This is a genomic window from Streptomyces ovatisporus, assembly GCF_042653885.1.
Lineage (GTDB): Bacteria > Actinomycetota > Actinomycetes > Streptomycetales > Streptomycetaceae > Streptomyces > Streptomyces ovatisporus.
In genome coordinates, this window is the sequence record NZ_JBHSFH010000003.1 from 307,750 (window position 1) to 769,122 (window position 461,373).

Genomic DNA, 461,373 nt, shown 5'->3' on the forward strand with positions numbered 1-461,373 from the left:
TCACGTACGGCGGGGAGCTCCAGTCTCCGAGGAAGTTGCCCAGCGGCTGCACCACGCCCTTGCTGCCGTCCGCCAGTTCGTACATGCAGGCGAGGTCCAGGTCCACGTTGACCACGCCCTGCGTGTGCGCCTGGACCACCTGCGGCTTCAGCGCCTGCAGCGGGTTGCGCAGCGAACCGCGCCTGCTCGTTCTGTCGTCGAAGTCGGAACTGCGCATCCGCCAGGACAGGTTGACCCGCAGGCTGCCGCTGTCCGCGCCCTGCTCCGTCAGAGACATGGAGGACTGACGCTTGGTCAGCTCCACCGAGTAGGCCGACGAACCCACCATCGAGTCGAATGCCGACCCGCGCCGTCGCCTGCTCACACCACTCCGCCAGTTCTCCCACAGGGAGACCATCACGCACCCCCACTCACACTTCAACTGCCGCGGGGCGGCTCCGAGTCGGGACTCGGAGCCGCCCCGCAAAGAGCGTTCCGCAAACAGGCCTCGATGACACCCGGATCGGTCAGCCTGACCGCTGCCGCGAATGCCTCGGTCGGTGGCGCCTCACGTCTTGGAGCTGACTTCCTTCTCCTCCGACGATTCCCCGCCGCCCTCGGCGGCCTCGATGGCCTGGTTGCGGCGCACCGAGGACCAGAAGGATGCGGCGATCAGACCCACACCGACCAGGCCCGTGATCACCTCGTTGATCTGGAACTTGATGGTGATGAGCAGGATGGCCGCCAGGGCGCCGATCGCGTAGTGCGCACCGTGCTCGAGATAGACGTAGTCGTCGAGCGTGCCCTGCCGGACGAGGTAGACCGTCAGCGACCTGACGTACATCGCACCGATGCCGAGGCCGAGCGCCATCCAGAAGATGTGGTTGGTGATCGCGAAGGCGCCGATGACGCCGTCGAAGGAGAACGACGCGTCCAGCACCTCGAGGTAGAGGAACATGAAGAACGCGGCCTTGCCGGCGAGGCCGACCATGGTCGGGTCCTTGCCCTCTTGCTTCGCCTTCTCCTCCTCTTCGTGCTCGCGTTCCTCCTCCTCTTCGAGCTTGTTCTCGAAGTGGCTGGAGAGACCGCCCACGAGGAGGTACGTGATCAGGCCGGCGACGCCCGAGAGCAGCACCGTCGCAGACTTGTCGGCATGCGCACCGCCGTGCTGGTGCGCCTCGACGGCGAACGTCATGGCCGAGACCATCAGCACGATCAGGGCGATGCACACGGAGAGCATGTCCACCTTGCCGAGCTTGGCGAGGGGACGCTCCAGCCAGGCGAGCCACTTGTATTCGCGCTCCTCGAAGATGAAGTCGAGGAAGATCATCAACAGGAACATCCCGCCGTAGGCCGCGATGGCCGGGTGGGCGTCCGTGACCAGCTGCTCGTACTTGGTCGGACTGTCCAACGCGAGCTGCACGGCCTCGATGGGGCCGATCTTGGCACTGATGGCCACGATGACGACCGGGAAGACCAGCCGCATCCCGAAGACCGCGATGAGGATGCCGATGGTGAGGAAGATCTTCTGCCAGAAGGCGTTCATCTTCTTCAGCACACCGGCGTTGACGACCGCGTTGTCGAAGGACAGCGAAATCTCCAGGACGGACAGGATCGCCACCACGGCGAACCCTTCCCACCCCCAGAACAACGCCGCGAAAGCCAGACCGACGGCGGTGACGCCGAAGGACCAGCCGAAAGTTTTCAGGACCACTGGGCTACCAATCCGCTTTACGAACAAATGACCTTGGCTTACGAAACATTGACCCCGAAGTCTAGAGCGATGCCTCGCAGCCCAGAGGCGTACCCCTGTCCAACGGCCCGGAACTTCCACTCACCGCTGTGCCGGTAGAGCTCCCCGAAGATCATCGCCGTCTCCGCGGAAGCGTCCTCGGTGAGGTCGTAGCGGGCGAGTTCCTGGCCGTCCGCCTGGTTGACGACGCGGATGTAGGCGTCGGTCACCTGCCCGAACGCCTGGTGCCGGTTGTCGGCGTCGTAGATGGAGACGGGGAAGACGATCTTGTCGACGTGCGCGGGCACGAGCCCGAGGTCCACCAGGACCGTCTCGTCGTCGTCGCTGCCCGAGCCGCCCACCAGTTCGTCGCCGGTGTGCTCGACCGCCCCCTCGGGACTCTTGAGGTTGTTGTAGAAGACGAAGTACTCGTCGCCCAGCACCTTGCCGTTCGCACAGAGCAGTGCGCTGGCGTCCAGGTCGAAGGCGGCTCCGGTGGTGGAGCGGGCCTTCCAGCCCAGACCGACCTGGACCTGCGTCAGGTTGGGTGCGGCCTTCGAGAGGGAGACGTTTCCCCCCTTGGCTAGCGTGACGCCCATGATCTGATCCTCTCCCCGATGGCTGGTGCGACCAGTCTGCCGACATCACCAGGCGCCGCACACCTCCCAATTACGGAAGTCTGCGGCGCCGGTGGCTGCCGAGATCTCTCAGACGTTGACCCCGAAGTCCTGGGCGATTCCGCGCAGGCCCGATGCGTAGCCCTGGCCGATGGCGCGGAACTTCCACTCCGCCCCGTGCCGGTAGAGCTCACCGAAGACCATGGCCGTCTCCGTCGAGGCGTCCTCACTGAGGTCGTAACGCGCCAGCTCGTTGTTGTCGGCCTGGTTCACGACGCGGATGTAGGCGTTGCGGACCTGCCCGAAGCTCTGCTGGCGGCTCTCCGCCTCGTAGATGGAGACCGGGAAGACGATCTTGTCGACGTCGGCCGGGACGCCGGCGAGGTTCACCTTGATGACCTCGTCGTCGCCCTCGCCCTCACCGGTGAGGTTGTCGCCGGTGTGCTCGACGGAGCCGTCGGGGCTCTTGAGGTTGTTGAAGAAGACGAAATTCTGGTCGTTGCCGACCTTGCCCTCGGAGTTCGCCAGCAGGGCGCTGGCGTCGAGGTCGAAGTCCGAGCCTGTGGTCGTACGGGCGTCCCAGCCGAGACCGACGATCACGGCGGTCAGGTTCGGGGCTTCCTTGGTCAGCGAGACGTTGCCGCCCTTGCTGAGGCTGACTCCCACGAGTCCTCCAGGTGTCTGTTCGCACGGAGCACTGCGTGCCCCCGCTGTTTCGGTTGCGGACTGATCAACGAGTGGAGCCTGGTGAGCGGTTCCCCCACCTCCGGCCTTCACTCAGAGGTTTTGCAGTGCCTTGGAGTATTCGGTCAGGTCGCGGGCGTCGGGAAGACCGTTGACGACCGTCCAGCGCACGACGCCTTCCTTGTCGATGATGAAGGTGCCGCGCACCGCGCAGCCCTTCTCCTCGTCGAAGACACCGAAGGCACGGGAGACCTCGCCGTGCGGCCAGAAGTCGGAGAGGAGGGGGTACTCCAGGCCTTCCTGGTCCGCGAAGACGCGCAGCGCGAAGGGAGAGTCGTTCGAGACCGCGACCAGCTGCACGTCGTCGTTGACGAACGTCGGCAACTCGTCGCGCAGCGCGCACAGTTCGCCCGTGCAGACGCCCGTGAAGGCGAAGGGGTAGAAGAGCAGAACGACGTTCTTCTTCCCCTTGAAGTCGGAGAGCGAGACGCTCTCGCCGTGCTGGCTCTTCAGGGTGAAGTCCGGTGCCTTGGTGCCGGCCTCGATAGCCATAGGGAGAAGGGACCCTTCTGTGGAGACGACGTGTTCGTGCGTCCCTGCGCGGGAGTCGCGATGGGCGCGCGATCAGTTCCCGTGGGGACTCAGCCCAGTCTTTCACTCCCGGCGAGGGAACAGGACGGCCCCCGGCAGCCTTGCCGCCGGGGGCCGTACCTCGGAGTCCTCATGCTCGCCGGAGCGCCGTCACCGCTTGCCTGTGCGAGCGGCCTTGGGGGTGACAAGGCGACTGCCGCTCCAGTCCTTGCCCGCGTTGACGGTGCTGGTCTGGGCAAGTCCCGCGGTCTGTGCCGCCTCGCCGATCTCGCTCGGCTCCACATAGCCCTCGCGCCCCGTCTTGGGCGTCAGCAGCCAGACCGGAGAACCCGCGTCGATCATCGTGGTGGCGTCCACCAGCGCGTCCGTCAGGTCGCCGTCCTCCTCGCGGAACCACAGCATCACGGCGTCGGCCACGTCGTCATGATCCTCATCGACGAGCTCCGTACCCGTGATGGCCTCGATTCCCTCACGGAGTGCCTGCTCGACGTCGTCGTCGTAGCCGAGCTCCTGGACCACCTGTCCGGGCTGGAAACCCAGCCTTGCGGCGGGGTTGGTCCGCTCCTCCGCGTGGTCCGCGGTCGCGCTCACGGATTGCCTCCTGTCTCTTGCTGGAATGTGCCTTGCGCCCCGCGCGCACGCGAGGCAATGGCCGTAGTCCACACGGGCAGGGCGGATCGCGCAAGTACCCCACCATCCATCCCGCCCAAACGTTGACGTGTCCTCCCACAATGCCCGATGAGCAGTGATTCACACCACAGCGCTCCGGAAGGTAAGGGCGAGTTCGGCCCCATTCGTTCCGTCTGTTCGGAGGCGGCGCGGCCTGGCTGTGCGCGGCGTAGGGTGGCAGATCGGCCGCCCTCTTCGATGCTCCCTCCGAGGGCCTGCGAGACGGAACCGGGTTACCTCTCAGTAGAGGTGACGTGAGCGCACCGGCGGTACACGATGGAGGCGGCGCGACACCATGCAGAGCAATAACGAACAGCGAAGGAACAGCGTGGCTTCCGGATCCGATCGCAACCCGATCATCATTGGCGGCCTTCCCAGCCAGGTCCCGGATTTCGATCCCGAGGAGACCCAGGAGTGGCTCGACTCGCTCGACGCGGCCGTCGACGAGCGGGGCCGGGGACGTGCCCGCTATCTCATGCTCCGGCTCATCGAGCGCGCACGTGAAAAGCGCGTCGCCGTTCCGGAGATGCGCAGCACGGACTACGTCAACACGATCGCGACGAAGGACGAGCCCTTCTTCCCGGGCAACGAGGAGATCGAGCGCAAGGTCCTGAACGCGACCCGGTGGAATGCCGCGGTGATGGTCTCCCGCGCGCAGCGCCCGGGCATCGGGGTGGGCGGCCACATCGCCACCTTCGCCTCGTCGGCCTCGCTCTACGACGTCGGCTTCAACCACTTCTTCCGCGGCAAGGACGAGGGCGACGGCGGGGACCAGGTCTTCTTCCAGGGCCACGCCTCTCCCGGCATCTACGCCCGTGCGTTCCTCCTGGACCGCCTCACCGAGACGCAGCTCGACGGTTTCCGGCAGGAGAAGAGCAAGGCGCCGGACGGCCTCTCCAGCTACCCCCACCCGCGGTCGATGCCCGGCTTCTGGGAGTTCCCCACGGTCTCCATGGGGCTCGGTCCCATCGGTGCCATCTACCAGGCCCGCATGAACCGCTACATGGAGGCCCGCGGCATCGCCGACACCTCCCGTTCCCATGTCTGGGCGTTCCTCGGCGACGGCGAGATGGACGAGCCCGAGTCGCTCGGCCAGCTCTCCCTGGCCGCCCGCGAAGGACTGGACAACCTCACCTTCGTCATCAACTGCAACCTGCAGCGTCTCGACGGGCCCGTACGCGGCAACGGCAAGATCATCCAGGAGCTGGAGTCGTACTTCCGCGGCGCCGGCTGGAACGTGATCAAGCTGGTGTGGGACCGCTCCTGGGACCCGCTGCTGGCCCAGGACCGCGACGGCGTGCTGGTCAACAAGCTCAACACCACGCCCGACGGCCAGTTCCAGACCTATGCCACGGAGACCGGCGCCTATATCCGCGATCATTTCTTCGGCGGTGACCAGCGGCTTCGGGCGATGGCCGAGAACATGACCGACGACCAGCTGCTGCACCTGGGACGCGGCGGCCACGACCACCGCAAGGTGTACGCGGCCTACAAGGCGGCCAAGGAGCACCAGGGCCAGCCGACGGTGATCCTCGCGCAGACCATCAAGGGCTGGACGCTGGGCCCGAACTTCGAGGGCCGCAACGCCACGCACCAGATGAAGAAGCTGACGGTCGACGACCTCAAGGGCTTCCGTGACCGGCTGCGTCTCCCGATCCCCGACGAGGAGCTACAGTCCGGTGCGCCGCCGTACTACCACCCCGGACGGGACTCCGAGGAGATCCAGTACATGCACGACCGCCGCCGTGAGCTGGGCGGTTACGTGCCCACCCGGCTGAACCGGTCGAAGCCGCTGAAGCTCCCGGGCGACAAGGCGTACGCGGCGGTCAAGAAGGGCTCCGGTCAGCAGCAGATCGCGACCACGATGGCCTTCGTCCGGCTGCTGAAGGACCTGATGCGGGACAAGGAGATCGGCAAGCGTTTCGTGCCGATCGCGCCCGACGAGTACCGCACCTTCGGAATGGACTCCTTCTTTCCCTCGGCGAAGATCTACAACCCGCTGGGGCAGAGCTACGAGTCCGTGGACCGCGAACTGCTGCTCGCCTACAAGGAGTCGCCGACCGGCCAGATGCTGCACGACGGCATCACGGAGGCAGGCTGCACCGCCGCCGCGACCGCTGCCGGCTCCGCATACGCCACCCACGGCGAACCGCTGATCCCGATCTACGTCTTCTACTCGATGTTCGGTTTCCAGCGGACCGGCGACCAGTTCTGGCAGATGGCCGACCAGCTTGCCCGCGGCTTCGTGCTGGGCGCGACCGCGGGACGTACGACCCTCACGGGCGAGGGGCTGCAGCACGCGGACGGGCACTCGCAGCTGCTCGCCTCGACCAATCCGGCGGCCGTCTCCTACGACCCGGCCTTCGGATTCGAGATCGCGCACATCGTCAAGGACGGTCTGCAGCGGATGTACGGCTCCAGCGAGGAGCACCCGCAGGGTGAGGACGTCTTCTACTACCTCACCGTCTACAACGAGCCGATCCGGCAGCCCGCGGAGCCGGAGAACGTGGACGTCGAGGGGATCCTCAAGGGGCTCCACCGCTACAAGGAGGGCACGAAGGGCACTCTCGGCGCCCAGATCCTCGCCTCCGGTGTAGCGGTGCCCTGGGCGCTGGAGGCGCAGCAGATCCTGGCCGATGACTGGAACGTCAAGGCGGACGTCTGGTCGGCGACCTCGTGGAACGAGCTGCGCCGCGAGGCGGTGGACGCAGAGGAGCACAATCTGCTGCACCCGGAGGAGGAGCAGCGCGTGCCGTACGTGACGCGCAAGCTTCAGAACGCCGAGGGGCCGAAGGTGGCCGTCTCCGACTGGATGCGGTCCGTGCCCGACCAGATCGCCCGCTGGGTTCCCGGCACCTACCAGTCGCTGGGCGCCGACGGTTTCGGCTTCGCCGACACCCGTGGCGCCGCCAGGCGTTTCTTCCACATCGATGCGCAGACGATCGTCCTCGCCGTGCTCACCGAGCTGGCACGGGAGGGGAAGATCGACCGCTCCGCGCTGAAGCAGGCCGTCGACCGCTACAACCTGCTGGACGTCGCGGCCGCGGACCCGGGCCCTGCGGGCGGCGACGCGTAGGGACCGCACGGCGCACCCAGGTGCATCGCGCGCGGTCCGGCGAGAGCGCCGGACCGCGGCGGTGCCCGTCGGGCCGGCGGTCCCCGGGCGGGCCACTCAGCGCTCCCAGACCTTGAGGGCCCGCACGCGGTACGCAGCCTCGGGCGTCCAGGCGCCGGACGGGTGGGTGTGGAACTCACCTGTCTCGGCGCACTCTTCGCTCTGGTAGACCGTCACGGGGCGGCCGGTGCGGTTCGCGAACGACTGCGCGCTCATCCCCTTCGGCAGCCGTTCGCAGCTGCCGGTGGAGACGCCGCTCAGTTCGTACGTACGGCGGTCCCCGCGGAACTCCTTCCGCTGCCACAGGCACACCTCCCCGGCGGCGCACTCCCCCAGCTTCGTGGCGTCGCGGTGCACGGCTGCCGATTGCGCCACCGGGGCGGCCGCCGCAGCGGCAGAACTCACCGGTCCGCCCGCGGACGCGGCCGCCAGCGCGAGCACGATGGCGACGCTTCGCGCTGTCGCGGTGCGGCCTGGCCTCGTCGGCTTTCCGGCTGCTGGTCCGGACATGCGCGGGCTCTTCTCGGACATGCTGATCACTTCCCCCGACTCCGACCGGGCGGATTCCCCGGCGTCGTGATCAGGATGTCCGCGGCCAGGACCCTCGCCAAGCCAATTCGGCGGGGTTCACCGGGAGGGGTGGCGGAGTTGTCCACAAGCCCGTTGCGGGGGGCGTCACAGTGCGACGACCGGCGCCTCAGTGAAACAGCCGGGCGCGCAGCCGGTGCTCGGCGTCGAGACCGACCGGCAGGCACCCCGCGGACACGCCGCAGGGCCCACCGCAGGCCCACCGCAGGTGCACCACAGACAAACCGCAGACAAACCGCAGACACAGCAACGGGGCGGAACGGCCCCGCCGTTCCGCCCCGTTCGCCGAGGCGATCCCGGGTGCTCCCCCGCCGCCTGGACTTCAGGCAGCCGGAGCACCGGTCACACGTGCACGGACGGCCCCGCGTCCGTGGAACCCCGCTTGGTGAAGAAGGCGACGCCGGCGGCGAGTACGGCGACGATGCCCGCGCAGGTGAAGGCGAGCCCCATGCCGGACATGAAGGAGTCGTGCACGACGTCCTTGACGGCCGCGGCGATCTGCTCCGGTGTCCCCTGGGGCGACGGCGGTGTCACTCCTACCTCGGCGGCGCTCTTGAGCTGGTCCTCCTGCCCGGGCGCGAGCGGCGGAAGTTTGGAGTCCGCCCATTTCTCGGGCAGCACGGTGTCCACGCGGGACGCCATGACGACACCGAGTACGGCCGTACCGAGACTGCCTCCGACCTGCATGGCCGCCTGCTGGAGTCCACCCGCGACCCCGGCATGCTCGAGGGGCGCGTTGCCCACGATGACCTCCGTGGCACCGACCATCACCGGGGCCAGACCGAGGCCCAGCAGGGCGAACCAGAGCGAGGTGACCGCGAAGCTGCTGTCCGTCTCCAGCGAGGACAGGCCGAACATCGCGACCGCCGCAATGATCATGGCCGTGACCAGCGGCACGCGCGGGCCGACCTTGGAGATCACGCCACCGGCCAGCGGCGAGGCGACGATCATCATGGCGGTGAGCGGCAGCAGCCGGACGCCACTGTCCACCGGCGTCATGCCGTGGACGTTCTGCAGGTAGAAGGTCACGAAGAAGATGCCGCCCATGAAGCCGAAGGCCATCAGCACCATCAGCACGGTGCCCGCCGTCAGCGGGACCGAGCGGAACATGCTCAGCGGAAGCAGCGGTTCCGCCGCCTTGGCCTCCCAGATGCCGAAGAGGAGGAACGTGACGAGGGCCGCCGCGAGGAAGCCGAGCGTCGCGGTGTCCCCCCAGCCCCACGCGGGCGCCTTGATGAGCGCCCAGATGAGGCAGAACATCGCGACGGACAACAGGACGATGCCCGGGACGTCGAACGAACGCGGCGCGTTCCGGGCGCGGTGGTCGCGGAGGATCAGCAGACCCATCGCCAGCGCGACGAGTCCGACCGGGATGTTGATGAAGAACACCGACTCCCAGCTGACGTGCTCCACCAGCAGGCCGCCCACGATGGGCCCGGCCGCGGTCGAGGCGCCGATCACCGCACCCCAGATGCCGATGGCCGCGTTCAGCTTCTCCGCGGGGAAGGACGCGCGCAGCAGACCGAGAGCGGCGGGCATCAGCAGCGCCCCGAACAGCCCCTGGAGCACCCGGAAGGCGACGACCAGGGAGACGCTGCCGCCCATGCCGATGGCACCGGAGGACGCGGCGAACCCGACGACGCCGACGAGGAAGGTCTGCCGGTGACCGAACCGGTCGCCGAGCTTGCCCGCTGTGATCAGCGCGACGGCGAGGGCGAGGAGATACCCGTTGGTGATCCACTGGACGTCGGCGAGCGACGCCCCGAGGTCCTGCTGGATGGCAGGGTTGGCGATCGCGACGATCGTCCCGTCGAGGGCGACCATGGTGATCCCGATCGCCACGGTGACGAGAGTCAGCCACGGATGACCGCGAAGGCCCGAACCGGTGCCGGGTATGCCCGTGCCCTGAGGACCGGGCGGCTCGGCGGCCTGGCCTTTGACGATGCTGGTCTGAGAGCTCATGGCGCGAGATTAGTGACAGCCGCTGACAATTGACAAACCGAATTATTCGTCGCTAGATGTCAGGCTGCTCACACGATTGTGCGCAGCACACCACTGGGAGGTGGCAAGCGTGACGGGACTGCGCGAGCGCAAGAAGCAGCGGACCCGGGACTCCCTCATCCGTGCCGCCCACGAACTCTTCGTCGAGCAGGGATACGAGGCGACGACGGTCGACGAGATCGTCGCCGCGGTGGACGTCTCCCAGCGGACCTTCTTCCGCTACTTCACCAGCAAGGAAGAGGTGGCGTTCGCGCTCCAGACGCTCGTCTCGGAGCGCTACCTGGAAGCCGTACGCAACCGTCCGCCCGGCGGCTCGCCGGTGCAGGTGCTGCGCAGCACTCTGGACGAGACGTGGGAGAGCATCGGCGAAGCCATCGAGGAGGTCGTCCCCCTCCCGCTGCACATGCAGATGTGGCAGATCATCGAGACGACTCCCTCGCTCGTCGCCGTTCACCTGCGTCACTCCATGGAGATGGAGGAACGGCTCGCCGCAGAGATCGCCAGCCGTGAAGGGCTGGACCTGGACACCGATCCGCGGCCACGCGTACTGGTCGCCGCCTTCTCCGGAGTGATGCGGGCGGCCAGCCGCTGCTGGGGCTCGGGTGGCGACACCACCGTGCGGGCCGCCCGGCAGAAGGTCGAGACCTACGTCGACCAGCTCGGCCCCGCGCTCGGCCATGACTGGGGAACGGCCGGGACGCGCGACGCGGGTGCCAGAGCTCGTCCCGCACTGCCGTCGGCGTCCACCCCGCGTACGCCGCCGGAGACGGCCCCTTCCAACTGACCGACGGCACGGTCCCGTCTGCGAATCGGCGACGGCCTCATGGCCGCCCGGACTGACCCGATCAGGCGTGACGAAACGTGAGATGACTCACGGCGCCCACGAGGACTCGGGGGTGTCTCCTAGGGTTGTCGCCCAGTGACTTCCTTCTCCGCCCTCAGCAACCCCCTGTCCGGGCACGGCATCGGTCTGCCGCCCGCAGGTTCGCCTGGCGCCAACTTCTGGCGCGGGGCGCTGGCTCTCGCCGTGGTGCTCGTCCTGCTGGCGACCACTGGCTGGACGGCGATCCGCGAGCACGACGGCACCCCCGGCCCGTACGCGGCAGCCCTGCTGGCCTGGGAGAAGGGCAGCATCGCCGGACGGCAGCTTCCGGACCCCGACGACGAGCCGGCCTCGGTGGGCCGTTTCTTCCGTTCGCTCAGCACCGCGCAGAGGGAACGGCTCGCCGACCGCTATCCCTTGGTGGTGGGCAACCTCGGGGGTGCCCCCGTGAAGCTGCGCTACCTGGCCAACCACCGGGCGCTTCTGAAGGCGCGCGACGTGGAGCGCGAACGCGTGTCCGACGAGCGTCTGACCGACCAAGGCCGTCACACGGCGAGCCGCCGTATGCACCGCTTCGAGTCCCTGCTGCGGCCGGGACGGCAGATCATCGCGTTCGATCCGACCGGCAGCGGCCGCGCCGCCGAAGTGTTCGGCGACCTCGACCGGGCACGCCGGGTCTCGGTCGTCGTACCCGGGGTGGACACCGACCTGCTGTCCTTCGAGAAGTCCGGGGAGCCCTACGCGGCACCGGCCGGCATGGCGCGGGCGCTGCAGGAGCGGCAGCGGGCCGCCGCGCCGCACATCCCCACCGCGACAGTCGCCTGGGCCGACTACACGGCGCCCACCGGGCTGGGAGTGGAGGCCGCCTCGGGCCACCTCGCCGAGGACGGAGCGGAGAGGCTCGACAACTTCGTGGACGGGCTCCCCGGCTCCCGCATCGCCCTCTTCTGCCACAGCTACGGCTCCGTGGTGTGCGGGGACGCCGCCGGAGAACTGCCGCCCCGGGTCAGCGACATCACCGCCTCCGGAAGCCCGGGCATGCGGGTGGACCACGCCGGCCAGCTCGGCACCCGTGCCCGCGTCTGGGCGGTGCGCGACAAGGACGACTGGATCGCCGACGTCCCCCACATGGAGGTCGGCGGCCTCGGCCACGGCGCCGACCCCGTCGCTCCCGCTTTCGGGGCGCGCAGGCTCTCCGCGACCGGTGCGGTCGGGCACACCGGCTACTACGTGCCGGGCACCGACAGCCTGGACAACTTCGCCGACATCGCGACAGGTTCGTACGGCTCCGTCACCTGCGCGACCAGCGACCCGAACTGCCTCGGCGTCTCCGCCTGAAGCCTGCTCCGGCAGGGAATTACGCGCGTAGCGCTGAGGAGGGGGACGTGCGGGCAGCTCACGCATACGATGGGCCGCATGGGTGACGTACTGGCTGGAATACACTCCACCTGGGAGTTCGACACGGACTCCGTGCTCATCCGCTTCGAACGGGGGATCCGCACACCGAAGCTCTTCCACGTGCTGGGAGAGCGCCGCATCCCGTACGAGGCGCTGAGTCATGTCGAACTCACGCCAGGTGGCAAACGCGGCACCGTGGTGCTGCGCGCCGAGCCCCGCGTCGGCGCCGATCCGCTGCTGGAGGCCGCAGCCGGACAGCTCAAGGACGGATGCGACCCCTACCGTCTGGTGCTGCCCGCCGAACGCGAGACGCTGGCCGACTACTACGCGACGGAGCTGCGCGCGGTCATGAGCGCGGACGCGGACAAGCCGGCCGAGCACCATCTGGTCGCGGCTCCGCTGCCGCCGCACAGCTTCAAGGCATTCGACGGCAAGGCGTCGTTCGACGGTAAGACGGTCTTCTTCCGCTGGTTCTGGACGGGTGCGTCGTCCACCAAGTGGAAAGCGGGGGACCAGAGTTTCCAGGTCAGCGACCTGGAAGGCGTCGAGTGGCGATCACCGGAGATCGCCGGCGGCCATCTGCGCGTACTGCCGCGTGACGGGCGGGCGCCGGAGGCGGGCGAGCCCGACAAGGACCCGGCCTCCGTGGTCTTCGGCGTCGGGTACGGACTGGTGCACGAATCGCTGCCGTTCGCCGCCTCGGTACTGGAAGCCGTACGGGCCGCGGCGCCGGAGACCTCGCCGGCTTCGGCCGCCGCTGCGGCCTCCCCGGCCCCGGCCCACAACTCGCGCAGCGCCCACCCCGGACGCTCCGACCCCGCGGACATCGCCGAACGCATCCGGCATCTCGGCGAGCTGCACGAGGCCGGACTGCTGACGGACGACGAGTTCTCCAAGAAGAAGGCCGACCTGCTGGCCGAGCTCTGAGCCGGACGACCGTCCGCAGGAGCTGTCCGCACGAGCTGCCCGCCCCGCCGACACAACAGTCCACCGGTCCGCAGATCCCCGGACCCGCACAGGTCCACAGGTCCACAGGTCCACAGGCCGAGCGTCCGCAGACACTGTGCGATCAGTCGCGGGCAACCTGCCCCGCCCTACTGCCGTAGGGGGTACATCCGGTACTGCCGTATGACGTACCGGCCGCCCCCCGCCCCTAATCTGAGCGCGCGATGTCCTCCTCCCCGCCTGACCCGCCGGCTGCCGAGCCGTCCTCCGGACCGTCCCGCGAGCCGTCCGGACAGCAGCCGTCCCGGACTGTGCAGACGGCGCTGCGCGGGCTGCGCTCGTTCGCTGCGGCTCTGACGACACCTGTGCACTCCGGGGACGCCCCGCCTGTGCTGCGTTCCGGAGTGGTCAGGCGGCGGCTGGCCCACGTGCTCACCGCTGCGCTGGTCGTCCTGCTGATTCCGGTCACGACGAACGTGCTCTCGGAGGACTACGGCCTGCCGGGTGCGGTGGCGACGTCGCTGGCCTTCGCCCAGGCCGGGCCCCTGCTGCTTGCTGTGACCCGCCCGCTGCAGGCCTGGTGGGTCGTGATCACCGCCGACACCGCCGGCGCGCTGCTCGTGCTGTTCACCCCGCCGACCGAGGACTCCTGGCCGTGGCCGGCGACGGTGATCGTCGGCTATCTGGTGCTGTGTCTGGCGCTGGCGCTGCGCGAGCGCCGCAGCACCCTGATCGCCGTCTGGACAGTCACGCTCGTACTGTCGCTCGTTCTCGGCTTCTTGGCGCAGGACCGCAGCGACGGCACGAACGTCCTGCTCATCGTCCTCAGCGGGATCATCCTGCTGCTGGGCGCCGCCATGCGCGAACGGGCCGACGCCCAGCGGCGGCTCGCCGAACAGGAGACGATCAGCGAAGCGGAGCGGGCCCGTCGCACGCTGCTGGAGGAGCGTGCGCGTATCGCACGCGAACTGCACGACGTCGTCGCTCACCACATGTCCGTCATCACGGTCCAGGCGGACAGCGCCCCATACCGGCTGAGCGGACTGCCGCCCGCCGCGCGGGAGGAGTTCGACTCCATCGCCGCCACCGCGCGCGAGTCGCTGTCCGAGATGCGCCGTCTGCTGGGCGTGCTGCGCAGCGAGGAGAACAATGGAGAGCGCGCGCCGCAGCCGGGGCTCGACCGCCTCGGTCAACTGGTGGAGGCGACGGTACGGGCAGGGGTGCCGACCGAACTGTCGGTGGCACCGGAGCTGTCCGGGTTGCCGCAGGCAGTACAGCTGTCCGCGTACCGCATCGTGCAGGAGGCGCTCGCCAACGTCGTCCGGCACGCGCCGGGTGCGTCAGCGCACGTGTTCGTGAGAGGTGCGGGGGAGGACGACACGCGGAGCGGCAGGAGCAACAGGAGCACCGGAATCGGCAAGGCCGGAAGCGTGGAGGCCGGAAACCCCCCGCACGGACATCTGGACGGAACCCCCTCCACCCTCACCGTGCTGGTCGTCAACGGCCCGGCGCCCCAGCCGGCCGGACCGCCCCTGGAGACCACCGGCACGGGGCACGGCCTGGTCGGCATGCGCGAGCGCGTACGGCTCGTCGGGGGCACCCTCGACGTCGGCCCGCTCCCCGACGGCGGTTTCCGTGTGGCCGCCGGGCTCCCCGTGCTTCCAGCGCCCCTGACCGGGAAGGACCCCTCACCCTCATGACCACCCGTGTGATCATCGTCGACGACCAGGCCATGGTGCGGGCGGGCTTCGCCGCCCTCCTCGCCGCGCAGCCGGACATCGACGTGGTGGGCGAGGCCGCGGACGGAGCACAGGGCGTCGAGCTGTGCGGCCGTACGCACCCCGATGTGGTGCTCATGGACGTCCGCATGCCGGAGATGGACGGGCTCGAGGCCGCCAGGAAGATCCTGAGCCCCGGCACGGAGGGTGGCACCGCACACCGTCCCAAGGTTCTGATGCTGACCACGTTCGACGTCGACGACTACGTCTACGAGGCGCTGCGCGCGGGCGCCAGCGGATTCCTCCTCAAGGACGCTCCGCCCGCAGATCTGATCGCTGCCGTACGCGTCGTGGCGGAGGGCGAGGCTCTGCTGGCGCCCTCGGTGACGCGGCGGCTCATCGCCGACTTCGCCCGTCAACGGCCCGTCCCCCAAGCGACGTCCCGGGGCCTGCAGTTGAACGGGCTGACCGACAGGGAGACCGAGGTTCTGGAGCTGGTGGCACGGGGACGTTCGAACAGTGAGATCGCCGACGCCCTCGTCCTCGCCGAGCAGACCGTGAAGACGCACGTGAGCCGCATCTTCACCAAACTGCATCTGCGGGACCGCGCACAGGCCGTGATCTTCGCCTACGAGTCGGGACTCGTCTCCCCCGGTGAGGGCTGATCGTCCTACCACCCCCGCAGGCCCTGCGGAGACCGTGTCCCCTCCTCCCTGGGGAGGGCACACCCACCGGCCCACTACCCGGGTACTGCCCGCGAGTTGGCTCCACGGTGTGACGCAGTGACGCAGACCCCCGCCCGAATCTGCTCCCACCGAGCCGCCGGGTCCTCCGGCAGCCGCCGGAGGGAGAACCGGGATGAAGCGTCGCCTCAAGAGGGCCCTGACCGCTGCCGCGCTCGTCGGCACAGTCGTCGCAGCCACCGCCGGCTGGGCAGCGGGGTCGCAGCAGAGCGCCGTGACCGGACCGCCCCCGGGAGCGGCTTCCTGGCGGGCGGACGGCAGCACGGTCGGACGCCCGCTCCCCGACCCCGCAACGGCGCGTCCGGGGCAGATCGCCTCGTTCTTCGCCGACCTCGGCCCCGTACAGCGACAGGCTCTGGCCCGTCGGCATCCGCTCGTCGTGGGCAATCTCGACGGTGCGCCCGTCGCACTGCGCTACGCAGCCAACCGTCTCGCTCTGCGTGCGGAGTCGGCCCGTCAGCGCTCCCGTGCGACTGACCCCGCGCTCACGCTGGAGGACCACGCTCACGCCCGGCAGAAGGCGGCCCGGTACGCCCGGCTCCTCGGCCCCGAGCGGCAGATCCTCGCCTTCGACCCGCGTGGCCGCGGCCAGGTGGCGGAGGTCCACGGGGACCTGGCCGCGGCCGAACGCACCGCGGTGATCGTGCCGGGCTCCGACATCGACCTGCAGACCTTCGACCGAAAGGGCCCCGACCGGTACGGCACACCCTCCGGCATGGCCACGTCGCTGCGGTCACAGATGCAGAAGGCCGCGCCCGGCACACGCACAGCCGTCATCGCCTGGGTCGGTTACACGACCCCTGTCGGGCTCGGGCCCGATGCGGCCACCGCGCGTCTCGCCGACGCGGGCGCGCCCCGTCTGGAACGGTTCCTGCACGGTCTGTCCCGGACGGGCGCGCCGGCGCCCGCGCTGCTCTGCCACAGTTACGGCTCCGTCGTGTGCGGCAAGGCTGCGGGGGATCTGACCAGGAACGACGCATCGGACATGATCGTCTTCGGCTCCCCCGGCATGCACGCGGGTTCGGCCGGCGACCTCGGTACCCGCGTGCCTGTCTGGGCGGCCCGTGACGCAGCCGACTGGATAGGCCGGATTCCGAACGTCCAGCTGTTCGGCCTCGGCCACGGTGCCGACCCGGCCGGCGACGGCTTCGGCGCCCGCGTGGTCTCCTCCGACCGCGCAGAGGGTCACGCGGGCTATCTGGAGCCGGGCACCGACTCGGGCGCCAACTTCGCGGCGATCACGCTCGGTTCGTACGACGCCGTGCACTGCGCGGACGGATCACGGCAGTGCGCGCGGAGCGTCACTGCCGCCCGGCCGACGTGAACGACATGTCGGCGTACCGGTCGCCCGCGACCCGTGCCGCGATGGGCTCCAGCAACGCCAGTTCGTCCGCGGACAGTTCGATGCGCGTGGCGGCTGTGTTCTCCTCCACCCGGCTCCGCTTGCGGGTCCCCGGGATCGGTACGACAGTCAGACCCTCCCGCAGCCGTGCCTGCTGGTGCACCCACGCCAGAGCGATCTGTCCGAGCGTCGCACCATGCGCGTCCGCGACCTGCCGCACCGGATCCAGCAGTGCCGCGTTGGCACTTGCGTTCTCCCCGGTGAAACGCGGCTGCTGCCGCCGGAAGTCGTCGCCAGTGAGATCCTTCTCGGCATTGGCGAAGGCCCCCGTGAGGAACCCGCGGCCGAGCGGCGAGTACGGCACGAAGGCGACGCCCAGTTCACGTGCCGCGTCCACGACACCGTCCTCGACGTCACGGCTGAAGAGCGACCACTCCGACTGGAGTGCCGCGATGGGATGGACGGCCTGCGCGGCCCGCAGTTCACCGGCCGTGACCTCGCTCAGGCCCAGGTGCCTGACCTTGCCCTCCGTCACCAGCTCGGCCATCGCACCGACGCTCTCCTCGATGGGGACGTCCACGTCGCGGCGGTGCATGTAGTAGAGGTCGATCTCCTCGACGCCGAGCCGCCGCAGGCTGGCCTCCACGCACTGCCGCACGTACGGACGGTCGTTGCGGATGAACCGCTTCGTGGGGTCGGACGGGTCCAGGCTGATGGCGAACTTGGTCGCCAGCGTGATCTCGTCGCGGTGTGCGCGTACGAAGGGCGAGATGAACTTCTCGTTCTCCCCCGCTCCGTACATGTCAGCGGTGTCGTACAGAGTGACCCCGAGCTCCAGCGCCCGCTCCAGAGTCGCCCGTGCCTCGTCGGTGTCGGTGGGTCCGTACGCGAAGCTCATGCCCATGCAGCCCAGGCCCTGGACGCCTGTCTCGGGCCCCTGAGCTCCGAGGCGTACCGTGGTGATCTTTTCACTGCCGTGCGAGTCCGTGCTCATGCGGTCCTCTCAGTCTTCTCCGACGGCCGAAGTGCCGCATACATGTCGATCTTGTAGTCGAGTACGGCGAGGGTGTCCCGGAGTTCCGAGATCCGGCGGCGTACGTCCTCACGCGTCGCGACCAGGAGCGCGTGCCGCTCCGGGAAGGTGTGCTCGCCCTCGCGGACGAGTTCCGCGTACCGGACCATGTCCGCGACGGGCATGCCCGTCAGCCGCAGTTTCGCGACCAGGCCGAGCCAGTCGAGGTCCTTGTCGGTGAAGCGCCGCTGCCCCGTGTGCGACCTGTCCACATGCGGCATCAGGCCGATCCGCTCGTACCACCGCAGTGTGTGCGCGCTCAGCCCGCACACCGCCGCGACCTCGCTGATTGTGTAGTGGTCCTGCCCGCCCGGCCGGAGGCGGGGCGCCTCCACGGAAGCGCACACGTCCGGTTCGACTGTCTCGTCCGCTGTATCGGTCTCCGTCTCCGTCACAGTCATAAGTGAACGCTACGGACTTCGAGTGCACTCCAAGCAAGCCAGAAATTCCGGCGCGTCGGCTCGCGTTACGCTCGGGGGCCATGGACAGCCTGCGGATGATCGAGAACTGGCCGGTGCCGACCGCTGCGGCCGCAGTCGTCGCACAGGCGGACGGCTCCGGAGCAGCAGAGGACGGCAAGACCTCCCGCGGCGCGGCGCGGCCTGTCGTCGCCGGCAGCCACGGACCGGCAGACCACCGCTTCCCGCTCGCCTCCGTCACGAAGCCGCTCACCGCCTACGCGACGCTGATAGCCGTCGAGGAGGGGGCGGTGGAACTCGACGAGCCGGCAGGTCCCGCCGGTTCGACCGTCCGGCACCTGCTGGCGCACACCTCCGGCCTGGCGTTCGACGAAGACCGCCCCATGGCCGAGCCGGGCACCCGGCGCCTCTACTCCAACGCCGGCTTCGAGGCGCTCGGCGACCACCTCGCCAAGGTCACCGAGATCCCCTTTCCGCAGTACCTGCACGAGGCGGTCCTCGAACCACTGGGCATGACCTCGACGGAGCTGCCGGGCTCCCCGGCGAAGGACGCCCTCTCCACTGTCGGCGACCTCACCCGCTTCGCCGCCGAACTGCTCTCCCCTCGCCTGCTCTCGCCGCAGACCCTCCGGGACGCGACCACGGTGGCCTTCCCCGGACTCAGGGGCGTACTGCCGGGCTACGGAGGCCAGTCGCCGAACGACTGGGGACTGGGCTTCGAGATCAGGGACGGCAAGTCCCCGCACTGGACGGGTGCTTCGTCCTCGCCCCGCACCTTCGGCCACTTCGGGCAGTCGGGCACGTTCCTGTGGGTGGACCCGGAGGCGGACGCGGCCTGCGTCGCCCTGACCGACAGGGACTTCGGGCAGTGGGCCGTCGAGGCGTGGCCGCAGTTCACCGACGCGGTGCTCGCCGAACTGCGCGAGCGGCGCGCCGGTTGAGCTGACCGTACGGCCACACGGTCAGTGGTCCTACAGGCGCAGTCTCCTGGCCAATGTTCACTGTCCGTGCGAGCCGGCCGCAGGAGCCCGTTCCACTGAACGCGTGGCACCTCACCCGTAGCCGGGCTCCGCGTGCATCTCCCACATCAGCAGTTCCACAGGACCGCCCGCGCCCCGCGCCTCCAGATCACGGGCGTCGGTGATCCGTGCCGCGTCACTCTCCCCGAGCCGGTGCGCCGGGCCGCTCTCGCCGTCCGAACCGGCAGAGACGGCCCCGGCCGCGGCCCGGGCTCCGGGGGTGCCGCGATCCCCGGCACCTCCACCCGTCAACTCGGCCGTTCCGCGCACCACGTGGAGGTACACCCAGGCGGCTTCGGGAACGGCCGTACGCTCCCCCTCCGCCAGCCGCCGAACGTGCAGCACCGCCTCCGTACGCGGCACCGCGAAGGGCGTGCCGTCCGCGATGCCGTGCACCACCTCGTACTCCGGTTCGTACTCCTGCCTGCCGCCGTCCTCCGGAGAGCCGGTGTCCTGGCCGGCGGTGCCCGGGACGAGCCACATCTGCACGAAGCGCAGCGGGCCCTGCCCGGCGTTGCGTTCGGTGTGCCGCACGCCGCTGCCGGCGCCCAGCCGTTGTACGTCCCCCGCGCGCACGAGCGAGGACCTGCCCGTGGAGTCGCGGTGCTCCAGTTCGCCCTCGACGACCCACGTGACGATCTCGACGTCCCTGTGGGGGTGTTCGGCGAATCCCGCACCGGGCGAGAGCCGTTCCTCGTTGCAGGCGACCAGTTGTCCGAAGCCGACGTTGTCGGGGTCGTAGAAGCCCGAGAAGGAGAACGCGTGCCGGGTGTCGATCCCCGCCTCCGCGTCGCCGCCCCGATACCGGTCCTCCGCCCGCCACACGTGAAGCATGAACCCACGGTAGACGTCCCCGTGCTGCGCACGAGCGCCCCCGGCCCCACGCCCCTCGTCCGATGAGGCAGGCTTGGCACGTGCCCGAATCCACAGATCCCTCCGCGAACCCGCCGAACGACGACCGCCCGGAACCGGCCGAGCACCCGCACAGCGCGACGCTGCGACGCCTCGAGCAGTCCTCCGGCAAGCTCGCCGCCAACGCGATCACACGCATGGACGAGCAGTTGCCGTGGTATCGCGCGATGCCGCCGGAGAACCGCTCCTGGATCGGACTCGTCGCCCAGGCAGGCATCGCGGCGTTCACCGAGTGGTTCCGGCACCCCGAGACCCCGCAGGCCATCAGCACCGACGTGTTCGGCACCGCACCGCGCGAACTGACGCGCGCCATCACGCTCCGCCAGACCGTGGAGATGGTGCGCACGACGATCGAGGTCGTCGAGGCCGCGATCGACGAGGTCGCAGCTCCCGGCGACGAGTCGGTGCTGCGTGAGGCACTCCTCGTCTACGCACGGGAGATCGCCTTCGCCACCGCGCAGGTCTACGCGCAGGCCGCCGAGGCACGCGGCGCCTGGGACGCCAGGCTCGAATCCCTCGTGGTCAACGCCGTGCTCTCGGGCGAGGCCGACGAGGGTGCGGTCTCCCGCGCGGCCGCGCTCGGCTGGAACGCCCCGGAGCACGTCGCGGTCGTCCTCGGTACAGCGCCGGACGGGGACAGCGAGTTGACGGTCGAAGCCATACGACGGGCCGCGCGGCACGCGAAGTTGCAGGTCCTCACCGGCGTGCTGGGCAACCGCCTGGTCGTCGTCGCCGGCGGTTCCGACGATCCGCTGCGTGCGGCGAAGTCCCTCATCGGGCCTTTCGCGCCAGGGCCGGTGGTGGCGGGGCCGGTCGTCGGGGACCTGCTGTCGGCGACCCGCTCGGCACAGGCGGCGGCGGCCGGTCTGCGCGCTTGCGCAGCGTGGCAGGACGCTCCCCGTCCGGTCCTCGCGGACGATCTGCTGCCGGAGCGCGCGATGGCCGGCGACCCCACTGCGCGCGACCTCTTGGTGGAGGAGATCTACAGACCGCTGGAAGAGGCGGGCTCGGCACTCCTGGAGACTCTGAGCGTCTATCTCGAACAGGCGAGCAGCCTCGAAGGCGCGGCGCGAATGCTCTTCGTCCACCCCAACACCGTCCGCTACCGGCTGCGACGTGTGACGGACGTCACCGGATGGTCCCCGTCCGACGTACGCTCGGCCTTCACGCTCCGTATCGCTCTGATTCTGGGGCGTCTCACGGACTTCGAGAGCCAGCCGTAGCGCCGGAAGGCGTCTTTTGTCGAGGCTCGACAATTTGCCTCCGTGTTCTTCGTACCGCTCCGTACCGGCGCGGACCATGCCCGACAAGGGAGAGTGAAAGAGTGCTCGTACTCGTCGCTCCCGGCCAAGGCGCCCAGAAGCCTGGCCTATTGACCCCCTGGCTCGAACTCCCCGGCGTCACCGACAGGATCGCGGAGTGGTCGGCCGCCATCGGCATGGATCTCGTCCACTACGGCACCGCGGCCGACGCGGAGGAGATCCGCGACACCGCGGTCGCCCAGCCGCTCCTCGTGGCCACGAGCCTGGTCTCGGCCGGGGAGTTGCTGAAGGGCCGCGATCCGGCCCGGCTGTTCGGCGCCGTGGCCGGGCACAGCGTGGGCGAACTGGCCGCGGCCTCCATCGCGGGCGTCCTCTCCGCGACCGACACCATGGCGCTCGTACGGGCGCGGGGCACCGCCATGGCTGAGGCCGCCGCGGTCACCGACACCGGCATGTCCGCCGTGCTCGGCGGCGAACCGGACGCGGTGGTGGCGCACTTGGACAAGCTCGGCCTGACCCCCGCCAACATGAACGGCGCCGGCCAGATCGTCGCGGCCGGCACCGCCGAACAGCTGGCGGACCTCGCGGCGGACAAGCCGGAGAAGGCACGGGTCATCCCGCTGAAGGTCGCCGGCGCCTTCCACACCGAGCACATGGCACCGGCGGTGGACGTTCTCGCCCGTGCGGTCGAGGACACCGAGGTCCACGACCCCACGCTGCCCTGCGTCTCGAACCTGGACGGCACCGCAGTCACCGACGGCCGGAAGATCGTTCAGCGGCTGGTCGGCCAGATCTCCGCCTCCGTGCGGTGGGACCTGTGCACGGAGACCTTCCGGCAGCTCGGTGTGACCGCCCTGATCGAGCTCTGCCCCGGCGGCACCCTCACGGGGCTGGCAAAGCGCAGCCTCCCCGGCGTACGCACCCTGGCGCTGAAGACACCCGATGATCTCGACGCGGCGCGCGAGCTGATCGCCGAGCACACGCAGACCGCCTGAGCCACAAGGAGCTCGAGAGCATGACCGCGAAGATCAAGCCCGCCAAGGGGTCCCCGTACTCACGCATCCTCGGCGTGGGCGGCTACCGCCCGACCCGGATCGTGCCGAACGAAGAGATCCTCAAGCACATCGACTCGTCCGACGAGTGGATCCGCTCGCGCTCCGGCATCGCGAGCCGCCACTGGGCCGGGCCCGACGAGACGGTGGCCGAGATGTCGCTCCACGCGGCGGGCAAGGCCGTCGCCGACGCGGGCATCACGCCGCAGCAGGTCGGGGCCGTGATCATCTCGACCGTCTCGCACTTCAAGCAGACCCCTTCGATCGCCACCGAGATCACCGACCGGATGGGGGCCGGCAAGGCCGCCGCCTTCGACATCAACGCGGGCTGCGCAGGCTTCGGTTACGGGCTCACTCTCGCGAAGGGCCTGATCGCGGACGGCAGCGCCGAGTACGTCGTCGTGGTGGGCGCCGAACGCCTCTCGGACCTGACCGACCTGACGGACCGCTCCACCGCGTTCCTCTTCGGGGACGGCGCGGGCGCCGTCGTCGTCGGCCCGGCGTCGGAACCGGGCATCGGCCCGAGCATCTGGGGTTCGGAGGGCGACAAGGCCGACGTCATCAGCCAGACGGTCTCCTGGGACGCCTACCGCGACGGCGAGGTCGAGAAGTTCCCCGCCATCCGCCAGGAGGGCCAGGCCGTCTTCCGCTGGGCCGTCTACGAGATGGCGAAGGTCGCCCAGCAGGCCCTCGACGCCGCCGGGATCGCACCGGCGGACCTGGACGTCTTCATCCCGCACCAGGCCAACATGCGGATCATCGACTCGATGGTGAAGGCCCTCAAACTGCCGGAGCACGTCACGGTCGCGCGTGACGTGGAGACAACCGGCAACACCTCGGCCGCCTCGATCCCGCTCGCTATGGAGCGGCTGCTGGCGACCGGGCAAGCGAAGAGCGGCGACACAGCGCTCGTCATCGGCTTCGGGGCAGGTCTCGTCTACGCAGCAACGGTCGTTACCCTCCCCTAGGCAAGATCCACACATCCGTACAGCGCCGTACGCACCGTGTGAGACCGCACAAGACACACCTTGCGGGACACCTCGCAGGGATCGCAGAAGACCGAACCGAACGTCGAAAGCACCGAAGGAGCGCCGACATGGCCGCCACGCAGGAAGAGATCGTCGCGGGTCTCGCCGAGATCGTGAACGAGATCGCCGGTATCCCCACCGAGGACGTCCAGCGGGACAAGTCCTTCACCGACGACCTGGACGTCGACTCGCTGTCCATGGTCGAGGTGGTCGTCGCCGCTGAGGAGCGCTTCGGCGTCAAGATCCCGGACGACGACGTGAAGGACCTCAAGACCGTCGGCGACGCGACCGACTACATCCTCAAGCACCAGGACTGAGACAACCGCTCTCGCGTTTGTCGCCACCCGCCACGCGCCTCGCGGAGACCCCTCGGGGCGCGGGTGGGGTGGTCCGCACAGCTCACCTCTACCAGTGGAGACAGGAATCCAGTGAATACGACCCATCACTCCGTGGTCGTCACCGGTATCGGCGCAACCACACCGCTGGGTGGCGACAGCGCATCGACGTGGGAAGGTCTGCTCGCCGGACGTTCCGGTGTCGGCCCTCTCACCCACGACTGGGCGGCGGAACTTCCCGTCCGCATCGCCGCCGAGATCGCGGTGGAGCCCACCGAGACCATCCCGCGCCCGCAGGCACGCAAGCTGGACCGCTCGGCGCAGTTCGCGCTGGTCGCGGCCCGTGAGGCGTGGGCGGACGCCGGTTACTCGGGCAGGGCGGGCGAGGAGGCCGAGCTCTCCCCCGACCGCCTGGGGGCCGTCATCGCCTCCGGCATCGGCGGCGTCACCACGCTGCTCGGCCAGTACGACGTGCTGCGGGAGAAGGGCGTCCGCCGCGTCTCACCGCACACGGTCCCGATGCTGATGCCGAACAGCCCCAGCGCCAACGTCGGTCTGGAGGTCAACGCGCGCGCGGGTGTGCACACGCCGGTCAGCGCCTGCGCGTCGGGCTCCGAGGCGATCGGTTACGCCGTGGAGATGATCCGCACGGGCCGTGCCGACGTCGTCGTCGCCGGAGGCACCGAGGCGGCCATACACCCCCTGCCGATCGCCGCCTTCGGCAACATGATGGCGATGTCGAAGGACAACGAGAATCCCGAGGGAGCCTCACGCCCCTACGACGTCGACCGAAACGGCTTCGTGATGGGCGAGGGCGCGGGCGTCATCGTGCTGGAGTCGGCGGAGCACGCGAAGAAGCGCGGGGCCAAGATCTACGCCGAGGCCATCGGCCAGGGCATCTCGGCCGACAGCCACCACATCACGCAGCCGGAGCCCAGCGGCAACGGCATCGCGCTGGCCCTCCAGAACCTGATGGACCAGACCGACCTCAAGCCCGCCGAGATCATGCACATCAACGCGCACGCCACATCGACCCCGCTGGGTGACATCGCCGAACTGAAGGCGCTGCGCAAGGTCTTCGGCGACGACGTGGACCACATGGCCATCTCCGCCACCAAGTCGATGACAGGTCACCTGCTGGGCGGCGCGGGCGGCATCGAAACCGTCGCCTCGATCCTCGCCCTGCGGCACCGGACGGCTCCGCCGACCATCAACCTGAACAACCTCGACCCGGAGGCGGACGCCGACATCGTCGGTGGCGAGGCACGTCCCCTTCCGGAGGGCACGATCGCCGCACTGAACAATTCCTTCGGGTTCGGCGGCCACAACGTCGTCCTGGCCTTCCGTACGGTCTGACACCGGCGCCACGCCGGGCCCACCCGGCCGTCCAGCCACGCGGTAAGGGGCAGCCCTCTTGGGGGCTGCCCCTTACGTACGCCCGCCTTCGGGCTTCTCTTCAGCGCTCGCAGACTCTTCGTCGAAGCTGGCGTAGTACGAAGCGGCCATGTCCTCGGCGCCGTGGCCCTGTTCGGCGGCCCGGCGGAAACGCTCCGCGCCCGCCGCCGCCACGTCCAGCCGCACCCCCGCCTGTGCCCCGGCGCTGACGACGAGGCGGGCGTCCTTCTCCGCCGTGTCCACGGCGAAGCTCGGAGCGAAGTCACGGGACTGGACGGCCTGCGCCTTCAGCCGCAGATACCCCATGTCGAGCGCGCCGCCTCCGACCGCGTCCAGGAAGCTCTGCGGATCCACTCCCAGACCGTCCGCCAGCGCGAGCGCCTCGGCGACACCGTGAGTGACGGTCAGCACCCAGCTGTTGCACACCAGTTTCAGCCGACTCGCCGCGCCCGGCTCCTCGCCCAGCCAGACGGTACGTGCGCCGACCGCCCCCAGTACCGGGGCCAGCCCCGGCCGGGCCGCCCGGGGACCCGCGGCGAGCACGACCAGCTCGCCCGCTTCGGCGGGCTGCCGCGTGCCGAGCACCGGGGCATCGACGAAGGTGAGCTGGTACTCCCGGGCGAGCTCGGCCAGCGGCGGCAGGCCGTCCACTCCGGCGGTGGTGCACTGCAGCCAGACCTGGCCGGAGCGGAGTCCGGGGGCGGCGGCGCGGACGATCTCGGCGGTGACGGGCCCGTCGTGGAGCATCGTCAGCATCACGTCGGCGTCCTCGACGGCCTCACGCGGGCTGCCGGCGACGCGGGCGCCGTCTGCGGCCAGCGGTTCCGCCTTCGCGCTGGTCCGGTTCCAGACGCGCACATCGAGACCGGCACGGCAGAGATTGCGGGCCATCGCGGCACCCATGATGCCGGTGCCGAGGACGGCCACCGAGATCCGGTCGGAGATGTCAGGGAGGTCAGCCATGAAGGCAAGCTAACCGAGCGTGCCGTTGCGGCGCGTCAGACGACCTGGTGGAGCCAGCGCACCGGGGCGCCCTCACCGGCGTAGCGGAAGGGCTCCAGCTCGTCGTCCCAGGGCTTGCCCAGCAACTTCGCGACCTCTGCTTCGAGTTCGCTCTCACCGCGGGAGGCGCGGCCCATGGCTGCGCGCAGCCGGTCCTCCGGGACGAGGATGTCTCCGTGCATGCCGGTGACGGCGTGGAAGATGCCGAGGTCGGGGGTGGAGCTGTAGCGCTCGCCCTCGGCCGCTGCACAGGGCTCGGCGGTGACTTCGAAGCGAAGCAGGTGCCAGCCGCGCAGCGCGGACGCGAGCTTCGAGGCCGTACCCGGGTCGCCCTGCCAGGAGAACTCCGCACGCCAGGTACCGGGAGAGGCCGGCTGTCTGATCCAGTCGAGATTGACCCGGGTGCCGAGGACGCCTGCCACGGCCCATTCGACGTGCGGGCACAACGCGCGGGGCGCGGAGTGCACGTACAGAACTCCACGTGTCGTCACCGGGACCTCCAGTGCGGTTCGAGGGGGCGGGCGTCGTCGCCGAGTGCCTCGACTGCCTACCGGTCATGCGCCGGGTCAGCGCCTGACATCCTGCACCACGGTCACTTCGTCGATCAGCACCGTGGTTACGAATAGTAAACACCATAGGCGCCAATTCTCCCTGAAAGGGACAGGAAGTGACTCGGTGTAATGTTCTGCTGTCGCCGAACGATCGCTCCGGCCTCCATCACACTGGAGAGCCCGGCAGTGGAGCACGGAGTAAAGCTACCGCGCACCGGGGACATCCGGTGCCGGACCGACGGCCCAACAGCGGGGAATCGAGGGGCAGATGCCGAAGAGAGGCCCGGGGGCGGGCCCGGAGAGGGCGGCCGGCGGCCGGATAACCCGTCGTGGACGGCTCGCGGTCCTCGCCGCCTTCACCCTTGCGCTCATCGGCGGGCTCGTCGTCGCGGTCTCGTTCGGCAGTGGTAGCGGGAGCGATACGGGGCAGCGCGCCCCCGGCTCCGCACGCCCCTCCCCTTCGCCCACTCCGCCCTGGGACCGCAGCCCCTCGTCGATCGCCGCCGTCGGCGATTCCATCACCCAGGGTTTCGACGCCTGCAATCTGCTGGCGGACTGTGCGAAGGCCTCGTGGGTCACCGGCACCGACTCCGCAGTGGAGAGCCTGGCCCAGCGGCTCATCGACGACGCACCTTCACGCCGCTCCTGGAACTTCGCGGTCAGCGGCTCGGTGATGGCGGACCTGCCGGCACAGATGGAAAGAGCCGCACAGCGTGATCCCGAACTGGTGACCGTACTCGCGGGGGCGAACGACGCCTGCCGTCCGACTCCTGACCAGATGACGCCCGCAGCCGAGTTCCGTGCCGGCTTCCGCGAGGCACTGTCCACGCTGCGCCAGGCGCACCCTAAGGCGTACGTGTACGTGGCGAGTGTGCCGAACCTGAAGCGCCTGTGGTCCCAGGGGCGCGAGGACGCCGAGCAGGTCTGGGGGCTGGGGATCTGCCAGTCGATGCTGCGCGACCCGAAGTCGACGACTCCGGCGGCCGAGGAGCGGCGGCAGAGAGTTCACGAGCGGGTCATCGCGTACAACACGGCGCTCGAAGCCGAATGCGCGAAGATGCCGCGCTGCCGCTACGACGGCGGCGCGGTCTTCGACTACCGCTTCACGAAGACGGAACTGAGCCGCTGGGACTGGTTCCACCCCAGCAAGGCCGGGCAGCGCAAGCTCGCGGACCTCGCCTACCGCGGCATCACGGCACCGCGCCCTCCCCAGCCGGACTAGGGCACGTCGTTTGGATCTTCGCGGGCTCGCGACGCCCGGCCCGCCCATCTGCTGCGTTGTCGGAGTCGCCCGAGTACGCCCAGTACGAGGGCGATCCTCCGCCTGGCCTGTGGCCGGGTGTGGATCGGGGCAGCAGAGTGGCCGGCAGTCTGCGGACTTCAACGTGCAGGAGCATGGCGGGCTGACGGCGACATCCTGACTCCCGAGAACCAGGCAGCTTGCGCGGCAGGTCGCCGGGTATGCGCAAGTCACGCCGTCGATGAGCGCACGCGCCGAAGGAGAGCTTGTCTATGCCACAGGTCGAACCAGCCACCAGGAACCCGGACAAGGGGTATGTAGCGCTTCTTGGCTGGAGTCTCAATGCGGTGGAAGCCCTTGACCGGTTCGACCGGCGATACGTCGTCGTGGCGCCGGAGTGGGCCGAGGAGTACTGCGTCGACCACGATATTCCCTACGTGCCGTGGAATTTCGAACGGCTCAACGACCGCTCCATGGAAATCGCCGAGACTCTGCAGAACAAGGGTGTCGACGTCGCGATCCCGCTGTTCGAGGAAACGGTTGAATGGGCCGGCGCGATCAACTCCGTTCTGCTGGACAACCCGCGGTTGTACGGTCAGGCCATGCTGCTGCGGGACAAGGCGCTGATGAAGCGCCGCGCGCAACTCGGCGGTATCCGGGTCGGAATATTCGAGGAAGCCCACGACCGGGACGATGTGATCCGCTTCCTCAAGCGCGTCAATCAGACCCTGCTCAAGCTGGACGGTGACCCGAACGACCCGATCCATCTCAAGGCGTTCGACAAGGCAGGATGCCTCGGGCACCGCGTCATCCGCACCCCGGACGACGTCGACACGATTCCGGATGAGGAGTTCCCGGTCCTCATGGAATCCCACCTCGACGGCTGGGAGTTCGCGGTCGAGGCATGGGTACACAACGGGAAGATCAAGTTCCTCAATATCTCCGAATACGTCACGCTGGGATATTCGGTGTTCGTGCCGGCGACCCCGGAACTGGAGCGGTACCGCCCGCAGATCACAGCGCAGATCGAGAAGCTCATCAAGACGTTCGACATCGAATTCGGCTTCGTGCACCCGGAGTATTTCGTCACCAGTGACGGCGAGATGTACTTCGGCGAGGTCGCCTACCGGCCGCCGGGCTTCAAGGTGTTCGAACTGCTGGAGCGGGCCTACGGGTTCAACGCCTACCATGCGCTGGTGCTGGCCTTCGATCCGAAGACGACCGAGGAGGAGATCGACGCCTTCTTCCCGCGCGAGGTCGTCGACGCGTCCGGGGTCGCCGGCTGCTTCGGTGTCTACCCGCGCCGCCGCGTCGTCAGCGACCTGGAGATCCCTGAGGAGACCGAGGACGACGACTACTACGAGTCGCACGACCTCTCGAGGCCGATCGAGGAGACTGTCACCAAGAGGACCGCGTTCGGCACGCACTGGGGCCTGGTGTACTTCTTCGGTGATGACCCCTACCGGATGCGCGACCTGTTGAAGAAGCAGGAAGAGCTCGACTTCTACGTCTGACGATCCCGTGGACGCAGGAGACCAACCCAAGGGAAACCCTTTGAAACCGACCGTCGACGTCAGCGGTGAGGCCACGACGCTGGACAAGCGCGTGGCCTCACTCGACGACGCCATCCAGGCCATGGCCGAAACCCGCGACTTCGGCAAGCACACGAAACTGCGGCGGGTCCTGGAAGCACTGCGGCGGGTGCTCGTGCAGCCGGGCGGCGCCGCGGCGGTCCAGGCCAGGGCGCAGGCCCTTGAGGAAGCCGGGCTTTTCCGGGAGACGGACTGGGCGTCACCGGAGTTCCTCATCCCGTCGCTGGTCGGCCCAGGACTGCACAGCGGGGACGCGGACACCGTTGTCATGGAGGCGACCAGCGAGCTGCGGATCCTCGCCGTCGCCCGCGGCGACTTCGCGCACCCGACGCTGTCCGCCGAGGACGCCCGCCAATTCCTGTCCCAAGTACTGGCAACGAACCTGGAGTTGCTGTTCGCCGCGCCCAGCGAGGCCGAGCGGACCCAGCAGGGCCGGACCGCGCAGCTCGTCCGGGACCTGTTCCGCCACCTCGCCGACGAGATCGGTTACGACAGTGTCCTGGACAACCTGGTCGACGAGATCTGGCGGATCCTGCGCCAGCGTCCGATCCAGGTCGAGACCGTGCAGTCACTGATCACCCGGATCGCGAGCTACCGCGACGACCCGGAAATCGCTCTTGGCGTGTCGTCAGGGCAGGGCATCGACCGGCTCATCACGAGCCTGTTCGGGACCACCGAGGCGTGCCGGGAGGACCCGGGCCTCGATGTCTTCCGCTCCCGGCTCGAGGCGATGGACGCCGGCGGCCTGCAGTACGAGGCGACGGGGTTCGCGCGGGCGATGCACGACACCGGCCTGGTGTCGCCGTACCACGCGGAACTGCTCCGGTTCCTCCTGCGCGAGAGTGACTACCTCGTCGGTGAAGCGCTCGGGCTGTCCGACACCGGCCGGAACTGCCTGCTGCGCTACAGCCAACTGGTGCACCGGCTGATCGAGGTGGCCGTGCACCCGCAGACCGCGCAGAGCATCTACGGGCTGGCGCTGCTGCTCGACCGCGGCATCCTTTATGAGCCGCCGGTGGTGCCCGCGCTGTGGCGCCAGCTGGCGCTTGAGCTCTCCCCGACCGCGCGGGAGCGGTTGACGACGGTTTTCGGCGACGTGCCGGGGCCGCAGGCCCGGCTGGTCGCGGGTGTGCTCTCGATGCTGGGCCAGCCGCTCGGTGTCGGTCAGGGCGACAACCCCACCTGCCAGTCGGCCCGCGCGCTGTCGATGTGGTCCTACAACGACCCGGACTACCTGCTGCAAATGGTGGTCTGGGCGGCCCGCGACGACGAGGTCATCATGCACTTCGAGGGTCAGCCGATCTCGTCGAAGGACAGCACGACCGGAGTCGCGAGCACGCTGCCGATGGACCTGGACCCCGTGTCGCTGCTCGTGGTGCCCCACCTGGACCGGATCTACGCCGAGATGGGGCGGCGCTGCGCCGCGCGGCCGGGGGACCCGCACCGGTGGGTCAACCCCGAGTTTCACGGCTGGTGGGCCGCCCGTGGGTTCCACATCAACGTCGACGTCGCGACCGGAAACCTGGTCGATCTCGACGAGTTCCTGCGGCAGTTCCACGCCAGCTACCACCCGTCCTACAACGGCGAGCAGCCGCTGATCCATCCGCAGCCGGCCGGCGTCGCCGTCACCGACAGCGCGGCCCGCTACGTCGGCTGGCACGCGATCACGATCCTGCGGGCCGCGCCGGATCCGCAGGACGTCATGCGGGTGTATTTCTTCAACCCGAACAACGACAGCGGCCAGGACTGGGGCGACGGCGTCGTCGTCTCCACCGCGGGCAACGGCGAGCGGTTCGGCGAGGCCTCACTGCCGTTCGACCAGTTCGCCTCGCGGCTCTACATCTTCCACGCCGACCCGCTCGAGCGGGGCGAACCGGAGCGGGTGCCCGCCGAAGACGTCGCGCGGATCATCGGCTACATCGAGCGCAGCTGGGGCAACGACCGGCTACCCGCGGGGACGCTGCAAGCCCTCGAGGGGCCCACGAGCCCGTGAGCCGACTGCGCAACGGGTCGCGGCGGTTGCACGGGCAGAAGGGCCGAGGGGTCGTCGTATGCCCCGCCCGCTCGCACGTGCCGTAAGCGGCTCGTTCAGGGCGGCCTCGCACAGGTTGTGCGGCAGATGCCAGCGATCAGCCACCTGCACCGCCCCGGGCAGAGCACGGCGGATCGCCCCGGCGTAGGCCGCCGAGCCGTCGCGGCATACGACCTCGACGCCCGGATGCTTGCGCAGCCACGCCTCCGGGCTGTCGGCCGTACGGTCGGGCAGCACGTCGATGCACCCGGGTCCGCAGCGGCGGACGCAGAAGCGACCCCGATCGCCCTGTCCGGCCGGCTCTTCACCTTCCGTCCACAGGTCACACGGAAGAGCCCGGGCACCACCCATTGACGCCGGTCACGTGCATCAATACATTCGCGACAGCATTTCGAACGCAGTACGAAATCTCGAACAGCGAGCACGTGAAGGGTCATCTGCTGTGCGCATCACCGGAATCAGCACCCACGTCGTCGGTACGCCCTGGCGCAACCTCACCTACGTCCAGGTCCACACCGACGAGGGCCTCACCGGCATCGGTGAGACGCGGATGCTCGGCCGCACCGACGCACTTGTGGGATACCTGCGCGAGGCGGAGGCCAACCACATCTCCGGGTCCGACCCCTTCGCCGTCGAGGACCTCGTGCGGCGGATGAAGTACGGCGACTACGGCCGGGCCGGCGAGATCGTCATGTCCGGCATCGCGTGCGTGGAGACGGCCTGCTGGGACATCAAGGGCAAGGCGCTGGGCGTACCGGTCTGGCAGCTGCTCGGCGGCAGGGTCACGGACCGCGTCAAGGCGTACGCGAACGGCTGGTACACCACGGAGCGGACCCCGGAGGCGTACCACAAGGCCGCACAGGGCGTCGTCGAACGCGGCTACCGCGCCCTGAAGATCGACCCCTTCGGGACGGGGCATCTCGAACTGGACCACGAGGGCACGCGGTACGCGGTGTCGCTGATCGAGGCCGTACGGGACGCGATCGGCCCGGAGACCGAGCTGATGCTGGAGATGCACGGACGCTTCAGCCCCGCCACCGCGGTGCGGCTGGCCCGCGAGATGGCGCCCTTCCGTCCCGCGTGGCTGGAGGAGCCGGTGCCGCCGGAGAACCTCAAGGCGCTGGCGAAGGTCGCCGAGAAGGTGGAGCTGCCGGTGGCGACGGGCGAGCGCATCCACGACCGCATCGAGTTCCGCGAACTGTTCGAGTCGCAGGCCGCCGACATCATCCAGCCGGACGTCGGGCACATCGGCGGCATCCTGGAGACCCGCAAGCTCGCCGCCACCGCGGAGACGCACTACACGCTCATCGCCCCGCACAACGTCGGCGGGCCGGTGCTCACCTCGGCCTCTCTCCAAGTGGCGGGCTGCACACCGAACTTCAAGATTCTCGAACACTTCAACGACTTCGCGGACGCCGAGATCAAGAAGGTCGTGAAGGGAGCGCCGGAGGTCGTCGACGGATACTTCCGCCTGCCCGACGCACCAGGTCTCGGCGTCGAACTGGACACCGACGCGGCAGCCGAATTCCCGCAGCAGCAGGCGAGGTTCGACCTGTGGGCCGAGGGCTGGGAGAAACGCGACCCGCGGGGCGACCGGGGCGCGGGGTCATGACGGCCGCACTGAAGGACGTCCGCGCAGTGGTCGTCGACGAGCCGGGTGTGCACCGCCTCGTCACCCTCCCCCGGTCCTCCCCGGGGCCGGGGGAGGTGCGGGTCGCCGTCCATGCAGCCGGGATCTGCGCCAGCGACCGCGAGCTCTACGACGGCACCCGCCCTGCGGCGTACGTGCGCTACCCCGTCACGCCTGGACACGAGTGGTCCGGAACAGTCGAAGCCGTCGGGGAGGGCGTCGATCCGCAGCTGACAGGGCGGAAGACCGTCGCCGAGGGGTTCCGCGCCTGCCTCCGCTGCGATCGCTGCCGGGAAGGAGCGACCAGCCTGTGCACCGGCGGCTACGAGGAGACGGGCTTCACCCGGCCCGGGGCGTTCGCCGACTCCGTCGTACTGCCCGCCCGACTGCTGCATCTCCTCCCGGACAGTGCCGACTTGAGGGCCGCGGCCCTGCTGGAGCCCGCAGCCGTCGTGGCTGCGGCCGTGCTCGCTGCCGAGCCCCGTCCGGGCGAGAGGATCGCAGTGGTCGGCGCGGGGACGCTGGGACTGCTCGCCGTGCAACTGCTCGCCGCGTACTCGCCCACCCGGCTGACTGCCGTCGATCCGCGGCGGCCGCGGGCCGAGCATGCCCTGTCGATGGGTGCGACGCACGCCCGTACCCCCGACGAAGGCGGCGTCGACCCGGCAGTGGCCGCAGGCGGTTACGACCTCGTCGTGGAGACCGCCGGTGCGCCCAGCACCGCGCACGACGCGTGCCTGCTCGCCCGGCGCGGCGGACGCGTCGTGCTGACCGGCATGTTCGAGCCCGGGGCGCAGGGCATCGACCCGGTGCATCTCTCCGTGAGCCAGCTGACGGTCCGTTCGGTCTTCGGGGCGTCATCTGCTGCATGGTCCTTCGCCGTGCGGACGTTCGGGGAAGGTCTGCTGGACCCCGCGCCGCTGATCACGCACGAGCTGCCGCTGAGTTCGTTCGGCGAGGCCGTCGGGCTCGTCGGCAGCGGCGATCCGACCGTCGGAAAGGTGCTGCTGCGGCCTTAGCCCCTGACTGACAAGTCCTGGGCCTCCACGGGCCCACCGCCCGCTGCAACCGAACTCGGTCCGGGAGACCGTCCGAGAAGCCGATCCCTGTCCGTACCGGCAACGAACCGAACGACCGCGAACTACAGGAGCACTGTGCCCACCGCCTCCTTCGAACCCCGACGCCCCGGCGCCGACGCCATGAGCACCCTCGGCATGGGCGCCCCCGCGCCCCAACCGGCCGACGCCTCTCCGCACTCCTTCCCCGACGGCGGCACGTGGCGGACCGAGATCCCGTCCTGCGAAGGTCCGGAGGCGCTTGCCACCGTGCTGAAGGAGGCCACGGCCCTGCACGTGCCCGTGCACCGCATCAGCCAGGGCAGCGGCGTGTGGATGCTGACCGACGCGGAGATCACAGAGATGGTCGACCGGTGCGCGCAGCACGACATCGAACTGTGTCTCTTCACGGGACCGCGCGGCACCTGGGACGTCGGCGCGTCCACCCGCACCGACTCCGGGGGCGGCGGTCTGCGGGCACGCGGCCACGACGCCGTCGCCGGCTGCGTCGAGGACGCGCTGCGCGCCACCGAACTCGGCGTGCGCTGCCTGCTGGTGGCCGACGAGGGCGTCCTGTGGGTGCTGCACCGGCTGCGTGCCGCCGGTGAGCTGCCCGCCGACACCACGCTGAAGGTCTCGGCACTGATCGGCCCGGTCAACCCGGCCGCGTACAGCGTGTACGAGCGCCTCGGTGCCGATTCGCTCAACGTCCCCTCCGACCTGACGCTGCAGCAGCTCACCGAGATCCGCCGCGCGAGCGCCGCGCCGATGGACTTCTACCTGGAGGCACCGGACGACCTGGGAGGCTACGTGCGCATGTACGAGGCGGCCGAGCTGATACGGCGAGGCGCGCCCATCTACCTCAAGTTCGGTCTCAGCAAGGCTCCGGGCATCTATCCCTACGGAGCCCATCTGCGAAGCCTCACCCTCGACTCGGCACGGGAACGGGTCCGTCGGGGGCGGCTGGCGCTCGACATGCTCGCGCGGCTCGGCGCCGATGGCGGAATGTCACCGCCGGGCTCCAGGCTGCCTGGTGAACTTCAGCGATTCCCCCTTCCGGAGAGGAACTGACCATGGGCACCCGCACACCCGTACACATATCCGCAGCTCGGCGACGAGCGCGGTCCGGGCGGGGACCACGCCGCCGGACCGCGCCGCTCGCCGCGGTCGCCGCCGCCGCACTGCTCGCCGGTTCGCTGGCCGCGTGCGGCCAGGAGGCCAAGGGCGGCAGCCGCTACAAGGCCGAGAAGGGCAAGGGCGGCACCGTCGGACTGGCCATGCCGACCAAGTCCTCCGAGCGCTGGATAGCCGACGGCAAGAACATGGCCCGGCAGTTCAAGGCCGCCGGCTACAAGGCGGACCTGCAGTACGGCGACGACAAGGTGGAGAACCAGGTCGCCCAGATCGAGAACATGATCGCCAAGGGGCACCGGCTGCTCGTCGTCGCCGCCATCGACGGTTCGGCGCTCACCGACGTGCTGAGGCGGGCGAAGGAGGCCGACGTCCCCGTCATCTCCTACGACCGGCTGCTGCTGGGCACCGAGAACGTCGACTACTACGCGTCCTTCGACAACGAGCGCGTCGGCGAACTCCAGGGCGGCTACATCGTCGACAAGCTGAAGCTGGACGAGAAGAAGGACGAGAAGTTCAACATCGAGCTCTTCGCGGGCTCGCCGGACGACAACAACACCAAGTTCTTCTGGGACGGCGCCATGAAGGTGCTCCGCCCGTACATCGAGAAGGGCCGGCTCGTCGTCCGCAGCAAGCAGACGAAGCTGAACCAGACCACCACGCTGCGCTGGGACGGCGGCACGGCGCAGAAGCGCATGGACGACCTGCTGAGCAAGAACTACGGCTCCGAGGAGGTCGACGCGGTCCTCTCCCCCTACGACGGCATCTCGATCGGCATCCTCTCCGCGCTCAAGAGCGCCGGATACGGCACCGACGACAAGCCTTATCCGCTCGTCACCGGGCAGGACGCCGAACTGGCGTCGGTGAAGTCGATCCTGCGCGGCCAGCAGACCCAGACCGTCTACAAGGACACCCGCAAACTCGCCCGGCAGGCCGTGCAGATGGGCGACGCGGTGCTCACGGGCAAGAAGCCCGAGGTCAACGACACCAAGACCTACGACAACGGCAAGAAGGTCGTGCCCTCGTACCTCCTGAAGCCGGTGAGCATCGACAAGTCCAACACCCAGCGGCTCGTCGACGACGGCTACTACACCGCGGGACAGCTCAAGTGACGGCCCCGGCAGAGCAGTCGAAGATGACGCCCGCCGGGCGACCGGTCCTGGAGATGCGCGGCATCAGCAAGACCTTCCCCGGCGTCAAAGCACTCTCCGACGTCAATCTGACCGTCCGCGCGGGTGAGATCCACGCGATCTGCGGAGAGAACGGTGCGGGCAAGTCCACGCTGGTGAAGGTTCTCAGCGGCGTGCATCCGCACGGGAGTTACGAGGGCGAGATCCTCTTCGGGGGCGAGCCCTGCGCGTTCAAGGACATCCGCGCGAGCGAGCAGCGCGGCATCGTCATCATCCATCAGGAACTCGCCCTCGTCCCCTATCTGTCCCTCGCGGAGAACATCTTCCTCGGCAACGAGCACGCCAAGCGGGGCATCATCAGCTGGGGCGAGACGCTCCGTCGCGCTGACGCACTGCTCAAGCGCGTCGGCCTGCCGGACAAGCCGCAGACCCGCATCGCCGACATCGGTGTCGGCAAGCAGCAGCTCGTGGAGATCGCCAAGGCGCTCTCCAAGGAGGTCGAGCTGCTCATCCTCGACGAGCCGACCGCCGCCCTCAACGACGAGGACAGCCGCAAACTCCTCGACCTGATCCAGGAACTGCGCGCCCAGGGCATCGCCTGCATCGTCATCTCGCACAAGCTCAACGAGATCCGTCAGATCGCCGACTCCGTGACGATCCTCCGCGACGGACGCACGATCGAGACGCTCAAGGTCCGCGAACACCCCGGCGACGAGCCGGAGATCGCCGAGGACCGCATCATCCGCGGCATGGTCGGCCGCGACCTGGACCAGCGCTTCCCTCCGCGCACGGGCTACGAGGGCGAGGACGCCGGCACCGTCGCACTGTCCGTCAGCGGATGGACGGTGCGGCATCCGATCGACCATCAGCGCAAAGTCGTCGACGGCGTCTCACTTCAGGTGCGGCGCGGTGAGATCGTCGGAATCGCCGGTCTGATGGGAGCCGGACGCACCGAACTGGCGATGAACGTCTTCGGGCGCTCCTACGGGCTGTACGAGAGCGGCACTGTCCGGGTCGACGGCCGTGAGGTGCAGACCCGGACCGTCCCGGAGGCCATCGGGCACGGCATCGCGTACGTCACCGAGGACCGCAAGACGTACGGCCTCAACCTCATCGACGACATCAACCGCAACGTCTCCCTCGCCTCGCTGAGCGGACTCGCCCGGCGCGGCGTGGTCGACGAGCACGCCGAACGCCGGGTCGCCGAGCGGTACCTGCGCTCGATGAACATCAAGGCGCCGAACGTCCACGAGCAGGTGCAGCGGCTCAGCGGCGGCAACCAGCAGAAGGTCGTCCTCAGCAAGTGGATCCACGCGGATCCGGAGGTGCTCATCCTGGACGAGCCGACGCGGGGCATCGACGTCGGGGCGAAGTACGAGATCTACACGGTCATCGACGGACTCGCCGCGCAGGGCAAGGCGGTCGTCTTCATCTCCTCCGAACTGCCGGAGCTGCTGGGGATGTGCGACCGCATCTACACCATGGCCGCCGGGCGGCTCACCGGCGAGGTGGCCCGCAAGGACGCGACGCAGGAAGTCCTGATGCGGCACATGACCGAAGCGCTGGACACCGGTACCGGTACGGCGAGCGGCAACGCCGCGGCGTCCAGCACCAGTTCGAGCGGCGCGGGCGGCGAGGACCGCACCGGGACCGCGTCGAACAGCACGCCCACTTCCACCAGCAGTACCAGCGGCACGAGTGACAAGAGCTGAGGGGCCGAGCCATGACGACACCAACTCAAACCCGTGACCGTTCCGGCGACGGCCCCGAGCGGTCCCCCAAAGGACCGGAACCCGGCAAATCCTCCGCCGGTGCGCTGCTGCTGGAGACCGTGCGCAACAACATGCGCCAGTACGGGATGCTCGTGGCACTCGCGCTCATCGTCGTGCTGTTCCAGGTATGGACCGACGGTGCGCTGCTGCTGCCGAACAACGTCTCCAACATCGTCCAGCAGAACAGCTACATCCTGATCCTGGCCATGGGCATGATGATGGTCATCATCGCGGGCCACATCGACCTGTCCGTGGGATCACTGGCCGCGTTCGTCGGTGCTGCGGCAGCAGTGATGATGGTCAAACACGACATGCCGTGGCTGCTGGCACTCGTGCTGTCGCTGCTGATCGGCGCGGCCGCAGGGGCCTGGCAGGGCTTCTGGATCGCCTACGTCGGGATTCCGTCCTTCATCGTGACGCTCGCCGGCATGCTGCTCTTCCGGGGCGGTACGCAGATCCTTCTGGAGGGCCAGTCGATCGCGCCCTTCCCCCGGGGGTTCCAGGAGATCGCGCAGGGCTTCATCCCGGAGATGGGCCCGTACACGCAGTACCACAACCCGACGCTGCTCATCGGCCTGGTCGTCATCGTCTTCGTGCTCTTCCAGGAATGGCGCGACCGGCGGCGTCAGCTGGCGTACGAACTGGAGGTGCTGCCCTTCAACCTGTGGCTGCTCAAGTGCGCGGCGATCGTCGCCGCCGTGGTGGCCTTCACCCTCACCCTGGCCAGTTACCACGGTGTGCCGGTGGTGCTGCTCATCATGTGCGTGCTGCTCATCGGACTGGGCTTCGTGATGCGCAACGCCGTCGTCGGACGGCACGTGTACGCGCTGGGCGGCAACAAGGCCGCGGCGAAGCTCTCGGGCGTGAAGGACAAGCGGGTCACGTTCCTGGTCTTCGTCAACATGGGTGTGCTGGCGGCGCTCGCAGGGTGCGTGTACGCGGCCCGGCTCAACGCGGGCACGCCGCAGGCGGGCATCAACTTCGAACTGGAGGCGATCGCCGCGGCGTTCATCGGCGGCGCCTCGATGAGCGGCGGCGTGGGAACCGTACTGGGCGCGGTGATCGGCGGTCTGGTGCTGGGCGTGCTCAACAACGGCATGTCGCTGGTCGGTATCGGAACCGACTACCAGCAGGTCATCAAGGGGCTCGTACTGCTCGCCGCCGTCGGGTTCGACGTGTGGAACAAGCGGAAGGTCGGTTCCTAGCCGCGCCGGACAGCGGATTCCGTGGCGGAGGTGCGGACGCGACTGCCGCCCTCCGTCACGGCCGTCGTCCAACAATTACGAACAGAAGTCGCCGTAAGTCATCATGGCCGCAGGCAACGCACGATGACTGCGGCGGCGTGCGGTCCGGCGGGCACCGGCGTTCGGCAACACACAGCCGGAGCACCCGGCTTCCAGGCCGCGCCCGCCCGAAACCGGCACGACAGGGAAGTGGAACGGCGTGAGGGAACCGCACAAGGAGGACTTCGGCAAGCTGGAGGACGGAACTCCCGTCGACCGGTGGACCGTTGAGAACGGCGGCGTGCTGCTCCGCGCCCTGTCCTACGGCGGCGTCGTGCAGGCGCTCGAAGTTCCCGACCGGCACGGAGAGCGCGCGAACATCTCGCTCGGTTTCGGCGACCTCGGCGCCTACGCCGCCGACTCCCCCTACTTCGGCGCGCTCATCGGCCGTTACGGCAACCGCATCGCGAACGGCAGGTTCACCCTCGACGGCAGGGAGTACGTGCTCCCCGCCAACAACGGCCCCCACAGCCTGCACGGGGGTACTGAGGGCTTCGACAGGCGGGTGTGGCGGGTCGATCCGTTCCGGCGGGGCGACACGTGCGGCCTCACCTTCACCCGTACCAGCGAGGACGGCGAGGAGGGCTACCCGGGCAAGCTCGACGTGCGCGTCGACTACACCCTCACCGCTCGCGGCGAGTTCCGCATCGACTACGAGGCGGCCACGGACGCACCCACCGTCGTCAACCTCACCAGCCACACCTACTTCAACCTCGCGGGCGAGGGGAGCGGAGACGTCCACGGCCATCTCCTGGAGATGGCCGCGTCCCGCTTCACGCCGGTCGGCCCGACGCTGATCCCCACCGGCAAGCAGGCGGAGGTCGAGGGAGGACCGTTCGACTTCCGCCGGGCCAAGCCGATCGGAGAAGACCTGCGGACAGGGGACCCGCAGATCCTGTACGGGCTGGGTTTCGACCACAACTTCGTACTGGACAAAGGACTCACGACGCAGCCGGAGCACGCGGTCACCGTCTCGGAACCGCAGAGCGGACGGACGATGCGCATCGCCACGACGGAGCCCGGCGTGCAGTTCTACAGCGGCAACCAGCTCGGCGGGACCTTCGCGGGCACATCAGGAACGGTCTACCGGCAGGGCGACGGCTTCGCACTGGAGACCCAGCACTTCCCCGACTCCCCCAACCAGCCCTCGTTCCCGTCGACGGTCCTGCGGCCCGGCGAGACCTTCCGAAGCACCACGGTCCATACCTTCGGCACGCTCTGACGCGGCACGCCGGGCCGCCACGGCGGCAGTTGCCCTGCCGCACCCTGGAGCCCGGCGGACGAACGGGCCGCCCCCGGCAGGATCCGGTGCCGGGGGCGGGGTGACTCGGCGCAGTGACTTGACGCAGTGACTCCGCGCTGCGGACCGGCGCTGCGAACCGGCGCCGCCGGTCAGACGACGGCCAGGCCGACCTCGATGTTGCCGCGGGTGGCGTTGGAGTACGGGCAGACCTGGTGGGCCTTCTCCAGCAGGTCCTTGGCGGTCGCCTCGTCGACGTTCGGTATGCGCGCCTCCAGTGCGACCTTGAGGCCGAACCCGCCCTCCGCGAGGGCGCCGATGCCGACGCGGGCCGTCACCGTAGAACCCGAGATGTCCGCCTTCTCCTTGCGGGCCACCACGCCGAGAGCGCTCTGGAAACAGGCGCTGTAGCCGGCCGCGAAGAGCTGCTCGGGGTTGGTGCCCTCACCGCTCCCGCCCAGCTCCTTGGGCGCGTTGACCACGACGTCGAGCTTGCCGTCGTCGGTGGCGACGCGGCCGTCCCGGCCGTTCTCCGCTGTGGCGACGGCGGTGTACTTGACGTCGACGGACTGGATGGACATGGGTTCTCCTGTTCGATGGGGTGGAGGCGTGCAGTGAGTCCCGGAGCGGGCGCAGCCCGGCACCCGGACGGACCGGGTGCCACGGCTCGGGCCCGCGTGGGCCGGTCGTCAGTCGCCGAGGGTGACGATCATCTTGCCGGTGTTCTCGCCCTTGAGGAGGCCGAGGAAGGCGTCCGCGGCGTACTCGACGCCCTCGACGACCGTTTCGCGGTACTTCAGTTCGCCGGAGCGGATCCAGGCGGAGACCTCTTCGAAGAACTTCGGCATCAGGTCCGCGTGGTCCATCACGAGCAGGCCCTGCAGACGCAGCCGCTTACCGATGACCAGCGCGAGGTTCCGGGGTGCGGGGGGCGGCTCCGTCGCGTTGTACTGCGCGATCATGCCGCAGACGGCGACACGGCCGTGGACGTTGAGCGCGGAGATGGCGGCCTCGAGGTGGTCACCTCCGACGTTGTCGAAGTAGACGTCGATGCCGTTGGGGGCGGCCTCCTTCAACTGACCGGCGACGGAGCCGGACTTGTAGTTGAAGGCGGCGTCGAAGCCGTACTCCTCCATGAGGAGGCGGACCTTCTCGTCCGATCCGGCGCTGCCGATCACGCGCGAGGCGCCCTTCAGCCTGGCGATCTGGCCGACCTCGCTGCCCACGGCACCTGCCGCTCCGGAGACGAAGACGGCGTCGCCCTTCCGGAAGGACGCCACTTCCAGCAGCCCCGCGTACGCCGTGAGCCCCGGCATGCCCAGGACCCCGAGGTAGCTGCTCAGCGGCGCCAGTTCAGGGGAGACCTTGGTGGCGTAGCGCGCCTTGAGCGTCGCGAACTCCCGCCAGCCGAGGTCGTGCAGCACGTGGTCGCCCGGTGCGAAGCCCTCCGCCTCGGAGGCCACGACGATGCCGACAGCTCCGCCTGTCATCGGCTCGTCGAGCTGGAACGGCGGGACGTAGGACTTCACGTCGTTCATCCGCCCGCGCATGTACGGGTCGACGGAGAGGTGGAGGTTCCGCACCAGGATCTCGCCTTCTCCGGGGGCCGCGACAGGGCCCTCCCGCAGCGCGAAGTTCTCCGGGGCCGGAAAGCCCTCCGGCCGGGAGACAAGGTGCCATTCACGGCCGGTCGTGGGGAGGTCTTCGGGCGAACTCATGGTGTGGGCCTCTCGGTGAGCAGGTGCTTCATGTACTGAAACAATAGTGGGCCTTGATATTTCATGTTGTCAAGTAACGCGCTAGACTCGGCGCATGGCCACCCGCTCTTCCGCCCGTTCCTCCGGGGGTACCCGCAGAATCGACCCCGACCCCGTGACCCGGGAGGTGGTCGACCTGATCGGAACGGTCGTCGCCCGCTACCACACGGAGTACGAACTCGCCGCGGCCGACCACTCGCTCACCGGCGCACAGGCCCGCGTCCTGGCACTGCTGGCGCACGAACCGACCCCGATGCGGCAGGTCGCGCGCAAGCTGAAGTGCGAACCGTCGAACGTGACCGGGATCGTGGACCGCCTGGAGTCGCGTGGCCTCGTGGTCCGCCGGGCGGACCCCGCAGACCGACGGGTCAAGCTGGCCGCGGCCACGGACGAGGGCATCGAGACGGCGTCACGGCTGCGTGCGGCACTCGACTTCGCGCGTGAGCCGCTGGCGGGACTGACGCCAGCGGAACGGACAGTGCTGCGCGACCTGTTGCAGCGCATGCTCGGCGAGGAGCCGGCGGACGAGGCCCGGTGACCGGCCGGGTCCGCGGGCGCGGGAAGACGTCCGATCTTCCTGTGACGGGCGCGAGGCTCAGCCCGCGAAGGCCGGCTGCGGCAGCCCCTGCCCCACCCCGGGGAACACCAGCACGGAACCGGCCAGCGGATGCGCGGAGGTGTCCGTCCCCACGCTCGCAGTGGTGACGTACAGGTCCCGCAGCTCTGTCCCGCCGAAGGCGCAAGCAGTCGGACGGGGCACGGGCACCGGGACAGTACGGTCCAGCCTGCCGTCCGGCGTGTAGCGGCGAACAGCGGCGCCGTCCCAGAGAGCCACCCAGACACAGCCGTCGGCGTCGACCGTCAGCCCGTCGGGATAGCCGGCCCCTCTCTCGATCTCCACGAGGGCCCGGCGGCCGGACACCCCGGCCCCGCCCCCGGTGTCCGCGGACGGCACGTCGAAGACGTCGATGCGCCGGGTGGGGGTGTCGTTGTAGTACATGAGCCGGCCGTCGGGGCTCCAGCCTGTTCCGTTGCTGACAGTCACGTCCGGCAGCACCGTCACCGCTGTTCCGTCGCCCGTCAGGCGCTTGAGGTCGCCGCCGCCGGGCCGCTCGTCGTACGGCATGGTCCCGGCCCAGAGCGCGCCGTCCGGAGCGACTGCGGCGTCGTTGCCGCGGCGGCCGGGCACGGCCTCGCGGTACAGCCACGAGAAGGCTCCGTCAGCGCCGTAGAGCCCCACGCCGTCCCGGAGGTTGACGACGAGGCCGCCGCCGGCCCGGGGTTTCGCGGCGCCGACATGCTGTTCGGTCGCCATGACCGTACGGGCGCCGTCGGCCGGATCGTAGGTGTGCACCCGGGAGTTGAGGATGTCCACCCAGATCAGTGCCTTGCGCGCGCCGTCCCACGTGGGCCCCTCGCCGAGCCGGGCCCCGGCCGGTACGGCCACCTCTGCCCTCGGCACACCGCTCACCCCTGTCTCACCGTCGTCCGCTGTCTCACCGTCCGCGCCGGTCTGCGTCCTCGGCCGCAGGACCGGCCCCGGCGCCTCTCATCGTGGCTGCCTTCGCCCTGCCGAACCAGAGCCTGCCGGAGCAGCCCGCCCGCTCATCGCCCACCGCCCCGGACGATGCGTGCACGGGGCCGCGTCACAGACCCCGGCGGTGACCGAGCCTGCCCGACAAGTCGGCCGCTCCCTTGACCGCGAGCTCCTCCAGCTCGGCCCGTCTCTCCTCACTCCACCGGATCATGGGCACCGAGACGCTGAGGGCGGCCACGACCTCTCCCGAGGAGTCCCGCACCGGCGCGGCCACGCAGCTCACATCCGGGTTGGACTCCCGCTGCTCCACCGCCACACCCCGCTCCCGGATCTCCCTGAGCGCCGTACGCAGCACTTCGGGTGAGGTGATCGAGTCGGGCGTCATCGCCGCCAGGGGCTCCGGGCCGCCGAGCCTCGACTCCAGCTCCTCGTCGCTGAGCGAGGCGAGCAGCATCTTCCCGACCGACGTGCAGTGCGCGGGCAGCCGGCGCCCGGCTGCGGAGACCATGCGTACCGCGTGCGTGCTGTCGACCTTGGCGATGTAGATCACGTCCCGGCCTTCGAGGACGGCCACGTGGACGGTCTCGTCACAGGTCTCCGCGATGCTGCGCGCCACCTGCCGCCCCTCCGCGGCGAGGTCGAGCTGCTCGGCGTAGCGGCTCCCGAGCTGGTAGCCGCGGACACCCAGCCGGTAGCGTCCGGGCTGGTCGGCGGGCTGGACCAGGTAGTTGCGAGCGGTGAGCGTGGTCACCAGCTCGTGCACCGTGGTGCGGGGCAGTTGCAGCCTGCGTGTGATGTCGGGCGCGGAGAGGGTTCCGTCGGTTTCGAGGAAGAGCTCCAGGATGTCCAGGGCTCTCGTCACGGCCGGCACGAGACGACCCATCTCCCGCCCCTCTCTCGCTCACTGCGGCGCGTATCACCGGTCAGCGTTGCCGCCGCACCGCTGGTTCGAAATACCGATAGGTGATCGGTATCGCGAACAGCCTAGTCACAGCACCACTCGGCGGACAATGCCCGGACAGGAAGACGCACCGGTCTGCCTGCGCTCCCCTGCGCGCGTGCAGGCGGCCAGAGGCACAGGCTGCACGTCGGCCCACTATGCGGACTTGCGCGGACGGGCCGCCTTCTTCGCCGCCGTCTTCTGTGCGGCCGACTTCTGTGCTGTCGGCTTCTGCGCCGCCTTCTTCCCGGCGGACTTCTTCGCCGCAGCCGTCTTCCTGCTGTCGGCGGCCTTCTTCGCGGTGCTCTTCTTCTCCGCCGCCTTCTGCTTCGCGGCCGGCTTCGCAGCCGCCTTCCCCGCCGTCGTCTTCTTCGCCGCCGCCCGGCTGCCGCCGCCGCCCGCGGACTTCGCCGCCGTGCCCGAAGCCTTCTTCGCCGCACCCGGCTTCTGCTGCGCCGCGGTCTTCTTGCCGCCCCGCAGCTGGTGCACAGTCGCATCCTCCGAGGCCGGCGCACCCTCCTCGCCCCGTGACTGGCGCGCCGCCTGCACACTGCTCTCCAGTACGGCCATGAGGTCCACGACCTGCCCCTTGCCGGAGGCGGCAGCCGCCTCCCTTCCCATCCCGGACGTGTCGACGCCCTCCATCTTGGCCGTCACGAGCTGCTCGACGGCCGCCCGGTACTCGTCGTGCAGCTCCGACCAGTCCAGCTCCCCGAGGGTCTCCATCAAGGTGTCCGCGAGGTCCAGCTCCGCGTCACGGATCGAGACGTCCTCCTCGGGCGCGACGCCGCTCGCGGACCGGATCTCCTCCGGCCAGAGCATGGTGTGCAGGGCGAGGACGTCCTCGTACACCCGCAGCAGCCCCAGGCTCTCCCGCCCTCGCATGGCCAGCTTGCCGACCGCGACCTTGCCCGAGCGTTTCAGCGCTTCACGCAACAGTGCGTACGGCTTGGCGGCGGACCGGCCGTCGCCCGCCAGGTAGTACGAGCGGTCCAGCTGGATCGGATCGATGTCCTCGGCCGGGACGAAGCCCAGGATCTCCACGGTCTTCGCGGTGGGCAGCGGCAGAGCGGCCAGGTCGGCGTCCGTCAGCTGGACGGTCGTCCCGTCGCCGGTCTCGAATCCCTTGCCGATCTCCTCGCGCGGCACCTCCTTCTCCTCCAGTTCGCACACCTTCCGGTAGCGGATGCGTCCGCCGTCGGACGTGTGCACCTGGTGGAAGGAGACACTGTGGCTCTCGGTGGCCGAAACCACCTTGATGGGTATGGAGACCAGCCCGAAGGAAATGGACCCTTTCCAGATGGATCGCATGGTTCGTCCCTTCTATGGGACTCTCAGGGTATGCCGTTCACGGAGGTCGAGGGCCGCCGCCTGGCTCTCAGCAATCTCGACAAGGTGCTCTATCCGGCCACCGGCTTCACCAAGGGTGAGGCACTGCACTACTACGTGAGCGTCGCCGATGTGCTCCTGCCGCATCTCCGCGGTCGCCCGGTCTCCTTCCTGCGTTATCCGGACGGCGTCGACTCCACCGCCTTCTTCGCCAAGAATGTGCCGCCCGGCGCCCCCGACTGGGTGACCGTCCACGAGATCACCAAGGTCAGCAGCACCCCGCTGCAGCAGGTGCTGATCCACGACCTCGCCACTCTCGTCTGGGCGGCCAACCTCGCCGCACTGGAGCTGCACACTCCGCAGTGGCGCGTCGAGCACGAGGTCCACGCGGACCGTCTCGTCTTCGATCTCGACCCGGGCCCCGGTGCCGGGGTCCTGGAGTGCCGGACCGTCGCTCTCTGGCTGCGCGAACGTCTCGCGGCCGACGACATCACACTGCTCCCCAAGACCTCCGGGGGCAAGGGGCTGCACCTCCTGGCTTCCATCGAGGTCACCCCCTCCTCGACGGTCTCCGCCTACGCGAAGAGGGCGGCACAGGAAGCGGAGAGAGCCATGCCGGACCTCGCGCTCAGCAGGATGGCCAAGGCCCTGCGCCCCGGGAAGGTCTTCGTCGACCACTCTCAGAACGCAGCCGCCAAGACCACTGCCGCGCCCTACACTCTCCGCGCCAAGCAGCAGCCCAGCGTCTCCGCTCCCCTCACATGGGACGAGCTTCTCGCCGCCGAGCACCCCGACGAGCTGGCCTTCTCCGCCCCCGGGATGCCCGCCCGCGTGAAACGCACCGGAGACCTGCTGGAGCCGCTGCTCGACCCGGCCCTGGTCCGCCCGCTTCCCGGCACCTGACGACGGCCCGCTCCGCCTGCCGGAGCGGAGCAACGCCGGGCACCACCCCCCGCACGACGACGGCGGTGTGCGAACCGGAAGGATGCCGGTTCGCACACCGCCGAGCGGACCGCGCCGCAGCCCAGCAGGAACTACGAGTTGCTGGTGCCCCACCCGTCGTCCATAGGCGTCCTGTGGTCGCGGAGCGCACGAACCTTTTCGTTCACCGAGTCGGGCAGCCGGTGCCCGATCTTCTCGGAGACCAGACCCGCCGCCTTCGAGGCGGCTTCCCTGCCGGACTGCGCGGCGCTCTCGGCAGCGTTGCGCACGGCCGGGTTCTCGGCGAACTGCTGTGCGGACTGCCGGAGACGTTCGTAGCGTTCACGCCCGGCACGCGTACCGAACACGTACCCGACGGCCACTCCAGCGACGAACGTGAGCCGATAGCGCATGGCTCCACCCTTCTCTCGGTTCTCTCGGATCCATCGGCTTCTCGATGGGCGCGAGGCCGCACCGATACCGATTTCGGAGTACCCCCTGGCATGCGCTAATGTATTGCCCGCAGCGAGGGAACGCCGCCGACTCCAAGTGGGCGCGTCCGAGCAGAGCAGTCCCGTGTAGCTCAATCGGCAGAGCAGCCGGCTGTTAACCGGCAGGTTACTGGTTCGAGTCCAGTCGCGGGAGCACCTGAAAGAGCCCCTGAGGGGGCTCTTTTGTTTGCCGTTTTCCTTGCCGGACAAGTCTGTTGGGACGGGCGGGAACCGATCACCCGGTACTCGGAGTCCTCCATCCCGTACGTCTCCACCCGGCACGGGCGGGAGATCGTATGAGCAGCTATGCTGCGGCAGACGCGGCGCGCACAGATGTGCGTTGCCTGTCGTACGGGGCGGTAGCTCAGCCGGTTAGAGCAACGGACTCATAATCCGTCGGCCGTGGGTTCGAGTCCCACCCGCCCCACCGTCACGGCGCAGACCCGGACCTCCGGCTGCGGAGAACAGCCCCGTCGAGGGCGGCCACAGGACGCAACTCCGTCCTGTGGCTTCTTTTTTGCCCCCTGGCCCGCCTCCCCCCCCCGACCAGGTTGTCAATATTGGTTGACAGCTCCGCATTGTCATCCTAGGTTGACACCATGGCCGCATCGGACGCACGAGAAGCAGTGGACACCGCCGAGGCCGCGCTCGACAGCGATCCCCGCGTGGGACTGAAGGCCGTCGCCGCGCTGCGGCGGCTGACAGAGCGCCTCGAGGCGCTGCAGGTCGACAGCGCCCGCTCCCAGGGCTGGTCCTGGGACGAGATCGGGGCAGCCCTCGGCGTGAGCAGGCAGGCCGTACACAAGAAGCATGCGAGGAGGTAGGCGAGGATGTTCGAGCGTTTCACGAAGGCGGCACGGACAGTGGTCGTCGGCGCCCAGGAGGAAGCACGGAGTCTGGGCCATGACTGGATCGGCACGGAGCATCTGCTGCTCGCCGCGGTGAGTCAGCAGGCAGAGGCGCCGGGCGCCGCAACCCTGGTACGCCTCGGGGTCACCGCCGGGAACTGCCGTGCAGCGGTGGCGAACGTGGTCAGCAGCAACAACGACACACTGGGACCCGAGGACGCCGAGGCGCTCAAGGCGCTCGGCATCGACCTCGACGAGATCCGCCGGCGGGCCGAGAACGCATTCGGCGACGGGGCCCTCGACGCACCTCACTCCCAGTCGGACCCCGCGGCCGGACGGCGGCGGAGGCTGCCCTTCATGCGGCGGCAACTCCCGCAGAGCAGGGGGAGCCTGGGACTCCCGTCAGAGGTGAAGGGTCCGTCCGGGCACATCCGCTTCACCCAACGCGCCAAGAAAGCACTGGAGTTGTCACTCCGGGAGGCCATCTCCCGTAAGGACCGGCACATCGGGGTCGAGCACATCGTGCTCGCGCTGCTGCGGGGGGACGACAAGATCTCGACGGGGCTGTTCCAGCAACTGGGCGTCGAACCGGGCGACATGAGAGAGCTCGTGGTCGCGGACCTGCGTTCGGCCGCCTGACCTCGGCAGGCGGGGCGGAGGCGCCGGACGGACCGGAACGGACGCTCCGTCAGAAACGGACGTATCCCCGTACAACCTCTCGGCGTGGGCGCGTGTCTTCTTGGACGCCGGAACTTTCCGGGCAAGAGCCGCAAGATTCTGCGGTCGTGTTTTCTGACCATGAGGGGGAAAAATGCGCATTCGCCATGCCAAAATCCTGATCGCCGCGCTGACTTGCGCGATGGTGGCGATCCCCGCGGGAGCCGCCTACGCAGGCAGCGGACCCGCACCGAAGCCGTCGGAGCGGAGCATCTCGAAGTCCACCGCGCCCTCGGCCAAGGGCAATCCGGCGAGCAGGGCTGCCCAGGCCGCGGGGGTCTGCGACGACGCGTACCAGATCGGCACCACCGGGTACGTCAAGCGGAGCGGTGTCACCATCGCCTCGGTCAAGCAGTTCTACTCACCGGACTGCCAGGAGAACTACGGCTACGTCTGGGTGTGGGACAGCTTCCACGGCACTGCGGGTGACTACGACGTGACCACCGGCGTCTACAGCTACTCGCAGGACAAGATCCTGGGCCTCAAGGCGTGGACCGACACCACCCAGCAGGAGTTCTGGTCGAACGGTACGGCCACCGTTTCGGAGTGCACCGCGGCGGTGGGCTCCGTGCGGAAGGCGGGGGACCCGACGCCCGAGAACGCCGCTTCGTCGAAGCGTTGCTGAACCTGCGGGGCTGACCGGAAGGGTGCGGAGGCTCCCCGCGCGGACGCTGCTGCCGCGCGGGGAGCCGACGCGCAGGGGTGCGGTGGGGGTTGATGCGAGTGCCTGTGCGGCTGAGGAGGACAGCCGCGAGCAGTTCCCGGGGCCGCTCCCCCGGTGCCTCCGGTCGACGTGGCGTCTCGCGCCGCGGCTGACGGGCGAGCAGCTCTGCGACCGGCCAGCGCCGCCTGCTACTTTCAACGTGACTGCAGCACAACGCAGTTGCTACCGGGACCGTAGATTCCCGTCCGTCAGTGCGCACTTTCGCCCGCCTCTGGAGGTCGCCCGTGAACAGCCCGGGCCTCAGCTCACTCCCCGCGGTCCCCGCCGCTCCCCGGCTCCCCCGGGCGGCACGATGACCGCCGGCGGCCGCACGGAGATCGACACCAGCAGGCCGCACTCGGCCCGGATGTACGACTACTACCTCGGCGGCAAGGACTGGTACCCGGTCGACCGGGAGGCCGCCGAGAAGGTGCTCACGGTCCTGCCCACCGCGAAGGCGAGCGCCCGGGGCAACCGCAGCTTCATGCACCGGGTCACCAAGTGCCTCGCCGGCGAGTACGGCATCCGTCAGTTCGTCGACATCGGTTCCGGCATCCCCACCGAGCCGAATCTGCACCAGGTCGCGCAGGGCGTGGACCCCCGCTGCCGAGTGGTCTACGTCGACCACGACCCGGTGGTGCTCGAGTACGCCGACGCCCTGCTGGACGGCACCCCCGAGGGCCGGACCACGTACGTACAGGCGGACGTCCGCCACGACGACGTCCTCGGGGCGCGGAACGTGCGGGAGACCCTCGACCTGGACGAGCCCGTCGCCCTCTCCTTCAACGCGCTGCTCCACTTCATTCCCGACGAGTACGGGCCCTACGAACTCGTCCGCTCCATGGTCGGCAGGCTCGCCCCCGGCAGCTTCCTGGTGCTCACCTACGGCAGCGCGGAGCTGGATCCCTCCATGAAGAAGGTCGAGGAGATCTACAGGGCGGAGGGCACCCCCCTGCAGCTGCGGCCCAGGAAAGAGGTGGAACTCTTCTTCACCGGGCTGGAGTTGGTCGAGCCCGGTCTGGTCCCCATCTGCCGGTGGCGTCCCGAGGCGGACGAACCGGACGCCGCCCCGGGGTACGCCGGCGTCGCCCGTAAGCCCGCCTGACCTTCCGCACCCCCTGCCGCCGCGTCCGCGCAGTCCGTAGCCGAGAGGGCCGGGCCGGCGGCGCGGCAGGCAGGGAGGCGGGAGTGAGGGAAGCCGTCAGACGGCGGACGCCATCCTCCGCACCGCTTCTTCGAGGATCTCCGGGGACGTCGCCGTGTTGAGCCTGACGAACCCCTCGCCGCCCGTGCCGAAGGCGGGCCCGGGGACGAGGGCGACGCGGCCCCGCTCCAGGAAGGCGGCGGCGGGATCGTCGAGGCCCAGCGCGCGGCAGTCGAGCCAGGCGAGGAACGTGCCCTGGTGCTGCCGGTAGCGCACATCGGGCAGGTGCTGGCGGAGCAGCTCCGCGAGCAGCTGCCGGTTCTCGTCCAGTCCGGCCAGCAGTGCGTCCAGCCAGCCGGTGCCGTGCTGCAGCCCCGCGACGTGGCCGATCACGCCGAGGTGGCTGGGGCCGTGGCTGACTTCTTCCGGCATGAGCTTCAGCTCCGCGGCCGACTCACTGCCTGCGACCGCCACCGCCGCCTTGAGTCCTGCCAGGTTCCACGCCTTCGACGCCGACATCAGGGAGAAGGCACGTTCCGTGCCCGGCAGCGAAAGGTACGGCACGTGCCGGGCGCCGGTCAGCACCAGGGGCGCATGGATCTCGTCGGCGACGACACGTACCCCCCATTCGTCCGCCAGACCCGTCACTGCGGCCAGTTCGTCCGCCGTGTGCACGGTGCCGGTGGGATTGTGCGGGCTGCACAGCAGGTACGCGGCCCGGCGGCCCGGCGCCGGCGTTCCCGCGGACGGTGCCGGGCCGGCGGTGGCCGTGCGGAAAGCCGCAGCGAGTGCGTCCAGGTCCAGACGGCCCTCCTCGTCCAGCGGCGCCTCCACGACCCGGCGGTCCATGTGGGAGACGAACTGGTAGAAGGGCGGATAGACGGGGGAGTTGACGACGACCGCGTCGCCCGGCGACGTGATCAGCTTCAGCACCTCGACGACGCCCGCCATCACGTCGGGCACGATCGCCGCACGCTCCGCATCCACGCGCCAGCCCCAGCGCTCCCCGGCGAAGGAGTCCAGTGCCTCGAAGTACCCCTCCCCCATCGCGTATCCGGTGTCTCCCGCCCCGACCGCCGCACGCAGCGCCTCGACGACGGGCTCGGCCAGCGGCACGTCCATCTCGGCGATCCACAGGGGCAGCACGTCGCCGGGATGGACGCGCCATTTCGCGCTCGTACGGCGGCGCAGCTCGTCCAGGGAACACTGCTTCAGCGGGTTGCTCGTATAGGTGTCCACCCGGACCACGCTAGGTCTTCCCGTCCCGCAGCATCAGACCGCACGGGCCGGACAGCAGAGGGGGGCAGCCACGTACGCGGGTGCGTAGGGCATCATTCCGGTCCATGGGGATAGTCGCCGGTCTGGAAAGCTCAGCGGAGTACACGCGCATCGTCGTCTGCGACGCGGACTCCGGTGCCGTCGTCAAGCACGGCTACGCCGAGCACCCGGACCCGCGCGAGGACCCGCAGTCGTGGCTGATGTCGCTGGGCCGGGCCGCGAGCAGCGGGCAGTTCGCGGACGTCGAGGCGATCGGGGTGGCCGCGCAGCAGCAGGGCCTGATCGCCACGGACTCCACGGGAGTGGCCGTACGCCCGGCGCTGCTGGGCAACGACAGACGGGTCCAGTCGGCAGCCGCCGACCTCGTCGACGCACTGGGCGGACGCGAGGCGTGGGCGCAGGCCGTCGGCGCCGTGCCCCAGGCCGCCCACCCCGTCTCCAAACTGCGCTGGCTCGCCCGCAACGAACCGGGGAACGCATCCAGGGTGGCCGGAGTCCTCCAGCCGCACGACTGGCTGGTGTGGCAGCTCCTGGGCCGCCCGCTGCGCCGTACCACCGACCGCGGAGACGCCTCCGGCACGGGCTACTGGTCGGCGGCGCTGGAGATGTACCGGCCCGACCTCGTGGAGCTGGCGCTCGGGCACCAGGTGGCGATGCCCGACGTCCTCGCCCCCGTGGAGCCCGCCGGACGCACGCCGGAGGGGCTGCTGATCTCCGCCGGCACGGGCGAGACGATGGCTGCCGCCTTCGGCCTGGGTCTGAACCTCGGCGACGCCGTGATCTCGCTGGGCGCGTCCGGTTCCGTCTTCGCCGTGCACCACGAGGCTCTCGCCGACCCCACGGGCACCATCACCTCGTACGCGGACGCCACCGGCATGCATCTGCCGGCGGTACGGACGCTCAACGCCACCCGTGTACTGCGCGGCACCGCCGAACTGCTGGGCACCGACCTCGACGGGCTCTCCGAGCTGGCCATGAAGTCCTCGCCCGGCGCATACGGGCTCGTGCTGCTGCCCTACCTGGAGGGCGAGCACACCCCGGACCTCCCGCACACAGCCGGGTCCCTGCACGGGCTGAGACGCGAGAGCATGAAACCGGAGCACATGGCCCGGGCCGCGGTCGAGGGCATGCTGTGCGGACTGGCCGACGCCCTCGACGTGCTGCGCGGGCGGGGCGTGCAGGTGCGGCGGCTGTTCCTGCTGGGTCAGGCCGCGGGTCTGCCGGCGGTGCAGACCGTCGCACCCGCGCTCTTCGGCGCGCAGGTCGTCGTCCCCCGGCCTGCCGACTACACCGCCACGGGAGCGGCCCGGCAGGCGGCCTGGGCTCTCAAGGGCACGGCGCAGCCCCCGCGCTGGCCGGCTGCCGATTGCCAGGTGTTCGACGCCGGTGAGGATTTCGCCGCCGGGCAGGCGGTGCGTCAGCAGTACGTGGCGGTACGGGAGGAGACGCACCCGGGGGCCTTCAAGCACTGACCCGGCCCGGGCTGCGTGACCGGACCGCCGCCGGCGGGCGGGACGCGGACGCCCCTCCGGCAGGTGTTCAGCTCACAGCGATCAACGGGCTCTTTGCCCGGAGTTGACGCCGCCGGCCCAAAAGGTGTTCGAAAATGGAGAGGACCATTTTCGATCTTCTTTTCCGCCACGGGGACCCATGTGCTGATCCGTCTGCTCCGCGACCACGTGCGCCCGTACAGGCGTGCGGCGCTCCTGCTCGTACTGCTTCAGCTGGTGCAGACGTCCGCGACGCTCTATCTGCCCACTCTCAACGCCGACATCATCGACAACGGTGTGGTCCGGGGCGACACCGGCTACATCCTGCGGGTGGGCGGGGTGATGGTCGCCGTCTCCTTCGCGCAGATCGGGTGCAACATCGGCGCGGTCCTCATCGGCGCACGGACCGCCTCCGCACTCGGCAGGGACATGCGGGCCACCGTCTTCGACCGGGTGCAGACGTTCTCCGCACGTGAGCTCGCGAAGTTCGGGGCGCCCTCGCTGATCACCCGCACGACGAACGACGTGCAGCAGGTGCAGATGCTGGTGCTGATGACGTTCACCCTGATGGTCTCGGCACCGATCATGTGCGTCGGCGGGCTCGTCATGGCGCTCGGGCAGGACGTGCCGCTCTCGTCGGTGCTGCTGGGCGTCGTCCCCGTGCTCGCTGTCTCCGTCGGGCTGATCGTGCACCGGATGCGGCCGCTGTTCCGCACGATGCAGGAGCGGCTGGACGGCGTGAACCGTGTGCTGCGGGAGCAGATCACCGGGACCCGTGTCATACGTGCCTTCGTCAAGGACGAGTACGAGCGGCGGCGCTTCACCGAGCACAACTCCGCCCTGACGGACGTGCAGTTGCGCAGCGGCCGGCTGATGGCGCTGATGTTCCCCACCGTCATGACCGTCGTGAACGCCTCCAGCGTCGTCGTCGTGTGGTTCGGCGCGCACCGTGTGAACGACGGCGAGATGCAGATCGGCGCGCTGACGGCGTTCCTGGCGTATCTGATGCAGATCGTGATGGCCGTGATGATGGCCACCTTCATGTTCATGCTCGTGCCGCGTGCGGAGGTGTGCGCCGACCGCATCACCGAGGTGCTGGACACCGACTCCAGCGTCGTACCGCCCGCCGATCCCGTACGGACGCTGGGCAGCCACGGGACGCTGGAGCTGCGCGGCGCGGGGTTCCGCTACCCGGGGGCGGAGGCACCGGTGCTGCAGGACATCGATCTGCTGGCCCGGCCGGGCGAGACGACGGCGGTGATCGGTTCGACGGGAAGCGGGAAGTCGACACTGCTCGGGCTGGTGCCCCGGCTGTTCGACGCGACGGAGGGCGTCGTACTGATCGGCGGCGAGGACGTGCGGAGGCTCGATCCGCAACTGGTGGCACGGACAGTGGGACTCGTCCCGCAACAGCCGTACCTGTTCTCGGGCACGGTCGCCTCGAATCTCCGCTACGGACGCCCCGACGCGACGGACGAGGAGCTGTGGGCCGCTCTGGAGACGGCGCAGGCCCGTGGGTTCGTGGCTGCGATGGAGGGCGGACTGGACGCGCAGATCGGCCAGGGCGGCAACAACGTCTCCGGGGGGCAGCGTCAACGGCTCGCCATCGCACGGGTGTTGGTGCACCGTCCGGAGATCTATCTCTTCGACGACTCGTTCTCCGCGCTCGACTACGCCACGGACGCAGCGCTGCGTGAGGCGCTCGCCCGTACGACAGCGGACGCGACAGTCGTCATCGTCGCCCAGCGGGTGTCCACCATCCGCGACGCCGACCGGATCCTGGTGCTGGACGAGGGCCGGGTCGCGGGAGCGGGCCGGCACGAGGAGCTGATGGCCGGGAACGAGACCTACCGGGAGATCGTGCTCTCCCAGCTGACCGAGCAGGAGGCGGCGTGAGCGGGCCGGCGCGCATGTTGGGCGGCGGCGCACCGCCGCAGCGCTCGTCCGACTTCAAGGGATCGGCGAAACGCCTGCTCGGTCAGTTCGCGCCGGAGCGGGCGACGCTGGCCGTCATGGGGCTGCTCGTCCTGCTCAGTGTGAGCATGAGTGTGCTCGGGCCGAAGATGCTCGGCCAGGCCACGGACCTGATCTTCGCCGGCTACATCGGCAGGCAACTGCCGGACGGCGCAACGAGGGAGCAGGTCCTGGAGCGCATGCGCAACGCGGGCGACGGAAAGGTCGCCGACATGCTCTCCGGCATGGACTTCACCCCGGGGCAGGGCATCGACTTCGGTGCCGTCGCGCAGGTGCTGGCCGTCGTGCTCGTCATCTACGCGCTCGCGGGGCTGACGATGCTCCTCGGCGGGCGTCTGTCTGTGCGGGCGATCAACCACACTGTCTTCCGGCTGCGCGAGCAGGTGGAGGCGAAACTCGCGCGGCTGCCGCTGTCGTACTTCGACAAGCAGACGCGAGGTGAGGTGCTCAGCCGGGTCACGAACGACATCGACAACGTCGGACAGACTCTGCAGCAGACTCTGGGGCAGATCATCAACTCGCTGCTCACCATCGTCGGTGTCCTGGTGATGATGTTCTGGATCTCGCCGCTGCTGGCGCTGGTCGCGATGGTGACCGTACCGCTGTCCCTGACGGTGGCCACCCGGCTGGGCAAACGGGCACAGCCGGAGTTCGTCGAGCAGTGGGCGTCGACGGGCAGGCTCAACTCGCACGTCGAGGAGATGTACACGGGGCACGCACTGGTGAAGGTCTTCGGGCGGCAGAAGGAGTCCGCGGAGGCGTTCAGGGAGCACAACGAGGCGCTCTGCCGCGCGGGCTTCAAGGCGCAGTTCGTCAGCGGGATCATGCAGCCCGCCATGATGTTCATCGCGAACCTCAACTACGTGCTGGTGGCGGTCGTGGGCGGGCTGCGGGTCGCCTCCGGTGCCTTGTCCATCGGCGACGTGCAGGCCTTCGTGCAGTATTCGCGGCAGTTCACGCAGCCCCTCACACAGGTCGCCTCCATGGCGAACCTGGTGCAGTCCGGCGTGGCCTCCGCCGAGCGCGTCTTCGAGATCCTGGACGCCGGGGAGCAGTCGCCGGAGCCCGCGGTCCCGCAGCGGCCCCGGGCAGTGCGCGGACGCGTGGAGTTGGAGAAGGTCAGCTTCCGCTACGACCCGGACCGTCCCCTCATCGAGAACCTGTCGCTGTCGGTCGAGCCGGGCCGCACGGTCGCGATCGTCGGCCCGACGGGCGCGGGCAAGACCACCCTGGTCAATCTGCTGCTGCGGTTCTACGAGACCTGCGGCGGCCGGATCCTGCTCGACGGCACCGACATGGCGGCCATGGACCGCGAGGAGCTGCGTTCCCACATCGGGATGGTGCTGCAGGACACGTGGCTCTTCGGCGGCACCATCGCCGAGAACATCGCCTACGGGGCGCAGGACTCGACGCGCTCCCAGATCGAGGAGGCGGCGCGGGCCGCGCACGCGGACCGGTTCATCCGCACCCTCCCGGACGGCTACGAGACCGTGCTCGACGAGGACGGCACGGGAGTGAGCGCCGGTGAGAAGCAACTCATCACCATCGCCCGGGCGTTCCTCTCCGACCCGGTCATCCTCGTACTCGACGAGGCGACCAGCTCCGTCGACACCCGCACGGAGGTCCTCATCCAGAAAGCGATGGCGCGGCTGTCCCACGGGCGCACCAGCTTCGTCATAGCGCACCGGCTCTCCACCGTCCGGGACGCCGACGTGATCCTGGTGATGGAGGACGGGTCCATCGTGGAACAGGGATCGCACAGCGAACTGCTGGAGGCGGACGGGGCCTACGCCCGCCTGTACAAGTCGCAGTTCGCGGCGGCGGTGGTGGAGGTGGACTAGGGCACGTCGGTCAGGTGGCTCGCCGTCATTGTCGGGACCGCCTTCAGCGGGGAGGGCGGGGGCGGCGGCCGGACGCGGGGCCGCGTGACTCAGTCGAGGTAGCCGCGCAACTGGTCGGCGAAGGCGTGGTCGCGGAGCTTGCCGAGGGTCTTCGACTCGATCTGCCGGATGCGTTCACGGGTCACGTTGAAGAGGGTGCCGATCTCCTCCAGCGTGCGCGGACGCCCGTCCACCAGTCCGTAGCGCAACTGCACGACCTTGCGTTCGCGCTCCCCCAGCGTGGAGAGGACGGCCTCCAGATGCTCCCGCAGCAGCAGGAACGCGGCGGACTCCACCGGTGACGGCGCGTCGCCGTCCTCGATGAGGTCGCCGAGATTGACGTCCTCCTCGTCACCGACCGGCGCGTGCAGCGACACCGGTTCCTGGGCGAGGCGGAGCACCTCGCTGACCCGTTCCTCGGTGAGGTCGAGCTGAGCGGCGACTTCCTCGGGCGCCGGTTCGTATCCGCGTTCCTGCAGCAGCCGCCGCTGGACGCGTACGACCCGGTTGATCAACTCGACCACGTGCACGGGGACGCGGATCGTACGGGCCTGGTCGGCGAGGGCGCGGGACATCGCCTGACGGATCCACCAGGTCGCATAGGTGGAGAACTTGTAGCCGCGGGCGTAGTCGAACTTCTCCACCGCCCGTATCAGTCCGAGGTTGCCCTCCTGCACCAGGTCCAGCATGGTCAGTCCGCGACCGACGTAACGTTTCGCGACGGAGACGACCAGGCGGAGGTTCGCCTCGATGAGACGGCGCTTGGCGATTCGGCCCATGACGACCAACTGGTCGAGTTCGTGGGCGAGTTCACCGTCGAGCGCCGAGGTGTCGGTGAGCTTCTCCTCGGCGAAGAGACCAGCCTCGACACGGCGCGCGAGGTCGACCTCCTCGGCCGCGGTCAGCAGCGGGATGCGGCCGATCTCGCGCAGGTACTGCCGGAAGAGGTCGGCGGAAGGGCCGCTGGTGGTCTCCTGCTTCGCGGGGCTCTCCCTGTCCGGCTCGTCCTCCCTCGCCGCGCGCGGAGGGGGCGCGGCGACGGCGGGTTCGTCCGGCTCCAGATCCGGAACCGGTGGGGCGGACGACGCGGACTCGCCGGGCTGCACAGGTGGAGCCCCCGCGGGCGGAGCCCCCGCAGGTGCCAGAGGGGCGGCTTCCGGCATCGTCGGGGCGGGGGGAGCCGCGCTGGTCAGGGTCCGGGTCTGCACGGGGGCGACCTCCAGAGTGCTCGCTGCCGGGTACGGGGGGCGGCGTACATGCTGTGCGGATCCGCGGGGGACTCCGGCCCTCCGGCCGCGACGCCACCCCGCTCCGAGGACTCAGGCACCGCACACCAGTGTGGGGTACGACACACTCCCGCCACGAGGGGCGTGCGCCCAGTTTTTGAGATGGACGGTGACTTGTCCCATACGCACAGCTACGCCACTGCGCGCCCCGAAACCCTTCGGAGGGCCCCTCAGAGGGCTGCCGCGCCGCGCTCCCGCAAGGCCCGTCCGTACTGCTGAAGCGTCCAGATCTCCTGCCGGACCGACACGGCACGCTCGTCGTCCCGCTGCGCTTCGAGGCGGCGGGCCGTGCCTTCGAGATCGGCGATGCGGGAGTTGACCGCCGCGAGACGGACGGCGACGAGCTGCATCCCCGCATAGATCTCGTCCGGCTCGCGGCCGCGTGCGCTGCGCAGCGGCTCCACGACGAGTTCGTTGACCAGGGAACGCACCGTGTCGTCGGGCGCGGCGGCGCGTACCCGGCCGATGAACTCGGCGTCGGCGTCGCTCACTCCCCCGGCTGCCTCCACGGCTTGTCGCACTGTGGCGTACGGGGGTGCCGTGAACTCGTCGGTGCCGTAGGCGTCGAAGGCCGGAGCGACCAGCTCGGGCCGCTGGAGGGCGAGTTTGAGCAGCTCCCGCTCCACACGGTGTGCCGGGCTGCGCAGGTTGAGGGCGGGGCCGCCGGGAGCCGCAGGGCGGGAGGCGGTCCCGGAGAGCCCCGTCGCGGATGCGTGAGCGGCCGCCGGTGCCGGGGAGTTGCGTCCGCGCGCAACGGGAGCAGCATGCCGACGGCGGGCCAGCTGGCCGAGACGGCGCACGACGAACTGCGTGTCCAGAATGCCGATCAGCCCCGCGAGTCGCACCGCGTACTCGTGCTGGATCGACGGGTCCTTGATCTGCGCGACGACCGGCGCGGCCTGTTCGAGCGCCGCCGAACGGCCCTCCGCCGTATCGAGGTTGTGCTGGTCGACGATCGAGCGGATCGCGAACTCGAAGAGCGGTGACCGGCTCTCGACGACCTTGGCCACCGCCTCGTCGCCCTCCGCGAGCCGCAGTTCGCAAGGGTCCATGCCTTCCGGCGTGATCGCGATGGACGTACGGGCCGCGAACTTCTGGTCGTCCTCGAAGGCCCGCAGCGCGGCCTTCTGCCCGGCCGCGTCCCCGTCGAAGGTGAAGACGACCTCCGACTGCGAGTTGTCCATCAGCAGCCGCCTGAGGATCTTGATGTGTCCCTCGCCGAAGGACGTCCCGCTGGTGGCGACGGCGGTGGTGACGCCCGCCAAGTGGCACGCCATGACGTCCGTGTAGCCCTCGACGACGACGGCCCGGTTGCCCTTGGCGATGTCCCTCTTCGCCAGGTCGATGCCGTAGAGCACCTGCGACTTGTGGTAGATCGGCGTCTCGGGGGTGTTGAGGTACTTGGGGCCGTTGTCGTCGTCCCGCAGCCTGCGGGCGCCGAAGCCGACGACGTCACCCGTGATGTCCCTGATGGGCCACATCAGTCTGCCGCGGAACCGGTCGATCGGACGGCCGTTGCGGGCCTCCTGCGCGAGCCCGGAGAGGATCAGCTCCTTGTCGGAGAAGCCCTTGCCGCGCAGGAAGCGCACCAGATGGTCCCAGCCCGCAGGTGCGTACCCGACACCGAAGTGCCCGGCCGCCTCCTTGTCGAAGCCGCGTTCGTCGAGGAAGCGCCGGCCGATCTCCGCCTCCTGGCCCTGGAGTTGCTCGGCGTAGAACTGCGCGGCGACCTTGTGGGCCTCGACCAGGCGGGTGCGCTCGCCCTGCTGGGAGGCGCGCCCGTACCCGCCTTCCTCGTACCGCAGGGTGATGCCGGCCTGGGCGGCCAGCCGTTCGACGGCCTCGGAGAAGGAGAGGTGGTCGACCTTCCTCACGAAGTCGAAGGTGTCCCCGCCCTCCTGGCAGCCGAAGCAGTGGAAGACGCCCTTGCTCGAACTCACGTGGAAGGAGGGCGACTTCTCGTCGTGGAAGGGGCACAGGCCCTTGAGGTTCCCGCCGCCCGCGGGGCGCAGCTGGAGGTATTCGGAGACGACGGCGTCGATCGGGACCGCGTCCCGAACCGCCCTCACGTCCTCGTCATTGATCCTTCCGGCCACCTGGGAATTGTACGGCCGGCCGACGACACCCCGTCCGGTGCGGCAGGGGTGGCGGGGCCTGCCGCGCCGGACGTCGCCGCACGCGCCCGCGCGCCCCGGACCGGCGCCGTGGGACCTGCCGCCGCCGTAGGCTGCCGCGTCGCCCTGCTCGCCGTTCGCTCGCCGCTCGTTCGCCGCTTCGGGGACGCGCCGCCTCAGACCTTCCCGGCACCCTCCGCCGTGCCGCTCAGCGCGGACAGCGGCACACCCGGGTCCGCGAGCGCCTCCGGGTCGACACGGGCGTCGGAGCGGATCAGCTCCTGGAGAGGCGCGGTGACGTCCCAGACGTTCACGTTCATCCCGGCCAGTACGCGGTCGTCCCGCAGCCAGAACGCGACGAACTCCCGCTTCGCCACGTCTCCCCGGCACACGACCTGGTCGTACGTGCCGGGCGGGGCGTAGCCGGAGTACTCCATGCCCACGTCGTACTGGTCGGAGAAGAAGTAGGGCACCCGGTCGTACGTGACCTCCCTGCCCAGCATCGAACGGGCGGCCGCGGGACCACTGTTGAGGGCGTTCGCCCAGTGCTCGACCCGCAGCGGCTTCCGCCCCGCGGCGCCCCCGGCCGAGGGGAACGACTCGTACGTCACCGAGGCGACGTCGCCCGCGGCGTAGATGTGGGGGTCGGAGGTCCGCAGAGAGGCGTCCACGGCGATGCCCCCGCCCGGCTCCGGGGCCAGCTCCAGCCCGGCCGACTCGGCGAGTGCGGTACGCGGTGCGGCACCGACGGCCGCGAGCACGTCGTGTGCGGGGTGCTCGTCGGCGTCGTCCGTCCGGACGCCCTGCACCATCCCGTCCTGTCCGACGATCTCCGCGAGCCGTGCACCGAAGTGGAAGCGCACACCGTGCTCTTGATGGAGATCGGCGAAGAGGGTGCCCATCTCGGGACCGATGACGGTGTACAGCGGGGTGGGTTCCGGTTCGACGACGGTGACCTCGGCACCGTACGAGCGTGCGGCCGCGGCGACTTCGAGCCCGATCCAGCCTGCCCCTGCGATGACCAGGTGGCCGTTCTCCTGTCCGAGCGCCGTCAGTCTCCCGCGCAGCCGGTCGGCGTGGGCGAGCCTGCGCAGGTGGTGGACGCCGGCCAGGCCGGTCCCGGGTACCTCCAGCCGGCGGGGTTCGGCACCGGTGGCCAGCAGGAGGGAGTCGTACTGCACGCGGGTACCGTCGCCCAGCCGCAGATACTTGCCTGCCCGGTCGAGTCCGACGACTGTCTGCCCGAGGTGGAGTTCGATGTCCGCACCTGCGTACCAGGCGGGAGCGTGCACGAAGACGCTTTCCCGGTCGTCGGAACCGGTGAGATACCCCTTCGAGAGCGGCGGACGCTCATAAGGGTGATCACGCTCGTCGCCGATCAGGATCACACGGCCGGTGAACCCTTCCGCTCGCAGGGCCGCGGCTGCCTTCGAACCCGCAAGCCCTCCACCGACGATGACGAACGTCCGGTGTGCGTCGACCACTTGGATCCTCCTCGCTGACCCCCCGACAGATAACGTCGTAAGTGAGCGTCCCGCATCGGACGGGCAGCGGGAAGAGGCCCACGGACGGCGGCGTGGCGCGGACAGACGGACACCCGCGGTACGACCTGCCCACCTCCCGCCGGAGCGCTCCCCCTGATCCCGCCTCGTGCCCGCCCCCGGCCGCAGGCCCTCCGCGGCTGCCGGACAGGGGCCCGCGGGTGGTCACGCGACGGATCACGCCCGGGCGGGCCGGAGGGACTACTGGTCGCGCTGGTCGCGTGTGAGACGGCCGTGCAGTGAACGTGCCGAGACGTCGGTCAGTGCGGCGATCTGGTCGACGACCACGCGCAGCCGCGCCACGTCGCTGTCCGCCTCGGCGAACAGCGCACGGAACTGCGGGTCGAGCCCGTCGGGCGCACGGGCGATCAGTTCCGTGGCGAGCTCGTTGAGAACGACGCGCTGGTCGGCCCTGAGGCGTTCCAGATCGGGGCGTTGCAGTACGTAGCAGTCGGCGACCGCCTTGAGCACCGCGCACTCCAGCCGGGCCGCACGGGGAACGACCAGTTCCGCGGCGTAGCGGGTCAGCCTTCCCGACCCGTAGGCGGCGCGTGTCGCACCCTCGGCCGCGAGACAGAACCGGCCGATCAGCTGACTGGTCGCGTCCTTGAGCCTGGCCTGTGCGACAGCCGAGCCGTCGTAGCTGTGCGGCCACCACTCCTGCTCCAGCAACCGGTCGAGGGCTGCGGCCAGTTCGGCGTGACCTGCGTCGGGTGCGTAGCGGGCTGCCGTGACGGCGAAGATGTCACGCCTCTCGGGTTCGGCCAGCAGCATGTTGGGATCCAGGTGACCGGCGTGCAGGCCGTCCTCCACGTCGTGCACGGAGTAGGCGACGTCGTCCGACCAGTCCATGACCTGTGCCTCGAAGCACTTGCGTTCTGCCGGGGCGCCTTCCCGGAACCACTGGAAGACCGGCAGGTCGTCCGGGTAGACGCCGAACTTCGGCGAGGCCGGGTCGGTGGGGTGACCGCCGCGCGTCCACGGGTACTTCGTCGCCGCGTCCAGTGCCGCCCGGGTGAGGTTGAGACCCACGGGGAGGCGCTGGGGGCTGCTCCCACGGTCGCCCTCCGGGCCGGCTTCCACCTCCAGGAAGCGCTTGGGTTCGAGCCGCGAGAGCAGACGCAGCGACTGTGCGTTGCCTTCGAACCCTCCGCACGGCTCCGCGATCTGACTGAGTACGCGTTCACCGTTGTGCCCGAACGGCGGGTGGCCCAGGTCGTGCGCCAGGCAGGCGGTCTCCACCAGGTCGGGGTTGCAGCCCAGTGCCGCTCCCAACTCCCGTCCCACCTGGGCGCATTCGAGGGAGTGGGTGAGCCGCGTACGGGGGCTCGCGTCCCACGCCTGGGCGCTGGACCCGGGAGCCACCACCTGGGTCTTGCCCGCGAGCCGTCGCAGGGCGGCGGAGTGCAGCACCCGTGCACGGTCACGCTGGAAAGCGGTACGGCCCGGCCGTTTGTCGGGCTCGGGCGCCCAGCGTTCGATGTCGGACAGGCCATAGGGCCCGGTGTCGCCTGTGACCTCTGCTTCGTACGTGCCGTGCATACGCCGACGGTAACGGCAGCGGGGTACTGCGGCCCTATGAGCGTACGAGCCGACCCGCGGGCTGAGCGGCCCTCAGGGCTGTGGTGTCCTCCGCGACGGGTCACTCTGCGGGAGCGGCGGCGGAAACAGAAACGGACGGGGCGGCGGAGGACGGAGCCCGAGCGGGAGTGCTGCCCGCAGTGGCCGGAGCCGCGCGGGCCTCGTCGTACCGGTGCAGCACGAGTCCGGCGAGCGCAGGGTGGGCGCCGATCGGGGCGGCGGCGATCCAGGGGGACTGCGCCGCGCACAGGGAGGCGAAGTACCCCGGAGCGGTGAAGCACGACGCGACGGCGACCTGCGCGTGCCCGTCGGCCTGCAGCGCCCGTACGGCCTCGCCGACTGCCGGACGTGCCGCCGAGGCGTACGCCGGGACCACCGGCACGCCACCGCCGAGGCTCTCGCGCAGCTGCCGCGCGGTGCGCTCGGCTCCCGCAGCGGCCGCGGGGCTGCGGGAGCCCGCCGCGGCCAGTACGACGGCGGGCCTGTCCGAAGGGGAGCAGCGGGCCGGCTGCGGCCCGCCGGCGGGGCCGGCAGCGGCGGCGTCCCGCCAGCCCGCCTCCCGCAGCCTGTCGTGCAGGGCCGCCGCCAGCAGCGGATGCGGCCCCAGCGGCTGCGCGATCCGGGCGCGTACGTGCGGCGCGTCCGCCACTGCCGACGGAAGGTCGTGGTCGACGTGGTGGCCGGGTCCGAAGAGCAGCGGCACGACCACGGCCTGCCGTCCCGCGGGGAGAGCGGCGAGGGTGCCGGAGAGCAGCGGCTCGTTCAGTTCGACGTGTCCCAGGGCCACGTGGAGTCCGGGGCGCATCGCCCGTACGGAGGCGACCAGCGCTTCGACGGTGCGCAGCGCGCGGGGGTCACGGGAACCGTGGGCGGCGGCGACGAGGACCGGGGCGTGCGGCGGCTGCGCCCGCGGCACGCGCGCCGGGCGAGGCGCACGTACGGAGCGGAGCTGTGTCTGGAGCTGTGTGCTGAGGCGGGTCATGAGCTGCGCCGTACTGTCGAGCCCTCCGAGGCCGTCGAAGGGCCGGGGGCCGGGCCGGGAACGCGAGTGCGAGGGGAGCGACGGCGTCATGGCAGGAGTCTGACGGGAGGTCGTTGCCGTCCTGTTGCGCCCGCGTCACGTCCCGTTGCGGCGGGCTCACAGCGGGCACCTCACCGGAAGGCGACAGGTGCGCTGAGGGCCGCTTGCCGGGCATGTAACGCGGGCAGCGGGCGCTCGTAACAGACGCTCACCATCCTGTGCCCATGCACGCGAGCCCCTCAGCCTCCCCCACCGCAGCCGCAGCGAGTGCCGGGACCGACACGCACTGCCCGTACTGCGCGCTCCAGTGCGGCATGGCCCTGCGTCGCGCGCCGGGCGGCCCTGCGGCGGATGCGGGCGAGGGCGCAGGCGGGGGAACGGGGGCGCGGACCGGCACGAGTGCGGCGGGGCCACCCGTGGAGGTCGTCGAACGCCCCGGCTTCCCCGTGAACCGCGGCGCCCTGTGCAGCAAGGGCCGGACAGCGCACGCGGTCCTCGCCCCGCACGTGCGCCTCACGGAGCCGCTCGTACGGCGTCCGTCCTCCGGCCTGCTGGAGCCCGCCACCTGGGACGAGGCCCTCGACGTGACCGCGGCGGCGCTGGAGCGCACGCGCAGCACCCGGGGCGCCGACGCGGTGGGCGTCTTCGGGGGCGGCGGACTGACCAACGAGAAGGCGTACTCACTGGGCAAGTTCGCCCGGCTGGTGCTGGGCACCTCCCAGATCGACTACAACGGCCGCTTCTGCATGTCCTCCGCCGCTGCGGCAGGCATCAGAGCGTTCGGCCTCGACCGGGGCCTGCCCTTCCCCCTCTCGGACGTCGCACGTACGGGCTGCGTCGTCCTCGTCGGCTCCAACCTGGCGGAGACGATGCCACCCGCACTGCGCTATCTGACCGAACTGCGCGAGAACGGCGGCAAGTTGATCGTCATCGATCCCCGTCGCACCCGCACCGCCGAACACGCGGACCTGCATCTCGCCCCGCGGCCCGGCACCGACCTCGCGCTGGCGCTCGGCCTGCTCCATCTGGTCGTCGCCGAGGACAGGCTGGACGAGGAGTTCATCCGGACGCGGACCAGCGGCTGGCCCGAGGCGCGCAGCGCCGCGATGGCGCACTGGCCGGAACAGGTCGAGCGCATCACCGGTGTCTCCGTACCGGAGCTGCGCGAGGCCGTCCGGCTCTTCTGCGACACACCCGACGCCATGGTGCTCACCGCCCGCGGCCCGGAGCAGCAGTCGAAGGGCACAGACACGGTCAGTGCGTGGATCAACCTGTGCCTGGCCACCGGGCGCGCCGGACGGCCGCTGTCCGGGTACGGCTGCCTCACCGGGCAGGGCAACGGACAGGGCGGACGGGAACACGGCCAGAAGGCCGACCAGTTGCCCGGCTACCGCAAGCTCGACGATCCCGCAGCGCGCGCACACGTGGCACAGGTGTGGGGCGTCGACCCCGCTGTGCTCCCTGTGCCCGGGCGCAGCGCGTACGAACTGCTCGACGCGCTCGGCGGGGACGTCCGTGCACTGCTGCTGATGGGCTCGAACCCCGTCGTCTCCGCACCGCGGGCGGCACACGTGGAGGAGCGGCTGCGCGCACTGGACTTCCTCGCGGTGTGCGACGTGGTTCTCTCGGAGTCCGCGCAGCTCGCCGACGTCGTCCTGCCGGTGACGCAGTGGGCGGAGGAGACGGGCACGACGACCAGTCTGGAGGGCCGGGTCCTGCTGCGCCGCAAGGCGTGCGACCCGCCCGCGGGTGTGCGCAGCGACCTCGGCGTCCTCAACGGGCTGGCGGCACGCCTCGGTTGGGAGAAGGGCTTCCCGGCAGAGGCGGAAGAGGTCTTCGAGGAACTGTGCCGTGCCTCGGCAGGCGGCCCGGCCGACTACTCGGGCATCACCTACGCGCGCCTCGCCGCAGAGGACGGCGTCTTCTGGCCCTGCCCGGACGGACGGCCGGACGCAGGCCCGTACGGCAGCGGGGACGGCGGCAGCGGCAGCGGCAGCGGCAGCGGGGACAGCGTCGACACGGCCGGGCAGCAGCGCGCGGGGGACGGGAGCCGGCCGCCCGGAATCGCACATCCCGGGACGCCGCGGCTCTTCCTCGACCGCTTCGCCACACCGGACGGGCGCGCCCGCTTCTTCCCGGCAGTGCACCGTCCGGTGGCCGAGGAGCCGGACGCGCAGTACCCGCTGCGTCTGACGACCGGCCGTGTGCTGGCGCAGTACCAGTCGGGTGCGCAGACACGCCGTGTCGACGAACTCAACGCCGCCGCCCCCGGCCCGTTCGTCGAACTGCACCCGCGTCTGGCCGGACAGTTGGGTGTCGTGGACGGCGACCGGCTCGCGGTGGTCTCCAGGCGCGGTCGTGCCGTGGCGCCGGCGCGCGTCACCCGGGCCATCCGTCCCGACACGGTCTTCATGCCGTTCCACTGGCACGGCGAGGGCCGGGCCAACACGCTCACCAATCCGGCGCTCGATCCGTCCTCGCGGATGCCGGAGTTCAAGGTGTGCGCGGTGCGCGTGGAACCGGCGGCACCTTCGCGGTGAAGCTCACGGCGGTCGGACAGGAGTCCGACCGCACGCACAAGGAGCGCAACCGTCCAGGGGAGTTGTGGCGTCGCACCAGTCATGCCCCAGGGACGTCCCGACAGCGGCGCTGCCGTGTTCCGCAGACGCACGGTCAGACGCAGACGCGCCATGCAGATTCTGATGCTGTGCAGTGTGCTCGCCCTGCTTCCAGGCGCATGGCTGCGGCTTTCCACGGACGCCCCGCACGGGGACGTGTCGCGCGCACCCAGCGCCCCCGTCGCCCTCGTCTTCGGGGCCGGGCTGTGGGACGGCGAGCCGTCCCCGTACCTCGCGCACAGGCTCGACAGCGCCGTCGAACTGTACGAGAGCGGAAAGGTCCACGCAGTGCTCGTCTCTGGCGACAACAGCCGCGAGGAGTACGACGAGCCGGACGCGATGCGCAGGTATCTCGCTGCCCGCGGCGTGCCTGCCGGCCGAGTCGTGGCCGACTACGCGGGTTTCGACACATGGGACTCGTGCACACGTGCCGCCCGCGTCTTCGGCGTGCGGCACGCCCTGCTTGTCAGCCAGGACTTCCACATCCGGCGTGCAGTCGCACTGTGCCGTGCCGCGGGGATCGACTCGTACGGCGTCGCCGTGCCGGAACCGCGGGACGTCACGTGGTACGCGGGCGGTCTGCGTGAGATCCCCGGCGCCGCGAAGGCGGCCTTCGACGCCGCGCTGACGCCCGACCCGCACTTCCTCGGCCCGCACGAGACCGGTGTGGAACGGGCGTTGGCCGACGCGCGGCCCGCGGGACCGGGGCGCGGAAGGGGGTGACGAGGCGCGGGAGGGCACGGCCTCGACGGCGCCGGCCCCGGCATCCGTGACGGCCGTGCGCCCGCAGGAAATTCAGGCGACGGCAGCACGTTGCCGCCGACAGACTTCGCGCCATGGACCGTCGACTGCTCAGCACGCTCGCCCACCAGGACCATCCCGTCGCTGCCCCGCTCAGCGACGCGACAGTGCAACGGCTCCTGGAGCGTGCTCTGCCGCGCGGGGACGAGCGGCTGCTCGACCTCGGATGCGGCGCGGGGGAATGGCTGATCCGCGCACTGTCCGGACGTCCTCTCGCACAGGCCGAAGGTGTCGATCTCTCACCGTCCGCTCTCACCAAGGCCCGTGAGGCCTCCGCAGCCGCGGCCCTGGACGACAGGCTGACCCTCCACGAGCAGGACGCCGCACGATTCACCGCGCAGCACGACTTCGACCTGGTGCTCTCCGTCGGCTCCACGCACGCGTTCGGAGGTCTGCTGCGCACCCTCACCGCCGCACGGGAACACCTTGCCGCAGGCGGCTGCGTCCTCGTCGGCGAAGGCTTCTGGGAGAAGGAGCCCACTCCCGCCGCCCTCGCAGCGCTGGACGCCTCCCCCGGAGACTTCGCCGATCTCGCCGCGACAGTCGGCCGTGTCACCGCAGCCGGATGGACGCCGGTGTACGGGCACGTCAGTACGGCCGACGAGTGGGACGACTACGAGTGGTCGTGGACGGGGTCGCTCTCCCGCTGGGCCCTGGACCACCCCGGCGACCCCGGAAGCGTCACCGCCCGCGAGACGGCGGCCGCGCACCGGGAGGGCTGGCTGCGCGGCTACAGGGGTGTACTCGGGTTCGTCACGCTGCTGCTGCGTCGCTCGTAGGCGCCCGGGCCGGACACAGGGCGGAGGACGGACGGCAGAAGTCGGATGTGGAGGACGGACGGCAGAGCCCGGACGGCGGGACACGACGCGGGCGCCACGGCGACGGCACGGGTGGAGCGCTGCTCCGGCGATCTCCGGAAATCCCCGGCGGACCGATGAGTTGCCGCCCGGCTCCCGGTCTCACTTGTCAGCAGATGTACGGCAGAGCAGGACGGACGAGACCGTCCGGAAGAACGAGACGTCACACGAGAAAGGCGTTCCCGCCATGTCTACGAAGATCTTCGTGAACCTCCCCGTGCAGGACCTCGCGAAGTCCAAGGACTTCTTCACCCAGCTCGGCTACTCCTTCGACCCGCAGTTCAGCGACGAGAACGCCGCCTGCCTCGTGATCAGCGACGACATCTTCGCCATGCTGCTCGTGGAGCCGTTCTTCAAGTCGTTCACGAAGAAGGACGTCGCCGACTCGCGGACGAGCACCGAGACGATGATCGCCCTGAGCGCCGGCGGAAGAGCCGAGGTCGACGAGCTGGCCGACAAGGCTCTCGCCGCGGGCGGCCGCCCTGCGGGCGACCCGCAGGACCACGGATTCATGTACTCCCGGAGCTTCTACGACCTCGACGAGCACCACTGGGAGTTCGTGTGGATGGACCCCGCCGCCATGGAGGGGCAGAGCTGAATCCAGTCCCGCGGCACGGACCGTCCGCCCCCGGAAATCACGCCGTCCGGGGGGCGGACGTCTCCTCGGCGACCCACGCCAGGTAGTCGGCGCCGCCGCGCACCACGGGCGTCGCGATGATCTCCGGCACGTCGTAGTCGTGAGCCTGGCGGATGTACGTCTCCAGGTCGTCGTACCGGGCCTCGCTCGTCTTGAACAGCACCTGCCACTCAGGGTCGTTCTGCACCTCTCCCTCCCACCGGTAGACGGAGGTGACGGGCGCACTGATCTGCGCGCACGCGGCCACGCGCTGCCGGACGGCACCAGCTGCGAGCTCGCGTGCCTTCGCCTCGTCGTCGGTCGTGGTCAGCACTGCCAGAATCCGGGCGTCGTCGCTCATGACCACACCCTGACATCTCCGCGCGGGCAGCACCGCCCGTCCGCTGTCACGGGAAGGGCAGCGTCCCCGCGAAGACGGTCACCACAACGAGGACGACCGGGAAGCACGCCAGGAACATCGCGAACGTGTACCCCATGATGTCCCGTGCCTTCAGTCCCAGGATCGCCAGCGTCGGGAGCATCCAGAACGGCTGCAGCAGGTTCGCCGAGGCCTCGCCCAGGTCGTAGACGACGACCATCCACCCCTGGTTGACGTGCAGTTGGTTGGCCGCGTCGATCACGTACGGCGCTTCGATGACCCACTTGCTGCCGCCGCTGGGCACGAAGACACCCAGCACGGCCGAGTACACCGCGATGAGAGGTGCGAACAGCACCTCGTTGGAGACGCTGACCAGCCAGCCGGCCACCTGCTTCGAGACACCGGTGAACGCGATCATGCCGAAGATCCCGCCGTAGAGCGGAAACTGCAGCAGCACACCGGACGCGGCGGGAGCGCCGCGCCGGACCGCGTCCACCATCCGTATGGGACGCCAGTGGAGGCAGAGCGCGAGCAGCAGCAGGATCAGGTTGACCGTGTTGAGGTCGAGCGCCGCGACCGGGTTCCCCTCCGCGGACGCGAAGTGCCTCACGAGGTACCAGAGTCCGAGCAGTCCGATCAGGACCGTGAACACGGGACTGCTCTCCAGCCAGTCCCCCGGCCTCGACCGCCTGACCTCCTTCGCGTGCTCGTCGACGAGGGGCCGCAGTTCGATGCCCAGGTCCTGCGCGGTCTTCGCGCGGGCGGCAGTCGGAGCGAGGAACCAGGCCATGACGAGTGCCACGAGGAAGACGACCGCTGTCGCGACGAGGCTCTGCCAGGTGAAGATCGTGTCGGTGAGCGGTATGACCTTCTGCCCGTCCCGCCCTTCGGCGATGACGTCCTGTACGGGCTTCGGGCTGGAGACAGTGCTCGCCACCTGGAGCGCCGCCGAGCCGGACAGGCCCTGCGCCCAGACCGTCCCGAGCCCCAGGAAAGCCATCGCGCCCACCGCGCGGTAGTCGACGCCGCGTACGACGCGGGCGATCTCCTTGGCCAGGATGGCGGTGAAGACAAGGCTGAACGCCCAGTTGAGGTAGGAGCTGATCATCGCTACCCCGGCTGTGAAGGCGATCGCAGCCCGCGGCGACTTCGGGACCCTGGCCAGCCGCGTGATGAGGCGCGCGACGGGTGCCGAGACCGCGACCGCGTAGCCCCCGATGATGATCATCGCCATCTGCAGGGTGAACTCGATCAGCGACCAGAAGCCCTTACCCCACGCGTCGACGAGGGCAGTGGGACGCTCCCCGGTCGACAGCCCCAGCGCGAAGATCAGGAACGTGCCGACGAGCACGAACCCGAAGGCGTCCGGAAGCCATTTCTCGGTGAACCCGGTGAAGCGCAGCGCTGTCCGCGCGAGCAGCGTCTCGTCCTGGCCCGGCACCCCGGTGTGGGGACCACCGTCCCGTCCCGGGTCCGGACCGGTCTCCTGTCCTGTGTCCGGACCGGTCTCCGCATTGCTGGCCATGTCCACCTCGCTCGCTCTCCGGGCTGCCGGTTCTCGCAGGCCGGCCGGGTGACGGCCCCGCCTGCCCGGCTCGTGCGGCGAATAGTGGCGAGCAGTCGGCCGGAAGGGAAGAGTCCGCCTGCCGCCGGAAGGCGCAACGTTGCACAACCGGAAGCAACCTGGAGGCGGAGACCACTGCGCAGGCCGCAGCTGTGGGGCGGCTGCCCATTGCGGTCCGCCCCTCCCCCGGGCGCCACGTCCGATCCGTTCAAGACCAGGAGGCACTGCGCGGCCTAGCGTGCGGACATGACTCCACGCTTCGACCTCATCGGCATCGTCACGGCGGACATGGCCGCCTCCCTCGCCTTCTACCGCCTGCTCGGCCTGGACGTCCCGGCCGGCGCCGACGGCGAGGCGCACGTCGAGGCGGCGCTGCCCGGCGGGCTGCGCATCGCCTGGGACACCGACGAGACGATCCAATCCTTCAACTCCGGCTGGCACCCCGGGCCGCACGGCAGCGGCCGCCTCGGCCTGGCGTTCCTCTGCGACTCCCCCGACGACGTCGACGAGCAGTACGCCCGTCTGACAAGCGCCGGCCACGAAGGGCACAAGGCACCCTGGAACGCCTTCTGGGGCCAGCGGTACGCCGTGGTGGCGGACCCCGACGGCAACGAGGTCGACCTCTTCGCCCCGCTCCCCTGACACCGCCCGCGCACTACCGGCCGCGAAGACCCAGCAGCCGCGCCGGCGGCACCCCGGCCAGCGCCCTGACCTCACGCGAGAGATGGGCCTGGTCGGCGTATCCCGACGCCACCGCCACCTCTGCCAGGGACCCCGTACGTCCCGCCATTCCGAGGGCTCGCTGCATCCGCAGCACGCGCGTGAGCGTCTTGGGCCCGTAGCCGAAGGCGTCCCGGCAGCGGCGGTGCAGCTGCCGCTCGCTCAACCCGACAGTGCGCGCCACTTCGGCAACACCCCGCCCGTGCGCGAGCAGTTCGACTACGGACCGGTTCAGGGGCCGCGCGGTGCGGCTCCGTTTCAGCGCCTCGTCCCCCAGCCGCTCGCCCGCGAGGATCTCCAGTGCGCGGCCCGGCTCCGCTGCCGATGCGATCCGCTCCTCCAGCACCCGCACGGCACTCTCCGGCCACACCGCGCCGAGTGGCACCCGCTGATCGCGCACCTCGTACGCCGGCAGGCCGAAGACCGCCGGTCCTGTACCGGGAGCGAACCGCAGGCCGGTGATACGGGAGACGGTCTGCGGCGAATGGACATGTGCCCGTGTGTCGGGTCCGGCGACGACCAGCGCGCCGTCCCACCACAGCAGGTCCATGCAGCCGTCGGGCAGCACGCGCCCCTCCTCCTCGGGTGCGCCGTGGTGTGTCCACACGACTGCGCCCTCCAGCTGCGAACGCCACTCCACGTACATGCGTACAGAATGCCGCCCCTGGGGCGGAGGGTTGCCCCCGTGAGCCAGATCGGCGGTCACGTCCGCGGTCACGTCGGCAGCCACATCAGCAGCATGAGCAGCGGAAGGAGCAGCGGCATCAGCAGCGGAAGGAGGCCCGGGAGGGCACGGCGGGCGGGGGCGGCACCGTCGCCGCTGCGGAGTGCCGCCCACACGCAGCTCACAGACGGCACCACGGCACGCTGAGCACAGCGTTCCCCCGGGGAAACAGCCGTGATGCGACCGGGTAACAGCCGCACAGCACGCTCGTTCCATGACCTTGCGACAGCGTGTGGTGGTGATCGGCGGCGGCATGGCCGGTGCGCGGATCGCCCAGCAGCTCGACACCGGCGTGGATCTCACTGTCGTCGGCGAAGAGCGGCACGCCCCCTACAACAGGGTGCTGCTCGCGGAGGTACTCGGCGGACAGTACGCACCGGAGGTCATCGCCCTCCCCACACGCCCGGCGGTCCGATGGATGCACGGTGTACGTGCCGTCCGGATCGACCGGGAAGAGCGCCGCGTCGTGTGCGACGAGGGAAGCGTGCTCCCCTACGACGTCCTGGTGCTGGCCACCGGTGCGAGCCCCGTACTCCCGCCCCTGCGCGGCCTGTTCGCCGCCGGCGCCGGCGAACTGCCCGACGGGGTGCGTGCCTTCCGGACCATGGACGACTGTCTCGCCCTCCGCGACGAGGCACGGCCGGACGTGGGCGCGGTGGTCGTCGGCGGTGGTCTGCTCGGCGTCTCCGCCGCCCGCGCGCTCGCACGCCGAGGTGTCCAGGTCGTCCTGGCCCACCAGGGCGAACGGCTCATGGAACGGCAGCTCGACGCGGGTGCCGCCGCACTGCTGCGGCGCCACCTGGAGGAGCTGGGCGTCGAGGTGCACACGGAGTGCCGGGTGCGCGGACTGCGTACACAGCCGAACGGCCGGAGCAACGCCGGCGCCGTGCGCTCAGTCGAACTCGCCGACGGCTACCGCCTCGACGCCGGCTTGGTCGTCATCGCCTGCGGAGTGCGTCCCCGCGTCGGACTCGCCCGCGCCGCCGGGCTGGAGATCTCCCGCGGAGTCGTCGTGGACGACCGGCTGCGCACCAGCGACCCGCACATCTACGCCGTCGGCGACTGCGCAGAGCACGAGGGAGTCCTGTACGGACTCGCCGGCCCCGCGCAGGAGCAGGCCGACACGGCGGCCCGCGTCCTCACCGCCGCCCTCGCGGGCGCGCGTGCCACCGGGGCTCCCGCCGTACCGGGCTACCGCGGCACCCGCGCGCTGACCCGGCTCACGCTCGGCGCCCCGCCCCTCGGTGGAGCGACGGACCACGGGGCCGCCGGCCGGTGGCGGTCGGACCCTCCGCCGCCGCTGGACCTCGCCGCGTTCGGAGAGCCGACCCCGCGCGAGGACGACGACGTCGTCCAGCTCGCCGACGCCACGCGCGGCATCTACCGGAAGGTCGTCGTCCGTGGCGACCGGCTCGTCGGAGGCATCCTCCTCGGCGATCTCCGCACCGTCGGCACGCTCGCCCGCGCCTGGGAGGGCGACGAGGCACTGCCCTCCGAACCGCTGCTCCACCTGCTCACCCACGCCCCCGACGGAGGCCAGTAGATGACGACGCCGCCGACTCCCACGACGACTCCGACGCCGACGATCCTGCTGATCGGCCACGGGATGGTCGGGCAGCGCTTCCTGGAGGCCCTGGCCGCGCGGGGGACGACCAGCCGGGCACGAGTGGTCGTCCTGTGCGAGGAGCCGCGGCCCGCCTACGACCGCGTCCGGCTCACGTCGTACTTCTCCGGCACGACGCCCGAGGAACTCGCCCTCAGCGACGAGCAGTTCCTCGCCGAGCACGGCATCGAGCTGCACCTGGACGACCCGGCGGCCGCAATCGACCGGGAGCGCCGGACGGTCACCTCCCGGTCGGGCCGCACCGTCGCGTACGACACCCTGGTACTCGCCACGGGCTCCTTCCCCTTCGTGCCGCCGGTTCCCGGCAGGGACAGCGCAGGGTGCTTCGTCTACCGCACCATCGAGGACCTGCTGGCGATCGAGAAGTACGCGAAGACCTCGTCCCGCGCGGGTGTGGTCGTCGGCGGCGGACTGCTGGGGCTGGAGGCGGCCGGCGCACTGCGCGGGCTCGGACTGGACACCCACATCGTCGAGTTCAACGACCGGCTGATGGCGCTCCAGGTCGACGCAGGCGGCGGAGCAGCCCTGCGCCGCACCGTCGAGGAAATGGAGCTGACCGTGCACACCGGCGTGGCCGGTGAGCGGATAGTCGCGGACGAGCACGGTGCGGTGAAGTCGATGGCACTGTCCGACGGTTCGCACATCGAGACCGATCTGGTGATCTTCTCCGCGGGGGTACGGCCGCGCGACCAGCTCGCACGCGACAGCGGACTGGCGGTCGGGGACAGGGGCGGCGTCGTCATCGACGAGCAGTGCCGCACCAGCGATCCGTACATCTACGCCGTCGGCGAATGCGCCAAGGCGGTCGACGGAACGGTCTACGGGCTGGTCGCGCCCGGTTACGAGATGGCCGAGAGCGCAGCCGACGCGGTGAACGAGCAGTTCGCCCGCGGCACCTCCGCGGCGGACGGCGCACCGCGCACGTTCACCGGCGCGGACACCTCCACGAAGCTGAAGCTCCTCGGCGTGGACGTCGCCTCCTTCGGCGACGCGCACGGCACCGCGGACGGCTGCATGGACGTCGTCTATTCCGACTCGCGAGCCGGTGTGTACAAGAAGCTCGTGGTCGCACCGGACGGTGCTCTGCTCGGCGGTGTTCTCGTCGGTGACGCGGAGGCGTACGGCACGCTGCGGGCGCTCACCGGCTCCGTACCGCCGGTACCGCCCGAGTCGCTGGTGCTGCCGGCGGGTTCGGACTCCCCGGGACGGGCGCTCGGCCCCGCCGCACTGCCCGACGACGCGATCGTCTGCAACTGTCACCACATCGACAAGGGCACTGTCCGCTCCGCTGTCACCGAACACGGCTGCACGGATGTACCGGCCGTGAAGAAGTGCACCAAGGCGGGCACAGGCTGCGGCAGTTGCCTCAAGGTGCTCGGGCAGGTCGTCGACGCCGAACTGGAGGCCAACGGGGTCACCGTCGACACCGGTCTGTGCGGCTGTTTCGCCTACACGCGCGCCGAACTGTACGAGATCGTGCGGACACTGCGGCATACGACCTTCGCCGGACTGCTCGACTCGCACGGCCGAGGGGAGGCGCGGCGCAGCGACGGCTGCGAGGTGTGCAAGCCGGCGGTCGCCTCGATCATCGCCTCCCTGGCACCGACCATCGGCGCGGGAGGCCACGTACTGGACGGTGAGCAGGCCGCACTGCAGGACACCAACGACCACTTCCTCGCCAACCTCCAGCGCAACGGCTCCTATTCGGTCGTGCCCCGTGTGCCCGGCGGGGAGATCACACCGGAGAAGCTGATCGCCGTCGGCGAGGTCGCACGGGACTACGGCCTGTACACGAAGATCACCGGCGGGCAGCGCATCGACATGTTCGGCGCACGCGTCGATCAGCTGCCCGGCATCTGGGCGCGCCTCGTCGAGGCGGGCTTCGAGTCCGGTCACGCGTACGGAAAGGCCCTGCGGACGGTCAAGTCCTGCGTGGGCAGCACGTGGTGCCGCTACGGCGTGCAGGACAGCGTCCGCATGGCCATCGACCTGGAGTTGCGCTACCGCGGCCTGCGGTCCCCGCACAAACTGAAATCGGCTGTCTCGGGGTGTGCCCGCGAGTGCGCCGAAGCGATGAGCAAGGACTTCGGAATCATCGCGACCTCGTCCGGCTGGAACCTCTACGTCGGCGGCAACGGGGGCGCCACGCCCCGCCACGCCGACCTGCTGGCGCAGGACCTGAGCGACGCCGAACTCGTGCGTCTGACAGACCGGTTCCTGATGTTCTACATCCGCACCGCGGACCGGCTGGAGCGCACGTCCGCGTGGCTGGAGCGGATCGAGGGCGGTCTCGACCACGTCAGGGACGTCGTCGTGCACGATTCGCTCGGCCTGTGCGACGAGCTGGAGGCTCTGATGGCCGACCACGTCGCCCACTACAGGGACGAGTGGTCGGCGACTCTGGCCGACCCGGAGAAGCTCGCCCGGTTCGTCTCGTTCGTCAACGCACCGGGCGTGCCGGATCCGTCCGTGCAGTTCGTCGCCGAGCGCGAGCAGATCAAGCCGGACCTGACCCTGCTGTCGGGCCCCGACATTCCCGTACGCGCCACTGACCGGACCCCCGAAAGGACGGCCGCCCGATGACCCCGACCGCTCTCAGTACCGCAGTCGGCCCCGCCGGCAGCGCGACCGCCGGCCACGGTGCCGGCTCCCTCCCCCGTCCGCGCACCGGCGCCGGCAGTGCCGCCCGCCGGGTCGAAGTACGCGACGGCGCCGGCTGGTTCACGGTGTGCCGTCTCGACGCGCTCACTCCCGGCCGCGGCGTCGGCGCGCTGCTGCCCTGCGGTACACAGGCCGCCGTCTTCATGGACCGCGCGGGGCACCTCCATGTGATCGGCAACCGCGACCCGTTCACAGGCGCCTACGTCCTCTCACGCGGTCTGCTCGGCTCCGCCGACGGCATGCCGTTCGTGGCCTCGCCGCTGCTGAAGCAGCGCTTCGATCTGCGGACGGGGCGCTGCCTGGACGACCCGGACGTGTCCGTCCCGGTCTTCGACTGCCGTACGCACTGAGGGCACAGCGGACCGGGCGGCCCGTGGCACGGCTGCCCGGCAGTGCTGTCCGTCCACCCGGGACGGCCGGTTCCCGCGGTGCGGGCACAGCCGCGCTGCCCGTGTCCGCAGTCCGCTGCGCCACCGCCACCACCCGCCACCAGCAGCGCGACGTGGACGTTCAGCCCCGCAGGTCCTCCGCCGCTCCGGCGACCCGCGCGATGAGCCGCAGCAGGGTCTCCCGCTCCTCGCCGTCGAGCGGCGCGAGGAAGACCCGGTTCATCCGGGCGGTCCGCGTGACCAGCTTCCTGTGTACGCGGCTGCCCTGCTCCGTCAGCTTCAGCACGTTGCGGCGGCCGTCCATCGGGTCGCGCACCCGCTCGACCAGTTCCCGCCCCGCCAGCCGTGCGACGAGGTCGGCGATGGTGGAACGGTCGAGGTGCACGTGTTCGCTGAGGGTGCGCTGGTCCATGCCGGGCTTCTCCAGCAGCGCGTTGAGCACGGCGAACTGCGGCGACGTGATCTCCTCCGAGACCATCGCCCCCCACAGCAGCGAGTGCGCCTGCTGGAGCCGCCGGGCGAGGTGCCCCGGGTGCGTGCTCAGATCGACCGCGGCCATCCGCGCTCCCTCCCGGGCTGAGGCTCGTTCCCGTACGAATTCGATGAGTGCACTGACTGATTCTTGCGCCGGAAGGCACAGAGTGTCGAGAGTCACCCGTCCTTTCCCATGCTATTGACGCATCTGCCCCGCAGTGGCAACGTCGGCAAAACCTCGCAGTAATACTCAGCACACTGAGCAATTGCGCGCAGAGCGCCCGTCCTGGTGTCCGTCCGCAAGGACCGACAGGAGTACGTCCCATGCCTCTCAGCCAGCACGACATCGACCGCGAAATCGCCGAGCTGCGCGACGCGTACGAGAAGTCACGCGCCGCCGGCGCACCCGCCGCCCACCACCCCTCGCGGGACTACGCGCCGTACCGCAGCAGCGTCCTGCGGCACCCCGAACAGCCGCTGGTGCCCGTGCACGGCGATCCGGAGACGGTCGAACTGCACACGCCGGTCTTCGGCCCGACAGACGTCACAGACATCGACCACGACCTGACACGGCAGCACCACGGCGAGCCGCTGGGCGAACGGATCACCGTCTCGGGCCGACTCCTCGACAGTGCGGGACGCCCGGTGCGCGGCCAGTTGATCGAGCTGTGGCAGGCCAACGCAGCGGGGCGCTACGCGCATCTGCGCGACCAGCATCCTGCACCGCTCGACCCCAATTTCACCGGCGTCGGACGCACGCTGACCGGAGACGACGGAAGCTACAGCTTCACGACGATCAAGCCCGGCGCGTACCCCTGGCGCAATCACGAGAACGCCTGGCGCCCCGCGCACATCCACTTCTCACTGTTCGGCTCCGCGTTCACGCAGCGGCTGGTCACGCAGATGTACTTCCCCAACGACCCGCTGTTCGAGTACGACCCGATCCTGCAGTCCGTCACCGACGAGTCCGCGCGGCAGGCCCTCGTGGCGTCCTACGACCACAGCCTCTCCCGGCCGGAATGGTCGCTCGGCTACCGCTGGGACATCGTCCTCGACGGACCGTCCGCCACCTGGGTCGAGGAGGGCCGCCGATGACTTCCCCGCAGCCGACTCCTTCGCACACCGTCGGCCCCTTCTACGGCTACGCCCTGCCCTTCCCCGGCGGCGACGAGATCGCCCCGGCGGACCGCACGGACGCCGTGTTCCTGCACGGGCACGTCTACGACGGAGCGGGCGACCCCGTCCCCGACGCCCTGCTCGAGATGTGGCAGGCGGACCCGGAAGGTGACCTGTCCGGCGCTCCCGGCTCGATGCGCCGCGATCCCGTCGACGGCGGCTTCCTCGGGCGCAACGGCGTCGACTTCACCGGCTTCGCCCGCGTCGCGACCGACGCCGCCGGCCAGTGGAGCATCCGTACGCTGCCCCCCGGCGCCCGCCCGGGTCACGCTCCGTACATCAGTGTGTGCGTCTTCGCGCGCGGGCTGCTGCACCACCTCTTCACTCGCGTGTACTTTCCACAGGACGCCGAAGCGCACGCCACCGACCCGCTCCTCGCCTCGCTCGACCCCGTCCGGCGCGAGACCCTGCTGGCGAGGGCCGACCGGGCAACCGGCTCGTACCGCTTCGACATCCGGCTGCAGGGCGAGAAGGAGACGGTCTTCCTTGACTTCCAGTGACGCGGACGCCGACCCGTACCCCGGCCCCTCCACCGGGCCGCTACCGGACGACGTCGGCCTGCTGGCTCCGGTGCGCGCGGGCTCGGCGGCCGAGTCCGGCTCGGGCGACGCGGCAGTGCTCCAGGCGATGCTGGACGCCGAGGCCGCGCTGACCAGAGCGCAGGCGAGCCTCGGTCTGGCCCCCGGCACGGCGGCCTCGGCCGTCTCCGCCGCCGCACGGGCCGAGCGCTTCGACGTCCGCAGCCTGGCACTGCGTGCACGCTCCGGCGGCAACCCCGTCATCCCGCTCGCGGCCGACCTCGCCGACGCCGCGGGGCCGGACGCGGGCCCGTACGTCCACCGGGGCGCGACCAGCCAGGACATCCTCGACACCGCACTCATGCTCGTCGCGGCCCGCACGCTGGACGAGATGCTCCCCGACCTGGAGCGCACTGCGCGGGAGCTGGCCATGGTGGCGGCGGAGCACCGTGACACTCCCCTGCCGGGGCGGACGCTCACCCAGCACGCCGTCCCCACGACTTTCGGGCTGAAGGTCGCAGGGTGGCGCAGCCTCGTGCTGGACGCGTACGACCGGCTCGCTGCCGCACGTGCAGGTCTGCCCGTGCAACTGGGCGGAGCGGCAGGCACGTTGGCGGCTTTCGCCGCGCACGCCGAGGCGGACGCGGCCGAGGTGCCCGACGCGGCAGCAGCACCGGACAGCTCGCCGACGGGCGCGGACGCCCCGGAACCGGGGGCACCCGGCGGGCATCTCGACGGACGTCCCGAGGGGCATCCCGACGACGGAGACATCGGTCTGCGGCTGCTGGCGGCGTTCGCGCGTGAACTCTCCCTGGCCGAGCCCCGGCTGCCGTGGCACAGCCTGCGCACCCCCGTCGCCGATCTCGGGTCGGCCTGCGGCTTCGCCTGCGCGGCGCTGGGAAAGTTCGCCGCCGACGTGCTGGTGCTCTCGCGCAGCGAGGTCGGGGAGGTCGGCGAGGGCGGCGGCGGAACGTCCTCCACGATGCCCCACAAGGCCAACCCCGTACGCGCCACCCTCATCACCGCCGCCGCCCGGCAGGCCCCCGCCCTCGCCTCCACGGTGCTCGGCTGCCTCATCGCCGAGGACGAGCGCCCCGCCGGCGCCTGGCACGCGGAGTGGCAGCCGGTCCGCGAACTGCTGCGGCTCACGGGCGGCGCGGCCCACGCCGCCGCCGAACTGGCCGGAGGTCTCCAGGTCTTCCCGTACCGCATGCACGAACACCTGGCTCTCACCGAAGGGTTGATCGTCAGCGAGCGCTTCACCGTCGCGCTGGGCCCGCTGCTGGGCCGCGCACGTGCGCGGAAGCTGCTCGACGCGGCTTCGCGCAAGGCCGTCGACGAGGGAATCACCCTGGACGAGGCGCTGGAGGAGGAAGAGCCCGAACTTCCGGATCTGCTCTCCAGGGACCGGCTGCGCGACCTCACCGATCCCACCCACTACACGGGTTCGGCGGGCCCGCTCACCGACCGCGCGCTCCGCCGTGACCCGGCGCGTGTCCCGCCGGGCGGAGCGACGAGGGAGAATCGGCGGATGCGCGAGACACAGCAGCACGACGAGGCGTACAGACTGCGAGACACCCGGCACCCCGACGGTCCCGCCGGCGCAGCGGACACCGGAGAGCGGTGACACGCCATCCACAGCATCCCCGGAGACTTCCCCGTGCCCGCTCCCGCCGCCTACGAGCCCGAACCGCTCCCGCACCACCGCGTGGACGGGCCCGCCGACGGTCTGCCGATGATCCTCGGCCCCTCGCTGGGCACCTCGCTGGCTGTCTGGGAGCCCCAGCTCCCCTCCCTCATCCGCACCCACCGCGTACTGCGCTGGGACCTGCCGGGGCACGGCGCCTCCCCCGCGGAACCGATGGCCGGTTCCTCCAGCGAGCTGATTCCCACCGACGGCAGCGCCACGGTCGCCGACCTCGCCGAACTGGTGCTCCGTGTGGCCGACGCACACGGCTGGGACCGTTTCGCGTACGCGGGCATCTCACTGGGCGGCGCGGTCGGGCTGCATCTGGCGGTGCACCGTCCGGAGCGGCTCACGGCGCTCACCATGGTCTGCTCCTCGGCGCGCTTCGGCGACCCGGCGGCCTGGCGGGAGCGTGCCGCTGCCGTACGGGAGAACGGCACGGAGCCCATGACCGACTCGCGTCCCGGCGTGTGGTTCGCGCCCGGCTTCGAGAGCACCCCGCGCGGCGCCGCACTCGTCGAGGATCTGCGCTGGGCCGAACCCGCCGGCTACGCGGCGTGCTGTGACGCCCTCGCCGCGTTCGACCTGCGGGACAGGCTTTCCGAGGTGACGGTGCCCACGCTCGCCGTCGCCGGACGCCAGGACCCCGCCACCCCGCCCGCGTACGCCCGGCAGATCGCCGACTGCGTACCCGGTGCCGCCCTGGTGGAGGTGGCGGGTGCGGCCCATCTCGCCACCGCCGAGCGGCCCGACGCGGTCACTGCCGCGCTCCTCGTCCACCACGACTGCCTGCCGGGTGCGACCCAATGGTGAACTGCTGACCGTTCTGCTGACCGTCTGCCGGCTCCGAGCGCGCGGAAAGACGGACGCGCGGACGCACCGAGGCACGGAAAGCGGACCGGGCGGCTACGTCGAGGGAGCCGCGCCCTCGACGCTCCCTCGCGCTCACGGGCGGCCCGCCATACGCTGATTCGCATGAGCTGGACTGCGCGCAGCATCCCCGACCAGAGCGGCCGTACCGCCGTGGTGACCGGCGCCAACAGCGGCATCGGCTACGTCACTGCGCGCGAACTGGCCCGGCGGGGGGCCCGCGTGGTGCTCGCCTGCCGCAGCGAGCAGCGGGGTGCCGCAGCGCTCGACAGACTGCTCTCGCAGGTCCCGGAGGCACAGGTTGAACTGCGCGTGCTGGATCTGGCGGACCTGGCGTCCGTGCAGAGCTTCGCCGAGGCACTGCCGTACGAACGGATCGACCTGCTGATCAACAACGCAGGCGTGATGGCGGTGCCCTACGCACGGACAGTGGACGGTGTCGAGACGCAGTTCGCCGTCAACCATCTCGGTCACTTCGCCCTGACGGGGCTGCTGTTGGAGCGGCTGCTGGCCGCCCCCGGCGCTCGTGTGGTGACGGTCTCGAGCATGGCGCACGTACTGTCCAACATCGACATCAACGACCTCAGCAGCGAGCGCCGCTACCGCCCCATGGTCGCCTACGCCGCGTCGAAGACCGCCAACCTCCTCTTCGTCCGCGAGCTCGCGCACCGCGCGGACCACAAGGGGCTCGACCTGACCGCCGCCGCGGCCCATCCCGGTTATGCCTCGACCGAACTCCAGGTCAGGGGAGCGCAGCTGGCCGGGAGCGTGCTGCGCGAACGTCTCGCGCGGCTCTCCAACAGTGTGTTCGGCACCTCCGCCGACCAGGGCGCGGCGCCTTCGCTGTACGCCGCCACAGCGCCGTACGTCCACGGCGACTCCTTCTTCGGGCCGCGCATCCTCGGCGTGCGGGGCGGTCCTGGACCGTCCTGGCGGGCGTCGTGGACGCGCAACGACATCGCCGCAGGCCAGCTGTGGGCGGCCTCGGAGCGTCTGACTGGCGTCACCTATCAGGGTCTGTGACCGCCGGGCGGCACGTGCGGTGGGATGCACGGGGGGGCCGTGCGGGAGAGGGCCCGCCCTTGGTGCACGGCCCGCTGTCGGCCATAGTGGCCTGCGACGGAGCGGGAAGCCGCGCGTGCAGTGGAACATCCGGCAGCACGTCCCGGCGCACCCCCGGCGAGCACGGCACGGTTCGGCCGGCGGTCCGGCGCCCGGCGGCGGTCCGGCAGCACCCGGGCGGCAGCCCGCGGTCCCGGCGCAGGGAGAGGAGGCAGACGATGATCCGCGTGCTGGTCGTCGACGACGACTTCATGGTCGCCCGGCTGCACAGCACCCTCGTCGGGCAGGTCCCCGGCTTCACGGTCGCCGGGGCCGTGCACAGCGGCACCGACGCGCTGGCGGCTGTGCGGGAACTCCAGCCCGACCTCGTGCTGCTGGACATGTATCTGCCCGACCTGCCGGGCCTCGAGGTGCTGCGCGAACTGCGCGGCGGCGCCGCCCCCGAGGAGGGTCCGGACGTCCTGGTCGTCACGGCCGCACGGGACGCCGAGACAGTGCGCGGCGCGCAGCGCGGCGGAGCGGTGCAGTACATCATCAAGCCCTTCGAGGGGCAGCTGCTCAAGGAGCGTCTCCGCAGATACGCGGAGCACCGTGCCGCTCTGGCCACCCTGCACGCACCGCAACAGGACGACGTGGACAGGCTGTTCGCCGAGGGGGCCGGCAGCGGCACCGCCCGGACGGCCGACGCGCACGGCGGCACGGACGCAGCCCCCGGCGGGGGCACCGTGGGCGCCGGGGCTGTGCCCACGTCCGCCCACGGGGTGTCCGGACCGGAGGCCGGCCCCGCCAGACTTCCGAAGGGCCTGACCGAGCAGACGGCGGGACTCGTGCGGACGGCCCTGGAGGCCGGTCCCCAGGGCGCGGGGGTCTCGGCCTCCGAATGCGCCGCGCGCAGCGGGCTCTCCCGTGTCAGCGCCCGGCGCTATCTGGAGCACTTCGTCTCGACCGGAACGGCGCGGGTCACGCTCCGGTACGGCATGACGGGGCGGCCGGAACGGCGGTACCACCCGCTCGGGCCGCTCGGGTGGCAGAAAGCCTCCCCGGAGGGAGACCGGACGGCCGGGGACGGCGTGACACCCACCACAGACAATTCGTGAGCAGCGTCACACGAATGTCCCCGGCGGATGAGGGCGCCACTCAATTCGCCTGTTCAGCAAGGCGACTTGACTGCTCATGCGCCGGTAGATGCCCTATTCAGTGATCTTTTCCTTCTGAGAGATCTGTCTGCTTTCTTGTGGTGACGAATTCGTTCTGCTTAACGTGCGGTCGCCACCGCGACTCCCGAACGGTGGTCCCGCCGCCGGGACGCCGAATCCTGCCGCCCGGCTCGGGCAATCACGCAATCCCTGCGGCAGGAGTGGGGGAACCAGGTAAGTGCCGTACGTGGCTGGTCGCACGTGCGGCTTGGGGTGAAGCCGTACGCGAATACCCCCTCGTATTCGCGTGGGCCGGGCAACTCCAGCCCGAATCCGACAGCTCACCTCGCAGGCGTAGGAGAGGAACTGCCCTATGTCCGGACGCGGTCGTCACCGTCGTCAGTCCAATCGCCGCATCTCACGGAGAATGTCGCGTGCCTCGCTCGCCATCACCGCGGGCGGCGCCGCCGGTATCGCCCTTCCACTCGTCGGTACGGGCAATGCCCACGCCGCTTCGGTGAGCACCTGGGACAAGGTCGCCGAGTGCGAGTCGTCGGGCAACTGGTCCATCAACAACGGCAACGGTTTCCACGGTGGTCTGCAGTTCACCCAGAGCACCTGGTCGAGCTTCGGCGGCACGAAGTACGCGCCGCGCGCCGACCAGGCGACCAAGGACCAGCAGATCGCCATCGCCGAGAAGGTGCTCGCGGGGCAGGGTCCCAAGGCGTGGCCGCTGTGCGGCCCGAAGGCCGGTCTGACCCGGAACAGCGGTGCCCCCGACATCTCGCCCGACAGCGGCTCCGGTTCGCAGTCCGCGCAGAAGGAGCAGCAGAAGGCGAAGCCCGAGCAGGACAAGGCCGAGGACGCCTCGAAGTCGAAGCAGCAGGGCTCGCGCTTCCACACCGTCTCCCGCGGTGACACGCTCTACCGGATCGCCACCGACGAGAACATCGAGGGCGGCTGGAAGAAGCTCTACGACGCCAACCGCGAGACCGTCGGCGGTGACCCGGACCTGATCCTGCCGGGGCAGAAGCTCACCCTGAAGGGCGGCGGCTCCGGGGCGAAGCCCTCCGCCGACAAGCCCGCCCAGGACTCCGGCGCCACCGCGGAGAAGTCCAGCGCCACCAAGTCCTCCGCGGACCAGGACTCCTCCGGATTCGCCGCACCCGTGAGCGGCGGTACGAGCACTCCGTACGGGGCTTCCGGCAGCAGCTGGTCCAGCGGCAAGCACACAGGTGTCGACTTCTCGGCCTCGACCGGCACCGGAGTGAAGGCCGTCTCGCCCGGCATCGTCGTACAGGCGGGCTGGGGCGGTTCGTACGGCAACCAGGTCGTGATCAGGCACGACGACGGCAAGTACAGCCAGTACGGACACCTTTCGTCGGTCTCCGTCCGTGCCGGCGAGGAGGTGTCCGCGGGCGAGCAGATCGGTGCAGTCGGCGCGACCGGCAACGCCACGGGCCCGCACCTGCACTTCGAGGTCCGCAACGGCCCCGCCTACGGCTCGGACATCGACCCCGTCGGCTACCTGCGCCAGCACGGCATCGGCCTCTGACGCCACCGGGCGCCCGGCGGAAGGGGCGGTCCACCGGCACCGCACACGGAGGGGGCGGCGCCTGCACGTGTCACGCGTGCGGGCGCCGCCCCTCCGGTCTGTCCGGCCTGTTCCCGCCCTCCGGGCGGCCTCCGCTCGTCAGCGCTGGAAGTTCCCGTCCGCCTCCACCTCGACCTCCAGCACCAGCGGACCGCTTCTCCCTGCGAGGTCCGGCAGCAGCTCCTCCAGCTCGGACCGGAGCGCCTCGTGATCGCTCACGCGGCGCGCCGGGCAGCCCAGGGAGCGGGCAGCAGCGGCGACGCCGACCTCCTCGAACGCGGGCCAGGGCGCGGTCCGCTCCGCCTTCTCGGCGAGCCGGTCCATGATCGCGTACCTCCCGTTGGCGAGGACGACGAAGAGCACACCGACCCGGTAGTGCGCGGCCGTCCACAGCGCCTGGATCTGATAGAGCGACGACCCGTCCCCCACCACGGCGACCACGGGACGTTCCGGCGCCCCCAGCCGCACCCCGACGGCCGCCGGCAGCGCGAAGCCGAGCGCGCCCATCGCCGCGCTGAGGAAGCCCAGCGGACGCCGCGCGGGCACCAGGGCATGCAGGTCCGGACGGCTCGACGGGGTCTCCTCGACCAGCACCGTCTCGGGCGGGAGCAGCCGCGCCAGCGCAGCCAGTACGTGCGCGGCGCGCAGCGGCTCACCCGCACCGGGCGGGGGCGGCGGAGCCGGGCGTTCCCGCCGCGGGCGCGGGGACGGCGACGACGCCTGCCGGCGCCCGGCGCCCGGCCCACGGCCGGTCCCCGTACCGACCGCCTCCGTCAACGCCGTGCAGAAGGGCGGCAGTCCGGCCACGACCGCCAGTTCCACCGGTGCCCGCAGCGCCTCCGCCGGGTCGTCCGTGACGAGCGCCAGCCGCGTACCGTGCCCTGCCAGGGGCCCGCTCTCGTAGGGGTACTGACGGAAGACGGGCGCACCGACGGTCAGCACGAGATCGTAGGGAGCCAGGGCCGCCCGCAGCCGGGGGCGGTCCGCCGGCAGATGTCCCGCGAAGCACGGATGGTCCTGCGGGAAGCCCGCCCGTGCGCCGAAGGACTCCTGCCACACGTCGCAGTCCAGCCGTTCGGCCAGCACCGTCAGAGCATCCCAGGTGACGGCGTGGTCCGCTCCCGCGCCCACCACCAGGGCGGGGGCCGAGGCGCCGTCGAGGAGAGCGGCTACCTCGCCTGCTGCTGCGGTGTCGGCCGCCGCGGACAGGCGCAGCTCGGCGGGAGCCGGGAGCGGCAGGTCCTCGGCGGGCTGCGCCCAGTCGTCCATGGGCACGATGACGAGGGCGGGCCCGCGAAACGCACGGGCAGCGTGTACGGCGCGGGCGAGGGCCCCGGGCACGTCCTGGGCTCGGGGCGGCGTCTCCGTCCGTACGGGATACTCGCCGGCCAGCTGCTCCAGGTGCCCCGCGAGGAACGGCTCCTGGGCCAGGTGCCGGCGGTCCTGCTGCCCCACGACCACCACCAGCGGTGCTCTGTTGACGCGAGCGGTGGACAGGGCTCCCACGGCGTTGCCCAGTCCCGCGGTGGTGTGCAGCAGAGCGAGAGCGGGGGCGTCCCGGGCGATGGCGTAACCCGTCGCCGCCCCCACGACGGAACCCTCGTGGAGAGCGAGGACGAAGCGGATGTCGTCCGGGAGACCGGCGAGGAAGGGCACCTCCGTGGAGCCGGGGTTGGCGAACACGGTGGTCAGGCCGTAGCGGCGCATGACCTCCAGGGCGGCCTCACGGACGGTGGGCATGGCTGAGGAGCCTCCTGGTTCACGGTGGCTCCGGCCCCGCGTCTGGCGCGGAGCCGGAAGGCGCGTCAGCTGTCGGGCGGAGTGTGCGGCAGGACGCCTCAGACGTCGGCCGGGGGCCGGTAGCGGACCTGCGTGAGGATGCAGAAGCCGACGACGACGATGGCCGCGTCCATCCACACCGCGGCCGCCCATCCGCCCGTCTTGTCGCGGAGCACCCCGCTGATCGCAGGGGAGAGCACCGCGCCCATCTCGCCGATGAGGTTCTCCATGCCGAACGCGGACCCGCGCAGCCGCGCCGGTGCCAGTTCGGCTGTCAGCGCATGACCGACCGGCTGCAGCGCGTTGAAGAACAGGCTCGCTGTGAACAGCAGCAGACCCATGACCCACAGGGACGGGTGGGCCGCCGCGCTGAGATACCAGGCGAAGGCCAGCGTCAGCACCGCCTGGACGCCGGTGAAGGTCAGCATCATGCCCTTGCGTCCCCAGCCGCGCCGCAGCCCGTGGTCCGAGAGCCAGCCGCCCGCGGGGAAGCCGAGGATGCCGGCGCCCGCGTTGAACCCGGCGGTCAGAGCGGCGTTCATGAAGGTGGAGTCCGCGGCTCCGGCGACGATCGAGACGGACCAGAAGCTGAAGAACCACAGGTTCCACAGGATCGCGATGTTGCAGACGTACAGCAGGAACAGGTCGCGGTTTTTGATGACCGGTCCGATCTCGGTGCCCTTGCGGGCCAGCGCGAAGAGCACCAGGCCGACGGCGAGGGCGACTTCGAGCAGCGCGACCCAGAGCTCGGACAGGCCCGCGCTCGTCCCCAGCCAGTAGACGGCCATGACGAGACCCAGCGAGACGGCGGCGTACACGCCCAGGTGCAGCGTCGCCCGGGTCAGCCCGGAGAACGTCAGGTGCGCGCGGAACCACCACCCGACGACCACGCCCACCACGACGGTCGCCACCCCCAGCACCCAGAAGACCATCCGCCACGCCTCGACGTGCTCCAGGAAGAGCTCGCCGAACTCCACGAGTTCGGGGGTGAAGACGATCGCGACGGTGATGCCGATGGACAGTCCCGTGATGACGACGCCCATCGCCAGGCTGCGGTCGCGCTCGGGTGTCGTCGCGGTGATCAGGGTCCGGTCGTTCGAGTAGAAGGCGCCCTCGCCCAGGCCGGTGACGACGCGTACGACGATGAACGCGACGAGGCCGCCGATGAACCCGGTGAGTACCGTCGCCACACCCGCCCACAGCAGGCTGACGACGATGAGCGTGCGGTGCCCGTAGCGGTCGCCGAGGTAGCCGCCCGGGAACTGCGTGAGCATGTAGCCCGCGAAGAAGAGACCGCCGACGAGGCCGCCGAGTGCGTGCGGGTTCTCCGCGTCGGCGAGGAACCCCACCCCGTTCTCGATCATCCACGTCACTACGGGGCCGGTGACCGCCCGGTCGGCGGCGCTCACCGTCCAGCCGAGCAGCAGCAGCACCCACAGGGTGTGCCAGGAGCGCCATCGGCGGCGCCCACCCGTTTCTGTGCTTTCCGTGGTCTCCGTGAACTCCGTGGTCTCCGCGCTCTCCGTGCCCTGCTCGGCCGAAGAGGGGTCTCCCGGTACGGCTTTCATGGGTTCTCCGGTTCTCCGTGGCGGTTGGTGCGGTGACGGACGCCCGGGCCGCATGCGTGGGGACGGCAGGCGGGGCCAAGTTAGGCTCACGGTGTGGTGGGCGGAATATGAGGAGTAAACTTTTCTGCTATGTCGAACAATCCGCAGGGTGACGCCTACACGGCGAGCTCCGTCGACAACGCGCTGCGGACGCTCGTCTATCTGCGCGGGCATCAGCACGCCCGCGTCACGGACATCAGCGATCACCTGGGCGTCGCCCGCTCCACCGCGCACCGGCTGCTGGCGACACTGCGCGGCCACGGCTTCGTCGAGCAGGAACCCGCCGGCCGCCGCTACCGCCTGGGCCCCGTCCTGCTCGGCCTCACCCGGGGCCCCGTGGACGAACCGGCGCTCCTACGGGTCGCGCACCCCCATCTCGTCCGCCTGCGCGACGCGGCAGCCGAGACGTCCAACCTCCTCGTCCTCGACGGACCGGACTCACGCTTCGCCGACGGTGTCGAAGGCCCGCACCCGCTCCGCGTCGGCACCCGCACGGGAGACCGTGTCCCCGCCTACGCGACCGCCGGCGGCAAGGCGCTGCTCGCGGAACTCTCCCCGGAAGCCGCCCGTACCCGCTACCGCCGCGGACTGTCGCGGCTGACCCCGGCCACTCTTCCCGATGTGAACGCCCTCCTGGACGATCTGGTCGCCACCCGGGCCCGGGGCTACGCCCTCAACATCGACGAGAGCGTCAGCGGCGTGCACGGTGTGGGCGTTCCCGTCCACGACCGGTTCGGCACCTGCGTGGCCGCGGTGACGGTCTCCGCGCCGAGCACGCGGATGGACGTCGCGCGAGCCGCCGAACTGGTGCCGCTGCTCCAGCAGACAGCCGAACGGATCGGCGCGGAACTGTAGGAACATCCGCCCGGCGGAGGGAGAGCTCTCTCCCGGACTGCGGCGCTCTCCGCCACCACGGACCCGTACGGCCCGCACGACCAGTACAGCGCCGCAAGTTCGCCGCCGGGCGCCGGTCCGCCGGCCCCCGCACCCGAACTGGACGCTGCCGGGCAGGTTCGTGGAAGGTTCGGTCATGGCGTACTCGGCAGCTCGCAAACGGGTCGTTCTGACGACTCTGTGCACCGGCCTGTTCATGGCGATGCTCGACAACCTCGTGGTGACCACGGCCCTGCCGGCCATCGGCACAGATCTGCGGTCCGGAACGTCCGGGCTGCAATGGGTCGTCGAGGCCTACAGCGTCGTCTTCGCCGCGCTCCTGCTGACCGGCGGGACGCTCGGCGACCGGTACGGCCGGCGCCGCGTCTATCTCGTGGGGCTCGCCCTCTTCACGGCCGGGTCCGGGCTGTGCGCTCTCGCTCAGAGCGTGGAGCTGCTGACAACCGGCCGCGCGGTGCAGGGAGTGGGCGCCGCCGCCCTCACTCCCGGCACGCTGTCGATCTTGCGGCACGTCTTCACCGAACCCGCGGAACGTGCCAGAGCGATCGGCATCAACAGCGGGGTCTCCGGCGCCGGACTGGCCATCGGTCCGGTTCTCGGCGGCCCGCTGGTCGACAACTTCGGCTGGGCCGGCGCCTTCTGGATCAACGTCCCTGTCGGCATCGTCGGACTCGCCGTGGCCGCCCGGGTCCTGCCGGAGGTGCCGCGCTCCAGGGCGAAGCCCGATACCGCCGGGCAGCTCACCGCCGTGACGGGGCTCGCCGCTCTGGTCCTGACCCTGATCGAGGGCCCCGTACACGGCTGGACCCATCCGCTGGTCGTCGGCGGCCTCGCCGTCAGCATCGTGACCCTGACCGCCTTCGTCGCCATCGAGCGGCGCGTCGCGGCACCCATGCTGGACCTCCGGCTGCTGACGGCCCGCACGACGGGTACCGCCGCACTGTCCGGATTCACCGTCGGATTCGGCTTCTTCGGCCTGACCGTGTTCCTCACGATGTACCTCCAGTACGTCCTCGGCTGGTCCGCCACCTCCGCCGGTCTCGCCATGCTGCCCGCGACCGTCTTCACCGGCCTCACCGCGTTCCTGACCGGCCGCATCTGCGCCCGCTTCGGTTCCCGGCTTCCGCTGGCGGGCGGGCTGGTGCTGCTCGGGACGGGACTCGCCGGTCTGACGTTCCACGGGGCCGACGCCGCCTTCGCCGAGTTCGGCTGGCTCATGCCCCTGCTCGGCACCGGCTTCGGCATGACGGTCGCCTCCACCTCCATCGCCGTACTGGAGGGAGCGGAACCCGAGCGGGCGGGCATGGCCTCGGCAACCGTCAACATGCTCCGTGAGGTCGGCGGGGTGGCCGGGGTGGCGGTGATGGGGGCGGTACTGACCGCGCGCTTCGCAGCCGCGCTGCGCGACGAACTGCCCGCCGGCGCCGCGGCGGACGGTGTCGCGCACTCCGTGACGGCCGGTGGCGGCACCGGCCTCGGCAGCACCGGCGCACTGCCGGCCGGACTGGGCCGGGCCGTCGAGGAATCGTTCGTCGCCGGACTGCACCTCGCCCTGTGGGTCGGCGCGGGCGCCCTGCTGGCCACGGCGGCACTCGTACTGCTGCGCATGCGCCGGCCGATCACCGACGCCGGTACGGCGGACCCCGCTGCCCGGAAGCGGCGGAAAGCCGCGGTCTGACGGCGGGGGCTTCCGCCTCCCCGGCCGGACAGGGCACTCCGGGGGGCACACCGGATTCGGCGCTCGCCGGGGCCACCGGGATCAGCCCACGAGAAATACGCAGGTCAGGGCAGGTCTACGGAAATCGCCCCAGGACCGAGATGAAGGGGCGGCACCTCCGCACAGGTGCCGCCCCTTTCGGGTCCCCTGGCCGTCCTCCGCCGGTGAGGGTGGGCGGGCGGCGGCCAGGGGGATCAGGCCCGCAAGCGGCCTGGCCGGAAAGCCTCCGGAGCTGGGAGCTCCGGAAGCCGTGCTGTCAGGAGTCCGCCGCCGCGCGCCCCGCCTCCAGCCGGGCGACCGGGATGCGGAACGGCGAGCAGGAGACGTAGTCGAGGCCCACCTCGTGAAAGAAGTGCACCGACTCGGGGTCACCGCCGTGTTCGCCGCAGACGCCGAGCTTGAGGTCGGGCCGCGTGGCACGTCCGTCCTCGACCGCTCGGCGTACGAGTTCGCCCACGCCGTCCTTGTCGATGGTCTCGAACGGCGAAACGCCGAAGATGCCCTTCTCCAGGTACGCCGTGAAGAAGCTGGCCTCCACGTCGTCGCGGCTGAAGGCCCACACGGTCTGTGTGAGGTCGTTGGTGCCGAAGGAGAAGAAGTCCGCGGACTCCGCGATCTGGCCCGCCGTCAGCGCCGCCCGAGGCAGTTCGATCATCGTGCCGAGCGTGAGGTTCAGCTCCACCGCGTGCCGCTCCTCGACCTCCGTGATGACGGCTTCGGCCTCCTCGCGGACGATCTCCAGTTCCTGCACGGTGCCGACCAGCGGAATCATGATCTCCGCACGCGGGTCGCCGCCGCTTGCCCTGCGTTCGGCCGCCGCCTCCGCGATGGCGCGTACCTGCATGGTGAACAGGCCGGGTACGACGAGCCCCAGACGTACGCCCCGCAGCCCCAGCATCGGGTTCTGCTCGTGCAGCCGGTGCACGGCCTGGAGGAGACGCAGGTCGTTCTCGTTCGCGTCCTTGCGGGACTCGGCGAGTGCCACCCGGACGGAGAGTTCGGTGATGTCGGGCAGGAACTCGTGCAGCGGCGGGTCCAGCAGACGGACCGTCACCGGCAGCCCGTCCATCGACTCCAGCAGCTCGACGAAGTCGCCCTTCTGCAGCGGCAGCAGGGCCTCCAGCGCCTCGTCGCGCTCCTCCTCGGTGTCGGCGAGGATGAGCCGCTCGACGAGGCTGCGCCGCTCGCCGAGGAACATGTGCTCGGTACGGCACAGGCCGATGCCCTGGGCGCCGAACCGGCGTGCGCGCGAGGCGTCTTCGGCGTTGTCGGCGTTCGCACGCACGCGCAGCCGACGCACTCGGTCCGCGTAGGCCATGATCCGGTGCACCGCCTTGACGAGTTCGTCGGCGTCGTCCGCACCGGCGTGCATGCGGCCCTCGAAGTACTCGACCACCGGCGAGGGCACGACGGGCACCTCGCCCGCGTACACCCTTCCGGTGGAGCCGTCGATCGAGACGACGTCGCCCTCCTCGACGACCCGCCCCTCGGGGGTCTTCAGGCAGCGCCGCTTGGTGTCGACCTCGAGCTCCTCGGCACCGCACACGCAGGTCTTGCCCATCCCGCGGGCGACGACGGCGGCGTGCGAGGTCTTGCCGCCCCGCGAGGTGAGGATGCCTTCGGCGGCGAGCATGCCGTCCAGGTCGTCGGGGTTGGTCTCCCGGCGGATGAGGATGACCTTCTCCCCACTGCGGGACCACTTGATCGCGGTGTACGAGTCGAAGACCGCCTTGCCGACGGCGGCGCCCGGAGAGGCCGCGATGCCCCAGCCGATCTGGTCGGCGTCCCGCACACCGCCGTTGCTGTCGAAGCGGGGGAACATCAGCTGTGCGAGCTGGTTGCCGTTGACGCGCTGAAGCGCCTCCGCCTCGTCGATGAGCCCCTGGTCGACCAGTTGCGTGGCGATGCGGAAGGCGGCGGCGGCCGTGCGCTTGCCGACGCGCGTCTGCAGCATCCACAACTTGCCGCTCTCGATGGTGAACTCGATGTCGCACAGGTCCCTGTAGTGCGTCTCCAGGGTCTCCATGATCTGCATCAGCTGGTCGTAGGACGACTTGTCCAGCTGCTCCAGCTCGGCGAGCTGCACCGTGTTGCGGATGCCCGCGACGACGTCCTCGCCCTGGGCGTTCTGCAGGTAGTCGCCGTAGACGCCCTGGTGGCCCGTGGCGGGGTCGCGCGTGAAGGCGACGCCGGTGCCCGAGTCGGGGCCGAGGTTGCCGAAGACCATGGAGCAGACGTTGACGGCGGTGCCCAGGTCGTGGGGGATGCGCTCCTGACGGCGGTAGAGCTTGGCGCGCTCGCCGTTCCACGAATCGAAGACCGCCTTGACGGCGAGGTCCATCTGCTCGCGGGGCTCCTGCGGGAAGTCGCGGCCGGTCTCCTGGAGGACCAGCTTCTTGAACTCCTCCGCCAGCGCCTGCATGTCCTCGGCGTCCAGTTCGACGTCGGTGACGGCGCCCTTGGCCTCCTTCGTCTGTTCCAGGGCCTCGGAGAAGACCTCACCGTCCATGCCGAGGACGGTGTCGCCGAACATCTGGATGAGACGGCGGTAGGAGTCCCAGGCGAAGCGTTCGTCGCCGGACCGCGCCGCGAGCCCGTGCACGGATTCGTCGGAGAGCCCGATGTTGAGGACGGTGTCCATCATCCCGGGCATCGAGAACTTCGCGCCGGAGCGTACGGAGACCAGCAGCGGGTCGTCCGCCTGGCCGAGCTTCTTGCCCATCTTCCGCTCCAGCGCCTCCAGATGGGCGCTCACCTCCTCGCGGAGCGCGGCGGGTTCCGCGCCGCTGTCGAGGTAGACCTTGCACGCCTCGGTGGTGATGGTGAACCCCGGAGGGACGGGGAGACCGAGGTTGGTCATCTCGGCGAGGTTGGCCCCCTTCCCACCGAGGAGGTCCTTGAGGTCCTTGTTGCCCTCTGTGAAGTCGTAGACGAACTTCTGCGCTGCATCCTGATCCGGCACGCGACTCGACCCCTCGTGGACGGCTGCCCTGACGGCGGGGAGCGTACCCAGATCCAAGGCGCACAGGTACGTCAGGCAATGCGCCATAGGGCGGTAACCACCCGTCCGCCCGGGGATCGAAGGTCGCGCTGATCTCATCTGGCCCCAGAGATCGACTCCACAAGTCGAAGCGACCGATGCGCAGCGGAAGCGGCGAACCGGAATCACTCACTCTGGGTGATCGTGAGCTTCGGGAGATGAATCTAGGCTCGGTAAAGTACAGGGGTGCTCCTTGGGGAACTGGACTGCACAACTGAGCGCTCATATGAGCGCGACCCTTATCAAGGTGGCGAGGATCACGCCTAAGAGGGACGCGGTCATCTCACGATGCGGACACCATGTGCTTCCGGGAGGGCACCGGAGCCACACCGGCCCCCGCACCCGGGTCCCGCCTCTAGTCCGCCCGCGGCGGGCCTGGCCGGAGGATCAGCGGGAGGGGTGAGCACTCCGGGAGGAGCCGTCGAGGGCCTGCGTCAGCAGCTCCTGGAGCCGCAGGCCGCGACGCGCGTCGATGTCCGAGGAACGCCCGGCACGTACCGCTGCCGCGAATTCACGGCGCAGCACCGGCCATGCGTCCTCGTGGTCGAACTCTGCGGTGTCGTAGACCAGTTCCTCGTCCTGCCCGTACAGCTCGACGCGCGTACGGGCACGGGGCAGCCGCACCGCCCCGGACAGCGACGCCTGGCTGACGGCGCCGTTCTCGTGCTCGCACGACAGCTCGATCCAGCGGCGCGTGTCACCCGTCGCCCGGACGGACGTGACGGGAGAGACCGCCATGTCGAGCAGGTCCAGCAGGTGCGGACCGAGATCGAGCAGCGCACCGTGCTCCAGACGCCACGAGGTGGCCTGCTCGCCGCCGAGGAACGCCCCGTGCAGAAAGCAGGAGCGGGCACCTGCGACGTCCAACTGCCGGGCGCGGGCCAGGAATTCGCGGGTAGCGGGGTGGTAGCGCTTGCTGAGCACGAGCTGGGAGACCACGCCGCTCTCCGCCACCGCGTCGGCGAGCGCGCGGGCCGAGAGCAGGTCGGGCCCGAGGGGTTTCTCCAGCAGCAGTGCGCGGCCCGCCCGCGCCGCCCGTACCGCCAGTTCCGCCTGGACGGAGGGCGGCACCGCGAAGGCCACCGCCTCGCAGGAGCCGAGGAGTTCGTCGAAGGAGGTCGCCGTCGTGGCCCCGTACTCCGTGGCGATCCGGGCTGCCGCCTCGGGCCTGCGTGCCCAGACCGACACGAGCTCGGTCTCGGGCCCGGCGGACAGCATGCGCGCGTGCATGGTGCGCGCCCACGGTCCGGCTCCGACGAGGCCGACCCGTATCGGATCCGCTGTCCAGGGGGCGGTCATGCGCGTTCCTTCCGTACGGACGTACCGGGCGGGGACGTTCCAGCGGTTCGGCGGGGCTTCACGCGTCGAGCGCGGCCAGGCGGGCGTCGGCACGTTCCGGGGAGTAGAGGTCCTCGACGACCATCGTGGCGGCCCCCATGAGCCCCGCGCGTTCGCCGAGCCGTGAGGTGACCACGTTCAGGTGCGAGGTGCTGCGAGGCATCGCCCGCTGGTACAGCAGCTCCCGCACGCCCGTGAGGAACGGCGTCCCGGCCAGGTCACCGGCGATCATCAGCACTCCCGGATTGAGCAGCGTGACGACGGTGACCAGCACCTCTCCCACCCGCCGGCCCGCTTCCCGCGCGAGGCGGACCGCGTCCGGCTGCCCGGCGGCCAGATGCTCGCGCACGCCTGCCACCGAGGACGTCTCGATGCCGGCCTCCGTCAGCTGCCCGGCCAGGGCACGTCCGCTGGCCACGGCGGCGAGGCACCCGTAGGAGCCGCACATGCACAGCGCGTCCGGGCAGTCGTGGAGCCGGATGTGGCCGATGTCGCCCGCGCCTCCGTCGATGCCGCGGTAGAGCCGGCCGTCCGCGACGACACCCGCGCCGATGCCCGTGGAGACCTTCACGAGTACGAAGGCGGCGCAGTCGCGGTGGCCGGCGCGGTGCTCGGCGTAGGCCATCAGGTTGGCGTCGTTGTCGACGAGTACGGGCACCGGGCCCGGGACGCCGGGGATGTGGCGGGAGCAGGCGTCCTGGAGCCGTTCCCGTACGGGATAGGCGTCCCAGCCCGGCATGATGGGCGGCTGTACGACCAGGCCGGACGCCCAGTCGACGGGCCCGGGCACGGACAGGCCGACCCCGCACACCCGGTGGTGCGGGGTGCCGCTGCTCTCCAGCAGATCCGCGAACCACCGTGCCAGCCGGTCGAGTACGCGGTCCGGGCCGTCGGCGAGCAGCATCGGGCAGGAGTGTTCGGCGAGCACGTTGCCGGCGAGGTCGGTCACGGCGGCGTTGGCGTCGCGCGTGCCGAGGTCGGCTGCGAGGACGACGGCGTGTTCCGCGTCGAACTCCAGCCGCGTGGACGGCCGTCCGCCCGTGGACGCCTCGACCGGAGCCGTCTCGCCCTCCCGCAGCCAGCCGGCCGCGAAGAGCTGGTCGAGACGGTGCCCGACGGTCGACCGGGAGAGCCCGGTGGCTCTCAGGAGGGCGCCGCGGGTGGTGGCCCGTCCCTCCCGGATGAGGCGCAGCAGATGCCCCGCGCTCGCCTGGTTCCCGGTCATCTGCTCCTCAGCTCTTGTCCGCGCCGCTGGTCAGGCCCTCCGTCAGCAGCCGTTCCGCGGCGAGGAAGAGGACGACCACGGGGATGGTCAGTACGACCGATCCTGCCATCAGCACCGTCTTGGACACCTCGATGCCGTTGGCGAGCTGCTGGAGGCCGAGGGAGACCGTCCAGTTCTCCGGGGTGGCGGCCAGGAAGAGCAGCGCGAAGAGGAACTCGTTCCAGGCGATCATGAAGATGTACAGCCCGGTCGCCATCAACGACGGTGCGGCGAGCGGCAGTACGACCTTGCGGATGGTCTGCAGCCGGGAGCAGCCGTCCAGTGCGGCGGCCTCCTCGATGCTGAAGGGGATGGTGATGAAGTAGTTCTTCATCATGTAGATCGACACGGGGACGGTCTGCGCGATGTAGACGATCGCGAGGCCGACGAGGCTGCCCTGGAGCCCCATCCTGGCGAACATCACGAACAGCGGCACGGCGAGCAGCGTCGCCGGGAAGAGGTAGACCGCGAGGAAGAGCGCGCTGATGTGCCGTCCGCCGAAGAAGCGCAGCCGGCTGACGGCGTAACTGCCGGGGATCGCGGCGAGCATGGTGAGCACGACGGCGCCGATCGAGGCGAGCGCCGAGTTGGCGAGCATGTCGAGGAAGCCCTGGCCGCCTTCGGACGTCGGCTTGAGCACCTCCTCGTACGTGCTGAGGGTGAACTCCTTCGTGCTCACCCACAGCCGGCCGGGGTCGAGGAGAAGGGCGTCGATGGGTTTCACCGACAGCAGCACCATGTAGTAGAAGGGCGCCAGGGTGATCAGAGCCAGGAAGGCGATCACCACCCAGCGCAGCGCCCCGAAGAGACGTTCTTCGAACTGTGCCCGGCTGAAGGGGACTTGGGCGCGTGCGCGGCTCATGCCGTCCCCCTTCCGACCGTTTCTCCGCCCGCACGGGTCAGAGGTGCGGGCATCGCGCGCCTCTGCCGCCGGGTGGGTGTGCGTACGTCGCTCATGATTCCTCCTGGACCTTCTTGCCGAAGAACGCGAAGTACAGGCCGAGCAGGGCCATGAGGATCACGGCGAGTACGAGGGCCTGTGCCGCCGCGGCACCCACGTCGAAGCGTGCGGTGAGGAAGTCGTAGACGCGTACCGCCACGACGTCGGTGCCGGAACCGCCGCCGGTCAGCAGGTAGATGTCGTCGAACTTGTTGAACGTCATGATGAAGCGCAGCACGCACAGCAGCGCGATGACGGGCATCAGCTGCGGCAGCAGGACGTGCCGGAAGCGCTGGGTGGGAGCGGCGCCGTCGACCTCCGCGGCCTCCTCCAGTCCGTCCGGCACGGCCTGGAGCCGGGCCAGCAGGAAGAGGAAGGCGAAGGGGAAGTAGCGCCACGTCTCGAAGGCGACGACGGTGAGCAGCGCCAGCGGTATCTCGAAGTGCAGCCCGAACAGGGCCACTTCGTAGGAGCGGGTGGAGAGGAAGGCCACCGGGTCGTCCCAGCCGAGGAGTTCGGCGCCCCATTCGTTGATGACTCCGAACTGCGGGCTGAGGGCGATCTCCCAGACGAAGGCCACGGCGACGACGGGCGCCACGTAGGGCAGCAGCATCGAGCCGCGCAGCAGTCCGCGCCCCCGGAAGGGCCGGCGCAGGGCCAGGGCGGCGATCAGGCCGAGGGCGATGGAGCCGGCCGTCGCGCCGACGGTGTAGAGGAGCGTCGTCCACAGGCTGGCCCAGAAGCCGGGCGAGCCGAAGACGTCGCCGAAGTTCTCCAGCGTCCAGTTGCCCAGCAGGCCCATGCTCTGGATGTCGACGAGCCTGGCGTCCTGGAAGGCGAGGAGGACCGTCCACAGGATCGGCAGTACGACGACGACACCGACCACCACCACGGTGGGGGTGACGAAGGCCAGCCCTGCGCGGTTCTCCCGGCCGGCGGCCGTGAGCGGGCCGCGCGACCCGCGTCCGGTCGTGCCGCCGGGACGTCCGGTGGCCTGCCCGGCTCCTCCGGGGCCTTCCGCTCCGGGGCGGACGGGCGGCTGCGGGGTGCCGTCCGGTTCTCTCGTCGTGGGGTGCGTCATGGTGTGCGTACCTCGGGTGTGTGCGGACCTCGTCGGCCGTACGTAAGGGAGGGGGAGCGGTCGGTGGCTCCTGCCGGGGGCCGTCCGCCCGGTTTGCCGTGCACCGGTCGCGGTGCGCCGGTCGCCGCTTGCTGTCGTTCACTCGGGCTGCGCGGCGGCCCGTATGCGGTTCACTCCAAGGAGCGGCGCAGGGCGTCGACCTCGTCGTGCGCCTCGCGGGCGGCCTCACCCGGCGAGATCTGGCCACTGGTCATCGCCGATACGGCCTTGGGTACGGGCAGTTCGCCGTTGGTGGCTCCGACGAGGGCTCCCTCTCCCTGCGTGAAACCCCACCTGCGCATGACGCCGACACCGTCCGTCAGCCGGTCCAGGAGCGAGTCGGGGTAGATCGCGTTCAGGGGCTTGCGCTCGGTCGCCTCGACTCCGAGCCTGCTGGAGCGCCAGGCTTTCCGGTACTTGTCGGGGTCGTCGGGCGTGCCCTCGCGGACCGGGATCTTGCCCTCCGGTGCCATCCCGAACCAGTCCTCGTATCCGGTGCTGAGCATGTGGGTGATGAAGGTCTTGGACGCCTCGGTCTCGGCGCTCTTCGTCATCGCCCACGACGTGATCTCGCCGAACTGGACCGGCTTTTCGCCGTCCGGGCCCTTCAGCGCGGTGGTGATACCGCTGTTCTCCGCGAGGAAGGCGCGGTTCTTCTTGCACTCGGGGCAACTGGGGACGACGTCGGCGCGCTCGCCGGAGAGTTCGTCGAGCAGGAAGGAGGACCACACCATCATGGGCGACCTGCCCGCGAAGTACGTGGCCCGTGTGGTGTCGACGGTCTGCGTGCCGCGGGCGCCGTGCTTACGGGCGAGGGTGTCGTACGTCTCGAAGGTGCGCCTGCAGGCGGGCGAGTCCAGCGACACCTCGCCCTTCTCCACGAGTTGGCAGTCGTTGGCCAGCGCGAGGTCCTCGAAGCTCTGCTGGGTGAAGGCGTCAGCAGGGTCGGTGGCCAGGGCTATGCCGTCCATCCTGCCGCGGTCGAGCTTCTCGGCGGCCTCGAGGATCTCCGCGTAGCTGTCGGGGGCGGACAGCCCCGCCTTCTTCAGCAGATCCTTGCGGTAGACGAGCAGCTGGAGCCAGGCGTCGGAGGGCACGGCGAGGCGGGTGCCGTCGTCCGAAGTGAGCTTCAGGGCATTGGAGTTGAACGTCCCGGCGTCCAGATCCTCGACGACCTCGGCGGGGCCCTCGGTGTCGAGCAGCCCGTTGCCGTACATCTGCCAGGCCTGGCCCAGCGGCAGCGAGCCGATGACGTCGGGCAGGTTGCCCGCCGCGGCGGCGGACATGATCAGCTGCGGCAGCTGGCCCTCGTCCACGCCGACGAGTTCCACCTCCACACCGCTCGACTTCTCGAAGCGGCCGATCATCTTCTTCTCGGCCGCCATCCGCGCCGGCAGGTTCTCCAGCGTCCAGACCGTGATCTTTCCGTCCGGCTTGTCCGGGCCGGCCTGCGCGTTCGCCGAGCAGCCCGCCAGCAGCGCGGCGCACAGCGCCCCGGCCAGCGCGGCCGCGGCCGACCGCCTCGTCCTCGAACGCCGCGTGAACATCCGCATGCCTCGCCCTCACCTGCTTCCGCTTATCAGGCATGCATCCCAGCATCACTTTTGTCTTTTCACAAGACGTAACTCTCATGTACTTTCGACGGAACCCGGAAGCCCGACCTCAGAGCCGAGCCCTGCCAAGTTCTTCGGAGTGCGTTGTGGAGCGAGTCGTCCAGTTCACCGGCCCACGAAAGGTGGAGGTGGCCGAGCACGAGAGCGAGCCGCTGCCCGCCGGCCATCTGCGGGTGCGTACGCGCTACTCGGGCATATCGGCGGGGACCGAGCTGACCGCCTACCGCGGCACCAACCCCTACCTCACCCGCACTTGGGACCCCGAGGCCCGGCTCTTCCGGGAGGGCGCGGCCGGGATCGCCTACCCCGTGGCCGGCTGGGGCTACTCGGAGGTCGGCGAAGTCACCGAGGTGTCCCCCGAGTCGGCGGAGCTGCCCGGGACGCCCGCCGTCGGAGATCTCGTGTGGGGCATCTGGGGACACCGCAGCGAAGGCGTCGTCCCAGTCGAGCGGATGGCCGGGCACACGCTTCCTCCCGGACTGTCTCCGCTGGCGGGGGCGTTCGCCCGCGTCGGGGCGATCGCCTACAACGCCGTGCTCGGCGCGGACATCCATCTCGGCGAGGACGTCGCCGTGTTCGGGCAGGGCGTCATCGGTCTGCTGACCACGCGCCTCGCGCAGCTCAGCGGCGCACGCGTGACAGCCGTCGACGCCCTCGACGTACGGCTCGCACACGCGCGGGAACACGGTGCGGAGATCACCCTCAACGCCCGCGAGGACGAGGTGGCCGAGCGGGTGCACGAAGCGACCGGCGGGCGCGGCGCGGACGCCGCCATCGAGATCAGCGGCGCCTATCCGGCCCTGCACGAGGCGCTGCGCTCGGTCGCCGTCGGCGGCCGGGTCGTGGCATCCGGCTTCTACCAGGGCGACGGGACGGGACTGCGCCTCGGGGACGAATTCCACCACAACAGGGCCCAGTTGATCTGCTCGCAGATCGGAGGCGTACCGCAGCAGCTGGCGGGGCGGTGGAGCGTGGAACGGCTGCAGCAGACCTTCCTGCGGCTGGTCGCCGAGGGAAAGGTCGACGTGGAGACGCTGGTCAGCCACGTCGTTCCGGCCGGGGAGGCGGCCGAGGCCTACACGCTGCTGGACGAACGTCCCGCGGACGCCCTGCAGATCGTCCTCGAGTTCTGAACCGGCGCGTGTACGCGGGCAGTCGGCGACGGCCGCACCGGACCGCCCCGAAGTCCCGTGACCGGACGCCCGGTCGGCACGCACCACCGCACCCACCGATCGCGGCACCCCCCTGACAAGCAACCCCAGCACCCAGCACCCCAGCACCGCGGCACCACCGCACTCCGTGAAAGGCCCCACCATGTTCCGAACCGCCTGCCAGGAACAGCTCCTCCCGGGGGAGACCCTCCAGCAGAAGTGGGAGTTCGCGCAGGCCGCGGGCTACGACGCGATCGAACTCCGCGGAAAGGGCGACTTCCACTTCCGCGAACGGCTGCCCGAGTTGCGCAGAGCCCTCGCCGACGGCGTCGTCATGCCGACGGTGTGCGTGGACATGCTGCACTTCATCGGCGCCTTCGACGAGGAGATGCGACGGGACGCCGTCGAGCAGATGAAGTCCCAGCTGTCGGTCATCGGCGAACTGGGCGGCACCGGCGCGCAGACCCCCGCCTCGTACGGGATGTTCTCCCGGCGCCTGCCGCCCTTCCAGCCGCCCCGCAGCGAGGACGAGGACCGTGAAGTGCTGCTCACGGGCCTGACCGAGCTCGGTGAGCACGCCCGCCGGGAAGGCGTCACGCTCTTCCTCGAACCCCTGAACCGCTACGAGGACCACATGGTCAACAGGCTCGAACAGGCAGTGGAGTTGATCCGCGAGGTGGGCCTCGACTCCGTCCGGGTCGGCATCGACAGCTACCACATGAACATCGAGGAGTCCGACCCGCCGGCGGCGATCCTGGCGGCGGCCCCGTACATCGGACACGCACAGGTCAGCGACTCCAACCGCTTCCAGCCCGGCGCCGGGCACCTGGACTGGCCGGCGTGGCTGGGCGCGCTGGACGGGGCCGGTTACACGGGCCATCTCGCCCTTGAATGCCGGCTGACCGGGGACGCCGCAGCGGCCGTCGAGTCCGTGCCGCCGTTCCTCGCCAGGGCCGCCGCATGAGCCCGACGTCATCGGCCGCGGCCGAGACGGGCGTACGCACCGGCAGCCCCGACGCGCCCGCCGACGGACGTCCGGCCACCGCCCCCACGGGCCGGACGCTCGGCGCAGCCGGACGCGCCCGGTTGCGCCGCGAAGCGCGCCGCGTACTCCTCGGCAACTGGACGGGCACCTCGACGGTCCCCTCCCCCGGCCTCTATCCCCACCAGTGGAGCTGGGACTCCGCGTTCATCGCCGTCGGGCTGCGCCACCTGTCCCCGGCGCGGGCCCAACGGGAGCTGGAGACGCTGCTGAGCGCCCAGTGGGACGACGGACGTGTGCCGCACATCGTCTTCAATCCGCGCGTGCCGCTGGACGCGTACTTTCCCGGGCCCGACTTCTGGCGTTCGTCAACGGCGGGCGCCGGAGCGGGAGCACCGCGCACCGCGGAGACCTCCGGGATCGTCCAGCCGCCGGTCCACGCGCTCGCCGCCTGGCTGGTGCACGAGGCCGACCCGGCGGCGTCCCGCCGGCGCGGCTTTCTCGCCAGGGTCCGCCCGCGCCTCGCCGCATGGCACCGCTACCTCGCGGACCACCGCGACCTGGGCGGCGGCGGCCTCGCAGCCGTCGTCCACCCCTGGGAACCCGGCATGGACAACAGCCCCTGCTGGGACGGCCCGCTGGAGCGCGTCACGCCTGCTCCGCCGGGCTCCTTCCGGCGCGCGGACCTCGCCCACGGGACCGCCGCCGACCGGCCCACCGACCTGGACTACGGGCGGTACGTACGTCTCGCCGCCGACTACCGCGACCACGGATACCGCGATGCGGAGGCGCCACACCGCTTCGCGGTCGAAGACCCCTCCTTCAACGCCCTGTTCATCGCCTCCGGACACGCCCTCGCCGCCATCTGCACCGAACTCGGCGACGAGGCGGAAGCCCGCTCCCACAGCGCGCACGCGGCGTCCCTCACGGAATCCCTCGTCCGGCGCCTGTGGTCCCCCGGCGCGGGCCAGTTCCTCTGCCGGGACCTGCGCGCGGGCCCCGCGGACGGAGACACGGAAGCCGGACGGGCAGGCGGACGGCTGCTGGACGTGCGCAGCGTCGCGGGGCTGCTCCCCCTGATAGCGCCCGGTCTGCCCGAGGACGTCACCGCCGCCCTGCTGCGCACGGTCACCGGTGAGCACTTCGGACTGGGTACGAAGGTGCGGCTGGTGCCGAGCTACGCCCTGGACGGACCGGCCTTCGACCCGTACCGCTACTGGCGCGGGCCCGCCTGGTTCAACGTCAACTGGCTTCTGGAGCGCGGGCTCCGGCGCTGCGGCGAGACCGGACGTGCCGACGGGCTGCGCGCCGATGTACTCGACGCGGCCGTCGCGTCCCGCTTCGCCGAGTACCTCGATCCGTACAGCGGCGCCGGGCGCGGGACGCGCGACTTCAGCTGGACGGCCGCCCTCGCCCTGGACCTCCTCGGACGGCCGGATTCGAGTGCCGGCCGCGGAACCGAGGTTCAGCGAGGCGGGTTCACGTCAATGACAGGACCAGAGTTCACGTCGTCCGAGTCCGAGGAAGGACCATGAACCTGTGAATGCGACCGAGCACCGTCTGCTCGTCCACGAAGGCACCTTCGCCGTGCTGGGCCCCTCCGGTGACGTCAACGGTTCCCACTGGGCGCTGGCCGGCGCGCAGGCCGAAGGCACCGTTCCCGAGGGCCTGTTCGTACGTGACGCCCGGCATCTCAGCCGCTGGCAGCTCACCGTCGACGGCGCCGCCCCCGCCGTCCTGGTGCCCGCGACGGACCACGGCAGCGGCGGCGCCGTCCTCACCCCGCACGGCACCCGTGAGGAACCACCCGCCTACACCGTCTTCCGCGAACAGGCCGTCGTAAACGGGGTGTTGACCGAACACATCCGCCTCACCAGCAACCTCGGCGAGGCCGTCCCGGCCCGGCTCGCCCTCACGGTCGACGCCGACTTCGCGGACCAGTTCGAGCTCCGCTCCGACCACCGCGTCTACGACAAGCCCCACGCCACCCGTACCCGCGAACCCCGCCCGGACGGCGTCGAGTTCGGCTACCGGCGGGGCGAGTGGCACTCCCGTACGACCATCACCGCCGAGCCCCCGCCCGACGCCGTGGAGGAAACAGGCAGTCCGGCACGGCAGTTGAGCTGGTCGCTGGAGCTGCCGCCGCACGGTACGGCCGAGTTGAGGCTGTGCGTGACGGCCCATCCGCACGGAGCAGCCGAACGCCCGGCGGCCGTCCCCGCCGCGGCGGAGGCGGCGGTGAAGGAAGCGGGGGGTCCGGAGGCGGAGGACGCACCGGACACGGCGGACACGGAGGCGTCGCTCGACCCCACTGCCGTCGCCGCCCGGCTGGAGGCCCGTACCGCCGAGTTCACCTCCCTCGGGCCCGTTCCCGCTCAGTGCACCGACTGGCCGGAGCTGGCCCGCGCCTGCGAACAAGGGCTCAGGGATCTGGCCGGACTGCGGGTCGCGGCGCCCGGCCCGGACGGCGGGACCGTCCTCGTCCCCGGCGCCGGTGTCCCCTGGTTCCTGACCCTTTTCGGCCGCGACTCCCTCCTGACGTCCCTCTTCGCCCTCCCGTACCGCCCGAGGCTGGCCGAAGCGACCCTGCTGGCGCTCGCCGCGACGCAGGCACAGCAGGACGAGCCCGAACGCCTCGCACAGCCCGGCAAGATCGTCCACGAGGTCCGGCACGGCGAACTGGCCTGGTTCGGCCAGGTCCCCTACGGGCGCTACTACGGCACTGTCGACTCCACGCCCCTCTTCCTGATCCTGCTGAGCGCCCATCACGAACGGACACAGAACCAGGACACCGCGGAATCCGCGGATGCGGGGAACGCGGATGCGGGGAACGCGGACCGCGCAGGGGACGCGGACCTCCCGTCCCTGGCCAGCAGGCTGGAGCCGCAGGCGCGCGCAGCCGTGGAGTGGATGTTCGAGCACGGGGGCCTGGAGAGCCACGGCTATCTCGCCTACCACGCCCACGAGGGCGGCCTCGCCAACCAGAACTGGAAGGACTCGCCCGGCGCGGTCTGCACCACTGACGGCACCCGCCCCACCGGCGCGGTCATGGTCGCCGAGGTGCAGGGCTACGCCTACGACGCGCTGGTCCGTACGGCAGAGCTCGCCCGCACGGTCTGGCAGGACGCTTCGTACGCGGAACGCCTGACGAAGGCGGCCACCGCTCTCCGCGAACGCTTCGAGACCGACTTCTGGATGCCGGACCGCGAGTTCCCGCTGCTCGCACGCGACGAGACAGGTCTCCGCGCGGACGTACTGGCCTCCAACGCGGGCCATCTGCTGTGGTCGGGCATCCTCGGCCAGGACAGGGCCGAAGCGGTGGGACGGCGACTGCTGGAACCGGACTTCTTCTCGGGGTGGGGCGTGCGCACGCTGGCGTCCGGTCAGGCTCCGTACCACCCGCTCTCCTACCACCGGGGCAGCATCTGGCCGCACGACAACGCCCTCATCGCGCTGGGACTGGCCCGCTACGGACTGCACGGCCAGGCCCTTGAACTCGCCCGGGGGATGGTCGAGGCCGCGGCCAGGCAGGACTACCGGCTCCCGGAGGTGCTCGCCGGGTACTCGCGCACCGACCACGCCGACCCCGTGCCGTACCCGCATGCCTGCTCCCCGCAGGCATGGGCGGCGGCGACACCGCTCGCGCTGCTGACGGCGGTGGAGGGCTCGCCGGGCGCCTGAACCGGGGCGGCCTCTTCGCCGTTCCGCAGCCGCCCCCGGCCGTCTCCCGTCGCGGCCGGGGGCGCCCGTCTGCGCATCTCCGCACCCGTCGGCACGTGTGCGCACCGGTCGTCGCGCGTCCGCACGTCGGCGTTCGTCCGTGCGGAGGGCGCTCCGGGGGCGTCCGGGCCGCAAATGTGCTTCCGGCTGTCTAAGAGCCCGGTATCGGGACACAGGAACAGGACAGACAAACGGCCCACATCAGCGGAGACCAGCATGAGCAATCACATCTACCGGGTGACCGAAATCGTCGGCACGTCGCACGAGGGCGTCGACGCGGCCATCCGCAACGCGGTCAGCCGTGCCTCGGAAACCCTGCGCCATCTGGACTGGTTCGAGGTGACCGAGGTGCGCGGACACATCGAGGAGGGCCGGATCGAGCACTACCAGGTCGGCCTGAAAGTCGGTTTCCGGCTGGAGGCGGGCGAGTCCGCCGGCGGTTGATCCGTTTCCCGGCGGTCCCGGGTGCCGGCGGACGGCAAGGCTTGACCTGAACTTGAGTTCAACTTCTAGGTTCGTCCTCGTCGGTGCGGTGCACGAAGCCGCGCAGCGCAACACGGAAGGCGGGGACGAACCATGGAGTCGGGCACGGATGTCCGGTACTCACACCGGGACGACGAACTGGCCGGGCAGCCGATCGGTTACTGGAGCTGGGCCGCGCACAAGGCCGTGGTCGGGCACATCCGCGAGGCACTGGGGCGGCGCGGCATCAGCCAGCCGCAGTGGTGGATCCTCGCCCAGCTCGCGGACAGCGAGGACGGGCGTACACGCGAGGAGCTGACGGCCGTGCTCGGCGGCTACCTAGACGTGGGCGGCCTTCTGGAGTCGGAGATGGACGGCGTCGTGGCTCAGGGGTGGGCCGACCAGGACCGCGCCGAACGGCTGCGCATCACCGCGGAGGGAGCCGCTTTCCATACCGGACTGGCCCGGCTTCAGCAGGAGTTGCGCGCCCGGATCCACCACGGCATCCCGGACGAGGAGTACGTCCAGGCCCTCAAGGTCCTCCAGCGCATGATCCACAACGTCGGCGGCCGCGCCTGGCACCACTGACCACGCCGCCGGCCTCAGGACGCGCCACGGGTGGCCGGGATGGCGCGTGGAGTCCGGCAGCGGATGGTGGAGTCCGCGCCGCGGGGCACAGCCTTCCGGCGGCCGTCCCACGGCGGCGCGGTGCGGGCTCAGCCGCCCGAGGTGTCCAACTCCGCGTCCGCACCGACGCCTTGGCCGCACTCGTACGGATCGTCCAGCCAGCCGTCGGGGAGCACCACCCGGTTGCGCCCGTGAGTACGCCCACGGGGACCGTCCGCGCCCCGGGGCCACGGCTGATCCAGGTCGAGGCCGCTCAGCAGCTCGTCCAGTTCGTCCAGAGAGGAGGCGACGGCGAGCCGCTGCCGCGTCTGGGACCCGATCGAGAACCCCTTCGTGTACCAGGCGACGTGCTTGCGGAAGTCGATGACTCCGCGCGCCTCGTCGCCGAGCCACTCCCCGAGCAGGGTGGCGTGCCGCAGCATCGTCCGGGCGACCTCGCCGAGACCGGGACGCGCGTACGCGTCCTCCCCCGCGCCCTCGAACGCCGCGACCAGGTCGGCGAAGAGCCACGGGCGTCCCAGGCAGCCGCGGCCGACGACGACTCCGTCGCAGCCGGTCTCACGGACCATCCGCAGCGCGTCCTCGGCGCACCAGATGTCGCCGTTGCCCAGCACCGGTACCTCGGGCACCGCCTCCTTGAGGCGGGCGATGGCGTCCCAGTCCGCTGTTCCGCCGTAGTGCTGTGCCGCCGTACGTCCGTGCAGTGCGATCGAGGTGATGCCCTCGTCGACGGCGATGCGGCCCGCGTCCAGATACGTCAGATGGTCGTCGTCGATGCCCTTGCGCATCTTCATCGTCACGGGCAGCCCGCCCGCGTTGCTCACGGCCTCGTGCAGGATGGCGCGCAGCAGCGGCCGCTTGTACGGAAGGGCCGAACCGCCGCCCTTCCGCGTGACCTTGGGCACCGGACAGCCGAAGTTGAGGTCGATGTGGTCGGCGAGATCCTCGTCGGCGATCATGCGTGCCGCCTTGCCGACGGTCACCGGGTCCACGCCGTACAGCTGGATCGACCGGGGTCGCTCGCTGCCGTCGAAACGGACGAGCTGCATGGTCTTCGCGTTCCGCTCGACGAGCGCCCGCGTCGTGATCATCTCGCTGACGAAGAGCCCCTTGCCACCGCTGAACTCCCGGCACAGCGTCCGGAACGGGGCGTTCGTGATCCCTGCCATGGGCGCCAGCACCACAGGGGGCTGGACGGTGTGGGGACCGATGCGGAGCTGCGGCGTCATGACGTCGGCGTCCTCCAGGACGTGATGCGGGTGGTCGTCGGTGCCCCGGGGGCGCGGGGCTGCCCGCCGGGGCGGGGGCCTCCCATTGTCCCGCATCGGCGGGGGCGGCGGAGCCCGCGGGGTGGCGGGCGGTCACGCGCTTCCCGGATCGTGTCTCGCAGAGACGGATGACGTGGGCCCCGTGCCGGGCAGGGACAGCGGAGACAGCGGCGGGCACCGGCCAGGACGGCAAGGAGGCCACCTTGCGGGACCGCATCGTCGCCCCGCCCTGTGGCGCGGTCCGCACCGCACGACTGCCGCTGCAGGGAGCCCTCGTGAGCAGACACACGATCCACCTGGAGCCGCACCGCGTCACCAAGCGGTTCCGCGGTCCGGTCGGCCGGGCGGCGGCTCGGCGTGAGTGGCGGGCGCTGAAGCTGCTGGCCGAGCACGCACCCGGACTCGCCCCCGCTCCCCTGGCCGGTCCCGGCGCTCCCGGGCGGCCCGAGATCACGATGTCGCGACTGCCGGGCGAGCCGCTGCGCGGGCAGACCGTGGACGAGGAACAGCTCACGGCCCTGGCCGACGCCGTACGCGCACTCCACGCGGCGGTGCCTCCCGCGGTCCTGGCACGCGTCCCCGTCAGGCCGGGGCGCCCGGCTGCGCGAATACCGCAGGCTGCTGGCCCTCGTCTGGCTCTTCCTGCTCTCGTTCGACGAACGGGGCGAGGCACGGAACCCTCCCGGAACCGTCGAGCGTCAGGCCGCGCGGCTGGTCGCTCACCTCGCGTGAAGCCGCCCCGCCGCTTTTGGGCCGGTTGTCACACCCCTTGGGGGCAGGAAGAGGCCTGACGGGCGGCCCCGGCGGAAGCGAAGGGAACCCGACGGAAACGGAGTGGGCCGGCCCCGTCCTGCGACGGAGCCGGCCCCTCAGGTCGCGTGGCTCAGCAGCCCAGCAGACGCCCGGCGAGGTAGCCCTCGATCTGGTCCAGCGAGATGCGGTCCTGCTTCATGGTGTCCCGCTCGCGCACCGTGACGGCGTTGTCGTCGAGGGTGTCGAAGTCGACGGTGACGCAGAAGGGGGTGCCGATCTCGTCCTGCCGGCGGTAACGGCGGCCGATGGCGCCCGCGTCGTCGAACTCGATGTTCCAGTTCTTGCGGAGCGCCTCGGCGAGGCCGCGCGCCTTCGGCGACAGCTTCTCGTTGCGGGAGAGCGGAAGCACGGCGACCTTGACGGGCGCGAGCCGCGGGTCGAGCCGCATCACGGTGCGCTTCTCCAGCTTGCCCTTGGCGTTGGGCGCTTCGTCCTCGACGTACGCGTCGAGCATGAAGGCGAGCATCGCGCGGTTGACACCGGCCGCGGGCTCGATGACGTACGGCACCCAGCGCTCGCCCGCTTCCTGGTCGAAGTAGGACAGGTCCTGGCCGCTGGCCTTGGAGTGCGCGGTGAGGTCGAAGTCGGTGCGGTTGGCGACGCCTTCGAGTTCGGAGAATTCGCTGCCGCCGAAGTTGAAGCGGTACTCGATGTCGGCGGTGCGCTTCGAGTAGTGGGAGAGCTTCTCCGCCGGGTGCTCGTACCAGCGGATGTTCTCCTCGCTGATGCCGAGGTCGACGTACCAGTTCCAGCGCTGCTGCATCCAGTACTCGTGCCACTGCTCGTCCTCGCCCGGCTTGACGAAGAACTCCATCTCCATCTGCTCGAACTCGCGGGTGCGGAAGATGAAGTTGCCGGGCGTGATCTCGTTGCGGAAGGACTTGCCCGTCTGCGCGATGCCGAAGGGCGGCTTCTTGCGCGAAGTCTGCTGCACGGCCGCGAAGTTGGTGAAGATGCCCTGAGCGGTCTCGGGCCGCAGGTAGGCGACCGCACCGGCGTCCTGGGTGGGGCCGAGGTGCGTGGAGAGCAGGCCGGAGAACTGCTTGGGCTCGGTGAAGGCGCCCTTGTTGCCGCAGTGCGGGCAGTTCACGTCGGCGAGGCCCTGGGCCGGCAGCCGCCCGTGCTTGGCCTCGTACGCCTCCTCCAGGTGGTCCGCACGGAACCGCTTGTGGCAGGAGGTGCACTCGGTCAGGGGGTCGGTGAAGGTGGCGACGTGGCCCGAGGCCTCCCACACCTGGGGGGCCAGGATGACGGACGAGTCGAGGCCGACCACGTCGTCGCGCGAGGTGACCATGGAGCGCCACCACTGGCGCTTGATGTTCTCCTTGAGCTCGACGCCCAGCGGTCCGTAGTCCCAGGCGGCACGCTGACCGCCGTAGATCTCACTGCACGGGTACACGAAGCCACGGCGCTTGCTCAGGCTGACGATGGTGTCGATCTTGTCGGCGGCCACAGTGCTCTCTTCATCAACGGCGGACGGAATACTTCAGGTTACCGATCCATGAGGGGGCCGGATCAAATCGGTACGGCGATCGGTGCCGTATCTCTGCGGGATTTCTCCACGAGGACCGCTGCCGGGCGGACGGACCCGGGAGTGAGCAGGAGCACGTGGCAGACCATTTGACAATCGTTTCCAAGTAGTCTGAAAATGAGTGTCATGAACGCTTCCCGTCCTCTCATACGCACCGCCTCGGCAGCGAGTGCACTCGGCCTCTGCGCACTCGCACTCAGCGGCTGCGGACTCGGCGGCAGCGGCGCCGAGGAGAACGGGAAGGTGAAGGTCGTCGCGTCCTTCTACCCCATGAAGTTCCTCGCCCAGCAGATAGGCGGCGAGCACGTGGAGGTCGAATCGCTGACCAAGCCGGGCACCGAGCCGCACGACCTGGAGCTCAGTCCCCAGCAGACCGCCCGCCTCAGCGAGGCGGATCTGGTCGTCTACCTCAAGGGGCTGCAGCCCGCCGTGGACGAGGGGGTGCAGCAGGCCGAGCCCGAGCACGTCGCAGAGGCGACGTCCTACACCGATCTGGAGAAGCACGGCGGGGACGTACACGGCGAGGACGGGCACGAAAAGGAGGGGCACGGGGAGGACCACGGCCACGGCGACTCCTCCGGCGGCGAGCAGGACGGCGACCCGCACGTGTGGCTCGACCCGGTCCGGTACGCCGAGATCGCCGGCGGCGTGGGCGAGCAGCTCGCGAAGGCCGATCCGGCCCACCGGGCGACGTACCGGAAGAACACCTCCGACCTGCGCAAACGACTCATGTCGCTGGACGAGGAGTACAAGAGCACGCTGAGGAAGAAGAAGACGGACACCTTCATCACCACGCACGCCGCCTTCGGCTATCTCGCCGAGCGCTACCGCCTCCACGAGGCCGCCGTCACCGGCGTCGACCCCGATTCCGAGCCCAGCGGAGCGCGCATGAAGAGACTTCACAAGATCGCCAAGGCCGACGACGTCGACACAGTCTTCTTCGAGTCGAGCGCCAGCGACAGGACGGCGAAGACCCTCGCAGGCGATCTCAACCTCAAGACCGGGGTACTCAGCCCACTGGAGACCGCGGAGAAGGGCGAGGACTACTTCTCGGTGATGCGCCAGAACCTGCTCTCGCTGCGCACCGCCCTCGGCGCCGACTGAGGCGCCGCCCGGCCGGGGCGGGGCCGCTTCGCCAGACCGCCCGTCCGCACCGTCCGCAAGTACCCACCGTCGAGGAAGGCCCGTCACATGGCCGCACCGGAGACCGTGATGGCGCTGCGCGCCGCCACAGCCACGCTGGGGGCACGCACCGTACTGCGCGGGATCGACCTGACCGTGGACAGCGGCGAGGTCGTCGCCCTGCTCGGCGCCAACGGCTCCGGCAAGTCCACGGCGATCCGCACCGTCATCGGGCAGGTGCCGCTCTCGGGCGGCGAGCTCGAACTGTTCGGCACTCCCTTCGCCCGCTTCCGTGACTGGCGCCGCGTCGGTTACGTACCGCAGCGCTCCACGGCAGCGGCCGGCGTCCCCGCGACCGTGCGGGAGGTGGTCTCCTCGGGCCGCCTCTCCCATGCGCGGCTGCGTCCCCTCGGCCGTTCCGACAGGGCCGCCGTCACCCAGGCCCTGGAGCTGGTCGGCATGTCGGACCGGGCGAGGGACTCGGTCAACGCCCTCTCCGGCGGCCAGCACCAGAGGGTGCTGATCGCACGGGCTCTGGCGGGCTGCCCCGACTTGCTGATCATGGACGAGCCGCTGGCCGGAATGGATCTGACCAGCCAGGACGTGCTGGCCGAGGCGCTGCGCGAACAAGTCGCCGGTGGCACTTCCGTCCTCCTCGTCCTGCACGAGCTGGGACCGTTCGCACCGCTGATCGACCGCGCGGCCGTACTGCGCGACGGGGTGGTCGAGCGCGTGGCCGACCCCGAGGCCCTGCACGACATCGCCTGCCATCCGCACGACCACCATGACGTCGGGGGGTCGGCCGCGATCGGGGCCGGCCTGTCCCTGAGCGAAGTGAACCCCGGGACACGCCGATGACCGAGCTGCTCGACTACCCGTTCATGCAGCGGGCCCTCCTCGCCGCACTGCTGGTCGGCGTCGCGGCGCCGGCCGTGGGCATCTACCTCGTCCAGCGACGCCAGGCGATCATGGGCGACGGCATCGGGCACGTCGCGCTCACCGGCGTCGCCCTCGGTTTCCTCCTCAACACCAACCCGGTGTGGATGGCGGTGCTCGTCGCCTCGCTCGGCGCCGTCGCGATGGAGCTGATCCGCTGGTACGGGAAGGCACGCGGGGATCTGGCGCTCGCGATGCTCTTCTACGGCGGCATGGCGGGCGGTGTCATGATCATCAACTTGTCGCCCAACGGGTCCAACGCGAGCCTCACCACGTATCTCTTCGGGTCGGTCACGACCGTCTCCGACTCCGACGTCGTCGCCATCGTCTGCCTGTCGGCCTTCGTGCTCGCGGCGTCGCTGGGGCTGCGGCGCCAGCTGTTCGCCGTCTGCCAGGACGAGGAGTTCGCACGGGTCACCGGGCTGCCCGTCCGGCTGCTGAACCTGCTGCTCGCCCTCACCGCCGCCGTCACGGTGACCGTGGCGATGCGTGTGGTGGGCCTGCTGCTGGTGAGCGCGCTGATGGTCATCCCCGTCGCCGCCGCCCAGCAGGCCACGCGCGGTTTCGCGGGGACGCTGGGGCTGTCGGTGCTCTTCGGGGTGGCCGTGACCGTGTCGGGCACCGCGACCTCGTTCTACGCGGACGTACCGCCCGGCGCCAGCATCGTGGTGCTGGCCATCGCGCTCTTCGGCGTGGTGACGGCCCTGGCCACCCCGCTCGCCAGGCGCCGCGCCCGACGGGACCGCCACCGTACGGACGTCCCCGCGGACCCTGAACCGGCACGCACCGCGCGGCAGGAGCCCGCGCGGGGCGGCACGGGCGCGGCCCCGGCGCCGGAGACTGGAGCAGCGGCGGACGCGGCACCCGCGACGGACGCGGAGCGCGGGACCGCACGGGGCAGGGCCTCCGTCGCCGGCCGGTACAAGGACGGCGGAGACGCTGCCGGAGGCGGCGGTTTCCGGGCGTAGGGTCTGCCCGCCGGATGTGCCTGGCACAATGACGGGCAGATCACCGAGCGAGTCTGACGAACGAAGGAGACAGCGTGACCACGGCAGGTCCCCCTGTCCGCGGCCGGTCGACCCGGCAGCGCGCCGCCGTCTCGGCGGCCCTCGCCGAGGTCGAGGAGTTCCGCAGCGCGCAAGAGCTGCACGACATGCTCAAGCACCGTGGGGACTCGGTCGGCCTGACCACCGTCTACCGCACTCTGCAGTCCCTCGCCGACGCGGGCGAGGTCGACGTGCTGCGCACCGACGAGGGCGAGTCGGTCTACCGCCGCTGCCACAGCGACGACCACCACCATCACCTGGTGTGCCGGCACTGCGGGAAGGCCGTCGAGGTCGAGGGTCCCGCAGTGGAGAAGTGGGCCGAGGCGATCGCCGAGGAGCACGGCTTCGTGGACGTCGGGCACACTGTCGAGATCTTCGGTACGTGCGGGGAGTGCGCCGCCGCGAAGTGACGGCGCCCGCGAAGTGACCGCGCCCGGGCGGGAACCACCGTCCCGGTCCCGACCGCACGTCACCCGCCGCTGCGGTCCCGTTGCGCTCCGGGCCGGTGCTGCGTCCGCTCATCCGGACTCTCCCGCCGTCCCGCCGTACGTCCCCCCGCCCCGGCCCTCCCGGCGTACCTTCCGCGACGAGACGCCCGGGGCGGGGGCCGTACGGCTCCGGCCACGAGGCACACCTGCCACGCGGCCGCCGACGGCGCTACCGGCTCTTCCCGTCGCTCTCCTCGCGTGCGCCGCCGAAGCGCCGGTCGCGCTTGGCGTACTCCAGGCAGGCCCGCCACAGGTCGCGGCGGTCGAAGTCCGGCCAGAGAACGTCCTGGTAGACCATCTCGGCGTAAGCGCTCTGCCAGATCAGGTAGTTGGACGTGCGCTGCTCGCCGGAGGGCCGCAGGAACAGGTCCACGTCGGGCATGTCGGGGTAGTACAGGTACTTCGCCAGTGTCTTCTCGTCGACCTTCGAGGCGTCGAGCCTGCCTGCCTGCACCTCCCGGGCGAGCGCCTGCGCCGCGTCGGCGATCTCGGCGCGGCCACCGTAGTTGACGCAGAAGTAGAGCGTCATCGCGTCGTTGCCGACGGTCTGTTCCTGGGCGACCTGAAGCTCGCGCACCACCGACTTCCACAGCTTCGGCATCCGCCCGACCCAACGGATGCGGATACCCAGCTCGTCCATCTCGTCGCGGCGGCGGCGGATGACATCGCGGTTGAAGTTCATGAGGAAGCGCACCTCTTCGGGGGAGCGCTTCCAGTTCTCCGTCGAGAAGGCGTACAGGGAGAGGTTCTTCACGCCCATCTCCAGGCAGCCCTTGAGCACGTCGAGGACGACGCCTTCGCCGACCTTGTGCCCCTCGGTGCGGGGCAGTCCGCGCTGCTTGGCCCAACGGCCGTTCCCGTCCATGACGCAGGCCACATGGTTCGGCACCAGCTCCGAGGGGATCTTCGGCGGGCGTTCACCGGAGGGATGCGGCTCGGGGGTGACGTACTCGCGACGCTGCCTTTGCAGCATTCCGCGGCGTGCCATGGGCGTTCAGCTCCAGGGGTTCATGCGGGGACGGTGCGGGCGCGGTGGTTACGGGGACCACGGCGTTGCCCGGGATACGGGCGAGCGTAGCCGACCTGCGGATGCGGCCTGCGGTCAGGACCGTTCCGCACGCTGTGCGCGCGGGCCCTCCCCGGCTGCGGGCGGGCCGCCCGGGGAGCGCTCCACGTACCGCAGCGAGCGCAGCCCCCGCTCCATGTGCCAGTGCAGGTACGCCGAGACCAGACCGGTGCCCTCCCTGGCGTGACGGGCCTCCACCGCGTCGGCCGTCTCCCAGTCGCCGGTGAGCAGCGCCCCCAGCAGCTGCAGCGCCTCCGGCGACGGTACGACGCTGCCCGGTACCCGGCAGTCGCCGCACACCACCCCGCCCGAGGCCACGGAGAAGAACCGGTTGGGGCCGGGCAGGCCGCACTTGGCGCAGTCCTCGAAGCTGGGCGCGTAGCCGCCCATGGCCAGTGAGCGCAGCAGGAAGGCGTCCAGGACCAGGCCCGGGGTGTGCTCCCCGGCGGCCAGCGTGCGCAGCCCGCCCACCAGCAGCAGATACTGCTGCACGTTGGGTTCGCCTTCGTGGTCGGTGAAGCGCTCGGCGGTCTCCAGCATGGCCGTGCCCGCGGTGTAGCGCGCGTAGTCGCCGACGATTCCCCGCCCGTACGCGGCGATGGTCTCCGTCTGCGTGCACAACGGCAGTCCCCGGCCGACCAGTTCGCCGCCGCGGGCGAAGAACTGCACGTCGACGTGGCTGAACGGTTCCAGCCGCGCACCGAACTTCGACTTCGTGCGCCGCACACCGCGGGCGACCGCCCGCACCCGCCCGTGCGCGCGAGTGAGCACCGTGATGATCCGGTCCGCCTCGCCCAGCTTCTGGGTGCGCAGCACGATGCCGTCGTCGCGGAACAGGGTCATGGGTCCAGTATCGCGTACGGCCACCGGGCGGCCGCCGCGTACGGGCGGACCGCCACGCTGCCCGTGTCCTGCGGAGCCGCGGATGCGCTGTGCGACCGGACCGGGGGCCGGGCCGGGGGCCGGGCCGGGGGGGGCGGATGCCGCCTGTGCAGCAGCTCAGGAGGGTGTGCGGGCCTCCGCCAGCAGACGGTCGACGTCCTCCTCGTCGATCCGCAGGGACGCGCCGACCGCCGCCAGGACCCGCCGCTCGGCCGCGCGGTAGGGGCCGTCCGCCAGCGCGATGCGGGCGCCGTGCAGCAACAGGCCCTCGCGGCCTGCGGGCGCCAGATGCGGTGCGAGCGGAGCCAGCGCCTCGTGCAGTTCGATCTCGGTGGACACGCCACCGGGCCGCCCGCTCTCGGAGCTGAGCGCCGCCATCAGCGTCAGCAGCTGATCCTCGGTGCACTCGGTGAAACCGGCGCTGCGCACGGTCTCGACCGCCGCCTGCCGGGCCGTACGGCTGTCGCTGCCGCCGGCGGCGAGAACGGTCAGGGCGACGGCGTGCACGGCATCGCGCAGGAGGCCCGCGAGGCGGTACGTGGTGGGGTGGTCGAGGCTTTCCGTGCCGAAGTGGCCGCGGCAGGCGGCGCATTCGAGGACCGGCGGCACCGTGCCGCGCGAGAGCAGAGGCACTCCGAGGAGGACGAAGCGGCGCCGTCCGCTGCGGCGGCGGTAGCTGCGGTCGCCTCCGCAGGCGGGGCAGAAGAAGTCACCGTCGCCCACGGTCCGCCAGCTCGTCCGTACGCCTGCGAGGCGCAACCCACGACCACCCTGCGACCTGTGTTCCTGCTGGCCACGAGAGTGCCTCACGCCGCTCACGCCGTACCTCCGTCACGAATTCGGCCACGCTGCCGGTGAACGTGATGTTAACCACAGGTCAGTTGCGGCGTCAGCCCCTCGCCGGGGTCGATTCCGGCGTACGGGCCCGTGGTGAGCCGTGGCGACGGCTGCGGGCCTCACCCGTGGACGGATGAGGCCCGCGGAGACCGTGGAGCCCGGCGCAGCCGGCGGGCACTCGGCCGCCGGCGCCCGGCGCTCGGCTGCCTCAGCGTGCCGCGCGGTTGACGGCGGAGACGACTGCCTTGATCGAGGCGCGGACGATGTTGGCGTCGATGCCCACGCCCCACAGCACCTTGTCGCCGACGGCGCACTCGATGTACGCGGCGGCCTCGGCGCCCGCGCCCTCACTCATGGTGTGCTCGACGTAGTCCAGCAGCCGCACGTCCACGTCCACAGCCTGCAGCGCGTCGAAGAACGCGGCCAGCGGGCCGTTGCCGGTGCCCTCCAGCACGACGTCCTCGCCGTCGACCGTCGCCTCCACCATGACGGCGTCCTGTCCGTCGACAGTCGTCGTGGTCTGCCCGGAACGCAGCGCGATGCGGCCCCAGGCGTTGTCCGGAGTGGGCAGGTACTCGTGCTGGAAGATCTGCCAGATGTCGGCGGGGGTGACCTCGCCGCCCTCGCTGTCGGTCTTCTCCTGGATGATCTTGGAGAACTCCACCTGCATCCTGCGCGGCAGGTCCAGGTTGTGCCCGCCCTTCAGCACGTAGGCGATGCCGCCCTTGCCGGACTGGGAGTTGACGCGGATGACCGCCTCGTACGTACGCCCCACGTCCTTGGGGTCGATGGGCAGGTACGGGACCGCCCACTCCAGCTCGTCGACGCTCTTGCCCTCCCGCCCGGCGCGTACCTCCATCGCCTCGAAGCCCTTCTTGATGGCGTCCTGGTGGGAGCCGGAGAAGGAGGTGTAGACGAGGTCGCCGACGTACGGGTGCCGGGAGTGCACGTCCATCTGGTTGCAGTACTCCGCGGTGCGCTTGACCTCGTCGATCTGCGAGAAGTCGATCTGCGGATCGACGCCCTGGCTGAAGAGGTTCATACCCAGGGTGACCAGGTCGACGTTGCCGGTGCGCTCGCCCTGTCCGAACAGGCAGCCCTCGATGCGGTCCGCGCCCGCCATGATCGCCAGTTCGGCGGCGGCGACGGCCGTTCCGCGGTCGTTGTGCGGGTGCACGGACAGGCACACGTGCTCGCGGCGCGTCAGGTTCCGCGACATCCACTCGAAGCGGTCGGCGTGCGTCGAGGGCGTCGAACGCTCCACGGTCGCGGGCAGGTTGAGGATGATCTCGCGGCCGTCCTCGGGCTGCCAGACGTCCATGACGCCTTCGCAGACCTCCAGCGCGAAGTCCAGCTCGGTGTCGGTGAAGATCTCCGGGCTGTACTGGTAGCCGAAGCAGGTGCGGTCGTCCAGCAGCTTCTCCGCGTACTCCACCACGAGCCGTGTGCCGTCCACGGCGATCTGCCGTACCTGCTCGCGGGTGCCGCGGAAGACGACCTCGCGGAAGACCGGTGCGGTCGCGTTGTAGAGGTGGACGGTCGCGTTGCGGGCGCCCTTCAGGGACTCCACGGTGCGTTCGATCAGCTCTTCACGGGCCTGGGTGAGCACGGAGATCGTCACGTCGTCGGGGATCGCCTCCTCCTCGATGATGGAGCGCACGAAGTCGAAGTCCGTCTGCCCGGAGGCGGGGAAGCCGACCTCGATCTCCTTGTAGCCCATCGACACCAGCAGGTCGAACATCGCACGCTTGCGCGCGGGCGACATGGGGTCGATCAGGGCCTGGTTGCCGTCCCGCAGATCGGTGGAGAGCCAGCGGGGGGCCCGGGTGATGCGGTTGTCCGGCCAGGTGCGGTCGGGGATGTCGACGGCCTCGTACGGTCCGTACTTGTGCACGGGCATGCCGGAGGGCTTCTGCTGCACGGTGGCCGCCGTGACGGGCGTGGGGCGGCCGAAAGAAGCGGAGGAAGCGGAGGAAGTCATGTGCGTGGGCTCCAGATCGCGGAGGGGCTCCGCGTGGGTTGGCTTCGAGGGCCGACGGTGGCAGCACCGGTCTCCGCGGGGAGGGGGTCGGCCGTACGACTACAGACCCTCGCCGCGGCAGCTAAGAAGCAGCAGCCCAAGACGCATGATGCGCCGAGTCTAACGGAGAGCACCGGAAGCGAAGACTCCGTATCACCATGCGGGACGGCGCACGACGTCGCGCACACCGGTGGAGCCCCTGCGGCCGGACCAGAACCAGGAGCCGCCCCCCGCAACGGAGTTGACGCATCTGTACCCCTTCGTGGCAATCACCGCCGCAGGGAGTGACAGAACCGTGACCCTGTGCCACTTTGCAGGAATGGACGCACACTCGAAGCGCACCGGGCATGCACACCGCGTACACACCGTCTTCTGTCCCATCGTCCCGCCGCACGTCCTTGACCACCTCTCCCGCTCGGGCGACCCGACGCTCTACGAGCCGGCTCGCCGCACGCTCGAGCACGACGCACTGCAGCGCACCCGCCGCAGGATCACCACCGTCCGCATGACGGCGGCCCCCGCCGCGCCGGGGGCCGCCGCGGACGCCGGGAAGAAGCCGCGGCGCACGATCAGCGACGCCGGGAACCGGGAGCAGCTGCCCGGGACCAAGGTGCGCTCCGAAGGCGAGGAGCCCACCGACGACGCCAGCGTCAACCGTGCCTACGCGGGGCTCGGCGCCACCTTCGAGCTCTTCCTCACCGCCTTCTCGCGCTTCTCGATCGACGGCGCCGGCATGCCGCTCGACGCGACGGTCCACTACGGCGAGAAGTACGGCAACGCGTTCTGGGACGGCGAACGCATGGTCTTCGGGGACGGCGACGGGTCGATCTTCCGCGACTTCACCCTGCCCGTGGACGTCATCGGCCACGAACTGACCCACGGCGTCACCCAGTACACGGCGAACCTCGCCTACTTCGGGCAGTCCGGCGCGCTCAACGAATCGGTCTCCGACGTCTTCGGCTCCCTCATCAAGCAGTACGGACTCGGCCAGAGCGCCGACCAGGCCGACTGGCTCATCGGCGACGGCCTGTTCACCGACCACGTGGAGGGCACCGCCCTGCGCTCGATGAAGGCGCCCGGCACCGCGTACGACGACGACGTCCTCGGCAAGGACCCCCAGCCGGCGACCATGGAGGACTACGTGCACACCGGCTCCGACAACGGCGGCGTGCACATCAACTCCGGTATCCCCAACCACGCGTTCTACCGGCTGGCCACGGAGCTCGGCGGCAACGCGTGGGAGCGTGCGGGCCAGGTCTGGTACGACGCCCTCACCTCCGGCGACCTCACTCCCGACGCGGACTTCGCAGCCTTCGCGGGCGCCACCGTCTCCGCCGCCGCCTCGCGCTTCGGGGACGGCAGCCCCGAACGGGAAGCCGTGCTCAAGTCGTGGTCGGCGGTGGGGGTTTCACCTGCCGAACCTTCTCCGTCCGCCGCCGCCGCCGCCGCCCAGGCAACGCCGGGGGCACCTCCCGCGAAGCGGGGGATGCGCTGAACCGGGCCGTACCCGGAACGAGGGCGCCGGCCCGGCCCGGTTCAGCGCGACAAGGAGCGAATCGCCCGCCACGGCGGCAGGATGGATGCCATGCGTATCACCGTCACCCGCAGCGGCGGCTTCGCGGGCATCGTCCGCCGCGCCACGCTCGAGACCGGACAGCGGCCGGACGCCGCCGAGTTGACCGCTCTGGCCCGTACGGCACTCACCGAGGGCCGCGGTGCTCCGGCGCCCGTCGTCCCCGACGGCTTCCACTACGAGATCGAGGTGGACGGCGAGTCGGCCCGGTGCGCGGACCCCCGCCTCACCGAGGCCCAGTCGGCGCTGGTGAAGAAGGTGCTGAGCGAAGGCGCGTAGTGGCGCGGCCGGGAAGGCTCGCCGGGCGTCGAGAGCCGGTGAACCTTCCCGGCCACGGCACTGGCGAGGGGCCCGCGGCGCGGACCCGCCCGGCACAGGACGTGCCCTAGAAGCCCAGCCGCCGAAGCGCCTTGGGGTCGCGCTGCCAGTCCTTCGCGACCTTCACGTGCAGGTCCAGGTAGACGGGCGTGCCCAGCAGCGCCTCGATGTGGCTGCGCGAGGCCGTGCCGACCGCCTTCAGGCGCTTGCCCTTCGGGCCGATCACGATGCCCTTCTGGCTGGGACGCTCCAGGAAGATGTTGGCGTGGATGTCCAGCAGCGGCCGGTCGGCCGGACGGTCCTCCCTGGGCAGCATCTCCTCGACGACCACGGCGATGGAGTGCGGCAGTTCGTCCCGCACGCCCTCCAGGGCCGCCTCGCGGATGAGTTCGGCGACCATGACCTGCTCCGGCTCGTCCGTCAGATCACCGTCCGGGTAGAGCGGCGGCCCCTCGGGCAGGAGCGGCTCCAGCAGGTCGGCAAGCAGCGACACCTGCCGGTCCTCGACCGCCGAGACCGGAACGATCTCCGCCCACTCGATGCCGGCCTCCTTGCCGAGCCGGTCCACGGCGATCAGCTGCTCGGCGAGCGCCTTCGAGTCGACCAGGTCCGACTTGGTGACGACGGCGACCTTCGGCGTCCGCTTCAGACCGGCCAGTTCACCGGCGATGAAGCGGTCCCCGGGGCCGATCTTCTGGTCGGCCGGGAGGCAGAAACCGATGACGTCGACCTCCGCCCACGTCGTACGGACGACGTCGTTGAGCCTCTCCCCCAGCAGCGTGCGCGGCTTGTGCAGTCCCGGGGTGTCGACGAGGACGAGCTGCGCCCCGGGCCTGTGCACGATGCCGCGGACCGTGTGCCTCGTCGTCTGGGGACGGTTGGAGGTGATCGCGACCTTCGTCCCCACCAGCGCGTTGGTGAGCGTCGACTTGCCCGCGTTCGGGCGGCCTACGAAGCAAGCGAAGCCGGAGCGGTGCGGCGCCGGGGTGGCCTCGTCCGCAGGCGAAACGGGGGAAGGTGCATCCATGGCGACCATTGTCCCCGATCGGGTGAGTGCCCCCGACCGGCCGGTGGCGCTCAGCCCGCCGTGACCGTCGCCCGCAGCTTCCCGTCGGGGCCTGCCAGCAGCACGGTCGTGGCATCGCCCGAGAGATCGCGCACCGCTGAGAGATCCGCTGCGGGGATCAGCTCGGCCTCCGTCACCACGGCCGCGGCCTCCAGCGACGCGGCACCGGACGCCACCGCCATCGCGACCGCCGTCTGCAGGGCGCTCAGCTTCAGCGAGGCCAGCGCGACGGAACCCGCCACGTACGTGCGGCCCGTCTCGTCACGTACCGCCGCTCCCTCCGGAACGCCGTTGCGGGCACGGGCGCTGCGCGCCAGCGTGAGGAGCTTGCGGTCCTCTTGGTCCAGCGCCTGGTCAGTCTGGTCACTCATGCGTAGGAGCATATGACGCTGCCGTTCCGGGATCTCCGGGGGTCCGGAGCGCCGCAACGCCGGTCGTGGACGGGGACTTCTGCGCTTCCTGACCGCTACGCGTCTTGCACTCAGGGCCGGTCGAGCCGCAGCCGTTCCGCGCGCGACAGCCCGGCGACCACCAGGTCGTAGGAATCCTCGACCATGTCCTCGACCATCTGCCCGGGGAGGGTCCCGTCGAGCGTGACGGTGTTCCAGTGCCGCTTGTCGAGGTGGTAGCCGGGCATGACGGCCGCGTGGGCGGCGCGCAGCTGCACGGCCAGCTCGGGTTCGCACTTCAGGCTCACCTGCAGCGGGACCCCGTCCAGCGCACAGAAGGCGAAGATCTTCCCGCCCACCCTGAAGACGGACAGGCCCGGACTCCCCGGAAAGGGGCGGTCCTCACTCGCTCCGTCGAACCCCAGGCAGTACGTGCGCAGCTCGTCCGGCGTCATACGTCCAGCCTCCCACCGCCGTACGGCACCGGCCCGACGGTCCGACGACCGGCTGCGAGGGTGCGAGGGTGCGACGCCGGCACGGCTCCACCCGTCAGGCGTCGGCGGTCTCGTCCGCGGAGCGGCCGTTCGCGTCCGCTCCGGAACGCACCGGCTCCACCAGCACCGTCACGATCCGGTTCCGGCGGCCCGCCGGAGCCTCCGCCGTGAGCCGCAGGGCGGTCAGCGTCGGGTCGGAGCGGTCCTCCGTGACGTCGACCGTCGCTGTCGCGCCGGCGATGGGCACCCGGCCCAGCGACTTCGCCAGCAGACCCCCGACCGTCTCCACGTCCTCGTCGTCCAGGCCGACGAGGTCGTAGAGCTCGCCCAGGTCGCCGATGTCGAGACGGGCCGTGACGCGGTAGCGGCCCTCTTCCAGCTCCTCCACGGGCGGCAGCTCGCGGTCGTACTCGTCGGTGATCTCCCCGACGATCTCCTCCAGGATGTCCTCGATGGTCACGATGCCCGCCGTGCCGCCGTACTCGTCGATGACGACGGCCACGTGGATGCGGTCCTGCTGCATCTCACGCAGCAGATCGCCCGCGTTCTTCGTGTCCGGGACGAACGCCGCGGGGCGCATCGCCGTCGAGACCAGTTCCGTCTCGGCCTCGCGGCTGATGTGCACCCTGCGCGCCAGGTCCTTGAGGTAGACGATGCCGACGATGTCGTCCTCGCTCTCCCCCACGACGGGGATGCGCGAGAAACCCGAACGCAGCGCGAGCGTCAGCGCCTGCCTTATCGTCTTGAACCGCTCGATGGTGATCAGGTCCGTACGCGGCACCATCACCTCACGGACGATCGTGTCGCCGAGCTGGAAGACGGAGTGCACCATCTTCCGCTCCTCGGCCTCGATCAGCGACTCCTGTTCGGCCAGGTCGACCAGCGCCCGCAGCTCCGCCTCACTCGCGAACGGGCCCTTGCGGAAGCCCTTCCCGGGCGTCAGCGCGTTCCCCAGCAGGATCAGCAGCTGCGGCACCGGGCCCAGGATGCGCACCAGCGGCACCAGGACGTACGAGGCCGCGGTGGCCGTGTTCAGCGGATGCTGGCGGCCGATGGTGCGCGGCGAGACACCGATCGCGACATAACTGACCAGCACCATCACGCCCATCGCGACCACGAGGGCCTGCCACGTCTCCTCGAAGACGCGCAGACACGTGTAGGTGACCAGGACGCCCGAGGCCACCTCGCAGGCGACGCGCACCAGCAGCGCCAGATTCAGATAACGCGTCGGGTCCGCGGCCACGACGGCGAGGCGCTCCGCACCGCGCCGCCCCTGCCGTACCGCTTCCTCCGCGCGGTAGCTGGTCGTACGGGCAAGGCCGGCCTCCGCGCAGGCGGCGAGCCAGGCGATGACGACCAGCAGCGCCGCCGCGGCGACGAACTGCGCGGTCACGACGTGGTGGTGGGGGCCGGGGAGGGGCCGGTGAGACCCTGCTCCGCACGCCAGCCGTCCAGGATCGCGGACTGCAGGCTGAACATCTCGGCCTTCTCCGCCGACTCGTCGTGGTCGTACCCCAGCAGGTGCAGCACGCCGTGGACGGTGAGCAGCTGGAGCTCCTCGTCCATGGAGTGCTGCGTCGGGGCGTCCGCTCCCTGCCGCTCGGCGACCTCGGGGCACAGGACGATGTCACCGAGCAGGCCCTGCGGAGGGTCCTCCTCGTCCCGCACCGGCGGACGCAGCTCGTCCATCGGGAAGGACATCACGTCCGTCGGGCCGGGCAGGTCCATCCACTGCAGGTGCAGCTGCTCCATGGCGTCGGCATCCACGACGATGACCGAGAGCTCGGAGAGCGGGTGGATGCGCATGCGCCCCAGTGCGTAGCGGGCGATGTCGAGCAGCGCGGCCTCGTCGACCTTCCGCCCGGATTCGTTGTTGACGTCGATCGTCATGACGCGTGTGTCTCAGCGCTTTCCGTTGGGACTGCGGTCGCCGGATCTGCCCGGGCCGTCGTGCCCGTGCCCGTGCCCTCTGCCGGACTCGGCCTCGTTGCGGTCGTCGTAGCGGGCGTAGGCGTCGACGATGCGTCCGACGAGCTTGTGACGGACCACGTCGGAGCTGTCGAGTTCGGCGAAGTGCACGTCCGGGACGTCGTCGAGGATCTCCCGGACCTGCCGCAGACCGCTCTTCGTGCCGCCGGGCAGGTCGACCTGCGTGACGTCTCCGGTGATGACGATCTGCGAGTCGAAACCGAGCCGGGTGAGGAACATCTTCATCTGCTCGGGATTGGTGTTCTGCGCCTCGTCGAGAATGATGAAGGCGTCGTTGAGGGTGTTGTGCGTCAGCAGGTAGTTCTCCGTGACATACAGCGAGTCCTCGGCCGCGACCTGGATGCACACCGTTTCCTCACGGCCGGCCGGCTCGATGCTGTCGATGAAGCGCATCGGACGCCCCCCGCCGCCTGCGGCACGGTACTTCTCCCGCTTGTGGGCGAGACGGAACGGCTCGACGCCCTCGGGGAGCCGGACGCCGACGACGTGCGCGTCCTGCCTGCGGCGGGTGTGCGCGACGCCGCCGAGGGACTGGACGAGGGAGATGACGTCGTCGCGCAGCAAGGCCGATGTGGTCGTGTACCGGACACGGCAGGTCCGGTCGGCCTCTGCGACGGGAACACCGCCGGAGTCGAGAAGTCCCTGGAGCAGGGCCAGCCTGACGTCGGCGGAGTTGTGGAGGTAGACGTCCGGCACGGTCCGGGTGCCGGAAGGGCCGCCGAGCACGTCCATCTCGCGCAGCACACGCGTGACGGGGTTCTCCAGCGTGACGACGTCCGTTCCCGGCGGCACAGACTCCCCGGGCCGGTTCAGGACGTGGCCGGACCCGCCGCCGTGACGCAGCGCGACCCCCGGCAGCGCCGCCTCGAATGCCTCGGCGAGTTCCGGATCGGCCGTGGAGGACGACGGGGAGGTGGAACCGGTGAGAGCGCCGTCGCCGAGCAGCAGCCCCAAGGCGTAGGCGTCCACGGGGGTTTCCCGGGCCGGGAGACCGACCGGGGCCGTGAGGAGCGGCAGTTCGTACCGGCGGGCATGAGCGGCCCCGAGACTGCCGGTCATCTCCTGGGTCTCCAGCACCCGCCAGGGCTTGCCGTCGCGCCGGTCCGCGGCCGTGCGGACGGTCCAGAGGTGTTCGCCGCAGCACAGCGTCCATGAGCCGTCCTGCGCTGTGACGCGGTGGACGTCCTTCTCACCCTGCGGGTAGACGCCGAGGACGGGAGTGGGCTCGCCGTTCGAGCCGGTGACCAGGTCCCCCACCCGCAGTTCCCCTATGGGGCGCCAGCCGTCCGGGGTCATGACCCTGGTGAAGACCGGCTGGGCCCGGCCCCTCATGTAGGCCAGCGGTGCGACCTCGATCGTTCCGGCGGCCATCAGGCGGGGGATCGAATCCGGGTCGAGCATGTCGTGCAGGGCGTCGTAGAGCGGACGCAGATACGGGTCGATCTTCTCGTAGAGCGTGCCGGGCAGGAAGCCCAGCCGCTCCCCCGCCTCGACCGCCGGCCGCGTCAGGATGATGCGGTTGACCTGCTTGGACTGCAGTGCCTGCACGGCCTTGGCCATCGCGAGGTAGGTCTTGCCCGTGCCCGCCGGGCCGATGCCGAAGACGACCGTGTGCTTGTCGATCGCGTCGACGTAGCGCTTCTGGTTGAGCGTCTTGGGGCGGATCGTACGGCCGCGGTTGGAGAGGATGTTCTGCGTGAGCACCTCGGCCGGGGTCTCGGTGCCGGAGCCCCTGCCGTCCTGCTGGTCGCGGAGCATCGCGATGGTGCGTTCCACCGCGTCCTCCGTCATGGGCTGGCCGGTGCGGAGGACCAGCATCATCTCGTCGAAGAGGCGCTGGATGAGGGCGACCTCTCCCGCTTCTCCCGTGGCGCTGATCTCGTTGCCGCGCACGTGGATGTCAGCGGCGGGGAAGGCCTGCTCGATCACGCGCAGCAGGGAGTCGCCTGAGCCCAGCACCGTCACCATCGGGTGCTTGGCCGGAACGGTGAAGCGGGCCGTCTCCTGCGGGGAACCCGCCTGATTCGTCGTTGTCTGCGTCATGGGTGACCCGGTCGGGCCTTCCTCATCCCTCTCTGCGTCTGCATCACTTGGCTTCCAAGAATACGACGGGCGACTGACAAGCCAGAATGGTTTCCCCGCACCGCGGCCCGTGAACCCGCCGGTGCGCACCGCGGCCCGGCGCCCGGGGTGCGGGCGCTCCAGGTCTGCCCTCTCCGGTGGCTCCCGCGTCCGCTACGCCGGTGGCCTGCCGCGGCCGAAGCCGATGGTCGGAACGGCCCGGCGCAGAGCCGTCGGCCGGCCGCATCCCGTCAGGAGCGCCTCCAGGAAGGCGTACGTGCCGACGGCGTCGAACGGCCGCTCCCGGCGCCACCATGCGGCGATCTCGGCCCAGCCGGGCGCCGAGAGCGAGCCCCCGAACTCCTGGACCGAGAGCGCAGCCGTCAGCCCCGCGAACGCGAGCCGGTCCGTCAGCGGCCAGCCCGCGAGCGACCCCACGACGAAGCCGGCGGCGAAGACGTCGCCTGCGCCCGTCGTGTCCAGGGCGTCGACGGGGACGGCGGGGATCTCCGCGGTCTCGCCCGACGCGGAGTCGACGGCGTACGACCCCTGGGCTCCGAGCGTGACGACGGCCAACGGCACCCGCTCGCCCAGTCGGCGGGCGGCGGCGCGCGGGCAGTCGCATCCCGTGTAGCGCATCGCTTCCTGGGCGTTGGGCAGGAATGCCTCGCAGTGCGCCAGGTCCGGAAGGGAGCCGAGGTCCCAGCGGCCGGTGTCGTCCCAGCCGGTGTCGGCGAAGATGCGGCTGCCGTGGCGGGCCGCCGTCGCGATCCAGTCCTGGCCGTCGCCGGGGGCGAGGGAGGTCACGCAGGCCCGGGACGGCGGCGGGCAGTCGGGAGCCTCCGGATCGTTGGGTGCTCCGCCCAGGCCCGGCCCGGTGGACGTCGCCGCTCGCCTGGCCGGCGCCTCGTGGCCGTGCGAGATCATCGTCCGTTCGCCCTCGTAGGCCATGGAGACCGTCACCGGCGAGTGCCAGCCCGGGACGGTGTGGGAGAACGCGAGGTCGATGCCCTCCCCCTTCTCCAGCGCCTCCCGGCAGTAGTCGCCGTACATGTCGTCGCCGAAGGCCGCAGCGAGCGAGGTGCGCAGCCCGAGCCGGGCCAGCGCCGTGGCCATGTTCGCCACGCCGCCGGGGCTGGAGCCCATGCCGCGCGCCCAGGACTCGGTGCCGCGTACGGGTGCGGAGTCGAGACCGGTGAAGATGATGTCCAGGAAGACGGTGCCGGTCAGGTAGACGTCGCAGACCGGGTCCGCGGGGGTGCGGAGCGGGGCCAGCGGGTCGAAGTGGTGCCCGTGCACGGTCGTGCCGGGGACGGCGTCCATGCGGGGGACGCCGTCCTGGCGGCCGTCGTCACCTCCGGTGCTGCCGGCTTCCTTCCCCGCGCCCGAACTCACCTGGCTCCTCCGCTCCGTGCCGGCCCCGCATCTCGTGGTGTCTCCGGTGTACCGCGTGACCACGGCATCGGGCCAACCCGACGCACGGAGCGCGCCGCCCGCCCCCGGCGGCGGCGGAGCGCAGGTGCCCGGAGGCACGGGCGCTCCGCCGCGGCGACGAGCGGGTCATCTGCGGGTGCCGGCCGCCCCGTCGGCCGTGTCGGCCCGGTCGTCGGTGACCGGCTCGTCCCTGCCTCCGGCGCCGCCCGGGTCGCCGACGTCGCCCGAGTCGCCGCGCGCACTCCCGGCCGTACTCCCGGTGGCCTTCCCGACGGCTCCGTCGGACGCCTCCTCCCGCTGCGCCTTCGCCGGACGGGCCGGCGAGGAGAGCCCCAGGCGCCGGGCGAGGGGCTCCGTCCAGCGTGCGGTGAGCGGGCCGAGGACGACGAGGATGAGGACGTACGCCGTCGCCAGCGGCCCGACCTGCGGCTCCGCCCCCGTCGCGAGACCGGCGATGACGATGGAGAACTCGCCACGGGCCACGAGCGTCCCCCCGGCACGCCACCTACCGGCGGTCCTGATTCCCGCGCGGCGTGCGGCGTACCAGCCTGTGGCGATCTTCGTCAGCACCGTGACGGCGGCGAGGATCAGCGCGGGCAGCAGTACGGGAGGGATCTCCGAGGGTTCCGTGGAGAGCCCGAAGAACACGAAGAAGACGGCGGCGAACAGGTCGCGCAGCGGCGTCAGCAGGTTGTGCGCGCCCTCGGCGACCTCGTCGGACAGGGCGATGCCGACGAGAAACGCTCCGACGGCCGCGGAGACCTGGAGTTCCTGTGCGATGCCGGCGACCAGGAGCGTCAGGCCGAGCACCACGAGGAGCAGCATCTCGGCGCTGTCGGAGGAGACGACGCGGCTGATCAGCCGGCCGTGCCGCAGCGCGAGGTAGAGGACGGCGCCGACGGTGCCCAGGGAGATCAGCAGTGTCAGCGTGCCTCCCGCGAGGCTGACGCCTGCCAGCAGCGCGGTGAGGATCGGCAGGTAGACGGCCATGGCGAGGTCTTCGAGGACCAGTACGCCGAGGACGACCGGCGTCTCCCGGTTGCCGAGCCGTCCCAGGTCGCCGAGGACCTTCGCGATCACGCCGGAGGACGAGATCCAGGTGACACCGGCGAGGACGACGGCGGCCACCGGCCCCCAGCCGAGGATGAGGGCGGCGGCGGCGCCGGGCAGCGCGTTGAGTACGAAGTCGACGGCCCCGGACGGGTACTGGGTCTTCAGGGTGGTGACGAGTTCGGACGCGCTGTATTCGAGGCCGAGCAGGAGCAGCAGCAGGATGACGCCGATCTCGGCGCCGGTCGCGACGAATTCCTCACTGGCCTGCAGCGGGAGGATGCCGCCGTGGCCGAAGGCGAGCCCGGCGAGCAGGTAGAGCGGAATGGGCGAGAAGCCCACCCGTCCCGCGAAGCGTCCGAGGAGGCCCAGGGCGAGGATGATCGCCCCGAGTTCGATGAGCATGGCTGTGGTGTCGTGCACGGGCGTCTGCCCTCCGGTGATCGGTCGGCGGCGTACGTGCCTTCCCGGCGTCCGGCGGCGACGCGGCGGCGTCGGGTCGGAAGCCGGGTACGGCGTGGACGGGCGACCGGTGCTGGGGGCTGCGGCCCGGAAGGCACCGGCCGCTCGGCTTGCCGGTGCCGTTTGTGGCGCCCGCGCGAGCGCGGGCGGGAGCGTCCGCGCGTCCGGCCACGGGGGTGCGCGGCGCCGGAGGGGTTGTGCGGTGCCGACGGGGAGTCAGCCGTGGCTTCGCTGCGCGGATACATGGCACGGCCCCCCTCGCGGTGAGATCAGGACCGGCGTCCGCGCCGGTCCGTGCATCGGGCAATCACCGCACCAGGGTAATCGGTCGGTAAAGGGGATCTACTGCCAGGGCAAAGCACAGCGCGTTCGCTTCGCGGCGACGGCAGGCCGGCGCCGTCCCGTGGATCCACTCACGGCGCAGGCTCGGCTTCCCCTCCCCGGGCCGCGAGCAGCGGAGCGCGGGAGGCCGGGGCGGCCCCGCGGACCGCCCCGGCTCGCCCCTTCAGCCACAACTGCGGCCCCGGCCCGGGCGGTTCAGAACACCACCACGGAGCGCAGCACGTCTCCCGCCTCCATGCGCGTGAACGCCTCCTCCACGTCGTCGAGGGCGATGCGTTCGGTGACGAACTTGCTCAGGTCCAGACGGCCCTGCTGGTGGAGGTCGATCAGCATGGGGAAGTCCCGTGAAGGCAGGCAGTCGCCGTACCACGAGGACTTGAGCGAGCCGCCGCGGGCGAAGACGTCCAGCAGCGGCAGCTCCAGGCGCATCTCGGGGGTGGGCACCCCGACGAGCACCACGGTCCCGGCCAGGTCACGGGCGTAGAAGGCCTGTTCGTAGGTCTCGGGCCGGCCGACCGCCTCGATGACGACGTCCGCCCCGAAGCCGCCCGTCAGCTCCCTGATGGCTTCGACGGGGTCGCTCGTACGGGAGTTGACCGTGTGGGTGGCTCCCATGGACTCGGCCATGGCGAGCTTCCGGTCCTCGATGTCGACGGCGATGATGCGGGACGCCCCCGCCAGCCGCGCGCCCGCCACCGCCGCGTCCCCCACTCCGCCGCAGCCGATGACGGCGACGGTGTCGCCCCGGCCGACGGCACCGGTGTTGATCGCCGCGCCGATGCCCGCCATCACGCCGCAGCCCAGCAGCCCGGCCACTGCGGGCGACGCCTCCGGGTCGACCTTCGTGCACTGCCCGGCAGCGACGAGCGTCTTCTCTGCGAAGGCGCCGATGCCGAGAGCCGGGGAGAGCGGGGCTCCGGAATCGGCGAGGGTCATCTGCCGGCTCGCGTTGTGTGTGTCGAAGCAGTACCAGGGACGTCCGCGACTGCAGGCACGGCACTGTCCGCACACCGCACGCCAGTTGAGGATCACGAAGTCGCCGGGTTCCACCTCGGTGGTGCCGTCCCCCACGGACTCGACGACTCCGGCCGCCTCGTGCCCGAGCAGGAAGGGGAAGTCGTCGTTGATCCCGCCCTGCTTGTAGTGCAGGTCGGTGTGGCAGACGCCGCACGCCTGCACCCGCACCACGGCCTCGCCGGGGCCGGGGTCCGGCACCGTCACGGTCTCCACACGCACCGGCTCGTTCCTGCCCGGCGCGATGACTCCACGCACCTGCTGTGCCATCAGGCCCTCCGTAATCCGTCCGCCGCCGTCACCTCGTCGTGCCGGGGCTTCGTCTGTACGCCCGAGTGTTACGGCCCAACTCTGCCGCCCGGCGGGCAGACCGTCGACCATGCGGCCGGGTGTCGCCGTTCGGCGGAGTTCCGTCAGCGCACGTGGAGGAGGGGTGTGGGCGTCTGTCGGCTTCCCTCGCACGGGACGCCGAGGCCCCCGGCGGTGAGCACGACGCCTTCCCGAGCGGCTACGCCGAGCAGGTGCGGGGCGGACTGCACGACCGGAAGTGCAGGATGCCCAGTCCGATGCGCTTCCTGCCGAAATCGATTGCCTCTTCCGCCGCGGCGCGGGTGAGGATGGGGTCTCCGGCCGGCGCCGGCCGGAGACCCGTCCGCACCCCGGCAGAGGAGCACCGCATGAGCAGCAGTCCGCCCACCGGCCCCGTCACGCTGGAGGACGTCCGTGAGGCCGCCGGCCGGCTGAAGGGAGTGGCACACCGTACGCCGGTGCTCCACTCCCGCACGCTGGACCGCCTGGTGGGCGCGGAGACGTACCTCAAGTGCGAGAACTTCCAGCGCACCGGGGCGTTCAAGTTCCGGGGCGCCTACAACGCGATCGTCCAGCTGTCCCCCGAGCGGCTCTCGCGCGGGGTCGCGGCGTACTCCTCCGGGAACCACGCGCAGGCTGTGGCGCTGGCGGCCCGCGAGCTGGGCAGCAAGGCCGTCATCGTCATGCCGGAGGACAGCCCGCAGTCCAAGCTGGACGCCACCGCGGCGTACGGCGCCGAGATCGTCACCTACGACCGCTACACACAGGACCGGGTCGCTCTGGGCGAGCAGCTTGCCGAGGAGCGCGGGATGGCGATCGTGCCGCCGTACGAGCACCCGCACATCATGGCCGGACAAGGCACGGCCGCCCTCGAACTCCTGGAGAAGACCGGCGAGTTGGACGCCCTGCTGGTTCCGGTCGGAGGCGGCGGGCTGGCCGCGGGCACCTCGGCGGCCGCCACCGCGCTGTATCCGCGCATACGCGTCATCGGCGTCGAGCCGGAGGCCGGCGACGACACGCACCGTTCACTGGCGGCCGGGCACCGGGTCGAGCTGGACGGGGTACCGCGCACCATCGCGGACGGGCAGGGCGCCGTCACACCCGGGGAGCTGACCTTCTCCGTCAACCGACGGCTGCTCGCCGGCGTGGAGTTGGTGAGCGAGAAGGAGATCCTCGCGGCCATGCGGTTCGCCTTCGAACGGCTGAAGATCGTCGTGGAACCCAGCGGAGCGACGGGCCTGGCCGCACTGCTCGCCGGGCGCGTCGACCCGCTTCCGTCGCGCGTCGGCGTGGTCGTCTCCGGCGGCAACATCGGCATGCGCCGCTTCATGGAACTCATGGAGGCCGGCGAACCGGTCTGAGGAGCACCCCCAGCAGCACGGGCTGCACGGCTCGAGGGCGCGGGCGATGCCGCACGCAGGTGAAGAACGGCCGGTACCGATTGCCCGGTACCGGCCGTTCCGCTCGACGGGCATCCCCTGGCCCCCCGAGTTCACGGGTCACCCCCCGCGATCACGACGGCCGGCGTCTCGCCGCCTCGCTCAGGTTCACTGGCAGCCGGCGGCCTGCCTGCGTTGCTGGATCAGGTCGATCACGGCCTGCCGGTTGGCGATGCGGGCCTCCGACTGCGCGTCGGGGTTGGCCTGCTGAGCGGCGATGAAGTTCTGGTTGTTCTGCAGGGCCTGGTCGAGTCCGGCGCACGCCTCGGCGGCCTGGCTCGTGCTCACCGTCACCGCGGCGATCCCCGCCACCATCGCGACGGCGCTCACGCCCGCGACCACCTTGTGCTTCCGACTCAGCTTCCGCTTACGGGACATGGCTGCTCCAGTTCTGAAGTCGAACGGATACGGTTGCCCCCACGGCCCTTCGAAAGTACGGATGCCGGGCCGCGGTTGCGGAGTTGTTGTCAGAGCTCAGCAAGGAACTTGACGTGACGCCCGGGATGTACGTGACGTCTGCCGTGCGCCGCCGGAGGCCGGCCGGTGAACGCCCGTACGGTCAGGGCCGCCTCTTCGGGACGGGCACCCGCACGAGGTCCTCGGCCACGGTCAACTCCCCCTCGAAGCCCGCCTGCCGGGCCTGCCGCGCGAAGAGGGAGGTGTCGGAGTAGCGCTGGGAGAAGTGCGTGAGGACAAGATGCCGCACCCCGGCCTCCGCCGCCGCCCTGCCGGCCTGTCCGGCCGTGAGGTGGCCGTACTCCTCGGCCAGGGACACGTCCTCGTCGAGGAACGTGGCCTCGATGACGAGCAGATCGCAGTCCCGGGCGAGGACGTGCACCCCGTCGCACATCCGGGTGTCCATGACGAAGGCGAAGCGCTGGCCGGGCCGCGGCGCGCTGACGTCCTCCAGCCGTACGCCCCGCAGTTCGCCTTCGCGCTGGAGGCGGGCGACGTCGGGGCCGCGGATGCCCCGTGCGGCGAGCTCCTCGGGCAGCATGCGGCGGGAGTCGGGTTCGACGAGCCGGTAGCCGTAGGACTCCACGGGATGGGAGAGCCGGTGCGCGGTGAGGGTGAAGGGCGGAACGTCCCCGCGTCCGCCGGCGCCATCCGTCACGTCCGCGCACACCGCCGTCGACTCCCCTGCCGCGCCGACGGGTTGCTCGTCCAGCCGCACCGTCTCCCGGTACGCGGTCGCATGGCGCAGGCGGTCGAAGAAGCGCTGTCCGCTCGCCGGATAGTGCGCGACGACGGGATGGGGCACCCGGTCGAGGTTGATGCGCTGGATGACTCCGGCGAGACCGAGAGAGTGGTCGCCGTGGAAGTGCGTCACACAGATGCGCGTCAGGTCGTGGGCGGCCACACCCGCGCGGAGCATCTGGCGCTGGGTGCCTTCCCCGGGGTCGAAGAGGATGCCGTGGCCGTCCCACAGCAGCACGTAGCCGTTGTGGTTGCGGTGCCGGGTGGGCACCTGGCTGGCGGTGCCCAGCACGACCAGTTCACGCAGGGACATGGGAGGTGCCCGGGGCTCAGCCGGGCGGCCAGTTCAGGCCGCGTCCGCCGAGCACGTGGGCGTGCGCGTGGAAGACCGTCTGACCCGCGCCGGCGCCCGTGTTGAACACGATGCGGTAGCCGGAGCCCGGGCCCGTCTCCGACGGGACGATGTTCTCCTCCTCGGCGACCGCGCCCGCTTCGGCCAGCACGTCGGCGGCGAGGTGCGGCTCGGCCGCGGCGAGGGAGGCGGCGTCCACGTAGTGCGCCTTGGGGATCACGAGGATGTGGGTGGGCGCCTGAGGGTTGATGTCACGGAACGCGACGATCGTCTGCGACTCGCGCACGACGGTCGCCGGGACGTCACCCGCCACGATCTTGCAGAACAGGCAGTCCGCCTGGGGTTCTCCAGCCATGCAGGGGATGCTACCTGTGCGGGCCGGACACGCACCCGTGCGCACCGTTCCGGCGCCGGCGGGCGTGCGGCTGCCGAGGACGCCGGGGGTGAGCCCTGCCGCACCCGGCACGCGGGCGGCAGGACGACCAGGGACGCATGCCTCATGACCAGCGCCCCGTACGACCCAGCAGCAGCGCGGTCGCCGCCGTCCCCGCGGTGGACGTCCGCAGCACCGTCGGTCCCAGCCGGAAGGGCTGCCCGCCCGCCTCGGCGAAGGACGTCAACTCCTGTGGTGAGACGCCCCCTTCGGGACCGACGACCAGCACGATGCCGCCGCCGGCAGGCAGTTCGGCCGCGGCAAGGGGGTCGCCGCCCTCCTCGTGCAGCACGATGCCCAGATCCGCGTCCCGCAGCAACTCCGCGACCTGCGCGGTCGTGGCGAGGTCCGCGACCTCGGGGAAGCGCAGCCGGCGTGCCTGCTTGCCCGCCTCCCGTGCTGTGGAACGCCACTTGCCGAGCGACTTCACACCGCGTTCGCCCTTCCACTGCGTCACGCAGCGCGACGCGGCCCACGGCACGATCCGGTCCGCTCCGGTCTCGGTCAGCATCTCCACCGCCAGTTCGCCACGGTCGCCCTTCGGCAGCGCCTGCACGACGGTGACCCTCGGCCGGGGTTCCTCCTCCGTGCGTACGGACGTGACGGCCACCTCCAGGCGGTCCTTGCCCGAAACGGTCTCGACGGTGCCCGCGACGCCCGTCCCCGCACCGTCCGTCAGGACGATCTCCTCGCCCGGACGGAGCCGCTTCACCGACACCGCGTGCCGTCCCTCCGGGCCGTCCAGCACGACGGTGCCGCTGCCCGACCGTGCGGGGCCCGCGAGTCGCTCGCCGTCGGCCAGGAAGACCGGGGCCGTCATGCCGCGCCGCCCGGGCTGCCGCGTTTCAGCAACGCCTCGCGGGCCACGGCCAGTTCCGTCACCAGGACGTCCATCAGCTGCGCTGCCGGAAGGTCCCGCGCGAGCCGGTGGCCCTGCCCCGCCCACAGCGCCATTCCCTGCGGGTCCTTCGCCTTGGCCGCCGCCTTCCGCACCCCGGCCGTCAGATGGTGCACCTGGGGGTAGGCGGCGGGGGCGTACCGGCCGTGCTCCCGCAGGAAGCGGTTGACCAGGGCGCGGGCGGGCCGGCCGGTGAACGCGCGGGTCATCTCCGTGCGGTTGAAGAGGGAGTTGGTCATCGCCTGCTTGTGCACCGGGTCGGCGCCCGACTCGGGGCACACCAGGAAGGCCGTGCCGAGCTGTGCCGCGCTCGCCCCCGCGGCGAGCACGGCCGCGATCTGCTTGCCCCGCATCACGCCGCCCGCCGCGATCACGGGCAGTCGTACGGCCTCCTTGACGTGCGTCACGAGCGAGAGCAGCCCGAGAGCGCTGCCGGTGCCGTCCTCCTGCGGGTCGTCGCGGTGCGTGCCCCGGTGGCCGCCCGCCTCCGCGCCCTGCACGCACACGGCGTCCGCCCCCGACCACTCCGCGACCTGCGCCTCCTCGACGGAGGTGACGGTGACCACGGTGAACGTCCCGCGCTTGTGGAAACGCTCGAGCACGCCCCGCGTGGGGCAGCCGAAGGTGAAGGAGACGACGGGGACGGGGTCGTCGAAGAGGATCGCGAGCTTCGCCTCGTAGGCGTCGTCGGTGGCGTGATCGGTGTCGCCGAGCTCCGTCTCGTACCACATCGCCTCGCCCGCGAGCTGGGCGCGGTAACGCTCCAGCGAACCCGAGTCGCTGTGATCGGGCTGCGGCATGAACAGGTTGACGCCGAAGGGCCGCTGAGTGAGTCCCCGCAGCTGCTTGACGTCCTCGTACATGGCCTCCGGCGTCTTGTAGCCGGCGGCGAGGAAGCCCAGCCCGCCCGATTCGCTGACCTTGCCGGCAAGCTCCGGACAGGACACGCCGCCCGCCATGGGCGCCTGCACTATCGGATGCTCCGTGAACTCTGAGAGCAAGGTCAACGGGAAGGACATGCGCTCATCCTGCCACGCGGCACATACGCCTCCTGCCGGTACCGTCCCGCCCCGGAGCGGGCCGCCCCGGCAGGACGGCCGTCCCCCTCCGGGCGGACCGCCCGGGGCGGGACGGCGGGATCGGCCCGAATCCGCGCGGAACCTTCAACCCGCCGCCGGTCAGCGGCCGTTGAACGCGTCCTTCAGCCGGGAGAACAGCCCTTGCTGGCCGGGCTGGAACTGCCCGGTCGGCCGCTCCTCGCCCCGCAGCTTGGCCAGCCGCCGCAGCAGCTCCTCCTGCTCCGGCTCCAGGTTGGACGGAGTGGTCACCTCGACGTGCACGATCAGCTGGCCGCGGCCGCCGCCCCGCAGGTGCGTGATGCCGCGCTCGTGCAGCGGAATCGACTGCCCGGACTGCGTACCCGGGCGGATGTCGACCTCTTCCATGCCGTCCAGCGTCTCCAGCGGCACCTTCGTGCCGAGCGCGGCGGCCGTCATGGGGATGGTCACCGTGCAGTGCAGGTCGTCACCGCGCCGCTGGAACGTCGCATGCGACTTCTCGTGGATCTCGACGTACAGGTCGCCCGCCGGGCCGCCGCCCGGACCGACCTCGCCCTCGCCCGCCAGCTGGATGCGGGTGCCGTTGTCGACGCCGGCGGGGATCTTCACCGTCAGGCTGCGGCGCGAGCGGACACGCCCGTCACCGGCGCACTCCGGGCAGGGGGTCGGCACGACCGTACCGAAGCCCTGGCACTGCGGGCACGGGCGCGACGTCATGACCTGGCCCAGGAAGGACCGGGTCACCTGGGAGACCTCGCCCCGGCCGCGGCACATGTCGCAGGTCTGCGCCGACGTACCGGGCGCCGCACCCTCGCCGCTGCAGGTGTTGCAGACGACCGCGGTGTCGACCTGGATCTCCTTCGTCGTGCCGAAGGCCGACTCCTCCAGGTCGATGTCCAGCCGGATCATGGCGTCCTGGCCACGGCGCGTACGGGACCTCGGGCCGCGCTGGGAGGCCGTTCCGAAGAAGGCGTCCATGATGTCGGAGAAGTTGCCGAAGCCCGCTCCGCCGAAGCCGCCGCCCCCGCCGCCGGCGCCGCCCGTCGGGTCGCCGCCGAGGTCGTAGACCTGCTTCTTCTGCGGGTCCGAGAGGATCTCGTAAGCGGTGTTGATCTCCTTGAACCGCTCCTGCGTCTTCGGGTCCGGGTTGACGTCCGGGTGCAGCTCGCGCGCCAGCCTGCGGAAGGCCTTCTTGATCTCGTCCTGCGAGGCGTCGCGCTGCACGCCGAGGACCGCGTAGTAGTCCGCCGCCACTTACGACTCCGCGAGGATCTGTCCGACGTACCGTGCCACTGCGCGTACAGCTCCCATCGTTCCGGGGTAGTCCATGCGGGTCGGTCCGACCACGCCGAGTTTGGCGACTGCTTCGTCGCCCGAACCGTAGCCGACCGATACGACCGACGTGGAACTCAGCCCTTCATGGGCATTCTCATGCCCGATTCTTACGGTCATTCCGGGGTCTTTCGCCTCCCCGAGCAGCTTCAGCAGCACGACCTGCTCCTCCAGAGCCTCCAGCACCGGCCGGATCGTCAGGGGGAAGTCGTGCCCGAACCGGGTGAGATTGGAGGTGCCACCGATGATCAGCCGCTCCTCGGTCTCCTCGACCAGTGTCTCCAGGAGGGTGGCGAGCACCGTCGAGACCGTGCCGCGGTCGTCACCGTCGAACGAGTCGGGCAGGTCCTGCACCAGGGAGGGTACGTCCGTGAAGCGCTGACCCACGACCCGGCTGTTCAGCCGTGCGCGAAGATCGGCGAGCGACGCCTCGCTCATCGGGGCGGGAGAGTCGATCAGACGCTGCTCGACCCGGCCGGTGTCGGTGATCAGCACCAGCATGAGCCGTGCGGGAGCGAGCGAGAGCAGCTCCACGTGCCGGACCGTCGAGCGGGTCAGCGACGGGTACTGCACGACGGCGACCTGCCTGGTCAGCTGCGCCAGCAGACGCACCGTGCGCCCCACCACGTCGTCGAGGTCGACGGCGCCCTCGAGGAAGTTCTGGATGGCCTTCCGTTCCGGGGAGGACAGCGGCTTCACGCCCGCCAGCTTGTCCACGAAGAGGCGGTAGCCCTTGTCCGTCGGGATGCGGCCCGCGCTGGTGTGCGGCTGGGCGATGTAGCCCTCGTCCTCAAGGACAGCCATGTCGTTGCGCACAGTCGCCGGGGAGACCTGGAGGTTGTGCCGCTCGGTCAGCGCCTTGGAACCCACCGGTTCCTCCGTGCCGACATAGTCCTGGACGATCGCGCGCAGAACTTCGAGCCTGCGTTCACTGAGCAACGCGCACACCTCCCGTCCAGCCTCGCCGCGCTTGCACTGGGGGCGCAGGCGCCTCCCGGCCGCCGGCGTCTCCTGCGTTCCTGGCACTCTCCCCGACGGAGTGCCAAATCCCCTGGGCCAGTGTACGGCCGGTAGCCCTGGCCGGGGCAAGAGCCGCCCGATTGACGGTACCGCGCGCACGGTTCGGGCAGAGCCCCGCTAACGTCACCGCATGGCCGGTCGAGGGGAGGGCGGACGGGAAGACGCAGGTCCGCCGACGACAGCGGGACGTACGGCGGCCCGCGGGGGCGACGAGGTCTGGGAGGAGCTTCTTCCGGGCGTCGTGCGGCGGCGGATGCCCGTCTGGGACGCGACCGTGGGCGCCGTGGCGGGGCCGGCGGGGGTTCTCGTGGTCGACGCCGGGTCGGGCCCGGCGGAGGGCGCACTGCTCCGTGAACAGCTCCTCGACCGCTTCGGGACGCCCGCGACGCAGGTGGTGCTCACGCACCCGCACTTCGACCATGTGCTGGGTGCGGCGTCCTTCGCGGGCGCGCGCGTGTACGGGCCCGCGGGGATGGAAGCGTGTCCGGCGGACACGGCCGAGGAGTTGCGGCGCGACGCCGTCGCGGAGGGCATGCCGCCGGAGGCCGCCGCCGAGGCGGCGGACGCGCTCGTCCTCCCCGGGCAGGCGGTCACGGACGAGCTGACGCTGACCGTGGGCCCCTACGAGGTCGTGCTGGTGAACCTGGGCCCGGCGCACAGCTCGCGCGACCTGGCAGTGCTCGTGCGGGGGCGGCGCGAGGCCGCCGGGCAGGGTTGTGGGCAGAGGCGTCCCGGCCCGGAAGTCGTCTTCTGCGGAGACCTGGTCGAGGAGTCCGGTGAACCGCAGGCCGGTCCCGACGCCGTGCCCGCCCTGTGGCCGGCCGCGGTGGACCGGCTGCTCTCGCTGGGCGGAGAGGACGCGCTGTACGTACCGGGGCACGGTGCCGTCGTGGACGCGGCGTTCGTACGCGCTCAACGGGACGTCCTGGCGCGGCGCTTCGCGCAGTCGTGAAGAATGCGGTCATGCGCAGCCGTTCCTACGACTCCGACCTGACTCCGCCGTGGAAGAAGCGGCAGCCCGTGCCGGAGATCCCGGCCGACCCCGGCCTCGTGGTGGAGGAGATCACCACGGGGTACTGCGGTGCGGTGATCCGCACGGAGAAGACGGCGGAGGGGCCGACCGTCACCCTCGAGGACCGGTTCGGCAAGCACCGCGTCTTCCCGATGGAGCAGCGCGGCTTCCTGCTGGAGGGCAGGACGGTCACGCTCGTGCGCCCGCGGAAGCCGGCCGCCGGCGGCGCCGGGCCGGGTGCCACGGATGGCGCGGCGACGCGGCAGCGCACCGCTTCCGGGTCGCTCGCGGTGCCCGGCGCGCGGGCGCGTGTGGCACGCGCGGGCCGTATCTACGTGGAGGGGCGGCACGACGCGGAACTGGTGGAGAAGGTCTGGGGCGACGATCTGCGCGTCGAGGGCGTGGTGGTCGAGTACCTGGAGGGCATCGACGGTCTTCCCGATGTCGTACGGGACTTCGGGCCGGGGCCCGACGCCCGGCTCGGGGTGCTGGTCGACCATCTCGTACCGGGCTCGAAGGAGTCCCGCATCGCGGCGGAGGTCACCGGCGACGACGTGCTGGTGGTCGGCCACCCGTACATCGACGTCTGGGAGGCCGTGAAGCCGTCGTCCGTGGGGATCGACGCCTGGCCGCGGGTGCCGCACGGGCAGGACTGGAAGACGGGGGTCTGCCGCGCGCTGGGCTGGCCGGAGAACACGGGAGCGGCATGGCAGCGGATCCTCGGCAGCGTGCGGACCTACCGCGATCTGGAGCCCGCGCTGCTGGGCAGGGTGGAACAGCTCATCGACCATGTGACGGTCGGCTTCTCCTGAGGGCCCGGCGGGCGCGGCCGGCCGGCGTCACGGAACGTCCGACCGTCACGGACAATGGGACGCATGCCCTCCGCACTGCCCGACGGTGAACCCGTGCCCGAGAGCGGTTCGCTGCCGCCGGAAGCCCTGGCGGGCCGCGAAGCCCGTCCCCTCGGCTTCTATCTGCACGTGCCGTACTGCGCCACCCGCTGCGGCTACTGCGACTTCAACACCTACACGGCAGGCGAACTGCGCGGCTCCGGCGGTGTCCTCGCCTCCCGGGAGAACTACGCCGCCACCCTGAGCGACGAGATCCGCCTCGCCCGCAAGGTCCTCGGCGACGATCCGCGCCGCGTGGAGACGGTCTTCGTCGGCGGCGGCACACCGACGCTGCTGCCGGCCGGTGACCTCGCCCGGATGCTCGCCGCCGTACGCGACGAGTTCGGGCTGGCTCCCGGCGCCGAGGTGACGACCGAGGCGAACCCGGAGTCCGTCGACGCCCGCTACCTGGCGGAGCTGCGCGAGGCGGGCTTCAACCGGATCTCCTTCGGCATGCAGAGCGCACGCTCCCACGTACTGCGGGTCCTGGACCGCACCCACACCCCCGGACGTCCGCAGGCGTGCGTGGAGGAGGCACGGGCCGCCGGCTTCGCGCACGTCAACCTCGACCTGATCTACGGAACACCGGGCGAGACCGACGACGACTGGCGTGCCTCCCTGGACGCCGCTCTGGCCGTGGCACCCGACCACGTCTCCGCCTACGCCCTGATCGTCGAGGAGGGGACGCAGCTCGCCCGGCGCATCCGCCGCGGCGAGGTCCCCACGACGGACGACGACGTGCACGCCGACCGCTACCTCATCGCGGACGAGACGCTGTCAGCGGCAGGCATGACCTGGTACGAGGTCTCCAACTGGGCGGCCGCGGACGACCCCGCCGCCCGCTGCCGCCACAACGAGCTGTACTGGACAGGTGCCGACTGGTGGGGCGCCGGACCGGGCGCGCACAGCCACACCGGCGGGGTCCGCTGGTGGAACGTCAAGCACCCGGCGGCGTACGCGCAGGCTCTCGCTCATGGCCGCTCCCCGGGCGCGGGCCGCGAACTCCTCGGCGCGGAGGACCGGCGCGTGGAGCGGATCCTCCTGGAGTTGCGCCTCAAGGCCGGATGCCCGCTGGACCTGCTCGCTCCGGCCGGGGCGTCGGCCGCCCGGCGGGCGCTGTCCGACGGTCTGCTCGAGTCCGGGCCGTACGGACAGGGGCGGGCGGTACTGACTCTGCGGGGGCGGCTGCTGGCCGACGCCGTGGTGCGCGACCTGGTCGACTGAGCTCCGCGGGCCTGCCCGCCCCCAGTGCTGTGGCCGGGTCAGGCTTCCTCGCGTGCTTGCAGCACGAGCATCGCGAGGTCGTCCACGGGAGCACCGTCGCCGAAGTCGTGGACCGCGCGGCGGACCCGCTCGGCCGTGGCCGCGGCAGGCAGCCCGCCGCAGCCGGCCAGCACTGCCGCCAGTCCGTCGCCGTCGTCGAACTGCCGGGCGCCGGAACGCCGTTCGGTGACTCCGTCGGTCACGCACAGCAGCGTCTCGCCGGGTTGCAGAACCACGCTCTGGCTCTCGTAGCCGACGTCCTCCACGACGCCGAGCAGCAGTTGGGGCTCCGCCGCGGCCCGTACCTCCCCCGAGAGCGTGCGCACCAGCGGAAGCGGATGTCCGGCACACACCAGGGTGCATTCGACGCCGCCGCCGTCGGCCGCGGAGCGGGGCGCAAGCTCCCCGTAGACGAGTGACAGGAAGCGGGTCTGCTCACCGACCTCCCGGTTGAGACGGTCCATGACCTGCGGAACGCCGTAGCCCTCCCGCGCCAGCAGCCGCAGTACCGGCCGCGCCAGACCGGTGACGACGGCCGCTTCGGGACCGTTTCCGCACACGTCGCCCAGCGCGAACCGCCAGCGTCCGTCGCCCACTTCGTAGAAGTCGTAGAAGTCACCGCCGGCCCACGAACCTTCACCCGCAGGTTCGTAGACGACGGACGTGGCCACACCGGGGATGGCCACGTCCCCGGTCGGCAGCAGCCCCCGCTGGAGCACCCGGCTGATGGTCGCCTGCCGGGTGTAGCGCCGCGCGGAGAGCACCGCGAGCGCGACGCGGCGTGCGAAGTCCTCGACGATGCCGATCACTTCGTCGGGGAGGCGCACCAGGCCCGCACGTCCTATGACGAGGCTGCCGACCGTACGTCCGCCCACGGCGAGACGGCAGCCCACCGCCGCGCCCCCCGGCCCGTACGCGGACGCCTGCCCCGGCCACGGGAGGGTGACGGCCTGCCCGGAGAGGGTCCGCCTGGAAAGCGCGGGAGGCGACTTCTCCAGTTCCGCACGGAGTTCGTCCATGCGGTCCTCCTGGGAGTGCCAGACGCGCGCCAGGCGGGGCGGGGCCGGCGAATCGGCGTCGGCGAGCCATACGGCGCACCAGTCGGCGAAGCGCGGCACCAGCAACTGGCCTGCCAAGGACGCGACGCGGTCCTCGTCCGTCTGCCCGGCGAGCAGGTCGGACGCCTCGGCCAGGAAGGAGAGGATGCCGTGGTTGACCCAGTCCGGGCCCCAGGGGGCTCCGGGTACGGCGCGCAGCGAGCTGGGGGCGAGCTTGCCCGTCAGGTTCAGGTCCTGCCGCGGGGCGTCGGGGGCGCCCCGCGCCACGGTCTCGTCCGGCTGCGCCGGGACACGGGACGCGGCCCGGGCGGCCTCCGTGCGACCGCCGGTGCCGTCCGCCTGTTTGGGCAGCGTGACAGTGGCCGGGCCGCCGGCCGGATGCCCGCCGGTGCCGTCCGCCGGCTGCTCCGCGGGGCGGGCCGTACGGAGGTCCTCGCCGGGTCCCTCCTCCGGCTCCCAGGGCAGCCGGAACCAGACCGTCTTGCCGTTCCGCCGGTAGCTGACGCCCCACTCCTCGGCGAGCGCGGCGACCAGACGCAGGCCGTAACCGGGGAGGCCGCCGCCCGCGTCCCCCGCGCCGGCCTCGGGGTCGCCGTGCGCCCGGGTCTCCACCGCACGCGTGGGGTGCCTGTCCTCGACCTCCACGACCAGGGCCTCGCCCTCGTGGCGGCACTCCAGCCGCACTCCCGTACCGGCGTGCACCACCGCGTTCGTCACCAACTCGTCGGCCAGCAGCACCGCGTCGTCCGACGAGGCCTCCGGCATGCCCCAGGCGCGCAGGGCGCGGCCGACGAACGTACGGGCCGCCCACGGCGACGTGGTGTCCCCCGGCAGCGCCACCTCGGCCGTGAACGAGTGAGGATCGGGCACGAGTTCGGACGTTTCGGCCACGAGGCCGGTCGCGGTGCCGGAAGGCGGCCCGTCGTCCGGTACCGCCCCTCCGGCTTCCCCCCACCACATCGACATCGTCCCCACAGTGCCGCACCTCGACAGTTCTCCGATTAAAACCCGCACGGATACCGCAAGGGTGACAGACTGACCTGATTCATATGCGTCGAGTGACGAAACTGATGGGCGCAAACATGAGTGGCGATGTCCACAGACCGCTGGACGGTCCCCCGGTCGCAGGCAGCGGTCTGCGCCACGTCCTGCATGCCCTCCGAACCCTGCGCGACGGCGACTTCACTGCCCGCGTCCATGTGGACGGCGACGCGCCACCGGGCCTGCACACGGAGATCGCGGAGACCGTGAACGAACTCGCGGCCCGCACGGAACATCTCTCCTCGGAGCTGGTCCGCGTACGCAACGACGTCGTCCGGCGTGGCCGGGTGGACGAGCGCATGACTGCGAGTCCCGGCCAGGGCGCGTGGACGGACACCGTACAAGCGGTCGACTCCCTTCTCGACACGGTGCTCGGCTCCCGCGCGGAGGCCACTCGCGTACTTGACGCAGTGGCCGACGGCGACCTCTCCCGGCGCGTCGATCTGCACGCGGACGGGAGGCCGCTGCGCGGCGAGCTCCGCCGGCTCGGCCGCACGGTGAACCGCATGACCGACCAGCTCGCCCTGTTCACCAGCGAGGTGACCCGGGCGGCTCTCGACGAGGACGGCGAGGGTGGGCGCGGCCATGGCGGCAAGCACAGCGGCCCCGTCACACCGCACACCACCGTCCGCGGCCTGTCCGGGAGTTGGCGGGATGCCGCGGAGGCGGTCAACCGGATGGTCACCGACCTGCGCGAGACGACCCGGGCGAAGGAGTGGCTGGAGTCCAACCTGACCCGGCTCGCCTCCCTGATGCAGGGACGGCGCGACATAAGGGAGATCGCCGAGCCGATCATGCGGGAGCTTCCGCCGCTCGTGGGGGCGCAGTTCGGTGCGTTCTTCCTCGCCAGGCGCTCCGAGGCGGGGACCGCCCCGGGCGCCGAGGATCTGCGCTACGTCGCCGGGTACGGCACCGCGGCGTACGAACCGGGCGCGCGGCCCCACGGCGGCGCCACCGGGCACAGCCTGATCGCCCAGGTCGCGGCGGAGAAGCGGCGGCTGGTGCTGACGGACCTGCCGCCGGACTACCTGCCGGTCGGCTCGGGGCTGGGCGAGGCGCGTCCGGCGTGCGTGGTGATCCTTCCGGTGCTGTACGAGGACCGGCTGCTGGGTGTGCTGGAACTCGCGTCGTTCCAGGCGTTCAGCGACATCCACCTGGCGTTCTTCGACCAGTTCGTCCACACGATGGGCGTCGCTCTCCAGACCATCAGGGCCAACACGGAACTGTCGGAGAAGGCGGCGCTGCTGGCCGCGTCCTCGCAGTACAAGACGCAGTTCCTCGCCAACATGTCGCACGAGCTGCGCACTCCGCTCAACTCACTGCTCGTCCTCTCGCAGTTGCTCGCCGACAACGAGGCGGGGCGCCTCTCGTCCGAGGAGGTCCGCTTCGCCCGGACGATCCACCGCTCCGGCACGGACCTGCTCCTCCTGATCAACGACGTGCTGGATCTGGCCAAGATCGAGGCAGGCCGGATGGAGGCGCGTCCCCGGCGTCTCACGCTGCGCAAACTGCTCACCTACGTCGAGGACACCTTCAGGCCGCTCGCCCTGGACCGCGGGCTGGGCTTCTCGGTGACCGCCGCGGACGACGCCCCCGAAGAACTGCACGCGGACGAACGGCGGTTGCAGCAGGTGCTGCGCAACCTGCTCTCCAACGCGCTGAAGTTCACCTCCGAGGGCAGCGTCAGCCTGCACGCCGCACCTGCCGCCGAGCCGGGGAGCGACGGCGAGCCGCTGATCACCTTCACCGTCACCGATACCGGGATCGGCATCGCGTCGGAGCAACTCCCGCGCATCTTCGAGGCGTTCCAGCAAGGGGACGGCTCCACGCACCGTACGTACGGCGGCACCGGCCTCGGGCTCGCCATCAGCCGGGAGCTGGCCGGACTGCTCGGCGGGAGCATCACGGTGGAGAGCACCCGGGGCAGCGGCAGTACGTTCACGCTGTGGGTGCCGGTGCACCGCCCCGCCGTCCCCGCGCAGGCGGCTCAGTCGGCCCAGGCGGCTCTGCCTGCCGAGCTGCCCGCGCCCCGCGGCGACGGCCACAGGCCCCCGGGCGTGAGTCCGGCCGCGGACGGCGATGCCGTACGCACACGCACACCCACACGCACAGCCACAGCCGCCGGCGGGGGCACCGGCGGCCCGGCCCGGCTCACCGGGAAGGCGCCTCGCAACGGCCCCTCCGAGGAGAACGTCCCGGCCGCCTCCGCCCTCACCGAGTGGCAGAACGGACATGCGGCAGAGATCCTGCGGGGAACGCGGGTGCTGATAGCCGACGACGACATCCGCAACGTCTTCGCCCTGACGCATCTGCTGGGCCGGGTCGGCATGTCCGTGCGCTACGCGGAGAACGGCGCCGAGGCACTCGCAGCCCTGGAACGCGAACCCGCCCCCGATCTGGTCCTGATGGACATCATGATGCCGGAGATGGACGGCTACGAGGCCATCCGCGCCCTCCGCGCCGACCCCCGCTTCGCGCACCTGCCGGTGGTCGCCCTCACCGCCCAGGCCATGCCCGGCGACAGCGAGCAGTCGATGTCCGCCGGAGCGTCCGCGTACGTGCCCAAACCCGTTGTCATCGAACAGCTGCTGGGCACTGTGCTCTCCCTTCTCGACCCGCAACACCCCACGAGGCAGCGATGACCACGGACTTCTCAGCCCACATGGCGCACTCCGCGTACGCCGGCCCGTCCGACGAGGCGGGAATCCTGCTGGTCGACGACAGGGAGGACAACCTCGTCGCTCTCGAAGCCGTGCTCGGCACGCTGGAGGTCCCCCTCGTCCGGGCGACGTCCGGTGAGGAGGCGATGAAGGCGCTGCTCCGCCAGGAGTTCGCCGTCGTGCTGCTCGACGTGCTGATGCCCGGGATGGACGGCTTCGAGACGGCCTCGCACATCAAACGCCTGGACCAGACGCGGGACGTGCCGATCATCTTCCTCAGCGGCGCCGAGTCGGCCTCGGAGGCGGGTTACGCCTTCCGCGGCTACGCCACCGGTGCGGCGGACTACCTCACCAAGCCCTTCGACCCGTGGATGCTGCGTGCGAAGGTCTCCGTCTTCCTCGAACTGCACCGCAAGAACCAGCAGTTGCAGCAGTTGCTGAGCTGCCAGCGCGACCGGCTGGGCGAGTTCTCACGGCGTCTCGGGGCGGTGGAGCAGCATCTGAGCACCGGCGCACCGGCCGCCGCCGACTCGGCGGACAAGCCCGCGGGCGGCACGTCCGCACACGACGAGGAGGGAGCGCACCCGATCGCGGACGTACCCGGACTCGCCCTCCGCGTGGCCGAGTTGGCGAAGGCTCTGGACGAGCTGCGGAACGACATGGCCTGAGCACGCCCGGGAAGACCTTCGTGCGCCGCGCCGATGCCCAGCTCGGCCACGCGCCTCGCCCACGACGAAGCAGTCGTCGGAGTCGTCGGCCGAGGCCAGGTCCGCCCAGTCCAGGCGGCGGAACCGGCCCCGAGGCACCCGTGACATGGCTGTGCCGGGCGGCCCTCCGGCCACCCGGCACAGCGACGGTCCTGCCGGCTACGCCTCGCGCGTACCGGCGTACATCTCCTCGATCAGGTGCTTGAACTCCCGCTCCACGACAGGGCGCTTGAGCTTGAGACTGGGCGTCAGCTCACCGTGCTCGATGTCCAGATCGCGAGGGAGGACACGGAACTTCTTGACGGTCTGCCAGCGCTGGAGACCGCTGTTCAGCTCCTCCACGTAACCGTCGACCATCGCGCGCACCTCGTCGCTGGTGATGATCTCCGAGTAGGGCTTCCCCTTGAGCGACTCCTGCTCCTCGGCCCACGCGGTGAGGCTGATCTCGTCCAGCGCGATGAGGGCGGTGCAGAAGTTGCGGTCCGCTCCGTGCACCAGGATGTTCGAGACGTACGGGCAGAGCGCCTTGAACTGGCCCTCCACCTCGGCGGGTGCGATGTACTTGCCGCCCGACGTCTTGATCAGGTCCTTCTTGCGGTCGGTGATCCGGAGGTAGCCGTCCTCGGAGAGCTCGCCGATGTCGCCCGTGTGGAACCAGCCGTCCTCTTCGAGGACTTCGGCCGTCTTGTCGGGCAGCCCGTGATAGCCCTGCATGATGCCCGGGCCGCGCAGCAGGATCTCGCCGTCCTCGGCGATGCGCACCTCGGTGCCGGGCAGCGGCTTGCCGACGGTGCCGGTGCGGTACGCCTCACCGGGGTTGACGAAGCTCGCGGCGGAGGACTCGGTGAGGCCGTACCCCTCCAGGATGTGGATGCCGGCACCGGAGAAGAAGAAGCCGATGTCGGGGGCGAGCGCCGCGGAGCCCGAGACGCAGGCACGCAGCCGTCCGCCGAAGGCCTCGCGGAGCTTGGCGTAGACGAGCCGGTCGGCCACCGCGTGCTTCGCCTTGAGACCCGCCGGGGCGGTGGCGTTGCCGGTGCGCCGGAAGTTCTCCTGGGTGACCTTGGCGTATTCGCGTGCGACCCCGGCCGCCCACTGGAAGATCTTGTACTTGGCGGCGCCGCCGGCCTTCGCCTTGGCCGCGACACCGTTGTAGACCTTCTCGAATATCCGCGGCACCGCAGCCATGTACGTCGGCTGCACCACGGGAAGGTTCTCGATGATCTTGTCGATGCGTCCGTCGACCGCGGTCACGTGGCCGACCTCGATCTGTCCGGCGGTGAGCACCTTGCCGAAGACGTGGGCCAGCGGCAGCCACAGGTACTGCACGTCCTCGTCGGTCACCAGACCGGACTGCGCGATCGCCTTGGCCATGTACGACCAGCAGTCGTGCGGCAGCCGCACACCCTTGGGCTTGCCGGTGGTCCCGGAGGTGTAGATCAGCGTGGCCAGCTGGTCGGAGCGGAGTGCCCCGACCGTGTCCTTGATGGCCTGCGGGTGCTTCGTGAGGTGGTCGTCGCCGCGGGAGATCAGCTCGTCGAGGCTGAGCACCCAGCCCTCGGGGTCGCCGTGCCCGGGTCCCGCACCGGCCGGTTCGCCGTCAGGAGTGGTGTCGCCCGGCTCGATGAGGACGACGTGCTTGAGGTGTGGCAGGTCGGCGCGGCGCTCGCGCACCTTCGCCAGCTGCTCGGCGTCCTCGGCGATCAGCACGCGGCTGTCGGAGTCCGCGAGGATGAAGGCCGTCTCCTCGACGTTGGTGCTGGGGTAGACGGTGGTCGTCGCCGCGCCCGCGCACAGGATGCCCAGGTCGGAGAGGATCCAGTCGACGCGGGTCGCGGAGGCGATGGCGACGCGCTCCTCGGGAGCGACGCCCAGCGACATCAGCCCCGCGGCGATGCCGAATACGCGCTTCGCGGCCTCCGCCCAGGTGTAGCTGCGCCACTCGTCGGGTCCCTCACCGGCGGCGGAAGGGACCGGATAGCGGTACGCCTCTGCGTCCGGGGTGGCCTCCACCCGTTCCAGGAAGAGCGTCGCCACGGAGGGCGGCCGGTTCTCGATCAGGGGTTGTGTGTCGCTCACGACATCCTCCGCTGGCCAGCACTTCTTGCTTGGTCACTTGCGTGATGAGTCCTTGTTGACTCACGAGTAACTATGGGGCGGACGCCAGCCTAGAGGGCCGTGCCGCCTTACGTAAGGGGGTCCCCGTTCGCATTGACCCGATCGCCGCTCGATCGTCACAGGCTCCTCAGGAAAGCACGAGGGACGGACCGGTGCGGTCCGTCCCTCCATGATTCCGTGCCGCAGTGCGAAGCGGTGAGGCCCCGGCGGCTACTTTTTCGCCTTGCTCCCGTCGGCAGCCCCGCTGTCCGTGGAGAGCGCCGCGATGAACGCCTCCTGCGGGACCTCCACCCGGCCGACGACCTTCATCCGCTTCTTGCCTTCCTTCTGCTTCTCCAGCAGCTTCCGCTTACGGGAGATGTCGCCGCCGTAGCACTTCGCGAGGACGTCCTTGCGGATCGCACGGACCGTCTCACGTGCGATGACCCGGGCGCCGATCGCGGCCTGGATGGGCACCTCGAACTGCTGGCGCGGGATGAGTTCACGCAGCTTGTTGGCCATCCGGGAGCCGTAGGAGTACGCCTTCTCCTTGTGGACGATCGCGGAGAAGGCGTCCACCTGGTCGCCCTGGAGCAGGATGTCGACCTTGACGAGGTCGGCGCTCTGCTCGCCCGTGGGCTCGTAGTCGAGCGAGGCATAGCCGCGGGTGCGGGACTTCAGGGCGTCGAAGAAGTCGAAGACGATCTCTGCCAGCGGCAGCGTGTAACGCAGCTCGACCCGCTCCTCGGACAGGTAGTCCATGCCCTGCAGCGCCCCGCGCCGCGACTGGCACAGCTCCATGATCGCCCCGACGAACTCGCTGGGAGCGATGAGCGTCGCCCGCACGACCGGCTCGTGGACCTTGTCGATCTTCCCGCTGGGGAACTCGCTCGGATTGGTGACGACGTGCTCGGTGCCGTCCTCCATCTCCACGCGGTAGACGACGTTCGGAGCCGTGGCGATCAGGTCGAGCCCGAATTCACGCTCCAGCCGCTCCCTGATCACCTCCAGGTGCAGCAGCCCGAGGAAGCCGACGCGGAAGCCGAAGCCGAGCGCCACGGAGTTCTCCGGCTCGTACGTCAGCGCCGCGTCGTTCAGCTGCAGCTTGTCCAGGGCGTCGCGCAGCTCGGGATAGTCGGAGCCGTCCAGCGGATACAGACCGGAGAAGACCATCGGCTTCGGGTCCTTGTAACCGGGGAGTGCCTGCTCGGCGCCCTTGGTGAAGTGGGTCACCGTGTCGCCGACCTTGGACTGGCGGACGTCCTTCACACCCGTGATCAGATAGCCGACCTCGCCGACGCCGAGGCCGTCGGCCACCGTCATCTCCGGCGAGTTGGTGCCGATCTCCAGCAGTTCGTGCGTGGCGCCCGTGGACATCATCCTGATGCGCTCGCGCTTGCCGAGCTGCCCGTCGACGACCTTGATGTAGGTGACCACGCCCCGGTAGGCGTCGTAGACCGAGTCGAAGATCATCGCGCGGGGCGGTGCGCCGGCGTCGCCCACCGGTTGCGGGACCTGCCTGACGACCTCGTCCAGCAGCTCCTCGACGCCCTCGCCGGTCTTCGCGGAGACCTTCAGCACGTCGTCCACGTCGCATCCGATGAGGTGGGCGAGTTCCGCCGCGAACTTCTCGGGCTGCGCCGCCGGCAGGTCGATCTTGTTGAGCACCGGGATGATCGTGAGGTCGTGCTCCATCGCCAGGTAGAGGTTGGCGAGGGTCTGCGCCTCGATGCCCTGCGCCGCGTCGACCAGCAGCAGGCACCCCTCGCAGGCGGCGAGGGAGCGGGAGACCTCGTAGGTGAAGTCGACGTGCCCTGGGGTGTCGATCATGTTCAGGATGTGCGGGGTGTCCTGGGCGCCGGTCGGCGCCCAGGGCATGCGCACGGCCTGGGACTTGATCGTGATGCCGCGCTCGCGCTCGATGTCCATCCGGTCGAGGTACTGGGCACGCATCAGCCGGTCGTCGACGATGCCGGTGAGCTGGAGCATCCGGTCGGCGAGCGTCGACTTGCCGTGGTCGATGTGCGCGATGATGCAGAAGTTTCGGATCAGCGCCGGGTCGGTGCGGCTCGGCTCCGGCACGTTCGATGGGGTGGCGGGCACGCAGTGTCCTGTCGGGTCTGTCGGTCTGGCGGAGGGAAGCGCTCCGGGGAGGCTCTCTGGCGATTCGCAGCCTCCATCGTCCCATGAGCGAGGGGGCGGAGCCGGATTGGGAGGCGGGAGGGCCTGCTGGTAGCCTGGCCCACTGTGCCTCGTGCGCTCTGGCAGGAGTCCACGGTGGTATGGAACGCCTCATCACCGAACCCGTAAAGGCATTTCTTCGTGGCGAACATCAAGTCCCAGATCAAGCGGATCAAGACCAACGAGAAGGCGCGTCAGCGCAACAAGGCGGTCAAGTCCGAGCTCAAGACGGCGATCCGCCGTACTCACGAGGCCGTTGCCGCCGGCGACGCGCAGAAGGCCGGCGAGGCCCAGCGCGTGGCGAGCCGCAAGCTCGACAAGGCCGTCAGCAAGGGCGTGCTGCACAAGAACAACGCGGCGAACAAGAAGTCCGCGCTCGCGCAGCGGGTCTCCTCCCTCAAGGGCTGAGACCGCCCCCGGCCGGTGCGACTCGACGGGCCCTCTCACTCCGTCCGTACCGGCTGCTTCACAGCGTGATGTCTCACACGTGAATACGCGCCGCACGCGGCCTGCGTTCGCCACGCGGGTGCGGCGCCGGTGATCGCCTCGCGATCCCTGAACAGACGAAGGTCCCGCAGTGCTTTCCCCAAGCACTGCGGGACCTTTCGCGTTCGCTGAGCGGCTGGGCGGGGCGTGTCCGGGTGCGCGGTCGGGCCCGCGCACCCGGGCGGGCCTGGCGGGCTCGGAGGGGCCAGGAAACCTCCGTCGGCGGGGTGGAGGTCGGCAGTGCCCGTCAGCGGGGACGGGCCGCCTTCGCCACTGTGATCACGGCCTGTTCGAGGGCGTACTCCGGGTTCTCGCCGCCGCCCTTGACCGCTTCGTCCGCGGCAGCCACCGCACGGAGCGCTGTCGAGACGCCGTCCGCCGACCAGCCGCGCATCTGCTGCCGCACCCGGTCGATCTTCCATGGCGGCATGCCCAGTTCACGCGCGAGGTCCCCGGGGCGCATGCCGCGCGGCGCCGAGGCGAGCTTGCCGATGCTCCGTACGCCCTGAGCCAGCGCGCTGGTGAGCAGCACCGGTGCGACACCCGTGTGCAGCGCCCAGCGCAGGGTCTCCAGCGCCTCCGCCGCCCGGCCCTCCACCGCACGGTCCGCGACGGCGAAGCTGGAGGCCTCGGCGCGGCCCGTGTAGTAGCGCGCCACGACCGCGTCGTCGATGACACCCTCCACGTCCGCAGTCAACTGGGCGCATGCGGAAGCCAGTTCACGCAGGTCGCTGCCGACGGAATCGACCAGGGCCTGCGCGGCCTCGGGCGTCGCGGAGCGGCCCAGCCGACGGAACTCGCCTCGTACGAAAGCGAGACGGTCGGCGGGCTTCGTCAGCTTCGCGCAGGCCACCTCGCGCGCACCCGCCTTGCGGGCCGCATCCAGCAGGCCCTTGCCCTTGGGGCCTCCCGCATGGAGCAGCACAAGGGTGATCTCCTCGGCAGGAGTTCCCATGTACGCCTTCACGTCCTTGACGGTGTCCGCCGACAGGTCGTGGGCGTTCCGTACGGCCACGACCTTGCGCTCGGCGAAGAGCGAGGGACTGGTCAACTCGGCCAGCGTGCCCGGCTGGAGCTCCGCCGCCGCGAGCTCGCGCACGTCGGTGTCGGCGTCGGCCGCACGCGCCGCCGTGATCACCTCCCGCAGCGCACGGTCGAGCAGCAGCTCCTCCTGCCCCACGGCCAGCGTCACGGGGGCCAGCGGGTCGTCCGTCGTCGTCTTGCGCGTACCAGCCATCGCCGAACAGCATCCCACGGCGGACTGACACTTCCTGCTGCCGCAGAATGCAGGGGTGACTGACGTACGACACATCCTGGTGCTGCCCGACCGGGAATCGGCCGAGGAGGCCGCCGAGGAGCTGAAGAACCGCTTCGCGGGACCGCACGAGGAACCGCAGCTGGTGCGCGAGGAGCTCGCCGGGGAGGACGACGCCGAGGACGCGCAGTGGCTCGTCGTCCTCGAAGCCCCGCAGGGGCGTTACGACCCGCAGCTGCTGGACGCGCTCGCCGGCGAGTACGAGGGTTGGCTGGAGAGGGAGTGAGCGGATCGACAGTGCTGCCGTCCTGCGCGGTTCCTCGCGGGTGACGGCCGTTACCAGGTGTCCACGTACGGGCGCCGCTTGCCGTCCCGCCGCACCGGCCCGTCGTGCCGGCCCTCCCGGAAGTGGCCCCGGAAGGCGGCGGTGATCCAGCTGCGGCTGTCGGCGGGGTCGATGACGTCGTCGATCTCCAGGACCGTGGCGGCGTTGAGCGCCTTGCCCTTGACGTAGAGCTCGTCCACGCGTTCCCGGAAGGCGCGTTCACGTTCCGCGGGGTCGGTGATCTTCTCGAGTTCACGTCGGTGGCCCAGCCGTACCGCACCCTCCAGGCCCATCGCGCCGATCTCGCCGCTGGGCCATGCGCCGGTGGCGACCGGAACACGCGTCGATCCGCCGAACATCGCCATCGCGCCCAGCCCGTACGCCTTGCGCAGCACCAGGGCGCACACGGGTACCGACAGATTGGCTCCCGTGACGAACAGCCGGGCGAAGTGCCGGACGGTGGCGGTGCGTTCGGATTCCGGGCCGACCATGAAGCCGGGAGTGTCACAGAGTGAGACGACCGGCAGTCCGAAGGCGTCGCACAGCTGGAGGAAGCGGGCCGCTTTGTCGGCCGCGTCGCTGTCGACGGCGCCGCCGAGATGGGACGGATTGCTGGCGATCAGGCCCATGGGACGGCCCTCGATCCGGATCAGGGCGGTGACGATCCCGGCACCGAAGCCCCGGCGCAGCTCCATCACCGAGCCGGTGTCGGCCAGCCCTTCGACCGCCTCGCGCACCTCGTACGCGCGACGGCGGTTCTCCGGTACGACGTGCCGCAGCAGACGCTGGTCGGGGGCCGTCCAGTCGCTCGTCGGGCCCTGAAAATAAGCCAGATAGCGGCGTGCCGTGCGGACCGCGTCGGCGTCGTCCGCCGCGGTGACGTCGATGACGCCGTTGGCCGAGTGGACGTCGACCGGACCGACCTCGGAGGGGTGGTGACGGCCCAGCCCGCCTCCTTCGATCATGGCGGGACCGCCCATGCCGATGCTCGCCCCGGGGGTGGCGATGACGACGTCGCAGCAGCCCAGCAGCGCCGCGTTGCCCGCGAAGCAGTAGCCGGAGGCGATGCCCACCAGAGGCACGAGGCCGCTGAGCCGCCCCATCTGGTGGAACGTGCCGATGTCGAGTCCGGCGACGGCTGTCGAGTCGGTGTCGCCGGGACGTCCGCCGCCGCCCTCCGCGAAGAGGACGACGGGAGCGCGCCGGCGCTCGGCGATCTCCAGCAGACGGTCGGTCTTGCGGTGGTTCATGTGGCCCTGCGTTCCGGCCAGGACCGTGTAGTCGTAGCTGAGGGCGACGCAGTCGGCGTTCTCCGGACCGAAGACGTCCGCGTTGACGGTGCAGGTGCCGGCGACAAGGCCGTCGGCGGGAGTGTTCGCGATCAGGTCGTCGAGGGTGCGGCTGCGGCGCTGCGCGGCCAGGGCCAGCGCCCCGTACTCGGTGAAGCTGCCCTCGTCGCACAGGTCGGCCAGGTTCTCCCGCGCTGTACGGCGCCCGCGTTCGTGGCGGGCGGCGACCGCCTCGGGGCGTGCCTCGTCCAGGCCGGCGTGGTGGCGGGCGACGACTTCGGCGAGGTCTGCGCGTACGGCGTCGGGGTCGGCCGCCCGCTCCTCCAGGTGCACGGGCTCCGCGGCGCCGGCCGGGTCCAGGAGCACGACCGGGGCCCCCGCGGCGAGGGTGTCGCCGACGGCCACACCGACCCCACGCACCACACCGCCGGCCGGGGCACGTACGACGTGCTCCATCTTCATCGCTTCGAGAACGGCGAGCTGCTGCCCCTCCCGCACCCCTTCCCCGGGCCGCACGTCCAGAGAGACAACGGTGCCCGCGTGAGGCGCGCGGGCGGCATACCCGTCGGCGGGGTCGCCGGCCGGGATGCAGGAGTCGGCGACCGGGGGCGGCAGGAGGGCGGCGTGCCGTTCCGCGAACCCCGTGTCGGTGCGGCCTTCGAGGAACTCGGGCTGCCGGAGGAGCGTACGGAGCAGCGGTATGCCCGTGCGTACGCCCTCGATCTGGAACTCGTCCAGGGCGCGCCACGCCCGTTCCGCCGCGGTGGTGAAGTGCCGGGCGTGCACTACGACTTTGGCCAGCAGCGGGTCGTAGGCACCGGCGGGCTCCTGGCCGCACCGCACCCCCGCGTCGACGCGTACGCCGGGACCGCAGGGAGGCTCGAAGCGGTGCAGACGGCCGGGGGACTCGGCGCTCACCCGCACCTGTACGGCGTGGCCGCGTGGCGGCGGCGGGCCGCTCAGGCCCTGCGAGGCGAGCGACTCCCCTGCGGCGAGGGCGAATTGGAGCGCCACCAGGTCGACGCCGGTGATCTCCTCCGTGACGGTGTGCTCGACCTGGAGCCGCGGATTGGCCTCCAGGAAGTAGAACTCCTCACCGTCGACGAGGAATTCGAAGGTGCCCAGGCCCCGGTAGCCGACCTCGCCGGCCATCCGTTCCGACGCGTCGAGCAGCCGTTCCCGCACGGCGGGGTCGAGCCCAGGGGCCGGAGCCGTTTCGATCAGCTTCTGGTGCCGCAATTGCACGCTGCAGTCCCGCTCCCACAGATGCACCAGGTGGCCGGTGGAGTCGCCCGCGATCTGCACTTCGATGTGACGGGCACCGGTGAGCAGCCGTTCGACGTACAACTCGCCGCAGCCGAAGGCTTTCCGGGCCTCGGATGCACAGCGCTCCCAGGCATCGGCCAGCGGCTCCCGCCCTTCCGGCCCCCGCAGCGGCGGGGCGCCGCCCTGCGTCGGCGGACCGTCCCCCACCGGGGCTCCGCTGCTCTCGGGCCGCACCTCGCGCATGCCCCGGCCGCCTCCCCCGGCCAGCGCCTTGACCATCAGCCCGCCGCCGGGGCCCAGTGCACCCAGAAAGGCGCGGGCCTCCTCGAGCGTGGTCGGGCCGGTGGTGCCCGGCAGCACGGGAACACCGCACTTCTGCGCGAGCGCGCGGGCCCGCGCCTTGTCACCGAGCAGAGCGAGCGCCTCGGGGCCGGGCCCGACGAAGGTGATCCCGCGGTCGGCGCAGCGGCGTGCGAAGTCGGCCCGTTCGCTGAGAAAGCCCCAGCCCGGGTGCAGGAGCCCGCAGCCGGCCCGTTCCGCGACGGCCAGCAGCTCTGCGGCGTCCAGGTACGCGGTCGGTCCGGAGCCCTTCAACGCGTAGCTCTCATGGGCGAGTTGAGCATGGAGTGACCCGGCATCGTCGGACGCGTGGACGGCGACCGTACGCAGCCCCGCCTCTGCCGCGCCGCGCAGCACGCGTACGGCGGCCTCTCCTCGGTTGGCGACGAGCACGGCCGCTGATCCCATACGTCCTCCCCGCGCACTCCGTCTCCCCGCGCACTCCGTGCGCTGCACCCGTCGTGCCCCGCGCATCGTGGCCTGTCGGGTGCCCGGTGCGCCGAGTGCCGAGTGCTGAATTCGGTGGGCTGTGTTCGGTGTTCGGCGTTCGGTGTTCGGTGTGCTGCGAGCGGATTTCCCCGATCCGGTGCCGTCATCTTTATTGACACCGGCGTCAACGTCAATATGCTCCCCGCGTGGCACCACGACAACAGCAGCCATGGGCGACAAGGACCAAGCACGACCGGCGGGACGCCCACACGCGTGCGCTCCTCCTGGAGGCCGCGGGGCACGTCTTCGCCCAGCGGGGGTACGGGCCGACGACCATCGCCGCCATCACGGCGCAAGCAGGGCTCTCACGGGCCGCCTTCTACGTCTACTTCGCCTCGAAGGCAGAAGTCTTCCAAGTGCTCGCGTGGCAGGTGCGCGACGCCTTCCTCACCGCACAGGAGGTCCCGGGGACGGACCCGGACGACCCCTACGCCGTGGCCCGGGCCTCCGTCGGCGCCTTCATCGCCGCCTATGCCCGGCACCTGCCGCTGCTGGGGCTCTTCGAGCAGCGGGCACTCGACGACGAGGAGGTGGCCGGCCTGTGGTCGGAGCTCCAGCGCCGGCCGCTGCACCGGCACGCCAGATATGTACGGAGGCTGGCGGACGCCGGCCAGGCCGACCCCGTCGTCGACCCCCTCTCGCTGGCACGCGCCGTCGGGGCGATGTCGACGACCTGGGCCGGGCTGGTCGCCGCCGATCCGGACGCGTACGAGGACGCCGTCCACGACGTCACCACCATGTACCTGCACCTGCTCCGTATCAGACCAGGCGTCACGTCCGTCCCGGGCGGGATCGCACGCTCGTGACGGTGCGAACGGCCGGGAAGCATGCGGCAGCCGGGACGGCCGGCGCATTCGCGCGAGCCCGGTGATCCGGACGACGGCTGCTGCCTCGGCGGCGGCCGTCCGGTGATCCTCTGCGTGACCGTCCCGCTGTCCTCCTCCCGTCAGACTGCGAAGGCGGCTGCCACGGCCAGGCTGTCCTCGTAGACGCGGTAGGTCGTGATCAGGCCGTCCTCGACCACCAGCCGCAGGGCGAAGGGAGATTCGAACCGCTTGCCCGTGGCCCGTACGGCACCGCTGAGCCTGCCCGTCACCACCGCCTCCCCGCCCGCCACGATCACGGCCTCCACCGTGTTCCCGGCCTCCTCGGGGAGGGTGCCCGCGGCGAGTTCCGCGAAGTGGCCGGCAACGTCCTCTCGCGTGGAACGTGGGCGCATCCAGGGCACCGCCGGATTCTCCGCGATCATCCAGTCGACCCGCTCTGCGAACAGAGCCGCCACGCGCTCCGGATCACCCTCCCCCAGCCGTTGCAGGAACTGCTCGACGACGGCACGGGTACTGTCCGTGCTCCAGCCCCCCTCCGGCCGTCCGCCACCGGCCGCAGTGAGGCCGACGTTCGCCACAGCTCCTTCCGAACTCTCCGTGGTGCTGCTCTGCATTAGGGTTCCCTTCCGTCCGCATCCGTTGCCCACATGCTGCGCATCGCCGCAGCACGCCGTCGATTACCCGTCGGGTAAGGGAGGCGCCGGTGGCGGTTGCCCGCGTGGCTCTTCCCGCCGTTCCTCGCGCTGCACGACGACCGCCGGTGCGCCGTCGCCCTGCGGCGCGCTCCCCCGTATCCGCGTATCCGTGACAGCCAGCGCACCGTTGCGGTCGGTACGTCTCACAAGGGCACCGGCCGAGCGGAGCGCGGTGAGCGTTCGCGGCGCCGGATGCCCGTACGGGTTGTCCGCCCCCGCGGAGATCAGAGCGATGCGCGGACGGACCTGAGCGAGCAGCGGCGGATACTGGTAGGCAGAGCCGTGGTGGGCGACCTTCAGAACGTCCACGGGCGGCAACCGGGGATAGGCCGTCAACAGCCTGCGCTGAGCGTCCGGTTCGAGGTCTCCGGGCAGCAGCAGCCTCATGCCGCGGGCGCGGAAGAGCAGGGTGATGCTGGCATCGTTGGCGCCCTCGGGCTGTGCTCCCGTGGGTCCCGTTCTCGGCAGCGGCCACAGGGCCCGCCACGTCAGATCCCCCGCCCTCCGGCGTTCACCCGCTGTCGCACCGATGACGGGCACACCGCTCTCCCGGGCGGTGCGGTGCACGAACTCGGCCTGGCCGGGCGGCTCTTCGTACGACGTCGTCTGGATGGCTCCCACTTCCCGTCCTTTCAGCACGCCTGGCAGACCGGCGACGTGGTCGGCGTGGAAGTGGGTGAGGACGAGCAGCGGGACAGCTGAAACGTCAAGCGCACGCAAGCAGTCGTCCACCGCATCCGGGTCCGGCCCCGCGTCGACGACCACGGCCGTACCGTCCTGGCCCGCGGCCAGAGCCAGCGCGTCCCCTTGCCCTACGTCGCACGCCACTGCCCGCCAGTCGGACGGCGGCCAGCCGGTGAACGGCCGGACCAGAGGCACCGGACGGGTCAGCGCGATCAGCAGAACCAGCACGCACGCCGCACACAGCCACGGCCGGCGGGCCGGCTCGAACCGGGTACCGAGAAGCACCACCGCCACCAGCAGCACCGCGAGCAGCAGGGCGCCGCCCCAGTCGCCCGGCCAGCTGATCTCCGCTCCGGGCAGATCCGCGCCGGTGCGGGCCAGTGCGGCGATGCCTTCCGTTGGCCAACTGGCGCCCCAGGCCGCGACCTTGGCGAGCGGCATCGCGAACGGCGCCGCCGCGAGAGCCGCGAAGCCGAGCACGGTTGCCGGGGCGACCGCGAATTCGGCCAGCAGATTGCAGGGGACGGCGACCAGACTGACGTGCGCGGCGAGCACGGCAACCACCGGGGCGCAGACGGTCTGCGCGGCACCGGCGGCGGCCAGCGCCTCGGCAAGACGACCGTTGCAGCCTCTGTGCCGCAGAGCCGCGCTCCAGCGGGGCGCGAGAGTGAGCAGCGCCCCGGTGGCGAGTACGGACAGCAGGAAGCCGAAGTCGAGAGCGAGCCAGGGGTCGATCAGTACGAGCAGCAGCACGGCGGCCGCGAGGGCGGGCAGCAGGGAGCGCCGCCGCCCGGTGACCAGGGCGAGCAGTGTGATCAGCCCGCAGGCGGCAGCCCGTATGACGCTCGGTTCGGGACGGCAGACGACGACGAAGGCCAGGGTGAGCAGCGCCCCGAGTGCGGCCGTGCCGCGCAACGAGATGCCCAGCCGCGGGGCGAGGCCGCGCCGCTCGGCGAGATGAGCGGTGCCGGGCGGGCCGATGAGCACGGCCAGCATGATCGTCAGGTTGGCGCCGCTGACCGCCAGCAGATGCGTCATGTCAGTGGTGCGGAAGGCGGCCTCCAGGCCGGGAGGCAGACGTGAGGTGTCGCCGACGACCAGGCCGGGCAACAGACCGCGGGCGTCGCCGCCGAGGTCCTCGGTGGCCTCGCGGAGCCCCGCACGCAGGCTGCCGGCGGTGCGCTGTGCGGTGGAGGCCTTCCTGAAGACCGGTGGAGGCCCGTCGGCGTGGGCGCGGACCACTGCCGCGATGTCCTGACCGTGTCCGGTGCGGGAGGGAGGGAGGAGTGCGGCGTCGAGGCGCAGCCCTGTCGACGGGAGCAGCCGCAGCCACTTCGCCGTGCCCTGTCCGTCCCGCTCCCGGACGATGACGAGTACAGGCGTCCGGACGGTGCGGGTGAGCGGCCCTCCCTCCCCCGTGGCTCCTCCCTCTCTTGCGACCCCTCCCCCGGAATCCGCCCGTCCGGACGGCGTCGCGCGCCCCACCGGGCCCCGCGCAGTGACACGGGTGGCCTCGGCCTCGAAGAGCAGTGCGGCCGGGGCCTGTTGGGCACCGTGCACGCGGGGGCGCATGCGGCGAGGATCCCCCGTGACGGTCAGTTCGAGCGTCACCCGGGCGTGCTCGTCCGCCAGGCGGGGCAGCGGACCACGGCGGAGGTCCGCCGCGTGCAGGGCGGCGACAGCGCCGCCGGCGGCAGCGCTCAGCAGCGTGAGGGCAGCGGTGGTCGCGAGGAAGGGCGCACATGTGCTCCGTGCCGTCCCCCTCGTGCGTCCTGCTCTCCCCCGGGCGAGCAGCAGTCCTGCACTCCCGGCACAAGCAGCCACCCCCAGTGAGGCCACCGTTCCGGAAACGCCCAGCGCCAGGGCGGCCGCCGCCCAGGCGGCGAGAGCGGGCGGGACCAGTCGCAGGTCGGCCGGCACCTCCCGGGAGGGCGAGTCCCCGCCCGAGGGCGTCCCCGTACGGGCTCCGGGCGCCGTCGACCGCCGGGCCGGGGCTGCCCGCGTTCCGTTCACGGACTGACCCTCGGCTGGATGTCGGCAAAGCGGCGTTCGCCGATCCCGTTGACGTCCTGCAACTGGTCGACGGACGTGAATCCGCCGTTCTCCTCCCTGTATTCGAGAATGTGCTGGGCGAGGACGGGGCCCACTCCGGGCAGCGTCTCCAGTTGTTCGGCCGTCGCGGAGTTGAGACTCACGGGCTGTCCTGACGCGGCGTCACCCCCAGCACCCGCGCCACCTCCTGCCGACGCCGCACCGGCCCCGGCACCGGCACCCTTGCCCGGTTTGCCCGCTCCGCCCGCGACGATCTGCTCACCGTCGACGAGGCGCCGGGCCCGGTTGAGGCCACTGACGTCCGTACCGGGCCGCACTCCGCCTGCCGATTCGAGCGCGTCGGCGACCCGCGCTCCGTTCGGCAACCGGTAGATGCCTGGCTTGCGGACCTTTCCCGCGACATCCACCACGAGCCGCCTGCCGGACGTGTCCGGGCCCCCTGCACCCTTCGCCTGCCCGTTCGGCGCCGCGTTCTCGTCTCCCCCGGCCGACGAGGCAGGGGCGCTCTGGGCCTCCGGCGCCCGCACCTCGCCGGGACGCCCCGCCAGGAAGTGCCGCACGCCGAACCCGACAGCCACGACCAGCACGACCCCCAGGACGATCAGCGTGCGCAGCTCCGTCCCGCACCGCAGCTGAACCCACAACGGCAGTCGTTCACGCAGGGCGAGCACGAGCCCGTCACGGCGGGGAGAGGCCGGCCCGGTCCCGGCGGCTCCGCTCTCCTCCGCTCCGCCTCTCCCAGCGGCGGCAGGAGAAGTCCCGGGTCCCGCCGTCTCCGTGCCTCCCCTTCCCAGGGCGTGAGCACGCGCCGACGGCGTCCGGGCCGGGAATCCGACGGCATCCGGCCTGGACACGGGCGGCTCCTGCCTGCCCGGCGCCGCCGTCGTACGCCGGGCCCTCCCCCGCCGTACGGCGTCCCTCGCGGAGGCCACGGCAGCGGCCCGGGACAGGACCTTCACTCCGGCAGCAGCCGCCCCTTCGGGCGGTGCACCGCCCGGACAGCCACCCGAAGGGGAGGCCGCTTCCGGAGGGTCGAGCCCCGCGACCGACGGCGTCTCGGCATCGGGCACCGGGCCGGCAGCGGGGCTGCCCGGATGGGGCCCACGGATCCCCGGCCGCGTCGCGCCGGCCTCCAGCCCACCGTCACGCCCATGCCTGTCAGGTCCGTGCCCGGCCTCACCCCGGCCTGACTGCGGTCGCCGCCGGACTGGAAGCGGCGGGCGAGGAGACTCCCCTCCGGGGACTGCGCCCCCTGACCCTTCGTCCCCCGCGAATCCTCGTGTGGCCGGTGCGGCCTTCCTCGCGGCGGGCGCATCCGCGGAGATCTGCCGTGAGGAAGCCCGGGCGGCCTCGTCCAGCAGTGCCGCAGCGCGCTCCCCGACCCCGCCCGTCCGCCCCGGCTCCTCCATGCCCTCCGGCCCGCGGGAGTTGCAGACGCCGGAGACGAATCGCCTCCGGACGGGACGCGCGCGCCCCGGCGGCGCCGCCCCGCCCCGGACACGCGGCGGCCTGGAGGACCGGAAGGCGCGAGAGGACGCGGCCGCGCCCGTGGACGGGGACGGTGCCGAGGAGGGCCGAGGCCGGGCACGAGCCCGGGAGCGCAGCAACGGCCCGCGAGGCGGACGGGCCGGACGGGCAGGACGAGGGGTCCGACGGGAACGGGATCGAATGCTCATGCCGATGGACGGTAGGCATCCAGCGGAGAACTATGTGATCTTGGTCAATTCCCGGGGATAACCAGCCAGTTGTGGACAAGTGCGTCACTCACCTGAGCGACACCACAGCCCCCAGCAGTCCCGGTCCCGTATGTGCTCCGATCACCGCACCCACTTCGCTCACGTGCAGCTCGCCCAGCCCCGGCACGCGTTCGCGCAGCCGCTCGGCGAGCTCCTCCGCCCGCTGCTGCGCAGCGAGGTGGTGCACGGCGATGTCGACCCGGGCGTCGCCCGCCCGCTCCACCGCGAGTTCCTCCAGGCGGGCGATGGCCTTGGACGCCGTACGCACCTTCTCCAGCATCGCGATCCGCCCGTCCACCAGCTCCAGCAGCGGCTTGACGGCCAGCGCCGAACCGAGCAGCTTCGCCGCCGCACCGATCCGCCCGCCCCGCCGCAGGTAGTCGAGCGTGTCGACATAGAAGTAGGCGGACATTCCCTCTGCCCGCTTCTCCGCAGCCGCCACGGCCTCCTCCAGGGAGCCTCCCGCCGCGGCCGTCTCGGCTGCCTCCAGCGCGCAGAACCCCAGCGCCATGGCGACCAGACCGCTGTCCACGACCCGTACAGGTACCGGGGCGTCCCGCGCAGCGAGCACTGCCGCGTCGTACGTTCCTGAGATCTCCCCGGACAGATGCAGCGAGACGATCCCCTCGGCACCGGCCTCGGCGGCGGCCCGGTAGGTCTCGGCGAAGACCGCGGGGCTCGGACGGGAGGTCGTCACCGCCCGCCGCTCGCGCAGCGCCTCCTCCAGCGAGCGGGCCGAGATCTCGGTGCCCTCTTCGAGAGCCTGGCCCCCGAGCACCACGGTCAGCGGCACGACGTCGATGTTGTGACGGTCCAGCGCCGCCGGCGGCAGGTAGGCCGTGGAGTCGGTGACGATCGCCACCCGGCGGGACACGTGGTGGGACGTGGTGCGGGACATGGAGGGAGGCTACCGCCGTCTCACGAGGCGCTTTGCGGACGGCCCTTGTCGAGACGCGGATGCTCTCCCCGCTGCTCACGGACCTCGCCGACCTCGTGGCCTGCCCGCTCTGCTTCCTGCCAATGACGCAGGGCACCCGACTCGATCTCGATCTGCCGGCGCAGCGCGCCGAGTCCCTCGGCGTCGTGCTGTCGCGCACGGTCCTGCGCAGCGAAACGCAGCGACTCCGCAGACTCCCTGATCTGGGCGACCCGTTCCCGAACGTCGGGCAGCAGCGCGGCAGTCCGGGCCTTGTCGGGTTCCTTCTCCATCAGCAGCCGCAGCTCACCGTCCAGCTGCCGCGCGTGGTCGTGCAGCCTGTTCAGCAGGCCGACGGCTTCCTGGAGCGAAGGGTCCCTGCTGACGTCCGCCTCCAACGCGCGGCGTGTGCCGTCGATGGAGGCGCGCAGCTCAAGACGCTTACGGGCCAGCTCCCCCACCGCCCCGGGCTGCGCGCTCTTCGCGCGCAGCGTGGTCTCCTCGACGGTCCGGCGGACCTGCTCGCCGGTGCGTTCCACGCCCCGCTGCACTGCCCGCGTGACGCGCACTGCGGCGATGACGCCGAATGTCACGAACAGCACGAAGAGCAGCGCCAGTACGCCGATGACGAATTCCACGAGCGCTCCTTCGTCCGTCCGCAACGGGCCGTTCCCTCACAAGCGTAAACGGCCGGGGCCGTCCCGGCGTTCCTCAGAACCCGGACCGGCCCCGCAGCGTTCCCGTAGGGGTCGCCCCCGCCCCGAGGGGCCGCCGAACGGCTACGCGGGTACGACGTTCACCAGCTTCGGAGCCCGGACGATCACCTTCCGGATTCCCGCGCCGCCCAGCGCTCCGACGATCGCGGGCTCGGCAAGCGCCTGCGCCTCCAGGTCCGCCTCCGAGATCGAGGGCGAGACCTCCAGCCGCGCCTTGACCTTGCCCTTGACCTGCACGACGCACGTCACCGTCTCGTCGACGAGGTAGGCCGGGTCGGCCACCGGGAAGTCCTGGTACACGATGCTCTCCTCGTGGCCCAGCTTCCGCCACAGTTCCTCACCGATGTGCGGAGCCAGCGGAGCGATCAGCAGCAGCAGCCTCTCGGCGACCGTGCGCGGGACCTCGGACAGCTTGGTGACATGGTTGTTCAGCTCCGTGATCTTGGCGATCGCGGTGTTGAAGCGCAGGGCGCTCAGATCCTGACGGACGCCGTCGACGGTCTTGTGCAGGGCACGCAGCGTGTCCTCGTCCGGCTCCCCCGCGACGACGCGCACGTCCCCCGTCGACTCGTCGACCACGTTCCGCCACAGCCGCTGCAGCAGCCTGTACTGGCCCACGACTGCGCGGGTGTCCCAGGGCCGGGAGACGTCCAGCGGGCCCATCGCCATCTCGTACAGCCGCAGCGTATCCGCGCCGTACTCCGCGCAGATCTCGTCCGGTGTGACGGCGTTCTTCAGGGATTTGCCCATCTTTCCCAGCACCCTGCTGACGCGTTCGCCCTGGTAGAAGTACGCGCCGTCGCGCTCCTCGACCTCGGCGGCCGGTACGGCGATGCCACGGCTGTCCCTGTAGACGTACGCCTGGATCATGCCCTGGTTGTACAGCTTGTGGAACGGCTCGACGGACGAGACGTGTCCCAGGTCGTGCAGCACCATCGACCAGAAGCGGGCGTACAGCAGATGCAGCACCGCATGTTCGGCACCGCCCACGTACAGGTCGACGCCACCGTGCGGCATCCCCTCACGGGGACCCATCCAGTAGCGCTCCACCTCAGGGTCGACCAGCCGCTCACTGTTGTGCGGGTCCAGGTAGCGCATCTCGTACCAGCACGAACCGGCCCAGTTGGGCATGGTGTTGGTCTCACGCCTGAAACGCCGCGGGCCCTTGCCGTCGCCCAGGTCCAGCGTGACGTTCACCCACTCCTCGTTCCGCGAGAGCGGCGTCTCGGGCACCGTGTCGGAGTCGTCCGGGTCGAACGTGCGCGGTGAGTAGTCGTCCACCTCCGGCAGTTGCAGCGGCAGCATCGACTCGGGCAGCGCGTGGGCGACGCCCTCCTCGTCGTACACGATCGGGAACGGCTCGCCCCAGTAGCGCTGACGGCTGAACAGCCAGTCGCGCAGCCGGTAGTTGACCGTGCCGGACCCGATGCCCCGGCTCTGCAGCCACTCGGTCATCCTGGCCTTGGCCTCGGGCACACCCAGACCGTCCAGGGTGACGTCTTCCCCGGCGGAGTTGACGATCTTCGCGTCGTACGAGACGAACGCGTCGTCCCACTGGCCGGCGTCCGTGCCACGGCCGTCCGAAGGCTCCACCACGCAGCGCACGGGGAGCTCGAAGGCGCGCGCGAAGGCGAAGTCGCGGTGGTCGTGCGCGGGGACGGCCATGATGGCGCCGGTCCCGTACCCCATCAGCACGTAGTCGGCGATGAAGACCGGTACCCGCTCGCCGCTGACGGGGTTCGTCGCGTAGGCGCCGGTGAAGACCCCGGTCTTGTCCTTGGCCTCGGCCTGACGCTCGACGTCCGACTTGGCGGCTGCCTGCGCGCGGTATGCGGCCACAGCGGACGCGGGGTCGGCGTGCCCGCCTGTCCACACGTCGTGCGTGCCCTCCGGCCACTGGACCGGCACGACGCTGTCGACCAGCGGGTGTTCGGGGGCCAGCACCATGTAGGTGGCGCCGAACAGAGTGTCCTGACGTGTTGTGAACACCTCGATCTTCCCGTCGCCCAGCGGGAAGTCGATACGGGCGCCCTCGCTCCGCCCGATCCAGTTGCGCTGCTGCAGCTTGATGGCCTCGGGCCAGTCCAGAGCCTCCAGGCCGGACAGCAGACGGTCCGCGTAGGCGGTGATGCGCATGTTCCACTGGCGCAGTTCGGCCTTGAAGACGGGGTAGTTGCCCCGCTCGGAACGGCCCTCCGCGGTGACCTCCTCGTTCGCCAGCACCGTGCCCAGCCCGGGGCACCAGTTGACGGGGGCGTCCGAGGCGTACGCCAGACGGTATTCGCCCAGCACCTGGGCGCGCTGCACACTGTTCAGCTCGTCCCAGCGCCCGAAGCCCTCCGGTGTCTCACGTTCACCGGACTCGAACTGGGCGACCAGTTCCTCGATGGGGCGTGCCTTCTCCGCCTCGCCGTCGTACCAGGAGTTGAAGATCTGCAGGAAGATCCACTGGGTCCACTTGTAGTAGTCCGGGTCGATCGTCGCGAAGGACCGGCGCTGGTCGTGGCCCAGGCCCAGGCGGCGCAGCTGCGCCTTCATCTGGACGATGTTCGCCTCTGTGGAGGTACGCGGGTGGGTGCCCGTCTGCACGGCGTACTGCTCCGCAGGCAGACCGAACGCGTCGAAGCCGAGGGTGTGCAGGACGTTGTGGCCCGTCATCCGGTGGTAGCGGGCGTGGACGTCCGTGGCGATGTATCCCAGCGGATGCCCCACGTGCAGGCCCGCACCCGAGGGGTACGGAAACATGTCCATGATGAACTTCTTGGGCCGCGCCGCCGTCTCGGGGTCGCCGGCCAGTTCCCCGTCACCGGGGTTCGGAGCCTCGTACGTACCCTGCTTCTCCCAGAAGTCCTGCCAGCGTGCCTCGATGTCGGCGGCCAGTGCCGCCGTGTAGCGATGAACGGCCGGGGTCTCGGCGGCTGTCGTCGTCTCGGTCATCGTTCTCAAAGCTCCATGGGTCGTCCCTGCCAGCACAAATGAAAAAACCCCTCGCACAGGAGGGGACGCCGCGCCGATTCCGGTCCTTCCGACCGTGTCGGTCCGGACCGGGACTGATCAGCGCGGCCGGCTAAGCAGAAGGCGTACGGCACGCATGCGGTCAGGGTACCGCAAGCCGGAGAGGGCCCTCACCCCGGATATCCCCCCGGACGCCGACCACCCGCGGCCCTTGCGGAACGGCCGCACTGAGGCTGCACCCCACCAAGCCGCACCCCTGAGCTACAGGGTCCGAACCCCGCAGAAAAATCACGACGCCCAGCCCCGCAAAGGGTGTGCGGGCGGCTGAACCCCACAGAAAAACGATGGCCCCGGCCCACCGGGGGGCGGCAGGGGGCGAAGCCCCGCAAGGGTGTGCCCTGAGGCACCAGGGCCGAACCCCCGCAGAAAAACGACGGCCCCGGCCCACCGGGGGCGGCAGGGGGCGCAGCCCCCGCAAAGGGGTACAGGGGGCGCAGCCCCCGCTGGGGGTGCGGGTGGCGAAGCCCCCGCCACGCGAGGCGAAGCCGAGCAGAAACGACGAGAGCGAAGCCGTCCGCGCTTTCCGCGGACACACTTCGCCCTCGCACTCGTGGAGCTAAGGAGAATCGAACTCCTGACCTCTTGCATGCCATGCAAGCGCTCTACCAACTGAGCTATAGCCCCGTACATCAGTCCGCCAGGGTTTGGCCCCGCAGCGGCGTCGCCAACCTTACACGGCCTCTGCCACGTTCCGCCAAATCCAATTCCGGCACACTCACGGGCCTGTCCGTCTGCGGCGCGGCAGGTAATGTCGTCGGGCCGTCCAGGGATCACGACTCGGGAGCCGCACGCTGTGAGCACTTTGCAGCATTCCGCAGAGAGCCGGTCCCAGGCGTTCGTCAGGACGTATCTGCTGAGGCGTCCGGCAGTGGTCGCTTCGCTTCTCTGCCTGGGTTCCTTCGCCGCGTTCTGGACGGCGCAGCGTCTCACCGGCGTCTCCATGATCGACCTCATGGTGTACCGCGCCGAGGGCTGGACGGTGCGCACGGGCGGCGATCTGTATGCGATGCGCGCGACCTACGCTCAGCTGCCGAATACGTATCCGCCTTTCGCCGCACTGTTGTTCATGCCGCTGACGCTGCTGGACGTGGCCCCGATGCGCACGCTGGCGACGGCGGGGAACCTCGTACTGCTCGTGGCCTTCGTCCACTTGTTCCTGAAGTTGCTGGGACGCCCCGCACGCGCATCGCGCCCTGCGGCCACACTGCTGATCGCGTCGCTCGCCGTGTGGTGCGAACCGGTGTGGACGACGTTGCGCTATGGCCAGGTCAACCTGCTGCTGGCGACGCTCGTGCTGTGGGACCTGTCACGGCGCAACGATCACCGGTGGGCTGGGGTCGGTATCGGCGTCGCCGCCGGTATCAAGCTCACACCGGCACTGTTCGTGATTTTCCTCCTGCTGTGCGGCCTGATCCAGTGGCGGCGTCGCTCCCTGTCGGACGAACGCAGCACTGCGGCGAGTTGGTGGAATCCTCCGGTGAGAAGAGCAGCCTTCGCCACAGGAACATTCCTCGGCACAGTGCTGCTCGGGGCGATCGTCCTGCCGTACGACTCGCGCCGCTTCTGGTTCGACGCTCTCTTCCAGTCGGAGCGCGTCGGCCACACGGACATCACGGACAACCAGTCGCTGCGCGGCGTCCTCGCCCGGCTGTTGCACACCGGCGACCCGGGCTGGCCGTGGGCGGCAGTGGCCTGCGTCGTCGTGGTGCTCGGGCTGGGCGCGGCTGTTGCCGCGGCGTCGGCGGGAGAGCGACGCCTGCCGTTCGCGCCGGCATGGGCTGCCGTCGCCTGCGCCGTCACCGCACTGCTGGTGAGCCCTGTCTCCTGGTCGCATCACTGGGTGTGGTGCATCCCGCTCGTCGTCCTGCTCGGCACGGAGACGCTCCGGCGCCACCGGGCCCTGCTCTGGCGGACGTTGACGGGGACGGCTGCGCTCGTCTTCTGCTCGTACGCCCTGTGGCTGGTACCGCACGGCGTCACCGGGCCTGTACGCCCCGAACTGGACCAGAACGCCGGGGAGATGATGCTTTCGGCGGCGTACCCGGCAGCGGGGCTGGGATTCCTCGCCCTGACCGCCGTGCTTGCGGTACGCGCGCTGCGCAAGCCCGCGCCGTACGAACCGGGCCGCTGAGACGCGAGGTTGCGGACCGGGACGGTTCAGCGCACGTCAGGCCGTCGCGAAGGAGTAGAAGCGCTTGAGAGTGCAGTGCTCGTCGAGCAGCCGTCCGTAGATCGGCTCGCCGTCCAACTCGCGGTACGTCTCGATCGGGTCGCCCTTTATGATCAGCGCCCGCGCGCAGTCCTCACACCAGTACTGGAACGCGGCGTTGACCGGCTCCATGTCCCGCACGATGGGGGTTCCGCTGCCACACCAGTCGCACTTCCGGCTGTGCGCACCCATCAGGCATCAGCTCCAGCTGTGGCCGCAGGCGGTGCACACGTAGGACACTCCTCCATTGTCGCCGAGCATCTGGGCAACGTTCGATGAACCACAAGCCGGGCAGAGCAGGGTCCTTGAGGACCGCGCGGAGGCACAGGCTGATGAACGGGTGCGCAGTCGAATCGTCCGCCGACCGCCCTCGATGAGGACTCCTGCAGACATCGCACACGTCCCTCCCCTCGGGCCTCCCCCCTTCCGGCCGTCACGATTCTGCCACGTTCTCCGAAGTCTCTGGAGTCCCAGTCGGTGATCCCGGCCGGGGAGCTGCACCGAGGCAACTGCTGGATACCCGGGTTCACCAGGCACGAGGCATGGAATCTGACAAAGGGCTGCGGCGATTGTCAATTCCGCACAAGCAACGACGGCCACCGGTCCGCACGACCACGAAGCCCCCACAAAGGAGCACCGGAAGCGAACCCCGCAGCGAAACGACGACCCGCAACCCACCGGGGCGGCAAGGGACGAAGCCCCGCAAGGGTGTGCCCTGAGGCACCAGGGCCGAACCCCCGCAGAAAAACGACGGCCCCGGCCCACCGGGGGCGACGGGGCGCAGCCCCCGCAAAGGGGTGCGGGTGGCGAAGCCCCCGCCACGCGAGGCGAAGCCGAGCAGAAACGACGAGAGCGAAGCCGTCCGCGCTTTCCGCGGACACACTTCGCCCTCGCACTCGTGGAGCTAAGGAGAATCGAACTCCTGACCTCTTGCATGCCATGCAAGCGCTCTACCAACTGAGCTATAGCCCCGAGTTGTTCGCGCCCCCGATGGGGGGTTGCCGTGAACGAGAGGAATCCTAACCACTGACCAGCCCGGATGGGAAATCGGGGCGGTCAGCGCGGAGTTGGGAGGGCTCCCCGTCACGCCGAACGCCCACCGCCCACGGGTACCCGCCCGTGTCGCCGTCGCGTTCGTCCGCCGCCCGGCCCTGGCTCAGTCGTCGTCGCCGAGCACCGGCTGGGGCAGCGTGCCGGCGTTGTGTTCCAGGAGCCGCCAGCCGCGGGCGCCTTCGCCCAGCACCGACCAGCAGCAGTTGGAGAGGCCCCCGAGCGCTTCCCATGTACGCGGTTCGAGGCCCAGCAGCCGGCCGATGGTGGTCCGGATGGTGCCACCGTGACTGACCACGACGAGTGTGCCGCCCGGCGAAAGTTTCTCCAGGTTGCGTTCCACCACGGGGGCGGCCCGCTCGGCGACCTCAGTCTCTAGTTCGCCGCCTCCGCGCCGGACGGGCTCACCGCGCTTCCAGGCGGCGTATTCGTCGCCGTACCGTTCGACGATCTCCTCGTGCGTGAGGCCCTGCCACAGCCCGGCGTACGTCTCGCGCAGTGCCTCGTCGTGCGTCACTTCGAGGCCGGTGAGGGCGGCCAGCTCGGCAGCCGTCTCGGCGGTCCGCCGCAGGTCGGAGGCGAGGATGGCGTCCGGTCGCAGCGCGGCCAGCAGCCGTGCCGCCCGTCGCGCCTGGTCACGGCCCGCCTCGGTCAGTTCGATGTCGGTGGACCCCTGGAAGCGCCTCTCCAGGTTCCAGGCCGTCTGCCCGTGCCGCCAGAGGACGATCCTCCGGTCACGGCGCACAGGGTCCGGCCGGCTCCGCGGGTCCGCCTGCGTCATCGGGCGCCGTCGCTTCCGCCCCGCTCCGCCGCCTCGTAGGTCGCGTCCTGCTCCCCCTCGGCGTGCTTCTGCGCCTTGCCGTGCGAGGCCTTCGCGTCCTCGGGCAGGTCCAGCTGCGGGCAGTCCTTCCACAGCCGCTCGAGTGCGTAGAAGACCCGTTCCTCGCTGTGCTGCACGTGCACCACGATGTCGACGAAGTCGAGCAGCACCCACCGGCCGTCCCGCTCACCCTCGCGGCGTACGGGCTTGGCGCCCAGATCCTTGAGCAGCCGTTCCTCGACCTCGTCGACGATGGCCTTCACCTGCCGGTCGTTGGGTGCGGATGCCAGCAGGAAGGCGTCGGTGATGGCGAGTACGTCGCTGACGTCGTAGGCGACGATGTCGTGCGCCAGTTTGTCGGCGGCTGCCTGGGCAGCGGCGTTGATCAGCTCGGTGGAACGGTCCGTAGCGGTCACAGGCGAGGCTTTCGAATCGGGGAGATCAAGGAACAAGGGGAATCGCGGAAATCGGAGAGGACACGGCGGTCACGCGTGTGTGTCAGTCACCAGGGTCTCACGACGGGACGGACGCTCTCACCCCTTGTAGTCCCGGCCCAGCACCACCGTCACGTCGGCGTTCGCCGCCTCCTTGCCCTTGCGGACCGCGTTGCCCGGCAGCCCGAGCGTCTTCGCGACCTCTTCGGCCTTGTCCTTCTGCTTGCCGTCGGCGTACGTCACCACGGAGCGCTTCTGTGCGGCGTTTCCGGCGCCGCCGTCGACGACTGTGAAGCCACCGTTGACCAGCGCCGCGGACGCCGCGTCGTCGCTGCCGCGGTCGCCGCTGGCGTTGACCACCTTGACCCGGGGGGCGGCGTCCGGGTCGGTGTTCTTGACCGTGCCGCCGAGCACCTGTTTCACCAGGCCGTCGCTCGTACGGTCACTGAGCGTGCCGTTTGCCTGCACGGGCAGCAGCTGGGTCCTGTACGAGCCGGCCTTGGCCTGCTTCGCCAGCTTCGCCAGCGACGCCCCCAGCTCGGGCTCCGGCAGGGACGGGTCGGGGATCTGGCCGAGGGTCTCGACCGTCCTGGTCGCCGCCTCGGAGTCGCTGGAGAGCTTGCGCAGCGTCTGGTGCATCACCTCGCCGAAGCGCTGCAACTGGCGCGTCTGCTGCTCGCCCCTGCCGCGGTGGGTGGCGTAGGCCACGGCGGCCTGCCCGTCGAGTGTCCGGGCCCTCCCGCGCTCGACCAGCGGCTCGTCGCCCTTCTTCTCGCCGGGGACGGTGGCGTTCGCATCGAGCTTGATCCCTCCCACCAGTTCGACGAGGTTCTCCAGGTAGGGAGTGTCCAGCCGCCAGCTGCCCTTGATGTCGGCCCCCAGCAGTGTGCCGAGGGACTCACGGGTCGGCGCCGCGCCCTCGTCCTCGACGGACTTGCCCAGGGTCGTCGTGGTGCCGCTCTCACCGGAGACGGCGAGGGTGTTCGGCAGAAGCACTGTGTTGCCGCGCCTGGCGTCGGCGTTGTCCACGAGGAGCGCCGTCGAACTGCCCCCGCCGTCGAGGGAACGGAGATGGACCACGATGACGTCGCGCTGCTGGCCCGCCGAGGTGGCAGTGCCGCCCTTCTCGTCGCCGAGGCCGGGCAGCTTCCCCGCGTACCAGAGGTATCCGAGGCCCCCGGACGCGGCCACCACGAGCGTGACGACGAGCGCGACCACGCGGTTGCGCCCGCGGCGCTTGGCCTCCTCGCGGCGCTCGGTGCGGCTCTCGCTGAACTTCAGCCAGTCGATGACGTCCTCGGAGTCGTCCGTGTCCTCCTCGATGAAGGAGAACTGCTCCGTGCGGTAACCGGTGTTCTGACCGCGCCCGCTCCCGCTGCCGGCGGGGGCGGCGGACGGCGCGGGGGTGCCGCTTCCGGGTGCGGCGTACTGGCCCGTCGCGTCGTACTGTCCGGCTGCGTCGTATCCACCGCCGTCGTACTCCTGGGGCGGATTCTGCTGCCCGTGCGGTGGCTGGCTCTGCTGCTGCGGAATCCACTCCTGCTGCGTCTGCTGCGGGTAACCCTGCGTCTGCTGTCCGGGCTGCCGGCCGTACGGGTCGTACTGGTATTCCTGCTGCTGCGCGGTCCGGTCGGCCTGCGAGGAGTGCTGCCCGCCCTGTGCGTCTGCCTGCGTGCCGTACGGATCCTGGTCGTCGTAGCCGTAGACAGGCTGTCCGTAGTCGTCGTACCCGAGGAACCGGGGCTGCTGTTCCGGCCGTTGTCCGTACGGGTCGTACCCGTAGCGCTCGTTCATGTCTGCGGCGCCTCCTCCCCGTACAGCCCCCGCTTGTTGATGTACCGCACGACACCGTCCGGGACCAGATACCAGACAGGGTCGCCCCGCCGCACCCGTGCGCGGCAGTCCGTCGAGGAGATGGCGAGCGCCGGGACCTCGACGAGGGAGACTCCGCCGTCCGGCAGTCCCGGGTCTGTCAAGGCGTGCCCGGGACGGGTGACTCCGATGAAGTGGGAGAGCGAGAAGAGTTCGTCGGCGTCGCGCCATCCGAGGATCTGCGCGAGAGCATCCGCGCCGGTGATGAAGAACAGGTCGGTGTCCGGGTTGGCGGCCCGCAGATCACGCAGGGTGTCGATGGTGTACGTGCGGCCGCCCCGGTCGATGTCGGTACGGCTCACCGAGAACTGCGGATTGGAGGCCGTGGCGATGACCGTCATCAGGTAGCGGTCCTCGGCGGGCGAGACCTGCTGGTGGCTTTTCTGCCACGGCTGCCCGGTCGGCACGAAGACGACCTCGTCGAGGTGGAACCTCGTGGCCACCTCGCTCGCGGCCACGAGGTGCCCGTGGTGGATCGGGTCGAAGGTCCCGCCCATCACCCCCAGCCGCCGTTTGCCGGTCCCGGGCACTATGTGCTCTCCCATGCGAGCCGACCTTATCTGCTGACGCCGCTGTCCGCTGCTCCGCCTGCGCGACGCGGAAACCGCCCCGGAACGGTTCCTCCGGGAGCGCCGCGGCTCCCGCTGCCACCGGGTCGTCGCCGGGTCCGGCCGCACCTGGAGCGATGCCCGGAACCGGCCGGGATCAGCGGTCCCGGTTGAAGCGGGTGGTGATCCACAGCAGCAGGAGCAGGGCGATGAGGGCCCCGCCGCCGGTGAGGTAGGGAAGGAGCGGGTCGTGCTCGCCGCCGTGCCCACCACCCTCGGAGGCCAGGATGCTGAGGGCGTTGTGAGCGGTGCTGGAAAGGGACATCGTCGGCAGGACCTATCCGCGTGTGGGCCGGGCAGATTCATCGTGTACAGGCACATCGTATGCAAGGCCCCTCAGGCCGCTGACGCCGACTCGTCCTTCACGCAACCCTCGCGGGGTTCCGGAACGTCTCCCTCACGTCCGGGCTTTGTGCCGGACACGTTCGACCGGGGCTTTCCGGGACCGGGCGCCATAGGCTGACAACCAACCGCCGTCAACGGCGAACAGCGACAGGGGGAAGTACGCGATGAGCGACAACACAGGTGGCACCGAACGGCTGCCCGGCCGTGACCGGCGCCGCTTCCCGGGGATCTCCTCCCGGGCCTACGAGCATCCCTCGGACCGCTCGGCGCTCGTCGCCCTGCGCAAGCTGAGCGGATTCGACACCGTTTTCAAGGCGCTGAGCGGCCTGCTGACGGAGCGCAGTCTGCGACTGCTCTACCTGGCCAACTCGGTGCGCGTGAGCGACGATCAGTTCGCACATCTCAACGCGATGCTGCGGGACGCCTGTTACATACTGGACCTGGAGAAGGTCCCGCCGATGTACGTCAGCCAGGACCCGAATCCCAACGCGATGTGCATCGGACTCGACGAGCCTGTCATCGTCGTGACCACCGGTCTCGTCGAGCTGCTGGACGAGGAGGAGATGCGGGCGGTCGTCGGCCACGAGGTGGGGCACGCCCTGTCCGGCCACTCCGTCTACCGCACGATCCTGCTCTTCCTCACCAACCTCGCCCTCAAGGTCGCGTGGATCCCGCTGGGCAACGTCGCGATCATGGCGGTGGTGACGGCGCTGCGCGAGTGGTTCCGCAAGTCCGAGCTGTCGGCCGACCGTGCCGGACTGCTCGTAGGACAGGACCTGCGGGCGTCCATGCGCGGACTGATGAAACTGGCGGGCGGCAACCATCTGCACGAGATGAACGTCGACGCCTTCCTCGCGCAGGCCGAGGAGTACGAGTCCGGGGGCGATCTGCGCGACTCGGTACTGAAGATCATGAACGTGCTCCCGCGCAGCCACCCCTTCACCACCGTGCGTGCGGCGGAGCTGAAGAAGTGGGCCGAGAGCCGCGACTACCAGCGCATCATGGACGGCCACTACCCGCGCCGCGAGGACGACAAGGAGACCTCGGTCACCGAGTCGATCCGGGAGTCGGCGAACCACTACACGGAGTCCGTCAAGAACAGCAAGGACCCGCTCATGGGCCTGGTCCGGGACATCGCCGGAGGCGCAGGCGACCTGGGCGGCAGGCTGCGTGACACCTTCACCGGAAGGGGCAGCGGGTCCGGGGGCGGTTCCGACAGCTCGAACGGCGGCAACGGCACCAACGGCACCAACGGCACCAACGGCACCAGCTGACGCAGTCGGAGACGGGACACGGACCGGACCGCCGGGCCGGGGACCATCGCGCCGGACACGGTCCGGTCCCCGTCCGGCCGCTCCCGACGTGTGGCCCGTGAGAAGCGGCTTCCCCCGGCCGGACAGCGACAGCGGCTCGAATCGCGCCTCCGGAGAACGACCGCCGTGTCAGTCGGCGGGGTTCTTCGGACTCGGCTGTGCGCTCGTCGCGAGGACCCCGCACATCGAGGCCGCGTCACGCCCCCGCGCATACGGATCGGTGCCGGCGCCGCCGTCGTCCTTGGCCCGCTCACCCTCCAGGAGAGGCCTCAGCGTGGCCGACATGTCGGCAGAGCAGGGCAGTGGCCCCGCCCTCATCGCGACCTGCCGTACGCCCAGTTGCTGGCGGCGCAGATCCTCGCGGTCGATCTGGAAGCGCACCTCACGCCGCACGGTGAACAGGGACGAGCGCTCTTCGGCGTCCTTGCCCTCACCGACGTCGGGTGCCCGTACCGCATAGACGAAGACGTGGTCCGCGACGACCTCCAGCGCGTCAGGGCCGGACTCCTGCACGGCCAGCGTGCCCTGGACCCGCACCCGGGGATCGGCCAGCACCGTCTTGGACGGGTCGAAGCGGATCATCCAGCCGGTCGCGGAGTGCCGCCCGTCGTTCCGCGGGTTGTCCATGCTCTGGTCGAACTGTGCCTGCTGCGCCGGGTCGAGCAGTATCCGTACGGTCCGGTCGGAGTTCCCGGTGAGTACGGCGGGGTTGAGCGAACTCTCGACGATGTAGTCCTTGGCGGCCGTCAGCGCGGACAGCACCTGGCTCTCGGAGAAATGCGCGGTGCGGCGTGCGGGAGGGAGGTTCACGCCGTCGGCGCCTGTACGGAACCGGGCGGCGGGGCTGTGTTCGTACAGGTCCGCCGGCGTCGCGCCCGGCACCTCGTCACGGGGGGCGAGCGGCAGCAGAGAGGCACGCATCGGTTCGACGGGCGGCTCTGCCGGCGCCTGATAGGGGTTGCGGATGCCCATGTAGATCGCGGTGCCGAACGCCAGGACGATCAGCAGTACCAGCACGATGCCCTGGCGGGACGCGGTGATGGTGCTCCGCTCGTAGCCGGGCCCCTCGTCCTCCGCTCCGGCCTCGGCCCCTGTGGCGGAGGCGTTGGAGGCGCGCTGACGGACGGCCGCGTGCTCTTCGTCCTCCATGCGCTCCCGCGCGGAGAACTCCTGCAACTGCGCAGCCTTGATGAAGGACTCGTCGAAGACGACTGAGCGGTACTCGTCTCGGTACTCGTCGTCGCCCCCGGAGGCGTCGTCGGGTCCCTCTGGGGGATTGCCTCGCCCGGCCATAACAACAGAGTAGGTCCGCCCGGGCTGTGGTAAACGCTTCTGTGCGCCGACAACTCGGGGGATTCCTCAGGTGGGTAAGGACCGCATCCGACTCGTGACGCCCCTGTGACCCCGCAGGCCGGGAGGCCGGCGCGCACGGACCGTCGGATACGCGATTACGACTGCGGTGCGCGGTGCCAGTGCAGTGCGCGAACCGGTCCGGCCGGCCCGCTCCGCATCCCCGTTCGACCCGCGCGCCTCACCCTCATCCGCCGCGTGGCTGGGCGGAGACGTTCGGCGCGCCCTGCGGGGTCCGTGGCCCGCCGTGCTCGCTCATGTACGAGTCGACACCGCTCGTCGCGGGCGGTGGAGCGGGGTCCTGGCGCTGCTGTGAAGTGCCGCGGTAGATCGCGCTGAGTGCGAGGGCGACCATCCCGATCCCCATGACGACGGCGAGCACCCATGCGACGGGCCGCTGCCACCGGACGTGCCCGCGGTACGTGCGCGAGGAGGCGCTGTGCTTCCCGGATCTGCCGTACGGACGGCGGTAGTCGGAGCCGTGCTCCTCGCCCAGTTCGAGCCGCGGGTCGTAGCGGCGGTATATGCCGAACTGGCTGTACTGCTCGAACTGGTTGTACTGCCTGAACTGGTTGTCGAACTGCGCAGTGTCACCGAAGGTGCTGTACGGACCGTAGGAGCTGTAGGAGTCGTACTGTCCGTACGGGGGGTACGGACCGTAGTCCTCGCCGTCGGCGAGATCCACATACTCCGAGTAGTCGGAACTGTCGAACCGGCCTTCGTCGTCCGGATCTTCGTCGGCTTCCTCGTCGAGGTCGTCCGCGTCGAGATCGAACTCGCTCTCGGTGCCCGGCGCGTATCCGTAGCCGTCCTCGAAGCCGCGTACAGTCTCACTCTCCGCGTGGGACTGGGCGGCGGCCAATATGCGTTCGGCGGCGGTGGGCTCATGGACCGCGGCCGACCGCACGAAGTCCTCGTCGAATACCACGGAGGCGAACTCATCGTCCGCGGCCCCGTGGTGGCGGTACTCGGGCTCCTCGCCGTTCGGGAACGGCTGGCCCCCCACGTCGTCCGGCACGCTGCTCAGCGTAGACCTATGCGGTCAATATGGGCAGGGAGTAGCCGGATTCCATCAAATCGGTGGACCGGTGCCTCCGGATGTGCGCGGACGTGCCGCATTCAGCTGCGGATGTGTCCGTCTCCGGTGACCACGTACTTCGTGGAAGTGAGTTCCGGCAGTCCCATCGGGCCGCGTGCATGGAGCTTCTGCGTGGAGATGCCGATCTCGGCGCCGAAGCCGAACTGGCCGCCGTCGGTGAACCGCGTGGAGGCGTTGACCATCACCGCCGTCGAATCGACGAGTGCGGTGAAACGGCGGGCGGCGGCGGTGTCCCGGGTGACGATCGCCTCGGTGTGCCCCGACGTCCACTCCCGGATGTGCTGCACGGCCGCTTCCAGGGACGGTACGACTGCGGCAGCGATGTCGTAGGAGAGGTACTCGGTGCCCCAGTCCTCCTCGGTGGCCGGTACGACATCCGCACCGGCCTTCTGCCACGCCTCGTCGCCGTGCACGGTCACCCCCGCCTCCCTCAGCGCTTCGACGGCGCGCGGGAGGAACGCGTCCGCGATGCCCGCGTGCACCAGCACCGTCTCCGCGGCGTTGCACACGCTGGGGCGCTGCGCCTTGGAGTTCACGAGGATCTCCACGGCGGTGTCCAGGTCCGCCGCTTCGTCCACGTACACATGGCAGTTGCCGACACCCGTCTCGATGACCGGGACAGTGGACTCCTCGACCACGGACCGGATGAGGGAGGCGCCACCGCGCGGAATGAGCACGTCCACCAGTCCGCGGGCGCGCATCAGTTCCTTGACGCTCTCGCGGCTCTCGCCCGGCACCAGCTGCACGGCGTCGGCGGGGAGCCCTGCGCCGGCCACCGCATCGCGCAGTACGTCCACGAGGGCGCTGTTGGAGGCGTACGCGGAGGAGGAGCCCCTCAGCAGCACCGCATTGCCGGACTTGAGGCACAGCGCGGCGGCGTCGACCGTGACGTTGGGCCGCGCCTCGTACACGATGCCGACGACGCCGAGCGGGACGCGGACCTGCCGCAGCTCGAGCCCGTTGGGCAGCGTCGAACCCCGCACGACCTCTCCGACGGGATCGGGAAGGGCGACCACTTCGCGTACGTCGGAGGCGATGGCTTCGATGCGCTGCGGGGTGAGTGTCAGCCTGTCCACGATCGACGCGGGGCTGCCTGACGCCCGGGCCTTGTCGACGTCGGCCGCGTTGGCGGCGACGATCTCGCCGGTACGGGCGGTGAGCGCGTCCGCTACCGCGAGCAGCGCCGCGTCACGCACTGTGCGCGGGAGCGGGGCGATCTCTGCCGCTGCCTCCTTCGCTCGGCGGGCGGTGCGGACGACGGGCGAATCCTGGGTTGCGCTCATGGTTCCGAGCTTAGTCACGGGCAGGGCGTACTGCCGGGCCGTCCCGCCGTCCGAGACGACGGCACGGCGGGACGGTCACCGGCAGGGGGCGGACCGCTCCGTCGTGCTCCCCCGCGGTACGGCGGAGCCGGTCGCCCGTGGGCGGTGAGCGCTCCCCCCTGGGCGCCCACCGCCGGTCATCGCGGTGCTGCCGGCGTCACGGCCGTACGCACCGGACTTCCGCGGTCACGTCGAGGTAGCGGCCGGTCATACCCCGGGAGCCGGTCACGCCGAACTCCGTACGGTCGATCCGGGTGGTGGCGCGGACAGTGAACTCGCGCCCTGTCACCGTGATTTGCCCGACGGACAGACCGACCGGCCGGGTGATCTTCCGCGCGGTGAGTGTGCCGACGACTGTCGCGCCGTCCACGCGCTCCGCATGGAAGGTCATGAGCGGGTACCTGTGCGCGTCGAGGAAGCGCCGGGACCGCACGGCGCTGTCGCGCACTCCGTTGCCTGTGTCGAAGCCGCCCGTCGCGACGTCGACGCGGACCACGGACTCCGCGAGAGGTTCCGTGACGTCGACAGTGCCGCCCTTGACTGCGAACGTGCCGCGGACGGAGGCCAGTCCGAAGATGTGCCGAGTGGTGAACCTGACGACCGATCCCGCCGGGTCGATCTCGTAGCGGCCCAACGCGGGAACCGCCATTGCCGTTGCTTCGTGTGCTCCGTGGTCCCGTTGCGTTCTCATGCCGAACAGTTGACGCCGTCGGGGGCGGCGGGCGGCAGAGCCGGCAGTCGCGTACCGCAACGACGAACGTGCGGCCCTGCCGGACGTCGTGCGACTTTCGTAGGGTTCCCCACCCGACGTAAGTGTGCTTTCCACTCCGCGCACAAGAAGCAGCAGCACAGCTGGCATACCGTGTTGCGCATGACTGACAGACCGTGGCACCGGCGTCACCGAGTGGCTCTGGATGTGACGATCGCGGTCTTGTTCACACTCGTCGACACGGTGGCTACTGTGCTCGGCGCCTCATGGTGGCCGGAGCGTCCCGGCACTCTCGCCTGGGTCATGCTCGTCCTGCAGGCAGCAGCCTGCCTCTCGCTGGCGTTCCGCCGCCGCGCACCCCTCGCCGTGGTGACCGTCCTGGGCGCGTTCACGCTGGCGGTGTCACTCCTGATCTGGCCGGCCGGTGCGCTCACTCCCGCCGACGGCGGGCAGGTGTGGGCACCTTTCTCCACAGCGCTGGCCGCCTACGGTCCGCTCTTCTACCAGGGCGACTGCCGCGGCGTCCGGCGGAACCGTCGCAGGGCGGTCATCGCTCTCGTCCTCTTCACACTGGTCGTCGCCCGTCCGTGGCAGCCCTCGGCCACGATCATCACCATCGGCCTGCTCCGTACGGCTGTCGGCCCGCTGCTGGCGATGTACTTCGACGCCCGGAAGCGACTCGTCCAGGCGCTCACCGAACGCGCGGAACGCGCAGAACGGGAGCGCCATCTCCTCGCCGAGCACGCACGCGCCGAGGAACGTGCGCGTCTGGCGGGCGAGATGCACGACGTCGTGACCCACCGCGTGAGCCTCATGGCCCTTCAGGCGGGCGCACTGCAGATGACGGCCGAGGACGAGGCGACCCGGCAGGCGGCGGAGGAACTGCGCGCGGCCGGCTGTCAGGCCCTGGAGGAACTGCGCGACCTCGTCGGCATCCTGCGTACAGAACCGGAGGGGGACGACCGGACGCACCGGACGCCCTCGGTGGCGGGGCTGGCCGAACTCGTCGCCGAATCCTCCTCCGTGGGTGTCCCGACCGAGCTGATCGAGGACGGCGATCCCGCTCTCGCCTCGCCGGTGGTGGGACGCACGGCGTACCGGCTCGTCCGGGAGGCCCTGACGAACGTGCGGAAACACGCGCCCGGCGCGCGAGTCGTCGTGCGGGTCTCATACGGCGAGGCCCAAGTACGCGTCGCAGTACGGAACACCGCACCGACTGCTGTGGCAGGCGGCAGCCCGCTCGCCGCGACCGGCTCCGGCCTGGGCATCCCCGGCCTCCGGCGACGCATAGAACTCGTGCACGGCACCCTGCGGGCGGGGCGCGCGCCCGACGGCGGATTCAGCATCGAGGCGACGCTGCCCTCGTACGTACCGACTGCGGAAACGGCGGTGTGAAGTGAGCGACGGCGTACGGGTGGTGGTCGTCGACGACGAACCGATGGTGTGCCGCTTCCTGCGCACGATCCTCGGCTCGGCCGACGACATCGACGTGGTGGACGAGGCGCACGACGGGGCCGCCGGCGTCGAAGCCGTGCTGCGCCACCGGCCCGACGTGGTCCTCATGGACCTGCGGATGCCGGGAGTCGACGGGCTCACCGCGATCGAGCGGATCGGCGAAATCGCCGATCCGCCGGCCGTCGTCGTACTGACGACGTTCGACGCCGACCAGTACGTGCTGCGGGCACTGCGCGCGGGGGCGGTGGGCTTCCTCGTGAAGTCCACACCTCCGGAGGACTTGATCGGTCTCGTACGGGTGGCGTCCGAGGGCCACACCGTGCTGTCGGCCGCCGCCGCCCGCCGGCTGGTCGCCGCCTCCGCCGACAGCCACTCCGCACGCGACCGCGCAGCCGCACTCGTCGAGTCGCTTACGGAACGGGAGGCCGAGGTGCTCGCGTGCCTGGGCGAGGGCCTCTCCAACGCGCAGATCGCCGCCCGCCTGTACCTCTCCGAAGCCACGATCAAGGGCTACGTCTCACGGATGCTCGACAAACTGGGGTGCGCGAACCGCACCCAGGCCGGGCTGATCGCGCACGACGCCGGGGTGGTGAACCCGTGAGGCCGGATCGGACGCTGCACGGTGATCGGCCGCAGCACGCGTGATCCCCTCGCCGTACAGCTGGCGAGCCGGCCGGACCGTCACGTGGCCGAGAACCACGGTGCCGAAGGGGCCGGAGGGGCCGGAGGGGCCGGAGGCCGAGTCCCGGCAGAGCTCGGAACTGTGCGTGACAAACCCGGTCGCAGCCCTAGAAAGGGTGAACGCCGATGGACGTGGCGGACGGCGGCCCGTACCCCTCGGCCATGCGCTGCTGGTACGTCTCGCGGCCGACGACCTCCAGCCCGACGATCTCCCACGGCGGCAGCTTGGCCGACGCCCGGTGCTCGCCCCACAGCCGCAGGGCCACGGCGGCGGCATCGTGCAGGTCGCGCGCCTCTTCCCAGTAGCGGATCTCGGCGTGGTCGTTCGCGTACCGGCTGTTCAGGAGGAACGGGTGGTCGTACGCGAGCTGTTCGAGAGCCCGGCGTACTTCCTTCAGCGGGGCCTCGGCGCCCGCGACGCTCAGGGTGATGTGCCAGAGCCGGGACTGTTCGCGCTGCTCCGCACCCGTCTCCGGACGCGGCTCGGCCCGCTGTTCGGTGTCGACGCTTGCAAGTCGTCTCACGGGCGGCCTCCTCGTCCGGTGGGGCGCTGCTGCTTCGCTGGTTTCGGGCGTCGCTCCCCGCCGCACGACCCCCAGGACAAAGTTGACCAGTCCGAAGCCGACTGCGTGGCCGTTTTCCGGAAGGTGTCCGTGGAAAGGCTGGTCTTTTGCTCAGGGCGGTGACCTTTTCGGCACCGGCCCCCCGCCGTCTGCACAAACCATTCACGAAGGACCGGACGCGGACGAGGCCCCCGCGCACCCCTCCCGGCAGCGTGCCGTCCGGCGTTCAGTTGTCCAGCAGCACCAGGTCGTCCCGGTGCACGATCTCCCGCTCGTACGCCGGCCCCAGCTCCCGCGCCAGCTCCGGCGTCGAACGCCCCAGCAGCTGCGGGATCTCCTTCGCGTCGAAGTTGACCAGCCCCCGCGCGACCGCGACGCCCTGTTCGTCCCGCAGCTCGACCGGGTCCCCCGCCGAGAACTCGCCCTCGACGCCCGCGATGCCCGCCGCCAGCAGCGAGGTGCGCCGCTGCACCACGGCCCGTACGGCGCCTGCGTCGAGCGTCAGCGCCCCCCGCGGGGTCGACGCGTGCGCGAGCCACAGCAGCCGTCCGGCGGCGCGGCGTCCCGTCCTGTGGAAGTACGTGCCGGTGGCGGCCCCCGCCAGGGCGTCCGCCGCATGCGTCGCGGAGGTCAGCACCACGGGCACACCGGCCGCGGCGGCGATACGGGCCGCTTCGACCTTCGTCACCATGCCGCCGGTGCCGAGCCCGGCCCTGCCGGCGCTGCCGATGTCCACGCCGTCGAGGTCCTTGGGGCCACTGACCTCCGAGATGCGCGACGTGCCCGGGCTGGAGGGGTTCCCGTCGTAGAGGCCGTCCACGTCGGAGAGCAGGACGAGCAGGTCGGCCCGTACGAGGTGGGCGACGAGCGCGGCGAGCCGGTCGTTGTCGCCGAAGCGGATCTCTTCGGTGGCCACGGTGTCGTTCTCGTTGACGACCGGGACGGCCCCCATGGCCAGCAACTGCTCCAGCGTGCGGTAGGCGTTGCGGTAGTGGGCGCGGCGGCTGGTGTCGTCGGACGTCAGCAGGACCTGGCCGACCCGGCGGCCGTAGCGCGCGAAGGACGCGGTGTAGCGGGCGACCAGCAGGCCCTGGCCGACGCTGGCCGCGGCCTGCTGACGTGCCAGGTCCCGCGGGCGCCGGGGCAGACCGAGCGGCGCCAGCCCGGCGGCGATCGCACCCGAGGAGACCAGGACGATCTCCTTCTGCAGCGCTTCGTTCTGCTCCCCGTCCGGTCGGCCGCCGGTACCGGTGTGCTTCGCCAGTACGTCCACGAGGGCGTCGACGCGGTCGGCGTCGAGGCCGCCGGCCGCTGTGGTGAGCGAGGACGAACCGACCTTCACGACGATGCGCCTGGCGTCCGCCACCTCGTCCCGCGCCCTGCTGCCCGCGCTCGCACCGTCCGCTGTCGCCCTGCTCACGTTCCGCTGCCCGCCTGTTCCCTGTGCCTGTGCGTACTTCAGTGCCTGTGCTTAATACGTGCGCCTGTGCGTGCGTCCGGAGCCGACCCGCCGCCTCGCCCGTACGTGCGCCCTGCGTGCGCTCTGCGTGCGCGGCCAGGCATCCGCCCGCAATCTACGGCAGCCCTGACCGGACCCGCGCATGCGTTCCGACCAGTGGACGGATGGGGATAATGACCTTTGTCGCTGCAATGTCCCGGTATCGACGCAGGACACCCTGACGCAGATTGTCACCGGCCCGGTGCCCGGCATACGGTCAGTGGTCACCCACGGCCGCCACCTTCCCCACCGGCCGGTTTCCATCACCGACCCTCGACCTCCTGCCAGGAGCCCAGCCCGTGCCCTCTGCCGGTCTCTCTTCCCGTCGCGCCGTCCAGTTGACGGCGCTGCTCGCGTTGACGGTGTTCTACGCCGCTCAGCTCGCGGGCGCGCTGCTCCCGAACGTGCCCGTCTTCATCGTCGCGTCTGTGGCGGGTCTCACGCTCGATCTGTACCTCACCCATCAGCAGCCCGGCCTGCTCGCCCTTCTCGGCAAGGTCCGCTTCGACGTCACCACGCGACAGCTGCTCCGCGACATGCTCATCGTCATCGGACTGGTACGCATCCCCGACGTGCCGCCGGACATCGAGCGCCCCCTCACGCTTCTGCTGCTGGCCGCCTACGCCACGCACTTCCTGTGCCAGGCCGTCGCCCAGCTCGTACGCCGCAGCCGTACGCTGCCGATCCTCACCCGCAACATCGACGCCTCCGCCCTGCACCTGACCATCGCCCCGCCGCGGCTGCTGGCCCGGCAGCCCAGCCGCCGGCTGCTGCGTTTCTCCATCCCGGGGACGCTCGGACTGATGCTGAGCGCCGGCCTGGCATCCGAGCTCTGGGGCATTCTCGGCGTCGGCCTGAGCATCGCGCTGTCCCTCGGGGGCGCCGTCTACCTCGGCACGTGGATGCTGCCGAAGAAGCGGCACGCCAACGAGCAGCGGACCCTGGAATGGCTCGACAAGTGGCTGGCGAAGTACAAGCCCACCGTCGGCATGTACTTCTCCGGCGGCACGACGTCCGCTTACCAGGCGAACATGTGGCTCTCCACTCTCGACCAGCTCGACGGCAACCCGATCATCGTGCTCCGCGAGCGCTTCATGGTGCAGAAGATCGAGGCGACGGACGTTCCGATCATCTGCATCCCGAAGGTCGCGCACCTGATGCACCTGGAGCACTCGACGCTCAAGGTCCTGCTGCACCCGGCCAACTCCGGCAAGACCTCCCAGGTGCTGCGCATCCCGACGATCAAGCACGCCTTCATCAACCACGGCGAGAGCGACAAGCTCTCCTCGTGCAACCCGTACGCCAAGGCGTACGACGAGGTGTGGGTCGCCGGTCCCGCCGCCCGTGAGCGCTACCAGCTCGCCGACATCGGCGTGGACGACCGTGACGTCGTCGAGGTCGGACGCCCGCAGCTGTCCCCCATCGAGCCGTCCAAGGGCGCACCGCAGGGCGCGTACACGACCGTCCTGTACGCCCCCACCTGGGAGGGCTGGACCAACGACCCGGGCAACACCTCGGTCATCCTCGCCGGTGAGAACATCGTGCGCGCCCTGCTGGCGGACCCGGGAGTGCGGCTGCTGTACAAGCCGCACCCGATGACCGGTTCCGTCGACCCCCGCGCCGGCGCCGCCAACGCGCGTATCCAGGCGATGATCGCCGAGGCCGGCGCCAAGCGCTCCGGCCCCCGGCCCGGCCCCGAGGCCGCGGCCGAACTGGAGCGGCGCACGCGGGAGTTGGACGAGCTGACCACCACCGCCTTCCGGAACGGCGCGGACGAGGTGGAGAAGATGATGCTGCAGTCCACCCCGGAGAAGGGCCGCGCCGGGCGCGTCGCCGCGGCGACCGCCGCCTGGGAGGCCGCCTACTGGGCCTCGTTCCCCGAATGGGAGCACCAGATCGTCACCGGCCCGCGGCCTGCGATCTACACCTGCTTCAACCAGGCCGACCTGCTCATCTCCGACGTCTCCTCGGTCGTCTCGGACTACCTGACGAGCGAGAAGCCCTACGCCGTGGCCAACACCAGCGGGCTGAGCGAGGAGGACTTCAGGGCGGGCTTCCCGACAGTACGGGCCGCCGCCATCCTCTCCCCCGACGCGGCGGAGATCCCCGCGCTGCTGGAGTCGGTACGGAACCCGGCGAAGGACAGCCTCGCAGCCGCCCGCAGCGAGCTGAAGGTGCACCTGCTCGGCCCGGCCGAACCGCCGTCCATGGCGCGCTTCAACCAGGCCGCGATCGACCTGTGCGCGTCGACCGACGCCCGGAACGAGCGGGTCGCCCGCCGTACGAACGAGATCCCGGGCCAGCGCGAGACAGAGGCCCAGGAAGCGGCCGAGGAAGCCGAGTTGGAGGCCCCGCCGAACGGCGGCGCGCTCTCCGACTCGGAGGAGGCCGACCAGGTCACGGCCTGACCAGGCAGCGCTCACAGGTCCGGAGCGCGGGCGGCTCGGTCGCCCGCCCCGCCGGCCGCAGGGCGGCGAACGGCCCGGAAGGCACCACGCCTTCCGGGCCGTTCGCCCGCTCCGCCGGGCGCCCGCCCGGCCTGAGCCTCCAGGAGCGGACCCAGCGCCTCACGAAGGTCGGCGTGTTCGCGGTAGTGCGCGCCGGTCATGCCCATCGCCACGGCGGCATCGACGTTCTCGCGCCGGTCGTCCACGAAGAGGCAACGGCCGACGGCGGCACCCGCCCGTTCCGCCGCGATCTCATAGATGCGCCGGTCCGGCTTCACGACGCCTGTGCGAGCGCTGTCGACGACGTGGTGCGCGAGCTGCGACAGGCCCAACGAGGCCAGTTCCTCCTCCAGTTCGAGCGACGCGTTCGACACCAGAACCAGCGGCATGCGTACCCGCACCCTTTGCAGCATCCCGACGACCGTCGCGTCCGCCCGGAAGGGGGCCGTGGCGAGTGCGGTGCCCAACTCGCGTGCCTGGTCCTCCGATACCGGTGCACGGGTGCGGAGGCCGCGGGCGATCGACTCCACCCACTCCTGCTTGCCGATCCGGCCGAGGAGGAGCGGGTGGTCGATGGCAGGCTCGAAGGCGACCTGCGCGGTGATGCCCGGCGTCAGCCCCGACTCACGTTCCAGCCGGGCCAGTTCGGCGTGGTCGTAGAAGCGGATGACGTTGTCGATGTCGCACAGCACGGCGTCGAAGGGCGGTTCGTGGGCTTGCCGTCGTCCCGTCACCGTACGTGCATACCAGACGGGCACGGGACCGGTCCCCCGTGAGCGGGAGGGCCGAGCGTTCGCCCGCCGAGGCCGGGTGGAGGCCGCCGCAGTGCCGGCGTGGTGCTGACCCCACCCCCGGGTGGCCTGTCAGCAGGCTGTCGGCGGGTGACCGAGGCCGACGATGCTGTCGGTACCGCAACCGGCCACCGACGGGGAAGGCGCGTCCATGCAGAGCGGGGAGACCTTCGGCAGCGCGGCCAAGGCGATCGCAGCGACGGTCGTGGTGCTGGCCGTCACCGGAAGTGCGGCGCTCAGCGTGGCCTCGGCCCAGGACGACAAGGCGGGTGCTTCCGGCCGGGGCACCGCGAAGTCCGTGGCACGGCATGCTGCGGGCCCGCCCGTCGGGTTGTGGCGCATGGACGGCTACGGGACCGTCCTGTCGGTCGACGGGGAGCGCGTGCAGGAGTACCGGATCACCAACGTCAGCTGTATCAGGCGGAGTTCGGCCGAGCGCGTCGGCGGTGGACACGGCAGGACGGCCCGGTACGTGACCGAGGACGGGACGGCTTTCACGCTCAACGCTGCGGCGGGCACCCGCAACCGGGCGTCGATGCGCCGGGAGGACTGGCCGGGGCACCGCGGGCTTCGGCGCATCGGGTCGCTTCCCGACGGCTGCGGCCGGACCGTCGGCGGTCCCGTGGCGACGAGCGAGCCCTGACCGGGCCCCTGCCCCGGGGCACGCGGGGCGGCCTGACGCTCGATTCGCGGGCACTGAGCGTCAGTTGACGGCGCCATGCGGCCGCCCGGCCGCCCGACGGGACTCTCGGCCAACTCGCTCGACGGACAACTTGCCCGGCTGAAACTGCAAAGCGTGTTGGACGCTCGTCGGGTGGAAAGCGTTTGACGCCCGTACCGTCCGGTGCTCGGATGACGTGCATGAGCGCTGGGGAGATGCATCCCGGTATGCATCCTGTCGACGAAGCCCTTGTACAGCGGTTGATCGCCACACAGTTCCCCCAGTGGGCAGGGCCGGCAATCGAGCGGTGGCCCTCCGGCGGCACCGTCAACGCCATGTACAGGCTGGGCGACGACATGATCGTACGGCTGCCGCTGGTGCAGGGCGGGGCCGGCGACGTGTCGATGGAGCAGGAGTGGCTGCCGCGCCTCGCGCCCCGTCTGCCCACGCGCATCCCGGAAGTGCTCGGAGCCGGAAAGCCCGCCCAGGGGTATCCGTGGCCGTGGTCGGTGTACCGGTGGCTGGCAGGCGAGCATCCCGAAGCGGGGGCGCTGAGCGAGCCGTTGCTGCTGGCCGAGGATCTGGCCGCGTTCGTGGCGGCGATGCGGAGCATCGCCCTGCCGGCCGCGCCGAAGGCGCACCGAGGCGGGCCGGTCGCCTCGCTCGACGCGGAGACCCGGGCCGCGATCAAGGAACTGCGCGAGATTCCGGAGGAGGGCGTCGACTGCGACGCAGTGACCGCCGTATGGGAGGACGCGCTGCGGGCGCCCGGATGGGCCGGACCGCCGGTGTGGCTGCACTCCGACCTGATGCCGGGCAACCTCCTGGTCGACGGCGGCAGGCTGACCGCCGTGATCGACTTCGGATGCACGGGGGTCGGCGACCCCGCCTGCGATCTGTTCCCGGCGTGGAATCTGCTGCCTGCCGGTGCGAGAGAGGTCTTCCGGTCGGCGCTCGGCGTGGACGACGCGTCCTGGCGTCGTGGCCGGGGGCGGACGCTGTCGCAGGCGCTGATCGCGCTGCCGTACTACCGGAGCACGAACCCCGCGATGGCGCACAACGCCCGCCACGTGATCCGGGAAGTGCTGGCCGAAGCCTGAGCACCCCGTGCCCCTCCGTCCCGTCGCCCGGTCGGCCTGCCGCGTCAACCGCCTTGCCGGTCATGGTCGTTCGGGGGGCGCCGGGGCCGGCAGGGCCAGCACCGGCACCTCGTGACGGAGCCCCGAGCGGGTCGCAGCGCTCGCTCCCGCCACGGCCTGATCCGCTGTCGCCGCAGGGCTCGGGGTCATCCGGCCACCACGTCGGTCGCCGCGTCGGGGCAGGACGAGATTCACGGACACGGCTTGACCCTCACGTTGCGTGAGGCCGGAGGGTGGGTGCATGAGCGACTACTACAACGCGTTCGAGATGAGCCCCGTGCCCGCCCCCGGCCCGGATGCGGTTCCGCCCGAGCCGTTCCGCGGCATTTACGGAATGCCCGCGTTCGTGACGATCCCCACGAGCGATCTGGCGGCGTCGGTGGACTTCTGGATTCGCGGGCTCGGGTTCATCGAGCTGTTCAGCATCCCCGGCGAGCTCGTGCATCTGCGCCGGTGGGCGTTCCAGGACGTACTCCTCGTCCCGGCGAGGAGCGTTCCGGAGCGGACACCGGAGATGAGCGTCAGCTTCTCGTGCGTGCTCAGTCAGGTCGATCCCCTGGTCGAGGCCTGTCGTGCGCTGCGCCCGAACTCGGCCGACGGTCCACGGGACACTCCCTGGGGCACCCGCGATGTCGCGGTGACCACCCCCGAGAACGCACGGATCATCTTCACTGCGGCGAGGCCCTTGGATCCGGCCGGTCAGGAAGCGCGGAACCTTGAAGCCATCGGGATCACCCCACCGGGCGTCGGCCGCGGCGACAATGAGGAGCATGCCTGACGCCACTGACGCCGACGGCCTGACCGTCGGTCAGGTCTCGACGAGCCTGGGCGTGACAGTGCGCGCGCTGCACCACTGGGACGAGATCGGTCTGGCGCGACCGTCGCTGCGCACGGCTGCCGGATACCGGCTCTACACCGCCTGTGACCTGGAACGCCTGCACCGCATCGTCGTCTACCGTGAGATCGGTCTCGGCCTGGACAGGATCCGTACCGTCCTGGACGACTCGCCCGCAGACGTGTCCGGCGCATTGCGCACGCAGCGCACCCAGGTTGCCGAGCGGATCGACCGCCTCCAGCAGCTCGGCGCCGGACTGGACCGGATGATCGATGCCCACGAGCGCGGCCTGCTGCTGACCGTCGAACAGCAGGCCGCGATCTTCGGCCCCCACTGGAACCCGGAATGGCCCGCCCAAGCGCGTGAGCGCTACGGAGACACGACGCAGTGGCAGCAGTACGCCGAACGCTCGGCCTCTCGCAGTCCGGAGGAATGGCAGGCCGTCGCCGACGCCGTCGCCGGCCTCGACCGTGCCCTCGGGGAGGCGATGGACGCCGGCGTCACACCTGGTAGCCCAGAAGCGAATCAACTCGTCGAACGGCACCGCGAAGTCTTTGCTTCGTACTTTCCTCTCACCAGGCAGATGCAGGTCTGCCTCGGCCGCACGTTTGAGGCCGATCCGGGATACGCCGCCCACTACGACGGCGACCGCGCCGGCCTTGCCACGTGGTTCCGCCGCATCATCGACGCCAGCGCGCGGGCCCACGGCATCGACCCCGACACCGCGGCCTGGCAGTAGGGCGCGGGTCCGGAAGCCTGCGCCCCAAGGGGCGTTTCTTACGGAGCACTTCGCGGTCCGGATGAAGATGCCTGCGATGCGGAGTGCGGCGAGGTAGCTGGTGGGGTCTTGTCGTATCGCGGGTCAGACCACCGCCGGAGCGGCCCCCACATCCTCACAGCCGTATCCGGTCGCGAGGCCGAAGCTTCCGTCCACGTCCCGTACGAGCAGGGAACAGGTCACGGCTCTCCTCTCTGTACGGGCCGCTGCCTTGGGTTAACTCGGGGTAACAGTTGCGGGCACTGTCTTGACCCGTGCTTGCCGGAGTTCGTAGCGTGCCCGCCGTGTTTCGCAATAATGACGCCCCTTCATTAAAGTGAAGACAGGGGTGCTGACCACCAGTTGACTGAGGCGGGGGAGGTCAGGCGTGAGGCGGCTGAGCCGACGGGCAGTCACCGCGCATGTATGGGCCCTGTTCGTGCCGGCTCGCCCGGCACCGAAGTGGACCACGCTGCTTGCCGAGCAGATCGCCGGCAAGGACCCCTCTCTTTCGCCCAAGTTGGTTCACAAGGCCGCTGCGGCCATCGGCGATGTCGCCAACATCGCCGCGAAGCTCGGCCCGCAGCAGCTCGTTCAACTCGGCGCGTACGGCAGGCTCCTGGCCACTTCCATCGCGCAGATTGCCGCGAGCAGCGCCGCCAGCCGGCCGCCCGGCGTGGACAGCATCGTGGGCACGGTGAAGGGCGGCGGAACGGTGGGAGCCGCCACCCTCTCCCTGCTGATAGCGGGGTTGCCGAAGGTGCTGCACATGTGCACCGACTTCGGCAGGACGCTGAACAGCGTCGACAAGTTCAAGATCGTGGCTCTGGCCCGGCAGATCGCGATCATCGCGGGTCAGGCCGGGCCGGGTGCGTCGGCGCGTCAGTCCGAGGAATCGCGATTGCAGGTCCGGTGGACCCCGGCATCCGGCACGAATCCGCTTCGCCGTAGAGGCGTGTCGTTCCGGTGGGCCGGCCTGGCAACGGAACGGACAGGCCAGCCCACGTAGGCGACGCCAATGCACGGCTCCTCAACTTCATCAAGCGCAGCAAGCCCATGAACCGGCGCCGAATGCGCGCCGACTGAGGAAAGGAAGACGAATGGCAGGACGACATCGTCGTCGCCCAAGAGTGGCGTTGAACCGTAAGTTGCCGGCATCCACCGCTCTGCGCAGTGGATTCGTCGTCGCGGGTGCCGTTGTCGCAAGTGTCGTGGCCGCCGGAACGGCATCCGCAGACGACACAGGGTCCGGACCCAACTCAAGCGTGAGTGCGCCGGGTCCTGCGGACGATGGTCCGGATTCTGGGCCTGGGGGTCCGGCTCCGGGTCCTGCGAATGATGCTCCGGACCCCGGGCCTGGAGGTCCGCCTCCCGGACCCGCCAACAATGCTCCAGATCCCGGGCCAGGGGGCCCGCCTCCCGGACCCGCCAACAATGCTCCAGACCCCGGACCAGGAGGTCCGCCTCCCGGACCCGCCAACAATGCTCCAGACCCCGGACCAGGAGGTCCGCCTCCCGGACCCGCCAACAATGCTCCAGACACCGGGCCAGGAGGTCCGCCTCCCGGACCCGCCAACAATGCTCCAGACACCGGGCCAGGAGGTCCGCCTCCCGGACCCGCCAACAATGCTCCAGACACCGGGCCAGGAGGTCCGCCGCCGGGTCCTCCGGCTCCTGGGCCTGGGGATGACGGTCCGGCCCCCGCTGAGGCTCCCGGTCCTCCGCCGGGGCCCGCCAACGATGCTCCGGCTCCACCTCCCGGACCGCCAGCCCCCGGACCTGGAGATGACGGCCCGGCCCCCGCTGAGGCTCCCGGTCCCCCGCCGGGGCCCGCCAACGATGCTCCGCCACCGCCTCCCGGACCGCCAGCCCCCGAACCTGGAGATGACGGCCCGGCCCCCGCTGAGGCTCCCGGTCCCCCGCCGGGGCCCGCCAACGATGCTCCGCCACCGCCTCCCGGACCTCCGGCACCGGAACCCGCCGATAATGCTCCGGCTCCGCCGCCGGGGCCCGCGGATCACGGTCCTCCGGTACCTGGGCCTGCTGGTCCCCCGCCGGGACCCGCCAATGACGCACCGGCACCGCCGCCGGGGCCTGTTGATCCTCCCGCTCCTGGACCCGCTGCTCCGCCGCCTGCTGCCGGTCCTCCGGCACCGGCGCCTGCGGGTCCGCCGCCGGGACAGGCTCCGGCGCCTGCTGGTCCTCCCGCCCCCGGGCCCGCCGGCCCGCCGCCTGCTGGTGGTCCGCCGGCCCCGCCCCCGCCGGGGGCCCCTGCTCCCCCGCCGCCTGGGGCACCCGCACCCCCACCGGCGGAGCCCCCGGTGCGCAGCGACGACACGTGGACGATCGCCGTGGGCGGTGCCGGCGACCAGCAGGCAAGGGTCTTCACGGACGCCAACGCCGCAGCCGTGGACCAGCCCGTCGGCTACTCGGCAGCGCTCTTCGGACTGAGCACCCGGCAGGGCGTGGACGAGCTGAACCGGCTGGTCCGGGAGCACCGTGCGGCAAACCCGGACCAACACATCAAGGTCATCGGCTACTCGCAGGGCGCGGCCGTCGTACACACCTGGACGTCGGAGAACGCCGGGACGATCGACAACGTCAACTCCGTGCTCATCGCCGATCCGAAGCGTCTGGGTGGTCCCGGCACCGGCACGGACGGCCTGTCCGGCCAGCCGCTCGGGCAAATTGCGGGTCCGCCCACCTCCGGCGTGGACCAGAACTTCGGCAACATCCCCACCACATCGGTCTGCACCGGCGACGTGATCTGTGACAGCAGTGCGCCGTCTGGCTGGGGCGGGTACCTCAACGGCGATCACGGCAACTACTCGTTCAACGCCGACGACTACGCCGACAACGGCAACGGGCAGTGGTTCAACGGCCAGTACAGGCCGTGGTGAACGCACTCCGCTGCTGAGGACGGCCGGCCCGGTCATGCACGGCATGACCGGGCCGGTCTCAACTTGATCCCGGCCTTCACGACATTGCGGTGGACGCTCACAGGGCAACGAGCGTGAGAGGCCCGGCGAAGCCAGTGATGCAATGCACGGCGCTCGATTCGTCGCGCTCGATAACGCGTCCTCTTCCTGCGCAGTCGCGTACCGCAGATCTCACGACACACCTCAACCGACGAGCCCATGACCCGCAGGAAACACCTAGACGCGACGCCAGCGCGCCAGCACGAAGGAGAACAACCCGTAGAGAGCGACGCCCACGGCGACGGCCACGAGCAGCCACGGCCCGGCCGGAGTGTCCGCGAAGGACCTCAACGCGCCGTCCATGCCCTTGACTTCATCGGCGTCGGACGACCAGGCCGCCTCCATCGCGAAGAACCCCAGTGCGACGAGGACCGCTCCGCGCGCCACGCCGCCGCTCACCCCCAGGAGGTCGATCCACTTGCGGCTCCGGCGCGGTATGCGCGACATCCGCAACTCGTCGTGGAACTTCCGCCGCAGGGCCTGCACGGCACTCCAGGCTCCCACCACCGCGACGACCAGCCCGACGACGCCCACGAGCACCTGTCCCGCCGGCGCCGAGAGGGCACGGGCAGTGATGTCCTCGGACTTCGCGTCGCTGGAACCGCTGCCCTTGGCGCCCGAGGCGTACGAGAGCACCGAGAAGGCGAGAATCCCGTACAGGACGCAACGTCCCGCCGCCAGCAGCCGCTTGTGCGGCTTGCGCCCGCCCTTCTCCGCCGCACCGAACGCAGCCTCGGAAAGCCGCCACACCGCGAGTCCCGCAAGCCCCAGCCCGACGCCCCACACCAGGAACTGACCGAACGGCTGCGCCGCCAACTCCCGCAGGGCACCGCTCTGATCGGCTTGTTTGCCACCGCTGTCGCCGAAGGCGATACGCAGAGCCAGCAGCCCGACGAGGACGAACAGCACACCTTGCGCGACCATGCCCGCACGCGCGATGCCTTCGACCGCCGGACTGTTGGCCGCCTGACGGGCGTTCCGCCGGCCTTTCCACCGCCACGCCGTCGCCGATGCGTTCATGACCCCGCCTCCCTTGATCGCGCCGATGCCGGACATCGGCGCATCTCGCAGGTCAGCGGTTGCCCCGGTCGGGGCGAAGGAAACGCGGACTACCGGTCGAAAGCGACAGACCGGACCAGGTGCGCGAACGAGGCGGCGGGGAACGTGAGATGCGGCCCGCCGGGGTCCTTCGAGTCGCGCACGGCGATCCCGTCAGGCAGCTGAGCGACCTCGACGCACTCGCCGCCTTCGTTGGTGCTGTAGCTCGACTTGCGCCAGCGCAGTTCAGACAGGCCCAGGTTCTGGGTGATGCTCATAGCGCTCCTCCATCACACGAGCGATCAGATCCGCCGAATCCTCGGTGGACAGGGCGGCAGCTCGCAGAAGATCGTAGCGGAGTGAAGAATCGCGGAACTCCTGCGGGTTGACGGTCGGTTCGCCACCGCCGCAGCTCTCCGCGTACACAAGGCTCGGCTGATTGTCGTAGGAGAAGAGCGAGAAAGCGCCCGCCAATCCTGCGTGTGCACCGGCGGAGAACGGGAGCACCTGAACATGCACGTGCCTCGTGTGCCTGTAACTCAACAGGCGGGCCAGTTGCGTTCTCATGACGTCACGTCCACCGATTTCCTGGTAGAGCACTGCCTCTCCGAGAACTACCCAATAGAGCGGTGGATGTGGGCGCTGCAGGATGCGTTGGCGGTCAAGCCACGGCCCCACGCGGTCATCGAGGTCTTCGTTGTCGAGGACCCCCAGTACGGCCCTGGCATACCACTCCGTTTGCAGCAGACCGTGAACCACTTGTGGCTGGAAGGCGAGGATCTGCGTTGCGGGCGCCTCGATCTCCGCGATGCGCCGGTGCTTGTACGGCACTCGGCTGCGCTTCAGCAGTGGCCAGAGCCGAAGCAACGCTCCCTCTGCTTCAAGAGCAGCATCCGCACGTTGGATGAACTCCAAGGTCGGCGTCTTCGTTGCCGTCTCCACCTGACCGATCAGCGAGCCAGTGCAGAAGACCACCTTTCCCAATTGCGCCAGGGTCAGCCCCGACTGCTCCCGCAACCGTCGCAGCTCCGCACCGAAGTAGTGAAGGGGTGACGCCCCAGGGTCGAGTTCCTTGATGTTCGCCACGAGAGGCCCCCTCTTTCAACAAACGCCACAGCACCTCGAGTTGCATTCCTGGCGTTGCCGAGAGTAATCGATGCATCACAGGCTTGTCGCGTGAAGCTGATCGAGGAACCCGACGAATTCCCGCCCTGCCGGTACCGGGTCGCCCTGACTGTTGGCGACCACTCACCGCGCCATCTTCGGCGCATCGCCCGCTCATACTTGCGTCTGTGGTCGATGCCCCAACTCACGGACGTCGTCGAACTCGTTCTGACCGAAATGGTGACGAACGTCTATCGCCACGTCCCGGACCGCTGGTGCACGGTCACGCTGCTCCGTACGGACGAGGGCGTGCGCATCGAGGTCTACGACCGGTCCCCTGCCGCCCCCGCCCACCGCTTCGCGGACGAATGGGATGAGACAGGCCGCGGGCTCGCCCTGATCTCACAACTCACAGACAAGTGGGAGGTCCTCCCCGAAGCAGTGGGCAAGTTGACCTGTTGTGAGTTGAAGGCTGACTGAGCGGCTAGCTACTCCCTAGTCGCGCCCGAAACTCGTTCAAGTACTCCTTGGACTTGACCGTGTACGGGTGCCCTGCTCCTAGACTGCTTTCACGCCGTTCTGCCACGTAGGTCATCATGTCGATAGCAGGACGCAATTGACCGAGACGGGCCAAGATTTGAGCATGTAGCGACTTCGCCGAGAAAGTGACAGGGAAGTCGAGGCCGAAGCGGCGCTCGAACTCCTCGACGACCAAGGAAGCCTCTTCAGCAGCAGCTTCCAGCCGACCGAGGGTGAACAGGGCGAGGGTATAGCTGAGTCGCGAACCCACCGTCTCGTCATGGTCCTCTCCCAAGTAGGAAGCACACTCTCGCGGGAGTGGGACCGTCATCTCGTCGATCTCTGCGACAAGGTCAGGGCCAGACAAGTATTCGAGGATCGCGGCTCGGGCCCGCAGAGTGAGCGGATGCCCAGGGCCGAGGACTCTCCGGCGCCCCTCAATGGCACGCCGGAGCAATGGGGTAGCCTCCGACTCCCTTCCCATCTGCTGCAACGGCAGGTTGAGCCCGTAACAGCTGTCCAACGTATCGGGGTCGTCCGGGCCGAACAGCCGCTCTCTGTCGGCCAGTACGCGACGGATGAGCGCTTCGGCCTCGTCGAAGCGGCCGAGACGGAAGAGCGCCCGCCCTGTCCGGGACTTGGCGGAGAGAACCAAGCGGTGCTCCGGGCCCAGTTCCGGTTCCGCAACGGCAGCCGCCGAAGAGGCCAGTTCGTAGGCCGACAGGTAGTCGCCGGTGCGGTGTTGGGCGATGGCCAGCCGTACCGCGAGGTCGAGTGCGTTCGCGGTGACGGACGCGTCCGTCGCCCCTTGCAGCAGCGCGAGCGCATGCGGACCGAGGAGCCGGAACAGCAAGTTCTGCGGACCGCGTTCGGGGACGGCGGGCACGACGGCGTCCAGCAGTCCGCATGCCGTGGCGGCCAGCGAAGTCGCCTGTCCCGCAGGGGTGTTCGCGGCGACACTCGCGAGCAGCACACCGTGCGTCTGGACGCACCGCACACCGACGTCCACCATCGCCGTGAGCGACTGGTCGAGCAGTCCCCGCAACGCGGCCTCAGCCCGTGCACGCGGTGGCTCGCCGTCGTCGGGGAGGCCGCTCAGCAGCGACAGCGGCAGCGGATCGGCGCCGTAACACGCCAACAGCCGCAGCAGACCGGTCGATTCGGGCAGACCTTGTTCCGCGAGCGCGTCGAGGGACAACTGCCAGGTTCTGCTGACCAGGTTCCGGGAGTCCGCGAGGGGCGACGCCCCGGCAGCTCCCTTGTCGATCAGCTCGACTCCCTGGGGCCCGTCGAGGTGCTGCTCGTACTTGGTCATCGTCCACGGCTCGATCACCTGATGGGCGAGGAAGCCGCCCGCGAGGGTGAGTGCCAGCGGCAGCCGGCCGAGCCTGTCCGCGACCGAACGGGCCTCCTCCACCGTCCCCGTCTGCGGAGCGAGGTCGCACAGCACCTGGGCCGCGGCGTCGCTCGGCAGTACGTCGACGTGGTGCAGTTCGGCATCGCTCCACCAGTGGGCGGCGGCCTGCCGGGTGGTGATCAGGACCGTGCCGCGCGGGCTGCTGCGCAGCCAGCCGTCCTGGAGGACGGCGGGGTCGTCCGCGTTGTCGAGTACGAGGAGCCAGGGGTGCCCGGACTGGTCGAGGCGGTCCCATACGAGGTCGGCGGCGGCCCGCAGACCGTTGCGGGCGGCCAGCAACTCGCCTTCCTCCGCGCCCCGGTCGGCTGCCACGGCGAGCATGCCCCCGCGCAAAGTGGCACGGTCGGAGGCGTTGACCCATAAGCCGACACGGTCGGCGACGCCCGTCGCGTACTGGAAGACGGCGTGTGCCACGGCGGTCTTGCCGCTGCCGCCCATGCCGTGCAGAACGTAGACATGCCCGCCGCGTCCGGCGTCGACCGCGGCGTGCAGGCGTGCCATCAGTTCGGTGCGGTCGCGGAAGACGACAGGGGCGCGGCCACCCGTCGGACGGCGCACCGACTCGATGCCGGACGACTGGGCGGAGGGCGACGAAGCGGAGCCGCCGTGATGGTGATGCTCCGTGATGTGCTGATCCCCGGACGCCTGATAGACGCGGCCCTGACTGTCCGCGCGGCCTTCCATGCCGCTGCCGCCGTTCATCGCTCGCCGATGTGCTGGTCGCGTCCGGCCTGGTAGACCCGGGCCTGCCCGGAGGCTGTCGCGTGCTGCGTGACCGTGACCGTGGCGGTGTCCGCCTCGGCGGCGATGCCGTCGAGGAGACGGCGCAACTCGTCTGCCACCTCGGGCTGTTCCCTGAGCAGGCGCCGGACACGGCTCCGCCACTCCGCCTGGAGTTCCTGCACGGCGTCCTCGTCACCGGACGACTGTGCGGCTAGCAAGTCCTCACGCGTGGCGCCGAGTTCGGAGGCGACCCCGTCGGCTCGTTCCGGGCGGACCCGACGCCAGAGTGCCGCGATCCCGTCGCGCGCCCGTTCCCAGCCGTCGGTGGCCAGCACCGTGACCAGTGTGGTTCCTGCGGTACTCGCCAGCGCGGCCAGCTCCGGCTCCACAACGCCCCCCTGCATCAACTGCTCTGCGTGCCAAGGCATTTACCCTACGACACGTACAGGGCTCCGACCGGCCGCTCAGTTCGACCGCTTGTCGAACCTCGCCGCGACCACCTGTTCCAGCGTCAGACCGTCGGCCTGGTCGTCGAGGGTGAGCACCCTCCTCGACTGCCTGCCGGGGCAACGGCGTTGAGCATGCCCCCTGTCACGGCGTTCCGCGCTCGTGCCCGAACTCATCGAGGACGCTCTCCAGACTCCGCCGTGCCCATTCGGCATGCACCGAGCCGGGTTCGGCGAGCGTGATCAGCGCCTTCCAGAGCGTCCAGCCGCGGCCTCGTGCCCAGGTGCCCTCGTCGACGGCGAGTACGTCACGGAACGCCTGGCGGCTCGCGCCGTGCAGCATCGTCCAGGCGATCGTCATGTCGCAGGCCGGGTCCCCGACGCCCGAGCAGCCGAAGTCGAGTACGCCGGACAACCGGCCGTCCTGCACGAGGAGATTGCCCACTGCGACATCGCCGTGGAACCAGACGGGCGGACCGTGCCACTCGGCGTCGAGCGCCGCCTCCCACACCTCGGTCGCCTTCTCCGCCGGAATCCTGTCGCGCAGCACGTCGACGGCGCGTCGCGTCTCAGCGTCGTACGTCTTCAGGGAGGCGCCTCGGAAGGCGCTGTGCGGCCCGGCGCGGGGCCCGTCGGTGGGATCGGCCCGCTGCAGGGACACGAGGAAGCGCGCGAGATCGGTGGCGAATCCGGTGAGATCGTCGATCCGCCCGGTCGCGGCGGTGTCACCGTCCAGCCAGCGCATCACCGACCAGTTGAAGGGATACCCGTCGGCGGGACGCCCCTGGGCCACCGGGACGGGCACGGGAAGCGGCAGAAGCGGCGCGAGCACCGGCAACCACTGCTGTTCCTTCTCCACCTGGGCGGCGTAACCGGCGGCGCTCGGAAGCCGGACCGTCATGCTGTCACCGAGATGGAACGTGCGGTTGTCGTGACCGTCGAACCGGACGGCTTCGACGGGCAGTTGAGCCCACCGGGGGAACTGCTGGGCGATCAGCCTCCGTACGAGCGCAGCATCGATCGCGGGGGCCGCAGGCTCATCAGGCGGCAGTCGGTCGTCGGAGAGTGACGCGTCGTCGTCCATCCGGGACAGAATCGCCGCTGAAGGACCCGCGGACAAACGAATTCCGGCGGTCGTCAGCGTTCGGACGGCGCCTGTCCCGCGGAGGAGTTCGGCGATGAGCCCGTCGTCCGAGTCCAACTGGGCGTGGACGAAGACGCGAGATTCCGCACGGTGCCGGAGCCGGGCTGCTCCAACCAGCTGCGCAGCGCCGCGAATTCGTCCTCCGGCGTCATGCACGTCCCTGTCGAGTCATGTGTGCGGCGACCGCGTTCGCGGGCGCGTCAGTAGTAGCCCGTCTCACCGTCGAGGAGTTCCCGGATGGCGTCCGCGTGGCCGGCGTGCCGAGCGGTCTCCTCGATCATGTGCAGCAGCATCCAGCGCAGGCTCCGCCCGGACGCGTTGAACTGCGGGTGCCTGCCCATCTCGTCGAGCGAGAGACCGGCCACGATCTCGTTCGACACCGCGCACTGCTGCTCGTACTCCTCGAGGAGCCGTGCGAGCGGTATGCCCTCGACCATCATGTCGGCGTCCTCGGGCCCGTCGTCGAAGTGCGGCCCCTCGGCGGGCCGTCCGAGCAGCATCACCTCGAACCAGCAGTGCTCGACCCAGCGCATGTGGGAGACGAGGCCCGCCATCGTCAGCATCGGCGAGGAGGGGAGCACGGAACGGTGCGCGTCCGCCTCCGACAGCCCCTCGCACTTCCAGTGGATGATCGCGCGCTGCATCTCGAGCCAGCCGAGGAGCTGGGTCCGCTCGTCGGCCGCACCCGGGGGACGTACACGGGGAGGAGTCATGGCGTGGACGCTAGGGCACGTCGTTTGGATCTTCGCGGGCTCGCGACGCCCGGCCCGCCCATCTGCTGCGTTGTCGGAGTCGCCCGAGTACGCCCAGTACGAGGGCGATCCTCCGCCTGGCATCTGGACGCACCGGACGCCGCTCGCCGACCCACGAAGATCCAAACGACGCACCCTAGCCCGCCCGGTGTACCACCGCACCGCAATTTCCGCCCGCCCGGCGCTGCACCGCCCGGCACCGCACCCGCCCGCCCGCACCCGTCCGTCCGCCCGCCCGCACCGGTCCGTCCACCCGCCCGTCCAAGATCGTCCGCTGCCGGAATTGACATGCAGGTATTTACTTGCATGATTGAGGTGTGAGCACCGACAGCACCGAGACGGACAAGGTCTTCAAAGCCCTGGCCGACCGGACCCGGCGGCATCTCCTGGACCGGCTGCACGAGAACAACGGCCAGACGCTGAACGAGTTGTGCGAGCGCCTGGAGATGACCCGCCAGGCCACGACGCAGCATCTCGCTGTGCTGGAAGCAGCGAACCTGGTCAGCACAGTGCGACGCGGCCGGGAGAAGCTCCACTACCTCAATCCCGTCCCCATCCACCGCATCCAGGAGCGGTGGATCGACAAGTTCGAGCGGCCACGCCTCCGTGCGCTCAGCCACCTGAAACAACGAGCGGAGAACGCCATGACCGACAAGCCTTCCTTCGTGTACGTCATCTACATCGAGAGCACACCGCAGAAGGTCTGGGAAGCCCTCACCGACGCCGAGGCCACCGCCGCCTACTGGGGTCACAGCAACGTCTCCGACTGGCAGCCCGGCTCCTCCTGGGAGCACCGCCGTACGGACGGCACCGGCGTCGCCGACGTCGTCGGGACCGTCGTGGAGAGCGACGCGCCGCACCGCCTGGTGACCACCTGGGCCGATCCCGAAGCCGGGCCCGCGCAGCAGCCTTCCCGCGTCACCTTCGACATCCGGCCGTACGAGCAGATCGTCAGGCTCACCGTCACGCACGAAGACCTGCAGGACGAAGCCGACCGCGCCCAGGCGGCGCAGGGCTGGGCGGCGGTGCTGTCCAACCTGAAGACGTTCCTGGAGACGGGCAGCCCCCTGTCACGCGAGCCGTGGAGTGTCCCGAGCAGGTGACGCCGGAGGGAGGGATCGGGGTCCGGCGGCCGGCCTTGCCTTGAAGTGGACTCCAGTTCGTAACGTGTGGCGCATGCCCGGATCACCCGTCACGCTGATCGCCGACGGGCCCGGCCGACGGGAGAGGACACCATGCGTTACACGCTGTTCGGCAGGACCGGTCTCCGCGTGAGCGAACTGAGCCTGGGAGCCATGACGTTCGGCGACGGCTCGAACGGCAGTGCCGACAGGGACACCGGCGGGCGGATGCTCGACGCCTACGCCGACGCCGGCGGCAACTTCATCGACACCGCGAACAACTACACAGGCGGCGTCTCCGAGACGGTCCTCGGGGAACTGCTCGAAGGCAGGCGCGACGAGTTCGTCCTGGCCACCAAGTACACGTGCGCGACGCGTCCGGGCGACGTGAACAGGAACGGCAATCACCGCAAGAGCCTCGTGCAGTCCCTCGAAGCAAGCCTCACCCGCCTGCGCACCGACCACGTGGACGTGCTGTGGGTGCACGCCCGGGACGACTTCACCCCCGTCGAAGAGGTCATGCGGGCGCTGGACGATCTCGTACGCTCCGGGAAGGTCCTCTACACCGGGGTGTCCGACTGGCCCGCCTGGGAGATCGCACAGGCTTCCACCCTCGCCGAGCTGCGCGGCTGGACGTCCTTCGCCGGCTCCCAGTTCCAGTACAACCTGCTGGAACGCACACCTGAGCGCGAACTCCTGCCGCAGGCCCGCGCGTTCGACCAGGCCGTGCTGGCGTGGAGCCCACTCGCGGGCGGCAAGCTCACGGGCAAGTACCGCCACGGCGGTACGGGGAGACTGGAGGCCCGGCACAGCGGGAGCGGCCCCGACGCTCGCGAGGACGAGATCGTCGGAGCGGTCCTGGAGATCGCCGCGGAAGGAGGGTGGAGTCCGTCACAGGTCGCGCTGGCGTGGCTGCGCCGGCGGCCGGGGAACGTCGTGCCCATCATCGGTGCCACCAGGGAGGAACAGCTCGCCGACAACCTCGGCTGCCTCGATGTCACTCTCGACGCGGACGCCGTCGCGCGGCTCGACGAGGTCAGCGCAGTCACGCTCGGCTTCCCGCACGACTTCCTGTCGCACGAGGGTGTGAAGAACACCGTCTACGGCGAGAAGTGGCGTTCCATCGAGGACCGGCGCTCGACGTACCGGCGCACTGCCGGCGGCATCCTCTGACCGACGGCGTCCACTGACCGACAGCGTCCTCTGACCGGGGGCGGCACCTGATCACCGCCCCGGTCTCACGGACCTGGCGTCCGGCCGCGACGCCCGGCCGGCCCCGGACCACTCGCCCCCGACTGCTCAGCCCTCGAAGGGGTCGAAGTCCTCGTACTCCCCCAGCGCTTCGTCGCGCTCCGCCTCGCGGTCGCGGCGGCGCTGGGCGGCGGGGCGTGGCGCCTCCATGCGGTGGTCCTCACCGCGACGGCCCAGCATCTCCGCTCCGGCGGCCATGGTGGGCTCCCAGTCGAAGACGACCGCGTCGTCCTCGCCGCCGATGGCGACGCCGTCGCCTTCGCGCGCCCCGGCCTTCATCAACTCGTCCTCGACACCGAGCCGGTTGAGACGGTCGGCCAGGTAGCCCACCGCCTCGTCGTTGTTGAAGTCGGTCTGGCGGACCCAGCGTTCGGGCTTCTCGCCCCGCACCCGGTAGAGACCTTCGGCCTCCCGGGTGACGGTGAAGCCCGCGTCGTCCACGGCCTTCGGACGGATGACGACGCGGGTCGACTCCGTCTCGGGACGGGCGGCCCGCGCCTCGCTCACCGACTTCGCCAGGGCGTAGGAGAGTTCCTTCAACCCGTGCCGTGAGACGGCCGAAACCTCGTGGACCGGGTACCCGCGCGCTTCGAGGTCCGGCCGGATGATGTCGGCGAGGTCCTGCCCGTCGGGGATGTCGACCTTGTTCAGGACGACGACGCGGGGACGGTCGTCCAGCCCGCCGTACTGCGTCAGTTCGGACTCGATCGTGTCCAGGTCGCTGACCGGGTCCCGCTGCGATTCGAGCGTCGCGCAGTCCAGGACGTGCACGAGCACGGAGCAGCGCTCCACGTGCCGCAGGAAGTCCAGCCCCAGGCCCTTGCCCTGGCTCGCCCCGGGGATCAGCCCCGGCACGTCCGCGATGGTGAAGACCGTCGAACCGGCCGTGACCACACCGAGGTTGGGCACGAGTGTGGTGAAGGGATAGTCGGCGATCTTCGGCTTCGCCGCGGAAAGCACCGAGATGAGCGACGACTTCCCCGCCGAGGGATAACCGACGAGAGCGACGTCCGCGACCGTCTTCAGCTCCAGCACGATGTCGCGCGCCTCGCCCGGCTCACCTAGCAGCGCGAAACCGGGGGCCTTGCGCCGCGGCGAGGCGAGCGCCGCGTTGCCCAGGCCGCCGCGGCCGCCCTGACCGGCGACGAAGACGGTGCCCTTGCCGACCATGTCGGCCAGCACCTCACCGTTCTTGCCGAGGACGACCGTGCCGTCCGGTACGGGCAGGACCAGGTCCTTGCCGTCCGCCCCGGAACGGTGCCCGCCCTCGCCGGGCCTGCCGTTGGTGGCCTTGCGGTGCGGGCTGTGGTGGTAGTCGAGCAGTGTCGTCACGTCCGGGTCGACGACGAGGACGACGTCTCCGCCGCGCCCCCCGTTGCCTCCGTCCGGTCCGCCCAGCGGCTTGAACTTCTCCCGGTGCACGGAGGCACAGCCGTGGCCCCCGTTACCCGCGGCGACGTACAGCTCGACGCGGTCCACGAAGGTGGTCATGCGAGGTGCCTCCAGGCGGCGTGACGATGAAGATGCTTCGGTTCACTGCGCGGTGCCCCCGCGGGGGTGCCGACGCAGCGAGGGCGGACCCGTCCCGTACGTACGACCGATGCGTACGCGCAGGAGCGGCGGTCCGCCCTCGATGACGATGCGCGATGTGATGCGGTGGACGGCGCGCTGCCGGACTGATCACTCAGCGGTGTTCAGCGACCCGACGGAGCGCCCTTCCCGGCAGGACCTACTCGCCGGCCGGTACGACGTTCACGACGCGACGGCCACGGCGGGTGCCGAACTGCACCGCACCGGCGTCCAGCGCGAACAGCGTGTCGTCGCCGCCACGGCCGACGCCCGCGCCCGGGTGGAAGTGGGTGCCGCGCTGACGGACCAGGATCTCACCGGCGTTGACGAGCTGACCGCCGAAGCGCTTCACGCCGAGGTACTGGGCATTGGAATCGCGACCGTTCCGGGTGGACGATGCGCCCTTCTTGTGTGCCATCTCTGCTCAGTCCTTACTTCTTCTTCGCCGGGGTCGGGATGTCGGTGATCTTCAGCGCGGTGTGCAGCTGACGGTGACCGATCCGCTTCTTGTAGCCGGTCTTGTTCTTGTACTTCTGGATGCGGATCTTGTTGCCCTTGTGGTGGTCGACCACCTCGGCGGCAACCTTCACGCCGTCCAGCACCCACGGGTCGCTGGTGACCGTGTCACCATCCACGACGAGCAGGGTCGAGAGCTCGACGCTGTCGCCGGCCTTGCTCTCGCTGATGCGGTCTACCTCGATGACGTCGCCCACAGCCACACGCTGCTGCCGGCCGCCGGTGCGCACGATTGCGTACACGCGGAACTCTCTCTCGCTCGCCACGGAGCTCCTGACGCCAGCCGCCCAGCCGTGCGGAGACAGGCGGAGGCCCGGCATCCGACTCACGATCTGATCCGAATGGATTGAGCGGCCTCTCCCCGGCGCAAGCCACGGGAGGGAGTTGCTCAGGAGCGCGGCGCATCCCGATGACACGCCGACGGTCAAGATTACGGGGCGCCGCACACGCTGGTCAAACCGGTGCTGCGGGGGCGCTGCCGGGCCCGGGAGCACTTCGGCGGCGCCCGGGCGCGGCCGACCGGTGGGACAACGGCGAGGTCCCCGGCCCCTGTTCGGGCCGGGGACCTCGCCACGGCTGCCGCCGTGCCGGTCTTCCGGGGTCAGCCTTCGGACGGCTCCTGGTCCTGGCCCTGCGCGTCGGCCGGCCCGTCGGCGGGTGCCGACACGGAGGAGGGCGCGTCCTGCTCTGCCGCGGCCGTCCTCTTCGAAGCGGCGGACTTCTTCGCCGTCGCCGACTTCTTGGCCGTCTTCTTCGCCGCCGCCTTCTTCGCCGGGGCCTTCTTCGCGGCCGTCTTCTTCGCCCGCCCGCCGTCACCCTCCGGGACGTCCGCGGCCTCCGCGGACCCGGGGGATCCCGCCGGGGCCGACACGCTGCGCGTGGCCCGGCGGCGTGGACGTACCGGAGCGGGCTCCGAGATGACCTTCGCCACCGACTCGTCCACCGGCTGCGACCCGGGGGCCGCATCCGACGCACGGAGCACGATCGCGCCCGCCTCGTCCGACGCCGACGGCGAACCAGCCGGAGCCGACGCCTTACGGCTCGCCCTGCGGCGCCCGCGAACCGGAGCGGCCTCCGCAGCCTGCCCGGACCCTGCATCCGCCGCCTCGGGCACCACGCCGACCGTGTCGGCCCGCGCCCCGGACTCCGGCTGCTCCGACCGCTCGTCGGCCTTCGAGGCGACGACGGTGACGACGCCCTCCTCCGAGGCGGACGGCGAACCGGCAGGCGCGGTCGCCTTACGGCTCACGCGGCGTCGCGTGCGTGCCGTGGCCTTCGCAGGTGCGGCTTCCTCCGTGGACGTCTGCGCCGAGGCGTGAGCCGGTGTCTTCAGGCCGCCCGCGTCGGTCCCCTCACTGACGGCGTCCCCGCCACCAGCTCCGGAACCGGTCCGCGAGCGGCCTCGGCCGTTTCCCGGGCCGGCGGCCCCCCTCGGGGTGCTCTCGTCCTCGGCCGCGGCCTGTGCCGCTGCCCCGCCCTTGTCACTGGCCGTGTCACTGGCCGCAGACTGCGTCCGTACGGGCTCTCTCCGCTGTCCGGTTGCGGGCTCTCCCGATGCGGGCTCTCCGGCCTTCTCCTCCGCGGCCTCCTGCTTGGCGCTGCTTTCCTGCGGCGCTCCCTGCGGCGCGCTCGCCTTGCGGCTGCCGCGTCGCCGCGACCGTCCGCCTCTGCCGCCGGACGCCGTGGCCTCCGCCTCGCTCACGGAGCTGTACAGCTCGTCGTCCGGGGTGAACTCCACCGGAGCCGCCGCCGCGGCGGCCTTCTGCTCCTTCGCCGCCGCGCGTCCGCCGGCACCCGGGGACGTCCCGTCGCCCTGCTCCGACTCCGCGAGAGGTACGGGATGCGGCTGGGCCGGGACCTGCTGGGCGCCGCTGCCCTTGCCGCCCTTCTTCCTGCCCTTCTTGCCGCCCGGCGCCGCGGGCTGCTCCATGTGTACGAGCACGCCGCGCCCGTTGCAGTGCACGCACTGCTCGGAGAAGGACTCCAGCAGCCCCTGACCGACCCGCTTGCGCGTCATCTGCACCAGGCCCAGCGAAGTCACCTCGGCCACCTGGTGCTTCGTACGGTCGCGGCCCAGGCACTCCAGCAGGCGCCGCAGCACCAGGTCCCGGTTGGACTCCAGCACCATGTCGATGAAGTCGATGACGATGATGCCCCCGAGGTCGCGCAGCCGCAGCTGGCGCACGATCTCCTCCGCGGCCTCCAGGTTGTTCCTGGTGACCGTCTCCTCGAGGTTGCCGCCCTGGCCGGTGAACTTCCCGGTGTTGACGTCGACGACGATCATCGCCTCGGTCCGGTCGATCACCAGCGAACCGCCGCTCGGCAGCCACACCTTGCGGTCCAGCGCCTTCATGAGCTGTTCGTCGATGCGGTACGTGGCGAAGACGTCGACGTCCGACGACCACTTCTTCAGCCGCTCGGACAGATCCGGCGCCACGTGCGAGACGTAGCCGTGGATCGTCTCCCACGCCTCGTCGCCGCTGACGATGACCTTCGAGAAGTCCTCGTTGAAGATGTCGCGCACGACCCGCACCGTCATGTCCGGCTCGCCGTACAGCAGCGTCGGGGCGTTGCCCTTCTGCGCCTTGCGCTGGATGTCCTCCCACTGCGCCTGCAGACGCTCCACGTCACGGCGCAGCTCGTCCTCGCTGGCGCCCTCGGCGGCCGTACGGACGATGACGCCCGCGTCCTCCGGGACGACCTTCTTCAGGATCTGCTTCAGCCGCGACCGCTCGGTGTCGGGCAGCTTGCGGCTGATGCCGGTCATCGACCCCTCGGGGACGTAGACCAGGTAGCGGCCGGGCAACGAGACCTGACTGGTCAGACGCGCGCCCTTGTGCCCCATCGGGTCCTTGGTGACCTGCACCAGGACCGACTGGCCGGACTTGAGCGCGGTCTCGATGCGGCGGGGGCCGTTGGCCATGCCCAGCGCCTCGAAGTTGACCTCGCCCGCGTAGAGGACGGCGTTGCGGCCCTTGCCGATGTCGACGAAGGCGGCCTCCATGGACGGCAGAACGTTCTGCACCTTGCCGAGGTAGACGTTGCCGACGTACGACGTCGACTGCTCCTTGTTGACGAAGTGCTCGACCAGCACGTCGTCCTCGAGGACGGCGATCTGCGTACGCTCGCCGCTCTGCCGGACGATCATCTCCCGCTTGACGGCCTCGCGGCGGGCCAGGAACTCGGCCTCGGTGATGATCGGCACCCGGCGACGGCCCTGCTCACGGCCTTCCCGGCGGCGCTGCTTCTTCGCTTCGAGGCGCGTCGATCCCTTGATCGCCTGCACCTCGTCGACGGGCTCTTCCTTCTTCCTGCTGCGAGGCTCACGGATCTTGACGACCGTACGCTCCGGGTCGTCGCCCCCCGCCTCGCCCGCGGCTGCGGAGTCGCCCGAGTCGCTGCCGCGACGGCGACGGCGGCGACGCCTGCGGGAGCTGCTGGACGAAGCCCCCGCACCCGAACCGCCGTACTCCTCCTCGTCGCTCTCCTCGGCGGAGTCGGCCGCGCCTTCGGACTCGCCGCCGCCCTCGCCCTCGGCACCGCCGCCGGAGGAGCGTCCGCCACGGGAGCGGCCCTGGCCGTCCCGGCCTTCCTCGCCCTCGTCCGACTCGTCCTGCCCCGCGTCGCTGTTCTCACCGCGGCGGCGACGGCGTCCGCCCCGGCGGCGGCGCCGCGCGGGCCGCTCGTCCTGGCCGTCTGTGAACTCCTCGTCGGAGTCCTGGGACTCCTCGCCGGTGTCGGCGTCCGAGTCCTCTTCCGTCTCGGAGGGGGCAGCGCCACGACGGCCCTCGCCCTTGCCCTCCTGTCCGCCGCTGCCGGAGGAGTCACCACGGCGACGGCGACGACGGCGCGGTCCCTCGGCGGCCTGCGGCGTCTCTTCCTCTTCGGCTGTCTCGTCGAGCTCGTCCTCGTCCACGTCCTCGGAGGCGTCCGCCGCCGCCTCCGCGGCCGCGGTCTGCGGGGTCTGGAACGCGGGCTCCGTGAAGACCGGCGGCTGGAAGACGGCGACCGGCGGGACGGCCGGCTTCCTCGGTGCGGGGGCGGACTCGGCGCCCGTCCCGGACCGGGAGTCGTCGTGCACGGCCGGCGGGGCGGTGAAGGAGGCGGCGCTCTTACGCGTCGCGCGGCGCCTCGGACGGCCGCCGTTCTCCTCGCTCGCGCTGTCGTCGGGCTTCTCCGCGGGTGCGGAGGACCCGCCCTCGGCCGACGCGGCCGGTTCACCGGAGCGTGTCTCCGTTGCCGACGCCTCCTCCGAGGACTTCGCGGACGCGCGCGTCCTGCGGGTCCGCCGGGGAGCGCCGCCCGAGTCGGCGGTCTCCTCGCCTGCGCTGGTGCTCTCGTCAGCCGGCTTCTCGGCTGCCGTGCTCTCGTCAGTCGGCTTCTCGGCTGCCGTGCTCTCGGCCGGGGCGCTCGCCTTCCTGGACGTGCGCCGCCGCGTACGGGGCGCGGTTCCGGCGGCCGGCTCGGAGCCTCCCTCACCGGAATCGCCGTCCGTACGGGCCGGCGATTCCGCCGGAGCGGCGGCAGGCTCCTCCCCCACGGGGGTCTCCGCCACCACAGGTGTACCCGCAGGCGCGCTCGCCCTGCGTGCACGGCGGCGGGGAGCTGCCGGCGCCGCCGGCTCCGCGGCAGCTCCGGACTCGCCTCCCCCGGCAGTTCCGGATTCGGCGCCCCCGGCAGTTCCTGATTCGCCGCCCCCGGCGGCCGGCCCCGCGTCCGGCTGCCCGGCCTGAGGTACGACGACCTCCTCGGCAGCCGCCGGCTCGTCCACGCTCGGCGTCCCCGCGGGGGCACTCGCCCTGCGCGTGGCACGGCGCCGCCGCGGAGCCGCCGGTGAAGTCTCCACGCGGCTTTCGTTTCCGTCAGCCCCGGCGCTCTCGGCCACAGGGCTGTCGCTTGTCGCCTCCGCGGCAACCGGGACCGTCGCCTCGCCGGTGACGGTCACTTCGGCAGCGGCCGAAGGCTCCGGAGGACCTGCCGGACGGGTCGCCGCGCGGCGCCGCCGCGGCGGAAGGGTGTCGCTGGGGGAAGCGGAGCCGGGCTCAGGAGTCTGCGCCGTCGCGGCTTCTCCCGACCCGGGAGGCTGCTGCGGTTCCGCCGGCTGCGGGGACTGTCCGGCGTTCTCCTCGGCTGCGCTTTCATTGTTCGGTTCGAGCATGCGGGCGGTTCTCCCGTCACGCTCCCGGGCGCCGCGCCTCTTCTTCTCCGGTCACGGCCCACACCACCGGGCGGGGCCGCGCTCCGGGGCGCGGGCGCCACACGGGAGCTGTTGTCTCAACGCCGGTTCCGGATCCTGCGTACGGCCCGGCTCCGGCGAAAGTCTGCTGGTCGGTGCGCCTGCCTGCCCTGACGCGGACCCGGGTGGCTCCCTGGTGCCTGCGTCGGCGGTGGCGCTTTCAACGGTGATCCTCCAGGCCCCTGGCCTACGCGCTGCCGCCCGGCGCCGTCGCAACGAGGGGTGCGTCGCGGTCGGGCGCCAACGGGTCGGTCACCGTGCCGGTCTCCTCATCGAGCGGCCCCTGCGCCAGCCTGGTCACCGCTGCCGGGACCGGCGGCGCCAGGTCGGCCGTAGCTCGGAGGCCGGACAGGACGTCGTCGGGTCGTACAGCAGGTGTCAAGTGCCGTACCACCAAGCGCAGTATCGCACAGGCTTTGTCGTCCGGACCATCGGCCCCTTCGCCGGCCGGTACTTCTGCTGAGGTCAGCGAAGTGACGGCGGCCCGGGCGTCGAAGGTGCGGATGCCCTTCTTCGTACGCCGCTCGACCTCGACCGACTCCGACGCGAGGAACTTCGCGACGGCAGCCGCCGCCTCCCCGGACGTCACGCCCGGGAGCCGGAGCTCCCACTCGGACGCCTCCAGACGGTCGGCGAAGTCCGGGGTACGGACCTCCACCGCGTCGACGATGTCGAGCCCCGTCGGCATGCACGTGTCCAGCCGGGAGCGCAGTTCCTGCGGCTCGCGGTGCTCGGTGAGGGCGATCTCCAGGTATTCGGCCTCACTGCCCGTGCCGGTGGGTGCGGCATTGGCGTAGGAGACCTTCGGGTGCGGTGTGAATCCGGCGGAGTACGCCATGGGTACGTCCGCTCTGCGCAGCGCACGCTCGAACGCGCGCTGGAAGTCTCGATGGCTGGTGAACCGGAGGCGGCCGCGCTTGGTGTAACGCAAACGCACGCGCTGCACGGCGAGTGCGGGCGGCGGGCCTTCGGGCTGTCGCTTGCCCAGTGGTTCTCTCCTCAGTACCTGGTGCGGGGCGGCTTCGCGTGGGGAGACGGCCGCCCTTTGCGTGTACGGATGTCAAGCGTGCTCAAAGGGTGCGGAAGTCCGCATCGTCGCGCTGCGGTGCCGGTGCCTTCGGCGCCGTCGCGCGACTGTGCGGTGATCCTGCGCCCCAGGGTACGCGCCCGTCGCCGGGCAGTGGCTGCCGCTCCGGCTCGGATCGCGCTCCGAAGAGGGCCCGGCGCAGTTCGGCGCGGGTCTGCCGTACGGAGTCGCGCGCAGCGGAGAACGCGGCTCGCGCGCTGCGGGCAGCTTCCCGTACGGCCCGCGCCGCCGGACGCCAGACGTGTTCGCGGAGCCCGTGCCCGAGGGGCCGTACGAGGTTCCGCCACACCCACATCACGGGGTCGGCGACGAGGAGGCGCAGCACGGCGCCGATGAAACGGAAGACCGCCCGCGAGATGCGTCCGGCCACCCGCCAGGCATGGCCGAATGCGTCCGCGATCTCCTTCGCGACGACGGCTGCGGCCCGGCCCGCCGGCGCGAGCATCCACCTGTACACGAAGCCGCAGGGGACGAGCACCCCGTACCGCCACAGCCACGCCAGTCCGGCCCCCGCCCCACGGGCGGCCGCGACCAGGCCGTGCCCCAGCGGCGTCAGCACCCAGCGGTACAGGAAGACGGCGGGGACGACGACGAGCAGCCCCACCAGCCATACGACCGCCACCCACAGCGCCCTGCCGGGCACGAGCAACGCGTACCGCCCCAGCCACGCCAGCCCCGCGCCCGCACCCCGCAGCACGGCGACGATCCCGTGCCCCAGAGGCGTCAGCACCTGCCTGTGGAGCCAGGAGAGCGGAGTGACGATCAGCGTCCGCGCCAGCCAGGCCAGTGCGATGCCGGTCCCCCGCGCGGCAGCGGCGATCCCGCAGCCGACCGCGGCAGCCGCCAGCGCGACGGCGCGGCCGACGGGGGCGAGGACGTAACGCCACAGCGCCGTCCACGGCCAGACGAACACCGCGTAGAGCACCGGCGCGAGGACGGCGTGCCACACCCGGCTCGTCGCGCGCGCGAACGGCACCCACACCGTGCGCTTCAGCGCCCTCCCGCACGCGGTGAGGGCGTCCCAGAGCATCCGTACGGGAAGAACCAGCAGCACCGTGACGATCCGCACGGGAACCCGGACGACGACCGCCAGGCAGCCGTTCGGCGCAGACGCACGGTATGCGGCAGCCGAGGCAGCGTCAGGAGCGCCCGCAGCGGCGGCAGTGTCCTTGACCAGGGAGACCGGAAGGCGGCCCGGGGCATCGCTCATGTCACGGAGGACGCTCCGCCGGCTCCCCCGGTTCGCCGGACGGAACGCGAACTCCCCTTCGTGCCCTCTTCGTTGCCTACTCGACGACCGAGAGCGGCAGCAGCTTCCTGCCGGTGGGGCCGATCTGGATCTCGGTGTCCATCTGCGGGCACACCCCACAGTCGAAGCAGGGGGTCCAGCGGCAGTCCTCGACCTCGGTCTCGTCGAGGGCGTCCTGCCAGTCCTCCCAGAGCCAGTCCTTGTCCAGGCCGGAGTCCAGGTGGTCCCAGGGCAGGACTTCCTCGTACGTGCGCTCCCGGGTCGTGTACCAGTCGACGTCGACGCCGTACGCGGGAAGGGCGTGCGCGGCGCACTCCATCCACAGCCGGTAGCTGAAGTACTCGCGCCAGCCGTCGAACCGTCCGCCCCGCTCGTAGACCTCGCGGATGACGGCACCGATGCGGCGGTCACCGCGGGAGAGCAGGCCTTCGACGATGCCGGGCTTGCCGTCGTGGTAGCGGAAGCCGATGGAGCGGCCGTACTTCTTGTCGCCCCGGATCTTCTCGCGCAGCTTCCCGAGCCGTTCGTCCGTCTCCTCGGCCGAGAGCTGCGGCGCCCACTGGAAGGGTGTGTGCGGCTTGGGCACGAAGCCGCCGATGGAGACGGTGCAGCGGATGTCGTTGGACTTCGCGACCTCGCGCCCCTTGGCGATGACGTTGACCGCCATGTCGCCGATCTGCAGCACGTCCTCGTCGGTCTCGGTGGGCAGTCCGCACATGAAGTACAGCTTCACCTGCCGCCAGCCGTTGCCGTAGGCGGTCGCGACGGTCCGGATCAGGTCCTCCTCCGAGACCATCTTGTTGATGACCTTGCGGATGCGTTCGCTGCCGCCCTCGGGGGCGAAGGTGAGGCCGGAACGGCGCCCGTTGCGGGTCAGTTCGTTGGCGAGGTCGATGTTGAAGGCGTCCACGCGGGTCGAGGGCAGGGACAGGCCGATCTTGTCCTCTTCGTACCGGTCCGCCAGGCCCTTCGCCACGTCGCCGATCTCGCTGTGGTCGGCCGAGGAGAGCGAGAGCAGACCGACCTCTTCGAAGCCGGTGCTCTTCAGGCCCTTCTCGACCATGTCGCCGATGCCTGTGATGGAGCGCTCACGGACCGGCCGGGTGATCATTCCCGCCTGGCAGAACCGGCAGCCGCGGGTGCAGCCGCGGAAGATCTCCACCGACATGCGCTCGTGGACGGTCTCGGCCAGGGGCACCAACGGCTGCTTCGGGTACGGCCATTCGTCCAGGTCCATCACCGTGCGCTTGGCGACGCGCCAGGGCACGCCCGGCCGGTTCGGAACGACGCGGGAGATGCGCCCGTCCGGCAGGTACTCCACGTCGTAGAACTTGGGGACGTAGACCTCGCCGGTCTTCGCCAGCCGGAACAGCAGTTCGTCACGGCCGCCCGTACGGCCTTCCTGCTTCCAGCCGCGGATGATGTCGCTGACTTCCAGGACGGCCTGCTCGCCGTCGCCCACGACCGCGCAGTCGATGAAGTCCGCGATCGGCTCCGGGTTGAACGCCGCGTGACCGCCCGCCATGACGATGGGGTGCTCGTCCCCCCGGTCCGCGGCCTCCAGCGGGATGCCGGACAGGTCGAGGGCCGTCAGCAGGTTGGTGTACCCCAGCTCGGTGGCGAAGGAGACGCCGAGCACGTCGAACTCGCCTACCGGACGGTGCGCGTCGACGGTGAACTGCGGGACCTCGTGCTCCCGCATCAGCTTCTCCAGGTCCGGCCAGACGCTGTAGGTGCGCTCCGCGAGTACGCCTTCACGCTCGTTGAGCACCTCGTAGAGGATCATGACGCCCTGGTTCGGCAGCCCCACCTCGTACGCGTCGGGGTACATCAGCGCCCAGCGGACGTCGCAGCTGTCCCAGTCCTTGACAGTGGAGTTCAGCTCACCGCCGACGTACTGGATGGGCTTCTGGACGTGAGGGAGGAGGGCCTCCAGGCGCGGAAAGACCGACTCGACTGGCATGGGGGGTTCCTCGGATAGGGGTGCACTCGTACAGCAGGTGACCATTCAGCGTAACGCGGGAGCGGTGAGCGGTCGCACGCCGCCGGCCGGTGCTGAGCGGAGCATGCGCCGAGCAGTGCCGTGCTGAGCCGGGCCGGGGCGGGCCGAGGGCGTGCGCTAAGCGGAGACGGGGCGCTGCACTCTGATCGACTGGAGCAGGCCCAGCGCGATCCACACCGCGAACATCGACGTGCCGCCGTAGGAGACGAACGGCAGCGGCAGCCCCGCCACCGGCATGATGCCCAGCGTCATCCCGATGTTCTCGAACGACTGGAAAGCGAACCAGGCGATCACACCTGCCGCGACGATCGTGCTGTACAGCTCCGTCGACTCGCGCGCGATGCGGCAGGCTCGCCAGATCAGCACTCCCAGCAGGAAGATGATCAACGCGCCGCCCAGGAAGCCCAGTTCCTCTCCCGCGACCGTGAAGACGAAGTCGGTCTGCTGCTCGGGAACGAACTGGCCGGTCGTCTGGGAGCCCTTGAACAGTCCCTTGCCGGTCAGCCCGCCGGAACCGACCGCGATACGCGCCTGGTTGGTGTTGTAGCCGACTCCCGCCGGGTCCAGAGCGGGGTTGGCGAAGGCCGCGAAGCGGTTGATCTGGTACTGGTCGAGCAGCCCGAGTGCCCACACCAGTACGGCACCGCCCGCACCGGCCACGCACAGTCCGACGATCCACCGGTTGGACGCCCCGGACGCGAGAAGCACCCCGAGCACGATCATCACGAGCACCATCACCGAACCGAGGTCCGGCATCAGCACGATGATCAGGATCGGCGCCGCCGCCAGGCCCAGTGCCTGAATGACGGTGCGGTGGTCGGGATGCTCCCTGTCCCCCGCGTCCACCTTCGCGGCCAGCAGCATCGCCATGCCGAGAACCATGGTGATCTTGATGAACTCGGCGGGCTGCAACGAGAATCCGCCGCCCAGATGGAGCCAGGCGCGCTGTCCGTTGATCGTCGCACCCAGCGGGGTGAGCACCAGCAGGGCCAGCAGGACCGAAGCGCCGTACAGGATCGGCACGGCGCCGCGCAGCCGACGGTGGCCGACCCACACGGTGAGGGCCATCAGCAGCACACCGACGACGAGGCTGAGGACGTGCCGCGTCAGGAAGTAGTACGGGTCCCCGTGGTTGAGGTCGGTGCGGTTGCGGGTGGCCGACCACACCAGCAGCGAGCCCACGAAGGACAGCGCCACCCCGGTCAGCACCATCACCCAGTCCAGCCGCCACACCGCCGAGTCGCGGGCGGTCAGCTTCACCCACGCGGAACGCTTCTGCGGGCCGTAGCCTCCGAGCGAGTAGGAGTGCGTGCTCATCCGGTGGCTCCCGCGTCCGGTGCGCCGGCGACGGCCCGCTTCGCACGTTCCTTGAACTTGTCGTCGTGCCGTGCCTCGATGTTGCCGTGCTGGTCGACCTCGGGAAGGTCCTTCTCCGGGTCGGGGAGGAGCGCGCTGTCCTTGTCGATCTCACCCTTCGAGTCGACGCCGTAGATCGCGTTGTAGATGTTGCGGACGGCCGGGCCGGAGGCCCCGGAGCCCGTACCACCCTGGGAGATCGTCATCACGATCGTGTAGTCCTTGGTGTACGTCGAGAACCAGGACGTGGTCTGCTTGCCCGCCACCTCGGCCGTACCCGTCTTCGCATGCATCTTGATCTTGTCCTGGGGCCAGCCGGCGTCGCCGAACCGCCAGGCCGCCGTGCCGCGTTCGGCGACACCGGCGAGCGCCGCGTCCATCTTCTTCAGGGTCTTCTTGCCCACCGGCAGCTTCCCGTGCGGCTTCGGCTCGATCTCCTTTATGGTCTTGCCGTCCGGGCTCATCGTCGCCTTGCCGAGCGTGGGATCGAGCAGTGTGCCGCCGTTGGCGATCGCAGCGTAGATCGTCGCCATCTGGATCGGTGTGACGAGCGTGTCGCCCTGGCCGATCGAGTAGTTGACGCTGTCACCGGCGCGCATCTTCATGCCGGAGACGCAGTTCTCCTTGGCGATCTTGTCTGCGTAGGACTTGGGGTCCTTGGCCTGCTTGCACCAGGCGTCCTTGTTCGCCTCCCAGTAGTCCTTCTTCCACTGGCGGTCGGGGACGCGGCCGGTGACCTCGTTGGGGAGGTCGACGCCCGTCTCCTTGCCGAGTCCGAACTTGTGGGCGGTCTTGTAGAACCAGTCCTTGGTGTCCTTCTTCGGCTTGTTCCCGCCGTCCTTGAGCCACTGCTTGTAGGCGAGGTCGTAGAAGACGGTGTCGCAGGAGACCTCGAGCGCCCGCCCCAGGTTGATCGTGCCGTGGCTCTCGGACTCGTAGTTCTTGAAGACCTGTCCGCCGACGCTGTACGACGACGAGCAGTCGTAGTTGCCGTCGAACTTGTTGCCCGCCTTCACCGCGGCGGCCGTGGAGATCACCTTGAACACGGAGCCCGGGGCCGAAAGGCCCTGGATCGAGCGGTTCAGCAACGGGTAGTTGGACTTCTTCCCGGTCAGCTTCTTGTACTGGTTGCCGGAGATCCCGCCGACCCACGCGTTGGGGTCGTACTCCGGGTTGGACGCCATCGCGACCACGCGGCCGGTCTTGTTCTCCATCACGACGGCAGCGCCCGCGTCGGCCTTGTAGTTCCTGTTGGTGTTGTCGTCGTGCTGCTTGCGGGCGTTCTTCATCGCCGTCAGCAGTTCCTTCTCGGTGACGGCCTGCACGCGCGAGTCGATGCTCGTCACGAGGCTGGAACCGGGCTTCGCCTTGTCGCTCTTGGCGCGGCCCATGACCCGTCCGAGGTTGTCCACCTCGTAGCGCGTCACGCCCGAACTGCCGCGCAGCATGCTGTCGTAGGTGCGCTCCAGGCCCGAGCGGCCGATCTCGTCGGAGGAGAGGAAGGGCGAGTCGGTGTCCTTGGCCTTCTCGATCTCCTCGTCGGTGACCGGGGAGAGATAGCCCAGGACCTGCGAGGTGGCGGCGCCGTAGGGGGCGGGGTAGCGGCGTACGGCGGTGGGTTCGGCGGTGATGCCCGGGAAGTCCTCGGCCCGTTCGCGGATCTGGAGGGCCTGCTGCGTGGTCGCTTCGTCCGTGACCGGGATGGGCTGGTAGGGCGAGCCGTTCCAGCACGGCTGCGGTGTCTTCGCGTCACACAGCCGCACCTTCTCCCGCACGGTCTTCGGGCTCATGTCGAGGACGCCGGCGAGCCGGGTGAGCACGGCCTTGCCGCTGTCGTCCATCTTCATCAGCTCGGTACGGGAGGCGGAGACCACCAGACGCGTCTCGTTGTCCGCGATGGGCACGCCCCTGGCGTCCAGGATGGAGCCGCGCGTCGCGGGCTGCACGACCTGCTGGACGTGGTTGCCCGCCGCCTCCCTCTGGTACTCCTCGCCGTTGCGGACCTGGAGATACCAGAGGCGTCCGCCGAGGGTGAGCAGCAGCGACATCACGAGGATCTGGATGGCGACCAGCCGGATGTTCACGCGGTGTGTGCGCCCGGTCTCCGGAAGATTGCTCACAGCCGTTTGACCCCCTTGATCTTTCCGCCCTTGCCCTTCCGCCCCGGCCGGTCCAGCAGGCTGCCCCGCTGGATGCCCATCCGGATCGCCTTGCCGTTACGTGCGTTGCGCACTGTGCCGCCGTTGCGCCCCTTGCCGAAGAGGCTGCCGCCTCCCCCGATCTGGAGACCCGTACCCGAACTGAGCCAGCCGTAGGCGGTTTTGTCACCTCTGCCCATGCTCCCGACCCCGGACGCGTCGGACGTGATGGGAGCCCGCTCGGTGCGGCGGGCCAGCCACATGAGGGCAGGCACGACGAACGGCGCGAGCAGCAAGTCGTAGAGGGTGGCCGTCAGCAGCAGCGGGAGGAGCCCGACCCGGCCGGCGGCGGTGTCGCCGACGAGTGTGCCGACGCCCGCGTACAGCAGCGTGGAACTGACCGCGGCGCTGGCGACGACGAGCATCGGCACGGTGGCCGAGCGGTGCTGTCCGTTGTCGGGCTTGGTCAGGCCCGCGGCGTAACCGATGACGCACAGCACGAGTGCGTAGCGCCCCACGGCGTGCTCGGCGGGAGGCGCGAGGTCGGCGAGGAGCCCGCCCGCGAAACCGGTGAGAGCCCCGGCGGTGTGTCCGTAGACCATCGCGAGCCCGAGCACGACCAGCAGCAGCAGATCCGGTACGGCGCCGGGCAGTTGCAGCCTGGCGAGCACACTCACCTGGACGATCAGTGCGCCGACGACGAGAACGGCCGAGAGCAGAATCCGGTTGAGGTGCATCGGTCAGCTCCTGGGTGCCGAGGCGCTGGGGCTCGGGGTCTTGGTGACGGTCACCGTGGGGGCGGGCTTGGGCTTGGCTGGCTTGTTGGCGTCCAGCACCTCGTCACGCGGGTCCTCGCGCGGAGGCTTGACGACCACGCCGACGATGTCGAGCTTGCTGAAGCCGACGAACGGACGGACGCTGACGCTCCGTGTGAGGTCCCCGCCGGTCCTGTCGACCTTGGTCACCTCGCCCACGGGCACGCCGGGCACGAACGGCTTGTTGTTGCGGGAGCCGAAAGTCACTATCCGGTCGCCCTTCTTCACCTCCGACTTGCCGTTGAGGAGCTGAACAGTCATCGCGTCGCCTCCGCGACCGGTGGCGAAGCCCAGTTCGCTGCTCTTCTCCATGCGCGTACCGACGGAGAAGTCCGGGTCGTTGGCGAGCAGCACGGTCGCCGTGGAGCTGCCCACGGTGGTGACGCGGCCCACCAGGCCGTCGCCGTTGATGACGGTCATGTCGCGGACGAGCCCGTCCGCACGGCCCGCGTCGATCGTGACGGTCCATGAGAAACCCTGCGCGGCGCCGATCCCGATGACCTGGGCGCCCTTGATGCCGTAGCCGCCGGCACCGGCCGTCTTCAGCAGCCTGTCCAGTTCCTTGGAACGTGCACGGTGCCTGTCGTCCGAACCCAGTTCCTGCTTCAGACGCGCGTTCTCCGCCTCCAGACGGCTTATCCGGTCGTGCCGCACACCGGAGTCGCGGACCGCGGCGATGGAGTTGCCCACGGGGTCGACGGCCGCCGAAACCCCGTTCTCCACAGGCCCGAACGCGGAGGCGGCGACGCGCCGCGCACTGTCCATCGGAGACTGCTCGCCCTTCCTGATGTCCACCGTGATCAGCGCGAACGCGATGGCGATCAGAAGGACGAGCATCAGCCGGCTCTCTCGGGTGTCCCTCACGTGCGGCGGCCGTGCCTTTCCCTCAGTCAGTCGGACCGGTTCTCGTACCGGAGTCGTCGAGCTCTGGCTCCGGTACGTTCAACGATCCACTGTGCGGACTGGTGGTGCTTCATGCGGCGGACCGCACGGCAGACCGTTGCGTTCAGCTCATCGCCTCGGCTGGGAGTCGAGCACCTGCTGCAGCGCCTCGAACTCCTCGACGCACTTGCCGGACCCCAGAGCGACGGAGTCCAGCGGGTCCTCGGCGATGTGGATCGGCATGCCCGTCTCGCTGCGCAGCCGCTCGTCCAGGCCGCGCAGCAGCGCGCCACCGCCGGTGAGCACGATCCCCCGGTCCATGACGTCCCCGGAGAGCTCCGGCGGGCATTTGTCGAGCGTGGTCTTCACCGCGTCGACGATCGCGTTGACCGGCTCCTCCATGGCCTTGCGCACCTCCGCGGCCGAGATGACGACCGTCTTGGGGAGGCCGCTGACCAGGTCACGGCCGCGGATCTCGGTGTGCTCGTCCTTCTCCAGGGAGTGCGCGGAACCGATCGTGATCTTGATGCTCTCGGCGGTGCGCTCGCCGAGCAGGAGGCTGTACTCCTTCTTGATGTGCTGGATGATCGCGTTGTCCAGCTCGTCGCCCGCGACGCGGATCGACTGGGCCGTGACGATGCCGCCGAGCGAGATGACGGCGACCTCGGTGGTGCCGCCGCCGATGTCGACGACCATGTTGCCGGTGGCCTCGTGCACGGGAAGCCCGGAGCCGATCGCGGCGGCCATCGGTTCCTCGATGATGTGCACCTGCCGGGCGCCCGCCTGCGTGGAGGCCTCGATCACGGCACGCCGCTCGACCCCGGTGATACCGGAGGGAACACAGATGACCACGCGCGGACGCGCGAGATAACGTCGCTTGTGGATCTTGAGGATGAAGTAGCGGAGCATCCGCTCGGTGATCTCGAAGTCGGCGATGACGCCGTCCTTCAGGGGACGCACAGCCACGATGTTGCCGGGGGTGCGGCCGATCATCTTCTTCGCCTCGGCGCCGACCGCCAGGATGCCGCCTGTGTTGGTGTTGATGGCGACGACCGACGGCTCGTTGAGGACGATCCCGCGACCCCTGACGTACACCAGCGTGTTGGCGGTCCCGAGGTCGACAGCCATATCACGGCCGATGAACGACATGTTGTTCGCCATAGGATGCGTCTGGCCTTCCAACTGGAGCGATGTATGTGGGAGGACGGCAGGAGAGGGTGTCCGCGCTAACGCTGTGGAGACGCGAGGTTCCATCGTAGACGCGGTCACTCGAACACGTAGCAAGGGTGTCCCGCCATTGTCGGCGCAACAGCCGTCGTCCCTGTAATCAGTGACGTCGTGTCGGGGTGATGCGTTCCCAGCAACACTGCCGCATATGCCGAAGGGTGACCGGAAATTGTCGGTCGCCCCAGGTCACCAGGGCATTGACGACTGATGACGCGTCAGCAGAGGCTAGCCAAAGTTCGGGAAAAAAATCTTCAACTCGCGCTCCGCCGACTCCTCGGAGTCCGACGCGTGAATCAGATTTTCCCGCACAATCGTGCCGAAGTCGCCCCGAATGGAGCCCGGTGCTGCGGCAATCGGGTCCGTCGGCCCGGCCAGTGCCCTCACGCCCTCGATGACGCGCTCACCCTCGACCACCAGGACGACCGACGGCCCGGACTGCATGAACTCCACGAGCGGCTCGTAGAACGGCTTCCCGACGTGCTCCGAGTAGTGCTGTTCCAGGGTTTCCTCGCCCAGGGTGCGCAGTTCCAGCGCTGCGACCGTCCAGCCGGCCTTGCTCTCGATACGGCCGAGGAGTTCACCGATGAGGCCACGGCGTACGGCGTCGGGCTTGAAGAGGACGAGTGTGCGCTGGCTCATGGCGGGGGCTCCTTGAGAAAGCGGTACAGCGGGGATGCGGTACAGCGGTTTGCGGGTCAGCAGAGGCTACACGGACGGAGAAGCGGGCCGTCACGCAGTGTCAGGTTCGGTGCCCAGGCGGGCGCGAGCGGCCTTCGCCTCGTCCACCTTTCGCCCGAAGTGCACCGACGCCCACCACAGCCCGCCGAAGCAGGCCCCGAGGAAGAACATCGTCGGAACGACGAACCCCGAGATCACGAGAGCCAGTTGCAGCGCCCAGCCGAGCTGCACACCACCCTTTCGGGTCAGCATCCCGCACAGCAGCAGGCACAGCAGCATCGCTGCGCCCGAGACCGACCAGACAGTGGCCGCCGGCAGGTCGCTCGTCCGCATCGCGACGAGACCGGCGAAGCCGATCACGAAGAACTCGCCCAGCAGCGTGCTCGCGCAGAGTGTGCGCACTACCGGTCCCTCCCCAGCAGGAGCCGGGCCTCCCCGGCAGTGATGACCGACCCTGTGACCAGCACGCCCGCGCCCGCGTACTCGCCCTCGCCCTCGGCGAGGGCGATCGCCTCCTCCAGCGCGCTGTCGAGCCGGGGCTCGACCTGTACGCGGTCCTCGCCGAAGACCTCGACGGCGACTGCGGCCAGTGCGTCGACGTCCATGGCGCGGTGAGTGGAGTTGCGGGTCACGACGACTTCGGCGAAGACCGGCTCGAATGCCTCCAGCACGCCCTTGACGTCCTTGTCGCTGCTCGGCCCCACGACACCCACGAGGTGGCTGAAACTGAACGCTTCGCCGACGGCTTCGGCGGCTGCCCGCGCGCCGGCGGGATTGTGCGCGGCGTCGAGAACGATCGTGGGGCTCGTCCGTACGACCTCGAGACGGCCGGGCGAGGAGACCGAGGCGAACGCCTGCCGGACGATGTCCGCGTCGAGTGTGCGGCCCCCGCCCTCCTGTGCGCCGACGCCGAAGAACGCCTCGACGGCGGCCAGTGCCACGGCCGCGTTGTGCGCCATGTGGGCGCCGTGCATCGGCAGGAAGAGCTCCGGATACTCGCCGCCCAGCCCGCGCAGCGTGATCAGCTGACCGCCCACGGCGACCTCCCGCGAGACCACGCCGAACTCGAGGCCCTCACGTGCCACTGTGGCGTCCACCTCGACAGCGCGCTTCAGCACCACGGACGCCGCCTCGACCGGCTGCTGGGCGAGCACCACCGTCGCGCCCTGTTTGACGATCCCGGACTTCTCCTCCGCGATCTTCTCCGGGGTGTCGCCGAGACGCGCGACATGGTCGAGGGAGATGGGCGTGATGACGGAGACGCCCGCGTCGACGACGTTCGTGGCGTCCCAGGTGCCGCCCATGCCGACCTCGACGACGGCGACATCGACAGGTGCGTCGGCGAAGGCCACGTAGGCCATGCCGGTCAGGACCTCGAAGAAGGACAGGCGGTACGACTGCTGGGTGTCGACCATGTCGACGAACGGCTTCACATCGCCGTACGTCTCGACGAAACGCTCGGCCGGGAGGGGTGCGCCGTCCACACTGATCCGCTCGGTGATCGACTGGACGTGCGGAGAGGTGTAGCGGCCCGTACGCAGGTCGAAGGCGCTCAGGAGAGCCTCGATCATCCGCGCGGTGCTGGTCTTCCCGTTCGTACCGGTGATGTGGATGGACGGGTACGCGCGCTGCGGCTCGCCCATGACGTCCATCAGCGCCGCGATGCGCTGCACGGACGGATCGAGCTTGGTCTCCGGCCAGCGAGTGGCCAGTTCGGCCTCGACCTCCCGCAGCGCCCGGTCCGTGCCGGGGTCCTCCGGACGCCCGGGGACGACGTCGGCCTGCGGCGGACCCGCCTGCGCGCGGAGGGTGCGGCTGCCCGCCTCGATGACGGCGAGATCCGGGTCCCGGTCGGTCTCCGCTCCGACGATCTCCTCGAACTCGGAGGGGTCGGAGGGGTCGTCCTCCTGGAGATCCGGGATGCCGGGGATCTCCGGGTCGTCGTCGCCGGGGTCGTTCTCGGGGGGCTGGGACTGGTCACTCACGCGCCCAGTCTACGTACGGGCGGACGCCGCCCCGACCGCGGCCGGTGCCGTCCACACCGGGCGAGAGCCGGAGGGGACGGCACCGCGGCAGCACCGGGGACGACGCCCCGGACGGCGTCGGCAGGGCGCCGCACGGCCGCAGGCGTCAGGCCGCACGGCCGCAGGCGTCAGGAGGCCGGGAGCTGGTCCAGTTGCCGCTGGAGGCGGGCGATGTCGGACTCGGCCGTGCCGCGGCGCTCACGGATCTTGGCGACCACGTGGTCGGGGGCCTTCGCGAGGAAGCCCTCGTTCTCCAGCTTCGCCGTGGTCTGACGCAGCTCCTTCTCGGCGGCGCCCAGGTCCTTCGTCAGCCGCTTGCGTTCCGCTTCGACGTCGATGACGCCCGAGAGGTCCAGCTCCACCGTCGCACCCGCGACGGGCAGCGACGCCGTGGCGTGGAAGCTCTCCCCGGGCGGCTGCAGCCGCAGGAGCTGTCGGATCGCGGCCTCGTGGGGCCCCAGCCGGGTCCCCTCCAGGGACAGCCGGGCCGGGACCCGCTGCCCCGGCTGGAGGCCCTGGTCGGCGCGGAAGCGGCGGACCTCGGTGACCGTCTGCTGGAGCGTGGCGATCTCGCGTTCGGCGTCCGCGTCCCGGAAACCCGAATCGGCGGGCCAGGAGGCGACGACGACGGACTCCCCTCCCGTCAGCGTCGTCCACAGGGACTCGGTGACGAACGGGACCACCGGGTGGAGCAGGCGCAGCATGACGTCCAGGACCTCGCCCAGGACGCGGCGTGAGACCTCTGCGGGACGGCCGCCGCCGGCGAAGGTGGTCTTGGACAGCTCGACGTACCAGTCGAAGACCTCGTCCCACGCGAAGTGGTAGAGGGCGTCGGAGAGTTTGGCGAACTGGTAGTCGTCGTAGTAGCCGTCGGCCTCGGTGACCACCGAGTTGAGGCGGGACAGGATCCAGCGGTCGGTGGCGGACATCTCCGAGGGGGCCGGCAGCGGGCCCTCGACCGTGGCGCCGTTCATCAGCGCGAAGCGCGTGGCGTTCCAGATCTTGTTGGCGAAGTTGCGCGACGCCTTGACCCAGTCCTCGCCGATCGGCACGTCCGTACCGGGGTTGGCGCCATTGGCGAGGGTGAAGCGGAGCGCGTCGGAGCCGTACTCCTCCATCCAGTCCAGCGGGTCGACGACATTGCCGAAGGACTTCGACATCTTCTTGCCGTGTGCGTCGCGCACCAGGCCGGTGAGCGCGATGGTGTGGAACGGAGCGACGCCGTCCATCGCGTAGAGGCCGAACATCATCATCCGGGCGACCCAGAAGAAGATGATGTCGTGGCCGGTCAGCAGCACGTCCGTCGGATAGAACTTCGCCAGGTCCTGGGTCTGTTCGGGCCAGCCGAGCGTCGAGAAGGGCCACAGACCCGAGGAGAACCAGGTGTCCAGGACGTCCGGGTCCTGCGTCCAGCCTTCACCGGCGGGGGGCTGTTCGTCGGGGCCGAGGCAGCGGACCTCGCCGTCCGGGCCGTACCAGACCGGGATGCGGTGGCCCCACCACAGCTGCCGGGAGATGCACCAGTCGTGCATGTTGTCGACCCAGTCAAAGTAGCGGGCCGACATCTCCGCGGGGTGGATCTTGACGCGTCCGTCGCGGACCGCGTCGCCCGCGGCCTGCGCCAGCGGGCCGACCTTGACCCACCACTGCATGGACAGCCGCGGCTCGACGGTGGTGCTGCAGCGGGAGCAGTGGCCGACGCTGTGCGTGTACGGGCGCTTCTCCGCCGTGATGCGGCCCTGCTCCCGGAGGGCGGCGACGATCGACGAGCGCGCCTCGAAGCGGTCCAGGCCCTGGTACGGGCCGTGCGCGGTGATCACGCCGCGTTCGTCCATGACGGTCAGCGAGGGAAGGTCGTGCCGCTGCCCGATCGCGAAGTCGTTCGGGTCGTGCGCCGGGGTGACCTTGACGGCGCCGGAGCCGAACTCCGGGTCCACGTGCTCGTCGGCGACGACGGGGATGGAGCGGTCCGTGAGCGGGAGCTTGACCGTCCTGCCGAGCAGGTGCGCGTACCGCTCGTCGTCCGGGTGCACCGCGACGGCCGTGTCACCGAGCATCGTCTCGGCACGGGTGGTCGCGACGACCACGGAGTCCTCGCCCTCGCCGTAGCGGATCGAGACCAACTCGCCGTCGTCGTCCTGGTGTTCCACCTCGATGTCGGAGATGGCGGTGAGGCAGCGGGGACACCAGTTGATGATGCGCTCGGCGCGGTAGATCAGCCCGTCCTCGTACATCTGCTTGAAGACGGTCTGGACCGCGCGGGAGAGGCCCTCGTCCATCGTGAAGCGCTCGCGCGTCCAGTCGACGCCGTCGCCGAGGCGGCGCATCTGGCCGAGGATCTTGCCGCCGTACTCCTCCTTCCACTGCCAGACGCGCTCGACGAACGCCTCACGGCCCAAGTCCTGCCGGGACTTGCCCTCTTCGCCCAGCTGCTGCTCGACCTTGTTCTGCGTGGCGATGCCCGCGTGGTCCATGCCCGGCAGCCACAGCGACTCGTAGCCCTGCATGCGCTTCCTGCGCGTGAGGGCGTCCATCAGCGTGTGCTGGAAGGCGTGGCCGAGGTGGAGGGAGCCCGTGACGTTCGGCGGCGGGATGACGATCGTGTAGGGCTGCTTGTCGCTCTTGGAGTCCGCCTCGAAGTAACCCCGAGCTACCCATCGCTCGTACAGCTCCCCTTCCACCTCGGCCGGCGCGTACTGCGTCGGCAGGTCGGCTGGGGCTGCTGCGTTCGGCCCGTGGGAATCCGGGCGCTGCTGAGGGTTCTCGGTCACGACGGCAGTGTACGGGCGTCAATGTCCCAGTCTCGAATCGGTTTGGAGACCGGTGGGAGCGACGTCAGTGGTGTCCGCGAGGATGTAGTGAGCGCCGCGTAAGTGCGTCCACGGCAATGGTCGTCGGTGCGACGCACATCACAACGGAGGGGATGCGCCGCCATGAGCTACAACCAGCCCGGCCCTTACGGCCAGCAGCCGCCACAGCCCGGCCCGTACGGGCAGCCGCCGCAAGGCCCGAACCCGTACGCCCAGGGTGGTCCCGCCGCGCCGGGGCAGCCCGGCTACGGCTATCCGCAGCAGCAACAGCCGGGCCAGCCGGGCCCGTACGGTCAGCCCGGCCCCTACGGACAGCAGCCCGGCCCGTACGGTCAGCAGGGGATCCCGGGGATGCCCATGCCTCCGGAGAGCGGTGGCAGGACGGGCAGGACGGCGGCGATCGTCGTCGGCTCGCTCGTCGTCGTGGGCGCGATCGTCGGAGGCTTCCTCCTCTTCGGGCCGGGCGGCAGCTCGGTCGGTGACGACGGCAAGAAGTACAAGCTGACCTCGCCTCAGACAGTGGCCTCCGAGTACCAGAAGCACACGCTTGGCAGCGGGACGAACGACCTGAGCGCATCGGACCTCTCCGAGTTCGAGAAGGCGGGTGTCGACGGGCCCCAGAGCGCGTACGGCTCGTACAAGGCCGGCAGCGGCACGGCGCTGAAGCAGCTCAACTTCCGCGGCGTGTGGGGCGAAGTCGAGGATCCCGAGGCGACGGTCGACACGGCCTTCGAGATGATGGCCGAGGAGACGGAGAGGAACTCCGAGAGCTCCGGCAACACGGCCGAACTGGAGGGCGAGCCCGAGACGGTCGAGCCCGCCGGCCTCGAGGACGCCGTCATGAAGTGCCAGATGGTCAAGGTCTCGCTCGGCGCCGGCTCCTCCAGCCCGAGCGGTCCGGCCGAGCTGAAGGCGCCGCTGTGCATGTGGGGCGACCACAGCACGGTGGCGATGGTGTCCGCCCAGGACTCCTCGGCGGTCCTGACGGGCAAGGGCATGACGTTGCAGGAGGCCGCGGAACTGGCCACGAAGCTGCGCGACGACGCGCGAGTCGAGATCAAGTAGCCCACAGGGCAGGCGGAACGGGGCGCCCGGCAGGACTCCGCCGGGCGCCCTTCGCACGAATGATGGAGGCCCCCCACGATGAGTGACAGTCAGCCCGGCGCCAACGGCGAGCCGGGGAACCCCGCACAGCAGGCACAGCCGGCAGCTCAGCCTCCCGGGCAGCCGGGCGCACCGGACTCCGGCCGGACGCGCGGCGGCAACGGCCGGATCATGGTCATAGCCGCGGGCGCTCTGGTGCTGGTGGGCGCCGCGGTCGGCGGTGTCCTCCTCCTCGGCCCCGGAGCGGACACCGAGTACGAGCTGACGACGCCCGCCACACTCGCCGGCGAGTACGAGCGGGACGGCAAGGGCGAGAAGGGCGACGGCAGGGCCTTCGGCAAGAAGAAGGTGCCGGGGATGGAGAGCAGCGCCGACGTCAGCGCGGAGTACAAGGCCGGCACGAGGAAGAAGCTTCAGCTCGGCGGCGCCTACGGCTCGGTCCAGAACCCCGAGAAGGCCGTCGACTGGGTCTTCGAACAGTCGGGCAAGTCACTGAAGACCGAGACGGGCGCCAAGACCGAGGGCAAGCTCGAGACGTTCAGCCCTGCCGGGTTCGACGGTGACGTGCTCAAGTGCCAGGAGTACAAGATTTCGAGCATGAGCCTGGCCATGTGCGGCTGGGCCGATGCGAGCACCGTGGGCACGGTGACGTCGATGAACCTGACGAGTGACGGCACCTCGACTCTGCCGGTGAACCTGGAGAAGTCCGCGGAGCTGGTGGCGAAGGTGCGCAAGGAGGCGCTCGTCGAAAGAGACTGAGCCCGCCTGTGCGAACGCGGCTCGCCCTTGCGCGGTACGAAAGCGAGGAGGGGTGACCGGCTGTGTGCCGGCCACCCCTCCTCGTCGTCACGGACGCTGCCGCGGCGGGACTCGGCCCCGCGACGCGAAAGCGGTCAGGCGCTCTTCTCGTGCCGCTCCTGGTCGTTGCTGCGGGAGCGGGGCACCAGCGTCGGGTTCACGTTCGAGTGGACGACCTCTTCGGTGATCACGACGCGCTCCACGTCCTTGCGCGAGGGCACCTCGTACATCACCGACATCAGGACCTCTTCCATGATGGCGCGAAGACCGCGCGCACCCGTGCCCCGCAGGATCGCCTGGTCGGCGATGGCCTCCAGCGCGGGACGGTCGAACTCCAGCTCCACGCCGTCGAGTTCGAAGAGGCGCTGGTACTGCTTGACGAGCGCGTTGCGGGGCTCCATCAGGATCTGCAGCAGCGCCTCACGGTCGAGGTTGTGGACGCTCGTCATCACCGGGAGCCGGCCGATGAACTCCGGGATCATCCCGAACTTCACCAGGTCCTCCGGCATGACGTCCTCGAACTGGTTGCTGTTCTCGATCTCGCGCTTGGAGCGGATCGTGGCGCCGAAGCCGATGCCCTTCGCTCCCGCGCGGGACTCGATGATCTTCTCCAGCCCGGCGAACGCACCGCCCACGATGAACAGCACGTTCGTCGTGTCGATCTGGATGAACTCCTGGTGCGGATGCTTCCTTCCGCCCTGCGGCGGCACCGAGGCGGTGGTGCCTTCCAGGATCTTCAGCAGGGCCTGCTGAACGCCCTCACCGGATACGTCACGGGTGATCGACGGGTTCTCGCTCTTCCGGGCGACCTTGTCGATCTCGTCGATGTAGATGATCCCGGTCTCGGCCTTCTTGACGTCGTAGTCGGCGGCCTGGATCAGCTTGAGCAGGATGTTCTCGACGTCCTCGCCGACGTAGCCCGCCTCCGTCAGCGCGGTCGCGTCGGCGATGGCGAAGGGGACGTTGAGCATGCGGGCGAGCGTCTGTGCGAGCAGCGTCTTCCCGGAGCCGGTCGGACCGAGCAGCAGGATGTTGGACTTGGCCAGTTCGATGCCGTCGTCCCGGCCCTGCGGGCCGCCGTTCTCGCCGGCCTGGACCCGCTTGTAGTGGTTGTAGACCGCCACCGAGAGGGCCTTCTTGGCGGCCTCCTGGCCGACCACGTACCCCTCCAGGAACTCCGAGATCTCACGGGGCTTGGGGAGCTCGTCCCAGCGCACCTCCGAGGACTCGGCGAGCTCCTCCTCGATGATCTCGTTGCACAGGTCGATGCACTCGTCACAGATGTACACGCCTGGGCCTGCGATCAGCTTCTTCACTTGCTTCTGGCTCTTTCCGCAGAACGAGCACTTGAGCAGATCGCCGCCATCACCGATGCGTGCCACGAGGTGCTTCCCCTTCGCCTGGGACCGGACCGTCAGCTATGACGGTCCGTGGTACGTGCTCTACGACGGTACCTTGCCGAGCCGCCGAATTGGGCCCCCCTCGGACCGACGGGTGGACGCAGCCCGAGGGGGTGGGTGACGCGCGGACGGGTCAGACGCCCATCCCGACCGAGGACTTGCGGGTGGAGACGATCTGGTCGATCAGTCCGTACTCCAGCGACTCCTCAGCGGTGAGGATCTTGTCCCGCTCGATGTCGTCGCGGATCTTCTCGATCTCCCTGGTGGAGTGCTTCGCCAGCATCTCCTCCAGCTGGACCCGCATCCGCTGGATCTCGTTCGCCGCGATCTCCAGGTCCGAGACCTGACCCCGGCCCGTCTCGCTGTAGGGCTGGTGGATCAGGATGCGGGCGTTGGGCAGCGCCATCCGCTTGCCGGGGGTACCGGCGGCGAGCAGCACCGCGGCGGCGGAGGCCGCCTGGCCCATGCACACCGTCTGGATGTCGGGCTTCACGAACTGCATCGTGTCGTAGATCGCGGTGAGCGCCGTGAAGGAGCCGCCCGGGGAGTTGATGTAGAGCGAGATGTCCCGGTCGGGGTCCATCGACTCGAGGCACAGCAGCTGCGCCATGATGTCGTTCGCCGAGGCGTCGTCGATCTGGACGCCCAGGAAGATGACGCGCTCCTCGAAGAGCTTCGCGTACGGGTCGTACTCACGAACACCCTGGGAGGTGCGCTCGACGAAGCGCGGGACGATGTAGCGGGAGTCGGGGGTGGGGCCCGTGTAGCGGCCCTCGGAGGCGTACGCGCTCTCCGCGCCTGAGCCGGGGAGTCCGGGACGTCCGGGAAGATTGGTCATCGGAGCCTTCTCCTGGTGATGGGCTGACTGCGGTAGGTGCTGCTGAGCCTGCGGTCGTACGGCGCGGCTCACGCGCCCGTACCGCCGCCGCCCGGAAGCTGGGCCGCCCTGCCGTACACCTCGTCGATCAAGCCGTACTCCTTGGCCTCCTCGGCGGAGAACCAGCGGTCGCGGTCCGCGTCCCGGGTCCACTGCTCGATGGTCTGGCCGGTGTGCTGGGCCGAGAGCTCCGCCATCTTCTTCTTCGTACGCAGCAGCTGCTCGGCGTGGATCTTGATGTCCGAGGCGGAGCCCGCCAGCCCGGCGGAGGGCTGGTGGATGAGGATGTCCGCGTTCGGCAGCGCGAAGCGCTTGCCCGGGGTGCCCGCGCTCAGCAGGAACTGGCCCATCGAGGCGGCGAGGCCCATGGCGATGGTGACCACGTCGTTCTTGATGTACTGCATGGTGTCGTAGATCGCCATGCCGGCCTGGATCGATCCGCCGGGGCTGTTGATGTAGAGGTAGATGTCCTTGTCCGGGTCGGCGGCAAGGAGCAGCAACTGAGCGGTGATCTGGTTGGCGATCTCGTCGTCCACGGGCTGTCCGAGGAAGATGATCCGCTCGTTGAGCAGCCGGTTGTAGACCTGGTCGCCGAGGCCACCACCAAGGTGCTCAGCGGCGGCGGAAGGCATCGGAAGCGTCACGTGTCCACCTGCTCGTGTCCGGACGGCCACACAAGGCATGCCGTCACTGGGGTCTTCGTGTACTTGGGACCCTAACGCGCAGCACCCGCAGCGCCATCCCGCAGCTGGAGCTGTTCGCTGTGAGCGCAGGTCCGCGGGGCTGTGGGACGCAGGCGAGGGGCCGTCCCCGTAGCCGCGGGACGGCCCCTCACAAGTGCTGCGCGCCGGGATCAGTCCTCGGACTTCTCCGGCTTCTCCGAGGTCTCCTCGGACGCCTCGGCGGAAGCTTCGGCGGCCTCGTCCGTTGCGCCTTCCGGAGCGTCGGCGGCGGTCTCGGCGTCCACCGTCTCAGCCGTCTCGTCCTCGTCGTCGAGGTCGACCGTCTCACCGTTGGTGTCCTTGACCGTGACGGCCTCGACCACGTGGGCCAGCGCCTTGCCCCGGGCGACCTCGCCGACGAGCATCGGCACCTGGCCGCCCTCGACGACGGCCTGGGCGAACTGGTCGGGGCTCATTCCGGAGGACTGCGCACGGCGCATCAGGTGCTCCGTCAGCTCTTCCTGGCTGACGTTGAGCTTCTCGGTGCTGACGAGCTCGTCGAGGACGAACTGCGTGCGGATGCCCTTCTCCGCCTGCTCCTTGAGCTCCGCGTCGAAGTCCTCCTCCGACTTCTCCTGCATCTGCAGGTACGTCGCCAGGTCGAGGCCCATCTGCCCGAGCTGATGGTTGATCAGGTTGTGCTTGCGGGTGCTGACTTCTTCCGCGAGCAGCTTCTCCGGGACCGGCACCTCGCAGAGGCCGAGGAGGGCGTCGAGCACCTTCTCCTGCGCATCGGTGGCCTGGTCGTACTTCTTCTGCTGGCCGAGGCGCTTGCGGCTGTCCTCGCGCAGTTCGCCGATGGTGTCGAACTCGCTGGCCATCTGGGCGAAGTCGTCGTCCAGCTCGGGCAGTTCGCGAGAGGAGACACTCTCGACCTTCACCGAGACCTCGGCCTCCCGGCCGGCGGCGGAGCCGCCCTTGAGCTCGGAGGTGAAGGTGGCGGTGCCGCCGGCCTCCAGGCCGGTGACCGCCTCGTCGATGCCCTCGAGCAGCTCGCCGGAGCCGATCGTGTAGTCGACGCCGTGCGCCACGCCGTCCTCGAGGACCTCGCCGTCGACCTTGGCCTCCAGGTCGACCTTGACGACGTCGCCCTCGGCGGCCGCCCGCTCCACGACGGTGGTGGAGGCGAAGCGCTCACGGAGCTGCTCGACGGCCTTGTCCACCTCTTCGTCGGTGACATCGACTGCGTCGACCTCGACCTCGATGCCCGAGTAGTCAGGGATCTCGACCTCGGGACGGATGTCGACCTCGGCCGTGAAGGCCAGCAGCTCGTTGTCCTTCAGGTCGGTGATGTCGACCTCGGGCTGCCCGAGCGGGTTCAGCTCTCCCTCTTCGACAGCCGACTGGTAGAGCTTCGGAAGCGCGTCGTTGACGGCCTCCTCCAGCACCGCACCGCGCCCGAACCGCTGGTCGATCACCCGGGCCGGGATCTTGCCCTTGCGGAAGCCGGGGACGGTCACCTGCTGGTTGATCTTCTTGTACGCCGCGTCGAGGCTGTCCTTGAGCTCCTCGAAGGGCACCTCGACTGTGAGCCGAACCCGGGTGGGGTTCAGGGTCTCCACGGCGCTCTTCACGGTCGGTCTCCTTGGGGCTGACTGCTGGGGATTCACGATCTACTGGGGCGCCCCGTATACGACTCGGGATCCGGACAGGACACAGGCACGCGCGGGCTTCATAGTACGTGGTCGGGGTGGCCGGATTCGAACCGACGACCTTCCGCTCCCAAAGCGGACGCGCTACCAAGCTGCGCCACACCCCGTCGGTGCGACACGTAGAGTACATGCACTTCTACGCAGTTCTTCCTGGTGCTCAGTTCAGACCCAGGTCGGAGCGGGTCTCCGCTCCGCCTCGTCCTCGCGGATCGAATCGCAGTCGCCCCGGGCGGGCAGACCGTTCCACGGGTCCATCGCCCACTCGCCGCGATGGATGGCCTCTTGTGCGACGTGAAGTCTGGCACATCACGTGACTACACGTGCAGGAGAGCCATGAGTACGTTCACGCAAGAGGTCGCTCTGCTCGGCCGGCTCTGCACCGGTGCGAGCGTCCAGCAGGCCTGGGGCTGTGATCGATCCCCGTCGGCTGAGCGTCATGGGTATCTGCGCTCGCGTGCCGGGCGGGCCAGGTGCGGTCGATGCGGGCCGGGCGGCGCCGGAGGAGTCCGGAAGAACTGGGGACTCGAACGCTGCCGGAGCAGGCGATCTTCTCGGTGCGGCAGCGGTCGGCGCAGGCTGGTGACGCCGTCATGTCCGCTGACACATACCTGTCACCGGCTGCGAGGTTCGTGACAGCGGGCCTGTGCTCAACTGAGGCGTCCGCGAAGGGGAGCCGGGCCGCACACCTCCAAGGCACGGCAAGGCAAGAGGAGATCATGTGCGTGCCATCGAACGACGGCTGCTGCCGTGCACTGCCGTCACTGCCGCACTCACGCTCGTCGGCGGCTGCGGTCCGAGCACGACGAGCGACGAGGGCGGGGCCGATGCGAAAGAGCGCGGGCCCATCACGTTCGTCTCGGGCAAGAACACTTCCGGAACGGTCCCGAAGCTGATCGACCGCTGGAACGACCGGCACCCCGATGAGAAGGTCACCTTCATCGGACTGCCCGAGGACTCCGACGAGCAGCGGGCGAAGTTGATCCGGAACGCGAAGCTGAAGGCGGACACCTACACGGTGCTCACGCTCGATGTCGTGTGGACCGCCGAGTTCGCCGCGAACCGCTGGATCGACGAGATACCCGAGAGTTCCTTCCCGTTCGACAAGACGCTCGGCCCCATCAACGGCACGGTCAAGTACCGCGACGAGTTGTTCGCGATGCCGTACGCCTCGGACGGCGCGATGCTCTACTACCGCAAGGACCTGCTGGAGAAGGCGGACATCGAGCCGCCCGAGACCTGGGACGAGATGCGCGAGGTCTGCGACAAGATCCTGCCGAAGCAGAAGGGGATGTCCTGCTACGGCGGCCAGTTCGAGAAGTCCGAGGGGCTGACCGTCAACTTCTCCGAAGCGGTGAACTCCGCGGGCGGCCAGGTCACCGACGCCCAGGGGAACCCGCACCTGGACACGCCCGAGGCCAAGCGCGGCCTGGACAACCTGATCAAGGGGTTCCGCGACGGCACGATGCCCGAGAACGGCATCACATACAACGAGGAGAGCGGCCGAGGGGACTTCGAGAAGGAGCGGTTGCTCTTCTACCGCAACTGGCCCTACCAGTACGGCGTGTCGAACACGAAGGCCAAGGGCAACAAGGTCGTCGACAAGTTCGGCGTCGCTCCGATTCCCGGTGAGAAGGGGACAGGAGCCTCCTCCCTCGGCGGCCACAATCTCGCCCTGTCCGCGTCGGCCCGTAACAAGGCCACCGCGCTGGACTTCATGCGCTATATGACCAGCGAGGAGGGCGCGCGGCTGCGGCTCACCAAGGCGACGCAGGCGCCCGTCTTCGCGAAGCTGTACGACGACCCGAAGCTGGCGGAAGACTTCCCGTGGCTGCCGGTGCTGAAGAAGTCCATCGTCGGCGCCGAGCCGAGACCGCGCGTGGTGCGTTACGGAGATGCCACCGAAGCCATCCAGCAGGAGACGCACGCCGCGCTGACCGGAAAGAAGAGCTCCGCGGCGGCACTTGAGAGCCTTCAGAAAGAACTCGAGGCCCTCAAGCCCTGATCCGACTGCCCCGGGAACTGAGACCTGCCCCCCCCTGTCGGGGCGGGGGCCTTGCGGGCAGGGCGCCTCGGCCGAGCTCACCGAGCTCACCGAGCTCCAGGCTGGAGTCACATCGGCTGGAGCCGCCGCGCCACGAAGCGTCCGCATCGCGGCCTCCGCCGCGCTGGGTCCCGATCACCGACTGCCCGTGGCGGCCCGCCGCCGCGGGCCGCTGTTCTCACCTACGCCGCCAACACCCGCTGAACAGCCGTTGATCGCATTGCGGAGCACCTCCGCCTTCTCCTCGACGCCGGGAAGACCGCCGGCCGCCTGATCTCCCGCGAACGCGCCCCCGTTCCCCGCGCCCAGGACGGCCGGCGGATACGTGCCTGCCGTGCGGCGTCACCCCGAGCGGGGAAGCTCGGCGGCACCCTCCGTGATGGCTTCGGGGCGCCAGCGTCGGGACACCATGGTCAGCGCGCACACGCCGCTGACCAGGAGATCCGTCAGCAGGCAGACGGCGCGGCTGGCCACGGCCACCGCTGTGGCCGCGGTGACGGGCAGCACCGTGGAGAGTGTCCCGATCAGGACCATCTCCCGGATCAGGGCGCCGTCGGGCAGTACCACGACGACCGAGCTGAGCCCCGTAGCCAGCGCGAACGCTCCGATGCTGACCACCAGGGACTGCCATACGGGCGCGCCCATGGCGAGCGTGAGCAGCCACAGATGGAAGCCGGAGACCAGACGGCAGGCGAGCTGCCAGCCGATGGCCGCGCGGATCTGCTGTCCCGAGCCGGATGTGGTCAGTTCCCGGCGCAGCAGGCGGGCGCCCGCCTGCGCGGCCCGGCCCACCAGCGACGGCCGCGCCAGCACGAAGGCCAGCGACGCGGCCGGGAGCAGCAGCAGCCAGCTCCAGTCGCCGAGCATCGGGGGTGCGGCCAGGCTCCCGACGACCATCCCGGTCAGCAGCACGATCGGGATGTTGAGCAGCCAGACGGCGACGGTGACCAGCGCTCCGACACCGACACTTCGGGCAAGCCGCGCATGGGTGAGAACCACCCAGAGCGCCCCGGGCGCGTATTTGGCGCTCATGCCGACGAAGTAGACACCGGCGGCGGTGCGGCGAGGCAGCGGATGCCCGAGATCGGCGAGGACGCTGCGCCAGGACATCATGGCGCACAGCAGTGCTGCCACGTTGACCACGCAGGAGATCAGCAGAAAGGGCAGCGCCTGGAGGGTCACCATGGGGCGCGTGGCTGACCAGTCCTGTCCTCGGAGGGCCAGCACGAGCCCGGCGACGATGACGCAGGCCAGTGCCCAGCCGGCGAGCAGCCGCCAGCGTGGCCGCGATCCGCGGCGGCTGGTGTCATCCACGGTGCTGGTGTCATCCACGACCGGGCTCCCGGCGCGTCAGGCTCTCGTACAGGCCGAGAGTGCGGGTGATGGTGTCCGGCCAGCGGAAGTTCCGACGGGCGTGGGCCCGGCCGCGGGCGGCCAGCCGTGCGGCTGCGGCGGGGTCGTCCAACAACTGGCAGACGAGGGCGGCCAGTTCGTCGGGGGTGTCGCCGCGCATCCGCAGCGCCGCTCGACCGCCCCTGCCCTCGTCCTCGGCGATCAGCGCGGAGAAGCCGGAGCCGAGCACCACCGGGGCCGCCAGGGCCATCGCCTCGACCGAGACGAGCCCGAACGGCTCGTAACGGGAGGGAAAGACGCAGGCGTCGGCGGCGAGATAGTGGCGCCGCACGTCCTCCTGGGGCAGATAGCGGTGGTAGACGTGCGTCCGGTCCCCGATGCCGAGCTCGGTGACCAGCCGGTCCGCCGCCGCGTCCTGGTCCGTGCCGGCGAGGCCCACGCCGAGCATCACCAGCTGAACGCCGGGGTGGCGGCGGGCGATCGCCGGCAGGGCGTGCAGCAGCGTGGGCACGCCTTTGACCGAGCTGAGCCGCCCGGCGAAGACCAACAGCGGAGCGTCGGGGGGAAGCCCGAGTTCCGCGCGGAGCCCGCTTCGTGCTCGCTCCCGCTCGTGGTCGAGCTCCGCGTCGTCGGCGTTCCGGTCGGCCGGGACGGCGCCGGTCTCGCAGCCGTGCGGGACGACGTCGATGCGGTCCGCCCGCCAGCCGTGCGCGACGGCCAGTCGCCCCAGCTCCGGAGTGGGCACGACGACCCGGGCGGCGACTCTGGCGAGCAGCCGCTGATTGATCTCGATCAGCCGGAAGGGATCGGTCACGTCGGGCTGCTCGGCCATGGTCATCTCGGTGTTGTGGACGTGATAGACCACGGGCAGCCGTAGCACGGTGGCCGCGAGAATTCCGGCGACGGCACTCTGCCAGTCGTGCACGGCCACCACCGTGCCCGGCCGGCGGGCTCGTACGAGCGTGGGCAGTGTCGCCAGATTGAAGGCGAGCAGGGAGAGCGCGAACAGGGCCCGGCCGCTGGGCGCCAGATGGTTCTTCGGCGCCACGATGCGCCGCTTGAGCCAGCGCGGCAGCCAGGGCCGCCGGATCGTCACGGAGCCGTTCCGCTCCCGACGGGCAAGGTTCTCGGGGCAGTTCAGGGTGTACAGCGTCAGTGGCACGTCGTCGCGCTCCCGCTGGACACACTGGACGAACCGCTGCGCGTACTCCGCCAGGCCGCCCACGGTCCAGGGCGGGTACTGGTGACAGACCATCACCACCCGCCGCAGCGGGGAGCGTGGTGGGGCGGTGCCGAGGCCCGGGCCTGGGCGACTCGACGGGCTTGGGCGACTCAAGTGGACCATCCTCTCTTCGCAGCCCTCCGGGGTCGTGGCCTCTCGGCCGCAGTGGGTGCACGGGGCATGCGTGCAGGCTCGGACCGGGTCGGTGTGCTCACAGAACTCGGCCGACGGTCAGACAGGCCAGCCAGAGCACGGCGTTGATCAGGAGCGGCACGTCCGTGAGCACGTCCTGACCGGGTTCGCCGCCGCTGCGGTCCACCGCCAGCAGCTGCGCGTAACGGCACAGGGCGAAGACGGCGAACGGCACGGTGACGACGGCCAGTACGGAGCTGTGCGGATGCGGCGCGGAGAGGACGAACAGTTCGTAACTGATCAGCGTGGCCGCCAGCAGCACGGACATGAGCTGGTCGAGCAGGGGGAGCGAGTAGCCGGAGAGTGCAGGCCGCTGCGCCGCCGCCTGCCCCCGGAGGGTCGCCGTCTCCAGTTCGTGCCGCCGCTTGCCGAGCGACATCAGCAGACAGGTGCAGTACACGCAGATGATCAGGGCGGGGTTGAACGGCGCCGCCACCACGAGGCAGCCCGCGACGGCCCGCAGCACGAACCCGGTGGCGACGATGCTGACGTCGACCAGCGGATAGTGCTTCAGCAGCAGGCAGTACGCCAGGTTGAGCACCGCGTACCCGCCGACGGCGGCCTGCACGGGCAGGGGCAGCAGCGCTCCGGCGGCCGCCAGCGTCGCCAGACAGCCCGCGCCCAGCAGCAGCGCGCCCAGCGGTCCGACCTTCCCGGAGGCCAGCGGGCGGTGCCGCTTGACGGGGTGCAGCCTGTCCTGCTCCCGGTCGAGCCAGTCGTTGAGGACGTAGACCGCCGCCGACGCCGCCGTGAACGTGACGACCGTCGCCAGCGCCCAGGTCAGATGCCGCAGAACCGCCGCCGGATCCACCGCGAGCGGCGCGATGAGCACGAAGACGTTCTTCACCCACTGGCGGGGGCGCAGCAGCACCAGCGCCGCGGGTATCCGCGTACGGGGTGCCGCGGCGAGGGACGGGCCGTCCTGCGGCGGACCGTGCGCACCGCTCCCGGAGCGGACGGAATCCTGGACCAGCGCCATGGGCGGCACGACCTGCCGCTGACCGGGCACGGCGGCCGCGGCCGGGCCGCGCCGTTCCCCCACGGTGTCGCCGCCGCCGGGCCGCTTCACGACCGGCTGCCGCTCAGGAGCTGCCGGAACGCCTCTTCGTGCGCGTCGAGGAAGGCGTCGCCGCCGAAGAGCTTCGTCGCCGCCTCCCGTCCGGCCTCCCGGTCCTCGGCAGGCATCCGGGCCAGCTCCACGATCGCCTCGCGCAGGGCGTCCGGGTCGCGCGGCGGTACGAGCCGGCCGAAGCCGGTGGCCGCCACCGGGTAGCGGGAGCCGGGGAGTTCGGTGCTCACGGGCGGGATGCCCGCCATCATCGCCTCGACCTGGACGATGCCGAACGACTCCGAGATCGAGGGCAGCGCGAACACGTCGATCGACGCGTAGAAGTCCCGTACGGCCTCGCCGCGCAGCAGCCCCGTGAAGCGGATGCGCGAGTCGTCGCCGGCCTCGGCCCGCAGCTGGTCGATGTTGCTGCCGCCCGCGACGGTCGCGTAGTCGCCCGCGATCAGCAGCCGCGCGTCGGGGTCGTCGTGGGAGCGGAAGGCGCGGATGAGGTACTCGATGCCCTTGTCCACGGTGATCCGGCCCATGAAGCCGACGTGCAGCCCGTCGCCGTCCCGCATGCTGGGCGTACCGCCGTTGCGGTCCACGCACGGGGAGGAGATGGGTGCCAGGCGGCGGCGCTTGATCGTCGGCCAGATGCGCGAACCGTGCGCCTGGTCCTCGCTGTTGGTGATGACCAGGTCCGCCTTGCGTACGGCCGACTTGCAGGTCTGGTCGACGGCCCACATCCCGAAGCGGTTCACCGGGTTGTCGGGCAGGAAGACGTCGATGTGGTACGTCACGACCAGCCGGGCCCGGCGCCTGAGCGCGGCGACGAACCCCGCCTCGGGGTTGGGCAGATGCATGTGCAGGATGTCGGAGCGCGCCGCGAGCCGCCCTGCCAGCAACGGGAGTTGGGGACTGATGAAGCCCCGGCTGATCCGCGCGAGCACGGGCGCCCGGAAGACGTGGACGCCGTTGACGACCTCGTGCCGGGGGAGCTCGGGGTCGTGCTGGTAGCAGGCGACCGCGACCTTCCAGCCGCGCGCGGCGAGCCCTTCCGCGGTCAGCCGTGCCGCCTCCGTCAGTCCGCTGACGTACGGCGTGTAGTAGTCGAGCATCACCGTCACGTCGAACCTGTCAGGTTGCAGCACGGTGTTCCCTTCCTTCGTCGTGGGATGTGGCGCGGGAGTGGTGCGATGCGGCCCGGTACGGGACGTCATCGGGCGTGCGCGGACGACTCCTTGCGCGGGACGACCAGGCGGATCTTCTGAGCCGCATGGTCCGAGAGGGCTTCGCCGCCGCGGAGCCGGTAGCTGGAGACCGCCAGGTCGTCGCTGGTGAACAGCCAGTCGAAACGCCACAGTTGGGGCAGTACGCGCCACGACTGGGGCAGTGAGCAGGAGCCTTCGCAGGCGGGCCAGGTGCGGTCGGGAAGCAGGGAGCCGCCCGGGCTGTGCGGCCGCGTACCGGCTCCGAGCGGGTAACGATCCATCCAGGCCGCGTTGAAGTCGCCGGCCACCACGGCCGGGTGGGAGTTGCTGCCCAGGTCCGCGCGCAGCTTGCGCAGCTCCCTGATCCACCAGTCCTCCTGGTCCTGGGAGGCTTGGCGGAAACGGTCCCACCCGTAGCGGATGTCGCAGGGCCGGAAGCGGATCGGCAGGTGCACGTTGTAGAAGGAGACCGTCCGCCCGCCCGCGCGAATGTCGGTGCGCTGAGCCTTGGCCAACTTCCAGTACCAGTCCTCACCCTTGTCCGGAGCCTTCTGCTTCGACGTCGCGACGACGGGCAACCGGGTCAGAGTGAGCAACTCACCCTGCACGAGCAGCCGGTAGCCGGGAAACTCCGCGCGCAGCCGGGCCGTGTCGTCGATGCGGACAGGGCTCGTGCAGATCTGCTGCTCGTCCCGGTTCGTGTAGTTCCAGTTGAGGTATTCGTGCAGGAGGTACACGTCGGCGTCCTGGCGGCGCAGGAACTCGTAGAAGGCGTCCTTGTCGTCGGCCGCCATCTGCCAGTAGTCCGTGGACCAGGCGAAGACCTTGACCTCCGTGCCGCGGGCGCTGTCCGAGGTGGTGCCCGTCCATCCGAAGCCGGCCAGATACGCCCCGGCCAGCAGCAGGAGCACCAGGACCGCGGACAGCCAGCGGCGCACCGGCGTCGCGAACGGTACGGCTACGAGCAGCAGCAGAGGCACCACCACCGCGGTCAGCGGCGGGACGATCTCGACGACGAGCCATGGCCGCCAGCGACCGGTGAGCGTGATGTGCAGGACGAGGAGGACCGTCCAGAGCGCCGTGCCCGCCACCAGCAGTCGCGTTCCCCAGCACCAGCGGCGGGCGGCGGGTTCCTCACCGGCCGGTTCCTCCGCCGATCCCTGCTCTTGTGCCGACTCCGACTCCTGTGCCGGCTCCTGTGCGGTGTCCTGTGCCGGCTCCGGTGCCGTGTCCTGTGCCGGCTCCGGTGCGGTGTCCCGCTCCGTGGTCACGTCGGCCGTGCGTGCGGACGAGTCCCCGCCCGGCGCGTCCGAAGCCGCCATCAGAAGAACACCTTCGCGAGTCCGAGCACGCCCTGCTTCCACGGGTCCGTGCTGGTCCGTCCGGCACTCTTGCCCGCCGGGGCGTCCGCGGCCGCCGCGCGCTGCGTGCGCCACCAGTCGAACGTACGGAGCACGGCGTCCTGATTGGACAGTCGCGGACGGAACCCGAGCTTGTCGCGGACCTTGTCGACGCTGACGTACGAGTCGGCGAGCAGCTTGGAGACCAGCCGGCCGTACACGGGGGACAGCTTCGTCCGCTCCAGCGTGCGCAGCACGGCGACCGCCGGGCCCGCGGGCAGCGGCACCACACGGCGGCCGTGCCCAGCCGCGTCCAGCACGCACTGGAAGTCCTCGCGCAGCGTGCCGAATTCGGCGGCGGCGATGTTGTACGTGTCGCAGGCCACGTCGTCCGGGGCGCGCAGCACCTCCAGCAGCGCGTCCACGAGGTCGTCGAGTCCGAGCATCTGGATACGGACGTCGCCCTTCCCGAGCACGGGGAAGTGCCGGCCCTCCTCGGCCCATTGGAAGAGCATGTCGAACAGGCCCATCCGGCCCGGCCCCACGAAGGTCTTGGGCCGGATCACCGGCAGGCACATCCCGTCCGCCCGGAAGCGCTCGGCCACCTCCTCCGCCGCCGCCTTCGCGCGGCTGTACGGGTCGACGGGCTCGCGCGGGTGCTCCTCGGGCGTCGGCACCAGCTTCGGCAGCCCGTACACGGCGGTGGAGGAGACGTGCACCACCCGCGGCACCGCCGCGGCGCGGGCCGCCTCCAGCACCGTGGTGGTGCCGTCGACGACGATCGACCGGATGTCGGCCTCGGGGTAGCTGGGCAGCGCGGAGGCGCAGTGCACGACGGCGTCCGCGCCCTCGAACGCCTCGGCGAGCGCCCGCGGATCACGGATGTCGCCGGTGAACGCCTTCAGTCCGGGCTTCGCGGGCACCTCGCGCAGGTCGAACGCGCGGAGCTGGGCGCCCGACTCCAGAAGCCGGTCCACGAGGCGGCCGCCGAGCACACCGGCCGCGCCGGTCACGGCAACGTGGGCAGGGAGGCCGGGGAGGCCCGAACTCTCCGGCGACGGCGGGTCGTCGGGGGCGTCCGTGTCCTTCACCACGAGCTCACCCGCTCGCGTACGAAGCGGGCGAGCAGCCGGTTCATGCCCTCGCCGAGCGTCGCGTCCAGGGCCTCCAGGAACCGCTCGGCGTCCTCCGGTTCCGCCACCAGCGGCGGGCTCACGACCAGCGGGCTCCGGCCGTTGAGGGTGTTGTAGGTGTACACGTCGTGCTTGCGGTACAGGGTGTGGATCACCGCGGCGGTGACGATCTTCGTACGGATCAGCGGGTCCTTGGCCAGATCGCCCGCCGGCAGCTTGCCGATGAGGTCCAGCACCTTGGGGCCGCCGGAGAGGAAGACCCCGAACAGCGCGCCGGCGCCGCGTACTTCGGAGATCAGCTGCGGGTACTGCTCGCGGAGCCGCTCAAGTCCCGGGCGGAGCACGGCCTCCAGCGCGCGGGCGCGTGCCGGGTAGTCGTCCTCGACCGCCACGGCGACGGCCTCGATGGCGGTCGCGGTCTCCTCGCCGAAGCCGTAGTACGTCGTACTCGTGCTCTGCATCATGGCGTCGGCCATGTTGTCGTAGGCCTTGCGGAAAACCGTTTCGCGCGCCACGTACGCGGAGACGGAGGACTTGCCCCCGCCGAACGACTTGGAGGTCGTCACCACGTCCGGCACCAGGCCCTCGTACCGGGTGAAGTAGAACATGCTGCCGGTCTTGCCCCAGCCGGTGTAGATCTCGTCGAAGATCAGGACGATGTCCTCGGCGGTGCACAACTCACGCAGCTCACGCAGGAATTCCTCGGAGCACCAGCGGATCGTGGACGCGCTGAACGGTTCGATCAGGAGCGCGTACACGTCGCTGCGTCCGCGCTCGCCGCGGGACTCCTCGATCACCTTGCGGACGGACGCGATGTCGCCGTACTCGAAGGTGCGGATGCCGGGGATCGTGGGGAACGCGAAGGTGTTCTGCGCGCTGCCCGTGAGCCCGCCGGAACCGAGCAGCTTGCCGTGGAAGCTGCAGTCCGCGCGCAGGATCGTCTGCCGCTTCCCGTCGTGGTACTTGTACGCGAGCTTGACGGCGCCCTCGACCGCCTCCGCCCCGGAGTTGGGCAGGAACGAACGGTTCAGGTCACCGGGGAGGACCGCCGCCAGGTTGTGCCCCAGCGCCGCCAGGTACGGCGAGAAGTAGGTCTTGTGCACCTCCATGCGCCGCTGCTCCTGGAAGCGTTGGCGGGCGGCGAGGATGCGCGGGTGGTTGTGTCCGTGGTTGAGGACACCGACACCGCCGGTGAAGTCCAGGATGCTGCGGCCGTCACGTGTGTGGACGTAGGCGCCCTCGGCGTGGTCGACGAGCTCCCGGCCGAAGCCGAAGGAGGTCATCAGCCGGACCTGACTCTTGTTGATGTACGTGCGGTACAGGTCGTGCACGTGCTCGACGTCCAGCTTCTCGGCCTCTTCGAGGCTGATGAGATGTGCCATGGGTCCTTCCGATCGACGTTTTTGGGTGCTCCGACATCCACGGCAAGGCGTCATGCCCCTGACCCGTCGCTGTCACTGCGGCCCTCGTCCGCGAGATTCCGGACCCGGCGCCACCCCGTTCGACGGGCCGGGAATCCGGGGAGGCCGGTTGTCCCGGCCACCGTCGGTCCCCGCCCGTGGCAGCCGCTCTCACCGCCGCGTCTTCCGAATAGCGTCGAAGAGTTACGGCCCCGGGCATCAGGAACCCCCGTGTACCTGTGGCTGGATGTGCCCCCGTTCCCGTGTCCGTCGGCCCGGGGGATGTGTGACCGGGCGCCCCGCGGACAAGGCTCTTGCCGTGCCTCGGAGGTATGCGGCTCGGTTTCCCCTTCGCGGACGCCTCAGTTGAGCACAGGCCCGCTGTCACAAACCTCGCAGTGGGTGACAGGTATGTGTCAGCGGACATGACGGCGTCACCAGCCTGCGCCGACCGCTGCCGCACCGAGAAGATCGCCTGCCGTGGCAGCGTTCGAGTCCCCCGGCTCCTCGAAGACGGCCGGCCCGCTCCCATACCTGCCGTGCCTCCTCCGACCGGCCCGTCCCGCACAGGGCGCGGGTCAACCGGTTGAGGATGCGGGCCCTGGTGCGCCGGGCGCCTGGCTCGCGGCAGCGGGCGAGGGCGTGTCGGCACCAGGCGATGGTCTCCTCGTCCGGCCGAGGGCGGCGTACGTCAGGCACAGGTCCCGCAACGCGATGCCCTCCCCCAGCGGTTCCCGATGCTCGCGTCATGGCACGAGCGCCTCCCCGAGCCACTTCAGCGCTTCGGTGAGCCGCCGCTGGTCCTACCGGGCGAGGCCGATGCTGGTCAGCACCGAGGCTTCGCCGTACCGATCACCCTGCGCCTGGGCAGCGGCGAGGCCCACTCTGTGGCTTTCGATCCAGTCGCCCCAGTGTTTACGCAGGTCGAAGAAGCCCCACAGGACGGTCGGGAGCCGCCGGGCGATGGCGTACTCGCCGATCTCGAAGGCGAGCCGGACAGCGGCCATCAGGTTGGCGCGCTCTGTCTCACACCACCGCAGCGCCTCCTCGCGCGAGGAGAAGGCAAGCGGTTCGCAGCCCTCCTCGGGCGGGTCGGGCGGACGGTGCTGGTGGCCGGGGTTGAGTATGCGCTCGGCCGCATCGGCGGTGTGCATGTACCAGGACAGGACCCGATGCAGCGCTGCCAGCCGGGTCGGTTCGCTCTCCTCCGCCTCAGCCCGTTCGGCCGCGTACAGGCGCATCAGGTCGTGGAACCGGTACCGGGTCCGGCTGGTCCGCTCCAGCAGGCCCCGGTCCGCCAGCCCTTCCAGCAGCCGCCGCGTCTGGTCCCTGCCGACGCCGATGAGCACGGCCGCCGCCTCGGTGCTGATGTCGGGCCCGGAGTGCAGGCCGAGGACGCGGAACGCGCCGGCGGCGGCCGTGTCGAGTGCGTCGTAGGACCAGGAGAAGACGCCGCGAACCGCTGAGGTCTCGTCGTCGCCCACACTGAGCACGTCCAACCGGTCCCGCTCCACGGCGAGTTCAGCGACGAGGTCGTACAGCGGGACGGAGTGCCCGGCCGCCGGGCCCGTCCCGTTGCCCGGGCCGGACAGGTGGTGGATGCGTTCGGCGGCCAGGGCCAGAGCCAGGGGCATGTGAGCGCACAGACCGGCGAGTTGCACGGCGGCGTCCGGCTCGGCCGCGATCCGGTCCTCGCCCAGGACACCGGCGAGCAAGGTGACCGACTCCTCGACAGAGAGCCAGTTGAGGCCGACACGGTAGGCGCCTTCCCGCACGGCCAAGCCGCGCAACTGGCTGCGGCTGGTGACCAGGACCAGGCAGTGCGAGCCGGGCAGCAGCGGACGCACCTGCGCGGAGTCGCGCGCGTTGTCCAGCAGCACGAGCACCCGCCGGTCGGCCAGGGTGCTGCGCAACAGCGCGGAGCGGCCGTCCAGTTCCGGCGGGATCTGCTGCGCGGGGACGCCCAGCGCTTGCAGGAACATCTCCAGGACAGCGGTGGGCTCCACCGGAGCGCCCATACCGTAGCCGCGGAGATCGGCGTAGAGCTGCCCGTCGGGAAACCGGTCACGCACGCGGTGCGCCCAGTGCACCGCCAGGGTGGTCTTTCCGGCTCCCGCCGCCCCGTCGACCACGACGACCGCCGTCTTCTGTGCGGACTGACCGTGTTCGGCGGGCAGCAGGCCGTCCAGTGTGGCCAGCTCCATGGTGCGGCCGGTGAAACAGGGGATGCCCTGCGGAAGCTGCTGCGGGCGGATCGACGGCGACTGCACAGGCGGATCGACGGCGGGATGGACGATCGTGCCCGCGACCGGCTCCTGCTCACCCGCGCCGCCGACGGGGGAGGGGGTCGCGCCGCCGCCGAGGATGGACCGGTGCAGTTCCCGCAGCTCGTTGCTGGGATCGAGCGCCAACTCGTCCCGGAGGATCGCGAGGACCTGCTGGTACGCCTCCAGAGCCTCGGCGCGGCGACCGCACCGGTGCAGGGCCAGGATCAGACGCTGCCAGCTCGCCTCGTGCAGCGGGTGGGCGGTCGTCAGCTCGCGCAGCTCGGGAACCAGTTCATGGTGCCGTCCCGCCGCCATCTCGAGGTCGATGCGGCACATCAGAGCGCTCAGCCATTCCTCGTTCAGCCGGGGCACCACCTCGCGGTCCAGCCACGGGGAGGCGACATCGGCGAACGGGTCGCCGCGACGGAGCGCCAGCGCTTCGCGCAGCAGAACCAGCCTCTCGCCGGAGTCGTCTCCGGCGGCTTCCGAGCGCCGGACGAGATCCCGGAACCGCAGCAGGTCCACTCTGTCGACCGATACCCGCAGGGCATACCCGCCGGGTCTCGTCTGCACCAACTCCGGGCAGAGCAGGCGGCGCAGCCGTCTCACGCAGGTGTGCAGCGCGCCGCGCGCCCGTTCGACCGGGGTGTCTGCCCATAATCGATCGATCAGCGTGTCGCTGGAGACGACTTTGTTGGGCGACATCACCAGGCACGACAGGAGCACACGCAAGCGGCCTGCGGGCAACTGCACCACGCGCCGCCCGTGGCCCACCTCCAGTGACCCCAGCACCCGGAAGTCGAAGTCCTTGCACACCGCCGCCTCTCCAGGCGGGGCCGAAACAGATGAGCGCATAGAGCAGAAACCCCTGTCCCCCGTGACGTGTGGCAGTGTATTGCCCGGCACTGACGTCTGCCCGTGCGTTTTTACAACTGGATCTGGCACCCTTTTTTCGGTCTGTTGCGCTGTGCGGTCGTTTCATGCTTGTCCGGCTCGGCGGGCGACCCGGAGCCGACCGTGCAGGGTCCCGAAGCACCGCTCCCCTCCGGGCATCCGGCCGCCGCCTGTGCGGCAGAGCCCGTTCGTTCACCCGCCCTCGCGCACTTCGTGCGCAGTTCCGCGTGCACCCCTGCCCTGTGCCTCGCGTCTCCTGCACACCGGGCACGTACGCCGCACGGGCTGCTGCGGCCCGGACGACCGAATACGGAACCGGAGCGGCAGAACGCCGGAGAACCTACCGAACAACAACGGGCTCTGTCTCGTGATCGCAGCGTGACGGGGCTCGTTGGCATGCCGCGTCCCCGTCGCGGCTCGACCGGGTCGGGCGGAGAGCAGTCTCCTCTGATCGTCCCCGGACGACCCGGCCCGCTCGGAGCCGGCTCGGAGGGGCTGTTTCCCTCCGGCTCGGGCGGCTCCGGTCGAACCGGGGTCGAACCAGAGCGTTTTCCTCTGCCCGGCTCCGATCGGCTCTGCAACCCGGGCACGCAGGTCACAGCCGCTTCGGCCACGTGAGCAGCAGGTCAGAATCGTGCGCTGGAAGAACATGCACTACGATGCAGTCCGTGCCGCTCCGTCGGATGCCCCGGCTCACCCCGGGTCGCCCCGGTTCGACGTCTACGGACGTATGATCACCGGGTTCTCCGCACAGCGAGAGGCGCTCGCGGGCGTAGCTCAATGGTAGAGCCCTGGTCTTCCAAACCAGCTACGCGGGTTCGATTCCCGTCGCCCGCTCCACACACGCCGAACGGCCCGGTTCCCCTCGGGGAGCCGGGCCGTTCGGCGTCCTCGGCACGCGCCGTACGGGACGCCGTACGCGACGCGACGCGACCGCTAGAAGTTGATCTGGTTGATCATGTCCGCCAGCGAGTTCATGAACCGGTTGATGGACGGTGCCATGCCGGTCGAAGCCAGGAAGAAGCCGAAGAGGACCGCGACGACGGCGGGCCCCGCCTTCATCGAGCCACCCCTGATCATCACCACCAGGATGACTGCCAACAGCAGCACCACAGACAGTGAAATGGCCACAACTGATCACACCCTTGCGGTCGGAAAGCTTCACCGGCCCAGGGGCACATCACCACCACCGCCCCCGCCGCTGACCATCGTGCCACCAAGTCACGTGCGGGTGGAGCCGAGTGACGAATCATCGGCCAACGCCCTTGCCCGGTCGTTGCGTTTCTCCCCCGTGCACACATCACCTACACGCGGACGGAACGCCCACGCGGGCGGAGTCCCGTGAAGCGGTCCGCATTACGCACGGTAATTCCGGACAGCGGACGCCGATCAATGCGGTGCGCTGCGAAAATGCAACATGTGCAAGAGAAGGGGACTTCACCGGCCCCTCGGACGCGAATTTCACGGTCCCCGTACAGTCCTGTGGGGTCGATCACAAACGAGCCTCCGCAGACGTTCCGGATGCGAGGGAAACAAGCCCCGCCCGGGCGTCGGGACGGACCCGAGGAGGCCTCCCCGCCACCCCCAGAGCCCTTACATTTCGGGCATAGACCACCAAAAAGCCCCGCCTGTACGGGGGTTGGCCATGGTCGCCCCTGCTCGGCGGCGTGTGTCGAAAACGCTTCCGGGTAGGCGTGTTGGAAACCCGACAAGAATTTACGCCCCATAGGTTTGAGCACTAAGGTGCGGCAGATGTTGCACGCTGGTTATGAGCGGGCACCGCTCCCCCCGGTCCGCCAGGAGTCCCCGTCCGCGGCGCGTGATGCGTCGGCGGAGCCGCCGGCCAAGGTCAGGAAACAGCCCGCCGAGCAGCGGGACCCGTTTCTCGACAATGCGAAGTACCTCACGATCCTGCTCGTCGCCGTCGGGCACGTCTGGGATCCGCTGCGCGACGACAGCCGCGCGGCCGGCGCGCTCTACTTCGTCCTCTACGCCTTCCACATGCCGGCGTTCATCATCGTCTCCGGCTATCTCTCACGGAGCTTCGAGGGCAAGCCGCGCCAGATCAAGCGGCTCATCACGGGCGTGCTGGTGCCGTACGTGGTCTTCCAGACCGTCTACACGTTCTTCATGCGGTGGGCGAGCGACAATCCCGACCGCGAATTCCACTACCAGGAACCCGGGTTCGCCCTGTGGTTCCTCGTCGCCCTCTTCCTGTGGCGGCTGACGACACCGCTGTGGAAGAGCATGCGGTGGCCCGTGCCGGTGGCGCTGGCGATCGCGGTGGCGGCGGGCGTCACACCGAGCATCAGCAACGACCTCAACCTCATGCGGGTCGCCGCCTTCCTGCCGTACTTCGTCCTGGGCCTGCAACTGCGCCCCGAGCACTTCCAGATCGTCACGCGCCGCAAGGTCCGGATGCTGGCCCTGCCGGTCTTCGCCGGAGCGCTGCTGTTCGCGTACTGGGCGGTGCCGAGGATGTCCAAGGGCTGGTTCCTGCACGACAAGGCCGCCCAGGACCTGGGTGCGCCCGCCTGGGTCGGCGGCGTGATGACGCTGGCCACCTTCGGCTGCGGGCTGGTGCTCACCGCCGCCTTCCTCTCCCTGGTCCCCCGCCGCCACATGTGGTTCACCGCTCTGGGCGCGGGGACGCTCTACGCGTACCTGCTGCACGTCTACCCGATCAAGATCTCGCGAGAGTTCGAGTGGTACGACATGGAGTGGGTCGACCATCCGCTCAGCCGGGTGGGGATCACGCTGCTGGCGGCGGTCATGATGACCGTCCTGTGCACGTCGCCGTTCCGGAGGGTCTTCCGCTTCGCGATGGAGCCGAAGATGGAGTGGTTCTTCAAGCAGGACGCCGGGGCGCAGGCACGGGCGCGGGAGAACGGGAACGGGAAGACGACGGGTGCGGCACCGCAGCCCGCCACGCCGTCCGCTCCGGACCCGGCCGCCGCCGGGAACGGGCAGAAGGGCGCGGGGAACGGTCAGGCGGTGCCCGAGAGGCCTTCGGCGCAGTACGCCGGGTCTCCGTCTCCGTCTTCGGCGGGCTCGACGTACTCGGCGTACTCGGGGTACTCGTCCGGCTCGGGTGGCGGCGGCAGGCACACCGGGTAGGGCGGGACAGCGGCCCCACGGGGCCCGCAGCGCGCAACAGCTCCACGAGAACGGGGCGGCCGGGCAGGCCGCCCCGTTCTCGTGCGTCCGGTGGCAGGCGTCCGCTCTCCGCGTTCCCCGGCGACGCCGGTGAGGGTGCGCCGGGCGTCGGGACCCCGGGAGACGGAGCGGGGGTACGGGCTCAGCCGCGGCAGAGGAGGAGCAGCGCGCGGTCGTCGTTCACATCGCGGGCCACGGCGTCTATCAGGTGCCACGCGGCGCCGTGGAAGCCGGCGGCCACGTGCCGGTCGGCCTCGCCGGTGAGCCGGTCGAGGCCGTCGGCGAGGTCGCGTTCGGCCGTCTCGACGAGGCCGTCGGTGAAGAGCATCAGTACGTCGCCCTGCTGCAGGGTTCCCTTGACCGGGTCGAACTGGGCACCCGCGTAGACGCCGAGCAGCGGGCCGTCGCCCGACTTCTGCTCCCACTTCCCGGTGCCCGCGCCACGCTGCAGGGCGGGGACGTGTCCCGCGGAGAAGAGTTCGTAGTCGCCGCTGTCCAGATCGAGGACGAGGTGGACGGAGGTGGCGAAGCCCTCGTCCCAGTCCTGGCGGAGCAGGTAGCCGTTGGCGGCGGGCAGGAAGGCGTGCGGCGGCAGGGACCCCAGCAGGCCGCCGAAGGCGCCGGAGAGCAGCAGCGCACGGGATCCGGCGTCCATGCCCTTGCCGGAGACGTCCGTGAGGACGACTTCGAGCGTGCGCTCGTCCTGGCCGGTACGGGCGGCGACGACGAAGTCGCCCGAGAAGGACTGCCCGCCGGCGGGGCGCAGCGCCATCTCGCGGTGCCAGCCGCGCGGGAGCCTGGGCAACTTGCTCTGGACGCGGATCCGTTCGCGGAGGTCGAAGAGCATGGTGCCGCCCCGGCGCCAGGGCACTCCGACGCGGCTGCGGAACTGCGCGATGAGCAGTCCGGAGAGCCCGGCCGCGGCAACGACCAGGATGGTGCCGGGCGTTACGCGTCCCGCGCCGTCCTGATAGGGGCCGAGCATCGCCGACTCCACGATGAGCGCGACGGCGGTGCAGGCGTACAGCGTGAGCAGGCTCGCGGGACGGAGCAGCAGCCCGCCCGCGATGAGTGGCAGCACGAGCGCCTCGGGGGCCGCCCACAACGGCATCAGCACGGTCAGGCCCGTCAGCGCGGGGACCGTCAGCAGCAGCGCGCCGAGCGCGAGCCAGTCGGAGACGCCGCCGCGGAAGTAGTCGACCGCCGAGCGGCGCAGCACTGTCCGGGCCCGGTGCAGCGCCTTGCGCGCCTGGAGCAACCGGGCCTTGGGAGGTGCCAGGCTCGGACGACGTACCGCCATGCCGATGGACCTTATCCGTGCTTTGACCAGTGCGTCGATTCCGCACACGACGTGCACGGACAAGGGAACGTGCATACGCACGTGCACCGGCCTCGTGTGGCGGGAAAACGCGTTCGCTCATTCACGAATGCCCTGCTAGAGATGCCGCATGACCACAGAGCTACGGATGCTGCGACTGTCCGAATGGGACAAGTGGTACAAGGGAATTTCTCGGGCTTTCGGCGGCTTCGAAGGCGAAGAACGCGAGCTCTACCGGGAGTTGACCGAAATCGATCGCTCCCTCGCCGTCTGGGACGGGGACGACGTCGTGGGCTCGGCCGGCCTCTTCTCGTTCCGGATGACGGTCCCCGGCGGGGCGGTGGTCCCCACGGCGGGCGTCACCATGGTGCACGTGGCCGCCACGCACCGCAGGCGCGGCGTCCTGCGGGCCCTCATGCGCCGCCAGTTGGACGACATCCGGGCGGCGGGCACGGAACCGCTTGCGGTGCTCACCGCCTCGGAGCCGACGATCTACGGACGTTTCGGGTACGGCCTGGCGGCCCGCCAGCTCGATGCGGACATCGACACCTCCAGGGTGAGGCTCCACGTGCCGCCCGAGTCGGACGCGGTGCGGCTGAGGCTCGTCGACGACGCCGCTTCGGCCACCGCGACCTGCGAGGCCGTCTACGAGCAGCGGGTCACGGCCCGGCCGGGGATGCTCCGTCACGGACCCGGCTGGGAGCGCTACCCCCTCCTGGACCCGCCCGGCGGACGCCACGGCTCCACCCCTCTCGCCTGTGTGCTGGCGGAGGGCGAGGACGGCGAGGTGCGGGGGTACGCGCGCTACGCGCTCAAGAGCGAGTGGGACGAGCACGGCGTCGCGACCGGCAGCGTGCTGCTGCGCGACGTGGAGGCGCTGGACCCGGCGGCGTACGGGGCGCTGTGGCGCTACCTCTTCGGCATCGACCTGAAGCCGGTGCTGCGCGTCCGCAACCGTCCCGTGGACGACGCCTGGCTGCACATGATCGGCGACGACGTACGGCTGTGCAGGCCGCGCTGGCGCGACGCGCTGTTCGCGCGCCCGGTGGAGGTGGGGGCCGCCCTCGCCGCCCGTACGTACAGCCGCCCGGTGGACGTGGTCCTGGAGGTCGTGGACGAGTTCTGCCCCTGGAACACGGGCCGTTGGCACCTGGCGGGGGACGAGTCGGGCGCGACGTGCGAGCGCACCTCGGACCCGGCCGATCTCGCGCTGTCCGTACGGGAGTTGAGCGCCGCCTACCTCGGCTGCACCGCCCTTCGCACGCTGGGGCACGCCGGTCTCGTACGCGAGTTGCGTGAGGGGGCGCTCGGCGCCGCGTCGGGCGCCTTCGTCACGGACCTGGCGCCGTGGCTGCCGCACGGCTTCTGAGCCCCGTCCGGCCCCCGTCACTGTGCCGACGTGTGCCGGACCAGGACGACCGGACTCCGGCCCCGGGACGCCGGACGGCTGTCCGGCGGGAGGGAAGCGGCGGGTTCAGGACGGCTGGCAGCGCGGGCACCAGAAGAGGTTGCGGGCTGCCAGCCCCGCGGTGCGGACCGCCTCACCGCAGATGTGGCAGGGCTGTCCCGCCCGCCGGTACACGTAGACCTCGCCGCCGTGGTCGTCGACGCGTGGGGGCCGTCCCATGGCCTCGGGAGTGTGCTGGGGGCGCACGGTGTCGATGCGGTTGTTCCGTACTCCCTCGTGCATCAACTCGACGAGATCGGCCCACAGTTCGTCCCACTCGCCGCGGCTCAGGCCACGGCCGGGGCGGTACGGGTCGATGCCGTGCCGGAAGAGCACTTCGGCGCGGTAGACGTTGCCGACTCCCGCGACGACCTTCTGGTCCATCAGCAGGGCGGCCACGGTGGTCCGGCTGCGGGAGACGCGCGACCAGGCGGCACCGGGATCGGCGTCCTTGCGCAGGGGGTCGGGCCCCAGCCGGTCCTCGACGGCCTGCTTCTCGTCCTCGGTGATCAGCTCGCAGCGAGCAGGGCCGCGCAGATCCACGTAACGCGCGGAAGCCGCGGCGGACCCGGCGTCGCCTCCGCCGTACCGTCCGGCGGCGGCCAGCCGGAGCCGCACCTGCCCCACGGGGGCCGGCGCCGGGCCCGTACCGAAGGTGAACTTGCCGTACAGGCCCAGGTGTACGTGCACCCAGCCCGCTCCCCCGAAGCCGAGGAAGAGGTGCTTGCCGTGTGCGTCGGCGTCCGTCATGACCCGGCCGTCGAGGAGTGCCGCACCGTCGGCGAACTTGCCCTGCGGGCTGGCGGCCCGTACCGCCAGCCCGCCGAAGCGCTCCCGGAAGTCCTCCGCGAGCCGGTGGATCGTGTGCCCCTCGGGCATCCGCGTCAGGACTCCGGGTGGTGGGCCGGTACCGGAGGCAGCTGGCCCGTGGCCTCGTAGGCCGAGAGCATGTCGATACGGCGCTCGTGCCGCTCGTCCTGCGAGAAGGGGGTGCCGAGGAACTTCTCGACGAACTTCACGGCCTCGTCCGGGCTGTGCATCCGTGCGCCGATGCTGACCATGTTGGCGTTGTTGTGCTCACGGGCGAGCGAAGCGGTCTCCTCGCTCCAGGCGAGCGCGCAGCGCACACCGCTGACCTTGTTGGCGGCCATCTGTTCGCCGTTGCCGGAGCCGCCGACGACGATGCCCAGCGCCTCGCCCTCCTGAGCGGTGCGTTCGGCTGCGCGGAGGCAGAAGGGCGGGTAGTCGTCGGCGGCGTCGTAGATGTGCGGGCCGCAGTCCACGGGGTCGTGACCGTTGGCCTTCAGCCACTCGACGAGGTGGTTCTTGAGTTCGTAGCCCGCATGATCGGAGCCGAGGTACACGCGCATGGGCCGAGTCTATGCGGCGCGGTTCGGGCGTACCGGACCGGGCGTGACCACGGGCGTCACCTCGGGGCCGGGGCCGCGGGCCGCCGCCCCGGCGCCCGTGACGTCAGCCGCGCCGGCCGACCAGCTTCCATGCGCCCGGCAGCGCACCCATCGCGAGGAGCGCCTTGAGCATGTCGCCGACGAGGAAGGGCACGAGACCCGCCGCCACGGCCTCGGACAGTGACATTCCGGTGGCGACGGCGAGGTAGGGCACGCCCACCGCGTAGGTGACCGCCATGCCCGCCGCCATGGTTCCAGCCGTACGCAGCACGTCACGGTCGCCGCCGCGCCGGGCCAGCGCACCGACCACGGTCGCCGCGAGCAGCATCCCCAGCACGTAGCCGAAGGAAGGCATCGCCGCACCGGACGACGCCTCGGCGAACCAGGGCATGCCCGCGACGCCGGCCAGCGTGTACAGCGCCATGGACAGGAAGCCCCGGCGGGCGCCCAGTCCGGCGCCGACGAGCAGGGCTGCGAAGGTCTGCCCGGTGACCGGGACCGGCGATCCCGGTACGGGGACGGCGAGTTGAGCGGCGATGCCGGTGAGTGCGGCGCCGCCGACGACCAGGGCCGCGTCGCGGGCGTGGGCGCGGACGCCGGAGGCGTCGGTCCCGGTGGGGGCCAGCACGTCGGCGAGCACGTTGCCGGGGCGCGGGTCGGCGGCGGGGGTGAGGGCACTCATCGGGCTGCTCCGGGGGGTCCTGGTGGTCTGGTGGTCTGGCGGTCTGGCGGTCTGGTCCGGGATCGTCTGCACGGCTGTGCGTGCGCGGACGGCTCAGCGTGTACGAACTGTTCGACGCCAGTGCTGTGGCCGACGGACTTTCCTACCCGCCCGGGGGCCGGTGACAACACAGACGCAACCGTCTGAGGGGGAACTCACATCGCCGGCGTGACCACGCGGCGCGGCAGACCCGTCAGGAACCGGCAAGCTCCCGGGGGCCGTTCACGTGCCGCTCCCACCCGCTGCCACACTGAGTCGCGCGTTACCACGCTCAATTGCAGTCTCCAAGAACGGCCTGTTCCATGACGCGTACCGAGTTGTCCGACGCGCCGCCCCCGAGCCCCGGAGGCTCCGGAAACGCCCGGGGAGAGCACGCGCTCGCCCACGGGCTCAAGCAGCGGCACCTTTCCATGATCGCTCTGGGGGGTGTGATCGGTGCCGGCCTGTTCGTGGGGTCGGGTGCGGGTATCGCCGCGGCCGGCCCCTCGATCGTCCTCGCCTACGCGGCATCGGGTCTGCTCGTCATGCTCGTGATGCGCATGCTGGGTGAGATGTCGGCGGCCAACCCCGCCTCCGGCTCCTTCTCGGTGCACGCGGAGCGCGCCCTCGGCCCCTGGGCGGGATTCACCGCGGGGTGGATCTACTGGACCCTGCTGTGCGTGGCGATCGCGACGGAGGCCACTGCCGCGGCGGACATCATGGTGAGCTGGCTGCCCGGCAGCGAACCGTGGATGTGGGTCGCGCTGTTCATGGCGCTCTTCTGCCTGTCCAACCTGGTCGCCGTACGCAACTTCGGGGAGACCGAGTTCTGGTTCGCCGCCCTGAAGGTCTTCGCGATCACGGCGTTCCTGCTGCTGGGACTCTTCGCCGTCGTCGGCCTCATGCCCGGCGTCGACGCCCCCGGCACGTCCAACCTCACCGGAGCAGGCGGATTCCTGCCCGAGGGCACCAACGGGCTGGTCGTCGGGCTGCTCGCCTCCGTCTTCGCCTACGGCGGACTGGAGACGGTGACGATCGCCGCCGCGGAGTCCGAGGACCCCGTGCGCGGTGTCGCCAAGGCGGTGCGTACCGCGATGTGGCGCATCGCTGTCTTCTACGTCGGCTCGATGCTGGTGATCGTCACGCTGATCCCGTGGGACGACAAGTCGGTGGTCTCCGGCCCGTACGCCGCCGTGCTCGACCACCTGGGCATCCCCGCCGCCGCACAGGTGATGAACACCGTCGTGCTGGTCGCGCTGCTGTCGGCCATGAACGCCAACATCTACGGGGCATCCCGCATGGCCTTCTCGCTCATCGCCCGCGGTCAGGGGCCGCGCTTCCTGGGCAGGGTCAGCGCGAGCGGGGTGCCGCGCCGGGCGGTGATCGCCTCCTCCGTCTTCGGCTTCGTCGCCGTACTGCTGAACTTCTGGTGGCCGGAGACGGTCTTCCAGTGGCTGCTGAACATGGTCGGCGCCGCGACCCTCGTCGTGTGGGGCTTCATCTCGGTCTCGCAGCTGGTCAGCCGGCGCCGCCTGGAGCGTGAGGCACCCGAGAGGCTCGTGGTCCGGATGTGGGCCTTCCCCGTACTGACGTGGGTGGCGATCCTCGGCATCCTCTCGGTGCTGGGACTGATGCTGCGTGAGGGCGACACCCGCACCCAGCTCGCCTTCACCGCCTGTCTGACGATGGTCCTGATCGTCATCGGCCTCTTCCGCCAGAAGTACCTGCCGCGCGAGGACAGCCGTACGGGCGGGGAGACCGGGAGCGCGCCCGTACGGAGCGACTGAGCCCACGGGCGGGGGCTCGCGGCGGCAGGCGGACACGCCGCCGCTGCCCGCCGCCCGAGGCAACCGGACACACCGCGGAGCGGTCCCGCACGACGGGACCGCTCCGCTTTTTCCCGCACTGTTGCCGCCGGCGTTATCTTGCAAGTAATACGCAACAAGAAACCCCTGCCCGTGATCGTCTTCTCACCTTTCACAGGGCAGGCGGAAAGAGGGAGGGCCCGTACGGACGTGACGGACGTGACGGACGAGACGGACGTGACGGACGGGGGCCCTCCTGCTCTCGCGGCAGCACGCGGGCTTGTGCGGCAGCCGGCCGCGCTCGTACGGGCCGGACGGACTCCGCTCAGTCGTCGAAGACCGGCGCGGTGTCCCGGGTGCGCTTGATCTCGAAGAAGCCCGGTGTCGAGGCGACCATCAGCGTTCCGTCCCAGAGGCGGGCCGCCGCCTCCCCCTTGGGCGCCGGGGTGACCACCGGGCCGAAGAAGGCGATGCGCTCGCCGTCCGAACCGGGGACGGCGATGACGGGTGTGCCCACGTCCTGGCCGACCAGGTCGATGCCCTCCTTGTGCGAGGCGCGTACGGCCTCGTCGTACTCCGTGGAGTCGGCGGCGTCGACGAGGGACGCGGGCAGCCCCGCCTCCTCGAGGGACTCGGCCAGCAGCTCACGCGACAGGTCCCGGCCGCGGTTGTGCAGGCGGGTGCCCAGAGCCGTGTAGAGCGGGGCGAGAGCTTCCGGGCCGTGCTTCTGCTCGGCGGCGACGCACACCCGCACCGGGCCCCAGGCCGCCGCCAGCATCTCCCGGTACTCCTCGGGCAGTTCGTCCAGCTTGTTCTCGTTGAGGACGGCCAGGCTCATCACGTGCCAGCGGACCTCCACCGGCCGCACCTTCTCCACCTCCAGCATCCAGCGGGAGGTCAGCCAGGCCCACGGGCACCTGGGGTCGAACCAGAAGTCGGCAACGGTCTTCTCGGGCATGGCCACGTCTCCTCGGCAACGGTGAAAGCTCTGCGCTCCACCAACGCGGGCTCCGGCGCCGCAATTCCCGTGCGTCCCGGGGGCGGCCCCGTGAAATGCTGAGCCGCGTCGCCGGGGAAACCGACGAACCGGCCGTGAACCGCGAGAACAGGAGCCATGCCGTGTCCGGAGAGAACCTGACCCGTGACGAAGCTCGGCGACGGGCCCGGCTGCTGTCCGTGCACGGATACGAGGTGGCGCTCGACCTGCGCTCGGCGATCGCTCCCCCGCCCGCGGACGGGCCGCGTACTTTCCGGTCGACGACGACGATCCGTTTCGCCTGCGCCGAGCCGGGCGCGTCCAGCTTCGCCGACCTCGTCGCGCCCCAGGTGCACTCGGTGACCCTCAACGGGCGGTCGCTGCCCGTCGACACGGTGTACGACGGCTCACGCATCGCCCTCGACGGACTGGCCGCGGAGAACGAGCTCGTGGTCGACGCGGCCTGCGCCTACAGCCGCACGGGCGAGGGCCTCCACCACTTCCTGGACCCGGAGGACGGCGAGGTCTACCTCTACACCCAGTACGAACCGGCCGACGCCCGGCGGGTGTTCGCGAACTTCGAGCAGCCCGACCTCAAAGCGCCCTTCGACTTCACCGTCACCGCGCCCGCGAAGTGGACCGTACTGAGCAACGGTGTACAGGAGGGTGAGCCCCAGACCCTCGACGAGGGCGCAGCCGCCTGCCGGCGCTTCGCGCGCACCGAGCCGATCTCGACGTACATCACCGCCGTCGTCGCGGGGCCCTACCACTACGTCACCGACACCTACCGGCGCACCCTGGGGTCGGGCGCCGAGCGTACGGAGCTCGAGATCCCGCTCGGGGCGCTGTGCCGCAAGGGGCTTGCCAAGCACTTCGACCCGGAGGAGGTCTTCACCGTCACCAAGCAGGGCCTGGACTTCTTCCACGACCACTTCGCCTTCCCCTACCCCTTCGGGAAGTACGACCAGGCGTTCGTGCCGGAGTACAACCTCGGAGCGATGGAGAATCCCGGAATCGTCACCTTCCGTGAGGAGTTCGTCTTCCGCGGCAAGGTCACGGAGGCCTCCTACGAGGGCAGGGCGAACGTGATCCTGCACGAGATGGCGCACATGTGGTTCGGCGATCTCGTCACCATGGAGTGGTGGGACGACCTGTGGCTCAAGGAGTCCTTCGCCGACTTCATGGGGGCGCTCGCGCTCGTGGAGGCCACCCGCTTCAAGGACGGCTGGATCACCTTCGCCAACCGCCGCAAGTCCTGGGCGTACCGCGCCGATCAGCTTCCCTCCACCCATCCCGTCACGGCCGACATCCGCGATCTCGAGGACGCCAAGCTCAACTTCGACGGGATCACCTACGCCAAGGGCGCCTCCGTGCTCAAGCAGCTCGTGGCGTACGTGGGGCGCGACACGTTCCTGGAGGGCGCCAGGCGGTACTTCCAGCGGCACGCCTGGGGGAACACCACGCTGGGAGACCTGCTGTCCGTGCTCACCGAGACCTCGGGCCGGGACATGGAGGCGTGGTCGCGGGACTGGCTGCAGACCGCGGGCGTGAACTCCCTGACGCCGCAGGTCACTTGCGGCGCGGACGGCCGCGTCACCGAGCTCGCCGTCCTTCAGGAGGCGCAGGGCGGCAATCCGGTGCTGCGCCCGCACCGGGTCGCGGTCGGGCTCTACCGCCACGACGTCGCGGAGAGCAGGCTGGTCCGCTACGCCAGGACGGAGACGGACGTCACCGGCGCCCGTACCGTCGTCGGCGAACTCGCGGGCCAGGAACGGCCGGACCTCGTGCTCGTCAACGACGACGACCTGACGTACTGCAAGACCCGGCTCGACGAGGTCTCGCTGGCCACACTCCGCGCGCACCTCGGCGAGCTCACCGCGCCCCATCCGGGCGGGCGCCCGGCACCCGCCGAAGAAGGCCACAACGCGTCGCTGTCCAGGGCCCTTTGCTGGTCCGCGATGTGGAACCTCACGCGCGACGGTCTGATGCCCGCCAGGGACTTCACCGGCCTCGTGACCGACTTCGCCGGACGGGAGTCCGACATCGGCGTGCTGCAGATGCTGCACGTCTGGAGCCGTACCGCCGTCACCCACTACGCCGCTCCGGAGTGGCGTGAGCAGGGCAGGCGGGCCCTGGCCGAAGGCGCCCTGAGCCGTCTGCGGCTGGCGGAGCCGGGCAGCGGGCACCAATTGGCGTGGGCGCGCCACTTCGCCGCCCTCGCCACGGACGAGAAGGATCTGCGGCTGCTCCAGGGGCTGCTGGCGGGCACGGCCCGCATCGACGGGCTGGAGGTCGACCAGGAACTGCGCTGGACGTTCCTGGAGACGCTGGCCGCGCGGGGCGAGGCCGACGCAGCGGCGGTGGACGCCGAACTCGACCGCGACGACACCGCCTCCGGCAAACGGCACCACGTGCGCTGCCTGGCCGCCCGGCCCTCCGCGGAGGTCAAGGCGGAGGCGTGGGACGCGGTCATCAAGTCCGACCGGCTCTCCAACGCCCTTGTCGAAGCGACCATTTCGGGGTTCGCGCAGCCCGGCCAGGAGGAGCTGACCGCTCCGTACGCCGGGCCGTACTTCGAAGCGCTGGAGGAGATCTGGCGTACGCGTTCGATCGAGATCGCCATGGCCGTCGTACGGGGCCTCTACCCCGACCTGCAGACCGACCAGGCCACGCTGGACGCGACCGACGCGTGGCTCGCCGCCCACGAGGACGCGGCGCCCGCCCTGCGCCGCCTCGTGCTGGAGTCCCGCGACGACTTGGCCCGTGCCCTGCGGGCGCAGCGCTGCGACGCGGCCTCGGCGGGCGGGCCCACGGGCTGAGGACGGCGGGGCCGGACGCCGGGACCGGGCCCGGCCGTCCCGGAGAGGTCCGGCTTCTCGTAACGCCTCGTCCGCACCCGCGTCTTGCGCCGTGCACGGCGGCCGTCACCGGGCGACACGGTGGTCACGGCCGCTGGGCCCATGCCGGTGTCCAGGTCTCGGTGTCCGAGTGGCCGGACCGCCCTGGGCGGAGGTGGTCGCGGAGCGCGGCGAGCGCCGGATGCGCGTTGTCGCGGTGCCATACGAGTGAGTGCGGGTAGACGGGTGCCGGATTCCGCACGGCGACGCGCCGCAGGTCCTGGGCGGCGGGCCAGACGAGGCGAGTCCGCTCGCCGACGAAGGTCGCCAGCGACCGGGAGTCGGCGATGGTGTCCAGCAGGGGCTCGGTGCCGAAATCGGGGCCGGTGATCTCGATTTCGAGCCCGAACGCGGCGGCGAGGGCATCGTAGTAGGCGGCCCACTCGGTGCCGGGAACGATGCCGGGCATCCAGATCCGGTGTCCGGCGAGCTCGGCGGGCGTGACCGCCCGGGCGGCAGCGAGATCGTGGAGCGGCCCGGTGAGAAGCTGGACGGGCTCGTCGAAGGCATGGGCGGCCACGATGTCGCCGGGGAGCCGCCGTCCGGGCATCGTGACGGCGCGGAACGACGCGTCGACCGTGCCGGACCGGATGGCGTCGATGGCCGCGTCGGCGTCGAAAAGGGTCACGACGTCGAGCTCGACCCCGGGACGTGCCCGATGGAAATCGCCCAGCACGGCGGCCGGGGCGAGCCGCCGGCCGATCACGTCGACCCGCAGCGCGCGACGGCCAGCACGGACGGAGGCCACTGCCCGCGCTTCGGCCCGCAGGAGGTCGCGGGCGTGCGGCAGGAACGCCTCTCCGTCGATGGTGAGCCTCGCTCCTCGCGCGGTGCGGGTGAACAGCCGCACGCCGAGGATCTTCTCCAGTGCCGCGATGCGTTTGGAGACAGCCTGCTGGGTGACCGACAGTTCGGCTGCGGCGTCGTGGAACCGCCCCCCGTCCGCGGCGGCGACGAAGGTGCGCACAGCATCGAGGTCCACACCGGTCACGCTATCGGCACAACCAACGGTTGTGCTCTGCCGGCCGACCGGTTGTTTGATCTCGCCGTCCGCCACCCGCTTTGATGCCCGACGGTCAGCGCGTGGCTGTCCAGGTGGCGAGAGGTGCGTCGGGTATGGCGGGCGGGCGCTGGGCAGGCGGTTCGGATGGTTGTGGGCGTCGTACGCCGTCAGCTCGTACGGCACCTCGCTCGGATTCGGCGCGTTCCCCATGATCGCGATCCTGGTGCTGCACTCCGGGCCGGCCCAGGTGGCGGCGCTGGCTGCCGCGGGACGGGCCGTGGGAGCCGTGGCCGCGCTGCCGCTCGGGCCATGGGTGGAGTTCCGCCGCAAGCGGCCGGTCATGGCGGCAATGGACCTGACCCGGTTCGCGGCGTTGATGAGCGTTCCCGCCGCGTTCGCGCTCGGCCGGCTCAGCTTCGCCCAACTCCTCGTCGTCTCCGTCGTCGTCACCGCGGCCGGCATCGCGTTCAACGCGGCCGGCGGTGCGTATCTGAAGGCGCTCCTGCCGCCGCAGGACCTGCTCGTCGCGAACGGCCGGTTCGAGTCCACTACTTGGACCGCGACGATGGCCGGACCACCACTCGGGGGCGCCGCGACGGCGATGTTCGGCCCGGTGACGACCGTGACCGCCGATGCGGTCAGCTATCTGCTCTCGGCCCTGGGAATCCGCGCCATCGGCGGGACGGAACCGCGCCCCACCCGGACCGGTGCACCGCGGCTGCGAGCAGGCGATCTGCTCGAAGGATGGCGCTGCATCCTCACGCACCGAGCGCTGCGCCCGCTGTTCTTCAACGCGATCCTGGTCAACGGCCTGATCATGGCCTCCGAGCCGCTGCTCGCCGTACTCCTGCTGGGTCAGCTCGGGTTCACGCCCTGGCAGTACGGTCTCGTGTTCGCGGTTCCCTGCGTCGGCGGGCTCGTCGGCTCACGCCTCGCGAGCCGGCTCGTGGCGCGGTTCGGGCAGCACGAGGTGATGCTGACCGCCGGGGTGCTCCGGGCGTGCTGGCCTGTCGGGCTAGCGTTCGCCCAACCCGGCGTGCCGGGGATCGTGCTTGTGATCGCGGTCCAACTCGGTCTGGTGACCTGCTGCGGCGTGTTCAACCCGGTGCTCGCCACCTACCGGCTCGACCACGTCGACCCCGGCCGGGTCGCCCGCACCCTGACTGCGTGGTCGGTCAGCAGCAGCGCCGCCATCGCCGCCCTGACCGCGGCGTGGGGGCTGCTCGCCGCCGTCACCGGCCCCCGTACCGCGATCGCAGTCGCCGGCGTCCTCCTCCTGGCCACCCCGTTCCTGCTCCCGCGCCGCCAGGACGCGCTCCGGGAGAAGCTCACCGGGGCCGGGGGGACCGACGCGCGGACCGGGGCCGGGTGACCGAGACCCTGCGGGCCCGCCGCCCTTGACTCCGCGGTGCCGCCACGACGGCCGCCCGGCGTGGGCACGCGGTCCCTCGGCCAGGACGGACCCCCGGCTAGGCCACCACGGTGAAAGGCAACGAAGCGGAGTCGTCGTGGCGTTGGAGCCAGTGCCGGTAGGGCTCGCTCGCCCACGCGACCTCACGGTAGGCCGACTCCAGGTCGGCGAGGAGCGTCTCGGGTTCGATCACCGGCTTCGTCCCGGGCCTCGGTTCCGGCGTGGCGAGCAGCAGCCGTACGGCGAGCGGATCGCCCAGCAGCGGCCGAACGACCCAGCCGGGGCGGGCCGGTGACGTGGGCTGGCACGGGGCGACGACCTCCCCCGCGGCGACCAGGTCGGCAGCGGCCATGTTGTCGCCGTGCACCACGCGGGGGCTGATGCCCGCGTCGGCGAAGACCCGCCGCAGGCCCGTCCATTCGCCGTCTGCCGTCGGGTCGACCATCCAGCGTTCGTGGGCCAGTTCCCCCAGGCTCAGCACCGGTTGCTCGGCTGCCGGATGCGTCGCGGAGATGGCGACGAACTGCGGTTCCCGCTCGACGAGTACGTGCAGGACCACTCCGTCCGGTACGTGCAGCGGGGTGCCCTCGACCTCGTGCACGAAGACCGCGTCGAGCTGATGGGCGGCGACCATCCGCAGCAGGGCGTGTGCCCGTACGTCCATGTGGAAGGTGGTGTCGGCCTCCGGCAGCCGGCTGCGCAGCCGGCGGAGCCAGCCGGGGACCGCCGGGCTGCCCGTACTGCCGATGCGCAGGGACTCGCCGCCGGTGCGGCCGGCGGCGGCCCGCGTCTCGCTGACCAGGGCGCTCATCTCGGCAACGAGCGGCCGGGCACGGCAGAGGAGGAACCGGCCGAGCGGCGTGGGCCTGCTGCCGGTACGCTCCCGCGTGAAGAGCTGTCCTCCGACGGCCTGTTCGATGCGGCGGAGCTGCGTCGTCAACGAGGGCTGGGTCATGCCGAGTTGACGGGCGGCCTTGTGCACGCTGCCCGTGTCGGCAATGGCGCACAGCGCACGAAGATGCCTCACTTCGAGCTCCACACCCGGAGCATATCGGTGCGTGCGCATGACACACCAGATGCCGAGGTGCCTGCCGAAGCCCCGTATACCGGGTGATATCTCGAAGCTATCGCCACCTGCCATCATCCCTTGGGCGCGAGACTCCAACAGACTCTGCGTCGGCAGGAGTTCTTTCCGGCAGTGCCGGCCGCACCCCACCTTGAAGCGGCCCGGCGCTACGGACCAGGAGGAGACCCCCCATGAAGCGACGCACCACGGCACTCTCCGCGACACTCGGCCTCGGTCTGGCCCTGGGTCTGGGTGCGATGCCGGCTTCGGCCGCGACGCCGGACGACGGCGCCGCCAAGAGCAGCGTCAGCAGGACCGGCTTCGTCGGCGAGTCCAACAAGGCGAACGAGGCGTTCTTCAACGCCGTCGTCAAGGACGCGCTGAAGAAGCAGGCCGCGAAGCCCGGCATCCAGGCCGTCACCGTCAACTACGACGCCAGCGGCGCCCCCACCTTCGCCGGCGAGATCGCGCAGTCCACGGCGACCTGGAACGCGGCCGTCTCCAACGTGCAGCTGGCCGAGGGAGGCAGCGCCAGCTTCGACTACCGCGAGGGTGACGACCCGCGTGGTTCGTACGCTTCGACGGACGGCCACGGCAACGGCTACATCTTCCTCGACTACGCCCAGAACCAGGAATACGACTCCAACCGCGTCGTCGCGCACGAGACCGGTCACGTCCTCGGTCTCCCGGACCACTACGAGGGTCCGTGCAGCGAGCTCATGTCCGGTGGCGGCCCCGGCCCGTCCTGCACCAACGCCAAGCCGGACGCCAACGAGGCCGCCCAGGTCCAGTCCCTGTGGGCCAACGGCGTGGCGAACGCCGCCTTCGACCAGGCTGCCTTCGCCAAGTAACGCCGCAAGGCCGCGAGTTGCAGGACCAGCACCACCAGCACCACGCCTGAAGCACCGAACGCACCACGCCTGAGGTGGAACCCCATTCCCCCCACACGGAGGCCCCCGGTCCGACCGGGGGCCTTCGAGGTGTCCGGGACGGGTTCCCGGCCGGATCCCGGACCAGCCGTACGTGCCCGGGAGGGCCGCCGGACATCCGGCGTCCGGCCCACGACAAGGCAAGCGGGGGCGCCGCAGTCGAACGCGGCGCCCCCGCTTGCGTGTTCAGCCCGTCAGCGGAGCCGGCCCCGCACGGTCAGCCGGTCGCGCCCGCCTCCGCGTCCGCCCGCTGCGCACGCAGCGCCCGCTCGACGCCCGCACGCGACTCGGTGACCAGCCGGCGCAGCGCCGCGCCGGGCTGCGCCCGCTCCAGCCAGGCGTCCGTCGCGTCGAGGGTCTGCTGCGAGACCTGCAGCGTCGGGTAGAGACCGACCGCGATCTGCTGGGCCATCTCGTGACTGCGCGTCTCCCAGATGTCCTTGACGGCCTCGAAGTACTTCTCGCTGTACGGGGCCAGCAGCTCCCGCTGGTCGGTCTGGAGGAAGCCGCCGATGACGGCCTCCTGCACGGCGTTGGGCAGGCCCGTCTCCGCGTCGGACGCCCCGCTGCCGACGACCGAGGCCCACGCCTCGGCCTTGGCCTCCTCGGTCGGCCGTGCTGCTCGCGCCAGCGCGGCGTGACGCTCGCCCGCCGAGGTCGCGTCACGCTCCAGTTCGGCCGCGATCTCCTTGTCCCCGGCGCGCCCGGTGGCGGCCAGCCGCTGCAGCAGCGCCCACCGCAGCTCGGTGTCGACGCTCAGGCCCTCGATGGTCTCCGTACCGTCCAGCAAGCCTGCCAGGACGTTCAGTTGGGCGTCGGTACGTGCCGTGGAGGCGAAGGCGCGCGCCCACGCGAGCTGGTGGTCGCTGCCCGGGGCCGCCGCGCGGAGCTGCTCCAGCGTCGCGTCCGACCAGCGGGTGAGCCCCTTCTCGCGCCACTGCGGGTCGGCGTAGAGGTCGAGGGCGAGCTTGACCTGCCGCTGAAGCGACTGGACGACCCCGATGTCCGACTCCTTGGTGACGCCGGAGAGGACGAGGTCGAGGTAGTCGCGGGCGGCCAGTTCGCCGTCGCGCGTCATGTCCCAGGCCGAGGCCCAGCACAGTGCCCGCGGCAGGGACTCGGTGAAGTCGCCGAGGTGCTGGGTGACGGTCGCCAGCGACTCCGGGTCGAGCCTGACCTTGGCGTAGGAGAGGTCGTCGTCGTTGAGCAGGACGACGGCGGGGCGCTTGCGGCCCGTCAGCTCCGGCACCTCGGTCAGCTCACCGTCGACGTCCAGCTCGATGCGGTCCGTGCGGACGAGCTTGCCGCCCTGCAGTTCGTAGGTGCCGATCGCGATGCGGTGCGGACGCAGCGTCGGCTCGCCGGTGGCGCCCGCGGGCAGTGCGGGGGCTTCCTGGCGGACGGCGAAGGACGTGAGGTTCCCGGCGGCGTCGGTGGCGAGTTCGGGGCGGAGCACGTTGATGCCCGCGGTCTCCAGCCATGCCTTCGACCAGGCGGCCAGGTCCCGTCCCGAGGTCTCCTCCAGGGCGGTGAGCAGGTCGCTGAGGCGGGTGTTGCCCCACTCGTGCCGCTTGAAGTACGTCTGCACGCCGCGGAAGAACTCGTCCATGCCGACGTAGGCGACCAGCTGCTTCAGTACGGAGGCGCCCTTGGCGTACGTGATGCCGTCGAAGTTGACGAGGACGTCGTCCAGGTCGCGGATCTCCGCCATGATCGGGTGCGTCGAGGGCAGTTGGTCCTGCCGGTACGCCCAGGTCTTCATCTGGTTGGCGAAGCTGGTCCAGGCGTGCGGCCAGCGCGAGCCGGGAGCGTGCGCCTGGCACGCGATGGAGGTGTAGGTGGCGAACGACTCGTTCAGCCACAGGTCGTTCCACCACTCCATGGTGACGAGGTCGCCGAACCACATGTGCGCCAGCTCGTGCAGGACCGTCTCCGCGCGGGTCTCGTACGCGGCGTCCGTGACCTTGGAGCGGAAGACGTACTGGTCGCGGATGGTGACGGCGCCCGCGTTCTCCATCGCGCCCGCGTTGAACTCCGGCACGAAGAGCTGGTCGTACTTGGCGAACGGGTAGGGGTAGTCGAACTTCTCCTGGAACCAGTCGAACCCCTGCCGGGTCACCTCGAACAGGGCCTCGGCGTCGAGGTGTTCGGCCAGCGAGGGACGGCAGTAGATGCCCAGCGGCACCGTGCGCCCGTCGCCCTCCCAGGTGCTGTGCACCGAGTGGTAGGGGCCGACGACGAGCGCCGTGATGTAGGAGGAGATGCGCGGCGTCGGCTCGAAACGCCAGGTGTCGCCGTCCGGTTCGGGGGTCGGCGAGTTGGAGATCACCGTCCAGCCCTCGGGTGCACGGACGGTGAACTGGAACGTGGCCTTCAGATCGGGCTGTTCGAAGCTCGCGAAGACGCGACGGGCATCCGGCACCTCGAACTGCGTGTAGAGGTATGCCTGTTGGTCGACCGGGTCGACGAAACGGTGCAGTCCTTCACCGGTGTTGGTGTACGCACAGTCGGCGACGACGAGCAGCTCGTTCCGGCCCTCCGCAAGGCCGGACAGGGCGATGCGCGAGTCCGCGAAGACCTCGTCCGGGTCCAGCGGACGGCCGTTCAGGGTGACCTCGTGCACTGCCGGGGCGACCAGGTCGATGAAGCTCGCCGCCGGCTCCGCGGCGTCGAAGCGGACCAGCGTACGGGAGCGGTACGTACCCCCTTCCTGCGCTCCCCTGAGATCCAGTTCGATCTCGTAGGAGTCCACGGTGAGCAGTCGTGCTCGCTCGCGAGCCTCCCCGCGTGTCAGATTCGTGCCAGGCACCTGGTGCTCTCCCCTGCTCTAGCGGTCTCAGGTTGTCGTCGTTCGGCCATCCTTCCACGCGCACGGGACGAGCGGGCGGGTGTGCCTCGTCCGCCGCGCTCGATCCGGCTGCGCGTCCGCCCGGGGAGCCCGGGAGCCGGGCCGTTTCCCCGGCAGGTGAACACCGGGTGAGCACCGGCACGCGCGGGAGCGAGCGGAGGGCGAGGGGCGGGTGGCCGCCGTCCGGTGCCGTGATCCATGAGCGGTGATCGGCGTGCAGCGTTCCGCCCTCGTTCAGCCGCAGGCAACCCCTGATGTCGAACCTCCCAGGTGAGCGGGGTCGTTCCGGACGGCAAGGCCCCGCAGACGCACGCTCGCGTCCGCATCGGGAGAGGCCCAGCATGAACCGCAGCAGCCGCACGCAGAGACTTCTGCTCGACCGCCGCACCCTCCTCACCGCCGGAGCGGCCGGGGCGGCCGCAGGGGTCGGAGCCGCTCTCGGGTTCCCCGACGGCGCGGCCGGAGCCGGACCTCCGGCGCGGCTGCGGACAGCCGAGGTATCGGCCCGTGCCCGCGCCGCCCGGGCCCGCAGCCGGGCGCCCGTCACACGTCACGCCCCTGTCGCGCCCTCCCCGGCGGGCACGACGCTCAGCTCGGTCGCCACGCCGCGGGGGCCGGCCGGCGGCTACCGGCGGCTGGGCGAAGGGCCGGGCTGGGAGCGCGTGGTGCGCACGGAGCTCGCGGACGCGGGGCGGCGGCGTACGGAGAAGCGCGAACCGCTCGCCGCCTTCGTACAGTTCACCGATCTGCACGTCGTGGACGTGCAGCATCCGCTGCGCTACGAGTATCTGCGGGCGGAGACCACGAGCGCGTGGCGTCCGCACGAGGCGCTCTCCGTCGCGGGGGCGGTCTCCCTCGTCGAGCGCGTCAACGGGCTGCGGGGCGGCCCGGCCACCGGGGAGCCGCTGTCCTTCGTGGTGACCACCGGGGACAACACCGACAACAACTCCCGGGCCGAACTGGACTGGTTCCTCACGGCGATGAGCGGCGGACGCATCACCCCCAACACCGGCGACGTCGACGCCTACGAGGGCGTGCAGGACAGCGGCGTGAAGCTGTACTGGCACCCCGAGGACGAACTCCGGGACGACGACAAGGCGTCGGGCTTCCCCCTCGTCGAGGGGTACCTGCGAGCGGCGATCCGCGAGGTCGTCAGCCCCGGGCTCGCGCTCCCCTGGTACTCCACCTCCGGCAACCACGACTCGCTGCCCGGCGGCTGCTTCGCCTCCGACGGCTTCTTCGCCGATTTCGCCGTCGGCGGGAGGAAGTTGATGGAGCTCCGCTCGGAGGCGGAGGGCGCCGCGCTGTGGAAGACCGTGGAGGAGGGCGGGGACCCGAAGGGTGAGCGCTTCAAGGAGCTGCTGCGCTCCCGGCTCGGCTCCCGTGAGATGCGCCGCGTCACCCCCGACCCGGCCCGCGCTCCCTTCGGCCGCCAGGACTGGATACGGGCGCACATGCGCCGCCGTCACGCCGGTGCCGGGCCCGTGGGGCACGGCTACACGGAGGCCTGCCTCGCCGAGGACCGGCTCTACTACACCTTCCGCGTCGCCGAGGGCGTCACCGGCATCAGCCTGGACACCACCCGGCGGGACGGCGGTTATCCCGGCAGCGTGGGAAAGGAGCAACTGCGCTGGCTGGCCGGGGAGTTGCGCGAGGCCCGCTCGGCAGGCGACTACGTGCTGCTCTTCAGCCACCACACCAGCACCACCACACCGGACGGCGGCGGGGAGCTGCTCTCCCTCCTCCACGACAATCCGCACGTCCTGGCCTGGATCAACGGTCACAGCCACAAGAACAAGATCCGGCCCCGTAACACGTTCTGGGAGATCTCGACCGCCTCCCACACGGACCACCCGCAGCTGGCCCGCACCCTGGAAGTGGCCGACAACGGGGACGGCACGCTGTCGCTGTTCACCACCCTCATCGAGTCGGCGGCGCCCGCCCGTACGGACTTCGGAGACCTCTCGCAGACCGGACTGGCCTCCCTGTACCGGGAGCTGGCGTTCAACGCCCCAGGCGCACGCCGGGAACTCTCGGGGAAGCCGACGGACCGCAACACGGAACTGCTGCTGCCGAAACCGTGAACGGGGGCCGCACCCGTCCGCCTCGCCCGTCACCGGGACCGCACCGCACCGTCACTCGTCGCCGGCGTCCCGCAGGACGGCGTCACCCCGCTCCCGCGGGACCACACGAGCGCCGGGCCTGCTCCACTCCACCTGGCTGAGTGCCTCGACGCACGCCCGTACGGCGGGGCTCACGGCCGGCTCCGGGAGGTGACCGGCTCCCGTTGCGGGAAGCGGCGAAGCCCGCTGGGTCCTGAGGCCCGGCGCCCGCCATGCCGCGAGTACCTCACGCCTCATGCGGGGCCGTACGGGCACGAAGCGGACGCCCGGTGGTGCGGGGCTCTGCCCCATCTCGGGGAACAGCGCGACAGCCAGATCGCGCGCGACGAGTGCGAGCTGCGTCGCGAACTCGGTCACCGTGTAGCGGATCTCGGGTTCGCAGCCGACCGCGCGCAGGGCCTGCACCAGAGCCTCGTACGGTTCCGTCCCTGCCGGACAGCTCGCCCACACCTGCCCGCCGAGTTCGCCGAGAGCCACGGACTCCCGCTCCGCCAGGGGATGTTCCTCCCCGACGGCGAGGTGCACGCCCTCGACCACGAGTGTGCGCGTGGCCAGTCCGGCGGGCAGCGCAAGGGGGCGGTTCGCCCAGCTCTCGACGAGGAGGAGGTCGAGGTCGCCGCGGGCCAGCAGCGGCACCATGCCGACCGCCTCCCCGTCCACCAGGGTGGGCACCAGTCGCGGGTGGGCGCGCGTCAGTTCGGCGAGGACGTCGGGGAGGAGGGCGCGCAGCGAACTTCCCACGCCGCCCAGCCGCAGCGGTCCGAGGATGTCCGCGCTCAGGTCGGCCAGGTCGGACTCGGCCGCCCCCGCCTCGGCGACGATCCGCGCGGCATGCCCCGCGAGGGTCCTGCCCGCGTGGGTGAGCCGCACGCTGCGGCCGTGGGGTTCCAGCAGCCGGTGCCCCGACTCCCGTTCCAGCTTGGCCAGTTGCTGGGAGACGCCGGAAGGCGTGATGTGCAGCGCCGCCGCGGCGCCGGCGACGGAGCCGTGTACGGCGACGGCGTGCAGGGCACGTAGCCGCTCCAGGTTCAGCACGGGTGAGACGCTACACCGCCGCGCACTCCGTTCATGAAGCGGAGCTACCGAGTACAGGCGAGGAATGGTCGCTGTTGCTTCAGCGTCGAGCACGGCAGAGTGACCTGCATGGCGAGCAGGATCACGAGCAGCGAGGACGGCTGCGGGGCCGGCACCGGCCCCGGCCGAGGTGACTCCCACCCCACCCCCGGCGAACCGGAGCAGCCGGTACGGCCGGAGCAGCGGGAGCGGCCCCGGTCGCCGCGCGCGAGGCCCGGCCCAGCGCTGATGATCGTCGCCGGCGCCGCGTGCACGTCGTCCTCGGGCATGTTCATCAAGCTGTCCGGTGTGAACGCGGGCACGGCGGCGTTCCTGCGGTGCGCACTCGCACTGGTCGTTCTGGCACCGCTGGCGTTCGCCGAGTGCCGGCGGCTCGGCCCGCGTCCATGGCGTCTGCTGCGGCTCGATCTGGCGGCGGGCGCCCTGCTGGGCGTCGACTACGTGTGCTGGGTGCACAGCATCCACGACCTCGGCGCCTCCATCGCGACGGTGCTGCTCAACGTCCAGCTCGTGGTGTTCCCGCTGCTGGCGAGGGTGCTGACCGGCATCCGCCTGGAGCGCCGGTTCTGGTTCACCGCGCCCGTACTGCTGGCCGGGGTGGCGCTGGCGAGCGGCGCGCTGGGCCGCCCCGAGCCGGGCAGCGACCCCCTGCCGGGCGTGCTCTTCGGTACGGCGGCGGGCGTCGCTTTCGCCGGATACCTCTTCCTCATACGGCTGGGCGGGGACGGCAGCAGTTCCGGCGGACGGGAAGAGTCCGCAGCACGTTCGGCAGACGGCCGGAGCCGGGACCGGCACACCGTCACGCCCGTGACCGCCGCGACACTGTCTGCCGCTGCCGCCGCCGGGGTGCTGGGCATGCTGTGGACGGGCGTCGACCTCGACCCGGGTTGGCCCGCGTGGGGCTGGCTGATCCCGATGGCACTGCTGGGTCAGGTCGTCGCATGGCTGCTGATCAATCCGGCACTGCCCCGGCTCGCTCCCGCGAGGGGTGCCACGCTGCTGCTCCTGCAGCCCGTCCTCGCCGTCCTCTTCGGGGTCGGCTTTCTCGCCGAACGCCCCACCTCCACCCAGTACGCGGGGTGCGCGCTGGTCGTCTTCGCGGTGTGGCGCTCGACTCGCACCGGTCACTAGAGTCGTCGCATGTCCGTACGCTCCACCGTCGTCGCCGTGATGGTCGGGGCCGTGACCGCGTTCGCCGTCAGCTCCTCGGCCGCGGCCGATCACGGGCACAGCGCGACGCAGGAGGCGATGGACGCCCAGGTCGCGAGGGGAGCCGCTCCAGGGGTGCTGGCGCAGGCGGAGGACGGCGGCGGCGTCTGGAACGGCGCCTCCGGAACAGCCGAACGCACCACGCTGCGCCCGCCCTTGGCAGGCGACCGGTTCCGCATCGGCAGTCTGACCAAGCCCTTCATCGCCGCGGTGGTGCTCCAGCTGGAAGCCGAGGGGAAGGTCGACCTGGACGATCCCGTCGAACGTTGGCTGCCCGGCACGCTGCGGGGCAACGGGCACGACGGCCGCCGCGTCACTCTCCGCCAACTGCTCGGCCACACGAGCGGGGTGTACGACTTCACCACCGATCCGCGCACGTACCGCGACTACATCGGTCCCGGTTTCCTGCGCAACCGCTACGAGGCCCCCGAGCCGGCCGAACAGGTGCGTACGGCCATGGCGCACCCTCCGTCCTTCGCTCCCGGCACGGGCTGGGAGTACTCCAACACCAATTACGTCCTCATCGGCATGGTCGTCGAGGAGGTCACGGGCCGGCCGTACGCGCGGGAGGTCGAGCGCCGGATCACGCGTCCGCTCGGGCTGGACGACACCTCGCTGCCAGGGGCCTCCCCGGAGATTCCGGGCCCGCACGGACGCTCCTACTCCACGCTCTCCCGCTCCGGCCCGCATCCGCCCGTGCACGACGTCACGAGGCTCGATCCCTCCCAGGCCGGCGCCGCCGGCGAAATGATCTCCTCGACCGACGATCTGATCCGCTTCATGCGTGCACTGCTGAGCGGCGACGTACTGCCGCAGCGTCAGTTGCGGGAGATGAAGTCCACCGTTTCCACCGGGGACGGCAGCCGTTACGGCCTCGGCCTGACCGTACGCCGGCTGCCCTGCGGCACCGAAGTCTGGGGCCACGAGGGCACGATCCAGGGGTCCCGTTCGGTGGCCGTGACCACCGCGGACGGCGCACACAGCGCGGCGTTCAACATCAACGGCGACTGGGCGGGCAGTACGGACGCGCTGATCGAGGCCGAGTACTGCGACTGAGGGGCTCCTCCTCGTGGCCGCGTGAGCGGTGGCAGGCGAGCGGAAGCAGGTCCGGCGCGGTGTGCGGGCGGCATTCAGGCGCGGCGCCGCTCAGCGAACCGGTGTCGTCTGGGCCAGGGCGATGCGCCAGTCGTCGCCCTGGCGGGTCACGATGTAGGTCATGGCACCGACGGAGGGCAGCCCGGAGGACTTCTCCGCCTCGGACCGTTCGTCGTGCACGGTCTTGGTGACGCTGACGATGGCGACGTCTGAGGTGGCGAACCGGATGTCGTCGACCTCCAGCGAAGTCCGGATGTCCTTGAGCGGGGAGGAGAGCGCCTCGGTCATGGCCGAGGCGAACGCCTCACGTCCGAAGAGACGGCGCCCAGCCATGTTGACGATCACCGAGTTTGCGGTGTGCAGCGCAGGCAGCACGTCCGGGTCGGTCTGCGCCGCCTGGGACCGCACGACCAACTCGCGAATCCTCTGCTGGTCGGCGTGGTTGGCGGGGTGAGTGGAGTTCGTGGTGTCCATGCGGGAAACCTAGAACTTCAACTGAAGTTGAGGTCAACTCCTCTTGCTGGCCTGACAGTTGCCAGGCGCCCTCACGGGCAGCGACTCGGGTCCTCGCCGCGCGGGTGCAGTGACAGCTACAGCAATCAGGAGACTTCTGTCGCGACCGGTCACGCGTCCGTGTGACTTGTCGCGACAGATGTCACCAGGTTCCGGCTGCGAGCAGGTGATTCCCGGAAGATCTGTTCCGGTGGTTGTCACCGTTCGGTCGAGATGGTTGTCATCGACATCGTTTGTTCGCGGCATCTGTCGCCGCGCTCGACCTCCTCCCCCGTTCCCTCGGCCGGTCAGCACCACCTTCCTGGTCGAGGTGAGGATTACCTCTGCAGCGGGTCACGTTGAGGCGCGGTGGATCTTGCGCGCTTCGGTAACCGATCGTCGATCCATACGTTTCGTGACCCGGGCCGGGAAAGTCAGAGCTGGAACTCGGCCGGAGGCACTTGCAGTGTCGTGCAGGCTTCCCGGATGATCGTCTGCTCCGCCGGGGAGAAGTCGCCGTCCGCACCCGCGATGACAATGCCGGTCTGAACCACGGCCCTTGCTTCGGCCGGCTTCTTGGCGGCCTTGGCGATCTCCTGCATCGCATCGGCCTTGCCCTGCGCGAAGTTCTGCATCAGCTGGTCCACGTGCTTGTTGAAGCGCTGCCGCAACTGCTCAGGCGGGAAGTTCTGCAGTACGTCGTTGCTGAGGATCATCGACTCGACGCGCTGCCGCTCGGCGGGGTCCACATGCCCGTCCGCGGCCGCGACCAGCGCACACATCGCCATGCTCGCGTCCCGGTAGGCGCCGCTCTTCAGTTCGGTCTTCAGGGAGCCGAGCTGCGTCTTCAGCGCGCTGACCAGCTGCGCACGTGAGCCACCTCCGGCGCCGCTACCGCTGCTTCGCCCGCCGGTTCGTCCTCCCTGGGACTGCTGCAGAGTCCTGGCCTGATCCTTGAGCCGGTCCCACATCGGCATTGAGTCACCTCGATATTCGTCTCAGTCGTCGGTTGCGAACGCCGCTCGCACGCTTACCGGACCAACGCCCGCACCCGGTTCAAAGTTCCGCAAAGTGCCCCGGTGCGGCCCTCGTTCGGCGCTCCGTCCGCCACGGCTCCGGCCAGTGATCGGCCGGGTGAGTGCTTGAGGTGGCCCAGCGCAGCGTGAGAGTTGGACTGGCCCTCCGCCGGTCGGTCATGCGTCGGGGCGCGCCGAGGTGGACAGCCGACCGACGCAGGACCCTCGGCGGCGGGGGTCATCGCTCAAGGCGGGCATGGATGGTCTTGCCCTGTCCGGGGCCGGGGGTGATGGTGACGTCGCCGGTGAGGCGGCGGATCATGTGCCATCCGAAGCCGCCGGTGCCGTCGTTGAGGTCGGGGGTGCGTTCGCGCGGGGGTGCCGGGTTGAGGTCGCTGACGGCGACCTTCACCGCGTCGGTGGTGGCGCTGATGTGGAGGGTGTAGTGGCCGCCGCCGTGGCGCAGGGCGTTGGTGGCGAGTTCGGAGACCACCAGGGCCAGGGTTTCCGCGGTCTCGGGGGCCGGGGCCGGGTTGAGACTGTCGGCGAAAGCACGGGCGACGTGGCGGGTGCGGGGGATGCCGACAGGGCTGTCGTCTTCAAGGACGACGGGGGGCCTGAGAGCTGTCGTGCTGGTTGTCGTCATGTCGTTCATGCGCTCACGCCCCTGGGTCGGTTGTGCCGCCGGGCTCAGCTCGTGCCCACTGGGCCGGTCCTCAATCCCTGACACCACTCTTCCGGGTGCATACAGGGCAGAAATCCCATCGCTTCCCATGGCAGAAAATCTGTCACGGCGAGAGTAGACATGGTTGTGTGCGGGGGGTTAACGTCTTCCCCGTAGCCAAGAGGTCGAAGAGGGCACGGCAGAGATGAACTGCCGTGCAAGCAGGTCAGAAAGCTGCGGAACGGCAGTGGAGTGGCGGGGCCGGAAAGGGTGGGTCCCTTCACTGACTGCCGGGCCGAGCGGCCCCAGGGGCCGCATGCAACACCCGCGATATCCAGCAGTACAACCGAGTAACCGAACGAGGTAAGGAGCAGACGCCATCAGGATCGCCCGGGCGAAGCGAAACACCGCTCGGGTACCGCAGACCCCGGATTGGAAGGTGGTCCCCGGTCACGCAGCCGCGATCCCCGCACTTCCGCCCTCCGAGGCGGACCAGCGGAACAAGAAGGCCGGCGCAGTCAGCCGGTAGATGGTGTTGAAAGCTCGGGGCCCGGGTGCCAGTACGGCACCCGGGCCCCCCGACGCGCCCCGAAAGAAGAGGTCTATGCCCCCTCGCACTTCCCACCCCGTCGACAAGTTCGACGACGACGACTACCCCGCCTACACCATGGGCCGGGCCGCCGACATGCTCGGCACCACCCCCGCCTTCCTCCGCGCTCTCGGCGAGAACCGACTGATCACCCCGCCGCGCTCCGCAGGCGGCCACCGCCGCTACTCGCGCTACCAACTACGCATCGCCGCCCGCGCCCGAGAACTCGTCGACGCCGGCACCCCCATCGAAGCCGCCTGCCGCATCATCATCCTCGAAGACCAACTCGAAGAAGCCCAGCGCATCAACGAAGAACTGCGCACCCGCGACGCCACCTCGTAACGGCGTTCCGCGACCGACCCGCCGGGCTGACCCTGGTGCGGGCACGATCTGACCCCGCCACGACAGGCACCTCCCGGGGGCGACGGGCACCAGGCGCGTCCGCAGCACCGAGGTTCACCAGGCCTTGCATCGCCGGCCAGCTCGCCACGCCCCAACGCATGGCCAACCGGCGGACTGGTGCAACTCCCACGCTCAGCCGGACCACCTGAAGCACTCACGGGCCAGGTCGAACGCTCAGTCACATCAGCGTCAGGCGCCGCCGCCACGGTGACAGCTACGGCGATCAGGGGACATCTGTCGCGACCGGTCACAGTCCGCGTGGGGGCACCGAGGCCGAGCAGTCTATGATTCGTACTTGTGTTCTATTGGGATTGCCCGACTCACCGTCCCGCATCGGCGCCCGAGGCCGAGAGCCTTCGCGGCGTGGAGTCCACCCGCGCGCACAAGGAGGCGTTTCCGTCCGGATACGAGCCGGCCGTCTGGGTCTGGGACGGGGCCGGTTGGTGCCCGGCGACCGTGCTCGCGAGGTACTGGCGGCCCGGCCACCGCACGCGACTCCAGGTGCGTGTGCACAGCGGAAGCGCGGCGGGTCTGCGGGTGTACGCGGCGCGCCAGCCCGGCCTCCTCCCCGCACATCCCGGCCCCCGCGCACTGCGCTTGACCGGAGCGGGCAGACCGCCGGCACAGGCCCGGGCGGTCACGTCCGCAGCAAGATGACGAGGGCGACACCCTCATGTCGCCGCAGCACCGGGGGCGGCGCGACAGCGCTGCTCGCGCCGCGGTCCGGCACGCGAGGCATCGGCGGACTCAGCGGACTCAGCAGGCATCAGCAGGCTCAGCGGGGCAACACCCTCACATACTCGGCCGGTTCACGTTCGACGGCGGTCATCAGGGCCGTACGGACGATCGCCGCCTGCTGCTCCAGGGACGCCCGCAGTTTCGCCGGGGTGACATGCACGACCGTGATGCCGAGACCTTCCAGTGCCTCCCGTTTGCGGGCGTACTCGCACCACCTGGCGTCCTCGTCCTGCCGGGGTACGCGGGTGTCCAGCTCGACGGCCACGGCCTGTTCCGGCCAGTAGGCGTCGACGCCGCCGAGATGCGTACCGCCGGGGAGGCGCAGGTCGACGTTCCAGCAGGGCTCGGGGAGCCGGTACCGGAAGACCATGTCGTACAGCAGCCCCTCCGCGAGCGCGCGGCCCTCCGCCAGCAAGGTGTCGACCGCGTCGACCACATGCGGACGGCCGAGCAGCCGGGCCTGCGTCAGCTCCCGCACGATCGCGGTCGCCTCGCAGTGACCTCCGCGTACCGCTTCGACGAGCAGCCGCCGCACGACTCCCGCGTCCGTCAACTGCGCGACGGTGTCGGCGAGAGCACGCACCACCGGCGCAACCGGCAAGCCGGTGATCTCGACGGGTTCGGGCAACTGCTGTCCGCGTACGACGTGTACGCAACCGGTGGAGCGCAGGCGCCGGACGCGGGGGACGAGCACGTCGATCCGGTCGAGCGCGCGCAGCGACGGTGCGCCCGTGAAGCCGTGCAGAGTCAGAGCGGCCAGCCCTGTGATCATCGCGTCCGCTGTCTGCGCGGCGGTCGCACAGTGGCCGGCGGCAGGCACCGGCACGACAACCGGCGGGCCGGATACGGAAGATGGACCGGGACGGGCGGCGCCGCGGGACAACGCCCCGTGCTGCGCCGGGATCTGCGGCGAGTCGCCACCGGCGTACAGCAGCACCGCGTGCAGTCGTTCGTCACTGGTCGGCGGGCCGGGGTGGAGCAGGCACACACCGGGGAGCAGCAGTTGCCAGGGGCCGCCGGGCCGGCAGCGCTCGTTGACGACGGCGGCCGAGACACCGTGTTCGCGCAGCGCGCGCAGGGTCATGACCCTGCGCTGGGCGGCTTCGGTGAGGTGGCTGAGAGGGCGAGGGGAGAGCGGGGTGTTGTGCGTCATGCCGGGGCGATTCCCACCTCTGCACCGCCATCCAACCTCTGTTACGAGGCCGTCGACAAAGCCGGACAACTCTGCCCTAAAGTACGCACGTTCGAGTGCCGATCACAGTGCCCACCCGGCTTCCGGCCCTGTACGGCAGACCGGCATTCGGCGTGGACGGCGCAACGGGCGGCACCCGGACCCGGGAGTCGGCGAGGCGCGGGTCGCCTCACGTCCCGCCGGCGCCGCTTCAGCTGTGCTTCTTGCTCCCCCTGGAGCCCACCATCACCAGTCCCGCGATCAGCAGGTAGAGAACGATGGGGGCGGCGACGAACAGGCCGAGGGTCTCCACGACGCTCAGTCCGGGGCCCGGCTGTTCACCGTCGTCACGGCCCGCGGCGAAGGCGGGGGACGACAGCAGCAGCATCAGCGTCGCACCGGCGGCGACAGTGCCGGTGCGCAGAGTGTTCTTCTTGACCTCGCTCACCCGGTCAACATAACCGACGGCTGACAGCACCGCTCCGCCGGGTCGGCCGGGGCCGGTGCTGTCGGGCCGGCAGACGACCGCCGTCAGATCCCGGAGTTGTCCGTGCCGAATCCGGTGCCGGTGGGCTCGCTCGTCAGCGGCAGCTCGGCGAGCGGCGGTTCGCTGGTGAGGGGGGCGACGTCCGCCAGAGGCGGTTCGGAGGTGAGCGGCGCCTCGAAGCAGCCGCATGAGCACGAGCCGTCCAGTCCGGAATCGGGGTCGGACACTCCGGACAGGTCTACCGGCTCGTGCCCCTGTTTGGAGAGTGCCTGCTGCTTCGAGAGCACCTGTTTGGTGAGCACCTGTTTCGGAAGCGGGGTCAGCACTGCGAGGAGTTCAGCGGACGCGGCCACGGCGGGCCTCCGTTCGTTGACGTCGGATGGTCAGAAATTGGCCCTACCCAGTCGAGCCGTGCGCAGACGTGCCCGGGGGCGGAACGTGGCGGAGGTCACTCTCCCGTGACAGGCGATTTGCCCGTACGGACCGCCATGAGGCGAAGGGACACCTGGTCAGCAGGGTGTGTCGCACAAAATTTTACAGGTCCCCCTCTGACGTTCACCACTCGACGCCTTGCGGAGTGGGCCTTCTCTCGTTCCACCACAAGGGCGCGAACGCGCCAGCTCACCGTGCGTGCGCAGGAGATGACGCGGGAGACGACACCGGGGCGGCGGCACGGAGCGACGGTGCGGTCACTGTCCGCGCGCTCGCCGGGAAGTACGAAGGCGGCCAGGCCCGCGTACGACTGTCGCGGAACCGGCACCGCAGCGGTATGCGTCCAGCGGGGGTGGGACGTCAACCAATCGCAGTACGGCCTCACTTCGGGCACTTCGCGTTGACACGCCGAGCGCGACGGTGATGGGCTCTCCTTCCGAAGTGTGCCCCGCGGACCGCTTGTTCAGCTCCGGTGAGCGATGTGACGGTGAAACGACCGGACGAGCGAGGAGTAGGCGCGGCCGGCTCTCGGATGTGACGGACGAACGTGACGGACCTGAGACGCGCGGCGAGGGACTGCGGCGTCGGGGAGGAAGTGGTGGGCGCAGCGGCGCACGGAGACAGAGCACGGCGCAGGGCGGGCGCGACGGCGCTCACCGCAGCCGTCGTCGGGGGACTGCTCGGTCTGCCCTCGGCGCAGGCCGCTCCGCCGCCCGGCGCGGACGGAGCCCCCTCGAAGAGTGCCGACGATGCCGGGGAGGCGCAGGACGGCGCACCGTCCGTGTGGCCGCGTCCGCAGTCGCTGGAGCAGCGCGGCTCGTTCGTTCCCGTCGGACGCGACGTGACGATCGTCTCGGACGACAGGACCGACGACGCCGCCCTCGACGCCCTGCGCAGCACTCTGCAGGAGGCGGGCGCACGAACGGTGAACGAGGTACGTCCCGGACAGCCGCTGCCCGGACGCGGCCTGGTCGTACGTGCGGACAGTGCCTCGGCCGCAGCGGCGCTGCGGGAGATGAAGGCGCCGCCACGGGGCGACCTGCCGCGCGGCGGATACCGGCTGGCAGTCGGGCGGGCGGACGGGCGCGACACCGTGGCGCTCGAAGGCACCGACGGTCCCGGCCTCTTCCATGCGGTGCAGACGCTGCGGCAGTTGACGATGCGCGCCGAGCGCGAGGGCCGCGACGGCGCGTCGGAGCAGAAGGGGGAGCCCCGGAAGGGAAGCCTCGGATTCGCGGGCGTGACCGTACGGGACTGGCCGGCATCCGCGGTCCGCGGCATCACGGAGGGCTTCTACGGCAAGTCGTGGTCGCACGAGGAGCGTCTGGAACAGCTGGACTTCCTCGGCCGTACCAAGCAGAACCGCTATCTCTACGCATCCACCGAGGACCCGTACCGGCAGGCGGCGCACTGGCGTGACCCCTACCCGGCCGCGCAGCGCGAGGAATTCCGCGACCTGGCGAAGCGTGCGCAGAGCAACCACGTGACACTGGGCTGGGCCGTCTCACCGGGGCAGGGCCTGTGCTTCTCCTCGGCGGAGGACCGCAGGAAGCTGCTGCGCAAGCTGGACTCGATGCGGGCGCTGGGCTTCGGCGCGTTCCAGCTGAGCTTCGAGGACGTCAGCTACAGCGAGTGGCACTGCGACGAGGACGCCCAGAAGTACGGCTCGGGGCCGGAGGCCGCCGCGCGGGCGCAGGCCGAACTGGCCAACGAGGTCGCCCGTCACCTGTCCGAACGGCACCCCGGGGTGGCCCCGCTGTCCGTCATGCCGACGGAGTTCTACCAGGACGGCGCCACCGCGTACCGCACGGCGCTGGCCGGGAAGCTCTCCCCCGGTGTCGAGGTGGCGTGGACGGGTGTCGGAGTGGTGCCCCGCACGATCACCGGCCGTGAACTGACCACGGCACGCTCGGCGTTCGACCAGCATCCGCTCGTCACCATGGACAACTACCCCGTCAACGACTACGCGAAGGACCGTCTCTTCCTCGGTCCCTACCGCGGCAGGGAACCCGCCGTCGCCGCGGGTTCGGCGGCACTGCTGACGACTGCGATGAAGCAGCCGACCGCTTCCCGCATCCCGCTCTTCACCGCCGCGGACTACGCGTGGAACGCGAAGGGCTACCGCCCGCAGGAGTCCTGGCAGGCGGCCGTCGACGATGTGGCGGACGCCGGCGGGTCCACGGCGGACGGCCGCGGCGACGCGGCCCGCGATGCCGTGCACGCGCTCGCCGGCAACGACGCCTCTTCGGTGCTCGGCGGCGAGGAGTCAGCGTATCTCCGGCCGCTGCTCGCGGAATTCTGGGACGCCTACGAATCGGACGCCCGCAAGAGCAAGAAGGACGGCAAGCGACTTCAGCGCGCCGCCGCGCAGCTCCGCGACTCCTTCCGCACGATGCGCACCGCGCGCGAGCGCGTACCCGGGTCGCTGGCGCGCGAAGTGCCCGCCTGGCTGGACGAACTGGCCAGGCACGGCGAGGCGGGCGAGCAGGCCGTCGCGATGCTGACCGCACAGGCACGTGGCGACGGCGGGGCCGCGTGGGACGCGCGGCTGGCGCTGAAGAAGCTGATGGCCGACGGCGAGGAAGCCTCGGCGGTGGTCGGCAAGGGCGTGCTCGAGGACTTCGAGAAGCGGGCCCTGAAGACCTCCGACAGCTGGACGGGCGTACGGCAGAAGGCGTTCGGCGACCACACGGCACAGGGCGGTCCCACGGCACGCCCCGGCTCCCCGGCGGATGCCGCTGTCGACGGCGACCCGGACACCGCGTACCGGGCAGAAGCAGCTCCCGCCACCGGGTACTTCGCACCGGGCCCCCAGGCCCCTGGAGCGTCACTGCCGGGCGGACTCCACCAGAGTGTTCCCCCCGGGACGTCCGACGGTCCCGGGGCACCGTCGGACAACGGTCCCGGAGGTGACAGGAACGGCGGTCCCTCCGGCACTCCGGCGCTGACCGTGCAGCTGCCCGAGCGCAGGCCGCTGGAGGCCGTCACCGTGCAGACGGGGCCGGGCTCCGGCACCCGCGCCCGCGTGGAAGTGCACGTACCGGGCAAGGGCTGGCGCTATCTCGGGCCGCTCTCCAGCAGCGGCTGGACACAGGCGGAGGCCGACGGTCTGCGGGCGGACGCACTGCGTCTCGCCTGGTCGGAAGGCTCCGACGAGCCGGTCGTGCACGAGATCACCCCCTGGTACGCCGACAGTCCGGACGCGTCGCTCTCCCTGGCCAAGGACGAGATCTACGCACCCATCGGCGGCGGCAAGGGCGAGGCCACCGCCGAACTGCGCGCACTGAGCCCGTCCGACGTACGCGGCCGGGTCACCGCCAAGGCCCCCGACGGTTTCACCGTCCGCATCCCGGACCGCACAGTCGTACCGCGGGGTGGCGCGGCCGAGGTACCCGTGGAGATCGAGGCCGACGAGTCGGTCGAGCCCGGCAGCTACAGGATCCCGGTCACCTTCGGGGACGAGCGGCGCACTCTCACCGTGCGGGCCTTCCCCCGCACGGGAGGCCCCGATCTGGCGCGCGGCGCCGAGGCCGCGTCGTCCGGGGACGAGACGTCCGACTTCCCGGCCTCCGCCGCCAACGACGGCCGCAAGGACACGCGTTGGTCCTCGCCGGCCGAGGACGGCGAATGGCTGCAGCTGAAGCTGCGGGAGCCCACGCGGCTGGGCGAGGTGGTGCTGCACTGGCAGGACGCCCATGCCGAGCGCTACCGCGTGCAGGTCTCACCGGACGGCAAGCGGTGGCGTACCGCGGCGACCGTGCGGGACGGACGAGGGGGACGGGAGTCGGTCCGCATGGACGCGCCCGGGGACACCCGGTACGTGCGCGTGCAGGGAGACAAGCGGGCGACCCGCTTCGGCTACTCGCTCTGGAGCATCGAGGCGTACGCCGTGCAGGAGGAGGGTTCGCGGGACGACTGAAGCGCCCGCGGCCCGGGGCGCGGGGCCCGGAGCCGGCCGTGCACCGTGAGCGCCTGCCGGGCGCTGCGGCACGGCGGATGCCCCCGCACTGGACGGACAGTCCGGGGACCCCGCTGGTACGACCGGCAACCATCGCAACGACCGACAACGCCCGGCAACAACAAGGCCCGGTCTCAGGCAGTCGCTCTGCCTTCGATCCGGGCGAGGGCGTCGTCCGCGCCGTACGGCTGTAGGTACGGCATCCAGCGCGGATCACGATGACCCGTGCCGATGATCCGCCAGGCCAGTCCCGATGGCGGCGCAGGCTGATGCCGCAGCCTCCAGCCGATCTCGGCGACATGACGGTCCGCTTTGACGTGATTGCAGCGGCGGCAGGCCGCCACGACGTTCTCCCAGGTGTGCTGTCCACCGCGGCTTCGCGGAATGACGTGGTCGACGCTGGTTGCGACTCCACCGCAGTACGCGCACCGGCCGCCGTCACGGGCGAAGAGCGCCCGGCGGGTGAGCGGGACCGCACCGCGAAAGGGGACCCGCACGAAACGCTTCAGCCGTACGACGCTCGGTGCGGGTATCACACGGGTTGCGCTGTGCATCAGGGCGCCGGACTCCTCGATGCTGACTGCCTTGTCGTTCAGCACGAGGATGAGCGCGCGACGTAGCGGTACGACGCCCAGCGGCTCGTACGACGCGTTGAGGACCAGGACATGCGGCACGGTGCCTCCTTGTACGTCTGCGGCGCGTGGCTCGCGCCGGGACGATCTGTTCTCAGTGTGTCCCGTGCCCTGGCCGATCCGCCACCACGACCAGGTAACGCACTGAGCGTGTTTTCAACCACACCTCTCACCTCTCCAGGAATTCCCCGTCCCTCCCGCGAACAGTCACGATGGTGGAATGCGCGTCACGGGAGGGGTGGGTCCGCGGCCGGAAAAAGCCCCTGCCGAACCGGGCCGCGAGTTGTGAACGTCCTGCGCCGTTAGTGTGGTTGGCGCGCCCGCGAGTCTGTGGCGGCGAGCGAAGTGACCCTGCACGGAAGGTTCTGCTGTGTCCCGGCTGATCGGCTCCGCCCCGTCGTTCTCACTCCGCACGGCCCCGATGGACGGTGGGAGCGGAGGCACGCCGGACGCCCCCGCCTCCCTGGAGGAGGCCCAGAACTCCGCCCTCGACGTCGCCGGATGGATCGGGGAGAACTGGACGTCGTGGCTCGCGGCGGGTCTGCGCATCCTGCTCATCGCGGTCATCGCGGTCACGCTCCGCTACGTCATACGGCGCTCCATCAGCAGACTCATCAAGCGCGTCAACCGCAGGGCCGAAGCCGCGGACAGCGCCAACGCGCTGCGCGGCCTGCTGGTGAGCGGCGAGCGACGGAGACAGCGTTCCCAGGCGATCGGTTCCGTGCTGCGCAGCATCGCCTCCTTCGTGATCATCGGCACCGCGCTGCTGATGGTGCTCTCCGACCTCGGCATCAACCTGGCCCCGTTGCTGGCCAGCGCCGGTGTGGCGGGTGTCGCCCTCGGTTTCGGCGCGCGGGACGTCGTCACGGACCTGCTCGCCGGGATCTTCATGCTGTTGGAGGATCAGTACGGCGTCGGTGACCGCGTCGACGTCGGGGAGGTCTCCGGCACGGTCCTGGAGATCGGGCTGCGGGTGACGCAGTTGCGCGGCGACGGGGGCGAGATCTGGTACATCCGGAACGGCGAGATCAAGCGGGTCGGCAACCTCAGTCAGGGCTGGGCCACCGCCGCCGTGGACGTGCAGGTGCGCGCCGGGGAGGACCTCGACGAGGTGCGCTCGGCCATCGTCTGCGCAGGTGAGGAGCTGGGGCAGAGCGAGCCCTGGAACGAGCTGCTGTGGGAGCCCGTCGAAGTGCTCGGCCTGGACTCCGTGACGCTCGACTCGATGGTCATCCGGGTGTCGGCCAAGACCATGCCGGGCAAGGCGCTCGGGGTGGAGCGGGAGCTGCGCTGGCGGATCAAGCGGGCGCTGGACCGCAGGGGCATCGAGAGCGTGGACGAGGAGTCGCTGGCGCTGGAGGCGGCGCGGGCGGAGGCAGCTGCGGACGCCGCGTTCGGCGGGGAGAGCAAGGAGGGCGGCGACCGCGTGCCGCTGCAGAAGGCCGGGAAGTAGTCGACGGGGCGCGGGACGCGGGGCGAGCCGCAACAACAGGACGCCTCACGAGCAGGCGACCGCCCCAGGGTGACCGCCGGCGTCCTCTGCTCCCGTCGCCCCCTTGGATCATCGCCCCCTTGGTTCATCGCCCGGTGCATTGCCCAGTGCATTGACGCGGTCGAATGCGGGGCCCTACTGTCCCCGGAATAGGAAAGACTCCTAACAGTGCCCTGTTCCGGTGCCTGCGTGCCCGGCGTGAGCCAGGGCGGAGGCAGCACAGATGGCCGGAATGACACCGGGGACCCCACGCGTACTGCGGGCGATGAACGATCGTGCCGCGCTCGACCTGCTGCTGTCCGAGGGACCGCTCTCGCGGGGACGCATCGGCAAACTGACCGGGCTGTCCAAGCCGACAGCCTCGCAGTTGCTGGCGCGGCTGGAGGCCGCGGGCCTCGTCGTGGTCACCGGCAGGAGCGAGGGCCGCCCCGGGCCCAACGCGCAGCTCTACGCCGTCAATCCGCACGCCGCATACGTCGCCGGGGTGGACGTCACCACCTCCCGCATCCTCGCCGGAGTCGCCGACATCACCGGACGGGTCACGGGCACCTTTGAACTGCCCACGCCGCCGCACGGACAGAGAAGGCGAAGGGGACAGGGGGATGAGCAGCACCGGCAGAGCGCCGCGGAGTGTGTCGTACGGGCCGTGGAAGGCGCGGCCAAAGCAGCGGGTGTGCACCGGTCGGAGCTGCACCGCCTCGTCATCGGCACCCCGGGGGCGTTCGACCCGAGCACCGGCAGGCTGCGCTACGCGTCACATCTGCCGGGCTGGCACTCCCCCACCCTGCTGGAGGAACTGGCCGCAGCACTGCCGATACCGCTCGACTACGACAACGACGTCAACCTCGTCGCAGTCGCCGAGCAGCAGAGCGGTGCGGCGAAGGGGCGCGAGGACTTCGTCCTGCTGTGGAACGAACAGGGCATCGGGGCCGCGCTCGTCATCGCGGGGCGGCTGCACCGCGGACGCACCGGCGGCGCGGGGGAAGTGGGCTTCCTCCCGGTGCCGGGAACGCCCCTCGTACGGGACCCCGGGCACGTCAACAGCGGCGGTTTCCAGGCGCTGGCCGGCGCCGGCGCGGTACTGCGCTGGGCCCACGAACTCGGCCTGCCCTACGATCCGGACGCCTGCCTCCACGAGAAGGCAGCGGGTCTCGTCTCGCGCGCTGTCGTGGCGGCCGAAGGGGAGCGGGCCCCCTCAGCGGACGGCCCGGCCGACGGGAACGAGCACGGAACCGGTAACGCTCCCGCGACGGGGACGGGGGTCAGGGCCGGAGCCGGAGCATGGAGCGACAGGCGCCCCGGCAGTCGCCCCGGCCCCAACAGCGAACTGCTGCACCGTTTCGCGAGCGGTACCGCTGTCGGACTCGCGGCCATGGTCTCCGTGCTCGATCCGCAGTTGATCGTGCTGTCCGGGGGTGTCCTCACCGCGGGGGGCGAACCGCTGCGCGAGTTGATCCAGGCCGAACTGGACGAACTCACCGTTCCGAGACCTCCGCTGCTGCTGGGCACCGTCACGGAACATCCCGTACTGCACGGAGCACTCCAGAGCGCACTCATCACCACGCGGGACGAGGTGTTCGACACCACCGCGGCCCGTGCACCGTGACGGCCGGTCCACGCCCGCACCGGCCCTCCGCCCCTACCGCCCGCCTCGCCGCCCGGTCCGGTCAGCCGCTGTCGGCACCCGCATCTCCCTACCGGCCCGCATCTCCCTACAGGAAGGAATCCGCAGACGCATGCGAATCGCAGTGGTCGGTGGCGGCTCCACCTATACGCCCGAACTCGTCGACGGTTTCGCGCGGCTGCGCGACACCCTGCCCGTCAGCGAGCTGGTACTGATCGATCCCGCAGCCGACCGGCTCGACGTGGTCGGCGGCCTCGCACGCCGGATCTTCGCCGAGGCGGGCCACGACGGAACCGTCACCACCACAGCCGAACTCGATGCCGGGATCGAGGGCGCGGACGCCGTACTGTTCCAGCTCCGCGTGGGCGGACAGGCCGCACGCCTGCAGGACGAGACGTGGCCGCTGGAGTGCGGCTGCGTCGGCCAGGAGACGACAGGCGCGGGCGGACTCGCCAAGGCGCTGCGCACCGTCCCCGTGGTCCTGGACATAGCGGAGCGTGTGCGCCGTACGAACCCCGACGCCTGGATCATCGACTTCACCAACCCCGTCGGCATCGTGACCCGCGCGCTGCTGCAGGCAGGCCACAAGGCCGTCGGACTGTGCAACGCGGCGATCCACATGCAGCGCAAGGTCGCGGGGCTTCTGCAGGTCGCCCCGGAAGAGGTCCACCTCGACCACTACGGGCTCAACCACCTCACCTGGGAACTCGGCGTGCGACTGGGCGGACCCGAGGGCAAGGACGTACTGCCGCAGCTGCTCGACGAACACGGTGCCGCCCTCGCCGAGTTCCTCCAGATGCCGCAGCTCCTCCTGGAGCGGCTGGGCGCTGTCCCTTCGTCCTATCTGCGGTACTACTACCGGCACGACGAGGTCGTCGAAGAACTCGGTACGAAGCCTTCGCGGGCAGCGGAAGTGGCCGCCATCGAGCGGGAATTGCTGGAGATGTACCGCGATCCCTCACTGACCGGGAAGCCGGCCCTGCTGGGCCGCCGGGGCGGTGCGTTCTATTCGGAGGCCGCCGTCGCACTGGCCGCGTCGCTGCTCGGGAGGGAGACCGAGGAGAGTCCGTCGGCTGACGTACAGGTCGTGAACGTCCTCAACAACGACACCCTTCCCTTCCTGCCCGACGACGCAGTGGTGGAGGTGCCTGCGGCCGTCAGCGGGACGGGCGCCGTGCCGCTGCCCGCGCCGGCCGTCGGGCCGCTCATGGCGGGCCTGATCGCACACGTCACCGCATACGAGGATCTGGCGCTGGAAGCGGCGCTGCGCGGAGGGCGTGACAGGGTCTTCGACGCGCTGCTGGCACACCCTCTCGTCGGTCAGTACCGGGAGGCGGAGGCCCTGACCGACCGGCTGCTCGCGCACAACAGGGAGCATCTGGCGTGGCTCTGACCTCTGCCTGTCTCGCCATCGACGCGGGCAACAGCAAGACGGACGTGGCGGTCGTCTCCCACGACGGGAGCGTGCTGAGCAGCGCCCGCGGCGGCGGCTTCCAGCCACCTTCGGTGGGCACCGTCACGGCGGTGGACGCGCTGGCGGAGACGGTCGCACAGGCGCTCGACCAGGCAGAAGCGGCAGACGGGGCAGAACCGGCAGACAGGGCCGGAACGGCCACCGGAGCGCCGTCGCACCCCGCGCAGGCCCCACCCCGCGTGGCGCATGTCTCGGCCTGCCTCGCCAACGCCGATCTGCCGCGCGAGGAGAGGGAGTTGGCAGCGGCCCTGGCAGCACGCCGCTGGGGTCGCACCACACACGTCGCGAACGACACCTTCGCCATCCTCCGCGCAGGACTCCCCGACGACGGCTCGGTGGAGCACGGAGTCGCGGTCGTCTGCGGTGCGGGCATCAACTGCGTCGGCCAGGACGGCAGCGGCAACACCCACCGGTTCCCCGCCCTCGGCCGTCTCTCGGGCGACTTCGGCGGCGGAGGCGGACTGTCGGGCGAGGCGATCTGGTACGCCGCCCGGGCGGAGGACGGCCGGGGTGAGCCCACCCAGCTCGCCCGGGCCCTGCCCGGTCACTTCGGCCTCCCCTCCATGTACGCCCTCATCGAGGCCCTGCACATGGGAGACCTGCCGCGTACGCGTACGCACGAGATCACACCGCTCCTCTTCACCGTGGCCTCCGCCGGCGATCCCGTGGCTCGCACCCTCGTGCACCGGCAGGCCGAGGAGATCGTCTCCATGGTCTCCGTGACCCTGGCCCGGCTGGACCTGCTCACGACGGAGACCCCCGTCTTCCTCGGCGGCAGCGTCGCCGCGGCCCGCCACCCGCTCCTCCACGACCGCCTCACACGGGAGCTCGCCGCCGTCGCACCGATGGCCACGCCGCACGTGGTCGCCGCCCCGCCCGTCCTGGGCTCCGCCCTGCTGGCCCTGGACCGTGCGGATGCTCCGCATGGTGCTCACGCGAAGCTCCGCGCGCACTACACCTGACGCTCGGCGCAGCACGCTCCTGCGCACGCGCGGGCGTCCGAGTGCGCGCGGACGCAGGTGCACACGGACGCAAGTACGCACGAACGCCCGCACAGACAGCCGCACGCGTGACCGACGACGGAAGGCAGGACATGGCGAACAGGCCGGACGCAGCACGCGAGTTGAACGGGGCAGGCCGGCTGGACGAGCTGTGCGCCTCGGTCCTCGAAGAACACGGCTGTCCCTCCGTCTCGGTCGCTGTGGCCGAGCACGGCGAAGTGACACTCGCGCGGGCCTACGGGTGGGCGGACGCCGAAGCTCGGGTTCCCGCAACTCCCGGCACGCCGTACGCCCTCGCTTCGGTGACCAAGCCGTTCACCGCCACCGCCGTGTGTCTGGCCGCCGACGAGAAGCTGCTGCAGTTGGATGCGCCCGTACCCTTGCGCCCCCTCACCCCGGAAGCAGGCCGGGCCGCGCCGACAGTGCGACAGCTCATGCAGCACCGCGGCGGTCTCGCCGCCCACTACGACTTCCACTACGGCGACAGCGACCACCACCGCATCGACGCCGACCGCTACACGCAGCTGCACCGCCGTCCGGGCAGTGCGTTCGAGTACGCGAACCTCGGCTACCGGTCTCTGGGGCAACTGCTGGAGTCGGCCGCAGGACAGTCACTGGACCGGTTCCTTCAGGAGCGCGTCTGCGGTCCGCTCGGGCTCCCGGGCTTCCACCTGGGCCCCTCGTTCCCGTCCGGCCCGGCGGGAGCATCCGGATCCTGCGCAACGGCTCGCCCGGCTGCAGTGCGCTACACGGTCGACGGCCGTGCCTACCCCCCGCAGTGCGACTCCAGCCACCCGGGGGCCTCTCTGGGGTGGGCGACGGCGTCCGAAGTCGCCCTGTTCGCGCAGTCCTGCGGGAGTCTGCTGAAACCGGCGACGGCTGCCGCGGCCGTCGACGCCCTGCCCGTCAACTCCCGTCTGGGTTACGGCCTCGGCTGGTGCGTCTCCTCCGGTGACGGCCCTGAGATCCGCAGCCACGGCGGCAGCATGGGCGGTGTCGCGGTGATGACGGCGTTCGTCCCCGAACAGGATCTCTCCGTCGCGGTGCTGACCAACTCCACGGGCAAGGGGGCACGCGACGAGGTCGTACAGCACATGCTGCGCACGCTCGTTCCGGGTTTCGACCCCGCCCAGATCACTCCCGCTCTCCCGGCGTCCAGCCGTACGTCCGGCTTGCCGCACGGTTCATGGGCGGGCAGCATCCGCACCCCCGACGCGGATCTTCCGGCGGCCCTGCGCGTACTGCCGGACGGACGCGCCGAACTGGAGGTGGCAGACGAACGCGCCACAGGCCGGACGAGCGCTTCTGACAGCTTCGATCTGCTGGGCGTCTTCCCGGTGCAGCTGCCGACCGCCGACGCGCTGCTCAACAGTCCTCTGCTGGCACTTGAACTGCGCGGCGGGGACGGGCACTTGAGCGGGACAGCCCGCGCCTTCAAGGACGGCGACAGCAAGGGCCTGCTGGGCAACCTGCTCAGCCACCGCTGCGAACTGTCACCGGTGTGAAGCTGCCCGGTCCGCGCTCAGCGGGCCGGGCAGTCGTTCGCACAGCGCCGTCGTGCCTGGTCCGCGACGGGCAAGCCCTGCCGGGTTGGCACCGGGGCGCGCCATTCAGATCTTCGTGGGCCGGCGAGCGGCGTCCGGTGCGTCCAGATGCCAGGCGGAGGATCGCCCTCGTGCTGAGCCGTACTCGGGCGACTCCGGCAGCGCGGCACATGGGCGTGCCAGGCGTCGCGAGCCCACGAAGCCCAAACGACGTGCGCTAGGTGCGGTGCACCGTGATGGTCGTCCAGGCGCCGACGTGGACGCGGTCGCCGCTCTTGAGCGGGACCGGCACGAACGGCTGGATGGGGTCCTCGGCTCCGTTGATCGTGGTGCCGTTCGTGGAGTCCTGGTCGACGACCGACCAGCTTCCGTCCGGCTGCTGCACCAGCACGGCGTGCTGGTGGGAGACGCCCGGGTCCTCCGGTGTACGCGCCAGATCGATGTCCGGTGACTCGCCTGTCGAATGACGGCGGCGGCCGATGGTGATCTGGTTGCCGGTCATCGGGAGCTGCTGCTCGGGCGAGTACGCGGGCAGGTTGAGGCTGGAGGCCTCGGGACCGCTGCGGTCCATCATCGCGGCGAAGTACTCACGGTCGGGGGCGATGACCGCCACCCACGAGCCGTTGCCGGGCTGCTGCATCGGCTGGCCCGGCCCGGGCTGGCCCTGACCGGGCTGCCCCGCTCCGGGCTGGCCCTGACCGAGGTGCCCCTGCTGCGACTGGTCCTGCTGCTGGGGCGGACCGGGCGGCTGGGGCTGGAACTGCTGCGGGGGGCCGGGCGGCTGCTGTCCCTGCTGCCCCGGGCCGCCGGGAGCCGGCGGAACCGTCCAGTCACCGCTCGGCGGACCGGGCTGCTGCGGTCCGCCCGGCGCCGGCGGGGCCATCGGCTGGCCGCCCATGGACTGGGCCGGCCCTCCCTGGGGGAATCCAGGCCCCGGCGGCTGACCCGGGCCCTGCGGATAACCGCCGGGACCCTGCTGCGGATCCGGGACGCCCTGCTCCCCGGGGCGGTTCATCTGGTGGGAGGGCTGCGCGTTCTCGTACTCGTACGGACGGTCCTGACCGCCCTGTGACGGCCCGGCGCCGGGGAAGGGCGGTGGCGGTGGTGGTGGCGGCCCTTGCTGCCCGCCCTGCGTACCGGGAGGCCCCTGCGGTGCCTGATGCCCGAAGTGGCCACCGGGTTGACCGGGCTGACCGGGCTGACCGGGCTGACCGGGCTGTGGGAAGGCGCCCTGCTGCTGGTTCGGCTGCGCGTACGCCGTCGGGGAGTGCGTCAGGAAGTTGTAGCTGCACCCGTCGCAGAAGGGCGCCTGGCCGTCGCGGGGCTTGCCGCACTGCGGGCACGTCTCACCCGGGGAGTGCTGGCCGGGAGCTCCGGGCGCACCCGGGCCGGGACCGGGCACACCGGGACCGGGACCGGGACCGGGACCGCCCTGAGGCGGACCACCCGGACCACCGGGCACCTGCGGACCGGGATATCCGTACCCCTGCGGCGGCTGTTGCTGCTGCGGCGGCCCGGGAGGCACCGGAGCGCCGGGCCCGCCGGGTACCTGCGGGCCGGGGTAGCCGTAGCCGCCTCCGGGTGCCGACGGAGCGGGCGGGGAGGGCGGCTGTGGGGCACCAGTGGGTGCGGCGGACGCGTCGGCCATGCGGTGTCCGCATACCTCGCACCAGTCGTCGGCCGCCGACTGGTGTCCGTTCGGGCAAGTCGGCATGGTGAGTGCCTCCCCCTTGTGCTCCTGGACTTCCGTACCCGAGGTACGTCCCTCGCGGGTCTGCTACTTCTTCACGCGGACCGTCTTCGTGGACCGCGTCTCCAGCGTCATCTCGTCGGCGTCTGCAACCTTCGCCTTCAGCCGAACAGTACCGGTCGGGGCGTCGACCACGTCCACCACCTTCGAAAGCAACTTCGAAGTATCCGCATTTCCGGAATCGTGCGCCAACTGAACTGCCCGCCCGAGTTTTGCCGTTGCACCCTTTTCGTCCCCCACTTTGCGCAGGTCGAGCCCCTCCTGGATCGCCTGGGCGAGCTCGACCTGGCCCGTGTAGTGCGCGACCTGCGCGTTGATGGAGGTGGCGGCAGCCATGTCGTCCGTCCACACCGCTCGCAGAAGGCCCTGCGCGAGCGTCTGCGGAGTGCCGCCGTCGGCTGCGGGCAGGATCAGCGCGGCCCGGCCTGCCAGCATCTCCTGCCCGACCTCGGCCGCCGGCACCTCGATGCAGACGTGGTAGTCGCGGGCTTCGTCCCCCCACGAACCGGTGGGGTAGTCGCCGGCGCGCGGGCCCGCCGCGGTGCAGCGGCCGGTCAGATCCTCGACCGTGGGTGCGACCTGCTTCACGAACTTGACCGACGAGCCCTGCGGTGTCCACAGGCGCAGCGCCACGTCGGCGACCTCCTTGCCCATGGCGTTCTGCATCATCTGCTCGAAGTCGGCGGTGAGGCCGTCGGGGTCGGCGACGATGTCGGCGGACCCGAGGAGGGCCGAGGCGATGCCGGTGACCTCCTTGACGTCCCAGTCGGTGCCCACCCCCCGCGCGTCACACGTGAAGCGGCCCGCGCAGGCGTCGAGTGCCTCCTTCAGCCGCTCCGGTTCCTCGTGCTCGTTGCGTCCGTCGGTCAGCAGGACGGCGTGCCGGATGGCGGCGTCCGACCCGGTGAGCAGCCTGTCGGCCAGCCGGAGCCAGTTGCCGATGGCGGTGCCGCCGCCTGCCTGGAGCTTGCGCAGTGCCTTCCCGGCCTCGCCCCGCGTCTCCGGACCTGCGACGGCCAGACTGCCGCCTCCCGGGTAGATCTCCTCGGCCTCGTGGGTTCCGGCGACCACCGCGAAGGAGACGCCGTCGCGCAGCGTGGCGATCGCGGCGGCTGTGGCGTCGCGGGCGTTGCGCATCTTGCTGGGCGGATAGTCCATCGAGCCGGACGCGTCGATCATGATCACGACCGCGGCGTCCGTACGGACCGAGCCGCCGTGCGCCGGGGACGGTGCGCCTGTGCCGGTGCCGGACAGCGGCAGGCTCCGTGTCGTACCTCCCGGCCTCGACGTGACGGTGACTATCGCGTCGACCTCCCGCGCACCTTCCGGCAGGTACTCGTTCTGGTAGACGTCCACGGAGAACCGCGGTGCGTCGAACTCGGCGAAATCGGCCATCTGGTGCGCTCCTGCTCCGTAGCTGGGTGGGGCGTGGAGTCGGAGGGTGCCGCGGGGCGCGCCCGTGCACTCGTGGCGCTCCCCGGCGTGTGCGGCCCCTCTCCCCCGTCTTCCGGCGCCTTCCTCAGGTCGGTGTCACCGCGCCGGAGTCTTGTCACTCGCGTGTCGTCCCCGACGTCGGTCCGCCCGCACGTGACTGCCGTCGCAGCGCTGACGTCGCGGCACTGCCGTCATGAGGCGTCCGGGCCGGCCGCCGTCATCCGGAAGGGGACGACGGCCACCGTCACGTTGTCGTGGCCGCCGCCGTCCAGGGCGTAACCGACCAGGCGCCGGGCGCTCTGCAGCGGCCGTTCGCCGGCGTCGGGCGGCAGCACCGCCGCCATCTGCTCGGCGGACTCCGCGTAGTTCCACAGTCCGTCCGTGCACACCACCACGACGCCCGGACCGTCCGGCTTGAACGAAGCCGTGTGCGGGTCGAGTTCGTATGCGTCAGCACCGAGCCAGCCGGTGATCGCGTGAGCCCGTACGTCGGCGTACGCCTCGTCCTCGCTCATCAGCCCGGCAGCGACCATCTGCGCCGCCCATGAGTCGTCCTCGGTCAGCCGGGCCGGCGGCGCCGACCGGTCCTCGGGCACCCAGTAGGCGCGGCTGTCGCCGATCCATCCGACCGTCAGGATGCCGTCCGCAGTGAGCGAGCTGACGATCGTGCAGGCCGGAGCGTTCTTCGAAGGTTCGTTGGGGCCTTCGGCGGCAAGGGAGTTGACCGCTTCCGCTGCTGCCAGAAGTGCGCTGTGCATCGCTTGCTGCGGCGGTGTGCCTTGCGGGAGGGCCTCGCGCATGGAGGCGCTCGCGGCCCGCGCGGCGGCGGCCGAGGCGTCGTCGGGCCGGGTGGCCGAGGAGACACCGTCGCAGACCACGGCGATGGTCGCGGGGGACCCCTGCGGCGTTGCCGCCTCGTACAGCTCGAAGAAGTCCTCGTTGCGGTGGTGACGCAGGCCGCGGTCGCTCGCGGCCGCCACGGAGGGCAACTCGCACTCCATGTGGTCGCGTTCGCGCGGCTGTTTGTGGCCGCAGTGCTGGCAGTAGCCGTCGTCGTCGACGGCGCCCGTGTCGCAGGCGACGCACCGGGGCAGCGCCGCGGGCAGCGTGTCCGCTGTCGCGGACGACTCCGAGGGGGACGTCCCTGCCGGGTCGGCGGCCCCCGCTGCTGCCTGCGGGGGGTCGTCGCGCAGGACGCGCGGATCGGCGGAGCGCGGATCGGCCTCGTCCGGCAGCCCTGACTCCGGCACGGAGGCAGACGCGCTCGGGCTTTGGGCGTGGGGCTGATCGGGGTGCGGCTGCCCGTGCGGGTACTGCTCTGGATGCGGCTGCCCGTACGAGGGCGGTCCCGCCTGCGGCTGCTGCTCGTATCGCTGTTCGGGCTGCGGGGTGCCGTACGGAGCCCGGCCGTACGGTGCACCGGCAGCCTGAGGTGCGGCCGGTCCGGCGTCTGCGGGCGGCAGCGCGAAGTCCTCCTCGGCGGCCGGGGCGGCCGGCGGAGCAGCGGGCGGAGCACCCGGGGCGCCCGCAGACGGAGCCGGAGGGACGGACGGAACACCCCACGACTGACCGGGAGGCCCGGGAGGGCCCGAAGGACCGGGAGGACCCGAGGGACCGGGCGGTGTCGGCCGACCCGCCGGAGCAGGCGGCGGACCGGCCGGAGCGCCCGGAACGACCGCAGGGGGTGCGGGCGGAGCCCCCGGAGCGTTGGCGGGCGGCGTCGCGGCGGTACGGAACTCCGGCAGCGGCGGCACGGGCGGCGCCGGGGGCGGCGGAGGGACGGGCCCGGTGAACGACGTGGCCGGAGGCACCGGCGGCGGAGTATGACCGCCCATGGCCGGGGACCGCTGCGCGCCGGCGCCGGGCGCCGCACGCCCCGCCGTCAGGTCGGCACCGCACGCACCACAGAAGCGGTCGCCTTCCTCCAGCGGCTCTGCGCAGCTGGGGCATGCGGACAGTTGATCAAGCATCGTCACACCCACGTCCTGGGGTGGAACGGGTTACCCCGCTTCCACCGGTTCGATCCTCTCGGTGCCGGACTGCACGAGCTTGGCGAGCAGGCGGTACGAGCCTCATAGCCCGGGACGCAGACCTGACCCGTCCCGGTTGCCGCCGGGCGGCGTTCCGTACATCCGTGAAACGGGACACCCTCCGTCCCGCCTCGCGCACAGCGGTACGCGCCTGGCGCACGCGGGGGCCTGCGGGCGCACGGTCCGGCGCACTGACCGACCCCGCGGTGGTCAGCGTCTCTCCCCGCGAGGCGCCGAGCGCGGCGCCCCGGGACCGCTCGGCGTCGCGCGCCGCGGCGCGCGGACCGTCGAGCGGCGGTTCATATGGTGCGCCCCCCGGGGGCCTACGCACGACAGGCACAGACACCGGCACTGGCACCGGCACCGGCACCGGCAGGACAGGCTCCAGCGACGGCTCCTCCGGGCCCGCGTCCGGCCCCGCACCGCCCCGCGCCGTGCTCACGACTCCGCCATCCCCTCGGCCCGGGCGGGATTCCCCTGCCGCGGAGCCAGGACCTCCTGCGCCGCGTGCTGATAGCGCAGCACCGCGTCCTCGGCCGCCCGCAGGTCGCACGGCGCGCTCCACAGCATCCTGCGGGCCACGTCGTACCGCTCGATCAGCAGCCGGTCCTCAGCCTTGCCGTGCTGGGCCACCTTCGCCTTGTAGGCGTCGAGACGGCCCCGCAGCTCCGCCCGTACGGCGAGTGGAGCGGTGACGGCCGAGAGCTGGGCCCGGGCACGCTCCAGCTCGTCCTCCGCCCGCTGTTCGAGACCCTCCAGCAGCGGCGAGAGGCGGTGCCACTGCGAGTGCCGCCGGTACTCGGCTGCCGCCGACAGCTGTTCCTGCAGTGCCGTCGGGGGCCCGCTGACCGCCGGGACCTCGGATGCGGCGATCTTCGCCAGCACCTCACCGCGCGCCGCCCGTGCTTCGGCGAGCGTACGGTCCGCGCGGGAGAGGACGTCGCGCAGCCGCATGAGCCGCTGCTCGGAGTCCTGGCGCACGTTCAGAACGGCGTCGATCTCGCGGCGGACGTCCTCCAGGGCGCGGGCCGCACGGTCGTAGCGCTCGGTGTCGGGCTTGCCGCCGCCCGGCGCGCTGCTGCCCCCGGCGGGGATCCAGAAGGCGAGCGGGTCGGCGACGACTTCGGCCCGCAGCGCGGTCAGTTCCTCAGTGGTCTGCTCCAGGTCGTCGCCCGACGGATGTTCACCGGGGCGTACGCCCACGGAGTGCGCCAGCGACTGCACCCGCCGCAGCTCGGCCGCGAGCAGGTCTATCCGGGCGGGGAGGGCCGACCAGACCGAGTCGGCCGCCGCCACCACGTCGAGGGCCCGCGCGTACCAGGTGTTCATCCACTCGACGAGACCGCTCAGCGTGACGTCCTCCGAGAGCCGCGCGCCTTCCACCGTGTCCGGTCCGGCACCGGAGCCGCCCGCGTTGAGCGCGCTCCCCGGAACGGTGTGCGTGCCGCGCAGCAGCCGGGTGAGCTCGACGAGGTCCTCCCGGCTGGGCCAGCGGCGGCGCTCGCGCACCTCCTGCGCCTTGCCGAGAGCCGCGCTGTAGGTCTCGAAGACGTTCCACAGCTGGGTGATGGCAGCCTCGGCCTGCGCCCACCGGTGAGCGGTCGTGCCGGTGAGCCGCGCGCCTTCCAGGAGGCGGCGGCCGGCATGGTCCTGAAGCGCGAGCAGCGACGACTCGACCGCCTCGTGTTCAGCGGTCAGCCGCTCCAGAGCACGGTCGACCTCCTCCCGGCTCATCACCGGGCCGGTGGGTCCAGCGGGCCCCATCGATCACCTCACTGCTTCCGTCGTGGTCTGCTGCCGGTCGTCGTCCGAACGTCGGTCGCGCTCTCAGCCCACCGTCCCCGTGAGTCCCGTTGCCCGGGTTTCGGCGGCGAGGGTTACTTCCCTTCTGCCGCCCGGTTGATGTCGCCGCCGGTCGACTCGTCGGGCGACGGCCGCGACTGTCCGCCCGCCCGTCGGCGTGGGACGACGGTCCGGCCGGGACGTGAGCGCCGTCACCGCAGGTCCGACGGCCGCGAACAGCAGCTCGCCGCGCGCATGTTCGCGACGTTCCGGTGCGTGACCGACGTCGGCATTCCCCGGGCGGTCGCCACCACGGGGCGCGGAGCCGGACGGCGGCGCCTGCTGCGCGAGCGGCTGTGTCACGGCTCGGAACCCTCCCCCTGTCAGCTGCCGGCCCTCCCCCGCGCCTACTTTGTGCGACCCGGCTGTCGCTGCGGGTTCGGAGCCGTCCGCCAGAGTATGGCCACGAGGATCGTCGGCCACACCGTTTCGGCAGGGATCTTGTTCGGATCGCGATCTGCCCGTGGCCGCTGCGCCGTCAACTCGTCATCACGCGTCCGGCCGGGGTCCGGTTCCCCCGCCCACGGAGCGGGCGGACGCCGTGGACGGGGCGGGCAGTCACGCCAGCAGCAGCCACAGTCCCTTCGTCACCGTGGCCACACCCCCGGCCAGTGCGAGGCCCAGGATGAGGCGCCGGGTCCCGTTCTCGGGCGTACGGGCGGCGAGAGCGCTGCCCAGCAGGATGCCGGCGCCCATGGTGACGGCGACCATCAGCCAGGCGGGACGCGCGAGGTGCGGAAACCCTTTGGCGAGGGCAGAGAGAAGGTTGACGACGAGCCCGTAGAACTGGGCGTTGGGCACGAACTCCCTCGCGCTCCAGCCCGCGTTCACGGCGTACAGGGAGAGGGCCGGCCCGCCGGTGCCTGCGGCGGAGTTCATGAAGCCGCTTGCCGCGCCTGCCGCCACGGCGCCACCCGTCCCGTGCATCGCGCGCACGCGTGCGCCCAGCATCACCAGCAGCACCGCCCCTGTGATGAGGCCGCCGAGAACAGTCAGCAGTACGGGTTCCGGCAGCCGCAGAGCGAACCAGGCACCCAGCGGCACGGTCACTGCCGCGGCGGCGACCAGGGGCACCATGGTGCGCAGCCGCACCTGCCGCCACGTCGTCGCAAGCCCGGCGACACCGATGACGACGCCCGCACAGTTGACCAGCGCGACGCCCTCCACCGGCCCCATGAGCAGCACGAGCGCGGGTGAGGCCAGAAGCCCGAAACCGATGCCGCTCATCCGCTGCACCGACGAGCCGAGCAGCACGGCGCCGCCGAGCAGGGTGAGGAAGGGCAGACCGCTGAGCATCCCGTCGAAGCTAGCCCCACCACCGCCGGGAAGGGGAGGGGCTGGTGCTGTCTCGCTGCACACAGCGGGGCACCGCCGGTGCCGTCCACTGTCCGGACGTACGACCGTTCAGTCCCCCGCCAACGGCCAGGTGCAGGGTCCATCGGGGCTGTCCAGCCATGCCCACTGCTCACCCTTGCGGAGTGTCACCCCGTAGCGCTCCCGCCCAGGACGTCCCGTCGTGCGCCACAGCTCGTAGACCTCGTGCGGTTCCATCAAGCCCGCCGTCAGACCGAACAGGAACTGGAAGGAGTCGTTCCGCTGCGCGTGCCGCGGGATCCCCCGCCGCACCGGCGGTTTCGGCTGCGCGGGCCCTGCCCCGCGCAGCGGAACGAAGAAGACGGGGAGGTCGTGGAAGCGTCCGCTGGCGTGCTGCTCATCTGTCACCCGAAGACTGACGAGGCCCGTGCCGAGCGGCGCCAGGACCAGCGCCCCGGTTGTGCACTGGCTCAGCCAGACGCTCGGCACGGAGGACAGCTCGCATGTGGCGATGATGCGGTCGTAGGGCGCGTGGGCCGGGGCGCCCCGCCTGCCGTCACCCGTGACGACGCGCGGCCGGTGGCCGGCGGCCGCGAGGTGCTCGCGGGCGGCGCTGGTGATGGCGGGATCCACATCGACGGTGGTCACGTGCCCATCGCCCAGACGGTGCGCGAGGAGTGCTGCGTTGTAGCCCGATCCGGCGCCGATCTCCAGCACGTTCATGCCGTCGTGGACCTGCAGCGCCTCCAGCATGCGCGCCATCAGCGAGGGCTGGCTGCTGGAGGAGACCAGTTCACCGTCGCGGACTCGCGTGGCCAGTGGGACGTCGTCGTACACCCCTGCCAGCCAGCGGGAACGGATCTCGGGGTGCGGATCGTCGCGCCACAGCCGTTGTGGAGCACCGTCCGGGCCGGTCACGTAGTAGTACGGCACGAAGAGCTCCCGCAGCACCCCGGCGAACGCGGCCTTCCACGCGGGGTCGGTCAGAGCACCGCTCGCCTCGATCTGCCTCAGGAGGTCCGGAGCACCAGGCATGTCTCCACTGTGCTGCGCTGTTGCGCTGCACGCGAGGCCGGAAGGTGACCTTCAGCCTCTAGCCTCCGCCCATGACGGACGACGCGATCACCGCGGAAGGACTGCGCAAGCGTTACGGCGAGACACAGGCCGTCGACGGCGTGACCTTCGAGGTGCGGCACGGGGAGTTCTACGGAATCCTCGGGCCGAACGGGGCAGGGAAGACAACCACTCTGGAGATCGTCGAGGGACTGCGCGAGCCCGACGAGGGCACCGCCAGGCTGCTCGGCGAGCCGTCCTGGCCGCGCAACCCGGCGCTGCTGCGGCGGATCGGGGTGCAGTTGCAGGCGTCCGCGTTCTTCGAGCGCCTCAGCGCCCGGGAACAGATACACACCTTCGCCTCCCTGTACGGCGTCCCCGCGGCCCGCGCCGACGCGATGCTCGAGACCGTCGGACTGACCGACAAGGGCGGGACGCGGGAGAACAAGCTCTCAGGAGGGCAGGCTCAGCGGCTCTCCATCGCGTGCGCCCTCGTGCACGACCCCGAGCTCGTCTTCCTCGACGAACCCACCACGGGCCTCGACCCGCAGGCGCGCCGCAACCTCTGGGACCTGCTTCGCGCGATCAACTCCGAGGGCCGCACCGTCGTGTTGACGACGCACTACATGGACGAGGCCGAGGTGCTGTGCGACCGCGTCGCGGTCATGGACGACGGCCGGATCCTGCGCGTGGGCACTCCCGCGCAGCTGATCGAGGAGCTGGGGGTGCGGTCTCTGGAGGACGTCTTCCTCCAGCTGACGGGGAGGGAGTACCGCGAATGAAGAGCTTTCTCAGCCTCTCCCGCGCCATGGCTCTGGGGCTGCTGCGCGACCGCGCCGCGGTCTTCTTCATGCTCGTCTTCCCGCTGATGTTCCTGGCCATGTTCGGAGCGCTGTTCAGCAGCGACTCGACGCCCCGGGCGAAGGTCGTCCAGGTCGGAGACGTCGAAGTGTTCGACGGCATGACGGACGGCCGGCGCGCCGGACTCCGCGACGTGCTGGAGATCGAGAAGACCGACGGTTCGGCGGACGCCCGGCGGGAGGCCCTGGCGGAGGTGCGGAAGGGCGACGTGGACGCCGCCGTCTTCCAGCGCGGCGGGAAGGCGGTCGAGTTGCGCTACTCGGCCGCCGACTCCTCCCGGGCAGGAAACGTTCGCGCCCTGGTGAACTCGGTGGTGCAGCAAGCGAATCAGGAAGCGAGTGGCCGCCCTCCTGCTTACCGGCTGGCCCCGCGACAGGTCGAGGACGAGTCTGTCAAGCCCATCCAGTTCCTCACGCCTGGGCTGCTGAGCTGGGCCGTGGCCATGGGCGGGGTCTTCGGCTCGGCCTTCAACCTGGTCAGCTGGCGGAAGAAGCGCATCCTGAGGCGGCTGTGGCTGTCGCCCGTGAGCGCGGGCTCGGTCGTCGGCGCGAGGGTGGGGGTGAATCTCGCTCTGGCGTTCGCACAGACAGGCGTCTTCGTCGGTCTGGCCACACTTCCCGTGTACGGGCTCCAGTTGACGGGGTACTGGTGGCTCTGCCTGCCGCTGGTCGCCTGCGGAACTCTGGCGTTCATGTCGATAGGGCTGCTCATAGGTTCCTGGGCGAAGACCGAGGAGGCAGCCAACGGGCTGGCCCAGCTGATCGTCCTGCCGATGGCTTTCCTCTCCGGCTCCTTCTTCCCGCTGGACATCGCGCCGGACTGGGTACGCGCCGTCTCCGGCTTCCTGCCGCTGACGCACCTCGCGGAGGCCATGCAGTCCGTACTGAGCAGGGGGGAGAGCTGGGGAGCGGCGCTGCCCGTGATGGGCGGACTGCTGCTGTTCGCCGCGGTGGTCACACTGATCGCCTCCCGCCTCTTCCGGTGGGACGACGCCTGAGCCCGGCAGATGCGCCGGGGGCGACAGGTGCACCGGTCCGGCAGAAGAGACTCACCGTCCCACGCACCCGCACACCTGCCGGCCGGGGCCGGGGGCCACCGGGACGTGGGGACGTAGGGACGTAGGACCAGCGGCCTCGGCCGGAGCATCTGCCACCATGGAGGCGTGATGGAGATTCGGCGCGGCAGCTTGCAGACGGAGACCTTTTACGAGCAGGTCGGCGGCGAGGAGACGTTCCGACGGCTCGTGCACCGCTTCTACCAGGGCGTCGCCGAGGATCCGGTGCTTCGCCCGATGTACCCGGAGGAGGACCTCGGCCCGGCCGAGGAAAGGCTCCGGCTCTTCCTCATGCAGTACTGGGGCGGTCCCCGTACGTACAGCGAAACCCGCGGTCATCCGAGGCTGCGCATGCGCCACGTGCCCTTCAAGGTCGACAGGGCGGCTCACGACGCGTGGCTGAAGCACATGCGGGACGCCGTCGACAGCCTCGAACTGGCTCCCGAGCACGAACGGCAGCTGTGGGACTACCTCGTGTACGCCGCCAACTCCATGATCAACACCGCGGAGTAGCCGGAGCCCGGGAGCGACCTGCCCCGGAGCAGCGCGGACCAGCCAGACCAGCGGTGCGGCGCACGGCATTCCAGTGCGCCGCCGAAGCCTCGTACGGGAGAGCGGGACGTCGTACCGGGGTCAGACAGGGGTGACGCTCAACCCCTGCCCCTTCCCGCCACCTTGCCGCACCACCACCGAACCGCCTGGTGTGCGCAGCCGCAGCCAGGAGCCCGTCCTCAGCAGACCCAGCGGTTCGTCGCTCGCGAGGAATCCCAGCGCGAAGGCGGCGTGTGCGGCGCGCAGCGGAAGAGACGTCCTGCCCAGCGGGCGGGACCAGATCTCCTCGGCCAGCGCGTCCAGCTTCTCGCGGGTACGGTCCGGCTGCTTCAACTGCTCGGCCCGCTCCCGGAATTCGGCAACAGCAGCGCCGGCGACCGCGCGTACCGCGTCCGCCGGCACCTCGCCGAAGGCTTCCCAGCCGCCTCGTGGAGGCAGTACGCCCGTCCACGGCGGGCCGGTCACCGGGGAAGGCACGGTGAAGGCCTCGGCAGGTTCGTCGAGGCTTTCGAGGAGTTCGCCCGCGGAGACGGTGGCGTCCGTCTCCGCCGGCTCCAGAAGCCGCCCGGTACGCACGGCCACCACCTCGAAGCGTGCGGGCTTCGCGAAGATCCCTGCGACGCCGCCGCCCGCCTGGATGCGGACGGCGGCGTTCTTCTCCCAGCGCAGCAGCCGCCGGAGAAACGCGTCGAGTCCCGCTGCTTCCCCGGGGTCAGCGAATACGAGGCGCTGACGCACTGTCATCGCAATAGCCTTCCAGGAACGCCCGTTCGTCTGCGGTCATCCGCCGTGGGCGCTCCTCCTTCAGGTCGTAGGGGACGATGACGGTCGTGGCGCGTGCGTGGACCGTCCCGGCGTCCTTTATCTCGTACGCGAGGGTCGCCGAGGCCGCGTTGAGCTTCGTCACCCACGTCTCGACCGTCACCGGCTCGTGCCGGTGGAAGAGCGGACGCAGATAGTCGATCTCGTGCCTGGCCACCACACAGCCGCCCCGGAAGGGCACTTCCGCCCCTGAGCTGCGCACCGACTCCTCCGCCACCCGGAACATGAAGTCGATCCTCGCCTCCTCCAGGTAGCGGAGGTAGACGACGTTGTTGACGTGCCCGTAGGCGTCCATGTCCGACCAGCGCAGGGGGCACTGATATGTATGCCGCACGTGTCAGGCCCGCCCTGTCTCAGCCCCTGGTGAGCTTCTTGTACGTCGCACGGTGCGGACGTGCCGCGTCCGGGCCCAGCCTCTCGATCTTGTTCTTCTCGTAGGACTCGAAGTTGCCCTCGAACCAGAACCACTTGGACTCGCCCTCGTAGGCGAGGATGTGCGTGGCCACTCGGTCGAGGAACCAGCGGTCGTGGGAGACGACCACCGCGCAGCCCGGGAAGTCCAGCAGGGCGTTCTCCAGCGAGGAGAGCGTCTCGACGTCGAGGTCGTTGGTCGGTTCGTCGAGCAGCAGCAGGTTGCCGCCCTGCTTGAGGGTGAGCGCCAGGTTGAGCCTGTTGCGCTCACCGCCGGAGAGGACGCCTGCGGGCTTCTGCTGGTCCGGCCCCTTGAAACCGAACGCGGACACGTAGGCCCGGGACGGCATCTCGACCTGGCCGACGTTGATGTAGTCGAGCTCGTCGGAGACCACTGCCCACAGGGTCTTCTTGGAGTCGATGTTCTCCCGGCTCTGGTCGACGTAGGAGATCTTCACCGTGTCGCCGACCTTGATGCTGCCGGCGTCGGGCTCCTCGATCCCCTGGATCATCTTGAACAGCGTGGTCTTGCCCGCACCGTTGGGGCCGATCACGCCGACGATGCCGTTGCGCGGCAGGGAGAAGGAGAGGTCGTCGATGAGGACCTTGTCGCCGAACGCCTTGCCGAGGTTCTCCACCTCCACGACGATGTTGCCCAGGCGCGGGCCCGGCGGGATCTGGATCTCCTCGAAGTCCAGCTTCCGGGTCTTCTCGGCCTCCGCGGCCATCTCCTCGTAACGGGTCAGCCGCGCCCGGGACTTGGCCTGCCGCCCCTTGGCGTTGGAGCGGACCCAGTCCAGCTCGTCCTTGAGGCGCTTCTGCCGCTTGGCGTCCTTCTGGCCCTCGACCTTCAGACGCGACTGCTTCTTCTCCAGGTACGTGGAGTAGTTGCCCTCGTAGCCGATGGCACGGCCGCGGTCCAGCTCCATGATCCAGCCGGCGACGTTGTCCAGGAAGTACCTGTCGTGAGTGATCGCGACGACGGTGCCGGGGTACTGCGCCAGGTGCTGCTCCAGCCACTGGACGGACTCGGCGTCCAGGTGGTTGGTGGGCTCGTCGAGGAGGAGCAGGTCGGGCTGTTCGAGCAGCAGCTTGCAGAGCGCGACGCGGCGCCTCTCACCGCCGGAGAGGTTGGTGACCGGCCAGTCCCCGGGCGGGCAGCCCAGAGCGTCCATGGCCTGCTCGAGCTGCGACTCGAGGTCCCAGGCGTTGGAGTGGTCCAGCTGCTCCTGCAGCTTGCCCATCTCCTCCATCAGCTCGTCGGTGTACTCGGTCGCCATCTGCTCGGCGATCTCGTTGAACCGGTCCAGCTTCCCCTTGGTCTCCGCGACGCCGGCCTCGACGTTCTCCAGGACCGTCTTCGACTCGTCCAGCGGCGGCTCCTGCAGCAGGATGCCGACGCTGTAGCCCGGGGCGAGCTGGGCGTCGCCGTTGGAGGGCTGGTCGAGCCCGGCCATGATGCGCAGCACCGTGGACTTACCGGCGCCGTTGGGTCCCACGACACCGATCTTCGCGCCCGGCAGGAAGCTCAAGGTGACGTCGTCGAGGATCACCTTGTCGCCATGCGCCTTGCGCGCCTTGCGAAGGGTGTAGATGTACTCAGCCAAGAGGAACCGTCCGGCAATCAGTAGGTGTCGAAGTGCGGCTGCGCCGCATGGGCAGACAGCACCCATCTTGCCGCACATCACCGCTCAGCCCGAAACGGGGCGGCTGCGGCCCGGTGCACCGCGCTGTGAGCTGCTCGCTGCGAGGTGTGCCGGAGGCGTGCCAGTCGTGTACTAGACGCCGTCCCGCGGCTGCCCGCCGTCGTCCGGCCTGCGCCGGCGCACCGCGAGCACCGCCACGGCCCCCACGACGACCAGACCGACCGCGATGCCCAGGATCACCGGTGTGTTGCTCGCTCCCGTCTCCGCGAGGTCCCCGCCGTCCTGACCCGAGGTGCTGCCCGCATCGCTGCCGCCGACAGTGGCCGGCTGGGACTGCGTCGTGATCCCGCTCATGTCCGGCCTGGCGGCCTCACTCCGGGTGACGCAGTCCAGCACCCCTGTGAACGCCTTTTTCACACCCGGAGCGCTGACGGGTATGCGGTACGCCTGGTCCTCCCCCACCGGCACCGTGACCTTCTCGCTGCGCTTCGCAGCCACTTCGTGGCCCTCGCCCGCGACGCGGAAGCCGAACGTCCGGTCACCGGAGTTGGTCACGGTGAAGGTCACACCGCTCTCCGCGCAGTCCTTCTCCGCGCCGACGGCCGGTACCGCGCCGTGCTCGTCCCAGCTGACGTCCGCGGTCGCGGACACCGTGGACCGGCTCGAGCCCGCGAGTATCTGCGTCTGGCTGCCGGCATGGCCTCCCACTCCGGCGAAGGCCCGTCCGACCGGGACCTTCGCCGCGGCCTGCACCGTCAGCGCGGCCGTCCCCGCCCGGTGCTTCGGCGGCACGTCGAGATAGAGCCGCCCGCCGTCCCGGACGGAGGTCGCCGGCCTGCCGCCGGGCCCCACGACCCGTACGTCGCGGAGCGCGGAGCGGGACGCCGGGGAGAGCGCGGCACTCGGATCGCCGGTACGGACCGTCACCGGCCCGAGCCTGCCCTCCGGCCGCTCGGCGACGCCGGCGGGATCGAGGGAGAGAGAAGCCCTGGGCTCGGCCATCGTCCTGGCCTTGCGCTGAAGGTGGTCGGCGAGTTTCTCGGCGGCAGGGTCCACCGCTTCGATCTCGACCCCTCCGTCAGCGTCCGAGTACCTCCAGATCGCCACCTGGGTGCCGGCCGCCGCCGTCTCCGGGGAGAGCCGTCCCGCCCCGGCCGACTTCGCCAGCGCCTGGAGATCGTTCACCTGCGGATACGAGTGCCGGAGTATCCAGAGGATCTTCCCCGCGTGCCGGTTGTCGTGCAGAGAGGTCTGGTCCCAGTCCGTCTCGCCGTACCGCGCCTGGTCCTGCGTGGCGCTGTCGACATCCGTGCCGTACGTCTGAAGGGTGCCGCCGCCGTCGACGGCCATCTCGAACAGGCCTGCGCCGGTGGTCAGTTCCTCGCCGTCCTCGCGGACCACTGCCTCACCGTGCGTCTCCAGCCCTTCCAGCGTGGCGATGGCGCCCCCCTGCCAGGTGGGCTGCTCCCCGGCCGCCGCCTGCCCGGCGGCGGCCGGGGCCGCGGCAGCCGGGGTCGCGGCAGCCATCAGACCGCCCGCCAGCAGCGTCGGCGCGATCAGCGCCGCGGCCAGCAGCCGCCCCGTGCGTGCGGTCGCGGATCCGCCCACGACAGTCACAGCGGTGCGGACAAAGCTCATGGATTTCCCCTCCGGGCGGGACGGACACGACTTGGAGTGGTCACCTCGGTGACCAGCGGTCGGGGACGGTCATGTCTCGCCGCAGAGCACTGAACCCCCGTCAGCCATGCGGAGGATCGTAGGGATCGGGCGCAGCCCGCTTCCCCCCGAACAGGACGATCAAGCGTTCTGATCCACAATCGTTATCAGCGAATCCGGCGGACCGGGACGATCACGGCGCGGCCCCCTGACGTGGAACGGAGGCCTCCACACCGGCACCGGCGACAGCTCCCGAACTGCCCCGACCCGCGCCCCCGTTGCTGCTCGGAGCACCCGTCAGGCCCGGCCGGGCGGGAGCCACCCTGACGAATGCCGAGGTACCTCTGGAGAGGTCGTGGCCGACGGCAGAGGCGGTCAACTCGGCCGAGACGTACTGCCGTCCGTCCCGCTCGGTCTGACGGATGCGCAACTGCCCCGTCACGACCAGCGGTTCCCCGACCGTGACCGACGAGGCGAGGTTGGCCGCGAGCGCTCTCCAGGCCCAGACGGTGTAGAAGTTGGTGAACGCGTCCGCCCAGCCCCCCGACTTCTGGTCGTAGCGCCGCACCGTGCTGGCGAGACGGAACCGCACCGTCGGCACCCCCGCGGCCGACGTCCGGAAGTCGACCGGCGTCGCGACGTTGCCCACGACGGTCACCTGTGACTCGTTCATACGCACCCCTGCCACCCCGGCAGCGCCACCTGCGCTGCACACGGATCTCAGCTTGCACCCGTTCCTGAAATCGCGTGCTGAGCTGGGGATTACCCAAGCGTTGTGGACAACCCGCTCACGCCTGAGGGGGATCGGAGAGCGACTCGACGACTCTCCGATCCCCCTCGGGACACGGACGGCTACAGCTGTGCGCCCTCGCCCGACACGATCACGTACTGCTCCCGCACCTCCCGGTAACGCAGCAGTTCCGCCGCCACCGGTTCCAGCACCCGTACCTGTCCGCACGCCGCCACGAGCCGGCGCAGCCGCCACTCCTCCCGCTGCCCGTACGCAGCCGCGGGCCCCCGCGCCGCGAAGCGGCAGCCCCAGGAGAGCAGCGAGCCGCCGAGCACACCGCCGATCAGCAGCGCAACGCCCATCCACTCCTCGCCGACGCCCGTCCCGAGTGCCGTCGCCACCACCCACACGGCACCGGCGAACTGCAGGAGCAGGAGCGTCACCTGCCCCACGAGGGCCAGTGCCCACCAGGCCGGACGACGCAGCGCAGCCGCCGGCTCGGCCGCACGGGCACGTCCGCCCCGCGTGGTGCTGCCGCCTCTCCGCCTGTCCCGCTCCACGTCCTCTCCGGGACCCTCCGCCGCGTCCTCCTCCCGCAGTGCCCGGTCCAGCGCCTCCGGCAGCCCTGCGGCGCCGCGCCACGCGGCGTCCCGTACGGACCGGCGCCACGCCTCGGGCAGACCGGCGCCGGCCTGCTCGACAACAGTGCGTACGGCGTGGGCCACGGCGGGCCGTGACACCCGCGGCAGCGCACCGTCGGCCGCGCGGGCGGCGCCGGGGCCGGCGGGCTTCCCGGCCGTCTCCGGTTCGGCGGCCGCACCGCCGCTGCCGCTGCCACTGCCGCTGCCGCTGCCGCTGCCGCTCTCGGCCTGCTCGCCCGCCTCGGAGAAGGCGTACGCGTCCACGTCCGCGGCCACCTCGCCGTCCCCCTCGCCGTTCATCTCGCCGTCCCCCTCGCCGTTCATCTCGGCAGGCACGCCGGCGGGCTTGGATACGTCCGGCTCCTCCCTCGCGGAGCGGCGGTCGTCGTACCAGTGCTGAAGCTGCGCCCACGGAGTTCCGCACGCGCGGTCAGCCAGCCGCAGCCAGGCCCGCTCGGCGGCCTGTCCCGCGGTGACGGCGCCCGCAGCGCAGGCGAGCCTGTCGGCGAAGTCGTCCCGGACCTCGTCGGTGAGACCGGACGAGGCGTTCGCAGAGGTCGTTGCAGGGGCGTGGCCGGGAGCCGCGTACACCGGCCGCAGACGGCCTACGACACCGTCCAGGTCGGCGTTGAGCCTGAGCCCCGCCGCGCGGCGCTCCGCAACGAACTGCGCCAGGTCCGTGCGGAGTTCGTCCACTCCCTCGCCCGCGAGCGCGGAGGTCGCCAGCACCCGCGCTCCTGGCTCCCCGTGGTCGCCCAGCGCCATGCCGTCCTCGTCGAGCAGCCGCCGCAGGTCGTTGAGCACCGCGTCCTTCGCCTCGCCGGGGAGCCGGTCGGTCTGGTTGAGGACGATGAAGGTCACCTCTGCGTACCCGGCCAGCGGACGCAGGTACCGCTCGTGCAGCACGGCGTCGGCGTACTTCTCCGGGTCCACGACCCACACCACCGCGTCGACGAGCCGCAGCAGCCGGTCCACCTGCTCGCGGTGTCCCTCGGCCGCGGAGTCGTGGTCCGGAAGGTCGATGAGGACCAGGCCCTCCAGTTCGTGACGGGCCGAGTCGTCGATGCGCCCCCGCCAGTCCGATTCGGGACGCATGAGCCTGCGCGTCGACGGCGGGATGGCGAGCCGGTCGAGCAGCCCGTCTGCCGGGCCCGCGCCCGGCACCTCCCACGAGCAGGCGACAGGCGTGGCAGTGGTCGGACGGCGCATGCCTGCCTGCGAGAGCCGCGTTCCGGCCAGTGCGTTGAAGAGCGAGGACTTGCCGCTGCCCGTGGCCCCGGCGATCGCCACCGTCGTGTACGCGCTGGGCAGCTGCTTGCGCGCGCCCGCCGCGTCCAGGACGCGCTGGGCCTCCGCGAGGACACCCGACGGGATCCGCGAGCGGGAGAGGTCGAGCAGCCTGCTCAGCGCTGCGAGCCGCCGGGACAGCGAGGTCTCCGTTCGGTGCGGGTCGCTCCCGTGCCCCTCGCGCTGCCCGTACGTCTCGTAGCCGTCGAAGTCCTCGTAGACCTTCCCCGGCGACACCTCGTCCGGGGACCAGTCGGACAGCCGCTGCCCGGCCGTCGTCGTGGTGCGGTGGCTGCCGGTGTCCGACGGCTCCGGGTCCGGGGCCGTGCCCCACAGCGCGGCGGCCCTCGACCATGCGGGACGCTCGCCCGGCGTCGACGCAGCATGTGCACGGCGCGCGATCAGCCCGTCGTCCCAGGCCCCCGCCTCACCGTCCGCGCCGGTCCCGTCGCCGGTCCCGTCGCCCGGCCCGCTCGCTTCCCCGGCGGCACCCGCCCCGGCTGGGTCCTGCTGCCGGGCCTCGCCGCTCCCACCGGGAGAGCCGTCGCCGCCCCCGGCGTCCCCCGACGTGGCCTGCTTCTCGTCGGACGAGCCGTCGATACGAACATCCGTTGTGGACACTGCGGTCACCTCTCCGTCTGGGACTGCGACTCCGTCAACTTCCGGGCTCCCGGCCCCGGGAGAGCCGCCTCCTCCGCCTTGCACAGCACCGACAGCGCTGCGATCAGGTCGACCTGGGGGCCCGGCGCCGTCTCCAGGACCTCCAGCGGCGCGAGGCGGCGGTCCCGCTCCCCGTAGAGGGCTCTCTCGACGTAGGTGGCGAGCAACCGGACCCCGCACTCCCTCAGCTTCCGGGCACTCACGTCGCCGAACGCCACCGCCAGCGACCGGTAGGCGCGCGCCGCGTGGCCTCCGCCGACGAGTGCCGTCGCCAGCAGGGCCGCCGCCTCCTCGGCGTCGCGGCCGAAGCCGTGGTCGACGGCGCGCGCCTCCTCGTCGGCGAGTTCCTCCATGCATCGCCTCCAGCGGCGGACGAGCAGGTTCATACGGCCCCGCCCGTCGGCCGCGCGGTGGCCGGCCAGCCCGTCACGGCTGTGCCCGGCAGTGGCCTGGCCCGTCAACTCTCCGTCCGGGACGGCCGGTTCGCGGCGCCACGCCTCCGTGATGCGTTCGTCCGCCGCGGCGACGGCGGAGGTGAGCAGCGTGGTCAGACCCTCCTCGAAGGCGTCGAGCACCTCCTCACCCCGGCTGTCGACAGGGAAACCGCGCCACAGTGCGTCGGCGTCGCCCGCGAGGAGTTCGCCGACGGCGATGTGCCGCCGTACGCGTGCGCGAGCCTCCTCGTAGGCGTCTTCGACATGGCCTGTCAGCCGCAGCGCCGCTGCGTGCTGAGCCGCCGAGGCGTTGGCGAGCGCGGCGACGCGGGGGCGGAGCGAGGCGAGGGCTCCGACGGCGGTACGGCGCCCGGCGACTGCCCGCGCGGCGGGGTCCAGGGCACGCTGCGTCAGCCAATTGCGCAGGCCGGCCACCGCTGTTGCGGGAAGCAGGCCGGATCCCCCGGCGGACTCTGGAAGTTCGGGAACGGTGAAGCGCGGCACGTCGGCCAGCCCTTCACGGATCATCAGTGCGGCGTACTGCCTGGCCACGTCGGGGGCGATCTGGTGCGGCACCCGGTCGAGGACGGTGACGAGCGTGACGTCGTACTCCTTTGCGGTGCGCAGCAGATGCCAGGGCACCGCGTCCGCGTACCGCGCCGCAGTCGTGACCAGCACCCAGATGTCCGCTGCGCACAGCAGTTCCGCGGCGAGGTCGCGGTTGCGGGCGACGAGGGAGTCGATGTCGGGCGCGTCCAGCAGGGCGAGTCCCGGAGGCAGTGCGGAGTCGGTCTCGATCCGCAGGGGACGTCTGCCGTCCTCCTCCTCCGCTTCCGCCTGCTCGGCCCCGAGCAGTTCGTCGTCCGCCGCGTGTTCCCGCCCCGCCGCCCCGAACTGGCCCTGGAGAGCGTCCTGCCGTGGCACCCAGACCCTTTCGAGCCGCGGCAGGATCCGCTGCCCGGAGAACCACTGACGGTCGTCCGGATGGCACACGAGCACAGGCGTACGCGTCGTCGGACGCAGGACTCCCGCTTCGCTGACTCTGCGGCCCACAAGCGAGTTGACGAGTGTCGACTTGCCCGCCCCCGTCGAACCCCCGACCACGGCGAGCAGCGGCGCGTCCGGCATGCGCAGCCGCGGAACGAGGTAGTCGTCGAGCTGGGCGAGCAGTTCGTCCCGCGAACGCCGGGCGCGCTCGGCGCCCGGAAGGGGCAGCGGAAAGCGTGCAGCGGCGACGCCTTCGCGCAGCGCGGTAAGTGCATCGAGCAGTTCAGGCCGTACGTTCAAGATCGCCACATGCGCAGAATGCCCAAATTTGCTGTCTTTTTGAAGCCTATCCACGGCACTGCGCAGGGAAAACAATAGGTTTCGGATGCGAATGGACCATTCGCCCCATGTGACCCATCACTCGGCGCCACCACTGCCGACGCACCCATAACGACTGCGCAACACCCGGACGGCACACCGCGAAAACCGCTGCACGAATCGCACCGGCCTGCGATTATCGGGAGCGCTTCACTGAACCTCCACATGGTGTCGCGGACGTGAAGCAAACAGCGCCAGCCACGGGGCCCCTTATCCTTGACCGCGCCACGGTCACCCGGAGGCACGCCCGCACTCCGCGACCGAGACCGGCCCCCGTAGCTCAGTGGATAGAGCAGGCGCCTTCTAAGCGCTTGGCCGCAGGTTCGAGTCCTGCCGGGGGCGCACACGAACGCCGTCGCTCTACATGCGTAGAGCGCGGCGTTCACTGGTTTCACCGGCGGCGTTCCCCGGCCCGGCAGGGGTCTCCGCGGCTTCCCGCGAGTCGTTCGCCGACGAGCACCGCGGAGAGGTCTACCCGGGCAGAGAACGAGGCCCCGGCCAGCAGTGGGGTTGCTGACCGGGGCGGCAAGGGTGGAGCGGCACGGGGCAGGGGGCAGGGACTTCGGGGCCCCTGCGGCGTCCGCGGTGGCGTCAGGACGCCGCGCCGAGGATCTCCAGGAGGTCGGTGGCCGCCGCACGGGGGCCTGCGATGTTGCCGACGCCGGTGGCGTTGAGCACGACCTCGTCGACGCCGGCCTTCCGGTACTCGTCCAGCCTTTCGTGGATCTCATCGGCGGTCCCGTACAGGAAGACACCGCCGTCGACGAGCTTCAGGGCGTCGCCGGGGTCGCCGTCGCCGGAGATCCGGACGCCTGCCTTGCGCAGGGCGTCCTTGTAGTGCGGCGCCTGGATGTGCTGGCCGCACGCCGCAGTGGCCAGGTCGGCCATGCTGCGGTCGGGGCCGGAGAGGGCGACGGGCACGATGGCCGTCACCGTGGCCGGCTCCCCGGAGCGGCGCTCCTGCGCGCCCTTCTCCATCGCCGGCATCAGCGTCCCGTGGAGGTACTGCGCGGAGCCGAGCCAGGTGATGGCCACGTCGGCGATCTCGCCGGCCAGGGCCGCCATCTTCTCCCGCAGGACGCCCAGGCCGACGGAGACGGGCGCCGGTTTGAACTCGACGAGGCGTGAGACGGACGAGTAGTGGTCGCCGTGGACCTCGGTGACCTCGCCGGACAGCAGGCCGCGCACCGTGCTGACGTACTCCCTGCTCGCCGCGAGCGGGCTGGCGTAGGGCTTGCCCATGAAGCTGCGCTGGGCCGCCAGCCCCCCGGGGCCGAATCCCGCCACGACGGAATGCCCGGTGTTGAGGGCGACGGAACGTGCCTCGAGCGCAGCCTGGTACGGCGAGCGGAGCGGCATCAGAGAAACACCGAATCCGGAAGGGACTCTGATGCCTATTCCGGCGAGCCAGTTGATCAGATGATGGCTGTCCAGGAGCATTCCGTGGCCCTGCCACAACCTGTGCGCACACGTCCAGTGCACCAGGTTCGCGAAAGGGACGACCTGTTCCGGACGAACCGGACCGAAGGGGAGAAGTACCGAGAGCCGCACCCCGGGAATTCCTTTCTGCTGGACCTTTCCGCACCGAGGTGTGCGCGACGCGCTCCCCTGGTCCCGAATTCAGGACTGCTTGCGGTCGAATTTCATGAACGTGGCCACTGCGACTACGACGGTCAGCACTCCGACCACACCGGCGAGCACCTTGTTTCCGCTGTATGCGCTCGTGATCGCGATGGCGCCGCCGATAGCGACGACGACACCCCAAGTGCCGCGGCTCTTCTTCACTGTGAACCTCCTGCTGCTGTCCGTCGGTCGAGAACACCACTGGAAAGCGCGACCGGAAGGTGAGAATCGCCGACGCCATTTCCGGAACTCTTTCCGGCTGACTGGAGAATGACGTCGGTGTCACCGATACCGGACCACCCGAACATGTATCCCAACAAGGATGTCCGGCCTCCAGCTCCTGTATAGAATCCGGTCCTCCGGATTCTGTCAAGAACGAGTTCTTGATACTCGTGGGCTCTGGTAATGAGAGATTCTTCGCCGAGGAGACGGCCGGTGGCGACGAGTGACTGGATCACACCGCTGCTGCCGTGACAGACCGAGAGGTCGAAGGCGCGGTCGTCCGGGAGTGCCGTCGCCTTGTCGACCAGCGTTTGCATACGCGCACCGGCCAGCCACTCCGTCCGGTCCGCCGCGGAGAGGATCTCGGCCGAGGTCAGCAGCTGGCCCGCTGCACCGTTGCACCAGCCCGTGTACGGGGTCTCTTCGTCCGAGGAGGACCGGTCGACGAGCCAGTCCGCCGACTGTTCGACCAGCGCCGCATCGCCGAGCACTCTTCCCATGCGCGAACATGCCCAGCGCAGTCCCAGTTCGCCGTGCGCGACGTCGAACCACTTGGCGGTTCTGTCCTCCGAGAGGTGCCCGAGAGTGAGGTCGCGCAGCTTCGCGAGGTGTTCCTCACCGCAGAGAACACTTTCCCCGCTTTCCTCCATACGTGACAGCAGAACCATCAGCAGGCCGGCGGGACCATTTGCCAAGTCGTTCTCGAGTTCGTTCGAGAGCGCCCGCTCGTCGATGCTCTCGAAAATCTTCGCCAACCATTCACGGTCGACATCCGCGGGTCTGGTGAGCAGCATCGAGGCCGCGCCCGTGAACACGGATTCCGGTGTCTGCATGAGCAGGTCGCCGTACTTCGAAAGCAGACTTCTCAGACCCCGGTCGGCGCCGGCGTGTACGGAGCGCAGTGCGCTGTCGTGCCGCGCCGCTCTACCGAGGAAGGTGACTATGCCGCCGGAGTCGTGGAACGAGACGAAGTTGCCGGGAGTGATGGTCGAGACGTTCCGTTCCGGACCTATGCCGCAGACCCAGCCGGTTTCCGTCCCTTCCGGCGTCTCGAACTGCACGCCGATTTCGTCGATCCGTCTCGCGATCTCCGGCCACCATGTGCCGGGGCGTGCACGGTCCAGCATCGTCCCGCCGAACAGGCTCTCCGACGAGAGTCCTTCCGGTCTGTCCGCACCGACGACCTCGCTGAAACACTCCTCCAGCAGGAAATGGTGGTAGCGGTCGCTCTGCCCGGAGTTCATGGCGACCCCTCTGCGCGCCATGTCGAGCGGCGAGGTCCTGTACACCCCCGGAAACCGGGTTCTCAGCGTGGCCAGTTCCGTCGAGTCCGCCCGTGTCATGAAGTACGGAACGTTTCCCGTGGACAGCGACGTACGTTCTTCCTCCGCCACGTAATCGGCGGCTTCGGGCGACAGATAGTCCGGCATGCGCGCGAGAAGTCCGAAAAGCCGCGCCGCCTCGTCGGACTCGCGCAGATAGTCGGGGTGCGTGGAGGCGTCCAGGAACCGGCCGTAGACCATCGTCGAGCGCATCAGACTGCGGACCGGCATGTCCGGATAGGCGTCGATGACCTTCAGGATGCCGTCGCTGCGCACGAATTCGAGCCCGTCGGAGTAGCCCGCGAGGATGTCGCTGAAGTAGTCCGGGGCCGACAGCCGTTCGTCTCCGAGCCGGGGCACGTTCCCGTGGTGCTTGTACGTGACGGGTTCCCAGGTGACGGAGATGCTGTCCGTGGTTCCGTCACGTACCGCCGCCCGCTTCAGTTTCGACTTCTGGTCACCGGCGACTCCCACGCCTGCCATGACCACGTCGATGGGCGAGGTGGGGTTCACCACGGGGACGAGCATCGTGGAGACCACCGAGAGCTTCATGTGGTTCACGAGTACGTGCGGAAGGGAGTCGTTCTCGACACCGGCGTCGGCCCGGAGCATCGTCTCGGTGTCGATCACGCTCGGAGTCTCACCGCACGCCAGCAGGTTCTCGTCGTGCAGGTCCGACGCCCCCAGAGTTCCGAACACCGCGCACAGGGCACCGAACCGGTAGAAGTAGCGGGCCGGCTGGTCCGGCGACTCCATGGGTGCCGAGGCGACGAACTGCTGCCACCCGTGGGTGCCGGTGGAGACGGAGAGCGGTATGCACTCACGCAGCGAGTGCTGGAGGTACGGGTCGGCCGCGTCGTAGAGGTCCTTCACGAAGCGGTCGGAGACCAGCGCACGGGGCTTGAAGACCAGCCGGGTCCCGCCCGTCAGCCGAAGCTGGATCACCTGCCGGTTGTCGTTGTGCGGATCCGAACCGGTGAGGAGGACCTTCTCGATCAGCGCTTCGGCGTCGCCCGCCGGAATCAGACCGGCCGCCTTCAGCTCCGTCCTGTCCGCGGTGTAGGCCGCGAAGAGGTCGGCGTACGCCTCCAGCAGGTTCCGCAGGATCGTGGCGAGCCGCTGCTGGAGAACCGGGTACTTCCCGATCAGTCCGCGGCAGTTGTCGTCGCTGCCCAGATGGGCCCGGAACTGCTGGAGCGCCTCGTCGCCGCCGGCGTCCATGGGCAGTCCGCGGCTCTCACGGAACGCGTGGAACTCGCCGATCAGCGAACGGAAGGACTGTCCCTCGATCGCTGTGAGCACGCCGCTCCACGCCTGGTCCAGCACCTCTTCGAGGCGCTCCGGCGCGGTGACCGGCGCGGCGAGTCCGCGCAAGGCGTCCTCGACCGCGCGTCTGGGAGCCAGGTGCGCGTAGAAGGGAAGGAACGCCGGGATCGACACGTCCGGTTCAGACACGTTCACTCGCCTCCGACGACGACATCGAGGTCCGGGGACCTGTCCGCGTACAGGTCCGTGTAGACCGCCCCGCCGTGCAGCAGCTGTGCGTGGCTTCCCTGTTCGACCACACGCCCGTTGTCGAGCACGTAGATGTGGTCGGCGGATTTGATGGTCGCGAGGCGGTGGGCGATGATCACCTGGGTGGCGCCGATGTGTTCGATGATCTCGCCGACCCGGCGCTCGTTGACGGTGTCCAGGGCGGAGGTCGCCTCGTCGAGCACGAGGATGGGCGGATTCTGCAGCAGCGCCCGGACGATGGCGAGGCGCTGGCGCTGGCCGCCGGAGAAGTTCGCGCCCATCTCCGAGACGAGGGTCTTGAGCCCCATGGGGAGGTCCTCGAGGAAGTCGAGGATGCCCACGTTGGCGCAGTACTCCCGCACCATCTCCTGCGGAATGTCCTGTCCGAGCGTCAGGTTCTCCAGGATCGTGCGGTTGTGCAGATGGATCTCCTGCGGGATGTAGCCGATCTGCCGCCGCAGCGCGTTCTTGTCGTAGTGCCGCATGTCGACGTCGCCGAACCTGACGTTGCCTCTGGTCGGCTCGTACAGACCGCAGATGATCCGGCCCAGTGTGCTCTTGCCGGACCCGGAGGGCCCGACGAGGGCGACCCTGGAGCCGGCCGGGATGTCCAGCGAGACGTTGCGGATGACGAGATCGCTGTGCTTCGTGTACTGGAAGCTGACGTCCTCGAGCTGGATCGACGTCGAGAGGAGACCGGTGAGGGTGCCGCCCTGGTCCTCGGGCTCGGTCTTGACGATGTCGTTCAGCCTGGCCATGTAGCGCGACGCCTCGGTGAACTCGGTGTACGTCTGGAAGACCGACGTCGAGAGGGAGAAGTACGTCGCGGAGACCGCCTGCACGGCGATCGCCGCGCCCAGGGAGATGTAGCCGTGGCTGACGAAGTAGAGGCTGGAGAGCAGCAGGATCATCGGGCCGAACATCTGCGTCGTCGTCGTGACACCCGAGATGCGGCCCTGCTGCATGCGCATGCGGTCCTTCATCGCCTCCAGCGAGGAGGCGTAGACCTTGGCCCAGCTCTCGATGAACTCGTCCGCGTAGCCGCCCATCTTGATGGTGGGGATCGAGACGATCGCGTCCAGCTGCGTCGACTGGCTCTTGCTCAGCTGACTGATCTCCGAGTCGACGTACTCCATCAGCCGGGGCCGCGTCTTGGCCAGGTAGACGGCGTTGAGCAGGAACAGCACGCCTGCCATCAGGCCGAGGCGCCACTCGACGTAGAAGAGGTATCCGCTGACGCACAGCAGCGTTCCGACGTCGAGGATGCCCTGGGCCACCCGTGACGACAGCAGGTCTCGGATCATGTTGACGCTGTTCAGCCGGAACAGGAGTTCGCCGGGTTGTCGCACCGTGAAGAACCTGTACGGCAGGGACAGCATCCTGCTGAACGTATGGGTCATCAGATGCTTGCCCAGCAGTGCCACGACCGACGACAGCACGGTGACTCTGATGACGTGCAGCGCGAGATAGGCAGCCGCCACACCCAGCACCACGGCTATCACCGTGCCCAGGTCGTCCAGGCCTTTCCACCGTGTCTGCTGGTCGACCGCCCACTCGGTCAGCATCGGGATGCCCAGAACGGCGCCGTAGCCGCTGAAGGAGAGCAGGCCGACCAGCGCGATCCGCTTGGGGGCGCCCTCTGCGAAGAGCGGCATGTCGCGCCACTCCGTCAGGGGCTTCTGCCGTGTCTTCTCGAAGTCCGGGCCGACGTCCGCGGAGACGACGATGCCGCTGAAGCCCGCTTCCAGCTCTTCACGGCTCATGCGCCGGCGTCCGACGGCCGGGTCCATGACGGTCGCCTTGCGGCCGTCGAACTTCTCGAGGACGACGAAGTGGTACTCCTCCCAGTAGAGGATCGTCGGCGAGGTGAACTTCTCCAGCGCCGCGACGCTCTTGGCGCGGAAGAGCTTCGCGTCCATGCCACGGGTGCGCAGATAGCGGGCGAGCTGACCGGCGCTCAGACCGTCGCGGCCGGCGTCCATGACGTTGCGGGCGCTGGAGAGGTCCTCGGCTCGCCCGTAGTAGCGCAGCAGGGCGACGGCGCAGCACAGTCCACACTCTGTCTGCGTCACCTGGGTGATCGTCGGCATACGGCGAGCGGACTTGCCGCGCCCGAGTGTGAGGCTCATGTCATCGGCTCTCAAACGTCAGGGTGACCGGAGAGATGTGGACGCTCGGATCGAGGCGGTTGACGAGGTGCAGCACGATCCCGGCCGTGCCGACCATGAGGCTGTTGGTGTGCGCGTACCGGCTCTGGTTGTCGTTGATCTTCCGTAGGAAGACGTCCGGTTGGAGCCACCGCTGTTCGATCTTTGTCACCTCCTCACGCAGGCTTTCGTCCGCCCCGGCGAGCTTGGCGAGGACGTCGTGGTTGCCCAGGTCTCCGTGGCACCACGTCAGGTTCCGCCCGAATCCGTGGCGTACGAGGTTGCCGACCGCAACGTCCCGCATGCAGTGGACGACGTCGTCGTCCGCGATGTCGCCGTACGCGGACAGTGCGAGGGCGATGCCGGTGGCGCCGTGACACCAGCCGGTCGAGAACGACGAGGGAGTGGCCACGTTGGAGAACCAGTTGCCCTGCTCGCGGTCGTAGAACTTCTGGAGCCGGCCGACGAGGTCCGAGAGGGTGTCCCGGACGACTTCCCGCTGCCCGGCCGGCACGTGCGGGAGAGCGCGGCTCAGTGCGTGCATGAGGCCGCTGACCCCGTGCGCGAAGCCGGACTGTGCGAAGACCGTCCCGTGACCCTCGCCCCGGACGGCCTCGGTGAGCATCGAGGCCAGTGCCGACAGGGCGTCCTCGGCGTGCGGACCGCCGATCGCCGTCACACAGGACATGACACCGGAGACGCCGTTGACCACGTCGATGGGCAGTGCCTGCGGCTGGATGCCGCGCATCTGGTCGAGCACCAGCGGCAGCGCACCCTGCGCGGCTCCGACCCACTCGTCGTTCTCCAGCAGGCGGCCCGTCGTGGCCAGTGCGAAGAGGATGCCGGCCATGCCCGTGTAGCCGCCGAAGCCGGCCTGCTGGATGCTGCGCCTCTCGTAGCGGTGCCCGGCGAGGATGTCCGCCATGGTCGAGAAGATCTGCGTGGCCAGGTCGCGGTATTCGCCGCGGTCCAGGAGACGTCCGGCGGCGGCCAGGGCCAGTGCCGGACCGACCCTTCCGGTGTAGAGGTCGTACCCGAGAACTCCCGGCGGCCACGGCCTGTTGGCCAAGGCGGACGCGAGCGGACCGATCCAGGTACGGGGCAGGTGCGCGAACTTGTCGGGCAGCGACGTCTCGACCAGGTTGTCGGCGAGGCGCACGACGAGCGCGACCAGTTCGTCGTCCGCGGAGTGACCGGCCCCTTCACGGTCCGACGGCGCGTGTACCGCTCCGCCGTCCGAAGTGCCGGAGGCGGCGAGGTGGTTGTCGGGGAAGCGGGAGGAGAAGGCCGAGTAGACGAGCCGGAGCTGCTCACGCAGTTCGGTCTCGGTCATGTGCGCCGTCTTCGCCAGCGCCCGGTCCACGGGGGTCTCGTCGAAGAAGGCTCCGACCTCGCGGCCGTCGCCGTCCTCCAGGGCGACGCCCGTCGCGGATACGGTGAAGTAGGGGATGTCGCGCTCGGCCAGCTGACGGATCTCGGAGCGGACGATCTGCCGCGACGAGGTCTTGCTGGCGATCGCGATGCGCTTCAGCAGCGCTATGTAGGGGGAGACGTCGTCGAGGGCGCCGGCGCTGGAGGTCATCCGCAGGGTCTGCGCGTACAGCGCGGTCGGATTGTGGACGTAGCGCACGCGCATCCCCGACGCGGACTTCCGCAGCAGCTCCTCCCAGCGCTCCTGGGCGGACATCATCGCGCGGAAGACGCGGGAGAACCCCTCGGCCATACGGTCGCCCAGCACGCGGACCTCGTCCTCGCCCAGGGAGTTGACGACCGTGCGGCGGCCCTGCGCCTCCTGGGAGCGGATCACCAGGCTCATGCGGTCCGTGTACGGGTTCTCGAAGAAGATCGTCTTGAACGGTGAGGAACCGCGCCCCTGGTCGCCGAGGAATCCGAGGTCGACGTGGCCCGCGTCCTCGCCCTTTCCGACCATGACCAGCGGCAGGATCCCGATGCCGTAGATGGACTGCCCGATCGTCTCGTAGGCGTTCCCCTCGGCCTCCGGCGTGGGGCCTTCGTGAATGCGCGCCGGATGCAGAATCGTCTCGAGGTCGATCGGTACGGGACCGCGGCGGGTCGGCAGGATGTTCTCGAAATGCATGTCCCGCGCGTTGAGGAGATAGAGCACGGCGGCGAGTTCGCCGCTCGCGTGCATGAACTCCCCGGACATGTCGGAGACGTCTTCGGCCTCGATGAACTCGACGTATCCGTAATGGTTCCGCTCGAGAACCTGCGCAGCCGCCAGCGAGGTGCCGATCTCCTTGTTGAGTTCCCTGGCGATGTTCTCGTACGCGGCTTCGCAGGAGACGTCACGCGGCTTGTAGACCAGCTTCCTCCCCGACTCGAATTCGAGGACGGAGACACTGCGGCCGTGATGGTGCGCGTCGCCTTCGGAGAAACCGCAGGAGACGATCGGGTCGGACACCTCGATACCGAAGGTGCTCGCGATCGCCTCGCGGTCGGCGACGAGCCGGCGGCAGAGTTCGGTGATGCTGTCCGCCCCGTTGTGGAGCAGAATCCGGGTGATGTCGCGCAGGACGGGGAAAGAGAGTCCGCACACGTCCTCGAAGGACGTACGCCTCGCCTGGCCGACGAAATACCTGTAGCGCTCCTCGGAGGACTCCCCGACGAGCTTCCCGTTCTCGCGCGCATGATTGATCGCCGCGACCAGCGGCCGGCTGTAGACCTCGCGCACCCTGCTCTCGGTACGTTCCAGCAGCTGCACCAGCATGGCCTGCGGGTCACTGAAGAGCTTCTCGAACGGGGCGAGGGGATCGGTGTCGGCGACGGCGGCGGCGACACTCCTGATGACGCTCTGGAACGGGTACTGCTCCGGCCGGTCGAGCCACTCCCGCACCGTCGCCCGGGTCTCCTCGCCCGGCGTGGAGCGGTCGTCCGCGCTCTCACCGCCCTCCCGGAGCACGCCGGTGAACTGTTCGTCGAACTGCGACAGCGGAACGATTGTTTCTTCGACTTCGGCGCTGTCGAACTCCGGGTAGTACTTGGCTGGAGATATCACGGTGTTGCTGCTCCCGTTTTCGCGAGATGTCGTCAGACGGCCGAAGTCGAGGCCACGGAATGGAGGCCCGAAAGGACCTCCATTCCGCTTCGCACTGCTACATGACCACCGAGAACGGTGAAGTCACATTCAGCACTGGCTGGTGCACTTCGTGGTGGGGCAGATGGCCGCGGTGGCCAGCGTGACCGTGGCGCAGACCCACGCCGTGCCGCCGTAGGCGTCGGCGTCGCTCAGCTCGACGAGCTCAGCCTCGTCGTAACCACCCAGAATGTCCTCGCTCATGATCTGTCTCTTCCCTCTTCTGTTGTTCGGGTCAGTTGCAGTTCGGCTGGCACTCGACGGTCAGGGTGCACCAGCCGCCGGTGTTGCCGAGCGCGTCGGAGAGGGAGAAGGTGTTGGTGGTGCAGGCACCGTAGGCAACACCGTCGAAGTCCTGCTCCGCGATCTCTTCCACCAGCGAAACGTCGCCCTTGTACACGATGGAACTCCATTCTGCGAGTACAGACATGAATTGCTCTTGCGCACCGATGGTGCTTCCGACCGCGTACTTCTGAATTTCATTACGATCCGCGCCCCCCAGCGGTGCGGGCTAGACAGTATTTGCTCCATGGTTTCGCCACAACAATTTTCCATGCGTGATCCACATCACATGACATGTGTCAGTTGACATGCGCGGGCGAGCGGGGGAACAGGGGGTTCCGGATGTTACGGAGCGGGACAGGATCCCCAGTATCCCGATCGAGATTCCCGGCGAAACCGCAGTTCATGGCCGTTGAAATGCACCCTGCTCCCCCGTCGAACATGAGGCAGAAGTGCGGAAGAATTGATTCCGAATGTTATCGGCGAGGGTCATGACACCTCACCCCCCACAGTCGGCGCATCCAGCTCCGCGCGCATGAACGGAATACTCCACTCCGAATGTGTGCGGAATTCCGGAGCTGCACCGTGATTCCCGTGGTGATTCATTGCGGTCCGGGGCTTACTCCGCTTAAAGGGTATTGTGTCCGAAATGGCGAGCGGCCACCGGCCGCCCCTCCTGAAGACCAGGAGAAGGCGGCCCGGTGGCCGCACCAGAAATGCCGTATTTCTCCGCCCCGACGCCCCGGAAGGCTCCTCAGGCGTCCCGTCGCCGCATCGCGAAGTACCCGGCTGTCACTGCCAGAACGGCCCACGCCGCCAGCACGCCCATGCCGGTCCAGGCGGTCAGCACCGTGTCGCCCCGCGGAGGCTCGCTGCGCAGGATCAGGCTGCCGGCCAGGTCGGGCAGGAACTGCGCGACCTTCTGAACTCCGGGAATGCTGTTGAGGATCGTCGAGATCATGAAGAACAGCGGCACCAGGATGCCCATGGTCAGCGCGGAGCTGCGCAGCACGCTCGCCAGCCCCATGGAGAAGGCGCAGATGAGCGTCATGTAGAGCACTCCCCCGATCAGGGCGCGCAGCACCCCGTCGTCGGAGAGGGAGACGCTCGCCGGGGAGCCCAGCGTCACCTGCGTGGCGAAGAAGCTGACGCCCACGACGGCCACGGAGACGACCAGCGCCGTCGCCGTCCCGGTGAGCATCTTCGCCCCGTACAGGACGCCGCGGCGCGGCACTGCCGCGAGCGAGCTGCGGATCGAGCCCGTCGAGTACTCGCTGCTCACGGTCAGCACGCCGAAGACGACCAGCGCGATCATGCCGAGCTTCAGCCCGCTGAAGCCCGAGGCGACAGGGTCGAAACGTGCCTGGCCCTCCGCGCTCATGTCCGCGTACGTGCCGCGCATGACGTATCCGAAGAGGAGTGCCACGGCCACGCTCGACACGGAGAAGAGAGCGAGGCTCCAGACCGTGGACCGCAGTGTGCGGATCTTCGTCCATTCGAAGGCGACTGCCGCGCCGGTGTCCGACATCGTCACCGCACCCCCAGGTCCGCTCGGAAGTCCACCGCGTCCGCGGTGAGCTGCATGAATGCCTCTTCGAGCGAGGCCGTACGGGGGCTGATCTCGTAGACCGTCACCTGGTTCTTCGATGCCAGCTTGCCCACCGTCTCCAGGGTGGTGCCGAGTGCTTCGAGCACCCCTTCGGCGCCATCCTCCGTCCGGATGCCCTCGGCGGCGAGCACGTCGCGCATGCGCTCGGGCTCGGGCGTCCGGATGTGGATGTACGAACGCGAGTTGCGGGCGATGAAGTCCTCGACGGTGGTGTCCGCGAGGAGACGCCCCTGCCCGATCACGATCAGGTGCTCGGCGGTCAGGGCCATCTCGCTCATCAGGTGGCTGGAGACGAAGACCGTACGGCCCTCACCGGCCAGCTTCTTCATCAGCTCCCGGATCCACAGAATGCCTTCGGGGTCGAGGCCGTTGACCGGCTCGTCGAACAGCAGCACCTCCGGATCGCCGAGCAGCGCCGCAGCGACACCGAGCCGCTGCGCCATGCCGAGTGAGAAGCCGCCGGCCCGCTTCTTCGCGGTGGCCGCCAGCCCGACCGTCTCCAGCACCTCGCCCACCCGCGACTCGGGTATGCGGTTGCTGCGGGCGAGGCCGAGCAGGTGCCCGTACGCCGTGCGCCCGCCGTGCACGGCCTTCGCCTCCAGCAGCGCGCCCACCTTGCGCAGCGGCTGCGCGATCTGCTCGTAACGCCTGCCGTCGATGAGGACCTGGCCGGAGGTCGGCCGGTCCAGGCCGACCATGGCGCGCATCGTCGTGGACTTCCCTGCGCCGTTGGGGCCGAGGAAGCCCGTCACCCGGCCGGGCTTCACGTGGAAGGACAGCCCGTCGACGGCGAGCGTCTCCCCATAGCGTTTCGTCAGTTCCTGAACCTCGATCATTGACCCCGTTCCCCCTTGCGTAGACCGGCAACTGAGCGCACTTGCCCCGGGAACGACCTCCCCGAGGCCGACGTCGCTGCGGTGGGATGAGTGCGGCGGCGGAGAGGGTCTCTGAATCCGCCGCGCGTTGGCGCCGGACATCTTTGCACGCCGTCGACGCCCGCGGGACTGTTTCACAGGACGTGCCGATCTTGATGTCTTGCAGGCGATTTGTACGACTCATCGCGTGACAGTCCTGTCTGTTCTCCCATGCCGGACGACCACGCACATGTCCCGTCGGCACCCGCACGGCCCACCAGATGGCGCGCGCCGTACCGCGCCGTGCTCACGATGTAGTCATGTCGTCTCACGAGCTCGTCGGTCCGCCCCGGTCGGCAGCGCTGCGCGCCTGGCGCCGAGGACCACGTGACTGGCCGCGAGGCGCCCCCCGATCGGTAGACGACCAGGCCGGACCGGAAGCCGTCGGATTGAGGAGAAGGAATGGGATGTGCGCATGAGTGACAGCCCGAAGGCCGCGCTCGCGGCCAGCGTCGTCGCCGGATATCTCCTGGGCCGGACCCGCAAGGGGAAGCTCGCCATCGCAGTCGCCACCTTCCTGGCCAGCGGGAAGCTGCAGTCCAAGCCGCAGGAGCTGCTCGCGTCGGGAATGGGCAAGCTCGGCGACTCCCCGCAGTTCGCCCAGCTGACCGACCAGGTGCGCGACGAGCTGCTGACGGTGGGACGTGAGGCGCTGAAGGCGGCCGTCGACCGCCGCCTGGGGACGTTCGCCGACTCCCTGGCCGCGCGTGCGACGTCGCTCAACGGCCCCGGCCCTGAAGGCGCAGGCCGCGGGGAGGAGGGCGAGGACGAAGAGGAACGCGAGGACGGGGACGAGGAGGAACGCGAGGACGGCGACGCCCCGGACGAGCGCGGGGAGACCGGCGAGGAGCCGGAGGAGGAGGACGGGCGAAGGCGGAAGCCGGCCGAGGGTCGCGCCGGGGAAGACCGCAGGAGGCCGGAAAGGCCCATGCGTGAGGGACGGGGCGAGCAGGCCGCAGCTCCGCAGAAGCGGGCGAAGAAGGCCGCCGGCAAGAGCTCCGCGAAGAAGGCCACGGCCAGGAAGGCGCCGCCCGGGAAGGCCGCCAGGAAGACGAGCGGAAAGAAGTCCGCCAGCAATCCGCCCGCCGAGCAGCGTCGCCGGAGGTAGGGATCATGCCGGAAGAGGAGTCGGCCAAGAACGCCGCGGACGGCGGCGGTTCGGGCCTGGACCGGGTACGCGAGGAACTCTCCAACTACCTGACCGCGAAGACGAGCAACCTCGTCAGCTCGGCCGGGGGCAAGGTCTCCGGGCTTGCTCAGAAGGTCGCCGAAGGCGGCGGTCCGGGCGGCGGGGACCTGCCGAAGATGGGGGCGAAGCTTCTGCAGGGGGAGTCCCCGGCGAAGGCTGTGGGCGGCCAGATGGCGAAGAAGGTCAAGGACAAGACCGTCGGCAAGGTCCAGGAGCTCTTCGGCGGCGGGGGCGAAGCCGGGGACAAGAAGGTGACCAACATCGTCGAGGTGCTCGACGTGGGTCTCCCCCTGCGCCGGGTCTACGACCACTGGACGGAGTTCGAGGAGTTCAGCGGCTTCATGAAGGGCGTGGTCGAGGCGTCACGCGGCGACGACGACGTCACGTCCGACTGGACGGGCAAGGTCGGCCCCTCGAAGCGCAGTTGGCAGGCCACCGTCCTGGAGCAGGTTCCCGACAACCGCATCGTGTGGAAGTCCTCGGGCGAGGCCACCACACACGGCAGCATCTCCTTCCACGAGCTGGCGCCGAATCTGACGCGGATCGTGGTCGTCGTCGAGTACTCCCCCGGCGGGTTCCTGGAGAAGACGGCCAACATCTGGCGCGCGCAGGGGCGCAGACTGCGGCTCGATCTCAAGCACTTCCTGCGGTACGTGTCGCTGGGCGCTCAGGAGGTCCCGGAAGGCTGGCGCGGTGAGATCCGGGAGGGCGAAGTCGTGCGCAGCCACGAGGACGTGCTCGCCGAGGACGAGGAAGACGAGGGGAACGGCGAGGACGAGAACGGCGAGAACGGCGAGGACGAGGAACAAGACGAGGAACAAGAGGAAGAAGAAGAGGAAGAAGACGGGGACTACGAGGACTCGGACGAGGAGGAGGACGAGTCCGACGAGGAAGGGGAGAACGAGGAACGGTGAGGCGGGAGGGTTCCGGCGGCTTCCGTCCAACTCCTCGTCCGCACCGTCGAATCCAGCAGAACATCTGAGAGCACCTGGGTCCTCTCCGCTCCGACGAGTAAGCGGAGAGGACCGGCTGCCGGGTCGGGTGGCCGTTCCCACGCGGTGCCGCGACGCCATGGCGGGTGGTGCGCCGCGGCGGACGCGGGTCAGGAGGTAACGGTCACATCCGCGCCGGGGTCGGTGGTGTCGGTGATCTCGTAGGTGGCGCTGAAGTCGGAGCTGGTGGCGCTGGTCGGACAGCCGAATCCGCCTTCGACCTTCACGGGGACGGCGGCGTCGTCGAAGGCGAGCGTCGACGGCGAGCCGTTTGTCCAGGTGCCGGTGACGGTCGCCGCCTCGGTGGGCGCGGCGGTCACGGTGCACGCGGCGAGTCCGCTGGTCTTCAGTACGAACCCGGCCGTCGGCATGGTGAGTCCGGCGGTTGCGGGTGCGCCGTTCTGCATGGAGACCGTCCAGTCACCGGTGGTCTCCACGGTGGCTTCGACGCCCGGCAGGCTCGCCGTGCAGGAGTCGTACGTGGGCGGGTTGATACCCGATTCGACCGGCCCGGCGTCGTTGTGGTTGCCGGGTGCGGCCGGGATCTGGCCGGTGGCTTCCGAGACGGTGCAGGTGACGGTCACCGACCCGGCCGTGAACGTCGCTTCGCCCGTGAGCGTCGCGGCGTACTCGTCCCCGGCCGGTGTGACGGTGGTCGGATCGGCTGCTGCCTGGGCGGCGGCGCCGCTGCGCGGGGTGGCGTTCGCGGCGCCGGCGGCCAGGAGTGCGGTGGCGGCGATGATGCCGGTCACCACGATCCGTAAGGACCGGGCGTGCAGGTGGCGCGTGCTCATCATGCGGCTCCTTGTAGTTCGGCTAGGAGAAACAGGAAGGGTGATGGCACTCGTTCGCTCAGTCTTGCTCTCGGTTCCGGTTCGTGTCGCCGTTCCTCGACGGGTCGTCCGGGGACTCAGGGGTCGTGGGCTGCTGAGGGACGGAGAAGGCGGAGGCCAGCGAGGAGAGCGTGTCGTTCGTGGAGGCTCCCGCAGGCGTACCGGCCGAGGCGCTGCGGGACGTACCGGTGAGGGTGCGTCCCGCGCGCTCCCGGTCCTCCGCTGCCGGGCCGGACGGCGAGCCGGCGTGCGCCGCGGGGCCGTCGGCCGGTGCTTCCTCATCGGTCCGCGCGTCCGGCGGCGGCTCGGCCGGTACCGGCCGCCACGCGAAGATCAGAGCGCCGCCGACGACTCCCAGCAGCGTGCCGATCATGAAGCCGCCCAGGTTGGAGAGGACCAGTGCGGCTGCCGCGAGGAGCACGGTCAGGACGCCCGCAAGTCCCCTGTAGTGGGGTGCGAACCAGGCGCTGAGCCCGAGCACGATCATGACCAGCGCCAGAACGACGGTCGGCAGACCGGCCGTTCCCTGGTGCAGCATCACCTTCAGCGGAGCCAGGGGGATGACTCCGATCTCCGTACCGGCGAGGACGGTCAGCAGGCCGCCCCAGAAAGGCCGGCCGCGGCGCCACCCGCGCCACCGGCGCCAGATCAGAAGCATTCCTTCGTGCCCTTGTTCACCTTCATGCTCAGCCCGGCCAGCCTGAACTTGCCCGCGTTGGTTGCCCACGCGGTCTGCTTGAGGCTGGAGATGTGGACGTCGTCCGCCTGCTGCCCGAAGAGGTCCTGGAGGCCCTGTCCGCCCTTGGGCCCCTTGTCGAGGGTGGAGGCGTCCCGGCCGATCTCGATCTTGTTGAAGTCCGCGTTGCCGGAGAGCTGGGTCGCGTCGACGAAGAGGTCGGTGGCCTGCACCGGCTTCTTGCCGGTACCGGCGGTGAGGTTCAGCGAAATGCTGCCGATCACGGGCAACTTGGTGACGACGGACTGGCAGAGGTCGCTCATCTCCGCGGTCTTGATGGCGGTGACGGCCACGGGGATCAGCTCGCCCCTGGCATTGCGGTCGACGCTGCCGTACTGGGCGAAGCCGTCGCCGTCCAGGCTCTTCGCGGACACCTTGAACTGCTGTCCCGATACTGCGAACGACGCGGCGAGCGCTCCGTTGGCCAGTGCGATGGCGAGTGCCGCCGTCGCGGCGAAGCCCGGCACGCAGAGGACGGCGAACTTCCGCCAACTCGTGCGTCCTGTCAGCGGTCTGCCGTGCGCATCCTTCATGGTGTGTCCCCTTGTGAGCAGTTGACGAGCGTGACCGTGGTGTGGGGGATGTGGAGCACGTGCGTGGTACCAGGGGGGAACGCACAGAAGGCGACCCTGCTGTGCGGAAGAGTTACTGGCGAGTCAGGTTATGGACACCGGCGATTCCCGGCAAGGTTTCGCGCAGGCGACTTTCCGCCGAAGCTCTGCCCACGAATGCGAACATACGGGTCGCGGCGGCCGGTTGAACCGCCGGGTCCGGCCCGCCCCTGCGCCCACCAGGTACGCACCGAGCTGGAGTTACCTGAAGTAGCAGTCCCCCGGAGGGAGTTCGGAGGCACCCGGAGCCGCGGCGGAGCCGGGCGACGCAAGCTCACAGGGGTGGATCAGTGGCCGAAAACAGTACCCCGGCTCCCGACTCGGGGCGCAGAAAGAGGGGTTGGCGGGTGCCGAAGGCGGCACCGACCGGTACCGGGGGGAGCAAACGGTTGCGGCGCACCCACGCCTGCGAAGATCCGGAGGAGTGCTGCCGGGACGGGGCCCTTGCCCGCCGACGGCCTCGGCCCGACCGAAGGGCTTCTTGCCGTCGCCTTCGCGGGCAGCGTACGATGAATGCGCTTTCAATCCATCGGCCTGCACGGCCGCGGCAAGGCAGGAGAGCATCGGCCGAGTGAGTGCTCCCACGGTGTACGACGTCGCCGGGCGGGCAGGCGTCTCGATCGCGACGGTTTCGCGAGTCTACCGCGCCCCGGATTCCGTCCGGGCGGGTACGCGGGAACGCGTGCTGGAGGCCGCCCGCGAGCTCGGCTACGTGCCGAGCGGCAACGCCCGCGGCCTCGCCAGCCGCAACACACGCGTCCTCGGCCTGTGCTTCCCCGACTACGCCGACCCGGACGCGGAGGACCCCGACGGGGACTACGGCGACGCCGAGTTGATGCTCTACTCCGACGAGATAATCCGCGGCATGGAGCGGGCCGCCCGCCGCCACGGCTACGCGCTGCTCATCGCCGCATCCCTCGCGGAGGGCCCGAAGAGCCTGGTGGCCGACGTCGCCGGCCGGGTCGACGGCTTCGCGGTGCTGGCCCGTACGGTCCCCACCGAGGAGCTCGAAGTCATCTCGCGGCGGCTGCCCGTGGTGATGCTCGCCGGCCCCCGCGAGGACGCGCCGCTCGACCACCTCGACCACGTGGAAGTGGCGAACTTCGACGGCGAACTGGCTCTGACCAGGCATCTCATCGCTGATCACGGCATCACGCGGCTGGCCTTCATCGGAGGCACCGAGGACTCCCCCGACGGCGAGGCGCGCTTCCGGGGCTTCCAGGCGGCTCATCTGGAGGCCGGGCTGCCCGTGCCGGAACGTCCGGACGTACGGACCAGGCTGACCCAGGCCGAGGGGCGGAAGGCCGTCGCGGAGCTGCTGGACAGCAGGGCGGAGCTGCCCGGCGGGGTGGTCTTCGCCAACGACCAGATGGCGGTCGGCGCGCTGTCCGAGCTGAGCCGCCGCGGGGTGCGGGTGCCTCAGGACATCGCCGTGGCCGGATTCGACGGCATTCCGCTCGGACGTCTGGTCACGCCCGCCCTGACGACTGTGCGGCAGCCGATGCGCAGGCTCGGCGAGGAGGCGGTCGACCTGCTGGTCGCGCGCCTGGAGGACCGCAGCCGCGAGCCCGAGTCCCGGGTGCTGCCGGTCTCCGTGATCCGGCGGTCCAGCTGCGGCTGCGCGAACGGCCACGACGCCGTACCGGACAGCGCTTCCGTTACACAGTCGTAATCCCCCCGGCCCTTGCACGCCCGGGCGGTCACTCACAGAGTATGTATGCGCTTACAGACTCTTTACGGCCACGCAGGCCGCCCGGTCCCGGGTCCCGGCCCACGTCCGCAAGAGCCCCCCGCGCTCCCCGCCACGCTCCGCTAACGAGGAGGAGCCCCTCCATGCAGCCCATACCCCGCATCGCCGCCGCCACAGCGGCCACGACCGCTCTCGCGCTGCTGCTCTCCGGCTGCGGCAGTGGTGGGAGCGAGCAGGCATCCGCCAAGGACAAGCAGACCCTCACCGTCTGGGGCATGGGAGAGGAGGGCAAGCACCTGGCGAAGCTCGGCAAGGAGTTCAACAAGAAGCACCCCAACATCACCGTGAAGGTCACGCCGGTCGGCTGGGACGTCGTCCACCAGAAGCTGGTCTCCGCCGTCGCCGCAGGCGAACTCCCCGACATGGCCCAGATGGGCAGCACCATGCTGGGCGAGTTCATCGAGCTGGACGCCCTGGAGCCCGTCGACGAGAAGACCTTCAAGAAGGACGACTACTTCCCCGCCGCCTGGAACGGCGGCGTGAAGGACGGCAAGACCTACGGCGTCCCCTGGTACGTCGACACCCGCGCCCTCTACTACCGCACCGACCTCGCCGACAAGGCCGGGGTGGACAAGCCCCCGGCCACCTGGGACGAGCAGCGCAAGCTCGCGAAGGCGTACAAGGACGAGGCGAAGGCGAAGTGGGGCACCTACCACCAGCCCGCCAACATAGGCGCCTGGCAGACGTGGCTGCCCTTCCTCTACTCGGCCGGCGGTCAGCTGCTGGACAAGTCGGGCAAGCCCGCACTGGACTCGCCGGAGTCCGTGAAGGCGCTGGAGGAGTACGCGCACTACTTCGACGCGGGCCTCTCCAGGAAGAGCTCGCCGCCGGACTACGACGTCGTCAAGGACTTCGGCACCGGCGACGCGCCGATGTTCATCTCCGGCCCCTGGATCGTGAACAACATCAAGGACCAGCAGCCGCAGCTGAAGGACAAGTACGCCACGGCCCCGCTCCCCGCCGGCGAGTCGAGCACCTCATGGGTGGGCGGCGCCAGCCTCGTCACCTTCGAGGACAGCGAGCACAAGGCCGCGGCGAAGGAGTTCCAGAAGTTCCTCACCGGGACCGAACAGCAGGGCCGCTGGTACGAGATCGCCAAGTCGCTGCCCGCCAAGGAGGCAGCCTGGGACGAGCCCGCCCTGAAGAACGCTCCGGAGCAGCTGGACGCCTTCGAGAAGCAGCTGAAGACGGCCAAGACGGTTCCGCCGCTCGCCAAGTGGGAGGAGTTCGCCTCCAAGCTCGACGAGGGCGTGGCGCGCGTCTCGCAGAAGGGCGAGTCCCCGGAGAAGGCCGCGGCGTGGATGCAGAAGGCGACCGAGGGCCTGGTGGACTGACCGCATGACCACCACCGCCGCCTCCCGGCAGCCGGAGACGGGCCGCACCGCCGAGGTGCGGCCCGGGTCCGGGCCGTACAAGGGCAAGGGCGGAGCCGGGCCGCGGCGCCGGGACCGGCTCAGTGTGCAGAACCTGCCCGGCCTGCTGTTCTCGTCGCCCTTCCTGCTGCTGTTCCTGACGTTCATGGCCGTGCCGATCGTCGCCACGCTCGTGATGAGCTTCACCGACTTCGGCCTCCGCAACGTCGCGGACCCGTTCTCCACGGAGTTCATCGGCTTCGAGAACTACAGCAGGCTCTTCGAGGACGAGAAGTTCCTGACGGCGCTGTACAACACCGCCTACTTCGTCCTTCTCGGCGTTCCGCTGACCGTGGGGGCCGGCCTTTTCGCCGCGGTGCTGCTCAACTCCGGCATCGGGCGGATGCGTACCTTCTTCCGGGTCGGCTTCTACGCCCCCGTCGTCACCAGCATCGTGGCGGTCGCCGTGGTGTGGCGGTTCGTGCTCGACCCGGCCGACGGTCTCATCTCCGGGCTGGCGGCCGAAGTGGGCCTGAACTCCCCGGACTTCCTCGGCTCCAGGACCCTGGCGATGCCGTCGCTGATCGTGATGGCCGTGTGGCGCAACATGGGCACGGCGATGGTCCTCTTCCTCGCCGGCCTGCAGGGCATCCCCACCGAGGTGCGGGAGGCCGCGCGGCTCGACGGTGCGGGCATGTGGCAGGAGTTCCGCAGCGTCACCGTGCCGCTGCTGCGTCCGACGATGCTCTACGTCTGCGTGATGACGACCATCGGCTTCCTGAACGTCTTCGAGGAGCCGTTCGTGATGACGGAAGGCGGCCCGGACAACAGCACCCTGACCGTCTCGCTCTCCATGTACCGGGAGGGCTTCGACTTCTTCCACATGGGTTACGCGAGCGCGATGGCGTACGTGCTGTTCACCGTCATCCTCGCGATGACCCTGCTCCAGCTCCGTCTGCTGAAGGACAAGACCAAATGACCGCCCACGCAAGCGACTCGGCCCCCCGCCGGCACAAGGGCGAAGCCGCACGCCGGCGTCTGCTGCTGGCCGTGCTGTGGGCCGGCATGATCGTGATGGTCACGCCGTTCCTGTGGATGGCCCTGTCCTCCTTCAAGTCGGAACGGGACCTGGGCGCGAGTCCGACGGTGTGGCTGCCGCGCGAGTGGACGCTCGTCCACTTCGAGAAACTGATGAACCTGCTCGACATGGGCGGGCACTTCTTCAACTCGACGCTCGTCGCCGTGGCCGTCACCGGATGCAACCTCGTCTTCTGCTCCATGCTCGGCTACGCGCTGGCGAAGCTGAACTTCGTAGGGAAACGGCCGGTGTTCGCACTCGTGCTGGGCGCGCTGATGGTGCCCGGCAACCTGATGCTGATGCCGATGTTCGTGATGGTCAGCAAGATGGGACTGATCGACTCATACGCGGCGCTCATCCTGCCGTTCGCCGCCGGTGCCTTCGGGGTCTTCCTGATGCGCCAGTTCATGTCGGCCATCCCGGACGAGCTCCTGGAGGCGGCACGCATCGACGGCGCGGGCGAGTGGTTCATCTTCTGGCGGATCGCGATGCCGCTGGTCAAGCCCGCTCTGGCGACGCTGGCCATCTTCACGTTCCTGCAGTCGTGGAACAACTTCCTCTGGCCCCTGGTGGCCACCAACGACCCCGACAAGTACACCCTGCCGGTGGCGCTGGCCACCTTCGCCATCGACCCCACGAAGACCAACGGCTCCAACGGCGTGCTGATGGCGGGTGCCTTCCTCGTCGTCCTGCCGGTGCTGGTGGTCTTCATCGTCCTGCAGCGCTACTTCACTCAGGGCATCGCCACAGCCGGGCTCAAGTAGGCCGGACCCGGCGCCGGTCGAGCCCCACCGCCCCCCACCGACCGCCCCCCACCGACCGTCTTCGTACACCCCGGGCGACGCCTCCGCCCGGCCGCAAGCCGAGCACCACGCCCGCCCGTCACCGTTCGTCCCCCACCGCGGGGAGGCCCCACTCCTCCCCGCGGTGGGGAGACACCCACGGTGTATGCGCATCCATCGAAAGGTGAACCTCACGATGACCGAGAAGAACGCCGCTCGCCTCGACTGGGAGCAGCGCATCGGCCTCCCCAGCGACCAGCCGCTCACCGGCACGGCCGACCTTCCCGCACCGGACGGGCTGCGCTCGGAGGACGGTACCGGTCACGTGCTGCTCGACTGGCAGCCCGTCGAGGGCGCGCTGGGGTATCTGGTCCATCGCGCGGACACCGTCGACGGCCCGTACGAACCCCTCGACCACCGCGGCGGCGACGTGCTGGCCGTTCCCACCCCGCCGTACGCCGACTCACTCGTCGAAGCGGGCCGCGGCTACTGGTACAAGGTGGCCTCCTGGACGGACGCCGGTCCGGGCCCGCTCTCCGCCGAGGCTGTGCGCGGCTGCCCGAAGGCGCCCGGATCGAGGCCGGCCGAAGTGACCGTCTCCGTCGACGCCTCCGCCGCGCCGGTCCCGCTACCGCCCGTGTGGAACCGGATGATCGGCGCCGAGCACCTGTCGATGCTGATCTGGGACGAGCCGGGGCCGGGCGGCGCCGACGTCGCCAGGGAGTACGCCGACGCCCTGGGCATCGTGCGCGACGAGCTCGGGGTCCGCACCGTACGCGCGCACGGCACGTTCCTGCCCGAGATGGTGAGCGTGCGCCCGGACGGGTCCTTCGACTTCTCGGGCATGGACGAGGTGTACGACCGCTTTCTGGCGCTGGGGCTCAAGCCCGTGGTCGAACTCTCCTTCATGCCTGCCGAGTTGGCACTGGACCCCGAGTACACGATCTTCGAGTACAAGGGCATCGCATCCGTGCCCCGCAGCTGGGAGCGCTGGGGCGAGCTGTGCCGCGCGGTGACCGAGCACCTGCGGGAGCGGTACGGCGCCGACGAGGTCGCCGGCTGGGAGTTCGAGATCTGGAACGAGGCCAATCTGGAGGTGTTCTGGAACGGCACCCAGGCCCAGTACCACCTGCTGTACGAGACTGCCGTCCGCGCGATCAAGGACGTCGACCCCCGTATCCGCGTCGGCGGTCCCGGCTCGGCCGCCGCCAAGTGGGTGGGCCCGCTGCTGGAGCACTGCCGTGAGAACGACGTCCCCGTCGATTTCGTCTCCACGCACACCTACGGCAACGCGCCGCTGGACTTCCGTCCGCAGACCCGCTCCTTCGCCGAGGCGACCGGCAAGCCGGAGCCGGAGATCCTGTGGACCGAGTGGGGCGTGACCCCCACGCACTTCCACCGGGTCAGCGACTCCGTCTTCTCCGCGCCGTTCGTGCTGCGCGGCATGAAGAGCGCGCTGGAGTCCACGGACTGTCTCGCGTACTGGGTCGCCACCGACCACTTCGAGGAGCTCGGCAGGCCGCCGAGGCTCTTCCACGGCGGTTTCGGGCTGCTGACGGTCGGCAACCTGCGCAAGCCGCGCTTCTGGGCGCTGCGGATGCTCTCGCAGCTGGAGGGCGGGCGTGTCCCGGCCTCCGTGTCCGGGGACGGGGCGGAGGCGCTGGTGGAGTCGCTCGCCACCCGCAGCGACGACTTCTCGACGGTCGACGTCCTGTGCTGGAACGGCACCCTCGACCAGACGAAGATCGACGGCGCGCCCTCGCTGGACCGCGGAGCGACGGTCGAGGTGAACGGCCTTCCGGCGAACACCGGTTACACCGTCTCGCTGCGCCGCGTCGACGAGGAGCACTCCAACATCAAGGCCGTCTGGGACGAGTTGGACGGCGGCGACTGGCCCGACGAGCAGCAGTGGAGCCGGCTCCGTGACGCGGACCGGCTGTTCGAGGAGCAGCTGGAGACGGTCACCGCCGGCTCCGACGGCTCCGTCTCCCTCACGGTCGACCTGCCGATGCCCGGCATCCGCGCGCTGCGGCTCACCAGGGTCTGACCACAGGGCGTGGCCCCGGGACCGGGGCCACGCCCGCTTCCGTCTCCGGCTTCCTGTCTTCCGAACCGAACGAAGGAGTCGCAACACCATGAAACGACGGACAATCCTCACGGCGGGTGCGGGCGCGTCGGCCGCCCTCGCCCTCGGCGCCGGAGCGGCCCCCGCCTCGGCGCTCGGCCGCGCCGGCAGCGGCAAGGCCGCCGGCGGCACCAGGACCGGTGCTCTGCTGCACCGCTGGTTCGCCGACACCTACCGCTCGATCGAAGCCATGCACACCGACTTCGGTCTCGCCACCGACAAGATCGACGTGAGCGGCGCGAAGCCCGAGCGGAGCGTGCAGACCTCGCCCACCAACATCGGCTGCGGAATGTGGTCCACGGTGGCGGCGGCCGGCCTCGGGGTGATCAGCCGCCGCACGATGCACAACCGGCTGGCGGGTGCGGTCTCCGCGGTGGAGAAGCTGCACCGGGCGCACGGCTTCTGGCTCAACTGGTACGACGCCGAGACCGGCGACGTGCTCACCGAATGGCCCGAAACGGGCGACGAGGTACGGCCGTTCCTCTCGTCCGTGGACAACGCCTGGCTGGTGACGGGGCTGCGCATCGCCGCCGACGCCGACCCGTCGCTGCGTCCGCGCGTCAAGAAGCTGCTGGCTGACGCCGACTGGTCCTTCTTCTACACGCCCTTCGACGAGGACGACCCGGCCAAGAACCCCGGCCAGCTGCACGGCGGTTACTGGACGGACGACGACACCTTCACCAGCCACTGGTACGGAGCGCTCAACACCGAGCCCCGCATGGCCAGTTACCTCGGCATCGGGGACGGCAGCCTGCCCGGCGAACACTACTGGCACACCTTCCGCACGATGGTGCCGGAGAACGAGCAGGAGCAGAAGCCCGAGGGCGAGTACGTGACGGTCGACGGCGTACGCCTCTGGCGCGGCCACTACACCTACCGCGGCCGGAAGCTGGTCCCCAGCTGGGGCGGCTCGATGTTCGAGGCGCTGATGGTGCCGCTGTTCGTGCCGGAGGCCGAGTGGTCGCCGAAGGCGTGGGGCCTCACGCACAAGCGCTACATCCGCAGCCACATCGAGCACGGCATGGAGGAGGAGAAGTACGGCTACTGGGGCTTCTCCCCGGCCAACATCCCCGCCGGCGGCTACAGCGAGTACGGCGTGGACGCGATCGGCATGACCGTCGACGGCTACGAGTCCAAGGGCGTCGTCACACCGCACGCCTCCTTCCTGGCGATGCAGTACGAGCCCGCCGAGTCCGTCGCCAACCTGCTGAAGATCGCTGAGGACTTCGGCGCGTACGACGAGGGCCTGGGCTTCCGTGACTCCGTGGACGTGCGGGAGGGAACGGTCAGCGACTTCATGCTGGCCCTCGACCAGGGCATGGTCGCCGCGGGTCTCGCGCAGGTGCTCAGGCCGGGGCTCCTCCAACGCCCGTTCCGCACCGGCGGGTTCGACCGCAAGGTCAGGCCGCTGCTGGCGAAGGAGGACTTCGGCATAGCCTGATCCCGCCGGACACACCACCGAAGCGCCGGCGGGCGACCGGTGCAGCCCCCTGCACTGCACCGTGCGCCCGCCGGTCCCAGCGGAAGGACGCCGTGACACCGCCGACCGACGAGCGCCCCAACATCGTGCTGTTCATGACCGACGACCACGCCGTCCCGGCCATCGGCGCGTACGGCAGCGTCATCAACCGGACCCCCGCCGTGGACGGACTGGCCGCCGGGGGCATGCGTTTCGAGAACACCTTCTGCACGAACGCGATCTGCTCGCCGGCCCGCGCCACCCTGCTGACCGGCGCCTACAGCCACGTCAACGGCATGACCTCGCTCCAGGGCCCGGACCACACCTTCGACGCCACGCAGCCCTGCTTCCCCGAGATGCTGCAGGCGGCCGGCTACCAGACCGCGATCGTCGGCAAGTGGCACCTCGGGCACGGCGGCGACAGCGACCCGCGCGGCTTCGACCACTGGGAGATCCTGCCCGAGCACGGGGTCTACCACGACCCGACGTTCCTCACCGCCGAGGGCGAGCGCCGCTACCAGGGCTACGTCACCGACATCATCACCGATCTGGCACTGGGCTGGCTCGACAGGCGCGACCCCGGCCGGCCGTTCGCGCTGCTGATCCAGCACAAGGCGCCCCACCGCTCGTTCGAGCCGGCCGACAGGCACCGCAACCTGTACGCCCAGGACGAGATCCCGGCGCCCGGGACGCTCCACGACGACTTGCGAGGACGTGCCTCCGCCGCGTCCGAGGCACGGCTCGGGATGTCCGATCTCGAAGCGCACGACCTCAAGGAGCCCGTCCCGGAGGGACTTTCGGAGCGGGAGGAGCGCGAGTGGCGGTATCAGCGCTACATCAAGGACTACCTGCGCGTGGTCGCCGCCCTGGACGAGAACGTGGGCCGGGTCCTGCACTGGCTGGAGACGGCCGGGCTGTCGGAGGGGACCGCGGTGGCCTACACCTCCGACCACGGCTTCTTCCTCGGTGAACACGGCTGGTTCGACAAGCGGTTCATGTACGACCCGGCCATGCGCATCCCGCTCGTCATGCGCTGGCCGGGCGTCGTCGCACCGGGGTCGGTCAACGAGGACCTCGTGGCGAACATCGACTTCGCACCCACGCTGCTCGACCTCGCGGGCATCGAGCCGCCCGCCCGTATGCAGGGCCGCAGCCTGCTGCCGCTGCTGCGCGGCTCCACACCGGACGACTGGCGCACGGGCGTGTACTACCGCTACTACATGCATCTGGACCGCGATCACCACGTCCAGGCCAGCTACGGCATCCGGACGCTCACGCACAAGCTCGTCCACTACCCGGGGCACGGTTCCGGCGCCTACGGCGCGAGCGACGAGCGCAGGGAACCGGAGTGCGAGCTGTTCGACCTCGCCGCCGACCCGGAGGAACTGCACAACCGCTATGACGACCCCGAATACGCCAGCGTCGTCGCGGAGTTGAAAGGACAGCTGGCCGACTTGCAGAAGCAGTACGGGGACACGCCCGAGGGCGTCCTGCCTGCGGACCGTGGCCGAGGGTGAGTTCATGACCGGTCCGCCCACCCGACCCGGAACACCGCCGGCGTGCTGCACGCCGGCGCGTCCGCCCGGGTCCGGGGACGACGCGGACGGGCGGCCGCCGCGCGACAGGACCGGACGGGACCGGCGGCGCGAGTACGGCGGAACAGGCGCGTCGGCCGGAGTCCGGCACGAACTGAACGGCCACGAGCCGCAGGGCGGTTGGCGCAGGCTGAACGGCGGCCGCTTCCGCATGGGTTGCGAGGACGGGCCGTACCCGGCCGACGGGGAGGGTCCCGTCCGTACGGTGACGCTCTCCCCGTTCACGCTCGCGGCGACGGCCGTCACCAACGCGGAGTTCGCCGCGTTCGCCGCCGCCACCGGTCACCGCAGTGACGCGGAACGCTTCGGCTGGTCCTTCGTCTTCGGCGGCTTCCTGCCGCGGGACTTCCCGCCCACCCGTGCCGCCGCGGCCACGCCGTGGTGGCGGCAGGTCTTCGGTGCGGACTGGCGTCACCCGGAAGGGCCGGGTTCGGACCTGGACGGCCGCCTGGACCATCCCGTGGTGCACGTCTCGCACAACGACGCTCTCGCGTACAGCAGTTGGGCAGGGGCACGGCTCCCCACCGAAGCCGAGTGGGAGTACGCGGCACGCGGCGACCTGACGGACATGCCCTATCCCTGGGGCGAGCAGCGCGACCCTGGCGGCACGTACCGGATGAACATCTGGCGGGGCTCCTTCCCCGACAGCAACACCGCGGCCGACGGATATGCCGGCACCTGTCCCGTCGACGCGTTCCCGGCCAACGGCTACGGCCTGTTCAACATGACGGGGAACGTCTGGGAATGGTGCGCGGACCGCTTCAGTGCGGACTTCCACCTCGACGGCCCGCGAGCGGACCCGCAGGGACCACCGGAGGGCGACGCCCGCGTGCTGCGCGGAGGTTCGCACCTGTGCCACGAGTCGTACTGCATGCGTTACCGCACCTCGGCCCGGATGGCCAACACCCCCGAGAGCTCTTCGGGGAACACCGGGTTCCGGGTGGCCGGGTGATCTTATCGGCCGGGAACGCCACAGCTTTCTCACACACCTCTTGTATGCGCTTCCTGTAAGCGCATACGGTCACGGCGCACCGTCGTCGGCTCGTCACAGGGACCACCCCGACCTCACGACCTCACGGAGAAACCAGCCATGCCGTCTCACCCCTCAACTCCGCGCCGCCGCACCGTACTCGGCGGTGCCGGGGCCGTCGCCGCCGCTGCGACCGGCATGAACGCCGCCCCGGCCGCGGCCGCACCCACCGCGGGCGGTGTCCTCGGCGGGAAGGGGAAGCCGACCGTCACCTACCACCGGAAGCGGCTGCTGATCGACGGCGAACCCGTCCTGATCCTGGCCGGCGAGATCCACTACTTCCGGCTCAAGCGCTCCGACTGGCAGTCCCGCCTCGACCTGGCCGGGGAGGCGGGGCTCAACACGATCGCCACGTACATCCCGTGGATGTGGCACGAGACGGGTGACGGCTCCATCGACGTCACCGGCAGCACCCGCGAGGAGCGCGACCTGGGTGCCTTCCTGGACCTGTGCATCGACAACGGCTTCCATGTGATCGCCCGCCCCGGTCCCTTCACCATGGCCGAACTCAAGGGCGAGGGCGTCCCCCCGCGCGTACGCAAGGAGCACCCGGAGATCGTCGCGGAAGGGTGGGACGGGCTGAGGGACACCGCCCAGACCATCGACTATCTCGCGCCCGCCTACCTCAAGGAGGTGCGGCGCTGGTACGACGCGGTGATCCCGGTGATCGCGAAGCGCAAGCACCGCAAGGGGCGTCCGGGAGTCATCGCCTGCCAGCTCGACAACGAGATCGGCATGCTCAACTGGGTCAGCAACCACCCCTCCCTCTCCGACGGCGCCCTGAAGGACTTCAACGGCTGGCTCGACGAGACGTACGGCGACAAGCTCTCCGACCGCTACCCGTTCGCCGACGCGCCGGCCGGCGAACGCGACAAGGCCATCCGCGCCCCCAAGGACGCCTACTCCCCCGCCCTCATGCACGACTTGGGCGCATTCATGCGGGGCCGCTTCGCCCGGTACGTCTCGGCCCTGCGCAAGTCCGCGGAGGGCAACGGCCTCACCGGCGTGCCCTTCCTGATCAACATCCACGGCACGAGCGACGACGGAGCGAAGAAGTTCCCCATCGGCATCAGCCAGTTGATGGAGACCTGGTCGGGGAAGCCGGGGATCTTCTCCGGAGCCGACTTCTACCTCGGCGGGCTCACCGTCAAGAACGTCACCGACCTCTACCTCATCAACGCGTTCACCGAGTCCGTGCAGGACGGGGACCAGCCGCTGAGCGCCCTGGAGTTCGACGCCGGGCACGCCGACTACGGCGACAACCTGGACAACCAGGAGGACGCGGAGAGCACCGACCTGAAGACGAGGCTCTGCCTCGCGCAGGGCGTCAAGATGATCAACTACTACCTCTTCGCGGGCGGGTTCAACCCGAAGCTCGACAAGCCCGCCGGCGACGGCAACGACCGCATCGGCATCACGGGTGAACGTCACGGCTTCTCCGCGCCCGTCGACCCGGAGGGCAGGAAGAACCTCAGCTACGAGCCCCTGAAGGAGACGGTCCACGCCGTCAACGGCCTGGCCCGCGCCCTGGCCGGGATGGTCCCGACATACGACGAGGTCGCGCTGGGCTTCGTCCCGGACCACTACCTGACCGAGTACCACCCGCCGGAGCGCGAGAGTGCCGATGCGATCCTCGCCGACATCGAGGACACCCGGGGCTTCGGCCCGCGCGGCGCGCTGTCCCGCGCGATGCTGCTGGGTGGCTTCCGCTACCGCGCCCTCGATCTTCAGGCGGGGGACCTGGACCCGGACCGCACGCCCGTACTCGCACTGGCGACGGGCGAGAACCTCGCAACAGGCGTGCAGCGCAAGCTCGTCCGCTATCTGAAGGCCGGCGGCAGGCTGCTGCTCTCCGGCAAACTGCCCGTGGCCGACATGGCCGGCCGGAAGAGCACGGAACTCGCCGACGCGCTCGGTCTGAAGGCCGGAAAGACGATGACCGACGCCGACCGCTTCTGGCTGTCGGCGACTTCGCACGGCTGGGCGGCCCCGCGGGCCGAAGTCCGCATCGCACGGGCCCAGTTGTGCACGCCCTCCAGGGGCGAGACGGTGCTGAAGGAGTTGAGCACCGGCAAGGGCTGCGGTTTCGACATCCCGGTGGGCGCGGGCCGGGCCGTGATCGTCACCACCGACTACCGCTGCGACCTGGACTTCTGGAAGCGCGCCCTGAAGGCCCTCGGTGCGGCCCCCGCGCTGACCCACAGTCCCACCGATCCGGGCCTCTTCCTGCTGACGACCCGTGACTCCGAGGGCGGGCGCCTGCTGCACGCCCTGAACGTCACCTCGGGCCTGGACCAGGTCTTCACCGTCTCCGAGAAGGGTCGGGCACTCTTCGGGGGCGAGAAGCTGCGGATTCCCGGCCGGAGCGGCGCGATGCTGCCGCTGGACCTCGAAGCGGGAGGTGGCCGGATCGCCTACGCCACCGCTGAGATCACCGGCATCCGGAAGGGCAGGGTCACCTTCCGCGCGGTGGGCGGCGGCGAGTCGGTGGTGGCCGTGGAGGGCGGTGCGCGGTGCGAGGGTGCGAAGTCCTCCCGGGAAGGCGGCCGTACCGTGCTGCGCGTGCGGCGCCCCGAGTTCACCGTGCAGCTGGGCTGACACGCCCGGAGCGGCGTCCGGCTGTGAGTGCCGGACGCCGCTCCCTCACACGGCCGTCGCACGTCGCCCCGGCACTACGCCGCCCGGGGGCACGCCGCCGTCCGTACCGTCCCGCTCCGCAGGGGGCGGTGGCGCCCCCCTACGCGGGCGCCGAGTCGAGCTCGCCCAGCTCGTCGGCGAGGATCAGGTACATCCCGTGCGACCAGAGGAGCGGGGTGGCGTTCGGGCCCCAGCGGTCCACCCATTCGGCTTCCCGCTCCGGAGCCAACCGCCGCCCCTCGGGGGCCTGTTCGGGCAGCAGCCCGCCGTCCGTGAACTGCCCGTCGATCCAGTGCAGCAGGCGCCGGGCGTCTCCCGGCCGGCCGGTCCTCGCGTAGTGCCAGCCGAGCAGGGCCGAGAGCACAGGCCAGCGGCCGCCGCCGTAGAAGGTGTCCTCCAGGTAGCGGTGGACGCCACCTTCGTGCAGCAGATCGCGTTCGACCGCTGCGAGCGTCCCCGCCGCCAGGTCGTCGTCGACAAGGCCGAAGGGTGTGAGGGCGCTGAGCAGGCCGGCGTCCACTGCGCCGGTGCCGTCCATCCACTTGGTGAGGTGCCCGTTGCGCACGCCCTCGCGCCGCACCGTTGCGGCCACTTCATCCGCCGCCGCAACCGCCCGCGCTGCCGTGTCGCCCTGTACGAGCCCGGCATCCGCGGCGGCGCGCAGTCCCGCCTCGATCGAGGCCAGCGTCGCACCGTGCCTCCGGTGGCTGTCCTCCTCCCACCAGTCGAAGCACGGGGTGTTCCACGAGGCGGCGAGGTAGTCGCAGGCGAGCCGCGCGGCTTCGCGGTAGGGCGCGGGGTCGGCCGAACGGCGCCGCAGATGCGCGACGAGGAGGTGCAGCCAGGTGCCGTACCCGTCGAGCTGGAAGTTCCACCAGCCGGTGTCGCCCTCGTCGTCGCCCTCCAGCGTGTAGCGGGCGGGCAGCCACTCCCCCGAGGCGGGCGTACCGCCGGAGCGCAGGGTGGCGACGATGTTCTCGATGCGGCCGGCACGTGACGTGAGGACGCGCGCACACCACTGGTGGAAGGCGCGGGCGCTGTCCTCCGCTCCCGCACGGTCGGCCCCTTCGGCGATGAACGCCCCGTCACGGAACCAGGAGTATCCGTAGACCTCGAACGTGGGGCAGGCCGGATAGGCGCCGCCGGGGTGCTGGTGACGCAGGATCACCTCCAGGGCGGCACGACGGGTGCCCGGCGCTGCGTGCGGGACTTGCGGTTCGGCGGCCATCGTCGCCTCCCGTGTATGCGCTTACATAAGTGCGTTCCCGCAGCTTATCGGAGCTCGCTACGACCGGAAAGACGAGCGCTTCGAGGTGCCCCGCGCCCGCATCGCACGGAGTTCGCCGCGCGCCTGCCCGCAGCCCATGCTTCCGGGTGACCCGGAACGTGCGTACCGGCGTGGCAGCCCCGCGCCCGCCGCACACGTCTTCAGGCTCTTCCCGCATGGGTCGCACCTCGTCGGGCACTCAACGCGACGCCTGTTCGAGCGGGGAGGTCGGGCGATGAGCACGGCAGCTGAGGAAGAGGAGCAGCGAGCCGCACAGCACGCACGGCCGACGGCCACCGACCGGCGGCTCACCACCGGCAAGGCGCTGCTGCGTTACCTGACCACCACCGATCACAAGGTGATCGGCAACATGTACCTGGCCACGTCGTTCGCCTTCTTCCTCCTGGCCGGGCTGATGGCGATGGTGATGCGGGCCGAACTGACGCGGCCCGGACTCCAGTTGGTCTCCGCCCAGCAGTACAACGAGCTGTTCACCATCCACGGCACCATCATGATGCTGCTGTTCGCGACCCCGACGTTCGCCGGATTCGCCAACGCCGTGATGCCGCTCCAGATCGGAGCACCGGACGTCGCCTTCCCCCGTCTGAACGCCTTCACCTACTGGGTGTTCCTCCTCGGCGGGCTGATGGTCGTGGCCGGGTTCCTCACTCCCGAAGGCGCCGCGTCCTTCGGCTGGTTCGCCTACGCACCGCTCAACAGCTCGACGTTCACGCCGGGTTCGGGCGGCGACCTGTGGACGATGGGACTGGCGGTGGCGGGTCTGAGCACCATCCTCGGCGCCGTCAACTTCATCACCACCGTCATCTGTCTCCGCGCACCGGGCATGACGGTCTTCCGGATGCCGCTGTTCACCTGGAACGTGCTGTTCACCTCGATCCTCGCGCTGCTCGCCTTCCCCGTGCTGACCGCGGCGCTGCTGGCCCTGGAGGCGGACCGGAAGTTCGGGGCGCACATCTTCGACGCGGGCAACGGTGGGGCGCTTCTCTGGCAGCACCTGTTCTGGTTCTTCGGACATCCCGAGGTCTACATCGTCGCCCTGCCCTTCTTCGGCGTCGTCACGGAGATCCTGCCCGTCTTCAGCCGCAAACCGGTGTTCGGGTATCTGGGGCTCATCGGTGCGACGGTGGCCATCACCGGTCTCTCCGCGACGGTCTGGGCGCACCACATGTTCGCGACGGGCGGCGTGCTGCTGCCCTTCTTCTCGCTGATGTCGTTCCTCATCGCGGTGCCGACGGGGGTGAAGTTCTTCAACTGGATCGGCACGATGTGGAAGGGCTCGCTGTCGTTCGAGACGCCCATGCTCTGGTCGGTCGGCTTCATGGTGACGTTCCTGCTGGGCGGCATGACCGGGGTGATGATCGCCTCGCCGCCGCTCGACTTCCACCTCACCGACAGCTACTTCATCGTCGCCCACCTGCATTACGTCCTCTTCGGCACCATCGTCTTCGCGACGTTCGCCGGCTTCTACTTCTGGTGGCCGAAGATGACCGGCAAGCTCCTCGACGAACGGCTCGGAAAGATCCACTTCTGGACGCTCTTCACCGGCTTCCAGGGCACGTTCCTCGTCCAGCACTGGCTCGGCGAGGAGGGCATGCCGCGCCGGTACGCCGACTACCTGGCCGCCGACGGGTTCACCGTCCTCAACTCGGTCTCGTCCGTGAGCTCCTTCGTCCTGGGCCTGTCCACGCTGGTGTTCCTCTTCAACGTCTGGCGGACGGCCAGGCACGGCGAAACCGTCACCGTGGACGACCCGTGGGGGTGGGGCCGTTCGCTGGAGTGGGCGACGTCCTGCCCGCCGCCCCGGCACAACTTCCACGCCCTGCCGCACATCCGCTCCGAGTCCCCCGCCTTCGACCTGCACCATCCCCCGGACTCGCCCCGCTCGACGGGGGCTGCGAGGGGAGCTTCGAGGGGGGTGGAGCGGTGAAGACCGAAGCGGCGCTCTTCGCCGGTGTCGCGGTCTTCTTCGCCGTCGTCACGGCCTTCTACGCCGCCTTCCACCCCGAGCCCGCCGGGACGGCCGCCCTGCTCGTCTCCTTCCTGATGTCGGCGCTCATCTCCTTCTTCCTGTGGACGCAGTACAAGAGGCACGGCGCCCGCCCCCAGGACCGCAAGGACGCGGCCGTGCGCGAGACGGCGGGCCTGCTGGGGTTCTTCTCACCACGCAGCTCGTTCCCCGTCCTGACCGCCGTGGGCACCGCGCTCGCCGGGACAGGCGTCGTGTACGGCCTGTGGCTCTTCCTCATCGGCGTCGGCCTCACCGCTGCCGGCGTCGCCGGTTTCGTCTTCCAGCACAACGACCGCTGAGTCCGCACACGACACGAGAGGGAGGGCGGCACATGCTGTTGCCGCGGAGGCGCGCGGGAAGCGGATCAGGGCGGCGTGCGGACAGCGTGCGAGCCGGACGCGGGCGGACGGGCCGGGAGCCGGCCGAGCCGGCGACACGGGCCGGACGCGCAGCCGCGAGCGGCTTCCGTCATCTCGACGACCGGCTGCCCGCCGCGGCGGGGGGCTCGCTCGTCCGCAAGGCATTCCCCGACCACTGGTCGTTCCTGCTCGGTGAACTGGCCCTGTACAGCCTCGTGTTGCTCATCCTCACCGGCACCTTCCTGACGTTCTTCTTCCATCCCGGTGAGCGCGAGATCCCCTATGACGGCTCGTACCTTCCGCTCAACGGCGTGCTGGTCTCCGAGGCATACGCCTCGACGCTCGACATCAGCTTCGACGTACGCGGCGGACTGCTCATCCGCCAGGTCCACCACTGGGCGGCGCTGGTCTTCGTGAGCGCCATCGGCGTGCACATGATGCGGGTCTTCTTCACCGGCGCCTTCCGCAAGCCCCGGGAGATCAACTGGGTGGTGGGGGTGACCCTGTTCGTCCTCGCCGTCGCCGAGGGGTTCTGCGGCTATTCGCTGCCGGACGATCTGCTCTCCGGCACCGGCCTGCGCGTCGTGCAGAGCCTGCTGCTGTCGATTCCCGTCGTGGGCACCTACCTGAGCTTCTTCCTCTTCGGCGGCGAGTATCCGGGTGAGGACATCATCACCAGGCTGTACGTGACGCACATCCTCCTCATCCCCGGGCTGCTCGTCGGCCTGGTCGTGCTCCACCTGATCCTCGTCGTGCACCTGAAGCACACGCAGTGGGGCGGGCCGGGCAGGACGGAGAAGAACGTCGTCGGGCAGCCGATGGTCCCCCAGTTCACCGCCAAGTCCGCCGGACTGTCCATGATCGTCTTCGCCGTGCCGACCCTGCTGGGGGGCATGGTGCAGATCAACCCGGTCTGGGCGTACGGGCCTTACCGCACCGACCAGGTCAGCACCGGTGCCCAGCCGGACTGGTACGTGGGCTTCCTCGAGGGAGCGCTGCGTCTGATGCCGCCGTTCGAGACGCAGGTGTGGGGCCACACGTTCATGTGGAACGTCCTCATCCCCACGGTGGTGCTCCCGGCGCTGCTCTTCCTCGCCCTCTATCTCTACCCGTTCCTGGAGAAGTGGGTGACCGGCGACGAAGCCGAGCACCATCTGTGCGACCGGCCCCGGGAGCGTCCGACCCGTACCGCCCTGGGCGTGGCGGGCATCACCTTCTACGCCGTGCTGCTCCTCGCCGGCGGCAACGACGTGCTCGCGGACGTCTTCGGCGTGTCACTCAACGGGCTGACGTGGTGCTTCCGCGGATTCCTCGTGCTGGGTCCCGTGCTCGCGTTCATGGTCGTCAAACGGCTGTGCCTGGCGATGCGCGCGCACGACCTCGAACGCGCCTACGCGGGTGAGGAGACGGGCGAGGTGCGGCAGGGCGTGGAGGGCCGCCTCGAGGAGACCCGCCGTCCCGTCTCGCCGCAGGAGCGGTACACGCTGCTGATGCGGCAGGCCCCGCGCCCGATCGAAGCTGCGCCCGTTCTCGGCGACGGCTCGGGCGACGGCGACGGCGACGGCGCGGAGGGCCGTACGGACGGGCGCGCGGCGACGCGCACGCAGCGGCTGCGACTGGCCCTCAGCCGCTGGTACCACGAGGACCGCATCGAGTGAGACAACACCGGCCCGAGCAGGGCGGATCCGGCCGAACCGCCTGGCAGGTGCGCTGTTAGCGCCAGGATTCCACGGGTACTCCGGGCCCTTCCCGACCATGTCCCTCTCGGCACTGGAGGCACCCCGCATGTCCGGATCCGGCACGGAGCACCCCAAGCACCGGCAGCCCGAGCCCCCCTTCCCCTCGCAGGACGACGAGCATCCGGGCTACACAGGGCGCATGGAGCCGCGTCCCGACCACGGCGAGGACAGCTATCGGGGCAGCGGCCGCATGCAGGACCGCAGGACGGTGATCACCGGTGGGGACTCCGGCATCGGCCGGGCAGTGGCCCTGGCCTTCGCGCGCGAGGGCGCCGATGTGCTGCTGACGTATCTGCCGGAGGAGAAGGGCGAGGCGCAGGAGACGGTGCGCCTCGTGGAGGCGGCCGGGCGCAGGGCCGTACCTGTGCCGACAGACATCAGGAAGGAGTCGGAGTGCAGGCAGATCATCGACACGGCCGTCGACGAGTTCGGCCGTATCGACGTCCTCGTCAACAACGCCGCCTACCAGATGTCACGTCCCGAAGGACTGGACGCGATCCCCACGGAGCAGTTCGACAGGGTCGTGCACACGAACCTCTACGGCATGTTCTGGCTGTGCAAGATGGCGCTTCCCCACATCCCCGAGGGCGGCAGCATCATCAACACGACCTCCGTGCAGGCGTACAAGCCGAGCCCGCACCTGCTCGACTACGCGATGACGAAGGGCGCGATCGTCACGTTCACCCAGGGGCTCGCCGGCAATCTCGCCGAGCGCGGCATCCGCGTCAACGCCGTCGCTCCCGGTCCCGTCTGGACGCCGCTCATTCCCGCGACGCTCCCCGACACCACCGAGTTCGGCAAGCAGAGCCCGCTGGGGCGTGCCGCGCAGCCCGCCGAGATGGCGCCCGCATTCGTGTTCCTGGCGTCGCAGGAGGCCGGTTACATCACGGCGGAGATCGTCAACGCCACGGGCGGCACACCGCTGCCCTAGGACCGGACCGGACCGGACCGGACCGAACCGAACTGGACCGTACTGGGCTGGACCGGGCGGGGACTGCCGGCGCGGAAGCCTGCACTCACAACAGCCCTTCCCGCGCCGCTGTCGAGAGCATCCGGCCGCCGCCGTCGGGGCGTCCGAGGACGTGCAGCGTGAAATCGGGGTCACGGCAGTCGGTCAGCAGGGTCAGGCCGGGTATCGCACTGAGCACGGGGGCGAGGGTGCGGCCGGTGCGGTGGTGTTCGGGCGCCGGATGGTTCCAGTGCACGGCGACGAGCGTGCCCCCGGGTTCGAGCGCGTCGACAGTGCGTGTCAGCACTTCGCGCAGGGTCAAGTCGTCGAAGTAGTAGAGGAGTTCGGAGAGCACGATCAGCTCGAAGCGGCCGTCCGGCCACTCCTCGGGGATGGTCAGCTGCGTTACACGCACGTGCGGCATGTGGCGGGTGCGGGCAGCGGTCAGCTCGGCGGCCGCCGCGACCCGGTCGGTGGCCAGAAGGCTGTCGCAGCGCTCCGCCAGCCGGCCGGTGAGCACGCCCACCGAGCAGCCGGGCTCGAAGGCGGTGCGGTACCGGCGCTGCGGGAGGGCCGCGAGGGTGTGGTCGTACTTGCGCTGCGCGTACCACTGCTCCGTGACGCTCCACGGGTCGTGCGAGTCGCTGTACAACTGCTCGAAGTAGGCGTTGGGCGTGTTCATCGACGACCACCTCGCGTGCGTGCTGCGCATCCGGTGCCCCGCTGCGGACGCGCAGCGGGGCTCCCCAGAGCTTCGCATCGCGTGACGAAGGTCGCATCTCCGGCGGACGGGGCGCCTGCGGCGACCGGCACGGCGTGACTCCGTCAGGGTGAGGGCGCCTCGCGACGGGCAGGAACAGACCGCACAGGGACGGAGCGCGGCGCCGGGCACGTCCCCCCCGACGGCGCGGCTCCCGTCATGAGGCCGCCTTCGCGGCGGTGCGCTGCCCGTCGGCGACGGCCTCGATCAGCTCGGACCGGTTCATCTTCGAGCGGCCCGGGATCTCCAGCTCGCCGGCGCGCTCGTACAGCTCCTGCCTGCTCATGCTCTCCAGCTCGCTGCGGACGCCCCGGCCGCGGGTGGCGCCCTTGCCGGCCGCGGCCTTCGGGCTGCGGGCCTTCCCGCCGCTCCCCCTGCCCCCGGCCTTCGGAGCGCCGGTCCTGCCGCTGCCGGTCCTGCGGCCGGAGCCGCGGGACGCGGGTCCGCCGCCACGGGACGTACGTCCGGTGCCCGCCTGGTCGAGGCTCCGCCTGAGCGCCTCCTCCAGGTCGACCACGTCGGTCGCCCCGGGCGGCTCCTCCTCCGTCACGATCTCCTTGCCCTCGCGCTTCGCCTCGACGAGTTCGTGCACCTTCGTCGCGTAGGTGTCCTCGTAGTCCTCGGGCCGCCAGTCGATCGCCATCGCGTCGATGAGCTGTTTCGCACTGCGCAGCTCCTTGCCGGGCACGGCCTCACGCTCGGGGAGCCGGGGAAGCTCCCGCCGCGGGTCGCGCACCTCGTCCGCCCAGTGCAGGGTGTGCAGCTCCAGCACCTCGTCCTGGGCACGCAGCGCCACCAGATACTCCCTCGCGTGCATCACGAAGGTCGCGACTCCCGCTTTGCCCGTCTCGGCGAGTGCGCTGCGCAGCAGCCGGTAGACCTTGCCGTACTCCTCGCTCCGCGGCGCCAGGTAGTACGTGCGGTCGAAGAACGCCGGTTCCACGTCCTCCAGGTCGACGAAGCCGCTGACCTCGATGACCTGCGACTTTCCGGGAGCGATCTCGTCCAGCTCCCCGGGTTCGACGACGATGTACTCGCCGTCCCCCAGGTCGTAGCCCTTGACGATGTCCTGGTGGTCGACCTGTCTGCCGGTGCGCTCGTTCACGCGCCGGTTGCGCACGCGGTCGCTCGTGCCGCGTTCCAGCTGGTGGAAGTGGAGGGTGTGGTCCTGGACGGCGGCGAACAGCTGCACGGGAACGGTCACCAGACCGAAGGTGATCACCCCGCTCCAGATCGGGCGTGCCATCTCGTCGTCTCCTTCCGGCCGTGTGCGGGACTGAGCGGGGGCGTACGGCACAGACGCCGTACGCCTCAGTGGTGGAACGCCGTCGCGACGGAGACCGGACGCTGCAGGGGCCCCTGCTGCGCACGCAGTTCGGGCAGCAGCGCGCGGAGGTCCTCCTCGAACAGTTCGCCGAGGTCGGCGGTGAACCCGTTGCGGCACACCACCCGCAGGACGGCCAGGTCCTCACGGTGCGGCGGGAGGGTGTACGCGGGCACGAGCCAGCCACGCTCACGCATGCGCCGCGACACGTCGAAGACGTCGTAGGCGGTGATGTGGGGGGCGGTGGTGAAAGCGAAGACGGGGAGCTGCTCACCGCGCGTCAGCATGCGGAAGTCCCCTGTGGCTTCGACCCGTTCGGCAAGCGTCCGGGCGACGTCGCGAGCGCTCTGCTGCACGGCGCGGAAGCCGCTGCGCCCCAGCCGCAGGAAGGTGTAGTACTGCGCGGCGACCTGCGCGCCGGGCCGGGAGAAGTTCAGCGCGAACGTCGGCATGTCCCCGCCGAGGTAGTTCACCCGGAAGACCAGCTCCTCGGGCAGGGCGTCGGCACTGCGCCACAGCGCCCAGCCCACACCGGGATAGACCAGGCCGTACTTGTGACCGGACGTGTTGACCGACGCCACGCGCGGCAGCCGGAAGTCCCACACCAGGTCCGCGTCGAGGAACGGTGCCACCATCCCGCCGGAGGCGGCGTCCACGTGCACCGGCACGTCGGTGCCCGTCCGTTCCAGCAGCGCGTCCAGTGCCCGGCACACCTCGGCGACCGGCTCGTACGACCCGTCGAAGGTCGAGCCGAGCACCGTCACGACCCCGATGGTGTTCTCGTCGCACAGGTCTGCGGCGGCCTGCGGATCGATGTGGAAACGCTCGCCCTCCAGGGGGACCTGACGTGGCTCGACCTCCCAGAAGTTGCAGAACTTCTCCCAGCACACCTGCACGTTGGCGCCCATCACCAGATTGGGCCGGGCGCTCGCCGGATATCGGTCGCCGGCACGGCGCGCCCACCGCCGTTTGAGCGCCATGCCCGCGAGCATGCACGCCTCGCTGGAGCCGGTGGTGGAGCAGCCGACGGCCGCGGCCGGGTCCGGCGCGTTCCACAGGTCGGCGAGCATCGCGACGCAGCGGCGCTCCAGTTCGGCGGTGCGCGGGTACTCGTCCTTGTCGACGATGTTCTTGTCACGGCACGCGGCCATGATCCAGTCCGCCTCCGGCTCCATCCAGGTGGTGACGAAGGTCGCCAGGTTCAGACGGGCGTTGCCGTCCAGCATGAGCTCGTCGTGGACGAGGCGGGCGGCCACGCGGGGTGACATGGGGTCGTCGGGCAGCCGGTGGCGGGACGGCTCCACCCTCATGCCGGCGACGGGGTCGGCGGGACCGTAGAAGGGGTTCACCGCCGACGCGTCCCGTCGGGCAGGACGCTCGTCGGGGCCGGGCCGGCCCGGGTGCAGCGGCATCGTGGTGCGCCTCCCATGCTGCAGCCCGTCGGGCGGGACGGTTCGGCGTCGAGGAGGGCTGCCTGCCGCGAACATACGGCCATCCCCCACGAGGGGCCCGCGCGGTTGCTGCGTATGGAGGTCCCCCGGAGCGCACGGTGGCTGCCGGCCCCGGTCGCCTCAGGGTTTGACCGCCACTCCCGCCCAGAGCCCCACCGTCGCGTCGTCGACCGCTTCCTGCCCGGTGCCGATACGGGCGCCACCGGCCACGTCCGGACGCCAGCGGTGCGGGACCTCGATACCCGGCTCGACGAGGTCGAGTCCCTCGAAGAAACGGGCGAACTCCGCCCTGCTGCGCGCCTGCGCCTCGGTACCGCCGCTCTTGTAGATCTGGGCGACCTTCTTCATGGCTTCGGGGTCGAAGTCGCCGGTGCCGTGGGACAGGACGAGTGCCGACCCGGAGGGCAGCGCGTCGACGAGTTCTGCGACGCAGGCGTAGGGGTCGGACTCGTCGGGCACGAAGTGCAGCAGCGCCACCGCGCTCATGGCGACGGGCCGTGAGAAGTCCAACGTCCGTGTCAGCTCCGGCGCCTGGAGGATGGTCTGCGGCTCGGTGACGCTGGCGTGCACGTAGGCGGTACGGCCCTCGGGTGAGCTGTCCATCAGGGCACGGGCGTGCGCGAGCACGATGGGGTCGTTGTCGACGTAGACGATGCGGGCGCGCGGGTTCTCGTCCTGCACGACCTGGTGCAGGTTCGGCTCGGTCGGTATGCCCGCGCCGATGTCGAGGAACTGGTCCATCCCGTACTCCGTCGCCAGCACCCGGCCGGCCCGGTGCATGAAGGCCCTGTTGGTGCGCGCCGCGACCGGCGCGCCCGGCCAGACGGCCATGACCTGGTCACCGGCCTTGCGGTCCGCTTCGTAGTTCGACTTTCCGCCGAGGTAGTAGTCGTAGACGCGTGCCGTGTGCGGCTGATCCACCCGCAGGTCGGGCAGTCCGCCGGGGCCGCCCGTGCTCCCGTCCGTCATGTGCCAGCCTCTCCTGCCGAGCGACCGCGGGGCTTCCGCATCCCCGATGTCTCCCCCGCGTGCCGGTACGTCACACCCCGCTCACGCAGGGACGGCGCAGCTCAGGCCGGTCTCGGCTCCCGGCGCCGGCCGCCCGGCCGCCCCCTCGCGATCCGGCTGATCTTCTGAAAACTGCCCTAGTATGCGAAGAATCCACTGATTTCCGGAGGTGTGCATGTCTGTACGCGGCCCCGCCCTCACCGAGCACGGCCCGGGTCTCGAGGAGCGCGGTCCCGGGCCGGTGCCGGTCACCCTGTCGGTCAACGGGACCGAGCGGCACGTGTACATCGAGCCGCGCGTCAGCCTGCTCGACGCCCTCCGCGAGCACATGGCGCTGACCGGCCCGAAGAAGGGATGCGACCAGGGCGCCTGCGGAGCCTGCACCGTATGGACCGACGGGAGGCGCGTCCTGGCCTGCCTCACGCTCGCGGTGGCCTGCGAAGGCCGTGAGGTCACCACCGTCGAGGGGCTCTCCGAGGACGGCGAACTCCACGCCATGCAGAAGGCGTTCATCGCCGAGGACGCCTTCCAGTGCGGCTACTGCACGCCCGGCCAGATCATGTCCGCCGTGGCGCTCCTGGCCGAGGGCCACACCTCCGACGACGAGATCGAGGAACGGATGAGCGGCAACCTGTGCCGCTGCGCCGCGTATCCCCAGATCCGCGCCGCCGTCCGCGCCGTCCGCGACGGGTCCTGACCGGACGGGGCCGGCCGCCGCCGAACAGAGTCCCCCAGCAGACGACGCCTCAGGAACGGAGCACGTCCCGTGCGGCTCATCACCTACTCCCGCGCCGCCGACACCGCCGGCGCGATCACGACCGTCAGCGCCGACCCTACGAGCGACTTCCTCGCAGGCGGCACCACCGAGATCGACCTCCTGCGCCAGAACGTCCTCACCCCCCGCCGCCTCGTCGACATCAGCGACCTGCCCCTGACGGGCGTCGAGGAGGCGCCGGACGGCGGTGTGCGCATCGGCGCCCTGGCCCGGATGAGCGAGGTGGCCGCCTCCCCGCTCGTACGGGAGCGGTTCCCCGTCGTCGCCGAGGCCCTCGAAGCCGGAGCGTCACCGCAGTTGCGCCACATGGCCACCATGGGCGGCAACCTGCTGCAACGCGTCCGCTGCTCCTACTTCCGGGACGCCGTCTCCCCCTGCAACAAGCGCGATCCCGGCGCGGGCTGCTCCGCCGTCGAGGGCTTCAGCAGGGGCCACGCGGTGCTCGGCACCAGCGCACACTGCATCGCGACCCACCCCTCCGACGTCGCGGTGGCCCTCGCGGCCCTCGACGCACGCGTGCACACTCTCGGCGGGCGGGGTGAACAGGCTTACGGCATCGACGACTTCTTCCTGACGCCCGGACACACTCCGCACCGCGAGCACCCTTTGGAGCACGGCGAGCTGATCACCGCGATCGAGGTGCCCTCCGCCCCCGTCGCCCGCCGCTCCGTCTATCTCAAGGTCCGCGACCGCGCCAGCTACGAGTTCGCACTCACCTCGGCCGCCTGCGCGCTCTCGCTGGTGGACGGCACCATCGCGGACGTGCGGCTCGCGCTGGGGGGCGTGGCCACCAAGCCCTGGCGCGCACACCGCGCGGAAGGCGTGCTGCTCGGAGCGGCCGCGACCCGCGACGCGTTCGCCGAGGCGGCACGCGTGGAACTGACGGACGCACAGCCCACCGGACACAACGCCTTCAAGGTCGAGCTCGCCAAGCGCGTGATCGTACGCGTGCTGGAAACCCTCACGGCGAACGGGAGAACGTCATGACGACGGCGATCGGACAGCCGCTCACCCGCGTCGACGGCCGCGCCAAGGTCACCGGCGCGGCCCGCTTCCCCACCGAGGTCCCCGCCCCCGGCATGACCCACGCCTGCCTGGTGGGCGCCCGCATCGCCGGCGGCCGCGTCACCTCCGTCGACGCCTCGGCCGCCTGGGAGGAGCCGGGCGTGCTCGCGGTGCTCACCCACGAGAACCTGCCCAGGATCGCGGAACAGCCGCCGCTCGTGCCCTCCCTCTTCGGCGGCCCGGCACCCGGTGAGACGTTCTTCCCGATGCAGGACGACGTCGTGCACTACGGGGGCCAGCACGTCGCCCTCGTCGTCGCCGACACGCATGAACGCGCCCAGCACGCGGCCGCGCTGCTGCGGATCGAGTACGAGGAGTCGGAACCGCTCACCACCATCGAACAGGGCCGCGACCAGGCGTACGAGCCGGAGGCGATCTTCGGCGGCTTCCTTCCCGCCCGCAACTCGCGCGGGGACATCGGGGCGGGTCTCGCCGAGGCCGGCGTACGCGTGGAGGGGACGTACCGGTTCGCGGCCAACAACCACAATCCGCTGGAGACTTCGGGCAGCACGGCGGTGTGGGACGGCGACGAGCTGGTTCTCCACGACGGCACCCAGGGCGTCAACGCGACCCAGCTCACGGTCGCCGCCCTCCTCGGCATTCCGCTGTCGAAGATCCGCGTCGTGAGTCCGTACGTCGGCGGCAGCTTCGGCTGCAAGGCGATGGTCTGGCACCATCCGACGCTCGCGGCGATGGCAGCCCGCGTGGTCGGACGTCCCGTCAGACTCGCCCTCACCCGCGAGCAGATGTTCACCTCCTGCGGCCACCGCGAGGAGCAGGAGCAGCACCTCACACTCGGCGCCACCGCGGACGGGCGGCTCACGGCACTGCGCCACCACAAGCTCTCCCCCACCTCGCCGTTCGACGACTGGGCGGAGCCGTCGCTGCAGACGGCCGCGCAGATGTACGCCTGCCCGCACTACGAGGGCTCCTACCGGCTCTTCCGTGCCAACACCATGACGCCCACCTTCATGCGCGGCCCCGGTGACTCCTCCGGCATGTTCGCCCTGGAGTGCGCCATGGACGAGCTGGCCTGCCGGCTCGCCATCGACCCGGTGGAGCTGCGGCTGCGCAACTTCGCGTCCGTCGATCCCGTCTCCGGGAAACCGTGGTCGAGCAACGGCATCGAGGAGTGCTTCGCGCGCGGAGCAGCGCGTTTCGGCTGGTACGACCGCGATCCCGAGCCCCGGGCCCGCCGGGAGGGTTCTTGGCTCATCGGTACGGGCATGGCCGCGGCGGGCTATCCGGCACCCCCGCCCGGTACGCCGCAGCGCGCCAGGGCCCGGATCTACGCGGACGGCAGCGTCGTCGTACAGGCCGCGACGCCCGAGTTCGGCACGGGCGTCGCCACCGCGATGAGCCAGGTCGCCGCGGACGCCCTGGGGGTGCCCGTCTCCCGCTGCCGCTTCGAGAAGGGCGACACGGACTTCCCGGGCATCGCCGCGGCCGTCGGTTCCGCGGGTGCGGGCATGATCAGCGCCGCGGTGCACACGGCCGCCACGGCACTGCGCGAGCAGCTCGTCCGGGAGGCCGTCGCGGACAGCGGCTCGCCCCTGCACGGGACGGACGCCTCCGAAGTGGCCGTGCACGACGGCGCCATGACGGCGGGCCGCGCCTCGGAGCAGTACGCGGATCTGCTGCGCCGCAACCACCGCCCGGACGCCGAGGCATCCGGCACGTGGAACCCGCCGGGCATGGACGCGCCGTACGCCATGGCCACCTTCGGCGCCCAGTTCGCGGAGGTCGCCGTGGACCCCGAGCTGGGCCTGGTGCGAGTACGCCGCATGACCGGTGCGTTCGCGCCGGGCCGCGTCCTCAACGCGCGGACGGCGCGCAGTCAGCTCGTGGGCGGAATGCTGTGGGGGCTCGGCCAGGCCCTCCTGGAGGCCAACCACATGGATCCCGGCACCGGCCGGTGGGTCAGCACGAGCCTGGCCGACTACCTGGTGGCGGTGAACGCGGACACCCCGGACGTCGCGGTCGAACTCGTCGAGGTCGAGGACCGGATCGTCAATCCGCTCGGAGTCAAGGGCGTCGGCGAGATCGGGCAGGTGGGAGCCGGCGCGGCCATCGCCAACGCCATCCACCACGCGACGGGCCGGCGCGTCCGCAAGATGCCGATCACCGTCGAGGACCTCATGGAGGCACCGCACGCGTGACCCGCGCCGGACGACCGGTTGCGGGGCCCGCCTCGGGTCCCGCAACCGGGGCACCGGCCCGGTGGGAGGCATTCCCCTTTGCAGTCTTACGCATTGCGACTCGCAAATGCGAACTCCGCCAGGCCTTTCCCGGTTTTCGATCTTCACATACGCGTTTCGATTGGTATTGACAACTGAAACCTCCGATCCGGCTGGAAGTCGTCACTTTCAAAACGGACATACGCCTAGATCCACCCTCAGTCGGGCGGTGTGAAGTCGACACAGGCATTGACCGCTTCATTCTGAATATGAAAAAGTACGGAGGCGCTGGGCTACTGACCTGTGGGCCTCGACGGGGGACTTTACAAATGAGTACTCGTATTGTTATCGGCGATGAGAGACGTCTGTTTTCGGAAGCTATCGCTGAAACACTCAGGCACGTCAACGACTTCGATGTCGTGGAGATCGTCAATGACAGCCGGGAAATAGTCCCCACGGTCGTGCGTTTACTCCCCGCAGTCACGGTTCTCGGTTCGGTCTCGTCAAGCAGTGACGAACTCTCCCTCGCAGACGAACTGCGGGCCGTCGCCCCCCAGTGCGGAATCGCCGTCATAGGCACAGATCCCGGCAGAGGCACCATGGAGCGTGTCCCCGCAAACGGGGTTTTCAGCGTCGTTCCCGACAATGCGGGACTGACTCACCTGGTACGTGCGATAAAGAGCCTCGTCGCCAACTGCACCAGCATCGACGCCACCGTGATCCGTCAGCCCTCGCCCGCCCAGCAGTCGCTCAGCGACAGGGAGCGTGAGGTGCTGCGTCTGACCGCGGACGGAGCGCCCGTCAGGGAGATAGCGGCGGAGCTTTTCCTCTCCCCCGGCACGGTCCGCAATCTCACCTCCAGCGCAATCAAGAAACTGGGCGGCCGCAACCGTTTCGACGCCGCGTGCATCGCGAACAAACGCGGCTGGCTCTGATCTTCCGGGTGGCCCGGCCGTGCCGCTTCCCGGCCGGGCCACCCGGATTCCAAGTACGGATACTTCCGGGCGCTCTTGACATCACACGCCACGCCGACATTACTGTTCCTCTGGACCACCGTCGGACAACGATGTCAACCCCAGGAGAGAGGGTCACGTGCGGGAGCGCAGCCGAAGACTCAGCGGTCCGGCAAGGCCCACGGCCCTTCTCTCAGCGGTCCTTCTCGTGGTCACCGCGCTCGCGATGAGCGCTCAGGGCCCCGCTGTGGCGGCCCCGCCCGAGCCGGCCGCACCTGAGAGCTTCCGCTCGTCCTTCGAGCCGGACGACCCCCGCCCTGGCTGGAGGGACAGCGTCGAGACCACCCCGGGCGGCGAGAAGAAGACCAACGGCGTCGAGCGCGAGTCGGAACCCGGTTCCGAGGGGATGAGCAGCCACACGGACACCGGCCCCGCCGAGTCCCCCACCGCGAAGAAGGACGCGGGCTTCACCGGCAGGCACTCGCTGCGTTACGCGGGCAAGCACACCGCGAGCGGTCCTGGTTACTCCTACAACCGAGTCTTCGACGTGGACGTCCGGGTCACACCGCGTACGTCGCTCTCGTACAAGCTCTATCCCGAACTCCCGAAGACCGATCAGGACTATCCGGCCACCCACGCCGCCCTCGACCTCGCCTTCACCGACGGCACCTACCTGAGCGACCTCGGCGCGACGGACCAGCACGGCGCGAAGCTGACGCCGCAGGGCCAGGCAGCGGCCAGGACGCTGTACGCGAACCAGTGGAACAACCGCGAGTCGCGGATCGGCGCCGTCGCGGCGGGCAAGACGGTCGACCGGGTGCTGGTGGCCTACGACTCCCCGAAGGGCGACGCCGCCTTCCGGGGATGGGTCGACGACGTCTCCATCGCGGCGAAGGCACCCGAGAAGCAGAACGCCCACCCGTCCGACTACGTGCGGACCACGCGCGGCACGCTCTCCAGCGGCGACTTCTCCCGGGGCAACACCTTCCCCGCCACCGCGGTTCCAGGCGGCTTCAACTTCTGGACGCCCGTGACCGATGCGGGGTCCACGGACTGGCTCTACGAATACGCGCGCAAGAACAACGAGGACAACAGGCCCACCCTGCAGGCCTTCAGCGCCAGCCACCAGCCGAGCCCCTGGATGGGCGACCGGCAGACGTTCCAGGTCATGCCGTCCACGGCCGCCGGCAGGCCCGACGCGTCCCGCAAGGCCCGCGAGCTGCCCTTCAGCCACGACAACGAGACCGCGCGGCCGCATCATTACGGCGTCACCTTCGACAACGGGCTGAAGACGCACATCACGCCGACCGACCACGCGGCGATGATGCGCTTCACCTTCCCGGGTGACGACGCGAACCTCATCTTCGACAACGTCGACAACCACGGCGGCCTGACCCTCGACGAGGAGAAGGGAACGGTCAGCGGCTTCTCCGACGTCAGGAGCAAGCTGTCGACGGGCGCCACCCGCATGTTCGTGTACGCGGAGTTCGACTCCGCCGTCACCGGCGGCGGCAGGCTGGAGGGCGGGGGCGGCAAGGACGTCACCGGCTATCTGCGCTTCCGGCCGGGCCCGGACCGTACGGTCACCATGCGCATCGCGACCTCGCTGATCGGCGTCGAACAGGCGAAGGCGAACCTGGCGCGGGAGATACCGTCCGGCGCCTCGTTCTCCCGCACGCGGGACCGCGCGCAGCGCAAATGGGACGACCTGCTGGGACGCATCGAGGTCGAGGGCGCCGGCCGGGACCGGCTGACCACGCTCTACTCCAGCCTGTACCGGCTCTACCTCTACCCCAACTCCGGTGCGGAGCGGGTCGGTTCGCGGCTGCGTTACGCCAGCCCGTTCTCGGAACCGACCGGTGAGGACACGCCCACGCACACGGGCTCGAAGATCGTCGACGGCGGGATGTACGTCAACAACGGCTTCTGGGACACCTACCGCACGACGTGGCCGGCGTACTCCCTGCTCACCCCCCGTCGTGCCGGGCGGATGGCCGACGGGTTCGTGCAGCAGTACAAGGACGGCGGCTGGATCTCCCGGTGGTCCTCGCCCGGCTACGCGGACCTGATGACCGGCACCTCTTCCGACGTGGCCTTCGCCGACGCGTACGGCAAGGGCGTCGAGTTCGACGCCGAGGCGGCGTACGACGCGGCGGTGAAGAACGCGACCGTCGCGCCGCCGGAGCCGGGAGTGGGCCGCAAGGGCATGGCGACCTCGCCCTTCCTCGGCTACACCAGCACCGCGACGAAGGAGGGCATGTCCTGGGCGCTGGAGGGATATCTCAACGACTTCGGCATCGCCCGCATGGGAAGGTCGCTCTACGAGAAGACCCACAAGCCGCGCTACAAGGCCGAATCGGAGTACTTCCTCGGCCGGGCCCGGAACTATGTGAAGCATTTCGACGACAATGTCGGCTTCTTCCAGGGCAAGGACGCCCAGGGCGAATGGCGCCTTCCGCCCGGAAAGTTCGATCCGCGGGTGTGGGGCCACGACTACACCGAGACCAACGCGTGGAGCTTCGCCTTCACCGCACCGCAGGACACCAAGGGCCTCGCCAATCTCTACGGCGGCAGAAAAGGGCTCGCGAAGAAGCTGGACACCTACTTCGCCACTCCGGAGACCGCGTCGAAGGAATTCGCCGGGTCCTACGGGAACGTCATCCACGAGATGACCGAGGCCCGCGACGTACGCATGGGGATGTACGGGCACAGCAACCAGCCCTCGCACCACGCCGCCTACACCTACGACGCCGCCGGGCAGCCCTGGAAGACGCAGAAGAAGGTCAGGGACGTCCTCTCGCGCCTCTACCTCGGCAGCGAGATCGGGCAGGGCTACCCCGGCGACGAGGACAACGGCGAGATGTCCGCGTGGTACGTCTTCAGTGCGCTGGGTTTCTATCCGCTGGTGATGGGATCTCCCGAGTACGCCGTCGGCTCCCCGCTGTTCAGGAAGGCGACCGTGCACCTCGAGAACGGCCGCGACCTGGTGGTCGAGGCCCCGCGCAACAACGCCCGGAACGTCTACGTGCAGGGGCTGCGGGTCAACGGCAAGCCCTGGCACTCCACTTCGCTTCCGCACAAGCTGCTGGCCCGGGGCGGCACGCTGGAGTTCGACATGGGGCCCGAGCCCTCGAAGTGGGGCACCGGCGAGAAGAACGCGCCGTCCTCCATCACGAAGGGCGACGAGGTGCCCGCGCCACCGGGCGACGTGACGGCCCCCGGCAAGGACAAGCCGCTCCTGGACAACACCTCCGAGAGTGAAACCCCCTTCTCGGAAGCGGAGTTGGACGTCCGGCCCGGCTCGCACGACGAGCGGGTCACGTCCTACACGCTCACCTCGGCGGCGGACAGGAAGGACGCCCCTCGCCGCTGGGTGCTGGAGGGCTCCCGCGACGGGAAGAAGTGGAAGACGGTGGACCGCAGGAAGGACGAGACGTTCCGCTGGGACCGCCAGACCCGTGTCTTCGAGATCGCGGACCCCGGCACGTACCGGCACTACAGGCTCGTGCCCTCCCGCGAAGCCACGCTGGCCGAAGTCGAGTTGCTCGGCTGACGGCACGGCGGCGGGCCGGTGCCTCGACTGAGGCCGGGACGTGTGCCGTTCACCGCGGTGAGTGCTGCTGAGTGTGCTGCCGTGCCGTGTGCAGCGACCGGCCCGACGGCGCCCGCTTCCCGCGTGCGGCGGACATCGGCCTCGCCCGAAGCGTTCGGGGGCCTTCGGGCAGGAGCCTCCGTGCGGGGGTCTCCGGGCAGCATGGCTCGGGCAGCGCCGTAGGCATCCGGCTCAGTGGCGACCGGGAAGTACACCGGCTCGCGACGCCCGGCAGACCTTCCCGGCCACAGCACTCGGGCGCTCGTACCGGCGCACCGGCCGCACCCCGGAAACGGGGCCCGGCAGACCCTCCCCGCCACGGGCGCGGTGCCGTGCGGCGGTGATGCCGCCGTTCGGCCGTCACGCGAATCGCCCTTCGGGCAGGCATGCAACCGCCGCCGGGCGGGGACCCGGCTCCGCATGACGACGCCGGGCCTGCCTCAGTCAATCCGCGCCTGCCTGTTCGACCTCGACGGGGTGATCACCAGGACGGCCGTGGTCCACGCCGCCGCGTGGAAGGAGATGTTCGACGACTTCCTCGGGCGCCGCGAGGGCGACGGGTTCCGTCCCTTCGACGACGACGACTACGGCCAGTACGTCGACGGGCGCCCGCGCGCCGACGGCGTCCGCACCTTCCTCGCCTCCCGCGGCATCGACCTGCCCGAGGGATCGCCGGACGACTCCCCCGGCGAGGAGACCGTCAACGGGCTGGGCAACCGCAAGAACGAGCTGCTGCTGACGAAGATCCACGAGGACGGCGTCGAGGCGTACCCCGGTTCGGTCCGCTATCTGGGTGCGGTGCGTGAGGCCGGGCTGAAGACAGCCGTGGTCTCCTCCAGCGCCAACTGCCGGGACATCCTCGCCTCAGTCGGCATCGAGTACATGTTCGACGTCCGGATCGACGGCGTGGTGGCCCGCGAGCGCGGGCTGCCCGGCAAACCCGCTCCCGACACGTTCCTCGCCGCGGCTCAGGACCTCGGGGAGGCGCCCGCCGCCTGCGCCGTCTTCGAGGACGCCCAGGCGGGAATGGACGCGGGCCGCGCGGGCCGCTTCGGCTACGTGGTCGGAGTCGACCGCGTCGGCCAGGCCGAGGCCCTGCGCCGCCACGGAGCCGACACAGTCGTCGAAGACCTGGCCGAGCTGGAGGAAAGTTCATGATCACGCACCGCGCCTACGCCTGCGAGCCCTGGCTCCTGCGCGAGACGGCGCTCAATCTGGACGTGCTGCCGCAGAGCGAGTCCGTCTTCGCGCTCTCCAACGGCCACGTCGGCTGGCGCGGCAACCTCGACGAGGGCGAACCGCACGGGCTGCCCGGCGCGTACCTCAACGGGGTGCACGAACTGCACCCGTTGCCGTACGCCGAAGCGGGCTACGGCTACCCCGAGTCCGGCCAGACCGTCATCAACATCACCAACGGCAAGATCATCCGCCTGCTCGTCGACGACGAGCCGTTCGACGTGCGCTACGGACGGCTCCGCTCCCACGAGCGCGTACTCGACCTCCGCAACGGGCTGCTGCGCCGCACCTGCGAGTGGACCTCCCCGGCGGGGAGAACCGTGCGGGTGCGCTCGACACGCCTGGTCTCCTTCACCCAGCGCGCCATCGCCGCGGTCGCCTACGAGGTGGAGCCGCTGGACGACGAGGTCCGCGTCGTCATCCAGTCCGAACTCGTCACCAACGAGCAACTCCCCCACACCCCCGGTGATCCGCGTACGGCCGCCGCGCTGGAATCGCCGCTGGAGCCGGAGGAGAACCTCGCCTCGGGACACCGGCTGCGCCTCGTGCACTCCACCCGCCGCAGCGGACTGCGGGTCGCCGCCGCAGCCGATCACGTCGTCAACGGGCCTGATTCCACTCGCACTTCGAGTGAGAGCGGGGAGAACGTCAGCCGTCTCACGGTCACTTCGGTGCTCAAGCCGGGAGAGCCGCTGCGGCTGGAGAAGATGGTCTCCTACGGCTGGTCCAGCGTCCGCTCACTGCCCGCCGTACGCGACCAGGTCGACGCCGCCCTCGCGGGGGCGCGCAGCACGGGCTGGCAGGGGCTGGCCGATCAGCAGCGCACGTATCTCGACGACTTCTGGGGGCGTTCGGATGTCGAGGTCGACGGCGACGCGGAGATCCAGCAGGCCGTGCGCTTCGGTCTGTTCCACGTGCTCCAGGCGGGTGCCCGCGCCGAACAGCGGGCGGTCCCGGCGAAGGGGCTGACGGGGTCCGGCTACGACGGCCACTCCTTCTGGGACACCGAGACGTTCGTGCTCTCCCTGCTGACCTACACCTCGCCCCATTCGGTGGCCGAGGCGCTGCGGTGGCGTCACGACACACTGCCCGCGGCCCGTGCCCGCGCGGAGCAACTGGGCCTGCGGGGCGCCGTGTTCCCGTGGCGGACGATCGACGGCTCCGAGTGCTCGGCGTACTGGCCGGCCGGCACGGCAGCCTTCCACGTCAACGCCGACATCGCCGACGCCGTGGTGCGCTACGTCGAGGCGACGGGGGACGAGGAGTTCCAGCGGGAGACGGGCGTGCCGATCCTGGTGGAGACCGCCCGGCTCTGGCACTCCCTCGGCCACCACGACCACCAGGGCGCCTTCCACTTCGACGGAGTCACCGGCCCGGACGAGTACAGCGCCGTCGCGGACGACAACGTCTACACGAATCTGATGGCGCGGGAGAATCTGCGGCAGGCCGCGAACATCATCGAGCAGCACCCGGAGGCGGCGGCGGCGTTCGGCGTCGACGACGAGGAGGCAGCCGCCTGGCGTGACGCCGCCGACGCGGTCGCCCTGCCCTACAACGAGGATCTGCGCGTGCACGAGCAGTCGGCGGGCTTCACCGGTCACCAGGTGTGGGACTTCGCGGGGACCGCACCCGACCAGTACCCGCTGATGCTGCACTTCCCCTACTTCGATCTGTACCGCAAGCAGGTCGTCAAGCAGGCCGACCTCGTCCTCGTCATGTGCAAGCGCGGCGAGATGTTCGACGCCGGGCAGAAGGCCCGCAACTTCGAGTACTACGAGCAGCTGACCGTGCGGGATTCCTCGCTCTCGGCGTGCTGGCAGTCGGTGATGGCGGCCGAAGTCGGCCATCTGCGCCTCGCCTACGACTACTTGGGCGAAGCGGCGCTGATGGACCTCGCCGACCTGGAGAACAACACCCGCGACGGACTGCACATCGCCTCTCTCGCCGGCACCTGGATCGCGCTGGTCCAGGGCTTCGGCGGCATGCGGCACTACGACGGCCTCCTCGAGTTCTCGCCCAAGCTGCCGGAGCGGCTGTCCCGGCTCGCCTTCTCGGTACAGGTGAAGGGCCGGCGGCTGCGGATGGAGATCGAGGACTCCGCCGCCACCTACACGCTGGTGCAGGGCTCGCCGATGGAGATCTGTCACTACGGCGAGCGCTTCACCGTGATCTGCGACGAACCGCGCCGGCGGAAGATCCAGCGGCCACCGCACCGTCCCGAGCCGAAACAGCCCCCGGGACGACGGCCGGCCAGCAGGCACTGACGCCCCCGGGAGACTTCTGCTCCGGGCGGCTGCCGACAGCGCGACGCCGCGGCACAGGACGGGAGCGGGCCGGAGGAAGGTGCCGGGGGCAGCGGGTGGGATGCGGGCGGCAGGGGGCGGCCGAGCCGGTGGAGGACAGCCGCCCTTCCGTCTGCCCTCCGGCCCCTCTGTGCGTGAAATTCGCTTCCTTGTGTGAGGTGACACGAATCCCCCGCCAAGAGCCATCCGACCCGCTAGTAATGTCATGCACATCAACTCACCCGGCAGGAAGCGGATCCCCCGCTCCGCCGGTGAGTGGCGAACAACTGCGGGACCGCCTCATCAGGCAGTGCTCCGAGCCCCGCAGCAGGCACCCCCCTTGACAACGGACCTGACCCTGCAGGGAGATGCACCGATGCGTAGCGGACTGAACAGACGGGCGACGGCATGCATGCCCCTGGCGATGCTGGCCCTGGCAGCCTGCGGCACCGAGGAACCCCAAGGCGCCCCCGCTCCGGAGGTCGGGAGCGCCACCTCCATCGACGGGGAGCTGGGGGACTCGGCCGGGACACGCCCCGGCCAGGACTCGTCCGGCGTGAGCCGCGACGGAACGGACACACGGGGGAAGGGCGACATCGGTGAGTCGGCCGGTACGGGAGCCTCCGTCCGGCAGGGCGGTGACGGCGAAGGCAGCGCGGCGGTCTGGCCCGTGGACGACGTGGTCGGCGCCGTCCCGCGGACCGCACCGCGGACGGGCACGTCCGGCCAGGGGTCGGGGGACGCGTCGGTCGTGACCTACGACGCCCGCTCGGCAGGCGAGTACGCGGACGCGATACGCACCGCGGCGGCATCGTGGAACGACCGGATGCGCAACGTCCGCCTGCGGCCCGCCTCCGGCGGCGAGAAGGCGGGCATCCGCATCGTCGTCGTCAGAGGCTGGCCTGGCGCCGACCCGGCGGGCCTGACCCTCGGCCGCGGGACCGTCGAGATCGGCCGCGAGGCGCTCAACCAGGGACACGACCCGGCACGAGTGGTGGCGCACGAGTTCGGCCACTTGCTCGGGCTCGAGGACAGGCAGCCCGGCCCGTGCTCCAGCCTGATGTCCGGCAAGTCGCCGGGGACGCGCTGCACCAACCCGTATCCCAGCGCGGCGGAAGTCCGCCAGGTCGAAGCGAACTTCGGCACCGCCGGCTGAGACGAAGGTTCCCGTCAGGAACTGCCGGACTCCTGCGGCGAGTTGTTTCCGCTCCCGCTCCGGGACCCACCGTGAGGGGGAACCTCCGGGCTCCACACCATCGTCCGCTGGTGCACGCGCTTCCCGTCGTGCCGCAGGCCCGGGACGGCGGGCGCCGGACCGTACTCGGTGAAACCCATGCGCTGGAAGAACCGCACTGCCCTGGTGTTCTCGACGACGGTCTGCAGGTGGCATCCGCGCGAGCCGGTCTCTCTCAGCCGCTCGAACCAGCGGTTCATCAGGCCGTCCGCGGCACCTGTGCCCCTCGCCGCGGACGCCACGTTGATGTGCAGATGCGCAGGCCACCGGTCGTCGACGAAGTCGTCCGCGGTGGGCTCCCGGCGGACCGCGGCCCGCGCCAGGTCGGCCATGCTCCGCGCGAAGAAGGCCGCGGGCCGGCGCCGGAAGATCAACCGGTGCTTGCGGATGGCCTCGGTCATGAGGTCGCCCTGGCCGGGGAACGCCGAGGTGTCCAGGCAGCCCGCCAGATACCCCACCAGTTCGCCGTGGACGTCCGCCACGAAGAGCGAGTCCGGCACCAGGTCCATGTACGGGGCGAGGTAGATCGCCGCTTCCGACTCCTCGTGGCCCCAGAGCGAGGCGGTAGGGGCGCCCTCGCCCGCCCGGCTGAAGAGCTCGCGCAAAGCCGGGCGGTCGGCCTCCTCGAAAGCACGGATCTCCGTCACGTCCCGACCATCCCCCGGCCTCTGCCCGTCCGATCAGCTCATTCTGGCACGGCCGGGCCGCCTGCAAGATCGCTGCCGGAGGCCTCGGAGGCCGGGGCTGGCGCACCCGTGCTCGGCACGGCTATAGTTTTGGACGTTCGCCCAAGACGTACGCCCAATACGTACGTCCAATGCAGATGCCCAAGACGTACGCCCAAGACGTGACCCCCAGACGGTGCAAGCCCCAGTTGGAGTGAAGATGACCCCGACCTCGTCGGAACGCGGCCAGGAGACGCGGCAGCGCCTGCTCGACGCCGCTGCGCAGCTCATCGTCGAGGACGGCTGGGGCGCGGTGACGACACGGCGTGCGGCCGACCGGGCAGGTCTGCGCCCGGGGCTGGTGCACTACCACTTCCGCACGGTCGAGGACCTGCTCGTCGAAGCCTCGCTGGCCGCCGCCCGGCGCGAGGTCGACTCGGCGGCGGAACTGCTTTCCGCGACCGCCGATCCGGGCGAGGGCGTCACGCAGGTGCTGGAGATGATGTCGTCCTACTCCGCTGCCGACCCCTCGACGATCCTCTTCAGCGAGATGCTGCTCGCCTCGACCCGTGTCGAGCGGCTCCGCGGAGAGCTGGCGGAGCTACTGGGCGTGTGGCGGAGGGCGGTCGCCGACTGGCTCAGATCTGTCGACGCCCCGTCCGCAGGGGGCGGCCTGACGGACGGAGCCGAGGCACCGGCCCGCGCGGACGAGCACTACGAGGCGACCGCCGTACTGCTCGGTGCCGCGCTCGACGGGCTCGTGCTCCACCGCCTGATCGACCCCGCGCTCGCGGAGATCTCCGTGACGGACCAGCTCGCCAGGCTCGCCGGCGCCCGGGACGGAACCGGCCGGGGCTGAAGTCCCGCGGCACGGCCACGCCGGAGGACGGCGCCCGCAGCGCCCCTCCGCAGCACCCGCACCACATCCATCCGAGGAGGTACCCGTGGCACGTACGACCCCGACCGGCGGCGACGCCGTCGCGAACCCGGCCGGCACGGTCAGAGCCGCTGCCGGAGCAGCCGCCGGAGCTGCCGCCGCGCCGGCTGCCCGCGGGGGCGTCCGGCTCCGCGGCGTGACCAAGACCTACGGAGCCGGTGAGGCCGCCGTCCACGCCCTGCGAGGGGTCGATCTGCACGTCGAGCCCGGAGAACTGGTCGTCGTGCTCGGCCCGAGCGGCTCGGGGAAGACGACACTGCTGAACGTCCTCGGTGGGATCGAAGCGCCGGACGGCGGTTCCGCCGAGGTCTCGGGGGTGGAACTGACGGGGCGCCGCCCCCGCGAACTGGCCGGTTTCCGGCGTGAACACATCGGATTCGTCTTCCAGTTCTTCAACCTCGTACCCACTCTGACGGCCCGCGAGAACGTCGAGGTCATGGTCGAACTCACCGGCCGCGGCGAACGCCGGGAGGCGGTGGGGCTGCTGGAGTCCGTCGGGCTCGGCGACCGGCTCGACTCCTTCCCCGCGCAGCTCTCCGGCGGTCAGCAGCAGCGCGTCGCGATAGCCCGCGCCCTTGCCACCGACCCCGATCTGCTGCTCGCCGACGAGCCCACGGGAGCACTCGACGTCGCCACGGGCAAGTCGGTCCTGCGGCTGCTCCAGCAGACCAACCGGGAGGGCAGGGGCGTGCTGATGGTCACGCACAACGCCGCCATCGCGCAGATCGCCCACCGCGTGGTGACCATGCGGGACGGCCGGGTGGAATCGGTCGAGGTCGACGCCGCCCCCGCCGACGTCGCCGCTGTGGAGTGGTGAGCCGCCGTGAACCGGATCCTGCTGACGAAGACCAGGCGTGATCTTCGGCGCCGGCTGCCGCAGTTCGCCGCCGTAGGGGTGACCGTGCTGATCGGCGTGATGCTCTTCGTCGCCGGCTACGACGCCTACCGCAACCTCGGCTCCAGCTACGAACACACCTACTCCCGCATGCACTTCGCGGACCTGACGGCCTCCGGCGGCGACCCGTCGGAAGTCGCCGCCGCGGCACGCGCGGAACACGGTGTGTCGGACGTCGCCACCCGCACCCAGGGACGGGCGCCGGTGCGCTTCGGGGACGATGAACTGCTCGGCCGTGTCGCCGGGTTGCCGCCCGGTGCGCAGCCGGCCGTCAACAAGGTCGACGTGATCGCGGGGCACTACCCGAGGCGCGGCGACGACCACGGCGTCCTGATCGAGCGGCACACCGCGGAGACCTTCGGCCTCGCCCCCGGCGACTCTTCGGAGATCTTCGACGGTGAGCGCTGGCACACGGTGACCGTTCGGGGCGTGGCCGACTCGCCCGAGTACCTCTGGCCGGCCCTGAGCCGTCAGCAAGTGGTGGGCGACCCGCACAGCTTCGCCGTGGTCTTCGCGCCCCAGCCGTCCCTGCGGAAGCTCGCGGGCGGCGCTTCCATGACGAGTCAGACCCTGGTACGTCTGACCGCCGGCGCCCGTGACGGCGGGGGCGGCGCCGAGGAGCGTGTCGCGGAGCGGATGCGCGCCGCCGGAGCCTCCGAGGTGCAGCCCCGCTCGGAACACCCCTCCCACTCGGCCCTCAACGAGGACCTCAAGGGGTTCTCCCAACTCTCCGTCGCCTTCCCGGTGTTGTTCCTCGCCGCGGCAGCCGTCGCCGCGTACGTCCTGATCACCCGCCTGGTGCTCGCCGAGCGGAAGGTGATCGCCACGTTCCTCGCCGCCGGGGTGCCGCGGACGACCGTGGCACGGCACTACCTCGGGCACGGCGTGCTCGCCGGCACGGGCGGCGCCGTGCTGGGCGTCGCGCTGGGCGCAGCGGCGACGACGGCGATGACGCACGCCTACACCGCCGAGATCGGGATTCCCTACACGCTGGTCGAGCACCGTCCGGGTGTGATGGTGACGGGCGCGCTCTTCGGAGTGCTCGTCGGGCTGGTGGGCGGCGCGGCCCCGGCATGGGCCACGACGAGGACCGCCCCTGCCGAGGCCATGCGCGGTGACGGCGGCTCGCTGCGGCAACCGGGGCGGTGGGACAGGGCGCTGGCGCGTGCCCGCCTGCTGCCGCTGACGCTCCGGCTCTCCCTGCGCGAACTGGGCCGCAGCCGGCGTCGCACTCTCGCGACGATGCTGGGCAGCGTGCTGGCGCTCGTGCTCGTGCTCACCTCGGCCGGCATGGCCGGCAGCATGAAGGCTGCCATGGACGTGCAGTTCGGCGAAGTGCAGCGTGAGGACGCCACCGTCACCGCGGACCCGCGCGCACCGGACCCGCGGCGGGCGCTGCGCGGCATCGACGGGGTGGAGGCTGTCGAGTCCGTGACGACCGTCCAGGTCACGGCCGGGGGCGGCGACGGCTCGTACAGCACTTCGCTGACGGGATACAGCCCTGGAACGGGGATGCACGGATTCCGTACGCCGGGCGGCGGGGAGCGCCGGCTGCCCGCGGACGGCGGCGTCCTGGCGGGGAAGGGCCTCGCGGACCGACTGCACCTCTCGCCCGGCGACCGCGTCGTCCTGCGCGCCGCCGACGGCCGGAAGAAGCAGGTGCGGCTCGCCGGACTCGTCGACGAACCGATGGGCTCGGCGCTCTACGCCACGCGGGCCACCGTCGAGGAGGCGACGGGCACACCGGCCAACGGATACGCGCTGCGCTTCGCTCCGGGTGCGGACGCGCCCGACCCGGACCGGGTCCGTCAGGCCGCCACAGCGGTCGAGGGCGTCGTCGCCTACGCCGATTCCCAGGCCGTGGAGCGGCAGATCGACCGCTACATGGCGCTGTTCTGGGTGTTCGTGGGCGTGATGCTGCTCCTCGGCGGAGTGCTGGCACTGACCGTCGTCTACGTGACGATGACCGTCAACATCGCCGAACGTACGGCCGAGTTGGCCACACTCCGCGCCTCGGGCGTGTCCTTGCGCCGCATCGCCGCACTGCTCGCCGCCGAGAACCTGGCCGCCACGCTGCTGGCGGTGCCGGTCGGCCTCGCCGCGGGGTTCGCCGCGGCGTGGCAGTTCCTGAACTCCTTCAACAGCGACATGCTGTCGCTGGAACTGGAGATCGGGTGGCCCCTCGCGACGGGGGCCGGTCTCGCGGTGGCGGGCGCTTCGCTGCTGTCACAGATCCCGGCCGTACGGGCTGTGCAGCGGCTCGACATCGCCCGCGTCGTCCGCGAAAGAGCGGGCTGAGCACGCGGGCCGCTGCACCCGCGAGAACCACGGCGCACACGCCGGCTCCTCGGCCCCTTGGCCGACCGCGCCCGGACAACTCCCATATCGCGCACACGACTTGCGGACAGTGTGACCCTTCTCTCCGGTGCGCCCCACCGACGTCCGATTGTCCGCTTCGCACCTCTCAAGTTGACCTGCACAGATGGTGGTTCTTGACAGCTTCCGTCAACTGATGGATCACTCTTGACGGTTTTGCCCCTCCGGTCACGTGTGCTTACGGTCGCCACCGCTCGAACGTTCGCCACGAACCCTGTGGCGGACACCGCGATCGTTAGGAACTTTCACCATGCTGTTCTCCGGCAAGGGCCGTGACCGTGGGCCCGTCAAGGCCGCACGCCTCGCCGTCCTCACCGGTGTCGCCGGTGCCGCTGTCGCCCTCCCTATGGTGACCGCGCCCGGCGCGCAGGCCGCCTCCGTCGGCACCTGGGAGAAGGTCGCCGAGTGCGAATCCAGCGGCGACTGGCAGGCGAACACCGGCAACGGCTACTACGGCGGCCTGCAGTTCTCCGCATCGAGCTGGCAGGCCGCCGGCGGTACGCAGTACGCGCCACGCGCCGACCAGGCGAGCAAGGAACAACAGATCGCCACCGCCGAGAAGCTGCTCGACCAGCAGGGTCCGGGCGCCTGGGCCTGCGCGGGCGAGGGCGGCCTGACCTCCGGCGGCGCTCCCGCCGAGGTCGACCCCGGCAGCGGCGACGGCCAGGACTCCGGTACGGACTCCGGCTCGCAGCAGAGCGAGCCGAACCACGAGACACAGGGAGCCGGCGAGGGCGGCTACACCGTGAAGCCCGGGGACACCCTGGCTTCCATCGCGTCCTCCCACGGCGTCGGCCTGAAGCAGCTGTACGAGGACAACGAGTCCGTCATCGGCGGCGACGTCGACCTGATCCTTCCGGGTCAGAAGCTGCAGGTCGGCTGAGGCCGCACCCCTGCGACGCGCGCAGCCCCGTGCTGCGCTCCGGTACGGCCGCGGCCCGCGCTCATTCCCCCGAGAGCGCGGGCCGCGGCGCGTCCGGCTGCTGCCGGACTCCTCCGGGCCCTCCGTGCGTCCGGCCCGCAGAGATTCACCCCCCGGGAACCTCGGCGGACCGGACGACACAAGTGCGCCGACCCGGAAACCGGCGACCGCCAGAGCCAGTGGCTCACACGGCACCCCCGCACCGTCCCCCGGGCCGCACACCCCCTCCCCGCGCACCCCGTCGACGCGCCGGAGCCGATGCCCTCACCCCCGTCGAGGGCATCGGCTCACCCCGTCCCACCAGCACGAAGCCCGTGGCCCGGAGCCCGGCCGCCGGCCGGGAGGGGGGAGAGCGATACGGCTCCGCCCGTCCTCCCGGCCTTCCCGGCCGGTTGCGGCGCACGCACATCGTGACACTGGTGAGTGCAAGCGCACATTGCCAGAACCCGGCAATTTTCAACGCCGGTTGATGTCCGGGGCGCACGTCGGCAGCGCCCGGTTCCGTACACGTCGGCAGGCGGACCAGCAGTGGCCGGACCGTGCCGGGCTCCCCGCGCGGGAACCGCAGACGCGACGGCCCGTCACAGTTCGTTCTCGGGCCACCCCAGCAGGCGCGCGCCCATGACCGCCGCCTCCAGAGTGAAGCGCTGCAGCGGTTCGGCGGGCGAATAACCCGTCAGGGTGCGGATGCGCTCCAGCCGGTAGGAGAGCGTGCGGACGCTCAGTCCCAGCCGACGTGCCGCCTCGGCGTTGACGTAGCCCGCCGCCGCGCAGACAGAGAGCGTCTCCAGCAGGGGCGCCGCACCGCCCCGCGCCTTCGTCAACGGCCCCAGCACCGTCCCGACCAGGTCGGCCATCGCCGCGCGGTCCCGCAGCAGCACCGGGAAGACCAGCAGCTCCGAAGCGCTCAACCGCACGCCTTCGAGGCCCAGTTGGCCTGCGAGTTCGAGCGTGCCCAGAGCCTCCTCGTAACTGCGCACCACGCCGCCCGCACCCGAGTGCTCCCGGCCGACCGCGACCCTCTCCGCCGCCGGATACCCGGCGCCCGGATGCTCGGCGAGTTTCGCGAAGTGGTCGAGCACGTCACGGTCGTTGCTGGAGGCGATGCACACCAGGCGCCCGTCCTTGGTGGCCAGCAGCACATCCCGCGCTCCGAAGCGGCCCAGCAGCTCCCGCTCGATACGCCGGACAGTGCGGTGCACGTCGTCGTACCTCTCGGAACCGGCCGCCACCGCCACCGCGTGGACGCCCGCGAGCCGCAGCCCGAAACGCTGGGCCCGCTCCGCCAGCCGTCCCATGTCGCTGCGCCCGTAGAGCAGGTCGTCGACGAACTCCCGCCGCTCGTTCTCCTCCTGCCGCATCGCGAGCCGCTGGGCGTGCTCGTGCCCTTCGCCGAGCGCGCTCACCGCCGCCTCGACCGCGCCGAGGAGCGCATCGCCCGTCCGGGCACGCTCCCCGGCCGTGCCCGCGCGGGCGACACCCGGCAGCTCCCCCCACAGCCGGCGCGTCTGTCCCAGGTAGAGGCCGACGAGCTCGCGCAGGTGCAGGCCCCGCTCGGCGGCCCTCTCGCCCAGGGCGCGGAAGCCGTCCAGCTCGTCCCTGCGCAGCAGCCGCCCCGTCTGCGACACCTCGGCCAGCAGCCGCGGGTAGTCGCCGACGAAGTCCTCGTCCTCGCGGCCGTCCCCGCCGTCGGCGGCAGCCCCGGTGCCCGCGCCGGACCCGCCGGACTGGTTCGCCCGTCCCCCGGGCTCTCCTTCTGGTCCGATGCCGGCCATCGCTCCCACTCCCCGCTCCGCCTCACGGCCAGTGTCCGTACGTCTCCTGAGCTGCGGCCACAGCGTATGCGAGCTGCGCGAGAAGCATCAGATGACGAGAACAGGAGGGGAGGGTACGGTGTCCGTACCACGTCAAGATCGACGTGCGAGGGTGTGCCGGGAAGTCTGGTCGGCGGCGCTTACGAGCGTCTACGCCGCTCCCGACCCCGGAGACGCACAGATGCCGGACAGCTCCCGCCCCCGCACTGCCCCGCTCTTCTCCCGTCCCTCCGCGCGGGAACGCCGTTGGCTGACCGAGGCGCTGCGCACCGAGACCGTCGGCGGCATGGTGCTGCTGGCCGCGGCGCTCGTGGCACTGATCTGGGCGAACACACCGCTGAGCGACTCCTACGAGGCCGTACGCTCCTTCCACTTCGGCATCCCCGCGCTCGGCCTCGACCTGTCCGTGGAGCACTGGGCTTCCGACGGCGTCCTCACGCTCTTCTTCTTCGTCGCCGGCATCGAGCTGAAGAGGGAACTGGTCACAGGGGAGCTGCGCAATCCGGCCGCCGCCGCGCTGCCCGTGGTCGCCGCGCTGTCGGGCATGGCCGTCCCGGCGCTCTTCTACCTCGCCACGAACCTGGCCGGCGGCGGGCGGCTGAGCGGCTGGGCCGTGCCGATGGCCACCGACATCGCCTTCGCGCTGGGCGTCCTGGCCGTCATCGGCACCCATCTGCCGGCCGGCATCCGGGCGTTCCTGCTGACCCTCGCCATCGTCGACGACCTGGGCGCCATCGTCGTCATCGCCCTCTTCTTCACCTCCACCCTCAACTGGGCGGCCCTGGCAGGCGCGTTGGCGGGCCTCGTGCTCTTCCGGGTACTGCACGTCAACCTGCGCGTGCGCGGCTGGTACGTGTACGTACCGCTGGCGCTCGTCATCTGGGGCCTGATGTACAACAGCGGAGTGCACGCCACCATCTCGGGCGTGGCCATGGGCATGCTGCTCAGCTGCCGTCCCCGCGGGGGCGCCCGTACGTCCGGCAGCACCGGAACGCCCGGCGCCGCCGAAGCCGGGGAGTCCTCGCAGACCCCGGACGCCGGCGGCACATCCGTGGCGGACGACGAACCCGCTTCCCCCGCCGAGGAGATCGAGCACCGGCTGCGTCCGCTCTCCGCGGGCTTCGCCGTGCCGGTCTTCGCTCTCTTCGCCGCCGGGGTCGCCATATCCGGTCCCGCGCTCGCCGACGTCTTCCGCGACCCCGAGCCCCTCGGCGTCGTACTGGGACTGTTCCTCGGCAAGCTCGTCGGCGTCTTCGGCGGTACCTACCTCGCCGCCCGGTTCACCCGTGCCCGGCTCGACCCGGCGCTGTCCTGGTCGGACGTCTTCGGCATCTCGATGCTCGCGGGAATCGGGTTCACCGTCTCTCTGCTGATCGCCGAACTCGCGTTCACCCAGGACGCGGTGACGGAGCACGTGAAAGCCGCCGTGCTCATCGGTTCGCTGCTGGCGGCCATCGCGGCTTGCGTACTGCTGAAGCTGCGCGACGCGAAGTACCGGGCGCTGTGGGAGGAGGAGACCCGGGACGAGGACAAGGACACGGTCCCGGACATCGACCAGCCCGAAGACCCCGTGCGCCGCCCCGCGGAGGCCGCCCGGCGGGCGGCGGAACGTGCACGCGAGGAAGCGGAACGGGCCCGTGAGGAGGCGGAGGCCCACGGCTCCGCCGAGCAGCGCGGGCGCCGGGACGGCCGGCCCGGCGGCGGGAATTCCGAGCAGGACTAAGAGGCGCCCGGCAGCGCCTCGTCCCTCCGCACCCGTCGCCCGGCCCAGGCGAGCAGGCCGAGCACGCCGAGGGTGAGCGCCGTGTTCACCGCGTACTTGACCGCGTAGGACGGGTCGCCGAGCGGCTCGACGAAGAAGGACAGCCCTGCCCGTACGAGGAGAGCCGCACCGGCGACCGCCAGTACGTGCGCGCGACGCCAGGAGGCATCACCGGACGCGAGCAGCAGATACCCGGCGAGGAGCGACAGCACGAGGACGTCGACCGCGACGGCCGTCCACGACATGGGCAGCATCTGGTCGGTGGCGAACACCGCCAGCGCACCCGCGCCCACCAGCCAGGGCGCGGGCACCGGCACGGGCACTGACGCGAGCAGGCGCACCGGCGTCCCGGGCCGCCCGGAGCCGCGACGCGGGAACGCGAACGCCGCGGCGATCAGCACGAGTACGACAGCGGCGGTCCCGGTCATCTCCGAAGGGGTCGCGCCGGGGCCGTCCACGTCGCTGTAGATGACGGCCGCGGCTGCCAGGTAGAGCAGCACCATCACGGAGAGGCCGGCCTTCCCCAGCCACGGCCTGTCGGCCGTCCTGGGGGCGCAGGACTCGACCACGGCGATGGGTGCGGCGAAGCTCCAGACGACATGGCCGCCGACCCAGTTCAGCAGGTTCTTCGCATCGATGCCGAGGCCGGGAACGGGGGTCCGGGGGCTCTCGGTCGCCCAGTCGGGGTCGTCGGGGTCGAACTCCAGATGGAACAGGCTCTGGTCGATCAGCCCCGCCTGTACGAGCCCGAACGCGGCACCCAGCAGGACGATCGTCGGCCAGCCCCGCCCGCACCGCCGGGTGACCTCGCGGATCAGGACGGCGACAGCGCCGTAGAGCGGGCCCAGTATCAGCAGCCCGGCCAGGAGCTGGAGGGGGCGGCCGACGGAGACGTCGTAGCCGATCAGGTACTCGGCACAGACCGGGGAGAGCAGCAGGAGCGCCCACGCGCAGGCCCATCGCCCGCGGCGCGTCCCGCGCCCGTCCGGCGGTCCGGCCCCGGGGAGCGCCGGGGTCGGGGACGCGGTAGGCGCGTTCATCAGGGCTCCAGGTGAAGAGACGGGACCGGCCGGGCCGGACGGGCCCGGACCACGCATGGAATCATAAACCGAGCACGCGGTCTATTAATGCGGCTCTATGCTTGCCGGGCCTGCCCGTAGTGCAGGGCACCGGAGACCGCCGCAGTGAGGGACGCCTTGAGAACTGTCGACCCAGCCAGGTTCCGGGCGCGGCGCCGGCACATCGTGGACGCCGCCGCCGCCCTGTTCGCCGCCAAGGGCTTCGAGCGGACCACCACCGCCGAGATCTGCAGGGCCGCGGGCATGAGCTCGGGCAACCTCTTCCACTACTTCCGCAACAAGCGCGCGATCTTCCACGCCGTTTTCGAGGAGGACGGAGAGGAGAAGGCCCGGCGTCTGGAGGAGGCCCGGTCCCGCGACGACCCGTGGGAGGGACTCCTGGAGATCGTGGATCTGCTGGCCGTACCGGCGACCGAACCGCTGGCCCCTCCCCTGGTCATGGAAGCCATGGTCCAGGCGTACCGCGACTCCGAGCTCGAAGAGCTGCTGAGCAGGGACAGCGCCGCCGAGCACGCCGCGATCGCCTCCGTGCTCAGGAAGGCGTCGGCGGCCGGGCGCACCGACCCCGGCCTGGACCCGGATCACGCCGCGTCCTGGGTCATGGCCCTCATCGCGTCGCTCTACACCAGCGCCGCGACCGACCCGTCGTTCACCCCGTCCGAGCAACTCCCCATGCTGCGCCTGATCCTGCGCCGGTTCCTCCTGGACGGGCGGGAGCACCGGAAGTAGCAGCGGCGGGCCCGCCGGCACGGAGCCGGACGCGCCCCGGTGCGGCCGCGCCCCGATACGGCCGGGCGCCGTGAGCCGTCGGCCGTCACGCCCCGGTGGCGGCCGACGTGCCCTAGCTGCGCTCGTGCCGCAGCAGGACGACGCCGTTGCGGAGGGTCCGTGTCCCGGCAAGCCGCAGTCCGGCCCTGGCGTCGTCCGGGCGGAAGAGGGCCCTGCCCCTGCCGAGCAGAACCGGATGGACGTAGAGGCGGTATTCGTCGATCAAGTCGTGCTCCCTGAAGACCGCCGCGAGAGTGGCGCCGCCCAGTGCCATGTCGCCGCCCGGCCGGGCCTTGAGCGCCAGGATCTCCTCGACGTCGACGGAACGGCGGAGCGTCGTGTTCCAGCCGAGCCCGGCGGGATCCAGCGTCCGGGAGAAGACGATCTTCGGCATGTCCCGCCAGATGCCGGCGAAGTCCTTCTCCGGCTCGGTGCTTGCGGGGTCGGCGTCGGCGGTGGGCCAGAAGCCGGCCATCAGCTCGTACGACACACGCCCGTCGAGGAAGGCGCTCATGCCCCTGAGCTCGTCGTTGAAGTGACGGTGCAGTTCGTCGTCGACCAGGTGCCAGTCGAGTTCGCCGTCCGGTCCCGCCATGAATCCGTCGAGCGACACCGACATCGCGACCACGATCCTGCCCATCGGTCTCAGCTCCTGTCCGGGAAGGAGTGGTGCTCGTGCGACACGAGCCAGCGCCCGTGCTCCTTGCGCAGCCCGATCGTCAGACGCAGCCGGCCCTCGGGGTGCTCGTGCAGATCCTTCTCCGTGCCGCAGCGCAGCAGGGCGTGCGCGAAGGCGACGTCCTCCCCCGCCGTCACGTCGAGGGAGACGATCTCGAACGAGGCTCCCTGCGCCTGCCACATGAAGAACGGGGGCCACGTCTCCCGGTAGCGGTCGATGCCCACCACGCCCTCCTCGGGCGGTGGGACGTCGAACATCACGATGTCGTCGGAGTGGTCGGCCAGCACGGCCTCCATGTCGCCCTCGTGCACGGCCTCGGCCCAGCGCTCGATCAGCGCTCTGATGTGTGTCTCGTCGTCACTGGTCATGGTGGTACGGACCGCCGAGGAGGTCACGATTCATCGCCGCCCGGGCGCCGGCCCGCGGCTCGGCCACCCCGGTGGCGTACGCGCCGGGCTGCGGCGTGGTCGCGGTGGCGCGGCAGCGCCGCCCCCGAAGCTGACCGCTGTGAGTGGTGCGCTCGTGGTGCGGTTGCCGGTGGAGCTGATGCGGCCGATTGCGGTCGAGACGATCCCCGGCGGTCCGGGCTGGCACCACTCCGTCAAGCTCGACGGATGGCGCGTCGCCGTCGCGGTCACCGAGGAGGGTGTACGCGTCCACTCCCGCAGCAAGCGGGACGTGACCCCGCAGTTTCCGGAACTGGCCGAGGCCGCGGCCGAGTTGGACGTGGGCACCGTCATCGACGGTGAAGCGGTCGTCTGGAGCGCGGAGCATCAGCGGTTCGACTTCGAGGCCCTGCAGTCCCGTGGCCTGGCCAGACGCCCGCGTCCGGGGGCGCCCGGGGCGATTCTCGTCGCCTTCGACCTGCTCGCCGTGCCCTGTACCGATCTGCGCCCCACCCCGCTGCGGACGCGGTGGCCGCGGCTGCGCGACGTCGTCGAACAGGCGGGCCCGGAGATCCAGATGGTGCTCTCCACCGACGACGCCGAGCAGGCCCGCGCATGGACGAGCGAACTGAGACCCCGGGGCGTCGAAGGCATCGTCTCCAAACGCTGGGACTCCGCCTACCGGCCCGGCGACCGGCGGGCCGCGTGGCGCAAGATGCGCACCAGCGACACGCTCGACGCGCAACTGCTCGGGGTGGTCGGCCCGGAACGCCGCCCCTGGTCCGCCGTCGTGGCACTGCCGGACGGGCGACGGGCCGTCACCACACCCCGGCTGGACCCGGTCTCCGCCTCACAGCTGGGGCGTGCGGTCGCCGGACGACTGGGCGAAGCGGTGCACGACGACGAACTGGACGTCCGCTGGCGGCCCTTGGCGGAGGCCATGACCGTGGAGGTCCGAGTACGCTCCGGCCGGGACACGCTGGTGCGGTACGCCCGTCTGCGAGCCGAGATGTGACGCGGGCGGCGCGGGGCGGACCGTCGGCAGCGTCAGCCGTCGGGCCCGGCCACCGAGCTCCGGCTCCCCTCCGCCCCTGAACTCCGCCTGTACGCGGCCCGGTTCTCCGTCCCGGAGGAAGGTTCCGTCCCGCAGGCCAAGGGCTCACCCCGCGGTCAGGTCACCTCGGGGCCACCGCCTCCGCGAGGTCTTCGAGGGCGTCCGCCATCAGATCGGCACTGCGCAGGGCGACCGAGGGCGAGGGCCGGTCCGCCTCCAGCTCCCACCAGTGCGACACCGCGGCGTGGACGGGGCCCCAGTCCGGCGGCTCGTTCTCGCGGACGGCCTTGTCCGCCGCCGGCAACGTCTCCCTCAGCGCCTCGGCGAACTCCGCTGCTCCGGCGCTGGGTTCGGCATCCCTCTCGGGCAGGTGCGCCTCCAGCAGCATGGTGACACGGCCCCCGGTGACCAGCGCTGCCTGTGCGTCGGAGGCGGAACGCCGCGAGAGCCGGCCCCGGTGGCGTACGGGTTCCGCGCCCGCGCGGGCAGCGGTCTCGTCCCATTCCAGGCGTGCGGCCCGGGTGTCCAGCAGAGCGTCGCGCACCTTGCGGTCCGGGTGCTCCGGCGCGGGGGTGCCCGCAGGACCGGGAGCGGCCCTCCGCGGGTCGGCGAAGCACTCCAGCACGGCGACGGTGTAACTCACCGTCGCCGAGAGCCAGTCGGCGAGCCGGTCCCGCAGCAGCGGCGTCTGCCACGCCGGGAAGACGGCGTAGCTCAGCATGGCCAGCGCGCCGCCGACCGCCGTCAGCCAGATGCGCTCCAGCACGGTCTGCGACCACGTCGATCCGGCGACCCCGAGCAGGAACACGACGTACGCGCCGATGCAGGCGGAGGTGATGGCGTAACCGGTGCGCATCAGCAGATACATGAGGCCGATGCTCACCACGGCCAGGGCCGCGCTCAGAGCGGGCGACGGGTGGACAAGGGCCGTCACCGTGCCGGCGACGGCCACCCCGAACAGCGTCCCCACGAGGCGGGCCACTCCGCGCTCGTACGTACGGGAGAAGTCCGGGCGCAGCACCATCACGGCGGTGAGCGGGACCCAGTAACCGTGCTCGGGAGGCAGGGACTTGCCGATCAGGTAGCCGAGGGCCACGACTGCCCCGACGCGGACGGCGTGCCGGCACACCGGCGACGACCAGCGCAGTTCACGCCGGAAGATGCGGAGCGCGAGAGGCACGAGCGCGGCCAGGGACGGCTGGTTCAAGTGCCGTGGCCGGCGTACGCCGCGGCGCTCCTCCTCCGCTTCGGGGTCCGCGTAGACGTCGGCGTCCTCGGCGCTGTCGGAACGCACGGGCATGTGCCAGGTCGCACGCGGGACGAGCGGGATGGAGCGGGTGATCTCGACGGGTTCCTCCGCCGCGTCCACGGCGTCCTCGGTCAGGGCGATCAGCCGCATGCCGGCTTTCCGCGCGGGCCCGTTCAACACCGGTCCCGTCTCCGGGACTTGCAGCACTTCGAGGGCGTCCTCCGGGATGCGCACGCGCTCGCCCCGCCGGATGGCGCGTGCCGTCGCGTCCAGTACGGTCGCCGCCGCCGAGAGCAACTCCCGTACCCGCTCGCGCTCCCGCCCCACCATGGGTGCCCCCAGGTACGGGTCGGCGAGCGAGGCCAGCACCGGCCGGAACCGCTCGGCGAGGCCCCGGTACCCGCCCAACTGGCGCGGGCGGCGCCGCGCCTGGCGCGGGGTGACGGCGGCGGCGCTCCTGGCCTTCATCAGCGGTTCGGGGTCGAAGGGGGCGCTGGGATCGTGCCGCAGGCGGCGCGCGTAGTCGGCGACACCGGCCAGTGCGTCGGCGAGCGCGTCACGCCGCTCGCCCCAGCGCCGTACCGGGAACAGCACGATCAGCGCCGCCTGCACGCACCCGCCGGCCGCGATGAGCGCCGCGTGCACGAGCGCGCCGAGCAGCGTGGTGGGCAGGGTGACGGTGACGAGCATGACCGCGACCGTCGACGCGGCCACGACGCCCGCCGTCGGCCCCACCCCCCACGCCATGCCGGCCATGAACGCCCATACGCCGAGCAGCAGTACGAACGCGGGAGGCTGCCCGGCGGCCAGAAACCCCACGAACGTGGAGAGGGCCAGCCCCGCCGCCGCGGACAGGGCCAGCACGGGACGAGGCCGCCAGCTCCGCTGGAACGTGGCCACGCCGGAGGAGAAGGCCCCGAAGGCGGAGGAGACGGCCAGCTCGGGCGACCCCGCCCACAGCGTCAGCCCGACGACGATGCCTACGCCGACCGCTCCGCGGAGCGCGATGAGCGGGTGGATCGCGGTGCGCTCGACCGACAGTCCCGCCCGGGCGGTCTCGCCGATCGCTCGGATCCAGGGCAGGGCCTTCATGCGCTCGAGGATACGGGGACGGCCGAGGTCGGAGGGGGGCGGTCCGCCGCCCCCGCGCAGTGGACGCCCCCTCTCAACACCGCTCTCCCGGCCCCCTGTCGGGGCGCCCGACATGGCACCCTGCCGGAACCCCGCTGTTGCCGATGAGTTTCGTGCGACCGGACGGTCGGCCTCTGGGGCATGAGCCCGAGCGCGTGCCTGCGTCCGAGCCCTTACCCACTCGCACTTCCACATGAGGAGAGAACGATGACCGGCAGCGCACCCGAGACCGGCCCCGGGCCCGGAGTCCGGCAGCCCGAACTCGTCACCGTCGAGCAGGCGACGACCGCCGTCGTCCGTGGTGTGGTTCCCACGGCAGAGCTGCGGAACTTCTTCGACGACTCGTTCCGCGAGCTGGCCGCCGCCGTATCGGTTCAGCAAGTCGCCGTCCAGGGGCCCGCGTTCGCGCTCTACCACGGAGCCCCGGGGGAGACGGCCGACCTGGAGGTCGGCTTCGTGACGGACCGCCCCGTCAAGCCCCGGGGCGATGTGGCCGCCGGTTCGCTCCCCGCGGCACGCGTCGCCCGCCTGCTCCACCTCGGCCCGTTCGACGGGCTGGGCGCTTCGTGGGGGCGGCTCGGTGCCTGGATCCGCGAGCAGGGACTGACGCCGGGAGAGGACCTGTGGGAGTGCTATCTCACCGAGCCCTCACCGGACATGGACCCGGACGACCTGCGCACCGAGCTCAACTGGCCGGTGACGGACTGACGTCCGGGGCGGCTGCCGGAGCCGGGGAGGGACGGGGCGGCGGCGTCCGGCGCCGCCCCGCCGGGAGGGGACGATGCCGTGGCCGAGCTCCACGGTGCCGTCACTCGGCGGTCGGGAGGCACCGCGATCCGTCCCGTCCGGACCGGGGAGCGGGCGGCAGCGTTCGACTCATGCCCCGGCCGCGTACCGCCAGAAGTCCCGCATCGGTTCGGGCGTGGTCGGTCCGGTCATCTGGAACTGGGTGAAGAGGATCGTGACGTCGCCGGTGGACGGGACGATGTGCCCCGCCGTACCGGTACCGCCGACCCAGCCGTAGCGGCCCGGCACGTTCCAGGGGTCGGTCCGCTCCACATCGACCGAGCCGCCGAAACCCCAGCCCTGGCCCTCCAGGAACAGCGACCGCTGTGCCCCGGTCAGGTGGTCGGTGGTCATCTGCCGCACCGACTCCGGCGACAGCACCCGACGGCCGCCGGCCTCCCCCTCGGCGACACCCTCGGCGAGCAGCATGCGGGCGAAGGAGTGCCAGTCGTCGACGGTGGACACCAGCCCGCCGCCACCGGACGGGAAAGCGGGCAACCTGCTCCACTCCCCTTCGGGCGGGTCGGCCAACTCGGTTCCGTCCACGCCCTGCCGGTAGAAGCTGGTGAACCGGTGGAGTTCGCCGGCCGGTACCGCGAACCCGGTGTCCACCATGCCGAGCGGCTCGAACAGCCGCTCGGCGAGGAAGTCCTGCAGCGGCGTGCCCGACGCACGGGCGACGAGGACGCCCTGGATGTCGGAGCAGACGTGGTAGAGCCAGCCCTCACCCGGCTGATGCAGGAGCGGGACGCGGGAGAGCTTCGCCATCCACTCGTCCGGCGGGGCGGCGACCTGGGGTTGCAGCGGGGCCATGTCCAGTTCGCTGAACAGCAGCTCGACGGCGGGCACTTCGAAGTCGGACGGAAAACCGTACCCGGCGCGGAACGTGAGCAGGTCGAAGACGGTGATCGGCCGGGACGCCGGTACCACGTCGTCGGCGGGACCGGACGGCCTGCGCACGACGACCGGGTTCGCCAGCTCCGGAAGCCACTCCGCGACCGGGTCCTCCAGCGCGAATCTGCCCTCCTCCACCAGCAGCATGACCGCGGCCGCCACGACGGGCTTCGTCAGCGACGCGATGCGGAAGATCGAGTCCCTGGTCATCGGGGTGGTGCCGGCAGCGTCGGTGAAGCCCACCGCCTGCACCTCCGTCCGCCCGCCACGGGCCACGAGGCCCACCGCTCCCGTTGCCCGTCCCGGGCCCACGTGATCCGCCAGGACGTCGTACAGCTCGCTCATCGCTTCCCTCCGGAGTGTGCCGTCGCAAGAACGACCCGGACCGCCTCGGGGAATCATCGGTCGCCGACCGCCCGGCCCGTCGCGCCGTCGCTCTGTGCCGGGCGTTGCGGGCGCGCGGAGAACGCACGCCGGCAGGACTCGCCGCCGCGCCCTACTGCTTGCGTGCCAGCAGGAACGCCTGCGGCGTCGTCTCCATGCCACGGTCGTCGGGCTCGCGCAACAGCCGGGCCTGGACGGGCAGTCCGGCCTCCGCCAGCAGCTCGGCGACGAAGTCCGGCTTCCGCCGGTGGAAGTCGAGGGAGACGGGGTGACCGAGCGGGCGGTCCAGGTAGATGGGGCCGTCGCCGATCTGGAAGGCGAACAGCGCGTGACCGCCCGTCACGAGCACGCGGTGGAATTCCGCGAAGAGCTCCGGCAGCCGGTCGTCCGGGGTGTGGATGATCGAGTGCCAGGTCACTATTCCGCCGAGTGTGCCGTCCCGCCGGTTCAGGTCCGTCATGGTGCCCTCTTCGAACCGGAGTTCCGGGTGGGTCCGGCGGGCGAGTGCGACCATTCCGGGCGACAGGTCGACCCCGTGGACGCTCAGCCCGAGCCTGTGCAGGTGCGCGGTCACCCGGCCCGGCCCGCATCCGAGATCGGCGACGGGGCCTCCGCCGGCGTTCCGTACGAGTTCCGCGAAACCGGCGAGCAGGGAACGGTCCAGCGGCTTCGCGTCGAGCTCGTCGTGGAAGCGTGCGGCGTAGTCGACGGCCACGGCGTCGTAGAACGTCCGAATGCCGCTCAGGTAGTCCGGCTGGGTCACAGCCGGAAGATAACAGCCTCAACAGCTGTGCGTACGACCGGAGTTGAGGACAGCGCCGCCCCGCCCGCAACGTCCGGGCGGGGCGGCGCCGACGGGCGCCGAAGCCTTACGACGACGTCGGGAAGCCCAGGTTGATGCCGCCGCTCTCCGCCGGGTCGGGCCAGCGGGTCGTGATGACCTTGCCGCGGGTGTAGAAGGCGATGCCGTCGTTGCCGTAGATGTGCAGGTCCCCGAAGAGGGAGTCCTTCCAGCCGCCGAAGGAGTGGTGGCCGACGGGCACCGGAATGGGCACGTTGACGCCCACCATCCCCGCCTCGACCTCCAGTTGGAAGCGGCGGGCGGCGCCGCCGTCGCGGGTGAAGACGGCGGTGCCGTTGCCCCAGCGGCTGCTGTTGATGAGGCCGACGCCCTCCTCGTAGGTCTCGGCGCGCACCACGCACAGCACCGGGCCGAAGATCTCGTCGCGGTAGGCGTCCATGTCCGGGGAGACCTTGTCGAGGAGCGATACGCCGAGGAAGAAGCCGTCCGCGCACTCGGGGTGGTCCTCGACGGTGTAGCCGGTGCCGTCGACGACGACCTCGGCGCCCTGGCCGCGGGCGCCGTCCACGTAGGAGGCCACCTTGTCGCGGTGTTCGCGGGTGATCAGCGGGCCCATCTCGGAGGACGGGTCGTCGCCGGGACCGATGCGCAGCTTCTTCGCGCGGTCGGCGATCTTCGCCACGAGTTCGTCGCCGGTGTCACCGACGGCGACGACCACGGAGACGGCCATGCAGCGCTCGCCCGCCGACCCGTACGCGGCGTTGATGGCGTTGTCGGCGGCGAAGTCCAGGTCGGCGTCGGGGAGTACGAGCATGTGGTTCTTGGCGCCGCCGAGCGCCTGCACCCGCTTGCCGTGCGCGACGGCCTCCGACTGGATGTACTTCGCGATCGGTGTCGAGCCGACGAAGCTGACGGCCGCGACGTCGGGGTGCGACAGGAGACGGTCCACAGCGACCTTGTCGCCGTTGACGACGTTGAGTACACCGTCCGGCAGCCCTGCCTCCGCGGCGAGTTCGGCCAGCCGGTACGGCGCCGACGGGTCCTTCTCGCTCGGCTTGAGCACGAAGGTGTTGCCGCAGGCGACGGCGAGCGGGAACATCCACATCGGCACCATGGCGGGGAAGTTGAACGGCGTGATGCCCGCGACGACACCGAGCGGCTGGCGGATGGACGCGACGTCCACGCGGGTGGAGACCTGTGTGGACAGCTCACCCTTGAGCTTTTCCGGGATGCCGCAGGCCAGTTCGAGGATCTCCATGCCACGGGCCACCTCGCCCAGCGCGTCGGAGTGCACCTTGCCGTGCTCGGACGTGATCAGTGCGGCGATCTCGTCGCGGTGCGCGTCGAGCAGTTCGCGGTACTTGAAGAGGAACGCCGTGCGCTTGGCGAGCGAGCTCTGCGACCAGTCCTCGTACGCGCGCCGCGCGGCGTCCACTGCGGCGTCGACCTCCTCGGCGGAGGCGAGGGCGACGCGCGTCGGCTGGGCGCCGGTGGCCGGGTTGTAGACGGGTCCGACGTTGCCGGAGTCGGACTCGACGCTCTTGCCGCCGATCCAGTGTCCGAGGGTCTTCATGAAGTGGGGCCTTTCTTCAGGGAGTTGCGAGTCCGGGGCGCTGAGGAAGCGGGAGAGGTGCGGGGCGGGGCGGGGCCGGTGCCCGACGACCGGGCGGGGGCGCTCACAGGTGTCGGCGCCTGGCCGAGACGTGGCGTTCGTACTCCTCACGTGCCTTGCGCGCCGCCGGACGTCCGGAGGTCTCGGCGACGACCACGTCCCACCAGGCCGACGGGCCGGGAGCCGCCGGCGCCGCCGGGCCGGTGTCCGTCTCGACGTACACGCAGGTCGGCCGGCCGGACGCCCGGGCCTGTGCGAGCCCGGTGCGGAGTTCGCCGAGGTTCTCCGCACGGATGACGTCCATGCCCAGCGAGGCGGCGTTGGCGGCAAGATCGACGGGCAGCGGCTCACCCGTGTAGCCGCCGTCCGCGGCGCGGTAGCGGTAAGCGGTGCCGAAGCGTTCGGCGCCGGTCAGCTCCGACAGGCCGCCGATCGAGGCGTAGCCGTGGTTCTGCAGCAGCACCACGTTGATGTTGACGCCTTCCTGTACGGCCGTGACCAGTTCGGTGGGCAGCATCAGATACGTCCCGTCGCCGACGAGCGCCCACACCGGTGTCTCCGGGGCGGCGAGGCGCACACCGATGGAGCCGGGAATCTCGTAGCCCATGCAGGAGTAGCCGTACTCCAGGTGGTACTGGCGCGGTGAACGGGCCCTCCACAGCTTGTGCAGGTCACCGGGGAGGGAGCCCGCGGCGTTGACGACGACGTCGTCGTCGCCCACCACCGAGTCCAGCGCTCCCAGCACCTGGGCCTGGGTGGGCCGTACGCCTTCGTCCTTCGCGGCGTACGCCGAGTCCACGACGCGTTCCCAGTCCGCCTTGGCCCGCGCGTACTCCTCCTCGTACGCGGTGGTGACGCGGTGGCCGAGCAGCGCGCCCGTCAGCGCCTCCAGCCCGGCCCGCGCGTCGGCGACGAGGGTACGCCCGGCCATCTTGTGGGCGTCGAAGGCGGTGACGTTGATGTTGAGGAAGCGGACGCCGGGTTCGGCGAAGAGCGTGCTGGAGGCGGTGGTGAAGTCGCTGTAGCGGGTGCCGACTCCGATGACGAGGTCCGCGGTACGCGCCAGTTCGTTCGCGGCGGCCGTCCCGGTGTGCCCGATGCCTCCCACGTCGCAGGGATGGTCGTGGCGCAGTGATCCCTTGCCCGCCTGCGTGCTGCCCACGGGGATGCCGGTGGCGTCGGCCAGCGCCCGCAGGGCGTCCTCGGCCTCGCTGTGGTGCACACCGCCGCCGGCGATGATCAGCGGCCGCCGTGCGTCGAGCACGGCTGCGGCGGCCGCGGCGACTTCGGCGGCCTCCGGGGCGTGGCGGCGTACGTGCCAGACGCGTTCGGCGAAGAACTCCTCCGGCCAGTCGTACGCCTCCGCCTGTACGTCCTGGGGCAGCGCGAGTGTGACAGCGCCCGTCTCGGCGGGGTCGGCGAGCACGCGCATGGCCTGGAGCGCCGCCGGGACGAGCGCTTCCGGACGGTGTACGCGGTCGAAGTACCGGGACACGGGACGCAGGGCGTCGTTGACGGAGACGTCGCCCGCCCAGGGCACTTCGAGCTGCTGGAGCACGGGGTCGGCGGTGCGCGTGGCGAAGGTGTCGCCGGGCAGCAGCAGCACCGGGATGCGGTTGATGGTGGCGAGGGCCGCGCCGGTGACCAGGTTGGTGGCGCCGGGACCGATCGAGGTGGTGACGGCGTGGGCCGAGAGACGGTTCCGCTGACGGGCGTAGCCGACTGCGGCATGCACCATGGCCTGCTCGTTGCGGCCCTGGAGGAAGCGGAGCGGGGCGTCGTCCCCCTGGCCGCTCTCCAGCAGCGCCTGGCCGATCCCCGCGACGTTCCCGTGGCCGAAGATGCCCCAGCAGGCGTCGACGAGACGGTGGCGCCGGCCGTCGCGTTCGGTGTACTGGACGGCCAGGAAGCGGACGAGGGCCTGAGCGACGGTCAGACGCAGCGTCGCTCGCCGGGCGCCCGTCCTGGACTCTGCTGAGCTCACTTGCTGCCCTCCCCTTCCACTGTCGGCGCTTCGTAGAGCGGCAGCCTTGGATCGACAGGCTGGTGCTCCCAGCTGCCTCGGATCCAGGCGTGATCTGGATGGTCGCAGATAAGCCACGCACGCTCCAGCCCCGGACCGGCCATCACGTTCAGGTAGTACATGTCGTGCCCGGGGGCGGCCATCGACGGCCCGTGCCAGCCGTCCGGGATCAGCACGGCGTCTCCGTCGCGCACCTCGGCCAGTACGTCCGTGGAACTGCCCGGCCCCGAGGGCGAGACGCGCTGGTATCCCAGCCCGGGAATCGCGTCCCCGTCGGTGCGGTGGGGGGCGATCTCGAAGTAGTAGATCTCCTCCAGTTCGCTCTCCACGCCCGGCCGGTGCTCGTCGTGCTTGTGCGGCGGGTACGAGGACCAGTTGCCACCCGGTGTGAGCACCTCCACGGCGATCAGCTGATCCGCCTCGAAGACGCCGGCCGCGGCGAAGTTGTTGACCTGCCGCGAGCAGTTGCCGCTGCCGCGCAGTTCGACGGGCACCCCGGACGCCGGGCCGTAGCGCGCCGGCAGACGGCGGGTGCAGCGGGCGCCGGTGAGCGCGAACCGCCCCCCGGCTTCGCTCGCCACTGTCGCCTTCGCGTCCCGCGGTACGTAGGCGAAGTCGCTGACGCCCTCGAAGACGCTGCCGCGGCCGTGCAGGGAGAACGTGACGCCCTCGGTGGAGACGGTGCAGCCGCCGCTGAGCGGGAGCACGATCCATTCGCTGTCCCCGGCGTCGAACTCGTGCGAGCCGCCGGGGTCCAGCTCCAGCACGCGCAGCGAGGAGTAGCCCCAGCCGGCCCGTCCGGGGTCCACGTCCAGGGCGTACGGTCCGGCGGCTGTGCTGCCCGCCCGCAGGTGCAGGCCGCTGCCGGCCGTGCCGTGCGGTGCGCCGTCCGCGGGGCCGTCGGGGTCCGGATGCTCCGCCGCTGCGGGCTTCCCGTCAGTGCTGCCAGTCATGTTCGTCATCCTCGACTCTCTGCCGCTCCGGAAACTTCGGACCCGCGGACGGAACCGGCTCACGCACCGCGCCGGCCGCGGCCCACCGCCGTTCAGAGGAGCCCCACGGCGGTGTCCACGGCAGCGGCCACGTCGCCGTCCGCCGGGTAGAGCAGGGACCGTCCGACGACCAGCCCCCGCACGGTCGGGAGGCGCAGCGCCGTGCGCCACTTGTCGTACGCGCCCTCCTGGTCGCCGTTCGTCTCCCCGCCGAGCAGGACGACCGGCAGTGTGGAGGTCTCGCACACCCGGGCCATGTCGTCGGGGTTCTCGGCAACGGGCAGCTTCAGCCAGCTGTACGCGGACGTACCGCCGAGCCCCGAGGCGATGGCGATGGAACGGATGATCGCTTCGGCACTCAAATCGTTGGTCACGGCGCCCTCGACGCGTCGTGAGATGAACGGCTCGACGAAGACGGGCAGGCGCCGTTCAGCCATCTCGTCGGCTGCCCGCGCAGTGGCGACCAGGGTGGAGAGCGAACCGGGGTCGTCGTAATCGATGCGCAGCAGCGCCTTGCCCGCGTCGAATCGGAGCCGTTCGATGTCCTGCGCCCGGTATCCGGTGAAACGGTCGTCCAGTTCGAAGCTCGCGCCGTGGAGACCGCCGCGGTTCATGGACCCCATGACGATCTTGCTCTCCAGGGCGCCCAGCAGCAGCAGGTCCTCCAGGATGTCGGCGGTCGCCAGTACGCCGTCCACTCCGGGCCGGGACAGCGCCAGCGTCAGCCGCTCCAGCAGCTCGGCCCTGTTGGCCATGGCGAGCTTGCTGCCGCCCGTGCCGAGGGCGCCGCGCGCCGGATGGTCCGCGGCGACGATCATCAGCCGGCCGCTGTCGCCCACCAGGGGGCGCCGGGCACGTCTGGCGGCAGCCTCCGCGATCGCCTCCGGGTGGCCGGCCCGGACGGCGGCGAGGTCACGGATGCTGATGCTGCTCAAGGAGTCTCACTTTCGTGGCCGGCGCGCACGGGACGGACGGCCGGGGCGTTCCGCAACGGGAGGAGGAGCGTCGGTGGGGGTACGGGCGGCGGGAGTTCAGCCGCGCAGGAGGTCCTCCACCTCGGAGGCGGTGGGCATCGCGGTGGAGCAGGCGAGGCGGGAGGCGACGAGGGCGCCGGCGGCGTTGGCGTAGCGCATCGCGTACCCGAGGTCCCAGCCGGAGAGCAGGCCGTGGCAGAGCGAACCCCCGAACGAGTCCCCGGCGCCCAGCCCGTTGACGACCTCGACCGGGTGGGGCGGCACCTCGGCGCGGGTGCCGTCCCGGTGCACGGCGAGCACGCCCCTGGGGCCCTGCTTGACGACGGCGAGTTCGACTCCGGCTTCCAGCAGGGCGTCGGCGCAGGCCTGCGGTTCGCGGGTGCCGGTGGCGACTTCGCACTCGTCGAGGTTGCCGACGGCGACGGTGGCGTGGGCGAGGGCCTGGCGGTAGTACGGGCGGGCCTCGGCCATCACCTCTCCCGGCTCCGGTGCGCCGCCGGTGTCCGTACTGCCTTCCCCGCGCCCCCAGAACATGGGCCGCCAGTCCATGTCGAAGACGGTGGCGGTCCGTGCGCGTGTGCCGGGAGCGCCCGACTCGACGCTCTCGGCCCGCATCTCGAGCGCGGCCAGGGTGGTGGTCCGGCTGGGTTCCGCGCACAGGCCGGTGCCGGTCACCCAGAAGATTCCCGCGTTCTCGACGGCGCCCCTGTCCAGATGCTCCGTACGCAGTTCGAGGTCGGGCGCCTTGGGCTCCCGGTAGAAGTACAGCGGGAAGTCGTCGGGCGGGAAGATCTCACAGAAGGTGACAGGCGTGGGGTACCGCGCCACCGGCGTCACCCAGCGGTCGTCGACGCCGAATCCGCGCAGCGCCTGATGGCAGTACTCACCGAAGGGGTCGTTACCTGTGCGGCTGATGACGGCGCTGGAGCGGCCGAGCCGGGCTGCGGCGACGGCCACGTTGGTGGCGGAACCGCCGAGGAACTTCCCGAACGTCTCGACCTGCGGCAGCGGCACACCCGTCTGCAGCGGATAGATGTCGACGCCGATGCGGCCCATCGTGATGACGTCGTGCGGCTGTGCCGTGGCTGCCATGAACGCCCCTTCTCGCTCGGTCCTCGCCCGCACTCCCCGGCGCTTCCTCGGTCGGCCCCTCATCGTCAGTGCTGCCCGCGACGCCTGTCAATAATTTGTCCTTACATACTGACGTCCTTCTCCCGTGAGCCGCTACGGTGACTGCGGGGCTCACCCCGGGCGTGCACGTCCATATGAAACGTTGTCCTAACAAACTCTTGACAGTGGCGCCGCCCACCGAGTTGGCTCGCCCCCGTGCCCGGCGCCACCCGGGGATCTCACCCGCACGTACACCGAGGAGCCCTTCCGTGAGTTCCGTGAATCCCTCCCTCGACCGCATCCGGGTCGGCTCGGCCCCCGACTCGTGGGGCGTCTGGTTTCCGGAGGACCCCGAACAGGTGCCGTGGCAGCGCTTCCTGGACGAGGTCGCACAGGCCGGCTACGAATGGATCGAGCTGGGCCCCTACGGCTACCTCCCCACGGACCCGGCCCGCCTGGGAGACGAGGTGCGGTCCCGGAATCTGCAGGTCTCGGCCGGCACGGTCTTCACCTCGCTGCACCGCGGCCCCGAGGTGTGGGACGCGACATGGGAGCACGTCAGCCAAGTCGCCGCCCTCACACAGGCGATGGGCGCCGGAAACCTCGTCGTCATCCCCTCGTTCTGGCGCGACGACAAGACCGCAGAACTCATCGAACCCCGCGAACTGACCCCCGAGCAGTGGCGGCACCTCGCGAGCGGCACGGAACGGCTGGCCCGCGAAGTACGGGAGCAGTACGGGCTGGAGATCATGGTCCACCCGCACGCCGACACCCACATCGACACCGAGGAGCACGTCGAACGCTTCCTCGACGCGACCGACCCGGACCTGGTCAACCTCTGCCTCGACACCGGCCATTACGCGTACTGCGGCGGCGACAGCGTCAAGCTGATCGAGACCTACGGCGAGCGGATCGGGTATCTGCACCTGAAGCAGGTCGACCCCGAGATCCTCGCCGACGTCGTGCGGCAGGGCACACCCTTCGGGCCGGCCGTACGGCAGGGCGTGATGTGCGAACCGCCGCTGGGCGTACCCGCGATGGAGCCGGTGCTCGCCGCCGCCCAGGGGCTCGGCGTCGACCTCTTCGCCATCGTCGAGCAGGACATGTACCCCTGCCCGCCCGACCGGCCGCTCCCGATCGCCGAACGCACCCGCCGCTTCCTGCGCGGCTGCGGAGCCTGATCTCACCGCACCCCCCGGGCAGTTGACGACGGCCGCCGCGCGGCCCGTCGGCGCCCGGGGACCGCAGGACCCGCCGTGTCACGGGCGTCACGAGCGTCACCATTGCACAGGCGGTACGTCACAGATCCTCAACAGGCCCTCCCTGCCTGTCACTCGGTGTCGTTCACCGGACACAGCCTGATGATCGACAGCCACGACCGTGGCTCGTGTGGGAGGTGCCGAGTTGCCCGATCGACGACTCTGGTCGTACAAGGACATCGCCGCGCACATCGGAGTCCAGACGGACACGGTGCGCTCGTACCGCAAGCACGGCCTGCTGCCACCGCCCGATCTCGTCGAGCGGGGCAAGCCGTTCTGGTACGCGGACACGGTCCGGGCCTGGGTCGCACGCCGCCCCGGCCACCGTGGAGGGCGCTGACGGCAGGCTGCGGCCTGCGCACACCGTTTCCCGAGGGCCCCGTCCGCCGTTCTCCCGGATCCGTTCCGGGAGAACGGCGGACGGGGCCACTTCTTTGCCCGCGCCCCGGCCGCGGCAAGCACACCGAGCGCCCCAGCCCGGGCTCCCGCGGCGTTCCTATATACCTAGGGGGGGTATAGTGTCGGCCTGGAACGAACTCTCGGGACGACCAAGGAACTGGAGTGAGGATGAGCACCGTCACCACATACAAGGTCACCGGCATGACCTGCGGGCACTGCGAGGGCGCAGTCACCGGGGAGATCTCCGAAATCGAGGGCGTGACCTCGGTGAAGGCCGTCGCCTCGTCCGGCGAGGTGACCGTGACCTCCGCCGCGGAGCTCGACGACGAGGCCGTCCGCGCAGCCGTGGACGAAGCCGGCTACGAGCTCGTCGGACGCGCCTGACCGCGCAAGGCGGCACCCGCGACGGCCGGCACCACGGCACAGGGGACCCAGGATCGCTCCGACGCGAACACGGTCTCCGTGGAGGACCTCGTCGCAGCCAGCCTCGGGCTGCGCCGGCTCCGCCGATGAACCGGAAGAAGTCCCTCAGGAGTCGAGTGAGGGAAACGTGAAGATGCTGTGACTCCTGGTCGTTCGACTCCGGCATCCCGCGACTCTTACGGGAGTCATCCGGAACATCCGACTCCGTGAGCTTTGGGTGGAGATTCCGGTCTGCGGGGCCGAACGAAAAGCGCCCCGCCGAGCAGGTCCCCCCACGGGCCTGTCGACGGGGCGCTCCCGTTTCCCGGTCACGGATTCCCCCCACGGGATCCTGGCCGGGTGCTTACTGGCTGCACGTACGGACGGGAGGGCCGCTCAAGCTCCCCGGGCACGATTTGCCGATGTTGCTATTCCGTGCGCGTCCCCCAAAGACGCACTCGGCGGGTGACGGCGGCTCCGCCGGGGGCCGCTGCCACCCGGTTAGACGTCCGACCCCGGGCAATGGTTACCCCCCAATTTCTGTGACCTACGTCTCGTCGACGACCTGCACATGCGGAAGGCCCCAATCCGCCTGGATGGGGCCTTCCTTGGGCACTCCCCTGGGCGGTGTCACGGAGTGTACAGCCAGGGTCACCCGCGGGTCAGCGGGATTCGATAGGAACGTATTCGCGCTCGACGACACCGGTGTAGATCTGACGCGGGCGACCGATGCGGGAACCCGGCTCCTTGATCATCTCGTGCCACTGCGCGATCCAGCCGGGAAGCCGGCCCAGCGCGAACAGCACGGTGAACATGCTGGTCGGGAAGCCCATCGCCCGGTAGATCAGACCCGTGTAGAAGTCCACGTTCGGGTAGAGCTTCCGAGAGACGAAGTAGTCGTCGCTCAGGGCCCGTTCCTCGAGTTTCAGAGCGATCTCGAGGAGCTCGTCGCTCTTGCCCAGCGCGGAGAGGACGTCGTGCGCCGCTGCCTTGATGATCTGCGCCCGGGGGTCGAAGTTCTTGTAGACGCGGTGGCCGAAGCCCATCAGCTTTACGCCGTCCTCCTTGTCCTTCACCTTGCGGATGAAGGAATCAACATCGGAGCCGGACGACTTGATGCCCTGGAGCATCTCCAGAACGCTCTGGTTGGCGCCGCCGTGCAGCGGCCCCCACAGCGCGTTGATGCCCGCCGAGATCGAGGCGAACATGTTCGCCTGCGAGGAGCCCACCAGCCGGACCGTCGAGGTCGAGCAGTTCTGCTCGTGGTCCGCGTGCAGGATCAGCAGCTTGTCCAGGGCATTGACCACGACCGGGTCCAGGTCGTACTCCGCGGCCGGCACGGAGAAGGTCATCCGCAGGAAGTTCTCGACGTAGCCGAGGTCGTTGCGGGGATAGACCACGGGGTGACCGATGGCCTTCTTGTACGCGTAGGCCGCGATCGTCGGCAGCTTCGCCAGCAGCCTTATCGTCGACAGGTGCCGCTGCTCCTCGTCGAACGGGTTGTGGCTGTCCTGGTAGAACGTCGACAGCGCGCTGACCACCGACGACAGCATCGCCATGGGATGCGCGTCGCGCGGGAAGCCGTCGTAGAAACGTTTGACGTCCTCGTGCAGCAGGGTGTGGCGGGTGACCTCGTCCTTGAACGCGGCCTGCTGGTCGACGGTCGGCAACTCGCCGTTGATCAGCAGGTATGCCGTCTCCAGGAACGTGCCCCGCTCCGCCAGCTGCTCGATCGGGTATCCGCGGTAGCGCAGAATGCCCTGCTCACCGTCGAGATACGTGATGGCGGACTTGTACGCGGCGGTGTTGCCGTATCCGGAATCCAGGGTCACCAGACCGGTCTCGGCGCGCAGCTTTCCGATGTCGAACCCACGGTCACCGACCGTGCTGTCGACGACGGGGAAGCTGTAATCATCGTCCCCGTACCGAAGTACTACAGAGTTGTCGCTCACGTCTTCCCTCACCGACGTAGTGCCTCTTCTTCGAGGTGCCCTGACCTGTTCACTGTCCCCCACTCCGTGCGGTGCGGTGCACTCGGGGTCGGCCAATGGGCGCTGTGGTGGCACGCAGTGCCGTGGTCTTTCTCAACATCCTGCACCCTCGACACGGCGCCGGTCACCCCCCGGAACCGCTTGCGCTCCCCGGCCCTGCACGGGTTGACCGAGCAGACGGTGATCCAGTGCGGTGCAGCGGCGACCCGCCGACACCGTGCGCACTGCCTGGCCGATCGCCCTGCGCGACCCCACCAGCACCACCAGTCGCTTTGCCCTGGTCACCGCCGTATAGAGCAGATTGCGCTGCAGCATCATCCAGGCACCCGTCGTGACGGGAATCACCACCGCCGGGTACTCGCTGCCCTGCGAGCGGTGAATGGTGACGGCGTACGCGTGGGCCAGTTCGTCCAGCTCGTCGAAGTCGTAGTCCACCTCCTCGTCCTCGTCCGTGCGTACGGTCAGACGCTGATCGTCGGGATGCAGCGCCGTGACGACACCGACTGTGCCGTTGAAGACGCCGCACGCGCCCTTCTCGTAGTTGTTACGAATCTGGGTGACCTTGTCGCCCACGCGGAAAACCCGTCCGCCGAAACGCTTTTCCGCGAGGTCGGGACGGGCCGGGGTCAGCGCTTGCTGCAGCAGCCCGTTCAGCGCCCCCGCTCCTGCCGGCCCCCGGTGCATGGGAGCGAGGACCTGCACGTCCCGGCGGGGGTCGAGGCCGAACTTCGCGGGGATGCGGCGGGCGACCACGTCGACGGTGAGTCGGCCTGCCTCCTCCGTGTCGTCCTCGGCGAAGAGGAAGAAATCACTCAATCCGTGGGTGATGGGCTGCACCCCGGAGTTGATGCGGTGTGCATTGGTCACCACCCCGGACTGCTGCGCCTGGCGGAAGATCCGCTTCAGCCGCACCGCCGGCACGGGCCCCTCCTCGGCGAGCAGGTCACGCAGCACCTCGCCGGCGCCCACCGACGGCAGCTGGTCCACATCTCCCACCAGCAGCAGATGCGCACCCGGCGGCACGGCCTTGATCAGCTTGTTGGCGAGCAGCAGATCGAGCATCGACGCCTCGTCCACGACGACCAGGTCGGCGTCCAGCGGACGTTCCCTGTCGTAGGCGGCGTCACCGCCCGGCTTCAGCTCCAGCAGCCGGTGCACGGTGGACGCCTCCGCGCCCGTCAGCTCGGCCAGGCGTTTGGCCGCACGGCCCGTCGGCGCCGCCAGCACCACCTTCGCCTGCTTCGCCCGCGCCAGCTCCACGACCGAACGGACCGTGAAGGACTTTCCGCACCCGGGCCCGCCCGTGAGCACGGCGACCTTCTCGCTGAGCGCGAGCTGGACGGCCTGGCGCTGCTCGGGCGCCAGCTCCGCGCCCGTACGGGCCGTGAGCCAGCGCAGCGCCGCCTCCCAGTCGACGTCCTGGAACGCGGGAAGGCGGTCCTCCGGCGCCCGCAGCAGGCGGTGCAGCTGAGAGGCCAGCGAGATCTCCGCCCTGTGGAAGGGCACCAGATACACCGCCGTGACCGGACGGCCGTCCTCGCCCGGCACGTTCTCCCTGACAACTCCCTCCTCCTCGGCCGCCAGTTGGCCCAGGCAGTCGATGACCAGGCCGGTGTCGACCTGGAGGAGCTTCACGGCATCGGAGATCAGCTGCTCCTCGGGGAGATAGCAGTGACCCTGGTCCGTGGACTGGGACAGGGCGTACTGCAAACCGGCCTTGACCCGCTCGGGGCTGTCGTGCGGGATGCCGACGGACTGGGCGATGCGGTCGGCGGTGAGGAAGCCGATGCCCCACACGTCGGCGGCGAGACGGTAGGGCTCGTTTTTCACGACGGAGATCGAGGCGTCGCCGTACTTCTTGTAGATCCGCACGGCGATGGAGGTGGAGACGCCGACCCCCTGAAGGAAGATCATCACCTCCTTGATCGCCTTCTGCTCCTCCCAGGCCGCGGCGATCATCTTCGTACGCTTCGGGCCGAGGCCGGGGACCTCGATCAGCTTGCCGGGACCGGCCTCGATGACCTCCAGCGTCGCCGTACCGAAGTGGTCCACGATCCGCTCGGCGATGCGGGGGCCGATGCCCTTGATCAGGCCGGAGCCGAGATAGCGGCGGATGCCCTGCACGGTGGCGGGCAGGACCGTCGTGTAGTTGTCGACGGTGAACTGGCTGCCGTACTGCGGGTGGGAGCCCCAACTGCCCTCCATGCGCAGCGACTCCCCCACCTGCGCACCGAGCAGCGAGCCGACGACGGTGAGCAGTTCGCCGCCGCGGCCCGCGTCGACACGGGCCACCGTGTACCCGTTGTCCTCATTGGCGTAGGTGATGCGCTCGAGCACGCCTTCGAGCACGGCGTTCTGGAAGGCCATGTGACAGACCGTAGCGCCGCCCACCGACATCGCGGCAGGCCCGTGGACGACTCCCCGGCCTGCTCTGCGGCAGTCTTCACAGGGCAGTTCCCGGGCATCGTCACGATCACGTCCGGACCCCTTGCGCAAAGGCGGTAGGGTCCCGTTCCATGTCGCATGTAATCGTTACCATGCGATCAACGCCGACGAGGGGTCCGGAAGTTGACCAGCATCAAGGACGTGGCCCACGCCGCGGGTGTCTCCGTAGCCACGGTCTCACGGGTGCTCAACGACCACCCGGCGGTGCGCCCGGACACCCGCTCACGCGTGCTGTCGGCGGTCACCGAACTCGGCTACCGCCCCAACGCGGTCGCGCGTTCCCTGAGGACGCATCAGACCCGCACGCTCGGCCTCGTCATCAGCGACGTGCTCAACCCGTTCTTCACGGAACTGGCGCGTGCCGTCGAGGACGCCGCCCGTGAACGCGGCTACAGCGTCATCATCGGCAACGCCGACGAACGCGCGGCCCTCCAGGAACACCACGTGCGCACCCTCCTGGAGCGGCGCATCGACGGGCTGCTGGTCTCGCCCACGGACGGCGGCACGTCGATGATCCGGGACGCCGTCGAGGTCGGCACCCCGATGGTCTTCGTCGACCGGTGGATACCCGGCCTCGACGTACCCGTCGTCCACGCCGACGGCAGGGCGGCCGTCCACGACCTCGTCGCCCACCTCCACGCGCTGGGCCACCGGCGGATCGCGATCATCGGCGGTCCCAGCGAGACGACCACGGGCAACGAACGCGTCGAGGCCTTCCGGGCGGCGCTGGAGTCGCACGGACTGCCCCTCCCCCGCGAGTACGTCGGCGAGGGCGACTTCCAGACCGAGAGCGGCAGGCGCGCGACGGAGGTCTTCCTCGGACTGGCCGAACCGCCCGACGCCGTCTTCGCGACCGACAACCTGATGGCTCTGGGCGCGATGGACGAACTGCGCCGCCGCGGCCTGCGGGTGCCGGACGACATGGCGCTCGCCGCCTTCGACGACATCCCGTGGTTCCTGCACACCGATCCCCCGATCACCGCGATCGCCCAGCCGACGGGCGAGCTGGGCCACCGTGCCGTGGAGGCACTGATCAACCTCGTCGAGGGACGGACCGCATCGTCGGTCACCCTCACCGCCCGCCTTGTCACGCGCCGCTCCTGCGGCGAGAGCGATGGGAGCCGCAGTTGAGCACCCCCGACCCCCCGCACACCCCCCGGCCGGGGCGCCGGCCGCAGGAGCAACAGCAGCCGTCGGGACGGGAGTTGCTGCGGACCCAGGGCATCCGCAAGACCTTCCCCAACGTCGTCGCCCTCGACGGCGTCGACTTCGAACTGCGCTCGGGCGAAGTGCACGTGCTCCTGGGCGAGAACGGTGCCGGCAAGAGCACCCTCATCAAGATCCTGTCCGGCGTCCACAGGGCAGACGCCGGACAGGTGCTCCGCGACGGCAGGCCGGTGCGCATCCACAGCGCCAACGACGCGGAGCGCCTCGGAATCGCCACCATGCACCAGGAGTTCAACCTCGTGCCGCACCTCAGCGTGGCCGAGAACATCTTCCTGGGGCGCCAGCCGCGCCGCTTCGGGCTGCTGGACCGCAAACGCATGGAGGCGGACGCCGCGGAGCTGCTGGACCGCGTCGGCGTGCACATCTCCCCGCGGACGCCCGTACGTGAACTGGGCGTCGCGCGCTCCCAGATGGTCGAGATCGCCAAGGCCCTCAGCCTCAGCGCACGCGTCCTGATCATGGACGAGCCGACTGCGGCCCTGACGGCCGACGAGGTGACGAAGCTCTTCGACCTCGTGCGGCGGCTGCGCTCCGAGGGCGTCGGCATCGTCTTCATCACCCACCACCTGGAAGAGATCGCCGAGTTGGGCGACCGGGTCACCGTGCTGCGGGACGGCCGCAGCGTCGGCCGGGCACCTGCCGCGACGCCGCGCGACGATCTCGTCCGGATGATGGTGGGACGCAGCATCGAGCAGCAGTACCCGCGGCAGGGGGGCCGTTCCGGCGGCCCCGCGCAGGCTCCGGCATCGCAGGCGACGGGTGCGGGAGCGCCCCTGCTGCGGGTCTCCGGCCTGAGCCGGGCCGGCGCCTTCACCGACGTCGGCTTCGAGCTGCGGGCGGGCGAAGTCGTGGGCCTGGCCGGGCTGGTGGGCGCCGGCCGTACGGAGGTGGCACGGGCTGTCTTCGGCGCCGACCCGTACGACAGGGGCACGGTGGAGGTGCAGGGCAGGCGGCTGCGCCGGAACGACATCGACGCGGCGCTGACCGCCGGCATCGGGCTCGTCCCCGAGGACCGGAAGGGCCAGGGCCTGCTGCTGGACTCGTCGGTGCAGGACAACCTCGGTCTGGTCACGCTCGGCCGCGCGTCCCGCGCCGGAATCGTCGACCTGGCCGGGCAGCAGAAGTCCGCGGCACGGATCGCGGAGCGGCTCGGGGTGCGCATGGCGGGTCTCGGCCAGCGCATGGGCACGCTCTCGGGCGGCAACCAGCAGAAGGTCGTCATCGGGAAGTGGCTGCTGGCCCGGAGCCGGGTGCTGATCCTCGACGAGCCGACGCGCGGCATCGACGTCGGCGCGAAGGTCGAAATCTACGAGCTGATCAACGAGTTGACGGCGTCGGGCCACGCGGTGCTCATGATCTCCAGCGATCTCCCCGAGGTGCTGGGCATGAGCGACCGCGTACTGGTGATGGCCCACGGCCGTATCGCGGGCGAACTCCCCGCGGGCGAAGCCACGCAGGACGCCGTGATGGCGCTGGCCGTCGGCACCGCCCACCGGGAGCACGCACCTGCGGCCGGAGAGCCCGCCGCGACGACACCGGCGACCAGGACGAAGGACAGGGAGGGCCTCCGTGGCCACTGACATCCACAGCAGCAGCGGTACGGGGCACGGACAGGAGCACCGGCTGGGCAAAGGGCCTTCGAGAGGGCGAAGGCCCGGGGGGTTGGGGGGCGCCCAGCCGGTGCTCCGCAAACTGCTGTTGGAGAACGGCGCGTTGAGCGCCCTGGTCGTGCTGGTCGTGGCGCTGACCGTCATGTCGACGGACTTCCTGAGCACGCAGAACCTGCTCAACGTCGGGGTGCAGGCGGCCGTCACGGCGATCCTCGCCTTCGGCGTCACCTTCGTCATCGTGGCGGGCGGCATCGACCTCTCGGTGGGCTCCGTCGCCGCGTTCTCCGCGATCATGCTCGGCTATCTGTCGACGACGGAGGGCTTCCCCGTCTGGCTGGCCGTCCTGCTGGCCCTCGGCACGGGCCTGGCCTGCGGCCTCGTCAGCGGGGGCCTCGTCGCGTACGGGAAGCTGCCGCCCTTCATCGCCACCCTGGCGATGCTCTCGGTGGGCCGGGGCCTCTCCCTCGTCTTCTCCGACGGCACCCCGATCGCGCTGCCGTCCTCCGTCGCGACGATCGGCGAGACCCTCGGCGGCTGGTTCCCGGTGCCGCTCCTGGTGCTGCTGGCGATGGGCGGGATCACCTCGCTCGTGCTCGCGCGCACCTACAGCGGGCGCTCGATGTACGCGATCGGGGGCAACGAGGAGGCGGCGCGGCTCTCGGGCATCCGGGTGCGGAGGCAGAAGCTCGTCATCTACGCGCTCTCCGGGACGTTCGCCGCGGTCGCCGGGATCGTGCTGGCCTCCCGGCTGGCGTCCGCCCAGCCGCAGGCGGCCATGGGGTACGAACTGGACGCCATCGCCGCGGTGGTCATCGGCGGCGCGAGCCTGTCGGGAGGCGTCGGCAAGGCGTCCGGGACGCTCATCGGCGCGCTCATCCTGGCGGTGCTGCGCAACGGGCTCAATCTGCTCCAGGTGTCGATCTTCTGGCAGCAGGTCGTCATCGGGGCGGTGATCGCCCTGGCCGTACTGCTCGATACACTCCGTCGTCGCGCATGAATTCTGTGCGTCGGAGGGGCGTCCCGTCTTCGTTCCATCTGCCGTCGACTGCAAGGAAATGCAGCAATGAGCAAGAGAAAGAGCACATTCGCCGTACTGGCCGCCGTGGCACTCATAGGCAGCGCCACAGGATGCGGCAGCGGCTCAGGGGAAGCAGGGGGCAAGGAGTCCGTCAAGCTGGGGCTCGCCCTCTCCACGCTGAACAATCCTTTCTTCGTGGAGATGAAGAAGGGCGCGGAAGCCGAGGCCAAGTCCTCCGGCGCCAAGCTGAGCGTCCAGGACGCCCAGGACGACGCCTCCCAGCAGGCGAACCAGATCCAGAACTTCACCAGCCAGAACATGAAGTCGATCATCATCAACCCGGTCGACTCGGACGCCGCCGGCCCCTCGGTGAAGGCCGCCAACAACGCCGGCATCCCGGTCGTCGCCGTCGACCGCACGGTCAACAAGGCCGAGGTCGCGACGACCGTCGCCTCCGACAACGTCTCGGGCGGCCAGAAGGCCGCACAGGCCCTCGCGAAGGAACTCGGCGAGCAGGGCAGCATCCTCGTACTGCGCGGACAGCCCGGGACCTCGGCCTCCCGCGAGCGCGGCAAGGGCTTCATGTCGGCCATCAAGAAGTACCCCGGCATCAAGATCGTCGGTAAGCAGGCCGCCAACTTCGACCGGGCCAAGGGCCTCGACGTCACCACCAACCTGCTCCAGTCCCACCCCGACGTCACCGGCGTCTTCGCCGAGAACGACGAGATGGCGCTCGGCGCCATCAAGGCGCTGGGCAGCAGGGCCGGCAATCAGGTCAAGGTCGTGGGCTTCGACGGCACCCCCGACGGCTTCAAGGCCATCAAGAAGGGCACGATGCACACGTCGATCGCCCAGCAGCCCGCCGCGCTGGGCAAGATGGCGGTACGCAACGCGCTCCGCAAGGTCGAGGGCTCGGAACCGGAGGCGCAGATCAAGGTGCCCGTGGTGCCCGTCGACGCGAGGAACGTCGAGAAGTACTCCTGAGCCGGGCGGGCTTCCCGCGACGGCGGCGAGGCGGCGGCCGCCGGGCGCACGGCCGCCGCCCGGCGCCCGTGCGGCGCGGCGCCCCGACGCCGGCCAGGGGTGCCGGAGACGTGCGAGAAGCCGGACGCGATGAAGGAGCTGGGGCGGAGTGAAGAAGTCGGGAATCCTCAACCGTCATCTCGCGGGCGCCCTGGCCCGGTTGGGCCACACCGACCGGGTCGTCGTCTGCGACGCGGGGCTCCCGATTCCCGAGAGGCCGCACGGCCCCCACGTGGTCGATCTGGCCTTCCGCGCCGGCGTGCCGCGGTTCTCCGAGGTCCTCGACGGCCTGCTCGGCGAGCTGGAGATCGAGGGCGCCACGGCAGCCGCCGAGGTCAAGGACCGGAATCCTGAGGCGTCCACACTGCTGGACGGGCTCTTCCCCGGCCTCGAACTCGTCACCCACGAGGAGCTGAAGGCCCTCACCCACGAGGCCCGCCTCGTCGTCCGTACGGGCGAGGTCCGCCCCTACGCGAACGTGATCCTGCACTGCGGAGTGCCGTTCTGAGCGGTTCCGCCCACAGCGACGCCCGTCGCCGAACGGCCGGACTCACCCCCGTGCGCGGGCTGTTGACGATCACCATGCAGGGCTGTGCGGTCGATGCGCTGCCAAGCTGAACTCGCCGCGCCACCAGGCCTGTTCCGCCGGGCCTCGGCAGCGGAACGCGCAACCGGAACCCGGCTGAGCCTCAGGGCTGCTCGTCCTGCCGGTACTCGTAGTCGTACTCGTAGCTGTACTCGTACTCGTACTCGCCCTGCTCGTGGCGTTCCCAGTGCGTCCGCCCGGGGCCCGGAGCGCCGTACTTCTCCCGCAGCCTCTCAGCGAGTTCCAGCGCCCATTCCGCCTCGGAGACCCCGGGGACGGACGGCTCGGGGGTCCGCGTCGGTGACGGCTCGGACCGGGACGCGCTCGGATGAGGCGACGTGGTCGTAGGGGCGGGCTTCGGGGGTGCCTCCGTCTTGGAGGGCTCGGGGGACGAGGGTTCCGCCGTCGCTGTGGGTTCGCGGGGCAGGGATGTAGCGGGGACCTTCTTGTTCGAGACAGGCCCGTCGTCCTCGTCACCGGCGACCGCGAGCCCTGCCGCAAGCCCCGCACCGAGGACGAGTACCGCCCCGCTCATGGCGAAGCGCGCGGATCTCGGTATGGACGTCATTGCACGGAGGTTCAGCAGGGACGTTTCCGAGACGTCGGGGTAGGACACGCGATAGAGATCGTGACCGCACTCTCGGCACGACTCGGACGCAGCGGATGATGTCGTCCCACAACGCGGGCATGTGGTCGGCATGCGCATACTCCAGAGCTGTCTTTCAGGGCACCACGGACCGTTCACGCACGTGCACTCTGCGGAGGGTAGCGGTCGACCCACCGGTAACCAGCCCTTTGAGCCGCATCGGCTCCGCGGCGGCACACAATTTGACTCCCGTGCGCAACTTCTGTGCAGGGGCGGGGTGTTGGGCTCGCCGAGCGGAGGGGCGGCCTTCGCACAGCACCCGGCGCGCTGAGCGCATCGTCAGGGGCACGTGAGCACATGGTCAGGGGCCCGGCTGCCGTGCTCCAACGGCCGGGCCCCTCTGCCCCCCTCGGCCTCTGGTTACCCCCACGAGACCCGAGTACCAGCTAAGACCTCCGACCGGCCGGAACGGTTGCACGCGATCCGGAATTTCTTCTTCAGGTGTTTTCGGGGCCCAGGAGGTCCTGCTCCGGCAGGACATGACGCACGTACCGCTCCGCCGTCTCCGCCAGTACCTCGGCGCCGTCCCGTGCCCACAGTCCCGGGTTGAAGATCTCCACCTCGATGGGTCCGTCATAGCCCGCCGCATCGACCAGTTCGCGGAATCGCCGCAGGTCGACGGCGCCGTCCCCGAGCTGGCCCCGGCCCAGCAGTACGCCCTCGGGCAGCGGCGTCACCCAGTCCGCGAGCTGGAACGCGGCCAGCCGGCCGCCCGCGCCCGCCCGCGCGATCGCCTCGGGCGCCCGGTCGTCCCACCACACGTGGTAGGTGTCGACGACGACGCCCACCTGCTCGGCCGGGAACCGCTCCGCCAGGTCGAGCGCCTGCCCCAGTGTGGAGACGACGCAGCGGTCCGAGGCGAACATCGGGTGCAGCGGCTCGATCGCCAGGCGTACGCCGCGCTCCCCCGCGTACGGGGCGAGTTCGGCGAGTGCGTCCGCGATCCGCTCCCGCGCGCCCGCGAGGTCGCGGCTCCCTTCCGGCAGCCCGCCGCAGACGAGTACGAGGGTGTCCGTCCCCAGCGTCGCGGCTTCCTCGACAGCGGCGCGGTTGTCGTCGAGCGCCCGCCGCCGTCCCTCCGGGTCGGCTGCGGTGAGGAAGCCGCCCCGGCACAGCGAGGTGACGCTCAGCCCCGCGTCACGCACCAGACGGGCGGCGGCCTCCAGGCCGTACTCCTGGACGGGCCCCCGCCACAGCCCCACCTGTCCGATGCCCGACTTGCCGCAGGTCTCGGCGAGTTCGGTCAGGGAGAGCTGCTTGACGGTCTCCTGGTTGATGGAGAAGCGGGCCGGTCCGGCCGCGGCGGTCACTGTGCGACTCCGTGGACGTCGAGGAGCCGGCGCATGCGCGCCTCCGCCAGGCCGGGGTCGGCGAACAGGCCGAGGGCGTCGGCGAGTTCGTAGGCACGGGCGAGGTGCGGGAGCGAGCGTGCCGACTGCATGCCGCCGACCATCACGAAGTGGTCCTGGTGGCCCGCAAGCCACGCGAGCAGCACGACTCCCGTCTTGTAGAAGCGTGTCGGGACCCGGAAGAGGTGCCGGGAGAGCGGGACGGTCGGGTCGAGGACGGCCCGGAAACCGTCGCGGTCGCCCGCGTCGAGGAGTCGTACGGCCTCGGCGGCGAGCGGTGCGAGCGGGTCGAAGACACCCAGCAGTGCGTGGCTGTAGAACTCGCCGTCGCCCGCGACGAGTTCGGGGTAGTTGAAGTCGTCGCCCGTGTAGCAGCGGACACCGTCCGGGAGACGGCGTCGCAGAGCGGTCTCACGCCCGGCGTCGAGCAGGGACACCTTCACGCCGTCGACCTTGCCGGGATGTTCCTCGATGATCCGCAGGAACGTACCGGTGGCGGCGTCCAGATCGGTACTGCCCCAGTAGCCCTCCAGCGCCGGGTCGAACATCGGCCCCAGCCAGTGCAGAACGACGGGCTCGGCGGCCTGCCGGAGCAGCTCTCCGTACACGTCCAGGTAGTCCTCGGGACCGCGGGCGGTCGCGGCAAGGACCCGCGAGGCCATGACGATCGCCTGCGCCCCGGTCTTCTCCACCACCTCCAGCTGTTCTTCGTACGCGCCTCGCACCGTGGCCAAGTCCGGTCCCGCGAGCGGTAGTTGATCCGTCCCCACGCCGCAGGCGATACGGCCGCCGACCGCCCGCGCCTCAGCGGCGGAGCGCTCCGTCAGCTCCGCGGCCACCGCCCACTCCAGACCAGCGCCGCGCTGCGCCGTGTCCATGGCCTCGGCGACGCAGAGGCCGTGCGACCACAGGTGACGGCGGAAGGCGAGGGTGGCGTCCCAGTCGAGAGCGGCGCGGCCGGAGTTCGGGTCGGCAAGGGGGTCGGCGACGACGTGCGCCGCGGCGAAGACCGTACGGGAGACCGGCGGGGACGCGGACGGCGGCCGCAGCACCGCGTCGGCGGGTTCGGCCCTCGGCTCGTACGCACGCAGGACGCCGTTCTCGTCGGGCAGTCGGATCACAGGGCATCTCCCTCGCAACCGGGCGTATCAGAGCGACAGTTCCGGGACCGGCAGGCGGCGGCCCTCCGCCGACGACCGCAGACCGAGTTCGGCGAGCTGGACACCTCGCGCGCCCGCCAGCAGGTCCCACTCCCAGGGCGTTCCCAGCGCGACGTGCCGCAGGAAGAGCTCCCACTGCGCCTTGAAGCCGTTGTCGAACTCCCCGTTGTCCGGCACTTCCTGCCACTGCTCGCGGAAGATCTCCGTCGCGGGAAGGTCCGGGTTCCATACCGGCTTGGGGGTGTGCGACCGGTGCTGTACGCGGCAGCGGCGAAGCCCTGCCACCGCAGAGCCCTCCGTACCGTCGACCTGGAACTCGACGAGCTCGTCGCGGTTGACACGCACCGCCCAGGAGGAGTTGAGCTGCGCGACGACGCCGCCGTCGAGTTCGAAGATGCCGTAGGCGGCGTCGTCCGCCGTGGCCTCGTAGGGCTCGCCCCTCTCGTCCCAGCGGCGTGGAATGTGCGTCACGGCGTGGGCCTGGACGGAAGTGACCCTGCCGAACAGCCCGTTGAGCACGTACTCCCAGTGCGGGAACATGTCGACGACGATGCCTCCGCCGTCCTCCGCCCGGTAGTTCCACGAGGGCCGCTGGGCATCCTGCCAGTCGCCCTCGAAGACCCAGTAGCCGAACTCGCCGCGCACGGAGAGGATTCGCCCGAAGAAGCCGCCGTCGACGAGGCGTTTGAGCTTCAGCAGTCCCGGCAGGAAGAGCTTGTCCTGCACGACGCCGTGCCGGACTCCGGCGGTGTGCGCCAGGCGTGCCAGGCCGAGGGCGCCGTCGAGACCGGTGGCGGTGGGCTTCTCGGTGTAGACGTGCTTCCCGGCGGAGATCGCCTTGCGCAGCGCCTCCTCGCGGGCGCTGGTGAGCTGGGCGTCGAAGTAGACGTCGATGCTTCCGTCGGTGAGGACGGCGTCGAGGTCGGTCGTCCACTCGTCCAGGCCGTGCCGCTCGGCGATGGCTTTGAGGGCGAGGTCGCGGCGGCCGACGAGCACGGGTTCGGGCCACAGAGTGCTGCCGTCGCCGAGGTCGAGGCCGCCGTTCTCGCGGATGGCCAATACCGAGCGGACGAGGTGCTGGCGGTATCCCATCCGCCCGGTCACTCCGTTCATGGCGATGCGCACTGTCCTGCGTGTCACGTGGGTCCTCTCCTTAGAGTCCGCCTGCGCTGCCGGTCTGCCCGATACTGCTGCACCGTTCGTCGCCGTGCCCGCCGTCCAGGGTTCCGCCGGGTGGTCGAGGATCGCCGGAAGCCGCCAGAAAGCGCTTACCGTCGCGAGGAGTCTGCCGCCGCCCGTCCGCCCGTACAAGCCCGCCGTCCACACGGGCCCCGCGCCCGCTCGTCCAACATCAGCCTTGCACCCGGGAGTTGGCCGGGCCGTCCAGGCGGAGCCGCCGGACGCCCACTAGGAACGACGCGACGGGAGCGGCCCGCACGGCGACATTGCGAGCGCGGACCGCAATCGGACGGACTGGACGTGTCGACGAATGTACGCAGTGCCAGTTCGAGTGTGTACTTGTCGGGCCCGAAGGGCTAGATGAGCTGCACGAAGAAGTCGTTCGGCCCCCGACCGGCGGGGAGGACCGCAATGAGGACCATCACGGACGAACACCCGGGATCAGGCCCCCGGATCCAGAAAGCGCTTGCCGACCGAGTGCGTACGGCGCACTTCGCAGGACAGTGCTGGAGCGGGCACGGAGACGGGCAGCCCATCTGTCCGGCTCTGTCCCCCTGCCCTCTCGTCACCGGTTGTGGTCACGGCAGTGCGAACGGGGTGAGAACATGGGCCCGCCCGACGCCCGCACGCACAGCTGTACGGCCGCGGCCGTGCGGTGCACTCCTGTACGACACCGCGGGCGACGACTGCGGAGACGGTCGCCCGGACGCGCGCGTCCCAGGGCTCCGCAACCGGCCTCCGCACAGCGCGACGCAGGCAGACAGTGGACAGCCCCGGACGGACGTGGGCAGCGGACAACGGAGGACTGAATGGCAGTGACCCTGGCCGATGTGGCGACGCGAGCAGGGGTCTCGGCAGCCACCGTCTCGCGTGTACTGAGCGGCAACTACCCGGTGGCCGGGGCCACGCGGACGAGGGTGCTGCGCGCGGTCGAGGAGTTGCAGTACGTCGTCAACGGCCCGGCCAGCGCGCTCGCGGCGGCCACCTCCGACCTGGTGGGCGTCCTCGTCAACGACATCGCGGACCCCTTCTTCGGCATCATCGCCGGTGCGGTGCAGAGCGAGATGAGCGACGGCGGAACGGCGGGCACGGGAGGCCAGAAGCTTGCCGTGGTCTGCAACACCGGCGGCTCCCCCGAGAGCGAACTGACCTACCTCACACACCTTCAGCGGCAGCGCGCCGCGGCGGTCGTCCTGACTGGCGGTGCCGTCGAGGACGAGGAGCACGGTGCCGCTGTCGCGACGCGCCTGCGCCGTCTCGCCGCCGGCGGCACCCGCATCGTGCTGTGCGGACGGCCGCCGCTCGCCCCCGCGTCCCTCGAAGCAAGCAGGGGTTCGTCCGAGGGCGGCGCGGGAGACGAACCGGACGAGGGAGACGGCATCGTCACCGTCGCCTTCGACAACCGCGGCGGCAGCCGCCGCCTCACCGAGCATCTGCTGTCACTGGGCCACCGGCGCATCGGCTACGTCGCAGGCCCCGCCGACAGCACCACCACCCGCCACCGGCTCGAGGGCCACCGGCTCGCCCTCGCCGAACGAACGCCCGGACTTCTCGCACAGGCAGAGCACTTCACGGTGCACGGCGGCGACTACGACCGTTCCTCCGGCTACGACGGCGCCCTCGAACTGCTGCGCCGTGTCCCCGACCTCACCGCCGTCGTCGCAGCGAACGACACGGTCGCGCTGGGCATCTGTGCCGCGCTGCGGGACCAGGGCAAGCGCATCCCCGAGGACGTCTCCGTCGCGGGCTTCGACGACCTGCCCTTCAGCGCCGACGCCTCCCCCGCCCTCACCACCGTCCGCATACCCCTGCACGACGCGGGCGCGAGGGCCGGACGTCTCGCCCTCGGCAGGGAGACGCCGCCGCCGGGCGGAGTCGCGACCGTACGCGTCGAACTCATGGTGAGAGCGTCGACCTCGGTGCCCGCCGGGCGGGCGGACTGACCGGCCCTCCGGACTGACCGGCTCTCCGGACTGAACGTCCGTCGGACGGGTCACCCGCCGGACAAGGAGGCCCCGCACCGGTCCCACGGGACCACGCCCGGTCCGAACACACGGACCCACGAACCCCCTGGTGCGGGGCACGACCGAGCAGTTCGTGTCCGGAGCTTGTCCGACAGCACCGACATCTGATCCGCTGTGGTCATGCGACTCGCTTTCTCCACCCTTGGCATCCCAGGTCTGCCTGTGTCCGACGCCGTCCAGCTCGCCGCCGACAACGGTTTCGAGGGCCTGGAGCTGCGCGCGCACCCCGAGGAGCCCGTGCACCCCGGTCTGTCGCTCGACGACCGTGTCGACGTGGTCGAGGAGTTCAAGGCCGCGGGGGTGGAGGTTCTCACCGTCGCCGGATACGCGAAGGTCGCAGCCCCCGGCGGCGACGAGGCGGTGTTCGGGGAGGTACGCGGGCTGCTGGAGCTCGCGCGGGATCTGGGGGCCTCGTACGTACGTGTCTTCCCGGGCGGCGGCGACAGCATCGAGGACGCCGACGCGACCGCGGCACGCCGCCTCGCGGCGATGGCGCCGCTGGCCGCGGACCTGGGGGTACGGCTCCTGCTGGAGACGCACGACTCCCACAGCACGGGTGAGGACGCGGCGCGCGTGCTCGCCGCCGTCGGCCACGCCTCCGCCGGGGCGCTGTGGGACGTCATGCACACCTGGCGGGCCGGCGAGGACCCTGGGGCCAGCCACCGCCTGCTCGCGCCCTTCCTCGGCTACGTACAGGTCAAGGACGTCGCGTCCGCGGAGGACACCACTCCGCTGCCTCCCGGCCAGGGCGTCCTTCCCCTGCACCGGATCGTCGGACTGCTGACACACGCGGGCGAGGCGGACGACCCCATCGGTGCCGTGGGCTCCGGCGGCAGCGCGGCGCCCGCCGCCCGTGCGGGCGCCGCCCGCGGATGGCTGTGCTGGGAGTACGAGAAGCGCTGGTACCCGGAGGTGCCGGAGCTGCCCGGTCTCCTCCCGGGCGTGCGGGACCACTTGAAGACGCTGCTGGCCGAGTCCTGACCCCCGCGCTCGGGCGGCCGGCAGAACCCCGCGCAGCGCCACCTGGAACGCCGAGGGCCCGGCCCGGGAACACATCCCCGGGCCGGGCCGCCTTTCATACGGAACTGCACGTGCACCAACTGCTGCACGTGCGCCGCGTCAGTCCTACGGACGCAGCATCCGCTCCCGCTCGTCGGGACGGTCGAGCTCCGCGTCGTACTTCGTCATCCGCTTGGGCTGTGCGTCGTCCGCGGACTTCACACCCGCCCACTTCAGCAGCGCGGCCGTGGCCTTCGCCTTGTCGTCCTTGCCCAGACCGGCGATGTTCGCACCGTGGTTGGCGCCGGGAGCCTCGAGGACGTACGACTCCTCGGTACCCTTGCCGACGCTGAACGGCTCGGCGCTCCAGGGGTCACTCTCACCGTTGACGAAGAGCATCCGGGAGGCGTTCTTGCGCACCCAGCTGTCGATGTCCTTCATCGCCTTGCGGTCGAACTTCATCGGGATGTCCCGAGGCACGTACGTGCGAGGCGTGTTGAGTCCGGGGTACTTGCGGACGTCGTCCAGGAGGGGCGACTCGTAGTCCGGCGAACCCATCTGCGTGCCGGCCTGGTAGTAGTACGGCGTGTAGTACTCGATGCCCTGGTCGGTGCCGGCTTCCCAGCCGCCGATCTCGTTGGCCCAGTCCCACAGTTCACCGGTCTCGGCGTCCTTGGTGGGAACGTCGCCGCACTCCTCCTCCTCGGAGTGGTACTGCCAGAAGCCCCACACCAGGTCCTGCGCGACGAGTTCGAACGCCTTGTCGGCGCTGCCGGCCAGCTTGAAGGTGTACTTGCCTTCCTTCGCCCACTTCTTCAGACGGTCGACCATCTCGCCGCGACGGTCGAAGATCTCGTGCTGGGTGGAGTTCAGGCGGTCGCGGCACTTCTCGGAACCGACTTCCTCGAAGAAGTCGTAGTAGGCCGAGTCCTCCTTGTTGTTCACGTCGTTGGGCGCGACGTAGGCGACCGTGCCGTCCATGTCCTCGGGGTGGAAGCGGCGGTAGTACGTCGCCGTCATGCCGCCCTTGCTGCCGCCGGTGGAGATCCAGCGCTTGCCGTAGATGTCGTTCAGAGCCGTGAAGACGCGGTGCTGGTCGTCGGCGGCCTGCCGGATGTCGAGCTTCGACCAGTCGGCCGGATCGGGCCGCGACGGGGTGAAGTAGCGGTACTCCATCGACACCTGGTTGCCGTCGATCATCTGCGTCGGCTCGCTGCGCCGGGGCTCCTCGTTGAGCCCGTAGCCGGAGGTGAAGAAGACGGTGGGGCTCTTCTCGCTCTTGTGGAGCAGGGAGAGGCGCTGCTTGAAGGTCCCCTTCTCGGGGTTGCGGTGGTCCACCGGCTGTTCGTAGTTGAGGAGGAAGAAGCGGTAGCCGTCGACCGGCTTCTCCTCGATGATGCTCATCCCCTTGATTGCGAGGATGCGGTCCTTGATGTCCGTGTCCGCCGCTGTGGCGGCGTTGAACGTCGCTCCGCCGACGCCGGCGGTGCCTATGAGCACCGTCAGCGACAGCAGCCATCTGGAGGTTCTTCGCATGCGCTCTCCCCTGGATCCGGCAAAGGTCGAGGTGAACTTACCGGTACGGATGCGGCACCGCCATATCTTCCGCCCTTGTGTGACGTGCGGCCCAGCGGCCCTGTGTCCGCTCCGGCGGATCCGGACGGGACGGACCACCCGGCGCGCACGACTGCTGCGCCGTCGAACTGGCCGGGCAGCCACGGGTGGTGGGCGGCCCTCCGCCCCCGTCCCGTCCCATCCCGGTTCTCAGCGCGAGGACCTACGCTGCTGTGCATGACGGACTCCCGGGAAGTGCCCCTGGTCACCGGACCACGCCGGATGGCGCTGCTGTCCTTCATCGACGCCGGGGAACTCCCGGAGTGCGCCCGCTTCGAGGACACCCCCACCGGATACGTGCTGATCGTGCTGTGGCACGAGGGCAGGGTCCTCATGGTGTACGAGCGCGAGCGCGAGTGCTGGGAACTGCCCGGAGGCGGCATCGAGCCGCAGGAGTCCCCGAGGGCGGCAGCCGTGCGGGAGCTGCGGGAGGAGACCGGTCAGCGGGTGACCGAGGACGAGCTGCGCTTCGTGGGCCATACGCGTACGGCGATCGGTGCGGCACAACGGGTCCTGGGCGGCGCCGTGTTCACGGCAGAGGCGAGGGAACCGCGCCCGTTCACGGCCAACGACGAGGTGTCGGCGGTGCACTGGCGCACGGGCGCCGAGCCTCTGCCAGGCGGAGGACTCGTCCAGACAGTGGACGAGTACATCGTGGAACTGTGCAGGCAGGCGCCCTCGCACTGAACGGGTGGACGGCCGGAGAGCGGAACGCGCAACAGGGCGCCGGCCGACCGGCAAGTCACATGTCGACCGGCTCGAACTGCGCGAACATGTCCCCCGCCTCGGGCAGTTCCCTCAGGGGCACGTAATCGCAGACCGCCGCGTACCTGCCCCACATGGCCACCACATCCGGATGCTCGTGTGCCGCCGTGATCCCACCGTCCCTCCACTCGAACACCTCGACGATCACACCGCTCTTCGCCCGCATGACGAGCGCAGGTCGATCGGTCGCGAGGCCGAGCCGGCGGAGCAGGGGTACGTGCTCACGCGTCAGGGCCAGCAACTCGTCCTCGCCGCCCCGCTTCGGCCGGTAGCCCACGATCACCATGTCACCCATGACGTGCCCCTTCCGGCGGCCCCACGCCCCGTCCTCACCGTGAGACCGCCACCGCGACGGTGCGCCGAGAACGACCTGGTCCGTGTAACCGGCGCTGTTCCCCTCAAACCGCTGAACTCTCCGCGGTCGTAGGCACCGCAGCAGGTTCGGGCTCGCCCGAGAAGGTGCGCCACAACTGCGCGTACTTGCCGTCCAGTCCGAGCAGCTCCCCGTGCGTCCCCTCCTCGACGATCCGGCCGTGGTCGAGGACGACGACGCGGTCCGCCCGGGCGGCGGTCGTCAGCCTGTGTGCGACGACCAGGGTGGTGCGGGTTCCCGCCAGCCGGTCGGTCGCCTGGTTGACCATCGATTCCGTCGCCAGGTCCAGCGCCGCGGTCGCTTCGTCCAGCAGCAGGATGTCCGGGTCCACCAGTTCCGCCCGTGCGAGAGCGATGAGTTGCCGCTGTCCCGCGGAGAGGTTGCGGCCCCGCTCCGCGACGGTGTGCAGATAGCCGTCCGACAGCGTCGCGATCATCTCGTGGGCGCCCACCGCACGTGCCGCTGCCTCGACTTCGGCGTCTGTGGCGTCGATCCGTCCGTAGGCGATGGCGTCGCGCACAGTGCCCGGGAAGAGATACGGCTCCTGCGGCACGACTCCGAGCCGGTGCCGGTAGGCGGGGAGATCGAGCGTGCGCAGGTCCTCTCCGTCGACGAGGACGGCTCCGGCAGTGGGGTCGTAGAAGCGGGCGACCAGCTTCACGAGCGTGGACTTTCCCGCGCCTGTCTCACCGACGAAGGCGACAGTCTGTCCGGGGGGAATCGTCAGCCCGATCCCGGACAGTGCTTCCTCCTCGTGCGTGCCGCCCTCCGCGGTGGCGTAGCTGAAGTGCACGTTCTCGAAAGTGATCTCCCCCCGCAGCAGGCCGACCTTGCGCGGCTGCTCCGGAGCGGGAGTCGTGGTGTCCTCGCTCAGCAGCTGCTGGATGCGGCCCAGTGCGACGGACGCCTGCTGGTATCCGTCGAAGACCTGCGACAACTGCTGCACCGGTGAGAAGAACAGCTCGATGTAGAGCAGGTAGGCGACCAGCCCGCCCGCGGTGAGCGTGCCCTCGCCGATCCGGCCGGCGCCCACGACGAGCACGGCGGCGGTGGCGAGCGAGGCGAGCAACTGCACGAACGGGAAGTAGATCGAGATCAGCCACTGTCCGCGCACCCGCGCCTGCCGGTAGCCGTCGCTGCGCTCGACGAACCGGTCGGTTCCGAGGCGCTCACGCCGGAACGCCTGCACCATGCGCAGCCCGGCGACCGACTCCTGCAGATCCGCGTTGACGACACTGACCCGCTCACGCGCCAGTTCGTACGCCTTGACGCTGTGCCGCCGGAAGTAGACCGTCCCGATGATCAGCACGGGCAGGGTCGCGAAGACTACGAGAGCCAGCTGCAGATCGAGCACGAGCAGTGCGACGAGAATGCCGAGGAAGGTGAAGACGGAGACGACTGCGGTGACGAGTCCGGTCTGCAGGAAGGTCGACAGCGCGTCCACATCGGTGGTCATACGGGTCATGACGGCACCGGCCAGATGGCGCTCGTAGTAGTCGAGTCCGAGGCGCTGGAGATGCGAGAAGATCTTGAGCCTGAGGGCGTAGAGCACGCGCTCGCCCGTGCGGCCCGTCAGCCGCATGGCGACGAACTGCGCGGCCCACTGGCAGACCACCACGAGCAGGGCCAGCGCGGACGCCGTCCATACCGCGCCGAGTGCCGCCTTCTCCACACCGTCGTCGATCCCGTTGCGGATCAGTACGGGCAGTGCGAGCCCGAACCCCGCGTCCAGGGCGGCGAAGAACAGGGCGACGAGCAGCGCGGCACCGAAGCCGTGCAGCAGCCGCCGCAGTCCGTAGGCCTTCTCCGCGCCCTCCGCACGCTCCTCGTCCACGTCCGGAACGTCCTCGGCCGGGGGCAGCGCGGCGACTCGGGCGAGAAGCTCGGGGCTGCCCGGCATGGATGCCAGCTCCGCCGCGAAGCCGCCGGGGCGCCCGGCCTGTGCACCGCCGATGTCGGAACGGCCCGCGCCAGGGGCTCCCTCCGTGGCCTCGTCGTCCCTGCGCACCCACAACTCCGGTGTGACGCCGTCCACTTCCGGAGCGTCCGCCGTCGCCACACCTCCCGCGGCGTCCGCGCCCGCGGCGGTACCCGACGCCGCGTGAGCCGTCGCGGCACCCGAGGCGGCGAGACCTGCCGGGTCTCGCTCGATCTCCCCCAGTTCGTCGGGGTCGGTCAGCAGACGCCGGTAGAGCGCACAGCGCTCCTCCAGCTCCTCGTGCGTCCCCACGTCCGCGAGGCGTCCGCCGTCCAGGACGGCGATCCGGTCGGCGAGCTTCAGGGTCGACTGCCGGTGCGCGATCAGCAGTGTCGTACGTCCTTCCATCACACTGCGCAGCGCCTCATGGATCTCGTGCTCCACGTGGGCGTCGACGGCCGAGGTCGCGTCGTCGAGGAGCAGCAGCCGCGGGTCGGTGAGGATGGCGCGGGCGAGGGCGATGCGCTGCCGCTGGCCGCCGGAGAGGGTCAGCCCTTGTTCGCCGACAGTGGTGTCGTAGCCGTCGGGAAGGCTGGCGATGAAGCCGTCGGCCTGGGCGGCGCGGGCAGCGGTACGGATCTGTTCGTCTGTGGCGTCGGGTGCGCCGTAGGCGATGTTCTCCCGGATGGTCTCGGAGAAGAGGAAGCTGTTCTCGGGTACGAGCCCGATCGCCGAGCGCAGCGAGCCGAGTGTCAGATCCCGCACGTCGTGCCCGCCGACGCGTACGGCGCCCTCCGTCACGTCGTAGTAGCGGGGCAGCAGGAGGGCGAGGGTGGACTTGCCGCTGCCGCTCGATCCGACCACCGCGACGGTCTCGCCGGGCTCGACGCGCAGGCTGAACCCGTCCAGGACCATGCTGCGGCGGCCGGGTCGGCCTCCGGCGACGCCCTCGGTCCCGGATGATCCACCGGACCCGCCGGCTTCGCCGGACTCCGCGGACTCGCCGGACTTCACCGGCTCGGCGGGCTTCTCGTATCCGAAGCCGACGCCGTCGAACTCGACGGACGCCTCGGCGTCGGCGGGCAGTTCCCGCGCATCGGGCCGTTCGCTCAGCTGCGGCTCCGTGTCGATCAGGTCGTAGACGCGTTCGACGCCTGCCCGCGCCTGCTGCCCGACCGTCAGCATCATGGCGAGCATCCGTACGGGCCCGACGAGCTGCGCGAGGTAGGTGGAGAACGCGACGAACGTGCCGAGCGTGATCTGGCCCTCGGTCGCCATCCAGCCGCCCAGTGCGAGCATGCCGACCTGCCCCAGGGCGGGCACGGACTGCAGTGCGGGCGTGTAACGGGAGTTGAGGCGCACCGTGCGCAGCCGGGCGGCGAACAGCTCACGGCTGATGTCGCGCAGCTTCCGCTTCTCCTGGTGCTCCTGTCCGAACCCCTTGACCACGCGCACGCCGGTGACCGCTCCGTCGACGACGGACGCGACCGCTCCGGCCTGCTGCTGTGCGTACCACGTCGCGGGGAAGAGCCTGGTGCGGCTGAGGTTGGCGATCCACCACAGCGCGGGGAACACGGCGAGCGAGACGACGGTGAGCAGCGGGGAGAGCACGACCATCACCACGAGAGCGACGGCGAAGAGCAGCACGTTGCCGATCATCATGGGCAGCATGAACAGCAGGCTCTGCACCAGCTGCAGATCGCTGGTGCCCCGTCCGACGACCTGACCGGTCGACAGTTCGTCCTGGCTGCGTCCGTCCAGGCGGATGATCGCCCGGTACATCTCGGTACGCAGGTCGTGCTGCACGTCGAGGGCGAGGCGGCCGCCGTAGTAGCGGCGTGCCCAGGTCAGGACGTAGATCACGACTGCGGCCGCGATCAGCAGACCGATCCACACGACCATGCCGTCGCCGCCGCCGACCACCACGTCGTCGATGATCACCTTGGTGAGCAGCGGAACGAGCGCCATGACGCCCATGCCGGCGAGGGACGCCCCGACGGCGAGCACCACCGCTCGCCTGTAGTGCCAGCAGTAGCCCGCCAGCCTCCGTGCCCAGCCCTGCGGTCCGCTCCCCCGCGGCCCGCTCTCCTCTTCCGTCCCCGTCACCCTGTTTCCTCGCTCTCCGGCCGCCGCTGCGTTCGCCTCGGAATCGGGACCCGGGGGTTCCCCGGCCCGGTGCTGCCGAAGGCACCAACGCCCCGGTGAGCGGAATTCATCCCACCGGTACGACGACGGCGAGAAGCCGGGACCGACGCATCAGGCCGATACACCCAGGACCCGGACGGATTCCGGGCCGGAAGGAAGTGGAAGGCGAGGGCGTTCGCATGTGCCGCATGTGCCTCCGGGACGGTCCGGGAGAGCGGGGGGCTCTCCCGGACCGTCCCGGCGGGAACGTCCATGGAATCGCAGACAGGCAGGCACCCCCCACAGGGCCGACGCTGTCGCCGTCATGTGACGTCCCCATTCCCGCGGGACCGCACTGCGGAGTCTGTCGTGAAGTTTCACGCGATGCACATCGACCGACCAGATTGAGTAACGTTTTGTGTTAAATCAGTTTCGCACAGTTACCGCTTACTGTGTGTGGTCGCGATCACACGCACCGCTCCCACCAGCCATGATCGACTACCGCTTCAGGAGTCGAATCGACACAGTGTGCGAGCAAGCGCATACACCCAGTTTCCAATACGGCTGGAAACCGTCCCGTGTGCGTCTCTCGAACCGCCTGTCGAACCACTTGCGCCTCCGCTTTCACACTCACGCAGCGTGGCACGGCCAGCAGGCCGGCTTGCTACCCGGCGTCCCGCGCCTCGGCGATCTGCCGTGCCATGAGCGTCGTCAGCTCGTACGCCGTGTGCGAGGCGGCGACCGAGGTGATCTCGGCGTGGTCGTAGGCGGGCGCGACCTCCACCAGGTCCGCCGAGACGAGACGGCATGCCGCGAGACCACGGATGATCTCCAGCAGTTCACGCGAGGTGAGACCGCCCGCCTCCGGCGTACCGGTGCCCGGCGCGTGGGCGGGGTCGAGCACGTCGATGTCCACGGAGATGTACAGGGGCCTGTCGCCGATGCGCTGCCGGAGCTGGTCGGTGACCTCGTCGACGCCGCGGCGCATCACGTCCGCGGAGGTGACGATGCCGAAGCCCATCTTCGCGTCGTCGTCCAGGTCCTTCTTGCCGTACAGCGGTCCGCGGGTACCCACGTGCGAGACGGCGGAGGTGTCCAGGAGCCCCTCCTCGAAGGCCCGGCGGAACGGCGTGCCGTGGGTGTAGGCGGCGCCGAAGTAGGTGTCCCAGGTGTCGAGATGGGCGTCGAAGTGCAGCAGCGCCACGGGCCCGTGCTTCCTGGCGACCGAACGCAGCAGCGGCAGGGCGATCGTGTGGTCCCCGCCGAGCGTCATCATCCGTGCGCCGCTGTCGAGGATCCCGTCGGCCGCCTCCTGGACGGTCTCGACGGCCTCCCCGATGTCGAACGGATTCGCCGCGACGTCCCCCGCGTCCGCGACCTGGGCGAGCGCGAAGGGCGAGGCGTCCTGGGCGGGGTTGTACGGACGCAGCAGGCGGGAGGCCTCACGGATCGCGTTCCCGCCGAACCGGGCGCCGGGCCGGTAGGAGACGCCCGTGTCGAAGGGGACGCCGACGACGGCCACGTCCGCCTTGCCGCCGACCTGGTCGAGGCGGGGCAGCCGCGCGAAGGTGGCGGGGCCCGCGTAGCGCGGGACGCGCGAGGAGTCGACAGGGCCGAGCGGCTCGGCGTGCGGCTGCGGCGCGGACTGCTCCCCGGGCCGCTGGGACTGTTCGGGCTGCTCCGCTGTACTCATGGGTGCGAGCGTAGGCGGCCGGCACACCCCACTCGTTGGACGTACCTGAGAGCACGCGCCCGGCTTTTGTCCGCCGCGTACAGAACGAGGGCACCGGGTGACCGATGGCGGGTACCGCTCCGGGCACGCACGGACAGGGGTGACAATGACGGCATGCCCATATTCAGCGCCGCCGCCCCCACCAGAACCGAGCTGATCGACCACCTGATCCGCACCCGCATCGCGGGGGACGTGGCCACCCCCCGCGAGAACAACCTCTCCCACTACCGCCGGCTCGCGAACAACGACCGGCACTACTGGCTGGGGCTGGAACTCGGCGACCGCTGGAGAGACGAGCAGGACGTGCTCGCGGTGATGGCGGAACGCTGCGGCGTCGTCGACGACCCGGGCCACCGCAGCGGCCAGGACACCATCGATCCCGAACTGACCGTCGGCGCACTGGACCGCGCCGCTGCCGAGCTGCGCAAGGCGGCCGAGGCGCAACGGCGCGTGCTGCTGGCGACGGGCCACCCGGGAGCGCTGCTCGACATGCACGGCGCGATCGCTCAGGCCCTGCACGACGCGGGGTGCGACGTCCTCCGCGTCCCCCTCGACACTTTCGCCGACGACGGCGTGGTGGTGCAGTTCGGCGGTGTCGCGGCGTACGAGCGGGGCGCCTCCTTGTGGCACACGCACTCACCGGAGCCGATGGCGCAGGTGCTGAACGCTCTGCAGCGGGCCGGCGAGGCGCAGCCCGACCTCGTCGTCGCCGACCACGGCTGGGCGGGCCACGCCGCACAGCAGGGCATCCACACCGTGGGCTTCGCCGACTGCAACGACCCGGCGCTCTTCCTCGGCGAGGCCGAGGGCACCCTCGCCGTCGCCGTGCCGCTGGACGACCACGTCATCCACCCCCGCTACTACGAGCCCATGACGGCCTATCTGCTGGCGGCCGCCCAGCTCACCTCGGACTGACCGGGAGCCGCTCCTCCCCTGCCCGGGCAGGACGCCACGCGAAAACCCGATTGCGCGGCCGCCCCGCCCCGCATAGCGTCCGGGACATGTCCGCGTCCGCAGCGTTCCAGGCGATCATCAACGGCGTGTGCGCCGATGCGCTGGGGGCACCCCTCACGTCCTCGGGACTGTGGGGGCACAGCCGCGGGGCCGTCCTCCGGTCCGTCGCACGCCCGCGCAACAGGCGCCCGGCCCTGGCCCTCCGCCAGGACGTCTGAAGGCGCTCCGGTCCACACGCTCCACCTTCACCCGCACGCTTCCCGCATGCGCACCCCTCCGTGCGCGTACGCGTTCACCTGCGCGTACGCGTCACCGGCTCACGCCGACGCGAGCGGGCCCCGGCGTGCTGACTCCGCGTGCCGATCCCGACCGCCCGGCCTCTGATCAGCTCGGCCTCTGATCAGCCCGGCCTGACAAGGCGTCCCCGCGTACGTGCCCAGGGCCTCCGGTGTCCGACATCAACCGGACAGGCCCGGCTCCGGCGCGCCCGTACGACCACCGTGCGGCGCCCGCCTCCGATGCGGCGGCAGGCCGTTCCCTCCGCCGGGCCCGTCCTCCGCATCAGAGGACCATCGCCGTGGCACACCGCCGCAAGACGCTCTCCCAGAACTTCCTGCACGATCCCGCCGTCGTACGCCGACTCGTGCGCCTGTCCGCCCTCCCCGACGAGGCGCTGGTCGTGGAACCGGGCGCGGGCGAGGGGGCACTGACCCGCTCGCTGGCCACCGCCCGCCGCCGCGTCGTCGCCTACGAGATCGATCCGCGGCTCGCCGCCCGGCTCTCCCACAGCCTCGGCAGCCGGCCGGGCCTGCGGATCGTGCACGGCGACTTCCTCCGTGCGCGTCCCCCGCGCGAAGCGTTCGCCGTGGTCGGCAACATCCCCTACACCCGCACGACCGACATCGTCCGCTGGTGCCTGGCCGCGCCCCGACTGACCTCGGCCACGCTGCTGACCCAGCTCGAGTTCGCCCGCAAGCACTCCGGCGACTTCGGGCGCTGGCCGCTGCTGACCGTGCGTACGTGGCCGGAGCACCTGTGGCGCCGCCTGGACCGGGTGAGCCGGCGCTCGTTCACGCCGGTCCCCCGCTCCGACTCCGCGGTACTGCGCGTCGAAACCCGTCCGCAGCCGCTGCTTCAGCGCGAACAGCTGCCCGCCTACCGGGACTTCGTCGAATTCGGCTTCACGGGCCTCGGCGGATCGCTCGCAGCCACCCTCGCCCGGCGCCACGGCCGTACACGCGTACGTGCCGTATTCCGCGGCCTGGACGTGGCGGCGTCACTCCCCGTCGGACTGGTTGCTCCTGCTCAATGGCTGTCCCTGTTCCGGGAGTTGGAGGGCTGACGGGGCACGCGTACGACGCCTTCCTGGATCACCGAGACGGCGAGCCGGCCGTCGCGTGTGTAGATGCGCCCCTGGCCGAGTCCCCGTCCGCCCTGCGCGGTCGGACTGACCTGGTCGTACAGGAGCCATTCGTCCGCGCGGAAGGGGCGGTGGAACCACATCGCGTGATCCAGGCTGGCGCCGACCACGTCGCCGACCGCCCAGCCGCCGCGCCCGTGTGCGAGCAGCACCGAGTCCAGCAGGGTCATGTCGGAGACGTACGTGGCGAGGCAGATGTGCAGCATCGGGTCGTCGAGGGTGCCGTCCAGCTTGCCGTTGGTACGGAACCAGACCTGCGAGCGCGGCTCACGGGGCCGTCCCGCACTGGCGAAGGGCGGCTCGCGCACGTACCGCAGGTCGACGGCCGCACGCGCCTTCAGCAGCCGCTGCGGGACGTCGGAACCGCGGAAGAGCTCCGCGTACCGCGGCAGCATCTCCTCGGCAGTCGGCAGCGTCTCCGGATCGGGTGCCTCCGGCATCGGCTCCTGGTGTTCGAGGCCGTCCTCGAACGTCTGGAACGAGCTGGAGAGGTGGAAGATCGGCTGCCCGTGCTGGACGGCCACGACCCGGCGTGTGGTGAAGGAGCGTCCGTCCCTGATGCGGTCGACCGTGTAGACGATCGGTGCACCCGGATCGCCCGGACGCAGGAAGTACGCGTGCAGCGAGTGCGGAAGACGCCCCTCCGGGACGGTCCGGCAGGCGGCGACGAGCGCCTGCGCGGCCACCTGGCCGCCGAACACCCGCGGTACGACGGCCTCCCGGCTGTCGCCCCGGTAGATGTCCTGCTCGACCCGCTCCAGATCGAGCAGGTCGAGCAGGGACGTCAGTTCATTGCTCATGCGGGCGATTGTGCCCTCCGGGTGCCACCGGCCGTCACGGCCCGGATCACACCGGGGGCTGAAGCGGCGTGAATCACATCGCCCCTGCTCACAGCGTCGGCCAACGCACCGCTCACGGCCGGGTCACAGCCCCATCGACTTGGCCACGATCGACCGCATGACCTCACTGGTGCCTCCGTAGATGCGGGAGACACGGGTGTCCGCGTACAGGCTGGCGATCGGGTATTCCAGCATGTAGCCGTAACCGCCGTGCAGTTGCAGGCACTTGTCGATGACCTTGGCCGCCAGCTCGGTCGTGAACAGCTTCGCGGACGCGGCGTCGGCCGGCGTCAGCTCGTCCGCGTCCAGCGCCTCCAGCGCGCGGTCGCAGACCGCCTGCATCGCATCGACGTCGGCCTTGCAGTCCGCCAGTACGAACTTGGTGTTCTGGAAGGAGGCGACCTCCCGGCCGAAGACCGTGCGCTCCTTGACGTACTCGTGAGCGAACCGCAGAGCCGCGGCGGACATCGCGTACGCCCCGATGGCGATGCCCAGACGCTCCTGCGGCAGGTTGTGCGTCAGGTACTCGAACGCCTTGCCGGGCTCGCCGAGCATGTCCTCGACCGGCACCTTGACGTCGTTGAAGGAGAGTTCAGCGGTGTCGGAGGCGCGCAGGCCGAGCTTCTCCAGCTTGCGGCCCACCGCGTAGCCCTCGCTCCCGGCGTCCACGACGAGGATCGAGATGCCGCCGCGCCGGTCCTCGGGGTCGGGCGGGGACGTACGGCAGCACACCAGCACCCGGTCCGCCTGAACGCCGCCGGTGATGAAGGTCTTGGCGCCGTTGAGCACGTAGTGCGTGCCGTCCTCGGAGAGCCTGGCGGTGGTCTTCATGCCCGCGAGGTCCGAGCCGGTGCCGGGCTCCGTCATGGCGATGGCGGTCATCATGTCGCCGGAGACGAAGCCCGGCAGCCAGCGCTGCTTCTGCTCCTCCGACCCGTACTTGAGGATGTAGGGGAGGCACAGCGCGGTGTGCACGCTGGAGCCGCCGAAACTCACACCCGCCCGCGCGCACTCCTCGGTGATGACGGCGTTGAACTTGAAGCTGGCCTCTCCCGCGCCGCCGTACTCCTCGGGCACCTCGATGCCGAAGACCCCCAGTTCGCCGAGCTTCTTGTAGAAGTCCCTCGGGACGTATCCCTGTTCGGCCCACTCCGGATAGTGGGGGACGACCTCGGCCTGGATGAACTCCCGGATCGTCTGACGGAACGCCTCGTGGTCCTCGTTGAACACCGTGCGACGCACTGGCACGCCTCCTCAAGTCCCGCTGTCGCGCGCCAGCCGCTCCGGTCCTTGCGCACGGTGCGGTACGGACCCGTTCGACTGGTGCCTCACATTGGCTAAGCGCTTGCTCAGTCAACAAGCTACCCAGGGGTCAGCTCGGCTGTCCAGAGGTGAGTCCGACTGCCGTAAGACCCGCCGGATCCGTGACGGGAGCGGTCCCCGGAGTCGGCTCCTCCGGGCGGGGACGGCCCCGTCGCGCAACGCCCGCGTCGCACAGCGCCGCCCGGCCGTCTCCGCCGATGGTCCGCCGACGGGAGGCACGGCCGGGCAGCGGCCGGGTCAGACGAGGACGTTCTTGTGGAACACGTTGGCGTAGCGGTCGATGTCGCCGACGCTGGTGCGGGACGCGAACCCGAAGGCCAGGCGGACCTCGCCGCCGGACGTCCGGGTGATCGCCATGCCCTCCGGCTCGCGGTAGACCAGCGACTTCCCCGCCTTGGTCAGGAACCTCTCGACCACCTTGCCGGTGTTCAGGTCGACGGACGTCACGTACGAGTTGATGCCGGCCGGGTCGGCGTGACCGTCACCGTCCAGCGTGTACAGGTAGCTGCCGAGGACGGTGTAGCCCTGGAACGTCACCGAGCCGTCGCCCAGCTTCGGTTGGGTGATCTTCGCCAGTTCGTCGGTGAAGGTGCCGTTCTCGATGTCCATGCTGGAGAAGTCGTACAGCCGCAGCGTGAACTTGCCCGACTCCTTGCGGCGGATCAGGATGCGCTTGTTCACCGGGTCCGTGGCGCAGGTGATCGTCTTGCTGCCGGTGAAGAACTTCTTCACCCCGGACGGCTTCGCCCCGTCGACGAACTTGAACCGGGCCAGCGCCGTGCCGCGGCCGCTGTCGTCGTTGCTGTCGGAGTCGCACTCGATCCATACGTAGGAGTCCGAACCGTTCGGCTCCACACCGATCGACACCCCGTGGCCGGCGTTGTCGATGTGCATGCGGCCGGTGACCTCGCCGGACTCGTCGAGCCGGTTGATGCACAGATCGTCGCCCGAACTCCCGTCGCGCACCTGGGAGATGAACAGGCGCCGGTTCTCGGCGTCGAACGCCATGCCCTGCATCGCATGGTGCTTCTCGTGCAGCAGCACGCCGCGGAACACGTCGTACGAGGGCCTGGACAGGTCGAAGCGTTTCGATGTGGGCACCGCGGCGGTCGCCTGACGGGCGGTCAGCGCGCCGAAGGCCCCGGCGGACAGCAGGGTCGCACCTCCCACCCTGAGCAACCCGCGCCGTGAGAGCTTCGATCGGAACATCGGCAATCCCCCGTGTAGTTGTGTGTGCGATCCACGCAACTCCGGATCATCGCGTACGACCGCGTGTCGCGCATGCGGGTGCCGGAATCCCGTGGAGATGTCGCGCGGTCGGGCGATCACCACTTGACGGCGAGGCGCGAGTCATGTGCGCCCGGGGCCGTACAACGAGCTGTCCGGCCTCGGCCCTTAGGCCGGCGGAGCGGCCGTACCGGCCGTACCGGCCGGAGCTGCGGAGAGGGCACCGCGGGCGAGACGGTGCAGCAGTGCCGCCGTCGTCTCGCGGTCCGGGAGGGCGGACGAACCGCTCAGGTGCGGCGTGGAGTTGAGCAGCCCGAAGACCGTGTGCACGGCGACCCGGGCCTCCAGCTCGGTCAGCTCCGGGTAGATCGCCTGCACGGCGCCCACCCACAGCTCCACGTACTGCCGCTGGAGCTTCCGCACCTGCTTGCGGTCGCTCTCCCGGAGCCGGTCCAGCTCACGGTCGTGCAGCGTGATCAGCGGACGGTCGTCCAGCGCGAAGTCGATGTGGCCCTCGATCAGCGCGTCGAGCGCGGCCTCCGGCGAGAGACCGGCCGCGGCTGCCTCCTCCATCCGTGTCCGGCCCCCGTCGTGCAGCCGCTCGCTGATGCCGACAAGGAGCTCGGCGAGCATCGCGTCCTTGCCCGCGAAATGACGGTAGAGACCCGGACCGCTGATGCCGACCGCGGCCCCTATCTCGTCGACGCCGACACCGTGGAAACCGCGCTCGGCGAAGAGACGGGCAGCCTCCCGCAGGATCTGCTCGCGGCGGGTGGGGGCGGAGGCCGTCTGGGAGCTCATGGGTCCATTCTAGACAGGCGGGTTAGCGAGCGTTAACCTGAAAGTGCCGGTTAATGGACGTTAACCGGGTTGCGTGAGCAGAGGGTGAGGGGGCGCGACGTGAGGGACGAGCAGCCGCAGCCGGTGACGGCGGTCGCCTCGGAGGCGACGGCACCGCCACCGTGGCCGGTGCCGGAGGCCACATCGGCGCGGGCGGCGGCCCCTGCCGCGGTGTCGGCGTCGGCTCCGCCGCTGACCAGTGGCATCGATCCGTCGTCCGAGTCCTGCCGCGCCAACGAGGCGGCGCACCGCGAGCTGGCGGCCCGGCTGCGCGAGAAGCTGGCGGCGGCCCGGCTGGGCGGCGGTGAGCGCGCCCGGGAGCGGCACCTCGCGCGGGGCAAGCTCCTGCCGCGCGACCGCGTGGACTCACTGCTCGATCCCGGCTCCCCGTTCCTCGAACTGGCGCCGCTCGCAGCGGAGGGGATGTACGGCGGGGCAGCACCGGCGGCCGGGGTGATCGCCGGCATCGGCAGAGTGGCGGGCCGGGAGGCCGTGATCGTCGCCAACGACGCCACGGTCAAGGGCGGCACCTACTACCCGATGACTGTCAAGAAGCATCTGCGCGCCCAGGAGGTCGCGCTGGAGAACCGGCTGCCGTGCATCTACCTCGTCGACTCCGGCGGGGCGTTCCTCCCCATGCAGGACGACGTCTTTCCGGACCGTGAGCACTTCGGCCGGATCTTCTACAACCAGGCCCGCATGTCGGGCGCCGGGATCCCGCAGATCGCCGCGGTGCTCGGCTCGTGCACGGCGGGTGGCGCCTACGTCCCCGCCATGAGCGACGAGGCGGTGATCGTGCGCAGCCAGGGCACGATCTTCCTGGGCGGCCCGCCACTGGTGAAAGCCGCCACCGGCGAGGTCGTCACGGCCGAGGAACTCGGCGGCGGCGAGGTCCACAGCAGGGTCTCCGGCGTGACGGACCATCTCGCGGAGGACGACGCCCACGCGCTGCGCATCGTGCGCCACATCGCCGGGACGCTTCCGGAGCGCGGCCCGCTGCCGTGGTCGGTCCGTCCGGCCGAGCCGCCCGCCGTCGACCCTTCGGGGCTCTACTCCGCGGTTCCCGTCGACTCGCGTACGCCCTACGACGTGCGGGAAGTGATCGCCCGCGTGGTGGACGGCTCCCGCTTCCAGGAGTTCAAGGCCGAGTACGGCACGACGCTCGTCACAGGCTTCGCGCGGATCCACGGGCACCCGGTGGGCGTCGTGGCCAACAACGGCATCCTCTTCTCCGAATCGGCCCAGAAGGGCGCCCACTTCATCGAGCTGTGCGACCAGCGCGGCATCCCCCTGCTCTTCCTGCAGAACATCTCCGGCTTCATGGTCGGGCGTGATTACGAGGCCGGCGGCATCGCCAAGCACGGCGCGAAGATGGTGACGGCCGTCGCCTGCACCAGGGTGCCGAAGCTGACCGTCGTCGTCGGAGGCTCGTACGGCGCCGGCAACTACTCGATGTGCGGACGGGCCTACAGCCCCCGGTTCCTGTGGATGTGGCCGAACGCCAAGATCTCCGTGATGGGCGGCGAGCAGGCCGCCGCCGTCCTGGCCACCGTGAAGCGCGACCAGATGGAAGCGCGCGGCGAGGAGTGGAGCGCGGAGGAGGAGGCCGACTTCCGTGCCCCGGTGCGCGCCCAGTACGAGGAACAGGGCAACGCCTACTACGCGACGGCGAGGCTCTGGGACGACGGGGTGATCGATCCGCTGGAGACCCGGACGGTACTGGGCCTCGCGCTCACCGCCTGCGCCAACGCGCCACTGCCACGCAAGGATTCCGCGGAGCCGGGCTTCGGCGTCTTCCGGATGTGAGGGGCTGCATCGTGACGATTGGGACTGTGACCATGTTCGACACCGTTCTGGTGGCCAACCGCGGCGAGATCGCGGTCCGGGTGATCCGCACCCTGCGGCAGATGGGCGTCACCTCGGTCGCCGTCCACAGCGACGCGGACGCCGGCGCCCGGCACGTCCGGGAGGCGGACAAGGCCGTGCGCATCGGGCCGGCCGCCGCCGCCGAGAGCTACCTGTCCGCGACACGGCTGCTCAAGGCGGCCGCACGCAGCGGCGCGCAGGCGGTGCACCCGGGGTACGGCTTCCTCGCGGAGAACGCCGCGTTCGCGCGGGCCTGTTCGGACGCGGGCCTGGTCTTCGTGGGTCCGCCCGCCGAGGCCGTCGAGCTGATGGGCGACAAGATCCGCGCCAAGGAGACGGTCCGGCAGGCGGGTGTCCCCGTCGTGCCCGGCTCCTCGGGTTCCGGCCTGAGCGACGCACAACTGGCCGACGCCGCAAGGGAGATCGGCATGCCCGTGCTCCTGAAGCCCTCTGCGGGCGGCGGCGGCAAGGGCATGCGGCTCGTCCGCGACGAGTCGGCCCTGCCGGAGGAGATCGCGGCGGCACGCCGGGAGGCCCTCGGCTCGTTCGGCGACGACACCCTGCTCGTGGAGCGCTGGATCGACCGTCCGCGGCACATCGAGATCCAGGTCCTCGCGGACGCCCACGGAAACGTCGTGCACCTGGGCGAACGCGAGTGCTCCCTGCAGCGCCGCCACCAGAAGATCATCGAGGAGGCCCCGAGCCCCCTGCTGGACGAGGCGACCCGCGAGGCGATGGGCAGGGCGGCCGTGGATGCCGCCCGCTCCTGCGGCTACCGCGGCGCGGGCACCGTCGAGTTCATCGTGCCCGGTGAGGCCCCTGCCGCGGCCGGTGACGGCGCCCCGCGCCCGTACTACTTCATGGAGATGAACACCCGCCTCCAGGTCGAGCATCCGGTGACGGAAATGATCACCGGCGTGGATCTCGTCGAGTGGCAGCTGCGGGTGGCGGCCGGCGAGCCCCTGCCGTTCACCCAGGCCGGCATCTCCCTGAGCGGACACGCTGTCGAGGCGCGCATCTGCGCGGAGACGGCCCGTCCCTCGGCCCACGGCGACAGGGTGGACTTCCTTCCCTCGGCGGGCACCGTGCTCCGGCTGCGGGAACCGGGCAGCGGGCAGGACACGGCAAGCCGGCACGTACGGACGGACTCCGGGCTGCTGCCCGGCACCGAGGTCGGTACGACGTACGACCCGATGCTCGCCAAGGTCATCGCCCACGGCCCGGACCGCCCCACCGCGCTGCGCAGGCTGCGCGGGGCCCTGGCGGAGACGGTGGTGCTCGGGGTGGAGACCAACACCGGCTTCCTCAGGCGGCTGCTGGCACACCCCGACGTGGTGGCGGGCACCCTCGACACGGGGCTCGTCGACCGTGACGCCGCCTCGCTGGTGCCGCGTGAGGTGCCCGAAGAGGCCTACGCGGCCGCGGCGTTGCTCCGTCAGTCGGCGCTGGAGCCGGCAGAGCCCGCTGCCGCGGCGGGTGCGACGGACGCCGGATGGACGGACCCGTTCTCCCTGCCTTCGGGCTGGCGGCTCGGCGGCGAACCGGCGTGGACGGTGCACCATCTGCGCGTACCGGGCCACGAGCCCGTGGCCGTCCGCGTACGCGGACGCTCCCCCCTGCCTCGCCGTGGTGACGCGCTCGAGGCGCAGGTCCGTGTCGGTTCCGCGGAGCAGCGGACCGCCCGGCTCACCGTGGAACCCGGTACGGGCGGAGTCCTGCTCGACTGGGACGGCGTCACCGTCTCGATGGACCACGCCCCGGCGGGCACCGGCCACTGGCTGGGCCTCGACGGCGACAGCTGGCACATACAGGACCACGACCCCGTGGCGGCGGCCCTGCGCGGCGGCGCGGGCGCGCACGGGGCGGACGCGCTGACAGCTCCGATGCCCGGGACGGTCACGGTGGTCAAGGCCGCCGCCGGTGACGAGGTCGCCGCAGGCCAGAGCCTGCTCGTCGTCGAGGCGATGAAGATGGAGCACGTCATCACCGCGCCTCACGACGGAACCGTCACGGAGCTGGAGGTCACCGCGGGAAGCACCGTGGCCATGGACCAGGTGCTCGCCGTCGTCGAGCCGCACGCCGAGACGTCCGGGACGGAAGCGAAGGAGGCCGAGGCATGATCGAGGGTCTGCCCATGCGGTTCCCCGACGACGGGCTGCCGTCCGGGGTGCGGATCTACGAGGTCGGCCCGCGGGACGGCCTGCAGAACGAGCAGGCGACCGTCCCCGTCGAGGTGAAGGCCGAGTTCATCCACCGGCTGCGGGCGGCGGGGCTGGGCACGATCGAGGCGACGAGCTTCGTGCATCCCAAGTGGGTGCCCCAACTCGCCGACGCCGAAGAGCTCATGCCCCTGCTGAGCGACCTCCCGCCGGACCTGCGGCTGCCCGTCCTGGTCCCCAACTCCCGCGGACTGGACAGGGCGGTGGCCCACGGCTGCCGCGACATCGCCGTCTTCGCCAGCGCTACCGAGTCCTTCGCGAAGGCCAATCTGAACCGCACGCTGCAGGAGTCGCTGGCGATGTTCGAGCCGGTCGTCTCCCGCGCCAAGGCGGAGCAGCAGTGGGTGCGGGGCTACATCTCGATGTGCTTCGGCGACCCGTGGGAGGGGGCCGTGCCGCCCGCCCAGGTCGTGAGCGTCTGCCGCGCCCTGCTGGACATGGGCTGCGACGAAATCAGCCTCGGCGACACGATCGGCGTGGCGACACCCGGTCATGTCTCGGCGCTGCTGGCGGAGTTGGACGGTGCAGGGGTGCCCGTCGGGCGCGTCGCGGTCCATTTCCACGACACCTACGGCCAGGCCCTCTCCAACACCCTCACCGCGCTCCGGCACGGCGTGACGACGGTCGACGCCTCCGCGGGCGGCCTCGGCGGCTGCCCGTACGCCAAGAGCGCCACCGGCAATCTCGCCACGGAAGACCTCGTGTGGATGCTGCAGGGCCTCGGCATCACCACCGGGGTCGATCTCGCCCGTCTGACGGCCGCAAGCGGCTGGATGGCGGACCGGCTCGGCCGTCCCAGCCCTTCCCGCACCGTACGGGCGCTCACCGGCGCCGACGACGGCGGGGGCTCTCACCAGCACTCCCACAAGGAGCAGTGACCATCATGTCTCTCGATCACCGTCTCTCCGCAGAGCACGAGGAACTCCGCCGCACCGTCGAGGAGTTCGCGCAGAAGGTCGTCGCACCGAAGATCGGCGAGTTCTACGAGCGGCACGAGTTCCCGTACGAGATCGTGCGCCAGATGGGCGAGATGGGCCTCTTCGGGCTCCCCTTCCCCGAGGAGTACGGCGGCATGGGCGGCGACTACCTCGCCCTCTGCCTCGCCCTGGAGGAACTGGCGCGCGTCGACTCCTCGGTGGCCATCACCCTGGAGGCCGGCGTCTCGCTGGGCGCCATGCCCGTCTTCCGGTTCGGCACCGAGGAGCAGAAGCGCGAGTGGCTGCCGCGGCTGTGCTCCGGCGAGATGCTGGGCGCCTTCGGCCTGACCGAGCCCGAGTGCGGCTCCGACGCCGGCGGTACCCGTACGACCGCGGTCCGGGACGGGAAGACCGGCGAGTGGGTGATCAACGGCAGCAAGTGCTTCATCACCAACTCCGGTACGGACATCACGGGTCTGGTCACCGTCACGGCGGTCACCGGCCGCAAGGACGACGGCTCGCCGCTGATCTCCACGATCATCGTGCCGTCCGGCACCCCCGGCTTCACCGTCGCCGCCCCCTACTCGAAGGTCGGCTGGAACGCGTCCGACACCCGAGAGCTGTCCTTCAGCGACGTGCGGGTCCCGGAGGCGAACCTGCTGGGTGAGGAAGGCCGCGGCTACGCCCAGTTCCTCCGCATCCTCGACGAGGGACGTATCGCGATCTCGGCCCTGGCGACGGGGCTTGCCCAGGGCTGCGTCGACGAATCGGTGGCCTACGCGGGCACCCGGAAGGCGTTCGGCAAGCCGATCGGCGCCAACCAGGCCATCCAGTTCAAGCTGGCGGACATGGAGATGCGGGCGCACACCGCGCGGATCGCGTGGCGCGACGCCGCGTCCCGGCTCCTGCACGGCGAACGCTTCAAGAAGGAAGCGGCGCTCGCCAAGCTGTACTCCTCGGAGATCGCCGTGACCAACGCCCGCGAGGCCACGCAGATCCACGGGGGCTACGGCTTCATGAACGAGTACCCGGTGGCCCGCATGTGGCGCGACTCGAAGATCCTCGAGATCGGCGAAGGGACGAGCGAGGTCCAGCGAATGCTGGTGGCCAGGGAGCTCGGCGTCGGATAATCGCGCGTATGGCGGAAATCATCCAGCGCACGGGCACCTGGACGTTCGACGGCGAGACCGTCCGGATCGTGCCGGCCACGGAGAGACACGTGCATCCGCTGCGCAAGGCGCTGGGCGAGGTGGCGGTGCCGCTCGTGGCCCTCTCCGGAATCGCGTACGAACCGGGCCGTAAGGGAGGCCGGCTGCGGCTGCGGCTCAGGGAGGGTGCCGACCCGCTCCAGCAGGTGGCGAGCGGGCGCCTCCCGGACGCCTCCGACCCGTACCAGCTGCCGGTGGAGCGGGACCGCACGGGCGTGGCCGAGTACTTCGTCGAAGAAGTGCGCCACGCAAGGCTGCTCGACCAGGTGCCGGACACGCCGTGCGACCGCTATCTCCTGCCGGGACCGTCCGTTCCGCTGACCGCCGGCGGCACGGACGGCACGGTCACCTTCGACGGAGAGCGTGTCCACATCGAGTGGAACTGGATGGCGGAGGACAGCAAGTCGCACGGCGGTCCACGCGTCTTCACCCTCGACGACATCGACGGGGTGGAGTGGACCCCGGCGGTCGGCTGGGAGAACGGCTCGCTGCGCTTCCACCCGAAGGGCAGCCATCCGGTGCTGAAGCCGCAGCACGACCCCAACTGCCTGACGCTGTGGGGCGTCCGGCAAGCACGTGAGACGGGCGGCTCCGTGCTGCTCGCCGCGGCCGTGACGGCGCGCCTGCCGCACCCCGCGGCGACGGAGGCGGGCACGCGGACGGCGTCCCCGGAGCAGCCGGCCGACGGCGGCACCGAAGTGGCGGGTTCCGGCCGCCCCTCCCTCGCCAAGGGCGGGGCCCCGGAGACCACGGACGGACCGGACGACCACGACAGGCTGCTGCGGCGTCTGCGCGAACTGGGCGAACTGCACCGCGAAGGGGTGCTGACGGACGAGGAGTTCGCCTCCGCCAAGAAGGCGGTCCTCTCCCGCTTCTGACGACGACTGCGGCGCGTAGCCGGCCGCCGTCGGCACCGCCGCCGGCGCCCCGGCCCGCCGGATCCGGGCCGGGGCGCCGGCGGAACGACTGGCCGTCAGCCCTTCTCAGCGGGCCACGGCACCTGCGGCGAGCGCCAGAAGCCGATGCCCAACTGCTCCCAGCGCGGCCCGTGCTGTGCCAGCCGGACCCGGTACTTCTCCCAGTCGAGCGCCGCGGCGGACGACCACCCCAGCTCCGCGATCCCCGGAAGCCGGGGGAACGCCATGAACTCGATGTGGTCGCTGTTCTCCAGCGTCTCCGACCACAGCGGTGCCTCGACCCCCATGACCGCGTCCTCGGGCGCACCCTCGATGTAGCTGCCGGGGTCCCAGTCGTAGGACTGCTTCGCCTCGACGTAGCCGGCCCAGTGCAGACCGAGGGGCGTGTCCTCGTTGTACTGCATGTCCAGGTAGGCGTGGTCGGCCGGGGAGAGGATCAGCCGCGTCCCGTTCCGTGCTGCCTCCACGACCTCGGGTTCGTCCGCGGCGCCGCTCGTCCCCCAGTACTGGGCGACGGCTCCCTCCGCGGGTTCCGCCTCGGCGAGCTGGTGCCAGCCGACGACGGTCTTGCCGTACTCGGCGACCGTCTTCTGCGCCCGCTCCATGAAGGCGGCGTAGTCCTCGGGGCTCGTCTCGTGGGCCTCGTCGCCGCCGATGTGCAGGTAGGGGCCCGGCGTCATCGCCGCCAGCTCACGCACCACGTCGTCGACGAAGTCGTAGGTCCGCTCCAGCGGCACGCACAGCGAGCTGAAGCCGACCTCGATGCCGGTGTAGCGGGGCGGGGCCACACCGTCGCAGTTGAGTTCGGCGTACGAGGCGAGCGCGGCGTTCGTGTGCCCCGGCATGTCGATCTCCGGTACGACGGTCAGCTCCCGCTCACCGGCGTAGCGCACGATCTCCCGGTAGTCGGCCTTGGTGTAGTAGCCGCCCGGTCCGCCGCCGACTTCGGTTCCGCCTCCGTACGTCGCCAGCCGCGGCCACGAGTCGATGGCGATCCGCCAGCCCTGGTCGTCGGAGAGGTGCAGGTGCAGCTTGTTGACCTTGTAGAGCGCGAGCTGGTCGATGTAGCGCTTGACCTCGTCGACGCCGAAGAAGTGCCGGGAGACGTCGAGCATCGCGCCGCGGTAGGAGTAGCGCGGCTTGTCGGTGATCGTGCCGCCCGCCACCTGCCAGGGCCCGGGCTGTTCGGTCCGCGATTCGACCCGTGCGGGCAGCAGTTGGCGCAGGGTCTGGAAGCCGTGGAAGAGCCCCGCGGTGGTGGGTGCGCTGACGACGGCCGCACTTTCGGTGACCTTCAGCCGGTAGCCCTCGCCGCCCAGCTCGGAGTCGCCCTTTCCGCCGCTCTCCAGCCTGAGCTGGATGCCGTCCCGGCCCGGCTTCGTGGTGACGGGAAGCGGAAAGCCGGTGGACGGCCGCAGCAGCTCGGCGAGCCGGTCGCCCACCCGGCGCGCCTTCCGCAGCTCGGCGCTCCCGGACCCGGAGCCGCCGGACGGGCTCGCGGACGCGCCGCTCCCCGACGCCCCCCGCACCCGGATCACCGTCCTCTCGTCGATGGTGAACGGAGCGCCCTTCTCCTGTACGGACAGGGGTGCCGGGATGACCTGGTCCAGCGGCGTCGGCTGCCCGTCTCGTGCGCCGTCCGCCGCGGGCCCGGAGGGTTCCGCGGCGGCGGCCGGGAACGCACCCGGCATGGTGGCGCTGGTGGTGGCGAGGAGGACGGCGCAGAGCAGGAGTGGCCGTATTCGTCTCACGAGCGATCCCTTCGGCGGGGCTTCGTCCATGGAGGCGCACGCAGGAGGCTGCGTGGCCGGAGCATGTGCGTGGAGCGACGGGACGGACACACTCGTATCGCGGGACCACGGAGCGGTCAAGGTGTAGACCAGTCCGCGGCCGCGCTCCCGGCCGGGCCCCACACCATCATGCCGACCTCCTCGCCCCCTCACTCCCGCCATGATCGACACGCTTGCCCGAAATCGGGCAGGTTTCTTGCGTTCCTCGCCCCGAGCCCGCAATATCAAGGTGTGCTGGAAGTCCGTACGCCGGTCCACGACGACCTCATCGACCACCTGGTCCGCACCACGCCGCTCCACCGCGGCGAGGCGGCCCGGATCGTCCTGGACGTACTGGCGTACTTCGACGAGACGACCGAGGAGTACGTACGCCGCCGCCATCGCGAGCTGCAGTCCAGAGGCCGCACCAACCCGGAGATCTTCCCCCTGATCTCGTCCGAGCTGCCCCGGCGGGCGGTGGCACCTCCGGGCCTGTCCCTGCGGCAGCTGCGCCGCATCGTCTACGGATGACGGCCTGACCGGCATCCGGGGCCGGAACCGGAAGCAGCACCGGAAGCACGGAGAAGAGCGGACACACCAGGGGAATGAGGTCCGCCGCAAGCGGGTTGCCCGCGCCGGCGCCCGCCGGGTCCCGCCCCCGCCCCCGGGCCCCTGAAACGGGACCGGACCGGGACCGGGACCGGGACTGAGGCCCGGCGACAGCACATCGACAGCACGACAGAGAACCACCACCCGGTGGACACCGACGACGGAGAGGCGACAGCCAACATGTGCGGAATCGTGGGATATATCGGTCAGCGTGACGTTGCGCCGCTCCTGCTCGAAGGTCTGCAGCGCCTGGAGTACCGGGGGTACGACTCCGCCGGCATCGCCATCCACAGCAGCGGCACGGGCAAGAGCGCGGGCCTGAAGACCGCCAAGACCAAGGGCCGGGTCCGCGATCTGGAGGAGCGCGTCCCCGCCGTGTTCGAAGGCACCACCGGAATCGCCCACACCCGCTGGGCGACGCACGGCGCACCCAACGACGTCAACGCCCACCCGCACCTCGACGCCGCCGAGAAGGTCGCCGTCGTGCACAACGGCATCATCGACAACGCCTCCGAGCTGCGGGCCAAACTCACCGCCGACGGCGTCGACTTCGCCTCCGAGACCGACACCGAGGTCCTCAGCCACCTCATCGCCCGGGCCCAGGCCGAGCGCCTGGAGGCCAAGGTGCAGGAGGCCCTGCGCCTGGTGGAGGGCACGTACGGGATCGCCGTGCTCCACGCCGACTTCCCCGACCGCATCGTCGTCGCGCGAAACGGTTCGCCCGTCGTGCTCGGCATCGGCGAGCACGAGATGTTCGTCGCCTCCGACGTCGCCGCGCTCGTCTCCCACACCCGCCAGGTCGTCACCCTCGACGACGGCGAGATGGCCACCATCAAGGCCGACGACTACCGGACGTACACCACCGAGGGCTCCCGCACCTCCACCTCGCCCGAGACCGTCGAATGGGCAGCCGAGTCCTACGACATGGGCGGTCACGACACGTACATGCACAAGGAGATCGCGGAGCAGGCCGACGCCGTCGACCGGGTGCTGCGGGGGCGCATCGACGAGCGCTTCGCGACGGTCCACCTCGGCGGTCTGAATCTCGACGCCCGCGAGGCGCGCCGCATGCGCCGTGTGAAGATCCTCGGCTGCGGCTCGGCGTACCACGCGGGCATGATCGGCGCGCAGATGATCGAGGAGCTGGCACGCGTACCCGCGGACGCGGAGCCCGCCAGCGAGTTCCGCTACCGCAACGCGGTCGTCGACCCCGACACCCTCTACATCGCGGTCAGCCAGTCCGGCGAGACCTACGACACCCTCGCCGCCGTGCAGGAGCTCAAGCGCAAGGGTGCGCGCGTACTGGGCGTCGTGAACGTCGTCGGCTCCGCCATCGCACGCGAGACGGACGGCGGCGTGTACGTGCACGCGGGGCCCGAGGTGTGCGTCGTCTCCACCAAGTGCTTCACCAACACCGCTGTGGCGTTCGCGCTGCTCGCCCTGCACCTGGGCCGGATCCGCGACCTGTCCGTCGCCGACGGCAAGCGCATCATCGAGGGGCTGCGCCGGCTGCCCGGCCAGATCGACGAGATCATGCGCGCCGAGGACGACATCAAGAAGCTGGCGGCGGACTACGCCGAGGCGAAGAGCATGATGTTCGTCGGCCGCGTACGGGGCTACCCGGTGGCCCGCGAGGCGTCGTTGAAGCTCAAGGAGGTCTCCTACATCCACGCCGAGGCGTACCCGGCCTCCGAGCTCAAGCACGGTCCGCTCGCCCTGATCGAGCCCGCCGTGCCGACGGTGGCGATCGTCCCGGACGACGAACTGCTGGACAAGAACCGCGCGACGCTGGAGGAGATCAAGGCCCGCAGCGGCAAGATCCTCGCGGTGGCGCACCAGGAGCAGGAGAAGGCGGACCACACGATCGTGGTGCCGCGCAACGAGGTCGAGCTCGACCCGGTCCTGATGGGTATTCCGCTCCAACTGCTCGCCTACCACACGGCGCTGGCACTGGGCCGTGACATCGACAAGCCGCGCAACCTGGCGAAGTCCGTCACCGTCGAGTAAGGCGGCAGAACCCCGTGGCCGGCGCTTCGCCGAGAAGCCGGCCGGCGGTGGGCGGAATCCCGCGCGGGCCACCATCCACGCGGGATTCCGCCTCCCCTTCACCGGCGTCGCCCATAACGCCGGCGGGTTGCCGCCCCGCGGGACCGTCACCTCCCGCGCGGCAGCACGCCGTTGGAGTCCGGGCGCCCGGGGCGCCCTGCGTCCTGTGCCACCTATATGCCCCTCACAAGCGCACAAGTCACCTCGTGAGGCGAGGAGATTCCGTGCCGGAAAACTGTCAACTCGCCCTGCAGAGAGGGCAATCGGGACAACCGGGCCGGGGCGGACCGCTACGGGATCACGACCACCGGACGCTCCGCACGACGCGCGAGGCGACCCGCCACCGAGCCGAAGATCCGCCCCGCCAGGCCGTGCGTCGAGCCGACGACGATGGCGTCCGCCTCGTACTCGTGCCCCACCTCTTCGAGTTCGTGGCAGATGTCTCCACCACGCTCGACGAGGATCCAGGGCACCTCGGCCAGATGCTCCGCACAGGACAGTTCGAGGCCGAGCACTTCGGTGCGGTGATCCGGGACGTCCACGAAGACAGGCGGCTCACAGCCGGCCCAAACCGTCGTCGGCAGCCGGTTCGCCACATGCACGATGATCAGGCCCGAACCGGACCGGTGGGCCATGCCGATGGCGTACGCCAGCGCCCGTTCGCTCGACATGGAACCGTCGAAACCCACCACGACACCGTGCTGGAACGCCGGGTCGCACGAGTGGCGCGCGTCTTCCGCCGCTTCAGGAGTCGCTGTCGGATCGGCGACCTGCTTGCGGTCCGCTGGTTCGGGGATCTCTTTTCCGGCCATCGGTGTCTCGGCGAAGGGAGTCCTCTGTGCGGAGGGAGCGGCGGTTGACTTCGATCTTCCGTGCGGGATCGGGAAGAGCTTCAGGCACTGAGCGGAGCTGAGGAGTCCACTCTGGGCTCTCGCAGACGAAGAACCCGGCCAAGGCCTCACCAGCCCCTTACCCGCAAGGGTACGACCGCACTCCCGCCTTGCCCAGGGGCGCCGGGAGGCACGGACCGTCGCGGGCTGACCCCGGAGCATGCCTGAGTAAGTCCCTTCACGCAACGCCCCGCTGCACCCCTTACCCACTTCCCCGGCCGCGCCGTCACCGCCGGACCCTCAAGGGTGCTCACCTATCCGGACCGTCCCGCGACACTCGGTGACCGGCGCTCGGGCCTCGCGTTAGCAGTGCGTGCCAGCACCCACCACAGGGCCGGGCAGCCGCCGACGCGTCCCCGCCGCCGCGCTACGCCCCGGATACCGCAAAGATTCGGACACGGGCGTCCGCCCGGACGAGCCCCCGTACGAGGCCGCCGACTGCGATCCGGAGGCCGCGGCGCACGCATCCGCGACGGCGGCTGAGATCGTCCGATGGGGCACCTTCGCCTGCGCCCTGACCCCGCTTACTCTGCTGACGTGCGGTTCACCCCTGCAGACGGTCCTCGGAACGGCTGTCGGACTGGCCGCGGTCAACGCGGCCTGCCGTACGCTCCTTCGCTGCTCAGAACGTGCGTACACCCGCCGGACCGGCGGACGTTCCACCGATTGCGGGCCCGAGCCGCACCGCGGACGGCACAGCCGTACCGGCACCGGCCTGCACAGAGGCGGACGGCACACCGGCCGCACCTGACGGCCCAGGACGCCCAACTTCGCACCGGCGCACGACAGTAGGCAGGGGCGCACGCCAGGGGGGTGTCCGAATCACGCATGCGATCCCCGCATTTTTCGGCCAAGTTTCGCATCCACAACGGTCGTTGACGGTGCGACAGCCCAACCGCCCTCGACCTGCGCGGAAAGGACCGACGGGCACGTGTGGCCGCATCGGCAGCGGGGCAGGGACGGCATGCGCACTTCCCAGTGGCGTCACCGAATGGAACGCTTCGTGATCGAATGCTTCACGCCAAGTTGCCTTGTCGACATACCGGCGGGTCCTGAACTCGTCCCGCCGACCTCGTGCGACACAGTAGATTCGATCTTGGCATCGCCGCGGGGGAAATGTGCAGGACCGAGAAGAACGCGACGATTGAGGGGGGCTGACATCCGGTGAGCGTTCCAAAGAGCCATCAGGACTCGACGAACGGCCCGGCAACGACCCGCAAGCTGGCCGCACGGAGGCGCCGCGAGATCGTGGCGGTGCTGCTCTTCAGCGGCGGACCCATCTTCGAGAGCTCCATACCGCTCTCCGTCTTCGGCATCGACCGCCAGGACGCCGGGGTCCCCCGGTACCGCCTGCTGGTGTGCGCGGGCGAGGACGGGCCGCTGCGGACCACCGGCGGGCTGCAGTTGAGCGCCCCGTACGGACTCGACGCACTGTCCCGCGCGGGGACCGTCGTCGTACCCGCCTGGCGCTCCATCACCCAGCCGCCCCCCACCGCCGCGCTGGAGGCACTGCGCCGGGCGCACGAAGAAGGGGCGCGCCTCGTCGGGCTCTGCACCGGAGCGTTCGTCCTCGCCGCCGCCGGCCTGCTGGACGGACGTCCGGCGACCACGCACTGGATGTACGCGCCGACACTCGCCAAGCGCTACCCGGCCGTCCACGTCGACCCGCGTGAACTCTTCGTGGACGACGGCGACATCCTCACCTCCGCCGGCACGGCGGCGGGCATCGACCTGTGCCTGCACGTCGTGCGCAACGACCACGGAGCGGAGGCGGCGGGTGCCCTCGCCCGCCGTCTGGTCGTACCGCCGCGCCGCGGCAGCGGGATGGAGAGCGGAGGTCACCCACGCCATCTGGACCGCTCTTTACCCGAGGAGATCGGTGCGGACCCGCTCGCCGAGGTCGTGGCGTGGGCCCTGGAGCACCTGCACGAACAGTTCGACGTGGAAGCCCTGGCGGCACGGGCGTACATGTCGCGCAGGACCTTCGACCGCCGCTTCCGCTCCCTGACGGGCAGCGCGCCCCTGCAGTGGCTCATCACCCAACGGGTGCTTCAGGCGCAGCGGCTGCTCGAGACCTCCGACTACTCGGTCGACGAGGTGGCAGGACGGTGCGGCTTCCGCTCGCCGGTGGCGCTGCGGGGTCACTTCCGGCGTCAGCTGGGCTCCTCGCCCGCGGCATACCGCGCGGCGTACCGGATCCGGCGTCCGGACAGCGGCAACGGCGGGGGGCACGCGGGAGGCCACGGCGGAGGCCACGGAGAGGGAGGACGGACGGAGAGCCAGGGCGGTCCGGGAAGCTCCGGCATGCCTGCCGGTGGCGGCGCCCACGGAGGCGGAGGCAGCGCTTCTTCGAGCGGGCCGGTGAGCAGCGGCACCGCTCACGGCATGGTGCCGCACTCCGGCCAGTACGTGCCCCGCGACCTGCGGGACGCGGCCCGTCCGCACCGCGAGGCCCGCGAGCCGCACCAGCCACGCGAGCAGCGCGAGCACCGCGAGGCCCGTCCGGACGCCGGGGACCCCGGAAAGCCGGAATCGGACGCCTGGGCACCGAGGGTCCCCGGACAACGGGGCCGGGGCTGAGGGGTGTCGACGTAGGGTGAGGCTCATGAATGACCGCATGGTGTGGATCGACTGCGAGATGACCGGCCTCTCGCTGGCCGACGACGCGCTCATCGAGGTGGCCGCCCTGGTCACCGATTCCGAGCTGAACGTACTCGGCGAGGGCGTGGACGTGGTGATCCGGCCTCCGGCACGTGCGCTCGCCTCGATGCCGGAGGTGGTCCGCGAGATGCACATCGCCTCCGGACTGCTGGACGAACTCGACGAGGGCACGACTCTCGCCGAGGCCGAGAAGCAGGTCCTGGCGTACGTGCGCGAGCACGCACCGGAAGCCGGCCGGGCCCCGCTCTGCGGCAACTCGGTCGGCACCGACCGCGGCTTCCTCGCCCGCGACATGGCGGAGCTGGAGACGCACCTCCACTACCGCATCGTGGACGTCTCGTCGATCAAGGAGCTCGCCCGGCGCTGGTATCCGCGCGCCTACTTCAACAGCCCCCCGAAGAACGGCAACCACCGGGCGCTGGCCGACATCCGCGAGTCGATCGCGGAGCTGCGCTACTACCGGGAGGCGGTGTTCGTGCCCGCTCCGGGCCCCGACTCCGACACCGCCAAGAAGGTCGCGGCCAAGCACGTGGTGCCGCCGGCGTCCTGACGGAGACGGCCCGTTGCCCCCGTAAACCCGTGCGCAAGCATCCCGGCCGACCCTGTACACTCTTTCTCGGCCGGTCGGAAGCGCGCCGGTCGTGGTGGATGTAGCTCAGGTGGTAGAGCACCTGGTTGTGGTCCAGGATGTCGCGGGTTCAAGTCCCGTCATTCACCCTTGAAGATCAAGGCCCCTACCCGGGGAGACCGGGCGGGGGCCTTGTCGCGTCCTGGCCGTGTCCTCACAGGGGTACGACCGCACGGGTGAGCGGCTTCGCCGTCGGCTCACCGCTGCCCGGGCTGGAGATGCGGGCGCCGTCGCGTGGACCGAGCCTGAGGGGACGGACGGCGGTCCGGGGAGGCCAAGGGAGAGGACGCGACACCTATGGCAGGTACACACGACCCTCACGGCCCACAGGACCCACAGGACCCGCAGGGTCCGCACAACTCTGATGGAGCGCACAGCTCACAGTCGCCCCACGGTCCCGAAGGGCCTCAGGGGCGGGGCGGCGCACAGCGGCCGGGCGCGGGCGGAGCGGGCCGCACGGGCGGATCCCCCGATCCCGGCGACGCCTCCGCCCAGGACGGTGCGTTCGAGCGGTTCGAGCCGGTGCCCGGCTACGGCCCGACGAAGCAGTACCCCGATCCGTACGACGGCTCCGGCGACTACGTGCCGGAGCGCCGCACCAACGGCTACGACCACGACCAGCGCCCGCCCCGCAGCGCCCGCCGCCGATTCAGCGCCCTGCGCCTCTGGGCGGGCGGCATCGCCGTCGCTCTGGTGGCGGCGCTGGCCGCGGCGGTGGCTCTGCTGCTCGTCCGCGGAGTGCTGGACATCCCCGTCTTCGCGCCCGAGACGGAGGGGGCGATGGTGCCGGCCTCCACGGGGCAGCTGGCGCTCGGTGCCGCCCTCGCCGCGCTGGTGGCCACGGCGGTGCTGCATCTGCTGCTGCTGGCGACGCCGCAGCCCGGCCGCTTCCTCGCCTGGATCATCGCGCTCGGAACGGCGGCTGTGATGCTGGCTCCCTTCAACTCCTCGGCGACATGGGCGGCGAAGGGCGGTACCGCGGGCGTCTATCTGGTGATCGGGCTCGTCATCGGAACCCTCATGTCGACAGTCGCGCGCAGCGCCTCCCCCGCCCGCGACTGACTCCTCCGCGGGCGCCTGGCTCCCCGGCGGGTCCCGCCCCCGCGACGGCCCCGCGACCGGAACGCGTCGTGGCAAGGCCCCTACCGGGACACCTCTCCGGTAGGGGCCTCTTACTGGCTCGCCGGGGCCCGCGCCCTAGGCGATCCGGACGCCGTGCCGAGCCAGGTATGTGACGGGGTCGACCTCGGTGCCGTAGCCCCGCTCAGCGCGTACTTCGAAGTGCAGATGCGGGCCCGTCGACCGCCCGCTGTTGCCCGACTCGCCGAGCACGGTGTTCGCGCGTACCACCCGTCCCAGCCGGACTGTGATCTTCGAGAGGTGGGCGAAGAGGACGTGCTTGCCGTCCTTCATGTGGACGATCACGGCCTTCCCGTACGAGCCTGCCTCCCCGGCGAGTTCGACCCTCCCCGTGCCCACCGACCGCACGACCGTTCCCGGGGACGCCGCGAAGTCGACACCTGTGTGATGGCCTGCCGCCCAGCCCCCGGGGACGCCCCATCCGGCCGTCACGGGGGCGGCAGACGAGATCGGGCGTGTGTAGTCGTCGGCTGCGGGAGTGCTCGGCTCCTGCGGCTCCTCCCGGGCGTCTCCGGCTTCGTGGGCCACAGGTTCCACGTTGAGGCCCGCCGGTGCCGTGCCGGCGAAGCCGCATATGGACACGGCCGCGGCGACTGCGCCTGTCAGTATTCTCCGGACGGTGCCCGGCTCACGTCGCGTGTCTGAGGTCATACCAGGCAGCAAAAGGCAGCACCGGTACGGCCGCACCCGGGAGTTGTCCGGAGGGGTGACGAACTCACCCCCCGTCACATTCAGGGGTGAGATACGGACGCGCGGGCATCACGGACGCGCGGGCATCACGGAAGCGCGGGCTTCACGGAAGCGCGGGCAGCCTCCCGCCCTCACCTGCCGGGCGACTCCGGCTCTGAGACCGCCTCAGGACGAGCCGCGCCGCACCAGCTCGGTGGGCAGCACCGAGCCGGCGACGCCGGACTGCGGGGACCGCGCCCCGGGCGTGCCGCCCGCCACCGCGTCCCGCTCCCCTGCCATCAGCTCCAGCAGCGTCCGGGCCATCGCGCGCCCCATCTCCTCGATCGGCTGCCGGACGCTGGTCAGCGGCGGGTCCATGTGCCGCGCGACTGCCGAGTCGTCGAAGCCGACGAGCGCCACGTCCTGCGGCACGCTCCGCCCGGCTTCACGGAGCACCAGCCGCGCGCCGGACGCCATCAGGTCGGAGGCGCAGAAGACGGCGTCCACCTCCGGAGCCCGCTCCAGCAGTTCGCGCATCGCCCGCTTGCCGCCCTCTTCCGTGAAGTCGCCGTGGGCGACGAGCCGTTCGTCGTCCTCGCGGCCCGCTGCCCGCAGCGCCGCGCGGTGGCCTTCGAGGCGGCACTGGGCCACGTACATGTCGAGCGGGCCGGTGATGGTGGCGACGGCGCGGCGCCCCCGGCCGATCAGGTGCTCGACGGCGATCTGCGCGCCGCCGACGTTGTCCGAGTCGACGTAGGGGACGGTTTCGGCGCCGCTGCGCCGGCCGCCCAGCACCGCGGGCATCCCCGACTCGACGAGCAGGTCGGGGAGGGGGTCGTCGGCGTGCACGGAGACGAGGAGCACGCCGTCGACCCGACGTGCCGCCGCGTACTGCGTGAAGCGGTCCCGTTCGTGCTCGTCCCGGATGAGCGTGAGGAGCAACTGCATCGAGCTGTCGGCCAGTTCGGCGCTCACGCCGCGCAGGATGCCGGAGAAGTAGGGCTCCGCGAAGAGTTTGGTCTCGGTCTCGGGCACGACGAGCGCGACCGCGTCGGCGTTCCCGGCGGCCAGCGCACGCGCGGCGCCGTTGGGCACGTAGCCCAGTTCCGCGACGGCGGCCTCCACCGCTGCCCGCGTGCGGTCGCTGACCCGCGGCGAACCATTGATGACACGGGAAACGGTTCCCCTGCCGACACCCGCACGCGCGGCGACCTGTTCGAGGGTCGGCCTGGGCCTTCCCGCGCCTGCGGAGCGGGACGTACGTCCGAGGTGGGCTGCTGCCATGGATGCCTCCCCTCCCTGGTCGGGCCCTTGCCGGGGCGACCGCCGCCCCCGCTGCACCGGCCTGCCCGGCCGGGATCATTCAACTACACGACGGACGAGTCACGTTGCCGCCGTACGTCTTGACACCCCGCCACCTCTCGTGGACTCTTCAACTCATCAAGTATGGGAGCGCTCCCATGATAGCCGCTCCCTACACAGCCCGTAAGCACGGGAGGGGATGGCACAGCCATGCACATCAGCAGGAACACTTCCCCGCTTCACCGCACCCGCCACCTGTGGCACCGTTCGAGATCCCGGCGCCTGACCGCGTCAGGACTCACGGCCGTGCTCGCCGCGGGCCTGCTTGCGGGCTGCGCGCAGGACGGCGGCGGCAGCGGCTCGGGGAGCAGCGCGGACGGCAAGACCGTCGTGTCCGTCGGGGTGTTCGGGGTCTTCGGATACAAGCAGGCCGGGCTCTACGACGAGTACGAGAAGCTCAACCCGGACATCAAGATCAAGGAGAACTCGACCGAGCGGAACGAGGACTACTACCCCGCCCTGCTCAACCACCTGACGGCGAACAGCGGCCTGAGCGACATCCAGGCCGTCGAGGTCGGCAACATCAACGAGGTCGCCAACCTGCACTCGGACAAGTTCGTCGACATGGCCGAGACCGACGGGGTGGAGAAGTCCGCCTGGCTGCCCTGGAAGTGGGACCAGGCCAAGGCGGAGAACGGCAAGGTCGTCGGCCTCGGCACCGACATCGGCCCCATGGGCGTGTGCTACCGCAAGGACCTGTTCAAGAAGGCCGGGCTGCCCACCGACAGGAAGGAAGTCGCCGAGCTGTGGGCCGGCGACTGGGCCAAGTACGTGGAGACGGGCGAGGATTACATGAAGGAGGCCCCGAAGGGCACGACCTTCACCGACGCCGCGGCCGGCCTCTACAACGGCTCGGTCTCCAGCTACGCCGTCAAGAACTACGACACCGACGGCAAGCTGATCTACAAGAAGAGCAAGGCCGTCAACAAGTCCTGGGACCTGGCCATGCAGGCCGTCGAGGGCAAGATGACGGGCAAGCTCAAGCAGTTCGACAAGGCATGGGACCAGGCCTACGCCAACGGCACCTTCGCCTCCGTCATCTGCCCGCCCTGGATGCTCGGTTACATCAAGGAGAAGTCCGGCACCAAGGGTGCGGACGCCTGGGACGTGGCCGCACCGCCCCGGCCCGCCAACTGGGGCGGCTCGTTCCTGACCGTCCCGGAACGCGCGAAGAACAGGGACGAGGCCGTCAAGCTCGCCAAGTGGCTGACCGCACCCGAGCAGCAGGCGAAGCTGTTCAAGAAGCAGGCCAGCTTCCCCAGTTCGAGCAAGGCGCTCTCACTTCCGGCTGTCGAGGGCGCCGAGCACGAGTACTTCGGCGACGCGCCGATCGGCAAGATCTTCTCCGATGCCGCGCGGGACATACCGACGGCCGTGCTCGGTCCCAAGGACCAGCTCATCCAGGAGAACATCGGCAACATCGGCATCCTCCAGGTCGAACAGCAGGGCAAGTCGCCCGAGGAGGGCTGGAATTCAGCGGTGAAGAAGATCGATGACGCTGTCGAGGACTGAGCCACGGCCCGGCCTGCGGAAAGCGCCGGGACGTCCCGCCGGTGGCACCGGCAGCCGCGCCGATGAGCGCCGCAGCCGCCGCTACCGCCGGGACGCCCGGTGGAGCCCGTACGCCTTCATCGCACCCTTCTTCCTCTTCTTCGCCGCCTTCGGTCTCTTCCCGCTGCTGTACACGGGCTGGGCGTCGCTGCACAACGTCTCGCTGCACGACCCCACGCACATGGAGTGGGCCGGGCTGCACAACTTCTCCCGGCTGTGGGAGGACGAGTTCTTCTGGAACGCCCTGCGCAACACCGTCACCATCGGCATCGTCTCGACGGTGCCGCAGCTGGCGATGGCGCTGGGCCTCGCCCACCTGCTCAACTACCGGCTGCGCGGCTCGATGTTCTTCCGGGTCGTCATGCTCACCCCGTACGCGACCTCGGTCGCAGCCGCGACGCTGGTCTTCGCCCTGCTCTTCGGGCGGGACTACGGGATGATCAACTGGGCGCTGGGGCTGGCCGGATTCGAGCACGTCGACTGGGAGAACGGCACGTGGACGTCGCAGATCGCCGTCTCGAGCATCGTGATCTGGCGGTGGACCGGCTACAACACGCTGATCTACCTCGCCGCCATGCAGTCCGTACCGGACGACCTGTACGAGTCGGCGTCCATCGACGGGGCGTCACGATGGCAGCAGTTCCGGCACGTGACGATTCCCTCGCTGCGTCCGACGATCCTCTTCACGGTCGTGGTCTCCACGATCGGTGCGACGCAACTCTTCGGTGAACCACTGCTGTTCGGGGGTTCGCAGACCGGCGGCGGCTCGCACCAGTACCAGACGCTGGGGCTCTACCTCTACGAGCAGGGCTGGTTCAACTTCCATCTCGGCCGGGCCTCCGCGATCGCCTGGACGATGTTCCTGATCCTGCTGGTCATCGGCCTCGTCAACTGGCTGATCAGCAGGCGCCTGCAGAAGAGCTCAAGCCAATGAGGGAGGTCGGCATGCTGCAGACGGAGACACGCGGCCGCGCGCCGGAGCCGCCCAAGGACGCCGGGGCGGCGGAGGGACCCGCGTCGGACCCGGGCGGGCACGGGTCCGGGAGGCGGGGCGGCCGAGGCCGCACGAAACGGGCCGGGACCGCGGGCAGGCATCTGCACGCGGGGCGTCTCACCTACGCGGTCCTGTCGCTCTTCACGCTCGGTTCGCTCTTTCCGCTGGTGTGGACGGCGATCGCCGCGTCCCGCGACAACCAGCGGCTGGCCGAGACGCCGCCGCCCTTCTGGTTCGGCGCGAACCTGTTCTCCAACATGGCCACCGCCTGGAACGACGCCAACATGGGCAAGGCGCTGCTGAACACGCTCGTGGTCGCGGGCACCGTGGCCGTCAGCACGGTTCTCTTCGCCACGCTCGCGGGCTACGCCTTCGCGAAGCTTCGCTTCCGCGCCAGGAACGCGCTGCTGCTGACAGTGATCGGCACGATGATGGTGCCGCCCCAACTCAGCGTGGTGCCGCTGTACATGGCGGTGGCGAAGCTGGAGTGGGCGAATCAGCTCCAGGCAGTGATCCTGCCGTTGATGGTGAGCGCCTTCGGTGTCTTCTTCATGCGGCAGTACCTTGTCAACGCACTCCCCACGGAGCTCATCGAAGCCGCGAGGGTGGACGGTGCGCACAGCCTGCGGATCGTGTGGCACATCGTCTTCCCGGTGGCCCGGCCGGCGATGGCGGTCCTGGGGATGCTGACGTTCGTGATGGCGTGGAACGAGTTCTTCTGGCCGGTCATCGCCCTCACCCAGGACAATCCGACCGTGCAGGTGGCCCTGACGGGGCTGGGCCGGGGCTACATCCCGGACGAGTCCGTGATCATGGCCGGGGCGTTCCTGGGGACCCTTCCGCTGCTCATCGCCTTCGCTCTGTTCGGCAAGCAGATCGTCGGCGGCATCATGCAGGGCGCGGTGAAGGGCTGAGCTGCGGCCCGCCGGGGTTCCGGGCAGCTGCCCGCACCGGACCCGGCCGGGCCGACGCCGGACCCGGCGCCTGCCGACGGCGCCGGCACCGCCCACCCCGGACCACCCTGATCCGTTCTCTTCCCCTCCGACCGCACCTCTTCACGTCCTCGAATGGGAGCGCTTCCATGACCTTGTCCCCCCTGTCCCCCGACGCCACGCCGAAGCCGTCACCACGACCCCCGGCCGGTGCGTCCCCCGCGGCCGGCCCGGCCGGGGCGGGTCTGCGTTTCCCGCCGGACTTCATGTGGGGGTCCTCGACCTCCGCGTACCAGATCGAGGGCGCCGCGCGGGAGGACGGACGTACCCCTTCCGTCTGGGACACCTTCTCGCACACCCCCGGCAGGACCGAGGGCGGCGACACCGGCGACGTGGCCTGTGACCACTACCACCGCTTCCGCGACGACGTGGCGCTCATGTCCCGACTGGGCCTGGGCGCCTACCGGTTCTCCGTCTCCTGGTCGCGCGTGCAGCCCACCGGGCGGGGTTCCGCCTCGCAGCGGGGCCTCGACTTCTACCGCTCCCTCACGGACGAGCTGCTCGACGCGGGCATCACCCCCGTCCTCACCCTCTACCACTGGGACCTCCCGCAGGAACTGGAGGACGCCGGCGGCTGGCCGGAGCGCGACACCGCACTCCGTTTCGCCGACTACGCCCGCATCGTGGCCGACGCGCTCGGCGACCGCATACAGCTGTGGACCACCCTCAACGAGCCCTGGTGCAGCGCCTTCCTGGGCTACGGCTCGGGGGTTCACGCGCCAGGCCGTACGGACCCTGCCGACGCACTCCGCGCCGCACACCACCTCAACCTGGCCCACGGCCTCGCCACACAGGCGCTGCGTGACGCGCTTCCGGCCGCGGCCGAGGTGATGGTCAGCCTCAACCCGGCAGCCGTACGCGCCCGTTCGGACACTCCGGAGGACCGGGACGCCGCCCGCCGCATCGACGCACTCGCCACCCGCGTCTTCACAGGCCCGATGCTGCACGGCCGCTACGACGAGGACCTCCTCGCCGACACCGCGCAGATCACCGACTGGTCCTTCGTACAGGACGGCGATCTGGCGGCTGCACACCAGCCGCTGGACGGGATCTGCGTCAACTACTACACACCGTCGGTGGTTTCGGCCGTCGAGCACCGGGAGGACGGGCCCGCCCCGGAGCGCCGGGACGGGCACGGTGCCAGCGACCACTCGCCGTGGCCCGGCGCGGACCGCGTCGTCGCGTTCCACCAGCCGCCGGGCGAGCAGACGGAGATGGGCTGGAGCATCGACCCCGGCGGCCTGACCGAGCTGCTGCACCGCTTTCACCGCGAAGCCCCGGGCGTGCCGCTCTACATCACGGAGAACGGTGCCGCGTACGCCGACGAGCCCGACGGCGAGGGCCGCGTGCACGACCCGGAGCGCATCGCCTACGTACAGGAGCATCTCGCCGCCGTGCACCGCGCGTTGGAGGAGGGCGTGGACGTACGCGGGTACTTCCTCTGGTCGCTGATGGACAACTTCGAGTGGGCCTACGGCTACGGGAAGCGCTTCGGCATCGTCCACGTCGACTTCGGCACCCAGCGGCGTACGCCCAAGTCCAGCGCGCTCTGGTACGCGGAAGTGGCCCGAACGGGGCAGCTTCCGGAGGCCTGACGCGGGAGGGGGCCATGGAACGCGAAGCGGGCGCCGAGCGGCACCGCGTGCGACGGCCCCGAGCCGTTCCAGCCGGGGGAGGGACGGGGGAGGGGGAAGAGGGGTGGGGCGCAGCGGTGTGGGGGGAAGGTCTGCGCCCCACCCTGACCGGGGGGGGTGGCCTTGGGGTGACCCGGAGGGTCAGCCCGTGAAGGCCTTCGTGAAGTCGTTCTCGCCCTGCTCGATGCTCGAACAGGTCGGGTCCGCCTCGTCCTTGGGCCCGCCGGGGCAGGCCTTGTCGCGGGTGGCCGACCACATCGACAGCCAGCCCAGGTTCTTCTCCTGTGCGAACTTCGCGACCTCGGTGGCGTCTTCGGGTCTGAAGACCTCGACCACGACGTCGTTCACGCCGATCATCGGCGTGACGGCGACGGTCCGCCACGCCTCGGCGTCGTCCTCGATCCCCAGCGCCGTCTTGATCTGCTGCTGGGTGGCAGTGGCGGCTTCGACGGCGTACCGGCCCATGTCGCCGCCGTAGGACGGGCCGTAGTCCATCGCCATGATGTTGACGGCGGAGACGTCCACGCCGTTCGCCCCGGCGTTCTCCAGAAGCGCGGTGCCCTCCGGCGTCAGTCCCTCGGGGAGCACGGGCAGGGTGAAGGAGACGTCCAAGTCCGGGTGTGTCCGCTGGAGTTCCGCGATCGCCTGAGCGCGGCGGGTGTTCGCCCCGGTGTCGGGGAGTGCGGCGCCCTCGATGTCGAAGTCCGCCTTCTTCAGGTCGAACGCGTCGACGACCTCGCCGTACGCCTTCGCCAGTTCGTCGACGGACCCGCAGACCAGGCCGAGTTCGGAACCGCTCGCACCGCCGAAGGAGATCCGGACGTCACCGCCCATGGCGCGCAGCTGCTCCACCTGCTGCGCCACCGCGTTGTCGCCGAGTTCCTGCGTGCCTCCCCATTTCGGCGAACAGCCGCCGCCGGAGGTGATGAAGGCGAGGTTGTACTCCGTGACGCCTGTCGCCGCGGCGTTCCGGAGGAGGTCGTAGGAGGGTTCGAGCGAGACGTCGACGTACGGCGTGAAGGGCCTCGCCGCCACCGGAGCGCCTCCGCGGTCCCGCTCCTGCTGCATGCCGCCCCGCTCCCCGTCGACAGCACCGGCGGGGCCGGCGAACGACAGCATCGAACCGCCGACCAGGACCGCGACGGAGACCGCGGAGGGAAGCCTGACCCTGCGCCTGCTGCGCCGGGGGTGTGCTGCTGATGCCTCGCTGGTCATCCTCTGCCGCCTCGTGGGGGGGGTGGGTGGTGACTCGGACGAGAAGCAAACTAGCGAGAGCGACTCGGACAATTCCCGTGTTGCGGACAGCCGTCGGAGGACTTAGGCCGCGCTTAAGTCACGGAAATGGCCTGGTTAGGGAAGTGCCGGAGCGGAAGGGTGACGAGCCGGCCACAGACCGTCGACGCCGCGGAGCCACCGTTCACCCGGCGGGACGGCCGACGCACCCGGGCGGGCGCACATCCGCCTGCCGGACCTGTCACGTCGTCCTGCGCCGGAGTGAATACCTCAGCCGCCGTTCCGACTTGCGGCGTCCGCGGCGCCTGCCGGTCTCCTCCCCGGCGCCGTTCAGGTTCAGCCACACCCGCACTTCCGTCCCGCCGAGCACCGAAGGCCCGATCCGCACGTCGCCGCCGGTGGACTCGGCCACCCTGCGCACGATGTCCAGCCCTAGCCCCGTCGAACCCGGTCCGCCGTCCCCGTGCCCGCGCAGCAGCGCCGCGTCCGGGTCGGCGATGCCGGGTCCCGCGTCGGAGACGAGCACGATCACCGAGTTGCTGGCCGGGCCGCCGTGGTGCACGTCGACGGAGAAGGCCGTCCCTTCAGGTGTGTGCCGGAAGACGTTGCCGAGCATCGCGTCGAGAGCGGCGGCGAACTCCGCCCGCGCGACCGGTACCCGCACGGGACGTTCCACACCCGCCAGACGGGCCTCGCGGCCCTCGTCCTCCGCCAGCGCGGACCAGAACGACATGCGGTCGCGTATCACCTCCGCCGCGTCGCAGGCAGCGGACTCCAGGCCGCCCGTCGACTGCACGCGCTGCTCCCGCTGTTCGCGTGCGGTGCTGATGATCTGGTCGACCTCGCTCTCCAGCTTCGCGACGGCCTCCCGGGTGTGTGCTGCGGCGTCGCCGTCGCCGAGCGAGGCTGCGTTCAGACGCAGCACGGTCAGCGGCGTACGCAGCCGGTGCGAGAGGTCGGCGGCCAACTCCCTTTCGTTGGCCAGGAGTTGTACGACCTGGTCCGCCATCGCGTTGAACGCCACGGCGGCGCTGCGCAGTTCGCGCGGCCCTTCCTCCTGGACCCGCACGCCGAGCCGCCCCTCCCCCAGGGAGCGGGCCGCGGCGGCCAGCCGCCCCGCGGGACGCACCATGAGCGTCCCCAGCCTGTCCGCGACGGCCACCGAGCCCAGGATCAGAGCGATGCCGACGCCGGCGATGATCAGCCAGGAGGTGGTCACACCGTAGGTGACCTCCTCGTTGGAGATGAAGACCTCCACCACGGCGAACTCACCGCTCGCCACGGCGGTCGGCCGCAGCAGCGTGTAGCCGCCGGGCACCTGGACCGTGGAGGCGCGTCCCTTGCCGCGCGCGGTCGCCACCTGCTCGTCGGTGGCCCGCTGTCTGCCGATCTCGACGGGGGGCCTCCCGGCCTCGCCCGTGGCGGTCTGCTTCGAGGAGGTGGGCACGTGGACGGCGATGCGGCCGTCGCCTCCCGCCTCCGTACTGGCGACCGCGATCTCCAGCTGCTGCTTGTCCGTCGTGATCGCCAGCACCGGCCCCACGGTGGCCGCCTGCCGTTCCGCGTTGGAGTACGCACGGTCGCGTGCCGTCTCCTTCACCACCAGCGCGAGAGGCACGGCGAAGGCGATCACCACCATGGCGGTGACGGCGAGGCACACCTTCACCAGTGCCCATCTCATGCCCGGAGTTCCTTCCTCATGACTGCCGTTCCTTCGGCGCCTCCAGCTTCACGCCGACGCCGCGCAACGTGTGCAGATAGCGGGGCCGCGCGGCCGTCTCCCCCAACTTCCGCCGCAGCCAGGAGAGATGGACGTCGATGGTCTGGTCGTCCCCGTAGGACTGCTGCCACACCTCGGCGAGCAGATCCTTGCGGGCCACGACGACACCCGGACGTCCGGCGAGAAAGGCCAGCAGGTCGAACTCGCGCCGGGTCAGGTCCAGCAGCGTCCCGTCCAGCTCGGCCTGCCGGCGCAGCGGGTCGATGACGAGGCCGCCCACCCGCAGCACCCCGGCGCTGTCACCTTGGCCGGATCCGGACCCCGCCGGGCCTCCCCGGGAGCGGCGCAGCACGGCCGACATGCGGGCGGAGAGGTGCTCGACGGAGAAGGGTTTGACGAGGTAGTCGTCCGCGCCGTCGTTGAGCAGCCGGACGATCTCGTTCTCGTTGTCGCGCGCAGTGGCGATGATCACTGGTACGTCGGTGATGCCGCGGAGCATCTTCAGCGCCTCGGCGCCGTCGAGGTCGGGAAGGCCCAGATCGAGGATGACGACGTCGAATCCGACCTGTGCGACCTCCCGCAGGGCCTCAAGTGCCGTACCGACGCTGCGCACCGCGTGCGAGGCGTCGGTGAGGTGCCGGATCAGGGCGGAGCGTACGAACTGGTCGTCCTCGACCACGAGCACACGAGCCATGGCGGCACGTTACGCCATACTCCTTCCGGGTGAGCAGGACAGCGCTATGGTGACCGGGATGGGACGACCACTGGTGCACGCGGCAGCGTGGTTTCTGGCCACGAGCGCGGCGGTGACACTGTCCTGGTTCGGGGTCCACACGGTCCTTGCCGGGACGGAGTACGACCCGCCGCGCACCCTGCCCCTGTCCGACGAGGCCTCGACGGCCCGCCCCGGGGCACCCGGCACACAGGAGCCGGAGCCCGGTCCCTCGCGATCCTCGAAGCCGCCCTCCGGCTCACAGTCGTCGAAGCCGCCCGAGAAGCCCTCCCCCAGCGGCACCCGCAGCGCGGAGAAGCCGCCGGAGCCCCCGCAGACGGAGGACCCGCCGCCCCGAGGGGACGTCCGCGGCACCGATGTGCCCGGCGGACGCGCTGTGTTCGACATGAAGGACGACTACGCGACGCTGGTCTCGGCCACGCCCGACGACGGCTGGGACACGCAGGTGTTCAAGGACACCACCTGGATCCGGGTGACCTTCTCGAAGCACGGCTCCCCCTCCCATTCCGTGTTCTGCCGGTGGGACGACGGACCGCCGCGCATCGAGACCTACCAGGGCTGAAGTCGCGGCCCACCAGGGCTGAAGTCGCGGCCCGGGCAGGCGCGTCGAGAACCCCCGTGCGCGGGCGTCCGCGTCCGCATGCCGTCCCGGGAGAGCACCCGCGAGCGCCGGGCGTGGACACCGTCCTCAGTCGAAGACGCCGTCCGGCGGCGCCGGTGAGGGACGGGCCGTCGCATCCGTGACGGCCGCGGCCCCACCGGCGAACTCCGCCAGGCCGGCGCCGTGTTCGACCCTTGCCGAATGGGGATCCCCCGCCGCGCGCCGCGTGAGCTCCGCGTACGGCAGTTCCCTGTCGGCGCCGACCAGTATGGCGTTGCCGAAGCGGCGTCCGCGCAGCACGGCCGGCTCACCGATCAGCGCCGCGTGCGCGAACGCCGCCTGCACGGTGGCGACCTGGGAACGCAGATGCTCCAGCGGACGGTGCCGGCCCGCGACTCCGGCTGCGCCCGCCCCGCCGGACGACCCCGGCCCGTCCGCGATGTTCGCGACGTACAGCCCGCCGGGCCGCAGCACCCGACGCACGTCCTGGAGGAATCCGCCGCTGGTCAGGTGAGCGGGCGTGCGTGCGCCGCCGAAGACGTCGGCGACGACGAGGTCCGCCCACTGCCCGGGCAGTCTCCCCAGTCCCTCGCGGGCGTCGCCGCCCCGTACCCGTATGCGCCAGCCGCGCTCCAACGGCAGCTCGGTACGCACCAGTTGTGTCAGCGCGGTGTCCTTCTCGACGACCTGCTGCGTGGAGCGCGGCCGGGTCGACGCGACATACCGGGCCAGGGTCAGGGCGCCTCCGCCGAGGTGCAGCACGTGCAGCGGTCTGCCGGGCGGAGCGGCGGTGTCGACGACGTGGCCGATTCTGCGCTGGTAGTCGAAACCGAGATGCTCCGGATCGTCGAGGTCGACGTAGGACTGCGGCGCACCGTCGAGGAGGAGCGTCCAGCCGTGCGCCCGGTCGGGATCGGGCCGGAGTTCGGCGGTGCCGCCCTCGACCTGTGCGCTCAGCGCCTGGCGTGCCCGTCGCCCCCGGCTGCCGCCACCACGGCCCTGATGGCCGCCGCCTCTGCCGGAGCCGCGCCGACTGTCCCTCGCCACACCACCAGTATCGCCGAAAGCCGCCCGCGTCCCGCACGGTGGACCGGCTGCCACCGGCTCCTCACCCGCGGCAGCCGGTCACGAGCGTGACGCCTCAG

General features: G+C 70.6%; 368 protein-coding genes, 8 tRNA genes, 2 pseudogenes and 1 riboswitch (2 of these 379 cut by a window edge). Of the genes and pseudogenes, 171 read left to right on the plus strand and 207 right to left on the minus strand.

Features of this window, described 5'->3' with window-relative positions; translation table 11 throughout:
- The 6 genes from ACFPA8_RS02980 to ACFPA8_RS03005 form a co-directional block, all read right to left on the minus strand.
- Window positions 1–397 carry the 5' portion of a TerD family protein gene (locus tag ACFPA8_RS02980; RefSeq protein ID WP_386441778.1) on the minus strand. It extends 362 nt beyond the left edge of the window, so the window shows 397 of its 759 coding nt (coding positions 1–397); its start codon is at window positions 395–397; its stop codon lies beyond the left edge, outside the window.
- A 150-nt stretch (window positions 398–547) separates the two neighbouring features.
- Window positions 548–1,693, minus strand: a complete 1,146-nt coding sequence (locus ACFPA8_RS02985) for a DUF475 domain-containing protein (protein ID WP_386441780.1) — start codon at window positions 1,691–1,693, stop codon at window positions 548–550.
- A 38-nt stretch (window positions 1,694–1,731) separates the two neighbouring features.
- The gene (locus ACFPA8_RS02990) at window positions 1,732–2,310 is read right to left on the minus strand and encodes a TerD family protein (RefSeq protein WP_386441783.1); all 579 of its coding nucleotides are present in this window, start codon (window positions 2,308–2,310) and stop codon (window positions 1,732–1,734) included.
- A gap of 108 nt (window positions 2,311–2,418) precedes the next feature.
- Entirely contained in the window at window positions 2,419–2,994 is a 576-nt protein-coding gene (locus tag ACFPA8_RS02995) for a TerD family protein (protein ID WP_386441786.1), read from the minus strand.
- A gap of 111 nt (window positions 2,995–3,105) precedes the next feature.
- On the minus strand, window positions 3,106–3,564 hold the full coding sequence (locus ACFPA8_RS03000; RefSeq protein ID WP_386441789.1) for a peroxiredoxin: 459 nt from the start codon (window positions 3,562–3,564) through the stop codon (window positions 3,106–3,108).
- Window positions 3,565–3,753: 189 nt separating this feature from the next.
- Entirely contained in the window at window positions 3,754–4,194 is a 441-nt protein-coding gene (locus ACFPA8_RS03005) for a DUF3052 domain-containing protein (RefSeq protein WP_045863226.1), read from the minus strand.
- A gap of 406 nt (window positions 4,195–4,600) precedes the next feature.
- Between ACFPA8_RS03005 and aceE the strand changes: the two genes are divergently transcribed.
- Window positions 4,601–7,348: a pyruvate dehydrogenase (acetyl-transferring), homodimeric type gene (gene aceE / locus ACFPA8_RS03010; protein WP_386441792.1), complete on the plus strand. Its 2,748-nt coding sequence runs from the start codon at window positions 4,601–4,603 to the stop codon at window positions 7,346–7,348.
- Window positions 7,349–7,444: 96 nt separating this feature from the next.
- On the opposite strand, the gene ACFPA8_RS03015 is transcribed toward aceE, so the two are convergent.
- Together ACFPA8_RS03015 and ACFPA8_RS03020 are read right to left on the minus strand one after the other, a co-directional pair.
- A complete protein-coding gene (locus ACFPA8_RS03015) occupies window positions 7,445–7,897 on the minus strand; it encodes a peptidase inhibitor family I36 protein (protein ID WP_386441795.1) in 453 nt (150 codons plus the stop codon).
- 420 nt (window positions 7,898–8,317) lie between these two features.
- Window positions 8,318–9,937: an MFS transporter gene (locus ACFPA8_RS03020; protein WP_386441797.1), complete on the minus strand. Its 1,620-nt coding sequence runs from the start codon at window positions 9,935–9,937 to the stop codon at window positions 8,318–8,320.
- Window positions 9,938–10,046: 109 nt separating this feature from the next.
- Here ACFPA8_RS03020 and ACFPA8_RS03025 point away from each other — a divergent pair, with 109 nt between their 5' ends.
- From ACFPA8_RS03025 to ACFPA8_RS03050, 6 genes are all read left to right on the plus strand, one after another.
- Complete coding sequence (locus tag ACFPA8_RS03025) at window positions 10,047–10,760, plus strand: TetR/AcrR family transcriptional regulator (RefSeq protein WP_386441800.1); 714 nt, start codon at window positions 10,047–10,049, stop codon at window positions 10,758–10,760.
- A gap of 135 nt (window positions 10,761–10,895) precedes the next feature.
- Window positions 10,896–12,137 carry an alpha/beta hydrolase gene (locus ACFPA8_RS03030; RefSeq protein ID WP_386441802.1) on the plus strand — a complete coding sequence of 414 codons (1,242 nt, stop codon included), beginning with the start codon at window positions 10,896–10,898 and terminating at the stop codon, window positions 12,135–12,137.
- A 78-nt stretch (window positions 12,138–12,215) separates the two neighbouring features.
- Window positions 12,216–13,124: a DUF4429 domain-containing protein gene (locus ACFPA8_RS03035; protein ID WP_386441805.1), complete on the plus strand. Its 909-nt coding sequence runs from the start codon at window positions 12,216–12,218 to the stop codon at window positions 13,122–13,124.
- 242 nt (window positions 13,125–13,366) lie between these two features.
- Window positions 13,367–14,842 (plus strand): sensor histidine kinase, encoded by a 1,476-nt coding sequence (locus tag ACFPA8_RS03040; RefSeq protein ID WP_386441807.1) that lies wholly within the window; start codon window positions 13,367–13,369, stop codon window positions 14,840–14,842.
- The gene (locus ACFPA8_RS03045) at window positions 14,839–15,525 is read left to right on the plus strand and encodes a response regulator (RefSeq protein WP_386441810.1); all 687 of its coding nucleotides are present in this window, start codon (window positions 14,839–14,841) and stop codon (window positions 15,523–15,525) included. The genes ACFPA8_RS03040 and ACFPA8_RS03045 overlap by 4 nt, the downstream gene beginning before the upstream one ends.
- Window positions 15,526–15,718: 193 nt before the next feature.
- Window positions 15,719–16,927 (plus strand): alpha/beta hydrolase, encoded by a 1,209-nt coding sequence (locus ACFPA8_RS03050; protein WP_386441813.1) that lies wholly within the window; start codon window positions 15,719–15,721, stop codon window positions 16,925–16,927.
- Here ACFPA8_RS03050 and ACFPA8_RS03055 read toward each other — a convergent pair.
- Together ACFPA8_RS03055 and ACFPA8_RS03060 are read right to left on the minus strand one after the other, a co-directional pair.
- Window positions 16,905–17,939: an aldo/keto reductase gene (locus tag ACFPA8_RS03055; protein ID WP_386441815.1), complete on the minus strand. Its 1,035-nt coding sequence runs from the start codon at window positions 17,937–17,939 to the stop codon at window positions 16,905–16,907. The genes ACFPA8_RS03050 and ACFPA8_RS03055 overlap by 23 nt on opposite strands.
- Window positions 17,936–18,418: a MerR family transcriptional regulator gene (locus ACFPA8_RS03060; protein WP_386441818.1), complete on the minus strand. Its 483-nt coding sequence runs from the start codon at window positions 18,416–18,418 to the stop codon at window positions 17,936–17,938. Before ACFPA8_RS03060 ends, ACFPA8_RS03055 begins: the two co-directional genes overlap by 4 nt.
- 80 nt (window positions 18,419–18,498) lie before the next feature.
- On the opposite strand from ACFPA8_RS03060, the gene ACFPA8_RS03065 reads away from it, so the two are divergent.
- Window positions 18,499–19,377, plus strand: coding sequence for a serine hydrolase domain-containing protein (locus tag ACFPA8_RS03065; protein WP_386441820.1), 879 nt, complete (start codon window positions 18,499–18,501; stop codon window positions 19,375–19,377).
- Window positions 19,378–19,488: 111 nt separating this feature from the next.
- Here ACFPA8_RS03065 and ACFPA8_RS03070 read toward each other — a convergent pair whose 3' ends face one another.
- A complete protein-coding gene (locus ACFPA8_RS03070) occupies window positions 19,489–20,289 on the minus strand; it encodes a pirin family protein (RefSeq protein WP_386441823.1) in 801 nt (266 codons plus the stop codon).
- 80 nt (window positions 20,290–20,369) lie between these two features.
- Between ACFPA8_RS03070 and ACFPA8_RS03075 the strand changes: the two genes are divergently transcribed.
- From ACFPA8_RS03075 to fabF, 5 genes are all read left to right on the plus strand, one after another.
- Window positions 20,370–21,590: a PucR family transcriptional regulator gene (locus ACFPA8_RS03075; RefSeq protein ID WP_386441826.1), complete on the plus strand. Its 1,221-nt coding sequence runs from the start codon at window positions 20,370–20,372 to the stop codon at window positions 21,588–21,590.
- A gap of 101 nt (window positions 21,591–21,691) precedes the next feature.
- On the plus strand, window positions 21,692–22,624 hold the full coding sequence (locus tag ACFPA8_RS03080; protein ID WP_386441829.1) for an ACP S-malonyltransferase: 933 nt from the start codon (window positions 21,692–21,694) through the stop codon (window positions 22,622–22,624).
- 20 nt (window positions 22,625–22,644) lie between these two features.
- A complete protein-coding gene (locus ACFPA8_RS03085; RefSeq protein WP_386441832.1) occupies window positions 22,645–23,649 on the plus strand; it encodes a ketoacyl-ACP synthase III in 1,005 nt (334 codons plus the stop codon).
- A gap of 128 nt (window positions 23,650–23,777) precedes the next feature.
- Window positions 23,778–24,026, plus strand: a complete 249-nt coding sequence (locus ACFPA8_RS03090; RefSeq protein WP_386441834.1) for an acyl carrier protein — start codon at window positions 23,778–23,780, stop codon at window positions 24,024–24,026.
- A gap of 111 nt (window positions 24,027–24,137) precedes the next feature.
- On the plus strand, window positions 24,138–25,400 hold the full coding sequence (fabF, locus tag ACFPA8_RS03095; protein ID WP_386441837.1) for a beta-ketoacyl-ACP synthase II: 1,263 nt from the start codon (window positions 24,138–24,140) through the stop codon (window positions 25,398–25,400).
- Between the two features lie 72 nt (window positions 25,401–25,472).
- Here fabF and ACFPA8_RS03100 read toward each other — a convergent pair whose 3' ends face one another.
- A complete protein-coding gene (locus tag ACFPA8_RS03100; RefSeq protein WP_386442799.1) occupies window positions 25,473–26,384 on the minus strand; it encodes an NAD(P)-dependent oxidoreductase in 912 nt (303 codons plus the stop codon).
- A 53-nt stretch (window positions 26,385–26,437) separates the two neighbouring features.
- Window positions 26,438–26,932 carry a DUF3145 domain-containing protein gene (locus ACFPA8_RS03105; protein ID WP_386441840.1) on the minus strand — a complete coding sequence of 165 codons (495 nt, stop codon included), beginning with the start codon at window positions 26,930–26,932 and terminating at the stop codon, window positions 26,438–26,440.
- A 328-nt stretch (window positions 26,933–27,260) separates the two neighbouring features.
- Between ACFPA8_RS03105 and ACFPA8_RS03110 the strand changes: the two genes are divergently transcribed.
- The 3 genes from ACFPA8_RS03110 to ACFPA8_RS03120 all read left to right on the plus strand — a co-directional run bounded on the left by ACFPA8_RS03110 (window position 27,261) and on the right by ACFPA8_RS03120 (window position 31,817).
- Window positions 27,261–28,214, plus strand: coding sequence for an SGNH/GDSL hydrolase family protein (locus ACFPA8_RS03110; RefSeq protein ID WP_386441843.1), 954 nt, complete (start codon window positions 27,261–27,263; stop codon window positions 28,212–28,214).
- Between the two features lie 290 nt (window positions 28,215–28,504).
- Window positions 28,505–29,746, plus strand: a complete 1,242-nt coding sequence (locus ACFPA8_RS03115; protein ID WP_386441845.1) for an ATP-grasp domain-containing protein — start codon at window positions 28,505–28,507, stop codon at window positions 29,744–29,746.
- Window positions 29,747–29,786: 40 nt separating this feature from the next.
- Window positions 29,787–31,817, plus strand: a complete 2,031-nt coding sequence (locus ACFPA8_RS03120) for a hypothetical protein (RefSeq protein WP_386441848.1) — start codon at window positions 29,787–29,789, stop codon at window positions 31,815–31,817.
- Window positions 31,818–31,907: 90 nt separating this feature from the next.
- Here the strand turns inward: ACFPA8_RS03120 and ACFPA8_RS03125 are convergent.
- Window positions 31,908–32,099, minus strand: a pseudogene (locus ACFPA8_RS03125) (transposase); the annotation flags it as partial.
- Window positions 32,100–32,298: 199 nt separating this feature from the next.
- Here ACFPA8_RS03125 and ACFPA8_RS03130 point away from each other — a divergent pair.
- From ACFPA8_RS03130 to ACFPA8_RS03160, 7 genes are all read left to right on the plus strand, one after another.
- Entirely contained in the window at window positions 32,299–33,468 is a 1,170-nt protein-coding gene (locus ACFPA8_RS03130) for a mandelate racemase/muconate lactonizing enzyme family protein (protein ID WP_386441851.1), read from the plus strand.
- Window positions 33,465–34,505: a zinc-dependent alcohol dehydrogenase gene (locus tag ACFPA8_RS03135; protein ID WP_386441854.1), complete on the plus strand. Its 1,041-nt coding sequence runs from the start codon at window positions 33,465–33,467 to the stop codon at window positions 34,503–34,505. Before ACFPA8_RS03130 ends, ACFPA8_RS03135 begins: the two co-directional genes overlap by 4 nt.
- Window positions 34,506–34,685: 180 nt before the next feature.
- Complete coding sequence (locus ACFPA8_RS03140) at window positions 34,686–35,612, plus strand: hypothetical protein (RefSeq protein WP_386442801.1); 927 nt, start codon at window positions 34,686–34,688, stop codon at window positions 35,610–35,612.
- Between the two features lie 2 nt (window positions 35,613–35,614).
- Window positions 35,615–36,784, plus strand: a complete 1,170-nt coding sequence (chvE, locus tag ACFPA8_RS03145) for a multiple monosaccharide ABC transporter substrate-binding protein (RefSeq protein WP_386441857.1) — start codon at window positions 35,615–35,617, stop codon at window positions 36,782–36,784.
- Window positions 36,785–36,807: 23 nt separating this feature from the next.
- The gene (mmsA, locus tag ACFPA8_RS03150; RefSeq protein WP_386442804.1) at window positions 36,808–38,514 is read left to right on the plus strand and encodes a multiple monosaccharide ABC transporter ATP-binding protein; all 1,707 of its coding nucleotides are present in this window, start codon (window positions 36,808–36,810) and stop codon (window positions 38,512–38,514) included.
- A gap of 11 nt (window positions 38,515–38,525) precedes the next feature.
- Window positions 38,526–39,779, plus strand: a complete 1,254-nt coding sequence (gene mmsB, locus ACFPA8_RS03155; RefSeq protein WP_386441860.1) for a multiple monosaccharide ABC transporter permease — start codon at window positions 38,526–38,528, stop codon at window positions 39,777–39,779.
- A gap of 127 nt (window positions 39,780–39,906) precedes the next feature.
- A complete protein-coding gene (locus ACFPA8_RS03160) occupies window positions 39,907–41,079 on the plus strand; it encodes an aldose epimerase family protein (protein WP_386442807.1) in 1,173 nt (390 codons plus the stop codon).
- A gap of 170 nt (window positions 41,080–41,249) precedes the next feature.
- Here the strand turns inward: ACFPA8_RS03160 and ACFPA8_RS03165 are convergent, their stop codons facing one another.
- Window positions 41,250–41,678, minus strand: a complete 429-nt coding sequence (locus ACFPA8_RS03165) for an organic hydroperoxide resistance protein (RefSeq protein ID WP_386441863.1) — start codon at window positions 41,676–41,678, stop codon at window positions 41,250–41,252.
- Between the two features lie 108 nt (window positions 41,679–41,786).
- Window positions 41,787–42,815, minus strand: a complete 1,029-nt coding sequence (locus ACFPA8_RS03170) for an NADP-dependent oxidoreductase (protein WP_386441866.1) — start codon at window positions 42,813–42,815, stop codon at window positions 41,787–41,789.
- A gap of 94 nt (window positions 42,816–42,909) precedes the next feature.
- Here ACFPA8_RS03170 and ACFPA8_RS03175 point away from each other — a divergent pair, with 94 nt between their 5' ends.
- Window positions 42,910–43,392, plus strand: coding sequence for a MarR family winged helix-turn-helix transcriptional regulator (locus tag ACFPA8_RS03175; protein WP_386441869.1), 483 nt, complete (start codon window positions 42,910–42,912; stop codon window positions 43,390–43,392).
- Between the two features lie 57 nt (window positions 43,393–43,449).
- On the opposite strand, the gene ACFPA8_RS03180 is transcribed toward ACFPA8_RS03175, so the two are convergent.
- The 3 genes from ACFPA8_RS03180 to ku (ACFPA8_RS03190) form a co-directional block, all read right to left on the minus strand.
- Window positions 43,450–44,325, minus strand: a complete 876-nt coding sequence (locus tag ACFPA8_RS03180; protein ID WP_386441871.1) for an SMP-30/gluconolactonase/LRE family protein — start codon at window positions 44,323–44,325, stop codon at window positions 43,450–43,452.
- 175 nt (window positions 44,326–44,500) lie between these two features.
- The gene (locus tag ACFPA8_RS03185) at window positions 44,501–45,274 is read right to left on the minus strand and encodes an IclR family transcriptional regulator (RefSeq protein WP_386441873.1); all 774 of its coding nucleotides are present in this window, start codon (window positions 45,272–45,274) and stop codon (window positions 44,501–44,503) included.
- A gap of 213 nt (window positions 45,275–45,487) precedes the next feature.
- Window positions 45,488–46,642 carry a non-homologous end joining protein Ku gene (gene ku / locus ACFPA8_RS03190; protein WP_386441876.1) on the minus strand — a complete coding sequence of 385 codons (1,155 nt, stop codon included), beginning with the start codon at window positions 46,640–46,642 and terminating at the stop codon, window positions 45,488–45,490.
- A gap of 30 nt (window positions 46,643–46,672) precedes the next feature.
- On the opposite strand from ku (ACFPA8_RS03190), the gene ligD reads away from it, so the two are divergent.
- Window positions 46,673–47,563: a non-homologous end-joining DNA ligase gene (gene ligD / locus ACFPA8_RS03195; RefSeq protein ID WP_386441879.1), complete on the plus strand. Its 891-nt coding sequence runs from the start codon at window positions 46,673–46,675 to the stop codon at window positions 47,561–47,563.
- 131 nt (window positions 47,564–47,694) lie between these two features.
- Here ligD and ACFPA8_RS03200 read toward each other — a convergent pair whose 3' ends face one another.
- A complete protein-coding gene (locus ACFPA8_RS03200) occupies window positions 47,695–47,994 on the minus strand; it encodes a YtxH domain-containing protein (protein WP_386441881.1) in 300 nt (99 codons plus the stop codon).
- Between the two features lie 159 nt (window positions 47,995–48,153).
- Between ACFPA8_RS03200 and ACFPA8_RS03205 the strand changes: the two genes are divergently transcribed.
- The 6 genes from ACFPA8_RS03205 to ACFPA8_RS03230 all read left to right on the plus strand — a co-directional run bounded on the left by ACFPA8_RS03205 (window position 48,154) and on the right by ACFPA8_RS03230 (window position 51,445).
- Window positions 48,154–48,226: transfer RNA gene (locus ACFPA8_RS03205), tRNA-Asn, on the plus strand.
- A gap of 199 nt (window positions 48,227–48,425) precedes the next feature.
- Window positions 48,426–48,499 (plus strand) — tRNA-Ile (locus tag ACFPA8_RS03210).
- Between the two features lie 172 nt (window positions 48,500–48,671).
- A complete protein-coding gene (locus ACFPA8_RS03215; protein ID WP_386441884.1) occupies window positions 48,672–48,896 on the plus strand; it encodes a hypothetical protein in 225 nt (74 codons plus the stop codon).
- A 6-nt stretch (window positions 48,897–48,902) separates the two neighbouring features.
- Window positions 48,903–49,559 carry a Clp protease N-terminal domain-containing protein gene (locus ACFPA8_RS03220; protein ID WP_386441887.1) on the plus strand — a complete coding sequence of 219 codons (657 nt, stop codon included), beginning with the start codon at window positions 48,903–48,905 and terminating at the stop codon, window positions 49,557–49,559.
- Window positions 49,560–49,731: 172 nt separating this feature from the next.
- Window positions 49,732–50,262: a hypothetical protein gene (locus ACFPA8_RS03225; RefSeq protein ID WP_386441890.1), complete on the plus strand. Its 531-nt coding sequence runs from the start codon at window positions 49,732–49,734 to the stop codon at window positions 50,260–50,262.
- A gap of 391 nt (window positions 50,263–50,653) precedes the next feature.
- Window positions 50,654–51,445, plus strand: coding sequence for an SAM-dependent methyltransferase (locus tag ACFPA8_RS03230; protein WP_386441893.1), 792 nt, complete (start codon window positions 50,654–50,656; stop codon window positions 51,443–51,445).
- A gap of 96 nt (window positions 51,446–51,541) precedes the next feature.
- Here the strand turns inward: ACFPA8_RS03230 and ACFPA8_RS03235 are convergent, their stop codons facing one another.
- The gene (locus ACFPA8_RS03235) at window positions 51,542–52,732 is read right to left on the minus strand and encodes a MalY/PatB family protein (RefSeq protein ID WP_386441896.1); all 1,191 of its coding nucleotides are present in this window, start codon (window positions 52,730–52,732) and stop codon (window positions 51,542–51,544) included.
- A 95-nt stretch (window positions 52,733–52,827) separates the two neighbouring features.
- Here ACFPA8_RS03235 and ACFPA8_RS03240 point away from each other — a divergent pair, with 95 nt between their 5' ends.
- The 3 genes from ACFPA8_RS03240 (at window position 52,828) to ACFPA8_RS03250 (ending at window position 58,067) form a co-directional block, all read left to right on the plus strand.
- Window positions 52,828–54,234, plus strand: a complete 1,407-nt coding sequence (locus tag ACFPA8_RS03240) for an FGGY family carbohydrate kinase (protein ID WP_386441899.1) — start codon at window positions 52,828–52,830, stop codon at window positions 54,232–54,234.
- A 180-nt stretch (window positions 54,235–54,414) separates the two neighbouring features.
- Entirely contained in the window at window positions 54,415–56,148 is a 1,734-nt protein-coding gene (locus ACFPA8_RS03245; RefSeq protein WP_386441901.1) for an ABC transporter ATP-binding protein, read from the plus strand.
- Window positions 56,145–58,067 (plus strand): ABC transporter ATP-binding protein, encoded by a 1,923-nt coding sequence (locus ACFPA8_RS03250; protein WP_386441904.1) that lies wholly within the window; start codon window positions 56,145–56,147, stop codon window positions 58,065–58,067. Before ACFPA8_RS03245 ends, ACFPA8_RS03250 begins: the two co-directional genes overlap by 4 nt.
- 89 nt (window positions 58,068–58,156) lie before the next feature.
- On the opposite strand, the gene ACFPA8_RS03255 is transcribed toward ACFPA8_RS03250, so the two are convergent.
- The 5 genes from ACFPA8_RS03255 to ACFPA8_RS03275 all read right to left on the minus strand — a co-directional run bounded on the left by ACFPA8_RS03255 (window position 58,157) and on the right by ACFPA8_RS03275 (window position 65,700).
- Window positions 58,157–59,314, minus strand: a complete 1,158-nt coding sequence (locus tag ACFPA8_RS03255) for an RNA polymerase sigma factor (RefSeq protein ID WP_386441907.1) — start codon at window positions 59,312–59,314, stop codon at window positions 58,157–58,159.
- 248 nt (window positions 59,315–59,562) lie between these two features.
- The gene (gene dnaG / locus ACFPA8_RS03260) at window positions 59,563–61,488 is read right to left on the minus strand and encodes a DNA primase (protein WP_386441910.1); all 1,926 of its coding nucleotides are present in this window, start codon (window positions 61,486–61,488) and stop codon (window positions 59,563–59,565) included.
- Between the two features lie 194 nt (window positions 61,489–61,682).
- Window positions 61,683–62,990 (minus strand): NAD(P)/FAD-dependent oxidoreductase, encoded by a 1,308-nt coding sequence (locus ACFPA8_RS03265; protein ID WP_386441913.1) that lies wholly within the window; start codon window positions 62,988–62,990, stop codon window positions 61,683–61,685.
- 258 nt (window positions 62,991–63,248) lie between these two features.
- Window positions 63,249–64,589: a deoxyguanosinetriphosphate triphosphohydrolase gene (locus ACFPA8_RS03270; RefSeq protein ID WP_386441916.1), complete on the minus strand. Its 1,341-nt coding sequence runs from the start codon at window positions 64,587–64,589 to the stop codon at window positions 63,249–63,251.
- Between the two features lie 100 nt (window positions 64,590–64,689).
- Window positions 64,690–65,700, minus strand: coding sequence for a sirohydrochlorin chelatase (locus ACFPA8_RS03275; RefSeq protein ID WP_386441919.1), 1,011 nt, complete (start codon window positions 65,698–65,700; stop codon window positions 64,690–64,692).
- Between the two features lie 173 nt (window positions 65,701–65,873).
- Here ACFPA8_RS03275 and ACFPA8_RS03280 point away from each other — a divergent pair, with 173 nt between their 5' ends.
- The 4 genes from ACFPA8_RS03280 to ACFPA8_RS03295 all read left to right on the plus strand — a co-directional run bounded on the left by ACFPA8_RS03280 (window position 65,874) and on the right by ACFPA8_RS03295 (window position 70,523).
- Window positions 65,874–68,189 (plus strand): molybdopterin oxidoreductase family protein, encoded by a 2,316-nt coding sequence (locus tag ACFPA8_RS03280; RefSeq protein ID WP_386441922.1) that lies wholly within the window; start codon window positions 65,874–65,876, stop codon window positions 68,187–68,189.
- Between the two features lie 150 nt (window positions 68,190–68,339).
- Window positions 68,340–68,990 carry a SanA/YdcF family protein gene (locus tag ACFPA8_RS03285; RefSeq protein WP_386441924.1) on the plus strand — a complete coding sequence of 217 codons (651 nt, stop codon included), beginning with the start codon at window positions 68,340–68,342 and terminating at the stop codon, window positions 68,988–68,990.
- A 113-nt stretch (window positions 68,991–69,103) separates the two neighbouring features.
- Window positions 69,104–69,847, plus strand: coding sequence for an SAM-dependent methyltransferase (locus ACFPA8_RS03290; protein WP_386441926.1), 744 nt, complete (start codon window positions 69,104–69,106; stop codon window positions 69,845–69,847).
- A 265-nt stretch (window positions 69,848–70,112) separates the two neighbouring features.
- Window positions 70,113–70,523 (plus strand): VOC family protein, encoded by a 411-nt coding sequence (locus ACFPA8_RS03295; RefSeq protein WP_386441929.1) that lies wholly within the window; start codon window positions 70,113–70,115, stop codon window positions 70,521–70,523.
- 37 nt (window positions 70,524–70,560) lie between these two features.
- On the opposite strand, the gene cutA is transcribed toward ACFPA8_RS03295, so the two are convergent.
- Both cutA and ACFPA8_RS03305 read right to left on the minus strand, forming a co-directional pair.
- On the minus strand, window positions 70,561–70,902 hold the full coding sequence (cutA, locus tag ACFPA8_RS03300; protein ID WP_386441932.1) for a divalent-cation tolerance protein CutA: 342 nt from the start codon (window positions 70,900–70,902) through the stop codon (window positions 70,561–70,563).
- Between the two features lie 46 nt (window positions 70,903–70,948).
- Window positions 70,949–72,445, minus strand: a complete 1,497-nt coding sequence (locus ACFPA8_RS03305; protein ID WP_386441934.1) for a short-chain fatty acid transporter — start codon at window positions 72,443–72,445, stop codon at window positions 70,949–70,951.
- Window positions 72,446–72,730: 285 nt separating this feature from the next.
- Here ACFPA8_RS03305 and ACFPA8_RS03310 point away from each other — a divergent pair, with 285 nt between their 5' ends.
- Window positions 72,731–73,126, plus strand: coding sequence for a VOC family protein (locus tag ACFPA8_RS03310; protein WP_386441937.1), 396 nt, complete (start codon window positions 72,731–72,733; stop codon window positions 73,124–73,126).
- A gap of 13 nt (window positions 73,127–73,139) precedes the next feature.
- Here the strand turns inward: ACFPA8_RS03310 and ACFPA8_RS03315 are convergent, their stop codons facing one another.
- Window positions 73,140–73,934 carry a helix-turn-helix domain-containing protein gene (locus ACFPA8_RS03315; RefSeq protein ID WP_386441940.1) on the minus strand — a complete coding sequence of 265 codons (795 nt, stop codon included), beginning with the start codon at window positions 73,932–73,934 and terminating at the stop codon, window positions 73,140–73,142.
- The gene (locus tag ACFPA8_RS03320; RefSeq protein WP_386441943.1) at window positions 73,919–74,062 is read right to left on the minus strand and encodes a hypothetical protein; all 144 of its coding nucleotides are present in this window, start codon (window positions 74,060–74,062) and stop codon (window positions 73,919–73,921) included. Before ACFPA8_RS03320 ends, ACFPA8_RS03315 begins: the two co-directional genes overlap by 16 nt.
- Window positions 74,063–74,142: 80 nt before the next feature.
- Here ACFPA8_RS03320 and ACFPA8_RS03325 point away from each other — a divergent pair, with 80 nt between their 5' ends.
- From ACFPA8_RS03325 to ACFPA8_RS03335, 3 genes are read left to right on the plus strand one after another with little or no spacing between them, the layout of a single operon-like run.
- Complete coding sequence (locus ACFPA8_RS03325; protein WP_386441946.1) at window positions 74,143–75,471, plus strand: NAD(P)/FAD-dependent oxidoreductase; 1,329 nt, start codon at window positions 74,143–74,145, stop codon at window positions 75,469–75,471.
- Window positions 75,472–78,135, plus strand: a complete 2,664-nt coding sequence (gene nirB / locus ACFPA8_RS03330; protein ID WP_386441949.1) for a nitrite reductase large subunit NirB — start codon at window positions 75,472–75,474, stop codon at window positions 78,133–78,135.
- Window positions 78,132–78,563 carry a nitrite reductase (NAD(P)H) small subunit gene (locus ACFPA8_RS03335; RefSeq protein ID WP_386441952.1) on the plus strand — a complete coding sequence of 144 codons (432 nt, stop codon included), beginning with the start codon at window positions 78,132–78,134 and terminating at the stop codon, window positions 78,561–78,563. The genes nirB and ACFPA8_RS03335 overlap by 4 nt, the downstream gene beginning before the upstream one ends.
- Before the next feature lie 160 nt (window positions 78,564–78,723).
- Here ACFPA8_RS03335 and ACFPA8_RS03340 read toward each other — a convergent pair whose 3' ends face one another.
- Window positions 78,724–79,161, minus strand: a complete 438-nt coding sequence (locus ACFPA8_RS03340) for a MarR family winged helix-turn-helix transcriptional regulator (protein WP_386441954.1) — start codon at window positions 79,159–79,161, stop codon at window positions 78,724–78,726.
- A 239-nt stretch (window positions 79,162–79,400) separates the two neighbouring features.
- On the opposite strand from ACFPA8_RS03340, the gene pcaH reads away from it, so the two are divergent.
- The 7 genes from pcaH (at window position 79,401) to ACFPA8_RS03375 (ending at window position 87,080) form a co-directional block, all read left to right on the plus strand.
- Window positions 79,401–80,171: a protocatechuate 3,4-dioxygenase subunit beta gene (pcaH, locus tag ACFPA8_RS03345; protein ID WP_386441956.1), complete on the plus strand. Its 771-nt coding sequence runs from the start codon at window positions 79,401–79,403 to the stop codon at window positions 80,169–80,171.
- Window positions 80,168–80,752 (plus strand): protocatechuate 3,4-dioxygenase subunit alpha, encoded by a 585-nt coding sequence (gene pcaG, locus ACFPA8_RS03350; protein WP_386441959.1) that lies wholly within the window; start codon window positions 80,168–80,170, stop codon window positions 80,750–80,752. The genes pcaH and pcaG overlap by 4 nt, the downstream gene beginning before the upstream one ends.
- A complete protein-coding gene (locus ACFPA8_RS03355; RefSeq protein WP_386441962.1) occupies window positions 80,739–82,397 on the plus strand; it encodes a lyase family protein in 1,659 nt (552 codons plus the stop codon). Before pcaG ends, ACFPA8_RS03355 begins: the two co-directional genes overlap by 14 nt.
- A 33-nt stretch (window positions 82,398–82,430) precedes the next feature.
- A complete protein-coding gene (locus ACFPA8_RS03360) occupies window positions 82,431–83,270 on the plus strand; it encodes an alpha/beta fold hydrolase (RefSeq protein ID WP_386441965.1) in 840 nt (279 codons plus the stop codon).
- Between the two features lie 162 nt (window positions 83,271–83,432).
- Complete coding sequence (locus ACFPA8_RS03365; protein ID WP_386441968.1) at window positions 83,433–84,350, plus strand: oxidoreductase; 918 nt, start codon at window positions 83,433–83,435, stop codon at window positions 84,348–84,350.
- Window positions 84,351–84,607: 257 nt separating this feature from the next.
- Entirely contained in the window at window positions 84,608–85,486 is an 879-nt protein-coding gene (locus ACFPA8_RS03370) for a response regulator (protein ID WP_386441970.1), read from the plus strand.
- A gap of 229 nt (window positions 85,487–85,715) precedes the next feature.
- Window positions 85,716–85,895: riboswitch (cyclic di-AMP (ydaO/yuaA leader) on the plus strand.
- Window positions 85,896–85,898: 3 nt separating this feature from the next.
- Window positions 85,899–87,080: a transglycosylase family protein gene (locus ACFPA8_RS03375; protein ID WP_386441973.1), complete on the plus strand. Its 1,182-nt coding sequence runs from the start codon at window positions 85,899–85,901 to the stop codon at window positions 87,078–87,080.
- A gap of 138 nt (window positions 87,081–87,218) precedes the next feature.
- On the opposite strand, the gene ACFPA8_RS03380 is transcribed toward ACFPA8_RS03375, so the two are convergent.
- Window positions 87,219–88,859, minus strand: coding sequence for a thiamine pyrophosphate-dependent enzyme (locus tag ACFPA8_RS03380; protein ID WP_386441976.1), 1,641 nt, complete (start codon window positions 88,857–88,859; stop codon window positions 87,219–87,221).
- Window positions 88,860–88,957: 98 nt separating this feature from the next.
- On the minus strand, window positions 88,958–90,466 hold the full coding sequence (locus ACFPA8_RS03385; RefSeq protein ID WP_386441978.1) for an MFS transporter: 1,509 nt from the start codon (window positions 90,464–90,466) through the stop codon (window positions 88,958–88,960).
- 129 nt (window positions 90,467–90,595) lie between these two features.
- Between ACFPA8_RS03385 and ACFPA8_RS03390 the strand changes: the two genes are divergently transcribed.
- Window positions 90,596–91,360, plus strand: coding sequence for an IclR family transcriptional regulator (locus tag ACFPA8_RS03390; protein ID WP_386441980.1), 765 nt, complete (start codon window positions 90,596–90,598; stop codon window positions 91,358–91,360).
- Between the two features lie 175 nt (window positions 91,361–91,535).
- Complete coding sequence (locus ACFPA8_RS03395) at window positions 91,536–93,077, plus strand: MFS transporter (protein ID WP_386441983.1); 1,542 nt, start codon at window positions 91,536–91,538, stop codon at window positions 93,075–93,077.
- A gap of 295 nt (window positions 93,078–93,372) precedes the next feature.
- Here the strand turns inward: ACFPA8_RS03395 and ppdK are convergent, their stop codons facing one another.
- The 6 genes from ppdK to ACFPA8_RS03425 form a co-directional block, all read right to left on the minus strand.
- Window positions 93,373–96,165 carry a pyruvate, phosphate dikinase gene (ppdK, locus tag ACFPA8_RS03400; protein ID WP_386441985.1) on the minus strand — a complete coding sequence of 931 codons (2,793 nt, stop codon included), beginning with the start codon at window positions 96,163–96,165 and terminating at the stop codon, window positions 93,373–93,375.
- Between the two features lie 378 nt (window positions 96,166–96,543).
- Entirely contained in the window at window positions 96,544–97,455 is a 912-nt protein-coding gene (locus tag ACFPA8_RS03405) for a Gfo/Idh/MocA family protein (protein ID WP_386441988.1), read from the minus strand.
- A gap of 58 nt (window positions 97,456–97,513) precedes the next feature.
- Window positions 97,514–98,719, minus strand: coding sequence for an ROK family transcriptional regulator (locus ACFPA8_RS03410; RefSeq protein ID WP_386441991.1), 1,206 nt, complete (start codon window positions 98,717–98,719; stop codon window positions 97,514–97,516).
- 7 nt (window positions 98,720–98,726) lie between these two features.
- Window positions 98,727–99,620, minus strand: coding sequence for a carbohydrate ABC transporter permease (locus tag ACFPA8_RS03415; protein ID WP_386441994.1), 894 nt, complete (start codon window positions 99,618–99,620; stop codon window positions 98,727–98,729).
- A 91-nt stretch (window positions 99,621–99,711) separates the two neighbouring features.
- Window positions 99,712–100,779, minus strand: coding sequence for a carbohydrate ABC transporter permease (locus ACFPA8_RS03420; RefSeq protein ID WP_386441997.1), 1,068 nt, complete (start codon window positions 100,777–100,779; stop codon window positions 99,712–99,714).
- 170 nt (window positions 100,780–100,949) lie between these two features.
- A complete protein-coding gene (locus ACFPA8_RS03425; RefSeq protein WP_386442000.1) occupies window positions 100,950–102,371 on the minus strand; it encodes an ABC transporter substrate-binding protein in 1,422 nt (473 codons plus the stop codon).
- Between the two features lie 146 nt (window positions 102,372–102,517).
- Here ACFPA8_RS03425 and ACFPA8_RS03430 point away from each other — a divergent pair, with 146 nt between their 5' ends.
- The 6 genes from ACFPA8_RS03430 to ACFPA8_RS03455 all read left to right on the plus strand — a co-directional run bounded on the left by ACFPA8_RS03430 (window position 102,518) and on the right by ACFPA8_RS03455 (window position 109,334).
- Window positions 102,518–103,564, plus strand: coding sequence for a zinc-dependent alcohol dehydrogenase (locus ACFPA8_RS03430; protein WP_386442003.1), 1,047 nt, complete (start codon window positions 102,518–102,520; stop codon window positions 103,562–103,564).
- A 181-nt stretch (window positions 103,565–103,745) separates the two neighbouring features.
- Window positions 103,746–104,546, plus strand: a complete 801-nt coding sequence (locus tag ACFPA8_RS03435; protein WP_386442006.1) for a sugar phosphate isomerase/epimerase family protein — start codon at window positions 103,746–103,748, stop codon at window positions 104,544–104,546.
- Window positions 104,543–106,099: an amylo-alpha-1,6-glucosidase gene (locus tag ACFPA8_RS03440; RefSeq protein WP_386442009.1), complete on the plus strand. Its 1,557-nt coding sequence runs from the start codon at window positions 104,543–104,545 to the stop codon at window positions 106,097–106,099. Before ACFPA8_RS03435 ends, ACFPA8_RS03440 begins: the two co-directional genes overlap by 4 nt.
- A gap of 4 nt (window positions 106,100–106,103) precedes the next feature.
- On the plus strand, window positions 106,104–108,245 hold the full coding sequence (locus tag ACFPA8_RS03445; protein WP_386442011.1) for an amylo-alpha-1,6-glucosidase: 2,142 nt from the start codon (window positions 106,104–106,106) through the stop codon (window positions 108,243–108,245).
- Between the two features lie 255 nt (window positions 108,246–108,500).
- Window positions 108,501–108,728, plus strand: a complete 228-nt coding sequence (locus tag ACFPA8_RS03450; protein ID WP_386442014.1) for a dodecin — start codon at window positions 108,501–108,503, stop codon at window positions 108,726–108,728.
- Between the two features lie 132 nt (window positions 108,729–108,860).
- A complete protein-coding gene (locus ACFPA8_RS03455) occupies window positions 108,861–109,334 on the plus strand; it encodes a MarR family winged helix-turn-helix transcriptional regulator (RefSeq protein WP_386442017.1) in 474 nt (157 codons plus the stop codon).
- Window positions 109,335–109,462: 128 nt separating this feature from the next.
- On the opposite strand, the gene dusB is transcribed toward ACFPA8_RS03455, so the two are convergent.
- Window positions 109,463–110,602, minus strand: a complete 1,140-nt coding sequence (gene dusB / locus ACFPA8_RS03460) for a tRNA dihydrouridine synthase DusB (protein ID WP_386442020.1) — start codon at window positions 110,600–110,602, stop codon at window positions 109,463–109,465.
- Between the two features lie 167 nt (window positions 110,603–110,769).
- On the opposite strand from dusB, the gene ACFPA8_RS03465 reads away from it, so the two are divergent.
- Entirely contained in the window at window positions 110,770–111,432 is a 663-nt protein-coding gene (locus tag ACFPA8_RS03465; protein ID WP_386442023.1) for a phosphotransferase, read from the plus strand.
- Window positions 111,433–111,524: 92 nt separating this feature from the next.
- Here the strand turns inward: ACFPA8_RS03465 and ACFPA8_RS03470 are convergent, their stop codons facing one another.
- Window positions 111,525–112,907, minus strand: coding sequence for a glycine--tRNA ligase (locus tag ACFPA8_RS03470; protein ID WP_386442026.1), 1,383 nt, complete (start codon window positions 112,905–112,907; stop codon window positions 111,525–111,527).
- A 204-nt stretch (window positions 112,908–113,111) separates the two neighbouring features.
- Between ACFPA8_RS03470 and ACFPA8_RS03475 the strand changes: the two genes are divergently transcribed.
- The 4 genes from ACFPA8_RS03475 to ACFPA8_RS03490 all read left to right on the plus strand — a co-directional run bounded on the left by ACFPA8_RS03475 (window position 113,112) and on the right by ACFPA8_RS03490 (window position 116,499).
- The gene (locus tag ACFPA8_RS03475) at window positions 113,112–114,089 is read left to right on the plus strand and encodes a metal ABC transporter substrate-binding protein (protein WP_386442029.1); all 978 of its coding nucleotides are present in this window, start codon (window positions 113,112–113,114) and stop codon (window positions 114,087–114,089) included.
- A gap of 87 nt (window positions 114,090–114,176) precedes the next feature.
- Window positions 114,177–114,965 carry a metal ABC transporter ATP-binding protein gene (locus ACFPA8_RS03480; protein ID WP_386442031.1) on the plus strand — a complete coding sequence of 263 codons (789 nt, stop codon included), beginning with the start codon at window positions 114,177–114,179 and terminating at the stop codon, window positions 114,963–114,965.
- On the plus strand, window positions 114,962–116,011 hold the full coding sequence (locus ACFPA8_RS03485) for a metal ABC transporter permease (protein WP_386442034.1): 1,050 nt from the start codon (window positions 114,962–114,964) through the stop codon (window positions 116,009–116,011). The genes ACFPA8_RS03480 and ACFPA8_RS03485 overlap by 4 nt, the downstream gene beginning before the upstream one ends.
- Window positions 116,012–116,085: 74 nt before the next feature.
- Window positions 116,086–116,499: a Fur family transcriptional regulator gene (locus ACFPA8_RS03490; protein WP_386442037.1), complete on the plus strand. Its 414-nt coding sequence runs from the start codon at window positions 116,086–116,088 to the stop codon at window positions 116,497–116,499.
- A 247-nt stretch (window positions 116,500–116,746) separates the two neighbouring features.
- Here ACFPA8_RS03490 and ACFPA8_RS03495 read toward each other — a convergent pair whose 3' ends face one another.
- The 4 genes from ACFPA8_RS03495 to leuA all read right to left on the minus strand — a co-directional run bounded on the left by ACFPA8_RS03495 (window position 116,747) and on the right by leuA (window position 121,343).
- Window positions 116,747–117,565 carry an isoprenyl transferase gene (locus tag ACFPA8_RS03495; protein ID WP_386442040.1) on the minus strand — a complete coding sequence of 273 codons (819 nt, stop codon included), beginning with the start codon at window positions 117,563–117,565 and terminating at the stop codon, window positions 116,747–116,749.
- 114 nt (window positions 117,566–117,679) lie between these two features.
- Complete coding sequence (gene recO / locus ACFPA8_RS03500) at window positions 117,680–118,486, minus strand: DNA repair protein RecO (protein ID WP_386442043.1); 807 nt, start codon at window positions 118,484–118,486, stop codon at window positions 117,680–117,682.
- A gap of 156 nt (window positions 118,487–118,642) precedes the next feature.
- Window positions 118,643–119,284 (minus strand): TerB family tellurite resistance protein, encoded by a 642-nt coding sequence (locus tag ACFPA8_RS03505; protein WP_386442046.1) that lies wholly within the window; start codon window positions 119,282–119,284, stop codon window positions 118,643–118,645.
- Window positions 119,285–119,570: 286 nt separating this feature from the next.
- Window positions 119,571–121,343: a 2-isopropylmalate synthase gene (gene leuA / locus ACFPA8_RS03510; RefSeq protein WP_386442049.1), complete on the minus strand. Its 1,773-nt coding sequence runs from the start codon at window positions 121,341–121,343 to the stop codon at window positions 119,571–119,573.
- Between the two features lie 358 nt (window positions 121,344–121,701).
- On the opposite strand from leuA, the gene ACFPA8_RS03515 reads away from it, so the two are divergent.
- Both ACFPA8_RS03515 and ACFPA8_RS03520 read left to right on the plus strand, forming a co-directional pair.
- Window positions 121,702–122,877, plus strand: a complete 1,176-nt coding sequence (locus ACFPA8_RS03515) for a M4 family metallopeptidase (protein ID WP_386442052.1) — start codon at window positions 121,702–121,704, stop codon at window positions 122,875–122,877.
- Window positions 122,878–122,967: 90 nt separating this feature from the next.
- Entirely contained in the window at window positions 122,968–123,234 is a 267-nt protein-coding gene (locus tag ACFPA8_RS03520) for a protealysin inhibitor emfourin (protein WP_386442053.1), read from the plus strand.
- 106 nt (window positions 123,235–123,340) lie between these two features.
- On the opposite strand, the gene era is transcribed toward ACFPA8_RS03520, so the two are convergent.
- From era to ACFPA8_RS03565, 9 genes are all read right to left on the minus strand, one after another.
- Complete coding sequence (gene era, locus ACFPA8_RS03525; RefSeq protein ID WP_386442056.1) at window positions 123,341–124,309, minus strand: GTPase Era; 969 nt, start codon at window positions 124,307–124,309, stop codon at window positions 123,341–123,343.
- A gap of 41 nt (window positions 124,310–124,350) precedes the next feature.
- Window positions 124,351–124,722, minus strand: a complete 372-nt coding sequence (locus ACFPA8_RS03530; protein WP_386442059.1) for a cytidine deaminase — start codon at window positions 124,720–124,722, stop codon at window positions 124,351–124,353.
- A gap of 98 nt (window positions 124,723–124,820) precedes the next feature.
- The gene (locus ACFPA8_RS03535) at window positions 124,821–125,183 is read right to left on the minus strand and encodes an MmcQ/YjbR family DNA-binding protein (protein WP_386442062.1); all 363 of its coding nucleotides are present in this window, start codon (window positions 125,181–125,183) and stop codon (window positions 124,821–124,823) included.
- Between the two features lie 94 nt (window positions 125,184–125,277).
- Window positions 125,278–126,615, minus strand: a complete 1,338-nt coding sequence (locus ACFPA8_RS03540; RefSeq protein ID WP_386442065.1) for a hemolysin family protein — start codon at window positions 126,613–126,615, stop codon at window positions 125,278–125,280.
- Window positions 126,612–127,112, minus strand: coding sequence for an rRNA maturation RNase YbeY (gene ybeY / locus ACFPA8_RS03545; protein WP_386442068.1), 501 nt, complete (start codon window positions 127,110–127,112; stop codon window positions 126,612–126,614). Before ybeY ends, ACFPA8_RS03540 begins: the two co-directional genes overlap by 4 nt.
- Before the next feature lie 12 nt (window positions 127,113–127,124).
- Window positions 127,125–129,254, minus strand: coding sequence for a PhoH family protein (locus ACFPA8_RS03550; protein ID WP_386442071.1), 2,130 nt, complete (start codon window positions 129,252–129,254; stop codon window positions 127,125–127,127).
- Window positions 129,255–129,446: 192 nt separating this feature from the next.
- Window positions 129,447–130,595, minus strand: coding sequence for a carbohydrate kinase family protein (locus tag ACFPA8_RS03555; protein WP_386442809.1), 1,149 nt, complete (start codon window positions 130,593–130,595; stop codon window positions 129,447–129,449).
- 237 nt (window positions 130,596–130,832) lie between these two features.
- Window positions 130,833–132,179 carry a cation:proton antiporter gene (locus tag ACFPA8_RS03560; protein WP_386442074.1) on the minus strand — a complete coding sequence of 449 codons (1,347 nt, stop codon included), beginning with the start codon at window positions 132,177–132,179 and terminating at the stop codon, window positions 130,833–130,835.
- 576 nt (window positions 132,180–132,755) lie between these two features.
- Window positions 132,756–133,844: an S-(hydroxymethyl)mycothiol dehydrogenase gene (locus ACFPA8_RS03565; protein WP_386442077.1), complete on the minus strand. Its 1,089-nt coding sequence runs from the start codon at window positions 133,842–133,844 to the stop codon at window positions 132,756–132,758.
- A 407-nt stretch (window positions 133,845–134,251) separates the two neighbouring features.
- Between ACFPA8_RS03565 and ACFPA8_RS03570 the strand changes: the two genes are divergently transcribed.
- On the plus strand, window positions 134,252–135,244 hold the full coding sequence (locus ACFPA8_RS03570) for a pyridoxal-phosphate dependent enzyme (protein WP_386442080.1): 993 nt from the start codon (window positions 134,252–134,254) through the stop codon (window positions 135,242–135,244).
- Between the two features lie 186 nt (window positions 135,245–135,430).
- Here the strand turns inward: ACFPA8_RS03570 and ACFPA8_RS03575 are convergent, their stop codons facing one another.
- The 7 genes from ACFPA8_RS03575 to hrcA form a co-directional block, all read right to left on the minus strand.
- Window positions 135,431–135,700 (minus strand): hypothetical protein, encoded by a 270-nt coding sequence (locus ACFPA8_RS03575; protein WP_386442083.1) that lies wholly within the window; start codon window positions 135,698–135,700, stop codon window positions 135,431–135,433.
- Window positions 135,701–135,881: 181 nt separating this feature from the next.
- Complete coding sequence (locus ACFPA8_RS03580; RefSeq protein WP_386442085.1) at window positions 135,882–136,832, minus strand: ribonuclease Z; 951 nt, start codon at window positions 136,830–136,832, stop codon at window positions 135,882–135,884.
- A 16-nt stretch (window positions 136,833–136,848) separates the two neighbouring features.
- A complete protein-coding gene (locus ACFPA8_RS03585) occupies window positions 136,849–137,226 on the minus strand; it encodes a histidine triad nucleotide-binding protein (protein ID WP_386442088.1) in 378 nt (125 codons plus the stop codon).
- Between the two features lie 142 nt (window positions 137,227–137,368).
- On the minus strand, window positions 137,369–138,124 hold the full coding sequence (locus ACFPA8_RS03590) for a 16S rRNA (uracil(1498)-N(3))-methyltransferase (RefSeq protein WP_386442090.1): 756 nt from the start codon (window positions 138,122–138,124) through the stop codon (window positions 137,369–137,371).
- Entirely contained in the window at window positions 138,121–139,221 is a 1,101-nt protein-coding gene (locus tag ACFPA8_RS03595; RefSeq protein ID WP_386442093.1) for a nitronate monooxygenase, read from the minus strand. The genes ACFPA8_RS03590 and ACFPA8_RS03595 overlap by 4 nt, the downstream gene beginning before the upstream one ends.
- Window positions 139,222–139,380: 159 nt before the next feature.
- Window positions 139,381–140,514, minus strand: coding sequence for a molecular chaperone DnaJ (gene dnaJ, locus ACFPA8_RS03600; protein ID WP_386442095.1), 1,134 nt, complete (start codon window positions 140,512–140,514; stop codon window positions 139,381–139,383).
- The gene (hrcA, locus tag ACFPA8_RS03605) at window positions 140,515–141,531 is read right to left on the minus strand and encodes a heat-inducible transcriptional repressor HrcA (protein ID WP_386442098.1); all 1,017 of its coding nucleotides are present in this window, start codon (window positions 141,529–141,531) and stop codon (window positions 140,515–140,517) included.
- Window positions 141,532–141,742: 211 nt separating this feature from the next.
- On the opposite strand from hrcA, the gene ACFPA8_RS03610 reads away from it, so the two are divergent.
- The 3 genes from ACFPA8_RS03610 to hemW all read left to right on the plus strand — a co-directional run bounded on the left by ACFPA8_RS03610 (window position 141,743) and on the right by hemW (window position 144,738).
- A complete protein-coding gene (locus ACFPA8_RS03610) occupies window positions 141,743–142,564 on the plus strand; it encodes an MBL fold metallo-hydrolase (RefSeq protein WP_386442100.1) in 822 nt (273 codons plus the stop codon).
- An 11-nt stretch (window positions 142,565–142,575) separates the two neighbouring features.
- A complete protein-coding gene (locus ACFPA8_RS03615; protein WP_386442102.1) occupies window positions 142,576–143,436 on the plus strand; it encodes a DUF3097 domain-containing protein in 861 nt (286 codons plus the stop codon).
- A gap of 63 nt (window positions 143,437–143,499) precedes the next feature.
- A complete protein-coding gene (gene hemW / locus ACFPA8_RS03620; RefSeq protein WP_386442105.1) occupies window positions 143,500–144,738 on the plus strand; it encodes a radical SAM family heme chaperone HemW in 1,239 nt (412 codons plus the stop codon).
- Between the two features lie 38 nt (window positions 144,739–144,776).
- Here hemW and ACFPA8_RS03625 read toward each other — a convergent pair whose 3' ends face one another.
- Complete coding sequence (locus ACFPA8_RS03625) at window positions 144,777–146,795, minus strand: SpoIIE family protein phosphatase (RefSeq protein ID WP_386442812.1); 2,019 nt, start codon at window positions 146,793–146,795, stop codon at window positions 144,777–144,779.
- 122 nt (window positions 146,796–146,917) lie between these two features.
- On the opposite strand from ACFPA8_RS03625, the gene ACFPA8_RS03630 reads away from it, so the two are divergent.
- Window positions 146,918–149,518, plus strand: a complete 2,601-nt coding sequence (locus tag ACFPA8_RS03630) for an ATP-binding protein (RefSeq protein ID WP_386442107.1) — start codon at window positions 146,918–146,920, stop codon at window positions 149,516–149,518.
- Entirely contained in the window at window positions 149,515–150,204 is a 690-nt protein-coding gene (locus ACFPA8_RS03635) for a response regulator (RefSeq protein WP_386442110.1), read from the plus strand. The genes ACFPA8_RS03630 and ACFPA8_RS03635 overlap by 4 nt, the downstream gene beginning before the upstream one ends.
- 198 nt (window positions 150,205–150,402) lie before the next feature.
- On the opposite strand, the gene ACFPA8_RS03640 is transcribed toward ACFPA8_RS03635, so the two are convergent.
- On the minus strand, window positions 150,403–152,322 hold the full coding sequence (locus ACFPA8_RS03640) for an AMP-dependent synthetase/ligase (protein WP_386442113.1): 1,920 nt from the start codon (window positions 152,320–152,322) through the stop codon (window positions 150,403–150,405).
- 249 nt (window positions 152,323–152,571) lie between these two features.
- A complete protein-coding gene (gene lepA, locus ACFPA8_RS03645) occupies window positions 152,572–154,443 on the minus strand; it encodes a translation elongation factor 4 (protein ID WP_386442116.1) in 1,872 nt (623 codons plus the stop codon).
- Between the two features lie 219 nt (window positions 154,444–154,662).
- On the opposite strand from lepA, the gene rpsT reads away from it, so the two are divergent.
- On the plus strand, window positions 154,663–154,929 hold the full coding sequence (rpsT, locus tag ACFPA8_RS03650) for a 30S ribosomal protein S20 (RefSeq protein WP_045863331.1): 267 nt from the start codon (window positions 154,663–154,665) through the stop codon (window positions 154,927–154,929).
- 325 nt (window positions 154,930–155,254) lie between these two features.
- Here the strand turns inward: rpsT and holA are convergent, their stop codons facing one another.
- Entirely contained in the window at window positions 155,255–156,244 is a 990-nt protein-coding gene (holA, locus tag ACFPA8_RS03655; RefSeq protein WP_386442120.1) for a DNA polymerase III subunit delta, read from the minus strand.
- A 55-nt stretch (window positions 156,245–156,299) separates the two neighbouring features.
- Here holA and ACFPA8_RS03660 point away from each other — a divergent pair, with 55 nt between their 5' ends.
- Window positions 156,300–156,548, plus strand: a complete 249-nt coding sequence (locus ACFPA8_RS03660; RefSeq protein ID WP_386442123.1) for a hypothetical protein — start codon at window positions 156,300–156,302, stop codon at window positions 156,546–156,548.
- Between the two features lie 50 nt (window positions 156,549–156,598).
- Here the strand turns inward: ACFPA8_RS03660 and ACFPA8_RS03665 are convergent, their stop codons facing one another.
- Window positions 156,599–159,889, minus strand: a complete 3,291-nt coding sequence (locus ACFPA8_RS03665) for a carboxyl transferase domain-containing protein (RefSeq protein WP_386442126.1) — start codon at window positions 159,887–159,889, stop codon at window positions 156,599–156,601.
- A 227-nt stretch (window positions 159,890–160,116) separates the two neighbouring features.
- Between ACFPA8_RS03665 and ACFPA8_RS03670 the strand changes: the two genes are divergently transcribed.
- On the plus strand, window positions 160,117–160,776 hold the full coding sequence (locus ACFPA8_RS03670) for a TetR/AcrR family transcriptional regulator (protein ID WP_386442129.1): 660 nt from the start codon (window positions 160,117–160,119) through the stop codon (window positions 160,774–160,776).
- 140 nt (window positions 160,777–160,916) lie between these two features.
- On the opposite strand, the gene ACFPA8_RS03675 is transcribed toward ACFPA8_RS03670, so the two are convergent.
- The 7 genes from ACFPA8_RS03675 to ACFPA8_RS03705 all read right to left on the minus strand — a co-directional run bounded on the left by ACFPA8_RS03675 (window position 160,917) and on the right by ACFPA8_RS03705 (window position 171,235).
- On the minus strand, window positions 160,917–161,411 hold the full coding sequence (locus ACFPA8_RS03675) for a nuclear transport factor 2 family protein (protein WP_386442132.1): 495 nt from the start codon (window positions 161,409–161,411) through the stop codon (window positions 160,917–160,919).
- Window positions 161,412–161,474: 63 nt separating this feature from the next.
- Window positions 161,475–164,189, minus strand: coding sequence for a ComEC/Rec2 family competence protein (locus ACFPA8_RS03680; protein ID WP_386442135.1), 2,715 nt, complete (start codon window positions 164,187–164,189; stop codon window positions 161,475–161,477).
- A complete protein-coding gene (locus ACFPA8_RS03685) occupies window positions 164,186–165,082 on the minus strand; it encodes a helix-hairpin-helix domain-containing protein (protein WP_386442138.1) in 897 nt (298 codons plus the stop codon). Before ACFPA8_RS03685 ends, ACFPA8_RS03680 begins: the two co-directional genes overlap by 4 nt.
- Window positions 165,083–165,992: 910 nt before the next feature.
- Window positions 165,993–166,838: a DegV family protein gene (locus tag ACFPA8_RS03690; RefSeq protein WP_386442815.1), complete on the minus strand. Its 846-nt coding sequence runs from the start codon at window positions 166,836–166,838 to the stop codon at window positions 165,993–165,995.
- A 44-nt stretch (window positions 166,839–166,882) separates the two neighbouring features.
- Window positions 166,883–167,518 (minus strand): hypothetical protein, encoded by a 636-nt coding sequence (locus ACFPA8_RS03695; RefSeq protein WP_386442141.1) that lies wholly within the window; start codon window positions 167,516–167,518, stop codon window positions 166,883–166,885.
- A gap of 141 nt (window positions 167,519–167,659) precedes the next feature.
- Window positions 167,660–170,533 (minus strand): leucine--tRNA ligase, encoded by a 2,874-nt coding sequence (gene leuS / locus ACFPA8_RS03700; protein ID WP_386442144.1) that lies wholly within the window; start codon window positions 170,531–170,533, stop codon window positions 167,660–167,662.
- A 629-nt stretch (window positions 170,534–171,162) separates the two neighbouring features.
- Window positions 171,163–171,235, minus strand: a tRNA-Ala gene (locus ACFPA8_RS03705).
- Window positions 171,236–171,404: 169 nt separating this feature from the next.
- Between ACFPA8_RS03705 and ACFPA8_RS03710 the strand changes: the two genes are divergently transcribed.
- Window positions 171,405–172,742, plus strand: coding sequence for a glycosyltransferase 87 family protein (locus ACFPA8_RS03710; protein WP_386442147.1), 1,338 nt, complete (start codon window positions 171,405–171,407; stop codon window positions 172,740–172,742).
- A 36-nt stretch (window positions 172,743–172,778) separates the two neighbouring features.
- Here ACFPA8_RS03710 and ACFPA8_RS03715 read toward each other — a convergent pair whose 3' ends face one another.
- The 7 genes from ACFPA8_RS03715 to ACFPA8_RS03745 all read right to left on the minus strand — a co-directional run bounded on the left by ACFPA8_RS03715 (window position 172,779) and on the right by ACFPA8_RS03745 (window position 177,869).
- Window positions 172,779–173,012: a hypothetical protein gene (locus ACFPA8_RS03715; protein WP_028432648.1), complete on the minus strand. Its 234-nt coding sequence runs from the start codon at window positions 173,010–173,012 to the stop codon at window positions 172,779–172,781.
- Between the two features lie 707 nt (window positions 173,013–173,719).
- Window positions 173,720–173,792: transfer RNA gene (locus tag ACFPA8_RS03720), tRNA-Ala, on the minus strand.
- Window positions 173,793–173,976: 184 nt separating this feature from the next.
- Window positions 173,977–174,651, minus strand: a complete 675-nt coding sequence (locus ACFPA8_RS03725; protein WP_386442150.1) for a histidine phosphatase family protein — start codon at window positions 174,649–174,651, stop codon at window positions 173,977–173,979.
- Window positions 174,648–175,106 (minus strand): ribosome silencing factor, encoded by a 459-nt coding sequence (rsfS, locus tag ACFPA8_RS03730; protein ID WP_386442153.1) that lies wholly within the window; start codon window positions 175,104–175,106, stop codon window positions 174,648–174,650. Before rsfS ends, ACFPA8_RS03725 begins: the two co-directional genes overlap by 4 nt.
- 117 nt (window positions 175,107–175,223) lie before the next feature.
- Window positions 175,224–176,918 (minus strand): LytR C-terminal domain-containing protein, encoded by a 1,695-nt coding sequence (locus tag ACFPA8_RS03735; RefSeq protein WP_386442156.1) that lies wholly within the window; start codon window positions 176,916–176,918, stop codon window positions 175,224–175,226.
- Window positions 176,915–177,541 carry a nicotinate-nucleotide adenylyltransferase gene (gene nadD / locus ACFPA8_RS03740; protein WP_386442158.1) on the minus strand — a complete coding sequence of 209 codons (627 nt, stop codon included), beginning with the start codon at window positions 177,539–177,541 and terminating at the stop codon, window positions 176,915–176,917. Before nadD ends, ACFPA8_RS03735 begins: the two co-directional genes overlap by 4 nt.
- Window positions 177,542–177,701: 160 nt before the next feature.
- The gene (locus ACFPA8_RS03745; protein WP_386442160.1) at window positions 177,702–177,869 is read right to left on the minus strand and encodes a hypothetical protein; all 168 of its coding nucleotides are present in this window, start codon (window positions 177,867–177,869) and stop codon (window positions 177,702–177,704) included.
- Window positions 177,870–178,113: 244 nt separating this feature from the next.
- Here ACFPA8_RS03745 and ACFPA8_RS03750 point away from each other — a divergent pair, with 244 nt between their 5' ends.
- Complete coding sequence (locus ACFPA8_RS03750) at window positions 178,114–179,223, plus strand: M48 family metallopeptidase (RefSeq protein WP_386442163.1); 1,110 nt, start codon at window positions 178,114–178,116, stop codon at window positions 179,221–179,223.
- A gap of 168 nt (window positions 179,224–179,391) precedes the next feature.
- On the opposite strand, the gene ACFPA8_RS03755 is transcribed toward ACFPA8_RS03750, so the two are convergent.
- The 4 genes from ACFPA8_RS03755 to ACFPA8_RS03770 form a co-directional block, all read right to left on the minus strand.
- Window positions 179,392–180,555, minus strand: coding sequence for an SCO2583 family membrane protein (locus tag ACFPA8_RS03755; protein WP_386442166.1), 1,164 nt, complete (start codon window positions 180,553–180,555; stop codon window positions 179,392–179,394).
- Between the two features lie 244 nt (window positions 180,556–180,799).
- On the minus strand, window positions 180,800–181,630 hold the full coding sequence (locus ACFPA8_RS03760; RefSeq protein WP_386442169.1) for an SCO2584 family spore wall biosynthesis protein: 831 nt from the start codon (window positions 181,628–181,630) through the stop codon (window positions 180,800–180,802).
- Between the two features lie 101 nt (window positions 181,631–181,731).
- On the minus strand, window positions 181,732–183,012 hold the full coding sequence (locus ACFPA8_RS03765) for a glutamate-5-semialdehyde dehydrogenase (protein ID WP_465270225.1): 1,281 nt from the start codon (window positions 183,010–183,012) through the stop codon (window positions 181,732–181,734).
- A 178-nt stretch (window positions 183,013–183,190) separates the two neighbouring features.
- Window positions 183,191–183,682, minus strand: a complete 492-nt coding sequence (locus tag ACFPA8_RS03770) for a YceI family protein (protein WP_386442175.1) — start codon at window positions 183,680–183,682, stop codon at window positions 183,191–183,193.
- Window positions 183,683–183,904: 222 nt separating this feature from the next.
- Between ACFPA8_RS03770 and ACFPA8_RS03775 the strand changes: the two genes are divergently transcribed.
- Together ACFPA8_RS03775 and ACFPA8_RS03780 are read left to right on the plus strand one after the other, a co-directional pair.
- Window positions 183,905–185,137: a sensor histidine kinase gene (locus tag ACFPA8_RS03775; RefSeq protein ID WP_386442177.1), complete on the plus strand. Its 1,233-nt coding sequence runs from the start codon at window positions 183,905–183,907 to the stop codon at window positions 185,135–185,137.
- Between the two features lies 1 nt (window position 185,138).
- Window positions 185,139–185,798: a response regulator gene (locus tag ACFPA8_RS03780; protein ID WP_386442180.1), complete on the plus strand. Its 660-nt coding sequence runs from the start codon at window positions 185,139–185,141 to the stop codon at window positions 185,796–185,798.
- A 187-nt stretch (window positions 185,799–185,985) separates the two neighbouring features.
- Here the strand turns inward: ACFPA8_RS03780 and ACFPA8_RS03785 are convergent, their stop codons facing one another.
- Window positions 185,986–186,402: a hypothetical protein gene (locus tag ACFPA8_RS03785; protein ID WP_386442183.1), complete on the minus strand. Its 417-nt coding sequence runs from the start codon at window positions 186,400–186,402 to the stop codon at window positions 185,986–185,988.
- Between the two features lie 265 nt (window positions 186,403–186,667).
- A complete protein-coding gene (gene proB / locus ACFPA8_RS03790; protein ID WP_386442818.1) occupies window positions 186,668–187,807 on the minus strand; it encodes a glutamate 5-kinase in 1,140 nt (379 codons plus the stop codon).
- Window positions 187,808–188,238: 431 nt separating this feature from the next.
- Between proB and ACFPA8_RS03795 the strand changes: the two genes are divergently transcribed.
- Window positions 188,239–190,347 carry a hypothetical protein gene (locus tag ACFPA8_RS03795; protein ID WP_386442186.1) on the plus strand — a complete coding sequence of 703 codons (2,109 nt, stop codon included), beginning with the start codon at window positions 188,239–188,241 and terminating at the stop codon, window positions 190,345–190,347.
- 11 nt (window positions 190,348–190,358) lie between these two features.
- Here the strand turns inward: ACFPA8_RS03795 and ACFPA8_RS03800 are convergent, their stop codons facing one another.
- Window positions 190,359–191,120: an HAD-IA family hydrolase gene (locus tag ACFPA8_RS03800; protein WP_465270226.1), complete on the minus strand. Its 762-nt coding sequence runs from the start codon at window positions 191,118–191,120 to the stop codon at window positions 190,359–190,361.
- A gap of 208 nt (window positions 191,121–191,328) precedes the next feature.
- Here ACFPA8_RS03800 and ACFPA8_RS03805 point away from each other — a divergent pair, with 208 nt between their 5' ends.
- The 6 genes from ACFPA8_RS03805 to ACFPA8_RS03830 all read left to right on the plus strand — a co-directional run bounded on the left by ACFPA8_RS03805 (window position 191,329) and on the right by ACFPA8_RS03830 (window position 197,469).
- Window positions 191,329–191,820 carry a hypothetical protein gene (locus tag ACFPA8_RS03805; RefSeq protein ID WP_386442189.1) on the plus strand — a complete coding sequence of 164 codons (492 nt, stop codon included), beginning with the start codon at window positions 191,329–191,331 and terminating at the stop codon, window positions 191,818–191,820.
- A 218-nt stretch (window positions 191,821–192,038) separates the two neighbouring features.
- Complete coding sequence (locus tag ACFPA8_RS03810; protein WP_386442192.1) at window positions 192,039–192,938, plus strand: aminoglycoside phosphotransferase family protein; 900 nt, start codon at window positions 192,039–192,041, stop codon at window positions 192,936–192,938.
- A gap of 280 nt (window positions 192,939–193,218) precedes the next feature.
- A complete protein-coding gene (locus tag ACFPA8_RS03815) occupies window positions 193,219–193,755 on the plus strand; it encodes a VOC family protein (protein WP_386442195.1) in 537 nt (178 codons plus the stop codon).
- Window positions 193,748–194,551, plus strand: a complete 804-nt coding sequence (locus tag ACFPA8_RS03820; RefSeq protein ID WP_386442198.1) for a MerR family transcriptional regulator — start codon at window positions 193,748–193,750, stop codon at window positions 194,549–194,551. Before ACFPA8_RS03815 ends, ACFPA8_RS03820 begins: the two co-directional genes overlap by 8 nt.
- A gap of 406 nt (window positions 194,552–194,957) precedes the next feature.
- Window positions 194,958–195,578: a hypothetical protein gene (locus ACFPA8_RS03825; RefSeq protein ID WP_386442201.1), complete on the plus strand. Its 621-nt coding sequence runs from the start codon at window positions 194,958–194,960 to the stop codon at window positions 195,576–195,578.
- A 1,312-nt stretch (window positions 195,579–196,890) separates the two neighbouring features.
- Window positions 196,891–197,469 (plus strand): cutinase family protein, encoded by a 579-nt coding sequence (locus tag ACFPA8_RS03830; protein ID WP_386442204.1) that lies wholly within the window; start codon window positions 196,891–196,893, stop codon window positions 197,467–197,469.
- 255 nt (window positions 197,470–197,724) lie between these two features.
- On the opposite strand, the gene ACFPA8_RS03835 is transcribed toward ACFPA8_RS03830, so the two are convergent.
- From ACFPA8_RS03835 to ACFPA8_RS03845, 3 genes are all read right to left on the minus strand, one after another.
- Window positions 197,725–198,567 (minus strand): DUF1206 domain-containing protein, encoded by an 843-nt coding sequence (locus tag ACFPA8_RS03835; RefSeq protein WP_386442207.1) that lies wholly within the window; start codon window positions 198,565–198,567, stop codon window positions 197,725–197,727.
- Window positions 198,568–198,656: 89 nt separating this feature from the next.
- Window positions 198,657–198,863 carry a DUF397 domain-containing protein gene (locus ACFPA8_RS03840; RefSeq protein ID WP_386442210.1) on the minus strand — a complete coding sequence of 69 codons (207 nt, stop codon included), beginning with the start codon at window positions 198,861–198,863 and terminating at the stop codon, window positions 198,657–198,659.
- On the minus strand, window positions 198,832–199,671 hold the full coding sequence (locus tag ACFPA8_RS03845) for a helix-turn-helix domain-containing protein (RefSeq protein ID WP_386442213.1): 840 nt from the start codon (window positions 199,669–199,671) through the stop codon (window positions 198,832–198,834). Before ACFPA8_RS03845 ends, ACFPA8_RS03840 begins: the two co-directional genes overlap by 32 nt.
- 90 nt (window positions 199,672–199,761) lie before the next feature.
- Here ACFPA8_RS03845 and ACFPA8_RS03850 point away from each other — a divergent pair, with 90 nt between their 5' ends.
- Window positions 199,762–200,169, plus strand: coding sequence for an ATP-binding protein (locus tag ACFPA8_RS03850; RefSeq protein ID WP_386442216.1), 408 nt, complete (start codon window positions 199,762–199,764; stop codon window positions 200,167–200,169).
- Between the two features lie 4 nt (window positions 200,170–200,173).
- Here ACFPA8_RS03850 and ACFPA8_RS03855 read toward each other — a convergent pair whose 3' ends face one another.
- The 5 genes from ACFPA8_RS03855 to ACFPA8_RS03875 all read right to left on the minus strand — a co-directional run bounded on the left by ACFPA8_RS03855 (window position 200,174) and on the right by ACFPA8_RS03875 (window position 204,651).
- Entirely contained in the window at window positions 200,174–202,327 is a 2,154-nt protein-coding gene (locus ACFPA8_RS03855) for a tetratricopeptide repeat protein (RefSeq protein WP_386442219.1), read from the minus strand.
- A complete protein-coding gene (locus ACFPA8_RS03860) occupies window positions 202,324–202,737 on the minus strand; it encodes a hypothetical protein (protein ID WP_386442824.1) in 414 nt (137 codons plus the stop codon). Before ACFPA8_RS03860 ends, ACFPA8_RS03855 begins: the two co-directional genes overlap by 4 nt.
- A 75-nt stretch (window positions 202,738–202,812) precedes the next feature.
- Window positions 202,813–202,971 (minus strand): hypothetical protein, encoded by a 159-nt coding sequence (locus tag ACFPA8_RS03865; RefSeq protein WP_386442222.1) that lies wholly within the window; start codon window positions 202,969–202,971, stop codon window positions 202,813–202,815.
- Window positions 202,940–203,878: an aminoglycoside phosphotransferase family protein gene (locus tag ACFPA8_RS03870; protein WP_386442224.1), complete on the minus strand. Its 939-nt coding sequence runs from the start codon at window positions 203,876–203,878 to the stop codon at window positions 202,940–202,942. Before ACFPA8_RS03870 ends, ACFPA8_RS03865 begins: the two co-directional genes overlap by 32 nt.
- A gap of 260 nt (window positions 203,879–204,138) precedes the next feature.
- Window positions 204,139–204,651, minus strand: a complete 513-nt coding sequence (locus ACFPA8_RS03875) for a DinB family protein (protein WP_386442227.1) — start codon at window positions 204,649–204,651, stop codon at window positions 204,139–204,141.
- Window positions 204,652–205,007: 356 nt separating this feature from the next.
- Here ACFPA8_RS03875 and ACFPA8_RS03880 point away from each other — a divergent pair, with 356 nt between their 5' ends.
- Together ACFPA8_RS03880 and ACFPA8_RS03885 are read left to right on the plus strand one after the other, a co-directional pair.
- Entirely contained in the window at window positions 205,008–205,793 is a 786-nt protein-coding gene (locus tag ACFPA8_RS03880; RefSeq protein ID WP_386442230.1) for an ArsR/SmtB family transcription factor, read from the plus strand.
- 132 nt (window positions 205,794–205,925) lie between these two features.
- Window positions 205,926–206,984 (plus strand): aldo/keto reductase, encoded by a 1,059-nt coding sequence (locus ACFPA8_RS03885; protein WP_386442233.1) that lies wholly within the window; start codon window positions 205,926–205,928, stop codon window positions 206,982–206,984.
- Between the two features lie 126 nt (window positions 206,985–207,110).
- Here the strand turns inward: ACFPA8_RS03885 and obgE are convergent, their stop codons facing one another.
- From obgE to ACFPA8_RS03965, 16 genes are all read right to left on the minus strand, one after another.
- A complete protein-coding gene (obgE, locus tag ACFPA8_RS03890; RefSeq protein WP_386442236.1) occupies window positions 207,111–208,553 on the minus strand; it encodes a GTPase ObgE in 1,443 nt (480 codons plus the stop codon).
- Between the two features lie 238 nt (window positions 208,554–208,791).
- Window positions 208,792–209,049, minus strand: coding sequence for a 50S ribosomal protein L27 (gene rpmA, locus ACFPA8_RS03895; protein ID WP_386442239.1), 258 nt, complete (start codon window positions 209,047–209,049; stop codon window positions 208,792–208,794).
- A gap of 13 nt (window positions 209,050–209,062) precedes the next feature.
- On the minus strand, window positions 209,063–209,389 hold the full coding sequence (gene rplU / locus ACFPA8_RS03900; RefSeq protein ID WP_189036737.1) for a 50S ribosomal protein L21: 327 nt from the start codon (window positions 209,387–209,389) through the stop codon (window positions 209,063–209,065).
- Between the two features lie 359 nt (window positions 209,390–209,748).
- Window positions 209,749–214,305, minus strand: a complete 4,557-nt coding sequence (locus ACFPA8_RS03905; RefSeq protein ID WP_386442242.1) for an Rne/Rng family ribonuclease — start codon at window positions 214,303–214,305, stop codon at window positions 209,749–209,751.
- Between the two features lie 265 nt (window positions 214,306–214,570).
- On the minus strand, window positions 214,571–215,329 hold the full coding sequence (locus ACFPA8_RS03910) for a TIGR03936 family radical SAM-associated protein (protein ID WP_386442245.1): 759 nt from the start codon (window positions 215,327–215,329) through the stop codon (window positions 214,571–214,573).
- A 124-nt stretch (window positions 215,330–215,453) separates the two neighbouring features.
- Window positions 215,454–216,680 (minus strand): hypothetical protein, encoded by a 1,227-nt coding sequence (locus tag ACFPA8_RS03915; RefSeq protein WP_386442248.1) that lies wholly within the window; start codon window positions 216,678–216,680, stop codon window positions 215,454–215,456.
- 76 nt (window positions 216,681–216,756) lie between these two features.
- Window positions 216,757–218,682, minus strand: a complete 1,926-nt coding sequence (locus ACFPA8_RS03920; RefSeq protein ID WP_386442251.1) for a TIGR03960 family B12-binding radical SAM protein — start codon at window positions 218,680–218,682, stop codon at window positions 216,757–216,759.
- Between the two features lie 156 nt (window positions 218,683–218,838).
- The gene (gene rodA, locus ACFPA8_RS03925; RefSeq protein ID WP_386442254.1) at window positions 218,839–220,038 is read right to left on the minus strand and encodes a rod shape-determining protein RodA; all 1,200 of its coding nucleotides are present in this window, start codon (window positions 220,036–220,038) and stop codon (window positions 218,839–218,841) included.
- The gene (gene mrdA, locus ACFPA8_RS03930) at window positions 220,035–222,197 is read right to left on the minus strand and encodes a penicillin-binding protein 2 (RefSeq protein ID WP_386442257.1); all 2,163 of its coding nucleotides are present in this window, start codon (window positions 222,195–222,197) and stop codon (window positions 220,035–220,037) included. Before mrdA ends, rodA begins: the two co-directional genes overlap by 4 nt.
- Window positions 222,194–222,952: a rod shape-determining protein MreD gene (mreD, locus tag ACFPA8_RS03935; protein ID WP_386442259.1), complete on the minus strand. Its 759-nt coding sequence runs from the start codon at window positions 222,950–222,952 to the stop codon at window positions 222,194–222,196. The genes mrdA and mreD overlap by 4 nt, the downstream gene beginning before the upstream one ends.
- 3 nt (window positions 222,953–222,955) lie before the next feature.
- Entirely contained in the window at window positions 222,956–223,894 is a 939-nt protein-coding gene (gene mreC, locus ACFPA8_RS03940; RefSeq protein ID WP_386442262.1) for a rod shape-determining protein MreC, read from the minus strand.
- A 147-nt stretch (window positions 223,895–224,041) separates the two neighbouring features.
- Complete coding sequence (locus tag ACFPA8_RS03945) at window positions 224,042–225,061, minus strand: rod shape-determining protein (protein WP_045863550.1); 1,020 nt, start codon at window positions 225,059–225,061, stop codon at window positions 224,042–224,044.
- Window positions 225,062–225,364: 303 nt separating this feature from the next.
- Window positions 225,365–225,778 (minus strand): nucleoside-diphosphate kinase, encoded by a 414-nt coding sequence (gene ndk, locus ACFPA8_RS03950; RefSeq protein ID WP_386442265.1) that lies wholly within the window; start codon window positions 225,776–225,778, stop codon window positions 225,365–225,367.
- A gap of 90 nt (window positions 225,779–225,868) precedes the next feature.
- Window positions 225,869–226,219 carry a DUF4233 domain-containing protein gene (locus tag ACFPA8_RS03955; protein ID WP_386442268.1) on the minus strand — a complete coding sequence of 117 codons (351 nt, stop codon included), beginning with the start codon at window positions 226,217–226,219 and terminating at the stop codon, window positions 225,869–225,871.
- A complete protein-coding gene (gene folC / locus ACFPA8_RS03960; RefSeq protein ID WP_386442828.1) occupies window positions 226,219–227,748 on the minus strand; it encodes a bifunctional tetrahydrofolate synthase/dihydrofolate synthase in 1,530 nt (509 codons plus the stop codon). The genes ACFPA8_RS03955 and folC overlap by 1 nt, the downstream gene beginning before the upstream one ends.
- Before the next feature lie 221 nt (window positions 227,749–227,969).
- The gene (locus ACFPA8_RS03965) at window positions 227,970–230,612 is read right to left on the minus strand and encodes a valine--tRNA ligase (RefSeq protein ID WP_386442271.1); all 2,643 of its coding nucleotides are present in this window, start codon (window positions 230,610–230,612) and stop codon (window positions 227,970–227,972) included.
- A gap of 162 nt (window positions 230,613–230,774) precedes the next feature.
- Here ACFPA8_RS03965 and ACFPA8_RS03970 point away from each other — a divergent pair, with 162 nt between their 5' ends.
- Together ACFPA8_RS03970 and ACFPA8_RS03975 are read left to right on the plus strand one after the other, a co-directional pair.
- Complete coding sequence (locus tag ACFPA8_RS03970; RefSeq protein WP_386442274.1) at window positions 230,775–231,716, plus strand: hypothetical protein; 942 nt, start codon at window positions 230,775–230,777, stop codon at window positions 231,714–231,716.
- Between the two features lie 78 nt (window positions 231,717–231,794).
- A complete protein-coding gene (locus ACFPA8_RS03975) occupies window positions 231,795–232,514 on the plus strand; it encodes a hypothetical protein (RefSeq protein WP_386442277.1) in 720 nt (239 codons plus the stop codon).
- Window positions 232,515–232,648: 134 nt separating this feature from the next.
- Here ACFPA8_RS03975 and clpX read toward each other — a convergent pair whose 3' ends face one another.
- From clpX to ACFPA8_RS04000, 5 genes are all read right to left on the minus strand, one after another.
- Entirely contained in the window at window positions 232,649–233,935 is a 1,287-nt protein-coding gene (clpX, locus tag ACFPA8_RS03980; protein ID WP_386442280.1) for an ATP-dependent Clp protease ATP-binding subunit ClpX, read from the minus strand.
- Window positions 233,936–234,086: 151 nt separating this feature from the next.
- A complete protein-coding gene (locus ACFPA8_RS03985; RefSeq protein WP_386442283.1) occupies window positions 234,087–234,791 on the minus strand; it encodes an ATP-dependent Clp protease proteolytic subunit in 705 nt (234 codons plus the stop codon).
- Window positions 234,792–234,859: 68 nt separating this feature from the next.
- Window positions 234,860–235,462: an ATP-dependent Clp protease proteolytic subunit gene (locus tag ACFPA8_RS03990; RefSeq protein WP_386442831.1), complete on the minus strand. Its 603-nt coding sequence runs from the start codon at window positions 235,460–235,462 to the stop codon at window positions 234,860–234,862.
- Between the two features lie 221 nt (window positions 235,463–235,683).
- Window positions 235,684–237,126 (minus strand): trigger factor, encoded by a 1,443-nt coding sequence (gene tig, locus ACFPA8_RS03995; RefSeq protein ID WP_386442286.1) that lies wholly within the window; start codon window positions 237,124–237,126, stop codon window positions 235,684–235,686.
- Between the two features lie 108 nt (window positions 237,127–237,234).
- Window positions 237,235–237,311 (minus strand) — tRNA-Pro (locus tag ACFPA8_RS04000).
- A 611-nt stretch (window positions 237,312–237,922) separates the two neighbouring features.
- On the opposite strand from ACFPA8_RS04000, the gene ACFPA8_RS04005 reads away from it, so the two are divergent.
- Window positions 237,923–239,206: an ABC transporter substrate-binding protein gene (locus tag ACFPA8_RS04005; RefSeq protein WP_386442288.1), complete on the plus strand. Its 1,284-nt coding sequence runs from the start codon at window positions 237,923–237,925 to the stop codon at window positions 239,204–239,206.
- A gap of 381 nt (window positions 239,207–239,587) precedes the next feature.
- On the opposite strand, the gene ACFPA8_RS04010 is transcribed toward ACFPA8_RS04005, so the two are convergent.
- The 8 genes from ACFPA8_RS04010 to ACFPA8_RS04045 all read right to left on the minus strand — a co-directional run bounded on the left by ACFPA8_RS04010 (window position 239,588) and on the right by ACFPA8_RS04045 (window position 251,230).
- Entirely contained in the window at window positions 239,588–240,577 is a 990-nt protein-coding gene (locus tag ACFPA8_RS04010) for a hypothetical protein (protein WP_386442291.1), read from the minus strand.
- Entirely contained in the window at window positions 240,570–241,853 is a 1,284-nt protein-coding gene (locus ACFPA8_RS04015) for a glycosyltransferase family 4 protein (protein WP_386442292.1), read from the minus strand. Before ACFPA8_RS04015 ends, ACFPA8_RS04010 begins: the two co-directional genes overlap by 8 nt.
- 178 nt (window positions 241,854–242,031) lie before the next feature.
- Window positions 242,032–243,081, minus strand: a complete 1,050-nt coding sequence (locus ACFPA8_RS04020) for a UbiA prenyltransferase family protein (RefSeq protein ID WP_386442295.1) — start codon at window positions 243,079–243,081, stop codon at window positions 242,032–242,034.
- A complete protein-coding gene (locus tag ACFPA8_RS04025; RefSeq protein ID WP_386442298.1) occupies window positions 243,078–244,214 on the minus strand; it encodes a glycosyltransferase family 4 protein in 1,137 nt (378 codons plus the stop codon). Before ACFPA8_RS04025 ends, ACFPA8_RS04020 begins: the two co-directional genes overlap by 4 nt.
- Window positions 244,215–244,279: 65 nt before the next feature.
- On the minus strand, window positions 244,280–245,596 hold the full coding sequence (locus tag ACFPA8_RS04030) for an endonuclease/exonuclease/phosphatase family protein (protein ID WP_386442301.1): 1,317 nt from the start codon (window positions 245,594–245,596) through the stop codon (window positions 244,280–244,282).
- Complete coding sequence (locus ACFPA8_RS04035; protein WP_386442834.1) at window positions 245,596–246,627, minus strand: NAD-dependent epimerase/dehydratase family protein; 1,032 nt, start codon at window positions 246,625–246,627, stop codon at window positions 245,596–245,598. The genes ACFPA8_RS04030 and ACFPA8_RS04035 overlap by 1 nt, the downstream gene beginning before the upstream one ends.
- A 74-nt stretch (window positions 246,628–246,701) precedes the next feature.
- On the minus strand, window positions 246,702–248,129 hold the full coding sequence (locus tag ACFPA8_RS04040; protein WP_386442304.1) for an aspartate aminotransferase family protein: 1,428 nt from the start codon (window positions 248,127–248,129) through the stop codon (window positions 246,702–246,704).
- Between the two features lie 821 nt (window positions 248,130–248,950).
- Complete coding sequence (locus ACFPA8_RS04045; protein ID WP_386442306.1) at window positions 248,951–251,230, minus strand: AfsR/SARP family transcriptional regulator; 2,280 nt, start codon at window positions 251,228–251,230, stop codon at window positions 248,951–248,953.
- Window positions 251,231–252,074: 844 nt separating this feature from the next.
- On the opposite strand from ACFPA8_RS04045, the gene ACFPA8_RS04050 reads away from it, so the two are divergent.
- Window positions 252,075–252,148, plus strand: a tRNA-Gly gene (locus ACFPA8_RS04050).
- A gap of 96 nt (window positions 252,149–252,244) precedes the next feature.
- Here ACFPA8_RS04050 and ACFPA8_RS04055 read toward each other — a convergent pair.
- Window positions 252,245–252,439: a hypothetical protein gene (locus ACFPA8_RS04055; RefSeq protein WP_386442309.1), complete on the minus strand. Its 195-nt coding sequence runs from the start codon at window positions 252,437–252,439 to the stop codon at window positions 252,245–252,247.
- Between the two features lie 621 nt (window positions 252,440–253,060).
- Here ACFPA8_RS04055 and ACFPA8_RS04060 point away from each other — a divergent pair.
- The gene (locus ACFPA8_RS04060) at window positions 253,061–254,425 is read left to right on the plus strand and encodes an acyltransferase family protein (RefSeq protein WP_386442312.1); all 1,365 of its coding nucleotides are present in this window, start codon (window positions 253,061–253,063) and stop codon (window positions 254,423–254,425) included.
- 181 nt (window positions 254,426–254,606) lie between these two features.
- Here the strand turns inward: ACFPA8_RS04060 and ACFPA8_RS04065 are convergent, their stop codons facing one another.
- Window positions 254,607–255,764 (minus strand): PP2C family protein-serine/threonine phosphatase, encoded by a 1,158-nt coding sequence (locus tag ACFPA8_RS04065; RefSeq protein WP_386442315.1) that lies wholly within the window; start codon window positions 255,762–255,764, stop codon window positions 254,607–254,609.
- Between the two features lie 148 nt (window positions 255,765–255,912).
- Here ACFPA8_RS04065 and ACFPA8_RS04070 point away from each other — a divergent pair, with 148 nt between their 5' ends.
- Window positions 255,913–257,151 (plus strand): GNAT family N-acetyltransferase, encoded by a 1,239-nt coding sequence (locus tag ACFPA8_RS04070; RefSeq protein WP_386442318.1) that lies wholly within the window; start codon window positions 255,913–255,915, stop codon window positions 257,149–257,151.
- Between the two features lie 105 nt (window positions 257,152–257,256).
- Here ACFPA8_RS04070 and ACFPA8_RS04075 read toward each other — a convergent pair whose 3' ends face one another.
- From ACFPA8_RS04075 to ACFPA8_RS04085, 3 genes are all read right to left on the minus strand, one after another.
- Window positions 257,257–258,108: an Fpg/Nei family DNA glycosylase gene (locus ACFPA8_RS04075; protein WP_386442321.1), complete on the minus strand. Its 852-nt coding sequence runs from the start codon at window positions 258,106–258,108 to the stop codon at window positions 257,257–257,259.
- Window positions 258,109–258,113: 5 nt separating this feature from the next.
- A complete protein-coding gene (locus ACFPA8_RS04080) occupies window positions 258,114–258,599 on the minus strand; it encodes a ribose-5-phosphate isomerase (protein ID WP_386442324.1) in 486 nt (161 codons plus the stop codon).
- A 103-nt stretch (window positions 258,600–258,702) separates the two neighbouring features.
- Window positions 258,703–259,320 carry a biotin transporter BioY gene (locus ACFPA8_RS04085; protein WP_386442327.1) on the minus strand — a complete coding sequence of 206 codons (618 nt, stop codon included), beginning with the start codon at window positions 259,318–259,320 and terminating at the stop codon, window positions 258,703–258,705.
- Between the two features lie 341 nt (window positions 259,321–259,661).
- On the opposite strand from ACFPA8_RS04085, the gene ACFPA8_RS04090 reads away from it, so the two are divergent.
- A complete protein-coding gene (locus ACFPA8_RS04090) occupies window positions 259,662–261,125 on the plus strand; it encodes an amino acid permease (RefSeq protein WP_386442329.1) in 1,464 nt (487 codons plus the stop codon).
- A gap of 343 nt (window positions 261,126–261,468) precedes the next feature.
- Here the strand turns inward: ACFPA8_RS04090 and ACFPA8_RS04095 are convergent, their stop codons facing one another.
- Complete coding sequence (locus tag ACFPA8_RS04095; RefSeq protein ID WP_386442332.1) at window positions 261,469–262,101, minus strand: mycothiol-dependent nitroreductase Rv2466c family protein; 633 nt, start codon at window positions 262,099–262,101, stop codon at window positions 261,469–261,471.
- 161 nt (window positions 262,102–262,262) lie between these two features.
- Here ACFPA8_RS04095 and pepN (ACFPA8_RS04100) point away from each other — a divergent pair, with 161 nt between their 5' ends.
- On the plus strand, window positions 262,263–264,938 hold the full coding sequence (gene pepN / locus ACFPA8_RS04100) for an aminopeptidase N (RefSeq protein WP_386442335.1): 2,676 nt from the start codon (window positions 262,263–262,265) through the stop codon (window positions 264,936–264,938).
- Between the two features lie 124 nt (window positions 264,939–265,062).
- On the opposite strand, the gene ACFPA8_RS04105 is transcribed toward pepN (ACFPA8_RS04100), so the two are convergent.
- Entirely contained in the window at window positions 265,063–265,998 is a 936-nt protein-coding gene (locus tag ACFPA8_RS04105; protein ID WP_386442338.1) for a LysR family transcriptional regulator, read from the minus strand.
- Window positions 265,999–266,167: 169 nt separating this feature from the next.
- Between ACFPA8_RS04105 and ACFPA8_RS04110 the strand changes: the two genes are divergently transcribed.
- A complete protein-coding gene (locus ACFPA8_RS04110) occupies window positions 266,168–267,391 on the plus strand; it encodes an MFS transporter (protein WP_386442344.1) in 1,224 nt (407 codons plus the stop codon).
- Window positions 267,392–267,488: 97 nt separating this feature from the next.
- Here the strand turns inward: ACFPA8_RS04110 and ACFPA8_RS04115 are convergent, their stop codons facing one another.
- On the minus strand, window positions 267,489–268,496 hold the full coding sequence (locus tag ACFPA8_RS04115) for a LysR family transcriptional regulator (RefSeq protein WP_386442347.1): 1,008 nt from the start codon (window positions 268,494–268,496) through the stop codon (window positions 267,489–267,491).
- Window positions 268,497–268,687: 191 nt separating this feature from the next.
- Between ACFPA8_RS04115 and snpA the strand changes: the two genes are divergently transcribed.
- Entirely contained in the window at window positions 268,688–269,347 is a 660-nt protein-coding gene (snpA, locus tag ACFPA8_RS04120) for a snapalysin (RefSeq protein WP_386442350.1), read from the plus strand.
- 295 nt (window positions 269,348–269,642) lie between these two features.
- Here snpA and pepN (ACFPA8_RS04125) read toward each other — a convergent pair whose 3' ends face one another.
- Window positions 269,643–272,234 (minus strand): aminopeptidase N, encoded by a 2,592-nt coding sequence (pepN, locus tag ACFPA8_RS04125; RefSeq protein ID WP_386442352.1) that lies wholly within the window; start codon window positions 272,232–272,234, stop codon window positions 269,643–269,645.
- A 380-nt stretch (window positions 272,235–272,614) separates the two neighbouring features.
- On the opposite strand from pepN (ACFPA8_RS04125), the gene ACFPA8_RS04130 reads away from it, so the two are divergent.
- Window positions 272,615–274,357, plus strand: coding sequence for a TIGR03767 family metallophosphoesterase (locus ACFPA8_RS04130; RefSeq protein WP_386442355.1), 1,743 nt, complete (start codon window positions 272,615–272,617; stop codon window positions 274,355–274,357).
- A gap of 51 nt (window positions 274,358–274,408) precedes the next feature.
- Here ACFPA8_RS04130 and ACFPA8_RS04135 read toward each other — a convergent pair whose 3' ends face one another.
- Entirely contained in the window at window positions 274,409–275,431 is a 1,023-nt protein-coding gene (locus ACFPA8_RS04135) for a LysR family transcriptional regulator (protein ID WP_386442358.1), read from the minus strand.
- 108 nt (window positions 275,432–275,539) lie between these two features.
- On the opposite strand from ACFPA8_RS04135, the gene ACFPA8_RS04140 reads away from it, so the two are divergent.
- Both ACFPA8_RS04140 and ACFPA8_RS04145 read left to right on the plus strand, forming a co-directional pair.
- Window positions 275,540–276,601, plus strand: coding sequence for a DMT family transporter (locus ACFPA8_RS04140; protein ID WP_386442361.1), 1,062 nt, complete (start codon window positions 275,540–275,542; stop codon window positions 276,599–276,601).
- A gap of 9 nt (window positions 276,602–276,610) precedes the next feature.
- Entirely contained in the window at window positions 276,611–277,735 is a 1,125-nt protein-coding gene (locus ACFPA8_RS04145; RefSeq protein WP_386442364.1) for a serine hydrolase domain-containing protein, read from the plus strand.
- 90 nt (window positions 277,736–277,825) lie between these two features.
- Here the strand turns inward: ACFPA8_RS04145 and ACFPA8_RS04150 are convergent, their stop codons facing one another.
- The 3 genes from ACFPA8_RS04150 to ACFPA8_RS04160 form a co-directional block, all read right to left on the minus strand.
- Window positions 277,826–278,248 carry an SgcJ/EcaC family oxidoreductase gene (locus tag ACFPA8_RS04150; protein WP_386442367.1) on the minus strand — a complete coding sequence of 141 codons (423 nt, stop codon included), beginning with the start codon at window positions 278,246–278,248 and terminating at the stop codon, window positions 277,826–277,828.
- 452 nt (window positions 278,249–278,700) lie between these two features.
- Window positions 278,701–279,243 carry a tellurite resistance TerB family protein gene (locus ACFPA8_RS04155; RefSeq protein ID WP_386442370.1) on the minus strand — a complete coding sequence of 181 codons (543 nt, stop codon included), beginning with the start codon at window positions 279,241–279,243 and terminating at the stop codon, window positions 278,701–278,703.
- Window positions 279,244–279,520: 277 nt separating this feature from the next.
- A complete protein-coding gene (locus ACFPA8_RS04160; RefSeq protein WP_386442373.1) occupies window positions 279,521–279,937 on the minus strand; it encodes an ATP-binding protein in 417 nt (138 codons plus the stop codon).
- Between the two features lie 613 nt (window positions 279,938–280,550).
- Here ACFPA8_RS04160 and ACFPA8_RS04165 point away from each other — a divergent pair.
- Complete coding sequence (locus tag ACFPA8_RS04165) at window positions 280,551–280,877, plus strand: MerR family transcriptional regulator (RefSeq protein WP_386442376.1); 327 nt, start codon at window positions 280,551–280,553, stop codon at window positions 280,875–280,877.
- Between the two features lie 835 nt (window positions 280,878–281,712).
- On the opposite strand, the gene ACFPA8_RS04170 is transcribed toward ACFPA8_RS04165, so the two are convergent.
- The 3 genes from ACFPA8_RS04170 to ACFPA8_RS04180 all read right to left on the minus strand — a co-directional run bounded on the left by ACFPA8_RS04170 (window position 281,713) and on the right by ACFPA8_RS04180 (window position 283,686).
- On the minus strand, window positions 281,713–282,828 hold the full coding sequence (locus tag ACFPA8_RS04170; protein WP_386442378.1) for a hypothetical protein: 1,116 nt from the start codon (window positions 282,826–282,828) through the stop codon (window positions 281,713–281,715).
- A 229-nt stretch (window positions 282,829–283,057) separates the two neighbouring features.
- Window positions 283,058–283,294 (minus strand): hypothetical protein, encoded by a 237-nt coding sequence (locus ACFPA8_RS04175; RefSeq protein WP_386442853.1) that lies wholly within the window; start codon window positions 283,292–283,294, stop codon window positions 283,058–283,060.
- A gap of 83 nt (window positions 283,295–283,377) precedes the next feature.
- Complete coding sequence (locus ACFPA8_RS04180; RefSeq protein ID WP_386442381.1) at window positions 283,378–283,686, minus strand: hypothetical protein; 309 nt, start codon at window positions 283,684–283,686, stop codon at window positions 283,378–283,380.
- Between the two features lie 677 nt (window positions 283,687–284,363).
- On the opposite strand from ACFPA8_RS04180, the gene ACFPA8_RS04185 reads away from it, so the two are divergent.
- Window positions 284,364–287,684, plus strand: coding sequence for a beta-N-acetylglucosaminidase domain-containing protein (locus ACFPA8_RS04185; RefSeq protein WP_386442836.1), 3,321 nt, complete (start codon window positions 284,364–284,366; stop codon window positions 287,682–287,684).
- Window positions 287,685–287,857: 173 nt separating this feature from the next.
- Here the strand turns inward: ACFPA8_RS04185 and ACFPA8_RS04190 are convergent, their stop codons facing one another.
- Window positions 287,858–288,397 (minus strand): HNH endonuclease, encoded by a 540-nt coding sequence (locus tag ACFPA8_RS04190; protein WP_045863392.1) that lies wholly within the window; start codon window positions 288,395–288,397, stop codon window positions 287,858–287,860.
- Between the two features lie 379 nt (window positions 288,398–288,776).
- On the opposite strand from ACFPA8_RS04190, the gene ACFPA8_RS04195 reads away from it, so the two are divergent.
- The 5 genes from ACFPA8_RS04195 to ACFPA8_RS04215 all read left to right on the plus strand — a co-directional run bounded on the left by ACFPA8_RS04195 (window position 288,777) and on the right by ACFPA8_RS04215 (window position 295,451).
- Window positions 288,777–289,808 carry a mechanosensitive ion channel family protein gene (locus ACFPA8_RS04195; RefSeq protein ID WP_386442839.1) on the plus strand — a complete coding sequence of 344 codons (1,032 nt, stop codon included), beginning with the start codon at window positions 288,777–288,779 and terminating at the stop codon, window positions 289,806–289,808.
- 262 nt (window positions 289,809–290,070) lie between these two features.
- Window positions 290,071–291,453, plus strand: a complete 1,383-nt coding sequence (locus tag ACFPA8_RS04200) for an ROK family transcriptional regulator (RefSeq protein WP_386442383.1) — start codon at window positions 290,071–290,073, stop codon at window positions 291,451–291,453.
- A 130-nt stretch (window positions 291,454–291,583) separates the two neighbouring features.
- Window positions 291,584–292,864 (plus strand): 6-phospho-beta-glucosidase, encoded by a 1,281-nt coding sequence (locus ACFPA8_RS04205; protein ID WP_386442385.1) that lies wholly within the window; start codon window positions 291,584–291,586, stop codon window positions 292,862–292,864.
- Window positions 292,855–293,907, plus strand: a complete 1,053-nt coding sequence (locus ACFPA8_RS04210) for an N-acetylglucosamine kinase (RefSeq protein ID WP_386442388.1) — start codon at window positions 292,855–292,857, stop codon at window positions 293,905–293,907. Before ACFPA8_RS04205 ends, ACFPA8_RS04210 begins: the two co-directional genes overlap by 10 nt.
- A gap of 107 nt (window positions 293,908–294,014) precedes the next feature.
- Entirely contained in the window at window positions 294,015–295,451 is a 1,437-nt protein-coding gene (locus tag ACFPA8_RS04215; protein ID WP_386442391.1) for a serine hydrolase domain-containing protein, read from the plus strand.
- A gap of 256 nt (window positions 295,452–295,707) precedes the next feature.
- Here ACFPA8_RS04215 and ACFPA8_RS04220 read toward each other — a convergent pair whose 3' ends face one another.
- The 6 genes from ACFPA8_RS04220 to ACFPA8_RS04245 form a co-directional block, all read right to left on the minus strand.
- On the minus strand, window positions 295,708–297,204 hold the full coding sequence (locus tag ACFPA8_RS04220) for an FHA domain-containing protein (protein ID WP_386442394.1): 1,497 nt from the start codon (window positions 297,202–297,204) through the stop codon (window positions 295,708–295,710).
- A 63-nt stretch (window positions 297,205–297,267) separates the two neighbouring features.
- Window positions 297,268–298,635 (minus strand): vWA domain-containing protein, encoded by a 1,368-nt coding sequence (locus ACFPA8_RS04225; RefSeq protein WP_386442397.1) that lies wholly within the window; start codon window positions 298,633–298,635, stop codon window positions 297,268–297,270.
- 230 nt (window positions 298,636–298,865) lie between these two features.
- The gene (locus ACFPA8_RS04230; RefSeq protein ID WP_386442399.1) at window positions 298,866–299,924 is read right to left on the minus strand and encodes a PP2C family protein-serine/threonine phosphatase; all 1,059 of its coding nucleotides are present in this window, start codon (window positions 299,922–299,924) and stop codon (window positions 298,866–298,868) included.
- Window positions 299,925–301,142: 1,218 nt separating this feature from the next.
- Window positions 301,143–302,468 carry a coiled-coil domain-containing protein gene (locus ACFPA8_RS04235; protein WP_386442402.1) on the minus strand — a complete coding sequence of 442 codons (1,326 nt, stop codon included), beginning with the start codon at window positions 302,466–302,468 and terminating at the stop codon, window positions 301,143–301,145.
- 636 nt (window positions 302,469–303,104) lie between these two features.
- Window positions 303,105–303,842 (minus strand): TSUP family transporter, encoded by a 738-nt coding sequence (locus tag ACFPA8_RS04240; RefSeq protein WP_386442405.1) that lies wholly within the window; start codon window positions 303,840–303,842, stop codon window positions 303,105–303,107.
- A gap of 108 nt (window positions 303,843–303,950) precedes the next feature.
- Entirely contained in the window at window positions 303,951–304,895 is a 945-nt protein-coding gene (locus ACFPA8_RS04245; RefSeq protein ID WP_386442408.1) for a methyltransferase domain-containing protein, read from the minus strand.
- 71 nt (window positions 304,896–304,966) lie between these two features.
- On the opposite strand from ACFPA8_RS04245, the gene ACFPA8_RS04250 reads away from it, so the two are divergent.
- From ACFPA8_RS04250 to ACFPA8_RS04260, 3 genes are all read left to right on the plus strand, one after another.
- Entirely contained in the window at window positions 304,967–305,695 is a 729-nt protein-coding gene (locus ACFPA8_RS04250; RefSeq protein ID WP_386442410.1) for an ABC transporter ATP-binding protein, read from the plus strand.
- On the plus strand, window positions 305,692–306,771 hold the full coding sequence (locus ACFPA8_RS04255) for an ABC transporter permease (protein WP_386442413.1): 1,080 nt from the start codon (window positions 305,692–305,694) through the stop codon (window positions 306,769–306,771). Before ACFPA8_RS04250 ends, ACFPA8_RS04255 begins: the two co-directional genes overlap by 4 nt.
- A 168-nt stretch (window positions 306,772–306,939) precedes the next feature.
- A complete protein-coding gene (locus ACFPA8_RS04260) occupies window positions 306,940–307,341 on the plus strand; it encodes a globin (protein ID WP_386442416.1) in 402 nt (133 codons plus the stop codon).
- A 120-nt stretch (window positions 307,342–307,461) separates the two neighbouring features.
- Here ACFPA8_RS04260 and ACFPA8_RS04265 read toward each other — a convergent pair whose 3' ends face one another.
- The 7 genes from ACFPA8_RS04265 to ACFPA8_RS04295 form a co-directional block, all read right to left on the minus strand.
- Window positions 307,462–308,124, minus strand: a complete 663-nt coding sequence (locus ACFPA8_RS04265) for a DUF8185 domain-containing protein (protein ID WP_386442419.1) — start codon at window positions 308,122–308,124, stop codon at window positions 307,462–307,464.
- Complete coding sequence (locus tag ACFPA8_RS04270; protein WP_386442422.1) at window positions 308,093–308,536, minus strand: acyl-CoA thioesterase; 444 nt, start codon at window positions 308,534–308,536, stop codon at window positions 308,093–308,095. The genes ACFPA8_RS04265 and ACFPA8_RS04270 overlap by 32 nt, the downstream gene beginning before the upstream one ends.
- Before the next feature lie 19 nt (window positions 308,537–308,555).
- The gene (gene ettA / locus ACFPA8_RS04275) at window positions 308,556–310,220 is read right to left on the minus strand and encodes an energy-dependent translational throttle protein EttA (RefSeq protein WP_386442424.1); all 1,665 of its coding nucleotides are present in this window, start codon (window positions 310,218–310,220) and stop codon (window positions 308,556–308,558) included.
- Between the two features lie 171 nt (window positions 310,221–310,391).
- Window positions 310,392–311,897 (minus strand): thioester domain-containing protein, encoded by a 1,506-nt coding sequence (locus ACFPA8_RS04280; protein WP_386442427.1) that lies wholly within the window; start codon window positions 311,895–311,897, stop codon window positions 310,392–310,394.
- Window positions 311,898–312,108: 211 nt separating this feature from the next.
- Complete coding sequence (locus ACFPA8_RS04285; RefSeq protein ID WP_386442430.1) at window positions 312,109–312,588, minus strand: single-stranded DNA-binding protein; 480 nt, start codon at window positions 312,586–312,588, stop codon at window positions 312,109–312,111.
- Window positions 312,589–312,767: 179 nt separating this feature from the next.
- The gene (locus tag ACFPA8_RS04290) at window positions 312,768–315,194 is read right to left on the minus strand and encodes a GTPase (RefSeq protein WP_386442432.1); all 2,427 of its coding nucleotides are present in this window, start codon (window positions 315,192–315,194) and stop codon (window positions 312,768–312,770) included.
- 5 nt (window positions 315,195–315,199) lie between these two features.
- On the minus strand, window positions 315,200–316,963 hold the full coding sequence (locus ACFPA8_RS04295) for a dynamin family protein (protein WP_386442434.1): 1,764 nt from the start codon (window positions 316,961–316,963) through the stop codon (window positions 315,200–315,202).
- Window positions 316,964–317,301: 338 nt separating this feature from the next.
- Between ACFPA8_RS04295 and ACFPA8_RS04300 the strand changes: the two genes are divergently transcribed.
- A tRNA-Arg gene (locus ACFPA8_RS04300) sits at window positions 317,302–317,374 on the plus strand.
- A gap of 249 nt (window positions 317,375–317,623) precedes the next feature.
- Here ACFPA8_RS04300 and ACFPA8_RS04305 read toward each other — a convergent pair.
- From ACFPA8_RS04305 to ACFPA8_RS04345, 9 genes are all read right to left on the minus strand, one after another.
- The gene (locus ACFPA8_RS04305; protein WP_386442436.1) at window positions 317,624–318,583 is read right to left on the minus strand and encodes an LLM class flavin-dependent oxidoreductase; all 960 of its coding nucleotides are present in this window, start codon (window positions 318,581–318,583) and stop codon (window positions 317,624–317,626) included.
- 69 nt (window positions 318,584–318,652) lie between these two features.
- On the minus strand, window positions 318,653–318,817 hold the full coding sequence (locus tag ACFPA8_RS04310) for a hypothetical protein (RefSeq protein WP_386442439.1): 165 nt from the start codon (window positions 318,815–318,817) through the stop codon (window positions 318,653–318,655).
- A complete protein-coding gene (gene lanM, locus ACFPA8_RS04315) occupies window positions 318,814–321,654 on the minus strand; it encodes a type 2 lanthipeptide synthetase LanM (protein WP_386442442.1) in 2,841 nt (946 codons plus the stop codon). Before lanM ends, ACFPA8_RS04310 begins: the two co-directional genes overlap by 4 nt.
- A gap of 2 nt (window positions 321,655–321,656) precedes the next feature.
- Window positions 321,657–323,843 carry a peptidase domain-containing ABC transporter gene (locus ACFPA8_RS04320; RefSeq protein ID WP_386442444.1) on the minus strand — a complete coding sequence of 729 codons (2,187 nt, stop codon included), beginning with the start codon at window positions 323,841–323,843 and terminating at the stop codon, window positions 321,657–321,659.
- Window position 323,844: 1 nt separating this feature from the next.
- Entirely contained in the window at window positions 323,845–326,877 is a 3,033-nt protein-coding gene (locus tag ACFPA8_RS04325; protein ID WP_386442447.1) for a type 2 lanthipeptide synthetase LanM family protein, read from the minus strand.
- 129 nt (window positions 326,878–327,006) lie between these two features.
- A complete protein-coding gene (locus ACFPA8_RS04330; protein WP_189036676.1) occupies window positions 327,007–327,159 on the minus strand; it encodes a class II lanthipeptide, LchA2/BrtA2 family in 153 nt (50 codons plus the stop codon).
- A gap of 31 nt (window positions 327,160–327,190) precedes the next feature.
- Window positions 327,191–327,385, minus strand: coding sequence for a plantaricin C family lantibiotic (locus ACFPA8_RS04335; RefSeq protein WP_386442450.1), 195 nt, complete (start codon window positions 327,383–327,385; stop codon window positions 327,191–327,193).
- A 606-nt stretch (window positions 327,386–327,991) separates the two neighbouring features.
- On the minus strand, window positions 327,992–328,765 hold the full coding sequence (locus ACFPA8_RS04340) for an ABC transporter permease subunit (RefSeq protein WP_386442453.1): 774 nt from the start codon (window positions 328,763–328,765) through the stop codon (window positions 327,992–327,994).
- A gap of 2 nt (window positions 328,766–328,767) precedes the next feature.
- A complete protein-coding gene (locus ACFPA8_RS04345) occupies window positions 328,768–329,682 on the minus strand; it encodes an ABC transporter ATP-binding protein (protein ID WP_386442455.1) in 915 nt (304 codons plus the stop codon).
- Window positions 329,683–330,175: 493 nt separating this feature from the next.
- On the opposite strand from ACFPA8_RS04345, the gene ACFPA8_RS04350 reads away from it, so the two are divergent.
- Together ACFPA8_RS04350 and ACFPA8_RS04355 are read left to right on the plus strand one after the other, a co-directional pair.
- On the plus strand, window positions 330,176–330,868 hold the full coding sequence (locus ACFPA8_RS04350; RefSeq protein ID WP_386442458.1) for a hypothetical protein: 693 nt from the start codon (window positions 330,176–330,178) through the stop codon (window positions 330,866–330,868).
- A 5-nt stretch (window positions 330,869–330,873) separates the two neighbouring features.
- Window positions 330,874–331,863: an SRPBCC family protein gene (locus ACFPA8_RS04355; protein ID WP_386442461.1), complete on the plus strand. Its 990-nt coding sequence runs from the start codon at window positions 330,874–330,876 to the stop codon at window positions 331,861–331,863.
- A 188-nt stretch (window positions 331,864–332,051) separates the two neighbouring features.
- On the opposite strand, the gene ACFPA8_RS04360 is transcribed toward ACFPA8_RS04355, so the two are convergent.
- Genes ACFPA8_RS04360 through ACFPA8_RS04370 form a run of 3 tightly spaced genes read right to left on the minus strand, consistent with a single transcriptional unit; the run spans window position 332,052 to window position 334,043 of the window.
- Window positions 332,052–332,735 (minus strand): hypothetical protein, encoded by a 684-nt coding sequence (locus ACFPA8_RS04360; protein WP_386442464.1) that lies wholly within the window; start codon window positions 332,733–332,735, stop codon window positions 332,052–332,054.
- A gap of 58 nt (window positions 332,736–332,793) precedes the next feature.
- Window positions 332,794–333,432 (minus strand): DUF6114 domain-containing protein, encoded by a 639-nt coding sequence (locus ACFPA8_RS04365; protein ID WP_386442467.1) that lies wholly within the window; start codon window positions 333,430–333,432, stop codon window positions 332,794–332,796.
- Window positions 333,423–334,043, minus strand: coding sequence for a DUF6230 family protein (locus ACFPA8_RS04370; RefSeq protein ID WP_386442470.1), 621 nt, complete (start codon window positions 334,041–334,043; stop codon window positions 333,423–333,425). Before ACFPA8_RS04370 ends, ACFPA8_RS04365 begins: the two co-directional genes overlap by 10 nt.
- A 649-nt stretch (window positions 334,044–334,692) precedes the next feature.
- Here ACFPA8_RS04370 and ACFPA8_RS04375 point away from each other — a divergent pair.
- The 9 genes from ACFPA8_RS04375 to ACFPA8_RS04415 all read left to right on the plus strand — a co-directional run bounded on the left by ACFPA8_RS04375 (window position 334,693) and on the right by ACFPA8_RS04415 (window position 347,890).
- Entirely contained in the window at window positions 334,693–335,793 is a 1,101-nt protein-coding gene (locus ACFPA8_RS04375; protein ID WP_386442473.1) for a LacI family DNA-binding transcriptional regulator, read from the plus strand.
- A gap of 161 nt (window positions 335,794–335,954) precedes the next feature.
- On the plus strand, window positions 335,955–337,205 hold the full coding sequence (locus ACFPA8_RS04380; RefSeq protein WP_386442476.1) for a sugar ABC transporter substrate-binding protein: 1,251 nt from the start codon (window positions 335,955–335,957) through the stop codon (window positions 337,203–337,205).
- Between the two features lie 4 nt (window positions 337,206–337,209).
- Window positions 337,210–338,202, plus strand: a complete 993-nt coding sequence (locus ACFPA8_RS04385; RefSeq protein WP_386442479.1) for a carbohydrate ABC transporter permease — start codon at window positions 337,210–337,212, stop codon at window positions 338,200–338,202.
- Complete coding sequence (locus tag ACFPA8_RS04390) at window positions 338,199–339,065, plus strand: carbohydrate ABC transporter permease (RefSeq protein WP_386442482.1); 867 nt, start codon at window positions 338,199–338,201, stop codon at window positions 339,063–339,065. The genes ACFPA8_RS04385 and ACFPA8_RS04390 overlap by 4 nt, the downstream gene beginning before the upstream one ends.
- A gap of 214 nt (window positions 339,066–339,279) precedes the next feature.
- Window positions 339,280–341,130 (plus strand): GH39 family glycosyl hydrolase, encoded by a 1,851-nt coding sequence (locus ACFPA8_RS04395; RefSeq protein ID WP_386442485.1) that lies wholly within the window; start codon window positions 339,280–339,282, stop codon window positions 341,128–341,130.
- Between the two features lie 88 nt (window positions 341,131–341,218).
- Window positions 341,219–342,649 carry a glucoamylase family protein gene (locus ACFPA8_RS04400; RefSeq protein ID WP_386442488.1) on the plus strand — a complete coding sequence of 477 codons (1,431 nt, stop codon included), beginning with the start codon at window positions 341,219–341,221 and terminating at the stop codon, window positions 342,647–342,649.
- Between the two features lie 92 nt (window positions 342,650–342,741).
- The gene (locus ACFPA8_RS04405) at window positions 342,742–344,184 is read left to right on the plus strand and encodes a sulfatase family protein (protein ID WP_386442491.1); all 1,443 of its coding nucleotides are present in this window, start codon (window positions 342,742–342,744) and stop codon (window positions 344,182–344,184) included.
- A 4-nt stretch (window positions 344,185–344,188) separates the two neighbouring features.
- Complete coding sequence (locus ACFPA8_RS04410; RefSeq protein ID WP_386442494.1) at window positions 344,189–345,214, plus strand: formylglycine-generating enzyme family protein; 1,026 nt, start codon at window positions 344,189–344,191, stop codon at window positions 345,212–345,214.
- A 138-nt stretch (window positions 345,215–345,352) separates the two neighbouring features.
- Window positions 345,353–347,890: a beta-galactosidase gene (locus tag ACFPA8_RS04415; protein WP_386442497.1), complete on the plus strand. Its 2,538-nt coding sequence runs from the start codon at window positions 345,353–345,355 to the stop codon at window positions 347,888–347,890.
- Between the two features lie 139 nt (window positions 347,891–348,029).
- Here the strand turns inward: ACFPA8_RS04415 and ACFPA8_RS04420 are convergent, their stop codons facing one another.
- Window positions 348,030–349,157, minus strand: a complete 1,128-nt coding sequence (locus ACFPA8_RS04420; protein ID WP_386442500.1) for a glycoside hydrolase family 15 protein — start codon at window positions 349,155–349,157, stop codon at window positions 348,030–348,032.
- Window positions 349,158–349,431: 274 nt separating this feature from the next.
- On the opposite strand from ACFPA8_RS04420, the gene ctaD reads away from it, so the two are divergent.
- The 4 genes from ctaD to ACFPA8_RS04440 all read left to right on the plus strand — a co-directional run bounded on the left by ctaD (window position 349,432) and on the right by ACFPA8_RS04440 (window position 354,254).
- Entirely contained in the window at window positions 349,432–351,144 is a 1,713-nt protein-coding gene (gene ctaD / locus ACFPA8_RS04425) for an aa3-type cytochrome oxidase subunit I (RefSeq protein WP_386442502.1), read from the plus strand.
- Window positions 351,141–351,524: an aa3-type cytochrome oxidase subunit IV gene (gene ctaF / locus ACFPA8_RS04430; protein ID WP_386442505.1), complete on the plus strand. Its 384-nt coding sequence runs from the start codon at window positions 351,141–351,143 to the stop codon at window positions 351,522–351,524. The genes ctaD and ctaF overlap by 4 nt, the downstream gene beginning before the upstream one ends.
- 32 nt (window positions 351,525–351,556) lie before the next feature.
- Window positions 351,557–353,242 (plus strand): cytochrome bc1 complex cytochrome b subunit, encoded by a 1,686-nt coding sequence (gene qcrB / locus ACFPA8_RS04435; protein ID WP_386442507.1) that lies wholly within the window; start codon window positions 351,557–351,559, stop codon window positions 353,240–353,242.
- A 127-nt stretch (window positions 353,243–353,369) separates the two neighbouring features.
- Window positions 353,370–354,254 carry an SDR family oxidoreductase gene (locus tag ACFPA8_RS04440; protein ID WP_386442510.1) on the plus strand — a complete coding sequence of 295 codons (885 nt, stop codon included), beginning with the start codon at window positions 353,370–353,372 and terminating at the stop codon, window positions 354,252–354,254.
- A gap of 85 nt (window positions 354,255–354,339) precedes the next feature.
- Here ACFPA8_RS04440 and ACFPA8_RS04445 read toward each other — a convergent pair whose 3' ends face one another.
- The 4 genes from ACFPA8_RS04445 to ACFPA8_RS04460 form a co-directional block, all read right to left on the minus strand.
- Window positions 354,340–354,954 (minus strand): SAM-dependent methyltransferase, encoded by a 615-nt coding sequence (locus ACFPA8_RS04445; RefSeq protein ID WP_386442512.1) that lies wholly within the window; start codon window positions 354,952–354,954, stop codon window positions 354,340–354,342.
- A gap of 235 nt (window positions 354,955–355,189) precedes the next feature.
- Window positions 355,190–356,278 carry a non-homologous end joining protein Ku gene (gene ku, locus ACFPA8_RS04450; protein WP_386442514.1) on the minus strand — a complete coding sequence of 363 codons (1,089 nt, stop codon included), beginning with the start codon at window positions 356,276–356,278 and terminating at the stop codon, window positions 355,190–355,192.
- Between the two features lie 65 nt (window positions 356,279–356,343).
- Window positions 356,344–357,768, minus strand: coding sequence for a glutamate decarboxylase (locus ACFPA8_RS04455; RefSeq protein ID WP_386442517.1), 1,425 nt, complete (start codon window positions 357,766–357,768; stop codon window positions 356,344–356,346).
- Window positions 357,769–357,927: 159 nt separating this feature from the next.
- Window positions 357,928–358,776: an SAM-dependent methyltransferase gene (locus ACFPA8_RS04460; RefSeq protein WP_386442520.1), complete on the minus strand. Its 849-nt coding sequence runs from the start codon at window positions 358,774–358,776 to the stop codon at window positions 357,928–357,930.
- 214 nt (window positions 358,777–358,990) lie between these two features.
- On the opposite strand from ACFPA8_RS04460, the gene ACFPA8_RS04465 reads away from it, so the two are divergent.
- The 8 genes from ACFPA8_RS04465 (at window position 358,991) to ACFPA8_RS04500 (ending at window position 372,051) form a co-directional block, all read left to right on the plus strand.
- The gene (locus ACFPA8_RS04465) at window positions 358,991–359,512 is read left to right on the plus strand and encodes a (2Fe-2S)-binding protein (RefSeq protein WP_386442522.1); all 522 of its coding nucleotides are present in this window, start codon (window positions 358,991–358,993) and stop codon (window positions 359,510–359,512) included.
- A gap of 69 nt (window positions 359,513–359,581) precedes the next feature.
- The gene (locus ACFPA8_RS04470) at window positions 359,582–360,577 is read left to right on the plus strand and encodes an FAD binding domain-containing protein (protein WP_386442525.1); all 996 of its coding nucleotides are present in this window, start codon (window positions 359,582–359,584) and stop codon (window positions 360,575–360,577) included.
- Window positions 360,574–362,814 carry a xanthine dehydrogenase family protein molybdopterin-binding subunit gene (locus ACFPA8_RS04475; RefSeq protein ID WP_386442527.1) on the plus strand — a complete coding sequence of 747 codons (2,241 nt, stop codon included), beginning with the start codon at window positions 360,574–360,576 and terminating at the stop codon, window positions 362,812–362,814. Before ACFPA8_RS04470 ends, ACFPA8_RS04475 begins: the two co-directional genes overlap by 4 nt.
- A 347-nt stretch (window positions 362,815–363,161) precedes the next feature.
- A complete protein-coding gene (locus ACFPA8_RS04480) occupies window positions 363,162–363,767 on the plus strand; it encodes a response regulator transcription factor (protein WP_386442529.1) in 606 nt (201 codons plus the stop codon).
- Between the two features lie 244 nt (window positions 363,768–364,011).
- On the plus strand, window positions 364,012–367,338 hold the full coding sequence (locus ACFPA8_RS04485; protein WP_386442532.1) for a GH92 family glycosyl hydrolase: 3,327 nt from the start codon (window positions 364,012–364,014) through the stop codon (window positions 367,336–367,338).
- Between the two features lie 459 nt (window positions 367,339–367,797).
- Entirely contained in the window at window positions 367,798–368,535 is a 738-nt protein-coding gene (locus tag ACFPA8_RS04490) for an HAD family hydrolase (protein ID WP_386442535.1), read from the plus strand.
- Window positions 368,532–370,877 (plus strand): glycoside hydrolase family 65 protein, encoded by a 2,346-nt coding sequence (locus ACFPA8_RS04495; RefSeq protein WP_386442538.1) that lies wholly within the window; start codon window positions 368,532–368,534, stop codon window positions 370,875–370,877. The genes ACFPA8_RS04490 and ACFPA8_RS04495 overlap by 4 nt, the downstream gene beginning before the upstream one ends.
- A gap of 394 nt (window positions 370,878–371,271) precedes the next feature.
- The gene (locus ACFPA8_RS04500) at window positions 371,272–372,051 is read left to right on the plus strand and encodes a snapalysin family zinc-dependent metalloprotease (RefSeq protein ID WP_386442541.1); all 780 of its coding nucleotides are present in this window, start codon (window positions 371,272–371,274) and stop codon (window positions 372,049–372,051) included.
- Between the two features lie 14 nt (window positions 372,052–372,065).
- On the opposite strand, the gene ACFPA8_RS04505 is transcribed toward ACFPA8_RS04500, so the two are convergent.
- Complete coding sequence (locus ACFPA8_RS04505) at window positions 372,066–372,776, minus strand: GNAT family N-acetyltransferase (RefSeq protein ID WP_386442544.1); 711 nt, start codon at window positions 372,774–372,776, stop codon at window positions 372,066–372,068.
- A 238-nt stretch (window positions 372,777–373,014) separates the two neighbouring features.
- Between ACFPA8_RS04505 and ACFPA8_RS04510 the strand changes: the two genes are divergently transcribed.
- The 4 genes from ACFPA8_RS04510 to ACFPA8_RS04525 all read left to right on the plus strand — a co-directional run bounded on the left by ACFPA8_RS04510 (window position 373,015) and on the right by ACFPA8_RS04525 (window position 377,885).
- Window positions 373,015–373,653 carry a TetR/AcrR family transcriptional regulator gene (locus tag ACFPA8_RS04510; protein ID WP_386442547.1) on the plus strand — a complete coding sequence of 213 codons (639 nt, stop codon included), beginning with the start codon at window positions 373,015–373,017 and terminating at the stop codon, window positions 373,651–373,653.
- Between the two features lie 85 nt (window positions 373,654–373,738).
- Complete coding sequence (locus ACFPA8_RS04515; RefSeq protein WP_386442550.1) at window positions 373,739–374,548, plus strand: ABC transporter ATP-binding protein; 810 nt, start codon at window positions 373,739–373,741, stop codon at window positions 374,546–374,548.
- Between the two features lie 6 nt (window positions 374,549–374,554).
- Window positions 374,555–376,924 carry an ABC transporter permease gene (locus ACFPA8_RS04520; RefSeq protein ID WP_386442552.1) on the plus strand — a complete coding sequence of 790 codons (2,370 nt, stop codon included), beginning with the start codon at window positions 374,555–374,557 and terminating at the stop codon, window positions 376,922–376,924.
- A gap of 328 nt (window positions 376,925–377,252) precedes the next feature.
- A complete protein-coding gene (locus ACFPA8_RS04525; protein ID WP_386442555.1) occupies window positions 377,253–377,885 on the plus strand; it encodes a LysM peptidoglycan-binding domain-containing protein in 633 nt (210 codons plus the stop codon).
- Between the two features lie 620 nt (window positions 377,886–378,505).
- Here the strand turns inward: ACFPA8_RS04525 and ACFPA8_RS04530 are convergent.
- Window positions 378,506–379,699 (minus strand): PucR family transcriptional regulator, encoded by a 1,194-nt coding sequence (locus ACFPA8_RS04530; RefSeq protein WP_386442557.1) that lies wholly within the window; start codon window positions 379,697–379,699, stop codon window positions 378,506–378,508.
- 220 nt (window positions 379,700–379,919) lie between these two features.
- On the opposite strand from ACFPA8_RS04530, the gene nhaA reads away from it, so the two are divergent.
- Complete coding sequence (nhaA, locus tag ACFPA8_RS04535) at window positions 379,920–381,461, plus strand: Na+/H+ antiporter NhaA (RefSeq protein WP_386442559.1); 1,542 nt, start codon at window positions 379,920–379,922, stop codon at window positions 381,459–381,461.
- On the opposite strand, the gene ACFPA8_RS04540 is transcribed toward nhaA, so the two are convergent.
- The gene (locus tag ACFPA8_RS04540) at window positions 381,458–382,540 is read right to left on the minus strand and encodes a hypothetical protein (RefSeq protein WP_386442561.1); all 1,083 of its coding nucleotides are present in this window, start codon (window positions 382,538–382,540) and stop codon (window positions 381,458–381,460) included. The genes nhaA and ACFPA8_RS04540 overlap by 4 nt on opposite strands.
- A 156-nt stretch (window positions 382,541–382,696) precedes the next feature.
- On the opposite strand from ACFPA8_RS04540, the gene ACFPA8_RS04545 reads away from it, so the two are divergent.
- Entirely contained in the window at window positions 382,697–383,308 is a 612-nt protein-coding gene (locus ACFPA8_RS04545; protein ID WP_386442564.1) for a TetR/AcrR family transcriptional regulator, read from the plus strand.
- A gap of 112 nt (window positions 383,309–383,420) precedes the next feature.
- Here ACFPA8_RS04545 and ACFPA8_RS04550 read toward each other — a convergent pair whose 3' ends face one another.
- Together ACFPA8_RS04550 and ACFPA8_RS04555 are read right to left on the minus strand one after the other, a co-directional pair.
- A complete protein-coding gene (locus ACFPA8_RS04550; RefSeq protein WP_386442567.1) occupies window positions 383,421–383,987 on the minus strand; it encodes a dihydrofolate reductase family protein in 567 nt (188 codons plus the stop codon).
- Between the two features lie 5 nt (window positions 383,988–383,992).
- Window positions 383,993–384,394, minus strand: a complete 402-nt coding sequence (locus tag ACFPA8_RS04555; RefSeq protein WP_386442570.1) for a nuclear transport factor 2 family protein — start codon at window positions 384,392–384,394, stop codon at window positions 383,993–383,995.
- Between ACFPA8_RS04555 and ACFPA8_RS04560 the strand changes: the two genes are divergently transcribed.
- A complete protein-coding gene (locus ACFPA8_RS04560) occupies window positions 384,393–385,427 on the plus strand; it encodes an ATP-dependent DNA ligase (protein WP_386442573.1) in 1,035 nt (344 codons plus the stop codon). The two genes, ACFPA8_RS04555 and ACFPA8_RS04560, sit on opposite strands and share 2 nt — an antisense overlap.
- A 160-nt stretch (window positions 385,428–385,587) precedes the next feature.
- Here the strand turns inward: ACFPA8_RS04560 and ACFPA8_RS04565 are convergent, their stop codons facing one another.
- Window positions 385,588–387,807, minus strand: coding sequence for an FUSC family protein (locus ACFPA8_RS04565; protein ID WP_386442575.1), 2,220 nt, complete (start codon window positions 387,805–387,807; stop codon window positions 385,588–385,590).
- 246 nt (window positions 387,808–388,053) lie between these two features.
- On the opposite strand from ACFPA8_RS04565, the gene ACFPA8_RS04570 reads away from it, so the two are divergent.
- Window positions 388,054–388,554, plus strand: a complete 501-nt coding sequence (locus tag ACFPA8_RS04570) for a GyrI-like domain-containing protein (protein WP_386442578.1) — start codon at window positions 388,054–388,056, stop codon at window positions 388,552–388,554.
- A 168-nt stretch (window positions 388,555–388,722) separates the two neighbouring features.
- Here the strand turns inward: ACFPA8_RS04570 and ACFPA8_RS04575 are convergent, their stop codons facing one another.
- The 7 genes from ACFPA8_RS04575 to iolC all read right to left on the minus strand — a co-directional run bounded on the left by ACFPA8_RS04575 (window position 388,723) and on the right by iolC (window position 397,405).
- Window positions 388,723–389,871 carry a serine hydrolase domain-containing protein gene (locus tag ACFPA8_RS04575; RefSeq protein WP_386442579.1) on the minus strand — a complete coding sequence of 383 codons (1,149 nt, stop codon included), beginning with the start codon at window positions 389,869–389,871 and terminating at the stop codon, window positions 388,723–388,725.
- Between the two features lie 151 nt (window positions 389,872–390,022).
- Window positions 390,023–390,673: a class I SAM-dependent DNA methyltransferase gene (locus tag ACFPA8_RS04580; protein ID WP_386442581.1), complete on the minus strand. Its 651-nt coding sequence runs from the start codon at window positions 390,671–390,673 to the stop codon at window positions 390,023–390,025.
- A 106-nt stretch (window positions 390,674–390,779) separates the two neighbouring features.
- Window positions 390,780–392,285, minus strand: a complete 1,506-nt coding sequence (locus ACFPA8_RS04585; protein WP_386442584.1) for a CoA-acylating methylmalonate-semialdehyde dehydrogenase — start codon at window positions 392,283–392,285, stop codon at window positions 390,780–390,782.
- 103 nt (window positions 392,286–392,388) lie between these two features.
- Window positions 392,389–394,308, minus strand: coding sequence for a 3D-(3,5/4)-trihydroxycyclohexane-1,2-dione acylhydrolase (decyclizing) (gene iolD, locus ACFPA8_RS04590; protein WP_386442587.1), 1,920 nt, complete (start codon window positions 394,306–394,308; stop codon window positions 392,389–392,391).
- On the minus strand, window positions 394,305–395,300 hold the full coding sequence (gene iolB, locus ACFPA8_RS04595; RefSeq protein ID WP_386442590.1) for a 5-deoxy-glucuronate isomerase: 996 nt from the start codon (window positions 395,298–395,300) through the stop codon (window positions 394,305–394,307). Before iolB ends, iolD begins: the two co-directional genes overlap by 4 nt.
- A 92-nt stretch (window positions 395,301–395,392) precedes the next feature.
- Window positions 395,393–396,274, minus strand: a complete 882-nt coding sequence (locus ACFPA8_RS04600; protein WP_386442593.1) for a Cgl0159 family (beta/alpha)8-fold protein — start codon at window positions 396,272–396,274, stop codon at window positions 395,393–395,395.
- Window positions 396,275–396,370: 96 nt separating this feature from the next.
- Window positions 396,371–397,405: a 5-dehydro-2-deoxygluconokinase gene (gene iolC / locus ACFPA8_RS04605; RefSeq protein ID WP_386442595.1), complete on the minus strand. Its 1,035-nt coding sequence runs from the start codon at window positions 397,403–397,405 to the stop codon at window positions 396,371–396,373.
- Between the two features lie 296 nt (window positions 397,406–397,701).
- Between iolC and ACFPA8_RS04610 the strand changes: the two genes are divergently transcribed.
- The 3 genes from ACFPA8_RS04610 to ACFPA8_RS04620 all read left to right on the plus strand — a co-directional run bounded on the left by ACFPA8_RS04610 (window position 397,702) and on the right by ACFPA8_RS04620 (window position 399,465).
- Window positions 397,702–398,604, plus strand: a complete 903-nt coding sequence (locus ACFPA8_RS04610) for a sugar phosphate isomerase/epimerase family protein (RefSeq protein WP_386442841.1) — start codon at window positions 397,702–397,704, stop codon at window positions 398,602–398,604.
- A 223-nt stretch (window positions 398,605–398,827) separates the two neighbouring features.
- A complete protein-coding gene (locus ACFPA8_RS04615; RefSeq protein WP_028431906.1) occupies window positions 398,828–399,022 on the plus strand; it encodes a helix-turn-helix transcriptional regulator in 195 nt (64 codons plus the stop codon).
- 227 nt (window positions 399,023–399,249) lie between these two features.
- Window positions 399,250–399,465, plus strand: a complete 216-nt coding sequence (locus ACFPA8_RS04620) for a heavy-metal-associated domain-containing protein (RefSeq protein WP_386442598.1) — start codon at window positions 399,250–399,252, stop codon at window positions 399,463–399,465.
- A gap of 680 nt (window positions 399,466–400,145) precedes the next feature.
- Here ACFPA8_RS04620 and ACFPA8_RS04625 read toward each other — a convergent pair.
- Both ACFPA8_RS04625 and recD2 read right to left on the minus strand, forming a co-directional pair.
- Window positions 400,146–401,447 (minus strand): citrate synthase, encoded by a 1,302-nt coding sequence (locus ACFPA8_RS04625; protein ID WP_386442601.1) that lies wholly within the window; start codon window positions 401,445–401,447, stop codon window positions 400,146–400,148.
- A 120-nt stretch (window positions 401,448–401,567) separates the two neighbouring features.
- On the minus strand, window positions 401,568–403,841 hold the full coding sequence (gene recD2 / locus ACFPA8_RS04630; protein ID WP_386442604.1) for an SF1B family DNA helicase RecD2: 2,274 nt from the start codon (window positions 403,839–403,841) through the stop codon (window positions 401,568–401,570).
- 201 nt (window positions 403,842–404,042) lie between these two features.
- On the opposite strand from recD2, the gene ACFPA8_RS04635 reads away from it, so the two are divergent.
- From ACFPA8_RS04635 to rbsD, 4 genes and pseudogenes are all read left to right on the plus strand, one after another.
- Window positions 404,043–405,050: a LacI family DNA-binding transcriptional regulator gene (locus ACFPA8_RS04635; RefSeq protein ID WP_386442607.1), complete on the plus strand. Its 1,008-nt coding sequence runs from the start codon at window positions 404,043–404,045 to the stop codon at window positions 405,048–405,050.
- Between the two features lie 74 nt (window positions 405,051–405,124).
- Window positions 405,125–406,726 carry a sugar ABC transporter ATP-binding protein gene (locus ACFPA8_RS04640; protein ID WP_386442843.1) on the plus strand — a complete coding sequence of 534 codons (1,602 nt, stop codon included), beginning with the start codon at window positions 405,125–405,127 and terminating at the stop codon, window positions 406,724–406,726.
- A gap of 43 nt (window positions 406,727–406,769) precedes the next feature.
- Window positions 406,770–408,758: pseudogene (locus ACFPA8_RS04645) on the plus strand (ABC transporter permease/substrate-binding protein).
- Between the two features lie 148 nt (window positions 408,759–408,906).
- Window positions 408,907–409,305 (plus strand): D-ribose pyranase, encoded by a 399-nt coding sequence (gene rbsD, locus ACFPA8_RS04650; protein ID WP_386442610.1) that lies wholly within the window; start codon window positions 408,907–408,909, stop codon window positions 409,303–409,305.
- Between the two features lie 181 nt (window positions 409,306–409,486).
- On the opposite strand, the gene ACFPA8_RS04655 is transcribed toward rbsD, so the two are convergent.
- From ACFPA8_RS04655 to ACFPA8_RS04670, 4 genes are all read right to left on the minus strand, one after another.
- Window positions 409,487–409,951, minus strand: coding sequence for a hypothetical protein (locus ACFPA8_RS04655; RefSeq protein ID WP_386442612.1), 465 nt, complete (start codon window positions 409,949–409,951; stop codon window positions 409,487–409,489).
- Between the two features lie 515 nt (window positions 409,952–410,466).
- Window positions 410,467–411,339 (minus strand): sugar phosphate isomerase/epimerase family protein, encoded by an 873-nt coding sequence (locus ACFPA8_RS04660; protein WP_386442615.1) that lies wholly within the window; start codon window positions 411,337–411,339, stop codon window positions 410,467–410,469.
- Window positions 411,336–412,499, minus strand: a complete 1,164-nt coding sequence (locus ACFPA8_RS04665) for a dihydrodipicolinate synthase family protein (RefSeq protein ID WP_386442618.1) — start codon at window positions 412,497–412,499, stop codon at window positions 411,336–411,338. Before ACFPA8_RS04665 ends, ACFPA8_RS04660 begins: the two co-directional genes overlap by 4 nt.
- A gap of 27 nt (window positions 412,500–412,526) precedes the next feature.
- Complete coding sequence (locus ACFPA8_RS04670; RefSeq protein WP_386442621.1) at window positions 412,527–413,678, minus strand: Gfo/Idh/MocA family protein; 1,152 nt, start codon at window positions 413,676–413,678, stop codon at window positions 412,527–412,529.
- An 848-nt stretch (window positions 413,679–414,526) separates the two neighbouring features.
- On the opposite strand from ACFPA8_RS04670, the gene ACFPA8_RS04675 reads away from it, so the two are divergent.
- Both ACFPA8_RS04675 and ACFPA8_RS04680 read left to right on the plus strand, forming a co-directional pair.
- Complete coding sequence (locus ACFPA8_RS04675; RefSeq protein ID WP_386442624.1) at window positions 414,527–415,660, plus strand: LacI family DNA-binding transcriptional regulator; 1,134 nt, start codon at window positions 414,527–414,529, stop codon at window positions 415,658–415,660.
- Window positions 415,661–415,861: 201 nt separating this feature from the next.
- Window positions 415,862–416,722 carry a sugar phosphate isomerase/epimerase family protein gene (locus ACFPA8_RS04680; protein ID WP_386442626.1) on the plus strand — a complete coding sequence of 287 codons (861 nt, stop codon included), beginning with the start codon at window positions 415,862–415,864 and terminating at the stop codon, window positions 416,720–416,722.
- Between the two features lie 144 nt (window positions 416,723–416,866).
- On the opposite strand, the gene ACFPA8_RS04685 is transcribed toward ACFPA8_RS04680, so the two are convergent.
- A complete protein-coding gene (locus ACFPA8_RS04685; protein ID WP_386442629.1) occupies window positions 416,867–418,276 on the minus strand; it encodes a S28 family serine protease in 1,410 nt (469 codons plus the stop codon).
- 255 nt (window positions 418,277–418,531) lie between these two features.
- Between ACFPA8_RS04685 and ACFPA8_RS04690 the strand changes: the two genes are divergently transcribed.
- Window positions 418,532–419,041, plus strand: a complete 510-nt coding sequence (locus tag ACFPA8_RS04690; protein ID WP_386442632.1) for an NUDIX hydrolase — start codon at window positions 418,532–418,534, stop codon at window positions 419,039–419,041.
- A 55-nt stretch (window positions 419,042–419,096) separates the two neighbouring features.
- Here the strand turns inward: ACFPA8_RS04690 and ACFPA8_RS04695 are convergent, their stop codons facing one another.
- The 3 genes from ACFPA8_RS04695 to speB form a co-directional block, all read right to left on the minus strand.
- Window positions 419,097–419,414 (minus strand): hypothetical protein, encoded by a 318-nt coding sequence (locus ACFPA8_RS04695; RefSeq protein ID WP_386442635.1) that lies wholly within the window; start codon window positions 419,412–419,414, stop codon window positions 419,097–419,099.
- 103 nt (window positions 419,415–419,517) lie between these two features.
- Window positions 419,518–423,516 (minus strand): ABC transporter ATP-binding protein, encoded by a 3,999-nt coding sequence (locus tag ACFPA8_RS04700; protein ID WP_386442638.1) that lies wholly within the window; start codon window positions 423,514–423,516, stop codon window positions 419,518–419,520.
- Between the two features lie 682 nt (window positions 423,517–424,198).
- The gene (gene speB / locus ACFPA8_RS04705) at window positions 424,199–425,227 is read right to left on the minus strand and encodes an agmatinase (protein WP_386442640.1); all 1,029 of its coding nucleotides are present in this window, start codon (window positions 425,225–425,227) and stop codon (window positions 424,199–424,201) included.
- A gap of 153 nt (window positions 425,228–425,380) precedes the next feature.
- Between speB and ACFPA8_RS04710 the strand changes: the two genes are divergently transcribed.
- The 3 genes from ACFPA8_RS04710 (at window position 425,381) to erm (ending at window position 427,562) form a co-directional block, all read left to right on the plus strand.
- A complete protein-coding gene (locus ACFPA8_RS04710; RefSeq protein WP_386442643.1) occupies window positions 425,381–426,181 on the plus strand; it encodes a phosphatase in 801 nt (266 codons plus the stop codon).
- An 86-nt stretch (window positions 426,182–426,267) separates the two neighbouring features.
- Window positions 426,268–426,438 carry a hypothetical protein gene (locus tag ACFPA8_RS04715; protein ID WP_386442646.1) on the plus strand — a complete coding sequence of 57 codons (171 nt, stop codon included), beginning with the start codon at window positions 426,268–426,270 and terminating at the stop codon, window positions 426,436–426,438.
- Window positions 426,439–426,791: 353 nt separating this feature from the next.
- The gene (gene erm / locus ACFPA8_RS04720; RefSeq protein ID WP_386442844.1) at window positions 426,792–427,562 is read left to right on the plus strand and encodes an ErmE/ErmH/ErmO/ErmR family 23S rRNA (adenine(2058)-N(6))-methyltransferase; all 771 of its coding nucleotides are present in this window, start codon (window positions 426,792–426,794) and stop codon (window positions 427,560–427,562) included.
- Here the strand turns inward: erm and tesB are convergent.
- The 4 genes from tesB to ACFPA8_RS04740 all read right to left on the minus strand — a co-directional run bounded on the left by tesB (window position 427,526) and on the right by ACFPA8_RS04740 (window position 431,830).
- On the minus strand, window positions 427,526–428,440 hold the full coding sequence (gene tesB, locus ACFPA8_RS04725; RefSeq protein WP_386442648.1) for an acyl-CoA thioesterase II: 915 nt from the start codon (window positions 428,438–428,440) through the stop codon (window positions 427,526–427,528). The two genes, erm and tesB, sit on opposite strands and share 37 nt — an antisense overlap.
- A 123-nt stretch (window positions 428,441–428,563) precedes the next feature.
- On the minus strand, window positions 428,564–429,721 hold the full coding sequence (locus ACFPA8_RS04730) for an acyl-CoA dehydrogenase family protein (RefSeq protein WP_386442651.1): 1,158 nt from the start codon (window positions 429,719–429,721) through the stop codon (window positions 428,564–428,566).
- A 318-nt stretch (window positions 429,722–430,039) separates the two neighbouring features.
- Window positions 430,040–431,011, minus strand: coding sequence for a phage baseplate protein (locus ACFPA8_RS04735; RefSeq protein WP_386442654.1), 972 nt, complete (start codon window positions 431,009–431,011; stop codon window positions 430,040–430,042).
- A 186-nt stretch (window positions 431,012–431,197) separates the two neighbouring features.
- The gene (locus tag ACFPA8_RS04740; protein WP_386442657.1) at window positions 431,198–431,830 is read right to left on the minus strand and encodes an SACE_7040 family transcriptional regulator; all 633 of its coding nucleotides are present in this window, start codon (window positions 431,828–431,830) and stop codon (window positions 431,198–431,200) included.
- Between the two features lie 210 nt (window positions 431,831–432,040).
- Here ACFPA8_RS04740 and ACFPA8_RS04745 point away from each other — a divergent pair, with 210 nt between their 5' ends.
- From ACFPA8_RS04745 to ACFPA8_RS04765, 5 genes are read left to right on the plus strand one after another with little or no spacing between them, the layout of a single operon-like run.
- Entirely contained in the window at window positions 432,041–433,675 is a 1,635-nt protein-coding gene (locus ACFPA8_RS04745; RefSeq protein WP_386442845.1) for a carboxyl transferase domain-containing protein, read from the plus strand.
- Between the two features lie 32 nt (window positions 433,676–433,707).
- Window positions 433,708–435,855 (plus strand): acetyl/propionyl/methylcrotonyl-CoA carboxylase subunit alpha, encoded by a 2,148-nt coding sequence (locus tag ACFPA8_RS04750; protein WP_386442848.1) that lies wholly within the window; start codon window positions 433,708–433,710, stop codon window positions 435,853–435,855.
- Window positions 435,852–436,832: a hydroxymethylglutaryl-CoA lyase gene (locus ACFPA8_RS04755; RefSeq protein WP_386442660.1), complete on the plus strand. Its 981-nt coding sequence runs from the start codon at window positions 435,852–435,854 to the stop codon at window positions 436,830–436,832. The genes ACFPA8_RS04750 and ACFPA8_RS04755 overlap by 4 nt, the downstream gene beginning before the upstream one ends.
- A 5-nt stretch (window positions 436,833–436,837) precedes the next feature.
- Complete coding sequence (locus ACFPA8_RS04760) at window positions 436,838–438,001, plus strand: acyl-CoA dehydrogenase family protein (RefSeq protein ID WP_386442663.1); 1,164 nt, start codon at window positions 436,838–436,840, stop codon at window positions 437,999–438,001.
- An 8-nt stretch (window positions 438,002–438,009) separates the two neighbouring features.
- Entirely contained in the window at window positions 438,010–438,957 is a 948-nt protein-coding gene (locus tag ACFPA8_RS04765; protein ID WP_386442666.1) for a DUF4429 domain-containing protein, read from the plus strand.
- 95 nt (window positions 438,958–439,052) lie between these two features.
- On the opposite strand, the gene ACFPA8_RS04770 is transcribed toward ACFPA8_RS04765, so the two are convergent.
- Window positions 439,053–440,777 (minus strand): beta-N-acetylhexosaminidase, encoded by a 1,725-nt coding sequence (locus ACFPA8_RS04770; protein ID WP_386442668.1) that lies wholly within the window; start codon window positions 440,775–440,777, stop codon window positions 439,053–439,055.
- Between the two features lie 240 nt (window positions 440,778–441,017).
- Here ACFPA8_RS04770 and ACFPA8_RS04775 point away from each other — a divergent pair, with 240 nt between their 5' ends.
- Together ACFPA8_RS04775 and glmS are read left to right on the plus strand one after the other, a co-directional pair.
- The gene (locus ACFPA8_RS04775) at window positions 441,018–441,296 is read left to right on the plus strand and encodes a hypothetical protein (RefSeq protein ID WP_386442671.1); all 279 of its coding nucleotides are present in this window, start codon (window positions 441,018–441,020) and stop codon (window positions 441,294–441,296) included.
- A gap of 258 nt (window positions 441,297–441,554) precedes the next feature.
- Window positions 441,555–443,381, plus strand: a complete 1,827-nt coding sequence (glmS, locus tag ACFPA8_RS04780) for a glutamine--fructose-6-phosphate transaminase (isomerizing) (RefSeq protein ID WP_386442850.1) — start codon at window positions 441,555–441,557, stop codon at window positions 443,379–443,381.
- A gap of 329 nt (window positions 443,382–443,710) precedes the next feature.
- Here glmS and ACFPA8_RS04785 read toward each other — a convergent pair whose 3' ends face one another.
- Window positions 443,711–444,232: a universal stress protein gene (locus ACFPA8_RS04785; protein WP_386442674.1), complete on the minus strand. Its 522-nt coding sequence runs from the start codon at window positions 444,230–444,232 to the stop codon at window positions 443,711–443,713.
- 1,242 nt (window positions 444,233–445,474) lie between these two features.
- Between ACFPA8_RS04785 and ACFPA8_RS04790 the strand changes: the two genes are divergently transcribed.
- The 4 genes from ACFPA8_RS04790 (at window position 445,475) to ACFPA8_RS04805 (ending at window position 448,661) form a co-directional block, all read left to right on the plus strand.
- Complete coding sequence (locus ACFPA8_RS04790; protein ID WP_386442677.1) at window positions 445,475–446,890, plus strand: helix-turn-helix domain-containing protein; 1,416 nt, start codon at window positions 445,475–445,477, stop codon at window positions 446,888–446,890.
- Between the two features lie 25 nt (window positions 446,891–446,915).
- Window positions 446,916–447,521 (plus strand): oligoribonuclease, encoded by a 606-nt coding sequence (gene orn, locus ACFPA8_RS04795; protein ID WP_386442680.1) that lies wholly within the window; start codon window positions 446,916–446,918, stop codon window positions 447,519–447,521.
- A 94-nt stretch (window positions 447,522–447,615) separates the two neighbouring features.
- A tRNA-His gene (locus ACFPA8_RS04800) sits at window positions 447,616–447,688 on the plus strand.
- A gap of 208 nt (window positions 447,689–447,896) precedes the next feature.
- The gene (locus ACFPA8_RS04805; RefSeq protein ID WP_386442683.1) at window positions 447,897–448,661 is read left to right on the plus strand and encodes a DUF6069 family protein; all 765 of its coding nucleotides are present in this window, start codon (window positions 447,897–447,899) and stop codon (window positions 448,659–448,661) included.
- A gap of 135 nt (window positions 448,662–448,796) precedes the next feature.
- Here ACFPA8_RS04805 and ACFPA8_RS04810 read toward each other — a convergent pair whose 3' ends face one another.
- Window positions 448,797–449,267: a M23 family metallopeptidase gene (locus ACFPA8_RS04810; RefSeq protein ID WP_386442686.1), complete on the minus strand. Its 471-nt coding sequence runs from the start codon at window positions 449,265–449,267 to the stop codon at window positions 448,797–448,799.
- Between the two features lie 327 nt (window positions 449,268–449,594).
- The gene (locus ACFPA8_RS04815; RefSeq protein WP_386442689.1) at window positions 449,595–450,692 is read right to left on the minus strand and encodes a LacI family DNA-binding transcriptional regulator; all 1,098 of its coding nucleotides are present in this window, start codon (window positions 450,690–450,692) and stop codon (window positions 449,595–449,597) included.
- Between the two features lie 228 nt (window positions 450,693–450,920).
- On the opposite strand from ACFPA8_RS04815, the gene ACFPA8_RS04820 reads away from it, so the two are divergent.
- The 4 genes from ACFPA8_RS04820 to ACFPA8_RS04835 all read left to right on the plus strand — a co-directional run bounded on the left by ACFPA8_RS04820 (window position 450,921) and on the right by ACFPA8_RS04835 (window position 455,902).
- Window positions 450,921–452,282 carry an ABC transporter substrate-binding protein gene (locus ACFPA8_RS04820; protein WP_386442691.1) on the plus strand — a complete coding sequence of 454 codons (1,362 nt, stop codon included), beginning with the start codon at window positions 450,921–450,923 and terminating at the stop codon, window positions 452,280–452,282.
- Window positions 452,263–453,255: a carbohydrate ABC transporter permease gene (locus tag ACFPA8_RS04825; protein WP_386442693.1), complete on the plus strand. Its 993-nt coding sequence runs from the start codon at window positions 452,263–452,265 to the stop codon at window positions 453,253–453,255. Before ACFPA8_RS04820 ends, ACFPA8_RS04825 begins: the two co-directional genes overlap by 20 nt.
- A gap of 11 nt (window positions 453,256–453,266) precedes the next feature.
- Entirely contained in the window at window positions 453,267–454,229 is a 963-nt protein-coding gene (locus ACFPA8_RS04830; RefSeq protein ID WP_386442696.1) for a carbohydrate ABC transporter permease, read from the plus strand.
- A 167-nt stretch (window positions 454,230–454,396) separates the two neighbouring features.
- Window positions 454,397–455,902 (plus strand): glycoside hydrolase family 1 protein, encoded by a 1,506-nt coding sequence (locus tag ACFPA8_RS04835; protein ID WP_386442698.1) that lies wholly within the window; start codon window positions 454,397–454,399, stop codon window positions 455,900–455,902.
- 180 nt (window positions 455,903–456,082) lie between these two features.
- Here ACFPA8_RS04835 and ACFPA8_RS04840 read toward each other — a convergent pair whose 3' ends face one another.
- The 3 genes from ACFPA8_RS04840 to ACFPA8_RS04850 all read right to left on the minus strand — a co-directional run bounded on the left by ACFPA8_RS04840 (window position 456,083) and on the right by ACFPA8_RS04850 (window position 459,588).
- A complete protein-coding gene (locus ACFPA8_RS04840; protein WP_386442701.1) occupies window positions 456,083–457,156 on the minus strand; it encodes a chitinase in 1,074 nt (357 codons plus the stop codon).
- A 259-nt stretch (window positions 457,157–457,415) separates the two neighbouring features.
- Window positions 457,416–458,855 carry a HAMP domain-containing sensor histidine kinase gene (locus tag ACFPA8_RS04845; RefSeq protein ID WP_386442704.1) on the minus strand — a complete coding sequence of 480 codons (1,440 nt, stop codon included), beginning with the start codon at window positions 458,853–458,855 and terminating at the stop codon, window positions 457,416–457,418.
- A gap of 16 nt (window positions 458,856–458,871) precedes the next feature.
- Window positions 458,872–459,588, minus strand: coding sequence for a response regulator transcription factor (locus tag ACFPA8_RS04850; protein ID WP_386442707.1), 717 nt, complete (start codon window positions 459,586–459,588; stop codon window positions 458,872–458,874).
- Window positions 459,589–459,646: 58 nt separating this feature from the next.
- Between ACFPA8_RS04850 and ACFPA8_RS04855 the strand changes: the two genes are divergently transcribed.
- Window positions 459,647–460,189 (plus strand): hypothetical protein, encoded by a 543-nt coding sequence (locus ACFPA8_RS04855; protein WP_386442709.1) that lies wholly within the window; start codon window positions 459,647–459,649, stop codon window positions 460,187–460,189.
- Between the two features lie 126 nt (window positions 460,190–460,315).
- Here ACFPA8_RS04855 and ACFPA8_RS04860 read toward each other — a convergent pair whose 3' ends face one another.
- Window positions 460,316–461,275 carry a spermidine synthase gene (locus tag ACFPA8_RS04860; protein ID WP_386442712.1) on the minus strand — a complete coding sequence of 320 codons (960 nt, stop codon included), beginning with the start codon at window positions 461,273–461,275 and terminating at the stop codon, window positions 460,316–460,318.
- A 94-nt stretch (window positions 461,276–461,369) separates the two neighbouring features.
- Window positions 461,370–461,373, minus strand: the end of a protein-coding gene (locus tag ACFPA8_RS04865; protein ID WP_386442715.1) for a hypothetical protein. The gene runs 416 nt beyond the window's last position; 4 of the gene's 420 nt are visible here — the last part of the coding sequence; its start codon lies beyond the right edge, outside the window; the stop codon is at window positions 461,370–461,372.

Coding starts and splice junctions, on each gene's coding strand:
- speB (WP_386442640.1), bottom strand. CDS start 425,227: ATGAGTACAGCGGAGCAGCCCGAACAGTCCCAGCGGCCCGGGGAGCAG.
- ACFPA8_RS03840 (WP_386442210.1), bottom strand. CDS start 198,863: ATGAGCATCACCCAGAACCTGGGCCTGTCTGAACTGCGCTGGCGCAAG.
- ku (WP_386442514.1), bottom strand. CDS start 356,278: ATGGCACGCCCGATCTGGAGCGGGGTGATCACCTTCGGTCTGGTGACC.
- ACFPA8_RS03535 (WP_386442062.1), bottom strand. CDS start 125,183: ATGACGCCGGACGAGCTGCGCACGTACTGCCTGGGGTTCGACGGAGCG.
- ACFPA8_RS03580 (WP_386442085.1), bottom strand. CDS start 136,832: ATGTCCCTGCGTGAACTGGTCGTGCTGGGCACCGCCAGCCAGGTGCCC.
- ACFPA8_RS03920 (WP_386442251.1), bottom strand. CDS start 218,682: ATGCCAGTCGAGTCGGTCTTTCCGCGCCTGGAGGCCCTCCTCCCTCAC.
- rpmA (WP_386442239.1), bottom strand. CDS start 209,049: ATGGCACACAAGAAGGGCGCATCGTCCACCCGGAACGGTCGCGATTCC.
- chvE (WP_386441857.1), top strand. CDS start 35,615: ATGGGCACCCGCACACCCGTACACATATCCGCAGCTCGGCGACGAGCG.
- ACFPA8_RS04850 (WP_386442707.1), bottom strand. CDS start 459,588: ATGGCTCGTGTGCTCGTGGTCGAGGACGACCAGTTCGTACGCTCCGCC.
- ACFPA8_RS04555 (WP_386442570.1), bottom strand. CDS start 384,394: ATGACCAGTGACGACGAGACACACATCAGAGCGCTGATCGAGCGCTGG.
- ACFPA8_RS03575 (WP_386442083.1), bottom strand. CDS start 135,700: ATGTCCCGTAAGCGGAAGCTGAGTCGGAAGCACAAGGTGGTCGCGGGC.
- ACFPA8_RS03290 (WP_386441926.1), top strand. CDS start 69,104: ATGGACCGTCGACTGCTCAGCACGCTCGCCCACCAGGACCATCCCGTC.
- ACFPA8_RS04550 (WP_386442567.1), bottom strand. CDS start 383,987: ATGGGCAGGATCGTGGTCGCGATGTCGGTGTCGCTCGACGGATTCATG.
- ACFPA8_RS03110 (WP_386441843.1), top strand. CDS start 27,261: ATGCCGAAGAGAGGCCCGGGGGCGGGCCCGGAGAGGGCGGCCGGCGGC.
- ACFPA8_RS03450 (WP_386442014.1), top strand. CDS start 108,501: ATGAGCAATCACATCTACCGGGTGACCGAAATCGTCGGCACGTCGCAC.
- tesB (WP_386442648.1), bottom strand. CDS start 428,440: ATGAGCAATGAACTGACGTCCCTGCTCGACCTGCTCGATCTGGAGCGG.
- ACFPA8_RS04285 (WP_386442430.1), bottom strand. CDS start 312,588: ATGAACGAGTCACAGGTGACCGTCGTGGGCAACGTCGCGACGCCGGTC.
- ACFPA8_RS03905 (WP_386442242.1), bottom strand. CDS start 214,305: ATGCTCGAACCGAACAATGAAAGCGCAGCCGAGGAGAACGCCGGACAG.
- ACFPA8_RS03310 (WP_386441937.1), top strand. CDS start 72,731: ATGACTCCACGCTTCGACCTCATCGGCATCGTCACGGCGGACATGGCC.
- ACFPA8_RS03990 (WP_386442831.1), bottom strand. CDS start 235,462: ATGCCTTCCGCCGCCGCTGAGCACCTTGGTGGTGGCCTCGGCGACCAG.
- ACFPA8_RS03415 (WP_386441994.1), bottom strand. CDS start 99,620: ATGAGCCGCGCACGCGCCCAAGTCCCCTTCAGCCGGGCACAGTTCGAA.
- ACFPA8_RS04395 (WP_386442485.1), top strand. CDS start 339,280: ATGACCGAGAAGAACGCCGCTCGCCTCGACTGGGAGCAGCGCATCGGC.
- ACFPA8_RS03390 (WP_386441980.1), top strand. CDS start 90,596: ATGTCGAACAATCCGCAGGGTGACGCCTACACGGCGAGCTCCGTCGAC.
- ACFPA8_RS04655 (WP_386442612.1), bottom strand. CDS start 409,951: ATGACGTCCATACCGAGATCCGCGCGCTTCGCCATGAGCGGGGCGGTA.
- ACFPA8_RS04540 (WP_386442561.1), bottom strand. CDS start 382,540: ATGAACGCGCCTACCGCGTCCCCGACCCCGGCGCTCCCCGGGGCCGGA.
- ACFPA8_RS03725 (WP_386442150.1), bottom strand. CDS start 174,651: ATGACGCAGGCGGACCCGCGGAGCCGGCCGGACCCTGTGCGCCGTGAC.
- ACFPA8_RS04250 (WP_386442410.1), top strand. CDS start 304,967: ATGACGGACGACGCGATCACCGCGGAAGGACTGCGCAAGCGTTACGGC.
- ACFPA8_RS04365 (WP_386442467.1), bottom strand. CDS start 333,432: ATGCTTCTGATCTGGCGCCGGTGGCGCGGGTGGCGCCGCGGCCGGCCT.
- recD2 (WP_386442604.1), bottom strand. CDS start 403,841: ATGGCCTTCCAGAACGCCGTGCTCGAAGGCGTGCTCGAGCGCATCACC.
- rodA (WP_386442254.1), bottom strand. CDS start 220,038: ATGAGCACGCACTCCTACTCGCTCGGAGGCTACGGCCCGCAGAAGCGT.
- ACFPA8_RS03115 (WP_386441845.1), top strand. CDS start 28,505: ATGCCACAGGTCGAACCAGCCACCAGGAACCCGGACAAGGGGTATGTA.
- ACFPA8_RS03440 (WP_386442009.1), top strand. CDS start 104,543: ATGAGCCCGACGTCATCGGCCGCGGCCGAGACGGGCGTACGCACCGGC.
- ACFPA8_RS03835 (WP_386442207.1), bottom strand. CDS start 198,567: ATGAACGCATCGGCGACGGCGTGGCGGTGGAAAGGCCGGCGGAACGCC.
- ACFPA8_RS03435 (WP_386442006.1), top strand. CDS start 103,746: ATGTTCCGAACCGCCTGCCAGGAACAGCTCCTCCCGGGGGAGACCCTC.
- ACFPA8_RS04170 (WP_386442378.1), bottom strand. CDS start 282,828: ATGACGCACAACACCCCGCTCTCCCCTCGCCCTCTCAGCCACCTCACC.
- ACFPA8_RS03775 (WP_386442177.1), top strand. CDS start 183,905: ATGACTGACAGACCGTGGCACCGGCGTCACCGAGTGGCTCTGGATGTG.
- ACFPA8_RS03915 (WP_386442248.1), bottom strand. CDS start 216,680: ATGAGCGATGCCCCGGGCCGCCTTCCGGTCTCCCTGGTCAAGGACACT.
- mreD (WP_386442259.1), bottom strand. CDS start 222,952: ATGCACCTCAACCGGATTCTGCTCTCGGCCGTTCTCGTCGTCGGCGCA.
- ACFPA8_RS03285 (WP_386441924.1), top strand. CDS start 68,340: ATGCAGATTCTGATGCTGTGCAGTGTGCTCGCCCTGCTTCCAGGCGCA.
- dusB (WP_386442020.1), bottom strand. CDS start 110,602: ATGACGCCGCAGCTCCGCATCGGTCCCCACACCGTCCAGCCCCCTGTG.
- ACFPA8_RS03885 (WP_386442233.1), top strand. CDS start 205,926: ATGCGTTACACGCTGTTCGGCAGGACCGGTCTCCGCGTGAGCGAACTG.
- ACFPA8_RS03335 (WP_386441952.1), top strand. CDS start 78,132: ATGACCCCGACCGCTCTCAGTACCGCAGTCGGCCCCGCCGGCAGCGCG.
- ACFPA8_RS03475 (WP_386442029.1), top strand. CDS start 113,112: ATGAACGCTTCCCGTCCTCTCATACGCACCGCCTCGGCAGCGAGTGCA.
- ACFPA8_RS03865 (WP_386442222.1), bottom strand. CDS start 202,971: ATGAGTTCGGGCACGAGCGCGGAACGCCGTGACAGGGGGCATGCTCAA.
- ACFPA8_RS03455 (WP_386442017.1), top strand. CDS start 108,861: ATGGAGTCGGGCACGGATGTCCGGTACTCACACCGGGACGACGAACTG.
- ACFPA8_RS03270 (WP_386441916.1), bottom strand. CDS start 64,589: ATGCACGGCACGTACGAAGCAGAGGTCACAGGCGACACCGGGCCCTAT.
- ACFPA8_RS03325 (WP_386441946.1), top strand. CDS start 74,143: ATGACCTTGCGACAGCGTGTGGTGGTGATCGGCGGCGGCATGGCCGGT.
- ACFPA8_RS03015 (WP_386441795.1), bottom strand. CDS start 7,897: ATGTCCGGACCAGCAGCCGGAAAGCCGACGAGGCCAGGCCGCACCGCG.
- ACFPA8_RS04560 (WP_386442573.1), top strand. CDS start 384,393: ATGGTGGTACGGACCGCCGAGGAGGTCACGATTCATCGCCGCCCGGGC.
- hemW (WP_386442105.1), top strand. CDS start 143,500: ATGCCCTCCGCACTGCCCGACGGTGAACCCGTGCCCGAGAGCGGTTCG.
- ACFPA8_RS04280 (WP_386442427.1), bottom strand. CDS start 311,897: ATGAGCTTTGTCCGCACCGCTGTGACTGTCGTGGGCGGATCCGCGACC.
- ACFPA8_RS04155 (WP_386442370.1), bottom strand. CDS start 279,243: ATGCCGATGTGGGACCGGCTCAAGGATCAGGCCAGGACTCTGCAGCAG.
- ACFPA8_RS03200 (WP_386441881.1), bottom strand. CDS start 47,994: ATGCGCTATCGGCTCACGTTCGTCGCTGGAGTGGCCGTCGGGTACGTG.
- pcaG (WP_386441959.1), top strand. CDS start 80,168: ATGACTTCCCCGCAGCCGACTCCTTCGCACACCGTCGGCCCCTTCTAC.
- ACFPA8_RS03590 (WP_386442090.1), bottom strand. CDS start 138,124: ATGACGGCCCCGGTCTTCCTGGCCGACGGCGAGCGACTCGCGGGCCCC.
- ACFPA8_RS03295 (WP_386441929.1), top strand. CDS start 70,113: ATGTCTACGAAGATCTTCGTGAACCTCCCCGTGCAGGACCTCGCGAAG.
- ACFPA8_RS03085 (WP_386441832.1), top strand. CDS start 22,645: ATGACCGCGAAGATCAAGCCCGCCAAGGGGTCCCCGTACTCACGCATC.
- ACFPA8_RS03715 (WP_028432648.1), bottom strand. CDS start 173,012: ATGGGTGCGCACAGCCGGAAGTGCGACTGGTGTGGCAGCGGAACCCCC.
- ACFPA8_RS03020 (WP_386441797.1), bottom strand. CDS start 9,937: ATGAGCTCTCAGACCAGCATCGTCAAAGGCCAGGCCGCCGAGCCGCCC.
- ACFPA8_RS03280 (WP_386441922.1), top strand. CDS start 65,874: ATGCACGCGAGCCCCTCAGCCTCCCCCACCGCAGCCGCAGCGAGTGCC.
- ACFPA8_RS04755 (WP_386442660.1), top strand. CDS start 435,852: ATGATCGAGGGTCTGCCCATGCGGTTCCCCGACGACGGGCTGCCGTCC.
- ACFPA8_RS04575 (WP_386442579.1), bottom strand. CDS start 389,871: ATGAGCGAGCTGTACGACGTCCTGGCGGATCACGTGGGCCCGGGACGG.
- ACFPA8_RS03675 (WP_386442132.1), bottom strand. CDS start 161,411: ATGCAGAGCAGCACCACGGAGAGTTCGGAAGGAGCTGTGGCGAACGTC.
- ACFPA8_RS03985 (WP_386442283.1), bottom strand. CDS start 234,791: ATGACCAATCTTCCCGGACGTCCCGGACTCCCCGGCTCAGGCGCGGAG.
- ACFPA8_RS03060 (WP_386441818.1), bottom strand. CDS start 18,418: ATGACTGTGACGGAGACGGAGACCGATACAGCGGACGAGACAGTCGAA.
- ACFPA8_RS03140 (WP_386442801.1), top strand. CDS start 34,686: ATGAGCACCCTCGGCATGGGCGCCCCCGCGCCCCAACCGGCCGACGCC.
- ACFPA8_RS03135 (WP_386441854.1), top strand. CDS start 33,465: ATGACGGCCGCACTGAAGGACGTCCGCGCAGTGGTCGTCGACGAGCCG.
- ACFPA8_RS04465 (WP_386442522.1), top strand. CDS start 358,991: ATGTCTGTACGCGGCCCCGCCCTCACCGAGCACGGCCCGGGTCTCGAG.
- cutA (WP_386441932.1), bottom strand. CDS start 70,902: ATGAGCGACGACGCCCGGATTCTGGCAGTGCTGACCACGACCGACGAC.
- ku (WP_386441876.1), bottom strand. CDS start 46,642: ATGCGATCCATCTGGAAAGGGTCCATTTCCTTCGGGCTGGTCTCCATA.
- ACFPA8_RS04835 (WP_386442698.1), top strand. CDS start 454,397: ATGACCTTGTCCCCCCTGTCCCCCGACGCCACGCCGAAGCCGTCACCA.
- ACFPA8_RS04345 (WP_386442455.1), bottom strand. CDS start 329,682: ATGATCGAGGTTCAGGAACTGACGAAACGCTATGGGGAGACGCTCGCC.
- ACFPA8_RS03735 (WP_386442156.1), bottom strand. CDS start 176,918: ATGAACGAGCGCTACGGGTACGACCCGTACGGACAACGGCCGGAACAG.
- ACFPA8_RS04715 (WP_386442646.1), top strand. CDS start 426,268: ATGTCCGCGTCCGCAGCGTTCCAGGCGATCATCAACGGCGTGTGCGCC.
- ACFPA8_RS04080 (WP_386442324.1), bottom strand. CDS start 258,599: ATGCGCGTGTACCTCGGCTCCGATCATGCGGGCTACGAACTCAAGAAC.
- ACFPA8_RS03875 (WP_386442227.1), bottom strand. CDS start 204,651: ATGACTCCTCCCCGTGTACGTCCCCCGGGTGCGGCCGACGAGCGGACC.
- ACFPA8_RS04335 (WP_386442450.1), bottom strand. CDS start 327,385: ATGTCTGTACTCGCAGAATGGAGTTCCATCGTGTACAAGGGCGACGTT.
- ACFPA8_RS04140 (WP_386442361.1), top strand. CDS start 275,540: ATGGCGAGCAGGATCACGAGCAGCGAGGACGGCTGCGGGGCCGGCACC.
- ACFPA8_RS03405 (WP_386441988.1), bottom strand. CDS start 97,455: ATGACCGCCCCCTGGACAGCGGATCCGATACGGGTCGGCCTCGTCGGA.
- ACFPA8_RS04695 (WP_386442635.1), bottom strand. CDS start 419,414: ATGGGTGACATGGTGATCGTGGGCTACCGGCCGAAGCGGGGCGGCGAG.
- ACFPA8_RS03340 (WP_386441954.1), bottom strand. CDS start 79,161: ATGGCCGCGGTCGATCTGAGCACGCACCCGGGGCACCTCGCCCGGCGG.
- ACFPA8_RS03520 (WP_386442053.1), top strand. CDS start 122,968: ATGCGTATCACCGTCACCCGCAGCGGCGGCTTCGCGGGCATCGTCCGC.
- ACFPA8_RS04390 (WP_386442482.1), top strand. CDS start 338,199: ATGACCGCCCACGCAAGCGACTCGGCCCCCCGCCGGCACAAGGGCGAA.
- ACFPA8_RS03040 (WP_386441807.1), top strand. CDS start 13,367: ATGTCCTCCTCCCCGCCTGACCCGCCGGCTGCCGAGCCGTCCTCCGGA.
- ACFPA8_RS03425 (WP_386442000.1), bottom strand. CDS start 102,371: ATGCGGATGTTCACGCGGCGTTCGAGGACGAGGCGGTCGGCCGCGGCC.
- ACFPA8_RS03975 (WP_386442277.1), top strand. CDS start 231,795: ATGAGTGACAGTCAGCCCGGCGCCAACGGCGAGCCGGGGAACCCCGCA.
- ACFPA8_RS04675 (WP_386442624.1), top strand. CDS start 414,527: ATGGCAGTGACCCTGGCCGATGTGGCGACGCGAGCAGGGGTCTCGGCA.
- ACFPA8_RS03045 (WP_386441810.1), top strand. CDS start 14,839: ATGACCACCCGTGTGATCATCGTCGACGACCAGGCCATGGTGCGGGCG.
- ACFPA8_RS04750 (WP_386442848.1), top strand. CDS start 433,708: ATGTTCGACACCGTTCTGGTGGCCAACCGCGGCGAGATCGCGGTCCGG.
- ACFPA8_RS04485 (WP_386442532.1), top strand. CDS start 364,012: ATGAGCGCTCAGGGCCCCGCTGTGGCGGCCCCGCCCGAGCCGGCCGCA.
- ACFPA8_RS03485 (WP_386442034.1), top strand. CDS start 114,962: ATGACCGAGCTGCTCGACTACCCGTTCATGCAGCGGGCCCTCCTCGCC.
- ACFPA8_RS04785 (WP_386442674.1), bottom strand. CDS start 444,232: ATGGCCGGAAAAGAGATCCCCGAACCAGCGGACCGCAAGCAGGTCGCC.
- ACFPA8_RS03855 (WP_386442219.1), bottom strand. CDS start 202,327: ATGAACGGCGGCAGCGGCATGGAAGGCCGCGCGGACAGTCAGGGCCGC.
- ACFPA8_RS04840 (WP_386442701.1), bottom strand. CDS start 457,156: ATGACCAGCGAGGCATCAGCAGCACACCCCCGGCGCAGCAGGCGCAGG.
- ACFPA8_RS03365 (WP_386441968.1), top strand. CDS start 83,433: ATGAGCTGGACTGCGCGCAGCATCCCCGACCAGAGCGGCCGTACCGCC.
- ACFPA8_RS03570 (WP_386442080.1), top strand. CDS start 134,252: ATGAGCAGCAGTCCGCCCACCGGCCCCGTCACGCTGGAGGACGTCCGT.
- ACFPA8_RS04690 (WP_386442632.1), top strand. CDS start 418,532: ATGACGGACTCCCGGGAAGTGCCCCTGGTCACCGGACCACGCCGGATG.
- ACFPA8_RS04410 (WP_386442494.1), top strand. CDS start 344,189: ATGACCGGTCCGCCCACCCGACCCGGAACACCGCCGGCGTGCTGCACG.
- ACFPA8_RS04030 (WP_386442301.1), bottom strand. CDS start 245,596: ATGGCGGCTTCGGACGCGCCGGGCGGGGACTCGTCCGCACGCACGGCC.
- iolC (WP_386442595.1), bottom strand. CDS start 397,405: ATGGCAGCCACGGCACAGCCGCACGACGTCATCACGATGGGCCGCATC.
- ACFPA8_RS04845 (WP_386442704.1), bottom strand. CDS start 458,855: ATGAGATGGGCACTGGTGAAGGTGTGCCTCGCCGTCACCGCCATGGTG.
- ACFPA8_RS04085 (WP_386442327.1), bottom strand. CDS start 259,320: ATGAGTGCCCTCACCCCCGCCGCCGACCCGCGCCCCGGCAACGTGCTC.
- ACFPA8_RS03275 (WP_386441919.1), bottom strand. CDS start 65,700: ATGACGCCGTCGCTCCCCTCGCACTCGCGTTCCCGGCCCGGCCCCCGG.
- ACFPA8_RS03230 (WP_386441893.1), top strand. CDS start 50,654: ATGACCGCCGGCGGCCGCACGGAGATCGACACCAGCAGGCCGCACTCG.
- ACFPA8_RS03810 (WP_386442192.1), top strand. CDS start 192,039: ATGAGCGCTGGGGAGATGCATCCCGGTATGCATCCTGTCGACGAAGCC.
- ACFPA8_RS03215 (WP_386441884.1), top strand. CDS start 48,672: ATGGCCGCATCGGACGCACGAGAAGCAGTGGACACCGCCGAGGCCGCG.
- ACFPA8_RS03635 (WP_386442110.1), top strand. CDS start 149,515: ATGACCACGGACTTCTCAGCCCACATGGCGCACTCCGCGTACGCCGGC.
- ACFPA8_RS04500 (WP_386442541.1), top strand. CDS start 371,272: ATGCGTAGCGGACTGAACAGACGGGCGACGGCATGCATGCCCCTGGCG.
- ACFPA8_RS04150 (WP_386442367.1), bottom strand. CDS start 278,248: ATGGACACCACGAACTCCACTCACCCCGCCAACCACGCCGACCAGCAG.
- ACFPA8_RS04130 (WP_386442355.1), top strand. CDS start 272,615: ATGAACCGCAGCAGCCGCACGCAGAGACTTCTGCTCGACCGCCGCACC.
- era (WP_386442056.1), bottom strand. CDS start 124,309: ATGGTCGCCATGGATGCACCTTCCCCCGTTTCGCCTGCGGACGAGGCC.
- ACFPA8_RS03465 (WP_386442023.1), top strand. CDS start 110,770: ATGACGTGGGCCCCGTGCCGGGCAGGGACAGCGGAGACAGCGGCGGGC.
- ACFPA8_RS03870 (WP_386442224.1), bottom strand. CDS start 203,878: ATGGACGACGACGCGTCACTCTCCGACGACCGACTGCCGCCTGATGAG.
- ACFPA8_RS04240 (WP_386442405.1), bottom strand. CDS start 303,842: ATGCTCAGCGGTCTGCCCTTCCTCACCCTGCTCGGCGGCGCCGTGCTG.
- ACFPA8_RS03480 (WP_386442031.1), top strand. CDS start 114,177: ATGGCCGCACCGGAGACCGTGATGGCGCTGCGCGCCGCCACAGCCACG.
- ACFPA8_RS03375 (WP_386441973.1), top strand. CDS start 85,899: ATGTCCGGACGCGGTCGTCACCGTCGTCAGTCCAATCGCCGCATCTCA.
- ACFPA8_RS04510 (WP_386442547.1), top strand. CDS start 373,015: ATGACCCCGACCTCGTCGGAACGCGGCCAGGAGACGCGGCAGCGCCTG.
- ACFPA8_RS04015 (WP_386442292.1), bottom strand. CDS start 241,853: ATGGTCTGTCACCAGTACCCGCCCTGGACCGTGGGCGGCCTGGCGGAG.
- ACFPA8_RS04360 (WP_386442464.1), bottom strand. CDS start 332,735: ATGAGCACGCGCCACCTGCACGCCCGGTCCTTACGGATCGTGGTGACC.
- ACFPA8_RS03410 (WP_386441991.1), bottom strand. CDS start 98,719: ATGACCGGGAACCAGGCGAGCGCGGGGCATCTGCTGCGCCTCATCCGG.
- ACFPA8_RS03610 (WP_386442100.1), top strand. CDS start 141,743: ATGGCCGGTCGAGGGGAGGGCGGACGGGAAGACGCAGGTCCGCCGACG.
- ACFPA8_RS04060 (WP_386442312.1), top strand. CDS start 253,061: ATGTTGCACGCTGGTTATGAGCGGGCACCGCTCCCCCCGGTCCGCCAG.
- ACFPA8_RS04735 (WP_386442654.1), bottom strand. CDS start 431,011: ATGTTCCGATCGAAGCTCTCACGGCGCGGGTTGCTCAGGGTGGGAGGT.
- ACFPA8_RS04830 (WP_386442696.1), top strand. CDS start 453,267: ATGCTGCAGACGGAGACACGCGGCCGCGCGCCGGAGCCGCCCAAGGAC.
- ACFPA8_RS03615 (WP_386442102.1), top strand. CDS start 142,576: ATGCGCAGCCGTTCCTACGACTCCGACCTGACTCCGCCGTGGAAGAAG.
- ACFPA8_RS03380 (WP_386441976.1), bottom strand. CDS start 88,859: ATGCCCACCGTCCGTGAGGCCGCCCTGGAGGTCATGCGCCGCTACGGC.
- ACFPA8_RS03530 (WP_386442059.1), bottom strand. CDS start 124,722: ATGCTCCTACGCATGAGTGACCAGACTGACCAGGCGCTGGACCAAGAG.
- ACFPA8_RS04070 (WP_386442318.1), top strand. CDS start 255,913: ATGACCACAGAGCTACGGATGCTGCGACTGTCCGAATGGGACAAGTGG.
- ACFPA8_RS04460 (WP_386442520.1), bottom strand. CDS start 358,776: ATGACGGACGGGAGCACGGGCGGCCCCGGCGGACTGCCCGACCTGCGG.
- ACFPA8_RS03165 (WP_386441863.1), bottom strand. CDS start 41,678: ATGTCCATCCAGTCCGTCGACGTCAAGTACACCGCCGTCGCCACAGCG.
- ACFPA8_RS04065 (WP_386442315.1), bottom strand. CDS start 255,764: ATGGCGGTACGTCGTCCGAGCCTGGCACCTCCCAAGGCCCGGTTGCTC.
- ACFPA8_RS04165 (WP_386442376.1), top strand. CDS start 280,551: ATGCCCCCTCGCACTTCCCACCCCGTCGACAAGTTCGACGACGACGAC.
- ACFPA8_RS04530 (WP_386442557.1), bottom strand. CDS start 379,699: ATGGCCGGCATCGGACCAGAAGGAGAGCCCGGGGGACGGGCGAACCAG.
- ACFPA8_RS03055 (WP_386441815.1), bottom strand. CDS start 17,939: ATGAGCACGGACTCGCACGGCAGTGAAAAGATCACCACGGTACGCCTC.
- obgE (WP_386442236.1), bottom strand. CDS start 208,553: ATGACCACCTTCGTGGACCGCGTCGAGCTGTACGTCGCCGCGGGTAAC.
- ACFPA8_RS03630 (WP_386442107.1), top strand. CDS start 146,918: ATGAGTGGCGATGTCCACAGACCGCTGGACGGTCCCCCGGTCGCAGGC.
- leuA (WP_386442049.1), bottom strand. CDS start 121,343: ATGACTTCCTCCGCTTCCTCCGCTTCTTTCGGCCGCCCCACGCCCGTC.
- ACFPA8_RS04245 (WP_386442408.1), bottom strand. CDS start 304,895: ATGCCTGGTGCTCCGGACCTCCTGAGGCAGATCGAGGCGAGCGGTGCT.
- ACFPA8_RS03555 (WP_386442809.1), bottom strand. CDS start 130,595: ATGGACGCCGTCCCCGGCACGACCGTGCACGGGCACCACTTCGACCCG.
- ACFPA8_RS04825 (WP_386442693.1), top strand. CDS start 452,263: ATGACGCTGTCGAGGACTGAGCCACGGCCCGGCCTGCGGAAAGCGCCG.
- mmsB (WP_386441860.1), top strand. CDS start 38,526: ATGACGACACCAACTCAAACCCGTGACCGTTCCGGCGACGGCCCCGAG.
- ACFPA8_RS03595 (WP_386442093.1), bottom strand. CDS start 139,221: ATGTCCTTCCCGTTGACCTTGCTCTCAGAGTTCACGGAGCATCCGATA.
- ACFPA8_RS03175 (WP_386441869.1), top strand. CDS start 42,910: ATGGCCACCCGCTCTTCCGCCCGTTCCTCCGGGGGTACCCGCAGAATC.
- ACFPA8_RS03220 (WP_386441887.1), top strand. CDS start 48,903: ATGTTCGAGCGTTTCACGAAGGCGGCACGGACAGTGGTCGTCGGCGCC.
- leuS (WP_386442144.1), bottom strand. CDS start 170,533: ATGACCGAGACGACGACAGCCGCCGAGACCCCGGCCGTTCATCGCTAC.
- ACFPA8_RS04680 (WP_386442626.1), top strand. CDS start 415,862: ATGCGACTCGCTTTCTCCACCCTTGGCATCCCAGGTCTGCCTGTGTCC.
- ybeY (WP_386442068.1), bottom strand. CDS start 127,112: ATGACGATCGACGTCAACAACGAATCCGGGCGGAAGGTCGACGAGGCC.
- ACFPA8_RS04445 (WP_386442512.1), bottom strand. CDS start 354,954: ATGAACACGCCCAACGCCTACTTCGAGCAGTTGTACAGCGACTCGCAC.
- ACFPA8_RS03305 (WP_386441934.1), bottom strand. CDS start 72,445: ATGGCCAGCAATGCGGAGACCGGTCCGGACACAGGACAGGAGACCGGT.
- ACFPA8_RS03755 (WP_386442166.1), bottom strand. CDS start 180,555: ATGGCCGGGCGAGGCAATCCCCCAGAGGGACCCGACGACGCCTCCGGG.
- ACFPA8_RS04815 (WP_386442689.1), bottom strand. CDS start 450,692: ATGGCAGCAGCCCACCTCGGACGTACGTCCCGCTCCGCAGGCGCGGGA.
- ACFPA8_RS03750 (WP_386442163.1), top strand. CDS start 178,114: ATGAGCGACAACACAGGTGGCACCGAACGGCTGCCCGGCCGTGACCGG.
- ACFPA8_RS04455 (WP_386442517.1), bottom strand. CDS start 357,768: ATGCCGCTGCACCCGGGCCGGCCCGGCCCCGACGAGCGTCCTGCCCGA.
- pcaH (WP_386441956.1), top strand. CDS start 79,401: ATGCCTCTCAGCCAGCACGACATCGACCGCGAAATCGCCGAGCTGCGC.
- qcrB (WP_386442507.1), top strand. CDS start 351,557: ATGCTGTTGCCGCGGAGGCGCGCGGGAAGCGGATCAGGGCGGCGTGCG.
- ACFPA8_RS03395 (WP_386441983.1), top strand. CDS start 91,536: ATGGCGTACTCGGCAGCTCGCAAACGGGTCGTTCTGACGACTCTGTGC.
- ACFPA8_RS04805 (WP_386442683.1), top strand. CDS start 447,897: ATGGCAGGTACACACGACCCTCACGGCCCACAGGACCCACAGGACCCG.
- ACFPA8_RS04480 (WP_386442529.1), top strand. CDS start 363,162: ATGAGTACTCGTATTGTTATCGGCGATGAGAGACGTCTGTTTTCGGAA.
- ACFPA8_RS04320 (WP_386442444.1), bottom strand. CDS start 323,843: ATGAGCCTCACACTCGGGCGCGGCAAGTCCGCTCGCCGTATGCCGACG.
- ACFPA8_RS04710 (WP_386442643.1), top strand. CDS start 425,381: ATGCCCATATTCAGCGCCGCCGCCCCCACCAGAACCGAGCTGATCGAC.
- ACFPA8_RS04330 (WP_189036676.1), bottom strand. CDS start 327,159: ATGAGCGAGGACATTCTGGGTGGTTACGACGAGGCTGAGCTCGTCGAG.
- ACFPA8_RS04415 (WP_386442497.1), top strand. CDS start 345,353: ATGCCGTCTCACCCCTCAACTCCGCGCCGCCGCACCGTACTCGGCGGT.
- ACFPA8_RS03550 (WP_386442071.1), bottom strand. CDS start 129,254: ATGACGCAGACAACGACGAATCAGGCGGGTTCCCCGCAGGAGACGGCC.
- ACFPA8_RS03065 (WP_386441820.1), top strand. CDS start 18,499: ATGGACAGCCTGCGGATGATCGAGAACTGGCCGGTGCCGACCGCTGCG.
- ACFPA8_RS03665 (WP_386442126.1), bottom strand. CDS start 159,889: ATGGGATCAGCGGCCGTGCTCGTCGCCAACCGAGGAGAGGCCGCCGTA.
- glmS (WP_386442850.1), top strand. CDS start 441,555: ATGTGCGGAATCGTGGGATATATCGGTCAGCGTGACGTTGCGCCGCTC.
- ACFPA8_RS03420 (WP_386441997.1), bottom strand. CDS start 100,779: ATGACGCACCCCACGACGAGAGAACCGGACGGCACCCCGCAGCCGCCC.
- ACFPA8_RS04225 (WP_386442397.1), bottom strand. CDS start 298,635: ATGGCCGATTTCGCCGAGTTCGACGCACCGCGGTTCTCCGTGGACGTC.
- ACFPA8_RS03565 (WP_386442077.1), bottom strand. CDS start 133,844: ATGGCACAGCAGGTGCGTGGAGTCATCGCGCCGGGCAGGAACGAGCCG.
- ACFPA8_RS04355 (WP_386442461.1), top strand. CDS start 330,874: ATGCCGGAAGAGGAGTCGGCCAAGAACGCCGCGGACGGCGGCGGTTCG.
- ACFPA8_RS03495 (WP_386442040.1), bottom strand. CDS start 117,565: ATGGCACGCCGCGGAATGCTGCAAAGGCAGCGTCGCGAGTACGTCACC.
- ACFPA8_RS03820 (WP_386442198.1), top strand. CDS start 193,748: ATGCCTGACGCCACTGACGCCGACGGCCTGACCGTCGGTCAGGTCTCG.
- ACFPA8_RS04760 (WP_386442663.1), top strand. CDS start 436,838: ATGTCTCTCGATCACCGTCTCTCCGCAGAGCACGAGGAACTCCGCCGC.
- ACFPA8_RS04370 (WP_386442470.1), bottom strand. CDS start 334,043: ATGAAGGATGCGCACGGCAGACCGCTGACAGGACGCACGAGTTGGCGG.
- mmsA (WP_386442804.1), top strand. CDS start 36,808: ATGACGCCCGCCGGGCGACCGGTCCTGGAGATGCGCGGCATCAGCAAG.
- ACFPA8_RS03585 (WP_386442088.1), bottom strand. CDS start 137,226: ATGGCTGGAGAACCCCAGGCGGACTGCCTGTTCTGCAAGATCGTGGCG.
- nadD (WP_386442158.1), bottom strand. CDS start 177,541: ATGGGAGAGCACATAGTGCCCGGGACCGGCAAACGGCGGCTGGGGGTG.
- ACFPA8_RS04195 (WP_386442839.1), top strand. CDS start 288,777: ATGGACGGTGGGAGCGGAGGCACGCCGGACGCCCCCGCCTCCCTGGAG.
- ACFPA8_RS04095 (WP_386442332.1), bottom strand. CDS start 262,101: ATGCCCGAGAAGACCGTTGCCGACTTCTGGTTCGACCCCAGGTGCCCG.
- ACFPA8_RS04570 (WP_386442578.1), top strand. CDS start 388,054: ATGACCGGCAGCGCACCCGAGACCGGCCCCGGGCCCGGAGTCCGGCAG.
- ACFPA8_RS04380 (WP_386442476.1), top strand. CDS start 335,955: ATGCAGCCCATACCCCGCATCGCCGCCGCCACAGCGGCCACGACCGCT.
- ACFPA8_RS04115 (WP_386442347.1), bottom strand. CDS start 268,496: ATGCGCACGCACCGATATGCTCCGGGTGTGGAGCTCGAAGTGAGGCAT.
- ACFPA8_RS04770 (WP_386442668.1), bottom strand. CDS start 440,777: ATGGACGAAGCCCCGCCGAAGGGATCGCTCGTGAGACGAATACGGCCA.
- ACFPA8_RS04855 (WP_386442709.1), top strand. CDS start 459,647: ATGGGACGACCACTGGTGCACGCGGCAGCGTGGTTTCTGGCCACGAGC.
- ACFPA8_RS04740 (WP_386442657.1), bottom strand. CDS start 431,830: ATGAGCTCCCAGACGGCCTCCGCCCCCACCCGCCGCGAGCAGATCCTG.
- nirB (WP_386441949.1), top strand. CDS start 75,472: ATGACGACGCCGCCGACTCCCACGACGACTCCGACGCCGACGATCCTG.
- ACFPA8_RS04350 (WP_386442458.1), top strand. CDS start 330,176: ATGAGTGACAGCCCGAAGGCCGCGCTCGCGGCCAGCGTCGTCGCCGGA.
- ACFPA8_RS03070 (WP_386441823.1), bottom strand. CDS start 20,289: ATGCTTCACGTGTGGCGGGCGGAGGACCGGTATCGGGGCGGCGACGCG.
- ACFPA8_RS03225 (WP_386441890.1), top strand. CDS start 49,732: ATGCGCATTCGCCATGCCAAAATCCTGATCGCCGCGCTGACTTGCGCG.
- ACFPA8_RS03240 (WP_386441899.1), top strand. CDS start 52,828: ATGGGGATAGTCGCCGGTCTGGAAAGCTCAGCGGAGTACACGCGCATC.
- ACFPA8_RS03625 (WP_386442812.1), bottom strand. CDS start 146,795: ATGTGGTGGGGGGAAGCCGGAGGGGCGGTACCGGACGACGGGCCGCCT.
- ACFPA8_RS03970 (WP_386442274.1), top strand. CDS start 230,775: ATGAGCTACAACCAGCCCGGCCCTTACGGCCAGCAGCCGCCACAGCCC.
- ACFPA8_RS04090 (WP_386442329.1), top strand. CDS start 259,662: ATGACGCGTACCGAGTTGTCCGACGCGCCGCCCCCGAGCCCCGGAGGC.
- ACFPA8_RS03770 (WP_386442175.1), bottom strand. CDS start 183,682: ATGGCGGTTCCCGCGTTGGGCCGCTACGAGATCGACCCGGCGGGATCG.
- ACFPA8_RS04585 (WP_386442584.1), bottom strand. CDS start 392,285: ATGAAGACCCTCGGACACTGGATCGGCGGCAAGAGCGTCGAGTCCGAC.
- iolB (WP_386442590.1), bottom strand. CDS start 395,300: ATGACTGGCAGCACTGACGGGAAGCCCGCAGCGGCGGAGCATCCGGAC.
- ACFPA8_RS03185 (WP_386441873.1), bottom strand. CDS start 45,274: ATGGGTCGTCTCGTGCCGGCCGTGACGAGAGCCCTGGACATCCTGGAG.
- ACFPA8_RS04385 (WP_386442479.1), top strand. CDS start 337,210: ATGACCACCACCGCCGCCTCCCGGCAGCCGGAGACGGGCCGCACCGCC.
- ACFPA8_RS04525 (WP_386442555.1), top strand. CDS start 377,253: ATGCTGTTCTCCGGCAAGGGCCGTGACCGTGGGCCCGTCAAGGCCGCA.
- ACFPA8_RS03815 (WP_386442195.1), top strand. CDS start 193,219: ATGAGCGACTACTACAACGCGTTCGAGATGAGCCCCGTGCCCGCCCCC.
- ACFPA8_RS03035 (WP_386441805.1), top strand. CDS start 12,216: ATGGGTGACGTACTGGCTGGAATACACTCCACCTGGGAGTTCGACACG.
- ACFPA8_RS04685 (WP_386442629.1), bottom strand. CDS start 418,276: ATGCGAAGAACCTCCAGATGGCTGCTGTCGCTGACGGTGCTCATAGGC.
- ACFPA8_RS04620 (WP_386442598.1), top strand. CDS start 399,250: ATGAGCACCGTCACCACATACAAGGTCACCGGCATGACCTGCGGGCAC.
- ctaD (WP_386442502.1), top strand. CDS start 349,432: ATGAGCACGGCAGCTGAGGAAGAGGAGCAGCGAGCCGCACAGCACGCA.
- orn (WP_386442680.1), top strand. CDS start 446,916: ATGAATGACCGCATGGTGTGGATCGACTGCGAGATGACCGGCCTCTCG.
- ACFPA8_RS04160 (WP_386442373.1), bottom strand. CDS start 279,937: ATGAACGACATGACGACAACCAGCACGACAGCTCTCAGGCCCCCCGTC.
- ndk (WP_386442265.1), bottom strand. CDS start 225,778: ATGAGCCAGCGCACACTCGTCCTCTTCAAGCCCGACGCCGTACGCCGT.
- ACFPA8_RS04040 (WP_386442304.1), bottom strand. CDS start 248,129: ATGGCACATCTCATCAGCCTCGAAGAGGCCGAGAAGCTGGACGTCGAG.
- ACFPA8_RS04075 (WP_386442321.1), bottom strand. CDS start 258,108: ATGCCCGAGGGGCACACGATCCACCGGCTCGCGGAGGACTTCCGGGAG.
- ACFPA8_RS04235 (WP_386442402.1), bottom strand. CDS start 302,468: ATGGGGCCCGCTGGACCCACCGGCCCGGTGATGAGCCGGGAGGAGGTC.
- ACFPA8_RS04440 (WP_386442510.1), top strand. CDS start 353,370: ATGTCCGGATCCGGCACGGAGCACCCCAAGCACCGGCAGCCCGAGCCC.
- ACFPA8_RS04265 (WP_386442419.1), bottom strand. CDS start 308,124: ATGACAGTGCGTCAGCGCCTCGTATTCGCTGACCCCGGGGAAGCAGCG.
- ACFPA8_RS04255 (WP_386442413.1), top strand. CDS start 305,692: ATGAAGAGCTTTCTCAGCCTCTCCCGCGCCATGGCTCTGGGGCTGCTG.
- ACFPA8_RS03515 (WP_386442052.1), top strand. CDS start 121,702: ATGGACGCACACTCGAAGCGCACCGGGCATGCACACCGCGTACACACC.
- recO (WP_386442043.1), bottom strand. CDS start 118,486: ATGACCCTGTTCCGCGACGACGGCATCGTGCTGCGCACCCAGAAGCTG.
- ACFPA8_RS04820 (WP_386442691.1), top strand. CDS start 450,921: ATGCACATCAGCAGGAACACTTCCCCGCTTCACCGCACCCGCCACCTG.
- ACFPA8_RS03000 (WP_386441789.1), bottom strand. CDS start 3,564: ATGGCTATCGAGGCCGGCACCAAGGCACCGGACTTCACCCTGAAGAGC.
- ACFPA8_RS03945 (WP_045863550.1), bottom strand. CDS start 225,061: ATGTCGTTCATCGGCCGTGATATGGCTGTCGACCTCGGGACCGCCAAC.
- ACFPA8_RS04765 (WP_386442666.1), top strand. CDS start 438,010: ATGGCGGAAATCATCCAGCGCACGGGCACCTGGACGTTCGACGGCGAG.
- ACFPA8_RS04145 (WP_386442364.1), top strand. CDS start 276,611: ATGTCCGTACGCTCCACCGTCGTCGCCGTGATGGTCGGGGCCGTGACC.
- ACFPA8_RS03170 (WP_386441866.1), bottom strand. CDS start 42,815: ATGAGTTCGCCCGAAGACCTCCCCACGACCGGCCGTGAATGGCACCTT.
- ACFPA8_RS04495 (WP_386442538.1), top strand. CDS start 368,532: ATGATCACGCACCGCGCCTACGCCTGCGAGCCCTGGCTCCTGCGCGAG.
- ACFPA8_RS03090 (WP_386441834.1), top strand. CDS start 23,778: ATGGCCGCCACGCAGGAAGAGATCGTCGCGGGTCTCGCCGAGATCGTG.
- ACFPA8_RS03370 (WP_386441970.1), top strand. CDS start 84,608: ATGATCCGCGTGCTGGTCGTCGACGACGACTTCATGGTCGCCCGGCTG.
- ACFPA8_RS04565 (WP_386442575.1), bottom strand. CDS start 387,807: ATGAAGGCCCTGCCCTGGATCCGAGCGATCGGCGAGACCGCCCGGGCG.
- ppdK (WP_386441985.1), bottom strand. CDS start 96,165: ATGGCGCATTGCCTGACGTACCTGTGCGCCTTGGATCTGGGTACGCTC.
- ACFPA8_RS04490 (WP_386442535.1), top strand. CDS start 367,798: ATGACGACGCCGGGCCTGCCTCAGTCAATCCGCGCCTGCCTGTTCGAC.
- ACFPA8_RS04205 (WP_386442385.1), top strand. CDS start 291,584: ATGCGAATCGCAGTGGTCGGTGGCGGCTCCACCTATACGCCCGAACTC.
- ACFPA8_RS04400 (WP_386442488.1), top strand. CDS start 341,219: ATGAAACGACGGACAATCCTCACGGCGGGTGCGGGCGCGTCGGCCGCC.
- ACFPA8_RS04340 (WP_386442453.1), bottom strand. CDS start 328,765: ATGTCGGACACCGGCGCGGCAGTCGCCTTCGAATGGACGAAGATCCGC.
- ACFPA8_RS04475 (WP_386442527.1), top strand. CDS start 360,574: ATGACGACGGCGATCGGACAGCCGCTCACCCGCGTCGACGGCCGCGCC.
- ligD (WP_386441879.1), top strand. CDS start 46,673: ATGCCGTTCACGGAGGTCGAGGGCCGCCGCCTGGCTCTCAGCAATCTC.
- holA (WP_386442120.1), bottom strand. CDS start 156,244: ATGGCTGGTACGCGCAAGACGACGACGGACGACCCGCTGGCCCCCGTG.
- ACFPA8_RS04420 (WP_386442500.1), bottom strand. CDS start 349,157: ATGGCCGCCGAACCGCAAGTCCCGCACGCAGCGCCGGGCACCCGTCGT.
- nhaA (WP_386442559.1), top strand. CDS start 379,920: ATGCCGGACAGCTCCCGCCCCCGCACTGCCCCGCTCTTCTCCCGTCCC.
- ACFPA8_RS04260 (WP_386442416.1), top strand. CDS start 306,940: ATGGAGATTCGGCGCGGCAGCTTGCAGACGGAGACCTTTTACGAGCAG.
- ACFPA8_RS02990 (WP_386441783.1), bottom strand. CDS start 2,310: ATGGGCGTCACGCTAGCCAAGGGGGGAAACGTCTCCCTCTCGAAGGCC.
- ACFPA8_RS04220 (WP_386442394.1), bottom strand. CDS start 297,204: ATGCCGACTTGCCCGAACGGACACCAGTCGGCGGCCGACGACTGGTGC.
- snpA (WP_386442350.1), top strand. CDS start 268,688: ATGAAGCGACGCACCACGGCACTCTCCGCGACACTCGGCCTCGGTCTG.
- ACFPA8_RS03805 (WP_386442189.1), top strand. CDS start 191,329: ATGCAGAGCGGGGAGACCTTCGGCAGCGCGGCCAAGGCGATCGCAGCG.
- ACFPA8_RS03050 (WP_386441813.1), top strand. CDS start 15,719: ATGAAGCGTCGCCTCAAGAGGGCCCTGACCGCTGCCGCGCTCGTCGGC.
- ACFPA8_RS03745 (WP_386442160.1), bottom strand. CDS start 177,869: ATGTCCCTTTCCAGCACCGCTCACAACGCCCTCAGCATCCTGGCCTCC.
- ACFPA8_RS04200 (WP_386442383.1), top strand. CDS start 290,071: ATGGCCGGAATGACACCGGGGACCCCACGCGTACTGCGGGCGATGAAC.
- ACFPA8_RS03385 (WP_386441978.1), bottom strand. CDS start 90,466: ATGAAAGCCGTACCGGGAGACCCCTCTTCGGCCGAGCAGGGCACGGAG.